The sequence below is a fragment of the Reichenbachiella sp. MSK19-1 genome (assembly GCF_003590315.1).
In the GTDB taxonomy this organism is placed as follows: Bacteria; Bacteroidota; Bacteroidia; order Cytophagales; family Cyclobacteriaceae; genus Reichenbachiella; species Reichenbachiella agariperforans.
The window spans coordinates 1-461373 of sequence record NZ_MIER01000016.1; the positions used below are offsets into that span (position 1 = coordinate 1).

Sequence of the window (461373 nt, forward strand, 5' to 3'; positions counted from 1 at the left end):
TCATCCACAGCACTATATTCATTCATATCTATAGTCAATATAGCGTGGTTGGTAGCATTGCCATAGCTACTAGACCTGCCTAAAGCCATCGCCACTCCTGAGCTGTTGGTAGACGCTCCCAGTGTCAATCTACCATTGTCCGCATTGGAGCTGTAACTCCAGCCCTCCAAATCAACTAACGCTGCTTGCTCACCGGTATAAACCGTATCTGATACATTGTTAAAATCAACAAGGTAGGGTAAACCATCAGTGTAGCTAGATACTTTTCGCGTGGTACTACGCAACGTATCATTAACATAATTCAAATCTGTATCTAGCGTACTGAACCCTGTCAGTTCATAATTACCCACTGCCGAGAAATCCAACCCTGAGACAAACGTATAGGTCAAAGTATCCCCTGTAGCCAAAGAAGCCGTAGCGGTTTCGCTTACCTCTTGGCGACCACTAGGGCCATCGATCCAAACCGTCAACGGCACACTGGTCTCCGTACTTACTCCTTGATTCACATACTGTACAGTAATTTGTTCTGTCGCTCCGAGTAACGGTGATGATGCGGGAATTTCCAAATCGACTGCCGCTAGGTCGTGTGCAGGACGTTCGTATACATGAACATTATCCAACAAAAAGGCGTCTGATACATAATCTTCCTTTTCTCCAAAACGCAACTGAAAAGTCGCTGAAAAATCCTGATCATTGGCGGCAAGTGTATCACTAACCGCTAAAGAGTTAACAACTATCCATTCATAACTATTACCAACATTGGCATACCAGTCATAAAGAATTATCCAATCATCCGACTCACTGCCTCTCACATAAACTTTATTCTCAGCATAAGAGTAAGCACTATTATGAGAAAAATCAAAGTCAAGTAAAAGATCATCCGAGGCAACAGATTTGTCACTCAAGTCCAAAGTAAGTACCGCTAAATTGACCGTAAACTCATAAATAGACTCTTCTCGAGCAAGCTTCATTGCCCGAGTTTCATTACCTGAATATGTCCCAATAGATAGATTCCCGTTATCAGTGTCTGGTACAAAACTCCAACCCGAGAGACCTTCAAGCTCACCCTGAGAACCAACATACACCGTATCAGTTATTGATTCAAAGTCTTCAAAATAAGGCAATCCAGCACTGTAAACCGATTGCTTAGTAGTTCTTGCACGAAGCGTATCATTAGACTCCACCAAATCACCAGACAATTCACTAAATACTGTCAGATCATAATTACCTACTTCAGAAAAATCCATCTCCGCCGTGAAAGTATAAGTCAAAGTATCTCCTGTAGCCAAAGAGGTCGTAGCAGTTTCGCTTACCTCTTGTCGGCCGCTAGGACCATCGATCCAAACCGTTAACGGGACGCTAGTCTCTATTGATGAACCCAAATTTAGATACTGAACTGTAGTTTGTCCTGCTCCTCCAAGTAGCACTGATGATGCTGGCACTTCCAAAGCTACTGCCGCTAGTTCGTGGGCTGGACGTTCGTAAACATGAACATTGTCCAACAAAAAGGCATCTGATGCATAATCTTCCTTTTCTCCAAAACGCAACTGAAAGGTTGATGAAAAATCCTGCTCATTGACAGCTAGGGTATCGCTAATCGCTAAAGAATTAACAACTATCCATTCATAATTATTACCAGCATTGGCATACCAATCATACAGCACTATCCAGTCATCTGACTCACTGCCTCTCACATAAACTTTATTCTCTTCATAAAAAAAATAGGCACTGTACTGAGAAAAATCAAAGTCAAGTATTAGATCATCAGTTGCAACAGCCTTGTCACTCAAATCCAAAGTCAGGATGGCATTATTAGTGTTCAACTTATAAATAGACTCTTCACGAGCAAGCTTCATCGCACGAGTTTCGTTACCTGAATACGTACCCATAGATAAGTTCCCATTCTCAGTGTCTGGCAAAAAACTCCAACCAGCAAGACCTACAAGCCCTCCCTGAGAACCAACATACACCGTATCTGTTGTGGCTTCAAAATCTTCGAAATAAGGTAAACCCGCACTGTAAACTGATTGCTTAGCCGTATTAGCACGTAACGTATCATTAGACTGTCTCTCATCTCCAGTCAATGTACTAAATACCGTCACTTCATAATTACCCACAGCAGATAAATCCAAACCCGTTGCGAACGAATAGGTAGAATTGTCACCACTCACCAAAGAGGTAGTTGCTGTTTCACTAAATTCCTGTCTACCATTGGGGCCATCTACCCATACTGTGAATGGAATACTAGTTTCAGTACTCGACCCTATATTTTCAAACTGAACAGTCAAACTTTCTTCTGTTCCCAATGTCGCAGAGGCTTCTGGGACGATTAGACCTGACACCTTAATGTCATGCTCAGGTGCCATATACACACTCACATCATCCAAGTAAAAAAACCGTGAATTATAAGTTTCTCGTTCACCAAAACGAACCTGAAAGGTCGATGAGAAACTTTGACTATTGGCTACCAAAGCACTTGACAAAGCAAGTGTGTTTACATGTATCCATTCATTGTTCTCTCCTTTATTTTCAACCCAATTGTACACCTCAATCCAGTCATCAGTATCTGAACCTCGCACATATACCCTGTCGTGTGCGTAATCAACAGAATACAGATAAGAAAAGTTGAAGTCAAGTAATACAGCATCAGTAGACTCATCATAGCCACTCATATCCAAAGTCAATGTAGCATAATTAGATGTCGTTGTAGAAGATGAACGTCCCAGTGCCAATGCTTGGGTAGTATTACCAATATATTTTCCTATTGACAGAATACCATTCTCAGTAGTCTGTTCATAGCTCCACTCTTCCATTTCCGGAATAGCACTCTGATTGGCCGAATAGGTCGCATCAGCTACTTCTTCAAAACTCTGCTCATACGGCAAAGTCACCTGACCATATATAGATGGTGAAATGAAAAACAAAAACAAGACTCCAAAGAATTTTCTTCTTAAATAAGCCCCTGAATCAGGATTGATAAAAATTTTACTCAGTAACATAAGTTCAATTTTGATTTGGTAAAATACGATCAGTAATAAAGATTTTATAGGCACGGGCGATTACAGACATGAAACTGTTGACGTCCAATGGATTTAATTCCCTCGAAATATTTTTTGATTGAAAAAGGAAATGCTCAGAACGATTGTTCTGTTTGAACACTAGGTAATACCACGCAAGAGCCCGTCGAAAAGCAGAAAGACTTGAGCCCAAACCCAGTTGGGGAAGTATAAGAAACATCGAAAAAAGGTTGGTCATAGCTAGTTTAATACATCGTTTGTATTCTAATTGAAAGTACAAGTGAATACACGACAATCATAAAACACTAACAACAAAATACAATTGTTTCGCTAAATAATACCTTTTAACTCGAAAAAACTATAACTCTACCATAATAAATCACGGACAACTAACTGAAGGAAAAGTAGGAAGAGGTGTTGTAATAATTACAATCTACTACGATCCCCTACAAACTCATCCGTTCTTTGAACTTGGAGGCTTGTCTGCGGCTCACTTCCACTTTATCTCCTCCGCGCAGTTCTACCATCAGCCCGCCATTGAACCAAGGTTCGATTTTTTCTACCCAACTGAGGTTGATGATGTGCTTTCGGCTCGCTCGAAAAAAGGACTTGTCATCTAACTTTTCATCCAGTGCATTGAGTGACTTGTGTATCATAGGGCGCACCTTATCAAAGAACACTTTGATATAGTTGCCATCCGATTCGAACATCCGAACTTTCTCTAGTTTGACAAACCAGCATTTCTCTCCGTCCTTGACAAACACCTGATCACCATAACTGAGCTTTTGTTTGGCTCCACTGGCTACCAACACCTCTTTTCTCTTTTGATCCATCAACTTTTGAATAACCCGAGAGAGCCTGTCCGGCTCGATGGGTTTGAGTAAATAATCAAAAGCGTTGACCTCAAAAGCTTTGATAGCATATTGATCATATGCAGTAGTAAAAACCACCAACGGAGACTTATCCAGCTCTGACAGTAGATCAAACCCAGATTTTTCGGGCATCTGTATGTCTAGGAATATCAAATCAGGGTTGAGCTGATCGATCAGCTCCAGTGCTTCGTCTGCATTGGCAGCTTCGCCGACGATCTCTATCTCGCTGTGTACCTTGAGGAGTGACTGTAATTCTTTGCGCGCCAATCGCTCGTCATCTATCAGGATTGCTTTCATGGTCAGTATTCTTTGGGTAATGTTATTTTGGTCAAAACGGTCGTATCATCTTCATTGTCAATCGTCAGGTTCGCACGGTCTCCGTAGATTAAATATAGTCTATCCTTCGTGTTTTGCAAGCCCCGTCCATGACCATCCTCATGAACCTCCTCTATTTTGTACTTACCACTATTGCGAATCTGAATGACAAGATTCTCCCCTTTAACCTGAGATAGGAGACTCACAGTACCTCCATTTTTTAATTTGGATATCCCATGCTTGACACCATTCTCGACCAAGGTCTGTATCATCATAGGCGGTATCTGACACAGCAGAGTTTCATCCGCTACCTCCAGCGTCACTTCTAGCCTCTCCTCGAACCGAATGGACTCTAACCCCAAATAAGCCCTGACTGTCTCCATTTCTTCTTCTAGACGTACGAGCTTCTTTTTTTCAGAGTTCAAAGTGTTGCGAAAAATACTGGATAGCTGGGTAATCGCTTGTTTCGATTTGATAGGGTTTTCATCCACAAGTGCCTTGATGCTATTGAGGGCATTGAAAATAAAGTGAGGGTTCAACTGCGAACGAAGGTGCTGTAGCTCTGCCTCACGGATAGCCGCTTCATACTGCAGTGACTTGTTGTACTGCTCGAAAAAATGGTAGGTAAAATAGATTAGAGACCAGAGACAGTACATCATCGCTGGACCCAGCACACCAAAAATCATATTGACAGTCCGGAGCTCTATCGACCAAACCACCGTACCCATCATCAACCAAGTTACCGTCAGCAACAGCAAGTAATTGATCATGCCCAGTACAAGGGTACTTCCCAGAATAGTCGGCAGGAGTTTCACGATGGGGTAACCGACCCAGCCCTGTCGCTTGATTACCCACCGTAGGGTGTGAGAGGACAGGATATAGAACAAGATTTGCCAAATGGCGATAACGAGTTCCTTATTACTAAAAGCACCGCTCTGTATGAAATATATCCCAAAATTGAGCAATCCATAAAGTGACCATCCCAGCCACTGACACCATATATATACGGCACGTTTCGTCATGATACCAAGGTAATAGAATTAAGCATAGGGACATATCACCCTATTCTCTTTTTGATGAATGGTCGAAGGGGGTGATTTACTAAAATTAATGGATGTGAATTTTCGATTCGAAAATGTGCTCTATAAAAATATGAATACGAAATGTGTCCTCAGCACCTAATTTTTGTCCTGCTTGAGATGAAAAATACAAACCCACTGCAAGCAAAGAAAGAGCAACTAAAGCCCACAGTGCCCATGGACTAGTCCCAAAGGTCAACTGTACAAAACCATAGATCAGTGCAAACAACCCCAATATTCCAACCGCCGCATACATAAAAGCAAACACAGTCCACACCGTTGGTTTTGGTCCATAGTATCCACGAACGACAGTCTGCCCTTCCTCCTCCTCTAGGCTCAGGTCGAGCTGTGGAGACCAAAAATGCTGTTCCTGGTTCGGTATCTTAATATGTATCATGTTGTGAGCAAAAGTCACACTACATGGACACATACCAGACTCTTTCTCCGACTGCAGTCGCTCTCTAATCTCCTCTCTGGATTTGGAACCTCGGACGTATACGAACGCTGGTCATAAACTAATCGAACTAGAGTCTCATAGCGTTGCGTGGCGATTTGAATCCATATCGATCCCCTACCCAAGTATAAACCCAACCAAATGTGGCACAAGAAATATGAATAAACGAAATATGTGAATTGTTACCCAAAACAGACATGTTGAAGATTTCAAACACAAAAACCATGGACCACAGAAACCACTTTTTACTACTATAGTAGGACAATGCCCCTATGATGGCAAAAACACCCACTGATCCTCCCATCCAAGCTCTGGTAAATCCTTTGGTGATAAACACTACATCGGGGAAGTAAACCAATAGCGTATTAAACAACGACCCTGTGAACAAGCCTATGAAAACATAAGAAGCAAAATATATCTTGATAGTGCTCCATGTCCCATGCTGCTCTTCGTAAGACTGTACTGGAAAAAAGAATCCGAAAATCGTCACAAATAGAATATGTACAAAATCATTATGAAACCATGGCGTGGTAAAACAAGTCAGCATGAAGTGCCAAAAATCGGATTTGAACTGCCCCATCCACATGGTCATCTCACACATGAACTGTATCTCCCATGGCCCGTCACAGTTGCGACGTGCCGCAAAACCAAATATGCCCAACAGAACCCAAACGATAATCAAGTAGCCAATGCTAAACTTTCGAGACCACAACCACTCCTTAAAAGAAGTCATGTTTTCTCCGTACCTATTCTTCCAAGGCCATTGGTAGGGCACCCAATTTTTGTTGTACTTCTCTTCCCTAGTATCTATATTCTCCACGAGTTCAGTGTATTATGAGCTGCAAATCAAGCCAAATTGTTAAGACTGCTCTAGCTCGATCGCCAAAAATTTGGACGTGTAACAATTATTTAATGTAACGACTTCTTCTGGAGTCCCTTCGGCCACTATGGTCCCTCCGCCTACGCCTCCTTCGGGTCCCAAGTCGACGATATGATCGGCTACTTTAATCACATCTAGGTTGTGTTCAATGATCATGACCGTGTTTCCTTTCTCTACCAAGATATTGAGTACATCTAGCAGCAGTTTGATATCCTGAAAATGCAAACCTGTCGTAGGCTCATCCAACACGTAGAATGTCTGACCTGTATCACGCTTGGACAGTTCTGTTGCGAGTTTAACACGCTGCGCTTCACCGCCAGATAGCGTCGTAGCATGCTGCCCTAATGTCAAATACCCCAGTCCTACATCGCTGAGTGTTTTAATTTTTCTAACGATTTTGGGCTGATGATCAAAAAACTCAACAGCTTGCTCCACGGTCATATCCAGTACATCTGCGATGGATTTGCCTTTGAATCGCACTTCTAGCGTTTCTCGATTGTAGCGTTTTCCTTTACAGGTTTCACATGGCACATGCACGTCAGGCAAGAAGTCCATTTCGACCAGTTTCATTCCAGCTCCTTCGCAGTTTTCACATCGTCCTCCTTTGACATTAAACGAAAAACGCCCTGGCTTATAGCCTCTAATTTTCGCCTCTGGCAGTTGTGTGTACAGCGTTCGGATATCCGAAAAAACACCTGTATAAGTCGCTGGATTAGATCGTGGCGTTCGCCCAATCGGCGACTGATCTACTTCGATAATTTTGTCGACGTGTTCTATCCCTTCGATAGATTCATAGGGTAGCGGTTCCTTTTTGGATCGGTAAAATTTACGATTCAGGATCGGCACAAAAGTCTCATGTATCAGAGACGACTTGCCACTTCCTGACACACCCGTCACGGCGATCATCTTGCCTAGCGGAAGCGTCAGCGTCACATTCTTAAGGTTATGCCCCGTAGCTCCACTCAGTACGATGGCTTTCTCATTTCCTGCACGACGCTCCTTTGGCACTTCTATTTTGATATCTCCTTTTAGATAGCCTGCTGTCGTGGTAGGAAACTTGACAAATTCCTCTGGATTACCCTGCGCTACGATTTGCCCACCATGTCTACCAGCTCCAGGGCCAATATCTATAATATAGTCCGCATCAAGCATCATATCCTTGTCATGCTCCACGACTATCACCGTATTGCCCAAGTCTCGCAGGTCTTTAAGTGCTTTGATCAGTTTGACATTGTCACGCTGATGAAGACCGATACTCGGTTCGTCGAGGATGTACAGTACGCCAACAAGCTGCGTACCGATCTGAGTTGCCAGTCTGATACGCTGTGCCTCTCCTCCTGAAAGTGTCCTTAATGGGCGATTGAGTTCAAGATAACTCAACCCCACATCCAGCAAGAACCCAAGACGCTTTCTAATCTCCTTGAGAATCTCTGCCGCGATGATATTTTGACGCTCGTTCAGTCGAGACTCCAACCCCTCGAACCACCGGCCTAACTCTTCGATATTGAGTGAAGCAAGCTCAGAAATATTCTTTTCGTCTATCTTAAAGTGGAGTGATTCTTTTTTTAATCGCGCACCTTCACAACTTGGACAAGTCGTACTGGAAGTAAAGTCTTTGATCCATTTCTGGATTTTTTCCGTCCCGCTCTCCTTTTGCTTCTCTAGAAAATTAACAATCCCTTCGAACGCTGTGTTCCAGTCTGTGCCGGGGTATTTTTTTGAGCTCACCGCGACAGGCTCATCTGATCCATACAATAGGATATCCAGCACTTCACGCTTGATGCTTTTGATAGGAGTGGTCAGCTTATAGTTATGCTGCTTGAGGATAGCGTCTACCTTCTTGAAAATCCAAATATCTCGGTAGTCTCCCAGCGGAGCAAACCCTCCCTGACTGATACTCAAGGAGGCGTCAGGAATAATGTTGATTTCCTCAATCGTCTCGATTAGTCCCAATCCATTACACTCGTGACATGCACCGTAGGGAGAATTAAAGGAGAACATATTAGGTGCTGGATCGTCATACGCCAGACCAGATTTAGCATCCATCAGATGCTTCGAAAAATGATGATCTTTTCCATTCTGATCGATCACCATCGCGATTCCTTTACCCTGCTGTAGTGCCGCTTTGATCGATCCATTGATCCGTACTTGATCCTTTTCTCCGACCAGTAGTCTATCAACGACGATCTCTATATCGTGCGTTTTGTAACGATCTACCTGCATCTTGGGTACTAAGTCTTCGATTTCACCATCGATACGAACTTTGGTAAATCCCATCTTTGCGACCTGCACAAATAGCTCACGGTAGTGCCCTTTTCGGCCTTTGACTACAGGAGCGAGGATAGAAATCTTTTGACCATCAAAATGTGACATGACGTGATGGAGAATCTGCTCTTCGGTCTGCTTCTCCATCTTTTCTCCTGTCACATAGGAGTAGGCGATCCCTGCTCTCGCAAAGAGTAAGCGCATAAAATCATAGACCTCTGTCACCGTCCCTACAGTAGAACGTGGATTCTTTGAGGTCGTCTTTTGCTCAATCGAGATGACTGGTGATAGCCCGTTGATCTTGTCGACATCAGGCCGTTCCATATCTCCGAGAAAGCTCCTGGCGTATGCCGAAAAACTCTCCATATAACGACGTTGTCCCTCGGCATAGATCGTATCAAAGGCCAATGAAGACTTCCCACTACCACTGATCCCTGTGATCACGACAAGCTGATCCCGCTTGAACCGTACATCTATATTTTTGAGGTTGTGCTCTCTGGCACCATAGACCTCCAGGTACTCGGTGTGCTCCTGCTCCAATACTGTCTCCTCGTTCTTTATGCCTTCTTTTACCTGCATATATCTATTATATGGTTACCTCTACGGTATATTTTTGTCCCGACCTGACGGTTAGTTTATAATCCCTAATCCAAGGGTTAAGTTGCTTCAACTGATAGAAAGTCATACCATGTTTTTGGGCAAACTCATTCCAATCCGAGATGGATTGTGTCACGATGATTTGCTTCGTCTCAGGCAACTGATATAGGTCTTTTTCATCCACCTGAAAACTAAAGGCTGTAGGATCCTCTAACAAATTTTTGAGAGCGATGATTCTAAACACATAACGTGAAGGCTCCTCACTCATGATCATGTCATAGTAGGTCTCTGCATTTTGTTTTCGAATCACTTCGGATGCTGCTCGCATCCCCATGTTGTAGGAAGCCGCTACGAATGTCCAGTTACCGAATTTTTGGTGTGCCTTTTTGAGGTATTTGCTCGCAGCTACCGTCGAGAGGACTGGGTCATAACGTTCATCTACTTCACTATTTACCGTCAACCCAAAATCCTTGGCTGTCCCTTTGAGAAACTGCCAAAACCCTACGGCATTGGATGGTGAAATCACATTTTGTAATCCGCTCTCTGCTACTGCTAGATATTTGAAATCCGTGGGCACTTCATTGGCCTGAAGTATCGAGTCTATCGTCGGTAGCCATTTGTTGGCCCGTTTAATGATCAGGATGGCGTTGGAGTGCCAAAAAGCATTGACCTGTACCTCTCGGTCTAGCCGTTCTTTCACATCAGCACGATGCAACGGCACCAGTTCCCCTGCAAAGGAGAATTCCTCAGGCAAGGCATAGCCAGCAATTGTCCCGTTGTTGATCTGCGTCTCTAGCTCCGTGGGAACTCCTGACTCTACTCGTTCTGGCTCTGTGTCAGCAGTTACTTCTTTTTGTCCTTCTCCACTGGGATTGACCCAATAAATAATCACGCCTCCTAGTACCAGCCCTATCAATAAATATCTCAGTTCTTTTGGCATAAATTAAAACAAGAAATTCGGTGAGAGATTGTATTTGTTATAGAACTCATCGATCACATCCACTGCCTCGGTAGCATTGTCCACGATATGAAACAATTCCAAATCCTTGGCACTGATGTTACCAAATTTATCCAACAACACGGTATGAATCCAATCCATCAGACCCGACCAAAATTCTGATCCAACTAATACGATAGGGAACTTCCCGATTTTCTCGGTTTGGATCAAGGTAAGAGCCTCGAACAGCTCATCCAATGTTCCGAACCCTCCTGGCATAACGATGAAGCCCTGCGAATAGCGGACAAACATGACCTTGCGCACAAAGAAATAATCAAAGTTGATAAACTTATCCTTGTCGATATAGATATTGCCATTTTGCTCGAAGGGCAGATCGATATTGAGCCCAACAGATTTACCCGACTCACTATGCGCCCCCTTGTTACCTGCCTCCATGATACCTGGGCCACCACCGGTGATCACACCATAGCCATGTCGCACCAATTTAGCACCAATCTCTTCTGCCATCTTATAGTAGACATTGTCTGCGGGTGTCCGCGCTGACCCGAAAATCGAGACACAGGGACCTATTCTGGCGAGTTTTTCAAAGCCTTCGACCATTTCGGACATGACCTTGAAGATAACCCACGAATCTATACTCTTGATTTCGTGCCAATCTTTCTTTTTAAAAGCGCGTCTAATTCTTTTTTCAGTCTCTTTACTGATGGGCTTTTCTGACATTGGATTATGGGTTTAGTATTTAGCTTTTGCTGGTAAACAAGCCGCAAATTTATACATTCTAGCGCTCAAGCCTTATCCTATTGAGAGAATATCCTCTACCGCCTGATCGGCCTGCTGATATTTAAAGCTGAATCCGCTATCCAAGACTTTTTGATTTGATACATGGTGACCTTCGAGCACGATGATGGACATCTCGCCGAGTATCCATTTCAGGACAAATGCAGGTACGTTCGGCAACCAAAGTGGTCGCCTCATCGCCTTAGCAATAACTTCTGTAAGGTGAGCATTGGTGATGGGGTTAGGGCCGACGGCATTGTATGCACCACTTGTTTTCGGATCTAACATAAAATGCTCCATCATGTGTACCAGATCATCGACATGTATCCAGTTGCATATCTGTCTACCAGAGCCTAAAGGAGCCCCGACCAACATGCGCACAGGTTGCGCCATTTTTTGCAAAGCACCACCTCTATCTGAGAGCACCATGCCTATGCGTGGCTTGACAAGGCGCATACCAAGATCTGCGATTTTATCCGCTTCCTTTTCCCAGTCCAAAGTCACCTCTGCTAGAAAATCTGTCCCAGTAGTATCCTCCTCTGTAGACCAATGATCAAAATCCCGGTATCCATAATATCCGATGGCAGATGCGCAAATAAACGCTTTTGGTTTTTGGGTTAAATCAGCCATTTTTTGATGAAGCAAACGTGTAGACTGAATACGACTGTCGTAAATAACTTTTTTGCGATTCGCAGACCATTTTTTGTCAGCCACACCTGCGCCAGCAAGATGAAAAACTACCTCTACATCATCAAATGCTCCAGTCTCGATATATCCCTTTTTGATGTCCCATTCGAACACCTCGGCTGACAAATGCTGAAACCGAGTTCTACTCAACAGTCTGACAGTATGCCCTTTAGAGGCGAGCAATGCCGTTAGATGAGATGCGACTAGACCAGTACCTCCAGTAATTAGAATTGTCATGGGTTTTAGATTTAAACATTTAAGTTAATATAAATTGTTTAACGAGATGCATTATTAAAGTTATTCACTATTTTAACAATTGATCTAAATCAAATTATGAGTGCATGAATATAACTCTGGAGTCTTATCAACAGCTAATCATCCTTGGTCTAGGGTTTGCAGTCATCTGTATCGCTGCATCTCGTATTGCTCCTGTTTTTCAAAAAGTAAACCTACCCATCATCACCGGTTTTTTAGCAACGGGTGTATTGGCTGGGCCGTATCTCCTAGGCCTAATTCCTAAAGAGTCTACCCAGCAGCTCAACTTCATCAACGAAATAGCCTTAGCCTTCATTGCCTTTGCTGCAGGGTCCGAATTATACCTTCGTGAATTGCATGCACGCATTCGAAGCATCAAATGGAACACAATCAGCCAGTTGGTTTTTACCTTCGGTTTTGGTGCCCTTTCTGCCTTTTTCTTGTCTGATCTATTGCCGTTCACCCAAGGGGTGGACTTCAGTACGAAGCTGAGTATCTCACTCCTCATCGGTGCTATATTCGTGGCACGGTCACCTACGAGTGCCATTGCCATCATCAGTGAGCTGCGTGCCAAAGGGCCTTTGACTCAGACCGTCCTAGGTGTCATCGTATTGACTGACTTCTTCGTCATTATTCTCTTTGCTGTATGTATGTCATTTGCTGTTAGCCTCACCAGTGGCAGCAGCTTCAATTACATCAGTATTTTGATCTTAATAGTTGAAATTGCCGTGTCGTTGGGTATTGGTTTCCTACTAGGCAAGGTCCTCAACTTTGTCATCTCTTTTCGCATTCGACGTTATGCCAAATCCGTTCTAATTATTGGGCTAGGCTACATGGTTTACTTGCTCAAGTTCTATATTCAAGACTTGACGGATGGTTTCATGGAGCATCCGTTCACTATCGAACCACTGATCATATGTATCATCGCTAGTTTCTACGTGGCTAACTACACGAAAAACAGACCAGAATTTCTTTCCATCTTAGACAAAACATTTCCGCTGATTTATGCAGCCTTCTTTACGCTCACGGGAGCATCCTTATCTCTGTATGCACTACTAGATGCCTCGTTGGTTGCACTTTTATTTTTTGTAGTGCGATTGTTTGCGATCATAGCGGGCAACTACTTCGGGGGAGCAATGGCAGAAGACCCTTGGCCACAGATTCACCTAAGTTGGATGCCCTATGTGACCCAAGCAGGAGTTGCCCTAGGGCTGACCGCTGTAGTATCCAATGAATTCCCCACCTTCGGGCCAGACTTTGCCGCCTTCATCATTGCCATCGTGGTGATCAATGAAATCGTAGGACCACCCCTATTCAAATACGCCATCACCAAAGCAGGTGAAAATAGGAACAAAGGCTCTTTCAAATTTGACGGTGTGCGAGATGCTATCATTTTTGGATACGAATCCCAAAGTGTCTCTTTGGCGCAGCAGCTCATGAAGAGTGGCTGGAAAGTACAGATCGCTACCCGAAAAAAACCAGAAGAAATCGAGGTGCCAGATGACATCATATTGAAGCATATTGAGTGCGTAGATTTATCCACTCTCAAGGCCATGCATGCCGACAAGTCTGAAGCCATCGTCTGTCTCATGTCTGATCGCCGAAACCTAGAAGCGTGTGAACTCGCATACAAACATTTTGGTACGCCGGACATGATCGTACGACTAGGCGACCGTTCCTACTATGACAAATTCCTAGCGCTAGGGGCGAGAGTAGTAGATCCGTCGACTGCTATCGTCAGTCTACTCGACCATTATGTACGCTCACCTCAAGCTACCTCTCTACTGCTAGGTATGCAGCCAGGGCAAGACACCCGAGACATGGAGCTACAAGACCCAAGCCTACATGGGCTAACACTACGTGATCTGAGGTTGCCATCCGATGTATTGATCCTGTCCATTCATCGAGCGGGGCAGATGATTATCTCTCATGGATTTACAAGACTGAGAGTGGGAGATGTAGTGACTTTCGTCGGTTCTACTGAAAGCCTAGATGCGATGCAGCTAAAGTTTGATCATTATTGATTGACTAAGCTTACTCCTCGTACGCCCAGTCAATCCCTGATTTCATATCCTTGAGCACAATGCCTTGACTTTTCAAGCTGCTTCGCAGGACATCTACTTTATCGTAGTTCTTGGCTTCTTTGGCTGCAGCGTATTCTTTGATCACAATATCCATCAAGCCATCTATGTCCAAATTTGATTCCTCTTTCAATCCTAATATCTCTAAAACGAAAGTCTCATAGGTGGACTTCATTCGATCAAAAGCTTCTTGACCGATCTGAGAGATCGTTAGGTTCTGCGTGTGCAGATTATTGATTTTTTTCAGCAGATTGAACAAGTGTCCCAACGTGAGTGCCGTGTTAAAATCATCGTTCATGGCACGATAGCAGTTGTCGCAGATCTGATTGATTTGAGCAGTAGCCTTTTCGTTTGGCGTAGCATCCTCTCCTTCATTTACGTGAAGATTGCGAAGTGTCTTGAGACCATTCATAAGTTTTCGATAGCCTTTTTGTGCAGCCAGCAAGGCATCATTAGAGAAGTCCAGTGTACTCGCATAGTGCGACTGTAACATGAAAAACCTCACTGTCATCGGGCTATAAGGTCGCTCCAACAATTCGTGATCTCCGCTAAACAACTCATGCGGCAAAAAAGAATTGTTGAGAGACTTGCTCATCTTCTGACCATTCACGGTGAGCATATTGGTGTGTAGCCAATATTTCACAGGGTCGTGTCCATGTGCTCCGACAGATTGCGCCAACTCGCACTCATGATGAGGAAATTTTAGATCCATACCTCCTCCGTGAATATCAAATGTTTTGCCAAGGTACTTGGTCCCCATCACGGTACATTCTAGGTGCCAGCCAGGAAAACCATCACTCCAGGGAGACTTCCATCGCATGATGTGATCCGTACCTACTGCGGACTTCCAAAGCGCAAAATCTACAGATTCACGTTTTTCATCCTGTCCATCCAATGCACGTGTGTTAGACAGTAGGTCTTCTATCTTTCGACCAGATAGTTTGCCGTAGTTGTGGTCTTTTTGATAAGCCTTGACATCAAAGTATACCGAACCATTCACCTCATAGGCCAATCCCTTTTCGATCAACAATTCAATCAACTCGATCTGCTCTAGAATATGTCCCGTTGCACTCGGTTCTATGCTCGGAGGGAGGGCATTGAACTGATCCATCACTCTGTGAAAATCCTGCGTATATCGCTGAACTACTTCCATCGGCTCTATATTTTCGAGCTTTGCCTTCTTGGCTATTTTATCTTCACCCGCATCTGCATCATTGACCAAGTGTCCTACATCGGTGATATTCCTGACATATCTCACTTTGTAGCCTAGGTGTAGCAGGTAGCGATAGATAATATCGAAACTGACAAACGTACGAACATTGCCCAAGTGCACGTCACTGTATACCGTAGGGCCACAGACATACATCCCAACGAATGGCGCATGTATTGGCTCGAATAGTTCTTTTTTACCTGAAAGTGAGTTGTTGATTCTTAAGTCCTTGAGCATCGAAAAGCTTTTACAAAATGAATGTGCAAAATTGCTTATACGAGTCCAATGAAAAAAGTTATGCTCCTAAAATTATCTCTAATGACTTTCATGATGAGTATCTCCCTTAAGATTGACACCCTCAGTCCACTCATTTTTCGTGTACAAATGTTGTCACTGGACGCAATCAGGCATGAACAAACACCTCGTTAGTCAATCGGTTCGATTATATTTACCCTCTTTAAATCCCTAGTTTTATACTTGATGAAAAAAATAATTGCCGCAATGATTCTGACAGGAATGTGCTTGACTGCCTCAGCACAGACCGATGGCAACTATGAATACACCAAAGAATTTATCTGGGGGATCAACAAAAACACCAACGGCGGGCTTATTGGAGGCTTTATGTTTAGGTGGTCTAGCGCACGGGGAGAAAAGAAATTTCGAAACATCGGGTTCGAGTTCATGAATGTGAAACACCCCAAGGAATCACGCATCACCAATGGTCAGAGCCAATTCATCTATGGCAAATCAAATTACCTCTATAGCATTCGCGCGCAGTACGGATTTGATCATTTGCTTTTCAAAAAAGCACCCAACAAAGGAGTTCAAATCAACTTCAACTATTCCATCGGCCCGACGATAGGCGTGATTGCTCCCTACTATGTAGAGGACTGGGACGGAAATAGTGGACAGTTCAACTTTGACGACTATGGCCAGTGGGCACAAATAGCACGTACGGGTTATCTATTCGAGGGATTGGGTCAATCCAAATTGACCGTCGGGATCAACGCCCGAGCGGGATTACTATTCGAGATGGGAACCTTCAAAAGCAACGTCACCGGTTTTGAGATTGGTACATTGGTAGAGGCTTTCCCTAAAGTCATCGAACTCATGCCTCATGAAGACAACCGAGCTGTATTCTTCTCTGGATACATCACCATTTTCTACGGAACAAGAAGGTAAAGTCCAATAGAGACACCTAGGACTATGAAAGTAAAGGCAGAGTGTGTTTCTTTGCACAAACGAATTAGATCATGATCGAACTACCGGTAATAGAAGCTGAAAAGGCAAAAAAAAGACAGAAACCGAACTGGCTCAGAGTAAAACTCCCAGTAGGTCAAGCCTATGCCAATGTGAGAAAAATCGTCGATGAAAACAAACTTCACACGATATGCGAAAGTGGCAACTGCCCAAACATGGGCGAATGCTGGGGAGAAGGTACTGCCACATTCATGATCCTAGGCAATGTCTGTACCCGCAGCTGTACCTTCTGTGCAGTCGCCACGGGTAGACCGCCAGAGTACGACGAAAAAGAACCGATCCGTGTAGCGGAAGCCATCAAAACCATGGGCGTAAAACATGCCGTGCTTACCTCAGTCAACCGTGACGAACTCAAAGACCGTGGCGCAGAGATCTGGTACCAGACTGTGGTAGAGACCAAGCGTCTTGCGCCAGAAACAACGATAGAAACGCTGATCCCAGACACCAAAGGCAACTGGGATGCCCTCTACCGCATGATCGATGGCGGGCAAGAGGTCGTCTCACACAACATGGAAACTGTCGAAAGACTCTACCGCCGTGTCAGACCTCAGGCCAAGTACCAGCGGAGTTTGGATCAGATCAAACTGACCAACGAATACGGCAAACGGACCAAGTCAGGCATCATGCTCGGTCTAGGAGAGACCGAAGATGAAATCTACAAAGCCATGGACGATCTCGTCGCACACGGGCTGCATATCCTGACACTCGGTCAGTACCTACAGCCTACCAAGATGCACATCGAAGTGGCAGAGTTCATCCACCCAGATCAGTTTGACAAGTACAGAGAAGAAGGGTTGAAACGTGGATTGAAATATGTCGAGTCAGGGCCATTGGTCAGATCATCGTACCACGCTGAACGTCACGTCAACGTGCCGATATAACAGCAACAAACATTACATTCGATGAGGGTGAGACTATTGTAGAAAGTAATCTCACCCTCATTTTTTTGTCTCTAGAAGAACATCACTCCTATGCATCCAAACGATACGCCCCTCGTCAGCATCATCATGGCGGTCAAAGACACCGCTCCCTACCTCCACGCCTGCATCGACTCGATCATCGCCCAGACCTACCCCCACTGGGAACTCATAGCCGTCAACGACCACAGCACCGACGACACACCCGCGATACTACAAGCCTACGCAGCACAAGACAGCCGCATCCGTGTATTCGATAGCGACAGACCCAAGCTGATCCCCACCCTCCAAGTCGCATACGCTCAGGCCAAAGGCTCGCTGATCAACCGCATGGACTCGGACGACAAGATGCCCGACTACAAACTAGACGTACTCGTCCAAGAATGGAACAAATACGGCAAGGGGCACGTCATCGGCGGGGGCACGGAGCACTTCGTAGACGAGGGAGAAGTCGGAGATGGTTTTCGTCGCTACGAACGCTGGCTCAACGATATCGCCCGTCGCTCTGCGCACTACGAAGAGATCTACAAAGAATGTGTGATCCCCTCCCACTCCTGGATCATCCACCGAGACGACTTTGATCACGTAGGAGCATTTGACCCTATCGTCTACCCAGAGGACTATGACCTGTGCTTTCGCTTCTACCGTGCCAAACTCAAAGTCATCGGGATCGATGTGGTACTCCACCACTGGCGAGACCGCTCCAACCGCATCTCACGGACATGGGACGAGTACAAAGACAACCGCTACTTCGACCTCAAGACCCGCTACTTCTACGAACTAGACAGAGACCCGTCACGTCCACTCGTGCTCTGGGGTGCAGGACGCAACGGCAAGGACATGGCCAAGATATTGATCCAACATCAGGACACTTTTCACTGGGTGTGTGACAATGAACGCAAGATCGGCAAGGACGTCTACGAGGTGCGCATGGAGCACTACGACGTGATCCCCTCCCTCGACAATCCCCAAATTATGATCGTCGTGTCTTCGCCTGACGGCAAAAAAGAAATCAAGGAGATATTGAACGCTTGGGGCAAAAAACCAGTGAAGGATTATTGGTTTTTTGCTTGACCAGTCTCGTCACTTAGACAAAGCATAGTTGCTCTATCAGCAAGCCTCGGACGAGAATTTCAGCTCAGCAAAAACCCTCTTTACAAGACCTGAAGGCAGTTTTTATACCCCCTTTTTCAAACACGTGTGTTTGCTCGATCAAACACACGTGTTCCAAGCTCCAAACACACGTGATTGGAAGGTCGAACACACGTGATTGGAAGACCGAACACACGTGTTTGTTTTGAGGGCTATTTGATGTCGCTTTATGAGGTGCTTTGAGATCGTAAATCTAGAGAGGAAAATCACTTCCCGCTAAACTTTCGAGTGGCCTTAATAAACTGAAACAAGGAATAACCCACAGATGCTCTTCCAAGGAAATCAAACACATAATACCAAAAAACACTTTTCATCTTTGAATACTCGACACCCAGCAAGTTGTACTTGTGAGTAGGATTAAGGAACTGAAAGTAAGCGTCAATATACCTATCATCATTGAGGATGAATTGACTAGGACTGCCAAACATTTGAATACTCTCACCTGCGTAATAACTTGCCGCAGCAAAGCACACAATCGAGGTAACTGCAAGCATGAATAAACTTAGAAAGACACTAGTGCCATAAATACCAAAAAGCCACGAAAAGCCTAATACCAAAACATCTTGAATTCTTTTAATTAACACTATTGGCGACTTGGTTTTCAACAAGTACCAGAAGTGAGCATTGTTTGATAACTTTCGCCAATTCAACGCATCTATATACTGGCCGTTTCTTTGAGAAACAGTCTCCATTTGACTGTATGTATCCTGAAGTTGTTTGTTTCTCTCTTTCCCCGTTTTATTGGAAGAAAAGGATTTGGGAAATGCGTTCCCTGTATAAAACATTCCTGTCAAATTGGAATTATCCACAGTCACTTGGTAATGGCTAAAGTCACACGCATTGAGAGAGATTTTGCCTAAGTCCGAATTTGTGATCTTGAAATTTGCTTTGTCAGTAAATCCTCTGTTTGATATATCGAATAGTTCAACCCTTCCTAGGTTTGTTACACCTCCAATTTCGATGCTCTCGATGTTACTTTCTTGAATACGCAAAGAGTGTGAAGAGCCAATATTATATTGGGAAAGCTGAAGTTTATCCAGATTTACCGAATCAATAATGAGTTTTGGATAAGAATGTTTTACTTCTATTAATTCCCCCTTGATGATTTTTCCTAGTGGTATAGACGCGATATAAATGGACTCACTAACTTCTCCTCCCTGCAATAAAATATTGTTGAACTGAGTGGCAGAAATTGAAATTAAATCAAACGAGCCCTTGATCAATTCCAAGGTAATGAAATCAGCTTGAATAGATACATTATTAAAGTCACCTCCTAAAAATACAATTCTCTCTAACTTCAATCTTAAACCAAGACAAAGTGATTTACACGTTCCTTTACAAAAGGATAACTTACCAATTTCAGCATTCGAATCCTTTAGGGCAGGAAAGCAATCAATTGATACTTCATCAAGGCAGAGCTGAGAAATTTTACAATTATCAAAGCCTTCTATCGTATCGATGTGTCCTATCTTTTTTAGGGTTAGATGATTAGTTATTTTACTACCTCCATGCACTTTGATTGTTTTAATTCTTTTGAAATCAACGATAAGGAAGTGCTTAATAGAACAAGAGTTCACATCTATATTAAAAGGACTATCAGTTTCAGCAACATTACCCTTGATCATTCCAGAGATCGATAGATGATCAACTTCTGTGTTTTGAAAGATTAGAGTCGGTTTTACACCACTAAGCTTGATCTCTTTAAACTTCCCTCCTCTAAAAGCCACCTTAACATGACTCTCTATAGTAAGAGAAGAGCCCATGAAATCTCCACCATTAAACTCGATCTCTTGAATACGACTATTGGCATTGCAAACCAATTCAGCCTTAAAAACAACTCCCTCGTTGAAAACCACTTTTATAATTTTAGAATCAAGTGCCCCAAGGTTAGGCGAATCTGCTGCTACACATACCTCACCGCCTATTTCTAGAACACGAATTTGGGTTGTGTCGGATTTACGCTCTAACTTTTCACCGTCTTTATTGAGATAGTTAATGAAGGGATAGGCCGTATCGAAAGCATATCTATTCAAGTCTTTAAATTGTTCTTTGCCTATTGTTTCCATTCTTGTAAAAATAAGTGGATTCAAAATCAAGTTGGTACAGGAAACAACCTACTGAGACCTGCTTGTTTTTCCCAAACTAGTCTATCTCTACTAAACTTCCTAAGCCCACTCCGTAATCCGATACGCCGCAAGCGTTACCCGCGTCATTTCGACAGAGCATGATTGTCCCATGGGCAAGCACGCGACGAGAAATCCGGCTCGGATAGTACTGCCCTTTCCAATCCACTCTGCCAACAGAGCATGAGACTCCTCGTCGTAGCGCAGGAGTGACGGTGGTATTTTCGGACTGTGATGAAAAGATTATTCTAACGCATCGAACAAATCCTTCCACTCAGGGTTCATTTCGTTGACTAAAGCATCCTTCTTTTCTCTGCGGTATTTCTTGACTTGTTTTTCGCGAGCGATGGCCTCCTCTATGCTATGAAAGCCCTCGAAATAGACCAATTTAAAGGCATTGTACCGAGCGGTGAAGCTCTTGGGATAAAGCTTGCCTCTGTGCTCCTGTACCCTAGCAATCAAATTTGATGTCACACCTATGTACAGTACAGTGTGGCGCGAATTGGTCATAAAATAAACTGCCCCTCCATGAATCATCCATGAAAGATATCGAGAATGGCAAATCGAACAAAGTGCCCTCGTCATTTCGACAGAGCATGATTGCCCATGGCAAGCGTGCGACGAGAAATCCCGCTCGGCTAGCACTGCCCTTTCCAATCCACTCTGCCATCAGAACACGAGACTCCTCGTCGTAACGCAGGACTCACGTCCCGTCTACTCTGTCGGAGTGACGGTGGTATTTTCGGGCTGTGATGAAAAGATTATTCTAACGCATCGAACAAATCCTTCCACTCAGGGTTCATTTCGTTGACTAAAGCTTCCTTCTTTTCTCTGCGGTATTTCTTGACTTGTTTTTCACGAGCGATGGCCTCCTCTATGCTATGAAAGCCCTCGAAATAGACCAATTTAAAGACATTGTACCGAGCGGTGAAGCTCTTGGGATAAAGCTTGCCTCTGTGCTCCTGTACCCGAGCAATCAGATTTGATGTCACACCTATGTACAGTACAGTGTGGCGCGAATTGGTCATAAAATAAACTGCCCCTCCATGAATCATGCATGAAAGATATCGAGAATGGCAAATCGAACAAAGTACCCTCGTCATTTCGACAGAGCATGATTGCCCCATGGCAAGCACGCGACGAGAAATCCCGCTCGGCTAGCACTGCCCTTTCCAATCCACTCTGCCATCAGAACACGAGACTCCTCGTCGTAACGCAGGACTCACGTCCCGTCTACTCTGTCGGAGTGACGGTGGTATTTTCGGACTGTGATGAAAAGATTATTCTAACGCATCAAACAAATCCTTCCACTCAGGGTTCATTTCGTTGACTAAAGCATCCTTCTTTTCTCTGCGGTATTTCTTGATTTGTTTTTCACGAGCGATGGCTTCCTCTATGCTATGAAAGCCCTCGAAATAGACCAATTTAAAAGCATTGTACCGAGCAGTGAAGCTCTTGGGATAAAGCTTGCCTCTGTGCTCCTGTACCCGAGCAATCAGATTTGATGTCACACCTATGTACAGTACAGTGTGGCGCGAATTGGTCATAAAATAAACTGCCCCTCCATGAATCATCCATGAAAGATATTGAGAATGGCAGATCGAACAAAGTACCCGCGTCATTTCGACAGAGCATGATTGCCCCATGGGCAAGCACGCGACGAGAAATCCCGCTCGGGTAGCACTGCACTTTCCAATCCACTCTGCCACCAGAACATGAGACTCCTCGTCGTAGCGCAGGACTCACGTCCTCTCTACTCTGTCGGAGTGACGGTGGTATTTTCGGGCTGTGATGAAAAGATTATTCTAAAGCATCGAACAAATCCTTCCACTCAGGGTTCATTTCGTTGACTAAAGCTTCCTTCTTTTCTCTGCGGTATTTCTTGATTTGTTTTTCGCGAGCGATGGCCTCCTCTATGCTATGAAAGCCCTCGAAATAGACCAATTTAAAAGCATTGTACCGAGCAGTAAAGCTCTTGGGATAAAGCTTGCCTCTGTGCTCCTGTACCCGAGCAATCAGATTTGATGTCACACCTATGTACAGTACAGTGTGGCGCGAATTGGTCGTAAAATAAACTGCCCCTCCATGAATCATCCATGAAAGATATCGAGAATGGCAAATCGAACAAAGTACCCGCGTCATTTCGACAGAGTATGATTGCCCCATGGGCAAGCACGCGACGAGAAATCCCGCTCGGCTAGCACTGCACTTTCCAATCCACTCTGCCAACAGAACATGAGACTCCTCGTCGTAGCGCAGGACTCACGTCCCGTCTACTCTGTCGGAGTGACGGTGGTGTTTTCGGACTGTCAGCAGACTGTCAAGAAGAGGAATTACTTGCCACGAAACCTCCTATTCCCTTCAACAATATATTCGCTAGGATCAAGGCTAGCCTATCATATCATCTCGACGGCAAGAGAGATTTATGTGCGTTACCTCCCACTATGCGTTAAAAGCATATTATACATGACCCAAACTTCTAGAAGAAACCCTATATTTACGCTCCCGTATTCGAATAATTCGATTAAGATGCTTCCCCTTCCACCGTTGCATTCAATCATTGTTTTTATTAGAAAATTTTACTGGATTTGAAGACTAGCCAATGCCCCTCAGTAAGGGACGTAAAGTGTCTACTATCGCCCATACATTGGTGGGTGGTTGATCCATTGTGCTAAGCAAATTTGAACCAATACTATGCATGCCAAGAGGCTGAATAGGCTAAATAAATTTATACCCAACATAACTATGAGAATTTCATTCTTTTCTTTCTTCAGGCATACGATCAGCTTGATTTGTTTTATCTGCTTGACATCCAGCGCCCTGTTTGCTCAGTGCCCCACGGAAAACGATTTGGCCAATGGGGGTGTTTTTAGTGGGAACTGCACGGTAAACATCGGTGATGAGATAGAGATTACCGGTGCGGTATTTTGGACGAGCGGAAGGCTGACCATCAATGGAGGTGACGGAGATGTGATTATTGAGAATAATGGCAGCATCACCATCCAAGACGGGGCAACACTGGATCTGGATGACGGAGATCTTTATATAGAAGATGGAGGCACACTCACCGTAGAGTCCGGCGGTGCGGTAGAGGTCCTTGACAATGGTCGCGACATTTTTGTATTTGGTGATTTAGAATTAGAAGCCGGCTCTTCTATGGAGGTAGCCGACTTTGCCTACATAGAAGATACTGGCGATGTATCGATATCTGGGGACTTTGTGACAGGTGATGATATAGAAATAGACGGAGGGAGAGTCGTAGTAAAGAATGGCGGCAGCCTAGAATCTGGAGACAACATCGATGTATATGGCGATGGTGTACTCAGGATTGACGAGGGAGGTAGTGCCGATGCAAATAGGGATTTGAGCAATAATGATGGAAACGATAACGAGGACAATGATGACGGGGCACAGGCCACCATCATTGTCAATGGTACACTGACAGTAGCTGACGATGTAGTCATAGAGGATACTGACCCCTCAAGCATTTTGACAGGTTCGGGGACCATCACCGTGGAGAATGATTTTACAGATGAGGAAAATGGGGAATTCTCAAATTGTGACGGAAGTGGGGGGGCCTGCGAAGCAGAAGAGCCCGCCTATACCTGTGGCGAAGGCACAGCATGTACGCCGAGTGGATGCCCTACAGCGGCTGAATTGGAGGCCGGTGGTGTATTTTGCGGCAATTGTACGATAGACGATGATATTTCTATAGAAAACGATGTCTGCTGGGTCAGTGGCAATCTAGTCATAGAAGACGGAGATCTCAATATAGTCGATGAAGCCACGCTGACCGTCGTAGGAGGCTCTATCGCCATAGAGGACGGAGATGTGGAAGTGCAGGAGGGCACGCTACTGGTACTGGCCGGGGCGACCTTCGAAGTGGACGAAGAATTGGTAGTAGACGCAGATGGCAAGGTAGACATCAGTGGGACTGTAACCACCGGCAGCAACGGTGGCACAGGGGTAGAAATAGATGAAGGAACAGTCGTCGTGAGGGATGGCGGCACGCTTACATCTGGGCAAGACATAGACATGTCAGATGGAGCCGTATTGGTCGTACAAGAGGGCGGCACTGTCAACATCATCAACGGAGGAGACCTAGAAAATGACGGGCCTGCCACGGTGATCGTAGACGGCACCCTCAATGTAGATGATGATGTCGACTTTGAGGATTCTAATCCTAGCAGCACCATCACAGGTACAGGTACCATCAACGTAGATGGAGATTTTGATGACGGAGATGGAGGGACATTTTCAGATTGTGCTGGAGGGGACACTTGCGAGGCGGTAGCAGACGATAGTTGTGACGAGTCCACCGTATGTACCGAAAACAGCTGCCCTATCAACGAAAACGACCTGAGAAACGGAGGCACCTTTTGTGGAGATTGCTATCTCGACATAGGCAATACAGTGAGAATAGATGCAGATGTCTGCTGGGTCAGTGGCACCCTTACGCTGGATGGAGATGGACAAGATGGAGAGTTTGATCTAGAGACGGGCGTGACGTTTACAGTAGTGGGCGGCACAGTCATAGTAGAAGATGGCGGTGCTGATGTAATGACTGGGTCTACCCTTACTATCCTGGATGGAGGCACATTTGTCATAGATGATGAGCTCAGAATAGATGAGGCTGGTACTGTAATAGTAAATGGAGTGCTCGAAGTGGGCAACAACATCGATATCGGAGAGACTTCTTCTGGTTCCCTGATCGTAGATGGTGGACAAATAAATACGGAATCTATTGACAATGACACCCCAGAAAATCTCGATGATCTACCAGACAATGTGGTAATCGAAAATGGAGGGGCTATCAATGCGACCGAAGTGTCCCTTCCAGTAAGTTGGGTTTCTTTTACCGCATCACTTTATAATGATGAAAAAGATGTTCTACTCAAATGGCTTACGGCCTCAGAGATTTCAAACGATGGTTTCTACGTTGAAAAAAGCATAGATGGACAAAATTTTGATGAGATCGGATTTGTAAAAGGTCATGGAAACATCAATAGCGTCAGCAGCTATCAATTTGTCGATTTTGAATTTGGAAGCTCTGCCTACTATAGATTGAAACAAGTGGATTTTGATGGGAAGTATGATTTTAGCCGGACCGTCCACACAATTAAATCCAGAGCAGAAACCCCTCTAAAACATCTAAATATTTACCCAAATCCATCAAGTCAAGAAATCGTAATCGATGGTTTGCCAGAAGGGCTTTACAGTGTTTTGCTGGTTGATATCACAGGCAGTCTCTTGCTTCAGTTAACAGGGGTTTCACCGCAGCAAGCCTTAATACTAATCAATGACGTTTTGAGCAATCACCACTCGGGTACGTTTGTAGTAAAATTCGTGAGCTCTGGTTATTCTAGCTCTGGTAAGATTTTAAGATATTGAAAAGCCTCTCCTCTGTTTCAAGTGCCACTATGGGCATTTGAAACAGAGTCTTAACCTTTTGAAGTCACGGTTACCCTTCTCCCAAAACATACCACCCCAAAAAGAACACATTGAGTAATAGCGAAGAGATGAGGTTCAGGCGCATGGTGTGTTCGAAGTTGGCTTGGTGCTCATCCTGTCTGACTTTGAGATACCAACTGAGGAAATAGCCCATGACAGGGAGCAGACTGACCTGAAAGGCCACAGCAGTAATCCAGTCAAAATAGCAGTAGAAATAGGTCAAGAAACCCATGTTCGAAAAAAAGAAGAACACTCCGGTGAAGTGAAAAGTCCCCAATATACCAAGCCTTAGGCTGATCGTACGGTCTCCTCGGGCACTGTCCTCCTCATGCTGGTAGATCTGCGTCATCGGATAGCTACCCATCAGCAAGAGTGAGCTTAGTACCGCTGGGATTTGCCACTGCATCTCCCACAGTCCTCCGATTCCCAAATCATTTAATCCCAAGACCACCGTCAGAAAGGTGAAGTAACCCTGAAAAATCCCTGCGGCGAGCCAACCTATAACTGGCATTTTCTTGAGCCGAATAGCAGGATGACTGTAGGCTTTGGAAACCAAGCCGTAGATCAATAGCATCACACCAAACTGCCATGAAATCACCCAACCCATCACCAGCGCCAGTCCATCCAAAGCCATCGCCCACCAGTAGAGTTCTAGCGTCGTTTTGGGTGGCTCTTTGAGGCCTCCTATGCTTTTTTCGTCCTTGTCAAAATAGGAATTGTACCCATTGCTCGCGGGATAGATCAAAAAATGTAGGATGAAGAAAATCCAAATCACTTCAAAAGTCTGATCGCTCCGAGTCACCGCCAGGGCAAACAAAAACACAGGCAACAAAAAGAAAGAAAACGGAAAACGAAGATGTAGAAACGTCGATTTGGTCATCCCTCGAAGATAATGACTTATATCACAACCGATACATAGAAAAATCCTGATTTTATGTCTACTTTAAAGTTTCAAATCTATGAGCGCATACATCACCTCCATCGGCACTGCCAATCCAGACAACCGTTACAAACAAGAAGACATAGCCAACTTCATGTGTGACAATCTCGCACAGAGCGACGAAGAAAAACGAAAGCTTCGGATACTCTATCGCGCCACGGGAATCGAGGAGCGCTATTCGATCTTGGATGACTACAAACGCAAAAACGGGGATTTCAAATTCTTCAAAAACAGTCCAGATCTACAGCCCTTTCCGAGCACCAGCGTCCGAATGAAACTCTACCGCGAACAGGCGGTACCGCTCGCCATATCGGCCATCACCAATTGTATCAACGGGAGTTCCTTGGCATCATTTACGCACCTAATCACGGTGAGCTGCACAGGCATGTACGCGCCAGGGTTGGATGTAGACCTGATCAAAACACTGAACCTAAGCCCCAGTATCAACCGCACCAGCATCAACTTCATGGGCTGCTATGCCGCGATGAATGCCCTCGGTCTAGCCAAACAAATCTGCCAAAACCAGAACGCCAAAGTACTGATCGTGAGTGTGGAACTATGTACACTACACCTACAGTCTACCAAGAATGAAGACAATCTCCTCGCGCACTCGCTCTTCGCCGACGGTGCTGCAGCAGTGGTCGTAAGCTCTCAACCGAGTGACAATTGCCTAGAAATAAAATCCAGCTCCAGCTATCTCGCCATCAGCGGCAAAAATGACATGGCATGGCAAATCGGGGATTTCGGGTTCGAGATGGCACTGACCTCCTACGTCCCCGACATCATCAAAAGCGGAATCCATGACCTCACCCGGCAGCTTTTGGAGCAGACAGACATGGATCTCACCGATATAGACGGCTATGCGATTCATCCTGGAGGCAAACGGATTTTAGAATCGATAGAGGCCGAGCTGGGGTTGACCAAAGCAGACAACCATCACGCCTACGAGGTGCTCAAACACTATGGCAATATGTCCTCGCCCACGATCCTATTCGTGCTCAAACGCGTACTGTCCGAGCAGCGAGATGATCAGAACATTCTGTCCTTCGCCTTTGGCCCTGGCTTGACGATGGAGAGTATCCTGTTCAAATCCCATACGAATGTTTGACTTCCTACATCACCGATCCGAAGAGGAAGAAATGATGGATGATTTTGCCTGTGAGGGAGAAGTCGTCAACCAAACGCTACGTGAACTACATGCGATCAATTCCTATCTAGGCGGCACAAATATCTCCCTGCATGGAATCAAAAAACTCATTCGCTCTTCTCCTAAAGAGAACTACCGTATAGTAGACCTTGGCTGTGGAGGCGGAGATACGTTAAAGCTATTTGCCAACTGGGGACAGAAAAAAAACATCGATCTAACGCTCACTGGCGTAGACGCCAACCCCAACATCATCTCCTACGCCATCCAAAACACCAACGCTTTTCCGAATATCTCTTTTCTTTCTGAGGATGTATTTAGTGAAGCTTTCAAATCAAGAGACTATGATATCGCACACTGTAGTTTGTTTTTGCACCACTTTCGTGAGCAGGAGTTCGTCCAGCTCATCCGGCAACTATACGATCAAGTGAGCACCGGCATAGTCATCAATGATCTGCACCGTCACCCGATCTCTTACTACTTCACCAAATGGCTGCTCACCGCCTGGTCACGCTCCGAGATGGTGCGCTACGACAGTGTGCTATCAGTCGCCCGTTCGTTCACGCGTCGAGAACTAAAAAGCTACCTACACCAAGCAGGCATCAAGAATTACACGCTCAAATGGAAATGGGCTTTTCGTTGGGAGGTCATTATTTGGAAGGGGTGATCCCCTCGCTAGGTAAAAACATTTGCGTTTTCTTTACATAAGGCCTCACGTATGTAAAGATTTTGCCATTTTCTTTACATAAGAATTACTCCCTGATCCAGTCTACTTTTTTTTCAATGGGCTTTCGTTTGCTGGTTGGCCATTTGTCTTTGGCAGGCATCCCAATGTATAGAAACCCAAGCAGCAAATCTTTTTTACCCAGATCAAAAAACGGTTTTGCCTCTTCGAGGAAAGTCACTCCTCCAGTCGACCAGTAGCAACCTACCCCGTGTGCTGTCGCGGTAAGATGCATGTTTTGGACAGCAGCCGCTACGGCACATATTTCTTCTACCTTTCGGATGGATTTGTTGCGCTTCATCCCGATGGCAATCACATGTGAGCATTCGAGGGGTTTGTTTCTCAGCTTCTTTATTTTGTCTTTATCGACTTTCTTGCCTTCTGCTTTTTCGACCGCTGCTACTTGCAGGTCACCCAGCGTTTTCAATCCCTCATCACAGAAGACTTGAAAGCGCCACGGTTCTGTCTTTTTGTAAGTCGGTGCCCAGTTGGCATTTTCGAGCATCTCAGCGATGATCTCGTCAGACACACGCTCTCCCGAATATTGTTTCGGGAATATAGACCTCCTGTTTTGAAGCAATTTGCTTACCTCGGCAGCATCGAATTTCATATGGCTACAGTTTAATTTATTGGACAACCTCTGCGGTCATCCTTTCTTCTTGTACACTATCCACTGGCATTTGGATTTGATCCAGTCGCACAAGATACATCTGCGAAAGCGAATCAAACTCCGCTCTGTACAGCGAATCGATGGGTTCTGATGGAGGCAAGTCCACTTTGAGCGCATCCACCTGTACGCCATTCTTCCAAAAACGGTAGCATAGATGTGGGCCTGTCGCTAGGCCAGTAGACCCTACAAAACCTATCGTTTCGCCACGTTTTACTTTCTTGCCCGGTCTCATCCCTGTGGCGATTTTGGACATGTGTAGGTACTGGGTCGAGATATTCCCGTTGTGCTTGATCTTGACATAGTTGCCATTGTTGGACTTATACCTCGCATCGGTAATCGTACCATCTGCCGCTGCAAAAATAGGCGTCCCCCTTGGTGCAGCATAGTCCGTCCCAAGGTGCGCCTTGAACCGCTTCTGCACGGGGTGATAGCGTCTCCCCGAATAACGCGAACTGATTCGCGTAAACGTCAACGGTGCCTTCAAAAACTCCCGTCTTAGGCTTTCGCCATTGAGCGCAAAATAATCTTGACCATCACCCTGATCGAAATATATCCCGTAGTAGGGTTCGTTGATGTGATTGAAATAAGCCGCTTTGATCTTACCCGAACCGATATACTCATCGTCTACATACTTTTCGTCATAGATGATTTTGTAGTGGTCTCCTTTTTGTATCCCAAAGAAATCTACTTGCCAGCCAAATACATCCACGAGGTTATTGACCAAATCGACATCCCCTCCCTGATTCAACATATCTATGTATAGCGAGGTTTGGATATCGCCCGCTAACTCTTGTTCTCTATAGCTAATCTCACGAGAATTCTTGTAGATATTGACCGAGTCCTTGATGTCATAAACCACATAGTCGATGGAGTTCGGTTTGTAGATGAAATGCGTCGCGTGCTTGATGCTATCTCCTTGATAGAGCACAGAGTAAGGCTTTCTCACCCCAATCTTTCGGACATCAAACACCGACTTGGAGCTAGAGGCTAGCTGGTGAATTTTCTCATAAGGCACATTATAAGCAGACAGGATATCGGCCAAGGTCTCATTGCGCTGAATCTCTCCTTCGAATACATGTAGAGAATCCACGACGATTCCATAGTAATAATTAGGGACGTAAATCGGCACCTCTGTCTGGATCGTATCTTGCTTCATGACCACAGCTTGCTCCACCTGATCTTGATCCTGCTCTAATACGAGAAAATAAACTCCAATGAAAATGACGGACAATACTCCGGCAGAAAACAACCTCTTTCTCCCTTTCTTCTTTGACATATAAACTACTACTAATCAGCCCGCTTCTCAAAAGCTTGCTTACTTTGATCTAAAAACTCCACAAAGCTAGCAACATTTAAGTCATAGCCTTTGGGCGCGACCAATAATTCACCATCCGTATCCAAGATGACATAGTAGGGTTGCGCATTGTTGTTGAACCTTGTGATCTGAAAATCCGCATTTTTCTTACCTATGGACTTCTTCATTTTCCCGTCATAACTAGACTTGACCCACGCTGACTCGGGTAAATCGGTCTTGTCATCCACATAGAGAGCTACTACTACGAATTCTTCTTTGAGACGCTGGAGCACTTTGGGATCAGACCAAACACGGGCTTCCATCTCTCGACAGTTGACACAACCATGCCCCGTAAAATCAATAAAGAGTGGCTTGTTTTGCTTTTTGGCACATGCCAATGCTTGGTCATAATCAAAGTAGCCCTGTATGCCATGAGGCAGGTGTAGAAAGTCAGCATACTTTGGGGTTTCGCAGATCGTATTCTCCACATCCGAACCGACCTGCGCACTGAGGTTAAAATCCTGTGAACTCTGCGGTGGGAGATAACCCGCCAAGGCCTTGAGTGGAGCACCAAACATCCCTGGGATCAAATAAACCACAAAAGTAAACGTGGCAATCGCCAACACCAATCTACTGATAGAGGTCTTGTCAGAGGGTGAGTCGTGCGGAAACCGAATCTTGCCCAGTAGATAAAAGCCAAGTATGGTAAAGATCACAATCCAAATGGCTAAGTATATCTCTCGATCCAGAATATGCCAATGATAAGCTTGATCCGCTATACTCAGGAATTTGAAAGCAAATGCAAGTTCCAGCAGTCCAAGTACAACTTTGACACTGTTCAACCAACCGCCAGACTTAGGCAGATTGTTGAGCAAGCTAGGAAACAAAGCAAAAACCGTAAACGGCAATGCAAAGGCCAGAGAAAAGGCAAACATGCCCAATATCGGTTTGAGGATTTGACCACCTGCCGACTCCACGAGGATCGTCCCCACTAGAGGGCCAGTACAGGAGAATGACACCACCACGAGTGTGAAAGCCATAAAGAAAATACCGATCAAACCGCCTTTATCAGACTGCTTGTCGATGTTGTTAACAAATTTATTAGGTAATGTGATCTCAAATAGCCCCAAAAAGGAAAGCGCAAACAAAACAAAGACCGCAAAAAATATCACATTGGGGATCCAGTTGGTGGCGAGTTCATTGGCGGTCTCGGCTCCCATGAATGGAGCGATCACCGAACCGATCACGGTATAGATCACGATGATGGACAGGCCGTAAAATACGCCTTTCCATTTGGCACCCGAGCCTCCTGTAAAAAACGATACCGTCATCGGAATCATCGGAAACACGCACGGTGTAAAGATTGCTGCAAGCCCTGCCAAGAAAGCCGCTATCATAAAACCCCACAGACTATAGGGATCGTTGCTACTGCGCTGCGAAAGCAGCCCCTTTTCTGATGTGGACTCTTGTGTATCGCCTGTGGCTACCATAGCCCCTTTCGACTCCTTCTTACCCCCCAAGAGTTTGTCAAAATCAAACTCCTCATCAAAGGGAATGCACTTACCGTCCACATCGGTACAGACTTGATAATAATAAGAACCTGCTACAGCTGGCTCATCCGTAAGTAGTTTGATCGTCTGTCTAAACTGTGCTGTTTTCTTAAAGTAAGTGTACTCGCCCTCCCATAGAGAGTCATATTTTTTCTTGGGATCGACTGGAGTCAACTCACCTACCAGTTCATAGCTCGCATCTGGCGTGAACTCAAAAGTGGTGACCATGGGGCCAAGGTCAGGATCAAAATCAGAGGAATAGAGGTACCACTGGTCATCGATTTTCACATCGAAAATCAAATCCAACTGATCTCCCTTTTTAGGATCAGAAACAGAAATGTCCAAAGACCACTTGGCAGGTTTGAGAATCTGCGCCAGTCCTTGGACACTTTGTAATAATAATATTGTAACTATAAATGCGATTAATTTCTTCATACTAGTGATTGCTATAAGCCTACTAATCGCAAATAAGCGGAAAAAGTTTCCGACAAGGAAATTTATAATCCAAATGCCGCTTTTACTTGATCGACATAATCCAGTTTTTCCCAAGTGAAAGTCTCTACTTCCATCTTGCTGTTACCGCCTGGTGTATTGAACTCCACGGTCTTCACCTCTGGCGTTCTACCCATGTGACCATAAGCTGCCGTCTCAGAATAAATCGGGTTCATCAGTTTCAGTCTCTTGATGAGCGCAGAAGGTTTCATATCGAACAGCTCTGTGATTTTCTTGGCAATCTGGCCATCATTGAGGTCTACTTTTGCACTACCATACGTATTGACAAAAATCCCCATAGGCTCTGCCACACCGATGGCGTAAGACACCTGCACCAATATCTCATCCGCTACGCCTGCAGCCACGAGATTTTTCGCAATATGACGTGTCGCATAGGCTGCAGATCTATCCACCTTAGAAGGATCCTTGCCAGAGAATGCTCCTCCACCATGTGCTCCTTTTCCTCCGTAAGTATCGACGATGATTTTTCTTCCCGTCAGTCCTGTATCACCATGAGGTCCACCGATCACGAACTTCCCAGTTGGGTTGATATGGTACTTGATGCTGTCATTGAACAATGCAGCGATCTCTGGTTTCAACTGAGCGATTACTCTTGGTATCAAAATCTCTTTGATGTCCTTTTTGATTTTCTCTAGCATCTCTGCCTCTGGACCAAAATCGTCATGCTGTGTCGACACCACGATAGCATCTATACGGACAGGTTTGTTGTCATCACTATATTCAATAGTTACCTGCGACTTAGCGTCTGGTCGTAGATAATTGATATCTGTATTCTCTCTTCTGATTTTAGAAAGCTCTTTGAGCAACATGTGAGACAGGTCCAATGCCAGTGGCATAAAATTTTCGGTCTCATTGGTGGCATAGCCAAACATCATCCCTTGATCACCAGCGCCTTGCTCTTCCTCAGAGGCACGCACTACACCTTGGTTGATGTCTGGAGATTGCTCGTGAATCGCAGAGATCACACCACAGCTGTTGCCGTCGAATTGGTACTCTCCTTTGGTATAGCCGATTTTGTTGATCACGTCACGCGCTACCTGCTGCACGTCCACATAGGACTGGGTTTTCACCTCGCCACTCAATACAGTCAAGCCAGTGGTCACCAAAGTTTCACAAGCTACCTTTGACTGATTGTCAAAAGCCAAAAAATGATCTAACAGTGAATCTGAAATTTGATCCGCAACTTTGTCTGGGTGTCCCTCAGATACTGATTCTGATGTAAATAGATATGGCATAATTATTCTTAGTTCTTTTTAAAGTCGGCAAATTTAGGGCAATTGTACACAATTGATTTAAGAGTAAATCGAAAATATTACTGGAACCTTATGCAAATCAACCCTTTCTCTTTTCCAGTCTTTGATTTTTTTCGTTTTGATGTATTCGTCACTCCCAGTGACCCCCTTCGCAACGCACAAATAGGTATCACCGTTGCAGGTCTTTAGTAATTCTTCGAACAGTTTCATGTTTCGGTAAGGCGTATCCATAAACAACTGTGTCTGCCGCTGTTGGACGGTAGCCGTTTCCATGGCTTTGATTTTAGCAGTTAGGTCTTTCTTGTCTATCGGAATGTAACCATGAAACGTGAACGACTGACCGTTGAACCCAGAAGCCATCAGCGCCATGAGTATCGAAGATGGCCCGACCAGCGGCACGACCTGAATCCCCAGCTGATGTGCCACCACCACCGCCTCTGATCCTGGATCGGCGACTCCTGGGCAGCCAGATTCAGAGATAATCCCGACATCACGTCCACGCTGCACGGCAGCCAAATACTGCTCGATCTGAGGACGTTTGGTTTTCTTATCTAGTAATTCGAATTGCAAATCCTCGATCACCAACCCCAGTTTTAGCTTGCTGATGTATCTGCGTGCCGTCCGCACATTCTCTACCAAAAAATAATCCAATCCTTGAATCACTTCTTTGATCTGCGGTGAGAGCACCTTTTCCTCTGTATCATCAGCAATGACTGTTGGGATCAAATATAGTTTTCCGCTCATCCTATGAACTGCATTACCTTGTTATAAAAATCTTCTGGTTGCTCCGCATGTAGCCAGTGCCCCGCATTATCGACCGTCTCTAGCGTCGCATTGGGAAATATCTCCTCGATCTCATCCCAGTCATCATCCAATATATAATCTGATTTCCCCCCACGTACGAAAAGCGTCTCCGTCTCTATCGGTAGGTGATAACTCAACGCCTCTCCTACATTTTCAATATTGGCTTTGATCACCGGCAGATTCATCTTCCAGGCAAAACCTTCGCCAGATCGAGTGAGATTTTTCATCAGAAACGTACGTGTCCCTAGGTCAGCGACATATTCTTTTAGTATATCGTCTGCCTGCTGCCGACTGGTAATATCACCTATCGGCACAGCATCCAGTCCAGCAAATATCTGTTTGTGGTGAGGAGGGTAAAACTTAGGACCAATATCCGCAACAATGAGTTTATCCACTTTATCAGGGTGAAAAGCGGTGAACTGCATCACGGTCTTCCCTCCCATCGAGTGCCCGAGCAAAATTGGGTTTTCAATCCCCAACTCATCAATAAAATATTCCAAATCTTCCACCATACGGTCATAGCTCCACTCGTCGGAGTGAAACGATTTTCCATGGTTACGCTGATCAATGAGGTATACTTGATATTGTTCGCTAAATCGTTTGCCTAATGTCAACCAATTGTCCAAAGACCCCAATAGACCGTGTATGATAATGAGTGGCTGTCCCTCTCCGAATGTCTTATAATTCAACAACTCCATTATTTCAATTGCTTTAGGTACATCTGAATCGTATTTTCTAACCCCATATAAAGCGCATCACAGACCAGTGCATGACCGATCGACACCTCATCCATAAAGGGCAGCTTCTCTTTCAGATATTTCAAATTATTTAAATCCAAGTCATGCCCAGCATTGATACCCAGCCCCAGCTCTTTGGCCAGCTTACCCGCCGTGACGTAATCTGCCACAGCAGCGGCCGGGTCACTAGCATACCCCGTAGCAAAAGGCTCAGTGTATAACTCAATTCGATCCGTACCCACTTTTTTAGCGCCTTCGATGATCACTTCACTGGGATCAGCAAAGATCGAAACACGCACACCGTACGACTTGATCTGCTGCACGATATCACGTAGCATGGTCTCGTTTTTGACCGTATCCCAGCCAGCATTGGAGGTGATTGCCTCTGGTGGGTCAGGCACTAGCGTTGCCTGCGCGGGACGCACTTCTTCGATGAATTTTAGGTACCTCGCATCAGGATAGCCCTCAATGTTAAACTCAGTCGTGCAAACCTCATTGATCCGATACACGTCCTCAGTCGTGATATGTCGTTCATCGGGACGAGGATGCACTGTGATCCCCTGCGCACCGAAGCGCTCGCAATCACGAACAACCTGTACTAAATTGGGATTGTTTCCACCCCGGGCATTCCGAAGCGTGGCAATTTTATTTACGTTTACACTAAGTTTCGTCATGAGAATCTGATGAGCTAAAGTATATTGAGCCGCGAATTGGCTTAGAACTGTTTCTAAATTAATTTGCACCAAAATTACACATTTTAAGAGATTAAAAAACAGAGATAATGAGCCTCAAAGATCAAATCAATGCAGATATAAAAGCCGCTATGCTGGCCAAAGAAAAAGAGAAATTAACCGCTCTGAGAGCCATAAAATCTATGATCCTTTTAGCCGAAACGGAAAAAGGTGCGGTAGAAGAAATCTCTGAAGATGCTGAAATGAAACTCCTTATGAAAGCGGCTAAACAAAGAAAAGATTCTGCAGACCTATTTAGAGAGCAAGGTCGAGAAGACCTAGCTGACAAGGAGCAGGGTGAGCTAGACATCATTAGCAATTACCTCCCAAAGCAACTCACAGAAGATGAATTAAAAGCAGAGGTTCAGAAAATAATCGATCAAGTAGGTGCTACAGGCCCGCAGGACATGGGGAAGGTAATGGGCGCTGCGACCAAAGCAATCGGTGGCAAAGCAGACGGCAAGACAATCTCTGCCATGGTCAAATCTCTATTGAGCTAGTACAGTGAACGTCATCGATATAGTCATATTGGTGTTCCTACTCATAGGTGCAGTGACCGGATTCCGAAAGGGGCTACTCATGGAAATTATTTCCATAGGAGCCTTTTTCTTAGCCATTATATTAGGCATCAAGCTGCTTGACTGGGGCATTATGGTTTTAGCAGACTACATAGAAGGGTATGACAACCTGCTCCCCATCATTGCGTTTACCATCATCTTTGTCGCCATCATTGTCTCATTGCATTTACTCGGCAAAGCACTAAAAAAGATTCTAGATTTGACCTTGCTAGGCAGCCTCGATGATATTGCAGGGAGCTTGCTCGGGATACTAAAGTGGGGGTTATTCATTAGCATATTCTTTTGGATATTCGACTCCTTTGGAGGTACGATAGATGAAGAGCGAACCGAAACGAGCTTTCTGTATCAACCTATCGCTTCGTTAGCACCAACCCTGTTTGACTTGTTCTCAGGTCTATTTCCTTACTTTATGGAGTTCTTCGATCACTCCAAAGAGATGTTAAATCAACAAGAAGTTAATGTTTGATTGATCGGAAATTAATATATTATAGATATACTTATAAAAATTATTCACTGAAGACATGCTGGAGGTAGCAAATTTAAAACAAGAAGGAGAATTCAAATTCATAGAACAAGGTGAAGGAAAAGTGATGCTCCTGCTCCATGGTCTATTTGGCGCATTGAGCAACTGGGAAAGTGTGATAGAAAAATTCTCGGCAGATCATCGAATCATCATCCCGATGCTACCCATCTACGAGTTGCCAGTTCGGGAAGCTGGTCTACCCAAATTGATTGAGTACCTTGAAGACTTCATTGCTCACAAAAACCTAGATAATTTTGATCTCATGGGTAACTCACTAGGGGGACACATGGCACTCATGTATATTTTAAAACACCCCAAAAAAGTGGACCGACTGATTTTGACAGGTAGTTCAGGACTCTTCGAAAATGCCATGGGTAGCTCCTTTCCTAAGCGTGGTAACTATAGTTTCATTGAAGAAAAAGTTAGATACACCTTCTACGACCCTAATACTGCTACCAAAGAATACATTGACGAAATTTTCAACACGATGCAAAGCATGCCTATGTGTCTGCGCATCGTAGGGATAGCCAAATCTGCTCAAAGAAATAATTTAGCCACAGAACTGCACAAAATCGAAAACGAGACGTTATTGATATGGGGATTGAACGACACGATCACTCCTCCACGTGTAGGACATGAATTTAACAGACTTCTAAAAAACTCTACGTTGCGGTTCATTGACAAATGCTGTCACGCCCCGATGATGGAGCGGCCTGATGAATACAATATAATTCTAGAAGAATTTTTGAACGAAAGAAAAAGCGCATGATAGCTCGAGATCTGATCAACTATACCATTCCACCGCTAAAGCCTACTGACAACATTTCAAAGGCACAAAACTGGATGAGTGAATTTCATGTTCACGAACTCCCAGTAGTGGACAATGGCAAGTTCATCGGAATCTTCAATGAGAATCTCATATTCGACCAAGTCGAGGATGCAGAACTCATTCAGGAGTTTCATCTCCTCAGTGCGCACCTCTATGTCGATCAGAATGAGCACTACTACGAAGTACTCAAAAAAGCCTATGAAGCAAGTTCAAACCTTGTCGCAGTCCTCAACGAGGACAAAGACTATATTGGCAGCATTACCATTCAAGATGTCGTAGAAGCCTTTTCCAAAATGTCTTCTATCAATAGCCCCGGCAGTATTATCGTCATCTCTATGAGCATGATGGATTACTCTATGGCAGAAATCAGTCGTATCGTGGAGTCAGAAGGAGGTAAAATACTCAGCAGCTTTATAGAGCATGCTGACCAGACCGAAAACATACGACTGACGCTAAAAGTTAATTTAGAAAATGCATCTAGTATCGTCTCATCATTTCAACGGTTCGGATATAACATTGCATCCGTGTTTGGCAAAGGCCAAGAGCATCAAATAGACCAAGAACGTTTAGACACCCTCTTGCACTACCTCAAAGTCTAAAAAGAAGAAATCTAAACTCATGCGTATAGCCCTACATGGCAGAATCAATAGAGAAGACTCTATTCACTATCTCGAGCAAATCATCAGCGAGATAGAAGAAAACAACTCTGAAGTCATCTTCACAGAAGAACTACATATATCTACCAAAGGTCACTTTAATACCAACCGTTTCGAAATCATCGATTCCAAATTTGATCTCGCCTCAGTAGACTATTTCTTTAGCCTTGGTGGTGATGGTACATTATTAGAAACGGTCTCCAAAGTCGGCTGTCTAGAAACTCCCATTCTTGGCATCAATCTCGGCAAATTAGGCTTCCTTGCCACCATCAATAAAAAAGACATCAAAGAGGCACTTAACGGGTTCTTTGCAAAAGAATTTTCTTTTGACGAGCGAATGCTCATCCATCTCGACAGCAACAATAAAATATTTAATGGACAAAACTTCGCGCTCAATGAAGTAGCAATACTCAAACGTGACACCTCATCCATGATCATTGTTCACTGCTACATCGATGGTGAATTTGTCAATACATACTGGGCAGACGGAATCATGGTCGCTACCCCTACAGGTTCTACAGGTTACTCACTTAGTGCTGGAGGACCTTTGGTTCTTCCTCAGTCTGACAGCTTTATCATCACCCCCGTGAGTCCGCACAACCTGAACGTAAGACCTCTAATCGTCTCAGGCACGAGTATCATCTCTTTCGAGATAGAAGGCAAAGGGCGTTCCTTTTTGACCTCCTTAGATTCCAGGTCCTATAAAGTTGACAACTCGGTCAAACTATCCATTAGAAAAGAATCATTCGCCGCTAAACTAATCAAGCTCAAAGGATACAATTTTTTCGATACCTTGAGAGTTAAACTTAACTGGGGACTAGATATAAGAAATTAGTTTTCGCGAGATAAATATTTTTATTACTACATTTATGTAGTTTTGTAGCAACAGGTTGTATGAATTTTGTAATGAAGAACACACTAATAGTCACGCTTTTACTGGCTTTATTTATGTCTTGCATCCATGATGCAGAGGCACAAAGAAGACGTAAACCAAGGTATAGTTACCAAAAAAAGAACAATAGCAAGAAGTATTCTAACTACCGAGGGGGTAAAGTAGGGTACACAAATGGTGGCAACTCCAAATATGCCACGATTGGAATTAGCGCTAATATGAACAACTACTTTGGTGACATTTCCAATAACAATGGCAGGTTCAGTACTGACTACAAGTTCATCCCTGATGGATTCGGGATTACTGCATCCAAATCACTATATCCTGGCATATTCGCTAGAGCAGGCTTCAACTATGGTACTATCAAAGCATCTGACTACAGTACGGGTAGTAGTGATCCAGATGGTGATCCTAATGATTACGGAAGATACCAACGAAACTACCATTTCAAAAACTCTATTAAAGAGCTCTCCCTAGGCTTAGAAATAGACTTCTTCCCAACGAAAGGTGGCGCAAAAAACCGTTTTCCAATCAATCCATATATGTATCTAGGAGCAGCTGTATTTCACCATGCCCCTAAGGCCAAAGCTCCTGAAACGGACCAAGCAGGCAACCCTACAGGTCATGGAGGAGAATGGATAGATCTCCAAAAAATCGGTACAGAAGGACAGTATTCAGACTCACTAAACCTAAAACCATACAGTAAATTTCAATTTGCAATACCTCTAGGTTTAGGAGTAAAAATCAAATTGGCCAGAAACTTTGACCTCAATTTCGAAGTTGGTTTTAGATACCTATTTACAGATTACTTAGATGACATAGGGGGCAAATATGCGAACCTAGACTACTTCGGCAGTGACCATTTAGCTAGAGCGCTTTCGGAGCGTGGTGGCGAGGGTGTAGCTCTAATGGAAAACAAGCCACATGATGTACCTACAACCAGTACAAATACTAACTTAAACGTTAACGACCCTAGTCTACAGTGGGATCCTAATGCAAGTTCCTCCTACACCCATGGGTGGAACTATATTCCTGGCACGGACAGGGCAGACGCTAGTAATAAAGACTTCTTGGTGACAACTCAGATTAGATTAGTCTATGTCCTAGATAAAAAAGGAATGGCTAGAGGTAAGTTCAGATAAGTTTAAGACATCTTAGCATACGCTGTTATGAAATATAAAATTTTGCCGATTCTGTCGGCATTTCTTTTTTTGGGACAATTCGCTTTTGCACAACGTACAGAAGTCGGCATAGGAATCGGTGGCATGAGCTACTCGGGAGACCTCTATAGAGGCTATGATGTACTGAACCAAAACCTCGGTGCACAACTTCTATACCGAGTGAATTATGACAAAGATGTCAGCTTCAGATTTTCAGCACTTTATGGAAAAGTATCTGGAAGTGACGAACACCCATTCGACGCTCTCGGAGAGGTTAGAAATGCGAGTTTTGAACGAAGAGTACTAGAAGGAAGTGCTACAATAGAATTTCATTTCTTAGATTACAAGAATCCAAAATCCCTCATTAAATGGTCTCCATATATATTTGGAGGTGTGGGAGTAATGAAGATTTTTGATACTGGATCAGAGGATATCAGCGGCATTCAGCCTGTCATCCCGTTCGGAGGAGGGGTAAAGCATCTCATAGGTAGAAAATTCAATGTCGGGCTTGAGTTTGGCGCCAGAAAAACCTTTACCGATCAATTCGATGGGATATCCGATAATGAACTATTTGAAAAACCAACTTTTCAATTTGGCAATCCTGAAGACAAAGACTGGTATTACTTCGTAGGCGTGTCTGTATCCTACGTGATTTTCAAAGTACCATGTACCTATAAGTATCAACCAAACAAAACACTGTACCGCTAAGGAAATCCCTCTCTAGAGTTCATTTTCAGTAAAAAAAAGTACAACTTTGCGGGTTATTTAGAGATAAAAGCCAGAGCAATTCGGCATGAAGGAGAAGATTGATTCAACAAATATCCCAAAACACGTAGCAGTTATCATGGACGGCAATGGGCGGTGGGCCAAGCAACGCGGTGCTACTCGCCTGTTTGGTCACAGGAATGCCATTAAAGCTGTTCGAGACACAACAGAAGGCTGTGCCGAGATAGGGGTAGGACGATTGACACTCTATGCTTTTTCCACTGAAAACTGGAACAGACCCAAAGTCGAAGTAGATGGCTTAATGAACCTACTCGTCTCTACTATCAAAAAAGAGATACCAACTTTGATGAAAAACAATATCCGGTTGCAACCAATCGGGGACATCTCGCATTTACCAAAGGAGGCACAAAAGAACCTCGAGCAAGGGATATTAGAAACTAGCAAAAACGATGGCATGATTCTCTCCTTAGCTCTGAACTACAGTGGCCGATGGGAAATTGGAAAAAGTGTGAATAAACTGTTACAAAACATCAAGGATAACAAAATTGACATTGATCAAATCGACAACTCATATATCAATAGCTATATCAGCGAACACAGTACTCCTGACGTGGAACTAATGATCAGGACCAGTGGAGAACATAGAGTAAGCAATTTTTTGCTATGGCAACTCGCCTATGCTGAGTTATACTTTACCGACAAACTTTGGCCTGACTTTAGGAAAAATGATCTCTTCGAGGCTGTAATTGACTTCCAAAATAGGGAAAGAAGATACGGCAAAACCAGTGAACAACTAACGCAATAATAACGGCAGGAGCGTCGGCACATATACAATGAAAATCAAGTTATTATTTATACTTCTTATAACATGCACAGGTGCTTTTGGGCAGATTAGGTATGGCAACTACGGTAGAACCAAATCGGAAAACACCGTACGTATCAACTATTCCAACCCTAAAGAATACACTATCGCTGAAATCCAAGTAGTAGGTGCCGAATACCTCGACCATATCGCGCTGACATCCATCTCTGGGCTCAAAGTCGGTGACAAAGTGAAAATCCCTGGTGATGACATCACTCAGGCCATCAAAAAACTTTGGAAACAAGGACTAATCGGTAATGTAGAAATCTATGCCACCAAAGTAGAAGGCTCTAATATTTACCTCACTATTGAACTAACCGAACGTCCAAGGCTTAGTCGATTCAACTTTCATGGTATTACCAAAAGTGAAGAGTCTGACCTACGGGAGAAAATTAACCTTATCCGAGGACGTGTGATGACAGACGCTATTATCAAAAACAGCGAACTCACTGTCAAAAAGTACTTCTATGAAAAAGGATTTCTAAACACACAAGTAGATATCAGATACAGCCAAGACTCTATTATCAGCAATAGTGTCATGTTAGACATTGATATCGAAAAAAATAGAAAAGTTAAAATCAGAAACGTCAATTTCGTTGGCAATGAGAACTTCCCTGAGATGAAACTAAAAGGGAAAATGAAGAATACTGGAGAAAGACCAAGATTCAAAATCGCAGGAGCATTAATCGCGACGGGTATCAATGCCTTAAAGCCCAAAGACAAACGTGTAAAAATCAAAGACGAAGAAGATACTGCATGGTACAGTCTCACTAAACCACTGATAAACTTAGTGATTGAAAACGTTAAACTAAACGTTTTCAAATCTTCCAAATTCGTAGAAGAAAAGTACAAAGAGGACAAAGAGGCACTTATTGCATTTTACAACTCCAAAGGGTATCGTGATGCCTACATCGCAGAAGACACCATTGTCACCATAGACGAGAACTCTGTTGACATAGACATACGCATCGTTCCTGGTCAACAGTACTTTTTTAGAGAGATCACATGGACGGGTAACTTTATCCATGATGACAGAACACTTGATCAAATTTTGGGTGTAGAGCGAGGTGACATCTACAATATGGAATCTCTGGACAAGAAACTAAATTATAACCCGAACGGCCCAGACATCAGTTCGCTATACATGGACAATGGGTATCTATTCTTCTCCGTCAATCCAGTGGAGGTCAAAATTGAAGGAGACTCCATTGATGTGGAAATGAGAATCTACGAAGGGGCACAAGCAACTATACGTAAAGTGTACGTAACAGGTAACGACCGTACCAACGACCATGTGATCATGCGTGAACTCAGAACACTCCCTGGACAAAAATTCAGCAGATCGGAGCTTATCAGGACACAGCGCGAACTATCTCAACTTGGCTACTTCAACCCCGAAACAGTATCACCTAATCCGATACCAAATCCTGTAGACGAGACCGTGGATATAGAATGGTCACTAGAAGAAAGACCAAGTGATCAAATCGAGCTATCCGGTGGATGGGGTGGATCTTTCGGGTTTGTAGGAACCTTAGGACTGACTTTCAACAATTTCTCTTTGAGAAACTTGACTCACTTTGACAAATGGAGACCTCTCCCCGTAGGTGATGGTCAAAAGCTGTCTCTTAGATTGCAAGCCAATGGTCGTCAATTCCAGAGTTACTCTATTAGCTTCTCTGAACCTTGGTTAGGCGGTAAAAAACCGAAATCTTTCGGCGTGAGCTACAACTATTCTGTACAACGCAGTCTCAACCCCTACAACAGAAGAGAAATACTAGGGTCAATGCAGGTAACAGGTGTGACAGTTAGTTTGGGACAACGACTCAAGTGGCCTGATGACTATTTCACACTGAGTAACGCTGTATCTTACACAAACTACAACCTTTACCGATTTGGGCAGAGCCTAGGTTTTGATGAAGGAACTGGTATAGCGAACAACTTTACCTTCACTACTACGCTATCAAGGAATAGTGTCGACAGTCCGATGTACCCTAGAAATGGGTCATCAATCAGCTTGAGTTTAGCACTAACCCCTCCGTATTCTTTGTTCAACGATATAGATTATCAATCAGCATCTAACAACGATCGATACAAATGGGTAGAATATCACAAATGGATGTTTGACGCCAAATACTACATGCAGCTGGCTGGTAACCTAGTCCTATCTGCACGAGCACACATGGGATATTTAGGATCATATCAAAGTACTACAGGAATAGGTCCATTCGAGAGGTTTCAACTCGGGGGTGACGGTCTCACAGGCTCTAACTTCCTCTTGGGTAATGATATCATTGGACTCAGAGGGTATGACAACAACTCGATCACTCCTACCGAAACAGTCAATGGTAACGTGATCAGAGGAGGTACTTTGTACAACAAGTTCGTTTTCGAACTGAGATATCCAGTGTCATTGAACCCATCGGCAACCATATATGTATTGAGTTTTGCAGAAGCGGGTAACAACTGGCTCGACTTTACAGAGTACAATCCTAACAACCTCTACACCTCGGCAGGTGCTGGTGTCAGGATATTCATGCCCGCATTTGGTCTCTTAGGCATTGACTGGGGCTATGGTTTCGATCCAGACCCAAGCAACCCGAACGGGTCAGCTAGTGGTGGTCAGATTCACTTCTCAATCGGCCAAACCCTACGCTAGAATAAAAAGCAAGAATGAACAAATCATTAGCAAACAATGGACTAATTTTAAATCCTATGATGCGCAAAATGAAGAATATAATTAATTTCGGTTCGATTCTTGTAATACTGCTTCTATGTCAGTCAAATGCGCTTTTGGCACAAAAATTTGGTTACGTAGACACGGATTACGTGCTAAGTCAGATGTCTGAATACAAAGAAGCTAATGCAGAGATTGCAAAATTATCCAAAGCATGGGAAGCCGAAATACAAGAAATGTACAAGGAAATCCAAGCGCTGGAGACATCCTTAAAAGCAGAAGAAGTCTTGCTAACTAAGGAAATGAAAGATGATCGTTACAAGGAAATCGATCGAAAATGGAACGAAGTAAAAGAGTATCAGAATAAGATATTCGGATTTGAAGGCTTGTTTTTTCTCAAAAAGAAAGAACTCATCAAACCTGTTCAAGACAAAGTTTTCGAATCAGTAGAAAAAGTAGCAAAAGTTCATAGATTGCAGATTGTTTTTGACAAATCTGGTGATCTAGTCATGATATATACCGACCCTGTGCATGACTACACGGATTATGTGTTAGAAGAATTAGGGTTGGGTGATAAAAACGATGTAATAAGTAATAACTAATTAGGATAGAAATATGAAGATCAAATCATTAATCGCAGTATTGGTATTGGTATCTGTATCGCTTGGGGTTCAAGCTCAGGCAACCTCTTTCAAATTTGGATACACCAATGTAGAATATATATTGAGCCAAATGCCAAAAGCTAAACAAGTAGACTCTGAGTACAAAACCTACGAGTCTCAGCTTCAAAACCAATTGCAGTCAAAAGGACAAGAATTCCAAACTAAACTGCAAGAGTATCAGCAAGGAGCTGCTACAATGACTGACATCATGAGAGCTGACAAAGAGTCTGAATTGCAAAATCTACAAGCGCGATTGGAAAAATTCCAACAAGATGCGCAAGTGTCATTACAAAAAAAGCAAAACGAGCTGTATGCGCCACTTTTTGAGGAAATAGGAACAGCTATTAAGGCTGTTAGAACTGAGCAAGGGTTCGATGCTATATTCAGCACAGGTGTACCAGGCGTTGATATTTTATTGGATGCTGATGAGAAATTTGACGTATCAGATTTAATTTTCAAGAAATTAGGCATCACTCCTCCTACTACTGGCGGAGCAGGTAACTAATCAGAAGCTACAAAACGTTTTTAGGGCCTTGTTTAACAGATGTTAGACAAGGCCTTTTTTCTGTGCTACGTTTCCAACAAAGCAATAGTGCAGTCTATATTCCTGAGAATTGCTTCATTATTCAAATACTTTTTCTATGCAGTATAGAGATAGCGTTTCCATGAGCAACAATAGAGAATATCAAACACTCACGCACCCTCTAACAAATTAAACAGGTATTGAATTTCACTCTAGCATAATTGATTGATCCAAAACAATCGCAACTGGTACAAGACAACAAATGTGATAGTATTAGCCAAAGACAATCTCCTAATTTATTACTATAGTAATATCCCTAGAATCAATCCAAGTCCAATCAAAACAGGTGCAGGGATCTTAGTATAGATGAGAACCAAAATGGTAGACAAGACAATACCAATGTTAAGATAGCTCTCATACCCAGGGAAAGAAAAATCTATCAGTGGTAAAAGCAATAACAAAGCAGCTGCTAAAATCATACCCGCACTTACTGCATTGACTCCATCTAAGGAGGCCTTTACAATTCTAAATTTCTTTAATTCATCCCAAAAACGAATCACAAAGAAGATCAAAAATGCACCTGGTAGAAATACGCCCACGGCAGACAGAAAGCCGCCTAAATATTGACCTAAAACACCATACTCCCTCATAGATACAGACCCTACAAAACCAGCAAAAGAAAATACGGGACCAGGCACTGCCTGTACCAAGGCATAGCCAGACAAAAACTCTTCTGATGACAAATACCCCTTGAACTCTACAAACTCCGTAAACAGGAACGGTACGAGCACTTGCCCCCCACCAAATATCAAACTACCAATTCGATAGAAATTCTCAAAAAGATCTATTCCTCTCCAATGTGTCACAGCACCTAAACCTGCAGCTCCTAATAACACAGCTCCCCAAAGAAAGAAATTAGCCCATTCTATATTGATCCCCTCCTTCTCTTCCTTTTGCTGACGTTTGTAATTGACACCTGTAATTGCCCCTCCGATTAAAATCAAAGCGGGAAAAACATAGGGTGTACGGATGAGAAAACTACTAACAGCAGCAGCGATCATCAGGCCAATCGCCAACCTAGTGTGAATCACTTTTCTAATGATTATATATGCCGAGTAGCTAACGATCCCTACCGCCGTTGGCTGTATATACCTCGTGAAACTCAACGATATATCATGCTCCTCCAAAGACGAAATCAACACACCAGCCGTAGACATAATGATAAACGCAGGGATGATCCAAACTAAGAGTGTTAAATATGCCAAATTTGGCCCTCCTACCTTGAAGCCTATCGCGGTAAGTGTCTGAGTGGAGGTAGGACCTGGCAAAAATTGACAAAGCGCATGGAGCTCTATAAAATCCTTCTCGTCGAGATATCGTCTCTTCTTGACCATCATATCTAGCATCATAGCAAAATGAGCCTGTGGGCCACCGAATGCAGTCACAGCTAAGATGATCACATCTCTCAAAAAAATATAATATCGAACTTTCTTAATGGTCATTTTTTCAACCCAATCTCAGCGAGACGCTGATGCAAAAACTCTCCCGCAGTGATATCTTCGTATTTTTTTGGATGTTCGTCATCTACACACCCCGGCAAACAGGTCAAGTCCATTTCCGATCTTGGGTGCATAAAGAACGGAATAGAAAAACGAGATGTCCTCATCAGTTCTCTTGGTGGATTGACCACCCGATGTATTGTTGATTTCAATTCATCATTGGTGTGCCGAGCCAGCATATCTCCTACATTCACAATGATCTGCTCAGGCAGGGCGGTAATAGGTATCCACTTGTCATCTCTACGCTTGACCTGGAGTCCATCCGCACTAGCCCCCATCAGTAGCGTGATCAAATTAATATCACCATGCTCCGCAGCACGTACTGCATCTGCTGGTATCTCCTCAGGGTTGTCTATTGGGAAATAGTGAATCGGACGCAGGATACTGTTGCCATTATGTACACGACTTTCGAAATAGTCCTCTTCCAAATCAAGATACAGCGCAATTGCTCGCAGCATATTTTTACCCGTCGATTCTAAGGTTTTGTAGGCCTCTGACGCTACATTCTCAAATGCGACCACTTCGGCAGGCCATATATTATCTGGATACTGTTCCTTGATAGGATCATCATCCTCTACTATTTGTCCAACGTGATAAAATTCTTTTAAATCCCCTGTCTTTCTACCTTTCGCGTGCTCCTTGCCCTTGCCGATGTATCCTCTCTGACCAAACAACTCTGGCACTTCGTACTTTTCTTTGACCTCCGTCGGCAGGAAAAAAAAATCCTGCACACATTGATATAGATTTTGAACCAAGGCATCGGATAGTCCATGATTTTTTATTGCCACGAAACCAATGTTGGTATAGGCACGACCCAGTTCAGCTACGAAATGGGCTTTAATGTCTGGATCTGTGGATAAAAAATCTGCCAAATCCAGTGACGGTATCTCGTCATATAGATGCTCACTCATGTCATTTTGATTTGAAGTAGTTGTTGTTCATTTCGACTGTTAAATTAATATATGTTCACCAGATTGAGGGAGACTACTTAAACAATTGTGACAGCACCGTCATTGATTTTAATTCCCCAAACCCTTCAATGTGCTGACCATAATAGTTGACCATATAACTAAGACAGTCCTTCCTCAGCCTATTGTCCAATACTAGCGGAGCATTAAGATCATGATTGTTCATATACAATATACTATCATAAATCTGATTAAAATCTGTATTGACACGCTGGAGTATGTTGTCCTTTTCGAGTTCTGATTTTTGGTGGATCCCAAAACCAATAAAATGGGTCAGGTGGACCATCAAATACACATGCATACTTTCATATCCATTGGTTCTCTGATCCAGCAGCATGATAAAATGACATAAAAATTCGAAGACTATTCCCCGTTGATCTTCCTCCCTGAGGACTTTGTGCAGCAGCTCCGTCACAAAGAGAGCGATAGACGACTTCTTGACCTCAAATGGGATACTCGAAAGCGTATAGGCAGACTTGTACTCTGATATTCGCTGCAGCTGATCGACCTTGTTGTCCTTGTGATAGACTACCATATCCAATAGTGTAAGAGGCTGTAGCAGCGCCAGGCCCTTCTTCGATCTCTGGCTTCTCACCCCATTGATGATATAGGATTGTAAACCGAATTCGTCAGTATAGATGCGTGCGATGATCGAACTTTCGCGGTATTTGATATAGTTGAGGACTATTCCTTTCGTCTTATGTAGCATGTGCTAAAAATTTGACTTAGCGAAATTCCAATTCAGCAACTGACACGCGATCATACAGCTCATAATTTTTCTTTGGGATCAAAATCCTCATAGAAACATTTTCTACATCTCGCTTCGTACACATTCTTCTCCCCCAACATCACCTTGTCCTTGGTCGCTGACAGCCGATACGAAAACGAAGCGACACTCCCGCACTTCATACAAATCGCTCGGACTTTGGTGACATACTCAGCTATGCCCATTAGTGCTGGAATAGGCCCAAATGGCTCTCCCTCAAAGTCCATATCCAAACCAGCTATGATTACGCGCTTACCTGAGTTGGCCAGCTTACGTGATACTGCTACAAGCTCCTTGTCAAAAAACTGCGCTTCGTCTATCCCCACCACATCTGAGTTACCTGTCAACAGCAGGATATCATCGGCAAACTGCACTGGGGTCGATCGTATGGAGTTTTCATTATGCGACACCACATTCGTATCATGATATCTCGTATCTATAGCAGGTTTGAAAATCTCAACCTTTTGATTGGCAATCACGGCACGGTTGAGCCTACGAATCAGTTCCTCTGTTTTGCCTGAAAACATAGACCCACAAATCACCTCTATCCAACCTGATGACTTGGCACCCATAGCACCTCCCTGATCAATCCCTGGTTCTATGAACATAGCTTAATCTTCCGAATATTCGAGATGCATAAATTTATTTTCTTCCGCCACCTTGATCACAACATCTCCGAGCACGGAGCATTGACATGCTAGCCTTTCGTTAGGCTGAAGGCGACTATTAGCCCTAAATTTTTCTTCCACAGGGGATAATTCCGAAAGCTGGTCTGAACCTTGTAGCACGATAGCACGACAGGTCGTACACCGACCTTTGCCTCCACAGGCAAACATCCAATCCACATGGTTTTGATGGATCAGTTCTAAAAGGTTTTTATCTTCGTCGTTGGTGAAAATTTCCTTCTTGTGAAGGTTTTGTATAACGATTCTCAGCATATTCTATAACTTTACAAAAGAAGCAATTATTATGCACGGTAGCAAATTAAATCCCCAAGCCAAACACTCCTTCATTCACGATTATAGCCAGCTCATATTGGACGATTTTTTCGGACAAAACGAAGCAATCAGCGGGCAACAAATCATTTCTCTCACTTCCATCAAACAAGTTAACTTCTTTATTTTAAAGGTACTTTTTGAGGAATGGCAGGAGGAGACCAAAAAATTCAAAAGCCCATATTTTAACTACCAAAACGAAGAGGTGAGTCATGCCCTTCACACCTTGGTCAACACGCTATCCAAGCACATTCATATCCAAAAGGAAGATCTAAGACCTCTACTAGAGCGGGCTGTCACAGAAACCATAGACTACCTCTATACGCCGAGTGATTATCTGCTACAGGAAGCTACCAAACTGAATTCTACTGATCTAATCCAAGAGTTAAAAAATCTAGGAAAATATATCAAGCTCTATAAAGACCTGTACGATGCGATCATACAGAATCTGGAAAAGGGCATGTCAACAGATGCACCTGTTCTAAAAAGTGTAATTAAAAACGGGGTAGAAAATTACGCGCTCAATCAAGAAGAGCAACAGGAAATAGAGGTACTCTTCAGTACCGTGACTCCTTTTGATCTCTTAGAAAAAGAAACGCCTGTAGAGCCAGTAGCCTCCGAGCCTGAGACAGCAGAAGAAGTAAATTTCTTTGATACGCTAGAAGAACTACCCGAAGAACCCGTTCATGTCTCACCAGCACCTATAGAACCAGAGCCGCAAAAAGAGGAACTCATCACAGCACCTGAAGAAAGGCCTAGTCCAATCTATGAAGAAGACTCGATGGTAGAGGAGTTCGAGCCAGAGGTTGCACCAACCACATTTGAACCTGAAACTCCTGTAGAAGAAAAACCTAAGAAAAAAGGCACTTCATCTAAGCCTAACTTGAACGAGCAGTTTGCTCCACAAGACATACGTACACTACACCAGCGCTACGAAGAATCAGGAGAGCAAGCAACGATCGCCTCATCCCATGAGTCCAAACCTACGCCAGAATTGGTCAGCTCTATCAGTATCAATCAGCGTTACCTGTTCATCAAAGATCTATTCGAAGGAAACGAAAAAGACTATGAAAAGGCTCTTTACCAAATGGAGACAAGCAAGTCTTTTGATGCATCAGTAGAACTGCTCGTTCAAAGCTATGCTAAAAAATACGCTTGGGACATGAACTCTGATGAGGTGAAAGAGCTGCTAAAAGTGATCTTTAAACGCTTTAGATAAATACGCTATCTCACTAGTACCTGCATCCTATTGGCATCTAAAGCAAGTAGGATAAAAAGCAAAACAGTAAATGACCAGAGGGACGACCCCCCGTAGCTAAAAAATGGGAGGGGAATACCAATTACCGGAAACAAACCTATGGTCATGGCTATGTTCACAGCGAAGTGAAAGAAAATAACGGCCAACACGCCATAGCCATATACACGAGCAAATTGTGTCTTTTGTCGTTCGGCGATAATTGAAATTCGTATCAGTAGGGTCACAAATAAAACAACCATCACCAAGCTACCCATCCAGCCCCATTCTTCTCCCAGCGTACAGAAGATAAAATCTGTACTTTGCTCTGGCACAAAATCAAACTTGGTCTGAGTTCCTTGTAAAAATCCTTTCCCAAAAAATCCACCCGATCCTATCGCAATTTTGGACTGTGTCACATTCCATCCAGCACCTAAGGGGTCTGCGTCAGGATTGATCAATGATACGACCCTACTACGCTGATGAGGTTTCAGAACATTTTTCATAATAAAGTCTACACTCGTCACCGTTGCAAAAATTCCAAAACCTACTACCACAGTGATCAAAATGCGTTTCGGATGCTTCACCGATGCTCCGATTATCACCAAACAAAGTACACCTGCCGTAATAAAGATTACAGTTTTGCTCACCAAAAGTGTCAGCACAAACAAGACAACTAATCCAATCGCCAGTATAAAATAAATCGGGGAGAGCCCTTCTCTAAACAGTATAATAGCAAACGCAGCAAATACCATAGCAGAACCAGTATCCCCCTGCATGACGATTAGTACCATAGGCAAAAACATAATACCCGCAGCAATCAGTTGTGTCTTGACATTCGTCATCTTGACATGAATATCACCTAGGTATTTCGCTAATGCCAAAGCTGTGGCGAACTTGCTAAACTCAGATGGCTGAAACCTGAAGCCACCGATCTGAAACCATGACGTAGATCCAGCGACTTCACGTCCAAACAAGAGTACCGCGATAAGCAAAAACACCATCACACCATAGATTATATAACCAAAGGAGTCAAAAAATTTGTAGTCCAGACTAATCACACCAATGATCAGCAGAATAGAAGTACCTATCCATACCAGCTGCTTACCGGGATTGAAAGACAAAGAGAACATACTAGATGCCAGCTCTTCTTCATAGACTGCTGCATAGATATTCACCCAGCCTAGTATCACCATGGCAAAGTATAGTAGGACCACTGTCCAATCAATTCGATCTAATACGCTATCTCCTCTCAATACAAAAAGTCCCCTTTTAATACAAAATCCTCAAGCCACTGGCGGGTTATTTCTCCCTTGATGTAGGACTCTATCATCAAACTCGAAATCGAGGCTGCAGCCCTACCTCCCCAGCCGGCATTTTCTACATATACCGATATAGCAATCTTCGGTTGCTCCATAGGTGCAAACGCCATGAAGGTAGAATGATCCTCGCCATGTGGGTTCTGAACCGTCCCTGTCTTGCCACATATCTCAATATCTTTGATAATAGCACGGCCTGCTGTACCACTTAGTGCCCGTTGCATTCCCTCTATCACTACTTGAAAATGCTCTGGCTTAATCCCCGTTTCGATTTTCTCAGAATAATAGGGATCCAAATATTTCGTAGAACCTACCGACTTGACCACATGAGGTCTATAGTAATGCCCCCGATTGGCCATAATCGCTGCTAGATTAGCCATCTGAATCGGGTTGAGTAACGTTTCTCCTTGGCCAATACTAAGCGAACTCAGATTCGACACCTTCCATCTCCCAGTTCCATAAATCCTATTGTACAGCTGTGGACCTGGCACTTGTCCCGCCTTTTCGTTAGGGAGATCCACACCTAGGGGAGTTCCCAAACCAAATTTGTGCATCTGCTCTTTCCAATTCTTCAATCCAATAGGAGCCTGTTCGAATTGACTCAGTTCTGGATGCTGATTGATGATCCTTCTAAACACTTTGAGAAAATAATTGTTAGACGAATACATGATTCCCTTTCGCATATCGTAGTACCCAGGAGGAGCATGATCCCCTATCAAGCTGTTGTCACAGTAAATTTGTTCGTTGGCAGTGACCACACCTTCCTCTAGGGCTATGAGCCCTTGCACTACTTTAAAAATAGACCCTGGTGGATACATCGCCATTAATGGGCGGTTAAAAAGTGGCTTCAGACTGTCCTGAGTTAGCTTTCCATAGTTGCTACTAAACTCACGGCCACTTAGTAAACTGGGTTTATAAGTCGGTGCAGAAACAAAAGCCAATATCTCTCCTGTCGAGGGTTCGATCGCTACCACACTACCAGTCTTCCCCTCCATCAGCTTCTCGGCATATCGCTGTAAATCCAAATCTATTGATAATAATAAATCATCGCCAGGTATAGAAAGGGTATCCAATTCTCCATCTTTGAATGAGCCTTGATCCACGCCTCGAACGTTCACCATTTTGTACTCTACACCACGTTTACCACGTAACTCATTCTCGTAAGAAGACTCTATACCCGTGATACCAAGATAATCTCCCTGTCGATAGTAGTTCGTTGTGTCCGCTCGTAATTGCCTCTGGTTGATCTCCCCGATGTACCCGAGAACATTACTGAGGTTGTCAAAACTGTAACCGCGAATCGTCCGTGCTTCGGGGTAGAATCCCTTTACACCCGTCATTTGATCCGAAATAGAGGCAAACCACTCACTAGAAATTTGCTTAGCAAACTGTGAAGGCTGAATATAAGAGTACCTCTTGGCCTTGTTCATCGTCGCATCAAAATCCTCTCGGGTGATCCTAAACAACTTACAAAATGCCAAAGTGTCGGGAATAAAGACCTCTTTGGGAATGACCATCAGGTCGAATATTGGCTCATTGTGTACGACGAGCTGGTTATTTCTATCATAGATCAACCCGCGATAGGGATATTCGACGACCTTGTGGATGATGTTGTTTTCTGCTGCTGCTTTATAATTTTCATCCAAAATCTGAATAAAAAATAACTTGACCAAAAAGGTCGCAGCGATCAGTACGATGAAGATCCTGACGATATATTTTCTATCATCATGCATCCCTATTTGATCTTTCGATAAAACAAATACTGAATAATCAATATCATGGCTAACGTAAACAGAGAGGTATAAAATGCAGTACTAAGTGTCTTCCAAAACATCGAAAACCCTGCTGCCTCTATAAAGAATATCAGTAAACTATGAATCAATATCAAAGGGTAGGCAAACATCACAAACCATCGAAAACCTTGATTTCGGATATTGATTTTGGCTCCCGCATCATAGCCTCCACTAGGTGTCATCACTCGAGACCAGTACATTTTTAGATACACCAAACCCAAACAAGCCGCAGCATGCATACCTAGCGTATTATAAAAAACATCGACAATCATACCCACGATGAATGCCAATATGAGCTGAATAATAGCTCCAGTGTCTACAGGGATCAACAGCAAGATCATCAAATAACCAAAACAAAAAGCTACGTCAAAGAGCACCATGTTCTTGAACAACAATACCTGCCCTAGTAAGAGCAAGAAAACACCCAGTAACCCCTCGAAAACTCTAAATCTACCCATCCTCTCGAGTCGTTATTTGGATCAAAGAATCTATTTCCATTTTGTCTGGCAAAGACAGCAAATAGACATGTTTCAGTCTGTAAAAATCAGTAGCTAGCTTAATCTGTGCATCATAAAAAGTCGCTTGGTCTTCTAAGTGCACTTCACTCACTGTACCTATCAACTCCCCTTCTGGAAAGATCGAATTGTACCCAGAAGTCACAATAGAGTCCCCCACATTAAGCGCAATGTGCCTTGGGAAATATTCTATATCGGCATACTCTGGATCTTCGCCACTCCATGAAATCGTACAGAGCCCATTGGACAAGCCATGTTTGGCAGAAATCATCGCCCGTCCATGTAACAACGACACCACGGTCGCATAGTGCTCCGAGACATATTTAACCTGGCCCACGATACCATTAGAACTGATCACGCCCATGCGTTCTTTCACGCCATCAGCCAGCCCTCGGTCAATCGTCAAGTAGTTGTTTCGGAAGAAAACGGAGTTGTCTATCACACGTGCATGTAGCGCGGGAGTTTGAGTAACCATACTGCTATCCAAAGTATCTGTCACGGCAGTAATCAAAGGCAAGGTCGAAGTATCTCCAAAATCCAATAGCTGCTGACGAAGCATAGCATTCTCTGCTATTAATTCATTGTTTCGCTCTAGGAGAGAAAAATAATTGGTGACCGACGAAGACGTTTTATATAAGGATGCAGCCACCTGATTTGACGAAGTAAAATACGTCGCACTATGGTAGCTGTTGCTTTTAACAATCACGAAAAAACAGATTCCCTCCAAGACAATGAACACCAGTAGTGTTCTATACTTGAATAGAAACTGAAGGAGTCTGTTCATTTACTATGACATTAATACAGCCTTGAAAGCTTCGATGTTTTTAAGCGCCTCACCAGTACCTCTTACGACGGCCTTTAGCGGGTCTTCTGCGATGTGTATCGGCAGTTTTGTTTTCAGTCCCAGACGCTTGTCTAGCCCTCTGAGCAAAGCTCCTCCGCCCGTTAGGTAGATCCCATTGTCATAGATATCTGCCGACAACTCTGGTGGTGCTATCTCTAGTGCTTTGAGCACAGCCTCTTCTATTTTAGAAACCGATTTGTCAATTGCAAACGCCACTTCTGAATAAGATAATTTGATCACTTTAGGAATCCCTGTCATCAAATCTCTACCTCGGATATCAAAATCCTCAGGTCCCTCATCCAACTCTGTTAGAGCTGAACCCACATTGATTTTCACTTTCTCAGCAGTTCGCTCACCGATGAGCAGGTTATGCTGACGTCTCATGTAATCCAAAATATCCTTATTGAAAGCATCTCCCGCTACACGGATCGATTGATCACATACGATACCCGACAGGGCAATCACCGCAATCTCTGTCGTCCCCCCTCCAATATCTACAATCATACTACCAACAGGTCTTTCAATATCTATCCCTATCCCAATCGCCGCGGCGATTGGCTCATGGATCATATATACTTCTTTGGCGCCTGCATGCTCACACGAGTCTCTTACTGCTCTTTTTTCCACTTCGGTAATACCTGATGGGATACAGACAATCATTCGATGTGAAACAGGAAACAATCTTCTTTTGTCCTTGTCGATCATTTTGATCATACCACGGATCATAGATTCAGCTGCCTGAAAATCTGCGATCACACCGTCTTTGAGAGGACGTATGGTCTTTATGCTTTCATGCGTTTTTTCATGCATCTGCATGGCCTCACGCCCGATAGCCAACACCTTATTTTTAGCTTTATCGATAGCAATAATTGAAGGTTCGTCTACAACCACTTGTCCTCTACTAATAATCAACGTGTTAGCGGTACCCAAGTCAATGGCAATGTCGCTCGAAAACAAATCTAAAAATCCCATACTGATAGCTTAATCAAAAATTTTATATTGAGTGGATTGTGACAAATTACGCACAATTTAACTCTCAATCAACATTATACAACTACGAATATATTATTTGTATTCCTTAATGCTTAAAGTGCCTCGTACCTGTCATGACCATCGCCATTCCGTGCTCGTCACAGTAGTCGATTGACAGTTGATCCTTAATCGATCCACCAGGCTGAATCACCGCTACTACTCCTGCATTGTCTGCAAATTCAACACAGTCTGGGAATGGGAAAAATGCATCGGATGCCATCACAGCTCCTTTTAGCTCCATCCCGAAAGTTGCCGCTTTTTCTACCGCTTGGTTGAGTGCATCGACTCTAGAGGTCTGACCAGTCCCACTCGATAGCATCATGTCCTTGTTCGCAAACACCACCGTATTAGACTTGGTATGCTTACAGACTTTAGATGCAAAAAGCATGGCCTCCACTTGCTCCTGCGTAGGTGCTGTTTTAGTTACTGTTTTCAGATCTTCCGCTACATCGGTTTTCAGATCTGCATCTTGCATGATCACACCATTAAGAAGCGTCTTGAATTGCTTCTTGTTCGTAGCAACAGGCTTGATCTTGAGGATAATTCTATTCTTTTTAGACTTCAAAAGCGTTACGGCCTCTTCGTCATACTCTGGAGCGATAAGCACCTCACAAAACAACTTGTTAATTTCTTCTGCAGCAGCCATGTCTACTTTCGCATTGGTAACAAGCACTCCACCAAAGGCCGAAATATTATCAGATGATAATGCCCTAAGATAGGCCTCCTTTACTGATGTCCCTTTGGCAACACCACAAGCGTTAGTATGCTTGATGATTGCAAACGCTGTCTCTCCTTCAAATTCTCTAATGAGGTTAACCGCAGCGTCTACATCGACGAGATTGTTGTAAGAAAGCTCCTTACCGTTCAGTTTGTCAAACAGTTCATTCAAATCCCCAAAGAAAGCACCCTGCTGATGAGGGTTTTCTCCATATCTCAATGGAGATGCCTGACGAATACTTTCTTTGAAAACATCCTCTTGGCCTCCCTGATTAAAGTAATTGAATATCGCACTATCGTAGTGAGATGAGATATCAAATGCTTTGGTAGCAAATCTCTTCCTCTGTTCTAAAGTTGTCTCTCCGTTTTGAGCAGAAAGTATATCAACTGTTTCTGCATACTGCTCCATTGACGAAACGATCAGTACGTCATTAAAATTCTTAGCCGCACCTCTAATGAGCGAAATCCCTCCGATATCTATCTTCTCTATAATCTCTGCTTCGGGTGCTCCGCTAGCCACTGTAGCTTCGAATGGGTACAAATCCACTACGACCAAATCAATATCTGGAATGCTATGCGTCGCTTTCTCTTCTTTGTCACTTTCATTGTCTCGACGATTTAGAATACCTCCGAAAATTTTAGGATGAAGTGTTTTGACACGACCAGAAAATATAGACGGATAGTCTGTGATCTCTTCGACAGGTGTCACGGCTATACCCAAATCTTCGATGAACTTTTGCGTACCTCCTGTAGAATAAAGCTGAACATTATTGTCAGCCAAAACTTTAACCAACTGATCTAAATTGTCTTTGTGAAAGACTGAAATAAGTGCGGATTTGATTTTTTTAGAACCCATTTTCTCTGCTTAAAAAATAAGCTGCAAAGCTACTTATTTAATTGACAGACGCATAGTGTTCTCTCTAAAGATTCCCTAGCCTTTATGTTCTAGAAGATAAGACTCGATAGCTTTAGGAAAATAAGCGTATTCTAATTCGTGAATTTTTTCGGCAAGGCTATCAGGCGTGTCATCTGCTACTAAACTGACACGCTCCTGACACAGTATCCGGCCATTGTCATACACCTCATCTACGAGATGAATCGTGATCCCACTTTCGGTCTCCTGATCCGCTATCACTGCACGGTGCACCCGATCTCCATACATACCTTTCCCTCCATACTTAGGCAAGAGAGCCGGATGAATGTTGATCATCTTCTCACGGTAGGCTTCTATCAAATATTGGGGAACTAACCAAAGAAAACCCGCCAGCACGATGTAGTCTACCTCATGCGTACGTAAACTATCTAACACGTTCTCGCTTTGATAAAATGTCGGACGATCGAAAACCTGTGAAGGAACCCTCAGTTTGGCAGCTCGCTCTAGCACATAGGCAGTAGGTTTATTAGACAAGATGAGCACGACCTCTATCAGGTCATGACCTGAGAAATAATTTGTGATTTGCTCGGCGTTAGAACCACTACCAGATGCGAATATTGCGATTTTTATCTTGCCCATATTATATATAAAGAATAGCCATGCTGAATATGCCTGCAACAATAAGCCACTTACAATAATTACTCAAACGCGTGAAGGCAATTTTTGTATCCGCGCGTACCAGTAGTCCAATAAAGTGAACATAAAACAACCCCATGATTGAAAAATAAATGGTCATTTCCAAACTGGCCAAACGATACAAAAAGTAACACAGCGCAAAAAAGAAAGCCACCATGAGTACATATAACACATATTTTGTTTTCCTCATACCTATGACTATAGGTAATGTTGCACCACCGAATCGTTCGTCTCCCTCCATATCTTCTATATCCTTGATCACCTCACGAATCAATGTAATCCCAAAGGCAAAAAAGGCATACACAAAAAGCAACAAATCAAACCGCTGGTAAAACACGCCTAATACCAGCAATGTCGCTGCGGTCATCAGTGCCACGACAAAATTCCCCACAAAAGGTAGTCTTTTCAACTGATTCGAATACCACCATAGCAATACCGCACAGACCAAATTAACCAACCCCACCCATACCGACACCCATACACCTAGTAATATACCAGTGGTATTCATACCAAGGTGAGCCAGCATTACAGGTCTTCGCTTGATATTTTTCCCAACGATCACTTTATTGGGCTTATTGATGAGGTCTATTTTAATATCGTAGTAGTCATTGATAAAGTATCCGCTGGCCGCTACAATCATAGTCGCTACTACCAATCCGAGCAATCGAGCATCCATCAATAGGTCGAATGGATTTTGATTGCGCCCGAGCACAAACACCGCTCCAGCGTACTGCGTGCATCCGATGATGAAAAGATTATTGACACGGCTCAGTTTGAGCGCATCGATTAGTAATCTAAAATGAGATTTGATTGGCATATATATCCTACATATTGCCCCAGTCCTGCTTGAGGTCGCTCAAGGTCAGTGGAGGCAAATCCGTAGCGGTAGTATCTGTACCTATTTCTATTGAATTCGACTTCCATCCAGCGTGCGCTCTCGAAAAAGAAATGGTCTTAATCTCCAAACCCGCACGAATCAGAGTGTAACCGACGAGTAACACATCGGCATTACTCACAGAGTCTCCCACGTACATGGCGTTGGATTGATCGCTCGCTCGCAAAGGAGAAGGCCTCTCATGGATATAAAACCCATACTTTTCCAATCCATACACCTTGTCTGCGTCTTTATCTTTAACATAGTACCGAATGATTGTCTTTTTGACGGGAGAGCCGTACTCTGGAGATTGTCGCATCAGTTCTGCATAAAACAAAGAATCTGTATTCAGATCCTTCACAGGTTTGAGCTTTGCCTCAGGTTTGGTCTTGAGTATTTTAACCTTGTGAGGCTGGTTAATTGTCTTTCCGCTGTCTATGAATAAACTGTAATTTTCTATAGGCTGCACATTCCCCTCCTCGTCTATAATTACACGTTGGTGGGTCACCTTTTCTTCCGTATGCGTATTAATTACCGAAAGGTGAAGCGCAACGATGGACAGTGTAATTACAACCAAGGTAATTATAGGGTTATGAGAGCTTGAACTTTCGTCTGTCATCAGCTATGTTTTTTTGGTCGTCAATGGTGTGTAGTTCATCGATCCATGCAATTTAGCATAGCTTAAGGTGAAAATACACTTCGAAATGTGCTATTTTATCGCTTAAATTTAAGCTAGAACCCAAGAAAGCACAAAATCACCACAGATTGCTAGAAAATTTTATATTTTTGGGCGTGCTACGTAAAACTATACTTAGCATAATTCAAATTATTAAGAACTGGAATTATACCTAAATAAGAGAACTCAATTAAATCCTATGAAAAAATTATTACTGTTGCTGATAATTTTCACAACCACACTAAGCTCCTACGGCCAAGAGATGAGTACGATGACCGATGCTCGTGACGGAAAAGTGTATAAGACTGTGAAACTACAAATCGAACTAGAAGGTGGGATTTTTATCGAAAGAGAATGGATGGCCGAAAACCTGAATTTTGAAATGGAAAATTCGGTCTGTTACAAGAACTACCCCGCCTACTGTGGCAAGTTCGGTCGTTTGTACAACTGGGTAGATGCTAAATCTGCATGTCCAGAAAACTGGCATCTCTCTACTCAGCTCGAATGGCAAGAACTCATGATCGCCTATGGCGGATACAAGACTGCAGGAAAGCACCTCAAAGAGGGTGGTTCCAGCAATCTAGGCATCATTATGGGGGGCTTCTCAAACGTAGAGGGTCAGTTTAGTGACATCAGCAAAACTGCCCATCTCTGGGATGCAGAACTCGGTGATAAAAGGACTGCAGGTTTGATATCGCTTTATGCTGACTATGACGAAGTATCACACGATGTAATCAGTGCGCGTAATATGAACAGCTGTAGATGCGTAAAGGACTACTAATAGTAGTCTGGTGCTAAGTAATTAGGATATATCTGTAAGTGGTGCTTTTTGACTTTCTCAAAGAGCACCCTTCTAAACTCCGCTACATTCTGTTTTTTCACTGCCGATATAAATATATTGGTTTTACTCGTAGAGGTCGTGTCTATACCAGACGAAAAATCAAAGCCTCCTTCTTCAGGAGATCCAAGTTGATCTATCTTGTTATAAACCACGATCATCTCTTTATCCCCAGCACCTAGCTCAGTCAAGGTATCATTCACCACCGTCATTTGTTCTTCGAATGATGGATGAGAAATATCAACTACGTGTAGGAGAATATCTGCTTCTCTCACTTCCTCCAAGGTAGACTTAAACGATTCTATCAGGTTATGAGGTAGTTTTCTAATGAACCCAACCGTATCTGACAACAAGAAAGGCACGGTATTGATCACTATTTTTCTGACCGTAGAATCTACCGTCGCAAAAAGCTCATCCTTGGCGTATATTTCTTCTTCCTTGCAGAGCATCTTCATAATAGTAGACTTACCCACGTTGGTATACCCCACCAATGCTACGCGTACTACACCCTCTCTAGATTTTCTCCTAGTCTCTCCTTGCTTATCTATTTTCTCCAGCTTCTTTTTCAAAACGGCAATTTGATCCCGAATCATCCTTCTGTCCGTCTCTATCTCCTTTTCGCCTGCTCCACCTCTGGTACCAGTCCCTCCACGCTGACGCTCTAGGTGCGTCCACATTCTAGTCAATCGAGGCATGAGGTATTGATATCTCGCTAGTTCCACTTGAGTCTTTGCCTGAGCCGTTTTTGCTCTTTTGAGAAAAATATCAAGAATCAACAAACTACGATCATAAATCTTAACCTCAAGATCACGCTCCAAATTACGCAACTGCGATGGCGTCAAGTCATCATCGAAGATCACAATATTAATCTCACGATCTACCACATAGGCATGAATCTCCTCCAACTTACCTTTCCCTACAAAACTCCGAATGTCTGGCTTATCTAACTTTTGCACGAAGGTCTTAGAAGTCTCTATACCCAGCGTACTTGCTAGGAATTCCAGCTCGTCTAAATACTCTTGTGTTTTCTCCTCAGATTGTTTCTGTGGTGACAATGCCACTAACACCGCTCGTTCTGTCTCCTTCTCTGTTAGATAATAATCTCCCATTCTTTGATTTTTTTACAAAATTCATCAATTATCTGGATTTAGTATAGTTTTACATCAAATCCTTGAAGAATCCATTCATGAGAATTGCCATTACCGTCAATACGTCTTGGAATATATACAACTTTAGGTCAGGACTGATCAGAGTACTCTTGGCACAAGGTCATACAATCATTGCCGTGGCACCTAAAGATGAATTCTCCCAACGACTCATCGACATGGGGTGCATCTACCGAGACGTCACCATGAACAATACGGGTTCTAACCCCATCAAAGACCTAAAACTATACACTCAACTCAAGACAATCTATCGAGAAGAAAAACCTGACATCATCTACCAGTACACCGTCAAACCAAACATCTATGGATCAATGGCTGCTAAATCACTCAGCATCCCAGTCATCAACAATGTTAGCGGTTTAGGTACTGTATTTCTAAACAAAGGAATCACCCCTCGTATAGCCAAGCTTCTCTATAGACAAGCCTTCCAAAAAGTCGAATTAGTTTTCTTTCAAAATCAAGACGACAGAAAGGATTTTACCGATCAAATTAAGCTACCTAGACTCAAAACAAAACTACTACCAGGGTCGGGTATTAATCTATCCGAATTCAAATCTGAACAGGAGCTGGTTACTACCCCATTTACCTTCCTCATGATTGCACGTCTAATCTTAGACAAAGGAATCATTGAATACCTAGATGCTGCTCGGGAACTCAAAAAAACACACCCTGAAGTCACCTTCCAGCTACTGGGGCAACTCGATGAAGGTCATGCTAGAGGCCTCAGTGCCAGTACTCTTCAGACTTACATAGACGATGGATCTGTAAGCTACCTAGGCACCAGTGATCAAGTCAAGGCGACCATAGAGCCCTGCAGCTGTGTCGTACTCCCCTCATACCGAGAAGGGACCCCAAAGACACTACTAGAAGCCTCCGCCATGAGTAAGCCTATCGTCACGACGGATGTACCTGGATGCAGAGAAGTCATCATCGATGGACAAAACGGATATTTGTGCATGGTCAAAAACACTACAGATCTACAAAAAAAGCTAGAAAAAATGCTCTCCCTAGACCATGACACACTCGTAGAAATGGGGGAAGCAGGCCGAAAACTGGTGGAGAAAAAATTTGATGAATCGATCATTATAAATCATTATCTAACCGAGACATACAAGATTCTCTCCTAAGAAGAGAAAAGAAGTAGCTATTCTCAGGTATATTACTCCTTTTATTTGCTGTACTTCAGGGCATTTAATAAAATTGCACACTACAAAATTGACACGTACTTGAACAAAACCATAACATTGATCTTACTCGCCTTTTTATGCTCCTGCAAGGCATACAAGCAAGACATTATGTTCAAGCTGGATTCGAAATTTTCCGAAGCTCAACTATCAACAGCCATACTCCATGCTGAGCGCAACTACGTCATCCAAACCAACGACTACTTAGAGATAGATGTATACACCAACAAAGGTGAGCGACTCATTGATCCTAACAACGAACTGCAACAAGGCATGACGGGCAACAACCAGCGTATGCGTGAAGAGCTTTCCTATCTCGTACAAAAAGATGGCACAGTCAAGATACCCATTGTCGGACAAATACACCTAGATAGCCTAACCCTCAACCAAGCGGAAAAACTTCTAGAAGAACGTTTCGACGAGTACTATAAAGACGCTTTTGTCAAGCTAAGCTACAGCAATAAAAGAGTCATCGTTCTCGGTGCTGTAGGTGGTCAACTCATCCCTCTCACCAATGAAAATATGAGTTTACTCGAGGTTTTAGCACTCGCGGGAGGTCTAGAGTTAGGAGCGAAAGCGCAAAACATTAAAATAATCAGAGGTGCTCTCAACAAGCCCGAAGTGTACCAAATCAACCTGAGCACTATCCATGGAATGACCGACACCATGATCAACATGGAACCTGGAGATGTCATATATATCGAACCATGGAGAAGACCATGGCTACAGGCTACCAAAGACATTGCACCTGTTCTAAGCTTGCTCAGTAGTACCCTAGCACTCGTATTGGTACTTCAAAACCTAAAATAATTGAATTTTTCGCCAGAACATAACGTCCTCAACCAAACCAACAATCAGAACGCTGATAGTAGTGGCTCACCACTTGATGATTTGGATTTTGACAAAATCAAGCAGGTTTTTGTCAAAAACGTCATCTGGATGCTACTCATTCTATTACTCATCAACGCCAGTACCGTACTCTATGTCCGCTATACCAAGCCCATCTATAGCTCCGAGTCTATTCTAAAACTCGACATCAAAAGTGAGGCTGGCATATTGGGGATACAAAACCCAATGGATCAAGACATCAAAGGACTTTCTGGGGAAATAGAAATTCTGAAATCTAGATTATTTGCTAGTCAAGTAGTTAATGCCGTGGGCATGGATGTGTCTTATTTCCGCCCAGGAAGAAGCCACCTCTCAGATGAGCGTTACGGCAACTCTCCATTTCAGGTATTGTACAATGAACTGAGCCCAGAGCTACTAGACCGCCGTATCTACATAGAATTTGTAGGGGACAACCATTTTTATCTCAGCCTAGATCATGATCAGACAGAAGGGAGGCCCAAATACAAGTTTGGAGAAATGATCTCCCACAGACTTGGAGAACTCACCATCCAAAAGACCAGCAATTTTGCATCACAAAAGAACCTTGTAGAGTTCTATTTCATCATCAATAGTGAAGATGCTCTGATTAATTATTTTCAAAAAAACATCGTCGTAGAGCCTATTAACTTCAACGCAAACACCATAAAAATAGCCCTCTCTGACCCTAACAAATACAAAGCAAAAAGTCTACTCCAAGCAATAGACACGATATATCTGAACTTCACTAAGGCGGCCAAAAATCTGGCAGTAGAGCAAAAAATCTCTTTCCTTGATCGACAGATGAAAAAAACACAAGTCGAATTAGAACAATATGAAGACTACTTTGAGAAGTTCACCATCCAAAACCGAACCACAGACTTGTCCAGAGACCTGAACAATACCATTCAGTTACTTAATCAACTCGACTCGCAGCGTTTCAAAATCCGAAATCAAATCACTGCCATCGAACTAGCCTCCGAGCAACTAGAGGAGGGCACCCCTATCAGCCCAGTAGACATGCCCAAAGAAATCATGCAGTTGTTGGTCGACTACAACAAGCTGAAAAATGAAAGAATGCTAAAACTCGAAAGTTACAACGAGAACACACAAGTCATACAACGTTTAAATCAAAGGTTAGAAATCAGCCAAAATTCTGCAAAATTTAGACTTACCTCTTATCTGGACAACCTAATCTCGACGCAAAAAGAGCTGGCCGAAAAACGCAAATTCCTTGAAAGTAACTTTGCAGAACTCCCTTCTATGGGAACCTCCTACAACAAAAACCGCAGGCTTCATTCCTTACAAGAAGAATTTTATTTCTCTCTCATCCACAGCAAGATAGAGCTAGAGATTGCCAAGGCAGGTACTGTCACCAACTTTGTTATTCTCTCTCCAGCCTCCATGCCCAACGAACCAATAAAGCCAAAAAAATTAATCATCTATGGTGCTGGCGCAATCATCAGTTTAGTGATTTGTTTTCTATTTGGCGCGATAGCTTACATCAGTGATGACAAAATTTCAAACTCGCGCGAGCTCGAAAAACACCTAATGGCTCCACTACTCGGCGTAGTGCCAAAGTATAGGGCAGAAAAACTCCCTACGACTAGACTTGTGGTATCTAACAACCCTAAGTCATCTATGAGTGAGGCACTGCGATCTATCCGTACCAACATGGAGTTCATGTCCTCTGGCAATGGCCGGAAAATCATCTCCATCACTTCTACAGTTAGTGGAGAAGGGAAAACTTTTATCACGGTCAATCTAGCAGCCATATTTGCTTATTCAGGACTCAAAGTGGTAGTCATCGATCTAGATATGCGTAAGCCTAAGGTTCACTTGGCTTTCGGAAAACAAGAAACGAGCAAAGGTGTTAGTACCATTCTCATCGGCAAAAACACGGTTGATGAATGTCTCAATACGACCGAAGTAGAAGATCTGCACTATATCAGTGCTGGCCCGACACCTCCGAACCCCTCAGAACTATTGCTCGGCAAACGGTACGATGAATTTATATCTGAACTAAAAGAAAAGTTTGACATCATCATGTTAGACACACCACCAGTAGGACTAGTGACCGATGGTATACTTGTGATGAAGAAAAGTGACCTTCCGCTCTATGTAGTTCGTGCCAACTATTCTAAACGATCCTACCTTAAGTCTGTACACGGACTGATTAGAAACAACAAATTTCATAACATGTCCGTCATATTCAACTCCGCTAGTAACAAAGGAACCTATGGCTATGGATACGGCTCAGGTGGCACATCAGGCTACTATGAAGAAACCGTTAAATCTAAAAAAAGAAGCTTCTTTAGAAAAAAATCATAATGATCAATTGGTTTAACCATCGAAAACCACAAGTCTCAATTCATACAGATCTCCATTCACACCTCATCCCAGGGATCGATGATGGAGTAAAATCTTGGGAGCAATCATTAAATATTATTCAAGGGCTCTATGCATTAGGTGTTAACAAAATCATAACGACACCACACATCATCAACGACTACTATCCCAATAAGCCTGAGACAATCTTAGCTGGAGTAGAAGAGTTAAATCAGCGGCTCACAGAGGCCGATATTAAGGCTAAAGTAATAGCAGGAGCAGAATACTATATAGACGATTGGTTCATCGCAGCGATTGATGACGACACAGAATTACTCACCTTTGGCAACCAATACATACTGGTAGAAACAGCTTTTATGAACAAACCTCTGCAATTAGAAGAGGTGTTTTTTAAACTACGAGCAAAGGGGTTCACCCCTATCCTAGCTCATCCAGAGCGATATCAGTACCTCCAAGAAAACTACAGTCTGATCCAACCCATCATCGATATGGGTGTCAAACTACAAATCAATTCCAGCTCCTTCATTGGTTATTACTCCAAAGAAGCAAAAAAAACAGCTGAGCACCTTGTCAAACAAGGGCAAGTACACTTCATCGGATCTGATATCCACCATGATCAACACCTAGCCAATTATCAAAAGGCCATGAAAACAAAATATTTCAAGAAGGCAGGGCAACTTTCACTACTCAACAACTCATTGTAATACTAGGCATAGATAAACACCGCTGAAAACTTATAATTTCAAAATTCATCTATCTTTGCCAGTCGAAAATCGAAAGGCTTTAAATCAAGCAAATGAAGAATAGAATCACAGTTATCCTAGGAGCACTCACACTTCTCCTTACTTTACATATAGAAGCAAATGCTCAGTTGAGCGAAGAAGTGACCAAAAAAACACCTGAACTACCTGGTGAATTGATGGTGGATTTTGGATTCAACCTTATGACCGGTAAACCAGGCTACTGGAGCGATACCCACTGGTGGAGATCTAAATCGGTTGCTATATACTTCGTAAAACCTTTTGAACTCAGTAAGAAAATAGAATTTAGGCCTGGGATTGGCGTAAGCCTAGACAAACTAGGATCAAAAAATGGCGACTTCTTAGGAGACAAATATGAAGACGTTGATGATGATTGGAGCTATACCAAGGCTCAGTACAGTCTCAACTATGCCGAGATCCCTATGGAGTTTAGGTTCAACATCACAGGTAACGACCACAAAGCGAGCCCTTTCATCTCCGTAGGAGGTATGGCTGGTATCATCTTCGATCAAAAAACGAAAGTAAAGTATGATTTAGATGGAAAAACCAGAAAAATCAAAGAAAAAGGTGATCAAGGGACTTCAAAACTAAGACTTGGAGCACAGGCTAGAATAGGCTGGGGTAGCTTTAGTATCTTCTACAAGCAGTATTTCACTCCTGTATTTACGAGCAGAGGTCCTTTGGATGGAGAGGATATCACCTACTCCACAATCGGTGTCTCTATCTCTGGTTTCTAAATAAACCAATAAAGAGCAGCAAAGCAGGTCAATAGCCCTAGTAGGCTGCCTGCTAAGACCTCATGCGCTCGGTGAGCATTGAGCTGAAGCCGAGCACTCATCACCCCTCCTGCGACAATCAGCGTCACAATCAAAGGATAGACCAACATACCGTTCGGGTACCTCCAGCACAGCGCAAGCAAATAACCACACACACCACTTAACGCTGCAGCATGAATACTGATTTTGTAACGAGAAGTCACTAAAGTCAACAAGATGAGTAATAGTGTAGTAGACAAAAAAATCACCCCCACGATCTGGTTGACGCCTACTTTATAGATAAACAAATAGGTCGTCATCATAAAAAACAAGGTGATAAAAACAAAGGGCACCATGCGCTCTTCTCTGTCCTCCATTCGTAGACTTTTGATCGATCCCGAAACTTTAAGAATAGAAATACTAATCATCGGGATCACAAATGTCGTGACGAACAAAAACGGGAGTGTCATCAACGAGATAGGTTGTATCAAGTGTGGAGCAAATGCAAACAACAAACAAAAAGTCAGCGTCGGCATCAGCAATGGATGAAACAAATGAGAGACGATTTGGCTAACCTTATCTCTCACTATAACTCCTTTCGTAATCTTGCTACTGGCAAATTGAGCTGTTCTCTGTACTTCGCTACCGTACGGCGCGCAATATTGTACCCCTCAGCCTTCAGGAGTTTTTCTAATTTGTCATCCGACAAAGGCTTAGACTTGTCCTCGTTCTCGATAAAAGTCTTCAGTTTTAACTTGACTTCTCTGCTACTTACATCTTCGCCAGAGTCCGTAGCGATTCCTTCAGAGAAGAAATATTTGAGTGGGAAAATCCCAAACTCCGTCTGGATAGATTTGCTATTCGCTACACGAGAAATCGTCGAAATATCCATCCCAATGATCTCGGCGATATCCTTCAATATCATCGGTCGCAGCTTAGACTCATCTCCATCCAAAAAGAAATCATATTGATATTTGATGATCGCATTCATGGTGTTGAGCAAAGTCTGCTGACGCTGCTTCACAGCGTCAATAAACCACTTGGCCGCATCTAGCTTTTGCTTCACGAAAGACACCGTCTCTTTGAGTTTCTTGTCCTTCTTGTCACTCTTGTGATAGGACTGAAACATGTCCGAATATGAGCGGCTAACTTTGAGCTCTGGGGCATTCTTAGAGTTCAAAGTCAACTCCAACTTGCCGTCATCGTTCGTCAATATAAAATCTGGCAGCAGGTACTGTATTCTCACCAAACTATCGTTCGTCCCACCAGGTTTTGGGTTGAGCTTTGTGATCATATGAATGGCATCTTTGAGTGCCTCATCCGTGATATCTAGTTTTTTGATGATTTTATCATAGTGCTTTTTAGTAAACTCCTCAAAACAGCTCCCCACTATTTTTAGTGCTAGATCAACCTCATCACCATGCACTTCTTTTTTCTCCAACTGTATCATCAGACACTCTTGGAGTGATCGCGCAGCTATGCCCGCTGGGTCAAACCCTTGTATCTTGGTTAGAATCTCTTCCAACTCCTCCAAGCTTGTTTCAATATTTTGAGAGAAAGCCAGATCGTTCATAATCGCTTCAAGATCACGTCGAATATAGCCATCGGACTCTATGCTACCAATAAGCTGTCGTCCTATGATTTCTTGGGTCTCATCTAACTTCAAAAAACCCAACTGTACAATCAGTTGATCCTGAAGAGAAGTCCCTGAGGAGATGGGCATCTCTCGTTCTTCCTCTTGGTGATTGCCATCACCTTGCATTTTATATCCTGCATAATCATCCTCATTGAGGTAGTCATCGACATTGAGCTCATCGCTATCGGTGTTCTCAGCACGTTCTTCTTCGTTACTCACTTCCTCGTCATCATCCTTGCCTTCCTCTAACGCAGGGTTGACCTCCATTTCTTCTTTTATTCTTGCCTCCAACTCAGCAGTAGGCACCTGTAGCAGCTTGATGAACTGTATCTGTTGCGGCGACAGTTTCTGACCGAGGAATTGTATTAATCCTAATTTTTGCATGAATAATTACTTTTAGATGAATCCACCAAATTTATTCTATTTCACATTAAAAGAAGTAACGCCAACGGATTTTGACAAGAGGATTTTTACTCAAAAAAATCATTTGACTCAATAGAGAAAAACTCACACTAACTCATGTAGGAACAATATCAGCGCGGTTAGACCGCCAAATCACGTACCTGAGTATCCAAAATCTGTATTCCTTCGTCAAAGCTAACGGGTTCATAGCCCAGCACCAGTCGAGCCTTTTCGATCACAAACCCTGTCTTGGGTGGTCTCTTTGCTGTTTGTGTAAAGGTAGAACCGTCTACTTTCGTAATCTTAGCCTTATCCAACTCGAAATAGTCACAGGTTTTCATTGCCATGTCGTAGGGAGTCAGCATGTCTTTTCCTGAGATATTAAAAATGCCCTGCGCTCTTTTGGTTGCTGATAGATAACAGCCCATCGCTAGATCCTCCGCCAAGGTCGGCGTACGCCACTGATCATCTACAATCTTTAGTTCTTTGCCTTCTTCTAGGCTGCTCTTGACCCAAAGCACGATATTGGAGCGACTCATCCCAGGAGTAATCCCATAGACCAATACTGTCCGAAGTATAGACCAGTCAATACCGCTATCCTGCACGATAGTCTCCGCATCCAATTTGCTCTGCCCATAGTAGCTCAATGGTTTAGCTGGATCATTCTCCGTATAAGGCCCCGCCTCTCCATCAAAAATAAAGTCCGTGGACAAGTGCACCAAAAAACTACCCGATAAACGACACGCATCTACCAAGTACTGCACCGCATCCACATTGAGTTGACGACATTCTTCGCGGGCAGTCTCACACTGATCAACATTAGTCATAGCAGCTGTATTGACCACTACATCTGGCTGATAGTACTGAATCACCTCTAGCACCTCGGCCTGCTGCGTAATATCCATCCGTGCATACTCGAATGACTGCTCTAGGTAGTCCAACCGACTCTTTCCGTGCGAAGTGGCGATGACCTCTTCTCCTTTGTCCAAGAGGAGTTTGACCAACTTCTGTCCCAAAAGCCCATTTGCACCTGTTATCAATACTTTCATCCTCTAGATTTTCTTCTGTATACTTAGATAAATTTACGAATGTAAACTTAGATAAAATATCATTATAGGATACTAAAAAGGAGTTCCCAACCCTATTTAGTCGGGCATTTTCCGAACCAAATAAAACAAGCCGAGGAGTAAAATCTTTGATAGGGAAAAGCTATTCTTGTTCGGACAAAGGATTCTAGTTGCTCGAAAATTATCTAAAAAAATGTCGACAGGTTATCTAAAAAGACAAAAGCCCAAACTAAGCGAACAAGAGATTAGCCAATACCTCGCTCGAATACGAACTCCTCGCGAACTCAAACCATCCCTGAGGTATCTCAGACTGCTCCACCGAAATCATCTAATGAATATTCCTTTCGAGAATCTTGACATTTCTATGCGAAGGGAAATCATATTGGACATCAAACACCTGAATGAAAAGATTCTAATCAAAAGACGTGGGGGGTTCTGTTATGAGCTCAATGGTTTTTTCTATTGCTTGCTACAATCACTAGGGTTCGAGGTACATCTAATAGGAGCGCAAGTCTACGACCGGCAGGGCAACTTAGGCTCAGTGCTAGATCATGCCGCACTGCTAGTCTACTTAGATGACAATATCTACCTCTGTGACGTTGGGTTTGGCGATTCCTTTAGTTCTCCGAAGGTCATACACCCCGGAGAACTACAAATGGACTATACCCGCTACTTCAGGATAGATAAAAACGCTGATGAAGACTACACACTCTCTAAGTCTGAAGATTCGCTACAGTTTGATCCGCAATATGTGTTTAGCAAAAAAGCATATCAATTGGTAGAATTCATCGATATGTGCCATTATCATCAGACCAACCCAAAGTCGCATTTCACCAAACAAAACATCATCTCTCAGGCCAAACCAGATGGTCGAATCATACTAACAGATAAAAAATTGATCACACAACGACTAGGCGAAAAACAGGAGCAGGACATTCTAAATCACGATGAATTCTGCTCACTACTCCAGCAGCATTTTGGCATCACCTATGAGATGAACTTCTAGCGATTCAATGCCTGATAAAGCACCTCCACAGGGTGAAGTGCCACTTTGCCTGTACCATCTTTGATCTGATGACGACAGCTCGTCCCTGGCGCAGAGATGATCGTCTCCTCAGTAGCCGTGCGCACAGCGGGGAATAACACCAATTCACCGACCTTCATAGAGGTTTCATAATGTTCCTTTTCGTACCCGAACGATCCCGCCATTCCACAGCAACCTGACTGAATGACTTCTACCTCAAAGTTGGCAGGAATGGACAAAGTGTCTTTTAGTGTAATCACTGACGACAAGGCCTTCTGATGACAATGCCCATGTACTTTGAGCTGCTTACTCTCCGTGGTAAAATGCGAAGCATCAATATTTCCTCTCCTAAACTCACGTGACAAAAACTCCTCGATGGTCAAACAAGCGTCTGCTACTTCGGTCGCTTTTTGCTTCAACTCTACATCACAGAGATCTGGATACTCATCCCGTAATGTCAAAATCGTAGAAGGCTCTATCCCGACGAAAGGAGTCTCCGAAGAGATTTTACCATGAAGTATATTGACATTCTTGTTGGCTACTTTTTTTGCCTTTCGCACCATACCCTTGGAGATCAACGCACGCCCAGACTGGTCATGATCTAACTGCATAACATTAAAGCCCAGCTCGTCCAAGAGCTGTATCGCGGTGATTCCGATTTCTGCATCCAGATAGTTTGTAAACTCATCAAAGAATAGGTACAACTTCTTATCAGACTGCTGGCTCTTGAGTTTTGATCTATTCTTCTTAAACCAAGCACTCATAGTCCTCTTTGGCATGAGAGGCATAGACCTGTCCTCATGTACACCCATAAGGGCTTTCCCCAGTTTTCCAGTCAATGCGTTTTTAAAAACCGCATTGTATGCCCATGGCACCAAAGAGGCCATTTTCATACTGAGGTCGTATTCACCCATCATGCGTTTGGCTAGTGGCATCCCGTTAGCATCATAGTACTGCTGCTCAAATTCCGCCTTGAGTCTAGCCATGTCCACATTAGAAGGACACTCCGATTTACATCCCTTACATGACAGGCACAAATCCATCACCTCTTTGATCTGCACACTGTCAAACTTGTTGAGTTTATCAGAATGAGTGAGTACTTCTCGCAGCATATTGGCACGGGCACGAGTCGTATCTTTTTCGTTTCGGGTAGCCATGAAACTAGGACACATCGTGCCTCCACTCCCTTCAGATTTTCGACAATCACCTGAACCATTGCACAGCTCTGCTGCACGTAGGATTCCTTTGCTTTTGTCCCAGTTAAAATAAGTCTTGATCTCTGGGTCTGGCTGGTTCGGCTCATACCTTAGGAACTCGTCCATCTTTGCCGTGTCAGTTATCTTCCCAGGATTAAAAATCCCTTTTGGATCCCAAGATTTCTTGACCGCTCTGATCAATTGATAATTTTTTTCTCCTATCTGCTCCCGGATAAACTCCCCTCTAAGACGGCCGTCTCCATGCTCCCCACTGAGAGAGCCTCGATATTTTTTGACCAAACGAGAAATTTCTTCCGCCACTACCCTGAACATCCGGTGACCTTCTTCGGTCTTCATGTTGAGTACTGGACGCAGGTGCAGCTCCCCAGACCCAGCATGTGCATAGTGCACACAGTTCAGATTATACTGAGCCAAAGTCTCATTAAACTCACGAATATACTCTGGTAAGTCTTGCACGTCCACCGCCGTATCTTCGATCACAGGCTGAGCCTTAGCATCTCCAGGGATATTGGCTAAGAGACCAAGTCCTGCTTTTCTGAGATTCCAGACTTTGCCTATATCTCCGCCTTTCAAAATAGGATAATGATAACCGAGTCCATCCTTTTTGAGTTCAGCGATCATCGCTTCACACTTTTGGTCTAGCATCTCGTCATTTTCTGCAGCTAGCTCTACTACGAGTATCGCACCTGGATCACCTTGGACAAAAAAGCGATTCTTCTGCTGTTCTATATTTTCTTTGGTACACTGAAGGATGATGTCATCGATCAGCTCACTGGCGTGAGGCTCATATTTTAGTCCGACCAAGTTGGCCAATAGCGACTCATTGATGTCGTTGCAGTGGATACATACCAAGGCTTTGTTCTTGGGAGGCAAAGGCAGGGTATTGAGCTTCAGTTCTGTGATAAACATCAAAGTCCCCTCAGAACCCGCGATCAGTTTACAGAAGTTAAATGGCTCACCTGTACTTTCGAACGGTTGGTTAATAGCCAATAAATCCACTGCATAGCCTGTATTTCTTCTAGGAATACTCGGTTTGGGAAATTCCTTGGCGATCTCTTCGCGTACCTCCGCAGGCTCCAAAAGAGAATTAATCTCACGGTAGATTTGTCCTTCTAGAGAATCCTCCGCTGCTTTCGCTGTAAAACCTTCCTGACTCACCGCCCCAAAGGTCACCTCACTACCGTCTGACAAAAAGCCCGTTACTTCTAACAAATGTTCACGGGCACTACCGTAGACCACAGAGTTCGATCCACAGGAATTGTTACCAACCATGCCTCCGACCATCGCACGATTGGCGGTAGAGGTTTCTGGCCCGTAGAACATCCCAAAGGGCTTCAAGTGACGGTTGAGGTCGTCGCGGATTACACCTGGATGAAGTCTCACCCAGTTTCCTTCTGGATTGACTTCCAGCACTTGATTAAAATGCTTAGACACATCCACTACGATACCATTTCCGACCACCTGTCCTGCCAGAGAAGTACCAGCCGTACGAGGAATCAGCGAGGTGTTGTGTTCATTGGCAAACTGAATCAGGAGACGAATATCCTCCTTGTCGATAGGCATAGCTACTGCGAGAGGAAGCTCACGATACGCCGACGCATCCGTAGCATACAGCGTACGCAACGTCTCATCTACAAACAAATCCCCTTTTAGCGTATTCGCCAATTTCCCCAGTGCATTTTTCATGGTCGCAAAAATATGATATTAGCCGGAATCTATACATGCAAAACAGTCAAAATAATGCATAAAACTTGCAGCATTTCATACCCATGAAGTAATCACAAAATTCATGTCATTCAGAGGGTATTTCAACCCCGTTTGTATTTGAATACACTTTCAACCTGTAGGCTTTTGTACCTGTCCACTAGGGATATGTGTGCTTTTGGGTTAATTTCGAAGTAAGAAACCTTGAAACCTAGCTAAACCATTATGGCGAGATTATGTACTTGCATGATGCTCTTGTACCTGTCGATGACCTCATTGACTAGCAGAGGATATTCTGATTTAGATTCCCTGCGAAGCATTCTTACTAACTATGAATCTGAAAGTGGGGCGTATAGTATCATACTCCTCCAAATAGGAAAACAGTTAACCGAGTCGAAACCTGATTCAGCACTGATTGTTTCAGATCAAATCATGAAAACGCTCGACTTGCATCCAAACGATTCCTTAAAGGCATGGGTCTATAACCTACGGTCGATAGCCTACAGCTACAAAGCACAATATGATAGCTCAGTAGCCTACTCCATCAGAGCACTAGATTTGGCACGATCCAATAAGGATACAATCTGTATTATGGATGGGTATAACAATCTGGGGATTGATTTCATGTATCAGGAGGATTATGTCACCTCAAGAACCTACTACATGCAACTGGAATCTCTAGCCAAGAGCTATAGAGATACCCTCCGCTGGGCGCATGCACTCAATAATCTCGGGATGCTCGATGGATATGAAAACAAAACCGATGAGGAACTTGATCGCTATGATCAAGCGGCTGGTTTATTTAAGCATATAGGTGAAAAAGAAGGTTATGCCAACACGCTGCTCAATACCAGTACGGTCTATTCGATGCTAGGTAAGTATGAACTAGCTGAGACAAATTACCGGCAGGCTCTGGGGATTTTTAAGGAGATCGGTTATACCTCTGGTGTGATACACGCCTACTTGAACCTTGCGGAGAACTATCATCTGGAGGGGCAAAATGAAAAAAGTTTGGCGATCTCTCGACGTGCACTTGCACTCGTGATGGATCATCATTTTGAACAGGACGAAATCTACCTCTATGAGCTGATGAAGAAGGTGTACGAATCCAAACAAGACTATCGACAAGCCTACCAATATCAGAAGCAGCAATATGAACTGCAACAAAAGATATTCAATACCGAAAAGTCGCTTCAGATCAATGATCTTCAAGCCAAGTATGAAACCTCTCTCAAGGAGTCTAAAATAGAAAAGCTCACATTAGAAAACGAATTGAAACTGGCGAGTCTAACACAGGCACGCTGGCAAATCGCTGTTTTGATTGGTGGGGTACTGATGGTTCTTCTGATTGGGGGATTATTGTTTTGGATCAAAGCAAAAAAAGCACAGTCAGATAAGCTCGAGCAGAAGTTAAGAATGGAAGAGTTGCAGCGTAGATATGTAGAACTCCTCAGTGGCCCAGCCAAAATTGATTTGGATATTGCCCTAGACATGTTCAATGCCAAGCTGGTCAATCCACTAACCGATCGTGAGTACGAAGTGCTGCAAAGTAGTATGACAGGTAAGACCAATCAAGAGGTCGCGGATGCGCTATTCGTCACACTGAGCACCGTCAAGTTTCATCTCAAGAACGTCTATCAAAAACTAGGCGTGTCCAATCGCAAAGAAGCACTCAAATATGTGGTTAAATTGAAATAGCTCTTTAAGAGCCGTATGGGGTGTTTTATAAAAAACTATCCCATGGGATAGGTACAGAACTATCCCTATGGTGTAGGCTGATCCTGTTAGGAAGTGAAGAATTTCACGGTATTGAAACTTAAATCTTATACCATGAAAAATTCACTTAACCTTATCCATTTATGGTGTCTGATGATGATTAGCCTCATGGCAATCGATCAGTCTCAGGCACAGTCGATTTCTTATAATTCATCGTTTGACCTTTCGAATGGAGCGACTTATAATGACAATTTTTCGGTCATCGGACAGATGATTCAGCCAAATAATATGACCATGAGTGCCGATGGTACCAAGCTGTATGTTGTAGAGTACGGCACGTCTATATTTCAGTATTCATTGGAAACCCCTTACGAAATCTCTGGTGGCGGGTCATACGATGAGGCTGAAGTAGACCTATCAGATGAGTTGGCTCTTCAAGCTGGTATAGCCTTTAATGCCACTGGTGAAAAGATGTTTGTCTTGGACAATCTCGGTGTTATTTACCAGTATTCTGTGAGTACAGCATTTGACTTGTCCTCAACAGTCGAGTATGACGAAGTATCTTATGATACTGGGCTTTCAGCACTTACTGATTTAACATTCAAACCAGATGGTATGATCATGTACGTAACGACCTCAGGCTCCCCTTATGCCTCTCATCAGTATTCTCTAGCCAACCCTTTCGATATAAGTACAAACGTCATATCAGATGGTCCAGGAACTCCCTATGGCTGGGCCTATCAAAGCATGGGAATAGCATTTAATACTGATGGCACCAAATTGTATTCGGTCACTCCCAATCAGGACGTGGTATGTGAATATATCATGAACACCCCTTATGACATCACCGATGGTTTTACGAAGACGAATTTTGAAGTAGATATATCTGGAGAGGAGCTCACTTCAAGAGGGGTTTTGTTCAACAAGCAAGGGACTGCACTGATGGTACTAGGCAATAACGGCAAAGATATTTCTCAGTATGACCTCAATCCGGGCATCTTTAACGAAAATGGAGATAACAAAGGTGGTATTGAAAACTCCGCTAAAATTCATATCAGTGGAGATACATTCACCCATGCTGGTGGTACATTGATATACAAAACTGATTATGGAGTGTCAGGCATACCCAAAGGCTTGACACCAGTATTGACTGTAGCAGCGGATGGTTTATCAGCCGAACTGACCTTAACGGGAACTAGCATATCACACCAAGACGCTGATGATGTGTCCAGTTTGCTCTTCACATTTGCCAATTCTGCTTTTACTGGTGGAGATGCTTCGGCAGTAGAGAATGCTATATCTGCCAGTAGTGGTATATCAATTGATTTTAAACAAAACAGGCCAGTGGTTGCATATGGTGATGGCTTCAACCTTGATGCGGCTGTCCCCCAACTACTTGGGTCTTACAGCATCTCTTCTGAAGAGCCCGATGCACGTGGCGTGACATTTAGCACCAATGGACTAAAAATGTACATTACGGGTGATGCAGCTGATAAAGTAAATCAATATTCATTAGCCAAACCATTCGCCCCCAGAGCTGGATATAGTTTGGATATTGCCATGGATGTTTCTAGTCAGGTCAATGCGCCCCATGATATTACTTTTAGCCCCGATGGAACTAGAATGTTCGTTATAGACCATGGAGGAGCTGTAAATCAATACAGCGTCAATTCGCCATGGGATTTGACGGGAACTGTTTCGCATACCGTCACTCATTTAGTGGCTTCACAGGAGGGGGCAGCCACAGGTGTGACTTTTAGCCCCGATGGCACCAAGATGTTTATAGTGGGGACTAGTGGAGATGAAGTCAATCAGTACTCATTGTCCAACGCATTTGATCTTACGACTGGTGTGACATTTGACGAGAGTCCATTCAGTGTATTGTCCGAAGATTACAACCCTATGGATATAGCATTCAACGGTACAGGTACTGAAATGTATATCTTAGGCGGAGCAGGTAGAGATATCAATATTTATTCATTAGAGAGGCCATTTGACATTACAGAAGGTGTAACTTTTGTCACTAATACTTTTTATATGGGAGCGGTTGACGCCTTTCCAAATGGATTCTGTTTCAATGCGACGGGTAGTTCCTTGTTTACCGTGGGATATTACGACGAGGTGGTAAATCACTTTCAGATTTCGAACCCTCAAATACTTATAGAAGCGGTAGCAGGTGATGGATCAAGCGATGGTAGTCTGATTGGTTCATTTTCAATCAAAATATCAGACGATCAATTCAGTTATGCAGGAGGAAGCCTTACCCACGGTGCTGACTATACCATTGATAATCTCCCCGCTGGACTAACTCCTTCCTTTTCTGTGGCTGCTGATGGTCAGTCTGGTATTGTTACTTTTTCGGGTAAAGCTACGAATCACCAAAACATCAACGACCTGGAGGCGCTTGTTTTTACTTTCGCTGATCAAGCTTTCGAACTAGATGATGCATCTATTGTAACCAATGCTATCAGTGCCAATAGTGGCATTGGGGTTGATTTTATCGATGATGGAGGCTCACTCACATATGGATCTATTTTTGACCTAACAGGAGGTGCTACTATTCAGACATCACACTACATAGGTGATGAGGAGAATTATGCCAATGACCTGGTGTTCAGCCATGATGGATTAAAGTTATTTGTGATTGGTAGCGAGGGAGACTTAATCAACCAATATGGGTTAGTGTCGGCGTATGACCTCAGAGCTGGTTTAACACACGAAGGATCAATAACCAGTGGGGATTCTTACCCACGAACTATGACTTTCAATGACGATGGGTCAAAGTTATTTGTATTAGGCACAGGTTCTCGACAGGTACATCAGTTTGGCCTTTCGGTCAATTTTGACATTACCTCTACTGTCACGCCCGAAGGGTCATTTAATGCCACTGCTCAAGAAATCAACCCATACAGCATGAAATTTAGTGATGATGGCATGACGATGTATATAGGAGGGGTCACTAGCATGAAAATCCACAAATATCAATTGACAAGTGCTTACGACATTACCTCCACGACAACATTTGTTCACTCGACTGTGGAATTGGGCAACATATATGATTTTGATCTTAGTGCAGATGGAAAAAATCTTGTGGTATTGACTGGAGACAATCAACTAGAGACTTACTTTTTGAGCAGTGCTTTTGATTTGACTTCAACCATGATAAAGGGAGAAAATATTTTCAGTACTGAACCTATACATAGCCAGGCACAAGGCATGGTGTTTTCACCTGCAGGCAACAGATTGTTTATGACGGGGTGGGGTGATCAAGTGACACAATATGAACTGGTCAGTGCTGGTTTTGTAGAAAGTAACTCTAACAATGGGTCGATATTGACTACCGTTCAGGGTTTTTTATTGAAAGGAGAAACTTTTACCAATCAGGGAAGCACACTTGCTCACGGTAGTGACTACACGATTGCTAACCTACCAGCCGGTCTGACACCTGTATTAGAGGTAGCTAACAGTGGGACGAGTGCAACACTTTCATTTACGGGTAATGCCACCAATAATTCAGACTCAGATGACATCAGTAGCTTGATATTTACTTTTAATAATTCGGCATTTTCGGGTGGTGATGCCTCAGCTATACTAAATACTACATCTGCTAATTCAGGTATCGACATAGATTTCAGAGACGGTACAGCATCTATTACTTATGAAAACGAAACCTTCACCAGCTTTAACGAATCCTATGCGGACGACGGTTCGGTGCTCGGAGAGTTCACAGTGACTGTTACTGATGATTCTTTCAACAATGCTGGAGAAACACTTAGCTATGGCGATGACTATACAATCAGCCCTATACCCGCTGGATTGACGCCAGTGCTCACCGTAGCAGCAGATGGTTGGTCTGCTCTTTTAACTTTTGCAGGGAAAGCAACCGATAACGAAAAAACAGATAATGTGTCCGATTTGGTATTCACGTTTAGCAACAGTGCCTTCGGTAATGGTGACGCAAGTAATGTAACAAATGCCGCAAGCGCCAGTAGTGGGTGTGGTATCACCTTCAGAGAAATCGAAGGAGTAATTTATGCAGACAATGGTTTTCAGGTAACTAATATGGCAGTGAACGAAACGACTTTTGACGTGTCAGAACAAGCCTCCAATCCATCAGGCTTAGCATTTAACCCAGATGGCACCAAGTTGTTTATGTTAGCCTCTACTAATGCAACGGTCAATCAATATACGCTGACTACACCTTATGAAATCGCCGAAGGTGCCGTATTGGATGGTGCGCCTTTGGACATATCTGAATATGAAACTGGAGCCTTTGATATCGCCTTTAGTACCGATGGACATACGATGTTCATCATCGGCTATGCCAGTGACAAAATCCATCAGTTTGATCTCTCTACAGCATTTGACATCAACAGTACCGTGACGCATGAGGGAGAATATGCTGTCACACAAGGTGTTGGGCTCACCTTCAGTGTAGACGGGACTCAGATGTACACGACCTCTTTGTCGAGCTCCACACTGAAACAATATGCTTTGGAAACACCGTTTGACATCACAGGCACGGTAACGCTAACGGGAACAGTCTCTGCTGGTAATTATTCCCCTAGGTTTTCCCCCAGTGGGGAGGAGTTATTTATTATCAATAGTAACTCAGATGTGATTTATCAGTTCAATCTTTCCCAAGGGTTTGATATAACCACAGCCGAAAGTACGAGTGAGAGTATCTATGTCCGACCGGATGACTCTGCCCCACTAGGTTTTGTCATTAGCAGTGATGGTACGAAATTTTTGGTATCTGGAGGGGTAGGTGATGTAATTCTCCAGTATGAAAGCATGCACAAGGCAGTATTTAGTGAATTAGCGGCCAATAATGGGGAAGTTTCTGGGTCGTTTGAGATTCAAATCAATGGCGAAGCATTTGCCAAGGCTGGTGATGTCTTAGAAGCTGGTACAGACTATACACTGAGCGGACTGCCTGCAGGACTATCAGAAGCATTGAATGTTGCAGCCGATGGATTGTCGATTACATTGACTGTGACTGGCAATGCTGAAGCACATCAGGATGCTGATGATCTTACAGCCGAAATCAGCTTGTCGCTGCTAGATGGGTCTTTTGACTCGGGTGATGCAGCTAGTATCCAAAATTCAACACTTGCGTTTCTACTGGATTTTGATTTTCTGGACAATGCTACCATTAACTATAATGCCCGGATTTTTTCAGAAACCTATCAAAATGAAGGAGAACTAACGGGGGCAATGGGTCTTCATATAATGAATGACACATTTACCAATGCAGGAGGTACACTTACTGAAGGGGAAGATTATACGATCGCAGATATTCCTGATGGATTAATACCAAACCTTTCAGTGGCAGCCAATGGCTTGAATGCAACACTCACATTCAGCGGTACAGCTACTCATCATCAGGATACAGATGATATGGATGACCTTATCTTTACATTCGAAAATTCTGCCTTTACTACCTATGACGCAGATGTAGTTTTCAATTCGACAGCACACGGTTCAGGAGGAAAAATTGACTTTGATGAAAATGATCGCAGGATCATGTATGGCAACAAACTTGACTTTACTGAGCAGTTTAACTGGAACCAGGTAGCCAAATTCAGTGTCGCTAACGAGAATGCAGGATCTAGCTTTGCCGTCAGTCAGGATGGCATGAAGATATTTGTTTCCAGCTGGGAAGAAAATGCCATTTATCAGTATGATCTCACCACGCCTTTTGACCTATCAGATGGAGCAGCATATGCTTCTGTATCCTTTGATGTTTCTAATGAAGGGGTATCGCCTGGGGATGTTGATTTTAGTCACGATGGAGTCAAAATGTATGTACAGATCAGCTCCGACGACATACTTCAATATCACTTGACTACACCTTTTGACCTGTCTGGTGGTGTGAGTTACGAGGGGTCATACGATATGGGCAACGATGTTCAGCCAAGTGGTATCACCTTTAGCCGTGATGGCAAAAAAATGTACATGATCGGGTCGCATACGGATAAAATATATGAGTACACGTTAGAAACACCTTTTGACCTGACAGGTACTGTAGACTATGATGACGTTTCGTACAGTGTCCCTGGATACAATTATGCCGGGATTTTGCTTTCGGACAATGGCAGAGAGATTTATCTGATCAACACTTCGTATCCAGGACAAACGTCGATTCGGCAATATCAAATGAATATCGCAAATGACCTGAGCAGCGGCGTGACGAGCATCGGTGGTAAAAGTCTGTTTGAATTGACCAACCATGCCGGAGATGCGCGCATCAGTCCAAACGGAAAATTCCTTTGGGTACTGGCCAATAACCAAGAAATCTTGCAGTTGGCATTGCCAGTCGATGGATTTATGGAAGTGGACAAAAATGATGGAGATGTGGCTGGCTCTCTATTTATAGAGATCGATGATGAGCGATTCACTTCAGCAGGAAGTATTTTGACGTATGGTTCTGACTATACGATCGACAACCTTCCGACAGGTTTAACAGCTACATTGGATGTAGCTGAAGATGGGTTATCTGCTACTTTGACACTGACAGATAAAAGTGAACATCATCAGGATATACATGATGTGGATGACCTTCAATTTACCTTCAATAATTCGGCATTTGTCGGTAATGACGCTTCCGTAGTAGCTAATGCTGTAGCAGGCTCTAGCGGTCGGTCAGTTGATTTTAGAGACAACCATCCTATGCTTTTTTATGGCAATGGCTTGAATATGGAATACGCCACGAATGCGGGTAACCCACTAGATGTGTATAGTGAAGAAACCTACCCTGCTGGAATTGTATTTAGCCATGACGGAACAAAAATGTTCACCGCAGGTGGAGATAACTCAGCTATTCATCAGTACAGCCTGTCCATTCCTTATCAAATTACCTCTGGGGTTAGTTTTAATGGGTCGTTTGATGTGAGCATGGAAGATGAACACCCAGAAGACATCGTTTTTTCTGAAGATGGTTCAAAAATGTACGTACTGGGTGATGACAGCTATGTCATCTATGAGTATAACCTAAGCACTCCTTTCGAGATCACAACAGGAGCCACTTATAGTGGCAACTCTTTGGGTGTAAACACTTACAGCAGTGGATCAGCGATGACAATGAGTCCTGATGGCACGAAAATGTACCTAATGGGAGATGGTATACATCAGTTTGGTCTTTCTACACCATTTGACCTTACCAATGCCACCTTCGAGGCGACTTATGAACCTGAGCTAGAGGGGCTCTCAGGTGGAGTAATTTCTCCTGATGGGCGTTATTTTCTTATGCTGTCGAGTGGATATGCGGTAAGCTATATTCTCAATACACCATTCGATATATCAAATGGTATTGCGATCAATGGTACACCTTTAGAGATAGATGGTGAAATTGACTATGCCCATAGTATTGCGATTCAACCCGATGGCAGTCGCGTTTTTATAATTGATATTAATGAAGGTACTGGGGCTAGCATTCATCAGTTTGAAATGGATTTTGGAGGATTCACCGAAACGGGTGTAAATAACGGAGCTGTCGAAGGTGAACTTAGTATATCTCTGACCGACGACACTTTTACCAACCCTGGTGGGGTGTTGACTGCCTACAGTATTACGAATTTACCTACAGGGCTGACGTCTTTAATGTCTGTCTCTTCGGATGGTTATACAGCTACTGTGACATTGACTGGCAGTGCGGTTGATCACAAAGATACCGACGATCTCAGCAACTTGATTTTTAACTTTACCGATGCAGCTTTTACTAACTATGAGGCATCTGAAGTCGCAAATGCGACGAATCATAGCATCAATGCAGGAATCGATTTTCTAGCCAATTCAGATGACGAAATATTGTCGTTTACTCTTTCAGAGCAAACAGGCGCAGCGACCATTGACAATGGTGAGGGCAGCACAGTGTCCATAGAGGTGGTCGCAGGTACAGATATATCTGCTTTGACTCCTACGGTCACCGTGTCGGACGGTGCGACGGTTTCTCCAGAGAGTGGCATTGAACAAGACTTTACTTCTCCAGTAGTCTATACCGTCACAGCAGAGGACGCGACTTCTAATGCTATAACTGTAAGCGTAACGGAGGCTCTGGCCAGCCCTACCGACATATCGATCTCTGAGTCTACTATTGACGAAAATAATGCCGTCAGTGATTTGGTTGGCACTTTATCTACAGTAGATGCAAGTTTCGCAGATAGTCACACCTACACACTGGCTAGTGGTACAGGAGACGCAGACAATGCTTCTTTCACCATTGACGGCAATGAGCTGCAAGCCAATACCATATTTGATCACGAAACGAAAAGTGCCTATTCGATCAGAGTGCAAACCGATGATGGAAACGGTGGGCTATACGTCGAACAGTTCATCATCAACATCAACGATGTGAATGAAACACCCACTGATCTGGAGTTGTCTAGCTTGGAGATTAATGAAAGCAACCCAGTAGGTACTGTGATTGGCTCCTTCAGTACGACCGACGAAGACGAAGGGCAAACCCATACCTACACCTTGGTCTCAGGTACAGGCGATGAAGGCAATGCCTCATTTGCAATCTCCGGAGATCAATTAGTGACTACCGAGGTTTTAGATTATGAATCACAAACCAGCTATTCAATTCTCGTACAGACAAATGACGGTAATGGTGGGATTTATGAAGAATCATTTACGATTTCTGTCAATGACCTAGCTGCATCTATCACCTCTATCGATTTGGATAATACTACTGTCGTAGAAAATGCTGACGCAGGCACGCTAGTAGGTGCTTTATCAACGGCTGGAGAAGATTTGTCCGGGAGTTTCACGTATGAACTGGTGACGGGTACAGGTAGCGATGACAACAGTTCTTTTGAAGTCATTGATGACGAAATCTTCACGACCGAAAGTTTCAACTACGAGGTAAAAAGCTCCTATGCTATTCGAGTCAGTACTGATGATGGCAATGGGTACTCTTTAGAAAGAACCTTTACCATCTCGATAGATGATGAGGCAGAATCCACGGATACAAATATCCTGACTTTTGTATTGCTAGAACAAACGGGTACTGCTGTCGTCGATAATGAGACCAATACCATATCTCTAGAAGTTGCCTATGGTACTGATATGACGAGTTTGATACCCACGATCACAGTATCAGCAGGGGCGGATATTTCTCCTCTCGGTGCACAGGATTTTAGCACTCCAGTGACCTACACAGTCACTGCAGAGGAGCCAACATTTACAGAGGAATGGGTTGTGACCCTGTCGGAGGCTCCTAACAGTGCGTCGGACATAGTGAGCTTCGTTCTAGACGAGCAATCAGATGCCGCAACTATCAATGCGGGCAATCATTCCATCAGTATAGAAGTAGAGCCAGACACTGAGATATCCAACCTTACACCAACGATTACCCTATCAGACGGTGCTATGATCACACCAGATGGCGCACAGGATTTCACAAACTCTTTTACCTATACTGTAACTGCTGAGAATGGTGTCACGACACAGGATTGGGTGGTGACCGTTAGTATTGCGAACACGCCTCCTGCTCTGGTGGATGTAATCGCTGATCATACGGATATCAATGGGTTTGACCTCTCCACCAGAGATTTGTCAGGCGCTTTCACAGATGTGGATGGTGATAATATCATACTAACAGTATCTAGCAGTGACGAAATGATCGTTACAACTGCTATTGATGAAGATGGTATTTTAACCGTGTCCGAAGTAGGCTTAGGCACGGCGGTGATTACTGTCACAGCTGATGATGGCAATGGTGGAACGACCGATGCTACGTTCAACTTCACGGTGAATTTTGTAGCCCAAGCAGCACCAACCGCAATCATGCTGGATAATATGTCCATAGATGAAAATCTCCCCGTCGGTACGATCATCGCGCTAATGAGTAGAACAGATGTGAACTTGTACGATGAACCAACCTACAGCTTGGTAGCAGGTGATGGAGATACAGACAATGCCTCATTCTCCGTCAATGGTCTTCATTTGAGGTCTAACGAAGTATTTGATTTCGAAACCAAAACCAGTTATTCGATTCGTCTACAGGTAGACGATAATAATGGGGGAACGTATCAGCAAGTTTTTACGATCACGATCAATGATCTAGAAGACAATGCAGCGCCTACTCTCACCAATGCATTAGCAGACCTAACACAGGCTGCAGGTTTTGCAACGATAGATATTGACCTAAATGACGTCTTCACAGATGTGGATGGAGATCTTTTGAATTATAGCGTCAGTAGCAGCGATACGGAAGTGGTAACGGTAGCAGTATCCAACAACAATGTACTGCAAATCACTGAAGGAAACGTCGGGATATCTACTATCACGGTGACAGTGGAGGATAGCGATGGCGAATCAGTGAGTGATACATTTATCATCACAGTAGAAAAAACAGATCAAACGATCTCTTTCGACGCACTGGCCGACAAAGTCTTCGGAGATGCTGATTTTGATCTAAACGCTTCGGCCAGTTCTAGCTTAGATGTTACCTTCAGCGTAGTAAGTGGGCCAGCGACTATCGCAGGAAACACCGTGACCATCACGGGAGCAGGTAAAATAGTCATCGCAGCAAATCAGTCGGGAGATGAAACTTTCAACGCAGCGAGTCAAGTCACACAAACATTCACCGTTGAGAAAGCTGATCAGGTAATCACCATAGAAGCAATCGAAAATCAAACCACCGGTGGAGAACCCCTAGAGATAGTAGCAAGTACTACCTCTGGGCTCAGCTTGACCTACCAAGTATCTGGCTCTGCAACACTTTCAGGCACTACAGTTACCCTGACTGGAACTGCTGGACTGGTGACAGTCACGGTCAGTCAAGCTGGAGATGACAATTACAACGCTGCTAGTGAGCAAGTGACTTTTAACGTCACCGATCCTGACAAAACAGATCAAACGATCTCTTTCGGCGCACTGGCCGACAAAGTCTTCGGGGATGCTGATTTTGATCTAAACGCTACGGCCAGTTCTAGCTTAGATGTTACCTTCAGCGTAGTAAGTGGGCCAGCGACTATCGCAGGCAGTACCGTGACCATCACGGGAGCAGGTGAAATAGTCATCGCAGCAGATCAGTCGGGAGATGAAACTTTCAACGCAGCGAGTCAAGTCACACAAACATTCACCGTTGAGAAAGCTGATCAGGTCATCACCATAGAAGCAATCGAAAATCAAACCACCGATGGAGAACCCGTAGAGATAGTAGCAAGTACTACATCAGGTTTGACCCTAAGCTATGCTGTCAGTGGTCCAGCAACCATCAACGATGCTTCGATTACTTTGGATGGAATAGCAGGAACTGTGACTGTCACGGTTAGTCAAGCAGGAGATGACAACTACCACTCCGCAGAGTCAGTTATTAGCTTTGACGTGACTGAAGAATCTACCGTGACAGCTGTTGCCCCTGAGGTCAAGATTCAGTACTACCCTAACCCCGCTACGGATTGGGTCAGTGTAAGCGGAATACAATCAAATGAAGCCCAGATTCAAGTTTTCAACCTTCGAGGAACACACATCATGACTGAAATAATCATGGAAGATCAGCGGCTATCAGTACATAGCCTCCAATCGGGTGTCTACCTCATGAAAATCACAAACCAAGATATAACTACAACAACTAGATTAGTGATACGAAGATAGCCTAGGTATAAGGTTTCAAAACTATCTTCAGGGAGCGGTGAGAGCCGCTCCTTATTTATCCCCTCTTAGAATTGGTGTAAAAAATCAATACTCGAAAAAATATCATCCCAAAACCATCACTTTGTCATGATTATAAAGACATATGGCAGGATGATAAAATCAGACAAGCGTTATTTAGCAAGTACATAATAATTAATTTTTCTCAAATGCTGCTGGCTCCAGAATTCCCGTTCTGGAGCTTTTTTTATCCCCCTACTCCTCGGTACATTTACCACAGACACTGTAGATTTGCAGTCTATGAAAAAAGGAGTTTTGTTGGTCAACCTCGGCACACCAGATAGCCCTAGTGTTCCTAATGTCAGAAAGTATTTGCGTGAATTTCTCATGGACGGACGGGTCATCGATATACCATATATATCCAGATGGTTTTTGATCAATTTGATCATTGCACCATTTCGTGGACCCAAATCCGCCAAAGAATACCAAAGACTCTGGGAAGACCGTGGCTCTCCTCTCAAATTCTACAGCGAAGATTTAAGAGATCTTGTACAAGACAAACTAGGGAACAACTATCAAGTAGAGCTAGCAATGCGCTACCAGTCTCCCTCCATAGCCTCGGCACTTGCTTCTCTCAAAAAAACTAACGTTTCTTCTCTCAAAATCATTCCACTGTTTCCACAATACGCCTCTGCCAGTACGGGGTCTGTGATAGAAGAGGTCATGCGAGTTGTTTCAAACTGGCAAGTCATTCCTAAGCTTGACTTTGTGAGTCAGTTCATCGAGAATGAAAAATTCCTAGACACCATCGTCGCTAATGCGCAAAAATTCATGGCTACTACGGATTATGATCATTTCCTATTCAGCTACCACGGACTACCCGAACGACAGATCATGAAAGCTGAAATCAAGAAATGTCAACTTGGAAGCTGTTGTGAACATTTTGGTGATGCCAATAGATACTGCTACCGCGCGCAATGCTTCGAAACCACCAGATTATTAGCCCAAAAACTAAATATCCCAGCTGACCGAATTGCCACTACTTTTCAATCCCGATTAGGAAAAACTCCGTGGATACAACCCTACACGGATGTTCACCTCCAAGAACTCGCAAAAAACGGAATCAAAAAGGTTCTGGTTTTCTCTCCCGCATTCGTGGCGGACTGCCTAGAAACTACACTAGAGGTAGGAGAGACCTACCAAGAAGAATTCATCGCAGCAGGCGGACAACAGTGGGATTTAGTACCCAGTCTCAACGTAGAAGAGACCTGGATCGACTGTGTAACTGATATGGCAAGAGATTAATGACCCTTAGCGATTATTAACAATCTCAGCCAAAGAATCTACAGCGTAGATCACTTCTTCTCGTGTCGTATATTTGGAGAGCGAAAAACGAATCGCTCCACGCATAGGGTCAGAGTGTATCGCCTCCAACACATGAGAACCAATGCTCGAACCACTCGCACAAGCGCTACCGCCAGAGACGGAGATCCCCTTGATGTCTAAATTAAAAAGCAGCATATCGTTCTCTTCGGACTCTGGTACACCAATATTGAGAACAGAATACAGGCTCCTATCCATATCGGCCGAAAGACCATTGTAGGATACCCCCTTCACTTTCTCATTCAATTCCGTGATCATGAGCCTTTTTAACCCCTCTATATGCGTACGGTTAGTTGCCATATCTCTGTAGGATATCTCCAGAGCCTTAGCTATTCCTACTATACCCGCTAGATTCTCTGTACCTCCGCGCATATTTCGTTCCTGCGCACCGCCATAGACAAAAGGGTGAATTTTCGTCTCATGATTAATATACACAAAACCAACCCCCTTAGGCCCATGGAACTTATGACCAGACCCTACCACGAAATCAAGTTGACTATCCGCTAGCGAATGAACATATTTCCCCATCGCCTGCACCGTATCGCTGTGGTATAAAGCACCATACGCTTTAGACAACCCTGCAATAGCCAAGACATCATTTAGATTACCCAGCTCATTGTTGGCATGCATGAGCGACACCATTGCACCAGGATTTTCCTGTAGCAACACCTCAAGGTGCTCCACATCAAGTGCTCCTCCATCGAGCAATCGAACATACCTCACGCAGATCACACCCTGTCGCTCCATTGCTTCCAGAGTATGCAAGACCGCATGATGCTCTAGTACCGACGTGATAACCACCTGCAGCCCTAGCGTCTCTACAGCGGATCGCAACACCATGTTGTCAGCCTCTGTGCCACCAGAGGTGAAAAATATCTCTGCGGGCGAAGTGTTGAGCAATTCTGCTATCTTTTTACGTGACCGCTCTACCACAGAACGTGCCGCTCTACCATGCGCATGTATAGAGGAGGGATTCCCAAAAATTTCGGAAAAATAGGGCATCATTTCTTCCAAAACTTCAGGATCAACAGGTGTAGTAGCAGAATTATCGAGATATACTTTCATCGGACAAAAATAAGGAGCATTTAACTTATCTTCGCGCAAATCACAACTTAGACTTTTATTTCATCAACAAATCACGCTTGCCAAAAAGCTATGAAAAAAGAAACCTATAGTTGTGTCTGTATAGACGATGACAGACTATTTCTGGAAATCCTTTCCAAGTACATCAAAAATCTTGACTTCCTAAAACTGGAAGCCATCTTCACCAACCCTATGCTTGCCCTTAATGAAGTCGATCAATCCAAGCCTGACATCATTTTTATAGACATAGACCTACCCGAGATCAATGGGTTCACGTTCATAGACGCGCTAGATTACAACCCTATCGTGATCATGATCACCTCACACTGGGAGCACGCAGACACCGCCGCAAAACACGGCGTAGACGCCTTCATCACCAAACCACTCAAAGGTACAGAGCAATTCACCGACACGCTATTTAATGCAATTGCTAAGAGGTGATCCCTAAAAGCTGACCCCAACACAGAAGCGAAAACAATCCGACACAATCGCCAAAAGTAATTTCTTGGAGGAATCTATCAACCGGATACAGATCGATAAGCCCCTCGTCGCTTCAACGAATGAGAGGAGCCCTAAACCTGACAGGTTTTTAGCCATTCACAAGAGTAAAAGTTAAGGTTTTCTGATGAGGTCATTTTGGTGAAGCTGGATCACTCCGTATTCCTAGGGGTAGGAATCAATATTCGACATTGAGCATTCAATAATCATTACTCCAATCATTTACATATTACCTCAAAGGCTCATAGTAGCTGGTTATTCACGAAAAACAATAATGAATCTTGAATCACGAAGTAATCCTCGATCTCTCCCCAGAAATACGGATTGATCCGTATTTTACATAACACGAAAAGTATAGACACAAAAAAAGACAGCCGTAAATGACTGTCTTAGTGTGGGCGCTGAGGGATTCGAACCCCCGACCCCCTCGGTGTAAACGAGGTGCTCTGAACCAGCTGAGCTAAGCGCCCAAGTGTGTATTTTTTCACTACTTGTTCCTAAATCCGTTGATTTGGGAGTGCAAAAATAGAAACCAAATTCATTATTGCAAACATTACGAGGATAAATTTTCAATTAATTGCATTTCGTAGGAATTCATTGAACTTGGCGGCCTTTTGACACACGACTAGTGCCTCCTCTACAAAACCTTGAGCAGCTACCTCCTCATCCGAAAACTCTTTAAGCACATAGAAACTTTTGTACCGAAGTAGATCGATAAAAGGATGATCCTTTGGATAGCCTTTTGGGGCTGTCTTGAGTTGCTCACCTTGAATCTTGCCAAAGGTGGATTTGAAATCCTCCGTATCTATCACAGCCATTAAATCCTTAGGATTATAATCTATCTCTTGCCGTATCTTCGCTAGCATATCAGGCAGAGGCTTATACATCCCTCCTCCTACGAAATTATGTCCTGGTGCCAAGTGCACATAAAACCCTGTCCCTTCAGATTTTTTTCCTTGACCTCCCATCAGTGCGCCAAAATTGGTTTTATATGGCGTCTTATCTTTGCTAAAACGAATGTCTCGATTGATTCGGAAAACACATTTTTTGGGATCTACTCCTGTGAGCGATGGATCGAACATCGCGATACCGTCAATGAGCACCTGGACTAAGCCCAAGAACTCCACACGGTGACCTTGATAGGCTGTGCGGTGCTCATCAAACCATTCCTTATTATTATTCTTGCTGAGCTCCTTCAAAAAATCTACAACTGGTTTCAATCCCATATCTCTTTGTTTTGAATGAGGCGTTCCATTTGCATACTCCTTGATCCTTTGATCAAAACTGTAGCTCCCGAGATTTTATCTTCCCTTAGATAATCTATGAGTCTATCCACGTCGAGCAATACATGCACAAACTCAGAAGCTTTCTTAAACTCATTTCCGACTAAGTAAAGATTCTTAATCCCTAACTCCTCCGCTTCAGAGACGATACGCTCATGCTCTACCATCGTATAGTCTCCGAGTTCCTTCATCTCACCGAGCATGGCTATTTTCTTTCCCACATTCATATTTGCGAGATTTCTCAATGCAGCCTTCATAGAATCTGGATTTGCATTATAGGCATCCAGAATGATCGTATTGGAACCGATTTCCACGATCTGTGATCGATTGTTATCTGGTTGGTAGGTATCTATGGCATTATACGGATAGTCCACTTCAAAATGCTTTGCAACCGTGACAGCTGCCGCTATATTCATATAATTATACTCACCTATGATTTCCGTACTATGCTCGTGATCTTGGTCATCGAGATAGTTTACATAGGGTTTTGCTTCGATCAGCTTACAACTGTCGTTCGGATAATCAACCGATTTTTCAAAACGCTTGGACATATTGACCAGTACAGAATCTAGCTTGTTGATGAAGGGGAGCCCATCTGTCTTTCGTAAGTAATCGAACAGTTCACTTTTGGCTCGAATGATATTGTCTCGCCCGCCAAACTCTCCGATATGTGCCGTACCTATATTGGTAATCAGACCATGCGTCGGCTCTGCGATACGGCAGAGCAACGAAATATCTCCAAGGTGATTCGCTCCCATCTCGATGATCGCAAAATCGACCTCACTATTGATCCCTAATAAGGTCAGCGGCACCCCGATATGATTGTTAAGATTACCCCTAGTATAGTGCACTTTGTATCGCTCACCGAGTACGCGTGCAGTCAGTTCTTTGGTTGTCGTTTTGCCGTTAGACCCTGTGATCGCTAGGAAGGGAAAGGTAAATTGTCTGCGGTGATGATTAGCGAGCAACTGTAGAGACTGTAGCACACTATCCACCAAAATACAGCGGTCATCCTTCACTATAGCAGGGTCATCGACCACAGCATAAGAAGCTCCGGATGCTATGGCTTGCTGTGCGTATTGGTTTCCATCAAAATTGTCGCCACGGAGGGCAAAAAAGAGCTGTCCCTTTTCAATAGATCGTGTATCGGTATTTACACCAGTACTGCTTAAAAACTTATCGTATAAACTAGAAATGAATTCTTTCAATATTTTTGTCTTTTGCCGTCGTAAGGTAAAATTTATTTATGGGTCATTCAATAAACAATCCAAAGTATTGGCGTATAATGGAGGTATCAACACGCTAAGATGAAAAGTCTTCTAAAAATAGTCATATTATCTACGCTCACCCTCCACGGGGCGACCAAAGCACAAACCACGCTTTCTCCCTACACACCTGTCGTCTACCATCAGGAACAAATCCATTTCCCCTTCGCTGGCGGCATCAATAGTGCCCAATATCAAACGATGGATTTGGATCATGATGGAGACCTGGATTTGATTGTTTTTGATCGATCGTCGGACAAAATCAACTGCTACGAAAACCAACAAGACCACTATACATACCACCCCGAGTTCGAACATCTGTTTCCGTCAGGGATTCAAAACTGGATGATACTCAAAGATTATAACTGCGATGGACGTAAAGACCTATTCACCTCCTCGCAACTCGGTATTCATGTCTATCAAAACACCTCGGATGACTTCTCCATTAGCTGGGAAGAAGTCGCCAACCCACTACTCACCAATATCAACACCAATCCCATCAACATCTTTCTCAACACTACGGATATCCCATCTATAGAAGACCTAGATGGTGACGGAGATATAGACATTCTGGTATTCGACTTTGCGACGGGTATCACCATCGACTTTCATGAAAATCTCTCCATGGATCTCAATAAGACATGTGATCTGATCTACACCCATGCCTCTGACAACTATGGGGGACTTCAGGTATGCGACTGTGACAACTATCAGTTCGCAGGTGACTGCTCGGCTGGCGGTCGGCTCAAACACCTCGCCGGAAAAGCCATACTCTCTATAGACCAAAACCAAGACGGGCTAATGGACTTAATCATCAGTGAAGAAGATTGTCCAGAACTCAACTATCTAGCCAACCAAGGCAATAGCGGAATGGCACTTTTCAACTCCTTCTCTCCTGATTTCCCCTCCGAAAACGAACCACTCGATTTTACACTTTTTCCAGCAAGCTTCTACGAGGACGTGACCTTTGATGGTCAAAAAGATCTGCTCATCTCTCCAAATGTGAGAGACAACTCCCAGCGGAATATCAACTTCCAACAATCCAGTTTGGTTTATCCCAATCAAGGCGCTAATAGTTTTACTAGCTCACGAGCATTCCTACAACAGGAAATGATAGACGTAGGTGAATGGGCCTATCCCAGCATCGCAGACATCAATGGAGACGGCATCAACGATCTCGTACTTGGCAACAAAGGCTCATTGCTCCATGACCAATACGTCAGCACGCTAACGATATACCTCGGTCAAGCCGATGGCAGTTTTTCATTCCATAACTCGGATCAGTTTGGGCTTGGGAGTTTGGGACACACCGACATCAAACCACAATTCGTAGACATCAACGGTGACCATAGACTCGACTTGGTATTTACGTCTGTAGACGAAAGGTTTAGAAACAAAATGCACTACCTACTCAATCTAGGCAGTGGCGAAGAGATGACTTTTAATCTAAGCCAGCTGACAGAAATCACCATTAGCTACACCTCGGGTGATGACGTATTGCTATACGATATGGACGATGATGGAATACTCGATGCACTTATCGCTCGGAGCTATGGCGAGCTAGACTACTACCGCAACACTGGCGAAATGAACTTCGTCATCGAGACCTTTAATCTACTCGATGCAGAAAAGGGCGCACCTACCAATCTATCGATAACTATAGGAGACTTGGACAGTAACGGCTCGAACGACCTACTGACCACCGACCGTTCAGGCCAAATGACGGTGTACAACGACTTCCCAAACCAGCTAGGCCAGCCCTACAGCCTGCAAGTGCAATACGAACCCAATACCTCTCGGCACACCACCCGACTAGGTCGCTACACCAAACCTATAATCGGTCAGCTTTTCGGCAAAACAGTCGTCGCAGCAGGTAGCATACAAGGGGGGCTATGGCTATATCAAGCCTCCTCTTCAGATGCACCAGACCTAACATTGCTCGCCTACCCTAACCCTACTGGAGCGGATCGTCAAGCAACATTTCGCTCAAACCAAGATGCTACGCTCTACCTCCTCACCACCGCTGGACATCTCGTTCTCAAAGGCGTGTCCTTACGAGCTGGACAACCTCAGACCTTAGACTTCTCTACACTAAGGAAGGGGGTTTACATCGCCTACATCCAGTCTGGAAATGCTAAAGCTTCTCAGAAAATTATTGTTGATTGAGTTTTAACGGATATCAAACGCATCCGCATCACGCAAGAAAGCAAACTTTTGTCGTACCATATCCAGAGCCAGTTTATCTACTTTTTGGATTAGTATCCCTTCTTCACCTATCAGGGGACGTGTCATCTGCTCTCCTAGTGCATCATACACTGCACTGTGCCCATCATATAGATGCTCGTTACCATCCAAGCCTGTCCGGTTGACGCCTGCCACATACGCCAGATTCTCGATCGCACGTGCAGGCAGCAAGGTGTCCCAAGCCTTAATCCGTACTTTGGGCCAGTTGGCGACATATAACAGCAGGTCATAGCCATAGTCTCCGTCCAGCGTCACATGATTACGTGCCCATACTGGAAAACGCAAATCATAGCATACCATCGGACATATACGCCAGCCTTTATAAGTCACTACCAGACGCTCCTGTCCTGCAGTGAAGTAATCCTCCTCCTTGGCCAACGAAAACAAGTGCCGTTTGTCATAGAACTGAATCGTACCGTCAGGAAAAGCAAATACAAAACGGTTGTAAAAGTGCTCCCCTTGACGCACGATGTAGCTACCTCCAACTAATGCATCGCGCTGGACAGCCATCTGTAGCATCCACTTTTGCGTCTTGAGGCCTGACACCTCAGCGAGCTCTGCGGGGTTCATAGAAAACCCCGTACTGAACATCTCAGGGAGCAAAATCAAATCTACCTCCTCATGGATAGTCCAGATTTTCTCCTCGAACATCGCCAGATTCCCATCGGCATTTTCCCAGTGGAGTTCTGCTTGTATGATGGCAATCTTGAGGTCCTTCATTTTACTACTTTTTCTTAGGGAGTTTTATTTTATAATCTGCATCACACTTACCCTTGGTGATGTTGGCGAGTTTTCCTTTGAGAATGCGCTTTTTAAAAGGCGTCAGGTAATCCGTGAACAAGACTCCTTCAATATGGTCGTACTCGTGCTGAATAATACGGGCTTTCATCCCGTCAAATTCCTCTTCGTGTTCTTTGAAATTCTCGTCTAGATAGTTGATTCGCAGACGTTCTGGTCGGCTCACATCTTCGCGTATGCCAGGGATACTCAAACAGCCTTCGGTAAAAACCCATTCCTCTCCATCTTCCCAGAGTATCTCTGGGTTGATGAATACTTTTCGAAAGTCGGACATATCCTCTTCACCCTCCTCATCGTCTAGGGGGCTACCATCCACGACGAACATACGTATCGACATACCAATCTGTGGTGCTGCTAGACCGATCCCACTGGCACTCGCCATGGTCTCGAACATATCCTCAGCGAGCTTCTTTACATCAATACTTCCTTCTTCTATATCCTGAGCTTCTTTCTTCAAAACAGGATCTCCATATACCACGATCGGATAAATCATATACTAGACTCTAAAAACGACTGTAAAATAATCGTCGCACTCAATTTGTCGACGTTCTCTTTTTTCCTTCGGTCACTTTTTTTCATCCCGCCATCTAGCATCGCTTTTTTAGCCATCTTGCTGGTAAAACGCTCGTCAACGGTATGAATTTGGTGCGTTGGAAATTTTTTCTGGAGCAAAGTTATAAAATGCCTTACAGATGCGGTACTATCTGTATCCTTATTCATCAAATCCTTGGGCATCCCGATCACAATCGTCTCAATCCCCTCGGTCTCGTGATACTTGGCTAAGTAGTCCAGCGCCTGATATGTTGGCACAGTATCTAAAGGTGATGCGATGATCTGCAATGGGTCGGTCACTGCTAGCCCTGTTCTCTTTTTGCCATAGTCTATGGCGAGCACTCTCCCCATTAGTTTTGGATTACTTTGGTTCTGAAAAGTGCCTTAGCCCTTTTCTCTAGTTCCATGGCTTTTGGAAACAAAATATCGTTCTCTATACGCGCATGCACCTGTAGCTTGTCATCAAAGGCCTTCAGCTCCTGCAGGATAACCTTGAGCTGGACATCCTGCAAATCTACCAAGCTATAGCTATTGGTAATCCCACGAATACCCGCCATCTCATCGTCAGAGTCGTGGTGGTGGAGTGCAAATTCTTGAATAGAAAAATCATCTCGATCCAAGAGTGGGTTACGAGAATTCGGTTCGGTTAAGTAGCTATCAAGATCGAGAATGTACGCAAAAAACTTATCCTCCTCTTCGTAGATATGTTTGATAAAATCCTCTACAAACATCGGTAAGATCATTTTCAAATCTTCCTTTAATACAGAAGTCGTTCCTCCATTGAGTCGGTTGACAGTCTTGAGCAGAAAGGGTAGCGCATCTTTGATAAATACCTGATGTGAATGCTTAAGATAAGCGATCACCAACTCTACTGGACATTTTCTTAAAGCTAAAAAATCCATCGCCCGTTCGCTTCTGCTGTTTTCTAGCACGGCAGACAATTGCTCCGAGGAGAGATTGTGTTCAGCACACACCTCTTTCAAGGTTTTGTTTCTGGATTCATAAAACTCAACCCCAAAAAAATCCAGCACTTTGGCATAGACAAAATTCTCGTTGATTAAGCTTTCTATTGATTTGTTCTCCATAGGGTTATTGAGTAATAGCGTCTACCAAAGATAAAAAATCAGAAAGCGAGGAGCAATTAAAAACGAAGACTCCTATCAAAGATCATCTAAATGCGACCTATAATAACGCTTGTATGATTTTGGTCATGGACATGCCTTCTGCCTCCGCTTTGAAGTTGCGCACAATACGGTGACGCAGCACAGGTTCGGCGATAGCCTTGACATCTTCGATATCCGGTGAATATTTACCACTTAGTAGCGCATTGCATTTGGCAGCTTTGATGAGGAACTGTGATGCTCTAGGTCCAGCTCCCCACTCTAGATAAGATTTGGTCACATCTGTAGCACGATCAGAGGTAGGACGTGTCTTATGCACTAGGTCTACGGCATACTCTACCACATTGTCTGCCACAGGCACGTCGTTCACCAACTGCTGAAAAGCGATGATTTGCTCTCCATTCAATACTGGTTTCACTCCTTCCGACACATTTATCTTTTGCTTGACGATATCTACTTCGGACGCAAAAGACGGATAATCTAGCGTCACCATGAACATGAATCGATCAAGCTGCGCTTCGGGTAGCGGATAAGTCCCCTCTTGCTCTATTGGGTTCTGTGTCGCGAGTACAAAAAATGGTTTTTCTAATTCCCATTTCTTTCCTCCGACAGTCGCCGAATACTCTTGCATCGACTCCAGCAATGCCGCCTGCGTCTTAGGTGGCGTACGGTTGATCTCATCAGCGAGCACGATATTCGAGAAGATAGGCCCTTTGATAAATTTAAAGTTTCGGTCTTTGTCCAAAGTCTCCGCTCCCAAAATATCCGACGGCATTAGGTCAGGTGTGAACTGAATACGACTAAAATCTAAATGAAGTGCCGAAGAAATCGTTTTGATCAAAAGCGTTTTGGCCAGTCCTGGCACCCCTACCAACAAAGAGTGCCCCTGACAGAATATAGCCGTCAACAGTAGTTTCACGACATCATCTTGTCCGATGATTACTTTAGAAATTTCCGCTTTGAGATCAGTGTAAGCCTTGTGCAAGGCGTCCGCTGCTTCTACTTCATTTTTGAATTCGGTCATATGATTTCTTAATCTAGCAGGATACGACAATAATCGTACTCTTCGTCTATGTTGATGTATACCTCGCCTTGCGCACCTTTGAACCAGTCAGACATGATACCGTTGCGCTTGTTAGCAAGTGCTGCCGACCTGATCTTCTGATAGTCATCCAAAAGATTCGCTTGGTGGGGTGGTATTTTTGCTCTGTAATATACAATTCTAACGGCAGCTTTGCCATCAGGCATCTTATACTCGAAAGGTTTGGACACCTCGCCGACTTTCATCGTGTCGATGGTGAAAAACATCGTAGGATCTAGCTCCTCCACAGAGATACGCATGGCACCATCTGCATCACTAAAATACCCCCCGTTACCACTGGTCTGCTTGTCATCTGAGTGCTCCTTGGCCAATATATCGAATCGCATACTGTCTCTGACAATACTCGTTCTCAAGCTATCCAAAAAGTCCTTGCTCTCCTGAATATCTGACTGTGTTGCTTTGGGGATCAGCAAAATGTGTCTGGAGTTGTACCGATTTCCTCGGCGCTCGATGAGCTGAATCAAGTGAAACCCAAACTGGGTCTCTACTGGCTCGGAAATTTCTCCTGGCTTCATGCCTAAAGCTGCTGCTTCGAACTCTGGCGCGAGTTCGCCACGGTTAAAGAAACCTAACTCGCCTCCCTGACGCGCCGACCCTGGGTCCATCGAGTACTTACTTGCCAGTACCCCAAAATCCATCCCATTTTCAATTTGATCCTTGAACTCTAGAAGTTCCAGTCGGATTTGATCTTTCACCTTGTCATTAGGCTCAGGGATTTTAACCAAGTGGCCAATCGTCACTTCGGTAGAAAAATACGGCAAACTATCCGATGGGATCTTCTTAAAGAAACTCTTAACCTCCGAAGGAGTAATACTGACATCCGCACTGATGAGACCCTGCATCTTTTGTACAATCATCTGCTCTTTGATCTGATCAAAGAGTTCCTCTCTAAACTGAGCCACTGTCTTACCGTAGACTTCTTCTAGCTTTTCTTCGGAACCGATCTGCTGGATAAAATAAGACATCCGCTGATCCAGATTCTGCTCTACCTGTATGTCCATCACCTCCACCGAATCGAGTTCCGCTTTGGCTACCATGAGTTTATTGATCACGAGGCTCTCTAATATCTGACACTTCACATCTCCCTGGGTAATCTCCCCTCTGGACATGAACTCCATATAGCCTTTTTCCAACTCAGACTTGAGCACAATATAATCATCCACCTTGGCGATGATCTTGTCTATCACTACTCCCTTGTCTGCCTTTTGTCCCATCGCTACCGAACAGGTCAGTAGCAACACGATCAGACTTGCCTTAATATATTTCGAATTCATTGTTCTCTTTTGCGTTCTTTAATAGGTCCTCCTCTAGCTGTCTCCTCAGTTCGACCTTCTTCTTATTGATTAGAATGCTTTCTATGTTATCATGGATGTATTCCAATGGAGAAATTTGATTGGAAATTTTATAATCAAGCAAGCGTATGAAGTAATAGTTGGATTCATCCGAGCTCTCTATGTAGCTATTGTTTTTTAAAAAGGTGACTTTGTCCTGCACATTGGCAAAGGGTGTGCTAGCGATCACTTCATCGAAATTGAGCCACAGCTCCGTCTCCAGCGAAGACTGAGAGGCAAACCGATAACAATAAGATTGGATCTCTTCTAGGTCAGAATTAGGGTAGGAGCGAATCAGCTTGCGAAAATTATCCATCTGAGGCGCTTCGGCAGGTACTACCGCATAAAGGCACCTGATGATGTTTTGTCGGAGAATAAAATTTTCAAACTTATCGTCGTAATAGGTCTTGATTTCATCTTCTGAGATGTTCTTCTCCAAACGCTGGTTCACGTAGTACTTTTCAAACTCATGAACCATCAGTGCATAGCGATAGTCTAGTACTTTGCGTTCGATATTCGCCTCATCAAAATCGATCTCTTGCGAAGCGCGTGAAATTGTTAATTGCTTTCTAATCCACGAATCAACGTACTTCTGAATGATCTGAGCACTATCAGTACTCCCTGAGCCTGTCAACCCTTCGATATCATCTTCATACAGGTACACCTCATTGACGCGAGCTATGGCCTTCTTGTCCTCTTCGACAACTGGTTCTAACGGAGCATAGAGTTTCTCACAGCCAGATAAGACTAGACTCAGCAATAGGGCAATATTAATTGAATGTTTTAACAAAACTCTTCAGTACTTTTTTGTTCAGCTTATATGGGTACTTTTTGCGCAATTGCGCAATCCATACTTGCTCTAGTTCCATTTGATAATCTGAAATCACGAGACCTCTCACACTGTCCAATGGTCGCTGTGCAGCAGGAATCACTTTGCTGACCACCCATAGGATGTGATAATCCTCCGTAGATTGGTGGTGATTGCCCACCGTCCAGTTTTGATCAAGGAAATCAACTTCTCCTTTCTTAATTTTCAAATCATCAATTTGCAAAGCTAAAGCTTCTTGGGAATTGAATAGACTATCCAACTGGGAATTTGAAAAGCTCAGGTAACTGCTCGCACTATCCAAAACCGCTTTGTCCTCTGCGGTCAATTTCCGTACCTGTAGAAACTCCTCCGATACATAGGCATCCTTGTTGAATTCATAATAGTCCTGTAGCCCTACACTATCCGTCAATGCTTTTTGCCAGACCTCCTTCTCCATCAGGTTAAACAGCAAAATACCGCTCCTGTATTCATCCAAAATCCGCTGATACTCCACATTGTTCTGCTCGACAAAAAGCATCTCTGCATCCAAAATATGTTTGGTCTCGAAGCGTTGGTAGAGCTGTCGCTTATACGCTTCCAAATCTGCAGACTGTCTGTTTCGTTGATTCTCCTCCGCAAAAGCATAAAAGTCTCCAACAGTGTATTCCTGATCTTCCAGCGTAAAGAGCGCATTGGCAAGCGTTGTACTCGTCGTGTCGTAACTCCACTGTCCCATCTTCACAGTAGAATCCATAGCAGATAGCGCCTCCCGCCAAACCACTGAATCCAACTGATAGGTATGTTCTTTTTTGAGCGTAGTGATCACCACAGATTGTGTCGCTTTTGATCTGCTATCCCGCTTGACACGCTGCTCTAATTCTGCCTGCATGTCCTCGAAACTCCCAACAGGCTTTTTCTCCAGCAGCATTATGATATGCCACCCAAACCGCGTCTCCACTGGCTCACTCATGTCTCCTGGGTTCTGTAACGCAAATGCCGCATCCTCAAACTCCGGCACCAAAGCCCCCGTCCCGAACCATCGCATCTCACCATTATTGTTAGCTGAACTCTTGTCCTCGGAGTACATCTTGCACTGCTCATTCCAGTCCTTTCCTTCCTTTAGATTCTCATAGATCGAGTCGATCTTTCGCTCTGCCCTATCCGATGCACTATCCTGCTGATGACGAATCATAATATGCGCTACTTTGACTTGCCCTCTAGCAGGACGCTTGTCGATGACCTCTAGTAAGTGATACCCAAACTGGGTTTTGATTGGCCCCACGACTGTGCCTACCGGGTTGTTATAAGCAGCATTTTCGAATGGATAAACCATCTGTAGCACAGAAAAATAACCCAAGTTGCCCTGATTCATCTTTGCACTGGGATCTTCGGAATACTTGGTTGCCATAGTTGCAAAGTCCGCACCCGCTGCGATCTCTGCCTTAATCCCTAAAAGGCGGTTGTAGACCGCTAAAGTATCGGATGGCAATGCATTTTCGTCTACTTTGAGCAGAATGTGAGCAGCTGACACCTCTGACTGCAACCGATCGTATGCTTCTTCTAATAGATTTTGGTTGTATTGGGTAGCAATCAAGTAGGGTTCTACCAACTGCTTTTTGTATCCTTCGAGTTCTTGTATGAAGGCTGGGCTCTGATCCATACCGAGCCCTTGAGCTTCCTGTACTTTCAGTCTAAATTTGACATAGAGATCCAAATACTCCTCCACCTTGTACTCTGCACTATCCGCGCTAGGTGGTTCAGCATTTTTCAAAAAATAATACTCGAAAGTTCCCAGATCATAGTTTTGATCACCGAGACGAAACAGGTCTTTGGACAGCAGATTGCTATCGGTCTGGGCTTGGGTATAAAAAAAGGTAAGGGAGAGTAAAAGGGTAATTACAGATTTTAACTTCATTGTCATTTTAGAATTTCTTCATCATTCGACAAATGTTACGATTCTTTTCTATTTTGAACTCCACTTTGTCCATTATATTTCTAACGAGCATGATCCCTAACCCTCCCTTCTTTCGAGAACGAATAATCTCCTCTAAATCTGGCTCTTTGTAGCTGTCATAGACAAAGCCTTTGCCATGGTCTATGATCTCAAATATCACACAGTGGTCTCCATGATCCTCTACAAAAAGCTCCAGCTTTTCGGATGCATCGCATTGGTTTGAATGTATAATGAGGTTGGCACAGACCTCATCTACCGCCAAAATAATCTTGTGGCATTCATTTTCGGAAACCCCCATATTGCCCAGCGTCTCCGCTACGAAAGCACGGATCTCTTTGAGTTTCTCCTTAGCACATGATGTCTTGAACTGGTGCATTATTTAACCGCCTCCAAGGCTTCTTCTTTATCTTTTTTAATCACTAACAATTGATCCAAACCAAGTATCTCAAACACTTCGAATACTTTTTCTTTCATTCCAAACAACACGAAACGAATCCCTTCAGCTTCTATCTCTTGAATGTTAGACATAAATACGCCTAAGCCTGCCGACGAAATATAATCCAAACCTCGTAGATCGACTAAGATGTGTTTGCTCTCAGTCATAGCCGTGGTGAGCGCCTCATCCAAATGAATGGACGAAGAAGCATCCACCTCTCCTGTCACTATGATCTCATAGTGTCCCGTCTGCTCATCTATCTGCTTCTCTATATTTACCATATCATTTAAATTTTAGAATCACCAACGTATAATCATCGTCCAACGAACGCTTGCCGCAGAACTCGTATAGCTCATCTATTATTCCTTTCTGTATTTCTTGAGGTTGTTGGTCTGCATATCGTGTCAACGCCGCAAGCAATCTATCCATACCAAACTGTTCTTTGCTGGCATTGCAAGCTTCCGTCACACCATCAGTGTAGAGCACCAGTACATCGTCCGGTTGATACTCGAAATCATTGACTTGTACGTATTTATGAAAATTAGAGTTTCTTAATATACCCAGTCCCAAGCCTTTGTTCTTGAAAAAATCTGACGTCTGGGTGTCGGTTCTATAGAACAATGAGGGGCAATGTCCTGCACGAGCAAAATTGATCCGCTGCTCATTACTATCGATCACAAAATATGAGACTGTAATAAAGGAAGTAGTCTCCAAGCAGCGACTCAGTGCGCTATTGGCATGGATCAAAAAATCCTTCGGGTCTAAATCCAACTGCACCAAACTTTGAAAAATCCCCTTCATCTGTGCCATGTTAAAAGCAGCAGAGGTCCCCTTCCCCGACACGTCACCAATGATCAACGCAGTGCGGTGGTCGTCCAGCTGGAAATAGTCGTAATAATCACCTCCCACCTCATCAGCAGCTACCGTGAAGGCATGTATATCAAATGCCTCGGTAGACACCAGATCACCTGGGAGCAACTTGCTCTGCACTCGGTTAGCAATATCCAACTCTTCTTTGTAACGCTCTGTCACGATGGCCTCATTGAGCAACCTGAAATTCTCGATCGAAATGCTCGCTTGGTTCACAAAAGTGTCGATGATATCTACCATCTCCTTGTTAAACCCATCATCCACCTGCTTGAGCAGGACGAGACTGCCTATTTTCCTATTTTTGATCAAAACAGGAAAATATAGAACCGATCGGCTCAGGGTGTTCTTAATATTAGCAGAGATCTTGGGGTAAACGGTGTTTTTTTCAAACTCCGAGTTCAGCACTTTCTTGAATCGACTCTTTTCAAATGCCTTTTCTATGTCTTTGATTTCCTTCTTTTGAAGATTGTAGGTGAGCGTCAACTCTACATCGTCTTCCTCATCATGTATCTCCAACCAAGCAGCATCAGAGAACACCGCGCTCACCGCACTATCCAGCAAGATTTCATATACTTTCTCTTCGCTCTCACCAGCAGGTATAGACTGGCTGAGTCGCTGAAAATTGACAGCCTCCTTGATCTTTCGTTCAAAAACAGAAGTAGTCGGTAAGTTGAACAGGATCACTAAAAATGAAATCAATGAATATACTACTATGAAAGTGATCACGGCTAGGATGTAAACACTGTCTAGCAAGTCCCTCACCAGTACTGTCTGCTCAGAATAAGACATCAGGGATTTGAAGAAATACCAGATATAGATTACCACCAAAAAAATGAAAAGCAAGCTCCTCCACTTCTGTTTAAAGTTGAGATAAGCGATCCACTTCAGATTAAAAGAAAGCACAATGCCAATCAACGCCAAGATAGAATACAGCACTAAAAACGAAGTATCCTGATAGTCATGCGAAAACAAATCAAAGATCAACGTCATCATCAGCGCATATTCGAATATCTGCCATGCCGCCAGTAGAGATTTGGATTTCTGATACAGAATCAGACGCTTCCACACCACATAGGTAGAGATCAAAAACCCAATGACCAAGCCTAGAATCACATGATAGAATAGGTTGATGATAAGCAGGTTCTGTGCGAATTTATGCGCGCCGAATATAGAGAAGAAAAACTCTATCATCAGAGTGACCAAGGTAGCAATCAGACCAAAAACAAAAACCCGCCAGAGTAACTCCACGAAGTTTACACTCTCGGCTTTCCCTATATTATAACGGTAGAAGGTCAGTACTGATATGATAAAAAAAGTCAGTAGCAGATTGGCCACAAAACCTGGCAATCCAAACTCAATATTGTTCTCCTGACTGAATAGCGTCATCATGTCGACTATTGTCAATAGCGACCAAAAGACAGATCCGAATATTACACTAAGTCTAATTATGCCTTTTTGGGATAGCATATACGCTTTTTATCAATTCGGGGCAATTTAGCAATAAAAGTGAAATTCTCGCCCTGCCTAAAACAACAAAGGCCTTGATAGATATGATCTAACAAGGCCTTCAAAAAAATTGTTAACGCATCTTCTTCCTATCGAGAATAGTTAGGTGCTTCTCGCGTGATTTGAATATCATGTGGATGAGACTCAGCCATCCCAGCACCTGTCACTTTCACAAAGCGCGCTGCTTTAAGCGCCTCGACATTGCCTGCTCCACAGTAACCCATACCTGCTTTCAAACCTCCTGTAAGTTGATAAAGCACCTCAGCTACCATGCCTTTGTATGGCACTCGTCCTACGATCCCTTCTGGGACTAATTTCTTAATATCATCTTCAGCATCTTGGAAATAACGATCCTTAGAACCATCCTCCATCGCCTCGACAGACCCCATACCTCTGTAGGTCTTGAATTTTCTTCCTTCGTAGATGATTACTTCTCCTGGTGCCTCTTCAGTACCTCCTAGCAACGAACCAATCATAATACAGTTGGCTCCTGCTGCGATCGCCTTGACAAAATCTCCAGAGAATCTGATACCGCCATCAGCGATGATCGGCACATCTCTTCCTTCGAGTGCTTTGGCTGCTTCATAGACCGCTGATAACTGTGGCATTCCTACTCCTGCGATGATACGCGTGGTACAGATACTACCTGGTCCTACCCCCACTTTGATAGCATCTGCTCCAGCATCTGCTAGCGCGACTGCCGCCTCTGCAGTGGCAATATTACCCACGATCACGTCTAGTTTTGGAAATTTACTTTTGATACGTTTACAGGTATCAATCACTCCTTTCGAGTGTCCATGTGCAGTATCGATCGATACTACATCTACGCCTGCTTCGAGCAGCTTCTCTACTCTTTGTTCGATATCTGGCGTGACACCTACCGCTGCACCTACTCTCAGTCTACCAAACTCATCCTTACAAGCCATTGGCTTGTCGATGTTCTTCAGTATATCCTTGTAAGTAATAAGTCCTGTTAAGACCCCTTTGTCATTGACGATAGGTAATTTTTCGATTTTGTGCTCTTGCAGGATAGCCTCAGCTCCTTTAAGCCCCACTCCGTCATTGGCAGTGATGACATTTTCACTGGTCATAACCTCTCTCACGCTGAGCTTTGGGTTCTTTTGGAAACGCAAATCACGGTTGGTCACGATTCCGATCAATTTACGATCTGTATCAATAACAGGAATCCCACCGATTTTGTATTCTTTCATACAAGCCAATGCATCACCGATCGTAGCAGTCTCTGGTAAAGTGACTGGATCGAGGATCATACCACTCTGCGATCGCTTGACCTTGCGCACCTGAGCAGCCTGTTGCTCAATCGTCATGTTTTTGTGAATGATACCAATACCGCCTTCTAAAGCCATCGAAATAGCCAAAGCGGAATCCGTGACAGTATCCATCGCGGCAGACACTAAAGGAATGTTTAATTTGATATTCTTCGTCAAATAAGTACTAGTATCAGTATCTCTTGGTAAGACCTCCGAATATCCTGGGAGAAGAAGCACATCATCATATGTGAGCGCCTCGAAAACGAGTTTAGAACTGTCGAAATGCATGGGCAAATAAGTGTTTTTATTTGCCGTGCAAAACTATGGTCTAAAGCATGATTTTCATCACCTTCTTCACAATATTTTCAATAAAAACATGGAATAAATTCCAATACCCACAATAATCAATTTGTAATGATTATAAATAATAGTCGTGACAGCTCTTTGACATTAATAATTATCATTTTGACTTAATTTTGCCTCTTGGAGAGTGAGTGATATATGCACAATCAATTTAAAGCAGTAGGATTATCTTATAAGAAAACCCCCTTAGAGACGCGGGAGTTATTTTCTATGGATCAAAAGGCAATCAAGGCCTTCTTGAATCTTTTGAATGACTATTCGGAGATTTCAGAAGCCATTGTCCTGTCGACGTGCAATCGTACGGAGATTTTCTACTCCTCACCTACTGACCAATTTGATACAATTCTCAAGCTCATCGGCATAGCCAAGGGCATAGAAGAGACACAAAACTACGCCCAGTACTTTTTTAGTTTCGCAAAACATGAAGATGCTGTCCTTCATTTGTTCAATGTATCCATTGGACTAGAAGCACAGGTGATTGGGGATCTCCAAATCATCAATCAGGTCAAGAATGCCTATCAATGGTCTGCGGACGAAAACATGGCAGGCCCGTTCATCCATAGATTGCTGCACACCATCTTCTTTACCAATAAGAGAGTCGTGCAAGAAACTGCCTTTAGAGATGGAGCAGCTTCTGTATCTTATGCTACAGTAGACCTGATCAGTGAGCTCACCACGGGCATTCAAACCCCTAAAATACTCGTACTCGGTCTCGGTGAGATCGGAGAAGATGTCGCGAGAAACCTCGAGAACATTGCCAGCAAAGAAGTCTTCGTCTGCAACAGAAGCATCGAAAAAGCACAAGCACTCGCTGACGAACTCGGCTATCAAGTGATTGACTTTGCGCAATATAAAAGTGCTGTGGCTGAAGCCGATATTATCATCTCTTCCGTCACTACTGATGAACCCATCATTCACAAGTCTCTCTTTGCAACCAACAAAGTAATGAGTCACAAATATCTATTTGATCTCTCGGTACCGAGAAGCATCGAAAAAGATATCGAATCTGTCAATGGGCTTTTGCTCTACAACATTGACAACATACAAGCGAAAGCATCCAAGGCCCTAGAAAAACGAATTGCGGCTATCCCGGATGTAAAAAGCATTATCAATGAAGCCATCACTGAGTTTGGCAGTTGGACACAAGAGATGGAAGTTTCTCCCGTGATCAATAAATTAAAAAACGCATTAGAAGATATTCGCAAAAACGAAATCGCTCGTCACCTCAAAAAAATCAGTCCAGAAGAATCTGAATTGGTAGATAAGGTAACCAAGAGCATGATGCAAAAAATCATCAAACTCCCAGTCCTTCAACTCAAAGCCGCATGCAAAAGAGGAGAGGCCGATTCATTGATCGAAGTGCTCAACGACCTATTCAACCTCGAGAAACAAGAAGAACAACTTAAAAAGTAAGCGTGAGGAAACTGATTCGCAGTGGTAGTGCTACCACTCTATTGCTATGTTTTCTTCTAACCTACACTTTACCCTCATTCGCTCAGGGCAATTATTCCTATTTTGAAGAAAATGAACGTGTGGGGCTCAAAGATAAAAATGGAGAAACCCTCATCACACCAAAGTATCAAAAGCTTGGTTGGTCATCAGGCTTTCAATATCCCGTCAAAGGTGTCATTGGCTACTACGACGGTACAGCATGGGGACTAGTCACAGTCAAAGGAAAAGTCGTCACCACTCCAAAATACTACAGCCTAGAAGCCGTGCATGGTAGCCTGATCATCGCATCTATCAAAGGAAAGTTCTCTAACCTCCTCCTATACGGAACAATCAACGCCAACGGGCAGACAATCATCAGCTTCAAAAACCAAACGATCAAACTAGACCATGATCACATCATAGTCTCAGAAAAAATCAAACACAAACGCTACAGCGGCCTGTACACCCAAACCAATAAAGAAATCCTCCCCAAAAGTTATCGAACGATACAATACCTAGACCATGGTATGTTTCAGTTCACAGATACGCTAAACCAGCACGGGCTTGTACGTACGACGGGGGAAATTGTACTCACACCAAGCCTCGATAGCATCGCGCCCTATTCTGGAGACTATGCCCTCGTGTACAAGACCGGAAAAGTCGGATTAATTTCCGCTCAAGGCCAGTACATCCATCAGCCCAAATACAAAGCAATAACCAGCGACCAGACGACAATACCCTTCGATCAATTCGACATCAAAACATCAGAAGACCAACTAAACGGCAGCTGGTCTGCGGACTCTATTTTTATGATTAGAGATCGGTTCTTAGCCATCTGTACCAATGGCTGGGCTGAGATCATCAATCAAAACAAAGAGACAGTTTACCGTGGGCTTCTTCCTACGAAAATTGACGCTTTCAAAAGCCACCTAGTCATCACCAATTATAAGACGACTACATTGATTCCATCCGGAAAAACTGTCTTTAGAACTGTCAATTTTGACAGTGTCAAAATTGACAAACATTATCTCTATGGATATACCGACAAGCATTGGAAGGTCTACAATTCCTTTGGTCGTGAACTCAATGGCAAAAGCTATGATGGTATTCAGACCGAAAGCAACAACCTGATTCCTGTCAAAAGAAATGGCTACTGGGGCTATCTGGACTTATCTGGTGAGGTAGCCATCAACTACAAGTATGAAGCTGTCAGCCCATTCTTCCAAGAAATAGCTGCGGTCAACTACTTAGGTTACAACAACGTCATCAATCAATTCGGAGAAGTCGTGGGAGAAGCCTCTTATGATTCCATCTGGATAAATCACGACAATACTGCGCGCGTCAAACAACGCTCCAGAACAGACATCCTCAACAAGAATGGTGCGGCACTCTTCCAAACCTACAATCAACTGACACCTCACCAACTGGGCTATCTGGAAAAAACCGAATCAGGGCAAGTCGGCCTTATCGATCACAATGGCCGTATACTATTCTACCCAAAATATGACATGATTTCGCCACTCATCAGAGACCGTTTTATCATTATTCAAAAGCGGAACCAAATAGCCGTTTCTTTCAAAGACGGGTCTTTTTTGATCCCTTTCACAGACGACTACCAAGCTATCTCAGACATCTCAGAAGGTTTTCTCTCTATCCAAAAAGACAATCAATACGGTTTTATTGATTTTGATCAGCAACTGCGCATCGCCAATCGCTATGACAGTGTTGGGCATTTTCAGGAGGGCTTATGCCCTGTCCGGTTACACGGTCACTGGGGCTATGTAGACAAAAAAGAAGAGCTAATCATACAGCCTAACCTGGACAGTGTCTCTCACTTTGTTGATCACATGGCTATTGTAAAAAGAGATGAAAAATATGGCGCGTACGGTATAGATGGTGAGATAGCCATAGACATCAACTATGACCAAATCACAAAGACTCCTCGTGGTATGTTCATCGTAGCGTCAAATCAAAAATATGGCTTATATGACAGTCATGGAAACAAAATACTTAGCCCTTCCTATGACCTGATCTCAGAGAGTAGTGATGGCTATTTCATCGTATCGCGTAGAGCAAAAGCAGGGCTGATGAATACCAATGGACTTTATACAATTCCTCTAAAGTACGATGAAATCTACGAATTGAAATATGGACAATATGTCTGCAAGAAAATCGTGAAGTAGATTATTTTTTCAACCCAACAATGGCAGTATATACCTTGTCCATGTCAAAGTAACGCCCCACTGCTGCCCGAATATCCTCTGACTGGATAGCTTTCAAGGCCTCAAAGTAAGATTCGTAGTAATCATACCCAAGTCCAAAATCACTCACCTTTTGAAACATCTTCATCAACTGGAACGGGGTATTGATCCCTGCTAGAAAAGTACCTGCGAGATAGTTGCTTACTGCTTCGATCTCCTCATCACTTACCCCATGTTGCTGTAGTGCATCGATTTCCTTTTTGATTTCGTCTAAGGTATCCTGCGCATGTTCTGCTTTCACATCCGTAGAAATCACCCCGAAAGAACCATGATCTAAATGAATGGGGTAGGAACTGATCCCATAGGTATAACCTTTTTCTTCACGGATATTTTTCATCAGGCGAGACCCAAAATAGCCCCCCAAAAAGGTGTTAGCCAGCAGATAATCAAAGTAGCCATCCGTCCCTTTGTTTGGGATATCCCACGCTAGACGAATAGAAGTCTGTAAGCTATCTGGGCGCTCGACATAGCAGTCATGCTGCGTGCTTTTTCGTTCATATCGCAGCTCGCCTCGATCTAAGGTTTTGATATTGGAGAAATTAGCTTTTACAGCAGCCAACATCGACGAATCGATCTGACCTGATAGATAAATACGCGGCTGATTAAACAAATAGTTCTCGTAGTAATCCACCACATCCTCCCTCGTCAAAGCATCGATCTGCTCCATCTGCAATGCACGACCATAAGGATAATCGAGTCCATAAAGAACCTCACGCATCTTTTTAGAAGCGTACATGTCATTCTTTTGATCGTTGAGTCGGAGTTGATCTTTCCTCAGAGATTTCAATCTATCGATAGATTCCTGAGGGAATACTGATTCGTACAGCACCTCCATCAACAGCGCGACCACTTCGTCAAAGGTTTTGGTGACGCCAAAAACTGCGATAGAAATATCGTCAAAGCCAGCTGACACCTCGATAAAAGCGCCTAACCGATCAAAAGACGAAGAAATATCTCGGCCTGACCGTATCTTAGTGCCCTCCAGCAACATCTTAGCAGTGAGCCAAGAGATCGCCTGCTTGGGCTCATACCAAATCCCTGCGAGTACCTGCAGCTCCAGTTTGAAAACGGGTTGCAGACCTGCATTGATGGTAAATAATGGAATGTTGTTTTTTAAACGCGACTCTTCCGCTTCTTGTATCGGAGAGTAGCGTATTTCGCCCGCTTGTGGGGCTATTGATCGATCGAGCATTAATTGAGATCCTCTTTGCTATCTTCTTTGTCAAAATTGAACAACAGCGAGAATCTAATCGTCTCTGCCAATGGGTGATCTTGCTTACCTGGAATCAAATAAGAGAAATCTATCCCAAATTTCTGATACCTAAAGCCAACACCCAATGTAAAATATTTTCGTCCTCCCTTGGCATCATTCTCATAGAAATAGCCCGTACGTGCCGCGAACAGCTCTTTGTACCAATACTCCGCTCCGAAAGAGATCATGATCTCCTGCATCTCTTCCTCAAAGGTAGGCTCAGGTGCATCTGAGAAAGAACCAAACATCCCGCTAATCAAGTTTCTATTCGGATCTTTACCACTTTTTAATTTTCGGGTACCATCAGCATTATATACAGGATCACCATCCTCATCAAATTCATATACAGGAGGAGTAGGTACCAGTAGTTTGTTGAAATCTACGGCAAAAGTCAGGCTATTGAATGGGTCTAACTCTAGCTTCAGAGCTGTACCAAGTCTTAGATTGATTGGGATAAAATCTTTGAACTCATCGGTACTGTAGGTTACTTTCTGGCCAATGTTAGACACATGCGCTCCCAGTGCCCAGTTGGCATTGGTACTCCCGAGGTGAATGTCCTTGTTGTAGTAGGTCCCGATATCTACAGCCACACTCGATCCTTTTTGACTCACTCCTGAGATACTACCGATAAGGTTGGACCAGATATATCTAGCTGTCACTCCGATACCTAGATTTTCACTCAATTTTCTAGAGTAAGTAGCATCTACCGCGCCTTCTCGTGGGTTATCTACTCCGAGCGGTTCGCCGAACTCCCCAGTCAGCTGAATACTCCCCAGGTCAAAGTATCTCATAGACACAGCGACTGCTTGTACACGATCTATCTTGTAGTAACCCGAGAGATAGTACAGCGCCATGTCGTTGGTAATAGTCGCCAGCCATGGAGAATAGGAGATTGATGCACCGAATTTTCTATCTACAAATGCTAGTTTACCGTTGTTCCAGTGCACGCTATTGGCATCTGCACTCGTCGCTACGCCTACATCTCCCATACCAGAGGCACGAGAGTCAGGAGCAAACCCGATAAATGGCACTGCAGTTGTGATCACTCTGCGCGTAGTATCCTGCCCATTGACTACACCAGACTGTGCAAATAGTTGGAACTGCATAGCCATCAGCCCTACCAGCATTATTACTCCATTAATCTTAATATTTTTCATTCCAGTTGAGGTTATTACAAAACAATGATCTTGTTGTAGACCTGCGATTTAGCACCATCTACATTGCTTTGCACTACTAATTTATAAATATAGATTCCTTTTTTCACTTTATTCCCATTGGCATCACTGCCATCCCATTCAATGTCCTCGACCAAAGTAGGTGCTTCTCGCACCTCATAGTCTATCCTCAATACCTGCTGGCCTTGCAAATTGGTGATGGACAGGGATATATCCAAATCTTCCCCCAATCTATCGTGCAAAAAGCTGAATGTTGTTTGATCCTGCATCGGGTTTGGAAAATTTTTAACCTCCGATAATAAAATTTTTAACTCATCAGAAACTTGAAAAGTCACAGTGCTTTCTGATTTGTTATTTTGATTATCATAAGCCACTAGCCTGAGGCTATGTTTGCCATCACTGAGGTTGTTCATCGGATACAAAACCCAGCCTTCTTGGTAAGTATCTAGGCTACTTGTATAATAAGCGTTAAGTGTTACTCCTTCCTCATCGTCCAGGTACATCATGATATTGGCATCAGCCCCTAGTCGAGAAGTATTGATCCCACTGATGTCTTGGAGACGCGCCAATAGTATCGTATTCTCACCAACTTGGTCACCAGTTTTAAATCCCGTGTCTCCCATATACAAGTGCATAACAGGGGCGCCTTGATCAACTATCGGGTCGGTCGCAATTCCTCCTACTATGACTTCACTATAATAGCCATGAGCATCGGTAGCGCGCAATGAGTCCTGCGCATAAAAGCTGACTTTCCCTTCCCCGAAATCATAATCGATATTTTTAGAGACAATGGTTTCGATCGTAAAAGCTCCATTCGTCACCGTGGCATCTCCTTGAAACAAAATCACATCCCTATCCTGATAGGTCGCAGGGTCTCCTTCGTCTCCCAACGTGGTAAACGGTGCAGGTTTATCGAACAAAGTCACCGTCACTTTCCCTTCAAAAAACTCGTCTCGGTCACCGGTAGCAGTCATTATCTGACCTGACAGGGTGTAATTGCCTAGTGCTTTCAGGCTATCTAGGTCATCCAATGCCTGACCGTTGATATGAGTGAGTTCCACTGCTGACTCTGGGAAGGCCAAACGCATGCTCGCATCGCCTAGTAAACCATAGTTTCTATTGCCAAACCCGACCAAGCTGTTGTTTTTAGTTTCCTTCATCAGGTCTCCCAATCGTTTGAAATACTGCCCATCTTTCTGGCTCAGTGCTTCATAGAAAGCCTTATTTATCTCGTAATTGGTATCCGCATATACATCTCTTGTCGAAGTTAGCATCGCAATCGCCCCACCCTCTGGAGCTAAAAGAATTTGCTCTCCACCAGACACAACTTCTGGGTTGTCATAGTTACCAAAAGCACAAGTAGCAGTGACGACAAAGGGCAGTAAGTGTCGGTTGCTTAATTTTTCAACCATGTCCACTGTAAATACCTGCTCTGTAGCCAGTACCCGTTCATTGCCATGGCCTACATAGTTCAGTATCAGCGATCCCTTGGTCAAAGCCTCTAGAAACGCATCGCTAGCCCGTGGCGAACGCTGATCCAGCTCCCCCATCGCTCCAACCTGCTCATAACTGTCCAGAAAAATTCGTCGAATATTGAACTCTCGCCGTGATGTATCGACCAATGTTGCTAAACGGTCTGCATCTCGCTGATGTCGTTTACCATCTTCATCATCCGCAAAAAACACCACTTTGTTTTTCCAGTTGCCATACATAAATCGGCTCGTCTCATAGCGTATCACCTTATCTACATATTGCGCTAGCTCCGTCGGCGTACGGACAGGGACACGGCCGATACCGAGCTCGAGGGTATGGTCTCCTGCTGAGGTTTCGATCCATTCACCTTCATCATCCTCCATAAATCCCAAAAAATCATCCGACGAATAACTATACAAGGGGTGTACAGAGTTTCGTGCTTCATAGACAGGTACCCAATTGGTTTTATCTGATATTCTATCTTTGTAATCATACGAGCAGTCTCCCAGTAGTGTCACATACTTTAATGTGCCATAGCTATCGTACTGATGCTTGATGAAATCTCGTAAGGCAGTCAAATCTTGACGCCCTGACGAAAACTCATTGTAGATATCCCCTACCGTCACCACCTGCGTCGCTAGCCCATCGTGGCTTGCTCTGAAATCTGCCAAGCGTTGTGCCTGCTTCTCAAAAGAGCTATTCGTTATATAAAGTACTTCGGCCGAAGCTAGCCCATGTAAGTTTTGATTGGGTACTTCTCCTACCACAATCGGCTTTTCTATATGGGATTCGTCGAATGCCCAATACTGTACTCCTGCTACTGCCTCGAAGCGTAGACTCTCATTTTCTATTAACGCTTGTTGGACTTGTACAGCAGTGGGATCTGTAATATCCCAAACGTAGCGGTTGGTTTCACCTCCTGAGATTGCCAACACCTCGTTTTCAGGATAAATAGACATTACACCATGGTCTAGGTTGAGCACATGTCGAGACACCAGATGACCGTAATCTATATAGCCCTTGGCATTGCCAGATGAGATTTCAAAACCAATAGTGAGATCCAATTTATCCTCCACATGACTGGCTATCTCGTAGCGTTCATATCTAATGTCCGCCTGTGTTTCATATTGATCACCAGACATAGGTGTCATATTGATCGTCCCCAATGTCTCCCCTCCTAGAGCACAATGAAAAGCTGACGGCACAACCGCTTCGGATACTACTCCTACATAGACTGTCAACGGGCTGCCAGTGACATACCCTGTCGGGTCATGTTTAATCGTGGTTTGAGGCACCCCATTCGAAAGCCGTTCTCCGAACCATTCTCGCCCAGAGGACAGAATGTTAACCAAATCTTCTTCGAAAATGGATGTTCTCCAATAATCAGTGGTGACCGTACCAGTCGTTGTTCCAACAGGTCGTGTTGCCATACGCTTGGCCGCTTGCTTTTTCTCTGTGACGAAGTAAAAAGAACTATCACTATAAATGTTTTTTTCGAAAAGAAAATCTCTAGTTACAGGATCAAAATCAACCCTATGTGGTGATTTGCCATAAAACAATAAATAGTCGTCCTTGTCAAAACTACCATCCTCTAACCCTACAGCCATCGTAGCATTTTCGATTAGATCTACTGGTCTATCCGCACTGTTCGCTTGTGGCAGAATACCATTCACGGCATTGCCATAGACTGCTAAGTTGGCTGGATTGATTGATGATCGATCGATACCTAGTTTTTTGAGGACATTCGCATCTATTCGATACGCTCCGTCTTGCATGATGGCAATTTTGTACCAATCGCCCGCTCGCAATACAGACTGAGTCTGGCCTACAGCCATATATGCGCCTCCCATAGTCAGGAGATAAAAAGTGATATGAAGAAGACGTTTAATCAAGTTTTGGATCTAAAAAAAACAGAACGGAATAATCAACAAATGATTGTAAATCAGTGCCCTTCGGGCGCAGCTGCATTGACAAAAATAGACCCAATGAAGTAAAATACAATCACAAAAGGTAAAGCCATCACCTGAAATGTCGCTAAACCCACCAGAGAAAGACCAAGAATTAAATATCGTGCTTCATTGCCCTTCCAGCCAAAATGCTTGAATTTCAACGCCAAGAGTTTCACGTCTGTAACCAGCAAACTCGCCATGACGATACTAATCACTACCAAAACCCAAGGATTAGATAAAGTACTCTGGAACACTTCTGCACTTGCTAAAAAAGGCAAAGCACACAAAAACAAAGCATTGGCAGGAACAGGCAGGCCATGAAACGAATCGCTCTGTCGTTCGTCATTGTTAAACTTAGCCAGTCGCAGCGCAGAAAATGCTACAATAATTAATGCAACATAAGGCAAATAATCCTGCTCTGCATTCTCCTCTATCATCTTGAACATCACAAAGGCTGGTACCACCCCAAAAGACACCATGTCTGCCAAAGAATCCAAGTCTTTTCCGATATTAGAAGTCGCCTTGAGCAACCTCGCCGCAAACCCATCAAAAAAATCTGCTACACCCGATAGAAACACATAGTAGATTGCACGATCATAGTGTCCATCAAATATTTCGATCAAGGCCAGACAGCCAAAGATGAGATTGAGACAGGTCAGGAAGTTGGGTACGAAATTTCTTAGTCTCATTTCTTCACCGCACAAAATGGATTACTCGCCTTCTCCTTACCGATCGTCGTACTACCACCATGACCACAGTACACCACGGTCTCATCATCCAAAACAAAAAGTTTTTCATTGATGCTTTGAATTAGGGTATCAAAGTCCCCTCCTGGCAAATCAGTTCTACCAATACTCCCATCGAACAACACATCGCCACCGATACAGATTTTTTGTTCCTTATTCACCAGTACGACGTGACCAGGTGCATGCCCTGGTGTGAAGAACACCTCAAAAGAAGAGGTGCCAAAGGTGACTACATCTCCCTCGTTCATCCATTGATCAGGCTCTGTTTTGGTATAATCCGAAAAACCATAGGCCGGTGCATACACCTCGACGGATCTTAATGTAGCTTCGTCCTCAGGGTGTACGTATAGTTCCACTCCGTATTTCTTTTTCACAAAAGCATTGCCCAGCACGTGATCTACATGACAGTGTGTGTTGATTAGTTTGGTAACTTTGAGTCCTTCGTTCTCTATAAACTCCGTCAGTTCTTGCCTTTCAGTATCCTCATAGCACCCAGGATCTATGATCAAAGCTTCCTTGCTTTCATCGTATACGACGTAGGTGTTTTCATAAAATGGATTAAAAACGAAATTGTGTATCTGGATCATATTAATTAGGAATATATCTGCAAATTTGACCTAATATTGATCAATAGCAAAACACTTTAACATTGAAGGACTACCTCATCATCGGACATGGACTAGCAGGAGCTGTACTGGCGCATTCATTGACTGAAAAAAATCACTCGGTGATGGTAATTGATCAGCCAAATGAAAACCACTCCTCTACTGTAGCGGCAGGACTTTACAACCCTATCACTGGTCGTCAAATGGTCAAAACCTGGCTAGCAGATGAAATTTTCAGTATGCTAGAGCCTTTCTATCGTAAGTTAGAACAACATCTCGATGCTATATTTCTACAGGCTATAGGGATCTATCGCCCCTTTGTCAATCAGGAGGAGCAAAACGACTGGGACATCAAACAGTCTGATGAAAAATTCAGTCCTTTTATTTCGTTCATCCGAAAAAAACATCATCCCGAGTATCAACTAGACGATCCATTCGGAGGCATCCAACTAAAACCTGCGGGTTTTTTACAGATTCCAAAACTACTTCAGAGCAGCAAAGAAAAGCTCCTTCATCAAGCAAGCTATCTGGAAGAAGAATATGACGAAACACGACTCGTCGTTGCTAGTAACCACGTCGAATACAACGGCGAGACCTATCGCAAACTTATCTATGCGAACGGAACACGGGCACTAAACACGAACCTTTTTGGGTGGGTACCGCTACGACCTGTTAAAGGAGAAATCCTCCGTGGCAAATTAGACAAGCCACTCAAGACCATCCTCAACCGTGGTGTTTTCATCCTACCCACAGATACGGGTCTCGTCCGCGTAGGCTCCAACTATCAACATCATTTTGAGGACATCCTTCCCAGCAACAAAGGTCAAGAAGAAATCACGCGAAAACTAGAAAGTCTCCTGCACGAACCCATCGAAATCGTAGATAGTGTAGCCGGGGTGCGTCCTGCGACAAAAGACCGTCGACCAATCATTGGAAAACACCCTGAATATGAACATATTTATCTTTTCAATGGTTTCGGATCTAAAGGCGTCTCTTTGATTCCGTTTTTCACTGATAAATTCTTAACTTATCTATCTGACGAAACCCCACTAATGGAAGAGGTCAATATCACTAGATACTACAAAGCGTACCCATCAAAATAATGAACTGTATCACTGCATGAAGAACCGATTAGTCATAGCATGTCTATTCCTCCTTGCTACCTCCAGTGCCATAGGGCAATACAAGCCTCAGACTTTTGGTCAAAACAGGGTGCAATACAAGGAGTTTGACTGGTACTACTATGGTACAGAAGAGTATGACGTCCACTTCTATAGTCAGGGCGAAGAGTATGCTGACGTCACAGTAGATTTTCTACAGGATGAGTTCGAGAAAATCACCGACATGATCGGGTATGCTCCTTTTTCTAAAAGTGAAATTTTCATCTACAACTCACACACAGACCTACTTCAAAGCAATATTGGCGTAGGGGCTGCTACCTTCTCTGTAGCCGGGGAAACCAAATTCGTCAAACTACAAGTGGAGATTGCTTATCCTGGCAATATGGTAGATTTCAAAAAAGAACTAAGATTCAAAGTCTCCAAGATGCTGCTCGAAGACATGATGTTCGGCGGGAGTCTCACAGAGATGTTCCAGAGCAACTACCTGCTCAATCTCCCCGAGTGGTTCATCGAAGGAGCCGTCAACTATATAGCCAAAGGATGGGACGTGACTATGGATGATTATGTAAGAGACTACCTCACGGATAAGAAAATTAAAAAATTCAACAAACTAGAAGGAGAAGAAGCAGCACTAATAGGCCAGTCAGTGTGGAACTTCATCGCTATCAAATATGGCAAAAGCAATCTAAGCAACATCCTCAACCTCACCCGTATCATCCGAAATACAGAACATAGTGTAGCCAGTACGCTAGGGATGTCTTTTCGACAGTTTATGTACGAATGGGCGGAGTACTACGGCGTACCTAACGAACAATTAGACGACAGTTATATCGCTCCCACAAAGGATGAAAAGCTCATTAATGTCACAGGAAAAATAACCAAACTCACTGGCCTGAAAATAAGCCCACAAGGCACTCAAATCGCTTACATACAGAACTACAAAGGCAAGTACAAAATCATCATTAGGAACATAGAAAAAGGAAAAGAACGTGTCGCACTCAAAGGGGGCTACCACTCGATCGACCAAGAGGTATCCTATAAACTACCCATCATAGACTGGATCAGCGAGTCACAACTCGGGATTGTCCAAAACAGCTACGGCAAAAATTTCCTTGTGACCTACGACATCCCCACACGGTCTAAGCAAAAAAAATCACTCGTCAGATTCAACCAAGTCAATGACATAGACTTTAACGAAAACGGAAAACTCGCCATCATCAGCGCAGACGTCAAAGGACAAACAGACCTCTACCTAATCAGTATGCGACGAAATGCCATTAAAAGGCTCACCAAGGACAGCTGGGATGATCTATATCCACAGTTTATTCCTGGCACAGATGCCTTTGTGTTTAGCTCCAACCGTACGACAGACACGCTCAATATCACTACACCAGACATCAATCACATGCCGAGCCTGCTCAACCTGTTCGCCTATGATCTAGACACGACTACCAATGTCCTCCATCGGATGACCAACACCATCAGCAACGAAACCTATCCTGTCCCTGTAGATAAAGATCACATCTACTTTTTGAGTGATCTAAAAGGGATCAACAACATCTACACTTATAGTTTTAGCGATAGCCTCTATCATCAAGTTTCTAATTTTCGCACCAGTCTCAAACAATACGACCTCAATCCCTACTCTGGGGATCTCGCTTTCCTCATGCTGCACGAGGGCAAGACCCGGCTCTATTACAATGAGGATTACAACCTAGACCAACGTCTGTTCACTCCTCCTACACTTCGTCATCAGGTTCAGCAAGTGGAGTACATCCGAAAAAAACGTGAAGAACGAGCCACCCAGGAACTACTCGAACAGAAAAAGCGCTCAGAAGAAGAAACAGCATTGCTCGACTCTATCCAACAGGCAGACACGACCCAGCTCTTAGTAGACGAAGGCTTCATAGATACAGACAACTACACCTTTGAGGATGAGGAAGTAGATAAGGATAGCCCAGACAATGACCAGCGTTTTTCCTTCCTATCTATCTACCAAAAAATCCAGAAAGAGCCTACAGTTACAGGCCCCCTACCATACGAAACCAGCTTTACGGCTGACAACCTTGTGACCTCATTCGTATTCGACCAGATGAGAGGCTTTGGCGTTTTGGTTGAGACACAAATGACCGATGCACTTGAAAACCACAAATTCAACGGTGGGTTTCTCGCTATCAGCGACTTCAAGAGTGGTGATTTCTTTGCGCAGTACGAATATCTCAAAAACACGATTGACCTCCGCGTCAGGTATGACCGAAACGTCATTATACAAAATGACTTTGACACACAACGTGATTTTACAGAACGCGAGCATCTCCAAAAATACCAAATGAACACCGTCGCTCTAGGTGCCGCCCTACCTGTATCCGTTTCTGCTCGTTTCGAAATAGATGGTTTCATGCGCTTTACCAACTACTATAACCTAAACAGAGATGTCATCGCGGGTACAGTCTCAGGTGCCATCGAAGATTCCAAGCATACCTATGCTGGCTTCAAGGCGGCATGGGTGTTTGACAATACCCTCGTCAATGGGCTCAATCTATTCGAAGGAATGCGTGGCAAAATATCATTCGAACACAATCAAGCATTGGATGACGCCAGCCGTAGCTTCAGTAATTTCAACATCGACATGCGACGATATCAAAAAATTCATCGTGAACTCGTACTCGCTACCCGCGTTTACTACGGAGCTTCCTTTGGCAATCGCCCAAAAACATATATGCTCGGCGGCATGGACAACTGGCTCTTCAACAAGAAAGACAATGAAGACCAGATCAACTCACCACTCTATTTTAGTAATTTCATGGACAATACAGACATCTTATTTACGGAGTTCGTAAACCTCCGTGGCTTCAACTACAATCGTTTCAATGGCGAAAATGTCTTAGCAGCAAACGCAGAACTGAGGTTTCCAGTCATCAAATACTTCACCCGTGGCACCATCAAATCTAACTTCCTTCGCAATCTTCAGTTCATTGGATTCTATGACATAGGATCGGCTTGGACAGGGCTATCCCCCTTCAACGAAGACAATACTGTCGACACCAAAATTGTTAAAACCCCAGGATCTCCTTTTGAAGCCATCATCAAAACAAGTCGAAACCCATGGCTACAGAGCTATGGATTTGGTATGCGAACCGTATTACTTGGCTATTACTTACGTTTCGATGCAGCCCGACCTATAGAGGACTATCGCAGAGGGGAAATGAAATACTATCTCTCCATCGGGTATGATTTCTAAACGGACTGAAACTGTATTTTTTATAATCCGAATTATTCCTGACTTTTGCGCATGACAAAATCGATGACAGGTTATGGCAATGCCACGTTTGAAAATGATCAAATAGGCATTCAAGTAGAAATCAAAACGCTAAACTCTAAGTTCTTAGACATCAACAGCAAAGTTCCCAAGGAGATTTCGGCCATGGAAACTGACCTTCGAAAAATCATCTCTGACAGACTCATCCGAGGAAAAGTCAACTTTAGTGTAGAGTTCACTATCAAATCAGGTACTGATCAGGCTTTAAGAATCAATCCTGAGTTATTTCAGCACTACAAAAATCAGTTTGAACAAGTAACTGGCAATATGCAGCTAGCAGATGCTGATATCCTCAACAGTATTCTGAAAACGGGTGACGTATTCGAGCACCCTGCCAGCAAACGTGACCTAGTAGACAGAGCGACCATGGTTTCGCTCATCAATGAAGCACTCGACAAGTGTGATGCCTTTCGCGCACAAGAAGGTGCGTCCGTAGACACTGCACTCCGATCATTCGCACACAATATCACACAAAGTCTAGAAGCCATCAAAGTCAAAGACCCTGAGCGCATTCAGCACGTCAAAAACAGAATCAACGAGAGTCTAAAAGAACTAAATGCCGCAGACATGTCTGATCCAAACCGCTTTGAGCAAGAACTGATCTACTACATCGAAAAACTAGATATAGCTGAAGAAGTTGTCAGACTAGAAAACCACATGCGCTTCTTTAACACTACACTAGCAGAGACAGAATCTCAAGGCAAGAAGCTTGGTTTCATCAGTCAAGAAATGGGAAGAGAGATCAACACAATTGGCTCCAAAGCCAACAACGCTGACATCCAAAAACTAGTCGTAGAAATGAAAGACGAGCTAGAAAAAATAAAAGAGCAAGTACTCAACATCATCTAAGCAAGCACAAGGTTCATAAGACATAAAAAAAGCACTGAGGATATCCTCAGTGCTTTTTTTATGTCTTTGGTATGAAACGAGACTTAGCTCAATTTGAATGTGATCGGTAAAATCATTCTTACCTTCACTGCTCTACCTCTTTGCTTTCCTGGCTTCCACTTAGGAGCACCCTGTAGTACTCTTACCGCTTCTTCATCACATCCAGCTCCAATACCTTTGATCGCTCTTACCTCTGTGATCGAGCCATCTTTGTCTACTACGAACTGAACAAACACTCTACCTTCTACACCCATTCTACGGGCTTGGTTAGGGTATTTCATAGATTTACCAACATACTTATAGAATGCTGCCATACCCCCTGGAGGTGCTGGCTGATCCTCTACAATGTCAAAAATCTCATCCGCAACTTCTTCTTCTGGCTCCTCCTCGAAAACGATATCTTCGATAACTGTCTCCTCAGTGATTTCCACGTCAAGTTCTACTTCGATTTCTTCCTCGATTTCCTCTTCATCTGGAACTTCTATAATCTTAGGAAGCTCAATCTTCGGTGGGGGTGGAGGTGGCTGCTCCGTAGGAGGAATCTCCATAATATCTTCAAAATCATCATCAATCTGTCCAAGATCTACCAACTCTCCTTCATCATAAAATTTCCACTCAAAAGCAGTAGTGATGAGCAATAAGCTGACAGCAAGACCGATGTTAAAAAACATACCAGCCTTTCTTTCAAGGGAGATTTTCGGGTTTTTCTTTAACTCCATGCTCCTTTATATTTATTTTCTCTTACTTCAGTAACCATTAGTAACTTCAAATATACTAAACTGAAATACAATTCCACATTTATTAATTTATTTTCCAATACTTTGTCAAACACACTCCGAGTAACCCTCCTGACATATCTGCCACAAAGTCCAAAACATCATCCTGACGCCCTTCTACATAACGCTGTAGCCACTCGGTACCTGCTGCCAAACATACGATCGCTACGACTGCCACAGACCACAACTTAACCGTAGACTGGCTTGCACCAAAAGCACGATAGCCCAGACTTCCCCAAACACAAAACAAAGTAAAATGAACCACCTTGTCCAAGTGTGGGATTTGACCCAAAAAACTTGGTTCGCCAGTGCTAGGCTTTAGCAATAAGAAAAGGATGGATAAAGTCCATCCTAAAAAAATATACTTATACAGGTTTTGACTAATAGCAACCAATTACTTCCCGATCAGCTCTTTGTACGCATCCGCTGACAACAACTCATTTGCCTCTGCCATGTCTGCTATTTTGATCTTGATCATCCAGCCATCCTCGTAGGCAGCAGAGTTGACCAACTCTGGTTCGCTTTCCAACTCTTCGTTGAACTCTAGCACCTCTCCTGACACAGGCATAAACAAGTCCGAAACCGTTTTGACTGCCTCTATCGTGCCAAAAAGCTCGCCTTTCTGGATGGTTTCGCCTTCGGTTTCGATCTCCACATAAACGATATCACCTAATTCGCCCTGAGCAAAATCCGTGATCCCTACAGTAGCCACATCGCCTTCTATACTCACCCATTCGTGATCAGCAGTATATTTCAAATGATCTGGAATATTCATTTTTGAATTGTTTTGTTGAATAATATTTTCGAGTCCAAAAATACGGTTTAATTCCAAAATAATGATCTCAGAAAAAGGATAATCGTTCGTGAAGAGATAGCTCCTAACCTACTGCGCTAGACTGAAGCGTACCTGAACACCAAAAGCAGAAGACGACCGGTTGTAGGAACTAGAAATTTTTGGTTCGTTGATGTTCTTTTCATAGTACATCGTGATATTTAATTTTTGATTGGCTACATAGCTGAGGGTCGGTCTCACCTGATAGTTGATATTACCATCTGTAATCGTGCTCACATCTTCGACCTTGCGCTGAACAGTCTCTGTATCTCGTACAGTGAATCCCATCCTAAACTGCAACTGATTATCTACTGTAACTGTTCGTCCTTTAATTTTGAAAGGAAATTTCCATGTGTCACGTGTAACACCAATATCGAAAGACACATTACTGCTGCGCATCTCCGTAATCTGAGTATTGAAAAGATCGAATCGCAAATTACGCTCCCTCGCATAATCCACCTTAGCAGTGAACATCCCTTTGGTCCTGACACTAATTCCGATCAACGGAGAAAAACGTTCTACTACATCTACCTGACTAATAATATAAACGGGCACCAGGCTTCCATTGTCCTTAACTGTGGCTTTTGGGTAGTCCAAAATATCATTAGTTAGATCAAGCAAATCAACATCGTTATATTTCAACGAATTAGTGTAATTGGAAATACTAAAACTAGAAGTATAAGCATGCGTCAAATTGATCGAAGAAAATACTTCCTTGAGTCCTGGGAGTTTACTCAACCCTGCATAGTCCACTCGCCAGTTAGGCATAGGCGTTTTCGGAAATGGCAAAAGATTGATCTCTGAAGCATTCTGATCAGTATATGCCGCAATAAATGCGGGTATCAATACGTCCTGAGAAGTGGTGTCATATTCCTGACCCTGGGCTCTCCACCGGTCCCAGATGATATCACGATTTTCCACGAACTGTTCAAAAACAGGAGATATATTGTCTCCATTGTCCTTGGTAAAACTCGTTTTGATCGGCAAGAAACTAACCGTGTAACTCCCAGATCGTAATGGGGTCTCTGAGACAAAAGTATTGACGGTCGTACTGTCCCATTTGTAATACTCTTCGTATTCCGCACGATTACTCCGCTTTGCATCGACCTGTATTCTAAAATCCTTGAAGGGCTCTATCGATGCGCGCATATTGATATCCTCGGTACGACTCTGTACAAAAGGCACGGTAAACAATCCGTTCTTCACGAGCCATTCTTCCTTGGCGGCACGTATCCTGATATTAGGATCCTGGCTACCCAATACAAAATCCCAACCTGGTGCTGCAAAATCTCTATCCATGCCAAACATATAAGGAGACGGCAACATACCTGGCAAAGAAGTCCCTTCTCGCAACCCATAGGTCACATTGATCGAACGTAGCGCCATCACCAGACGTAGAATTCCCTTAAATGCCCCTGCTCCTCCCGAAGCTTGAGCGGTATCATAGCGTGAAGTACGTGAGCGGCTCGGCGGCTTATTGATACTGCTGAGATATTTCGATTTGTTATATAATCTGGTAAAATCCATCTTCCCAGTCATATCCTGTGTGCGCTGATTCTCTACGACGTTACCATATTCCTCTACCTGATCGATATTGCCCCCTATCCATCCGAAATCAACCGAATAACGATAGTCCGCACTCACCCAGTCTGTCAATGGCAGCTTGTCCAGTGGCAGTCGGTAGTTCAAACTCAAACTCTGGTTATAATTCTTCATACGCCCTAGACGTTTAATATTCGCCATAATAGAATCACGTTTGGCCTGTGTATCTATATCTCCCTCTGGCTCATCTATAATCGCACGAGCAGTCGCATTGTAATTCAAGCTAAGGTTTTTGAACAAACTCCACCGCAGATTATAGGTACGGTCAAAACTGAATAACTTTTCATAATTTGCATCTATACCATCAGTAGTCAAGTCCACATTGCGCAATTGAGTCCTCTGAAATTGCCTATCCATAGACGCTCTGACCGAAAAACTATTCGGTAAGGGGGAGAAATTGATATCCTTGATCAACTGAAGGTAAGGACTAGAAAAAGCCTTCACATTCTTAAACGGCTCAATACTCGGCGATTTCATGGTGTAGTCATACGCAACCCCTCCCGAATACTGTTTGTTTAACCTCTCGGCGGTATTGACATTGGATGACTTTTGTTCGGAGTAGGAATAATTGAAAGAGAAGTTCTCAATATCGTATATATGACTCTTCGCATCTGGCTTTACCTTTTCCTTACGCACATTGATAAAATTGATGCTCTTGTTGGTCGTCTGTGAGATGACTTTCTTTCGATACTCGTCCTTTTCTTCTTGTGTATCAAACTTGTCTAACGATGCTTCTAGCGGAATATCATCATCCAACGGATCGTACCGTGGGGTTTCTGTAGACTGAGACGTACTCACGAACATAGGCAGTTTGATCCCCGTCTCAGCAGGTATGAGCTTGTCCAAGTTAACATTGGCAGACAGGTCATACTCAAAAGTCTCTGACCGGGTGCGCTCTGAAATTCGCTGCTGTATGCCTCCAAAGCCTACCGATGTATATCGTGTGGCAGCATTAATCGTCGCAAAATCCGCCAACTTCATATTCAATTGAGCATTAGCCGCCCACCCTTTTTCTGTATCGAAATCCGTTAATCTCATTTCATTGGCCCAGATACAAACGGACTTACTGTCCTTATCCTCAGTCGTCGGGTTTCTAATCCCGATCATCATGTCTGTCACGCCGCTTAGTTTCGGGTTTCCGATGATGGTTATTTGATATTTCCCATTGAGTGAGGCGCGCGTATAGCGACTGTTGACGTCATAATTATCCGCATTTCTAGCGGACTTCACAGTATAAAGTTCATTGAGAGCCAAATCAATATTGTTTTCCTCCGGCCAAATGTCTTCAGCACTATATGATCCAAGTCCATCAGGAGTGATTTTGAGTGGCACCTCTATTTCATAATAGTTGTTGGTCTGATCAAAACCTAATCGAATAAAAGCGCTTACTTCGTCATCGAGAATCATTTCTCCCTCATTGGCCTCCGCATGAAAGAACATCTTTAGCGTACCGTAGTTGATCATATCTAGGTTCAGTGAGTTTTTATACGCTGCTCTAGCATCACCATCCTCTAGGTCATCTACACATAGTTTGAGCGACTGCTCATTGATACGGCGTGTTACTGCAGTAGTGTTGTCCAAATCACGACTGATCCCCGGCGGTACAATATACGGCGGTTTGTCTCCAGCAGGGGAGCCATTCTCTTCCACCCCCACTACGGATAATTCGAAATCCGAGAGGACAGACTCGGGTAACTCTCCTAGTCCAGGGGCAGACAGATCCTGCGTGTACTGTCTCCACTGACTCGCTACCATCTGATATCTCGCCATCCGCATCACCACTGGGGTCGTCCATCCCGTCAAAGTCATCCTCATATATCGGAGAAATTGCAAATTCGGATCATTAACTGCAGTACCACTAGAGATCGGTATCCTAAAGAGGTACCACTCAGCATCCCCACTGATGTCAGTCACTTGGTCTACGACATACCCTCTTCCTGGAACCAAAGCGCTAGGGTTCACATCGATTTCATACTCAAAATAGGATTCCGTCTGATTAACATAATTATCTTGATTCAAATCTTCATTGTCTGGTATCGTAGTAGCAGACAAGCCTCCTGCATTGACAGGGGAGTTTCCTTCCAAACCATTGTACAGTTTGTATCGCTCTAGAATTTGAGCTCCTGCAGCATCATAGTCTGGGCTCAGATAATGCTTAAAATCATCCGCAGAGATATCCGACAAAATCTGATTGCCAGAGGCTCCTGACACATTGGTCTCTACATAGTTTCGAAAATCAGTGTAATGATTGAGTTCGCTATCACTGTTAAAACCATCTAAACCTACATCCTGATTGGTTCTAGCACTTCCCGAAGCATCAAAAAACTGTGTCAGGAATTGCTGTGTAGTAACACGTCCCCATTCATTGGTTTCAGTATTATCATCACTACCATTGGCTGATAGACCGTTTTCGAATGCATGCTTTTTGTCTTGCATGACGTCTTCTGACACGTCTCCCAACTGGAGAATTAGTTTTCCATTCGTGTCATTATTGACCACTGCATTGCCATTGCCATCTATCACTGGTGCCTGAAATGGATTCATCAACCAAAACTCTATATACTCAATATTGTTTTTTGTGAAATCAACGCTAGAAGGCACCGCTCTGGTAATACTCGCAAAGTTCTCCTGAGGGTCTTCCAAGCGACCATCCTGATCTAGCTTATTCGTGTTGTAATTATAAGGACCTCTTTCGCTCGGATAGTAAGCCAAATCAAAGGTTCTCAGCGGAGTATTCAACCCTGGTGTATTGGTGTCCTGCTGCTTAAAAATATCCTGCGGATAAACTGGCTTGACATAGATGTTTTTCAAATCATCGTCTTCTATGTTTCCTGGTCGAGCATTGGTATACAGGGTATTGTCAATGATATACCATGCCAACCTTGCCCTACGAAATCCCTGGCCCAGCGAGCCTGACTCACCGAATCCAGATGGTGTTGCCCCTAGGCTCCATGCTTGGTTGCCCCCTCCTAGATTGAATGGAGTTGCAGCACTTTCAAAATCGTCTATATAGGAGGTGCTCTCACCATTGACTTGATTACTCGTCCCAGGTATCAGCTGCGCAAACTCCCCACTGAAGGTAATAGTAGAAGTCTCCTTGGTACTGATGAGTGGGATCGCATCTATAATCTTAGTCAACATTCGCGAGTCCTCCTGATAGTTCACATCAAAACCATATTTGGTGTTTTTGATCGGCTCATTACCCATGCTATAGCGAGACACTCCTCCGGTGCGCTCACTTAGATGAAGTAAGGTCGCTCCCACGTTGATTTTGTCACTAAACTGATAATCGAGACGGGTACCTGTCAACCACTTAGATTGAAAACTAAACAAATCATCCACTTCGTAGGTGATATTGATCGTCTTACCCGAATTGAGCACCCCGTCATTGATGATGGTCACTTGACCAGAGCCCAGATAGCTCACCTCATAGTCCAATCCCTCTGTCAATAGTGTGCTCCCAGCCGTGACCCGTACCGAACCCTCGGCAATATTGAACCCATCCAGATTATAGACATTCTTGGCATTAGAAGAATAAGTACCGGTAAGGCGAAATTTATTTTTTGCCGACACCTGTTCCGCTAGTGTCTTGGTGCGATCATATAACTCGTGGTAGACATATTTGTCTTTCAGATTTTGCTCATTCGTAGTGAAGGCATTTTCCAGGGTCGTACCGAAAGGTTCTAATACTGGAAAAATAACATTGCCATAGTCTTCGTCAAAGGTGATCCCAGTGATGAAATCAAAATTACCATCTGGCTGATTGTCCCCATTCATGTTCAGTTGATCCAACTTCAGCACTTCGATCAGCGGGGTATTGTTCGTGTTTTGTCCTTCGTTCAGGTTAGGCGCATCATAGTTGTTGACATCATCTCGGTAATTAATCTTAAGATCAAACCCTTCTTGATTGATCCGTGACCCTCCCAGGTTATAGATGTTTTTCATCGCAAGATCCCATATAGGGAGATCTGTGCTCGTGTTTTTAGCAGGGAGTAAAAGCTTCAACACGATGAGTTCTTCGTCTGGTCGGCCTTGGTAGTTCTCTGCCAACTCCCCCACCTGATGCGGCTCAGAACTACCACTATAGGTGTACTCATAAGACACTGCTAACACTTCTCCCTCTCTCAGTCTGCTGTTCAACGAGATATAACCAAACTTATCATTGATATGATACTCGGACTGATCTAGCCTACGCACACTGGGTCGCGCCTCAAAATCTCGACCTTCTACCATCTGAAACTGGCTACTTCCCAAATAGTCTGCTACGGTAGAGATATCTCGGATTGCATTGTCATTAGAGATAGTGTTGTAGATGTTGTTGGCTTCATTGTCATTGGGTGAGCTAGGAACAGGTACGATACCCGTAGAATTCCCGAAGCGAACTGGCTCCCCCAGATCTGCCAAAGCAATGATCCCACGTAAACCTGTCGTCTCAGTCTGCTGCTTGACCACATAGACTTCCACCCTCGACACCTTCACTCCTGACACGACCTGTGGCAGATTCCTCAACCAACGCTCGTAGTTGTCTCTAAAAAAGTGCCCTAAGAAAAAGTGACGGTACTGATCATAGTCCGAGGCACGGATGCTAAATGGAGTCCCCTCCGTTCCATTGCTAAAGGACTTGGTCTTGGCGCTACCTTGCTGCTGCGAAGCAAGTGCTGTCACAGACAACTTACCGAACTGCAACTGGGTTTTAACCCCAAACAGGCTTTGTCCTCCCGTCATGAGGGTATTTGCAACAGGCATACTTACATTTCCAATTTCTATTTTTTGGATGATCTCCTCTTCATAGCCTGTGTACTCGACTTTCATATTGTTCTGAAAATCGAAAGAGTTGTTGTTGTCAAAATTAGCCGTGACCGTTAGCTTCTCCCCTACATTTCCTTTGACATTCATGGAGATTTGCTGGTTGTAGTTGAATCCTCCCGTTCTCTGGTTTCGAACAGGGACGGCAGGATTCTCTACGGTCTGCCATCGTCCACCAAAATCCATATTGACGAAACCATTGGGTTGAATATCCACATAGTTGCCACCAAAAATTCGGTCAAACATCGGGCTAATGTAGATTTTGGGGATCAGTCGTCGACCACTCACGGCACTCTCTCCATCTAGTCCAGCCGATCGATCTTTCCAATACTGCTTTTTGATCTGTGCATCTTGATAAGCCTGAAACTGCTCAAAAGTCATCGTGGAACGTGGACGATAATTCAATGCACCTACACGCTCATATATTGTGTAGTTCATCCCCGTATCCATCTCTACTTCGATAGACATATTAGAGGGGTTGTCCAGCAACAATGGGGACTGGCTTTCCGTATTAGAGAAGGGATCTCCGTAGCGATCTTCTGCCCTAAAAGAAGGTCTAAAACTCGGCTCATACTCCTCTGCGTTTTGGGCACTATCCGTCTGATTCGGCATCTGCTGTTGGGCATATACCGATAGGCTCATTATCACACTAGTCAGGAGAAATGAGTAAAAGCGTACAAAGAATTTGACTCTAATCAAACTCGGAGTTTACAAGTTTAGTTTTGTATTTACGGTCTTTTCAACGCTAATTTAATTAAATCCTCCAGACCAATATCTTCCTCAGAACTTTTCAATATTTTATCTAAGGTCTTTTCTGCTACCGACTTAGATATTCCTAGAGTCGTCAGTGCTGCCAAAGCCTCAGATTTAATACTCTGCTCCTTCTTGAGGGACAGGATTGGCACATTGCTTTCCAGTTCTTCTTTGGACATTTTGTCCTTGAGTTCTAGTATGATTCTCTGTGCTGTTTTTTGTCCTATACCCTTTACACTACTGATCGTTTTTACATCGCTATTGACGATGGCAGAGTGTAGTTCTTGGGATGAGAGAGATGACAAAATCATCAATCCAGTGGAGGGGCCTACTCCGGATATGGAGATCAGCTGTTGAAATCTTTTTTTCTCGTCCTGATCAAAAAAACCATACAACGTCTGGGCATCTTCTTTCACATGGAAGTGCGTAAAGATTCTCGCCTGTGTCAGGTTCTTAATCTGACCAAAAGTAAGAAGGGAGATATTGACATGATAGCCAATACCTCCCGTATCTATAATAATGTAAGTCGGATCGATCTCGACTAATTTTCCTTCTATATATGCGATCATATAGCTTTTCTACTTTTAGACTGTATCGCATCTACTGCCGCGATAGTCGCCATATTAAATATCTCTCGTACCGAACTGCCTCGCTGTAGCACATGGACAGGCTTGTTCATTCCCATCAGTACAGGGCCGATGGCTTCACTAGACCCGATCTCCATCAGTAATTTATAAGCGATGTTGCCAGAGGCTAGATTCGGGAATATCAAAGTATTGACCGCTTTGCCATTCAACTCACTGAACGGGTAGCTCTTCGCCATCAGTTCAGGATTGAGAGCCACATTAGCCTGCATCTCTCCATCGATGATCATCTCTGGCCATTTATCCTTCGCCATTGCGACTGCTTCAGCTGCTTTAGTCGGCAGCTCTCCCTTCGCTGAACCAAAACTCGAATAAGACAGCATCGCCATTCTAGGTTCGAAATCAAAAAATCTAACAGCTCTATGAGTGAGCTCGATGATGTTCAACAATGCCTCCTTATCAGGGTTAACATTTACCGTCGTGTCTGCCAAGAAGTAAGTTCCCTTCTGATTACGAATGATATACATACCCGCCACACGACTCAGCCCTGGCTCCATGCCAATAATCTGAAGTGCTGGCTTAATCGTGTTCGGATAATCATTAGACAATCCTGAAATCAAAGCATCTGCATCTCCCAGCTCGACCATCATGGCTCCATAGTAGTTGCGATCGATCATGAGACGCTGTGCCTCCCTTAGCGTCATGCCTTTACGCTGTCTTTTTTGGAACAAAGTATCCGCATAGACCATACGCTTTTCACGCTGATGATAGGTGTCGATGATCTCACAGTCTAAATCCAATTCATTCTCTTTGATAAGCTCCTGAATTTTCTCTTTGTTACCCAAAAGTATCGGAATAGCCACTCCTTCGTCTATCACCAACTGCGCCGCTTTGAGGATAGATAATCTATCTCCCTCTGCAAATACTAAACGCTGTAAATCTTTTTTCGCCCGAGAAGCCAAACGTGAAATAATTCGCTGTCCCATTCCGAGACGCTCCTCTAATTTCATCTTATACTCATCCCAGTCACTGATCGTCGCACGAGCCACACCTGAGTCGATAGCTGCTTTCGCTACAGCCGATGATATACTCGCGATCAACCTAGGATCGAGTGGTTTTGGAATCAAATAATCCTTGCCAAACTTGATACTTTCCGAACCATACGCTTTGGTCACTGCGTCTGGAACAGGTAGCTTAGTCATCTCTGCCAAAGCACGCACTGCTGCCAATTTCATTTCTTCATTGATACCTGTGGCTCTTACATCCAGTGCTCCTCTAAATATATAAGGGAAGCCCAAAACATTATTAACCTGGTTAGGATGATCCGACCGTCCAGTAGCCATGACCACATCCTCTCGGGTTCTCATTGCTAGATCGTAAGGAATCTCTGGGTCAGGGTTAGAGAGTGCAAATACGATAGGGTTGTCTGCCATGGATAGCAAATCATCAGCATTCATGATGTTGCCCATAGAGAGCCCAAGGAACATATCCGCTCCTTTGATTGCTTCTGACAAAGTCTTCAGTTTGGTATCCGCTGCATACTGTGCCTTCATCGGATCGAGGTTTTCTCGGTCTTTGGTGATGACGCCTCTACTGTCAAGCATTAGGATATTCTCCTTTCGTGCGCCCATCTTGACGTACAGGTCTGTACACGCTATCGCTGCACCACCAGCACCACTCACGACGATCTTAATTTCTTCGATCTTCTTACCTACTACCTCCAGAGCATTGAGCAATGCCGCACTCGAAATAATCGCCGTACCATGCTGATCATCGTGCATGACAGGGATATTCATCTTTTCTTTGAGTTCAGTTTCGATTTTGAAACTCTCTGGAGCTTTGATATCTTCTAGATTTATTCCACCAAAAGTCGGTTCGAGAGACTTGACAATCTTGATAAACTCATCAGGATCCGTTTCGTCAATCTCTATATCGAACACATCAATACCAGCAAATTTCTTGAACAGCACACCTTTCCCTTCCATGACAGGTTTAGAAGCTTCTGGGCCAATATTTCCCAGACCTAATACCGCAGTACCATTCGAGATTACCCCTACGAGATTGCCTTTAGAAGTGTATTTGTAAACATCCTCTTTATTTTCAGCGATAGCCAAACATGGTTCTGCTACACCCGGAGAATAGGCCAGCGCTAGATCGTGCTGAGTGGATAACGTTTTGGTAGGACGTACCTCGATCTTCCCAGGGGTTGGGAATTCATGAAAGTCCAAGGCATCCTTTTTTCTTATTTTACTCATAATTATGGGGATAATTGTTTTAAGTCTTTTGATCTGAAAGCCTAAACTATAGGCTCAAATTGGAGGTAAATGATTGTAAGATTACTTCCATTTCCTGCATAGGGACGCGCTTGTCCTCTCCTGGGTTGAACACATACCCCTCAAGGTAGTATATTCGCTTCTGCTCCTCATCTACGAATGTATAACTGACAAAGGGACCTCCTGCTGATATGTCGCTATACTTCCACAGTCCGCGAGCCTCTTTAGCATAACGACCTTTGAAGTTCACCTCCTTGACATATCCTAAGGTGTCCTGTAGCGTCATGTATATCTCTGGTTTTTGGATGTCCCGCATGTACATACTCGTGATAGACTCACGATAAGCCATCACATCCTCAAATGGCTCTTGGTTATCATAGGGACGGAAATAAACAAATATATCCTTCTCCCACTGCGTGTCTAATTGGCGAATCCAAACGAAATCCTTGAGGTTTTTAGCTAACTCATAACCATAAGGGATGTTCAATGTAAAGTCATGATCTTCTTCGAGACGCTTCTCTATTTGCTTTTCTCGGACTTTAAAAATTTTACTTGCAACGCGATCATTCTCAATCTTCAAAAAATGATTTCGGAGTGTCGATTGGTTGTCCTGGATATGCTTGATCAACTGTGTTTTGGTCTGACCAAAAAGGTGGAGTACATTCTGCTCCTTTGCATACACATCTGTCTGTGGCAGCATGAAAATACTACTGTCTTTTTTGATTCGCTCCACTGTCGCGTCGGAGTAATACTTGGACATCTGATAACTCTGTCTGCCTCGACTATCGAGCGTATGCACGAATATCACATTCGTCGCACGCTTAATGATACTGTTAAACTTGAGAGGGTTGATATTTCGAACCTTGAAATATGGTTCATCCTGTGGTAAGCCTGGCACATAGGCTGAAAATATATCTCGCAATGATTCGCCGATCTCCCCAGACCAATCTGTCGTATCCATCACCACCAAAACAGCATTCGGCTCTCCGCCCGCCTTTGGCAAATAAGTTTTGTCTGAATCCTTCTTGGACGAAATAGACTGGTCAGAAGAATTAGAACATGCCACGAGTAAAGACATACTCGTCAACAGCGTCAAGATACATAGCAACTTGGACATAGGCTTGGGAGATTTTAGGTATATGAAACGACGGTACGGCCAGCCCGAAGATCAGCAATTTACATGTTGATCAATAACTTTTGGCCTGGTTTAATACTCGAAGAGGTTAGGTTATTTAATTTTTTAATTTTCTCTATCGATAGATTGTCATACTGCTTGGATATACTCCATAGAGAATCTCCTGACTGCACCAAATGATATTTTCCTCCGGGTATTGTTTTTTGCTCTTGCACTGGAGCACTTGGCGTCTTGACCGCATAGACATCTTTGGTCGACTGATTGTAGTAGGGCATCACCCAAACATCTAGCCGCTGACCGACACGTATCATGTTACTGTTCAGGTTATTCCATCGTTTGAGATCCGACACGCGGACATTGTGTCGCTCGGCGATGGTCCCGAGTACATCACCGCTGCGTACACGATACACCTGTCGGGTTCTGCCGTAGGTAGCACCAGGAGTGTTTCTAGATAGATATTCTATCTCTTTCTTACCGACTTTGGATGCAGAATCCAACAAAGCCAACCTTTGTATTCTAAATGTGTCAGCCAGATCAGCAGGTACTTTCAGTGGGTAATTGGTCATGCCCTCTGGGATAGCTCCACGAAGTATCTGAGGGTTGAGGGTCAAAAGCTCGTCCAAACACAAATTTAACTGAGTCGCTAAAGTCTCCATGTGGACATAGTTACTCACATGTACCGTATCATAGGCCATCATGTGTTTGAGATCAGATTGATTGTCTATCAGGTTATGCTCCTCAGCATAATTGACAACATAGATCATGGCGACCAGCTGCGGCACATACGACCGTGTTTCTCTTGGTAAATAAGGATAAATCTCCCAAAACCCTTGTTTGTATCCTGAGCGACGGATTGCTTTTCTGACATTACCAGGACCTGTATTGTATGCTGCTAGTGCCAACTCCCAGTCATCAAACATGCTGTAAAGCACTTTGAGGTATCGGGCAGCTGACATGGTAGACTCCCATGGGTTCATTCGTTCGTCGATATACCAAGATTGATCGAGCTTATAGGCTTTTCCTGTATAGGGCATGAACTGCCACAGTCCGCCTGCGCCTACTCTCGATACCGCATTAGGATTGAGACCAGACTCGATGATCGCAAGATATTTAAGCTCATCAGGCATTCCTTTGTCTGCCAAAACCTGTTCGAAGATCGGAAAATAAAGGTTTTTCTTCTCCAGTACTCCACGGGTATAATCACGATTGCGCACCGTGAAATAATCAATAAAAGAATACACCCGCTCATTAAATTCGAGAGGAAGTGATTGCTGTAGGCATGACATGCGATCCGCGACGAGTTCATAACTCACATCTGGCAAAACATCGATCTCTTGCTGTGCAAGAGCGACATTCGTCCAAACCATCGAACCAGTCAAAAACGCTATAAAAAACCTACGGATCATAAAATGTGTTCTTTCAAATATTTGGAGAAAGATAATAATTTTTCCTCCTCGAACGAATTACAAATGACCTGTATGCCTATTGGAAGACCATTCTCATCAGTACCATTAGGGATGGAAACACATGGCAATCCTGCCAAAGATGCCTGTACTGTAAAAATATCTTCGAGGTACATCTCCAGCGGATTTCTGTCGTGACTATTCAAATCAAACGCTGGTGTAGGTGCTGTGGGCATGATGATAAAATCATTGTTCTCTAGCAGAGACTTCATCTCGTCACGAATCAATCGTCGAACTTTTTGCGCTTTGGTATAATATGCATCATAGAACCCTTCGCTCAGCACATAGGTTCCTAACAATATTCGTTTCACGACTTCTTCACCAAAACCCTCTGTCCGTGTTTTTCTATACATGGAATCCAAGTCCTTAGCATTTTCAGTCCTATAACCATATTTAACACCATCAAAACGCGAAAGGTTTGCACTCGCCTCAGCAGTTGTCAAAATATAATAGGTAGGAAGCACATAATTGAGATAGGTAAAATCCACCTTATGAATACGATTCCCCAAAGTCTCAATCTTATCAAAAACACGATCTACGGATTGCTTAACAGCAGAATCTATAGCCTCATGCGAGTTGATGTTTTCGAAGGAAACTACGCTAAATTTTTCTGCCCACTCAGGAGCTTTCGAATAGGCGGGTACATTGGTGGTGCTCACTGTGTGATCATACTCGTCGGGCCCTGCAGCGATCTCTAGCACGAGCGCAGTATCCTCTACCGAATGTGCCAATACACCCACACAGTCAAAAGAACTCGCATAAGCTGTGAGTCCATGCCTTGAGATTCTACCATAGGTGGGCTTAAAACCTATCACACCACAAAATGACGCAGGTTGTCGTACTGACCCACCAGTGTCTGACCCTATTGAGACCAAACACATCTCGGCCTGAACTGCTACAGCAGAGCCTCCCGATGAGCCTCCTGGTACTTTGTTTTTCCCTACAGCATTCTTAACAGGCCCATACACTGAGTTCTCATTAGATGAGCCCATAGCGAACTCATCACAGTTATTCCTCCCGATGATGATGGCATCTTCGTCGAGGAGTCGCTGAATGGGGGTCGCTGTGAACTGAGACTTGAATCCATCTAGGATTTTGCTGGCACTCTGTAGCGTATGCCCATTGTGACAGTACACGTCCTTGATGGTAATTACCATTCCAGCGAGGCGACCTGCAGAGCCATTGTTGATTTTCTCTTGAACCTCGGCCGCTTGCACTAACGCCTCCTCTTCGTACACTTCTGACAATGCATTGAGGTCGGTATTTTTTGACGTGATGTTAGACAAATAGCCTTGTACTAACTCTACGCAAGTGATGGTCCCAGATGCTATGTCGGATCGGACCTGAGACAGTGAATGGTAACTCTTCAAAACTTACTTTTTCTCTTCTTTGATTCCGTCTTCTATTTCATCTTTGATTTCTTTGGATGCATCCTTGAATTCACGGATTCCTTTACCCAAACCTTTGGCCAACTCAGGTATTTTCTTTGCTCCAAACAACAGCACAACAACTAGTACGATGATGACTAGCTCCCAACCTCCCGGCATACCAAATGCCAATATTGAATGTGTCATAATATTCTTTAACTTTATTGTATAACAATACAAAAGCAAAGATATGTAAATAGATTCAAGATCGATCGGGCACTATAAAATACTTGGAGGAATGTAAAACTGAGTACACACCCAGTATGACTAGTTTATCTGATACCAAAATATGATCTCTCCCTATTTCCCATGCTTTGCGATCCCTTTCTCAGGATATTACGTATGGGTAATCATGGATTTAAACCAGGTCACACTTCCTTCTCTATCACTAGATAAATCAATCCCGTTTTATCTAAAGCTCGGGCTACAGCTGATTGTAGATGCTTCACCGAGATACGCTAGGTTTCAATGTCCCGACGGTAATAGTTCCCTGTCTCTTCATCTCGTCGATGACCTTGCTACGGGCGCTGGAGTTGTTATCTATTTTGAGTGTAAACATCTGGATCAAGAATACGACCGTCTCACTGCCGAGGGAGTCATCTTTGACACAGTACCAACAGACCAAACTTGGTTGTGGCGTGAAGTAGCACTATCCGATCCAGATGGTAATCGTATCATTCTATACCACGCTGGTGACAACAGACTCAATCCTCCATGGCGGATAAACTAATCAGAGGACGATAACTGGGTCGAAGTATTTGATCGATTAGAAAATTAATACCACGGTGGCTTGATCTTAAATGATTTATTTTCACTTTTTCTGAACCCTTTTCTAAAGCTTCCGTTATATTTGTTGCAACATATAATGTTGATACAAAAAGAACTAAAATCATATTAAATTATTAGACCATGTTAAATACAATATTAGTAATCGTTACATTTTTTACGCTCACAGGTACTGAAAACACCAATGATGTACAAGCGAACGTCACCGAAAGTACTGTCATCTGGAAAGCAACCAAAGTAGTAGGTGGTGGACATGAAGGCACAGTAGTTGTCAAAGAAGCAGATCTCAAACTAAAAGGAACTGAACTAAAAGGCGGTTCGTTCACCGTAGATATGACGACTATCTCATCGACTGACCTAGAGGGTGAGTGGAAAGATAAACTCGATGGTCACCTGAAAAATGATGACTTCTTCGGTGTAGCTACTTACCCTACATCTACTTTCAAAATCACCAAAGTACAGAAAACTGCCGAAGGGAAATACAATGTAACTGGTGACATAACCATCAAAGGAACCACAGAAAGCATCACTTTCCCAGCTACTGTTACAGCAGAAGGAGACAAAGTAACTACCAATGCGACCATCACACTTAACAGAACCAAATATGGTGTAAAATATGGTTCAAGCAGCTTTTTTGACAACCTAGGAGATAAAGCTATCTCTGACGAATTCAAATTGATCGTGACACTAGTCACAGTAAAATAATTTCGATTAGACTGGAAATTCCAAAACCCTAACGATCCTCGCTAGGGTTTTTTTGTGTTCTATCCTTATTTAATATCCGTATTTAGTTACTTTAGATGCTTCAAAATACAAAACCATGAATCACACCAACAGAAGAGCATCGTTAGGCATAGTCATGATCGTCATCGGGATTTTATTCCTACTTGACAATTTCAACATCATATCCTTTTCCGTACCCCGTTACCTATTTACTTGGCAGATGATATTGGTCGTAATCGGTATTTTCCAGTTCGCTACGGGCAACCAGCGTGGTGGAGTACTACTCATTACTCTCGGCGTGATCTTCTGGATTCCTGATTATTTTGATGTAAGCTTTAAAGACTACTGGCCTGTATTCTTGATCGCACTGGGGCTCAGTTTTTTTTTCAAAAGTCGAACCGGAAAACTCCACCAGACTGAGTCTGACACCATAGACCACCTAGCGATACTCGGCGGCACGAACCAGACCGTGAGTAGCAAAAACTTCGCTGGGGGAAAAATCACCACCATCTTTGGAGGCGTAGAGGTAGACCTAAGGCAATCATCCCTCGCCGAAGGAAAAGCCATCCTTGACTCCTTCACGACTTTTGGTTCTGTCAAACTTTTCGTCCCGAACGACTGGGTAATCAATTACGAAGCGACTACTGTATTCGGTGGTTTCAAAGATAAACGCATCCACAAACCCACAGAATACTTTGGCAATGTACTCACGGTCAAAGGGATCGTACTCTTCGGGGGAATCGAACTAATTGGCTAGTTTTAATCCAAGCTATTGATCACCGACTTGATCGGGATCACCAGGCTCCACATGCCCACAGCCGCAGAGTCAGGAACACAGTCCGCATAGAACCTATCCGCTACATCATAAGGTACGGTATAGAGCGCATACTTATCATCCATCCGTTGTATAGCGGGTTGGCTACTTACACCGTTCTCATTATTATACTGATATGCGGCATACAGGTCTTTCTCTTGTCTAGACACAAAATCTCCCTCAGAGAAGCCCAGTTTGATTTGTCCAGAAATGACAGTGCTCAATGAATCAACTATTAGCTCTTCTCTTGCCAATATGCTCTGGCAATCCGATTTGATATGCAACAGGCTATCAAGCGAGCCATAAAGTCGCACACCAAATTGCTCTGCCGCAATAATCACCTCTGCCTCATTGAGCTGACGAATTTCCTGTGTTTTAATAATCTCATTCACGTTGGTTTTTTGTTCTCCTTCCAAAGCAGAACACGAAACCAAAAAGATAAGTCCAAGCCAATAATTTTTCATAAACTCAAATTTACAGATCCTTACCAATTATTCTACTGCGATCTAACCGCAAGATGAAGTTAATAGGCATGTTTTTTCATTGGAAGCTTTGATTTCCATCATTCATCATTATTTTTAGAATTCTATGACGAATAACCTAGACCTCAATGAACCTAACCCTAACATACTGTGTAGAGACTTCCCCGTCTTGGTCACTGGAGGAGCTGGTTTCATGGCATCATGGCTCGTCAAATACCTCCTCGATGATGGCTACAAAATTCGCGTAACTGTACGAGACATGCACAATGAGGATCGCTACAGACATCTGACCAAAATAGCAGAGCGATCCAAGGGGAGTTTAGAAATTTTCGAAGCAGATCTATTAGATCCTGATGCATTCAAAGGTTGCATGACTGGGTGCAACGTCGTCTTTCATACCGCTTCTCCATACAAAATAACCGGGATTAAAAACCCACAAAAAGAATTGATTGATCCCTCTCTAGAAGGCACTAGAAATGTACTAGAAGCGGTAAATAAGGCCCATTCGGTCAAAAAAGTCATTTTTACGAGCGCCATCTCTGCTATCTACGGGGACGCCACCGATATTGACGGGCTAGAGGAAGAATCCTTCAATGAAGCCCACTGGAACAAAAGCTCCAACCTCAAATACCAACCATTAGGCTTTGCAAAGACAGTAGCCGAGCGCGAGGCATGGCGTATCCATGATGCACAATCTCGCTGGAAAATGGCAACACTCAACCCATCACTGTGCCTTGGCCCTTCGCTAACCAACTATAGTCAGTCAGGTAGTTTTGATTTCATCCGTCAACTAGCTGATGGCACCTTTGCCTCTGGAGTTCCTGATCTCCAGCATGGGCTAGTGGATGTCAGGGATGTCGCTCATGCACATATATTTGCTGCACAAGACGAATATGCTACGGGTAGATTCCTTCTAGTCAACGAAGTAATGTCCCTACTTCAGCTCGCCAAGTTCCTGCACAAGAAGTTTGGTGAAGAATTTGACTTCCCTAGAAAAGAGCTCTCTAGTCGTATGCTGTACTTCTTTGGCTTCACCAAAGGGCTTTCTAGAAAATACGTAATGGAAAATGTGGGGAAACCGCTCAAAATAGACAATACTAGGAGCAAAAATGAATTAGGCGTCTACTACAAACCCGTCGAAGAAGCCGCCGAAGAAATGCTCCGCTTCATCCTAGATTATAATATGTTGAAGTAATAATTTATCAAAACCATCGCCCTCCTTTATATCAACCGCCTATGGTAGTTGATCTGACCAAGGTGATAATCGAAGTGACCAAGAAGTCGTAGCAAGAAAAACGTATAGGTCATGGGATGTCCAAATACTTCGACAGGAAAGGGCCGACTTAGCTGCTCCTCCGTCAATTTTGACATCCCTGCCTCAAATGCCTTTTCCGCCGCTTTGATCTCTTCTAGAATCTCCTTGAGAGGAACATTCCGCCGAGCAAACTCAGCCTCTCGGTCACGGACATAACCCGTCTCGCCAATCATCGCTCCGAAAAAATGCTGGGCATTGCCACAGAGGTGCAGCGCCAAAGTACCCGCCGAATTGCCAATACCAGGCTTCAAGAGCCAAAGGTCAGATTCATTCTCGTATGCTTTGAGCTCTGTCTCTAGTCTATCGAAGTTCAGAGCAAACACTTCTTTCATTGTCTCTATACTCGTACTCATACCATTCCGTTTCCTGGTGAATTGATGTAGTTGAGAAATTCGTTTTTGTACTTCTCCTCTAGGAACTTCCCACTAAAGTGGGCGGTACCCGTCTTGCTGTTGGTGTCGCCTACTCCCCTCGAAGACACGCACATGTGGTTGGCATCTATCACCACCCCGACATCCTCGGTTTTGAGCACCTTGCGGAGTTCGTTGGCGATCTGTACAGTGAGTCGCTCCTGCACCTGTGGGCGCTTGGAGTAGTACTGCACGATGCGGTTGATCTTGGACAAGCCAATCACCTCACCACTGGAGATATACGCCACGTGCGCCTTGCCATAGATTGGCACAAAATGGTGCTCACAATGTGAGTAGAACGTGATATCCTTTTCTACTAGCATTTGGTTGTAACCAAACTTATTTTCGAACAGACGCGCTTTGGGCTTGTTTTTGGGATTCAACCCACTGAAAACCTCCTCGACATACATCTTGGCCACTCGACGCGGTGTACCTGCTAGACTGTCGTCTGTCAGGTCCATCCCGAGGATTTGCATGATTTCTTTGAAATGCTTTGCGATCAGCTCCTTTTTGAGCTCATCGTCCATCTCGAAAGCATCTGGTCTGAGTGGCGTATCGTAAGACGATGCAACGTGATCGTCTAGTATATCATCATTGTCAAGCGGGGTATTCGACATAGTTTCTTTTTGTTTCATACAATTGAATTTTTATGTCATACTTTTCGTCAATCTCCTCTCTCAACAAATCATAAATGACAACTACAATATTTTCGGCCGTCGGGTTCAAGTCCTTGAACTCCGCTACATCCAAATTCAAATTTTTGTGATCAAAACGATCTACAACGAGACGTTTGATCATGTCGCTGAGGATCTTGATGTCGTAGACATAGCCTGTCTCAGGATCGATCTCTCCGATCAGTTTCACGTGCAGTTCATAATTGTGCCCATGGTAGTTCGGATTATTGCACTTCCCAAAGACCTCTTGGTTTTGCTGATCCGACCAGGCTGGATTATGCAAACGATGCGCTGCATTAAAATGTTCTTCTCGAATGACAGCTGTTTTCATGCTACGTGATTTGGAAATTTTGGCGTTTGGATTGAACTGACAAATTTTTGCAAATCTGACGACAATTCAATACTGATCTTACTTTCTAAACAATTCTTCAGTAGAAAAATTCAATAATCTTCATCTAAATCAGATTATTCTGCGTTAACGAGACTTTTATAAGATCAGTTTATCCAAACTGTACTAACTTCGTTTTTTAATAAATTGTCCTGCAATATATGGATTTTGAAGAGATCAAAAGTAGCATAATCAAGTATCAGGAAGACGGGCGAAAGCTCTTTACCACCTCCTCGTTTCAGACACACAGTATCGTTTTGCTCCACTTGTTGAGTAGAATTGACAAATCGATACCAGTATACTGTCTGAATACAGGATTCTTGTTTCCTGAAACGATTGAGTACAAGGACCAGCTAGCGGATGCCTTTGGTATCACCATCAAAGACATCAAACCCGACGTGCCCAAGAGCATCCAAAAAGATGCAGAAGGCAAACTGCTGTTCGCTTCGGATCCAGACAGATGTTGCTACTACAACAAGGTACAGCCTATGGACAAGCTCCTCTCGGACTATGACATCTGGATCAACGGCATCCGTCGTGATCAAAATGCCAACCGTGCCAAGATGCGTGTCGAAGAACCCTCCAAGATGAACACCGTGCGTTTTCATCCCATGCTGGAGTGGACCAACAAGATGATCTTTGACTACATCAAAGAGCATGATTTGCCGCGCCATCCGCTCGATGCGGTAGGCTACAGCAGTATCGGTTGTGAACCTTGTACCCGCAAGCCAAGCCTCGAAATGATGGAGCGTGAAGCACGGTGGTACGGCATGAACAAAACGGAATGTGGACTCCACACCGAACTAGTAAGTAAATAATCCAACGCAGCACGGCAAGCGTGCTGCGCTATTTAATCATATAATCCAGAGAGAACTGGACATACACTGAGATGAAAGTATTAGTAACTGGAGGTGCGGGATATATCGGCACCAGATTGATCAAAAAATTGAGCGCCAACAAACAGATAGACAAAATCATCGTCTATGACAACCTGATGCGTGGCAATTACAACCTCTTCTTGGGAGACAAATTCATCCATGGAGAATCGATCGAATTCATCAAAGGAGACCTGTTGGATTCGCGCACGCTCAAAAACGCACTCAAAGGCGTGGACGTTGTATTCCACTTGGCTGCCAAGGCTACTTCTCCCTTTGCCAATGTCAACTTACACTTCTACGAGCAGATCAACAACTGGGGCACTGCCGAGCTGACCTATGCGATCGAAGAAAGTGACGTGAAAAAATTCGTCTACCTCAGTAGCATGGGTGTGTATGGATTTTCGGATGAGCCAATCACCGAAAAGCATGATGTAAACCCTGCCTCCTTCTACGCGATCTCTAAGCAGCGCGGCGAAGAGCACGTCAAGCGCCTCAACAAAGCACATAATCCGATCATCCTCCGATGTGGAAACGTCTATGGCTACAGCCGCAGCATGCGATTCGATGCGGTGATCAATCGATTTGTCTTCGAGGCGAACTTTGATGGTAGACTTTCGATCCACGGTAGCGGCAACCAACAGCGTGCCTTCATCCACATCAGTTCGATCGCTGATATACTGGAGCAAATCGCGGTGACTGACATCCCAGCAGATACCTACAACGTGTCCGAACGCAACATGTCCGTACTCGATATCGTCGATGTACTGAAAGAACTCAAGCCAGAACTCGAATTCCTGTTCATCAATCAGCAAAACAACTACAACCAACAGCTGGTCAGTGCTGAACAGAAGTTGAAGCAATACATTCCATACGGAGAAGAGGAGTCCTTCAAAGACCAAATGATCGAGTTCCTCAATAGCTTTAGTTACTAATATCAACCGAGCAGATACGCAAAGAGCCGCTACCCAAGACTGATCTTAGGTAGCGGCTCTTTTTGCTTCGCAACTACTCTCGCACTCAGTACCTCAAGGTCTGAATTGCTCGCGCAGGAATACTCGCCTCAATCACTTGCGTCCCTACGAAGCACTGATAGTCTATCGCCTCGTCCGTCTCGTTCATCACTACGGTCGCGTAGCTCCCATCTTCGTTGACAAAGGTGGTCGCCATGAGCGAGGTGCGACTCGCTACTGTGCTCACCCGCTTAGCCCCTGGCTTGATATACTTCGAAAAGTGCCCAATATAGTAGTAGGACGGCGTATAGATCAAGTCGCCCGTTTGGCTGTCTGCATGTATCGGCGCAAAACAGAAATTACCCACGTGGTTCGGCCCTCCTTTATCATCCAGCAGAATATTCCAATCTGTCCAACCCGCTGTGCCACGGTTGAAGTCGTTGATCATTGACTTGCCGTATCGCTCGGCATTTGGCCAATACTGGTACTTCGCAGGATCGAATTTTTCGTTGCAGCCTTCGGTGAACATCAGCTGTTTGTCTGGGTAGGACTCCTTGACTCGTCTCAAATTCTCGAAGTTGGGCTCGCTACCTGTCCATGTCTCGTACCAGTGAAACCCTATACCCCAAGCATACTTGGCCGCTTCGGGATCGCCAAAAATAGTATTGGCTCGCTGCGTGATGAGGTCACGATTGTGATCCCATACGATGATATTCTTGTCCCCCAGCCCTTCGCTCGCCAAGGTCGGCCCGAGGTGATTCTTCAAGAAGTCACGCTCTTGCTCTGCTGTATAGATACACGATTCCCAGGTTTGAGTAGCCATGGGCTCGTTTTGTATCGTCAGGCCCCAGATCGGCACTTCTTCCACCTCATATGCTTTGATGAACTTGGCATAATATCTCGCCCAAGCAGGAGCAAACTCAGGAAGTAGCGAGCCTCCTTGAAGCATACGTCCAGTGGTCTTCATGAATGCTGGAGGGCTCCATGGACTCACATAGGTCAGCAATGAACCTCCCGCTTCTGTAATCGCTCTTTTGATCATCGGCAGACGGTAGGCTCGGTCATGCTCTATCGAAAAAGTCGCAAGAGCCGTGTCTCCCTCTTCGATGTAGGTGTACGATCCAGATCCAAAATCACTGCTATGAATCGTCGTACGAAGCAAACTGTATCCAATACCCTCTTGGGAATAGTACGCAGACAGCAACTCCTCCTGCTTGTCCGCTGAGAGTCCTGCGAAAACCTCCGCCGAAGCATCCGTCACTGCTCCTCCTATCCCTACCAACTCCTGAAAGGTCTTGTCGGGATTGACAAAAACAGATATCTGTGTCTCCAAAGGTTGCTCTCCCGGACCAAAAGTCTTCGTACCGGTCTGCGCCAGTCTCAAGTCTGTACCTCGGGCCGTCGTGTAGATCGTCGCTGTACTCAGCTCTTTTATTGGTTGTATTGTTTCGGGAACTGCTTCTTCTACAGGAGACTGTGGGGCACTGCAGCTCACCAGCAGCCCTAGCCCCCATGCAACGAATGCTATTTTATTCTGAATCATAAATTTCTAATTGTCCCAAATGAAAGTCGCCGTACTCCCAGCCTCCAAGACTGCCGAGAAGGATTGTTCTCCTTGGGTGATGTTACATATTTGTTTCGTATCGGTATTGTTGATCGCCAACAACACAATTTGATTCTCAGGAGTCAAGAACGCCACATTTGGCAACTCATCGGGTGCGTTGGACGCGATGCGCTTCGCTCCTGGTCGGACGAACTTCGAGGCATGTCCAATCGAGTAGTAGCCCGCGTTGCGGGTCACCTCATCGCCATCGATGGTGATCCCTCCGAGACATTGGCTACACCCTCCGTCAGTATGTGGCTGTAGATCAGGAGCAGACGATAGGTTCCACTCGATGACACTACGACTCCAATTGCGCGGAGCACCAATCATCAATTCACGGACATGCCATTTCAGATCTTCAGGGAAATTGCCGGGCGCGCCAAACCACTGCTCAGTGAAGTAGAGTCCCTTGTCTGGATGCGCACTATGTACATCAGACAGTGCCGCTATACTCCCACCATACATATGAAACGCCGACCCTGCTACATACTTTCGCACCTCGGGACGATCCAAAATTGAAATCGGATAATCCGGTCGATCCGCATTGTGATCATACAAAACAATCTTGGTCTTGATCCCCTTTTCTGCGAATGCAGGTCCGAGACTCCGCTCGATGAAATTGGCCTGCTCCTCTGGCTCCATGCTCATGCTCGGATTGTTGCCAGGGTGCAAGGGTTCGTTTTGGATGGTCATCGTCTCGATGGTGATTCCTTCCGCCTCCATGGCTTGAAAGTATTTAGTCAAATAAAGTGCATAGGAATCGTAATATTCTTCCTTTAGATGGCCTCCAATACTCGATCCATTGGTTTTCATCCAGACAGGAGGTGACCATGGACTTGCCATGATTTTGATATTAGGATTGATCGCTAATATTTTTTTGAGCATAGGGATCAACAGTTCTCTCTCTCGCTCTATCGAGAAATTTTCCTGCATCAGATCCGTTTCGCCTTCTGGCAGGTCGTTGTACGAGTACACCTCTGCATCCAAGTCCGATGCGGCAATACTGATGCGTAGATACGACACGCCTATGTCATTGGTACCGACACCAAACAGCTCCTGTAGCAAATCTGACTGTGCCTGTTCGTTCATCTGACTGAGGTGATAGACACTCCCTCCCGTCAACGCAAAGCCAAACCCCTCCATCTGCTGATACATTTGTGTTGGCTCTACGAACACATGCACATCAGCATCGAGTCGTGGTTCGCCTAGCAAATCCGAGGACTCTTCCAACTGGCGCTCTCGACTCGCATCAGTCACGTACACTTGTACGACGGGTTCTACATGAAGAGATTGTGTCTGATTATCTGAGATCTCTTGGCTGTCTTTGGCTCCACACGCCGCTAGCATCAGACCACAGCAATAGGTAAGTACTCGATTCATTATTCTATCGTTTGGTTTGGATCCCAGACGAATGTCGCCACAGCCCCCGCATCCAACGAAGCAGAAAAGGACAGCTCGCCCTGAGTCATATTGAAAGTTTTGTAAGCGTCGGTATTGTTGAGAGCGAGTAGGACTATCTGCCCTTCAGGCGTTAGAAAACTCACGTTAGGAATCTCACCAGTATAATTGGACGAGATACGTGTCGATCCTGGCACGACAAACTTCGACGCATGGGCAATCACATAGTAACCCGCTTTGCGCGACACTGTATTGCCGCTGATTTCTATCCCTCCCAAGCATGCCGTACATCCCCCATCGGTGTGCGGCTGTAGGTTGGGCGCTGACGATAGATTCCACTCGATCACGTTGCGGCTCCAGTTGCGCGTCGCTCCGATGATGATCTCTCGTATGTGCCACTGCAAGTCTCCTGAGAAATTGCCTGGCGCACCGAACCACTGTTCGGTGAAATATATGTTCTTGTCCGGATGACTATTGTGCACTGAAGATAGGGCAGAGATATCACCTGCATAGAGGTGAAACCCTGAACCATCGACATATTGTCGTGTTTCTTCGTCATCGAGTATCGAGATCGGATAACTCGTCATGTCTGCATTGTGATCGTAGAGAACGACTTTCGTCGAAATATCATGTGCAGCAAAGAGGGGCCCCAAGCTACTTTTGATGAACTCGTTTTGCTCTTCCGCAGACATCTCCATGCTCGGGTTGTTGCCGCCATGTAGGGGTTCATTTTGAATGGATATCGTCTCTATCGTGATCCCTTCTGCCTCCATAGCCTGTAGATACTTGACCAAATAAAGCGCGTACGAATCATAGTATTCGGTAAGCAACCGACCGCCTTTGGATGCGCCATTGGTTTTCATCCACACAGGAGGAGACCAAGGGGTCGCCATCAACTTGAGGTCTGGTTTGATCTCCAATATTTTTTTGAGCAGCGGGATCAAAACCGCTCGATCTGGTTCGATCGAAAATTGCAGCTGATCCATGTCTGTTTCTCCCTGCGGGAGATCATTGTAAGAAAACACAGAAGCATCCAAATCCGATGCTCCAATGCTAATGCGCAAATATGAGATGCCAATCCCATCCCCTTCTGTTCCAAATAGCTCTTGGAGCAAGTCATCCTGTGCCGCATCACTCATTTGGCTGATGTGCTGTGCACTACCACCTGTCAGGGCAAACCCAAAACCATCGATGTCTTGGTAGCCAATCTCTGGATTAATCGTCAAGTTGATACTTGCATTGGCTACTGCCGCTCCGACTAAACCCTCTTGTTGAGCAAACTTGACCGACTCATTGGCCTTGGTCAAATACACCATCACCTCGGGCAGGTTTGTCTCTGGAGGCTCGACTACTGGAGGAGGTGGTGCGACAGTCTCGTCACTTTCTGCGCAATTGAGTAAACACAAACACATTCCCCACAGCACTGCTATCCATACTTTTCTATTCATCATTGAGTTATTTGCTGAACCCTACGATTCAGGAGTGATGAGCAGGTGAATCTAATTCACCTGCTCATGTTGTACTTATTCACTAACCGATCAAACGGCTTTCAACCTGTTTATTATAATACTTCCTTGATCTCCACATTGTCGAGGTGCATGCCCTCACCAAATGGAGAGACTTCTTCATCTGAGGCCCATCCCGAACCAGCTTTGAAAAGCAAATAGATCGAGCCATCCTCCGTCAAACTGTCTGCGGGCAGAGTAAACTCACCACTAGCATCCAACGACTGAGTGTAAGCATTCGCAGCAGTACACCCCTGTGCGATTTCCATGATGTCTCCATCAAAAGCACCTTTGAGACAATCTTCGCCTTCTCCGTAGGCTTTGAGTGCAACTTGCGACCCTGGCTTATTGATGATATCTTCTGAGTCAGGTGATTCGTGTAGGAAATATACCTCGAACCACGTGCCGTCATTGCCTGTCGTACTGCTGATATTGGCAGAGAACTTATAGGTTTTGTCTGCTGTCAAGGCCACCTTCTGATACAAGATATGGTTCGAATACTGGTAAACCTTGTCCATATCATCCGTCGCGTTTTTGAACATGAAAGTCTCATCAACAAACGCCGCTTCCGTGATGTTGTCATCAGCTGTCCACAGTGCTGCGGATGTCCATGCTGACGCATCAGACATGTCTCCACTTGCTACGAGATTGGGGCCGAACCCTGACACTTTCACTTCTTGGGTCGCATCATCACTGCCTCCCTCATTGGTAGTTGTCAAGGTGACTGTATAGGTACCACTCTCTGTATAGGTATGCTCAGCATTGGCAGAAGTAACAATGTCTGAATCATCTCCAAAATCCCAAGCATAGCTTTCTCCTCCTATGGACGTATTGGTCACAGAGATCATCATCGTATTCTCTTCGTTCACTTCGAGTGTGAAGCCCGCCAAAGGCGCATCCACAGTTTTGTCTTCTTTGCTATCCTCTCCGCATGAGCTGAGAATCACAGGCGCTACGAGAAGTGCCGCCAAATAGCTGTAATTTCTAAATAGTCTTTTCATAATTATAGTTGTTAAAAATTGATTTGATAAAATGTACCATGGGTCCGCACACGGGCTTTCCCCTATGTTTTCCATCCCGACTTTCATGCTATCAATCTGGACAGAGGTATTTTGATTATTCGTTGGGTGTCAGGTTTGGATTTCTATCCAATTCTTCCTGTGGAATCGGTACGAAAATCTTGCTCTCATCCATGTTGTACTCAACTGGCTGCCCCGTACGCAAATCGATTTCCACCAGGTTATTCATCACCGATACGACCTGATCAAAGCGCACGAGATCATCCCAGCGCTGACCTTCTTGTGCCAACTCCAACCTTCTTTCGTCCAATATCGCCTGTCTCATGCTAGCTTGACTCGCCTGATCTGCGACCGTCAGATTTGGTAAGTTTACCCTCGACCGAATGCGGTTGACCTCAGTTGCTGCATCACCCAGTCGATTGAGTCCTGTGAGCGCCTCTGCTTTGAGCAAAACCACATCCCCTAGACGGAGCAAGTGCAGACGGTCTGTACTCGCCCAACCATCGGCATGCTTCCACTTGTAAGCGAATGGAATCGAGCTGCCCACGGCATTGCCCCAGTACTCATCCACCCAATTGACAGACTCAAACAGTACAGTCGCATCTCTACGAATCACATCGCCCTCAGCAGCATAAGCATCGATGAGGTTGTGCGAAGGCGTAGTAAATTTCCTCCAAGTATCTCCCGATATCGATGGAGGCAAATGCATCTGTGGTCCCCAAGTCGCCTCAGGTGCTCCGATATATTGCACCTCCAGGATGGACTCGGCATTGTTGTAGTGTGCCCCATCAAACAAGTCTGCATAGTCAATCAATGTGTAATTGGCTGAACTGCTCTCCACCGCTAGGATATAATCCAGTGCCGCTTGATAATCAGGCGTCGGACGTTGCAATGCCGCCTTGGCGGCTAAGGCATTGGCAGCACCAGCAGTCGCTCGTGCCTTGTTGACACTCGCATCTGAGCCATAGGTATCCGGCAGCATTGAGATCGCCATTGTGAGATCTGACAAGATTTGGTCGTAGACTTCATCCTCTGTAGACTTCTCCGGACGAATGACATCAGGGTCCGTAGATTTGACAAATTCCGTCACCAGCGGTACCTGTCCCCAAGTCGTGACTAGTGTGTAATAATGATATGCACGTAAGAAATACGCCTCCCCGAGTATCTGCTCTCTGCGCTCCTCTGTCAGCTGTGGGTCTTCTACCAAAGGTGCTCTTTCGAGTACCACATTTGCTTTCGCAATGGCATTGTAGATGTTGGACCAGTTGGTCAACAGACGTGAGTTAGTAGGCGTCACCGTCAACCAGTCCAATTGAAAAATCTCTGGGTTGTCTCCTCCTGCGTAATGATTGTCGGAGCGCACATCTTGAAACAAGATCTTGTCCCAAGCATAATAATCTGAAGACTGAAAGGACTCGTACGCGCCTACCAAAACCGCCTCGATCTGGCCAGCATTGTCATAGCCTACTTCGGTCGTCTCCTGAGAGATCGGTTCCAAATCCAAAAAATCATCACAGGCCACCAAGCACAGACCAAGTGCCATGCTTAGGGCTATATTTATCTTTACATTTATTTTTTTCATGGGTAGCGATTTTAGAAAGTGAGGTTAAGTCCAGCGATGAAATTGCGGGTCTGTGGATAGGTACCATAGTCGATTCCCTGGGCGGTGTTGCTATACCCAAAGGCATTGACCTCTGGATCAAAACCTGAATAACCCGTGAATGTGAAGAGGTTTTCACCTGTGACATAAACCTTCAGTCCTTTGATGTTGGCCTTGGACAAGAGTGACGATGGCAAATCATAGCCTAGCGTCACGGTTTTGACTCTCAGGTATGATGCATCTTCGATGAATCGAGTAGAGATTCGCGAGTTATCGGTATTGCCCCAAGTTGCTCTCGGAATATCCGTCACATCTCCTGGCTGCCTCCATCGATCCAGTACTGCCGTGGATTGATTCTTAGGATCGGTCATGCCCTCGATATCAATGCGCGATGCATTCAGGATGTCATTGCCATAGGATCCTTGCAAGAACACGAGCAAGGTGAAACCCTTGTAGCTCAGTGTATTGGTCATCCCGTAGAGGAAGTCTGGATTGGCATGTCCAATGATACGACGGTCGTCCGCCGTAGGTGTGAAAGTGCTCTCTCCATTCTGATCTAGGTAGTAAGCATCCCCTGTCTGTGGATCCACCCCTCCATACACATAACCATACAAAGTACCGAGTGACTCCCCTTCACGAACCAAACTGGCTTCACCACGACCTGCAACAGCCCCGTCAAAAATCTCTTGCCCAACGATATCGATTACTTTGTTTTGATTGAATGAAATGTTGAAATCCGTATTCCATTTGAAGTCTTTGTCAAGATTAACTGTACTGACAACAAACTCTAACCCTTGGTTTTGCAGTTCTCCGATGTTTTGGATGGCATTGTCAAAACCCGTGGATCGGGGCAGCGGAGCATTGAGCAATAGATCAGTGGTGGTCTTGCGGTAAGCATCTGCCGTCAACGTCACTCGGTTGTTCCACAAGCCTAGATCCACACCGATATTGGTCTGCTGCGACTCCTCCCATTTGAGCGTATTGTTACTGATCGAGGCTGGATAAGTCCCTGGCTGAGTCACTCCTCCGATGGGATAGTTGGCACCTCCTCCAATCAACCCAAGATAAGAGTAGCGATTGTCGCCACTTAGCTGGTCGTTTCCTACGATACCCCATCCTGCACGGATTTTCAAATCACTGATGGTAGAAATCCCTTCGAGAAAGCTCTCCTCGGAGATTCTCCATCCCCCTGATACCGATGGGAAATATCCCCAGCGATTCTCAGGGCCAAAAACACTAGATCCATCGACCCGAAAATTGGCTGTCAACAAATACTTGTCATTGTACTCGTAGTGTACTCTACTGAGGTAAGACTGATTGGCCTTCTCCGACTTGGTCGCGGTAGCCTCGATGATCTGCGAACCCACATTGGGTGTTTGTATTCCATCGCTCGAAAAATTCTGAGTCACCACCTTGTTGTATTCCCAAGTGAATTTTTGCTGTACCGCTCCGACCAGTACTTCCACTCTGCTCTTCCCGATGTCTTTGGTATAGGATAGCGTATTGTCGAGAATGTAATACTGATTTTTGTTCGTGTTGTTTTCGGCACGGCCATTCAAGGCTCGTCCATAGCTCGTCAAATAAGGATTCAAAAAGTAGTCGTAGATGTCATTGTTATGATCCAGACCGATGTTGCTCCTGAACTTAAAGTTTTTGAGAAAAGAGATCTCCGCATAGGTATTTCCAATCAAACGTTGGTTGCGGTATTTTCTATCCGATCCATCGGTACTCGCAAGTGGGTTTTCCCAGTTCTGGAACGGGTTGCTCGTGAAGCTGCCGTCTGGGTTGTAAATCCCAATGATCGATGGAGTCGACAATGCCCCAAGCAATACTCCCCCCGAATTCACGGCTTGGTTGTCAGTCACATCTACATCGGAGTAGAGGGTATAGGCTACACGTGTTCCGACCTTGAGCCAATCACTCACCTCATGGTCTAAGTTGACTTTGAAATTGGTTCGACTCATCTCCGAAGTACGTACGGCTCCTTTTTGATCCGTCCATCCACCCGAGATATAGTAGTTCGTCTTTTCGTCCTTGCCAGATATCGACAATTGATAGTTCTGTGATACCCCGCGCTGGAATACCTCATCCTGCCAGTCCGTGTTTTCGGTATACTGTGACCAATCCGTATTTTGGCCCATCTCCTGCATCAGCTCGATGTAATCTCTGCTGCCCAGCACATCCATTTTTTTCCATACTTGGGCAAAGCCACCGTAGGCATTGAAATTGATTTGTGCATTGTCAGTTGTACCTCGTTTGGTCGTGATCAGTACTACCCCATTTGCTCCTTGCGCCCCATATATGGCTGCCGACGAAGCGTCCTTTAGGATCGAAATAGATTCTACATCTGCAGGATTGATCGAACGGGTGTCAGTCGTGGGTACTCCGTCCACCACGTAAAGAGGTTCACTGCCCGCATTGATGGAGTTGGTTCCACGGATTCTAAGGTTGAGCCCTTGAGAGGGTTTCCCGCTACTGGACATCACTTGCACACCCGCTGCTTTTCCTTGGATGAGTGATCCGATCTGAGAGTTGGGGCGTAGGCTCATGTCTTCGTCACCCACTACAGCGATGGATCCTGTCACGTCTTTTTTCTCCTGCGTCCCATAGCCTACCACCACGATCTCCTCTAAACTGACGACATCTTCTACCAGCGCAAATTGGAAACTGGATTGATTGCCCACTGATACAGTCTGACTCAAGTAGCCCAAAGAGCTCACCACCAGCTGATCCGTCGGGGAAAAATCATAGGTGATCGAAAACCTCCCGTCTATGTCCGTCACCGCTCCTGTAGTAGTCCCGACGAGCTGAATCGTCGCGCCCGGTATCGGCTCTGCAAATTCATCTGTCACTTGGCCCACCACAGTACTCTGCTGTGCCATCGCGACGCTTTGTGTCAGTAGAAATACTACCAACACGCAAGCATATAATCTAATCTTGTCAATGTGTTTCATGCGTTGTTCATTCGTCTTTTGAAATAATCATGTTCCCATTTTTAGGAATATGTAAACCAAGAAAGATCCAGAACCAATCGCCAAGGCGAGTAGTAAAGAAGTGGACGAAATGAAGTCTACAAAACCACTTATAGTTTGATTACCAAATGGTTAAAAAAAATCAGTGCCGTCAAAAAAGTGGATAGATATGGAGAACCCTCCGTGAAAGAAAAGCAACGATAATACTAGGAACGCCCAGTCTACCTCTAAATTGAATCAATTGTTTTCGCTCCCCGCACCACGGACGAGTGCGCTGATCTTCATGATCTGCTCTTCGAACTCCTCTCGGGGACCCGCCGATTTGTTTTTGACTTTGACACGGTAGTTGTAGATGGTGTTGACAGAGTAGCGTAGCAATTTGGAGATCTGCGAACTATCATGAATCCCCAACCTAATCAAAGCGAAGATCCGCAGTTCGGTGTTGAGGAGCTCTCCCGATTTGAGCTCGATGCGCTCATCCTCCAGCAGGAGTTCGTTGACACGGTTGACAAAATCCGGGTAGATATTGAGAAAGGTACTGTCGAAAGTCGCATAAAATTGCTTGAGTTCTCGGTCTATCAGCTCAGGCGAACTGGTCGTCTGGAGCAGCTCCTCAAATTTTCGACTGGTGATCATCTTGCGCACCATGCGGCGGTAGTTGTCCAACTTGTCGATGAAGTCCGAACAGATGTTGAGGAAGTTGGCGATGTATTGCTCCTTGATACTATCGGTCTCGACAAGTTGACCGTTGAGGCTATTGAGCTGATCATTTGCATACTTGAGTTCGTCGTTGAGCTTTTGGAGACTGAGGTTGGCTCTGCTCAGGTCATTGCGGCCTTTACGCACCTTTTTGACCTGTCTGAAAATCATGAACACCATCACGGCTAATCCCACCGAGAGCAAACTGATCAGCAATAACATGTAACGAAGCTTAGTATTCTGCTGATCAATGCGCTTTTGATAGGCCGCCGTAATCAACGGGAAAATGTTAGAAATCTCAATAAAGCGCAGTCTTGAGTTGAAAAATTCCGCATCCTGAAACGAGAACTTGATGTATCGATAGGCGCGCTCGATCTGGTGATCTTCATAGAGCAACTGTGCCAACTGAGTCAGCGAAGCATTGTCTTTGATCGCAGCACGTATATCTGAGATCGCCGATAGCGCCAAATAAACCTTCTGCTCCTCGCGATTGCCGTTGATCTGATGGATCAGTGAGCGCTGAAACGCCACCAACGAGTATCCAGCAGTCGCCATCTCTACCATTTGCATTCGGCGCGTGTTGATTTCTAAGCACTTCTCCATTTGACGGGAATCACGGTATTCCTTTTCTTGAATGTCTAAATACAAATCCGACCCCTCGTCCACATGCCTAAGCAACGAATCCGTATAACTGTCAAGCTTTTCACGGTACATGACGATGTTGGACTCGATGCGCGAGTAGAAATGGAGATCCTCATACACTTTTCGGTAGACGACATAATACATTTTGAGCGAATACTCATCCAGTTTGTCAGGAGCTACTTTTTGCAGGATCTCAATCGCCTCCATATAGCTGCCCGAATGTGCGAGTAGTTTGGCAAGATATAGCTCGGATTGCCCCTCGAAGGCAGCATTGTGCAGACGACTACCGATCTCTAAATTCCTTTTGATATAGGCGAGTGCCGAGTCAAAATTGTACGCGGCATACTCCCGAATCAACTGCACATCGATGTGGTAGCGGTCTGCTTCGGTGAGTGTAGGGTCATCCATGAGGCTTTTGATGCTGTTGATCTTCAGCTCCCGGCGCTCCTCATAGAGTGGTCGTTTGGCGAGCTCCTGATCGAGCACATCGAGCAGTGAGTCTAGCTTTGCGGCAAAGACACCATTCGAAACCACCAACAGCAACATCAACCCTAATAACCTATGCATGGAGAATGATAATAATTTTTCAAATCAATAGGGAACGAAATTACACAATTCGATGAGATAACACAGCGATCCCTTCATCGCTCTTTGTATTTTGCCGAATGACAGACCTCCAAGACACTTTGGCCTACCCAATAATCTTGGTCGCACGGATGCATAAGTAGCATATATTGGCTAATTTTGCGCCTCACAAATAGATACATAGACGATGGAATTGAATGCATTGACAGCTATTTCGCCAGTAGACGGCCGATACAGAAGACACACCGCAGACCTTGCCGAGTTTTTCTCCGAGTTTGGGTTGATCAAATACAGAGTACACGTAGAGATCGAATATTTCATCGCGCTATGTCAGCACCCATTGCCACAATTGGAGAGTGTAGACGCAAGCGTATATGGCAAGCTTCGCCAGATCGTCGTGGAGTTTTCTGAAGCAGATGCACTAGAGATCAAAAAGATTGAAAGCACTACCAATCATGACGTCAAAGCCGTAGAGTACTTCATCAAAAAAAGATTCGACACACTCGGACTAGAGCCTTACAAGGAATTCATCCACTTTGGATTGACCTCTCAGGACATCAACAACACGGCGATCCCACTACAACTCAAGCACGCCATCGAGAGCGAGTACATCCCAGCGCTCAATCAAATCGAAGCACTGCTCATGGACATGGCCGAAGCATGGAAAGACATCCCTATGCTCGCCAAAACACACGGTCAGCCCGCTTCCCCTACTTTGCTAGGCAAAGAAATCCTCGTGTTTCATGAGCGACTGACCCAGCAGGTCAACATGCTCGATTCAGTGCGCTATGGTGCCAAATTTGGCGGAGCGACGGGCAATATGAACGCGCACCACATCGCCTATCCCGAAATCGATTGGATCAAGTTTGCCAACAATTTCGTAGACAACACCCTCGGACTCAGACGCAGCTACCCCACCACTCAGATCGAACACTACGACGACATGGCTGCCCTGTTTGACAACCTCAAAAGAATCAACACCATCCTCATCGATTTTGCCCGTGACATCTGGCAATACATCTCAATGGGCTACTTTAAACAAAAGATCGTAAAAGGAGAGGTCGGATCATCGGCTATGCCTCACAAAGTCAATCCGATTGACTTTGAAAATGCCGAAGGCAACCTCGGTATCGCCAATGCGCTCTACGAATATCTCTCTGCAAAGCTACCGATCTCACGCCTACAACGAGATCTGACAGACTCTACTGTACTCCGCAATGTCGGTGTCCCAGTTGGTCATGGTTTCATCGCGCTCAAGTCTCTCGAAAAAGGGATAGGGAAATTAGAGCTCAATCAAGCCAATATCGAGTATGATCTCGATCAAAACTGGGCGGTCGTTTCGGAGGCCATTCAGACTATCCTCAGACGCGAAGCGTACCCAGAGCCATACGAGGCACTCAAAGCGCTTACTAGAGGCAACCAAGAGATCACTCAAGAAAGCCTCAAGGTCTTCATAGATGGACTGGAAATCAGTGACGCAGTCAAAGCGCAAATGAAAAAAATCACTCCATTCAACTACACGGGAATCAACCCGCTGAAGTAAGAATAACAAAAATCATTTGATACAAAGCAGGAATCAAAGCGGAGCTATTTCGTTGAGGTTCCTGCTTTTTTATGTGCCATTGGATAGTGATGTTGTTTTGTGAAGACACAAACAGGGCTAGGTTGTTTTATCCCCTGAAGTCACCACTCGCACGAGCGCATTCTTTTAGTCTCTTGTTGACTGTAGCTTTCCACCATGGCCCTTTGGTGAATACCAGTTTGGTCTTAACCCAAAGGTTATTTTTGAACCGTCTCCAACCTGTTTTAACAGACTGACCTGGACGATGCTCTAGGACATACTCAAAACCCATGTTATGCGTCACTTCTATAGCGCATCGGTTTCCATAGAGCAACTTTCTACCATCCTTAACATAGATATAACTAATCTCCTTTTTGTCTGGCTGATTTCGTCGGGTGTCTTCTTTGACTTTTCGATCCACCTTTCTTGTGGGAAGCTCCTCTTCTGTTACTTCCTGAGCCCATGCTCCACCACTCAATAGCACAGTGACTACCAAAGCAAAAAGAAACCGTATGACTGAAGAGCTTAACATCATTTCAATGATAATTCAAATATCTATAGATAGCGAACGGTAAAGGTGAATTTATAGCGAGATGATGCCTTCGATGTTTTTGGCGCTTTCATAAACCTCAATCACCTGATCACTACTACCTGCCATCACCTGGATCGTAGCACTCACATATTTACCATTCTTGGAGGGCTTTAGTTTTACATCATGCTTTGGGAATAAAGCATTGACTGCCCCGACCTGAGCCTCGGGTACGATAAACTTAAACATGTACAAGGTAGGAAACGAATGTACGCTCTCTAGCTTGTCTTTGAATGATTGTGATGAATAGTCCATAAATAAAAAAAGTCCTGACTATTTAGGTCAGGACTCAAAGTTATCTTTTGTTTCTCTACTAGAAAAACTTATATCTCTCGTCTTTGATGTCTGCGAGTTCTCTTACTGCTTGATCTATGTTATACGACAACCTAGACTGCTGCTTAGAAGCGGCTTGGTTTCTGTAAACTTCATAGTCAGAGATTTCCGGCGCTTCATGCTTGTTGATTAACTCCAACTGAACTACACCGTTTTCTACTGCAAATGGAGCTGTTACCTCTCCTGGTTCCAACGAAAATGCTACGCCTACCGCTTTAGGAGCTAGACCTACGCTTTTGAGAGAGTTACTACTCAATTTCAAATCATCCATCGAGTAATACTTCACGTTATTGCCATCATAAGCGATGATTCTATTTGCCAATACTGGCTCATCAATGCTGTTTAGCTTATCCGTAATGACTTTTGCCTTTTTAGCATCTGTTACTTTCTTCGTCACTTCATTTCTAACAGACGATAGGTTAGCAACGCCTTCTTCTTGCTCAGACTCAAGGGTAGCCACTACATACTGGTTGTCTATTTCGAAGACATCAGACACATCTCCTACACTCGCTTTGTTGTACGCCCAGTAGACAATCGTTCTAGCTTCGGCTAAGCCTGGCAATCTTTTATCATTTGCTCCTAACTTGCCAGCTGATTTTACGCTCATGCCTGCAGCTCTCGCATTTTCCTTGAAATCCGATGAAGAATTGGTATCGAATGCAAAGCTCTCTGCATTTCTATAGTACTCATTACGCGTGTCGTCACTTACGAATAACTCCAATGCAACCTTAGCTACTTTCAGCTTTTCGTTCGTCTTAAGTGCAGTCACATCAATGATATGGTATCCGAACTGTGTTTCTATTACATCAGATAACAAACCGGTCTTCTTCGCATTGAACACTGCTTCTTGGAACGGAGCAACCATTCTTCCTTCGCCGAACCAACCAAGATCACCACCCTTAGACGCTGTACCATCCGTACCATGTTCTCTTGCCATTTCGGCAAAGTCAGCACCGTTCTTGATTTGCTTCAACACTTTTCTTGCCTCACTCTTAGCCGTTGCTTTCGCAGCATCAGTATCGTCATCCGCTTTGAACAAAATATGACTTGCTCTCGCAGAGTACTCTGCTCCCGCCTCTTTACCAGAGACTTTGTAAACCACATAGCTTCCACTCTCGATTACTGGCCCCACTACATCACCAACTACAGCGTCTTGTACTGCGCTAGGTAGCTTGTCAGCGGCATAGCTGTTATATGGATCATTTGAGTCTGAATTAACAGTAGCAAACAATGAATCATTTTCTGCATTAGCTAACTCTGTAGCTAATTTATCGATTTGTGTCTTCACCTCTAAAGTATCTGCCGCAGATGGTACTACATCTATCACTACATAATTGATAGCCTTAGAAGCATCTCTTTTATACTCATCTTCGTGATCAGACAAGTAAGCCTTCAACTCACTCTCTGACACAGACACTAAACTATCCTCTACTGAACTAAATGGCACGTAGATGTAGTTAACTTCTGCTGTATTGTTAGCATTAGTGTACTCATACTTGGCCTCAGCCTCTGTAGCGTAGTTCGTTTTAAGTATGAGGTTGTTGTATTTCGTACGCTGACGTGTCGGAGCTAAACTGTTTTCAAAATTGTACCATGAAGCCCGCTGCTGTGGCGTCTGCTCATTTAAGCTCTGTAAAAATGCAATCACATTTTCTTTTTCGAACTGTCCTGTTTCTGGATTAGTAAATGCCTGTCTGATCTGTGGGCTAATGTTATCACCCTGAACCATATCTACAATTTCTTCTTTTGAGATCTTCAATCCCAAAGCCTGGAACTGATTTTCGAATGCATATTTGCTAATCAAGGCATCCCAAGTTTGGTTGCGGATATACTCCTGCTCAGAGACAGAAGGGCTTCTTCCCTGATTCAGCTGAAAGTTGTAGGTCATTTCCTCCTGCTTGTCCAAAAAGTCCTGATAAGAAATAGACTGCCCTGCTATCTCCCCGATATCATTAGACCCACCGAATATCCTTGAGTTAGGTCCCAAAAGATCCGCGCCTACAAAAGCAACGATCGAAAACCCAATGAGTCCGACAATAATCTTCCCTCCTTTATTCCTTAATGTATTTATTAATGCCATGTCTATCTATGTTAAAAAGAAGCGCAAAATAAGAAAGCCTCCCGTTAATATCAAAATTTTCTTCTCTTAGTTAAATCCTTGTTTATGAGGCTATTCTTGATCCAAAACACGGAGCTTAATTTTTTCGATTCTAGCCTCCTCCATGAGCATGATCTCAAAACTGTATCCAGGAATCAAAATCACCTCTCCTAACTCTGGTAGATTCTCATTGATGGTAAGGATCAGGCCTCCCAACGTATCGTATTCACCTGTCGGTAAGTTTAGACTTTGACTCTCATTGATATAGTCAACCTCTTGTCTCGCACTGAATATAAATTCACTGTCATTGATTTTAAGTTCGACAAGATCATCATCATCATGTTCGTCTCTGATCTCTCCAAAGATCTCTTCGATGATGTCCTCCAAAGTCACGATACCTGAGGTCCCACCATACTCGTCGACGACCAGCGCAATACTTTTACGATCCGTAATGAGCTGAACCATCAGTTCGTTAGCAGCCATGGTTTCTGGTGCAATAATGATCTTCGTCAAGATACTCGCTACATCCTGGGGTTTTTTGAACAACTCTAAAGAATGACAGTATCCTATCACATCGTCAATAGAGTCATTGTACACTATTATTTTGGAGTGGCCTGTTGCCACAAACTGATCTCGCAAATTATCAATGGTATCATTGACATCCACTGCCTTGATCTCCGTACGTGGGATCATACATTCACGAACTTTGACTGTCTTGAAATCTAGCGCATTGTTGAAATATTTGGTATCCACATCCTGATCATTCTCCTCCTTGTCACCTTCCATGATGATTTTGAGGTAGTTGTTGAGATCAGTCAGTCCATATACTGGTTTATCATCCGAATAGTCGAGTCTTAGTACGCTTTTCAGGAGGAACTTGCTGCCAGCCACGATCACGTATACTACAGGACTGAGTACATAATAGATCAATAAAATCGGCACGGACAACACAGACAAAAACCGATAGGGGTTAGTCAAAAAGATACTTTTGGGTACATACTCGGCGGTGAACAATACAATAATCGTAGAGATAATCGTCTGAAGGAGTAGAACAATGATGTCATTGTTCAAACTCTGCGGTAGCACCGAGACCAACCAAGGATCCAGCAACATAGACATGAATATACCATAAATCACCAGTGTCAGGTTGTTTCCGATAAGTGTCGTGGCGATGAAGTTAGAAGGGTTGTTAGAAAATTTGGTAAGGATACGAGCAGACAGACCTCCTTGTTTCCCTTGTAAGGCGATGTGCAACTTGTCCGTCCGGATAAAAGCAATCTCTATACCTGAAAATAGCGCTGAAAAAAATATAGATGTCAGGATGCCCACTGTGAGGAATGTGTCCATAGATTATAGAAGAGCTATTTCTTGTTCTTTTTAAATTGATATAAAAGTAAGAGAGATACACTTAACATAAAAATCCAATATGAATGCGAAAAGCCGTATGTCATCGTCTGGTGTAGGCCAATTAAAAAAAAGCCCGCTGCCAGTGTAAATATTATGATTTGAAAAACTGAATTCATCTACTCTTCCATTATTTCTTCGGGCTCATCATCGTAACTGGTCGTGTCTTCCTCGAAGACCAAATCTTCATCAAAGCCCGACTCTTCGTCCACACTACCCTTGGTCGGGTTTAGCGTCATCACGCCTGTAGGGTTCAAAATCGTATACTGATCAAAATCCTCACTGGCTTCTAAGCCTTCTCCCTTCAGTACCTCTCCATCTGCCTTAATGGTCACAAATTTGTCAGTATATATTCTTTCTTCTTTTGGGTCCCAATTGAGAAGTTCAGAATGCAGTTCATCTCCTTTGGCTAGACTTTTCATCTGTACATCTCCTTCAGCTTTGTAATAGTCCTCCTTGGCAAAATAATATCCAGTATTGGCACGTAAGGTAGATGATAATTGTCCCATGGCATTGTAAAACTCAAGGTATATCCCTTCGGGAAAATCCCTGTCTTCGTTTTCATAAACCAACTGTTTGGCTGCTACCAGTCTCAGTTTGGTTACCGCTGAGTCAGACACCAAGACATCTATGTTGTCCAAAGTTACCGATGGCCCATCATAGGTTTCCTTCTCCAAAACAGCATTCTTGCTTTCACATGCTAGCAATAGGCCAATCATTAATATGGGAAGTAAGTATTTCATACAAAGCAAAAAAAGCACCTTACTTGAACAGTTAGGTGCTTTTCATCAATTCTTTTTTATCTACTAGTTTGGTCTTCTTTCGAGAACGACTGTTTCGTTGATCCAACATCCTACAGTCATAGACTGTCCCTCGGTCAACCCAAGTTCAAAGATCTCCGAGATAGAAGGGAACTGCTCTTTGGCTTTTGCCATTCCATCTGCATTCCCAGCCTTTTGGTATTGATTATATGCTGCGATGAACACCAATCTATCCGCTACTTTGCTCACCCCTTCTCTACAGTCATTGTAACTCTGCATATAAAGGTTTCCAATCATAGTATATGCATCGCTCATAGATGGATCGTATGACAATGCCTTTCTTGCATTTGTTCTGGCAGCTGATTTTTGCCCCTTGCTTGCGAACATTTGAGCTTTATTCATATAAATTTCTGCTTTTTGCAAGTTGTCATCAGACATCTCGATTGCAGCATCATAGTACTCAGCTGCTTTGTCTGTTTCTCCAGCAGAGGCCAATTTGATCCCTAACACTTTTGCCATACCGTACGATGGCTCGCTCTTATAGACCAACTCTCCCGCTTCTACAAATGCTGGGCTATCTGTACACTTCGCTGACAACATCAACTGAAATACCTTTTTGGCCATCTTGGGGTCTTGAGTCTCATTCATTTTAGGAACGAGTTTCCCTTCGATAAACTCACAGTTAACATCTACAGTAGCTGTCAATAGCTTGTCTACGTTCTCTTGGTATCGCTCGTATTTGGGATTGCTCTTTTGTGCTTCCTTTTCAGAAATCACATCCGATATTTTCCCATACTTGTCTATTACCTCTTCGTCTGTGATAGATCCCCCACCTAGCTTATATCTTCTGACCACATCCATATAGGCCACTAGATTGTTATCAAGTGTATTGACACCATTCATCTCGAAAGTTTTGTCAAACAAATCCATCAACTCCTGATACTTGTCACGATTTCCTTTGTAGAATTTATATGCTCTGAACGCTTTTCTATTCAACACATTTGGTTCATCACCAAAATACTTGATACGATCGTCATACATCTGAAGCGCTTTCTCTTGGTAAGCGAGTTGTTTAGCAGGATCAGTTTCTTTTTCTTCTAAACCCTCGTAGATTTTAGCACCATTGATATAAAGTGATTCGTTGAGATCTGGGCAGTTATCTAGTAGCCATTGGTGTGGCTCTACTGCTCTAGCAAACTGATCACTTTTAACAGCGTCTACATATAGTGCGTTCTTTTCCTTGGCTTTATCTACATCTTCTGGCCAGTTCCATCCTGGCTGAGCGATTGCTGCGGCATTTAATCCAACAACTAACCCTATCAATAGTAGCTTCTTCATTTTAATCGAATTTATGTTTTGACCGTTGAGTTCTTAAAAAAGTGAAAAATTATGATGAACTGTCCACTTTCTCAACTAATGCCCAACTATTAATTATATTTTCTTCTAACAAACCACCGATCATTCAGTGTTGCACCTAAGACAAACTTGATATATGTCTCTTTGACTAACCCGTCACTCTTAGTACCTCTCTGCCCATATTTGAACGCCATATCGAGCGATGAAACAGACTTTACAGGAAGTGACCAGCCAAAATTAATGCCAAAGTCATCGATCTTCGTCGTACCAGCTAGGTAGGGTACTTGCTCATAGCTCACACCAAAACGGTATCTCACACGGCTCAAATAGCTGTCTACATCGTTATACTTGGGTATTATTTCTACACCTAACCCTGCTCTGTAAGAATCCCTCATTTTCTGCTCAGAAAAATCTCCAAAGGCAGCATCCTCTTTCCATTCTGCTCGTGCTACATCTATTCCTATGATGAATCTGTTGAGGTGCTCAAACGAAACACCTATTCCATATTCAGCCGGCAAATCAAAGGCATTGCTATAGGTTCGGTTGGTCAACGTATCTCCTGGTATGGAATTGTCATTAACGAAAGTCACCTGACGCGTCAGCCTATCCCCTTCCAAACTATGCGCCAGGTCATAGGTCGCCCCTATATTTATTCTTTTGTCCTTTGCGATATCTATTTCGTAGGAAGCCCCAAACCCAAAAGTAAACCCTTTGTAATTCGTCTTTTCTTTTAGACCCGTAGGTACTTGAGCCAAAACATCTTCGCTATAGAGATAGATTTTAGTTTCGTCCTCTATAAACCCAAATAGAAAAGAACTCCTTACGCCGACGGATAAATTATCTATGATTTTGATACCATTAGACCAATAGACTTCTGATATACCCCCCTCTCCTTGATTCTCGGTAATGGAGATCACATCATCATTACCAATGACCTGACCTGAGGTAAGAAAATCAAAATTAACAGAGCTATAGGGTCTAACGCCAATATTGGTCGTCATGCGGTTATAGAGTACTGGAAAAGCAAAACTGAGGTATTTGAATCCCCCAGTACCTGTGGTCTGATTGTCAAACTCGCTTGCTGCTGTACGTGACTCTCCTTGCAACCCTATTTCAAATGCACTGAGGACATTATAAGTCAAGAGTGCCGGGTTCATATTGTTGATGTGATAAAAACTCGGCGTACCGATACCCACTCCACCCATGGCCTCTTGGTGAGACATGGCTCTACTCTGTATATCACCAATACCAAAAACCGAATACGGGGAAAAAGTAATCTGTGCTTGAGCGAGATAGCCGCAAAGACAGGTAGCTACAAGGGCTATACTATTTTTTATCTTCATTATACTCCAAAATCCTATTCAAACCTACCAGCACTAATTCAGGGGACGCAAAGATGGATTCTTTTAATTTAGATTCAAAACGTTTTGCACCGCCACCACATAGAATCACCTGTATATCAGGCCATTTTTGTTTGTACCGTGAGATAATACCGTCTATTTCGGCAGATATCCCATGGATGACTCCACTCGTCATAGCTGAGCGTGTCGAATGTCCTATCAAGTCAACTTCATCATATTCCTCTATCAAAGGCAGCCTCTTGGTATAGTCGTGCATCGCTTTAAACCTCAGCGCGATACCTGGAGATATTGCTCCTCCGTGATAGTTGTTATCCCTATCCAAAAAATCATAGGTAATACATGTCCCTATGTCAATGACCAAACGACCACAAAGGTTGCCTACCGTCTGTGCTCCTACCACTGCAGCGAGACGGTCCAGACCTAAGGTCTCCTTAGTACTGTACAAATTCTGGAGAGGGAGTGGCGTATCGTGAGACATATAAAGCACGTCATGGTTTGACAGATAAGCCTCCTGCTCCGTAACAGAGTAGGCTACCGAACAAGAAATCACACGATCTGGTGCCAATCGAGTCAGCACCTTCTGTAGACTAGGCAAATCCGAGACCTCCAAAATCTCTATTTGTGTGCCGCTATCAAAACTACCTACCTTAATCTTCGTATTGCCTATATCGATTGCAACCGCCTTCATTTTATCAATAAATTAACATAAAATTAATCAGACCGGAATTTATAAGCTATTCCAAAATAAATATGCCGGATCACCCAAAAATGCCCCCCACCTCGCTATATTTATTCACACAATGCTGGCATTAGTCGGCTAAAGGAGTGAAATAATGTAATTATTGGATAGACGAGTTCAGCGCATTTATATATTATTGCCATACCATATTTATGTCCTCATGCGGAAGTTTTTTATTCTATTTTTATTACTTAATACAGCACAACTAAGTGTTGCCAAAACATCAGAAACCGACCTAAACTCCAACCATACGGAAACTACGGTTGGGTTAGATTCAGTCCAGTCTGATGCAGAAGAAGCGCATCATCATGCCCCAGCGTGGACGGTCATCCCTTTCGTGTTGCTACTACTGATGATCGCTACGGGGCCTTTGTTCTATGAACATTTCTGGCACAAAAACTACCCCATCGTAGCATGTGTATTAGCAGCCATCGTAGTTCTCTATTACCTCTTTATACTACACAATCATCATAGCCCCGTCCATGCATTGGCTGAGTATGTGCAATTTATTGCTCTCTTGAGCGGTCTGTTCATCGCATCAGGAGGCATCATGATAGAGGTGGATAAGGAGGCCAAACCTATGACCAACGTGATGATCCTTTTGATTGGCGCATTAGTAGCCAACATCATCGGTACGACAGGTGCATCAATGTTGCTCATTCGCCCGTTCATCAGACTAAACAAAAACAGAATCAAGCCCTACCATATCATATTCTTCATCTTCATGGTGAGTAATATCGGAGGTTCATTGACACCTATTGGAGACCCTCCTCTGTTTCTCGGGTTCTTAAAGGGGGTGCCTTTCTTCTGGACACTAGAACACAATTTGATCCCTTGGCTCTTTGCCTCATCTATATTAGCTATTGTTTTCTTCTTTGTGGATAAGAAAAACAAAGCAGACTACAGCTTTGGAGAAGAGCAAGCTACTCCGACGAATAAGATAACTTTCACTGGAACTAAAAATTTCGCTTGGCTAGCGGTAATCGTAGGCTCAGTATTCTTAGACCCAAACGTGCTAGATTGGGTCCCTGCGATCACTTATGAAGGCCAGAAATTTTCCTTCGTTAGGGAGATTATTATGCTGTTGTCCGGCTATTTGTCTTTCAAATTTGCAGACCGAAAAGCAATAGATGGCAATGAGTTTAATTTTGAACCGATCCGTGAGGTTGCCTTTATTTTTGTAGGCATATTTGGGACGATGATGCCTGCACTAGAACTGGTCGGCAACTTTGCTCAATCAGATGCAGGGGCAGCAATGATCACTCCTAACACCTTATTTTGGGGAACAGGTCTTTTATCAGGATTCTTGGACAATGCACCTACCTATATCAACTTCTTAACAGCGGCCATGGCTTCTCAGGGAGCATCTATCAATAGCCTTGCACAGGTCATAGATTTTTCTCAAGGCGGTGCAGCTTTCACTAATTCTATCCTATCCCTAAAGGCCATATCCGTCGCGGCAGTTTTCTTTGGCTCAATGACCTATATAGGCAATGGACCAAACTTCATGGTCAAATCAATCGCAGAACAGGTCGGTATCAAAATGCCTTCATTCTTCGGCTACATCATTAGATTCTCCATTCCGATTCTACTACCTCTGTTCCTTTTGGTATGGTTAGTCTTCTTTTATTGGGGGATATTATAAGTTCAGAAAATCAAAAAAGGGATGCAATCAAATATTGCATCCCTTTTTTATACTAGCCCCGAAAAAAGCCTACAGCGCCAACATCTTGACAGCAGTTATGGCTGCTTCATCTCCTTTGTTGCCGTGCTTACCACCAGCACGATCCATGGCTTGTTTTTGTGTCTCTGGTGTCAATACGCCGAATATAACGGGCTTGTCATACTTGAGCGAAACGTTAGTCACTCCCTGTGCTACAGCATCACAGATAAAATCAAAATGCCTGGTTTCTCCTTGAATCACACATCCTAAACAAATCACCGCATCTACATCATCTCGCTGCGCGAGTTTCTGCGCACCTAGACTAAGCTCAAAACTCCCTGGCACATCTACTTTTACGATATGTTCTTGTTTTGCGCCATGACTCAGTAGCGTCTGTACTGCTCCATTGTATAATGAACCTGTCACCTCCTCATTCCATTCAGAAACAATGATCGCAAATACTTTGTCACTGATATCAATAAGGTTATTGGTACTATAATCGCTTAGATTTTTTTGTGCACTCGCCATGGGTTCTTACTTTTTTGCAAAGAAAAAAGGGATGAATCAATATCCATCCCTTTTCCTTCAAAATATCTTTCTATTATTAGTTTTGCAGACCTTCTAGTCTTGCCACATGCTTCACAGCATCTTGGTATACTGTAGAGGCGCTATACTTTTCAACGATAGTCTCATAGTTAGCTAGTGCATCAGATTTGCTACCTGCTTTCTCATTGGCAATCGCTGCTTTGACTAAATATACAGGGCTAAACTGATCGTTGGCCTGATAGTTCGCTGCTCTTTCGTATAATCCTGCAGCATCTGAGAACTTCCCTAGCTCCATGTAAGCGTCTCCTGTCAAAGCATACGCTCTAGACTGAATCAGGTAATCATCTGCACTGAATTCTTTAAGGTATTTCAAAGCATTGTCATAATCCCCTAACTTAAGATACGTCGCTCCTGTATAGTAGCTAGCCAAGTTAGCCGCATCGGTCATTCCGTAGGAATCCATGATCTCCAAGAAACCATAGTTGTTACCATCACCATTGAGTGCCAAGCCTAAGCTATCTGCCTCGAAATAATACACCGCTTGAAACATGTCGCGCTGTGCATTTTCATTTTGGTTCTCTATATAGTAACGTCCAAAAAGAAAACCTATAATAATCACAGCAACCACTCCTCCTAGTACAGAAACGAGCGTTTTATTCTTCTCTATGAAATGCTCAGTTCTGGATAATTGCGCAGCAAGTGCCTCTGGGCTCTCTAGCAAATCATTTCCGTGTGACTCAGCGTCTTTTCTCTTTTTTGTCATCTTTATTTAAAATTCAAGGCAGTAAATCTAGTAAAGAATTTGATTTACCGCCATGTTTAGTCTTTCAAGTCTAATTAAACCTCCACGAATGGATAAGAAGCATCTGCATATACATCCGTATAAGCATTTTCTGCCGTTGGGTACTCAGACTCTTCGGCAAATTTAACCGCCTCAGCCACAATCTCCTTGATCTTGTCACCAATCGCTGCGAGATCTTTCTCTGTTGCAATTTTTTGATCCAAAATCTCTTGTCTAATCTGCTCAATTGGATCTCTCTGCTTGTATTGCTCTACCTCTTCTTTTGTTCTGTACTTAGCAGGATCAGACATTGAGTGTCCTTTATATCTATAGGTTCTGAACTCTAGCAATGTTGGGCCTTCGCCTGCTCTAGCTCTCTTAGCAGCTCTATCTACTGCATGGTGCACATCGATCACTGACATCCCGTCTACTGATTCAGAAGGCATCTCATATGAAGCACCTAATTGATCTAGACCTGTTACGTTAGACGTTCTAGCTACAGAAGTACCCATTGCATACCCGTTGTTCTCGATACAGAATACAACTGGCAGCTTCATAGTCATTGCCATGTTTAGTGCTTCGTGAAATGCACCTTGTCTAACCGCGCCATCACCCATGTAGGTCATACATAGTTTGCCAGTGTTATTGTACTGCTCGGCAAATGCGATCCCTGCTCCTAGTGGCACTTGTCCACCTACGATACCATGGCCACCAAAGAATCCATTCTCTTTGTCAAACATGTGCATAGATCCACCTTTACCTTTGGATATTCCTGTCGCCTTGCCATATAGCTCCGCCATGATCGCTTTAGGATCAGAACCTAAGGCCATAGGATGAGCGTGGTCTCGATAAGCAGTGATATACTTGTCGCCTTTTTCTAATGCAGAAACAGCTCCAGCTACACATGCCTCTTGGCCGATATACAGGTGACAAAAACCTTTGATTTTCTGCTGACCATATAACTGACCCGCCTTCTCTTCAAACTTTCTCATCAACAACATGGACTCGTACCACTCCATGTAGGTTTCCTTTGGAAAATCACTTTTGGATTTTGCTCTGGTATTCTTTTTTTCTTTTACACTTGCCATTTCTAAATAAGGTTTAAAGCGTAAACACGCAATATTTTCAAGGTTAGACTTAAACACTAGGTTAGCGAAGTGCGAAATTAGTTATTTTCGTCACTTCAGCAAAGAATATATGTTTCTTCAATCACTCAAACTCAGCAATTTTAAAAACTATTTAGCAGAAGAGGCCGTTTTTTGCGAACATGTCAATTGCTTCGTCGGACTCAATGGCAGTGGAAAGACCAACCTTCTCGACGCGATCTACTACTTATCGTTGACCAAGTCCGCTTTCAACACCATAGATAGTCAAAACATAAGACATGAAGAGTCTTTCTTCCTCATCAAAGGGGAATTCAAAATCAACAACAAATTCAGCATAATACAGTGTAGCCTAAAAGCTCAGGAGAAGAAAACCTTTAAAGTCGATGGGCAGGAATATGATAAGCTCAGTCAGCACATGGGCAAATATCCAGTGGTCATGATCGCGCCTAACGATGATGAACTGATCCGTGAAAGCAACGAGGTGAGACGTCGGTTCTTTGACAGTATTATCTCACAGTACGACCGGGAGTACCTACAAGTACTCATCAAATACAACCACCATCTAAAACAGCGGAACGCTGCTCTAAAGCAGTTCAAAGAGACTAGGCAGTTCAATGCGACGCTACTCGACAACTATGACGCTGTATTAATCCAAGCTGGCAAAGTGATCGCTGAAAAACGTAAAGCTTTCTTGCTACAGTATCAGCCCTATTTCCAAAACAACTATGACGAACTCGCCGACCAAAAAGAAAATGTCACGATAGACTATAGTTCAAAGGCGTTAGAAGTAAATTTCAAAGAACTCTTCATGGAGAGCCGTGACAAAGATCGTATCATGTTACGTACACTGGTCGGCACACACCGTGATGAATTCATTTTAAAAATTAACGGAAAGCCACTCAAAAAATTTGGATCTCAAGGGCAACAAAAATCTACGTTGATCTCACTCAAACTGGCACAATTCGAATTTATCAAAGCCCACCTGAATTTGACCCCCATCCTTCTTCTAGACGACATATTTGATAAACTGGATGATCAGCGAATTCAAAAACTGCTAGATATCATTTCCTCAGACAAGTTTGGTCAGATATTTATCACCGACGCACGAGAAGAACGAACCAGGGATCTCCTCATAAAAAAATTTGAGACCTTAAAAATATTCAAAATAGATGCTGCGCAGATGACGGAATTGACCTAAAAATTGAGCACAAAAAAGCCTGACTCATCAGAGTCAGGCATAAACCTCCTATCATTCGTGCTTCAAACTAAGATAGGCGGTTAGGTTAAAAGGTTATCTTTCTCTATGAGAACTACCAAAACCTTACCGTCTGCCAATTGCTATCCAATGCCGTAAGACGGTTGTCCATAGCACTCTTTGGCTTTTCTAGTACATTCGACTTTAGAACTCCCATTAATATTATATACATGCTTAGCACCAAGATTAACTTGCCGTAACTCCTTTGGTCTTTTTTATGAACAGTCATAATGCATTGATTCTGGTTAAAGATTAAAATCACAATAATTCATGGTTCAAAAGACTACCTATTTATAGCCTAAGTCAATACCACGTATTAGGTATATTAGTCGAATCAAATACTGCTGAGACGCCCCGTTAAGTACATCTATTCACAAAATTCTACGGTTTTATTTAAAGTAGCAATACCACATAGTGCGTATTTTTGCTCTTCCCCCCCTTTAGTATTAGTAGACCAAGCCGTAAATGTCACATCTCATAAAGTCAGTCTCTTATCTATCATTTTTCACGCATGAACGAATTTCTTAAAAAACGGCCTTTGCTTTAATCTATCACACTTTGCAGGATGTTTTCTGGGCTGAGACCTTGTAATTTCCTGCAATATATTCTACTCATTTGTTCGAGAGAGTTGCAGATGACTCAGTATTTATATTAATTTGTACGTAGTTATACGTAATTAAATAGCGATGAAGAACGAACCATGTAAAACGTGCCAAAACCTAGATTGTATTATTAAAAGGAATAGCTATGGAGAAGGGATAGAAGATTACCTTGCCCAAAAACATACTATACAGTGCAAAAAAGGACAGCAGTTTATCTTGGAAGGAGCTCCTGTACACGGGCTGTACTTTGTTTACAATGGCAAGGTAAAAGTAGCTAAAACAGGCTTTCAGGGGCGTGAGCAGATTGTTCGCTTCGCCAAAGACGGAGAAATCATCGGTCATAGAGGCTTTGGTATTGGTCAATCCTATCAGATCAATGCAGTAGCACTAGAGGACACGGTCCTTTGCAACTTTACCAATGACGTGCTACAGGACATGCTCCACAAGCTACCCAACCTGACCTACGACTTTATGATGTTCTATGCTGAAGAACTCAATCGAAGTGAAACTAAAGTCAGAAAATTTGCTCAAATGACTGTAAGGGAGAAAGTTATTGATGCATTCCTATATATATATAGAAAATTCGGGCAGAGCAACGACTACTTAAATATTCAGCTTTCTAGAAAAGAAATAGCAGATTTTGCAGGAACTACTGATGAACAAGTCATACGCGTAATCTCCAGCCTCAAAAAGGAGAATCTGCTAAGAGCAAGCGGTAAAAGGCTTGGTATCATAGACTTAGACCAGCTACGAAAAGAAATATCAGAACATAACTTCTTCTTGGATAGCTAAAACATGTTATTTAACATGTTTTAGCTTGTCTTAAACCATATTATATAAAGCTATTACGCATTTAATTTGCACGTAATAATACGTATATATTAAATGTCACAATTTCAATCCACTCAAGCGAACAAAACACTTTTTCTAAACACGCTGGCCTTTACTTTTTGTTTTGCCGCCTGGCTTCTCAATGGTATCTTGGTTACATTCCTTGTTGACAATCAACTATTCGCTGCAATACAAATCGGATGGTTAATAGGCATTCCAGTATTAACAGGTGCAATTTTCAGACTTCCTGCCGGCATACTCACAGATAAATTCGGTGGCAAACCCGTATTCACAACACTTCTACTCGTTTGTGCCGTCCCATTATTCTCACTATCCTATGCTGACGATTTTTGGTCTTATGCACTATGCAGTTTAGGCTTTGGTCTCGCAGGTACTAGTTTCGCAATTGGGATTGCGTATAGCTCGGTTTGGTTTCCAAAAGAAAAACAAGGAACCGCACTAGGCATATTCGGAGCAGGAAATGCAGGCGCAGCAGTCACTACGATGGTTGGCCCTAATATCCTAGACTACCTCACCGATGACAAAACCAACCTAGAAGGATGGAGAGTGATGCCCCAGCTATACGCTGCGGGTCTTATCATCATGGCAATCATATTTTTCCTCTCCACGAAAAACAAGAAACCAAATGCTGGTCCCAAATCCGTCGGAGAACTGTTACGACCACTCAAAAGCATCCGTGTTTGGAGATTTGGCTTATACTACTTTTTGGTTTTCGGATGCTTTGTATCTTTTGCTGGCTGGCTAGTCCCCTATTATACCAATGTCTATGGCTTTGACCTGGCTATGGCTGGTTTTTTGGCTTCCTGTTTTAGTCTTCCTTCTGGTATTATTCGAGCCTTTGGCGGATGGCTTTCTGACAAATTCGGCGCACGTACGATCATGTATCGTGTACTCGGCGGGACACTTATACTCTCTCTAGCATTGCTACTTCCCAAAATGGATATCTACTCCACAGGGAAAGGTGTTCCTGCTAAAAAATCCGGCACCATCACAGCAGTATCCAGCCAGTCCATAGCCATAGATGGACAAACCTATGACCTAGAAAAAAAAACAAACAAACTAAAAGATGCCGAGAAAGAATTTCACTTTTGGCCTGTAAAAGAAACATGGCAAGAACCTATCGTACAAGTAGGCGATAAGATTGCCAAAAAAGAATTACTCGCCGAAGGAAAAACACACATCTACTTTCACGGCTAACGTTTGGATATTTGCCAGCCTAGCGATACTGCTAGGGTCTATCTGGGGAATAGGCAAAGCAGCGGTCTACAAGCACATCCCGGACTACTTCCCTGATGAGGTCGGGGTAGTCGGCGGTATGGTCGGGGTACTAGGTGGTCTCGGTGGGTTCTGCTGTCCCATCATCTTTGGCTATCTGCTAGAATGGACAGGACTCTGGTCGAGTTGTTGGATACTGATGCTGGCACTGTCAGCGATCTGCCTAATCTGGATGCACCGTGTGATTCAAAAGATGACCGACAAAGCAGTACCACAGTTGTCCACCGATTTTGACAGAACAAAAAACTAAATTTTACTTATTCAAATTCAAGGCCACTGGTAGAAGACTAGTGGCCTTTTTATTGTCCAGAAAACGCCTCGTAGTAGGACAATAATTTATTGATTTGATCAATCAGCTTATCCACCTGATTCGCCAACATTTCAGCAGAGCGATCGGACAAGCTAACCAACATGTCACGCCACAACGCATCCACTCGATCCAACACTGGCAAACATTGCGCTGAATTGATTCGCGAGTTTCTAATGACTTCAATGTTACCCTCAAAAGCAGTGACCGTTTCTCTGGTCATCTTTTCGTTCTCCATCAGTTGCGCATTGAGCAGTTTCATCAACAACATCCTCTGACGTCCCGCACGATTGATCAAGCCAGACATCTCTCCGATATCATGAACCAATCGATCCAGCTCCTCTAATTTATCGATCGATCGTGCACTCATATTTTGTATCTCTCCTGCCAAAACCCTGAACGGAGCTCCTTCGGATCCTCCCAACCTACCTGCGTGAATCGCAGCATTGATAGCAACCATATTTGTCTGTCTAGAGAAGTCACTCATGCTCTTGATCACCGTACTTAAATGCTCTTTAATCGTCATATTTTATCTACGTATCACTACTTATTAATGTGCAATTCTAGAAAATATAGCCTAAAAAATACAAATTCTACGTAATCTTCAGATTTTGAAACGAAATGTAACCAGTTTGCTCTATTTGACGATTTTCCTTAAATAAATGATTTATAGCATGTCATTTCATGGATAAAAAATATTTTCTCGGCTGTCATATCCCATTTCCCAGCGAAAACTCTCAGTCTATGTTTGCTGCATAGTAAGTAAAAATAATACGTATTAATACTTAGTTCAGTTAAAATTTAGTCAAAACGAAAATTACCATAACCAATATGAAAAACGCATACCTCATCATCACAGCACTGGTCATCAGTTGCTTTTCTGCTAAGGCTCAATTCTCCCTTTCTGGAGAAGTCAACGCTAGAGGAGAATACAGAAATGGATTTAAACGACCCATCCTAGAATCGCAAGACCCGGCCTTCTTCATAGAGCAAAGAACAAGACTATATGCCAACTACAAAATGGAAGATCTCGAAGTACAAGTCGACCTACAGGACGTTCGGATGTGGGGAGAGGACGGGATCGTAGACAAAGACTACAGCGGATCCTTTGGTATCTCTCAGGCCTGGGCACGCTACTACATGACCTCCAATCTATCCATGAAAATGGGACGCCAGATCATCTCCTACGACAACCAGCGAATGTTCGGAGGATTAGAGTGGGCCATGCAAGGGTTAAGACATGACGCACTCCTGTTCATGTACGAAGACACGCTTGGTCTCAAAATCCACGTAGGTGGAGCATTCAACCAAAACCCAACTACTGGAGGTGAACCTGTACGACTAACGGGGACTTATTACCCATCATTCACAGGCAATGGCCCCTACCACGCTACAGGTAACTACAAGCACATGGAGTATGCCTACCTCAATAAGAAATTCAGCGCAGCAAGTCTCTCGCTTTACCTCATCAACGACGCTCGTCAGTACGGACTGGAAGATTCTGTTGCCAACAGACAGTCATACGGACTAATGGCGATGAAAAAACTAGGTGGCCTCACCTTGAATGCAGAAGGATTCTATCAAGGCGGAAAAATGGGACTAAGCGACCTCAGTGCTTACATGTTCTCCCTATCTGGTACAGCCAAAACATCAATCACACCATTGACGATAGGCTATGACTATTTATCAGGGCAAGATACCGGTAGCGAAAAAACAACAGCATTCGCTCCACTATTCGGTACCAACCACGCACTATACGGTTTTATGGACTACTTCTACGTAGGCAACGGCCACCTCGGCGGACTACAAGACATATACTTAAAGACCAAATTCAAAGTTGGGAAAGGCGCACTACTCGGACACTTGCACTACTTCCTCACTGCTGCTGACGTGATGGACGGAGCAGGAGCGACTATAGATAAAGGACTCGGCACAGAAGTCGATCTCGTCTACGTTCGAAAACTTGGCGCATCAGGCACGCTCAAAGTTGGATACTCGCAAATGTTTGCCACCGACTCTATGGAAACCGTCAAAGGCATCACCTCTGAAACCGCTTCTATCAATAACTGGGCTTGGGTTCAACTCATTTTCAAACCAAAATTCATATAACATATCACAACTGACATACCATGAAAAATCTATACAACAACTTCTTCATTAGACTCAGTGCATTCGGGGCACTCATGTTCTTACTGAGTCAATGCGGAAGCAAAAAAACTGAAACGACTACTGAGCAATTCTCAGACGCTACCACACAAACTGTACAGCTGGACATAGAAAAGCCAGAACTCACCTTTGGTTTTATCAAACTCACTGACATGGCACCATTGGCCATCGCCAAAGAACTAGGCTATTTTGAAGATGAAGGACTATTCGTCACGATCGAGGCACAGTCCAACTGGAAAAATGTACTCGACAGAGTCATTGACGGGCAGTTAGATGGCTCACATATGCTAGCTGGTCAACCCATCGCAGCAGGCGCTGGATTTGGCCGTCAGGCAGAGTTAGTCACAGCATTTTCGATGGATCTCAACGGGAACGGCATCACAGTATCCAATGATGTCTGGTCCAAAATGAAAGCCAATGTCCCTGCCGATGCAGAAGGAAAACCCATTCACCCGATCAAAGCGGATGCTCTGGCTCCCGTCATCGATGAATACAAAAAGGATGGGAAAGCCTTCAAAATGGGTATGGTATTCCCCGTATCGACGCACAATTATGAGATTCGCTACTGGTTGGCCGCTGCAGGTATCAAGCCCGGCTACTATACTGCCGACAACATTCAAGGACAGGTAGATGCAGACGTATTGCTATCGGTAACACCTCCACCGCAGATGCCAGCTACACTCGAGGCAGGCACCATCTACGGCTACTGTGTAGGCGAACCGTGGAACCAACAGGCAGTATTCAAAGGAATCGGCGTGCCTGTCACCACCAACCTAGACATCTGGAAAAACAACCCAGAAAAAGTGTTCGTGATGACCAAAGAGTTCACCGAAAAGTATCCGAATACTGCCATCGCTGTGACCAAAGCACTGATCAGAGCTGGCAAATGGCTCGACACACCCGGAAACAGACCCGAGGCTGTGGGTATCTTATCCATGCCTGAGTATGTCGGTGCAGACTCGGTCGTGATCGCCAACTCTATGACGGGCACGTTTGAATTCGAAAAAGGAGACAAACGCTCTATGCCTGATTTCAACGTCTTCTTTAGATACCACGCCACCTATCCATACTACTCTGACGGAACGTGGTTCTTGACACAAATGAGAAGATGGGGACAGATTCCAGAATCAAAACCTGCCAACTGGTACTCCGAAACGATCCAAGACATCTACAGGCCCGACATCTGGAATCAAGCCGCACAACTCCTCCTCAAGGAGGGCTACTTGACTGAAGAAGAAATCCCCGAAACAGATGGCTACAAACCTGCCACCACGGACTTCATCGATGGCATCAGCTATGACGGCAAAGACCCAATCGGTTATATCAATAGCTTCGAAATTGGCAACAAAGATTAAAGTTTGATTTAAAGGTTATTCGGACGGAAAGGAAACCGCATGGTTTTCTTTCCTCCCAATAATCCCTAGACACCCGCGACCTCCTTTGTCGCTATTCAACCCATTGCACACACATACTTAAATTTTACATCATGAAAGATAAGCTCATCAAAATAGTCCGATTCTGCGGCCTTGGATTCCTAGAGCCACTCATTCGCCTTATCAATGGCGAAGAACCGAAAAAAAACGCAACCAACTTTGTCAAAAAAGCCCTCTTCCCGGTGTTCTCTATTATTCTATTCATAGGGATATGGCACAGTGGAGCGAACTACCTATTCAACAAAGAAGCCACTAGAAAAATAGAAAAAGCCAGAGAAGATCAAGGCGAAGAAGCAGCCATCGCTATGCAAGCATGCATCAAGGCGGGCAGTGTCAGCTGCCAACCTAACACACTCCCGTCTCCTGCCCAAGTATGGGGCGCCTATCTCTCCCTTCTCGACGATCACAGAGCCATCTCGGCCAAAAAAGACGAGTTCGCTGCAAAAACACAAAAAATCAATGCCAAAAGAGCTGAAAAAGGTGAAGACCCTATACAGTACACAGGTCGTCCTTCGTTTTTAGATCAAATCAAAACGAGTATCAAGACCGTATTTGCAGGCTTTCTACTTGCCGCCTTCATAGCGATTCCGATTGGTATCATCATCGGACTTAGCAGCACCCTACGCTCCTCCTTCAACTGGCTGATACAGATATTCAAACCTGTCTCTCCAGTGGTGTGGTTACTTTTAGTATTTATGATCATCAAAACACTTATCACAGATCCAGACCTTGACAAATCCTTTATGATCTCCTTTATTAGTGTGGGGCTATGTGCCATGTGGGCCACTTTGGTCAATACAAGTATGGGAGTCGCTACCGTAGACAAAGACTTTATGAACGTATCTAAAGTCCTACGTCTATCGGTAGGCAAAAACATTTTCAAAGTTATCTTACCTGCTTCTTTCCCCCTGATTTTCACAGGTCTTAGAATCACATTATCCGTAGCATGGATGGTACTGATCGCGATTGAACTACTCGCTCAGAGTCCTGGTCTTGGTTCCTTCGTTTGGGAAGAATTCCAAAATGGCGCCAATGACTCCAATGCCAAAATCATCGTAGCGATGTTCGTCATCGGCATCATCGGGTTTGCTCTGGACCGAATCATGCTTACCATCCAGAAGTTCATGTCCTTTGACAAATCTGAAGTCGCATAATTGGTTAATAATCAGCAAAAGGTAGTAGACATACACTACTACGACTGGATAGCACTCTTAACTATTTTCTTTTAACCATTAACTAAAACAGACATGGCATTCTTAGAACTAAACAACGTCAGTAAGTCCTATGGCACTGGCAAAGACAAAGTCGAAGTACTCAAAGACATCAACTTACACATAGAAGAGGGCGAGTTCGTAGCTATCGTCGGGTTCACCGGCAGTGGAAAAACCACCCTCATCAACCTCGTCAATGGTCTCCTATTTCCTGATGAAGGAGAAGTCCTCCTAAATGGAAAACCCATACTCGGGCCTGGTCCAGATCGCGGAGTAGTATTCCAGAACTACTCTCTCCTCCCATGGCTCAGCGTCCGAGACAACGTCAAACTGGCCATCGATGAGGCTTACCCTAGCGCCAGCAGAGCCGAAAAGAAAGAACGCATCGAGAAGTATGTAGAGATGGTACACCTCTCCCATGCGATTGACAAAAAACCAGCCGAACTATCTGGAGGGATGAGACAGAGAGTCTCCGTCGCACGAGCACTAGCGATGAACCCAGACATGCTACTCATGGATGAGCCACTATCGGCTTTAGATGCCCTGACGCGTGGCACACTGCAGGAAGAAATCGTTAATATATGGAGTCAAGACCAAAAAACCTGTCTGCTCATCACCAACGATGTAGATGAAGGAATCGTCATGGCCGACCGCATCATTCCTCTAAAACCTGGCCCGAAAGCTACATTAGGGCCCGAGTTCAAAGTGGATTTCGAAAGACCACGAGTCATTACTGAGATCAACAAAGATCCTGCTTACAAACATCTTCGAAACGAGGTGATCGAATACCTCATCAAAGTAGGAGCAAATCGAAAATCCACAACTCATGTCGATCTAGAACTCCCCGATCTGCAACCCATCATGCCCGGCAGACTACAGTGGGGCAAGAAGAAAGAGAAAGAAAAGGTCAAGTACTTTTAATAGCCGGATTCACTACACACATACAAAAATCGAATATCTGATACTATCAGACTAAACCTACGTACACATGGAAGTTTTAGAAAAAAACAAAATACAGCAAAAAGCGAATAGTCAAGGCAAAGACCTCCGACCAGACATGCTCGTCTGTCAGGACATCACCAAAATCTACCCTACGCCTAAGGGAGATTACACCGTACTCGCAGACCTTCAACTCACCGTCAAAAAAGGAGAATTCATATCCATCATCGGACACTCAGGCTGTGGAAAATCCACCCTACTATCTATGATCGCTGGGCTCAACGAGATCAGCGCTGGCAAAGTCCTCGTGGATCAAGAGGAAATTCGAGGAGCTGGACCTGACCGAGCGGTCGTTTTTCAGTCCCCGAGTCTATTCCCATGGCTGACCGCACTACAAAATGTACTTATAGGCGTGAAACAAGTTTTTCCTCATGCGAGCAAAAAACAAAAATTAGATATTTGTAAATACTACCTAGACAAAGTAGGGCTCGGCAATGACCTGAATAAAAGAGCAATAGAACTGTCTCAGGGAATGCAACAACGAGTCGGTATAGCACGAGCATTTGCACTTAAACCCAAAGTTTTGTTACTTGACGAACCTTTTGGAATGCTGGATTCTCTCACGAGAGGCGAGCTACAAGATGTCCTGCTAGAAGTATGGCAAAAAGAACAAATCACCGCACTCATGGTCACGCATGACGTGGATGAATCCATATTTTTGGCAGACCGTGTCATCATGATGACCAGTGGCCCCTATGCCAAGATCGGAGATGAGCTGAGAATCCCATTCGAAAGACCTAGAGATCGCGTGCATGTATTAGAGCACGATGACTACTATGACTACAGGAGCTATTTGATGAACTTTTTAAACCATTAATCGATTATGAAAAAACTATCCGTGCAGTATTTGCTCTTTTTGGGTGTACTAACTGTCGCGATCGTTGCGAGCCAAATACTAATTCAAAAAGCCATCGCTGACAGCAAAACCGATTCTCGAATTATCAATATATCGGGAAGGCAGCGAATGCTCAGTCAAAAAATCACCAAAGCAGCGCTCAAATTACAAAGTTGCAAAACACGGGAAGACTTCTATGCGGTCAAACTAGAACTGACCACTGCTGCCGATCTATGGGCTGAGTCTCATGATGCCTTACAGCATGGCAATTCGAATATAGATGTCTCAGAAATGAATGCTTCTCCGATACTTATCAGTTTGTTTTCAAATATTCAACCTTACTATGACTCTATCATCGGAGCGGTAGGAAATATTAGGACACTAGGGTTTTCTAGTAGTATTAGAGGTTCTGAAAAAGATACCCTAGTGAAAAGCATCAAAACAATCTCGGACAATGAGGCAAACTTTCTGCAGCTAATGAACGACATCACCTTTGAGCATGACAGGCTGGCTCATCAAAAAGTAGAAGAGCTTTCCACCTCTGAATACTACTTACTGGCTGTAGCACTGGTATTAATCATGCTGGAAGCATTCTTTATTTTTCGGCCTATGTTTAAGTCTGCCAAGAAAAAGGAATCAGAAATTTCGGATCTGCATGAATATGTTCAACAGTCCATTTCCTACTTAGGTAAAAGTCAGGAAGGCGAGACCCTCATCAATGAAGCCAATGAAACCATCAAAAAGCTCAAAAGTGAAAACAGTAGACTGAAAACAAAAGTCAAAAACCTCAAAAAAGCACAGACCATTACCAACGAAGAGTAATCTAGCCACTGACAATTAAGTATGTGTAACAGCCGCTCCTTTGCCCAGCAGAGAGCGGCTGTGTGCGTTTGCGCCCTCTACATATGTGTAGTAAAAACAGGAACTCACGTGCCAAGAGGCATTTTAATGAGTCAAAGAATAAACTATCATTGGATTTTCGAGAAAATAATGTTTTCATCAGCTACGAGCTTTTCCTAACCATCTCCACCTAAGCGGCTGTATCGCATTTCTTCACGAAAAAACCCAAAGCAGCATTAGCCTAAAAACGAGTTCAATTAACGCTATATCAACTCATTTTTATGCATCCAAACTCTAATTTGGCCCTTTTGGGTCTAGTCTCCACTCCTCCCGAAGGCGCAGGTTTCGTACGTCTCAACATCGATGACCTCTGGGTCTTAGTAGCCGCCGCACTCGTATTTTTTATGCAGGCAGGTTTCAAAGTTCTAGAAACTGGTATGGTCAAAAAAGAACATCGATCCAGCATTGGGGCTAAAAACCTACTGGACTGGGTGGCAGGTAGTATCGCCTTTTTCTTAGTTGGGTTTGCTTTTATGTTTGGGGATAGTATTGATGGATTTCTCGGGCTAGACTACTTCTTTGGTCAGGGTCTCGACTCTGGGAAAATCCTCATCTTCTTCCTCTTTCAACTTGCCTTTGCAGGGACGGCACTGACTATCGTTTCTGGTGCCATGTCTGGTCGTACAGGCGTAGTGGCTTACTTCATCGTGTCTCTAATTACCGCTACACTTATCTATCCAGTATTTGGGCACTGGGCCTGGGGCAATCTCTGGAATCCCGACAATCAACCTTGGCTGGCATCCATGGGCTTTATGGATTTTGCAGGGTCGACAGTGGTACACTCCACTGGGGCTTGGGTAGCTGTAATGGGCATCTACATGGTAGGGCCTCGGCTTGGACGCTATGACGCCTATGGTCGCATCCAACCGACCAAAGCATCAGACTATGCCTACAGCATATTGGGTGTAATGATCCTATGGCTCGGCTGGTGGGGGTTCAATGGTGGTAGCACGCTCGCCTTCAACGAAGATGTCGTCAAAATCATCCTCAACACCAACCTAGCTGGTGCAGCAGCTTGTTTCACGGGCTTCTTCCACGCCTATTTGTTTCAAAACAAGAAAGACGTAATCGAAAAAATCGCAGGGGGCAGTTTGACTGGGCTGGTCGCCATTACCGCTTGCTGTAATGTCGTCACGCCAATTTCCAGTTTGATGATAGGTGCATTAGCAGGCGTTATTCACAATATTTTCTATGTAGTAATTAGCGAAAAATGGAAACTAGATGACCCTGTAGGCGCCATCGCAGTACATGGAATCGGTGGCGTATTCGGTACGATGAGTGTCGCACTATTTGGTCAGGAAGAACTCCTCATGCACTCCCGCTGGATGCAGCTCGGGATTCAGTTTATGGGAGTAGCCACCTGCTTTCTATTCACCACGGCCGTATCTTATGTCATATTCACCGTGATCAAAAAAACCATCGGTCTCCGGGTGTCTCCTATCGAAGAGAAAAAAGGTTCATTCGTAGGCAACTATGATCTCGAAGTAGGCATCAATGAAGTAGATGATCAGACCGTATCTCAGGTTTCCATCCGTATCAGTGATAAAGGCTACAACATCTACAGCGTCATAGAATATCTATCGATCAGTCAAGAGCGACGCAAAAAAATGGTCGCAGAGGACCGCATCAAATACATGGACGAATCGGGGGGTATCATCCCACCACTAGTGGCCGTTCGCCAGTTAGGTATGATGCTCGATAGCATGAAAGATGAAGCCACAGCCGAAAGGGATGAGCTACGCAACAAACAAACAGAATATGATAGTTCGCTCCAGCATGTCAGCTCCTTACAAAGCGCCATGCTCGAAGATGAATCTGGACTCAAAGACCTCTTTGGTGAAGCATTTTTGATCTTTAAACCGCGCAAAAAAGTAAGCGGAGACTTTTACTGGTTCAAACAAATCTCTGAATACAAAATATTGATCGTCTCCAACTGCACAGGCATGGGTGTTTCTGGTGGGTTTCTAGGTATGCTAGGTATATCACTCATCAAGGAAATCTTCAGCAACAACAAACTGCTCTACCCAGATAAGGTTCTCAAGTTGCTAGACAAAAAGTTTGATCACGCACTTCGTACTCGAACACTCAGTGCCAAACTAAAAGATGCCATGGATGTCTCTATCATTATCGTGGACGAACTGAAACAAAAGATCTATTTCTCTGGTGCCAACAATGGTCTGCTGCACTTTACTGCCTCAGGTCTATCCGAATACCAAGGAAGCAAATGGCCCGTCGGACAAACTCCCGATGACGACAAGGCAATATTTACCCGAGAAGTGATCTCTTATCTGCCTGGTGAGTCCATCTATCTATACACCAATGGCTACTACAATCAAGTCAATGAAAGTGGCAATAGCCTAGGAATCGATAGCTTCAAAGCTCAGCTAAAACAAGCCCATAAAATGGATATCGATACCCAGCAAAACATACTGCTCGATGATCTACATGAATGGCAAGGAGCCGCCGAACAAACAGACGATGTTTTGGTAGTAGGCTTAAAATTAAGATAAATACGTACTAATACGTATTATAACAAAAAACAGCTATACGGACTTTAAAAGCTGATATAATATAAATAACTGTGTTATATCAGCTTTTATCATGTAAATAAACCTTTTCTAGACCACTGATTAACCATTTTTTAGGCAGATCATTCATCATACTTTTGTCATGTAATTAAGTAGTAACCGACAACTACGTAGACAATTAGACTTGACAAAACGATGAAAACAAATACACCTTCACTAGAAAAAGCGACTAGAATCAACTTGCTTGACTTTAGCTCTCTCCAGATGCGCACCTTTCACCTGAGTTGGATCGCATTCTTTCTTTGCTTCTTTGGCTGGTTTGCGCATGCTCCTCTGATGAACTCTACCATCGGGCCAGACTTAGACCTGAGCAAAGCACAAAAAATTACAGCCTTTATTGCCTCGGTTGGTATCACCATTATTGCGCGACTCATCATCGGTAACTTGTGTGATAAGATCGGACCAAGAAAGAGCTACACATATTTATTATTATTCGGAGCGGTCGTGGTAGCCAGCTCATCTTTTGCCTACAACTGGGAGACCTATCTCCTCTCTAGAATGGCGATTGGTGTGATTGGAGCTTCCTTTGTGATCACACAGTACCACACGACCAAAATGTTCGCTCCGAATGTCGTAGGAATTGCTAACGCCACCACCGCAGGTTGGGGGAATCTCGGTGGAGGCGTGACGCAAGCTTTGATGCCATTGATCGCATCAGGCATGCTCGCAGTAGGCCTAGCCAACTCAGAACTGTCCAAATGGAGACCAGCCATGTTCGTTCCTGCTCTCATCATGTTGGGCGTTGCTTACCTCTACTGGACTTATACCAAAGATGACCCAAAAGGAAACTTCTCTGAAAACCCAGACCTACAGCCAAAAAAACTAGAAGGCGAATCAGGCCTATTTATGTCTGCTGTCAAAGACCGTAGGGTTTGGATACTGTTTGCCATCTATGGTGCATGTTTCGGGCTAGAGTTATTCGTCAATGGACGTGCAGCAACCTACTATCAAACCAAATTTAGCCTCAACGAAACCACTGCTGGGATGATTGCAGCACTATTCGGCCTGATGAACCTATTCGCACGCTCGATGGGCGGATGGTTAGGTGACCGATTTTCCAAAGCCGGCGGGCTATCTGGTAGAGTCAAGTGGCTCGTGATGGTGCTCTTCGTAGAAGGATTTGCACTCATATTGTTCTCGAGAATGGACATGCTAGGCCTAGCCATCGGTACCATGATTCTTTTCTCACTTTTCGTGCAAATGGCCGAGGGAGCAACCTACTCTGTCGTACCATTTATCAACAAGAAATCTCTAGGCGCAGTGGCCGGTATCGTCGGTGCAGGCGGTAACGTCGGTGCGGTGATCTACGCACAATTCCTGCTAAGAAGTGGCGCCTCACTCGAAAACAGTTTCATGTACTTCGGTATCGCGGTGGTCGCCATCAGTATGCTCGGTCTTGGTATCAAGTTTAGCCAAGCAGACGAAGATGCCGCCGTAGCAGAACAAAAGAAATTAGAAGAGTTCGAGAAAGAGCTACAAGCCAAAGAGAAATTGGCGGCTTAAAAAACACATTAACGACCAACGTCGGGACCGATACTTTTCCATTTCAAAAGACCAGCGAGTACTGCCCACTCGTTGGTCTCTTTGTTTTATTCAAACGAACGACCGTGGCTCAACCCTATCAAATGATCAGCAACAGGCGGTATTCTCATCAGCTCTACAGACAGCTCTGACAAGACCGGGCTCCCAAACATGCGTTGAAACTGCCTGCCTGCCCAGAGGCGAAAAGCAAACTGATCCTTCCAGCACTTTTGATACGTAGATTCTAAGGCGGTATGGTCCATAGTACCACCGTTCCAATGCTCGGTAATCAACCCGCTGAGTAGCCATGCCGAGCGGATCGCCATCGCCATGCCATTACCACACAGCGGGGTAATCATGCCTGCAGAGTCTCCTGACATCAGAATATGATTTTCTACCGCTCTTTTCTTCTCGAAGGAAATTTCATTGATCACTACAGGCTTATCGAATAGAAAATCTGAGTCGTCCCAAATGGCCTTAAGGTGAGGATTACGAAACAGTACTTCCCTTTCCATTTCTTCTATCGTTCTACTTTTGAGATTGTCTCGATGGCTCAGGTAGCAAAGGTTGTACACATCTCCACCCACGCTACTCAGTCCACAGTAGCCATCCTTGAAGTTGTGCAATGCGATCACATCTTTGGCAAAATCTGTTTTGATATGGTATTTGATGCCGATATATGGTGATCGTTTGGCCATGAAAGCTCTCTGCAGACGTACATCCAGCTGACTCCTCTTGCCAAATGCTCCGATGACCAATTTGGATGGGTATCGTTGGTTAGACGCAGTGACTTCAAAATGATCTCCATCCCAACTGATATCACTCACTTTCATCCCTTCCCTTAGGTCTACACCAGATGCTTTGGCCTTCTGCGACAGGTACAAGTCCAGATCATAACGACTAATTCCAAAACCTCCCATACCCAATGCGCTGCGAACAGTCTTGCCACTAATGGCACTCAATCGAAACTGACTAATTTGACTAGGTTCTAGCTCCGACGGGTACAAATCATGCTGGAGCAAAAAGGGTTTTACCTCATTAGAAATATATTCTCCACACACCCGATGAAAGGGATAACGCCCTTTCTCCATCAAACAGACCGACAGCCCAGCCCTAGAGAGCAAAATTGAATTAATCAAACCAGCCAACCCTCCTCCAACGATAATCACATCTAGCATGCCTAAATATCACAGATAATCATCAACTATTAGAAGACTTGCTCGTAAAATTGCATCAGAAAAATCCTCTATCATGGCAGAAGAACTTACGCTAGACAAAACACTTAGTAAACAAGATATCTACACAACACTGCTCCCTCAGATCGAAGCACTTAACAGTGGAGAAACAGACTTGATTGCCAATCTTGCCAATACCTCCGCTGCGCTGAAAGAAGCCTTTGGTTTTCTATGGGTTGGGTTCTATCTCGTTAAAAAAGATCAATTAGTGCTCGGCCCATTTCAAGGCCCAATAGCCTGTACCCGCATCTCAAAAGGAAAAGGAGTCTGTGGTACAGCATGGCACGAAGGCTTGACTCTAGTAGTAGACAATGTAGACGAATTCCCGGGTCATATTGCCTGCAGTTCCGCATCCAAATCTGAAATTGTCGTGCCGTTATTCAAGGCTGGGGAGATCATCGGCGTACTAGACATAGACAGTGATCAATTCGCCAGTTTTGACGAAATAGACCAACAATACCTAGAGCAGTTGGTTTCGCAGCTCTGCAAAAACCTCTAACCTAAAATTAGAAACACCCGCTAATCGCCACTCATTTTCTCCCCGACTTGCTCTTTGATTCCATAGAATTCATAGTGTTGCTCTGTTCCGTTTTTTGGTTCCAAGACAAACTCGTCTTTCTGTCCATCATATAACAGCTCGTAGTACTGATCCTCCAGCTCGCCCGTGATCAAGAGATCACTCTTGATGTCTCGATCATAGATCAGCATTCGACTCGCATACTCAATGGGAATGTTGAGCTGAATATAGTCTCGGATATAAAGATCATGCGTCTCGCCAAATAGCACGACACGCACTCGGTTTTTGGTCTTTTGAAACTGTGTACGATAGAGATAAACCGTGCCCACCACATCATCTGCAGTAGGCGTTCGCTCGACATAATTACGCTCGTTATAGTGATACAAGACCTTTTGAATTTCTTTGTTTTTCAATTTGAACCCTGGAGCAGAAACATAGCCATAGGACTCGGCATCATCCGCCACCAGCGTCTTTAGGGTTTTAAGCTTCTCTTCCCGCTCACGCTTGTTGTCATGTGCATCGTATAGTTCGAACAACTCATCATTCTTCTTGGCATACAGTACATACCCTCCATACTGATCCAGATACAGCGTGATACTACCAGTCATCAGTCGCTCTACAAAAAGGTAACTACCCGTCTCTGGAGGAAAAATCATAAAATAATCCTCATCCTTTTTAGCCTGACTATAACCGATGATAGAATCAGGTAGCACATCGATCATCTCCTTTATGTTGTAGTCTTTGACTTGGACTACATCCTCATAGGTAACCATACGTGTGAACGGAATACGCTTTCCGCTCTTCAACACAAGTGTGTCTTGCCCCATGAGGCTTGAATTAGACCCCAGTATTACTAACCAAATGAGTAATCCTACCTGAGGAAAGGCTATTAATTTCATACGCTAAGTTTAAGTTGTATTACACAGGGTTATGGCAGATAGGTACATCAAATTTAAAAGAATCTGACGAAAAAATTAGCACTTACAACCAAACCTAAGAATCAAGGGTCTTGATGATGAACTAAATTCCTGATGATGAAAATACCTTTTATACTTCTACTGGCCACTAGTGGCATATTATTAGCCTGCTCCAAAGACGACAGCACCAACGAACCAGAAGACACTACGGGCATAGTAGGCACCTGGCAGCTCATCGAACAACTCGCGGATCCAGGAGATGGGAGTGGCGTATTTCACCCGACAGAAAATGATTTGCGATTAACCTTCCGCACCAACGGCAGCTATACTTCCACAAATTCACTGTGTTCTGTTTTTGGGGATCCCCAAAATGCAGGGACGGGTACCTACAACACCGAAAAACTAAGTCTCCATCCAGCGGGATGCGAAGATAATGAATGGCTATCAGAAAACGGACTGCCCTATAAACTCGAAAATGGCAACCTGATCGTCTATTATTTCTGTATAGAAGGTTGCGCACAGAAGTTCGAGAAGGTCAAATAGTCACTCAAGCTATCCCAAATAAAACATCTGGTCATCTGCGGTCGTCAAACTAAATGGTTTCTTCCCATATTTAGGTCTAAACACGATAATCTTATCCTTCTCTGACAGACGATCATATAGTATCGGATTCACATCGATCGATCTCCACGTGGTGTGTATCCGTTGCAGCGTACTGGATCGATTAGATGTAATGGTACTTTTGTCCAAAACGATGGCAGCCATGCCCACTTTCTGACCGTAGGACTGACTTCTCATATATAAAAACACCGAATGACACAGCCTAAAAAACTGAACGCTTGGAATGATCACGAGGGGAAACATGAATACCAAAACACCCCACATATCAGAAGACAGCAGTCCATATATAATGAATAGAAAAGGCGTCATCCAAATCAACTTTGATCGAAATTGTTTCCAAAAATTCTGCTTCATGACCACTCTGTCATCTTCATGAAGAGGCAACTCGATCTCTTCGAGCTGGCTCAGGTCCATCGCGGGCTCTCTCGTGACAATATCATGAGACGCTGCTGTGGCCCGAACCTCAAACATGAGCACATGCTTAGACTTAGGCGCACGATCCATCACAACCAAATCTCCAACTCTGGCTTTGGCATAATGACGATAATCCACTTTGTACTCCTCGCCATCAAGATAGATGTAATAATTTCTAGTCGTTCGGGTGCTACTCTTCCCCTTTGATGATGACCCAGTATTTGAGGTATGGATATCCAATCGCTTATCAGTCATTTTACCCGAAATTCGATGTTTCAGACCTCCTTTAATGTCCTTGACAACTGTCCAAGCCATATAAGCGATAATGCCCATAAAAATCATCCCAAAGCCTGCAAACACATAGATCACTATGTCATCATGCATGTGGGACAGTACAAACGTATACATCGCTGTAAATATGCCCACAACGAAGAGGGAAAAAATAAAGGCTCGTATCAGTTGCTTCTTGAGCGACTTGACATCTTCTGAGGTTAACGCTAGAGTTTCCATCCGTCTAAAATTTAATCTGCTATATCTGCTAAATCACCGATTCGCTCCATCCTTTCTCTCAGCTCGGCAGCATCCTCATAGTACTTGTTTACTAGATAGTACGCGCGCGCCTCCTTGCCCTCCGCAACTGGTATGCGGTAGGTTTGATTGGTTTCTCTGTCTCCCGCTTTGGACGAAACTGTTAGAGCCATCGTCATAGGCTTCTTTTCCTCATCTATTTTGGCAACCGACACGAATCGCTTCATTCCGGTCAGTTCGATCAGCAGATCATTCACCAGTACTTTATCCTCTGTAAAAATCACCTTGCCCTCACGAGCACTCTCCAAGAGTTGCATTCGAGACCGAATAAACACCCCATAACAATACCAAACGATGACAGCCACGGGTACAGCCACAGCCAAACCATACAATACACTATGCAGCCAATCATACTCTGGCAACAACTGCCATATCGCTACACCCATGACGATCACAGCTATACCAATCGGCTTGGCGACTTGATCCTGATTCATCTCACTGCGGCTCGTAGCGAGATAGTCACTCCAGTCAGTCCCAGACAGTGACCACTGCTCGATGATTCCCGCCGCGTTCTGACGCACTTGATCAGAGACTGCTACTCCGCGCTGACGCATCGCCCCCGACAATAATTTGATGGCAATGGGAATACCCAACACACCAAAAACCACTACCGCCATGAGCCATGTCTGGCGTACACCCAACGCTACTGCCATCCCTCCGCCCAGAAGCGCAGCACCTGCTAACGCCAGTACGATCGTATAAACTACTATAGGCCCTGTTGATGTTTTCTTATCCATGATTCTCTGTTTAGTTTCTTTATCTAAGTCCTAGATGGTATAGACCCAAAATAAAGAGATATTAGTAGCGTATCTTATACCCACAGGAGGGTATTTTCTCGTACCTCAGATTGGGGACAGCCCATAAATAATATCAGATTTATTAACACTATACTATCATAGCCATGAGCAAACGAATCGACAAGCACCAGACACGTGGAGAAGAAATATCTAATGCCATCACCCATGGCATCACTGCACTGACAGCTATTGCAGGTTTCGTAATACTCATCATATATGGTGTTCAGAGTGATCAAAAGTGGAGTCTATTTAGTGCCTTATTCTATGGCAGTAGTTTGGTTGCTCTCTATGTGTTTTCTACGTTTTATCACAGTTTGACACATGTCAAGGCGAAACGCGTCTTCAACATACTTGATCACTGCGGTATATTTTTGCTGATCGCAGGCACCTATACTCCCGTCATGCTCATCAGCATCGGAGGAGTGACAGGCTGGGTGTTTTTCGGGATACAATGGGGGATGGCTCTCATCGGAATCATCCTAAAGATTTTCTTTACAGGACGCTACAACCTCCTCTCAACTATGCTCTATGCAATGATGGGATGGATTATTGTATTCAAATTGGAACTGGTCAAATCAATCCTCCCAGAACCTGGCTTTTGGTTGCTCGCTGCTGGAGGGTTCAGCTATACCATAGGGATCGTCTTTTATATTATTGACTACCGAATGAAATTTGCCCACTTCATCTGGCATCTATTTGTGATGGCAGGGAGTATTCTCCACTATCTGATGATGGTAATGTATGTTTTCAAATAAAATCTAGTCGTCCGAAATCAAATTCTCCAGTTTCACATCTGTCTCATGCAGCGTCTCTTCTATATGTTTAAAATTCGTCTCGTATTGATCAAAATAACCACGCTGTTCTAGACTGGAAGAGATTCGTTTGGTGAGCTCATTCATTTCGTCCAAAGAATCATCAATCATCTTGAGCATCTCTTGTTTTTCAGGCTCTCTTTCTTCTGAAGACAGTAGATTGACTAAGGCCATCACTCTACACAGTGGTGCACGCAGCAAGTGTGAGTTGATAAAAGACTGCTCTGCCAATATCTTGTTTTGCTGCTCTAGCTTCTGGGCTCGCTCTCTCACTTCCAATGTCAAATATTCATTGATCTCGGTGACTTTGGATTGGCTCTCGTACAGTGTTTTGTTGTCATTGAAAATTTTACGCTGATAGCTCTTTAGCTTATTCATGAGTCGTTGTTCGCGCTGCGCTTGCAGATACAACTCATAGAGAAAAGCATACATGACCAAAAACAACAACAAAGTGCCAAAGCCATAGGTCACATAGTCTAAATAACTATCGACGAATACCTGTCCCATGTCCTTCCTATCTGGCAAAAGACTCCCCAACTTGTACTGTCCTAGTATGATCAGCAACCCTAAACCCGTACAAGTCCAAAGAGTATATTTTTCACGGTAGTCAAAAATGACCCAAGGGATAAGCATCATCCCGAACTCTGAGATGTACAATGAAATGATCAACGGATCGCTAGGAGCCACCAGAGAAGCATGATAACCCGCATTGAGAGCAAGAGGTATGAGTGAAAGAATGGCTCTAGGAACGGTAGAAAAGTTGAGTCTGAGCAACCCTATCGATAGCAAGCCCAAAAAACCTGCAACAATCGGGAATACGGCTAAATAGGCATTGAAATACACAAATGAGAAGACACCATATACTGCCCCTAGAAATACAATCAAATATCCTATTCGGTAAGCTACACGATGATGCCTATCCCTTTTCATGCTAGTTGACAGTTGGTTCGATCAAGTTTATGCTCTAGAGCTATTAATACTAATATACCTCATTTTTGAAGCATATCCATAACTAACCACACATACAACCGACACCACCTTTAAAAACTGCTACAAAAAAACAGATCAAAACAGGCGTTATAGTCTACAAGAGTAGATAATACAAAACCTGAGGTCGCTCATAAAAAATTACATCTCCTTCTTTTGGGTAAATCCCCATGACTTGACCAATACAACTACTCCGATGAGGAACATCGGTACACTGAGCCACTGCCCCATGTTGAGCGGAATAGACGCTTCCCAAGCTTCTTGATTCTCTTTGAAGAACTCCACGGTGAACCGCTCGGACCATAGCATCACCATGAACAGGCCAAACAGAAAACCTGTCTTGATCTGCGTCCTGTGATGATACCAAATGTGCGCAAGAATCAGGAACATGAATATACAGGCGATAGCCTCATAGAGCTGTCCAGGATGTCTCGGGATACCCAAAACAGAAAACTTAACATGCTGCTCCCCTCTTGACATGTAGGCCTCATAGTGCGCTGGCTGATCTACTGGCAGTGTCATATGCTCCGCTACCCCGTAGTAGCGATCTATCGCCCGTGGGATAGTTGTCTCAAAAAACAACTTGGTATTGTCCTCCTGTAGCTCCACACCACGCTTGTAGACGAGCTCGATTTGCATCGGTATCTCACCCGATGATGTACTTGTAGCTTCTCCACCTTTCTCGAAAGAGACCTCTTCGATCCGTGGATCCAGTCGGGTAAACATATCTTCTATGCTTCTCGCAAACACAATCCCATTCTCAGACCCCGTAGGCAGTCCTATGATCTCTGAGTTCATGAAGTTACCTATTCGAATACAAGCCCCTACGAGTACCGTGACAATCGCTACACGGTCCAGTATCCACATATAACTTTGGTCTGCATGTTTTCGACTGTAGAGATACAACGCCACGAGCATACCTATCGCACCTCCATGGCTCGCTAGTCCGCCTTCCCATATTTTGATAATCTCAAAAGGGTTGGATAGATAGTATCCCGGGTTGTAAAATAAGCAATGACCCAAGCGTGCGCCGACAACTACTGCTATCACGAGATACATCGTCAGCTGATCTACGTCCTTTACATTCTTGTTTTCAGATTTAAAAATCCAATACATTACTTGCTGTGCAAGGATAAATCCCAAAGCGAACAACAATCCATACCATCTAACGGGATGTCCCAAACCAGGAATCGTGAAAATTTCTGGGCTTGGACTCCAAATAATCATCTCAAATAATGTCATAGGTCTCTTTTATATTTTTCTCCAAAAATATGGAGTGAACAAAATCAATACAGTAAACAGCTCTAATCTCCCAAGCAGCATCAGCATACACAGCACCCACTTACCTACCATAGGTATATTGCCAAAATGATCGACAGGTCCCACATCACCCAATCCAGGACCAATATTACCCAGACAGGTTGCCACTGAGCTAATAGCGGTCATAAAATCAAGCCCTAAAAACGCCATCAGGATAGACCCTAGCGCAAAGATGCTCACATAGATCATGATAAAGGCTAGGATGTTAAAAGTGATATCCTTGTGCACCGCTTTGCCATTGAAGCGAACGGGCAAAATCGCAGAAGGATGCAATTGCCGTTTCAATTCTAGTACACTGTTTTTTACCAAGATCAAATGACGTACGATCTTAACTCCTCCAGCGGTACTACCGGCACTAGCTCCTACAAACATGAGGACGAAAAGTAACAGCACAATTTCATACGGCCACTGTGTATAATCGGCACTGACATATCCCGTAGTTGTCATGATAGAGACCACCTGAAAAAGCCCTTCGCGTATCGACAGCTCTATAGACGTTCCCTGTGTTTGGTATATCCCTATCGTGATCAAAACCGTCACGAGTACCGTCAACAACACATAAAAGCGAAACTCCTCATTCTTAAATACAGTCTTCATCTTGCCATGCAGTGCAAAATAGGTAACCGTAAAGTTAGTCCCTGCCAAAAACATGAAGACAATAATGACATATTGAATAAAGGGGGAATTGAAGTGTGCTACACTAGCATTTTTGGTAGAGAATCCACCAGTTGCCATAGTCGTCAGGGCATGGTTGATCGCATCGTAGAAGGTCATTCCTCCTGCCCACAGAAGAGTCATTTCGGTTAGGGTCAATGCGACATAGATGAACCATAGTCGTTTTGCCGTCTCAGTGATTCGAGGCTTTAGCTTGTCAGGAGATATCCCTGGCGCCTCCGCCACGAACAGCTGCATACCTCCAATACCCAATAGCGGCAATATGGCCACCGCCAACACGATGATACCCATCCCTCCAATCCACTGCGTCAAACTACGCCAAAACAAGATGCCCTTGTCTAGCGCCTCTATGTCCGTCAGGACCGTAGCTCCTGTAGTAGTAAACCCGGATACGGTCTCAAAAAATGCATCTGTAAAACTAGGGATCGCACCGCTCAGCAAATATGGAAGCGTACCAAACAAAGACATGGACAACCAGCCCAACGTTACAATCAAGTAGCCATCCTTCTTTTTTAGTTCTTTGGAGCGATTACGTCGTGTGATCACAAATACCACATAGCCAATCACCATCGCTGATACGCCTGATATTAACAAGGCATTCATGTCTTTGCCTCCGAAATACCAACTGAACGGGATACAAGTCATCATAAAGGCGCCATTGAGCAAGATGAGCAGGCTCAGTACATTCAGGATGACTTTGTAGTTAAATCTCATTTGAAAAAGCCTTCTACTTTTCGAATACACTCTGGTTTGGAAAGCACTACAACACGGTCTTTGGGCTCAAAGGTGAAATTTCCTCTCGCCGTAATGCCACGATCGCCTCGGATCACTCCTCCGATCAACGCCGATTGAGGAAAATTAAGATTTCGAAGCTCAGCCTCCAATATCTTAGACCCCTCTTTCACCTCGAACTCTACGATCTCAGCATCTACTCCATGGATGGTTGTCATGTTGACGACCTGTCCCTTTCGGATATAACGGAAGATAAAACTCGCCGCGATTAGTTTCTTATTGATCATCGTGTCCACACCTATGTTTTGAGAGAGGTGGATGTAGTCCATGTTCTCGACGAGCGAGATAGTTTTGGGCACATTATGATTTTTGGCGACTAGCGAAGAGATCATATTGGTCTCAGAGTTACCAGTCACTGCGATGAAGGCATCCATATCGTCGATTCCTTCTTCCTTGAGTAGTTCGACATCTCTACCGTCACCATTGATGATCATGGTGTTGGGGAGCTCATCGGCTAGATCAAAGCACTTGTCCCTATCCTGCTCGATTAACTTGATGTTGTATTTTTTGCTTAGCTGTCTAGCGGCTTGTATGCCTATTTTGCTCCCACCGAGGATCATCACATTCTTGATAGACTCCCTTTGTTTACCAGCTAGATCCAGCACACGATCCACACCATCAGGCTGACAGATAAAGTATGCATGATCATTGACCTGAAACTTGTTATCCCCATGAGGAATAATCGTCTCCTCACCTCTCAGTATCGCTACCGTGATAAAGGAATAATCAGGATTGAGATAGGCTGTTTCGACTAGCGTTTTATCCTTGAGCTCTGACTCCTCATCGATCAATATGCCTACGAGAGATAGACATCCTTTTTCGAAATCAAAATTATCTGTCAGAGCATTTTCTTTAAGGAGCCGCTTGATCTCCTTGGCCGCTAGTGACTCAGGGGATATAACCTCATCGATCCCTATCGTTTTGAGATCCAAAATATCTTTCCGCTGTATGTATTCGGTATTGGTGACACGAGCAATGGTCTTTCGCGCTCCGAGATTCTTCCCAATGATGGAGGTGGTGATGTTAGTTGTCTCAGACTCTGTCACAGCGATAAGTAAGTCTGCCTTGGCGACCTGTGCATCTTCCAGGACCTTGTAGGAGGTCGAATTGCCTTTCGTCGTGTGTACGTCTAGATGATTAGAGATATACTGTAATCGATCATCATCCGTATCAATGATGTTAATATCGTGTGCTTCATATGCCAAAAGTTTTGCCAAATGAAAGCCTACATCTCCCGCGCCTGCTATTACTATTCTCATTGAATTCTCAAAGTATTCATTGATTAGAACAAATATAATTTAATCCACTTACCAATGGTTCCTTCCTATCTAATAGTTGAACCGCCAAAAGTGCTAAAACTCTACCGCTTTGTCGCCCTTGTCATTTCCTTTTTTCCTGGAGGCCCTGGTAATTCTTCAATTTCAAAGCCTGCCGACTTGATATCTCTTTTAAATTGCCCTTGTGCACAATAAGTAACCAACACACCATTTTGCGCCAGTCCCTGATACATTTTAGCCAACACCTCTGGGCTCCACATCTCTGGTTGCTTTGAGGGGGCAAAGGCATCAAAAAAGATCAAATCATAAACGGCCTCCTCTACTTCAAACTGGAAAACATCCGTTTCTACCTTGATCAGGGAGAATAGCTCCGTGATCTTTTGCTGCTCATTCCACGCCGCTGCGTGTACGAGATCAAAAACCTCTTGCCCCTTTTCATCTCCCAGCTGCCCTACATAGTTCAGCTGATCGGTCACCTCTTTGGCCAATGGATATTTTTCTAGGGACGTGTACACCAGCGATTCCATAGATTTATTGGTTTCTAAAGCTGTCAGCCAAGCGTTGAGCCCTGTGCCAAACCCGATCTCTAGTACCCGAATCACCTGTTGATCAGGATTCATCTCACGATAGTGCGCCAGTCCCTTCTCCAAAAACACATACTGCGCTTCGGTGATCGCTCCATGAGTAGAGTGATAGGTTTCGTTCATCTCTGGCAAGAGCAGCGAATGAGAACCGTCTTTAGTCTCGAAAATTTCTACTTTAGGCATTTCTATAGATTAAAACCGTCGCATGCGCAGATACCCCCTCTTCTTTGCCCACAAAACCGAGCTTCTCTGTAGTAGTTGCTTTGATAGACACATCTTCAACTTCCATTTCCATCACTTCTGCCAAGACTCGTTTCATCTCGCTGATATGTGGGTTAACCTTAGGCCGTTGTAGACAGATCGTAGAATCTATATTTCCAACTTCATAACCTGCCTCCCTGATCAGATTCATTACTTCTGTTAGCAAGATCTTGCTATCTATCCCTTTGAATTTGGGGTCTGTGTCCGCAAAGTGATAGCCAATATCTCTCATATTCGCTGCACCTAGCAGTGCGTCGCAGATAACATGTATCAACACATCGGCATCAGAGTGTCCCACTGCACCATGTGTATGTGGCACCAAAATACCTCCTAGCCAAAACTCCTCTCCCTCTGCCAGCTGGTGGACATCATAGCCATAACCTACTCTTATATTTGGTTTCATATCCTAATCAATCTCTTCGTTTCTAAATGTAAATAAAGGCAGTCTGCCCGCCAACCCCCATCAAACCCGCTTGTTTTTGAACAAAAATTCAAATAATTGAGTCCTTCTTTGGATGAAAATATCCTCCACAAAATGTGTTGATAAAAAAGCCAATACCACCGTTCCTCCAAAGTAAATCACGAAACCAACCACACTATAGCCCCAATAATGCACAATGGGAATCAAAATAAAAAAGTGCCACAGATAGGCATTGTAGCTATAATACGCCAGAATTCTAAACACACGGTGAAATCGAAACTGAGTCAAATACACCAATACATAAGCCAGCAGCAGCGGCGAAGTGATTCTCAAACCCAGCTGATATGTCGTCTGATCTATCTGCGTGATCAGCAGCAACATTCCCCCAGCGATAAGGCAGAAAAAGCCACTTTGAAAAAACTTCAGGTTTCGAATTTGATCTCGGAATAGAAAAATCAAAGCCCCATAACAGAATGCATCGAGACGGTTGTGTGTGTAGGTCGGGTACTCCGCAATATCGGTGTACATCGCCTGCACCTTAGCTATGACACAACAAACAATCACGAAACATGAAAACCAAACGGCATACCTCCGAAATGAAACCCTACTCACCGCAGCTAAAGATACAATCCATATCAAAACATAAAAATGCTCCTCAACACAAAGCGTCCAAACATGCTCAAATGCCCATCTATGTGGAAGGCCCGCATAATTGCGATAGAAAAGAAAATACTGCTTCCATTCACTCAGCTTGGGTAGGTTCTCTCCATAAATCTCTGCAAAAAATAGTTTCCCGATCAAGAATGCCGCAACTAGAAAGAAAAAATAGGAAGGAATAATTTTCGTCCATCTGCTGACGAAGTATCGCTGATTGACCATGGGTTCCTCTCGACTCAGCATCTGTACCACTAAATATCCTGAGAGGATAAAAAAAGCATCGATATCAATGCTGTAAGTCTCTAAAATTTCGAAATGCGTCACGATGACAGACAATGCCGCCATACTCCTGACAAAATCAAACGCCTCTATTCTATCCTCACTTTGGACGATGCGACGGAGCCTGTCGAATATTTTGAGATCAAGAATAGTCACAGGACAACTGACTACAGCGACTTTGCTTTTTCCCAGTAGGCGTCCATCTCTTCTAGGCTCATTTCGCCCATTTGCTTGCCGTCCTTCTTGCTTTCTATCTCTAGGTACTGAAAACGCTTGATGAACTTCTTATTAGTACGCTCTAGGGCCTCTTCGGGATCTATACCAACGAAGCGTGCATAGTTGACCATAGAAAACAGAATATCGCCAAACTCGCTGAGTGCTTCCTCCTTGTTGCCCTGATCGATTTCTACTTTGAACTCCTCCAGCTCCTCTTGAACTTTGCCCCAGACTTGTTCCTGATCATCCCAGTCAAAACCCACTCCACGTGCTTTTTCCTGAATACGCATGGCTTTTACCATCGCGGGGAGCGATTTAGGCACTCCTCCTAATACAGACCTATTGCCTTTTTCTTTGAGCTTGAGTTTCTCCCAGTTGGCCTTGACCTGCTCCTCATCGTCAGCTTTGGTATCACCATAGATGTGTGGGTGTCTGTAGATCAATTTGTCACAGATGGCATGCAGCACATCTGCCACGTCAAAGTCTCCCTTCTCCTGTGCGATCCGAGCGTAAAACACGAGATGAAGCATCAAATCTCCCAATTCCTTTTTCACCTCCTCACCGTCACTTTCTAAGATCGCGTCTGATAGCTCGTAAGTCTCCTCGATAGTCAAGTATCGAAGTGTCTCCCAAGTCTGCTTTTTGTCCCACGGGCAGTTCTCTCGCAGCTCATCCATGACGGTCAATAGTCGATCAAATGCTGCCAATTTTTCAGGACGCTTCACATCTGGCTTACTTCTTGATTCTGACATAATGAATTATTTGAAGGTGATAGTTGTTGACATTAGATAAGGATCTTGGATTCTTTTCGACCCAGATTCAACAAAGCTATTCGCTTTAATGTATAAATTTGCAGCAAGTATTCGAAATTATGACAACAGTACTTTTAGGAATCGGGTTTATAGCGGTGTTTTTCATTTTCATGAGTGTAAGGCTCATTTTCTTGAAAAACGGGGAATTTAAAGGGACGTGTGCTTCGCAGAACCCTTACTTGAACAAAACAGGTGAGCCATGTGGCTACTGTGGCAAGACTATGACACCTGGCGAATCTTGTGGCAACCCAGACAACGAGGTGGATAAGGTCATGAAAAACTTCAAATAACTAACCTAGAAACTAACCGGGGACTAGTTGCATCAGTATTACTAAGTTACATTTCACTTTGTGCTTTGAAAGCTTTGAATACCTTTGCGCTCCCAAAAAAACTACACGCGTAGATGACGTTAATAAAATCAATCTCTGGAATACGGGGAACAATTGGTGGCAAGGAAGGTGAGGCTCTGACACCAAATGATGTTGTAAAATATGCAGCAGCGTTTGGCCAATGGACCAAGGAAAACAGTGACAGCAATAAAATTGTCATTGGTAGAGATGCAAGACCATCAGGTGATTTGATTACCAAGATGGTATCTGGCACCCTACAAAGCCTCGGCATAGATGTAGTCGATCTAGGTCTCTCTACCACTCCTACAGTCGAAATGGCTGTACCCACAGAACAAGCCTCTGGCGGTATCATCATCACAGCAAGCCACAACCCTAACGGCTGGAATGCTCTGAAACTCCTAAACAAAGACGGAGAATTCATCTCAGACGTCCAAGGTCAACGCGTACTAGAAATCGCCGAACAAGGTGAAATCGAATATGTACAGTCTAAGGATCTTGGCTCTTTCGAGAGCAATGACACCTACATCGATTTTCATATCGATAGAATTCTAGAACTAGGACTCGTAGATGTCGAGGCAATACAGGCTGCCAACATGAAGATCGCAGTAGATGCCGTCAATTCTACAGGCGCAATTGCGATTCCTAAGTTGCTAGATAAATTAGGCGTTCAGGATTACAAAATACTATTTGATGAACCAAACGGATTGTTTCCACACAACCCAGAACCACTTCCAGAGAACATCACACACATCTGCAATGAGGTAGAAAACAATCGCTACAATCTTGGGATCGTAGTAGACCCAGATGTGGATCGCTTGGCATTCGTCTCGGACAGTGGCGAGCCATTCGGCGAAGAATACTCACTCGTCATGATCGCTGATTATGTCCTGAAAAACACTCCGGGCAATACAGTGTCTAACATGTCTTCTACACGCGCACTCAAAGATGTCACCTTGAAAAACGGTGGTAGCTACGAAGCATCTGCGGTAGGCGAGGTGAACGTCGTGACCAAAATGAAAGAAACCAACGCCATCATCGGAGGAGAAGGCAACGGCGGCATCATCTACCCAGAGCTCCACTATGGACGTGACGCGCTCGTGGGTATTGCGCTATTTTTGACCGCTCTAGCAAAGTTTGGTAAGTCATCTTCTTTCATGAGAGCGACCTACCCTAACTACCACATCTCCAAAAACAAGATAGACCTTACCAAGGATATTGACGTGGATGATGTACTGGCACAGATTCAGAAAAAGTACGAAAAACACCCGATCAACACCGTGGACGGTGTGAAGATAGATTTTGATAGCGAATGGGTGCACTTGAGAAAGTCAAACACAGAACCCATCATCCGCATCTACTCTGAGTCCGAGTCCAAAAACACCGCCGAGGTACTCGCCAAAAAAATCATGATGGATATCAAAGAAATCGTGACCGAAAAAATCGAGGACTAAAATTCACAAAACACCAACAAAGAAGGCTCATCAATTGATGAGCCTTCTTTGTTTATAAACCTTATTCCCTATATAATATTGAAGTCATCGCTTAAAGCGATGACTTCAATTACACTTTAAAACTACTTGCTCCCTTCCCCTCACTCACCTTGCTCCACACCTCCGCTTTCTTGCGGTAGGCTTGAAAATGCTCATAGACCTTCTTGCTTTGGGGGTCCGTATCGATCATCTCGGTGATCACCTCTTTGGAGGCTTGGCGCAGGGGCGCCAGTACTTCGGGCGAAAAGGCACGAATATCGACACCTTCGTCGATCATTTTTTGGAGATAAATCGCGTTTTGAGCATCGAACTCCAGGAGCATCCATTGATTGAGGCGCATGATAGCTGCATAGAGGATTTCTTGAAGGTCTTTGGGTAGCTCGTTGTACTTGTCCTTGTTCATGGCCATTTCTAATACCGTACCGGGTTCGTGCCAGCCAGGGAAGTAGTAGTGCTTGGCGACCCGATGAAACCCCATCTTGTAGTCATGATAAGGGCCGATCCATTCTGTCGCATCGATCACACCACGCTCTAGGTTGGTGAACAACTCTCCTCCAGCCACGAGGACTGAGGTGCCTCCGACCTTGTTGATGACCTTGCCTCCAATACCAGGCATTCGGATTTTGAGGCCTTTGTAGTCCTCGATGGTGTTGATTTCTTTGTTGTACCAGCCACCTGCTTGCTGGCCAGTGTTGCCTCCAGGTAGTGGGATAAGGTTGAAGGGCGCGTAGATTTCTTCCCAGAGTTTTTGTCCGCCAGCATTGAGTATCCAGGTGTTCATCTGCTGAGCAGACACCCCAAAAGGGATAGACGAAAAAAATGCTGCTGCGGGAATCTTGCCAGCCCAATAGTAGCCCGATCCACTCATCATCTCTACCGCACCATGACTCACGGCATCAAAGCACTCCAAGGATGGAATCAATTCTCCCCCTCCATACACCTCGATTTTGAGGCGACCTCCACTCATTTGTTCCACCCATTTGGCGAGGAGCTTACAGCCTTCTCCCAGTACAGGAAAATTAGGTGGCCATGTCGTGACCATCTTCCATTGGTAGTTATTGTTGAAATTGATGTTTGGGGTTTCGATGGGGGATTTCTCGGTGGTACAGGATGCGAATGCACCCGTCACTCCTGCCGCCAAGGCTAAACTCCCTGCCTTGATGAATTTTCGTCTATTCTGTTCTGACATATCATGCGATTAATGGATCGAAGATAAAGAAAAAGCCCTATTAGTTCTCGGGTCATTTTTTCTAACTTTCTAAAGTATCCACCACTATGCGTGATGACAGGGAGCTACATATCTGTCATCCTGACTTGTTTTTGTGTTAGACACGTCCGATATCGGACACAATGACTTGATTTGAGTCAAAAATCAAAATGGAATAAGAATTGATGAAACCCTATCGCCATTCACATCGAAGGGATGAGTACCAACATAAACAAAGAAGAAAATGAATTTTAATCAATACACAGTCAAATCACAGGAGGTCATCAACAAGGCTGGGGAGATTGTATTGGCGCATGGCCAGCAAGCCATCGAGCCTGCGCATATCCTCAAAGCCATCGTGGAGACCGATGAGAATGTCATAGGATTCATTGTCAAAAAGCTGGGCATCAACAAGGAACAGCTTAGCATCAGGATAGATGAGGTCACGGCGAGTTATGCCAAGGTCAGTGGTGGACAGCCCTACCTATCCAATGAATCCGCCGCTGCTTTGCAAAAAGCAGAAGCTATTGCGAAGAAGCAAAAAGATGAATTTATAGCCATCGAACACTTGATTCTAGGTGTCTTGGCTGGAAAAGATAAAGCCGCTGCGCTACTCAAAGAATTGGGATTCAACCAGAAAGATTTAGAAGCGGCGATACACGAACTAAGAGGAGGAAACAACGTGAATAGTCAAAGTGCAGAGTCCAACTATCAATCACTCGAGCGATACTCCAAGAACCTGAATCAACTGGCCAAGGACGGCAAGATTGATCCGGTGATTGGTCGCGACGAAGAGATCCGACGTGTCTTGCAGATTTTGTCTCGTAGGACCAAAAACAACCCTATGCTGATCGGAGAACCAGGAGTCGGTAAGACTGCCATCGTAGAAGGCATGGCGCAGCGTATCGTCGACGGGGACGTACCCGAAAACTTGAAATCAAAGACCTTGATTTCCTTGGACATGGGAATGCTCGTCGCGGGTGCCAAATACAAAGGGGAGTTTGAGGAGCGGCTCAAAGCCGTCATCAAGGAGGTGCAAGATTCTGCGGGAGAGATCATCCTGTTCATCGATGAGATACACACCCTCGTCGGTGCGGGTGGCGGAGAAGGTGCCATGGATGCGGCCAACTTGCTGAAACCAGCCTTGGCACGTGGCGAACTACATACGATCGGTGCGACCACACTCAAAGAGTATCAGAAATACATCGAGAAAGACAAGGCGCTTGAACGTCGATTCCAGACCGTGATCGTCGATGAGCCCAACGAAGCAGATGCTATTTCTATCCTGCGTGGGATCAAAGACAAATACGAGTTGCATCACGGTGTACGCATCAAAGACGATGCAGTCATCTCAGCAGTGGAGTTGTCGAGTCGCTATATCTCTGATCGCTATTTGCCAGACAAGGCGATCGACCTGATGGATGAGGCTGCCGCCAAAATGCGGATCGAGATCGACTCCATGCCCGAGGAGCTGGACGAACTCAACCGCAAGATCATGCAGTTGGAAATCGAACGTGAGGCGATCCGTCGGGAGAAAAACAAAGAAAGAGAAAAAGTACTCTCACGAGAAATCTCGGACCTGTCCGTACGCCGTGATGACCTCAAGGCCAAGTGGCAGAATGAAAAATCTGTGATCACCGGTATCCAGCAAGAGAAAGAGAACATCGATAAGTTCAAAATCGAAGCGGAGCAAGCGGAGCGTGCAGGAGACTTTGGGCGTGTGGCGGAAATACGCTACGGCAAGATTCAGGAGAGCGAAAAGAAACTCGAAGAACTGAAGGTCAAACTCGTAGAGATGCAGGGCGAAAGCACCCTGCTCAAAGAAGAAGTAGGAGCTGAAGATATCGCAGAGGTAGTTGCCAAATGGACTGGGGTGCCGGTACAAAAGATGCTGCAAAGCGATAGAGAAAAGCTTCTGCACCTAGAAGAGGAGTTGGGAAAACGCGTCGCAGGACAGGAGGAAGCCATCGAGAGTATCTCTGATGCGGTGCGTCGCAGCAGAGCAGGCTTGCACGATCCACAGCGCCCGATTGGTTCGTTTATCTTCCTCGGTACGACGGGTGTGGGTAAGACAGAGTTGGCCAAAGCCCTCGCGGACTACCTCTTCAATGACGAAAATGCCATGGTACGGATCGACATGTCCGAGTACCAAGAGAGTCATGCGGTGAGTAGACTCATCGGAGCACCTCCTGGGTATGTGGGATACGATGAAGGAGGTCAGTTGACTGAGGCGGTGCGAAGAAAACCCTACTCTGTGGTGCTTCTCGATGAGATTGAAAAAGCTCACCCAGATGCCTTCAACGTTTTGTTGCAGGTGTTAGATGATGGGCGATTGACGGACAACAAGGGCCGAATCGCCAACTTCAAGAACACGATTATCATCATGACAACCAACATTGGAGCGGGGTTGATTCAAGACAACTTTGCACAAATGGACTTTGACAATGAGGACGAGATCATCGATAAGACCAAACGCGAAGTAATGGAGATGCTCAAGAAGTCGGTGAGACCGGAGTTCTTGAACCGGGTCGATGAGACCATCGTCTTTAGACCACTGGATCGTGCCAATATCCGAAAAATCGTCGAGATACAGTTTAGACTAATCAAAAGGCGTCTGGCTGAAAACGGCGTGAAGCTTGAAGCTTCGCCCGAGGTACTGGATCGATTGGGAGAGCTGGGGTATGACCCGCAGTATGGGGCTAGACCGCTCAAGCGTGTCATCCAAAAGCAGATTCTCAACGAGCTATCCAAACAGATACTCGCAGGCAAGATCAGCAATGAGGCGGTAATTGGTATCACACTCAATGACGACAGGGAGATCGAGTTTATCAATCTCGATGAGGTCGAAATAGAGAAAGAAGTCAAGTAGCAATAAGTGAAAAGCCAGTTCGAAAGAGCTGGCTTTTTTGTCTTGAAGCTTCGGTGCTGCCTCTCTGTGCTTCGAGCCCCTCAGCATGACAGGACAAGTTTTTGAAGTCTCTTTGACAGATTAAAATTAGCTATAGAAATCAATAAGAATGTACCCCAGCTATAGCAAGCAGCTCCCCCCCCCATGTTACCCAGAGACGAAAGGTTAACAAGCCCTTCTTGGGCAAGTAGATAGGTTTATTACCCCAGCTTCATCGGCTTGTGCTCCACGGTCTCATCTAGTAGATAGGCTTCATGCAGCACTTGATTCAAGACTTCTTCATCTACTTCTTCGATGGATGAATAGGTGATTCCAGCCATTCTCTTTCTGTCTTTGAAATCCAAGACGCCCGACTCATTGGATAGCTCTCTGGCTCGCCAGAACACTATTTCAACCGACCCATCCTTGAAAGGGTTCAAGTGGCAAACGGGGCTTTTTATTTTGTAGCAGGGCAAGCTGTAGCTGATCTTCCCTTGAATCTTTGGGTGCTGCGAGATAATCTGGTGCAGATGCTGTAGCAGAGCCGACTGTGCCGCAGGCTTGCTATGAATATAAGTAAGGATGGCGTTCATACCAGACCAAAACTAATAAAGACGATAAATAGTTAGCCATAGCAGCATTTGAAATTTATCTGTTAGAATCTTGAGACTCCCTAGCTAAGAAGTTAAAATATTAACAGAACCGCCCATTCCTTGACAATTCTTAAGGATGCCCCTCTATATCAATTGCTTCTTGTCGGATTTGAGCTAGTTTTGCCCTTCGAAATTAGAACACAACTAAAAGGAACATCATAATGAAACTTGCAGTAGTAGGAGCAACAGGACTAGTAGGGACAGAAATACTAGAGGTGTTGAAGGAAAGAAATTTTGAATATGACGAATTGTTATTGGTCGCATCTGCTCGCTCAGCGGGTAAGCAGATCGAGTACCAAGGCAAGACCTATACCGTGATTGGTTTGGAAGATGCTGTAGCAGCCAAGCCAGACATCGCCATCTTCTCAGCTGGAGGGGGCACTTCCCTAGACTGGGCACCTAAGTTTGCCGAAGTAGGCACGATCGTCATCGACAACTCTTCTGCATGGAGAATGGATCCTACCAAAAAATTAGTCGTACCAGAAATCAACGGAGATGCCATCACCATCGATGACCGCATCATCGCCAACCCTAACTGCTCTACCATTCAGATGGTATTGGTATTAGGGCCTTTGCACCAAAAATACGGGATCAACCGTGTGATCGTATCGACCTACCAGTCTGTGACTGGATCAGGAAAAGGAGCTGTAGACCAAATGATGGCTGAGCGTGCTGGCGAAACACCAGAGATGGTGTACCCACACAAAATCGACATGAACGTACTGCCACACATCGACGTGTTCCAAGACAATGGCTATACCAAAGAGGAAATGAAAATGACCAACGAAACGGTCAAAATCCTCAGAGACGAAAAAGTAAAAGTATCCGCTACATGTGTGAGAATCCCAACCATGGGCGGTCACTCAGAAGCGGTCAATATCGAGTTTGACAATCCATATGACTTAGAAGAAGTGAAATCTATTCTATCTAAAGTACCCGGTCTAGTAATCCAAGACGATGTGGCTAACAACGTATACCCAATGCCATTGACGGCTCACAAGAAGGACGAGGTATTCGTCGGCCGTATCAGAAAGGACGAGTCTAAAGAAAATGCACTCAACCTCTGGATCGTAGCGGACAACCTCAGAAAAGGAGCTGCTACCAATGCCGTTCAGATCGCACAGTACGTCACCGAAAACAACTTGGTGTTGTAAGACATTCCTATTTTAGCGAAGGCTGGTTCGGATTTGTATAAATTTGGATCAGCCTTTTTTTGTTTATGACCGAAGCACTTCTGACCCCCGCAATACAGCAGTTCATCCAAGAACACAGAGACGATGATCCAGCGCAACTCGCACTGCAGGCCAGAAAATATCCAGACATCCCTATGCAGTGGGTAGCGCACCAGATCAAATGCTACCAGAAGGCAAAAAGTAAGATTCCTGCATTCGCAGAAAAATCAATCATCATCTACCCTCCAGGAATCTCACTGGAGCAGAGTTCGTCCGAAGCTACTGCACAATACAAAGCACGATTGATTCAAGGTAATTCCGTGACAGACCTAACGGCAGGCTTTGGGATAGACACCTACTACCTCTCTCAGCATATCGAGACAGTCATCGCTCTAGAGCGCAATCCAGACTTAATTCCCATCGTCAACCACAACTGGGACGTACTCGGAGTGAAAAACATCACTTATCACCAGACAGAGGCAGAGACTTATCTTAGTACGGAAAAGAACCCTACTGACCTCTACTTTATAGATCCCGCGAGACGTGATGATGTCAATCATAGGCTCCATCTCATCGAAGACTGTCAGCCCAACCTCCTACACATCCTACCCGCTCTCATGGAGAGAAAAGCAGAAGTGTGGATCAAGTTGTCACCGCTTCTAGACATTCATCAGGCACTAGAAAAAATCGCCCACGTAGCAGAGGTACATGTAGTCTCTGTGCAAAATGAATGCAAAGAGCTTCTCCTCCGAGTCATCCCTAATCACAGCACCGAACCAATCATCCATGCAGTAAATCTGACCAAACAAGGTGATGAAATTTTGAAATTTTGCTATTCGGAGGAAAGCGATGAAATAAACTACAACCTACCACTACACTACCTCTACGAACCGAATGCCTCGATCATGAAAGCTGGAGGGTTCAAAGCTGTCGCGAAAAAATACGCTCTCAGCAAACTTCATCGAAACTCTCACTTGTACACTTCTGACGAACTTGTACCTAACTTCTCTGGGCGAAGCTTCAAGATAGAAGCATTAACTGTTCTCAACAAAAAAAAGCTGAAAACCTATCTTCCAGCCAACAAAGCCAATATCACCGTCCGAAACTACCCCAATACCATACAAGAGATACGAAAAAAAACCTCCATCAAAGACGGAGGTTCTGTATATCTATTTGCTACCACACTGATGGACGGCAATCCTAAAGTGCTAGTCTGTAGTCGGGTTTGATTTATTCCTAGTGAAACAATCTGGAGCGGTAGCCAATAGTTCCGTTGACATAGTGAAACAATCCGGAGCGGTAGCCAATAGTTCCGTTGACATAGTGAAACAATCCGGAGTGGTAGTCAATAGTTCCGTTGACGTAGTGAAACAATCTGTTTACTTTACCGCCTCATTAAACAACGCTAGTAGAGACTTTTCTCCTGCGAGCTTCTCACGGATTGCTGATTGCAGGTAGCTTGGTATTTGGTCTCCAGCTTCTAATTTTGACTCTACATCACCGAGCATGTCTAGCAACTCCTGCTGATCATCACGATCCAATTCGTCCACCAGCTCTATCAATGTACTGATTTTAGAAGCGTCCTTCTTGGCTACAAGTGCTTGCTCTTTCGCATCAGATTTTTGATCGATACAAGCATTATAATCGATGATGGTTTGATCTAAGTCTGACTTATTGTACTCCCCAGACTCCAGCTTGGCCGATACGTCTTCACATTCGGTCAGGAACTCCAAAAGTCTCTTTTTGAAACCAATATTACTGACAATATGTTGACGACCATCAGCAGTCACGAGCAGTTGACCCGCATAGTCAGAAGTATTGGTTTTTGGATCCGCATAGCGATAGAGATTCAAGTAACTGCCCTCTTGTTCCACTTCCATAAACTGGTATCTCCCACGAAATTTAACCGTCACATACTTCTGATCCTTCTTTTGTATCTCCCTGACCTCTGCCGCACCGAAACGGTGCTTTTTCTTCCCTACTTTGACCGATACGCGATCCGCCTGATACTCACCACCCGTTTGGATGAGGACTTTCCCGACTAGGGTGTCCATCTTGGCAGTGATGATTTGATCTTGTGCCTGTGTGGCAAAAAAGAAGGTTAGTAGTACTAAAGTGAACAGATGCTTTTTCATGCGTAAAAATTTTAGCTCAAGCTTATAAAAAATATTTTAGAATCAACAAAGCTAGGTCGCCTTTGTGAATCACAAAGAACATAAGGAAGGTATAATAATAATGCTATGTTGACAATAATAGTTGTCTCATACTATTCCCATGGGTAGTTGGGTATGGGCAACCTGCTGTCTGGTCTACGGTTATAGTGTTTTGTTTACGCTAGAGGTATATTTGTTAGGATGGGAAAAATAGAAATGATCGTCAAGTACCTCTTTCAAAGCAGGGTCGTGAGCCATATCTTCTTTTGGGGCTCCTATGTTTTGTTTTATACTCTACTGTGGGGCAGCTATGACGATGATTATGTTGGCAGCTTCGCGATCCAGCTCATGTTCGTACCCGTCAAGATGCTACTGACCTACTATACCCTCTACATCCTACTCCCCAAATACATCCTCAAAGGTCGTTGGCTACCCTTTGTGTTTCTTCTCATCGCATCAGCATTCACTGGGGGCGCACTGTATCGACTGATCGCATACTACATAGAGTACCCGCTTTACTTTCCGCAATACATCGATGGAGACCCGCTCAATTTCTACAAAATCATCAAGGGCATCATGGACATATACATCGTTGTATTCCTAGCACTCGTGATCAAGCTTCTCAAATACTGGTATGTCAACCAGCAGGACAAACAAATCTTGGCGCATGAAAAACTAGAAGCTGAACTAAAATTCCTCAAGACTCAGATAAACCCACACTTTCTATTCAACACCCTCAACAACCTCTATGCGCTAACGCTTAAAAAATCCGACTATGCCCCAGAAGTAGTGCTAAAACTGTCTGAAATGATCAATTACATGCTCTATGAATGCAATGCCCATAAAGTACTCCTCGATAATGAACTCAACTTCATCAAAAACTATATAGAAATCGAACGTATGCGTCACGGAGATGACTTAGATATCAAGGCCATGATCAATGGTGACAGTGCTAATGTGTATATCGCTCCAATGATCCTACTGCCTTTTATAGAAAACAGTTTCAAGCACGGTATCAATGAAGAACTGAATAAGTCTTGGATCGATTTTGATCTCACTGTGACGGATGAGCAGCTAGTACTCAAACTCGCCAATAGCAAAAGTGAAACACAACACCTCATCGAATCGAACCAAGGAATCGGTCTCACGAATGTAAAACGCCGCCTAGACCTCCTGTACAAAAAAGGCTACAGCCTAGAGATCCATGACGAACAGCGCTCCTATACTGTATCCCTTTCCATCAACTTAAACCTAGAGAAATGAAAATCAAATGTATAACTGTAGACGATGAACCACTGGCATTAGAAATCATCGAATCCTATATAGACCGCATGGACTGCCTCGAGCTCGTCGGTCAGTTTCGAAATGCCATCAAAGCTTTTGATTTTTTGCAAAGTGGCGCGGAAGTGGATCTCATCTTTTTGGATATCCAAATGCCCAAACTCACAGGGATTGACTTCCTCAAAACAATTCAAAACAAACCTAAAGTCATCCTCACCACTGCCTATCGCGAATATGCACTAGAAGGTTTCGAACTAGAAGTATTGGACTATCTCCTCAAACCGATATCCTTCGAGCGCTTCATGAAAGCAGTCTCAAAATACCCACGAGAGTCCAACGAACTCACCGCTCCTCCAGAGAGTGATGACTCTTTTATCTTCTTCAAATCCGACAAAAAGAACATCAAAATCTGTCTAAAAGACGTCCTCTACATCGAAAGCATCAAAGACTATGTCAAAATTCTAACGGAAGACAAAGAGGTCGTCACACATCACAAAATCAGTGAGCTAGAGCGTAAACTGCCTGCTACAGATTTCATCAGAGTACATCGATCGTTCATCGTCAACATCCCTAAGATAGAAAGCTACTCTGCCTGCGAAATAGAGATGACCGAACAAAGTATACCCGTAGGTCGAAACTACAAGGTTGAGGTACTAGAGCGACTAGGTAAAATAGTCTTGTAATCCAGAAAAGAAATCTTAGTATAATTGGGCTTGTCTTCCATCTGAACATTGTATTTTAGACTATGGACGAAAAAACCTTATACAAACTAAAATACCCCATAGGCGAATTTGAAAAGCCTAGCTCTATCACAACTACGCAACGAGAGATGTGGATCAATTCGATTCAGTCTTTTCCAGAGGGCATCAAACAACTAACCGATGGTCTATCCATAGTGCAGCTCAACTGGCCCTACCGACCTGATGGCTGGACGATCAAACAAGTCGTACACCACTGCGCCGATAGCCACATGAATAGCCTCATGCGTTTCAAACTCGCATTGACAGAAGATTCTCCCGAGATTAGACCCTACCATGAAGACCGCTGGGCACAACTAATCGATTCACAGGATGATGATTTGTCCTACACCCTCATGCTCCTCGAAGGGCTACACTACCGACTGGTCAGCGTGATCAAAAATCTCAGCAAAACAGATTTGCAGCGTGAGTTTGTGCACCCAGAGCATGGTAAGCGATTTACTTTGGAAGAGACCATAGGCACCTATGCTTGGCACTCCGAGCACCATCTCGCTCACATCCAACAAGCTCTAAATGCTGGTGGAAAGTTCTCTCCAGCCAATCCATAGAGCTGGGGAATGCCCACTTATATCTATTGGTTTTATCATTTTACATTTGTTATTCTTGGGACAGAAAAGGACGCTACTCTGAGTTCGATTTTAAGAATGAGCAACAAAAACATCATCCACAGAAGCCGTCTTGTCTAGTCTTTTTACTCCAAGATACTAAAAAAGAAAAACCCCGATGACATATGTCATCGGGGTTTTCAACAGACAACTTCCAAATCTTAGCCTGCCAAAGGCAAACAAGTTGAAGTCCTTTCCAACTACAATATGAGAAAACTACTTGTCTTCCTATCTCCAACTGCTACGGAGACAAATATTGTAATTTGGGTCAAAATGCAGTGATTATTTGTAATAACAATTCAATGCGTCAATGCCCTAACCGAACGTTAAGCCATCAAATATTTGTTGACCGAATAGGCAGCCTTTCGGCCTTCGCTGATCGCCCATACGACGAGCGATTGCCCTCTACGACAGTCTCCTGCTGCAAAGATATTTTCCTTATTCGTTCGGTACATTTCGTCTTTGATATTGCCTCGCTCATTGGTCTCGATACCGAGTTGCTCCAGCAAGCCCTCTTTCTGCGGGTGCATAAACCCGATCGCTAGATATGCTCTATCACATGGTAGGATACGCTCCGAGCCAGCCACTTCGTTGAACTGGAACTTAGACTTGTCCGTCCACTCTACGTCTACGACTTTGAGTCCTGTGACCTGCCCTTGCTCGTTTCCGATAAACTCCTTGGTGAGGATAGACCAGTTTCGCTCCGCACCTTCCTTCTGAGAAGTCGATGTTCTGAGTACCAAAGGCCACTCTGGCCAAGGATTGGTCGCTTCTCTGCTCTCAGAGGGCTTATCAAGTAGCTCAATTTGTGTCACTGTTTGTGCGCCTTGTCTGATGGACGTACCCACACAATCAGAGCCCGTATCACCGCCACCGATCACGATGACGTGTGCATCTTTGGCATTCATCTCGTCTACGATCTTCGCGTCCTCACCAGACACCACTTTATTGGAGTTCTTTAAGAACTTCATCGCCAGATGAATCCCCTCTAGCTCTCTCCCAGGTATCGGTAGATCTCTCGCTACGGTACTACCCGTCGTGATCGTGATTGCGTCAAATTTCTCCTCGATCTCTTTGGCATCTATGTCTTTGCCAATCTCCACACCACACTCGAACTTCACACCAGAGGCTTTCATCAGGTCAACACGTCTCTCGACTACTTTCTTGTCCAATTTGAAATCTGGAATACCAAACCTCAACAATCCACCAGGCTGTGTATCACGCTCGAACACTGTCACGTCATGGCCTTGCTTGCACAACTGCTCGGCAGCAGCCAATCCAGCAGGTCCTGAACCAATCACGGCCACAGACTTTCCTGACTTGACCATAATCTCGTGTGGTGTTTCCCAGCCATTGGCGAAAGCCTCCTCTGCGATAGTCTTCTCGATGTGCTCGATACTAACAGGGTCTTTGTTGATCCCAAGGACACATGACCCCTCACATGGAGCGGGACAGATACGTCCTGTAAACTCTGGAAAGTTGTTGGTGCTTTTCAAAATCCCCCAAGCTTCCTTGAAGTCCTTGCGGTACACCGCATCGTTGAAATCAGGAATTTTATTACCTAAAGGACACCCACTATGGCAAAAAGGAATCCCACAATCCATGCAACGTGCCGCTTGCTCGTTGGTCTCTTGCTCAGAGACAGGCTTCACAAACTCCTTGTAATGCTTCGTTCTCTCGTCGACCTCTTCGTATTGCAATGCGTGTCGGTCGTATGTCAAAAATCCGTCTACTTGTCCCATCCTTATGCGATCTCTTTTTTAGCTAACTTTTGTTTCTCTAGTACTGCTTTGTACTCTGTCGGGATCACCTTGACAAATTTGCCTTTGGCTGATTCCCAGTTGTCCAGTAGTCCAAAGGCTACTTTGCTGTCTGTAAATCTCTGGTGCTTGTTGATCATCTCATGGATGAAATCAAAATCCTCCGCACTTGGCGTTTCTAGCTCCACCATCTCCATGTTGCATCTTGACGCAAAGTCAAAATTGTCTACATAGATGTAAGCAATCCCTCCACTCATACCTGCAGCGAAGTTTTTGCCCGTCTCACCGAGTACGATCACACGACCGCCAGTCATGTACTCACACCCGTGATCTCCGAGCCCTTCGGTGATGGCTGTCGCGCCTGAGTTTCTCACAGCGAATCTTTCTCCGGCCTTACCGTTGGCATAGAGTTCACCAGAGGTCGCTCCGTATAGGTTCACGTTACCCACGATGATGTTGTCTGCTGCCACGAGATCAGACTTCTTATTTGGTGAGACGATGATTCGTCCACCTGACAAGCCTTTTCCTACATAGTCATTGGCTTCCCCTTCGAGATTGAAGGTAATCCCGTGTGCGAGGAAAGCACCAAAACTCTGTCCTGCCGATCCGACGAACTTCACCTTGATGGTATCTTCTGCCAGTCCGTTGGGTCCATGCAGACGAGCCAATTGGCCTGAGAGCATTGCACCTGTCGTTCTGTTTTGGTTGTTGATCGGATACTCTAGTTTCACCTTCTCCTTGTTGTCCAAGGCTGGTGCAGCATCTTTGATCAGTGTATTGTCAATCACGATATCCAATTCGTGATCTTGGTTTTCTGTTTTGCAAGACAGGCCATCTTCTGCTGAGTGGAATGGATTCTGAAGCAAGGCTTCCAAATCGATGTTGCCCGCATGCTCTGCTGCCAACGAACGATCGAAAGTCAACAAATCCGTACGTCCGATCAGTTCATCCACTGATTTGACACCCAACTCTGCCATCACCTCTCTGAGTCCCTGCGCCAAGAACTGGAAGAAATTGACAATGTGATCGACCTGACCAGAGAACAATTGTCTCAAGGCAGGGTTCTGCGTCGCGACTCCCACTGGGCAAGTGTTCAAGTGACATTTTCTCATCATGATACAGCCCTCTACGACGAGTACTGCAGTAGAGATACCCCACTCCTCTGCACCGAGGATAGCCGCAATGGCCAAATCACGTGCTGATCTCAACTGACCATCTGTCTGTAGCTTCACTTTCTTTCTGAGGCCGTTCTTTTCCAGAGTCTGGTGCGTCTCCGCTAGACCAATCTCCCAAGGAATGCCCGCATGGTGTACCGAACTGATCGGTGATGCTCCTGTACCGCCATCGTGTCCAGCGATGAGGATATTGTCTGCCTTTGCTTTGGCCACACCTGCTGCAATCGTCCCTACACCAGATTCAGAAACCAACTTGACGTTGATGTCTGCCTGCTGGTTGGTGTTCTTCAAATCATAAATCAACTGCGCCAAATCCTCGATAGAGTAAATATCATGGTGAGGAGGCGGTGAGATCAAGGATACACCCGGTGTACTGTGTCTGATACGACCGATGGTCTCATCGACTTTCTTGCCCGGCAGCTGTCCACCCTCTCCTGGTTTCGCTCCTTGCGCAACTTTAATTTGTATTTCATCTGCGTTGACGAGGTAATGAGCTGTCACACCGAATCGTCCCGAAGCAACCTGCTTGATCGCTGACCTAGACAAGGTACCGTCTGGGTTTGGCTCGTACCGAATGGCGTCCTCTCCACCTTCTCCACTGTTGGATTTTGCGCCGATCTTATTCATCGCCTTGGCGATTGTCGTATGTGCCTCCTCAGAGATCGACCCGAAAGACATCGCTCCTGTCGCAAATCGTGGCAAAATATTCTCTATCGGCTCTACTTCGTCTATGTTGATAGCTCCCTTCGAGTTGAAGTTGAACATACTACGCAGCGTGATGTTGCGCTTCGCTTGGTTGTCCACTTCCTTTTGATAGGTCTTGAACAGCTCATAGTCGCCGAGTCTCGTCGACTTCTGTAGCGCGTGGATGACCTCTGGAGAGAAAAGGTGACGTACGCCATCTCTTTTCCACTGGTACAACCCTCCCGTGCTCAGTGCTGGAGATTCGTTGACTGATTTGAATGCTATGTTGTGATCCTCGAGAATCTCTTTTTCCAATTGCTCGAATCCCTTTCCTGAGATTCTAGATGGCGTCCCTCTGAAACACATATCAGACACCTCAATATCCAAGCCTAGGATTTCGAAAATCTGTGCAGATTCATAAGACTGTATCGTAGAGATACCCATCTTGGAAAGGATTTTTCTCAATCCATAGCCTACTGCTTTTCTGTACTGCTCGAACAATTTGGCAGGATCTGACTCACCTAAAGTATCTCCTTCGCTAAGCATCGTCTCGATCGCCATAAACGGATAAATCGCTGTAGCTCCAAAACCAGTCAAGGTGGCAAAGTGATGCGTCTCGATGATATCACCTCCTTCGATGACCAAACTCGCTTTTGCTCTTTGCTTCGTGCCTAACAAGTGATTGTGCACCGCACCAGTCGCTAGCAAAGAAGGTATTCTTACCTTGTCTGCGGCAACTGCTCTGTTAGAGATGATGACGATACTTGCTCCCCCATTGATCTGCGCTTCTACCTCGGCTGATAAGTCTTCGAGTGCTTGTTTTAGGTTCTTTTGGCTGCTATCGTAGGTCGAATCAACGACAACAGACTTGAATCCCTCTAGATTGATATTTTTGATGTACTCAAACTCAGCGGTCGAAAGCATCGGGCTTTCTATTCTCAATTTGTGTGCGTGCTCTGGGATATGGTCTAGTACGTTGTACGAAGTACCGAGGTAGTTGACCAAGGACATCACCGCTTTCTCTCTGATCGGATCGATCGCAGGGTTAGATACCTGAGCAAACAACTGTTTGACATACTGACTGATGTGCGTACTATGTTCTCTAAACACTGCTAACGCGGTATCGTTACCCATCGAGCCGAGCGGCTCAGTACCGACCTTCAGCATAGGCTCTAGGATGAACTTCACGTCTTCGTTGGTAAACCCGTAAGCGATTTGCTTTTGCGTGAGCTCATCTTCTTTGAGTTCACGTGCAAATGTCTGTGTCTTCACCTGCTCGTTGATTCTCACGAGGTTCTTATCTACCCATTCTTGATACGGCTGGGCATTCGCCAAAAACTCTTTTATTTCCTTGTTGTAAGAAATCTTTCCTGATTGGAGATCCACCATGACCATTTCTCCTGGCCCTAGTCTTTCGTTCTTTGCTACGTTCTCTGGTGCGATATCTACCACTCCTACTTCAGAACTGAGTACGAGTCTATCATCTTTGGTGAATACGATACGCGAAGGTCTCAGGCCGTTTCTATCCAAAGAGGCTCCTATCGTATAACCATCCGTGTACACGAGTGAAGCAGGACCATCCCATGGCTCAAAGATCGTCGAGTGAAATTCGTAAAATGCTTTTTTCTCTGGGCTGATCACGGTCTCCTCTTGCCATGCCTCTGGCACGAGCATCGCCATAGCGTGCTGGATATTGGTACCCCCCATCACCATCAACTCTAAGATGGCATCTAGGTTCGCCGAATCAGAGAATCTACCATTACAAATAGGAGACAATACCTCCAGCTCCTGATCGGTAAAGTTCGTAGAGGTCAATAGTGCCTCACGAGCGGACATCTTGTTGATGTTACCTTTGATCGTGTTGATCTCTCCATTGTGCGCGAGGAACCTAAACGGCTGTGCCAATCTCCACTCTGGGAATGTATTGGTAGAGAATCTAGAGTGAACCAGTGCAATGGCTGATTTGTATCTATCATCTCTCAAATCCGTGTAGAACTCAGGGATCTGCCAAGTTCTCAACTCTCCTTTGAAGATAATGGTCGTTGACGAAAATGACGGCATGTAAAAATCGCTCACTGGGTAAACGCTTTTCACTTTGTGCTCGATCGATTTTCTGAGGACATACAGTGATCTGTTCAGATCAAGTCCTTTTAGATTATCCTTTTTGACAAAAACGTGGTAAATCGTCGGTTCAGATTGCTTGGCAATCTTACCTAACTTCTTATCATTGACGGGTACTTTTCTCAACCATAGGTTGTCGAACCCTAATTCCTCGATCGCCTGAGAGACGATATCTAGGTGACCTTGTTCTTCTTCTAGATTTTTAGGCACGAACAGAACGCCCACACCATATTGCTCTTTTTTAGGAAGCGTTATCTTCTCTTCTTTGGCTACTGCTTCGAAAAATGCATAAGGAACCTGGGTCATGATACCAGCCCCATCGCCAGTTTCACCATCGGCAGCTACACCCCCTCGGTGTTCCATTTTCTCAAGCATGATCAGACCGTCTGACACGATCTTATGGGAAGGCTTATTTTTAATCTGAGCAATAAATCCAATCCCGCAAGAATCCCTCTCAAACTCCGGAGAGTACAATCCTGTATTTTTTATAGTTTGCTTCATAGACATATCCAATAAATAAATGTTGCTTTCGCTGTGCCTTGATGTAGATCTCTCCTAAATTGAGAGTTGTCGGTCAGCACAGATCATTTTCGAGTTTACAAATCTAAATTTTTAATTTTCAAATATTTTAATAGATTAGCAATAACATAACATTCCCAAAACACCCCAAAAATCATTTAACTTTCTGATTTTCAATTTATTAAATCAATAAAAATAGCACCATTAATATCATGTCCAAAATTTCTAGCGCACAGCCACTCTTCCACCTCATAAAGTCCCTGACCAAGTCTGAAAAGCGAAGTTTCAAGCTTTATGTCAGCCGGATCAATGATGAGGCAGATGTCAAGTTCATTACGCTCTTTGATATCCTTGACAAATTAGATGAATACGATGAAAAAATCATCATCAAGAAGATGTCAAATATTAGCAAAGCACAACTGGCTAATCTCAAATCTCACCTGTACAAACAAGTACTACTCGTCCTACGGATCAGTCACCTGAAATCTGACGTAGACATTCAGCTCCGTGAAAACCTTGATTATGTGCGTTTATTGTACAAAAAAGGGCTTTATGATGAGAGTATGAAGCTGCTCAACAAGATCAAATTGACGGCCAATAACTACAAAAAAAATATTTTCAAACTGGCTCTGCTCAACTATGAAAAGAACATAGAAAACCAGCAAATGCTAACCCTAGACACCACGACCACACTGCGTCTAGACCGAGAGACCAAGAGCATCCTCAACAAGATCAATGTCGCCCAGTCATTCTTCTCAGTGGCGCTCCGCATGAAGGCACAATTCCTCAAAGGAGGGATGGCCAGAAGTGAAGATGAGCTCGAAAAAATCAACAAGCTGTTTTACTCCAGTTTGCCAGAATACGACAAAGCACACCTTTCGTTTAGCGAACAGTATAATATGTGTCGCGCCTACTACTGGTACTCCTATTTGATTCAAGATTTTGATTCTTGTGTCAAGTACACGGAGATATGGGTCAGTATTTTCAAAGAGAACAATTTGACACACCTACGCCATGCCGAGTTCCTGAGAGGACTCAACAGGCTGCTGCAGTCACTGTTCCGAATCAACGACCGAGACAGATTCAACATGTACTATGAAGAGCTAATTGAATTTGAAAAGCTGTACATGAAAGCCATCGACTCGAATAGCAAACAACTACTCCTAAGATGTCTCACCATCCAGACGCTGAACAAGTGTTTCATGGAAGGGGAATTCAAAAAGTACGAGCATAGTCTAGGTAGATACCTGCACAAGATTGAGGACAGCATGGACTACATAGATAGAAACAACCAGCTGGTGATCTTCTATAAATCAGCGATACTGTACTTTGGTCTTCAGGAATATGACAAGTGTATCAGCTATCTGGATAGAATTCTAAAGGATCATGACGAACACTTGCGCGAAGACCTAAAAAGCTTCTCTTACATTATATATGTGATCGCTCTCTACGAAATGCGTGATTACAAAAAGCTGGAGAAAATCAGAAAGCGTGCCTTCGTCTACCTCAGACAGCGCAATATTCTAGGTAAGTTCCACCACATCATCTTGCAGTTCATTAAAAGATCGGAGGACATTATGCCTCTAGACCTAAAAGGTGAACTGAAAAACTTAAGGCTGAGCCTAGAGCCGCTGAGAGAAGACAAGTTCGAATCAAAGCCTTTGCTGTACTTTGACATCATGAGCTGGTTAGAAAGTAAAATCTCTGGCCGTCCCTTCCTCGAAGTAGTAAAAGAAACTGCAGATAGTAAGTAGGTTGTTTTTCAAAACAAAAACATTGCGCCACGGGGATTTCCTCGTGGCTTTTTTGATCAAAAAAATAAGTTCACCAAGCGACTCTGCACTGAAAAGGTCGGAAACTCGTCTACCGTAGCAGAACACGAAGGAGGGTTAAAACAACAAACTATCGCCCTGCAATTAGAAACTATGGTCTCTCGCTGCTATGTTTAGTCGAATGGCTATCGAGGTGAAATGGGTTGTTTGATCCAAAGACATATCGTCACTATCTTGATTTCGATAAATATGACGCAAATCGATGAACAAATTGTGGCGCAACATGTAGCTAGCCAGGAGATCTATATAGAGTACTTGATTACCAACCCCACCTCCTATATCATAGTTATAATCACCAGAACGCTCATTGTAGTCCTTGAGCACGTCCCCTCCGAAATCTTGCCCAATCGGGTCTGTACCATAGTCCGAAGCTATCGCCTTGGCAGTCAAAAATAGATATTTGATAGGCTGATAGCGTGCGATCAAAACCAGCTCCTTGAAATTCGCTCCTAACGGGTGGGCTAGCGGCTGACGATAATGCGCATAGTTAGTAAATATCGATTCGTGCGAATAGGTAAATGGCCTTGAGAGATTATACTCCGCCTGTAGATCCAGATTTTTCACACCCAATACATTGTAGTATTTCCCCCCAAGCTGAAGCGAGTATTTATTGCCCCACCACCCATTGCCTGCTTTGAGCTCACTCACCACCAGTTCGTCTAGGAGACCCTGACCATAAAGCTGTACACTTTTGACAATGTTCCATTTGAAGTCCATCCCAAAAAGTGCATTGTCTGGACTCCCTGTAAATTGCTCGATCGAGCGATAAAAAATAATTGGGTTCAGGTAGTTCCACTCAAACGCGGAGCTCGTACTGTCTCCACGATGAAAAATGATCGCTTCGAAGACTCCCACATTAAAATTGTCCGTTACATTGAAACTCAAATGATGGGCTGTCATAAACTTCTTCGGAAACACCTCTGTCCCATTAGAACCAAAAGTCGTATATGGTGCATCAGCCACTAGTTCTGTAAATAAATTGGTGTACTGCAATCTCCATACTTTGGTCTGTATTTTTAGGAAAGTACTCGGCGCACTAAAGTCCGACAACAACATCGATCGATACCCATTGCCAATAAAATTCTTGTCATGACCGAATTGTATCCCGATGTGCTTGGTCGCCTGAAAGGTAAAATATCCTCTTGCTGTGAAAAAATCGACCGCTCCATCCTCTCCAAACTTCTTCCAAAAAGCCTCGTTGGGCACCACTCCGTAGGTACTCGTATAGTCCTGCACATACTGCGGAAACAAGGCCTGATTCTCGCCCACGTATGAGTAGAAACCCACCTTATCATCAATGCTCCCGCGTAGTTCCACCCCCCGTGTGTTAGTGAAAGGTCTCGCACCAGCATTGTCATCGATCCCCAGCCCGAGGTACAGTACTGGGCTAACCTTCAACTGGAAGGACTCTTGATTAACATGCAAAAAGTCTGGTTTGGTTCTATAAAACCATTTTAAAAAAGGTTTTTTGCTCGCAGCATAAACCTCCCCCTCACTCACAAACTCCCAGTTATCATTGAGTAAGTAATGTTGGTTGTTTTCATTGGTCGACAGGCTATCGATATGCGTGACGACATCTACCCGGCGATAGGGCTTGTAGCTCGTATGGAGACTAGGACTGACGGTCTTGTTGAGCACCTCTTCACGATCTATCAAGTGGTAATAATCCTGATTCAACGGCGCATAGACACTTTGTCCCAAGACTGTACTCCACATACCCACCACGATCCCTAGCAACAAAACACTTCTCATCATAGACCAAAAATTTAAGAAACAATGATAGGGATTAATTCCTGTCATGACAAGATCCAAACCAAATGACCTATTCTACATGGAGTCGTTTCTAAGTCAACCACTTAGGCTTATGATCAATAAAAGCCTGATAGACAGAAAAGTATTTGAGAAAACATGTTTGTTTTTCAATGCTCTATGCATAATTTTGCCATCCTTTTCTTAGAAAGGAACTGGAAAAACGAAAAATCAAATTCATGGCAAAAACCATGAGCGCAATTAAAACTATAATAAAATGAAAAAAGACATTCATCCAGAGTACAGAGATGTGATCTTCTTTGACACATCTAGTGACTTCAAGTTTATGACTAAGTCTACTATGAACTCAAGCGAAACAATCGAGTGGGAAGATGGTAAAGAATACCCAGTAGTTAAAATAGAAGTTAGCTCTGCTTCACACCCATTCTACACAGGCAAGAAACTATTCGTGGATACTGCTGGTAGAGTTGAGAAATTCAACAAAAGATACAAAAAGAAATAATCCCTTTTTGCATTCAAAATATCGGGGTCTTCAAGATTTAGTTCTTGGAGACTTTTTTATTTTTACCCCTATGAATATAGCACTCGTCGATCTGGATATTCACCGATCGAAACTCCTTCCTCTTACCTTCACCCGACCCATCGCGGACCTCCGTATCGGCATCCTCACTATTCGTGAAAAGTGGGAAAAAAGGCTCAACCAAGAGGTTTCGTTTCTGACAGATGACAGCCTATCTACACTTTTCCCTTCCAAAAGGGATCACTTCGATCTCGCCATCAACAGTGCCGTCTGCCCCAATGCTACGCTGATAGACCGCATCACCAACCTAGAAGAAAATCAAGCCCTCTACCAAGACGACCTCTGGATCGCTACGAAGGGAAGTTTTGCGACACGAGACGAAGCAGCGCTGCTGCTAGCACTACCCAAAACAGCCTATGAAGGCGAACTGATCTACATCGATCGTACATGGAGTCTATTCCTCAACAATGCCCACGAAATCCAACAGGATTTTGATTTGCTCACCGAAGGAAAAATCTCAGCACCGATAGCTGATCCACACACCATCGTCTATGGTGAAGAAAACATATTCCTAGAAGAAGGTGTAAAAATCAAAGCAGCCATACTCAATGCCGAAAATGGCCCCATTTATCTCGCCAAAGGAGCAGAGATTCAAGAAGGTGCCACGATCCGTGGACCGTTTTCGCTAGGCGAAGGATCACGCATCAACATGAACGCCAAAATACGAGAAGGCAGCACTGTAGGGCCTGGTTGCAAAATCGGCGGAGAGCTCTCCAACTCCATCCTCTACGGCAACTCCAACAAAGCACACGACGGGTTCCTGGGCAACTCCGTCCTCGGCGAGTGGTGCAACCTTGGCGCAGACACCAACAACTCCAATCTCAAAAACAACTACACCCACGTCGAGATGTGGGACGAACTCACTGGCAACTACATCGATACGGAGCTTCAATTTTGTGGATTGGTGATGGGGGATCACTCCAAAGCAGCCATCAACACAATGTTCAATACAGGCACAACTGTAGGCGTGTGTGCCAATATCTTCGGAGCAGGATTTCCAAGGAAAAGAATCCCTTCATTCTCCTGGGGAGGCGACAGAGCAATGATCACCTATGACTTTGACAAGGCCATGGAGACTGCCTCCATCGTGATGGAAAGAAAGGGAAAAAAATTTAATACCAAAGACAAAGACATGCTCCTACATATCTACAATACGAACAGCAAAGCTTCATGAGATTCGCCGATATACCTGGACTGCAAGACACCAAAGACCAACTGATCCAAGCGATCCAAAACAACCATGTCGCACATGCGCAATTGTTTTATGGACAGCAGGGTTCAGGTAATATGGCCTTGGCACTAGCATACTCAGCCTACATCAACTGCAAAGACAAATCAGAGACAGACTCCTGTGGAGTCTGTAGCAACTGCACCAAAATCGATAAACTGGTTCATCCCGACCTACAGTTCGTCTATCCCGTCAGCTCTACCAAAAGTGTAACGGGTAAAAATGTAGTGAGCTCTAGCTATCTCAAAGAATGGCGCAGCTATCTCACCAACAACAAATATGGCTCGCTAGAAGACTGGAGCGGTCACTACGGTGCGGAGAACAAAAATGCCAATATCTCCAAAGAGGAAAGTAGAAATATCATCAAATCGCTCTCTCTCAAATCCTTCGAAGCGGAGTACAAGATACTCATCATCTGGCTGCCCGAGAACATGCACGTCTCTGCTGCCAATGGTATCCTCAAAATCCTCGAAGAACCGCCAGAGAAGACCTTGTTTCTCCTAGTCACAAATGATTATGAGAAACTACTCACAACCATCCTGTCTAGATGTCAGTTATTCAAAGTACCCAGCTTTTCTCATGAGGAGATCACCCGCTACTTGGTCAACACCAAAGGGCTAGAGGAAGGCAACGCCAAGAAAATCGCTGCACTCGCCGAGGGCAGTATAAAAGCCGCTGTAGAAAATGTCGTCAGTGCAGAAGAAGACTCCCATGTCATGTTCAGAGACTGGATGCGCCAGTGCTGGACCAAAGACTATACGGCAATATCAGGTGCCAATGACACCTTCTTCAAAATGAACAAAACTGCACAGAAGATGTACCTGCAGTATGCAGTCAATATGATTCGTCACTCACTCGTCTCTGTCTATATGCCTGATGAAAAACTAAAACTCAACACCGACGAGCAAGGATTCGTGACCAACTTTGGCAAAGCGCTAAGCACGGATAAACTAGAACGCATCAGCAAGGAACTGAACCAAGCCGCCTACCATCTAGAGCGCAATGCCAACGTCAAAATATTATTCATGGACCTCTCCCTAACGATAGGTCGCATCATGACAGCCAAATGAAAATAAAAATAGGAACGCGCGGCAGCAAACTTGCTCTCTGGCAAGCCTACTTCGTACAAGACCGGCTCGCCAAAGAAGGCGTAGAGAGTGAAATCATCACGATCGAAACCACTGGAGACAAGCGACTAGACGTAACCATCTCCAAGATCGGCAGCAAAGGTGTATTCACTGAGGAGATCGAAGAGCAGTTAAAATCCGGCGCTATCGATATCGCCGTACATAGTGCCAAAGACATGCCCTCCACATTACCTGAAGGCTTTGAGCTCATTGCGTTTAGCGAACGAGAGCAAGCACACGACGTGCTCATCAGCCACAAGACCATTGATTTTAATCAACCAGACTTAGTACTAGGGACTTCATCCACTCGCCGCATTGCCTTCCTCAACAAGCATTTTCCTCATGTGAAAACGGTAGCCGTTCGTGGCAACCTACAAACACGAATCAAAAAAATGAAAAGTGGTGTCTGCGATGCACTGTGGCTCGCCTATGCCGGCGCGCACCGCATGGGATTTGACGATATGATGGTACATCACTTTGACGAAAACGAGTTCGTGCCTGCCGTAGGCCAAGGCAGTGTCACCATAGAAGTCTACCGTGGTATCTCAGACGAAAAGAAAGCCTTGATCCGAAAAGCCACCAATCACCCCGAAACGGAACAATGCCTCCTCGCCGAACGCAGTTACCTACAGATCATGAATGGCGGCTGTAGCATCCCCGTCTACGGACGTGCCAGATTAGAAAATGGCCAACTCACCCTCACAGGTGGCATCATCAGCCTAGATGGTCGCGAACAAGTCTCACAGACCTATACTTCATCACCAAACGAAGGGCCTGAGACAGGAAAAAAACTCGCGCAATACGTCCTCGATCATGGAGGAAAAGAAATTTTAGCAGAAATCAGAAAACAACAAGCAGAAGATTAAACAGATGAAAAAACAACTCTCGCTACTCGTACTATCAATGGTCATCTTGGTCTCATGTGCCAAAGACCGAAAAGACTACATCGTCACCATACACACTTCATTTGGGGATATGAAAGTCCTCCTGTATGATGAGACCCCGCTACACAAAGCCAATTTCATCGAGCTCGCCGAGTCTGGTGACTATGACAGCACGACCTTTCACCGAGTGATCCAGGATTTTATGATCCAGGCAGGTGACATAGATGCGAAAGAAGGGACAAGAAATAAAAAAACCATCCCTGCCGAACTCAGCAAAGGCTATATCCATGAAAAAGGAGCACTGGCTGCAGCAAGACAAGGCGACAATATCAATCCTAAAAAGGCTTCTAGCTGGTGCCAGTTCTACATCGTACAGGGCAAAACCTATACGGCAGAAGAGATCGATCAGTACGAAGAGCAAATGAATATGGGAACCAAAAACCAACTCTTCAACGAATACATCACCAAATCTGAAAACAAACCACAGCTCGAAAAACTACAAGCCTATAGACAAGAGAACAACCCCGAAGCATTTGATTCGCTGATAGCAATCGTGATGACGGAGATAGAGGGCAGCTTCGAGCCAATCACACTCACTGCCCAACAAAAGGAAACCTATACTACTGTAGGTGGCTCTCCACACCTAGACAATGAATACACCGTGTTTGGCCGGGTGGTAGAAGGACTAGAGATCATCGACCAAGTAGCTGCTGTAAAAACAGCCAGAGGAGACAAACCCATAGAAGATCTATACGTCACCATGGAAGTAGAAAAACTCTCGAAAAAGAAAATCACCAAACTATACGGGTACGAATATCCTACCGAACAGTAGAACACTAGCCGTAAAATATTTTCGCCACTAAAGCCTTACTAACCTGAGTTCGATTAATAAAGGATATAAATCATCTTCTTAATTCAAGGTTTTTGAAAATTACACTGTCTGGCTTGAAGACAAAGTACAATTGATGCATTTCATAAACGATTTTAACTTTTATTAAAATCGAAAGCAGGTTTCTATAGTAACTTGGGGAAATAGTTTGACGTAACTAATCCCCAAATGTGGCATCTTGGCCTCAAGATAAAATTGACACTTAACTATAGTAGTATGATATATTCTATCAAATGACTAACTTTAATTTATAACCAACTCTTACAAACATGAAACTAAACAAAGGTCATTCAATCTATTGCTAGTGACATCTTTAGTAAAAAAACTCGACCGTTTAATTCCCCCCGATTAAAACGATCCCATAGAGAAATAAACCGTGTTGATCGAAATACAATGTTTTTTTATCAACCTTATCGTTTTTAGGTATGACTTTTGTCATGTCAGTGGAAGTAAATATTTAACACAATTTCAAACAATTAAAATCTAAGTCTATGAAAATTATTAAGAACCTAACAAGATTAATGTGCCTAAGCTTATTGGTATTTGCCGTGGCATGTAGCACCGATGATGAAGAAACATTCGATGCACCAGTCATTACGATTACTAGCCCTTCGTCTTCAGTTACTGAGATCACCGCTGGCGAAGAAGTTACATTCAGCTATACAGTAGATGCTCCAGGCGTTTTCAACACGACTACTGCAACTATCGAAGATGCTGACGGTGCAGACGTGACAACAGCATACACTGCCTCTAAAGAACCAGGTGCTACAGAAACTAGCTTTACATCTGATAACATTTTGGTTACAATTCCTGAAGCTTACGCAGGTCAAACTTTGACTTTCACAGTGACTGCCGTAGATGATCAAAATGCAACTGCATCCGTTTCTATAGATCTAGATATCACATCTATCCCAGCAATCTCATATACAGAAAAACTATTGTATGCGCCTACTCAGACAAGAGACTCTCATACATTTTTCTCTACTAACTTAGGAGAAACTATTAGTTCTGGTGAAGTCGTTGCTAGTACTGCTAGCTCTGCAGATGTTGATTTTGGATACTATTACTTCAGTGAAGCTAATTTAGGATCACCAGCGACATACCCTTCTTCAGTTTATGACTTGTCAGCAGATGGTCAAGGTTGGGGAACTTTAAATGCTACAATGTTCAAAGAAACGACTTTGTCTTCTGAAGAATACATGGCACTATCTACTTCTGCTGCACTAGCTACTGCATATGCTGACAATACCTCTGATGAGATTGGTACAGTAGAAGATCTAACTGAAGGACAAATCATCCTTTTCAGTACTGATGCTGGCAAAGAAGGTGGGTCAAAAATAGGCGCAATCAAAGTAACTGAGATTTACAAAGGTCAAAGTGGCAATGGATATGATAATGATGCTTATTTAGAAATCGAAGTATTGGTTCAGCCATAATAAGAATTTCTCTCCCAAAAGGAGAATAACTAAAAACCTGGCGGTCTCCGTCAGGTTTTTTTGTGCCTAAAGAGGTAAATAAAAATGCCATGACTTTGTGCTATCCTTGATACGAGTTCACAAAACCATATAACCATAAAGCAAGACCGCAGAGGGTGGACTTTTGAAACATAAAACGGTTGTGCAAGCATGGGCTTGAGGCTGCGCAAGCAGACCGTCATCCTTGCGCAAGCATAACACTTAGCTAGCGCAAGCAGGAGGCCGTCTTAAGGGTTAAAGTGATTTCTTAGAAAGGATCAGACTGTACTCTCTTCCATGTTTCATCCCTAAAAAAAGTAAAACTACTGTGTACGAAGCGTCAAATCCACAAGGCCATACAGGGTACTAAAATTAATGAAACGTAGGGTTTTGCTTCGCACCTGATTTGATTCGCTCTTCTTCTTTGAGTTTCTCATCTAGGTAATCATAGTAACCGTCTAGGTTTTTAGGTAAGATCTGTACAAGCTCGTAGACTTCCCTCCTCGCAAAGGACTGTAAGTCCATCCCTGCATAGTGAATAAAATCGATGTAGTAATATTCATCTAGTCGCTGTCCCATGATCTCTAAGATCTCCTCCATTTTTTCTTTCGCCACATCAAAGGTTTCACCCTCCGCCTCACGAGCCAGCGATTCATTGTAGACACGTTTCTCTTGTTTGTACTGCTTGCTTACCATACGGTAGACCGCCGTGGCAGGACTAGCGACTGCACCCATTGCCCCTAATCTATAATCGTCCGCTTCCGTTTTGGGGGCTGCATAGACTCCATTAACATGCACTGATTCGAGACGTGGGTTTCGGATGATGGTATTCGCCTGATACATACTACTGACCTGCACATCCTCTAACACGATGGTAGTTTTCTTCATGCTGATCATGATGTTTTGATAGCGAATCGAGTCGGTGACCACATACTGCTGCTCCTTGTAGCCCAGCAAGGAAAAGTGTAGCGTATCCCCTGACAGCACTTTTACCACGAAGTTGCCATCGATATCGCTATACGTACCCGAGTGGATGTGCGTATAAACCTGAACATCCCGGAGTACATCCGCTGTCTCACTGTCCATCACAGCACCTCTTACCAAGATGTCTTGGCAGATAGCCATACCCGACTGGGTCATAAAAAGTATCGATAATAAAATGATTCGTCGCATAGTAGTCTACTACAGTCTAATGCAAACTAACGACGAAATGATGTATAGAAGAAAATCTATTTTAAAAAGGCGTTTAATTTTTTCTTAAGCGACAACTTTTCGCTTTTGATCACGAGATTCTTGTGCACCAAGGGATACATCTCCATCACAGCACCATAGCTATAGCCCAGTTTGTCAGCGATCATGTTGCAGTATTCAACCTCCTCGTTGAAGATCTCGTCATCTACCTTCATGAGTTGGATGATGCTATAGAGGAATTCGAACTTCTCGTCAGGGTCCAAATTAGCCACCCCGGTAAGTTCACCGGGGTGGTCTACTATCTCTTGAATGGACTCATCAGAGAGGCCATGAGCGCTACCTATTTTGAAGATCAAAGAGCGTTCGCGCTCATCGATGTTATCATCACTCTTAGCGAGATTCACTAAGGCCGTCAATTGCTTTTTGATCATGGGCATAGGTTTAGAACATTTTTTTCAGGGCATCTTTGGCTTTTTTCTTGGCCTCCTCTGCTGCTTTTTTAGCTTGCTCCTCAGCCTCCTTTTCTAGTTCTGCCTGTTTCTTCGCTAACTCCGCTTTGGCCTTAGCCTCGGCAGCTTTTTTCTGTTTGTCTAGCTCGGCCTTAGCTTTGTCCTCGGCAGCTTTGAGCTGCTTATCGATTTCTGCTTTAGCGGCAGCCTTGACAGATGCAGCGGGTGATTGTCCTCCCGCAGATTCAGCACTGGCGATTCCTACCTTCGGATCCTCATAGGTGCCGGATACTTTTAATTTGACCAACATGGTCTCATCGATAACTTTCGCACCGCCAGTGTAGGTGGCCAACACAGCATTGACCGCACTGCCTACTTTTCCCGTCTTTACGACTGTACTGATTTTATAATCCAGAGAGCCATCTATGCCATTCGAGCCATAGATGGTGGCTTTCTGCCCTTTCATCGACACGTCGAATGGATCAACATAGATACGCCCTTCTTTGATCTCTACTTGGAGTTTGACATCCTTCACCGTCACCTCTTCGCCACTGAACTTAGATACCGCGGAGATGGTTTTCATCAGCTTGTCTCCTTTGAGCGCAGCATCATCGATTTGTATCACGCCTGTGCCATATAGATGCTCATAGATGGGCATCATATCCGCTCCGAGGTTACCTGAGAGTTGCAGTAGTGCAGAAAAATCTCCTGTAACATTCTTCGCCACAGGTGCTAATTTCTGGACAGTATTGAACGTCTCGTATGCCTTCGGGATAGAAAGGTCGCTGATGTCAAACCCGAAATCAAACGCAGGTTCTTCGACTACAGAATTATAGGTGCCATTCATCACAAACGCTCCATCGAGGAGATTAAAGTCTATGTTGTTGAGACGGGCGATTCCTTCTTTGACTGTAATCAGTCCGTCCAAATCTTTGATCTCCATACCGTCGTAGTGTATGGTATTGATCGTGGACATAAACGCAAAATCAATGTTGGTCGGAACACGAATCACCTCTAAAGGAGCAGCAGTCGTGTCGACTTCTTCTGTTTCCTCCGTCATCCACTCATCCAGATCAAACGAATTGGAGCGTAGGTTGAGCTTGCCGACTAGTGTTTCGTTCTCCGACAGAGCAAAACCTATGAAATTAGACACCACACCGTCGAGCTGTATATCGCTCTTGCCCAGCATCGCATCGAACTCTTTCAAGGCAACTTGTTTTGGGGTGAATGTCATGCTCGTCTTTTTGATGCTAAAGCCCTGAGGTAGGTCTTCGCTAACCATCTCAAAACCCGTCAGTGACAGTGAACCCGCTGCGGGTATCTCCGCATAGCGCTCCTCCTCTATGAGTTTCATATTACCCGAGGTACTCAGGTCAGCTGTCATGAGTCCTTTGAGATTCATTCCCTCTACAGGGACGACTTTTAGCAGCTTCTCTAGGTCGAGATTGCCATGTAGTCCAAAGTCCCACGTATAGTTCTGTAGATTGCTAAAGGCCAAATTAGCAGAGACAGTCTCACCATCTAGGAGCATCGAGAAGGTCGGCATGTTAAAGGTCATGTTGTCCATATTCTCGCCTGGGACATTGAGTGCGGTACGTATGGTCAGTTTCTCGATAGGAATTGGATACTCTGCATATTTGATTTTCCCATTGTCTACATCCAGTTTAGCCGTCACATCAGGTAGGCGGTTTTCGTTGTAGACACCTTTGGCCGTCCCCGAAAACGAAATGCTACCACTCGTCTCTACGCCAGCAAGGTATTCCTGATATACGCCTGGAATCAGAGATAAAATACTCTTGATAGAAATATCGGATCCCGAAAAATTCAAATCCATGTCGATATCCTCGGTAGGCATGGCAACATACCCGTCAAAACCTATCCCGAAATCATTGAGCGCAATCTTGTTCTCTTTGAATGTGTACTTGGCATGGGGCAAGTCCATATTGAGTGTGAGGTCAGCGGTCAGCGTTTTGTTGCTCAGATACTCGACTCCATCCATGTTGACAGTCAAACCATCGACCGTTGTCTGAGTGGTGAGGTCAAATATATCTTGCGTAAAGTCACCCGTCCCGCTGTGGTTCAAACCCAAAATCGTCGTATAGAACTTCATCGACTCATCATAGTAGATAAGGTTGGCGTTACGGATCTCCCAGCTTTTGATCGCAACAGAGAATGCCGTAGTACTAGCAGTCGTATCTTCCTCGGCTACTTCTTCGCTCGCCACGGCTATGTCATAGTTTGCTTTGCCGTTCTCCAAAACCAGCACCGTGATCTCTGGCTGATCCAGCAGGATGGAATTGACTTTGATCTGCCCTCCATTGATGACAGACATCAGGTCAATTTCAAATCCAAAAGAAGCGACCGACAAAAGCGTATCCTCTTCGAAAGGTGCTTTACCCACGATACCGAAATCATCTATCGCCAAACTAAAATTGGGGAAGCTTTTAATCAAAGAGAGTGAAAAACCTCCTCTATCATAATAGACCGTCGCATTGATATTTTTGGCTATCGCATCATCGACCGCCTTTTGTATGTCATCTTTGAAAATAATCGGGATCAAAATAAGAAGTGCAACGACGAGCGCTACGATAGACCCCAAAATAATTAGGAGCTTTTTCATCAGTTTTTACGTTTTGGTATGAATATCTAATTTAGGATTAATTGCTAAGGAACACTATCTATTACCCAAATCACTTGGTTAGGAAAAGATAGACATCCTCTACGAGCTGTAGTTTGACCTTACTATCACTCGCTTCTAGGATTTTGTAAGGCATCCCGAACTCATCTCCTTTGTTCTTGACATTGAGTGTGTCACCGAGCATCTCCCACTCTAGACTATGAACCAAAGTATCCTTGCCAAAGATACAGTTCTCATAACCAAACGCACTAATCGTGATTTTCCCATCAGGCTTAATGTCCATTTTTCCATTCATGGTGAGGTTAATGCTAGGGTCCATAGGAGCTTCATTGTCTGGGTAGGTTACCCACTGAACGTCCCAATTACCGACTAGACTTTGCTTCTTTTCCTTACCTGATTCGCATGATGACAAAACGAGCACAAAAAAGAGCACAAAGGTTGCAATTGCCGATTGATTAAAATTAGCTGTCATTTTACGTGTGTTTTTGTAGTATTTATTATGCCGTAAGGTAATTCAGAGTTTGTTCGAAAAAAACCATATCCACTCTGGATATCCTTTTTATTACGCGCATTTGAACCTAGATTTGCAGAATTTTATACCCCTTAAAAAAACAAAAGTCGTCGCAAAATGCCAAAGGATAAAAGTATCAAATCGGTTTTAATAATAGGAAGTGGACCCATCGTCATCGGTCAAGCATGTGAGTTTGATTATTCAGGATCACAGGCTGCTAGGTCACTAAGGGAAGAAGGAATCGAAGTGACGCTGATCAACTCGAACCCAGCGACCATTATGACCGACAAGGTAACCGCTGACAATGTCTATCTCAAGCCTCTCACCAAAGCATCGATCAGGGAAATCCTAGAAAAACATGATATAGACGCTGTACTCCCTACCATGGGAGGTCAGACCGCACTCAACCTAGCCATGGACTGTGACAAAGCAGGCATCTGGGACAAATACAACGTGCGAGTAATTGGATCTAACTTCGATGCGATCGAAACGACCGAGGACAGAGAGAAATTCAGACTCAAAATGGAAGAAATCGGCGTAAGTGTCTGTAAAGGACGTACAGCGACTTCATTCCTAGAGGGAAAAGAGATTGCACAAGAAATTGGTTTCCCATTGATCATCCGTTCTTCATACACGCTAGGTGGTGCAGGAGGTGGATTTGTAGAAACACCTGAGGATTTCGACAAAGCGCTAAACGATGGATTACACGCCTCTCCTATTCATGAGGTACTCATCGAGCAGAGTATCCTAGGATGGAAAGAGTACGAGTTGGAAATCATGCGCGACAGCATAGGCAACTTCATCGTCATCTGTTCGATCGAAAACTTCGACCCTATGGGGGTACATACTGGTGATTCTATCACAGTAGCACCTGCGATGACGCTACCTGATACAGTCTACCAAAGAATGCGAAACCATGCCATAGAAATGATCAACTCTATCGGTCAGTTCGCAGGGGGATGTAACGTACAGTTCTCTGTCAGCCCAGACAACAAAGAAATCATCGGGATCGAGATCAACCCAAGGGTCTCTCGATCTTCAGCACTGGCATCTAAAGCCACTGGATATCCAGTCGCCAAGATCGCTGCTAAACTCGCTATCGGTTACAACCTAGACGAGCTCAACAACCAGATCACTAAAAATACTTCTGCGTTCTTCGAACCATCGATTGATTATGTAATCGTCAAAGTACCACGCTGGAACTTCGACAAGTTCAAGGGAGCTGATAGACACCTAGGCCTACAGATGAAATCAGTAGGAGAAGCCATGGGTATCGGTCGCAACTTCCAAGAAGCCCTACAAAAAGCCTGTCAGTCACTAGAGATCAAAAGAAATGGGCTTGGCGCAGATGGCCGTGAGCTCAAAAGCCATGATCAGCTACTCGATAGCCTCAAGAACCCTAGCTGGAACAGACTGTTTCATATCTATGATGCTTTCAAATTGGGCATCCCGTACAAGACGGTAAGAAATCTCACTAAAATCGATCCATGGTTTCTATACCAGATCGAGGAGATGATCGCGCTAGAAAACGAAATCGAAAAGCATACGCTAGCTGACATCCCTAAGAAGCTCATGATGACGGCCAAGAAAAAAGGCTATGCCGACAGACAGCTGGGTCACTTAATGGGCAGTCTCGAAAGTGAGGTCTTCGCCAAGCGACAAGAGATGGGTATCAAGCGTACCTACAAGATGGTAGATACTTGTGCGGCAGAGTTCGAAGCGCAGACACCGTACTTCTACTCTACATTCGAAGAAGAAAACGAGTCCATCCCATCGGATAAAAAGAAAATAATCGTACTAGGTTCAGGTCCTAACCGCATCGGTCAGGGAATCGAATTTGACTACTCCTGTGTACACGGTATCCTCGCAGCGAAAGAGTCTGGATACGAAACGATCATGATCAACTGTAACCCTGAGACGGTTTCTACTGATTTTGATATCGCAGACAAGCTTTACTTTGAACCCGTATTCTGGGAGCATATCTACGAGATCATCTTGCTAGAAAAACCAGAAGGCGTCATCGTACAACTCGGTGGACAGACAGCACTCAAGCTAGCAGAGAAACTATCCAAGTATGGTATCAAAATCATAGGCACAAGCTACGAAGCACTTGATTTGGCAGAGGATAGAGGTTCATTCTCTGATCTACTAAAAGAAAACGACATCCCTTACCCAGAGTTCGGTGTAATCGAGAATGCTGACGAAGCACTCGAGTTATCCAAAACTATTGGCTTCCCTATGCTCGTGAGACCATCCTATGTACTAGGCGGTCAGGGTATGAAGATCGTGATCAACGAGGAAGAGCTCGAAGAACACGTAGTAGAGATATTTAGAACCATACCAGGCAACAGAGTACTGCTCGATCACTTCCTAGAGAATGCACAAGAAGCCGAAGCAGATGCCATCTGCGATGGAGAGAACGTCTACATCATCGGGATCATGCAACACATCGAACCAGCAGGGATCCACTCAGGGGATTCGTTTGCTGTCTTGCCTCCGTACAACTTGGGAGACCTAGTCATTAGAAAGATCGAGGACTACACCAAAAAAATCGCTTTGGCACTGAACACTGTTGGTTTGATCAACATCCAGTTCGCGATCAAAGATGATCAGGTCTACATCATCGAGGCTAACCCAAGAGCATCACGTACAGTACCGTTTATATGCAAGGCTTATGATGAGCCGTATGTGAACTATGCGACAAAAGTAATGCTGGGAGCTAAAGTCACTGACTTTAAATTCAATCCGAAGAAAAAAGGATATGCGATCAAAGAACCCGTATTCTCGTTCAACAAGTTCCCGAACGTAAACAAGGAACTCGGACCAGAAATGAAGTCTACCGGTGAAGCGATCTACTTCATTGACGATTTGATGGACGATTACTTCCTAAAACTATACAGTGAACGCAACCTTTATTTGAGTCGATAAGTACATATAAGTCTATGTTGAAGTTTTTAGTATTATTTATTCTGTTCTTTTGGATTGTGTTCAAGCTGGGCGGCTTCTTTATGAGGATGTTCTTGGGCAACATGGTCAATCAAAACAGGCAACAGTCTGCACAGCAGCATCAGCAGAGACAGCCACAGGATGGCAATGTACATATTGATTTTGTCCCTAAAAAGGGAACTAAAGCAGCAAACAAATCAGATTTCAAAGGAGGCGATTACGTCGATTACGAAGAGGTTTGATAACGATAAAAACAACAAAAAACGAGGATCAAAATTGATCCTCGTTTTTTGTTTCTAGCCATGACACGTCCAGATCAAGATATAGTAGACCTACGTCCCGAACTACCACAAGCTACCACTGGGCGCAGTGGAGAGGTCGAGCGATTCCAAAACGGCATCATTCGCCCCATCATCAAACTACAGCACGAACTAATCATCGCACTGGTCCAAAAAGAAAAGACCTTTGAACTCGGCGTACTCCAAGCCAAAAACAAATCCGAATACAGAAATCTCGCCGGCATCTGGCTCCAAAAGCGTCCAAAGATCAAAAATCAACTGCTGGGGGTCGTCATCGCCATGATGACAATAGAGGAGCTAACAGGCTACCACCTGCATTATACCGAATACAACAAGCGTATCCTCCAGATCATCGTCACACGAGTGGCCGATACGCTGTACATAGAATGAAAAACACAGCGTCTTAAGCTACTCCTCTTTTATAAAATCCAAAGACACGGAGTTAATGCAATAACGCAAGCCTGTAGGAGGAGGTCCATCATTGAAGACGTGCCCTAGGTGTCCACCACATCGCGCACATTGTATTTCAGTCCGTCGCATGCCGTGCGAATTGTCTTGCAACTCTACAACACTACTGTCAGTAGCATACTGGAAGTAACTCGGCCATCCACAGTGTGCGTCAAACTTAGTGTCGGAGTTAAATAACGGATTGCCACAGGCTGCACAGACATAGAGACCAATTTCGTCATGGTCATCATATTTTCCTGTACCAGGACGTTCGGTTCCTTTCTCTCTAAGAATATAATACTCCAAATCACTCAATTCGGACTTCCACTCTGCATCAGTTTTATTGATGGTATAGCTACCGCTAGATTTATCCTTCTTGTTTTGGCCCTGTGTCGCACAGGCAGTGATCAGGACTAGGGAGATAATGCTTATATATTTCATGCTGTTTTCATTTTGTAGTGCAATAACCTATACTACCTACGAAATAGTTCCTTGATTAGATTTGTAAGTACAAGCGCATTTAAGAATCCAGTCAGGGCTCTATGTGTGTTAACTTCTCATACGCCATCTTCATCACCCCCGTCATACCACGACTTCACCACCACCTTCATACCCCGACCTCACCACTACCGTCATGCCCCGACTTGATCGGGGTATCCCTCACGTCTGGCAGACTATCAGGAGTTCTGGTTTAAATGCGTTTTCTCTGCAAGGAGCAGCTAAAAGTTTTTTTTCGTCAAAAGACTTCCTAAATTATGCCCTCAAATTAAACTAATCATAGCTATGAGATTATTAGTCATTTTAGCCTTTGTATGCACTTCTTTTTTGGCGGTCGGCCAGACGCCTGTCAAGAGTATCCCTTTCGAGCTATTTGGAGATCACATCATCATTCAGCTCAATGTAGATGGTTCTGAACCCTTGGATTTCATCTTTGACTCTGGCGATGGACTGACGGTCATTGACCAAGATGTTGCAGAGGCCCTCGGTTTGGAAAAGCATGATGCCACCATCAACAATGGTACTGTTAGAGGTTCATTGATCAAACACAACACGCTAGCCATCGGTGATTTCTTGTTAGAGAAAAACATCAAAGTATACGCCACGGACTTAGATCATCTGGAGATCAGTCTAGGGAGAGATTTTGATGGGATTATAGGATACGACCTAATGATGCACCACGCGGTACGAATCGACTATGAGAACAAAATATTCGAAGTGTACAACCACGGTGAACACCCTAAAGTCGGCAAAGCCATCCCCTTCAAACTACATGCTGGCATCCCTACTGTAGAAGGAAACGTGATTTTAAACAATGGCGAAACACACCCAGGTAGCTTTTTCGTGATGACAGGAGCTGGTACGACCATGGATTTCAACTCTCCTTATGCCCTGCAATATGACGTAGCGCACAAGACGGGCGACCACTACTCCTATATGGTCAAAAGCATCTCGAACAAGGAGACCAAACACTATGAAGGACGGGTACAATCTTTCTCGTTCGGAGGAGAAAAATTTGATAACATCCCCGTAGGGATCAGCGAAGCAACCACTGGTGTACAAGCTGACAAGAAAATCGCTGGCATCATCGGAAACGAAATCCTGATGCGTTACAACCTCGAGTTTGACATGCCTGCCAAGATGATCTACATTGAGAAAAATGGCAACTACGACAAACCCTTTCGTATCAACTGTAGTGGACTAGATGTACAGCTGTCTCCTGACAAGCAGAAAGTCCTCATCCACCAAGTATTCGAAAACAGCCCTGCAGAGGCTGCTGGCATCCAGCAAAACGACGAGTTACTCAAACTGAACGGCATGTCTATGAGCGAAATGGATATGGCAGAAGTCAAAGAAATCTTAAAGACTGATGGCAAAACCGTCGAGCTCGTCATCCTCCAAGACGGTGCTGAAAAAACTGTGACTCTAGAGTTGAAGCAACTGCTGTAACGCTACTACGACATAAAACAGAGCAGGCATCCATTGTATGGATGCCTGCTCTGTTTTGACCTAATTCTACTTATTCCTATATCTATCTCAATGCCGCTATTTTGTCCTGAATGTGAGAGGTGTTCACATTGGCATTCTCTACTTTCATCGCGTCCATAGACTTGATATAGTACTCCATCGCTTGCTTATTCAAGTTACACTTGCTGTAGTAGTCACCCATTATTTCTAAGTTATATGGAGCCTCCTTAATGCTAAGCGATTCTTGTATCCAACCTTTCGCATTGGCGATGCCCGCGTTCTTCTTTATCAAATAATCTGCTTGTTCTGCCAATAGCATCCAGTCATCTGGCGCACCGTTCTCGACTACACTTACTGCTTTTTCAACAGCCTTTTCTTTCGCTCCTGAGGCAAAAGAAGAGGTGTTCATGAACAAGACTGCTGCTACTACGAATGTGATTGTTTTGATTGTATTTTTCATGGCTTTATAATTTAAGTTTTTAATGTCTGATTCTATATTGACCAAACTCATGCCAAAACAAAACAACCACTGTTAATCAGACACTTACGGTTTTGAACGCGAAAAAAGGGGGTAATAGCGAACACTAAAGCGTTCTAAAATGAACACATCACACGAGAAAGCATGGACTATACTGAGGGAAAACATCATTCTGCTACAGAAAAATGATAATTACTGGGACCGACCTTCGGTCACGTACGAGACCGACACTCCGTCACGAGCGAGACCGACCCCCTGTCCAGCACGAGACGACCCCATCACACCATAAGGTAGCGCGACTATCCACTTCAAAGACGGTAGGGTTTCTGGCTCGTAGTTATACCTGCTATGATGGCTTTGGCTGTGAACTTCTTGAAATCTCTGATGGTGTCAGACAAAATATAGCCCTCTTTGGCAGATACGATAAATGCATATGCGCTACCACAGCAGCATCGTCACGGACGAGGACGGTTGGGGGATGATCGTGGTTCTCGCTGAGAGCGAGGACTACGGTAGTTGCTCTACCATCAATCTACCTCTGGTTGTAGCATCCGCTACGACCCTGTCATGACAGGCAGATCATCTCACCCTGCATAACTCCAGCACCGGGCGGATCTGCCTCGCCGGACAGGCAGGCGCCCTTCTATATTTTGGGTCTTAGTGGATACTAAGACCAGTGGGGGTTACTGTTTCGAACGACTTGTATTTATGGATAATTACTTTTTAATTTTCATAGGAGATTTCTAATGTTGCGTCCAACGACCCATGTATGGGTCGTTGGCGTGTCGTGTTTTATTCTTTCCAATTTTCAATCAAGCTTCTAGTTTTGTTGTTTGGTTCAAATTCTTGGTCAATAGCTCCAATATCAATAACAACAGGAACTTGGGCTGAAAGTCCTGCTAAAATACATGTACCTGTTGGTAGTATTGGTAAATACTCAAAAGATAGTTTGTCAAGATATGAGATGGTTTTTTCTACAGCAATAATATCATTGTTGTTTATTAATCTATGCAGGAAATAGTTGTGCAATTGTGATATTATAGTTGGTGATATGTCTGAAGGTCTTTGACTAGCCAAGGTTAGAAAAACACCAAATTTCCGACCTTCTTTTATTATTTCTTCAAAGGTTTCAAGTCTATAATCTTTCCATTGTTCGCTCTCTCTGTTGGAATCTCTTGAAAGAATATTGTGTGCTTCGTCAATAATGATATTTAAATGAGAGGTCTCATCATTTTTAGTCTTCTGTTCTTCATAAAGTTGTTTACATAACAACAATGGCAATATCTTACGCATGTGAATATTGACATCTTTAAGAGAAACTATTGTGAAATTTTTAGAAGTTGAAACATCATCTTTCGCTTCAATTACTTTCCGGATATCGCTAAAATTCTTACCTAAGCGTTTTATTAAAGGTGCTAAATGTTCAATGTTTGCAAATCCCTTAATAATTTCATCATAGTATTGAAATATGATTTGTAGCTTTAGAACATCCAAATCGTTCAAAGCAACTTGTGGTATAACAATGCCTTCGAGTTCATCTGTGATACGACTTACCATATCCTCATCGTAATATTTAGTGCCACCTGACGACACAAACATAAACTGATATGTATTATTATGATATTGCACCCTTTCCCTAAGGTTATCTCGGATTTCTAGTAGATTTGAATTTGGAATAGAAAAATGTAATTCAGACAAAAATTCAACAATAACCTTTAGACCTAATTCTTTATCATTCTTAGCAATACCAAGTAAAAATTCTTTTATGATAAGTTCTTTGAGGTTGTCTGGTTGTTTGATTCTTTCTGCAAGGAAATCATTGTTTATTGCACGTCTTAAGAAGGGTGTTTGAGTTTTCTCAGTTGCTTCAAGTACAATTGCCCAAAATGAATGGTCGTAAAGAGTTTCTTTTGAAATAGGATACTTTTGACCATCATTACTTTTTGTGGTTAACCTATAAATGTTTTTATAATCTTTAGGAATAATTACATTTTCTGATTCTGTAACATATTCCCCATTAAAATCTAACAAGAAGAAATTTGAATTTTGTTTGAATTTCTGATTGTCCTTGTAGATTTTAAAAAGCTCAAAATAAAGTTTTGCTAGCGTGTATGACTTTCCACTTCCAGTATTTCCAAAAATTCCTATGTGGCTGGCAAATAGACTGTCAATTCCAACAGTGATGGTTTGTCCCTTTTCTAATGTAAGTGTCCCAATTACTAGAGGTTCATCCGTTTTTCGAATGAAATCATGTACTTGGTTAAACTCTTTTCTGTCTAAAAGATAACATTCGTTATCTACTAACGGCATTTCCTTAATCCCTCGCTCAAATTCCTTCTTGTTAAAAAAACCAAGAAGGCTTACACTTAGCGACCTATTTATTTTTTCCTTGTCACTGCTATACTCTTTTGTAGAAGCAATTTTGTCTTCGTATGTGAACTCACCTTCAATCTTGCCTATGATTATTGTGAATCCTTTTATTATTTTGATGTAGCTGCCTACGGATACATTTTTAATCAAGTCACCCTTATACACTATATGTGAAGAGTTTTTTGCTTTGTCAACTGACACCCTAATTGACCGACCATCAACAGAAATTACTCTACCTACTCTAAATATTGAATCTTCGACTATAATTTCGTTTGACATTCTTTAATCAATTTTGTCTAAGATTGCTTTTAAGAATTCCTCATTGAAAGTTTTAAAGTCAAAATGTTTAGATGTATCATCTATTTCTATTGCTTCAATGTTATCGTAGCGGATAGCAGCACTTCCTTTTTTTAAATTTGCCTCTATTTCAAGTTTTGCATTATTATCATATGCGAATATTTTAATAATTAAAGTTGGGTTAGAGTTAGCCGCTCTTGTCACAATTTCTCTAATATGTTCGTCTGCCATTGAAAACCCAAATACAATAAGGATTGTGTTTTCTTTTTCCAACTCATTTGAAAATAATCTAAGAAGCTCATAATACTGTAGATTCAAAATTGTGTCTTGAAACTTTTCTTTTGTAGGATTTACGACAGCAAATTTTTTATACTCCTCTAAAAAATCGGAATAGTTTGGTGAAATTGTTTTGCTTTTGACTTCTGTAATAAAATGAGTATCGATAGCATCTGATGTATCAAAATCAATCAGATCTGATTCAACAGCATCAAATTTCACTTGGACAGCATCAATTGCTCGCAAATTTGAATAAACTATATTATCTCTATCTGTTTCCCAAGTCAAAGAACCATGAACTTTCAACAAATTGAAAACAGGAATTTCTGAGGTATTATCGTAATGAAGGCTTTTTTTGAATAAAGAATTCTTAAAATTAGTTAGATTGAAAATAGGGTTAAATCGTCCGTAAAAACCATCGTTATATTCCAATTGACTGGTTTCTAGAGCCTTTTCGAAAAACACATCAATGTTTGTTGTGAAAATATTTACTTGTTTATTAAGGATGGTGCTTTTCCTTTTTAGAACAATTGTGTTTAAGTAAGCTAAGAAATTTTTATAGTTAGCTAAAACCTCATCTCTACTAACATCTGGAATTGTCTCGTCAATAATTTGCGGATTTTTGCTAATTACAGTCTTGAAGTATTTTCCTAAAATTGAAGCTCTAATAATAGTTTTTTCATCTTGGGTGAGAGTTGTGTTTCTATCAAGTTCTGTTAATAAAACTTCAATATTTCCAAGTGTCGAAAAGTAAGGAACAGAAAGACCTGAACCTACAAGGAAATTCAGGTTGCAGTCTTGGATTGTGTTTTTAAATTTCTCAATGTCCATTATTTACTTTTTCGTTTATTGAATTCCAGTGTCGTTTTTTGCATGCACGCCAACGCCACTGTATCAATCGTGGCGAGTGATTTAGTTTAAGTTTCGGCGACAAGATAGCCAAATCTCTGATTTGCGCTATCCCTTTTGATTCCATAGTGCTAATCTGAGATATGGCGGAGTTTCCAGAATGCAGAGCACTTTCATTTACTGCTGAACCGCCATGATTTGATCACAGAATGTTAGCGGTATTATTCAAATGCTTCTTTCTCATATTCACCTTCATGATCTACATTCAATAATAATCCTTGGTCTCTATTTTTAAGTAATGAATACCTCTCAATTAGTGGCTTAAATTTCTTGTTTCCGTAATCAGAAAGGCAGTTGTAAAAAATAATAGCTAACTCTCCTGAAGACAGTTGAGCTCTAACAAAATTTGTATATCGTTTCTTATTTTCTATATCAGACTGATCGATGAATTTTATTATGTGATATAAATTTCTAAAGTAGTGACCCAAATCGGAAACATTCTCATTAAAGAATTCATTATATTTCATTAGAACTTCCTCTATACCATAAAGGCTCTTTTTTTGAGAAAATTTGCGTTCAAAACGTTTATGAAATTGTACAAAACAGTCTCTCCCTTGTGCGAGTACTTCACGCCCATTCGACCCAGTACTTAATAGGTCTAAAGAATTTACAATGGAATTATGATTAGCTAATAATTGAAAAAATGTGTTTTCTGTCTTTTGTTGCTTTAATGTTGAATTTTGAATAGCCATTTCTTCTTTCTGGCCAGCTAGCTCAAGTCGGGTATATTTGACTTCTAATTGACTATACATTATTTCAAGTTGCTGGTTTAAGAGCTGTTGTTTCTGTCCCAAGAAGGCAACATAAATGAAAAAAAGTCCTGCTAAAGACCAAATAGAAGCGACTGTTCCAGCCATAAAGTCCCCCAATAAATTAAGTCCAAATCCAGACTCTGTATTCTTGCACAAATAGAATAGTAAGGCGAAGAGAGATACAGCAGCTCCAATCCAAACGAAGATCCAAGCCCAGTTTGTGTATTTTTTAATGTTGGAACTTAATTCATTGATTTCAGTTTCTATGTGTAATTGCCTTTCTTGAATTCGTTTGGAAGCAGATTCAATCTCCTTCTCTAGCTTTTTTTTATTCATATTTGGTCGGCTGCTTTTTAATTATCTCACCATTACCTCTAACATTTCGCTATACGCAATTGCGTATATATACTGTTGGTATCAACACTACGTCAGTCATTGATTTCCCCAAGAATACTCCTTAGCCCTGATAGATACAAGCAAGCGAGCCTCTAAGATCAAAGTACAGCCTGTATATACCTAGATTCAGGGGGGCTTGAAGTGTACAGGATTTGCTCCTGACGTCATCGGGAAGGCTAAATACTGTCCTGCAGGCTGCTGAAAGGGGCTGGTTTTGTCTTTTCAAAAACCCGCGCAGGTTCGGTTCTAAATCTGCGCGGGTTTGACCTTAAGTCTGCGCAGATTCGGAGCAAAGTCTGCGCGGGTTTGACCTTAAGTCTGCGCAGGTTCGGAGCAAAGTCTGCACGGGTTTGACCTAAAGTCTGCGCGGATTTCTAGCAATGTTGCACGGGTTTTCTAGCAAACCTGTACAGGTTTAGTGTAAAGTCACAGCAGGTTTGTGGCAAAGTATCAGTAGGTTTTTGGTAAAGCCACAGTAGGTTTTGGACAAAGTCTGCGCAGGCGGATCAAAAGAGGTGTAACCATAAAAATCTGAAAACCATATTCTATGTCGATAACCCGCTTAGTGCAGCGCTTTTCTATGTTCGCTTTAAGTAGGGGACTATATTATTCCTTAAAAGAAACCCCAAACGACACTACTCCTTCCAATCCTTCGTGATCTCGTCGAGCTTTTTGATTTTGTAGTCAAAGTCACCTTTGAGTTTGTCACGGACTTTGGCCATTTGGTCGAGGACATCATCTATCGTCTCGGGGATCACCTCGGTGAGCATCTCGCGCATGCGTTTGGCTACTGTAGGCGACTTGCCATTGGTGGAGATGGCGATTTTGAGATCACCATATCGCACAAAAAACGTTCTATTTGAACTGAAAGCGTTCTTTACCTTCTTATACAAGATTTATTGGCTCTGCAAACTATCCTTTCGGAAAATCACCCCTTTTTTACAATTTATTTCTTACATTTATACCGTTATACGCAGTAAAAGGGAAAAGTCAATTATTAGTTGTACTATTTAAGCACTCAATTTTAGAGTGCGCTACACTTAAAAATTGATTTTTATGAAATCTAGAAATGTTTTTTGTACCCACCTCCTATACTTCTCATAAGGGTATGGGTGGTGTTGACTTCATGTCAAGAGGAAACACAATATTAAACCCTTCCTCAGACAGTGAGCTAACCGAAGAAGTGGCCTCAGCCATTTGTTATTTCGAAGAAGAGATACTGGCTAACAATCAACAGAATAATCAGGCCAGATCCAGAAGTATTCGCCTCCAAAATATTGAAAACTTGAAATGGGAAGAAGCCCGTTTCAAACAGTTATCAATAGGTCGAGCACTAAAAATCCCAATAGTCTACGAAGAAGAGTTGTTTTATCAAGGAGGTAGTTCGGCTATCTCTCTTAAACAATCCTCTTATGCACTCATGTATCAAAATCCCACGAGTCACAAATTTGTACTAGAAATAGTAAGTGAGTTTCCATACAAATATAGTGACCCAACATTACCATTCTCGGGTTCTGTACTTGTGGAAGATTGGTTTGGAAACATAAAGCGCAAATACGAGTACATCAACGGGCAATTAAGGGAAGAAACAGAGCCCACTAATTTAGATAGTCAAGCTAGGTACACGCTCAATTGCTTTACCGTAACCTACTGGAGTTGTGTTACGGTTCAAGACTATAATATTAGGGAATGTACGATAGTAGGCTATGATGAGTATTGTGATATTGCTGGGACCCCGACTATGGACTACTCAGGTAACGGCTATATACCAGACTCTAACGATACCGCTCATATGGGTGGATCAGGCACAGGAGGTCAAGTACTACCAGAGGACAAAATTCGAACTGCCTGCCGAGACGGTTATTTGCCTACAGACATTGGTAAGTGCGAAGAGACTGACGATGAAGACAAGCCATGTCCTGGCGATACAGTTAAAAATCCCGAACTAGCCCCACAAAAAGTGTCAGGATTGGAAGGAGCTACCTTTGGCAACACCCGATCTAGTGGCACACAGTATCATGGAGGGATAGACTTCCTTAGCTCCTATGGCTCACCTATTTATGCTGCTTTTGATGGTTTTGTATACAATGCTACATCAGGAGGTCGTTTAGGTTATATTGTCCAGATTCAAAGTCAAGTAAATGGACAAACCATATTAACCCGCTACTGTCACCTTCAAAAAGACGGTAGAGTTTCTGAAGGGACTATTTCGGCTGGGGACATTATAGGCTACCAAGGAGACTCTGGAAATCTAGCTGGTGCCATCTTAGACGAAACCGTTGATTCCCACCTACATTTAGAGATTGCCGAACATGATGGGTCTACTGGATATGGTGGGGATAATTTTGAAAATGTAGATCCGAACGAATACCTCGGCACCAAGCTAAATGCCGACGGGTCTAAAGAGGAAAATGTTGAATGTGATTAAATAAAGAAAAAATGAAAAAGATACTAATATACACTTTTCTGATTTTTGCAACTCTCGAGAGTTTCGCACAAGTCAATGTCTTAAGTAAAACTCAATTTGAGAACATAAAAGTTAATGGAAAAACGCTCAAGCAAATCAGAGATGCAAAAGCAGATGTGACCAAGGTAGAGGCTCTGTTTGGCTCTGCCGAAAGTATGACGATAAGCCTTCCAAACCAAATGCCTTGGACAGCCTCTTTCGAATATTTAGGAATGCTCTTGTGGTATGACAACATGCAAATAAGCGATACCGAAACAGCCATAACACTGACCAACCTAACGATCGACGCACCAAATCGTACTGTCACGATCAATGGAAGATCTGTAAAGGTTGGTGATAAAATTCTAAATTTAAGTAATATAATAGTCAAGGATACAAAAAAAGAAAATTTGAAATCCATAATATATGTGGATGACCCTCTTAGTACTGAGCTCTTCTATGTTCACTTTGACTCAAAAACAAAAAAAATCACAAAAATAGGCTACTTTATTATTCCGTAAATCAGAAAACAAAAGAGAGTACTCCCAAAGGGTTAGTCTCTTTTGTTTTTTCTTCCAACATTGACACACTACTACAAGGAAGTAGCATATTAAGCTTCCTCCTTACGAACGCTTCCAATCCTTCGTGATCTCGTCGAGCTTTTTGATCTTGTAGTCAAATTCACCTTTGAGTTTGTCACGGACTTTGGCCATTTGGTCGAGACATCATCGATGGTCTCAGGGATCACTTCGGTGAGCATTTCGCGCATGCGTTTGGCGACTATGAGGGTCATACCGTTTGGAAAGATAACTGTAAGTTAATTAAATATGAAAAAGATACTAATATACACTTTGCTGACTTTTGCAACTCTTGAGAGTTTCGCACAAGTCAATGTCTTAAGTAAAACTCAATTTGAGAACATAAAAGTTAATGGAAAAACGCTCAAGCAAATCAGAGACGCAAAAGCAGATGTGAACAAGGTAGAGGCTATGTTTGGCTCTGCCGAAAGCATGACGATAAGCCCTCCAAACCAAATGCCTTGGACAGCCACTTTCGAGTATTTGGGAATGCACTTATGGTATGATGATAAGCAAGTAAGCCAACACGAAACAGCTATAACACTGACCAACCTAATGATCGACGCACCAAATCGTACTGTCACGATCAATGAGGTAACGATAAAAATCGGAGATAATATTAAACGTTTAGGAAATACGGTTAAAAATATAGGTAAAAATGAAAAAAAATCAATCCTGTATGTCGATGACCCTCTTAGTACTGAGCTGTTCTATGTTGATTACGACCCCTCAACTAAAATTATTACGAAGATTGGATACTTTATTATTCCTTAAAAGAAACCCCAAACAACACTACTCCTTCCAATCCTTTGTGATCTCGTCGAGCTTTTTGATTTTGTAGTCAAAGTCACCTTTGAGTTTGTCACGGACTTTGGCCATTTGGCCGAGGACATCATCTATCGTCTCGGGGATCACCTCGGTGAGCATCTCGCGCATGCGTTTGGCGACTGTAGGCGACTTGCCATTGGTGGAGATGGCGATTTTGAGATCACCTTTCTTGACCACTGATCCGAGGTAGAAGTCACACAGTGCCGGTTTGTCTGCTACATTGACGAGGATGTTTTGCTGACGGCAGATGACTTGGATACTGGCGCTGGTCTCTGGATCATCTATACCGACGATGGCTAGGTTGATTCCCGCTAGGTCTGAAGGTTCGAATGGCTTTTCGACCAACGAAATATTTGGGTAGCCCTCCGCCATTGCTTTGATTTCGGCACTCATCTCAGTGGCGACTATCCTGATGGTCGCTTTCGGGCTGTTTTTGAGTACTGCACCCAGCTTTTCACACCCTACATAGCCTCCACCTACAAGGAGTAGGTTCATGTCTTCGAGTTTGAAAAATACTGGAAAGAGATTGTTGCCTGTGTCAGTCATGTGTGCGCTAGTTGAGATAGATTATATATTGAGCTTGTTGATTTCCTTGTTGAGTTTGGCCTGACCGAGTTGGACGGTCTGCCCTACGACGATGATGGCGGGTGCTTGGAGGTCTTTTTCCAACACGAGCTGCACCAAGTTCTCTACGGTACCGATAACGATCTGTTGGTCTTCTCTTGAACCGTTTTGGATCACTGCGGCCGGCGTATCTTGTTTCCCATGCTTGACGAACACAGCCATGATTTCTTCGAGTCGTTTCATCCCCATCAGGATCACGACGGTGGCGGTGGATTGTGTGGCCAGCTCTATGTCTGCAGCCAGACTACCATCGCTTTTGACGGCTGTCATCACCCAAAAACTCTCGTTGAGCCCACGACGGGTGAGGGGGATCTGGTTGAGGGCAGGCACCGAGATGGCACTCGTCACACCTGGCACGATCTCTACCTCTACTCCATTCGCTTCGGCATGCTCTAGTTCTTCGTGTCCTCTACCAAAGACGTAAGGGTCTCCCCCTTTGAGACGAACGACATGCCCATGAGCCAAGGCCTCACTGACGATTGTTTCGTTGATTTTGTCTTGCTGATACACGTGGAAGCCTGCCCGCTTACCGACGAAAGTCTTGATGACTCCCTCTTTACAATAGTCGAGTAGACTCTCATTGGCCAGCGCGTCGTAGAGTACGACATCTGCATCTTCGAGTGCTTTGATGCCTTTGAGCGTGATCAAATCCGGATCTCCGGGACCAGCACCTACGAGTGTGAGTTTTGCTTTGCGTGCCATACGGTAAATTTATGCTAATTAGCGGATTGGAAACGCACTTGGTTATTCAATACACTAATTCAATCTTTCCTGAATAGGAAATAAAAAAACACCCTTCCATAGCGTCCTCAGTGAGGGATACAGAAGGGTGTGATTCGTTTTGTGTCTGTGACTTATACGGTTTCTGCTTCAGCAGCTTGTACTTCTTTGACTCTCGCCAAATATGCGTCTGCCTCTGCGATGTATTTCTCCGCCCATTCTTTCGTCGGTTCGTTTTGCTTGATTCTCAAAACAAAATCTGTGTAGGATGATCCCACAACTCCTTCGAAATCAGAACCGAACTCTTCGTCAAAGCTCTGCATGATGCCTGCTTGGGTATTGACAGAGACACCTCTGTCTACCAATAGTGCCTTCGCTCCGTTGATGAAGACGTTGTATGCGTGATAGATCGAATCAGCATAGTGGTCGAGCTCATAGGCTTGTTTGGCCCACTCTGCTTTCTCTTCTGCCTCGAACATCAGTGTCGCGAACAAATCGATGATCACGCCCGCACATTCTCCTACCTCTGTCTCTACTTTGAACTGCTGGTCTTTGCCCCAGTCCACATAGTCAGAGTCTACGAGATTGTCCGTGTCTGCCAAGAATTTCAGCAATTGGTAGAAGTAATCTTTGCCTTGTCTTCTGAAGTACGTCGCGTAGTACTCACCCTCTTCTGCATTGTCATCATAGTCGTTGAACAAGACTCTCAATACATCTGGTGCTTTCTTACTCGGCACTTTGATGACTTTCTCAGCGATGTATCCATCTCCGTCTTTGTCGATACCTCCACCGAGTAGCACTTGCACAGCTGGCAAGACCTTTTTGTTGGCTTTGTTTTTCAAAGACGAACCGTGGAAACCGATGGAAGCAATCCCGTGGTGACCACATGAGTTAGGACACCCACTGATCTTGATCTTGATGTCGTTGTTTTTGATCAACTCTGGAAACTCTCTTTCGATCACGTTTTCGAGTTCCAAAGCGACACGTGTACTGTTGGAGATCCCAAGGTTACAGGTATCCGTACCTGCACAAGCGATGATGTCGGCAGTACTGTCGAATCCTGGGTTTGCCAAATTCAAGTCGTCTAGCTCTGTAAAGAGCGATTTCAAACTATCCTCTTTGACATATCTGAGGATGTAGCCTTGGTTGACCGTCACACGAATGTCATCTGCGGCGTATTTGCCTATGATATCTGCAAACTTGTGAGCCTTTGCTGCGCCAATATCACCATTAGGCACTTTGATTTCTACATAGTAGTAGCCTTCTTGCTTCTGCGGATGAACATTGGTCTCTTTCCATAGCGCAAATCGCTCTGGGTTGATCAATGCCTTGTCAGAAAATGCAATTGTCGCTGGCAAAGCAGGCTTAGGCACTGCATTCGTATCTATTTTGTAGCTTTTCGTGCTGAGCGATTTCCACTCTTCTTGGATGAGTTTCATCACTTCTTCCAGTCCGATATCCGCCAACAAGAATTTGAATCTTGCTTTTACTCTTCTCTTGCGCTCACCGTATCTATCGAATACTCTCAATAGCGCCTCTGCGAACGGAATGATTTGATCCTCTTCGAGGAAATCGTAGGCTTTGACCGCAGCAGCAGGCTGCGCACCGAGTCCACCACCGATCATTACTTTGAACCCACGAACTTCTTTGCCATCCACCATTTTGATTTTTGGGATGTAACCAATATCATGGATGAAAGAAATCCCTGTGTCCTTTTCGCTTGATGAGAAAGAAATCTTGAACTTTCTACCCATGGCCTGACAGATTGGGTTACGCAGGAAGTATTTGAAAACTGCCTGAGCGTAGGGAGATACATCAAAAGGTTCGTTTGGATCGACCCCTGCGATCGGTGATCCCGTTACGTTTCTCACCGTGTTTCCACAGGCTTCACGCAAAGTGATATCATCTTGCTCTAGTTTGGCCCATAATTCTGGGGTACGGTCTAGGCTCACGTAGTGAATCTGAATGTCTTGACGGGTCGTCGCATGCAAGTTACCTCCACCATATTCTGTAGAGATATCAGCGATACGTCGCATCTGCTGGATGGTCATCTTACCAAACGGGATCTTGATTCTGACCATTTGATTGCCAGGCTGACGCTGGCCGTACACCCCTCTAGCGAGTCTTAAACTTCTGAATTTGTCAGGATCGATATCTCCTCCATGGAATTTTTCGATCTTAGCCGCCAAATCAATAATGTCTTGTTCAACGACTGGGTTGTCTAGATTTTCGAGTTCTGTTCTGAAACTTTGCATAGTATGCTTTTCGTTTTAATCTAAAAAAAGCCTCTCCTGTAGAGCGGGAGAGGCTTTTTTTAATGTCTTATTGTTATCGGTTAACTTCTATCTAATAACGCACTAAAATATATCTCCACTGGTGCTCGTGACTGCACAGCAACAACACGGCTGACAACAGCCCATCATTCTTGAGGTATATAATGTGTTAATTTTCATTGTCTTATCCCTTAGGTTCATGCTTAACGCACTACACTTAAATGGGGTTCAAAGATAGGGCGCTTTTTTATAAAAGGGTCGTTTATTTGCCCTAAATGACATCCATTAGGTTTATTTTTATCAAAATCACAATTATTTGTTAATAATTTAAACTTTCAGTAATCCCTCTCTAGCCCAACCATTGTTTAAATGCACTGGCTTTTTCGCTACTAACAATAATCTGCTCTTCTATCGGCAGACATGCTTCGACGAGAAGTTGACTCTTCCCATATTTGTGTACTGCGGCGATACAGTGATAGCATAGTACAAATTGGCGGTTGACGCGGTAGAATTTTTCGGGATCCAATTCTTTCATGATTTCATCCAATGTCATGTCTATCACATAGCGTTTAGCAGACTGACTCACCAAATAGACCAACCCGTTGTTCGCCTGAAAACAAGCAATGTGCTCTGTCTCGACGGACATCATTTTCTCGCCCATTTTGACGAGAAAACGTGATTTGTACTTGATTTGGCCAAACTGAATATTTTTGACCAGCTCTTGAATATTGGGTTGTGATAGAGGCTCATTGCTGAGCTGTGCCTTGAGTGTTCGGTATTTGTCCAAACTCCGCTGAAGTTCGGACTGCTTGATTGGCTTGAGGAGATAGTCGATGCTGTTGACCCGAAAAGCCTTGAGCATGTACTCGTCAAAGGCCGTGGTGAATATCACGGGTTTTTTAACTTCCGCTTGATCGAAGATTTCAAAACTGATGCCGTCATTGAGCTGGATGTCCATGAAGATCAGATCGGGTGTTTCATGTGCATTCAGCCACTGCACCGTATCCTTCACGCCATCTAGTACCTCGACGATTTCTATGGAGGGGTCGATTTCTGTGAGAAGTTTTTGCAACCGTCTAAAGGCAGGCGCTTCATCCTCTATGATGAGTACTTTCATAATTATACAGCGGATTTGAGGTGTTCTACTTCGGAGATCAATTCGATCAGAGGTACTTTAACGATAAACTGTTCATCACTCTGGCTAACACATATTTCTCGCTGACCGAGTAGTTCATATCGCTTTTTGATGTTGTCCAGCCCGAGTTTAGTGGACTTCTCTAGTGACGTTTTGATTTGTAGGTTGTTGGATACGGTGATACGGTTGGTCTCGTCTATGTGGATATCTACAACTAGTGGCTGGTTTTTAGAAACAATGTTGTGCTTGATGGCGTTTTCGATCAGCATCTGAATGGTCAGCGGCGCGATGTAAAGCTGCCGTTTAGCAGCATCTACATCTATCCTGACATGAAAGTTTTCGGGAAAGCGCTTCTTCAACAAAAAGATGTACCCTTCGCAAAACTCGATCTCCTCATCGAGCCTTACCAATTCCCGTTCCTTGTTTTGGAGGATGTAGCGGTAGACCTCTGAGAGTGTTTGGGTAAAATCAATGGCTGTTTTTTTATCTTCAGTAATGAGTGTCGTCAGCGTATTGAGGCTATTGAAAAGAAAGTGCGGACTCATCTGGTTCTGTAGTACGCCATATTGAGTACGGATCTGTTGGCTTTTGAGTGCTTCATTTTGGATGACAGACTCTCTCCACTTCTGAAAGAAATAGGTCGCCTCATAGATAGATGCAATCATGAAGGCAGAAATGAAATTGAGATGTGCATGTCTAAAGAAAAACTCAGGAGACTGAAGACTAGAAAACGAACACAATCCTAAACTAACCCCTATCATATTTGACCCGATGGTTAAAAAAAGGGCAGAATAGAAAAACGTTAAGACAAGTCGCTTGGCCGTTTGGTTGACTGCATCAAAACGTCTACGCATCCACTTGATAATCATAAACACACCATTCCATAGAATGGCAGTGAAAATCACGGATACGAAAAACTCCTCAAGAAGTGACATCCGATCATGCACATCGTCATCGATAAGAAACGTCATGATGAAACTCAGAATAGGAATCCCAACCCACCGAATATGTACCTCTTTGATTTTACGCATGAACAAGGCTAGCTTGATTTTGAATCAAAAATAACTATTCCCAGACGAAGCAGGAATAGCTGCCAGTCAAACGGGAAAAGTAAATAGTGAACTGGAATGAGTAACTAAAAATGATTCAATAGACTAAAATGACGGTTCAGATCGAATAATGCCCTATTCACCTTGCTTTCATTTTCTAAAAAAAAGCACTCCCCTACTTTCGTCGAAAACCAATAAACAAATGAAGAAGACCATTACCATTCTATTGGGTATCCTACTCGCCCTGATTAGTATCAGCCAAGCCCAAGTGCAAACAGTAAAAGGAAGCATCATAGATGCCCAATCCGAATACCCACTCATCGGTGCATCCATACAACTAGTCGGATCCAGCTCCATAATCGGTGGCCTCAGTGACATAAATGGACTTTTCAGTCTAGAAAATGTACCCACTGGACGACAATCTCTACAGATCAGCTACATAGGATACAAAAGTATCACTCTACCCAATATCCTCGTAACAGCTGGAAAAGAAGTCATGCTGCGGATCAAACTAGAAGAATCTGTCGAGCAACTCAGTGAAGTCGTGATCTCTGCGGATGCTGATAGAGACCTACCCATCAATGAACTCGCCAAAGTCAGTGCCCGGACTTTTAGCCCTGATGATGTCACTCGTTTTTCTGGAGGGAGAAATGATGTGGCACGACTGGCGGCTTCTTTTGCAGGGGTGAGTGCTCCCAATGACTCTCGAAACGATATCGTCGTGCGTGGCAACTCACCCACAGGCCTACTCTGGCGACTCAACGGCCTCCCCATCGCCACTACCAATCACTTCGCCACACTCGGGACGACAGGAGGCCCAGTCAGCGCACTCAATACCAACATGCTCCGTAGCTCTGACTTCCTAACGGGGGCTTTCCCAGCAGAATATGGCAATGCCAACGCAGCGGTTTTTGATGTCAACTTTCGCAATGGCAACTCAGACCAATATGAGTTCACAGGTCAAATGAGCATCTTCTCTGGTCTAGAAGCTATGGCAGAAGGGCCTCTCAGTAAGAAAAACGGCTCTTCATTCTTGACATCCTACCGCTACGGGCTGGCCCAGATGGCTGCTACTGGGACGAGTGCTGTACCTATCTATCAAGACTTATCTTTCAAACTAAACTTTGGCACCAGCCCATTGGGTCGTTTTGAACTCTTTGGTATGGGAGGACTGAGTAGCATTGATTTTTTCGGAGAAGACATTGACGAGAATGATCTCTTTGCCAATCCCGACGAAGATGCCTTTGTAGACAATGACCTTGGCCTTTTGGGACTAAGCCATACAGGCCGATTGGGCAAAACAGCTTATATCAAATCGACCGTTGGTGCATCCACCTATAGCAATCAGTTCTTTCAGGACAATTTCGTCAGAGATGCCAATGATGACATCACTAACAAATACCGAGCAGTCAATGTCAACAACCGTGAAAGCCGTATATCACTCACCTCTGCGCTCAACAAGAAGTTTAATGCACGATGGTCGTTGCGTACAGGCTTTTTGAGTGAAATGTATCTCCCTAACTTTTTCACAGAAAGTCGAGACAACCAAGCCGACATCCCGGACAATAATGGAGATGGCATTCCTGACTATTATATACTGGCTAGAGATTTTGATGACCGCTACGCTGTCAGTCAGCTCTTCGCTCAGGCAATGTACAATGCATCTGACCGTCTCAGTATCACCTATGGTCTCCACGCTCTCTACCACTCCCATACCGAATCCAAGGCTTTAGAGCCACGGGCTGCCGTGAGTTATGAGCTAAACAGCTATCAGCGCATAAGTTTCGCCTACGGACTACATGCACAGGCCATTCCTAGCCCAGTGCTCTTCTACGAAGAAGAAACCAGCCCTGGGGTTTACGAACGTACCAACGAGGATCTTGGCTTTACGAGAAGTCACCACTTTGTTTTGGGATACAACCGCAGCCTAGGCACGGACTGGCGACTCAAGTCAGAACTATACTATCAGTACCTCTTTGATGTCCCAGTAGAATCTTTACCCAGCAGTTACTCGGTGGTCAACGAGGGAGCCGACTTTGTCTTCGACAACAAAGGCTCACTTGTCAATGAAGGAACTGGACGTAACTATGGTATAGAGCTGACTTTAGAAAAATTCTTTAGTCAAGGCTACTATCTCCTCATGACAACTTCCATCTACAACTCAGAGTACAAAGGCAGTGATGGCCTGATGCGCAATACCGCATTCAACAACCAGTTTGTTTTCAATACACTCTTCGGGAAAGAGTGGAAGTTCGGTAGCCAGAGCCAACATGCATGGACATTTGATACCAAATTCACAACCGCTGGCGGCCAGCGCTATACGCCCATTGACCTAGCCGCCACACGACAAAACAATGGCGAAGAAGTACGCTACGAGAATCAGGCGTTTGAAGATCAGTTGGCCAACTATCTCCGTTGGGATGTCAAACTAGGTGTCCGGCTCAACAGCACCAAACGCAATGTGTCACACCAGTTCTACATTGATTTCCAAAATGTCACCAATCGAAAAAATGAATTTGTACGTCGCTACAATGAGGTCACTGACGACATCAACATAGTAGAACAAACAGGCTTCTTTCCAGACGTACTCTACCGAATCAACTTTTGATCTCAGGCTCATTTATTCCAATACAAAAACCATGAAACTAACAGGAAATAAAATACTAATCACAGGTGGTAGCCGAGGCATAGGTCTAGCTATGGCAGAGCGTTTTTTACAAATGGGCAATCAAGTAATCGTCACAGGTCGAAACGCCTTTGCACTGAATAGTCTCGCCAAACAACTACCTGCGCTAGAAGTCTACCTGTGTGACCTCACCAAAACAGATGACATCCAAGCGCTCATCAGGCATATACAACATCAGCACTCTGACCTGAATATCCTCATCAACAACGCAGGTGTACAGTTCAACTATCACATCCCAGAGCAACCCAACGTCACACACTGGGTATACGAAGAAATGGAAACCAATCTGATCGCTCCCATCCTCTTGACCAATGGACTACTGCCTGTACTGGAGCGTAACCCCAACTGTGCCATAGTCAACGTCACCTCGGCCTTGGCTTTTGTACCGAAACAATCCGCGCCCATCTATGCCGTGACCAAGTCTGGTCTGCACACCTACACGCAGGTGCTACGTTATCAACTAGAAGATCGGATGAAAGTATTCGAGCTCATACCCAGTCTAGTAGATACGGCCATGACAGAAGACAATGAGGGGATGAAAATATCACCAGAGACACTGGTAGATGAGTTTATGAGAGGTCTCAAAAAGGACATGTATGAAATCAATATCGGAAAGGTAAAACTACTCCGACTTCTTCACCGTCTTGCACCTACAGTGGCACTCAGGATGATGCGTTTCAAATAGCTTCTTTGAACACCAGCTCTCTGTGCTTGACCCCTTTATAAAACAAAATCAAAGACAGGATCATAAAAACATGGCTGACATCATCTCTGTTAAACCAAAGGTGTAAATCTATTCCTCCCAAACGAAACGGGAGTGTCAAAATCATCAAACCAATCGAATAGAGAAATAAATAATAGTGAGACGCTCCCATGCGTACTTGATGGATAGAAGATGCGCCTAGGATAAACAAAAGGCCAATCGCAGTGTGTATCATCACCCATGTGAACTGGAGGTTGACAGATAGTAGCAGGAGTATAATGACGGCTTTGGCTCGGACGAGATTCTTTAGTGTATTTTGACGGCCTTCGTACTGGGTCGCTACGGCCATTTCGATACTAGAAATTGCCAAAACACCAGCTAACCAACCAGGTATTTTGCCCATCATCCCGAAATAATTAAACATCAAATGCGAAAAGCCTCCGAAGAAAGTAGACAAAGCAAAGAGCCAATAGAAATTGATCCAGTACTTTTTAAAGTCACTGATCTCTTCGTCCTTCAGTCTAAAATAAAGGAACATGGAGAGTAGGCACATCACCATGTTAAGCAAAAATCCCATGGGCTCCAATAATTGCAATCCCCATAGGTCAAATGAAATCTTCGTCATATCGCATTTTGATCGAGCTGCAAAATATGCACAAATGGCATAGAATAAATAATATTGCGCTCGAATATTTAAATGAAAGAGCGATTATCCATGAATAAATCAAGAGCAATCACATCCCAAGAAAAAGCCATCGTAACAGCAATGCTCTCGCATATCGCTGCTAACACTGATCAATTTCCTGTATCTGAGACAGTCACACAGTATGGTGACCCCTATATGGGCAGCATTAATTTTGACAATGATCGCCCTGACCTCTATGACGGAGATCTCGTACAGTGCAAATATGTGGACACTGATGGTGTGAAAGTTGTGCTCTCACTGACCAAAGACAAAGAAGGTAAGCTACTAGACCTAGATTTTTGGAAAGAGAACTTTACACCGCTGGTACAATACCCTACGCCTGAAATAGTAGATTATAATGTAAAATAAGGTGTAGAAATCCCCCTACACCTTATTTGATTTCTGATCTTTTACTCCTTAAATGCGTCAAACTCGGACTTGACCTCTATGCGAGGAAAAGTATTGTTCTCCATGTTCACATCGGGTAGCTCTTGTCGCGGATCAATAGTGATACTAGCCACCTCTTTCTCTTTTAAGAAAGTCTTTTTGATCTGCACTTCATTGAGCCGCCACACCTCGGCTGGCAACCTATCAATCTCAGTACTACCGTCTGTATACGTCCACTCGATGATGACTGGCATGATGAGCCCTCCTTCATTTTTGAGGGTTAGCTCATAGATGTTTTTCCCTGAAACTTGATCACGCATAGCTGTCTCATCTATTCTACTGAGGAACCCACCATAGCTTTTGTCAGGTGTGTTAATCATATTGAAGGGTTGTGGGCCAGCAGAAAAATCCTTTGTCATTTCTGCCTTTTCATCTTTCCCGCTGATTTTTGATTTTACTTTCTTGCCTTTGTTTTCAATCACTACCTCTTCTTCACTCATCTGAAACCATTTGACTTCCGTCAGATTGATGTCGACCTTGTCTGTGGTAAAGTACCACCCTCGCCAAAACCAATCCAAATCCACGGCAGAAGCATCTTCTAGCGTACGAAACAGATCCGCTGGGTTCGGATGTTTGTACATCCATCGTATGGCATACTCTTTGAACGCCGCATCAAACAACTCTGGCCCCATCACTGACTCTCTCAAAATCTGAAAGCCAGCCGTCGGCTTGTCATAGAAGTTGGCTCCTATGCTATACAATGACTCAACATCAGATGTCACCATGATCGGACGCATGACATTTTGATCTCCATCCATGTAGGGGATCATATCCTTTGGTGTCAAACTATGAAACTGTGGATAACGCTCCGCCATAGTTTTTTGGTCTAGGTAAGTATTCAACCCCTCGTCCATCCACATCCATTTGCGTTCGTCGGAGCTCACGATCATTGGAAACCAGTTGTGCCCCACCTCGTGCACAATAGTTCGGATCATACCTTCTTTGGCATTGTGACTCATTTCTCCATCGATTGGTCGTCCGCCGTTGAAGCTGATCATCGGAAATTCCATCCCGATATTAGACGTATTAACCGATATCGCTACTGGATAGGGATAGTTGAAAGTAGCCTCCGAGTACACCTCTAGCGCATGGACGACTGCCTGAGTGGACTCCTCACTCCAAACGGGCAGTCCTTCTTTGGGATAGAAAGACATGGCCATCGTGATACGGTTGGGCAACTTGACAGCCTGTGCATCCCAGATGAATTTTCGCGAACTCGCAAAGGCAAAGTCACGCACATTTTCTGCATGGAACTTCCACGTCTTGGTATCGGTGCTTTTTGTTTTTTCATTGGCGGCAGCCTCCTCTGGGGTCACAATCATAATAGGTTCGTCAAATGATTTTCTGGCTTTCGTCATTCGCTTTTTTTGGTCCGAAGACAGGATGTCCTTATCGTTTTGTAACTCCCCAGTCGCCGCGACGAGGTGATCAGCTGGCACAGTGATCTCCACATCATAGTTGCCAAACTCTAGCGCAAACTCCCCCAGCTTCTGAAACTGTTGGTTTTGCCAGCCCTCGGTATCGTTGTACACCGCCATGCGAGGAAACCAGTGTGCGATTAAAAAAACACAGTTATCATCCTCTGGAAAATACTCATAGCCCTCCCGAGACAGCAGAAAATTGGATCGGTCCGTCACAGGGTAAGACCAACCAACGGAGAAAGTCACCGACGTGTTCGGCTGCAGCGGTTCTGGTAGCATCACTTTCATCATCGTATTGTTGACGAGGGATTTCAAGGTCTTACCCGAAGCATCCTTGATATACGAGATAGTGTACCCTGCCTCAAACTCAATCGGTCGTAGCAGATACTGCATACGCTGAGAAGTCATCGAGTCCTTGACACTAAAGATACCACCAAAGCCTTCATTCTCCTTACGATTGACATTTTGCTCTAACTGTAGCCAGAGGTATGGCAATTCATCCGGAGAATTGTTATAATAAGTAATGGTCTCTTCGCCCGACAGTACTCGGGTTTTCTCGTCCAAAGACGCTTTGATTTTGTAATCAGCACGCTGCTGCCAGTAGTCTGCGCCTGGGGCACCAGAGGCAGTACGATAGGTACTCGGTGGATCAATCATCCGATCGATTGGCTCGAACTTTCCTTGCCAAGTTTTGTCTTGTGCGAACGACATCCAAGAAATAGATGAAATCAGCACGACTAGGGTTAATACTCTCATGAAGTTGTTGTTTTGATGAATGAATAAATCTATGCAATCATGCTCAAACAAAAACCACCTATTATTTGAAAGGTTCTATCAAAGACTAAATAGCCTGATTATCATACTTTTAATATCAATAGTTGTATTTAAAAAATTGATCTAGATCTAATTTCCAATGTTGAGCGGATCCAGAGCTTCGGCTTTTTTCTGGATCAAAGCCTCCAAAGACATGTAGCTCACCCTCTAATACTGCTGCTCCCATGTGTCGTCCGCGGAAGTTCATCTTAAAGGTTTTTGTCTTTAAGCTTTTAGTATCAAAAACGACCATTTGATCCATAAACTTATAATCCCCTATAAGAAAAATGTACTGTTGATACTGAACAAGAGCATAGGCAGAACAGGGGTTTTTCAATCGACCTATTTTACTCCACTTGTCTTTTTGAATATCATAGGCATGGATCTGATCACTGGCCTTCTCTCCATACCCACCTAGTGTATACAGCGTTCCTGCTACAATACAACCTTTGGTTTCTTTGCCCTCTGGCATATCAGATAGCTGCTGCATGAGTCCCGTTTTAAGGTTATAGACATACATGCGTTTGTTAAATTCGAACTCAACACCTTCTTTATCTGCCTTTCTCCCTGTCGAGCCACCAAAGATGTAAACTTTATCATTTGCATAAGCCAAACCTTGATTCTTCGCTGCAATAGGGTTTTCGCCTAAATCCGAAGACTGAAACGTCTTCATATCGTAATACTGAATGTTGTCAATCAGCAACACATGATCACGTGTCTGCGTCGTGCCTCCAGCGAAAAGCACGCTACCATAATCCTCAAGGTATACCGCCCCTCCAAAAAGTGTTGGTTTCAACGGACTAGACGAGGACAAGTTCAACCACTCATCAATGGCACTATCATATACATATATCTCGTCCGAATTAGCCGAAAAAGAACGCCCTCCAGCAAGTATTGCTTTTTGCCCGTTTGCGGCATAAGACATTCCAAAAATAGGTTGGGGTAATTTTTTCGCTTTGGTAAAAACAACATACTCGTTGCTTTGTGCATAACCAACTTGAGTCACAATCAGTCCAATACTGAGCACTCTTAACAAGTTTTTCATAATGGTGTAGATCTGATATAAAAGTACATATATCTGTGCCAATGTCTAACCTTATGAAAGCAAAAACTGTCTTAAAATAGCTTACTACCCGCATTAGCTATCCCGAGATTGATGTGGTGAGCTAACCTGTGGAGCAATAAGCTGAACAAAATTCATTTTTCTGCACAAAAAAAGGAGCCGCATACACGGCTCCTTTTCAAAAGGGGGAATGATATATAAATAAAAGAGTGCAGATTAACTTAAAGCTTTTTTGTTCACGTAATTCCCTTCGGTATCGAACTGTATAGCCCATTTCACACCTTCAGAGGTCACGACGAACTCATAGAGTGTCTCGTCAGTCAAATCTAGTTTGTATACCTCTTCTACTTCAGCAGTTTGGATGTTGGTTTCTTGAAGGCCATCTTGTACTTCAGCAGGAACTTCTTCCATAGCGATGGCTGTTTTTTCAGACTGCATCTCTTGTTCCATGGCTTCATCAGTAGGAGCATTTGGATCTACAGTTTGAGCAAAAGCAGCACCTGCTACTACGAATGACAACATCAATGACGCGATTAATTTTCTTGCAATTTTCATAGGTATAAAATTTTAAGTGAATTTTTAATTTTGTTTGATAGTCATATAGACAAAGCCGTGCCAAGGCAAAATAAAAAACTTAAATAGCTGATTTACAGTTAGTTTGTATTCTTTTAGCCCATGCCAAATCCAGAAACACTTTGATTAGCATCACCCCAGACTGTAGAATCTCTCTACAAAAACAGCGTCCTTTGGTGCGGGACGTACTGGTATGCATTCAGAATTAGTCCTAATTTTAACTCCATGAACCGTATTGACCGCCTGTCTGCTATCATGGTACAGCTGCAGAGCAAAAAAAGAATACCATTGGTGGAGATCGAAGATAGATTTGAGATCGGCAGGCGCACAGTCTTTCGTGATATCCGTGCATTGATCGAGGCGGGCGTACCGATAGGAGGCGATGCTGCTCAGGGGTACTTCATCGTCGAGGGCTACCATTTGCCTCCAGTGGTGTTTGACAAGCAAGAGGCCGCTGCTCTACTGCTCGGCGGAAAGCTACTCGCGCCAAGATCAGACAAGAAAACAGTTCGGGCTTTTGAGGAAGCATTGATGAAAATCAAAGCAGTACTCCGCTACTCTGACAAAGACTATCTCCAGACGCTAGAAGAAAAAGTAAGTGTGCTTCAGAGAAATAGTGCTAATCATGATGATTTTCAGGATCAGTTTTTCCCAGATGTGCAACAGGCAGTAGCGGAGCATCTAGTGGTAGACATGGAGTACTTTTCCAATTATAACGAGACCGTCTCCAATCGGCAGGTGGCACCATTAGGGTTGATCTACTACAATGACAACTGGCATTTGATTGGTTATTGTTTTCTGCGGGAGCAGATTCGTGATTTTAGGACGACCCGCATCCGAAACCTAGAACTGACTCCACGGACGTTCGACCCAAAAGACTACCCCAATTATGATGATTTTATTGAGGAACAAAGGTCACGTTTCGTACTGGAAGAGGTCACCGTCGAGCTACATAGTAGTATAATCAAATACATAGTCGATAGTAAGTACCAGTATGGTTTCGTCAGTGAGGTAAAGAAAGGAGAATGGAGCGAAATGAAATTTATGATTCCAGACCAGTACTACTTTGCGCGATGGATGATGATGTATGGCAAGTATGGACGCATTCTAGCACCGTCATCTTTGAAGAAGATTGCCAAAACCCTCAGCCAAGAGATTTTTGACCAGTATCAATAATTTTTTTGATTCAAAAAATGCAGTGACATAGGGCTGTCACTCACGCGAGTTTCTTTGTATTCGAACAAAACAAAATCAACAGATGAATACAGAAATCAAAGAGCTAGTGATCTATACGGTCAAGGAAGAGCTGAAAATGGAATACCAAAAAGTGCAGCATATCGTCAAAGCATGTCTAGAAGAAATGCCGGGCTATCTCGGGGTGCAGAGCTACAGATCCTGTGGTCAGGACAATCAGCTGATGGACTGGGTCGGCTGGGAGACGCTAGCCCACGCCAAAAATGCACAACAGGAGTTGGAGAAACATCCACAGTTCGCATTGTTGATGCAATACGTGGAGGATATGAAATTTTCGGGCCACTTTAAAAACTAAACCATGGTAGCAGAAAAACTAGATTTGACCAAGTCGGACAAGGTGTACTATACCGCCAAGAAGAAAGCAGAGGTTGTAGATTTGGGGACTTACCCCTACCTCACGATCTCCGGACAGTCCGCGCCAGACGCAGAGCGGTTTCTCTCCGCAATAGAAAAGCTCTACAAGGTAGCCTACACCATCAAGTTTATGCAGAAGGCGGAGGATTTGGATTTTAAAATCCCCAAAATGGAGGGGCAGTGGTGGATAGCGGGCGGTTATGAGCAGCAGCACCTGTTAGAGAGTACTCCTCAGGACCAATGGCACTGGCGGCTACTCATGCGTATGCCAATCTCGGTGAGTGAGGGTGTTTTCGAAGCGGGCGTAGCAGCTGCTGTGTCTAGGGACAAATCACTAGATGTAACAGACGTACAGTATGAAGTGATCAATCTGGGAGAATGTGTGCAGTGCTTGCACGTAGGTTCGTATCAGGAAGAAAAACCAACAATAGATAAAATATTGAGTCTGATGCAAGAGCAGTGTCTCAAACCGAATGGGTATCACACTGAAATCTACCTGAATGATCCAAGGCGAACTGCGGAAGAAAAGTTGAGAACGATCATTCGTCATCCGGTGTGTTAGGGAGAGGCTGAATCGACTAATCTGGAATCTTTGGCATTGAGTAAGTTTCGATTCTTTTGTTAAGCTATTGTATGGCTCTACCATTGTGTTAAATTTGGTCTACATTCAAAAACAATCGTATGAAAACCAAAAATTATATCCCTGTGATAGTTGCCCTATTCTCGATGTACGCTTGTACTCCTAAGAAGGCACAAGAAGAAAAATCAGAAGAGGCGACCAAAGAAATCGTCTATGACGTAGCTGCCGCGCAGATCAAATGGACGGCTTTTAAGCTGACCGAAAGAGTCGGTGTATCGGGTACCTTCGACGAGGTAGCTGTGATCGCTGGCGGTGAGGGTGCTGTCGAAAGTGTATTGACAGATGGTAGCTTTAGCATCAATACATCAAGCGTTAACTCTAACGAAGCGACGAGAGACCCAAAAATCAAAGAGTCTTTCTTTGGCACATTCAATACCCCAGCGATCGAAGGAAAAATCGTTTCCGCAGACGCAGGTAGTGGCGAACTGTCACTCATGATGAATGACACGACGAGTGCTGTACCGTTTAGCTACATCACCAACGACTCAACTTTGATCTTGACGGCTTCTATAGACGTGACCAACTGGAACGGTGGCGCGGCGATCGACTCACTCAACAGTGTGTGCGAACTGCTACACAAAGGATCGGATGGCGTATCTAAACTGTGGCCTGATGTGACGGTTCAAGTAACCATCCCTGCTAAGAAATAATAGAGCATCTCAATCAAGTTTGATAAAAGTCCATGAACGCTATCGTTCATGGACTTTTTTTATACCCCAATAGGCACGGCATGGGTCTGCTTGATCTCGCCCATCACAAAGGTGCTCTGTGCACTGCCGATGTTGCTGACCGATCCGAGGCTGTTGAATACAAAGTCCTGATAGTGCTTCATGTCTTTGACGAGAACTTTCAGCAGAAAATCATAGTCACCCGAGATGTTGTAGCACTCGGTGACCTCCTTGAGGGCAGTGATCTCTTCGACGAACTGATTGCCGATAGCTTTGGTGTGTTGCTTGAGCGTGATGTTACAAAACACGATCAACCCCCTGTCCAATTTGTCAGCATCTAGCACCGCAATGTACTTTTTGATAAAGCCATTTTTTTCCAACCTCTTGATTCGTTCGAATACGGGAGTAGCTGAAAGATTGACTCGTTTGGCGAGCTCTTTGGTCGTCAAGTTAGACTGAGTCTGAAGGAGGTCGAGTAGTTTAAGGTCTACTTCGTCGAGTTTTGGGGTAGAAAATTTTTCTGTTTTGGCGTCCGAAATCATGTGTTGATAAATTAATAATCTTTGATATAATACATATTAAGATTTAATAACCAAATATATTTTATAATTCGGATCATTACACTTGATATATAGTTTTGTGGAGAAAATAAATCTAAACAAACTATGAAAACCAGCATATTGGGCTATCCCAGAATAGGCAGCCAACGTGAACTAAAGAGAGCATCAGAGAAGTATTGGAAACAAGAGATTGATGCGGAAGAATTGCTGACCACAGCCAAAACCATCAGGAGACAAAATTGGGCACTTCAACAGAAGGCAGGAGTAGACTACATTCCATCCAATGATTTTTCGCTTTACGATCAGGTCTTGGATATGACGCTGACACTGGGGTGTATTCCACAGCGCTATCAGCAGGTCAAAGCAGAGTCTTCACGTCTTGATCTATATTTCGCGATGGCACGTGGGATTCAACGTGACGGCTATGATGTCACCGCCATGGAGATGACCAAATGGTTCGACACCAACTATCATTATATCGTCCCTGAGTTTGTTCAGAATCAGACTTTCGAGCTAGACGCAACCAAAATCGTGGGGGAATACAAAGAAGCACTCCAACTAGGGCTACAGACCAAGCCTGTCTTGATCGCTCCTGTGACCTTTTTGCTTTTGGGGAAAGAGAAGGAGGCGGGGTTCAACCGCCTTGATTTACTGGATCAGCTATTGCCAGTATATTTTGAGCTGATCGATCAGCTGATTGATCTCGGGGCTACTCAGATCCAGTTCGATGAGCCATGTCTAGCACTGAATCTAGATACATCTGCACAATCAGCCATCACACAGACCTATACACAGCTGGCACACAGGTTCCCTACTTTAGAGATCGCCTTGACCAGCTATTTTGATTGCTATGGAGACCATCTCGATAGGGTATTGGAGTTGCCTATCCACTCTTTACACTTGGATTTGGTTCGTTGTTCTTCGCAGTTGGATGATATTTTGGGATCCTCAAAACTAAACGATCAACTGATTCTTTCTCTCGGACTAGTCGATGGTCGCAATGTCTGGAAAAACGATTTTCAATCCTCTCTAGAAGTCATTCAGCGTGCTGTCAAAAAACTGGGAGATGAACGCGTATGGGTCGCGAGCTCATGTTCGCTGCTCCATAGTCCCTGCGACTTGGATCTGGAGGAGAACAACGCACAGTTACCAGATACTGTCAAAAACTGGTTGGCATTCGCCAAACAAAAAGTGAGTGAAGTAGTCACACTGAAGGCTTTGGCTGTAGAGGTGAAGTCTGAGGCATTGGTCGAAGAATTAGTCGAGAACAAAAAGGCTAATGATGATAGACGAACCTCAGGTTTCATCCATGACCCGAAAGTGAAGCGTCGTGTCGAGAGATTGGCACCTTCTCATAGCCAACGCATCTCTGCCTTCTCTGTGCGCCAAACTACCCAGCGCGAGACTTTGAAGCTTCCACTTTACCCGACGACCACTATAGGTTCCTTCCCACAGACCCCAGAGGTGAGAAGTTGGCGTGCCAAGTTCAAGAAGGGAGGCCTGACTCAGGGACAATATGACCAGTTGCTCAAAAAGGAAACCGAAGCAACGATTCGTTTTCAAGAAGAGATAGGCTTAGACGTCTTGGTGCATGGTGAGTTCGAGCGCAATGACATGGTCGAGTATTTCGGGGAAAAACTCGAAGGTTTTGTATTCACGCAGTTTGGGTGGGTACAGAGTTATGGGAGTCGCTGTGTCAAGCCTCCGATTATTTTTGGGGATGTATATAGGAGACAGCCGATGACAGTCAAGTGGTCTAGCTATGCACAGTCTTTGACTGATCGTCCTGTTAAAGGAATGCTGACTGGGCCAGTCACGATCCTACAGTGGTCTTTCGTCCGAAACGATCAGCCGAGAGCTACGACCTGTCAGCAGATCGCACTGGCCATACGAGACGAAGTGTGTGACTTAGAGGCATCTGGCCTAGCAGTGATTCAGATAGACGAACCAGCGATTCGGGAGGGCTTGCCCCTTCGTCGAGAGGATTGGAAAACCTATTTGGACTGGGCCGTAGAGGCGTTTAGAATATCAGCAAGTGGTGTGCAGGACGGCACACAGATTCACACACACATGTGCTATTCTGAGTTCAATGACATTATCGATAGCATAGCAGACATGGATGCCGATGTGATCACGATCGAAACCTCCAGATCTGAAATGGAGCTTTTGGACGCCTTCGTGGAGTTTAAGTACCCTAACGAAATCGGGCCAGGTGTCTATGACATTCACTCACCGCGCGTACCGAGTCAGGAAGAAATCGAAAAACTACTTCAGCGAGCAAGTGAACTGTTGCCTATTGGCAACATTTGGGTCAATCCAGACTGTGGACTCAAAACCAGACAATGGCCAGAGACCAAGCAGGCACTTTTACACCTCGTGAATGCTGCAAAGAAGCTAAGAGAAGAAGTCGTCGTGTTAGCGTAGCACTTTGATTGTTTGGTAAATATTGTTTTGGAAAGTCGGTGGAGGTATGCTTCATCGACTTTTTTGTTTGTCTAATCTGCCTCCAGCGAGTTTCGTGTCCTCACGAAGCTTTACTACGGAGCTTTTTGATACAACTATATATTCTCCATTATGTTTGTAGCATGCTCACAGGTAGAAAAACGACAATCGAAGTATGTGTAGATTCAGTGACCTCAGCGCGCAATGCTCTGGCAGGTGGAGCAGATCGTGTGGAGTTGTGTGACAATCTGGTCGAAGGAGGAACCACACCGAGCGCCGGTATGATCAAAACCATCCGTGAGCAGGTGAGTATTGGACTTCAAGTTATGATTCGCCCCAGAGGCGGAGATTTTTTGTATGACGAAGATGAGTTTCGCGTGATGCAAGAGGATGTACGACAAGCTAAATCTCTGGGAGCAGATGGCGTGGTATTCGGCCTTTTGATGTCAGATGGAAACATAGACCGAGAGAGAACCCAGCAACTGATCGAGTTGGCTCGACCGATGGAAGTGACATTTCATCGTGCCTTTGACATGGTATCAGACGCCAGTCGTGCATTGGAGGATTTGATTTCTATAGGAGTAGACCGAGTACTCACTTCGGGGCTGGAGGCCAATGTGGTAGAAGGTGCCGCTCAGTTGACAGCACTAGTCCAACAAGCCGGAGATCGGATTGTGATTTTAGCTGGAGGAGGAGTCCGTGTCGACAATATCAAATCGCTGGTAGAACAGACGGGGGTTCGAGAGATTCATATCAGTGCTCGACAAACTATAGATAGCCAGATGAACTACCGAAACCATCGAGTCAAAATGGGTGCGATACCCGATGCGGAGTATCAGAATCGTGTGGTAGATGTATCAATCATAAGGCAATTTTTAGCGCTTTTGTCCTGAGACAAAGATTTGATTTATCATCTGCCAGTGTGACTTTCTTCTAAGCGTAAATATTGCAGTTTTATATGGTAGTATTCCGTGGTTATTTAAATGTTAATTTGATGAACTAGCTATCTTCGCATTCGTAAAATCATTTACGAATATCCATCACACATTATGTCTACTGTCCAAACAGACCAACTCGAAAAAATCAACATTCCTAAATCAGAATTACCACGAATCGTCATTATAGGAGGAGGATTTGCGGGATTACGGTTTGTCAAAAATATTGATTCTAAAAAGTACCAAGTCGTACTCCTTGACCGCTACAACTACCACACATTTCAGCCGCTGCTCTATCAAGTCGCTACGGCAGGTTTAGAGCCCGATTCGATTGCTGGCCCATTGCGAAAGACTTTTCATCACAAGAAGAATTTTTACTTCCGTATGGCATCCGCCAAAAACGTAAATCCAGTGGATAAAATCATCGAGACCAATATAGGTCAGTTGAGTTATGATCATTTGGTGTTGGCATGTGGATCGATTACTAACTTCTTTAACAACGAAGAGTTCGAACAGCGTGCATTTCCACTCAAACAGTTGCCTCATGCGCTGAACCTACGCTCGCAGATTCTGCAAAACTTCGAAAAGGCAGTCCTTAAAAACGACGAAAATGAAGTGCAGCGTCTCATGAACTACGTGATCGTAGGCGGAGGACCTACTGGAGTCGAAGTGGCAGGAGCGCTAGGAGAGCTAAAGAAACAAGTACTCCCCAAGGATTTCCCAGAACTGAACCTCAATAAAATGCAGATCTACTTGATCGAGGGACAGGACAGGCTTCTGGGTGGGATGTCCCAAAAATCTAGTGAAAAGGCCTTTGGTTATCTCAAAAAATTTGATGTCAACCTCTATGTAGGCAAGATCGTCGAGTCTTTCGATGGAGAAACGGTCGTGCTCAACGACGGGATGCGTATCCCAAGCGAAACGCTCATCTGGGCAGCAGGTGTCAATGGCAATGCTTTGACAGGCATGGACACCACATTGACCCGTGACAACCGCTACCAAGTAGACGAATACAGCCAGGTCAAAGGTTTTGATGAAGTATATGCTGTGGGTGATGTAGCCTCTATGCAAAGTGAGGAGCTTAAAAGAGGTCACCCCATGCTTGCGCCTGTAGCCACACAGCAAGCGGGCTTATTAGCCAAAAACCTGAATAAGGGGATGGAAAAGACCAATTGGAAAGCCTTCAAATATGTCGATAAAGGAACCATGGCAACCGTGGGGAGAAACAAAGCAGTAACCGAGATTTTCGGAAAACTGAAGTACGGTGGTTTCTTGGCGTGGTTGACTTGGATGTTTGTTCACCTAGTGCTCATCGTTGAGTTTAGAAACAAGCTCGTCATCATGTCCAACTGGGTATGGAACTACTTCACCTATGATCGCGGGACACGACTGATCATTCGCCCGTTCGTCAAGAAGAAAAAGAAACATGTTGAGCAAGCAGAAGAGATGCCTGTTTAGTCTAAGCTCAATAAAGGTTAATCCTACAATCTCATGTTACTCGTCGTATTGTTTTGCGATACTAGACACCTTTTAGTATTTTGAGACAAACATAAAACCTGTAGCATGAGATTGATTTTATTAGGAGTCCTGTTGCTCCTTTCAACAGTAGCTGTTCAAGCGCAAAGCAATTGTGCTTGCTGTACTACCAGCCACGAAGCGTTTGATTTTTGGGTAGGAGACTGGGAAGTTTATACCATAGAAAATGAAAAGCTCGGGGAAAGCACCGTATCTAAACTAGAAAAGGACTGTGTGATTCAAGAGGAGTGGCACGGAGAGTCGGGAGTCACTGGTCGTAGTTTCAACTATTTCGATCCGTCAGATTCCAAATGGAATCAACTCTGGCTCGATAGCGGTGGATCCAATCTAAAGCTAAAAGGCGAACAATCAGACGATAGCATGGTCTTGCAGAGTGGGCTTACCCGTGGCAAGAAAATCTCATGGTACTATGACCGCATCACCTACACCAAGATAGATGACAATACTGTGAGTCAAGTCTGGCAAATACTAGATGCCAATGAGCGTCCCGTAACTACCGTGTTTCATGGTGTGTACCGAAGAAAAAGCTAAGATGACAGAAAAAGAAAAAATGCTCTCTGGTCAACTATACGATGCATCAGATGCAGAGTTAGTCCAGGAGCGCCATCAAGCGAGGTTGTTGTTTCAAGAGATCAACAGGACAGGTGACGAACACAAAGAGCAACGCAACGAACTATTCTATAAGCTATTTGGGTCGGCAGGAGAAGGCCTCTGGATAGAGCCATCATTCTACTGCGACTATGGTTATAATATCAAGTTGGGAAAGAAAGTCTTCATGAACTTCAACTGTTGCATACTCGACGTGATGGAGGTTAATATAGGGAACAATGTCCTCTTCGCACCCAACGTGCATGTCTACACAGCCTCTCACCCTTTGGATGCCAAGACACGATCTGAGTGGCTAGAGAATGCCAAACCCGTCACCATCGGCAATGATGTTTGGATAGGCGGAGGAGCCATCATCTGCCCTGGAGTCACTATTGGAAACCGCGTTGTAGTAGGTGCAGGATCAGTCGTCACCAAAGATGTACCAGATGATGTACTCGTCGCAGGAAACCCTGCTCAGGTCATCCGTCCGATAGATAATTCGGATTTCAAATAGAAAAGAAGATATTCCCTTATCCTTGTTATATTACAGTTGGTAGTGCGTTAATAAACGATTTTTTTCGTCGGAACGGGCAAACTATCAATTAGCAACATCGAGAAAATTAGAAGTTATATTAAGAGCCGTCTTCTGTGAAGACAGTAAAATACCATATAAACTAATTTTTGCATGAAACTCGAAAAAATCCTCGACCATCTCAACTCCTTTGAGAAAAATTCATTTCTGAAAATAATTGATACCATTATTGCTCAGAAGCCTAAAAAGTCAAAACAGATCGATAAAATATTGAATAATGCTAGTGGCGATCTAAAGGCAATGGATAGTATCAATATATCAGAAGTGTTCGAATTGCTCAAAGATGAGTTTTCGGACTATCTAAAGCATGAGTTTCTAGTTTCCACATCCCAAATAGATATTTTGTCAGACATACTGATCCGTGATGGAAATTGCATCATGAAACAAGACTGGTTATGCCGGCTTTATGAAACAGAATTGAAGCAATTAAAGAAAAAGATAGGCGTTTTTAAGGCTGAAATAGAAAATGAAAAATCAACAATTGAAGCTTTAAGAAAGCGTGATTATATCACGTTTCGGGCTTGTGTAAATACTGCATTTACGAATGATGATCTAAACAACCAAGAAAGGAAAATAACCTTTGATGAGCAGACTATCCTAAACACTTTGTCAAGCAAATTGGAACTATCCAACGAAGAGATAAAACTGATCAACTACATGGTGGTTCCTTTAGTACAGTTGGAAATAGACTCGGTGATCAGCGAAATGAAAAATTTAGGTGTTTTGTTCTTTTCTAGGAAAACGAACATGGTTTATATCGCAGATGAAATTGTGACACTTGTTCGTAAACTAAAAGGAAAAGAGGTTGCTGACAAATACTTTAGGAGAGTTCTAAGACAAATTCGTGAACCTCAAATCAACATGATTTGTAAGAAACATAATATAGACTGGAAGCAAACCGTAGATTTGAAAATCAAAGAAATCATAAATGAGGGAATTTCATTTACAGGTGTTTTATCAAATGATATTTTTAAAGAGGGAGTTCTAGTTACAGAAAAGAAAAAATTCATCAATGAGCTATGTGATAGTAAGCTAAAGTTGAACAATGCTTTGAAAGGAGCAACCGTGGATGAAAAACTAGAGAGTGTAATCAGATTTTTTGAAGAGGTTGAAGCGGATGATAAAGTAGGTATTTCAATAGAAGGATATGAGAAAATGCTACTTGAGTTAAGTGAAATTTTGCCTAAAACTAAGATCATCCTTAAAAATGAGTTTGAGCTCCAAGAAGAAAACATAATGAAGAGCGCCTATCTTTTAGACTACAACATCAAACCGAGAGATGTATTGGAAGTGATTCCAGAAACAGATTTGGAGATCTTTTGTGAAAAGGTAGCCATAAAAACCCGTGGTGATTTGTTGGCTAACATTTTAGAGAATTATAAGGATGCTGAAAATCTATACCTTGAAAATTATGCAAGTGTAGGGTATCGGGATCTAGCTACTCTCAAGGAGAATGGAATAATAGTTAAGGAAAGTGAATTAGGAATCTTATTTGAGGATCTTACTAAAACGATTTTCACAAAATTGGGCTTTACGGTAAATGAAGATTTAAGGAAGAAACTAAATACCTCTAAGGATAAGATGGATATGGTTATTTCGATTTCTGAGCAAGATATAATATTACTTGAATGTAAGTCTGTCAAGGAAAGTGGGTACAATAAATTTAGTTCTGTCTCTCGACAGTTGAAATCTTATATAGGTTTGGCTGAAAAGAATGGCTATAAGGTCATTAAATCACTACTTATTGCGCCTGAGTTTTCAGACGACTTTGTCAAAGAGTGTGGTTTGGATTACGAGTTGAATTTATCATTGATTACCGCTAAGTCATTAACGAAAATATTGGAAGGTTTAAAAGTCTCTAAACATAAATCTTTACCCCATAATTTACTTATGCGCGATGTTTTAATCCAAGAAGATAGGATAATGAAGTCCATTGGAAAATAGGCTGTATATGTATTAGAGAAACGTGGCTAGAGCTACTCCGAAACTTTCTGTAAATTTGGTGCGTTGAACAAATCACATGCCCAAATCAGTATCATTTGATAGAGCCCAGGTCATAGACCAAGTCACGAAACTATTCTGGAGGAAGGGGTTTCATGCGACCTCTATGCAGGATTTGGTGGATGCTACAGGTCTCAATAGATCGAGTATCTACAATACCTTTGGGGATAAATATCAACTTTTCGAAGCGTCCATTCGACATTATCAAAACGGCCAGTCTGAGACGGTTTTACAATCTTTTTATAAAAGCCTTTCTCCTCTAGAGTCAATACATGATTTTTTTCTCTCCATACTAGCGAGTATCAAAGAGGACAAAGAACGAAGAGGCTGTTTTCTCTCCAACTGCACTACGGAGCTAGGCAAATCAGATGTCAATATCCAAGGATTGCTCATTGCGAACAAGGATGCGATGGTGGGACTGTTTGAGCAGAAGTTGGTTGCAGCACAGAATGCGGGAGAAATAGCTCTAGATAAAAATGTTCGCCTCTCGGCGCTTTACCTGTTCACAAGCCTACAGGGTCTACAGGTCACGGCGATATTGATGTCTGACCAGAGAGATTTGGATGCGCTGGTCGAAAGGATTTTAGAAAATCTATAATTTTTTTGTTCAAATCTGAAACGTTCGTTTCAAATGATCCGTTATCTGAACCAATCGTTTCAAATAACCAAAACAAAATCATGAGTAGATTAGAAAACAAAGTAGCATTCATCACTGGAGGAAACAGTGGTATCGGTTTGGCAACTGCCAAACTTTTCGTAAAAGAAGGAGCTAAGGTCGTGATCACGGGTCGTAGACAAGAAGCACTCGATGCTGCAGTTAAAGAAATCGGGGGAGATGTAACTGCGGTTCTGGCAGATGCTAAAGATATAGCCGCTAGTCAAGCAGCTGTGCAAAAAGCAGTAGCGGCCTATGGTAATATTGATATTCTGTTCTTGAATGCGGGTATAGCTCATTTTATGCCGATGAGTGATATCACCGAAGAGCACTTTGATGATCATTTCAATACCAATGTGAAGAGCCCCTTCTTTACAATCAAGGCTGCAATACCACATCTTAATGAGGGAGGCGTCATCATCGGGAATACTTCGATTGTACACCAAAAAGGTTTCCCAGGTTCTGCGGTTTATTCCGCGACCAAAGGTGCTTTGAGACTGCTATCCAGAGTGCTGACTAATGAACTAAGTGCTAAAAAAATCCGTGCGGTGAGTGTGGCACCAGGTCCGATAGATACCCCGATCTACGGTAAAATGGACATGTCCGAAGAGCAGCTGAACCAAATGGGACAGGGTTTTGCACAGCAAGTGCCACTAGGCAGGTTCGGTTCGTCTGAAGAGATCGCTAAGTCAGTTTTGTTTTTGGCGTCTGACGAAGCTTCATTCATCACAGGAGTAGAACTAGAAATAGACGGAGGTTTGAGTCAGGTATAATAGACTTGTTTCCACATTAGAGAAAAGGCGTTTGAAATATTTCAAACGCCTTTTTTGTTAAAATTTTAATCGAACACGGTAGTAGTCCTTTTTACTTGAACAGCAACAGTGCCATGATTCTAAGGTTAGGGTTATCCTTAGGTGAGTAAATAACTTTTTGAATGCCAGTATTTTATTTATTTTTGTTCTAACTGTTAGCACAGAGATAATATGCTTTAAATACTTATGGAAAAACCCATGAAAACACTATTATGTATAGTGCTATGCAGTTTGCTACAGACCTCACTTAATGCGCAACAATACCCTTTGTCAAAGCACGATTCGGCGGTGGTTATAAAAAACCTAGCGAATTATGAACAGAGTCTAGATGAAAAGGGAAATTTCAAAGATGCTTCATATTTTCTCAATCAGATTGCTTACGTGTATTGGGAGCACAACCATTATGAAGAGGCTATCAAATATTACCACAAATCACTCGAGCTTAATAGACAGATTGAAAATGAGAATGGTATAGCTATGCTTAATAATAATTTGGGAATGCTTTATTCTGATATAGAAGATTTTAGTCAGTCCCGTGATTATTTTATGAAGACTTTAGCAGCTAGGCGATCAAAGAATGAAAAGCTAGGCATGATATCCGCGCTCATTAACTTATCAGTAGTACTTAATAACTTGAAAGAGTATGATCAATCAGTAACATTTTTGCTGGAAGCACTTAACCTAGCAAGGGAAAAAAATGATGTAGACCAAATGAAAAGTTGTTATGGAATGCTGTCAGAAACCTATGAAAAAGCAGGCAACGCCAAACAATCAATTTATTATTTTGATCTCTACAAGACCTTTACTCAAATGGCTCAGGATGACAAAATGGATAAAATCATGGAGGATTACTCTGAGGAGAGATTGCTTAAGCAAAAATTAGAAGAAGAAAACAGAAGAGGCCAAGAAGAACTTGCCGCAAAACAAAGTCGAATTAGAGAGATAGAGGAGAAAAGAAGGAGTCTTGATGTGAAACTCAGCCAGTATGATAGTGTCAATGCTGCTTTATATGAGAACTTAACACAGAAGGAGTTGCAAATAGAGGTGATACAGAAAGAGTTTACAATTAAAGAATTGGAATCTGAGCGTGCTATTCAAGAACAAAACCTGGAAAATGAAAAACAAAGACGAATTAGAGATATTGTGATTCTCTGTTTGATGACTATGATCATCACAACAATATTTATTGCAAGGGGCTATAGAAAGGCAAGGAAAGTAGCAGGTTACCTCAAAGAGAGTAGAAGACAAATTACAGACCTAAATGAAAACCTTCAAGTCAAGGTAGATGAAAGAACAAAAACACTGCGACTCGCTAATGAAAAGTTAAAGGAGTATATTTTTTCTAATAGTCATGTGATCCGCAGACCTGTAGCTAACATCATAGGGATTTTAAGCTTAATCGAGACGAGAAAAGGAAATTTTCAAGAAAGTGACTTGGAGTTATTTGCTTTGTTGAAAACAAGTATCGACGAACTTGATGAGGTGATTAAAGCATCAAATGAAAGTTTGACTCTCAATGAGTCCGTGACCAATCAAATTGAAACTAGTGAACAATAGGGCTTTGAATCTATATAGGAGAGCTACAAGTATAATTGTAATACTGCTTTGCTCAGTAATCGTGGTGTTGGCTCAAGGTAATCACACCCCGAAACCACATACAGATACTGAGGGAAGAGTATACTGGAACAAATCACAGCCAGTTTATCTACGTCTAGCAAGTTCGCCAGATGATAAGGGAGTACTGCTAAAAAATGATGAGCAACCGCAGTATACTAGCCCAATATATTTTGATACTGAAGGTATCAATTATATCAGAACCCGTCATGCGATAGATAATCAGACTAAGACAGTAGCTGTTCCGCATCAGGAAGTTCTGCTACCAGTATATGCCGATGGACTCAGTCCACGAACACAGTTAGAGATCGTCACGACGAATGTTTATTCAAATGCTAATATCGAATATACTGGTAGTGGCGCTGTGGTGTTTCTTCATAGTAGTGATGCTATGTCTGGCGTGGAACAAATTTATTATTCACTCAATGAGGATGGGTTTGCTCCCTATACTACAGAGATCGAATTGAGAGAATCGGGCTTGAACCATCTCAGATATTATGCAGTGGATCATGTGGGCAATGTTGAGACGCTACACGAACAAAGCATAATGGTGGACTTAAATTCACCAGTGAGCACGCATCGTATTGACGGGATCCAGATTCAAGAAGCTTATTCTCAAGGAGCTTCATTGGTATTAGAGTCCATGGATAGCCTATCGGGAATCAAAGCGATATATTATCAGCTAGATTCTGGAGAATATCAGTTGTATTCAGGTCGTAACTTGTTGTTGGATTTTTTGACCAATGGATATCATACGCTCCAGTACTATGCCGTTGACTATGTTGGTAATACGGAACCAGTTAATACTTATGAATTTTATTTTGACACTGCAGCACCATTAATGGCCGCTGATATCTTGGGAGATAGATTTATAGTAGGAGATCAGATTTATTTTTCGGGTCGAACGAAAATGAAGTTTACGGCAGTGGACAATAAAGCAGGCATAGAGCATATTAAATACAGTATTGATAGCCAGCCGTTTTTAGACTATGATCAGCCCTTTTATCTTCCTAGCGCTGCAGGTACTCATGTGATCAAATATTTTGCCATTGATAGATTTGGTAACAAAACCAACGATGCAAAATCAGCCCGCTCATTTCATGAGTATGAACATCAAGCGACCAAGGTGTATGTAGATTTAACAGGTCCTGATTTGAGTTATTCTTTTACAGGAGATCTGATTGAAACGAGAGATACTGTGTTTGTGAACTCTTCTACAAAAGTAATCTTACAAGCAACAGACAATGAATCTGGGATGCAAAAAATTACATACAGTTTAGAGGGGTCAGCAGAGGAGTTTGATTTTATCGAAGGGTTAAATTTTGTAGAGTCAGGATATCATGCCGTTGATTTTTATGGCTATGACAATGTCAACAATCGCAATGTGAATCATATGGATATGTTCGTGGACAATCAAGGGCCCAAAATCTTTTATTACTTTAGTAGCAAACCATACGCCACATCACCCGAAGGTGAGTTTTATACCAACGGAACAGCCATATATCTGGCAGCACAGGATGATCATGTAGGCCTAAAAGAGCTATACTATAGGGTAGATGATGGGAAAGAAAGAGTGTATGTGGGCAAGGTTAAATTCGTACAGAAGAACCAAAAGCAAATACTATACATCAGGGCAGTTGATTTATTGGGTAATGAATCAGAGGCAGAGGTTCTATTTGTGACGGGAAAAAATTAAATTATTTCAAATACAGTCACCTATTGATTATGATCAAGGTGACTGTATGATTATAAGAGTTAAACCGTAGCAGCCTCAAATACCGGCGCTGCAGGAAAATCAACTTCGAACTGACCGAAACCGTGTAGGTAGTTGCTGATGGTTTTGTCACCGATGAGGATGATCGTATCTACTAGGTTTTCTTTGGTGTATCCTGCTGCAAAAAAAGCGTCTATTACACTTTGATCTGCTTTGCTGCGGTTGATAGATGCATTTTTCACCAACTGAGCTAGGGCATCAAATTTGCCGTCAAATGTTGCGCGACCTGTTCTAATCTCTAAAATCTGCTCATCTGAGAACCCATTCATTTTAGATACTGCTGTGTGTGCTGCTAGACAGTAATCACAGTTGTTGACCTGGCTGACAACTAGATTCACTACTTCTTTTTCTTTATTGGATAGAGACGTTTTTCTATTGCTCAGAGTGAGGTAGTCGCCGAGTGCTCCCTCAGCATGTGGGTAGGACGCATATAGGTTTGGTACGAAACCAAGAGCCCCTTTCAGTTGATCAAAAATTGCTTGATTGCTTGCTGATACTTCTTCTCTTGTTTTTGGATTTAAATTAGCCATTGTCTTATGTGTTTAGTGTTTCAAAAAATTGTTTCTGAGTATATAAACAGCGAATCACCGATTAGGTCATGGTGATGTTTTCCCGACGAATGGTCAATATTTCCCTAAGTGAGCTTTTTCTTCGATTTTTTGTAATCTATGGGGGCACAGCCTGTGATTTTTTTGAAAAGCTTGTTGAAAGCAGATGCGTCCTCGAACCCCAGACTGTGCGAGACCTCCTTGGCCGTTTTGTTGCTATTCAACAGTTGGTACTGAGCCTCTTGAATCACCCGGTCGTGAATGACTCGAAGAGGAGTCTTGTCACTGTGTTTGGAAAATGCATTTGATAGTGTTTTGGGAGATTTGTGTAATAGATCAGCATAGTCTGCTATGTTTTTCATCTCACGAAAATGTTTGTCGACCAAGGCAGTATAGGCACGAATGATATCGGAGGCGTCTTGAATATTAGGCTTTATGATAAGCTGTGCCTTGGCAAGCCTAGTACATTTGATAATGAGTCGAGTGAGTAGTAGCTGAAGCATTTCTCCCTGAATGACGTCTTTTGTGTCGAACTCCTCTTCGAATACCTCGAATAGGCTTTGCATCTTTTGGCTTTCGCTCTCATCTAGATGGATCAGCGGGATGTCCTGTGTGCCGTAGAATATGACGCCATTGCAGGATACTTCTTCCTGGTGGTCTTTGATACAATAGAATTCCCTATTGAAAGAAAGGCAAGTGATCTGTACATCTCGGGTATTGAAAGTTACATTTTGAAGCTCAGTCGCAGTGGTAATGTGATTAGGAGCTAGTTTGACCTCTCTATGATTGATTTCAAGTTCAATGGTACTGGTAGACTGATTCCAAAACAAGTGGTTGAGACCTTTTGTCATCACAAGGTTTTCTGTCATCAAATCCAGCTGATTGCTGAGTCTAAAGTAGGCACTGAGTTGTCTTTCTTTGTATTCTAGGTGCATATCACATGAAGGTATGCTTTCTAACAATATTATGAAAAAAAGGTTCGGGTTAGTTGAGTTTAAATTGTCTTCTTCAGAAGGTGGTTTTCGTGAATAGAATATGTTGTAGGCGAAATGAAAGACTTTTTTATTAGTAAAAAGACGTTAAAACTTGAAAATTCAAAGCGGAACTCGATTTTTATGTTTTGATGAATGACCGCATATTTACCTCTTAAATGACTAGTAAGAATGAGTGACGGATATTTTGATGAACAGATTTATACAACGGTTGATTTTGGAGCTGAATCATGGGAAAGCGGAGAGTATGTCGACTGTACTTTCAAGAACTGTAACATGTCAGGACTGGATTTGTCAGGTGATACTTTTGCCACTACAGAATTCATAGGGTGTGATCTGAGCATGTCAAAACTGGCTCATACCTCATTCAAGGAAGTTCATTTCAAAGATTGCAAATTGATGGGGTTGCACTTTGATGATTGCAATCCGTTTTTGTTGGACTTTGTTTTCGAAGGTTGTGTGTTGGATTTTTCTTCCTTTTTTCGATTGAATATCAAGAAGACAAGGTTTGAAAATTGCAAGATGGAGAAGGTTGATTTTACGCAGACGGACTTGACTCAGTCACTGTTCAAAGAGTGCAACCTGTCTCAGGCAGTATTTGATCGCAGTGGTTTGGAGAAGTGTGATTTTAGAACAGCCTATGGTTATGCGCTCGATCCAGATATCAATGCCATCAAAGGTGCTAAATTTTCAAAGGAAGGAGCAATCGGTTTGCTCAGCAAATACAAAATTGATATTTCGTAGTGGCTATCTAGCCCAGTTCATGCAGCGTTTGACGGCATTGTGCCAGCCTTCGTAGAGTTTATTTCGCGTATAGTCGTCCATCTTGGGCTTGAAGGTTTTATCTACCGATCGCTTTTTGAAGATCGTATCCTTGTTCCATATACCTGCAGTGATGCCTGCGAGATACGCCGCTCCTAGTGCTGTTGACTCTATGTCCGATGGACGCTCGACAGGTATCCCCATGATGTTGGCCTGAAACTGCATGAGGTAGTTGTTGGCTGAGGCACCACCATCAACTTTTAGTTCGGTGATTTTGAGTCCTGAGTCAGCTGCCATGGCCTGCAATACGTCTCTGGTTTGATATGCCATAGAATCCAAAGTGGCTTTAATCAAATCTTGTTGCCCTGAATCTCTCGTGAGGCCAAAAATCCCACCGCGTGCATACATATCCCAAAAAGGTGCACCTAGTCCCGCAAAGGCTGGTACGACGTACACCCCCGAATCTGGGTCAGCTTTCTTAGCGATGGCTTCCGTTTCGTCCGCAGAGGTGATGAGTTTGAGTCCGTCTCTGAGCCAGTCTACCGCAGCACCTGCCATAAAGACGCTTCCCTCTAGAGCATAGTCGATTTTGCCATCAAATCCCAGTGCGATGGTAGAAAGCAGACCGTTGGTCGAGTATTGGATGTTTTCACCTGTATTCATCAGGATGAAGCAGCCCGTACCATAGGTGTTTTTGGCCTGTCCTGGCTCGACACAGCCCTGTCCAAATAAGGCCGCCTGCTGGTCTCCAGCGACTCCTGTGATCTGAATTTCTTGTCCGTACAGTTTGGCTAGTCCAAAGAAATACCCTGAATGCGTCACGTCAGGAAGCATTTCTCGAGGGATGGTAAATTTACCTAGTAGCTCATCGTCCCACTTGAGCTCCACTATATTGAAGAGCATGGTGCGAGAAGCATTGGTGAAATCTGTGATATGAGATTCTCCTTGAGTCAGATTCCAAATAATCCATGAATCTATAGTGCCGAAAAGGAGTTCTCCGTTTTCGGCCTTTCGTCTAGCTCCAGAGACGTTGTTCAGTATCCATTGCAGCTTAGTCGCCGAGAAATACGAGTCAAGTCTGAGACCTGTAGTTTCTTTAATATAAGCATCGAGTCCTTCCTCTTCATCTTTCATTTCACGACACTGCTGCGCAGTACGAGTGTCTTGCCATGAAATACAATTGTAGATTGGTTTTCCGTTTTTCTTGTCCCAAACAACGACCGATTCACGTTGATTGGTAATGCCAATAGTGGCTACCTGTGTGATACTGACTTTGGTTTTTTTGAGCACCTCAAAAATGACCTCTTCGAGATCTTTCATCATCAATTTGGGATCATGCTCCACCCAATCTGGTTTGGGATACACTTGCTTGAGTTCCTTTTGAGACACCCCGATCATTTTTGCTTTTTGATCGAAAATAGCAGCCCTCGTACTCGTGGTTCCCTGATCCAATGCCAGTACATATTGCTTCATATTGTCAAATATCAGTCTATTTTACCTATATAGAATAGATTAATTTATCATTTTTTACAGAGAAAAACTAAACCATGACCAATAACTGTTGAGGAGAAAAAAGTCTGTGTGGGTAACCACTTCATAATAAATGGATTGTGGGTATTGGGTAGTTTGGAGAATGCCGTGATGATACATGGATAGTAAGTACGAGACACAAAAAAAGCCTTAGCGAAACCATCGCTAAGGCCAAACTCAAAACATAACCAATCAACTAATCTATCGGTCCCGGCTGGACCATAAACTATGAAATTTTATTAATCTAAACTCGATAGGTAATAGGCAAGCCCTGTGCCAAAGTCAGAACATGAATGTTAAAATAGGTGAAATGCCTAGGTCTTCTTTAGGCATAGCTTTACATCACCATCAGGTGATAGCTCTTCACTAGGTTGATGAATTCACTGCGGTAGCCGTTTTCGTCTTTGCCCTTGGAGGCCTTGGCCCATGAGAGTACTTGCTGGCTCGTAGCGCCTCCTTTGAACTCTGAGTCGCGGAGGATCATGCCAAATGCCGCTACGCTGGCTGACCACCTGAAATTGTCCGAGTTTTGTTCCCATGAGATGGCATGATCAAGTAGCGGGTGTTCGATCAAGAGGCTCTTATTGCCTTTGGGGGCTTTGTAGCGTAACTTGACAGTCATGAGCTCGTCGGTTTGCTGTGCGGCAGGTGTTGTTTCTACGGTTTGATATTTCAATTGGTCTACGGGACTAAATTCACTTTTGATACCTACAGGGATGATTTCATAGAGAGCCGTGACGGTATGACCCGCTCCGAGTTCGCCTGCATCTTTCTTGTCGTTGTTGAAGTCCTCGTCTGCTAGGGCACGATTTTCATAGCCTATCAACCGGTAGGCTTGGACTTTGGCGGGGTTGAATTCTACTTGGATTTTGACATCCTTGGCGATGGTGAATAGTGTGCCGCCAAATTCGTTGACGAGGACTTTTTTGGCTTCCAAGATATTGTCGATGTAGGCATAGTTGCCGTTTCCCTTGTCTGCGAGGGTTTCCATTTTGGCATCCTTGTAGTTGCCCATCCCGAAACCAAGTACGGTGAGAAATACACCTTCTTCTCGCTTTTGCTCAATGAGTCGCTGCATACCTGCATCGCTGGATTCTCCGACATTGAAATCTCCGTCGGTTGCAAGTATGATGCGGTTGTTGCCGTGCTCTTTGTAGTGGTCCTGGGCGATTTTGTAGGCGAGGTTGATCCCTGCTCCACCAGCTGTAGAGCCACCTGCTTCTAGATTGTCTAGGGCACGAATGATGGTTTCTTTGTCATCGCCAGGCGTAGAGGGCAGTACCACCCCAGCGGCACCTGCATAGACGACTATGGCGACTCTATCCTGTGGGCGTAGTTGCTGCACGAGTAGTTTGAAGCCTGATTTCAACAAAGGCAGCTTGTTTGGGTCGCTCATCGAACCAGATACATCTAGTAGGAATACCAAGTTGGAAGCGGGTAGATCGTCTGTAGGGATGTTTTTTCCTTGCAGGCCGATGTGCACCAGTTGATGCTGTTCGTTCCATGGGGCAGTGGAGATTTCGGTGTTGACTGAGAAAGGATCAGAACCTATCGGTTCGGCATAGTCGTAGTTGAAGTAGTTGATCATTTCTTCGATTCGCACGGCGTCTTTTGGTGGTTTTTGACCGTTGTTGATGAAGCGACGCATGTTGCTGTAGGACGCAGCATCCACATCGATGGAGAAAGTCGAGAGCGGTTTGTTTTGCGCCATATGAAAGATGTTTTCTTCGATGGCATCATAGTCCTCCGTGTTGTGTTGTATGTTGGCTTCTCTATCAGAAAAGTACATGGGGGCAGCCATGGCTTTTTTGGTGCGGCTGTTGAACAAGCGAGACTTGGCTGTGCCATAGCCTATGACGACACACTCTTCCAACTGAGACGAGTCCATGTGCAAGTTGACATGGATGGTGTTTTGATTTTTGATTTCAACCTCTTGTGTCTCATACCCGATGAAAGAGAAAGTCAAGAAGTTTTTGTCCGAAGGGACAGAGATAGCATAAAGGCCGTCTATGTCGGTGATGGTTCCGGTAGAACTACCCTTGATGATGACTGTGACCCCTGCGATCGGTTGGCCGTCAGCAGCGTCAGTGACGCGACCTTGGATTGTACGGTTCGTTGTGGGGGATTGGGCAGCTGTACCTACCAATAGGGCGAAAAGGATAATGGCTATTTGTCTCATGATTTTAACTTTTTGGTAAAACATTTGACCATAGGATGCAGCCTCGATTGGGATTCCATAAAAGTTTTTGAAAAAAGTGAATAGATTGATCTCTCATCCGAGAAAAAGAACCCGTATTTGACAAACTCCACGACTGATAGCGACCATTTTATTTTGCAGCAGTACCAACAGCATGGAGACATAGCGGTACTCGGCAGGTTATACCAGCGCTACATGCACTTGGTCTATGGGGTGGCGTTGAAGTATTTCAAAAACAAGGAAGAGGCACAGGATGCCGTACACAATATATTCGAAGAACTGGTCGTCAAGTTGCCCGGTCACGAGGTGGACAATTTCAAGAGTTGGCTCTATGTCTTGACAAGAAACCATTGTTTGATGCAGCTGCGAAGACAAAAAACCAAAGGCCAATCGTCAGAATTGTCGGAGGCAGTTATGGAATCGAGTGAAGATTTGCATCATGATGACGAAACCAGACTCGAAGAGAATCTCGTAAAATTAGAAAGCTGTATAGATAAGCTGAAAGAAGAGCAGCAGACTTGCGTTCGTTTGTTTTTCCTCGAAAGAAAGTGCTACCAAGAGGTGGAATTAAAGACTGGTTTTGGGATCAAAAAAGTAAAGAGTTACATCCAAAACGGAAAGCGAAATTTGAAACTATGCATGGAAGAAAGTGAATAAAGACCGTCCACATATCGAACCTCTGTCAGAACTGACACCTGCACTGATGCAACAATATCTACGCGACGAGCTCTCACCAGAGATGCGACATGCAGTAGAGCGCTATCTGCTGGATCATCCCTTTGAGGCGGAGGCCATGAGAGGCTATGAATCTGTGTCCGTAGAGATGGAAAAGGATGTAGCGGCCCTGGTTGAGCGTTTGGCAATGGCCAAGTCAGACGCCAAGGTTGTGCCGATATGGAAAAATCCTATGCGGATAGCTGCTGCAGTGGCGTTGTTGCTCATGGGGTCGTTTTCGATATGGACGGTGATGGATACGCTCAGGGAGGAAGACACTATCGTCATGAAGGAAGATACTCCAGTGAAACCAGAAAAGGAACAAGCCCAACCACCTCTCTCGAAACCTGTGACCGAAGAAATAGAAGCAGTTGAGCCGAGTAAGAAAATAGTAGCCCCAACTCCTAAGCATAAGGTTTCTCCTCCAAAGGAAACACCTAAGCAGGACATGCTAGAGATAGCTGTAGAAACAGAGGATCAACCCATGCCAGAACAAGAAGAGAGCCCTTCTTTGGCTGATGAAGAATTGGCAGAAACCGTGTATTCTGTCGAAGAGGACGTAGTACCAATCAATCAGGCAGCAGAAGAACCTATGGCGATGAGTTCTCAGCCAGCCTTAGCTGCGCGAATGAAAAAGCGACAATCCGTCGCTACGTCTGATGGGAGCTACAGTAGCAAAACGGTTTATGGCAAGGTCGTAGGATCCGACGGAGAGGATATTCCGGGTGCGACAGTTTGGATTAAAGAAACCGGCGAAGGAACAGTCACGGATATCGAAGGACGGTTTGAAGTGTCGAATGCCCATGAAGGGGAGACGCTGGAGGTGAACTTTATTGGCTACTCGAGCGAACAGATCAGGATAGGAGCGAATGACACAATCCTTGCAGTCATGGAAACCGACATGGCCGCTCTCGATGAAGTAGTGGTGATTGGCTATGGTGAGTCTCCCCCTAAGCCCGACGCAGGTGCAACTCCCGTTGATGGTTTTTTGAAATACAAAAGATATATAAAGGAAAACCTACGCTACCCTGCCGAGGCACGCACGCAGCAAATTGAAGGAAAAGTCACCGTACGGTTTACGGTAGACAGCTATGGTAATGTATCCGATATTGTGATCAAAAAAGGCTTAGGCCATGGCTGTGATGAGGAGTCCATTCGCCTGATTACGGAAGGTCCATCGTGGAAGCCATCGATTCGGGACAACCAATCTGTCGAGGATGTCATCACCTTGCGCATCAAGTTTAGTTTGGAATAGGACTGGAACTAGTGAGTTTTAACTCATACCCTAAATCATTGTGTATTGATCGTGAATTTCGTATTTTGTAGTACCAACGAGTTCATAACCAACCCACAAGACAATGAGACCAACCCTACTCATGTGCTTACTCGTGATGAGTTTGCACGCGTTTTCGCAAATCACAGAGGATTTTACTGACGGAGATTTTACCAACAACCCTGCTTGGTCAGGTGACATCACAGCGTTTGAGATCGAGAGCGGTCAGCTCAACTCCAACGGCCCAGATATTACAGAAACACTCCACTTATCCACTCCCAATTCTTTGATAAACTATACCGAATGGACGTTTCTCGTGGATATGCGATTTGCCCCATCAGGGAGCAACAAAACTAGAACCTACTTGGTGTCCGATGCAGCGAACCTCGAAGGAAACCTCAACGGGTACTACATTCAAATCGGTCAAAGTGGAAATGACGAAATCGATTTTTATAGGCAAACTGCAGCTTCATCCAGCTTGCTTTTCACAGGCACAACTCAATTTACTGGTGATGTAATTGTACGGGTCAAAGTCACCCGTGACGCTTTGGGTACTTGGTCCATTTTTGCTGACCCAACAGGCGGAGTAGCGTTCGCTTCCGAAGGAGATGATTTTGTAGACAACACCCATACTTCCACCTCCTACTTTGGTTTTGTGGCTTTTCATACCAAGACCAACAAATACAACTTTTACTTTGATGACGTAAGTGTAGCGGCATTTGATCCGCCTTTTGGATTGGCTGGTGTAGATGTCGAGGGTAGTCAGTCCCTAAGACTGCATTTCACGCAGGGTTTGGATGCGACTTCTGCGGAATCGGTTAGCAACTACACGTTGAGCAACGGGTATGCTACCCCATCATCAGCCCTCATGGATGCCAGTAATCCCGATCAAGTGCTACTCACCTTCGCCGATGATTTCAGCAACAACGACTATATCCTCACGCTAAATAATATCAACAATGCAGATCAAGACGAGACCTTGAACGAAGTAGAGCAGCCTATCAGCATCGAGACTGCCACAGCTTTTCGAGATATTGTCATCAACGAGATTTATGCGGATTTTAATCCTTCAGCGACGGGACTTCCAGACGAAGAATTCATCGAATTGTTGAATACATCAGATCAAGCGATTAAAGTTGAGAACTTCACTTTGAATGGAAATACCGTGACTGATTTCACCCTTGAATCAGGAGCTTATGTAATCGTGACAGATGATTCGAACTTGACAGAGTTTGAGGAGTTTGGTGATGTAGTGACGATGACATCTTTTCCAGCCTTAACCAATGGTGGTATGAAACTCACGCTCGCTGACAATCTGGGAAATGTGGTGGATTCTTTGACCTACTCCACCAGTTGGTATCAGGATGAAGAAAAGGATGATGGTGGTTTTACTCTAGAACAAATCAATCCGAATTTGGCATGTAACTACTCCGCCAACTGGATCGCCTCGACTGATGCTGACAGAGGAACACCCGGGCAGCAAAATTCAGTTTTTAACGACAGTCCAGATGAAACGGGCCCTAACCTGATTTCTTTTGAAGTCATTAACGCAAGCACTTTCGAACTAACATTCGATGAACCGATGGATGAAGGCGCTTTGTCAGTGGCGACTTACACCTTGGATCAAGAGTTAGTGGTCAGCAGTATCACCCCATCTTACTTTGGTGTGACTTTAGACGTGACGCCTGATTTAGTTAGCGGGACTATTTATAATCTGACAATTACTGGTGCTACTGATTGTGCTGGGAATGCTTTGGGTATCAATAAGAGGAGTCTGATCTATGATATTGAGGCGCCTGTTTTGGAGGAAGTGATGGTTGTTTCAGGGACTGAACTTTTGTTGGTCTTTGATGAGGAGCTTGATGAGACGATGGCAGAAGATGAAAACAACTATTCGATTGATAACGAAGTTGCACCAACCCTAGCGACTCGTGATGAAGAAAACCCAATGCAGGTTACATTGACTTTTGAAACGGCTTTTACTGATGGAACGGAAAATTCTTTGACAGTCAGTGCAATGTCAGATGTATACGGCAATGCGTTGACTGTTTCCTTAGCGCAGACCTTTACTTATTATGAGCCATTTGCAGTGATTGACCTCAGCCATGAATCTGCTAATACGCTTCGATTGTCTTTCAATCAGAATTTAGAAGTGAATACTGCTCAAACCCTCACTAACTACAGTCTAAACAACGGCTATGGCAACCCGACTTCTGCCACTTTAGATCTGGATAACCCCGATCAAGTGCTACTCACCTTCGCCGATAACTTCAGCAACAACGACTATATCCTGACGCTAAATAATATCAACAATGCAGATCAAGATGAGACCTTGAGCGAAGTAGAGCAGCCTATCAGCATCGAGACTGCCACAGCTTTTCGAGATATTGTCATCAACGAGATTTATGGGGATTTTAACCCTTCAGCGACAGGACTACCAGACGAAGAATTCATCGAATTGTTGAATACATCAGATCAAGCGATTAAAGTTGAGAACTTCACTTTAAATGGAAATACCCTGAGTGATTTCACCCTCGAATCGGGGGCTTATGTAATCGTGACAAATGATTCAAATTTGACAGAGTTTGAGGAGTTTGGCGATGTAGTAACGATGACATCTTTTCCAGCCTTAACCAATGGCGGCATGAAACTCACGCTCGCTGACAATCTGGGAAATGTGGTGGATTCTTTGACCTATTCTACGGTTTGGTACCAAGATGAAGAAAAGGATGATGGCGGTTTTACTTTGGAACAAATCAATCCCGAAAGAGCATGTAACTACTCCGCCAACTGGATCGCCTCGACTGATCCCAATGGAGGAACGCCTGGGCAGCAAAATTCGGCTTTTGACGACCATCCAGATACGGCTAATCCTAATTTAATTTCTTTTGAGATCGTAGATGCGAACACTCTCGAATTGACGTTCGATGAACCGATGGATGAAGAAGCTTTGTCAATGGCGACTTATACTTTGGATCAAGAGTTAGTGGTCAGCAGTATCACCCCATCTTACTTTGGTGTGACTTTAGACGTGACGCCTGATTTAGTTAGTGGGACTATTTACAACCTGACAATTACTGGTGCTACTGATTGTGCTGGGAATACTTTGACTGTCAATACGAGCAGTGTGATCTATGATATTGAAGCGCCTGTTTTGGAGGAAGTGATGGTTGTTTCAGGGACTGAACTTTTGTTGGTCTTTGATGAGGAGCTTGATGAGACGATGGCAGAAGACGAGGACAATTACTCTGTGGACAATGCCATCGGAGTACCGAACCTTGCAACTCGTGATGAAGAAACCCCTACGCAGGTCACATTGACTTTTGAAACGGCTTTTACTGATGGAACGGAAAATTTTTTGACAGTCAGTGCAATGTCAGATGTATACGGCAATGCATTGACTGTTTCCTTAGCGCAGAGCTTTACTTATTATGAGCCATTTGCTGTAGTAGAGTTGAGTCAAGAATCTGCTAATACGCTTCGATTGTCTTTCAATCAGGATTTGGAAGTGAATACTGCTCAAACCCTCACCAACTACAGTCTAAACAACGGCTATGGCAACCCGACTTCTGCCACTTTAGATCTGGATAACCCCGATCAAGTGCTACTCTCCTTCGCCGATGATTTCAGCAACAACGACTATATCCTCACGCTAAATAATATCAACAATGCAGATCAAGACGAGACCTTGAGCGAAGTAGAGCAGCCTATCAGCATCGAGACTGCCACAGCTTTTCGAGATATTGTCATCAACGAGATTTATGCGGATTTTAATCCTTCGGCGACAGGACTGCCAGACGAAGAATTCATCGAATTGTTGAATACATCAGATCAAGCGATTAAAGTTGAAAACTTCACTTTGAATGGAAATGCTTTGGAAGACTTTACCCTCGAATCGGGGGCTTATGTAATCGTGACAGATGATTCAAACTTGACAGAGTTTGAGGAATTTGGCGATGTAGTGACGATGACATCTTTTCCAGCCTTAACCAATGGCGGCATGAAACTCACGCTCGCTGACAATCTGGGAAATGTGGTGGATTCTTTGATCTACTCCACCAGTTGGTACCAAGATGAAGAAAAGGATGATGGCGGTTTTACTCTAGAACAAATCAATCCTGAAAGAGCATGTAACTACTCCGCCAACTGGATCGCCTCGACTGATGCTGACGGAGGAACACCCGGGCAGCAAAATTCAGCTTTTGACGACCGTCCAGATGAAACGGGCCCTAACCTGGTTTCTTTTGAGGTGGCAGATGCGAACACTTTCGAATTAACTTTCGATGAACCGATGGATGAAGGCGCTTTGTCAGTGGCAACTTACACCTTGGATCAAGAGTTAGTGGTCAGCAGTATCACCCCATCTTACTTTGGTGTGACTTTAGACGTGACGCCTGATTTTGTTAGCGGGACTATTTACAACCTGACAATTACTGGTGCTACTGATTGTGCTGGGAATGCTTTGACTGTCAATACGAGCAGTGTGATCTATGATATTGAAGCGCCTGTTATGGAGGAAGTGATAGTGGTGTCTAATACGGAATTGCAGTTGTTTTTTGATGAACCAGTTGATTTGGAAAGCCTTTCCGAGGATGACTTTGTGGTGACACCAGACATGGGTAGCCCATCAGCTTTTAGTCAAGACAAAAGCTCTCCTTATCTGATCAATCTGCATTTTGACATTCCTTTTATTCCTGAATGGAATTATAAAATTATAAGTACAAACCTGTCAGATCAATATGGTAACATTTCACCAGATCCTTATGAATTTGCTTTTTCCTATCTGTCTAGCCTTGATACTGTTTTGGTAATGAGCGGGCATCATTTGTTATTGACTTTTCAGTTTCCTATCCAGAGAGAAACGATGCTAAACCCTGAAAACTATTTTTTGGGAGCTCCAAAAGCTGTACCGATTTCTGTTTTTGAAAATAAGAGTAATCCTTTGGAGGTCAACTTGATTTTTCAAGAAGATTTCGATGACAACAAACCATTAAACCTTTATGCTGAAGGGTTAGCTGATGAAGAGGGCGAAAGATTACCTCGCGCATCAATGACTTTCATATACGATACGGCACCTCCCAAAATCGATACTTTACAGGTTCTGGATCATCAGACTTTGCTATGCATGTTTACTGAAGTTGTGGAACAGAAGAGTGCTGAGACTCTGGATCACTATGAATACGAAGACTTTTACCCTGTTTATGCGGCATTGGATACAGATGAAAAAACGGTGAGGTTGGAGTTTGATAATGCGTTTGAGCCAGAGATGACCTATGTTCTTTTGGTCAATGAAGTTGCGGATTTGTTTGGCAATCCCATCAAAACTAGAATTCGCGAGTCATTTGTCTATGATGACATACCACCGAGGCTGGACAGTGCGTATATCAAGTCTCCGTCAGAAGCGGTGCTGTTTTTTCATGAGCCATTAGACAGTATGATCGCAGCATCTACGACTCATTATTATCTGATCTCTCTCGATTTGGAACCTGAAGAAGTCGTTGTAGAGCGCGAATTTCAGCGGCAAGTCACGCTGCGTTTTGATGAAGGAACTTTCGATGGTCAGCACTATTTACTGGAAGTAGAAGGATTGGCAGATCAGCGAGGCAATAGGGTGACCGAGCCTGAAACGGTTAAGTTAGATGATACTGAATTTCGATTGAGCGGAGTAGAAATATTAGCAGCAGATAAGATTCAATTAGAGTTCAATCATGCCTTGGGAGAAGGGTTTGGCCCTACGAACTTTCAGATGGAAAATTTGGAGGTGCAACGTGTAGAATCTTCGGACAGATTTGTAACGATCAGTTTGACTCATAATATGGTAAACGGAGAATCATACACTTTGAGATTTTTTGATTTGGTAAGTACCAAAGCTCAGGAGTTACATACGGTATACTATGATTTTGTATTTGATTCAAGATTAGAAAATGCGTATATAAAAAATGATCAAACCATTGAGCTTATGTTTGAGACTACATTTTCTGCTGTACAAGAGGGTAATTTTTGGCTCGGAGACAGTACGCAGCCTATTGCATCCGTGGTGAGTTCCGAAGATGGACACGTTGTGCAATTGATTTTTGCGGATGGTTTTGACTCGGATCAGATTTATACGATCAATTGGTCAGCATTGGAAAATGAGTTTGGAAACAACATTCCAGGGTATAGCATGGAAGTGCATTTGGATCGTACCAGCCCAACTGTAGTGGCAGTTGACCTATTAGATGCGCAGACGGTCTCGGTTCAGTTTTCTGAACCGATGGACAAACAGGTCGCAGAGTTTTTGGGTTATTATGAGGCAGATGGCTTGGCGATAGATCAGGCGACTTATATGGTGGAGGATACATTGGTGATGTTGTCATGGAGTACTGCGCTAGCAGAGAAAGAATATACGCTGCGGGTTCATTCGGTACATGATTTAGTCGAAAATCAAATCAATGATACGACACTATTTTTCACATACGAAGCGCCCTATCTACCAAACTATGGGGAGTTGATCATCACCGAGATTATGGCTGCACCGATAGAGGATCAGGTCGAATATGTAGAACTGTATAATGCTTCTGATCAACGACTGGAGTTGAAAGGCTTGGTTTGGAAAGATGGTAATGACGAGACGGCGTTCGTTTCTGGAGCGATTGAGCCAAGTGAATACATCGTCATATCAGCCAATGAGTCTGTTTTTCCTGACCAAAATACGGGGAGACTTTCCTCATGGTTGACGCTAAACAACGGAGGAGAGACACTTTCCATTTATACTGAAGAGCAGTTGGTGTTTTCGACGAGTTATACGGACGATTGGTATGGTCTGGAGGATCACGTGGGACGGAGTTTGGAGATGTTAGACGTGACTAATTTTTGTGGGGAGCAAAAGAACTGGACAGGATCTCAGATTATAGGGGGAACGCCAGGGGCTGCCAATTTCCAATCGACTGAAAACCCAGATCACAAAACTCCCGAGATCATATCGGCGGTGCTAGAACACAATCAGCAACTTTTGGTCACGTGGAATGAAAAGCTCTTTCCTACTGATGCTTTGTTAAATCAAATCGCGTTCGACCCCAGTATTGTTATAGCATCTGCAGAGCTACTCCTGCCCGAAAGTAATAGCATGATGATACAGGTATTGGACGAACTGGCACCTCGGCAGCAATATGTAATGACAGTGTCTGACGTAACGGACTGTGTCGGCAACCCTGTCTCATTAGAATCTGGACAGGTAGTGGTTCAAGTACCCGAACAAGCTGATAGCTTAGACATTTTGATCAACGAAATTTTGTTTAACCCCGAAACGGGAGGGGTGGACTTTGTCGAGATTTACAATCATTCAGACAAGGTGATCGACTTACAAAATTGGATGTTGGTGAGCGGCTCTGGTGATAATTCTTCCTTCAAGATGATTACGGCAAATCATCGATTGGTTGAGCCATTCAGTTTTGTTGTGTTGACGGCAGATCCCGCAATTCTCGATGCACAGTATCCTTTGGGAGATGAATCTACCTATTTCGGTATGGCTAGTTTTCCTCCCTATAATGATAGCCATGGTGAGGTGGGCTTGATAGATTCCAAAAATCAGGTCATGGATTATTTTGAGTACTCAGAGGATTATCATTCGAGCTTACTGGACAGTGAGGAAGGCGTGAGTCTGGAGCGAATAGCTTATGATATAGCTACGAATGACCCCAACAGTTGGCACTCGGCAGCCAGTACGGCCTTCTATGCCACACCTGGTTTGCAAAACTCTCAATATACAGAAACAGGTACGGGTAAGGGTCAGTTGGTGGTCGAGCCAAAGATTTTCATGCCGAATACGGTCGGTCAGGATGATTTCACTACGATCAGCTATTCTCTGAATCAGGCGGGTGGTTTTGCTAATATTTATGTGTTTGATACACATGGCCATTCGGTCAAATCCCTCGCCGAAAACCAGTTACTTTCTACTTCAGGATTTGTGACTTGGGACGGTTCTACAGATGCGGGAGATTTGGCACCCATTGGATACTACATCGTTTTTGCTGAGATTTACGATCCCAGTGGCAACAAAAGTGTGATCAAAGAAACCGTCGTGCTGGGGGCTAGACTATGAAATTTCAGATACAGATTAAACCCTTCGACCAGTTAGATATTCACAGCCTCTACCGTCTGCTCAAACTTCGCGTAGATGTTTTTGTCGTTGAGCAAAATTGCCCATACCCTGAGTTGAGCGAAAAGGATCAAGTCTCCGATCATTACATGCTCTATGACGGAGAAGAGCTGGCAGCATATCTTCGAACCTACGAACGAGAACCAGGCGTATATGGCATTGGTCGTATCGTGACAGATGTACGATACCGAGGAAAGGGACTAGCAGGAAACCTCATTCGCCAAGCCAAGGCGCGCATCCAAGCCACCGAAGGTGCCAAAGAAATCTATGTGCAAGGGCAATCACATTTGATTCAGTATTACGAATCTTTTGGCCTGACTGTGTGTTCGGAAGAGTATTTGGAAGATAACATTCCTCACACCGATTTACATGTAATCTTATAATCATGGCGTACAACTAAGAATCCGAAGCGAGGGTTAGGCAGCACTTAGCAGCGCTATGGCGCGCGGATTACAGAGAAAAAGATATTCAGAAGCTTGCGTTTTCTTGACAAAAGACTAGCCATCCCTGAAGAGAATTCTCGGTTCAATATGCCATATTTAGCCCATTTTTATCTATTTGTCTCTCCACACCATATCACGATTATTTAGTGAGCGAACAGCTGCTTTTTTCTATATTTGGTGACAAGAAACCTGTTATAAAATTTTATGGCGAAAATCCTAGTTGTCGACGATGATCCTTCATTCAACGAAATGCTCTCTTCTTACTTGCGCCGGCAAGATCACGAGATAGAGCAAGCCTTCTCTTCTCAGTCCGCGCTCGCAGCATTCAAGACCAAATCCATCGATCTGATTTTGACTGATTTTAAACTCCCCGATATGGATGGCCTAGAGCTGATTCGTATCATCAAGGATGAAAAACCAGACATGCCCGTAATCCTCATCACCAACTACTCAGACGTCAGGACAGCCGTTACTTCGATACAGCTCGGGGCATTTGAGTTCATCACCAAGCCAGTGAACCCCGACGAAATGCTGCTGACCATAGGTCAAGCATTACAGGAAAAAACTACATCAACTGCCGCAAAACCTAAGACCATCAAAAAAGCCTCTGGCTCACCCGAATATGTAATCGGCACCAGTCCGCAATCGCTCGATCTATGGCAACACCTACAGCTAGTCGCTCCTACTAAAATGACCGTTCTCATCCTCGGTGAGAGCGGTACAGGAAAAGAATATGCTGCGAAAATGATCCATGAAAAAAGCAAGCGTGCCAAAGCACCTTTCGTCGCACTGGACTGTGGAGTGCTATCCAAGGAACTCGCCGCAAGTGAATTATTTGGACACATCAAAGGTGCTTTTACTGGGGCAGTACAGGATAAAAAAGGAGCCTTTGAAAATGCCAATGGAGGCACCATCTTTCTCGATGAAATCGGCAATCTACCCTACGAAGTACAAGTGCAGCTACTGCGTGTGATACAGGAGCGAAAAGTGCGTCGTGTCGGGAGTGAAAAAGAAGTAGACGTGGATGTTCGTATCATTGCTGCCACCAACGAAAACATCGCTGTGTCTGGTAGCCAAAGTGAGTTTCGTACTGACCTATTCCATCGGCTAAACGAATTTGAACTGAAAATCCCAGCGTTACGCGAGCGAAAAGAAGACCTCAATGAATACATCGGGTTGTTCCTCCGGCAAGCCTGTAACGAACTAGAACGAGAGGTGACTGGCCTAGACGCTGAGGCACAATCGATCGTGCAACACTACTCCTGGCCGGGCAATCTCCGAGAATTGAAAAATGTCATCAAGCGTGCCGTTCTACTCAGTACTGGCGAATTAATCACGCCAGCACAGTTACCACACGAACTGGCCAATGAAGAGGTCCTTTCAACGACTGATACAATAGCTGACAATGCAGCTTCTATCCAAAACGCCATCAACGGAACTACAGGTACGGATCTGAAGGCACTGCAAGAAAAAAATGAAAAGCAGCTCATCTTAGAAACACTAGAAAAAACCAAATACAACAAGAGTAAAACAGCCAAACTGCTAAATATTGATAGAAAAACACTCTACAATAAACTCACGAAATATCAAATTGAGATTTAAGATCCTGACGTAGCTCATCTAGGACAGTCGCCAACTCTGCCTGTAGCTCACGAGCACTCGTCACAGCACGATCCGTCTGGCCGAGCTGCTCATGCAACTCGATACTTGCTAGAGATTCACTGATCAGTGGTAGACCTAGATTGTCGTATGTCGTTTTCATCTGATGGGCTAACTCTCCGAGTTGGGTCGCATCAGCTGCATCCAGATAGACCTGATAGTCGACTAGTTGACGCTCATTATTCGTGAGCAATGAGGCGAGTAGTCGCTGAAAGGTTTCTTCATTTCCTCCAGCAAATTTCCTAATGATGGAATAGTCAAACCTTGATACCTTGTCTTTTTTCGTTTCCAAGACAACAGTGCTTTCCTCCTCACGGTCTGATAATTCAAAGTAGTTACTCAAAATGCTTTGAATATCCGCTGCATCGTAGGGTTTGCTAAATACCTGATCAAACCCCTCGGCTTTTAGCGCCTCCAATTTATCCATCTGCACATGAGCAGTCAGCGCAATCACTGGGATATGGATCTGCTCTGTTCGTAACTGGGACAGAAAAGCCACGCCATCCATTCCAGCCATTTTAATATCTGAAAAGATGAGATTCACCTCCTGCGACCGTGATTGCAAAAACACCAAAGCCTCTGCCGCTTGTTGAAACAAGAAAACCTCTTCTACATGCTGCAGTAATATTTCACGCAACAACGTACCGTTCCAATCGTCATCCTCCACAACCATAACTTTCACTGCAAACCGAGACGCCATTTGGTCATCCGAAACCAAAGAGAGCTGTGACTCCTCCTCTTCTAAGTAGGGTAAACTCAGTGATAACGTAAAGGTGGAACCCTCCCCCAGTTCGCTGATCAAACCTACTTCGCCTCCCATAGCCTCTATCAGATTTTTGGCAATTGACAGCCCCAGTCCAGTTCCTCGATAGTTTTGAGATTCTGCATTGACCTCCTGTGTAAACTGGTCAAATATCACTTGCTGCATTTCTTTGGATATCCCCGCTCCTGTATCTCGTACTATAATGGACAAATCCATCATATTTCCTTTTTCCGTCCCGGCTACCTCTAGATCGATCGTACCTTCTTTGGTAAACTTGATGGCATTACTAAGTAGGTTGATCAGTACTTGTTTGAGACGAACAGCATCTCCTAACAGCTTGACCCCCTGCAGTCCAGATATACTCCCCTTCAGTGCTATTCCCTTTTGTTCGCACACCTTGCCATAGATCGTCTCCAGCTCCTCCATGATGAGCTGCATATCGAAGGGCCGTTTGTCTAATTCTAACATGCCTGCTTCGATCTTTGCCTGATCCAATACGTCACTGATCAACTCGGAGAGGTAATCATTCGAATATCGGATTGCCTTGAGAAACTTCGCTTGTTTGTCATCCAAGTTCGTCTGGGCGATAAGCTCCGAAAAACCCTTGATACTCTGTAGCGGTGTGCGGATTTCGTGACTCATATTGGAGAGAAAATCCTCCTTGGCCTGTGCTAATTTTTCCGCTCTGTTTTTTTCCTTCTCTAACTGATTTCGATAGAAAAATGAGCCCGTAATATCCTTTAGGATTAAGAATAAAAAAGCAGCGCTCATCATTAATCCTACAAAACCTGTAGAAATGATAAACAAAGTAGAACGTGCTGCGGACTCCGTTGCTTTTTCGTTGCTAATAGCAGACTCTTTCTTTTCTTTCTCTTTGAGCTCGCCGATGATGGATCGAATACTAGAAATGAAAACCATGTCCTGACGGAGCATTGCCAGTTCTTGAGACGACATCTGACGCTTTACTCTTTTTTCTTTTTTGAGCACTTCGTTGAGAATGGTTTTGACTTCTTGTAGGGTAGTATCGGCACGGTTGTCTTTAACAATACTCGTGTCTACACGAATAATTTTGGCCAACCGTAGTTCCTCTTCCACCGTCGTGACAGTATCCACTCGAGTATTTTCTGCGCCTACTATCTTTCGAAAAAAACCCTTCAGCCCCTTTGTCTCTTCCTCCACGATCTCAATATGCTGACGCTCGACAGGTACGAACTCCCCATCAAACAACTCCTGTCGCAGCAGTTGACGCTCAGATAATGTAGAGTCTTTGAGTTGCTTTTGAATCTCATCCAAAGCCTCTCCGGTATAGATGGCCTGTTGGCGTCTGTTCTTTATTTTGAGGAAAGCCTCTAGATTGAGCATCTTGGTATCGAAGAGTGTTTCTAAAGAGTCCACTCGGGCATATTGTACACTATCAGATTGTAGACGAACCTTTAAACTTCTGATTTTCTGTTTGGCCGCTCGGCTATGCAACAAATATTGTTTTTCGAGTTTCGGATCGTTACTGAGGATGAAAGACTGAATATTGTTCTCTGCCTCTACAATCTCCTGAAACGTCTCATTGATCAGTTCCACTCGCTGATCTGGTTTACTCAACTGATCAATCGATCCTGTCAGCGTCACAAAGCTCTCGTAGCTCACATAGCAGATACAGCCCGTAATCAGTGCGGAAATCAAAAACACCATCCATACTTTCCTCTTGGCTTGCGTATCTGTCTTTTTGGTTTGGGTCATGGCCAGCCGTTATTTAGATTCAATGTAAAATAACGGCTAGTCGTTCATTTTCCCATTGCTTCAATGAAATATCCATAGGTTAGTCTGCTAGGAAATAAAACAAAGTCTATTGCTCCTCCTCCTCAAACTCCCTGATCTCACCCAAAAAAGCCTGTGCACCAGCCACCTGACTCCCGTTGCCTTGGAGAAGTCTCTGCATCCATTTCTTGTCTGCATTTTCAGGAATCAATTTGCTATGCATCCATAGGGCTAGTGGAAACATAAAAACGACGGTAAAACCAAGCTGACTATAGAGCCATGTCTGGTCAGCTACCGCAATGATATCAACCCCAAAAAATACCTGAAAAGCCATGATAACCCAACCCATATAGAGAGGAAAGACCCAAACACCTACTCGAAAATACCGAATAATAGTCGTCCGCAGGGTGGCCAATTGTCTTTGTAATTCTATCACTGGAGCCGTATAATCAAGCTTCATAATCAACTCAATTTCTCTAACCGAAGTAAAACAAACTAATACCGCCCACAAAGTGAACACCCCGCCTGTTAGTGCCATATACCACTGCGCTGCATGCTGGATACCAAACCCAGCAAAACAAAGCCCTCCGATTAAGTAAAAAGTGAAAGTTATCACCTTGACTCTAAGTAGGTTTTTCATTTTATCCCTGACCTTCTCCAAATTACCCTCTCGAATCACCTTGAGGTTAAGCTTCCAGTTTCTGTCCAATTTGGCTTCTACAGTAGCCCAAGTCGATTTCAAATTTTCCAATTCTATCTTTGCGTCCATTCTCGTTTGATTTTTTGTTTTATGCGATTGATTTTAGTGCCTACATTACTCACACTGATGTTGAGTATACTAGCGATTTCATCATGACTGTGATCATCTAGGTAGAGGATCATCAGTGCGCGATTTAGCTCATCCAGTTCAGCGATAAACTGATTGAGACGCAGAATATTTTCGTCCTGCTCATCTTCATCTGTAGTCTTTATATCCACGAATGAAGCCTCTTCCATTCGGTCAAAATGCTTGTTTCTTGTGATTTTTTTTCGATAAGCAGAGATTGCCACGTTTAACGCAATGCGGTAGACCCAAGTAGATCGCTTGAACCTATCATCATACTTGTGATAACTATTCCATAATTGGACGATCACTTCTTGTACAAGGTCCTTTTGATCCTCTGAATCTCTACAGTAGCTATGGCATATCTTAAAGATGATCCGTTTATGAGATTCGAGCATCTCCAAAAAAGCTTCTCTATCTGATTTCATATAGTTTGACTTAGTATAATACAGTCGCTGGACATTCTTATTTTTCTTTTCAAGAAACGAAGATTCAGCTGACATACCATTATTCGCAGCAACTGCTCCAAAATCACAGCAAAAAAACTTTTTTCACCAAATCACGGCTATCTCTCTTATTTCTTTGATTTGAAATATTCAATCAGCATTATAAAATTCAACAATTAATATTTCACAACTAAAATATTTTTAATTGTACTGAATCTTTTACCTTTGCAAAAGTTTCAGTGGTGTACTATTTTGCATAGTAAAACATACACCAATTTAAAAACACAGTGAAGATCGAACAAGAAATTATCGCAAGCATCAGAAAAATCATACGAGCCGTTGACATTTACTCTAACAGATTGAAAGAGCAAATCGGACTCAATTCCTCACAGTTGACCTGCCTCAACTATTTGAGCGAATACGGGCCTCGATCGATTTCGGATCTGGGCAAGATGCTGAATCTATCGCCGAGCATGCTAACCAATATCATAGATCAGCTAGAGTCCCGGCTCATGGTAGAACGTGTCAGGTCTGACAAAGATCGACGTATTATCAAGATAGAAATGACCAAAATGGGAGAAGAGATACTCTCCAACTCACCCATGTTTTTACATAAAAAACTGGAAAACAACTTATCAGACCTTTCACCAGACGAGCGAAAAAAAATTCTCGATTCGTTAGGGCTGTTGATCACAGCGATCGAGGCAGAGGATGTGGACTCTAGTCCTATCTTAGCTAGTGGTGAAAATGTGGTAGGCGAACCAGAAATCACAATTAATCAAGACGGAGAATTCAAGCCGAAACATTCATGAATCTAAAAATTGGGAAACCTCAAATTACAGATGGAAAAGAAATTTGGAAACTTATCAAACGCACAGGTAATCTAGACCTCAACTCAGAGTACTGCTACTTTATGCTAGCAGATCTCTATCAGGATCATTGTGCGATCATTACCTCACCGGATCATTCTGGTATTTTAGGATTTGCCTCTTGTCTGCCTCGTCAAGATCAAGCCAATACACTATTCGCTTGGCAGATATGTACTGACCCCTTGATACAAAAAAGAGGGATGGCCAAAAAGATGCTACAATTCGTCCTAGACAATCAAGACAAAAAATTCGAATACTTACAGGCGACCATTTCAGACGACAATCTGGGGTCGCAAGCACTTTTCAAATCAATAGCCAAGTCCTACGGGGCATCTATTGACAAAGAAATGTACATAGCGGCTGATGACTTCAACGACAGTCATGAGTCAGAATACATATACAACATCGGGAAATTGAACTATTAAAAAATAATGGAACAGGTAAAAAAACACGAATCAAATGTAAGAGGGTACAGCAGAAGCTTTCCCGTTACATTCACTAGCGCCAACGGTGCAGTTATTCACGATACGGATCACAAGCAGTATATTGATTTCTTGGCAGGAGCTGGCGCACTGAACTACGGTCACAATAACCCGTTCTTCAAAATGAAACTAATGGATTACATCGACAAAAATGGTGTAACCCATGGACTGGACCTTTCAACAGAGGCCAAAGAGCATTTCATCAACATCTTCAACAAATACATCCTCGAACCCAGAGAATTGAAGTACAAGATGCAATTCACAGGGCCAACAGGTACCAATACGGTAGAAGCAGCCATCAAACTAGCTCAGATCGTAACGGGCCGTACCAACATCATTACCTTCACCAATGGCTACCATGGTCATAGCAAGGGTGCACTGAGGCTAACGGCCAATGCACATTATAGAAAAGGATTGGAAAATGAACTTAACCAGTTCACGACCTTTATCCCATACTATGGCTTCTTAGATGGAGATTTTGACTCGGCAGACTATTTGGACAAAATCCTAAGTGACTCAGGTAGTGGTACAGATATTCCAGCGGCAATCATTCTGGAGACTATCCAGGGAGAGGGCGGTGTGAACATTGCTCCAAAAGAATGGCTTCAAAAGCTCAGAAGAATCACCGAAAAACATGACATCTTGATGATCGTAGATGATATTCAGGTAGGTTGTGGTCGTACAGGTAACTTCTTCAGTTTCGAAGATGCCGGTATCTACCCAGACATGGTGACACTGTCTAAATCACTGAGTGGGTACGGACTACCTATGTCACTGCTACTGATCAAACCAGAGATCGATGATTGGAAGCCTGGTCAGCACACAGGGACATTTAGAGGAAACAACCTCGCATTTGTCACAGCGGCAGAGGCCATCATCAAGTACTGGAAGGACGATGAATTCACCAAAGAAACACTAGCCAAGTCGAGCAAACTGCTCAGAATATTGAAGCAAATAGGTGAAGACCATAAAGAGATCATCACAGATGTCAGAGGTAAGGGGCTCATCGCTGCGGTAGAGTGTACCGATGCAGAAACAGCCAGTAGTATTACTGCTGAGGCATTTGACAATGGACTGATCATCGAAACCTGTGGCTCTAATGGCAACATTATCAAATTTTTGCCTCCGCTAAACATTCATGACAATTATCTCAACGAAGGAATTAAAATTTTTGAACAAGCTGTACAAAGCATAAATAAAGTAGAATTAGTATGATAGTAAGAACATTAGAGGAAATCCAAGCATCAGGCAATGAGGTGAAATCTGATGGCTGGACGAGTAGAAGGTATCTTTTGAAAAAAGATAAGATGGGTTTTTCATTTCATGAGACCATCATCGAGGAAGGTGCCAAACTCGAAATGCATTATAAAAATCATTTTGAAGCAGTGTACTGTGTCAAGGGAGAAGGCAAAATCACAGCACTTGCCAGTGGCGAGTCTTGGGATATCAAACCTGGCACCATGTATGCCCTCAACGAAAATGACAAACATATTTTAGAAGGAATCTCCGAAATGACCGTCATGTGTGTGTTCAATCCTCCCGTCACTGGGCAAGAAAAACATAACCCCGATGGCAGCTACTCGATCGTCGAGGAAGATGAGGTTTTAAATTAAAAACAACTATGGTAATAGAAGACTTGTATCCGTCACGTACCCAGGCAACAGCTCGGTGGATAGACAGACAAGATCCTGTCGTATATGCCAAGGACAAAAGAACCGATGCATTAACAAGAGAGCAAATCGACAGTTTTGAACGCGACGGATTTTTAATCATCAACAGTGTTTTCTCTCAAGAGGAAATAGATCAGTACAACGAAGAGTTCGAACGACTAGGGAATGACCCTATCCTGTCGGCCAAACAAGAGTTCATCAAAGAACCAGAAAGCCGAACCGTTCGATCCATATTCGCTGCACACAAGTTTAGCGACAAATACAAAGCACTGACCAACGATCCACGGATCAAGGACAAGGTAGAGTACTTGTTAGACGACAAAACCTACGTACATCAGGCTAGAATCAACGCCAAACCAGGATTCAAAGGGAAAGAATTCTACTGGCATTCTGATTTCGAGACTTGGCATGTAGAAGATGGTATGCCTCGCATGCGTGCTATCAGTTGTCTGATCACTATGACAGAAAACAAAAGTTACAACGGGTCTCTGATGCTGATCCCTGGTTCACACAAAAGATTCGTGAGCTGCATCGGCGAAACACCAGAGGAGCACTACAAAGACTCGCTACGCAAACAGGAATACGGTGTGCCTGATCAGGAAAGCCTCATCAAATGCTATAATGAAAATGGAATCGTAGTAGCTGAATGTCCTCCTGGATCTTTGATTCTGTTCGACTGTAACACGTTACATGGCTCTAATGGCAACATCACGCCACTGCCACGGAGAAATATCTTCTTCGTACTCAATGCCGAGTCAAACCGATTAGAGCAGCCATTCGGGGGCACCAAGCCACGACCAGATTTTATTGGACATAGGTAAGCGAATAGCAAGCTCTAGAATACATTTACGAAAGGTTTACGGATTGAACATTACTCACTCCGTAAACCTTTTTTTATAACTTCACACTTGTATCATTAAACAACAGACACATGCTCAACGACGCATTTTACGACTCTTTGGGACTTATGCTTTTCATGCTCAACCCCTTCTTGCTTATCGTCTATCTCATAGACCTAATCGAGGAGCTCGACTCCAAAACCTTCGCGACGGTACTAATCCGTGCTGGTATAATCAGTGGTGGATGTTATGTGATTTTCGCTGTACTAGGCAATGAAATCTTTAATACGCTGTTCAAAGCTGACTTTGCCTCCTTCCAGATTTTCGGTGGGATTATCTTTTTAATCACAGGGATCAAATATGTATTCGATGGTAACAAAGCAATCAAAAGCCTCCGTGGAGAGCCCAAATATGTACAAGGTGGTATCGTCATGCCTATCATGGTAGGGCCTGGCACCATCAGTGCGAGTATCATCGTAGGTCAAAGGCTAGATTACGCCCCCGCCATTGGTATTATATTGGTATCATTAGTCGTCTGCATCACCACAGTAATCCTCCTCAAAGAACTTTACACCAAAGTAAAAAAGAAGAACGAAGCGTTACTGCTCAAATACATCGATATCATCGGTCGAGTCGCTGCACTGTTGATCGGTACCTTCTCCATAGAGATGATCATGAGCGGAATCAAAGCATGGGTGGCCAAGTTTTAGCCTTCTAAAAAAATAGCCCTGTCAGCGTGCTACACGCTGACAGGGCTATTCATTTCTAATTGATTGATGAGTCCACGCATCAACGTAAAAAATTTTGATACTAAGCTCTAGTTGTCTTGACTCTTAGCTCCAATTCTAGAGATAAAATACACTGCAAACCCTGTGATGATCCCTGGCATCATTTCATAGACAATACTTCCCCAACCAATAAAATTCCAGCCTAGCGTAACTACCCCAGCCGAGATCATCATCGCCAGTGTCGTATTTGCATTGACGGGCTTGTTGAGCATACGCATCGTGATCACAGGCCCAAACACCGTTCCCAATACCGCCCAAGCATAAATCACGATCTCAAAGACACTGCTATGCCCATACAATGATATACCCACTGCAAATAGCGTAATCCCTATCGTAAACAGCTTGCTGATGCGATAACTGTTCTTGAACTGCGGAAAGATGTCATTGGATAACGAGGAAGTACAACTGATCACTAGAGAATCAGCTGTAGAAATCGTCGCGGCAAATATCCCTGCTAGCATAATCCCCACTAAATAGTCGGGCAGCAACCGCATCGACATCATCGGAAGTGCTAACTCAGGATCGAAATCACCTTCACCTGTCAGTACGATACGAGACAACAGCCCTACGCCTATGGCCAAGGCATAAAATCCCGTAAACCATGAGTAGTAATACATCCTTACTTTTTTGATATTCTTTGTACTATCGAGCGTCATATAGCGTACCATGATGTGCGGCTGACCGACGACTCCAAACCCTGCAAACAACCAACCGACCGCCACCAATAGTGAGGCTGATAAAGTCATTTCGGGATTAAAAAGACTCATATAGCCTACTTTGACTTCTCTCAGGCTACTAATGGTTTCGGTCCAGCCTCCACTATAATCCACCGCATAGTATAGCAAAGTCCCCATAGCGATAAACATCACGATCGACTGTGCAGCATCCGTCCAGATTGAAGCCCGTATTCCCCCCGAAAAACAATACAATAGCACCAAAACAGCCCCCGAAACCACGCCAATCCATTGATCCCAGTGCAATGTCACCGCCAGTGCCTTTCCTCCAGCACTAAACTGAGCTGCAGCATACGTGCTCAAAAACACAAAACTGATCAGCCCACTCAGTAGACGTATACTCTTTATAATCTTACCCTCATGATTAGCGATTAAACTTCCAAAACTCAGAATATTGTACTTGGCGCTCAAGTCACGCAGCTTACCATACACGAGCATCGAACCCATAAAATCTCCCAATATCCAGCCCACCATCAACCAGACAGACTCTAGTCCTGCCACATAAGTATAGCCTATCATCCCGATAAACATATAACCACTGTTGTTAGTCGCTACAGCAGAGAGAGCTACCAGCCAAGGTTTCACATCCTGACCTGCGAGCAGATAATCTTTGGTGTTTTTTTGTTTTTGAATAGAAGAACCAACTCCTATCCCAGCGAATAGAAGCAACATGAGCACAAATACTACAATCATAGATATTTCAATATTAAACTATATGGCTGCAATTTAAGCAAATTGTGCTCACCAGTCAATTTCACACCATTCGGTCCAAAATCACCGTGTAGTCATACTGAAGGTCTTCATGTAGCGTAGCTACGGATTTTCGAATAGCTGTCATTTGGCGTTGATAGATATTGAATAGCGTGGTATTGCGCTGCAGCGGAGGATCAAAGTCAATTAGCGATTGGCAGTAGTAAGTTAACAACTCCACCTCGGTCTCCTTTTTCTTCGAATAGCGTATATATTTTTTGGTTAGCCGCAGAATCTTACGCGCACTTTTGTTGATATAGTAGTAACTAGCGTTGTTGATTTCGGCAAACAATTCATCCATCTCCAGCTTCACACTTTCGATATAGGATGCCTCATCTTGTGCCTCATACAAGAGGTAGGTCAGGAGCTCTTTGTTCTCCTTTTTGAAGCGAGATAGCTGCAAGCACAGCTCCATCAGTTCGGTTTCTGACTTTTCTTTTAGTACTTGTTTGAGTTCTCTGACTGTGGCTGCTTTCATGGCTATCTATTATCAAAGGCAATTTAAGACCATTTCTTTTGATCCGAATCAGCGATCACAAATAATGTATGACAACTAGAAATGGAAACATTATCATTTTATACGAAACTTAAAGCGTACCTTTGCAGCTTAACAACGAAATGATATTTGTAATGAATGGTCATTTCATTAACAGATTATATGTCATTTGAAAAACTAGGTCTCTCTGATAAAATATTAGAGGCGATCACCAAAAAGGGCTATACGAGCCCATCTCCTATTCAGGAAAAAGCAATTCCAAAAATACTAGAAAGAAAAGACGTCTTGGCCTCCGCTCAGACAGGTACAGGTAAGACGGCAGGGTTTACCCTCCCACTCTTACAAATTCTAAACCAAGGTCAGCAACTACGCAACCGGCCTGTACGTGCATTGATCCTCACGCCCACGCGTGAGCTAGCTGCTCAGGTATACGAAAATGTACGTGAATACAGTACGTACACCGACCTCCGCTCTACCGTTATATTCGGTGGGGTCAATGCTGGTCCTCAGATCAAAACACTCAACAGGGGCGTAGATGTATTGGTCGCAACACCAGGTCGTCTACTAGATCTACACAACCAGAAGGTGTTTTCGCTGGACAAAGTAGAGATCATGGTACTCGACGAAGCAGACCGCATGCTCGACATGGGGTTCTCTCGGGATATCAAAAAAATAATCAACTTGTTGCCAGAGCGTAGACAAAACCTGCTTTTCTCAGCTACCTTCTCCAAGGAGATCAAAAAGCTGGCCAGTGCCATGCTACACAACCCTGTCTTGGTAGAGGCTACACCAGAAAATACTACAGCAGAAAAAGTTATTCAAAAAGCCTACCGTGTCGATCAAAAGCAGAAACCAGCTGTAGTCATCAAAATGATCACAGAAGGAGACTGGCACCAGGTGCTGATTTTCACCCGAACAAAACACAAAGCCAATCGCCTCAGTGAAGTACTCGTGAAAAAAGGGATTAGCTCAGCAGCCATACATGGCAACAAAAGTCAAGGAGCACGTACCAAGGCTCTCGATGGATTCAAAAAAGGAACTGTCCGAGTACTCGTAGCGACAGATATCGCAGCCCGTGGGTTGGATATTCCTCTACTCCCACACGTCATCAACTTTGAACTCCCTAACGTACCCGAAGACTATGTACATAGAATCGGACGTACAGGTAGAGCTGGCGCCAACGGTGAGGCTATTTCCCTCGTCAGTATTGATGAAATCGAATACCTACGCGATATCGAAAAACTGCTTGGCCAAAGCCTAGGAGCAGAAATCATTGAAGGGTTCGAGCCCACCGAAACAGCACCACCAAAAGGTGCTAGCAAAAAGCCACAGAACAAAGGGCAGCACAACCGTCGTGGAAATGGAAATGGTGGTGGAGGAAATACTAACAATTCCAACAGTGGAGGTGGTAACAAAAAACCATTCAGAAGAAGACGGTCAAGACAGTCTTAAAAATAAATCAACACCACAAAAAAGGTCTAAGAACACAATGTTCTTAGACCTTTTTTTATATCCTAATCAGCAGACTGATATTGATTACAACCATCATAGTCAATGGTTCCTTCATATGATTTGAGATAGGCCAAAATAGACTCTGCGGTAGTCAGCTCTCGGACTTCAGCATCCTCTAAGGCAAAGTAACTGTCATATACTGCCGCGATATAATCATTCATTCCGAGGGTTAAAATCACATCATCCTCCAATTCTACTCCAGCAGCATCATAAATGCATAGTCCTTCACATTCTCCATTCACAGTAATTCCACTCATGTGAAACCCATCACCTGTACCGATCAAAAACTCCTTGATCTCTGCCACTGATTTAGTGAAAACCACACTCCCGTTATTGAACGGGTCTACCTCGAATATTTCTAAACGAGTAATCTCTCCCTTATCAATAGTGGACCGTACACCACCACCGTTTTGAATCGAAAAATCAACCTGCATGTAATCTCTCAACGCATCGGTATAAAAACACCCTGTCTCTGTACCTGTATGGTCTACAGCAGAAAAACCAACGACTTCATCTAAATCTGGCGCTTCATTATAACTCGATATAATACTTTGTAAGTCTTCATCAATGGGTTGCTCGTCCGCTAAACTGATAAATGACACTTCATATTCCACGACGGTTTTGTTCTCGATTGTAAGATCTATTCTTCCAAGATTAGCCAAATAGGACCCACTTTGCACAATCGGTATGCCCGACACCTCTTCATTAATAATCTGGTGAGAGTGTCCTCCAATGATCAAATCAAAATAAGGAAAATTCTCTGCTAAATATCGATCAGAACTAGACCCTAGATGCGTGAGGGCAATATACATATCTGCGTCCTCGGTGGTTTTCAAATCCGAAAACTCTCCTACAATGTCATAAAAGTGCTGAAAAGAAAAGTCAGCAACTCTCCAAGGGTGAGATGATGGTATAACCCCATCTGGTTTTCCCCCAGTCTCTACTAAGCCTAACACTGTGATTTTGAGACTTCCCACCTCGAAGGTCACATAGTCGTCTGGCTGTGTCAACCCAGAATCCTGCACATCTATGTTGGCACATACCCACTCAAACTCCGCCTGTGCCATTCGTTCCTTTAGGACTTCAGGCCCATAGTCAAACTCATGGTTGCCAATCACACTGGCATTGAACCCCGACCGGTTCATTAGGTCGATCATGGGAGAACCTTTCTCTACATGCTGATCCACGATAGGGTTTCCCGAAAAAATATCCCCTCCGCATAGCAGCAAAGTATTTCCTTCGTTCCTTTCAGCATCTACCAATGCTTTCACTTTGGCAAAATTGTCTATTTGTCCATGAGGGTCATTGACAAAAAATATAGTTAATTCCTGAGCCGTTGAGTCCTCAAAGCCATTATCAGATTGAGGGTTATTTTCTTTACACCCTAAAACCAATATTACAAATATGAACCAATAACTGTGTCGTATCATGAGTTTCTTGTTTAAACCATGAAATTAGTCTCAACGCCACAAATTCACCAACGAATTGTCAAAAGACAGAAAATCATAATACTCACGTAATGTCAAAGCAACTAACTACGGTTTTTAGCCAAGTATCTTCGTCTCATGACCATCGAGGCTAGTCGTATTCTTTTCTTCCCAATAAGTATGTATGCGTTCGTCTCCTTGCTTTTGCCAATACACCTCCAATTCGGTTCGCTCTTCTTTGAAATCCATGAAAGGTACAGCCATGCCACATGAGGCCTGTACGAGATCGATCTCCATCTCTATGATCTGACGAGATCCCTTAATCTCAGGGAATTGCCCAATATATGCACCATAACCTTCATCTCGGGGATGAAAAATTTTGGCATGACCATAGAGTCGCAGAATCAGAGGCTTCCCCTCAAAGGCGCAAAACATGATCGTCATCCGATCACGCTCTAGCAGATGTGTTGCTGTTTCATTCCCACTACCCGTGAGGTTGAGCCAAATGATTTTGGATGGGCTCAGGACGCGAAACGAATCCATTCCCTTGGGCGAAATATTGACTCGTCCTTCGGCCATAGCTGTGCCTACAAAAAATATTTTTTGTGCTGCAATAAACTCTTCCAAAGCAGGCGTAAGCTGCGCGAGTTGTTTTCCCATTTTAAGTATAGTTTAGATCTGCCGGTTGATTACAACCAATTTTTGCGTTTGAAATAAATGAACATACCGACAAATGTCAATCCCATCACTCCCCATACCGCTTGATATCCATAGCGAAATTTCAGCTCAGGCATGTATTCGAAGTTCATTCCATATACCCCTGCGATGAACGTCAGCGGGATAAAAATGGTTGCCACAGTCGTGAGTACCTTCATCGTCTCATTCATTTTTTGACTCAGAGACGAAAAATAGATATTACTCAAACTGTCTAGCGAGTTGACCGTTGAGCTGATTTCTTCAATAGCGCCTTCACAGCTACTCATCAAGTCCATGTAATACTTGTGCGTAGATTTAGCGATGAATACAGACTCACGGCTAGATATTGCACGAAGTGCGTCTTTGAATGGTGTCAATGATTTTTTGATGGTTTGGGAGAGCTGTTTGAGATGCTCCATCTCTACGATAATGTCCTGCGTGGGATTATCAAAGACCCGCTTTTCGAGCCGCTCTACCTTGGTATTGATCCACTCGATGGTCTCGTAGTAGTTGTCCAAAATCGCATCGAGCAACTGACAAACTAGAAAATCTGCCTTTCGGGTACGAATCAGACCTAACTTCTCCACGATTTTATTTCTGATGTGATCAAAGTGGTCTCCCTCTTCCTCCTGAAACGAAACGACATAATCTCTTCCCAGCACGAAAGACAACTGCTCTACTTTCAGGCTTTCTTCCCCATCCTTTAGGATAGACTTGATGCTAAAAAACAAGTAAGTATCATACTCATCCACCTTTGGCCGCAACGTAGTATCCAGAATCTGACGCTGTGTGATCCGGTCGAGTTTGAGGTTCTTGCCTATCTTTTCGATAATATCAACATCATGGAGACCGTAAACATTGACCCAGCTGACTTTCTGATTCGAAAACGCAGCAGCATAATCCATCGGGCCTTCGACATCTCTTTTGTCTACCATTTTGGCATCATACTGATAAAGCTGTACGGTGACTTCTTCTACTTTTTTCTTCCCGATGAAGGCGACCTTACCTGTTTCCTTCGCCTTGGTTTTTTGATCCGTATATAGTGTAAGTGGTAGGCTCACTAGGGTTTTCAGTCCTGTAAATAGTAGTTTGTCAGGTCTGGTGATATCAAAATCTTTCATCTATCGTTTGGTCTAGTCCTCTGGGACAGTTCTAATTTTTCGTCCCTATAAAAGTAAAGGATATTCTATACCTAGCGAGAAAAACCAAAACAAGATTGATGCATTTGTTTTGTACTAAACCACCTTATTTTCGACGGACGATCACACGGGTAAAAGCACGCGTCGTAGGGTACTGGCGGTGAGGGGTTAGGTTATTTGCCACGATCGCCACGAGTAGCAGGATCAATACACCTGAGAGAACTGGCGACAGCACATACATATAGCCCATGGCCTTGATCTGTGCCGAGCCCAACACCGCTATCAATGCAGTAGCACCTCCAGGCGGATGTAGCGTTTTGGTCATTTGCATCCCGATAATGGACAGAGACACAGCCAGTGGTGCGGCGATCAGGGGCGTATGAGGGAAAACTAACTGAACGGTCACACCTACTATCGCCGATACCACATGACCTCCGACCAAATTGCGAGGCTGAGACAGGGGGCTCTGGATGGCACCATAGATCAGCACACTCGATGCTCCGAATGACCCGATCAAAAACAAATTATCGTTGACATTGAGAAAAGTATGCTGTAGCAACCCTATCAAGCCTATCCCTATGAATGACCCCAAAAACGAACAGGCATACTCTCGAAAATCTATCAGGGTCTCTCTATATAGAATGTACTTGACGAGTCGGATTTTCCTATGTATGCGTTTCTTCACTGCTTTATTGATTATTTGCAGTCGCAAAACTACGTAGTTGGCATGCCTCAACGCCGAGGGTTGATTGAGATAAATTTGACTTGAAGCTTAATTTTTTTCAATCAACAAAACTCCGCTTTGCTGTAACTTGCGACCATGGAATTGAAACACCTACGTTTGATCAAAACAATCGCTGATGAAGGCAACATTGCTAACTCATCACAGAAGCTGTTTTTGACCCAATCTGCACTCAGTCATCAGCTCAAAGAGGTCGAAGAACGTCTAGGGTTCAAAATTTTTTCGCGAAAGCGAAACGAATGGAAACTAACCGAAGAAGGTGCCGAACTCTATCAACTCTCCACCAATGTGCTGACCTCCATCGATGAAAAGCTCACCCACATCAAGAAAATCCAACAAAAGACAGGAGGAAAAGTACGTGTGAGTTGCGAATGCTATTCGTTTTATCGTTTGTTTCCACTGTTTCTACAGGACATGTCTTTGGTCTATCCCAACATCGATATCGAACTCGTATTCGATGCGACCCATCAGCCCATTACTAAGCTACTATCTTTGGAAATCGACTTGGCGATCGTGACCTCTCCGTCTTCTGTCCAAAGTTTGTCCTGTGTAGAAGTGATGCAGGACGAAGTGATGATGCTGATGCACAAAGAACACCGCCTGGCCGAAAAATCTTATATAGAGGCAGAGGATTTTGCAGACTTGCACCTACTGATACATTCCTATCCACTGGAGACGGTATCTGTATACGAGCACTTCCTCAAACCCAACCACATCCTCCCAAACAAAATATCCGACATCCCACTGACAGAGGTCGCCATCGAGATGGTCCATGCCAATATGGGCGTGATGTGCGTGCCCAAATGGTGTCTCAAATCTTTTGACCTACCCAAAGACCTGATTTTTAAACCAATCAGCCAAAACGGCCTCCAGCGAAAACTCTATATCGTCGTGCGCAACAATGACATGACCAAAGATCACTTCAAGGATTTCGTCTCGACATTCGACGAAAACATCAACAATGACCAATCGGTTCTATAGTCGCGAACAGGCTATTATTTATCTCTCATCATCCTCAAGTTCTCTTTATCGATAAATTAAGATGGGCACAAGTGATTATTTATGGCAGACATGAATATAAATTCGCGCCTGCTTTGTTTTACCAGCAGGATGTATGACCTTCCTTAATATTATTACGAACAAACTCTTATGAAAACTATTGGTCGAAAGGACAAAATCGACTTGCCTGAATTTCAACTATTCGAGATCGATGCTAAAATAGACACTGGAGCCTATGGCAATGCACTTCATTGCCATCATACCAAAATCGAAAAGCGAAACGGAGTAGACACCCTTTCGTTTCAAATCTTAGACCCTGATCATCCTGACTATGAAGGTCAGGTATTTTATACGAGCAAATTCAGTGAGAAATCTGTCAAAAGCTCAAACGGTGAGCTTGAACATCGGTTCTTGATCAAGACAGAGATTGTCCTTTTTGGCGAAACGACCGAAATAGAATTTTCACTCACAGATCGCAGCAACATGAGAAACCCCATCTTGCTCGGTCGCACCTTTCTGTCGGGTAACTACCTGGTAGATGTACAACTAAAAAACTTATCTTTTAAAAAGAAACCCATATCATGAAAATTGCAGTATTATCCCGAAACCCTAAGCTATACTCCACCAGCAGGCTAGTAGAAGCCATCCAAAAGCGTGGACACCAAGCAGTGGTGCTGGATCACATGAAGTGTGATATCATCATGGATAATAAAGGGCCTTATATAAATTATGAAGGTGAAGTAATCAACGATATCGACGCGATCATACCGAGGATCGGTGCCTCGGTGACATTCTACGGTACTGCTGTCGTACGACAGTTCGAGATGATGAATGTATTCTGTGTGGTCGATTCTATTGCCATCACACGATCACGAGACAAACTCCGCAGCTTACAAATCCTCTCTAGCTCTGGAGTCGGCATGCCCAAAACTGCCTTCACGAACTTCAACAAGAAAGAAAACAAAGTGCTCAAGCACATCGGCCAAGCACCAGTAGTCATCAAGCTCCTCGAAGGGACTCAAGGTCTCGGTGTGGTACTGGCCGAAACCAACAAAGCAGCTACTTCGGTCATCGAGGCATTCGAAAGCCTGAAAACCCGTGTCATCCTACAAGAATTCATCGAAGAGGCAGGCGGAGCAGACATCCGTGCCTTCATCGTCAACGGCGAAGTGGTCGGTGCGATGAAGCGCCAAGGAAAAGAAGGAGAGTTTAGGTCTAACCTGCACCGTGGGGGTGAGGCCAATGTGATCAAGCTGAGCCGTGCCGAAAAATCAACTGCCCTTAAAGCTGCCAAAAGCATGGGACTAGCAGTCGCTGGTGTAGATATGCTACAGTCTAAAAATGGGCCACTCGTACTAGAAGTAAACTCCTCACCAGGACTAGAAGGAATCGAAAAAGCCACAGGCATAGATGTCGCCGAAAAAATAATAGAATACATCGAAAACTCGACAAAGAAAAAACGCGTCAACAAAAAGAAAAACGCCTAAATCTCGAGGGATAATAACCCATGCAAATCCATAATCAGGAAATACTACCCGGTGAAACCAAAAACGTAATCGTCAATATCGCGCGACTGCCCTCGCACTCGCCGATAGAGATTACGATCACGGTATCACGAGCGCTAGAGGATGGGCCAACCGTCCTCTTGATGGGTGGACTTCATGGTGACGAAATCAACGGAATAGAAATCGTACGTCGACTCATCGAGCACGATCAACATCTCCCGATCAAAGGCACTACGATTTGTATCCCGATTATCAACGTATACGGTTTCATACATTTCTCTCGCTATGTGCCCGATGGAAAAGATGTCAACCGGTCGTTCCCTGGCAACAAAAACGGATCATTAGCAGCTAGGGTAGCCTATTTTCTGATGAAAGAAATCATACCGAAAATAGACTATGGTTTAGATTTTCATACAGGTGGTGCGGATAGAACCAATTACCCACAGGTCAGGTGCGTAATGTCAGACCCTAAAAATGCTGAATTGGCAGCAGTGTTTGCTGCACCATTTAGCTTGCACTCTGCCTATCGATCTAGGTCTCTCCGCTGGGCAGCCGCTAAACTTGGCAAAAAGATTTTGGTATATGAAGGAGGCGAATCGTCACGGTTCGATCAGTATGCCATTGAGCAAGGTATCAAAGGAACAATGCGTCTATTGGCACACCTCGGTATGCGAGATGAAGAGGCCTATGAAAAAGAATATGAAAGCGTACTAATCAAGTCCTCCTCATGGATACGCGCCAAAGCCTCAGGGCTTTTCCTCACTGAGGTGAAAAGTGGACAGAAGGTGAAGAAAAATCAAGTTGTAGGGTACATAGCTGACCCATTCGGCGAATTCAAAGTACCTGTCAAATCCAGTGCATCAGGATATGTCATCGGGCTCAACAACAACCCGATCCTCCACCAAGGCGATGCAGTCATGCATATCGGTGTGATTAAAAACGTACTACCGGAGTAAGGATACGTCCAGGTTAAGCACCTTTCGAACGAACATCACTGTAATGGGACTGATAAAAATCGTCACCGAGATCACGATCACAGTCATCTGATAACTAAACGTCGAAATAATATCTGCTTGATGACCAATAGAGGCTAATACAAAACTGAACTCGCCAATCTGTGCTAACAACGAACCGCCATACAAACTTTCGTTCCAGCTATTGCCCAATAGCTTTAGCAGAAAGGCATTGATCAGCATATTACTGATATAGACGGTCAGCACCAAACTCCCAATCACCAACCAATGCTCTAAGATAAAACTCGTATCAATCAACAGACCTACGGACAGAAAAAACACCGAGACCAATACGATCCTAAACGACCGCAAACTATCGTGCAACCATGTCGTGGCTGGTGTAGCATGTACAAGCAGACCTGCGACGAATGCACCCAGACCCGCCGACAGGCCAAAGAGTGAAGTAATCAACGCCATACCAAAACAAACAATCAAGGCAGCAAAAACTTGAAGTTCTTGATCATTCTTCAGTTGTTTGATAAAAGGCACGCGCAACGAACGGCGTTTAAACATATAATAAAGCAAGCCTCCGATAAGCAGAGCTCCGACGAGCTGAAGACCTATCTTCTCCATGTCTAGGCCATCCGTGTCGAACAAACTCATCACAATGATCATCGGTACGATCAAGATATCCTGAGTGATGAGGATACTAATCACATTTTGCCCAATTTTGGTTTTGAAGATTTTGTTGTCTTCCAAAAGGCGAATCACCACAGCCGAACTGCTCAAGGAAATAATGAAGCCCAAAAGCAACATGCGTTTAAAATCCCAACCGAGAAAAAAACCAACAGTCATCATCGCCATCACGCTAATAAACACCTGCAGTCCAGTCCCAAACACAGCAATACGCCACTTCTTCACAAAATCATGCAGGGAGATTTCCATCCCGATAAAAAACATCAGGATAATCAAACCCAACTCACCCATGAACTCTGCAGTCTCTGTATCCGGCACCAACTGCGTCCCAGACGGACCTACGACTATTCCAGTCAGAATGTAGGCTATAATGTAGGGTTGATTGGCCCTTTTGAGCAACAGGCTCAAAATCAGAATTAAACCAAATACCCCCAGCATAATATTGAGCTCAGTAGCTAAGGCGGTGAGAAGTAGAGTCATTGTATACATATCAAGAATAAAAATACGCCATAATATTCGATACCCGAAAATCCATAAGGCACAAAAAAACCTGACCCTACTATGGAAAGCATGATCAGGCGTAACCTACGTTTGAATCTTAACGTCAACCTATCACTCCTTTATGTATACACTTTATCAGATTCGTCCGGGGCATGTCAAAACTAGCAGTCAATCCGCAACCGCCTAGACATAGGATATATACCCAAACAAGACCATAGCAACTAGAGGTATACGACTATCAAGCATGTTGCGTCACTAGCATCGGTAATCCTAAATACTTATAAAGCCCAACATCCAAATATGATGTTTCTACTGAAATATTGGACTTAGTAATGAAGTATCTGTGAGAAGGTAAAAACCGGAATGATTATCCAGAACTAGTCTTTCAAAATAGATGTAACGACATATATATTGCAGGCTCTAAAATATAAAACATATCGAATCAGGTCACTGATCGACGAAAGATAAGGTTAGGTTAAATAGGTTAGCTTAGGGAGACGCCCTAAGTTCTATTCGGGTTGGGAGAGTTTGCTTCCGACCCGTTTTTTTTTGTTTAAAATTTTGAACAAAAAAGTCCCACAATCTCAGGGGCCATAGGCTACTCATCGAAATTCATCACGTCCAGCACCCCGCAAAACAGTCCATAAGAAAACAAACTTGGCATATACCAACACTTACAAATGACCAATCCATTGAAAAAAGTGCTGCATAAAACACAACGGTAAGGGGATAATTGTTCCTTTTTAGCACGTCATATCTACTACATGTATCCAGACGTAATGAATTTCCCATTCATTTTGAATAATATTAAAGATTGAAACATGACTAAATGACTATGCAATCACAATTAAACAAGAACAGATTATTTATAGCCAGTTGCTTTGCGCTGCTGACGACTGCCTTTGCCTTTGGTATTCGCGCTGGGATCATGAACGACCTAGTCGCTGACATGAGCCTGACGGATCGCCAGCTCGGCTGGATCAACTTCATGGGTATCTTCGGTTTTCCGATCGCCACACTAATCGGCGGGCCGCTCTACAACACGCTCGGGCCAAGAAAAATAGGTAATGTGGCATTCATCTGTCACTTTATCGGGATCACCTTTTCGATTCTATCCAATAGCTTCTACACACTATTCTTCTCTACATTCTTCATCAGTTTTGCCAACGGTATGGTCGAGGCAGCTTACAACCCGATGATCGCCTCGATGTACACCGAAAAACGCGCAACGATGCTCAACCGATTCCACGTTTGGTTTCCTGGCGGGATCGCTATAGGGTCTATCTTGGCACTATTGGTTGCCAACATCGGCTGGGGGTGGCAACTGAAGCTATCGATCATGTATATCCCTGCTATCATTTATTTCGTGATGTTCCGTGGACAAACATTCCCTGAGACACGCAGCGAATCTAGCAGCTCGACTGCCGAAAATTTCAAAGCCATCCTGAAGTCACCGATCTACTGGGTGATGCTGATCTGTATGGCACTGACTGCCACGACAGAACTCGGGACACAGTCCTGGGTAGAAAGAATCCTCGCCAACTCAGGCGCACAACCGCTCCTAGTGCTAGCCATGGTGACAGTACTGATGGCTGTCGGTAGGTTCTTCGCTGGACCACTGATTCACAGACTCAACATCACGGGCGTCCTGTTGTCATCAGCAGTGATCGCATCAGTAGCCATCTATCTAATGAGTATCGCCACGGGTGGTATGGTCTATTTCGCAGCGATCTTGTTCGCCATCGGCGTGTGCTACTTCTGGCCTACGATGATCTCCTTCATCGCGGAGTACCAGCCCAAAACAGGTGCGCTCGGCATGTCGCTAATTGGTGGAGTGGGTATGCTCGGGTTATCGATCTTTCAGCCCATCATCGGTGGGTGGATCGAAGGACACCGTGCCACCAAAGCAGCAGAGGGCCTCACGGGCGAAGCATTAGAGCTCGCAGCTGGTCAAGCCACACTGGCGAATATCGCCATCATCCCTATGCTCCTGATCGGGGTGTTCTTATTCATATTTTTCTGGCAAAGAAAACAAGCAAGTCAGGCTTAATACAAGATTAAAAAACAACCCCTCGCTGACTGGTCAGTCAGCGAGGGGTTAACCTCCACAGGGCTATGAAGTGTTCTATGCACAGGACTCTTGCTAGCTATCAACAGCAGTCTGTGTTTTTGTACTGCACCCACACCTCCCCGTATCTGTATGTATCTATCTATAACCTGTCAACTTATTTCAGGACGATTCCAAAGTATGCTCTGGGGCAGACAAAGTACGGTCTCGGGAAGTTGAAGTATGCTCTGGGGCAACTGTAGTATGGGTTTTTCAATGCAATTATGCGTTGGGGAAGTTGAAGTGTGTTCATGGGTGGATAAAGTACGCTCTCGGGAAATCAAAGTATGGGTTTTCCCCAATCGCATTGACTAGCTAAGCGTTTAATATTATCTCCGATTTTTATAGATACGCCTCATTTTGATCCGTCTGCGCAGACTTTGTCCCAAACCTACTGAGGCTTTACCAAAAACCTACTGATACTTTGCCACAAACCTGCTGTGACTTTACGCTAAACCTGTACAGGTTTGCTAGAAAACCCGCGCATCATTGCTAGAAATCCGCGCAGACTTTAGATCAAACCTGCGCAGATTTTGAGACGAATCTGCACAGATTTTGCTCCGAACCCGCGCAGACTTTAGATCAAACCTGCGCAGACTTTGCTCCGAATCTGCGCAGACTTTAGGTCAAACCCGTGCAGACTTTGAGACGAATCTGCACGGGTTTTTGAAAAGACAAAAACAGCCCCTTTCTGCAGCCTACAGGGCAGTATTTAGCATCACGGTTTCCTTCCCGATGGCATCAGGAGCAAATCCAAAGGCTCGGAGACGTCAGGAGAAAACCCCAACACACTTCACTGAATAGCCCCCTGTATCTAGGTATATATAGGCTGTACTTTGATCTTAGAGGCTCGCTTGCTTGTATCTATCCAGGCTAAGGGGTATTCTTGGGGATATCAATGACTGACATAGTGTTGATACCAATAGTATATATACGCAATTGCGTATAGCGAAGTGTTGTGCTTCATGCCAGAAGGAGACCGTACTTCTAAGTTAAAGTAAAATGACAGATAACTATAAAGACGAAATATTACCAAGGTTAGCAAAGAGTAAAATATACAGTACTTTAAAAACCAAATGTAAGAATAAAGACAATGAAGTCATTGCTCTTGTTGACCAATCCGTATACTACGCTCATCAAAGAACAAAAACAATCATTAAACACATGGGGGAATTCACTCTTCATGATAGTGACCATTTGTTTAGAGTTTTATACTTGATGGAAAAACTGCTTACTGATGATAATATTGAAAAGTTATCCTCACCAGAACTAATGCTTTTAATTCTTAGTGCCTTTTTTCACGATATAGGAATGGCTCCAAATGAAGAAGAAATTATTGCATGGAAAAAGGTTTGGGATAGGGTTCCTGAGTTGAATGATACTGAGTCGGTAGAATATAACAATTTTAAAAGGTTCTATTCAGCTAGACCTGACCAACATGATTTAATACTTGACCTTATCTCACAAGGCAAGAATACTCAGGCAGAAACAATAAAGGGATATTTAATTACGGAATATATCAGACAAACTCATGCTGAAAGGGCTAGAGAAGTAATCGAGAAGGATTGGAACAATAAAATTGTATTCCGCGATACTGATTTAACAGTAGAACTTGCGCAAATTTGTTTTAGCCATAATGAAGAAGCTTTGTCTGTTCTGGAATTGGATAAAAACCTACTATGTGCAGTTGATACATACTCAAACTTAGCTTTAGTAGCAACAATACTTAGGTTAGCAGACATATTGGATTTTGATGGAAAAAGGACTCCTTCTATACTTTTTTCACACTTATATGTTAGACACCCTATTTCATTGAAAGAATGGAATAAGCATAGAGCTATTGAGGCATGGGATATAAAACCTAATGAAATTAAGTTTAGTGCAAAATGCACTCATCCTGCTATTGAAGCATCAATACATGAATTTTGTAATTTAATTGACCATGAGCTTAGCGTTTGCAATAACATTATTACTGAAATAAATTATTTCAATAAAGCTCAAGAATTTGATTTGGAAATCAAGATTCCATTTAAGGTTAATAGAACCAAGATTAAAACCAAAACATCAATTCGAAATAAACCAATATATAAATACAGAGACACAAAGTTTAACCTAAGTAAAAACCAAGTTATTGAGTTATTAATGGGGACAAAGCTTTATGGAAACCCTGAAGTTGCTCTACGAGAGTTATTGCAGAATTCTATTGACGCATGTCTACTTAGGGACGCTCAGGAAAAAGAATGGGGGAATAATTATACTCCTGAAATTACAGTAAAATATTACTCAGAAGATGAAAATGATGTTTTGGAAGTTTTTGATAATGGAACTGGGATGGACCAGTATATAATAGATAATTATTACTCAAAAATAGGTTCATCATTCTATAAGTCAACAGACTTTTATAATCTCAAATCAGAGTCTAAAGCTGAATTTTATCCAACTTCTCGATTTGGCATAGGAATTCTGTCTTGCTTTATGATTTCAGATGTTTTAATTGTTGATACCAAAAGAGTTTATGCCCCTCATGAATCGAGTGAGCCTATAAACATAACGGTTGAAGGTCAAGAGAGTATTTTCTGGATTAAAGATGGCAATAGAAAAGTTCCTGGAACAACAACCAAATTAGTCTTAAGAAAAAATAGGAATCCATGGCAAAAAATGTCAGAGGAACGATTTATTAGAAGTGTTGAGAATGTAATACCAAACCCACCGTTCACAATAAATATTAATACTTTATCACAGAATAAAAAAAGAGATGAAAATAGTTTTAAAGAACTAAAGGCTTCTTCATTATATGATTATTCATGGGATGAAAATGAGAATATTAAGACATTTAATATAGAGTTAAACCAAGAAAGTAAAGGCATTGTTGGTTCTGCAACAGTTGCAATCTTAGAGAGTGAAGGCAAACCTGTAGATAGAATTGAGTTAAATTCAAAAGAGGTCGAGGTTGAAGGTGAAACTTTTACGCTAGAAAGAGAAATGCACATTGCAGAGAATTCAATTGAGGAATCTTCAAAATCAATAACAATTAGTGATGATGGTGATATTAGAGAGGATGATTCGACGAGAAATTTTGCACGCTCAAAGTCGGTAATTGCTTTGCATGGTATTGAAATTCCATCTTCATTGTTTCCTGATTATTGGGCTCAAAAGAACAATCAAGTGAAAATATTATGGCCATTCCCATTAGTAATTGTTGCAGACGTGTGCGGAAACCGTGATTTGGATTTAAATTCTGCTAGAACGGAAATTATTCAAAGTGATAAATGGTTTGATTTCGAAGAAGAACTAGCATATCTAATTTGTAAAAAAATATCAAATAAGGTATCAAAGAAATACTGGAATGAATTACAGGAAATATTTAAACAAAGAACAAAGAATGAGACTTTTTTGAGAGCTCTAGAACGATTAAATAAAGTACGAAAGCACAATCAAGTAGACGGCTGACGCTCAAATGACCGCCAGTGCGCCTCTCACCCCAACTCGTCCTCGTTTGTAACGAGGACGCTTTTTTTAAGCATTTGCAATGCGCTTTTCTACATTCAGCATGAGGCACTTTCAAGTTAGTTAAAAGCAGAAAGGTTCTCAATCCCTACCCTACAGAACAGATGGGTTTGAAGAATAGCATACTAAAATGGCCGTAAATCTATAGTGGCTAATCTGAGATATGGCGGGGTTTCCAAAGTGCAGAGCAGAGAACTTACATTCACAGCAAAACCGCCATGATTTGATCACAGCATGTTCGCTGTATTGTTTTATCGTTCCATGATTAAAGTTGTGAGTTACCATCTTGATTTACTAAAGTTATTAACTGTTTAGCGTAAGCTTCCATTCTGGCATGGGCAGTACCATCAACTATTAAAATAACTATCATCATGGCGATAGTTGTTATACCAATAGCTCGCCAAGTCGGGGTGTTGATGAAAATAATCAATAACGCTGCTACAACAACAATCACCGGAACAACCTTGAAAACTACCGTGTATTCTTTCAAGGTGCTTTCAGTTCGAGCAATTTCCGAAGTTGAAAAAGCTATCGCATCCCGTTGATACGCCTTCTCAAATTGATTGATTCTTGACTTGTTCGTGAAAAATAATCCAAGCCCAATTGTCATCAGTAAAACACCCGCCACCAGCAATGGAATTACATACGCCTTGGCTAATTCGGTTTTGCCGAGTTGCCAAAAACCTGCGCTTGCTGCAAAAAATAGAATGGCAAAAATGATGAAGAATCGAGTGGAGAAAACCTCTGCTCTGGCCCATTCTTGGGCGACTTTTAATATTTCCATTGGTTTATATTTTAGCGTTCTGTTGACTATTGATTTATATTTCTTGGACTAACACCAAATGCTTTTTTGAAGGCAAACGAAAAGTGAGATAAATTCTCAAAACCTGCGATAAGGTATACTTCAGTTGCTTTTTGCTTTTCGTTGGTGAGTTTGAAATGTGCCAAATTCAATCTTTTCTCTGTAAGCCATTTTCCAGGCGTTTTCTTAAATATCTTTTTAAAGTCTGACTTGAAAGTTGTGAGGCTTCTGCCTGTCAGAAAAGCAAACCGCTCCAATGGAAGGTTATACATAAAATGCTCTTCCATATACTTTTCCAAATCTATTTTACCAATCTCACTAAATGTACCGAGGATAGAACTTGCTCTTTTATCTACTTCATCAATGATGGTAAGTGCCTCCTGTACTTTGATGGGTACAAGCGATTCTGGAAGTTCGTCTTGCATATCAAAGTAGGAAAACAAGGATTGAAAAAAGCTCTCTAATAAAGGGTGTGCTTTTATGGGTCTTTGCTTGATTATGTTATCATCCCGATTTTCCAAAATAGAACGACTTTGATAAAACCTGCGCAATTCCTCATCAGAAAGAAGCATGGATACAGCTTTAAAAGGCTGATCATCTATCGGTTTTTTAATGACCCGTAATAATTGGTTTTTAGGGACTAAAACAGTGTCTCCAGCTACAAATGTCAGCGTACTTTTCCCATAGGTTAGAGTCATCTCTCCCGAGTATAGAAATACGATGATATGCTGTGGCGAAATATGTTCCCACGTATAGTCTTCCTCTAGCGATCCAGATAAAAATACCCTGCCTATATGGGTTGTAGATGGTACCATAGATTATTTACACTTTGAATTTTTGCCCAATAGTATTTTCAGAAACGTCCCACAGTCTAGTTGCAACTTCTTTATCTTTTGCGTGGGGTTCTATTTTATGAGCACCAACTGGCCCTGTCCAATTGCCTCGACCTGTGGGGCCATAAAATCCTTTTTGATCTAAATCTTCTTCTGTAGCACACATCAGTTCGGGAAATGCTCCTTTTTCAGCCGACTGTACTAGTGGAGACAACTTCATGAGTTGCCAGATGAATCGGGTCATCCACCCACCACTTGTCCTGATCAAAGACGTTCGGGACGCCCCTGGATGACATGCATAAGTCTTCACATCCGATTTACCTGCTTTTTCCAATCGATTCTGTAATTCATAGACGGTCATGATCTGCGCCAATTTACTTTGGCTATAGGCAGCATTACCGTTATAGTCTTTGTCCCAATTCATGTCGTCAAACTTAATGGTTTTAAGGCCTAAGTTGTATCCCATACTTCCCACCGTTACAATACGCCCTTTGGATTTTTCAATTAGTGGAAACAGCAAGGCTTGTAAAAGAAAATTGCCATAGTGGTTCGTTCCTAATTGGCTCTCAAATCCATCCTCTGTAAGCACCTGTTTAGGCACTTGGGCTATAGCTGCATTGAGCATTAAAGCATCAATGCGTGTTACCGTTTGCTGTACTTCTTCAGCGGCTTTTCGTACAGAAGCTTTTTTACCTAAATCAACCGTGATATACGAAACTTCAATGTCATTACCTAGCTCGTTTTTATAGGTAGTTATGACATCCTCTGATTTTACAGGGTTGCGATTGAGCATCACAACTTTCGCACCCTTGGAGAGTAATATTCTTGCTGCTTCAAACCCCGTTCCGCTTGTTGTACCAGTAATGAGGAATGTTTTACCACTGAGGTTGCCGATTCTCTCTGGTGTCCATCCTCCTTTTCCGAATTGATTGTTATTGTTCATCTCTGTTCTTCTTTCAATTTATGTGATACAAAGATCAGGAGAAACAAAACGCACAATTTTGTTTAAAAGTCGTATTTACTTTGTTTAAAAGTTGGGGTATGATCATGTCTCGCGATTGGGAGATACTAAAAGCACATCCAAGGGACCAACAGGAGTGTTTAATTCCGTGCAAACTGGAATGACCGGATTATAGGACTCGTCAATATCACTAATTGGAAGACCAACCTTGCGACTTGCTAACGATTCGGGCTACGAACCCGCTCGTAAGGGACTTCCACCCGCTGGGACTTTCGTGTTAACTTTGTTAACACATGCACATGCTGTGATCAAATCATGAGAGAGCAGAACTAGACGAAGGTTTTCTGCATTCTGGAATACCCGGCCAATTCTGCAAATTGGCCTATTGAGAAATGACCCCACCACCACCTGTAACGAATATTCATTAGTCAAGTCATTGTATAGACTCTTTCAGAAATCGTAGGCTAGCCGAAAATTATTTTAGTATATTTTTGAGATAAGCCCTTAAATAAGATACTTTACTTAAAAATTCACTAAAGTTGACGATCCGAGAATACATCATACAGCTACAAACCCAAGAACAGTACGCTTTCTCTTTGGAAGAAGTATCTTCGATCTCAGACAATAGTGACGTTGCTATCAAAAAGGAGCTCGATCGACTAACAGAAAAGAAACTGATCATTAATCTCAGAAAGGGCTTTTACCTTATTATACCGCCGAGATACTCTATGCAAGGCAAAATCCCCGTACAACTGTATATCAACAAGCTCTTCAAGAGCCTCGATAGAAAATACTACCTAAGCTTATACTCGGCAGCCAAATTTCATGGCGCCAGTCATCAACAAGGCCAACAAGAGTACATAATGACCGAGATACCCAAACTAGGAGATATAAAAAAGAACAACTTAAACACTCGTTTTTTCACAACATCCACTTGGTCAGACAAAAACATCCAAGAACGAAAATCAGACGCAGGATACTTCAAGATATCCAGTCCTGCCTTGACCGCTATTGACCTAATCCACCACCAATCCAAATTGGGAGGAATCAATAGAATGCTAGCCGTACTAGAAGAACTCATGGAGGAAATTACTCCAGAGGATATCAAAACCTTGCTAAGCTGGTATCCACACAAAAGTTCGATACAGCGTCTAGGGTTCATCTTAGAAGAATTGGAGGCAGAGGACAATCTAACGAGTCCTATTCTTTACTATTTAAAACAGAGTAAATACTTCCCAGTGCTGCTTTCCCCAAAATCGGATCAAAAAGCTGGAGCAGTCAATAACCCATGGAAAGTTGACATCAACATTACACTAGAAAGCGATTTATGATTCCGAAACCATACATAGCAGAATGGCAAAACAAGGCTCCTTGGAAAGATTTCGATCAGGTAGAACAAGACCTAATCATAAGTCGCGCTTTAGTCGAAATCTTCTCTGATGATTTTCTAAGAGAAAACCTCGCTTTCAGAGGTGGTACTGCTTTGCACAAACTCTACCTACATCCTGCTCCAAGATACTCAGAGGATATTGACTTGGTTCAAATCAAAGAAGGCCCTATCAAGCCAATTATGAAGCGACTGGGAGAAGTGATCACATTCTTTGAAGAAGATAGAAATACCAAAGTTGGCGGTCATGGCGCCAAAGCTTTTTACCGCTTCACTTCCGAATATGACGAAATACGCATGCGTCTTAAACTAGAAATCAACTGCAAAGAGCATTTCAATGTAATAGATTGGGTTGAATTCCCATTTGAAGTAGAGAGTGAATGGTTTTCTGGACAAACAAACATTCGTACCTACAACATCAATGAACTTCTCGGTACAAAGCTAAGAGCACTCTATCAGCGAAGAAAAGGAAGAGACCTGTTCGACTTGGACTATGCCCGTAGGAATATGGATTTGAATATTGATCAAATTATTGAGAGCTTTAAGAAATATACCGAGTTTGCTACTGGCAAAAGACCTCCGAGTCAAAAGGAGTTCTTACTGAACATAGAAGAGAAAGAAAATGACACTGATTTCACAGGTGATATGGAAGCATTATTGCGACCTGAAGTAGAGTATGACCAAGCCGCTGCTTTCGAGTGGTTGAAAACTAACATAGTAGAGAAAATCTGAATTCAGTCTATTCGTTAACCTCAAAAACTAAAGCACATGCCACTAGACGCACTACAATCAGCCGAAACAATCAACGCACTGGAAATATTCCTCGACAAGCGCAGACCACCAGAGCACATCAGACATCAAATTGATCTGAACTATAAAATCGATAATCAGAGTATTATCATTCTTGAGATACGTCCACACTGGCAGAATGAAGAGGAAACAATAGAAAGCCCTATTGCTAAGACCACTTGGGTTAAATCACAGAATGTTTGGAAAATCTATTGGATGCGAGCAGATCTCAAATGGCATGGCTATGAACCCAATCCCGAAGTAGAAACCATTGAAGATTTCTTAAAAGTAATAGATCAGGATGCTCATGGTTGTTTTTGGGGATAAACATATAAAGTAAAATGACTTTAAAGGAACTCATCATTAACCATCACTGGCTAAGCATCGCACCCGAATTGACTCGACTCTATATCCAGATCAGGATGTAAAGCTAGGTGCTTATCAGGACGATAATTAAGGATCAGTTGGACGACCTAAAGAATACAGTGGATGAATATGACTCATGAGGAACGAAAAAAGAATACCACATCACTTGAGGATTTCCTTAAAGAGCTAGATAAGGACAAGGATAATCACACAGACGAGTAAAAGTATTAGGGAAGGGAGTACGTTAAGCAACTGCCAACCCTGCTCAGCCATACACATTGCCATCACATACATTAGCTGTTCAAATCTATAGCTTTTTTTATCTCTCGCTGACTAATCAGTCGGTCAGCGAGGTATTGACTTCCACTTGGCTATGGAGTGTTCGGTGCACTGGACACTTGTTTGCTATCTCTAGCAATCGTTTCTTCTGCAAATCGTCCATATCCCCTTCTATCTTAATGGTTCGGTCAATTACATCTATTTTGGATTTGTCATCACATTCTTGGCAGTCTTTCGCATAGTCTTTCTTATGACTAAGGTGCACATGGACATTGTCTAGACCCCAACCCTTTCGATCCGCGTACATACGAATCGTCATCGCAGTACAAGCTCCCAGCCCTGACAATAGCAGCTCGTAAGGAGACGGCCCAAAATCATTGCCCCCGACATCTTGTGGCTCATCCGCTCTCAACCTGTGCTTGCCTGCCAATATCTCTGATACATAACCCTCACTCCCGATCTGTACTACAACCTGTTGTTTGGTTTTGAGCTGTATCGGAGCAACTTTAGGGAGATAGCGCTTGGCCCATGTGGCAATCACATCTCCAGCATAGCGTGAGTCTCCTTCGCTCGTAAGCAAGTGATCCGCTCCATCGAGAGACACAAAGCTCTTCGGGTGCATGGCGTACTCGTACAGCTTAGCCGCGTGGTTAATGTCTACGATCTCATCCTGAGGAGAATGCATAATCAAGAGCGCCTCTTTGAGCTCACGCACTGTCTCTGGCATGTTTTGACTGCTTATATCTTCGAGAAATTGTTTTTTGACATTGAAGGTTCTGCCGCCTATGGATACCTCCGCGGCATCTTGGTTTTTGATTTTTTCGATATCTCCCTGTATCAGGTGACTCACATGCGCTGGCGAAGAGGGGGCTCCTACAGTCGCGACCGCTTCCACACTCTTGATCTGTCGCCCAGCGAAAATCACCGCTGCTCCGCCGAGTGAGTGGCCGATCAGCAATCTCGGTGCTTCGTACGCATCCGTCAAGGCTTTGGCTGCAGCCACTAAGTCCTCAACATTGGAGCTAAAATTGGTATCCGAAAAATCTCCTTCACTCTGACCCAATCCCGTAAAATCAAAACTAAGTACAGCTATGCCCTGATGCGTCAAGGCTTCACTGATATGTCGTACGGCATGAAAATTCTTGTTACAAGTGAAACAATGGGCAAAAATCGCATAAGCGATCGGGTGCGCATCGATAGGCAATTCGAGATGAGCAGACAGCTCATGACCTTCAGTATTTTGAAAGGTTAATTTTTTGGTAGGCATAGTTGTGAGGTGTTTTCAGGTTTCTAATTTCTGTAAAATAACTTTACTCCCTATTGAGACGAAACACCTAGCCATAGGTTTTGGTTCCTATCATTCTACTCGCCAACCTGACTAACGGGCGCATAGTAGATCGCTTCTAAGAATACTCCCCTCTCGGATTTCTTGTCCTGCCTGCTGCGCAACTCACGGATCACTCCACCAAACTGCATGGTTTGGTCTGGCAAACGTTCGGACCCCTTGGCCTGAGCAATCAAAAAATACTCGTCACTCTCATGATCGCGGAGCTCATAGAGGTCATACTGTTCGACGATCGGTATCATGGTAAAAGATGTCACCTTGTCTATCATAATCGGCACCATGATAAAACCCGAAAATTGATCTTTAGATTCTACCCAACGTGTGATGCCCTTCACCACGACCATGGACGAAGGTTTTGCATGAAGTCTCGCTTCGGAAGGCAACATCTGCTGTGGCGCATGCTTTTGAAACGACTGGACCAAATCCGTAGAAAGCCGCTCCCAAATCTGTTGTTTTTCATCATCCGACAATTGCATCAGCGACATCTCTAGGAACAGCATCATGCGTTCCTTGTCGGTGAACACACCTGCTGCCTTGGCCAGCTCAGAGGTTGATATCTTTCCATCATTAGCCTTTGAGACCCAGTTGTAAAAACGTCCACCGTTATCCAAGGAGGTTAGCGCATCTGTGACATTTGCAAATGGGACAATTGATTTCATAGGGTATATGTTGATGATCGAAACCACAAAGATAACAAAGCCTGACAGACAGACCATGCCTCACTAGCCAGTGTAAAAGCTGCGCTTAACCATTCATATTACATCAACCTTCTACACGTTTTTTGAGACTTTCATTCATGGCCTTAAACCCATCAAGGGTCCCTGTTTCCAGTTTTTTCTTGAGCACAGCGACCAACAGGCCACTGAATGATTCGCCATGTATCAGGCGAGTATTATTTTTATCCGTTGGTTCCAACACGAAATAATGCTCTCCGTCGAACAGCCCACGAACGCCCAGTTTTCCTCTCCATCTAAACTCGCGCTTCTCTGATACAGCCAATACATCGGGCTTGAAAGTCATCTCGGACAGCACAACCTTGATCCGTTGTCCCTCTTCAGCTTTTCCCGATATTTCCCTGACCAATGGGTTCCATTCAGGATAGCTATCAAAATCCATGAGTACTTCCCAAATTTTATCTGCAGAGGCATGAATGTCTATTTGAGATTTAATTTCTAGTTTCATTGTTATATTATTTAGTGTTAGGCAAAAGTTGTGGTTATATCGTTGCGGACGCTTGACATAAATCAAGAACTCAGTTTTTTTCTGATTCGGCTCATCGTTTCGGGAGACATCCCTAGCATAGAGGCGAGATACTGTAGAGGTATCTGGTTCATCAATTCCTTGTTTTGATCAAAAAGCTTGAGGTACCGCTGCTCCGCTGACATGGACAGAAAAGAAAACACACGATCCTCGAGACTGACAAAGCATTTAGCAATAATTTGTTTTTCAAGCGCTTCCCAATGAGGAACGATCTGACCGATCTTTTGATAATTAGATTGAGAGATCGTGTACAGTTTGCAATCTGTCAGTGCCTCGATGTTCCACCGAGACGGTGTCCCGTACATTAGACTCGATAGCTCCGCCACGAACTCTCCCTGAGAGGAGATCCACTGTGTTACCTCTTTCCCATCCAGGTATTTAAAAACTCGCAAATACCCAGACTTGACAAAACTGAGTTTGCCACAGAGGGCACCTTCTTTGGTAAAAAAAGAACCTTTGTCGATCATCTCTGATTCGAATAACTCTCCCACCTCCGCAGTATGCACAGGTTCCAGACCAAAACTGGATTGTATATATAATTCTAATTCAGTCATCACGCTGTAAAATACACATGATTTTAACACATCCGATATTTCATCCAAATCAGATTTAACCCTAAATTGTTGAATCATATTATCGCTAGGTTAAGAATTTCGTGCGACGAATTACAAACTCGCAGAATTGATTAATTTCAGCCAAACTATCTAACTATGTCAGCATCCCTACAGATGGAGAAAAGGCACGAAACTGTCAGTGCACTTGAAAACGAATACTTTGACTTGGTCATTGTCGGAGGGGGTATCACTGGAGCAGGTATCGCACTAGATGCGGTGACACGAGGGCTCAAAGTTGCACTCGTGGAGAAAAACGATTTTGCCTCTGGTACCAGCAGCAAATCCACCAAACTAATCCACGGTGGCCTCCGCTACCTCAAACAGTTCGAATTTGGGCTGGTTCGAGAAGTTGGCAAGGAAAGAGCCATTCTCCACAAACTAGCCACACATCTCGTCCGTCCCGAAAAAATGCTGTTGCCTCTAACCAAAGATGGCAACTATGGCAAGATCATCGCCTCGGTAGGACTGATGGTCTACGATGTGCTCGCAGATGTCGAAAAAGCCGACCAACGCAAAATGCTGTCCGCAGCAGATACCAAAGTACTAGAACCCCTACTTGCAAACAACAACATCGAGGGGGGTGGTCTATACTCCGAATACCAAACAGATGATTTTCGTTTGGTCATCGAACTACTCAAAGCAGCACAAAGCGAAGGTGCCAAGGTCATCAACTATACTGCCTGTACACGGTTCATCCAAAAAGCAGGGGTCATCGCTGGCGTAGAAGTGAAAGACGAACTACTCGATACCGAATACAAAATATATGCAGACTACGTCATCAACGCAGCGGGTCCTTGGTCCGATGATATCCGAAAATATCAAGAGGAAGTCACGGGCAAAAAGCTGCATTTGACCAAAGGCGTTCATCTCGTACTTCCTTATGAGAAGTTTCCCATCCAGCAGTCGCTTTACTTTGACGTACCAGATGGTCGAATGATTTTTGCGATCCCGCGAAAAGACATCACCTATCTCGGTACGACCGACACCTTCTACGATCAGGACCTAAAAGACCTACGTACGACCATGGATGATGTGCATTACCTCCTCGACTCAGCCAACAGCTACTTTCCTGCTTTGGGATTGAAAACTGAAGATGTGATTTCTTCTTGGGTTGGTGTTAGACCTTTGATAGCAGAAGAGGGAAAATCCGCTTCTGAAATTTCGAGAAAAGACGAAATCTTCATCTCCGAACAGGGCCTCATCACCATCGCTGGAGGCAAACTAACCGGCTATCGAAAAATGGCAAAACGGGCTGTCGAGACACTACTCGACAGACGGCATGACGACACAGGCAAGAAAATCCCCAAATGCAAAACCAAGAAATACAAACTACCTGGCAATGGCTTCAAATCCCCAAAGGCGATTACCAAATACAAAAAGTCTCTCGCTAAAACCAACTCACACCTGAGCAAAATAGAGATTTCCTATTTGGTCGATCTCTACGGGACACAGACAGACGCCATCATAGAAGCGACCCATAATGGAACGAATATTATAGAAGCCGAAGTAGCATTCTGTATCACAAATGAATGGGTCTATCACCTCGCTGATTTTTATATCTACAGAACTGGACGTTTGTTCTTTGACTTGGAGAGTGTCCGCAGCAGTCATCTAATCGTCGCAGATCAAATGCAAAATTTGCTCGGGTGGTCTGATTCGCAGAAAGAGCAAGAAGTATTAGTTTTGAATCAAAAAATAAAAGAAGCGACAGTATTCGAATAATACTGGAGTCTTCATGATCAAATCAATACGTATAGATGAAACTTTGGGGAATAGATTTAGGAGGAACGAAAATAGAAGGGGTTATTCTAGATTCGGAAACAAAAGAAGTACTGTATCGGGAGAGAATTCCTACTGAGGGAGCCAAGGGCTATCCCCATGTTTTGAACCAAGTCCAAAAACTCGTCAACATACTCCAAGACACGTCAGGTCTCTCTCCCGAAAAAATCGGTATCGGTACCCCTGGATCTACAGACCCCAGTTCTGGCCTGCTCAAAAATTGTAATTCCGTCCATCTCAATGGCCAGCCTGTCCATGCTGATCTCCAAAAGATTTTGGGTATCCCTGTCAACATGGCCAATGATGCCAACTGCTTTGCACTGGCAGAGACGCAAATGGGTTGTGTACCTGATACCGCTCCCGATGCACAAGTCGTATTCGGGGTGATCATGGGCTCAGGTGTCGGTGGCGGACTAGTCGTCAACGGCCAGATCATCAATGGTGCCAACGGAATCGGAGGCGAATGGGGTCACAACTTCCTCCACAAGAGCGGTGGTCCCTGCTACTGTGGCAAAACAGGTTGTGTAGAAACCGTCATCGCGGGACCACACCTAGAACGCTACTATTACGAACAATCCGGAAAGAAATTAGGTCTAGCTGACATTATCCAAAATCGATCCTCAGACCCCGTCGCAGAGCAAACTTACAATCGACTGATCCAATACTACGGTCAAGCCATCTCCACAATCATCAACATGATAGATCCCGACGTGATCGTGATCGGTGGAGGTGTTGGCAATATTGACGCACTATATACCGAAGGACTGGAGTCTGTCAAACGTCACATCTTCAACACCGAATGCCATACCAAAATCCTAAAACCCAAATTGGGTGATTCGGCAGGTGTGTTTGGCGCTGCATATCTATAGTCATGAATCAACAGCAGGTCATTTTCATCACGGGCGCATCGTCAGGCATAGGCCAGTCATGCTTTGACTATCTCTTTGGCAAAGGTCACCGTGTCTATGGCACCAGCAGAAGGCCTAGTGGTGACAACCCCTTTCTGTTGAAAATGGATGTCACCAAACCTAAAAGCATCGCTGCGGCTGTACAAACAGTCATTGATAAAGAAGGCCGAATAGACGTCCTGATCAACAATGCTGGTATATCTGTCATCGGTCCTGCAGAACTGACACATCCCGATGATGCACGTCAACAATTGGAAACCAATTTTTGGGGTGTAGTTAATACAAACAACGCCATACTGCCTCACATGAGACAGCAGAAGTCTGGAAAAATCATCCACATTAGTTCTGTCATGGGCCTATTTGCTATCCCAAATCAGGCCTACTATGCTGCAAGCAAACACGCACTCGAAGGCTATGCCGAAGCACTCCGCATGGAACTGCACCCGACTAACATTCAAGTGGCACTGATCCAGCCAGGAGATTTCATGACCGAAATATCCCAAAATAGAATTTTGTCTATCGCAGACGACAGTACCGAATATCAGCCAGGGTACAACCGTGCCCTAGAGGTCATCGTCAAGGGAGAACGAAATGGTGACAACCCCATCAAAGTTGCCAAGCTCATCCACCGTATCATCCAAAAACCAAAACTCAAACTACGCTACGCCATAGGCAAACCACTAGATCTACTGGCAGCCAAACTAAAACCTATTCTACCCCAGCGTTTGTTTCAATGGATCATCATGGATCACTTTCGTCAGAATCGATAACATACCAAAGACATTGCTTATTTTTGATCTAGATAAATAAAAATTCATATGAGTGAAAAAATCGTATCCTGGAATGTCAATGGCATCCGAGCCGCCATCAAAAAAGGCTTTCATCAGTCCATAGATACCATGGCCGCAGACATCATCTGTCTACAAGAAACCAAAGCCCAAGACGATCAAATCCTAGAGGCACTCGGTGAGATTCCCTACCATGTCTACTCCAACAGCGCTATCAAAAAAGGTTACAGCGGCACATCCATCCTTTCCAAAAAAGAACCTATTTCTGTCTCAAGAGGATTTGGAATAGATATCCATGACCAAGAGGGACGAATCCTGACACTGGAGTATGACAACTATTACTTGACGAATGTCTACGTACCCAACTCCAAAAATGACCTAAGTCGTCTGGACTACCGCAAAGGCTGGGACGCAGACTTCAGAGATTACCTCAAAAACTTAGAAAAAAACAAACCCGTGATTGTCTGCGGTGACTTTAACGTCGCGCACAAAGATGTCGACCTAGCTAGACCCAAAGCCAACTATAACAAATCCGCTGGCTTTACTCAGACCGAGATAGACGGTATGGACAACTTCGTCGGGGCAGGACTGATAGATTCGTTCAGGCATCTCTACCCAGACACCGTAGATGCCTATACATGGTGGAGCTATCGAGGTGGAGCTCGCGAGCGAAATGTTGGCTGGAGAATTGACTACTTCTTACTAAGCGAGTCAATGCTCCCTCAGCTGGCTGCAGCAGAAATTCACCCGAGCTACATGGAATCAGACCATTGTCCTGTGAGTATCACACTACAATGAGACGCCTAGGAAGATCAGACTTAACCTAAGCTTAATCCCTTGATGCTCAATTTTTTTGGCACTGACATTAGATATCGACACCTTTGTCTAAACCTCAAAACCATGACTCGTGTTAACTATTGCTTCCTTATATTTATTCTTATAACTAGTATAACAGCCTGCCGAGTGGAAAAACCAGAAGAAACATCTCATCGACCGATAGACATACAAGGTCATCGCGGAGCAAGGGGGCTGATGCCAGAGAATACGCTACCCGCTTTTAGGAAAGCGCTGGAGCTAGGCATCACCACGCTAGAGCTTGATCTAGCAGTGACGCGGGATCAGCAGTTGCTGATTTCACACGAGCCCTACATGAACCACTACATCGCACTGGACTCTCTGGGCGAGAGCGTACCTAAAGAAGGTGAGCAAAAGCACAACATCTACCAGATGAGCTATACGCAAATCAAAAAATACGATGTGGGATCCAAATTCGTCAAACGATTTCCTGATCAACAGAAAATGGTGGTGCACAAACCACTGCTCGAAGAACTAGTATCACTTGTCAACCAGTTTGAGTCCGAAAATCCAAACAAGGTCATCCGGTACAACATCGAGATCAAATGCCTACCGATGGGAGACAACGTATTTCATCCAACACCAGAGGTCTTTTCCAAACTGGTTTATGATTTCATCATCCAAAACATGAACCCTAAGCATGTCAATGTACAGTCTTTTGATTTTCGAGTACTGCGCTACTTCCACGAAACCTATCCCGAAATTGAGCTAGCAGTGTTGATAGAAAACACCGAATCGATTGACAAAAACTTAGAAGAACTAGGCTTTACCCCACAGATCTACAGCTGCTATCATCCATTTTTGGATCAGGAGAAAATCAATAAGCTTCATGATATGAAAATGAAAGTAATCCCATGGACGGTAAATGAAGAAGAGGATATGAAAAAATTAATCCATTGGGGAGTAGATGGGATTATTTCTGACTACCCAGATAGAGTGTTAAATGTAATTGCTAACTAAATTGCCGCCGAGAAAACGAGAATACAATAACTATGGAATTTCCAAGCTTAAGTGACATCAAAAGGGCACACACCCGAATCAACAAGTATATATACAATACGCAAATCATGACCTCTAGTACGATCAATGAAATAGTCGGCGGTGAGGTGTTTTTCAAATGTGAGAATTTTCAAAAAGTAGGCGCATTCAAGATGAGAGGTGCGACGAACGTGATCATGTCTTACCGTCCGGAAGAGCGACTCAATGGTTTTGCGACGCACTCTTCAGGTAATCATGCGCAGGCTGTAGCCAAAGCAGCAGCAGACGCTGGGGTCAAAGCCTACATCGTCATGCCCTCCAACGCACCGCAAGTCAAAGTCGATGCAGTAAAAGGATACGGCGCAGAAGTCACCATCTGCGAACCTACAGAGGAAGCCAGAGCAGAGGCGTGTAAAAAAGTGATCGAACGTACTGGAGCGATCCAGGTACACCCCTATCACGATGCACGGATCATCGCAGGTCAGGCCACAGCTGCCAAGGAGTTCATAGAAGAGCAACCTGAGCTAGATTTCATGATCACCCCTGTGGGTGGTGGTGGATTAGCTGCCGGGTCAGCCTTGACACTGGGTCATGTCAGCCCTACTACTAAAATGATCTTGGCAGAACCAGAAGCTGTCAACGATACCTACAAATCCTTCAAATCTGGAAAACTAGAAGGAGTCAAAGATCCTAAATCCATTGCAGATGGACTATTAGTATCTGTCGGCGAACTCAACTTCGCCATCATCAAAGAATATGTACACGATATCTACTGTGTCAGTGAACAAGAAATCGTTGATGCGATGAGACTGGTGTGGGAGCGAATGAAAATCGTAATTGAGCCATCTAGTGCTGTAGCAGTAGCTGCTTTAATCAAGCACAAAGAAGTTTTCGCTGGGAAGAAGACAGGTATCATCATCACAGGTGGTAATGTCCAACTCAATGAGTTGCCTTTTTAGAAGTAAGAAATCATAAACACAGTGATAGCAGGTTAACCCTGCTATTTTTTTGCCCATACGGTTCTACGTTCCTTAAAAAAATAAAGGAATCCGATATTGGATTCCTTTTCAGGTTAGGTTAATAAAGGGCTTGACTACTTGATACCGTATATCAATTACGTTCTACAAGGTAGTACAGCTACTCATAGTGATCAATACCTATTAGTGCGTATCTTCTCTAGCGCTTAGAAACAAAAAAGCTGTTCTATAAGATGGGTATACCCATACTTATAGAACAGCTTCAGATATAATAAACGCTATTATGGCTTAGCCATAAATCTCATTGAGGATCCCTGCTAAACGAACCCCAGCTTTCAACAGTCGATCATTGATTGTCGCGATGTGCTTGTAGTTGTATTCATAAGACAGTTTGCCGTTTTCAGGAATGTCATATATCACTGGGCGAAGATTCATTGACTCCTCGATCCATACATCGATCCCTTGAGATTGTGTTTTTTCCAGTTCTTGTTCACTGATGTGGTTGACCCACTTAGAGTATTCTGTAAAACTGAGCTGCTGATAGTCAATCAACCCACTGTCCCACACGCGGTGCAGGTTAGACTCCTCCCACATGAAAGTCACCTTGACATCATTGCCTCCTTTGTCTTCACCGTTTCCTACATGTAGCGGCTGGTGAATGTCAGCCACCAAGTGTACAAGGTATTTCAAGTTTTCTAACTCGGTACCGTAGGTGAATTTCTTGGTTTTCAGTTCCTCAATCAAACGATTGATGGTTTCTACAGCATCTCCTTCTTCTGGCGCTTCGCTATAGGTTTCGCCATCAGGAACAGTACAATAGTGCCATGGCGACATATAACCCATGTCTTTGTCCGACCGGACAAAATCCATATAGTTACCCACCATATTGAGGTGCTCATGTTTGAGTATCTCGTGTATCTTTCCCTTCGCCTTTCTGTCTAGATGCCAGTAAGCAATATCGCCCACGACACGGTGACCCGTTTTCCCCCAGCCAAAAGCCATCAAGTTTGAGAAAATTAGCGCGATTACTAAGAAGCTTTTAAATTTCATGTTGTTAATAATTTTTTGATAAAGATTCGAATATTACACGGGTCGATCAAGCGGTCCAGCGAAATTAATAAATACTTAAGTCAGTTCTTTACTTTTCTAGATCTGATCATCAATACGACTGCTGACATACTCACCGCAATCATGAAAAATAAGATTGGGAAACCTCCCAAAATAGAGGTCATTTTGATACCCTCTATGCCGACAGAACTAACCATCACCCAAGCAACCATACCAATCAAAACACCCCAGATGACTTTTATACGAACAGGTGCCTCTATCTGATCCAGAGAAATCCCAGACGTGCTCAATGCGCTCATCGCCGAAGTATTAGAATCCGCTGCGGTAACATAGGAGAGAAAAATTAACAAGACGAAAACCGTACTCACGACGATAGCAAATGGTAAATCTCCCAATACTAAATACACCAAACTTTCAGGGCCATTGGCACGAAGCGACTCACTCAGTACCCCTCCTTGATTAAAATCCATGAGCAGTGCACTCCCACCAAAAATCATCATCCATACCGCACCAAAGATGGAAGGAATCACGAGATTGAAAATGATGAATGTCCGCACTGTGTATCCTCTAGCAATGCGACCCAAAAACACCGCTGTAATGGGCGTCCATGCGAGCCAGTTGGCCCAGTTGAAAACCGTCCAGCTGTTAAACCATTTTTGACCCAAGACATTGTCTAGATTCAAACTTCGTGAAACCATATGCGCCGCATATTCGCTCACACCAGATAGACCCAGCTCTAACAAAGCCCAAGTCGGGCCTGCCAAAAACACAAAAAGCGCCAATAGAATGAACAAGCGAATATTGATGTCTGATAGTATACGAATCCCCTTCATCAAGCCCGACACAGCCGAGACTATGAACGTTACCACGATAGCCCCAGTGATCAGTGCAAGGCCCCAACTCGTTTTGCTCCAGCCTAACAAGTGATCCAAGCCACCCATCACACTCAGCAAACCTGCCCCCAATGAAGCTGCCATACCAGCTACGAGCCCATATAGACATACGATATCAATGAAATTCGAAACATTTGGGTTCATCTGATCAGCAAACAATGGGCTGACCATCGAACCCAAGCTGAATGGCTGTCGGAGATTATAAAAGCTCACTGCGAAAACTAAACCTGCCAAAGTATAAATCGCATAAGGCGTGAGTGTCCAGTGCATCATCAATGAAGACATAGCAAAGGTCATGGCTTCTTTCGATCCAGCGGTTATGCCCAAATTCGGAGGTGGAGTTGAAAAATGAAAAATCGGTTCGGCAACTCCCCAAAACAAAATGCCCGTAGCGATCGTCGTACAAATCGTCACAGCAAACCACTTCCATTTGCTCAAAACTGGTCTGGCATCAGAACCGCCTATACGCCAGCCTCCCAACTTAGAAAAGTAAACCACGATGACCAATCCAAGAATCAATAATGCCGTCCAAGAAAATAATCCACTAAAATGATCGAGTATCCACTGATTAGCGACCTGTAGCGTCGAGACAAATTCGTCTCCATACAGCTGACTCAGCAGCACCGTGAACACTAACAAAATGATGGGAGGAAAAAATACAGTTCGGTTGAGGCTCTTCAAAAGAATGGAATTGATGGAAGAATAATGACCAAAATCTAAAACTATATCATTTATAGCCGTAAATGAAATCAGCACGCCCTAGCGAGCGTGCTGATTATACTAACCTAACCTTAATCAGTGAGTCTCTTTTGACTCACAAAATCAATAATACTAACTAGAACTTATTACTTAACTTCTTATATGTATTTGAGCCTATAAGGTTTCGAGATACATGACATTAATCGCCAAAGGGTCGTTTAATGAAACATATTAGTCGTCAAATGGACATACCTTTGTCCCAAATTTTTTCGAGTGAAGAGCAAAGATCTACTTACCATCTATAAAGCTGACAGCCAGGTAAAAGCCATCGCTGAAAGCATCAAGCCAAACGAAAACGTTCATGTGAGAATCAAAGGTTTGGTCGGCAGTATGGATGCAGTCGTCGCGGCGGCAGTTTTCCAGACCAATCACCAAAATCACATTTTCATCCTGCACGAAAAAGAAGAGGCCGCCTATTTTCACAACGACCTACAAAATATACTCGGTGACAAAGAGGTTCTGCTTTTTCCATCCTCCTACAAAAGACCGTACCAATTCGAAGAAACGGAGAACGCAAACATCCTTATGCGTGCCGAAATTCTCAATCGAATCAACAACAAAGCATCCACTGGTGAGCTGATCGTCACCTATCCCGAAGCACTCACCGAAAAAGTAATCAACAAAAAATCACTGGTAGAAAACACTTGGACTGCCAAGGTGGGTGAATCTATCGATGCGGATTTTTTGAGTGAGCTGCTCATTACCTATGGATTTGAAAAAGATGACTTTGTCTACGAACCAGGACAATTTGCGATACGTGGTGGTATCATCGATGTGTACTCTTATGCAGGCGAACTTCCCTACCGAATCGAATTGTTCGGAGACGAAATCGAAAGTATCCGAACTTTTGATCCCGAGAGTCAGCTCTCCAAAGACAAGCTCAAAACCGTCAACATCATCCCAAACATCCAGACCAAACTGCTCGAAGAGCAGCGGCAGTCCTTCATGGACTATGTCCCCAACAATTCGAAAATCTGGATGAAAGATGGACAGCAAACACTGGATATCATTGACAAGTATTTCGAAAAAGCCAACGACAGTTTCGGTGCGATCATGGAGGCCAGTGACCAATCGAGCATCGTACTCAAACCTGATCAGCTGTTCGAAACGAGCGAGAGTTTTAGTACCGCGATCGAAAAGTACGCCAAAATCGAATTTGGCAATCGCTACTACAGCAAGGGCGGTCATGAGTTCCAGTTTGAGATATCAGGACAACCTTCGTTTCAGAAGAACTTCGAACTCATGGCAGACAGTTTTGAGAGCTATCAAGAAAAAGGCTACTCGACTGTTATCGCTTCAGAATCAGAAAAACCCGTTCAACAACTTCAGTCCATCTTCGAAGAGATCAATCCGTTTATCAAATTTGATAGTTTGATCCTGAGTCTTCGCCAAGGCTTTATAGACAACAATCAGCAGGTAGCCATCTTCACAGATCACCAGCTTTTCGAGCGCTTTCACAAATACGCGGTGCGCCAAAAGCACTCTAAGTCCAAAGCCCTTACCCTGAAAGAACTCCGAACCCTAAATCCTGGAGACTACATCGTACACGTCGACCATGGAATCGGGCGATTCGCAGGACTAGATATCGTAGAGGTCAATGGCAACAAACAAGAATCCGTCCGCATCATCTATCGCGACGATGACTTGCTCTACCTGAGTATTCACTCCCTACACAAAATATCCAAATATAGCGGCAAAGAAAGTGCCCCGCCCCAAGTGAGCAAACTAGGTTCGCCCGAGTGGGAAAACAAAAAGAAAAAAGTCCGCAGCAAGGTCAAAGACATCGCCAAGGAGCTAATCGCACTCTATGCCAAACGAAAAGCCGCACCCGGTTTTGCGTTTTCAGAAGATACCTACCATCAGGCAGAGATGGAGACGTCCTTCATCTACGAAGACACCCCAGATCAAGCCAAAGCCACCGAAGATCTAAAAATCGACATGCAAAAAGCCCATCCGATGGACAGGCTCGTGTGTGGTGATGTTGGGTTTGGAAAAACAGAGGTAGCGATACGCGCTGCGTTCAAAGCAGCCATCGAAGGAAAGCAAGTCGCAGTACTCGTCCCCACGACGATACTCGCGATGCAGCACTATCACACATTCAAGTCTAGGTTGGAAGGGTTCGCAGTAGAGGTAGAATACATCAACCGTTTTCGGACGACCAAAGAAATCAAAAACGTACTACAGCGTGTCAAAGAAGGTAAAGTCAATATCCTGATCGGCACCCACCGCATCGTCAACAAAGACGTACAGTTCCAAGATCTCGGGCTACTCGTGATCGACGAAGAACAAAAATTCGGCGTGAAGATCAAAGACAAACTCAAAGAGATGAAAGTCAATGTGGATACGCTCACACTCAGTGCGACACCTATTCCGCGTACACTTCACTTTTCGCTGATGGGTGCACGAGACCTGAGCATCATCGCTACGCCACCACCTAACCGCCAGCCCGTGACAACTGAGCTGCATGTATTTAGCGAAGAGGTCACACGTGACTCTATCAGCTACGAGCTACGCCGTGGTGGTCAAGTATTTTTCGTGCACAACAAAGTCAGTGATATCGAGAGCATCGCCAACCTGATCCATCGACTCGTACCCGATGCACGTGTCGGTGTAGCCCATGGCCAGATGGAAGGGCCTAAATTGGAAAAAGTCATGCTCAAATTCATCGAAGGAGAATATGACGTCCTCGTCTCTACCAACATCATCGAATCGGGACTAGATATCCCCAATGCCAACACCATCATCATTAACTCAGCACAAAACTTCGGCCTATCCGATCTACACCAGATGAGAGGTCGTGTTGGTCGCTCCAACAAAAAAGCGTTTTGTTACATGTTTACCCCACCTACCTCCAAACTATCGTCCGATGCACGCAAACGACTCAGTGCACTGGAAGAATTCAGCGATCTGGGCGATGGATTCAAAGTTGCGATGCGTGATCTCGATATCCGTGGTGCGGGCAATCTGCTAGGGGGAGAACAGAGCGGGTTCATCACCGATATAGGTTTTGATATGTATCACAAAATACTGGATGAGGCGGTTCAGGACTTGAAAGAAAACGAGTTCAAAGAACTCTTTGCGGATCAAAAAGACGATTTGATGAAAGCGCTGATCAATGACTGTGTCATCGAAACGGATTTGGAGATTTTGATCCCAGAAGACTATGTCAAAAATATCACCGAACGACTCAGCCTCTACACACAGCTCGACAACATCGAGTCCAACAGCGAACTAGCAGTATTCGGTCAATCAGTCGAGGATCGTTTTGGCAAAATCCCTACGTCTGTACTTCAACTCTTCGAAACAGTGAAACTGCGCTGGCTTGCTATCGATCTTGGTTTCGAAAAGATCGTGATCAAAAACGGTCGCATGCGGTGCTATTTCCCTCCCCAAGAAAATGAAAAATACTATTCGTCTCCTGTATTTGGACTGGTGATGGGCTACATACAGCAACACCCGAAGGATTACCAAATCAAGGAAATGAAGGGTAAATTGATGCTAATCATCAAAGATGTAGAGGAAATAGAAGTAGCTATTCGACAGCTTGACAATATTCAAAGTTCATTTTGATGCTTGAAAACCCAATATTAGCCGCGTGACAGCAACCACTGACTTAGATAGAAAAAATCAACCTGCCGTTTGGATCATTCTAGTCACGGTAGTTTTAGCTTATACGTTTTTCTATGTGGTCAATGTCTCACTCGATTATACATCTTGTAAACTGTGTGATGCACATCAGTACGAGAAGTTATATTCGTATTTTGAAACGGGGCGTGTCAGTGTGATCAATCATCCATTCTACAACCGACCCCTGGTTCCTCTCTTAGCGAGCCTTGTACCAGGAGATCAGATGGGGCTTGCTTTTGATTTAGTCAACTTTCTGTTTTTCGTAGGCAGTATTTATATGCTGGTTCAGTTATGGACTTATTTGAAGATTCGTCCACTGTATCAGTATCTGGGTTTTGGCTGGCTGATTTTGCACTGGACAGGTATCATCCGCTACAATCTCTACGACAACATCACGGTCGATGTGCCGCTGTATTTTTTTCAGAGTATGGCACTCCTCTTTTTCTTTCAGGGTAAGTTCAAACACTTCTATTGGCTGATTCCTCTAGCGCTACTGCAAAAGGAATCGTTCTTGGCGGTGATGGTTTTGCTGACGGTCGTTCATTTTATTTTCGCGGAAAGAGACGACCGTTGGCCTGAAGGAAAACACTTACTCCTATCGCTCGTCCTCGGGATTGCTATCCAAAAATCCCTGCTGGCACTGATGCCAGATCAGTCGGATCAACGATCCTCACTAATGGCGTTACTCTACCATGGTCGATTGGTCGTGGACGATCCCAGCCGAATCATTCGTTGGTTTGCAGCCTTTGGGTCTGCTTTTGGGCTTTTGCCTTTCGTGGTGCTTTTTCGTTTTCGGTTTTCGAGATTGAAGAACCAACAGTACGGTACATTGATTCTTTTGAGTCTGTGCTACTGTGCCTTTGGGATGTTGGCGGGTGAGGACATGACCCGCATCCTATTTTTGGGGTTTCCCTTCATCATGACTTTGACACTCATAGAACTATCACGGGTATCTCGATGGATACTAGGCACTGGACTGCTACTGAGTTTGGTTTCTTTGCGGCTAGATCACATAGCGATCGATTATCGCTGGGCGGTAGACTATGCTAACCTTGAGTATATCTATGGCTGGGCTAGCTACTATGCGGTGGCGTTGGTGGTTTTTGCTGTGGTTTATTTCTGGAAGGAAAAGAAACAGGACTCGGTCAGTTAACAATTCTAATTAATCAGAGCCTGTACACAATACTAGACCTCATGCTCTCGATTCTGCGCCACACCCGATCTTCATCACTACCTCATGCCTCGACTTTCATCTCTACCTTCATACTCCGACATTCATTTCTACCGTCATACCCCGACGTAAGATCGGGGTATCCCTAGCGTTATGCAGACTGATCGAATTATCTAATAGCTCCTTCGTCACTTTGGTAAATGACGGTGATGAATAGAGGAGCATGAGAAAAAGCATCTCGATTAAACTAGTCCTAAGGCAACTTATCCAAGTGGCGAACTTGTGCTTCGCCATCTACTACGAGCTTGTTTTTCTCCTTGTCGAAAATCTGCGTTTTGATCGTACCCGTGTGTTTGCCTTCTACGGTTTCGGTGATTTCTAGGCGTACCTCATAGGCTTGGTCTGGATAGACTGGGCGTTTGAACGACAAGTTTTGTGACAAGTATAGTGTGCCTTCTCCGGGAAAATCCATACCCAGTACTTTGGAAATAAATGAAGCCGAGAATATCCCGTGTGCGATCGGTTTTTTGAAAGGTGTCTCTGCGGCATATTCTGCATCTAGGTGCAGTGGGTTTTTATCACCAGACAATTCGGCGAATGCCGCGATCTGATCTTGAGTAATCGTAAAATCTGTCGTGTATTGGTCTCCTACTTTCAGCATAGTTCAAAAATTTATCGGCAATAATAAATGATCCTTTGGGCAATCCAACAAGGTATTACTTATCTAATCGGTTAGTTCCTCGATGCAAGAAACTATCGCTCGGCGATTAATCCATTCTGATCTGAACACCATCATACTCGTCATCGGCAATACCGTCTCCATCCCAATCAAGAGTAGAGCGAAAACGCACTCTGTCTCCATTGTATTCGAAATCATAAAATGTCTTTCCAGATTCGGTCAGCATAACGAGCGAGTCGTTTTGAATCCACCACTGGCCATAGGTAGTGTTCATCTTCTGACCATCTAATGTATAATACTCGGACTCAAAAGTGCTATCGGCATGGAAAGTCGTCTCTATCGGTTTTATTTTCAGCACTTGCTCCCACTCGCCTTCATTGGCACGCAGGACAGAGTCTTGCTTCTCCAGTCGCTTCATGGTTACCAGTAAAGAGACATTGGTCCATGTACCAATGAGGTTTTGTTCGATTTTGAGATCGGAGGATTGAGATTGCTCTTTTTTGTCTGTGGTACAGGCCGTAAACAGAATGAGGCATATGAATAGATTTTTCATGACTCAAAGATAATGGGGAGGGACGAAAAAATTCCTTGTATTGCTAAAGAGTCAACAGTGCTAGTGTTAGAATCTTCAACATGGGTTGGTATATTTTCACCGTCTCCCTCAGCCGGAGCGAGGGCGACAGTGAAGTAGAAAATGCCTATTTAACCACTTTGCCCAAAACCTCCAGCAACTGGGGTTTGTCTTCGAGTGCAATGGTAGCTACTGCGTAGAACTCGCTCATCCAATCGTCTATCTCTGCCATGGCTTGATCCTTGGCATTGGTGGCATCTTGGGATTCTCCTTTTTCTAGGAGGTATTTGCTGCGGGCTGCTTCGAGTTGTTCAATCTGGCCTACCATAGCAGAGATGTCCTCTGCAGTAATTTTGAGCCTAGCTAACTTTTGGAGTATTTCGGGCTTATCGTTGGCATTGGTGTAGAATATTTTGACAGATTCGAGCCATTTGATGTATGCCTTGGGTACTAGTCCGCTGATGTCAAGCAGATCTGCTGTAGTGGCATCTTTTCGAAAGACCACTTTGGCCTTTTTGCGGTGTTTGCTGTACTGGTCTTTAATTTGACCTCTGAGTGTGGAAAAGTCATGATACGCTTGGGAGGTTTCGTCATCTTCCTTGTTGTTGGTATCGTAGGCTGCTCTAGCCTTGGTTAGCCAGATTTTCCCTTCGTCGATAGTGGCTTGGTCGTAACTGAGCTCTCCCATGAGTTCAGAAATGGTAGCGTTGCTACCGGCGTTTTGAAGTGCGACTCTGTACAGTTCGAGTGTCTGGGCGTCTGTGAGCCCGGTGGTTGATCCCATAATGTTTAATATTAAATTGGTTTGACCCACATGATATCTGACAAATTGGTTGGCTGGTATTTGCTATTGGCACAGCGAATTGGTCGGGTATGCTACAGGTGGGGGGTTGAATAAATTATTTATTCTTTTAAGATAACGGTTTCTTAGGAAAGTAGAATGGCTTCTCTATGATTTTTAGTGGGTGACCATGAGTTTTTAGAAGATGACGGTGCGTTTTTGGAGGATGACTATGAGTTTTGGATGGATGACCGTGCGTTTTGGATGGTTGACGGTGGGGTTTTAGTGGATGACAATGCGTTTTTGGGTATGACTAATGGGGCCGGTAGATCTGATATGGGAACGGGGGTTCTGAGGGTGACTGTACTAGCTGAATATAAAATCAAAGAATAGATGATACACTTCGATTTGGTTCTGATCAGACCTATGATGAATACTATTGAAAAATGGTTCTGGTAGTGTTTTTTTAACTGATAAAGTATGAGGTAGTGCCCCTATCTTTTTCTGTAGTCGTTGACTTATGTCATGCTTATCGCCAGATATTACAAACCCTATCATTCCAGCATACTCATCTCCCTTGGCATATTTGAGACTAATAAAACGCTCCAAGCCTTCGTCAATGTAGGCTTTGTCTGCGCTTTTCACTCTTTTGCATTCGAGAATAAAATGAAGTCCAGTAATTTTGAATGCAATATCTGTTCGTGCAAAGTCAAAGTCAGGAGTAAAAACCCAGTTTTCCCAAATCAAGTCAATGTATTTTGATTGCAGCCACTTTTTGATGTCAGAATCAGACTGATATAAGTCCTTCATAAACCTGTCTCTGATCTCATTTTCATGACCGATATTTTTATCTATTCGTTCATAGCTGTCTTTCAATGATTGTATAAATAGATTTTCGATCATCTCTTGCTTAGAGCTATACCCTATTCCACTAATAATCGATTTTATAAAGTCAGGTTGAGATGAGGTCATTTGGCTGGAAGATATTTGATCACTGCTTCGATTTCCTCTTTGGCATCTTTCATGGCTTGCCTTACTGTCCAGTCTTTGAACTGATTGCTTTTGACAATGTAGAACTTGCTACTCTCTTTGTCATAGATTTTAACCTTCTCTTCAAAAAGCACTTTTTGACTCTCTGTCTTGGTCAATTGTCTTTGCTTGACCAAATGAAGAATATTGAGTTCTGGATCATGGCTTAAAGCTTCTTCCTTAGACTTAGCTGTAATAGAAAAACAGATAACCGTTCCCATATTGTTTGAAATATGAAAAGAGGCATTGACCGTATGATCAGCAGAAAGTATAAGTGAATACGCATCACGGAATACAGCAAAATAAGCTTTGATATCGTCAACGCGAACTTTGGATTCCTTTGCCCCAGCTCTATCAACCTTTATATTATAAAACTCACGAATGATTTCCTTTTCATAGTCCACCAAACCATAGAGATCGAATACCATTTCGTTGAGTTGGTCTATTTCCTTTTCACACAGCTCCTCATTTGATTTTTTGAGCTGGATTGTTTCAACCAGCTGAGTCATGTTACTTAAAATAGCTTGATCCGTAATTTCTTTAAAAGGAAGATTTTCAATATCCTCATTTCTCAGGTTCACCCATGTTTTTCCCTTTCCCCATTGCACGGAGAGCTGGTAAATTATAAAACCTACCAATTGCGAATTGAATATTCCTAAATAGGGCAAATAGTGGGTCAGATAAGAGTCACCCTTTTGAAGTCTGACTGAAAGAGTATTATGTTTAAACAAAACATCCTCTCGCAAAAAAATTCCTCTTAATAAGAAATTATCTGCTTTAGTTGGCCCAACTGGAAAAATAATCTTGTCACCTTGGAACACTTTTAAAGATGGTCTTCTTCTAATTTTTTGATTCCAATTGAAAGCACCTAAATGCTTATTTATCAAATTAAACTGAACAAAATCAGAGGGCTCAATTATCGGCATAATCTGAGGAGCACCTAAACGAAGCATTTCCTTTTGAGGTTGAAAACCAACCCTAGCTTCTACTCTCAACTCCTTTTGTTTCTGAAGCTTATTCACAATCAAATCATGCGCTTCATAATCTGCATTGACTAACACCTTCCATAAGGAATCATGTTTCAAGAACTCGGATTGATTCAATTTGAAGTCATCAGAGCTTGTAAAGTGAATGACCTCAAAATTAGATGCAAAATCTGTGAGCTTAGGAGAGATGTAATTCAGGATATTGTCTTTGCTAGTTTTGTTTTGGAAAGTTAGTACTGCACAGGGCTCACTAGCACCCAATTTCATTTTTTGGCCATTAACAACCCCAAGAGGTGTTTTCTTGAATAGAATTTTATTGTAATGAGAGAGCTCGTAAAATTCCGATATATCATATTGATCCAGAATGTACTTCCTAAAATTGAGGGCTTTGTCATTTAAGAAAATAGAGTTTTTGACAACCATTGAGTATATAGTCGTTTCATCTCCCCAACGAGAGACCCGAGCCATAATAGCCTGTGAGCGTTCATAATCTGCCACATCAGTATATTCGGGATAAGCTCCTTGCTTGTTTTCAATGGCTTCTCTCTCCTTTTGGTAGGTTTCAATTGCCTTTTCGTCATCAGAACTTTTTGGCACAGAACCCCAAGGTGGGTTTGATACAATACAGCTGAAAGCTTTTTCTGTGAAAATATCTTGGTCTATAATCGTATTGGCATGAATCAGTGTCTTTCCTATTAAACTTGGCAAAATAGGGTTAGCTCTTTCTATCTCCGTTTTGATGAAACTTGTGTCTTCCGTATCCAGCAAAGCCAAGTAAAGACTAAAGGCCGTGATTTGAAGTGCGTTCCTATCTACATCAATACCAAAAAGCTGATTTTCTAGAATCTTCTTTTTGCCCTCAAAAGTCAAATTCCCTTTGTGAGAATTTTCGATCATTTTAAAGGCTTGAACCAAAAACGCACCCGACCCCACAGCTGGGTCTAAAAGCGAGGCATTGATATCTCGCTCTAATGCTGTAGCAAAAGAGCGTTCCAGAATGAAGTCTACTAGAAATGCTGGTGTATAATAAACTCCGTCTCCTTTTTTTGTACTTGTTTTAAGAAATGTCTCATACACATGACTGATGAGCTGAATGGGAATCTGATCAAACCTATAGGGAAACAAATACTGTTGACCTGACCGATAGTCACTCTTGAAAAATAAGGCTATCTTATTTAGATAATGCCGTTTAATATCCGAGACCTGAAAATGGTCATCATACTTAAAAACATCTCCGTTGATTTTAGCCACCTGATCAAAAGCATCAGCCAGCTGTTCAGCATTCCCACTTTCGAGTTTATCTAAAAGGTAGTTTTCATCAAAAATACCACGGTCTTCTAGGTATTTAATGAACAAACATCTTAGAATCAAAAGATGAACGATATGAGAATTGTTGTCATCAATTAAATCACTCTTTAGCGTAAGTAGATTGAGAAGGAGATCCTTATCTACTGTTTTTGTATTTCCCTTGCGTTGATTCTTATTTACAAAATCAAAGAAGTAGGAGGAATCAATCTGTAGTTTTGAAATTAGTAGTGAATCTACGTCTTCAAAACCGAGAGTATTTATACCGTAATCAAAAGAATCAATTCGTATCGAATTCTTAAGTGGTTTCTCTTGATCGGGCTTTTCTTTCGCATTGATCAGATGAGATTTTTGTTCCCCAACCGCTATAAAAACAACATCCCTATTTTTATTCCATAGAATTTGGTGCTGCTTAAAAACATCATCACTTGTGGGTGTATAGCAATAATTTACGTCAATACCCTTCCCGACTTTATAGGAAAAATCATTCCCAACCAATCCAGCATAGATATCTTCGTCAGAGAAGCCCAGCTTTGAAAGGAAGTTTTGGAAACGGTCTTGCATTTGTATATTAATATTTGACTTTCAAAAATAGTCTTTTCGAATGGTGAATACCATCGAAATTAGCAATAAAGCATGTATACTAAATCATGTACCCACTGTGGTAAAGAGACAAACCTAAGAATTACCTTTTCTCGTTTTTTTACCGTCTCGCTCGGAGCGAGGGAGACGGTAAAGAAAAAGGCTTCCCAATATTGAGAAGCCTTTGTTGTTTTTCGCTGAAATCTTCGTTTAGCTCAAAAACTCGTAGATGCCAGCGACACCTTGTCCACCGCCGACGCAGGCGGAGACCATTCCGTATTTTTGTTTTCTACGGCGCATTTCGTTGAGCAGTTGGATCGAGAGCTTCGCTCCTGTACACCCGAGCGGGTGACCGAGTGCCACTGCTCCTCCATTTGGATTCACGATGTCTGGGTTCAGTCCTGCCTCTTGGATCACGGCGAGTGATTGCGCAGCGAATGCTTCGTTGAGTTCGATTTGCTCAATATCGTTGAGTTTCAAACCTGCCTGTCTCAATGCCTTCGGAATTGCCTCGACTGGTCCGATACCCATGATGCGTGGGTTCACCCCTGCCGCGGCATAGGTCACCAATCTCGCAATCGGCTCGAGTTTGAGTTCCTTCACCATTTTCTCAGACATCACCATGACGAAAGCTGCTCCGTCAGAGGTCTGCGACGAATTACCTGCTGTGACTTGACCACCCATTTTGAAAGCAGGGCGGAGTTTGGCCAGACCGTCCATAGAAGTGCCGGCTCTTGGACCTTCATCAGTATCCACCACATATTCACGTTCGGCTTTTTTGCCCTCATCATTGATGTAGGTTTCTTTGACGGTGATCGGTACGATCTCGTCTTTGAATTTTCCGTCCTTGATCGCAGCAAGAGCTTTGTCGTGCGAATTGACTGCAAACTGATCAGCTGCTTCACGTGTGATCCCGAAATCCTTGGCAATTTCTTCGGCTGTCATACCCATGGACAAATAGTACTCCGGGTTATTCTTGGCAATTTCCCAATTGAGGGCGGTTTTGTATCCCATCATCGGGACGAGTGACATGGACTCGGTACCACCCGCGATGATACACTCGGCCATTCCCGCTTTGATTTTGGCGGTAGCCATCGCGATAGTTTCCAATCCCGAACCACAGTATCTGTTGACAATCAGGCCAGGCACTTCGACTGGCAGAGCCAGCAACGAAATCATCCTACCCATTTGCATGCCTTGCTCCGCTTCGGGAATGGCATTGCCGACGATGAGATCGTCGATTCTTTTCGGATCGAGCTCGGGCACTTGTGCCGTGAGGTGCTTGATCACATCTGCAGCGAGATCATCAGGTCTGGTGAATCTGAATCCACCTTTTTTTGATTTCCCAACTGCTGTTCTATATCCTTTGACTATGTATGCTTCCATTTGTTTAGATTTTGAGATCTCAAGAATCAAGAGTCAAGACTCTTAGAAAACCCGTAGATCATTTTTTGCAATTCATTAATTCTCGTTTCAAACAACTTAAAATCCTGACTAGCCATAAAACCTAGTTCACAAGACAAGTATAACTGCGTTTCCATCTCAAAAAGTGACCACAAACCGATTTGTAAAAAGCGTTTGAAATCTACATTCGATTTGCGTGAGGTTCCTTCCGCGATATTGGAAGGTACCGATACGGAGCATCTTTTTATCTGCGAAATCAAATTGTACTTTTCGTCTTCTGGAAAAGAATTGAGTACAGGATACAAGTCTTTCACCAATTGGATCGACTCTTTCCATATCTTCAATTCTTTGTAGTTATGCATGTTGTCTTAATTCTATAATCTTGGCTCTTGGATCTAAATACTAGTTTCTAAGCGGTTTTCCTTTGAACAAGATGCTGTGGATACGTTCCAGAGTTTTGGGTTCTCCCGTCAAACTGAGGAATGCTTCTCTTTCTAAATCCAGCAAGTATTGCTCTGACACCAAAGTGCTGGAAGTCAAATCTCCACCGCTCATGACGTAGGCCAATTTTTTGGCTATTTTCGCGTCATGTTCTGAGATATAATTGCCATAGAGCATGCCTGTCACACCTGCCTCGAACATCGCCATCGAACTGCGTCCGTGTACCTTAATATCTTGGCGCTCTATCGGGCGAGTATAGCCTGCTTCGGCCATCTCGATGGCTCGTGCTTTGGCATCCGCCAAAAGTCGAGAACGATTGAGGGTGATTCGATCCGAATCCTTGAGGATATGCATGCCAGCTGCTTCAGCTGCCGACGTGGCAACTTTCGCTGTAGCGATATTCATGAAATACTCCTGTAGGACGTTGAGCTCTGGATCTCCCGTAGCGTACTGGTCTGAGGCACGGAGTGTAAACTCTTTGGTACCTCCCCCACCTGGGATGAGGCCCACACCTACTTCCACCAACCCGATGTAGGTCTCGGCATGTGCCTGGATCGCGTCACAATGCAGCGACAATTCACAACCCCCACCCAAGGCCAAGCCTGATGGCGCAGAGATCACCGGTATGTCCGAGAATCGTGCACGTGTCATCGTCTGCTGAAACTGACGGATCATCAAATCGATCTCGTCATACTCCTGATCCGAAGCAAACATGAACAGCATCGCAAGATTGGCTCCTGCCGAAAACTGTTGTGCTTCGTTACCGATCACCACGCCGCGGAAATTTTCTTCGGCCATAGAGATGGCCGTGTTGATTCCCTCGATCACTTCGCCACCGATGGCATTCATTTTCGTATGGAACTCGACATTTAGGATACCATCCCCGATATCGTAGACTGTCGCACCTGGGTTTTGGAAGACAATGTTGTTCTCCTTGTAGGCTTCCAGAATTACAAATCCCTCAGTACCAGGTACTACCTTGTAGGATTGGGTCGGTATATCATAGTAGAGTTTTTTGCCGTTTTCGAATTTGTAGAATCGATCATGGCCTGCAGCGATCATCTCTCCTACCCAATCGGCAGGTTTCATTCCAGCGGCCTCCATTTTTTGAGCCGTTTCCTTGACGCCTAAGACATCCCAGGTCTCGAATGGACCAATCTCCCAAGCAAAGCCTGCGGCGACCGCCTGATCGATCCTATATAGCTCATCGGCGATCTCAGGGATTCGGTAGGAACAGTACTTGAACATATCGTAGAACATCGCTCTGTAAAACTCTCCTGCTTTGTCCTCAGCGTTAACGAGGATCGGGAGACGTTCTTTGACGTTTTCGATGTCTTTGACCTTAGAGAGGCTCTCATAGTATGCTTTGGTTCGCTCACCATATTCCATGGTCTTGAGATTCAGTTCTAAGATCTCCTTTTTTCCATTTTCATCCACGGTTTTCTTGAAGTAACCCTGTTTGGTTTTGTCTCCCCACCATTTTTTGTCGTAGAGTTCTTGGACGATGCGCGGCAGCTGAAATGTGTCACGCGATTCGTCTTTTGGCAAACCTTGGTAGAGATTAGTCGCTACCTTGACTGTAGTATCTAGGCCGACCACATCCATCGTACGAAAGGTCGCCGATTTGGCACGACCGATGATCGGTCCTGTCATGCGATCCACTTCGCCGACGGTAAGTCCCATTTTTTCGACCGTGTGCATGCCCGACATGATGGCGTAGATCCCAATCCGATTGGCGATGAAAGCCGGAGTGTCTTTGCAAAGCACAGTTTCTTTTCCCAAAAACAAGTCGCCATAGTTCATCAAAAATTTGACGATTTCTGGATCTGTATCTTTGGTCGGGATGATCTCAAGCAATCTCAGGTAACGTGGCGGGTTGAAAAAGTGCGTGCCACAAAAATGCTTTTTAAAATCCTCACTACGTCCATCCGTCATCAGGTGTATCGGAATCCCTGAGGTATTGGAGGTGATGAGTGTTCCTGGCTTTCTAAATTTCTCTACCATCTCGAAGACTTGTTTTTTGATATCCAGATTTTCGACGACTACTTCGATGATCCAATCGTAGTTGGCGATCTTGGACATATCATCGTCAAAATTTCCCAACTGAACCAGTGTTGCTTTGGTGCTGTCATACAGCGCGGCAGGTTTGGCTTTGAGGGTGGATTCAAACGCTTGGTTTACAATTCGGTTTCTGACAGGCGTGTCGGCGAGTGTCAGTCCTTTGGCTTTTTCTGCATCGTCTAGTTCACGTGGAACTATATCGAGCAGCAGCACTTCCACTCCGATGTTGGCGAAGTGGCATGCTATTCTTGATCCCATGATACCGGAACCCAGCACAGCAACTTTTTTGATGGCTCTATTCATTTTCGATCAAAATTATTTGTTGTTCTATGTTTCTGTTTTCTTCTATGACTTCTTCTATAGATGACATCACGTCAAAAAATGCGGAGAGTTTTTCGTCCGAGACTTTTTTGCGGACACTGTCGTTGAAATACAAAACGGCCTTTTTGGAAAAGCTCCTTTTTTTCTTTCCCTCTTCTGTCAGCATGATTCTAACGGAACGTTTGTCGTTAGGGTCCTTCTCTCGGTAGATGAGCCCAGTCTGTTCCATGTTTTTCAACATACGTGTGAGACTGCGCGCTTCCATCCCGAGTAACGGTGCGATTTTGGTCGCTGGCGTGCCTTCTTCTATATCGATGTTGAGTAATACAAAACCAGATGAGGCTGTAATTCCTTTTTCGAGTCCTCCCTGATTATACATTCTTGAAATCGCATGCCAAACAACTTTGATGTGATAATCAACCGTTTCTTCCTTTTTCATATCTTACACTTCTACCTAACAATGTTAAAGATATATAAAATATGTTATGCGCGCATACTAGTTAAGGTATTAGTTGTCAAGAAGAAATGTTATTGGTAGACGCTATCGCCGCGCAACTTTCGAAAACGCTTTCGTGCATCTGATACATAGATACTACCGGGATAGTCGATCAAGAAATTTTTGTAGACTTCCATAGCCCCTTCCTTATCCATCAGATATTCTTCTAAAATTTTTCCCTCCAAGAAGGACGCATCATCACCGAACAAATCAGTAGCATAATTGAGCTGAATCACTTCGAGTTGCAAAATGGAATTTTCAAACTCTCCTGAACTCAAATAAATCTGTGCAAGCTGCCAGTGAATCTCATCGACTAACGAATGTGCTGGATAATCCTCGAGCATTTGTTGATAGGCCCTTTTGGCCTGAGCGGTTTTGTGTTGGAACATGAGTAGATCAATATCTGCATATTTCTTCAAGACAAAGTCAGAGGTATCCAGCGCTGTGTTGTTTTGAATGAGCAAACTCAACGCTATCGCATCGTTAGCGATTTCTTTGGTAGTAGCGGTTTTGAGAATATCCAAATGACTCTTCGCCAATTCAAAATTTCCCATATAGTAGTTTAGCCTAGCATTTTTGAATTTTGCTTCGTATCCTATTTTGCTTGATTTGTTGGCTTTTTCGACTTGTGCGTAGAGTAGTGTAGACTCCCATGGTTGGTCTATCAATAGGTAAATATCTCCCAAATCCAACTTACTCAATGATTTGATTTTTTCGTTTACACGTGGAATACTTATGATTTCATTGAGAATTTGAATGGCTGAATCTTTTTCATCAAGATAAAAAGCATGTAACAATGCCTTTTGGCGATATGCCTCTATTGTTTCTTGATTCAACCCCACTCTCGTCATCAAATGATGATAGTCATGGGTTAACTGACGGATTGCTGTTTTGTCAACAGGGAAAGTTCGTTTCACTTTTTCTTGTCGAGCAAGTATGAGTTCTTTTTGGGCTTGGAGGTTGTACTGACTCTCTGGTAACTTATCCACGATGTATGTGAATATCTCTTCGGCATCCGCATAGCTTTCATTTTTCAATGCAATCTCACCGATGTTGATGAGTCGATAGCCATTTTCGTTCATCCGCTTATTGATTGCTCGTGCTTGAATGAACGCACCATGAAAATCTTTTTGTTGCACATGTGCCCAAATCAAAAGATCCGCATACATTTTGTCACTTGGGTTTTTCTGAATGTTGTCGAGTAGAGTATTTTGAAAATACTGAATATCTTCTTCGCTTTGGAGTAAGTTTTGAAGGATGTTCTTGACGTATCTTAGGTTTTGTGGTCTGAGCGAAGCGAAGACGAGATATTCATTTAGCATCTCTTCCTTTTGGCCAAGCACACGATAGGTGTTGGCCAGCTCTAGTGCATAATCCTGTTTGTTTCGAGAACTCTGTCTCCCAGCGATATAGGTATCCAGTGCATAATTGGCCAGTTGTTTGCTGATAAAGTACTGCGCAGCAGTCCGCACCAAAAATCCGTTTTCTTTTATCTCAGTTATCAACATCTTGTACTTCTTATCAGCCTGATCGTTGCGATCGGTAGCGGTATAGAGGATTCCTTCATCGATTTGGTAGTAGACGTTCGATGGGTAACTCTTGAGCGCAACTTTTAGATATTTCTCTGCAGCCTTGTAATCATTGAGTGATAGGAGTACATCCAGATAGTTGTTGTGAATATTAGGAATATTCTGCGATGACTTGGCCAGCTCATCGTATAGATCTTTTGCTTTCTCATAATCGCCATTGAGATAATACTCATTGGCAAGTTGGATATTCTGATCATCCTGGGCCACCAGTGTGAGCGGAATGATCAAGACTAATATGGATAAGAATTTTTTCATATGCGTTTGTCCACACTTTTCTGCGCTCTTACAATATATAAATAGATTATAAATAAACTATTATTATTTATTACCTCCGTGGATATGTGGATAAGTGCTCGTTTTGGAATGTGTTGTTTATTGTTGGTTTAATATTCATTGTTAAGCGACATGTTATCTACATCGTAAGTCATTGAGGTTTAGTCTTTCATAACGTTTTCCACAGTTTTGGTTAGTTTGTTGATTACTTTATTCTGATGTTGATCGTTTGATGACTTTTGTGGATATGATCAAGTGAACTTTCAATGTTTCATGTGGATTGTTACCCTGTCATAAGTGTGAAAGATTAATTGGTTTTTGTACACAGGTTTTATCATCTGGTTTCACGAGTTATCCACAGGTTTTAGAAGGTGATCTCTATATTTTCAATCTCCCAGTTGGCACGTATATCGAATAGTTCAGGATAGAAATAAATGGATTCTTCCTGTTGATTTTGCAACATACTGCCGTGTTCCCATGCTCCATCCTGATTGTCATCTATCAGAATGCGAAAGGTGTACTTGCCTGGTTTTATGTAGCTAAATGTGAAAGTCTTGGCATTCTGTAGTTCAGAAATAACCTTGTATTTGTCATTGACTAGTTGCAGTATGTATTGTGGCACTTGTGTTGTGACTTGTCCAGATACTTTTCCGAAGTTTTCTGAATCTTTGAAGGAATAGAATCTGGTAAATTGTTCGACGGTATCTTGATCTATGGTGATGAATGTTCCATGTGGAAAATTCATGTAGACTTGCTCGGTCTTTATCTTATTCAGATAGTTGACTTTGAACTGTGTGATAGAGTCTAATGCGATGCTGTCTGATACGAGCTGTGTCGTATCAATGAGTGTGTTTCTGAGACTATCTACTTGCTGCTGTAGGAAGTATTTGTCTAGCGTGTTGATTAGGGTCAGTTCTGTTCTGTTTTCATTCCATGTGGCAACACTATCTACGAATGTATATTTATACAGTGTATCATATTGATACGTCATACTATCTATTGTGAATTGAGTGATAGGTTTAGTGAAGCTAAAAGTCATATTGAATGTTGGATCAATATTGGATTTGTCTGTTGGTAATAGACTGCTGTTTAGTTTTTCAGGCTTTCTTTTGCTCTCGGAGAACTGTATATAGACTGTGTCTTGAATCTGATTGTACACTGTATCCTGTGCAGATATGATGAGCTGCAAACTATCTGTATCATAGGTATAGAGAGAGTCGTAGTAGAAGCGTAGTGTCGTTCTGCCTTTTATTATGTTATTGATTGGAATATCTAATTGGTTAGTAGAATCGGCTTTTTTGATTTTATAATTCTCAATGTATTTGTTGTAGAGTACATCGAAATACTGGCCTGTTTTTTTGGATCTGACCATTTTGAGGGGAGTAATGTTGAGTAGCTGTATTTTGATATCTAAATTCTCCTGGCTCGTATTGAGGTTTACAGAATCTTGTATAAATCCATGTGACTCTTCATCTGGTTCGCATTTGAGATTGTTGTTGGCATCTTCGAATGCGTAAATTTTATAATAGCCATTTTTGATGTTTTCGATTCGGTAGGTTCCTGAAGTGTCTGTTTGTGCAAAGTAACGAGGCTTTCCTGTTAGTATGTCCAGCGTGTCTTTGATTGAGTAAACAGCAATGGTGGCTTTGTCTATGTTCTTATTGGTGTACAGGTTGGTGATGTGACCTGAAATACTAATAGAATCCAAGAATGGACCAGTTGAGAATGCTATGCTAAAGTTTTCTACGGGATTTTTTTCTGTTACATCCACTACCCCATCTGCGAAATTGAAAGTATAAGTAGTACTGTCTTCGAATTTTTCTTCGAATTCAATATATAAGTCGTTCTTTTTCACTTTGAATTTGTAGGGATTCTCAGTGAATGGTGTGATGATTAATTTTTGTTTCAGTTTATCCGCATTGATTCTTTCGTTGAATTCAAAGGAGAATTCTTTTCCATCGAAATTGATTGTCTTGTCTGTGGGATTACTTTCTAGAAGTAGCGGTGGTATGGTATCCCTAGGTCCTCCTGAAGGCGTACCTTGATTAGCACAGGCATATACGAATATGGCGATGAGGATAATGACGAAGGGAAATATATGTTTCATACTTTTTTGAATATGTAAATAATACTGGAGTAGTTGTGGTTATTCTTTTTGGCCCATCGGTTTGATAACAATCCGATACAAAAAGCTTTAAAATAATTTGATTGACCTGTTTTGTACTTTTCACTCAGAAGGCTCACATAGAAAGAATCGAATTTCATAGGATGGGTTGCTTCGAGCTTATAGCCGTTATATTTCATCAGTGCCGTTATCGTCTCTTGATTGAAATGATAGAGATGTCTTGGTACATCGTAAGCTGCCCAGTGCTTCTTATAGAAGCGTTGATCATAAGATGCGGAGTTTGGTACTGCCACAATTAAACGGCTCTTTTTGGATAGATGTTGTTTGAGTGCTTGCAGTGTTTCATTGATGTCATGTACGTGTTCTAATACATGCCATAGTGAGATGATACCATATTTTTTAGCAGGTAGTTTATCGATATTTTCGAATACTGTATCTCCTATATTCTTCTGTGCTATAGTTCTGGCATTCTGATCCGGTTCTATTCCTGTTACTTTCCAGCCCTGCTCTTTGATATATTTGAGCAGTTGGGCGGTACCGCATCCATAGTCCAGTATTGTTTCCTTATCAGATAGGCTTTGTATTAGTTTGAACTTTGTCTTGATGGTATGGTTACGAACTAGTTTATAAATCCAGTTTATAGGGTTGGTTGCTTTGTTGGTGTGTGATATATAATCTTCAAACTGGTAGTATTTGCCAATTGCTCCCTTGCTAGGTCGTGGACTTGTTATTAAAAGTTCACAGTTTTTACACTTCATGATGGCGAAACTCTCGTGTGTCAATGAGTGGTCGTCACAGATGATGTGGTTGGTAAATTCCTGATAGTTACATGACGGACATGAATCAATTTTTTCGTACATAGTTATCTAGCCATGTAGACCATGAGCACGGATATATCTGCGGGATTGACTCCACTGATGCGTGATGCTTGGCCTAGGTTGGCGGGTTGTATGTTTGATAGTTTTTCTTTGGCTTCTGCTGAGAGGGCAGGTATTTCTTTGTAGTTGAAACCTGCGGGAATCTTTTTGTTATCCAGATCTCCCATTCTATCAGCGAGACTTTTTTCTTTCTCTATATAAGTTTCATACTTGATCAGGATGGATGCTTGTTGGAGTATTTCTGATGATAGACCTTTGGTTTTATCTTTCAACTCATCACTGAGATCAATGAGATCTTCGATTTCCATTTCTGGTCTTCGTATGAAATTGATCAGGGGCGCTTTCTCTTTGATCTTAGCAGATTTCTTTTCTTCGAGTAGACCATTTACTTCTTCAGGTTTGACCTTTAGATTTTGCAAGTCTTTGATAAGAGTTTCTGTTTGCGATAGCTTTTCATGCACTTTATCTAATCTATCCTGTGATGCTAAACCGAGCTGATGTCCTAAAGGGGTGAGCCTTACATCAGCATTGTCTTGTCTGAGCAGAATTCTAAACTCTGCTCTGGAGGTAAACATTCGATAAGGTTCATTTGTGCCTTTGTTAATTAGGTCATCAATGAGTACCCCGATATAGGCATCTGATCGATTAAGTATGAAAGGGTCTTTTTCGTGAATCTTATTATGCGCATTGATTCCTGCCATTAATCCTTGACTAGCTGCTTCTTCATAGCCAGTGGTACCATTGATCTGCCCAGCGAAGTATAGTCCTGATATTAGTCTAGTCTCCAGTGTAGCGTCTAATTGTGTAGGTGGGAAGTAATCATACTCGATGGCATAGCCGGGTCTGAACATCTTTACCGTTTCGAACCCTGGTATTTTGGTGATGGCTTTGTACTGTACATCCTCAGGTAAACTGGTGGAGAATCCATTAACATATATTTCTACCGTATCCCATCCTTCTGGTTCTACGAATATTTGATGACGTTCTCTGTCAGCAAACCGGTTAATTTTATCCTCTATGGATGGACAGTATCTTGGTCCCAGTCCTTTGATTCTACCAGTGAACATAGGTGATTGTTCAAAGCCTGTCTTGAGGATTTCATGTACCTCACTATTGGTATAAGTGATGTGACAGGGTCGTTGTTCTTTGAGCGGTTTAGTATCTGAGTAGGAGAATTTACCAGGTACTTCATCACCGGGTTGTTCTTCCATGACTTTCCAGTTAAGTGATCTACCATCTACGCGTGGTGGAGTTCCTGTTTTCATTCTACCTGATTCGAACCCTAGTTCTATGAGTTGTTCAGTAATTCCTGTTGCAGCCTTCTCCCCTGTTCTTCCACCACCGAAGCGTTTTTCTCCTATGTGTATGATACCATTGAGGAATGTCCCATTGGTAAGCACGACTGATTTTCCTTTGATTTCTATCCCCATGGAAGTCCTGACGCCTTGGATTCTGTTATCCTTGACAAGCAACCCTGTAACCATTTCTTGCCAGAAGTCTACGTTGGGTGTACGTTCTAGTGCGAGTCTCCATTCTTCTGCGAATCTCATTCGATCGTTTTGAGTACGTGGACTCCACATAGCTGGTCCTTTGGATTTGTTGAGCATGCGGAATTGTATCATTGATTTATCTGAGATGATACCAGAGTAGCCACCCAATGCATCAATTTCACGAACAATCTGACCTTTGGCAACTCCGCCCATTGCTGGGTTGCATGACATCTGTGCTATGGTATTCATGTTCATCGTGATGAGCATGACTTTCGAACCCATATTGGCTGCCGCTGCTGCTGCTTCACAACCTGCATGACCTGCACCTACTACTATTACGTCGTATTCTGGAAACATAGTATTCTATATTGTGTTCCACGTGGAACGTTACATCTGTAACCCTAAGGGTTTGTAAAGTGTTCCACGTGGAGCATTCTATTTCTTAGTTATTGAAATTGCGGCAAAGATAAGTAAGCATTCTCTTTTTGTCTCATGAGGCTTTTGTCTTCATCGCTTTTGTCTTTGTACCCTACCAAATGAAGGATGCCATGAATAATGACTCGCCTCAGTTCGTCTACGAAAGGGATGTCCTGCATCTGGGCATTGTCGCGACACCTGTCTATGCTCACGAATATATCGGCCTCTATTTTACCCTCTTCTTCTGAGTTGTCAAATGTAATGATGTCTGTGTAGTAGTCGTGATTGAGGTAGTCGATATTGACTTGAAGTAGATATTCATCAGAGCAAAAGATGTAATTGATACCTTCCAAACTATACCCTTCGGCTGTTATGGTATGAGTAATCCATTGCTCAATGTTTTGAACGTTTGCGAGTTCAAAGTCTATGTTCTCGTAGAAGAATTGTATTTCACTCATCAGGCGAGATAAAAGCTAAGTTCGACACGTCTGCCATCATCTTCGAATTTGACTTCATCACAAAGATTCTTCATCAGGAAGATGCCGCGACCACCGGGCTTTTCTATGTTCTCAGGAGCTGTAGGATCGGGTAGACTGTCGTAGTTGAAGCCTTTACCCTCATCTTGTATGGTGAAGCGTATGAGACTTTCTTCGAGTGTTAGGGATAGGTCTACGTTTTTGTCCTTGTCGGATTGATTGCCATGGACTATTGCGTTGTTGACAGACTCGGTCACGGCGATCATAATGTTACCATAGATGTCATCATCAAACTGAAATTTCTCTTTGGCATTGTCTATGAAACTTTCGATTATGCGAATGTTTTCGGATAGAGAAGGGATTTGAATTTTTATGGCATCCATAGTGTGTTGTGTTTATCGTTCACAAATATATTATTGTTGATTCAAGCTTTGGAAATATTTATTTACTTCTTCCTTATAGTAAGGGTTCATCTTAGGTGGTAAGGTCTGTAATAGTTCTAGTTCTGATTCTTTCGCTTTAATATACTCTTCGAATTTCTTTTGAGACAGTTGATCTTGCTCTTTTGCGGATTCTGCTTCCCGCTTTTGATCGAGTTCTCTTTCTCTCAGTGCATCTTCGGACTGTAACATGCGAGTAAGTATATCTTGTTGTCTACGGATTGTCTCTTGTTTGATGTTCTTGTTGACGAGATCTGTTTCCGTTTGTTCCATTTTTTTGATGATCTCTTCCAAGTTGTCAGATAGACCCTCCTCCCCTTGGTTGAGTCCGTTTTGCATTTGCTGTAGTTGTTGACGGAGCATTTCTTGTTCAGCAGCGAGTTCTGCTAGTTCTTGGGATAACTGACGACCAGATTTCCCACTCTTTTTTAATTGTTCTATCTTTTTGTTAAGTTCTCCTTGTAGCTGAGACATATCTGGAGTGTTCTTCTTTTTTCCTTTCTGACCTTTCTGTGGCATGCCCATGGACTGAGCCATTTGATCCTGCATCTGCTGGAGTACATCTGTCAGTAGTAGAGACAGGTTATTAATAGCAGTCATGGTGTACTGTTGGCTAGAAAGTGCTTGTGGTTTTTTACGATCCTTGAGTCCTTGTAGACTGGATTCAATGTTTTTGTTCATTTCATTAAGCTCTCGGGTGACAAAACTTTGTATCTGAAACACGCGACTGGCCAGTGATTTGAGACTGTCTTCGATGATCACAGCATCATCACGTAGTTTTAGTTGTTCTTGAGAGAGGCTAACAAAGCGAGGGTCACTTTGGTCAACTTCTCTAAAATCGTCCATGACTCTTTCTTGGTCGAAGGAGAGCGTAATTAGGTTGTCTAGGATGTTGCGTAGGTTGTCGATGTTCTCTTGTATCATTTTCATCTCCATGTTGGCTTGCATACCTAGCATCTTATCACGGAGTTCTTTCATCTGTTCTGCAGCATCTTGTTGCTTGCCACTAGATTGTTTGCGGTTGTTTTTGTCTAGTTCTTCTTGTGCTTCTTTTTGCGACTGATCTATGGATTCTTGTTGTTGCGAGAGATTCTCTAAGTTTTCTGGTTGTTTTAGTTCTTCGTTGAGCTCCTCCATGGCTTTCATCTCCTCTTTGATTTGTTCAAATTCTTTGTCAAGCGCTGATTGTTCTTCTTTTACTTGGTCTAAGTTCTTTTCCTTGTTTAGGTTTTCTTTAGCTAGTTTAGATTGTTCTTTTTCTAGTTCGTTGAGGTCTTGAATTACTTCATCCATTTTGAATTCGAACTGCATTCGTTTGAACATTTCCAACGCACGTTCTATTTCATCTTCCAAGTTTTGCTCTTTATGTGCTACTTGTTCCATTAGCTCATCAAGGTTCTTATCTGTTTCTTGTTCTTGCAACAGCTTTTTAAGTTCGTCATAGAGTTTTTTCGTCTCTTCATCGAGAACGTCTTCCATGATTTTTTGTAGCTGAGCCGCTTTTTTCTGTAGTTCAGGATTAGGCTGATGAAATTTGTTTTGCTTATTAGTGAGCTCTTTGTGTTTTTCAGCCAATTGCTGCATTTCTTTTTCTAAAGACTCTTTGTCTTTGATCAGTGAGTTTAGTTTTTTCTTCTCTTGCCAGTTGTTGTTTTTCTTCTTGATACCTTCCTGTATATCATCTATTTGCTTTCTAATGTCCTGTGCTTTATCCAGTGCCTTATTCATGTCTCCTTTGGCCTGTGCTGCAGTTTTCTCTATATCAGCATTGATTTCTGATTTTTCAGGAATTTTAAAGGTGAAAGTAGATGATCTAGTGGCTTTGAACCCATGAATTTCATCATTGTCCCATATACTCACATAGTAGGCCAATTCATCTCCTTGATTTAGATGAAGAGAATCGATATTGATTTGATGATAGATTTTTTGATTGGTGACGGATGGGTTAATGGATATTTTTTCTCGGGTTTTGTTTCCGTTCCATTCATAAGTGACTTGCATCTTGTGAAAACCATAATCGTCAGCGATTTGACCGTCTAAGATCAAATATTGATACAAAGTAGTGTCTGTTACGGTTATCAGTTTTAATGATGGATATTGATCCTCTATGATATCTATGTGATATACAATGGGTTCTTTATTTTGACTGTGGGTATTTGTCAATCGTATTTGATAATCACCTTCTTTGTGAATAGACCTTGATAGGTTGAATTGGTTCGGTGTTTTAGAGCTAAAGTTTGTCGTATCCTGTGAGGATAGAAATTCTACTTTTTCAGCGCTCACGGAGTTTATATTCCAGGAGCCATGAGTTCCTTCAGGTACGGTCAAGTTACCGTTGTTAATCACTGTGACATTCGCTAGTCCAGTATAGTTAGGATAATCCAAATCAATGGTTAAATGCTTGATTTCTGGTCTTGAGATGACTTTTACTTGGTAGGTGCTACTATGATAATTACCAGCTGTGATATAAAAACTAAAATCGTTTTGTGCTTTAGCAAATTGATAGTTGAGTGTATGTTGGTCTGTCGCTATTTTGATTTGCTGCCCTTGACTATGTATAAAGGCATGATCGGGTATGGCCTCTCCCATTACATTTAGTTGTAAATTGTATGTCTCATTTCTAAATGCTATGAGCTCACTAATCACTTCGATTTGAAACAAAGACCGATTGTATTCTTTGTCATAATTAACAATACGAGTTGTACTCTCTGTTAAGAAACTAGGGATAAGAAGCAACAGCGCAACAATAATGATGGATGGAATTAAAAAGTATTTGAGATGCTTGCTGTTCTGTTTGAGGTCAATACTGGTGTCAAATGAAAAGGGTGATATTTCTTGTGTCCGTTGTATTAGGCTCGCATTTATCAGTGCGTTGTCTCCTTGATTTTGTTGTAACTGAAGTGTATTAAGTATTTTATCCCCCAATTCTGGAAATAGTGTACCGAGTTGTTTAGCTGCGAGTTCATTACTCAGATATTTATTGGGATTAATAAATTGTAACAACGGGAGTATAAAAAAGAAATACAACAGCACCAATAGGCTAAGAATCAGTACAAAGAATAGTGAAGTTCTCCCTAGACCATCAAATCTAAAAGTGTACTCTAAACTATTGATAAACAGGTATATAGATAGTGATATACCTACCAAAATTAGTGTTTTTCTTATCAGATGATTAAGAAATAGCTTGCGTTTGTAGGCGAGTAGGTTACTCGATAACTTAGGGTCGGTATGTTGCGTGTGCTTATTCAATAGCGTTGTATGGTGTCGAAGTAGATGTGCATCATTTGATCCGATAACTTACTATAGTCTTTTAAACCCTTTATTCGAGTTTTAGTTATGTAATACTCAGGGTTAATTTGTTTGATGAGAAGTGTATCGCTAATAGGATTTTGCTGTGCTTGCAAACGATTCGTTAGTTGTTCAAAATCATTACTAAGAAATGGAACAATTTGTTTTCGGTATATGATGTGTGGTTTTGACAATACATCATCTATATTTTCTACCTGAACTACCTGATGGTATTCATTTTTCAAGGTGTCATGATTTGAAACTTTTGTTTCATCAAAAAAGTAAGAAATGGAAAATTCGATTAGTGTTGTATCACGTTCCTCATGAGTCGAGTCAAAATGTCTGATGTATGCCAAACTGTCCACTATTTTAAGGCTATTTCTAAGGCTCATACGTGACTCAAAATTATAAAACTCGTAATATGCCACAGATCCGACGTTAGATGGCGTTAAATTGTACTTACTGTATGGGTTTTTTCGTACATTTTGTACGAATACATGCATTTTAGGGCTATTTCTGCTAGAAAAATCAGTCATGAACAAATCAAGGTTTCCTTCGACAAATTCGCCTAAAATGGCTTCTTCATTTTTCAAAAACCGGATATTTATGTTTTTTATGGCTAAACTATCTATCGAAGTTAGACTGTATAGTATATCATCATTAGTAGAACTAATTGTGTACTTTGGCTTATGAAATACTAAATCATAGACGAATTTTTCGGCAGGGCTATTTAGTTTGGAGGAATCTAGGCTTAACAGGTTAGTATTAAAATTTATCGTGAGCGTTTCACGTGAATCAAGTATGTTGGTTTCACGTGGAGTGCTTTGTTGTTTGCAGCAGCAGAGAGAGAGCAATATGACGATATATGCTAAGGGAGCTTTCATATTTAAAAAGTCAGCCCGATTTCTTGCTCGAAATAATCAATTGTATTTATTTTCAACAGTTTTTCTTGTTCCATTAGATTCAGGTTAGGTAGGTTCTCTCCTGCTTTCCAGTGAGGCCAACCATCTTGATCAATGCCCTCCAGTTTATAATATCCAGACAAACTAAGAACTTTGCATATGCCTAGGTGTATGAGGTCTTGCTTTTCTTCTTTGGAGAAATTAAGTTGACCTTTTCCTAATTCTTGTACGCCGATGAGAAAGAGAATACCATTGAGATCAGAAGGTTTTTTACCAATTACTATTTTGAGTTCTTCCCTTAATTTGAGCCACTTTCTATCTAAATCTAGATCTCTTTTCATAAATCAAATTTCTATTTTCAAATATAATTGACAGCAATACAGGAATCTATTTTTATCTTGAAGAAAGCATCAATAGACATGGATTTTACAAAATATTGGAGAGCATTTGTATCATTAGTCTTCCCTATCACTTGTGCGGATTGCAACCGGCCGCTTGTAGAGGGGGAAGAGTTTTTGTGTTTACATTGTAGAATAGATTTGCCATTGACTAATTATCATCTAATTAATCCTAACCCTTTAGAAACGGCTCTGTCGGGATATATAACCATAAGCAGGGCACATGCTTACCTCAAATACAATAAGAAAGGAACAGCACAGAAGCTATTGCATCAGCTGAAGTATGGTGGTTCCAAGAAGGTTGGCTTGATATTAGGCAAATGGATGGCAAGAGACCTTAAGTCTGATCTAGAAGCTTCTCAGATCGATTATATAGTTCCCGTACCACTACATCGCACACGGTCTCGAAAACGTGGTTACAATCAATCGATGGAAATAGCAAGAGGCCTTTCGGAGACGCTTGGTATTCCTATAGCTAGTGAAGTGATTAAACGTATCAGAATGTATAAGTCACAGGCGAAAAAGAGCCGTTTGGATAGGCTGAATAGCGATCAGTCAGAATATAAGGTGATAGATAAAGCTATGATAGAAGGAAAGCACATTTTGTTAGTGGATGATGTGATCACTACTGGTGCTACGATTGGTGCTGTTTCACGTGAACTTTTATTAGTAGGTGGAGTAGCTAAACTATCGATAGCTTGTCTTGCTACGGGCAAATAAAAAGGTCAACTGTTAAGCTGACCTTTCACTGTATCGTTTTATAGGACTACTAGTAGTTAGTACCTGCCCGTATCATTGCACATCTAAACCCGATTGTAGAAGTAGCCGAATCTTCTTCTAGGAATCTTCTTGTTCCTGGAGACATCCAGTAAGCTACATCTGCCCATGATCCTCCTTTAAATACTCTAACTCTGTTACTTATTAGAGAATTGAAGTTTGCAGCATCATAGCCATCTTCTTCATCTAGGAATCCGTCATTTCTGACAGGGTTTAGGTCATCAAAATCTTGATAAGACAATGGTCTGTATACATCTTGTACCCATTCGTTTACGTTTCCAGCCATGTTGTATAGACCGAAATCATTAGGCGGGTAATCGTAGATATATGTAGTGATCATTGCACCATCATTTAGTTTACCAGCGATACCAGCATAATCACCTCTACCTCTTTTGAAGTTGGCCATGAAAGTACCAATCTTCTTACCGTAAGGGTTTCTTAGTGCATGACCATCCCATGGATAAAGTCTTCTGTGCGTGTGGTTTTCATCCAGCCATTGTGTGCCGATCAAAGCTTGTGCCGCATACTCCCATTCCGCTTCTGTCGGTAGTCGGTAGTTTGGCAATACAAAGCCTGTCTCAAGTGGAATTCTTTGGTTTGGCGATGCTGCTTCAGCTTCTGCTCCACCTCCATCATAGTCTTCATAGTAGCCAGCATCTTCAGCCAGTTTTTGATTCACGACGATCGATCTCCAGTTACAATAGTCTTGTGCTTGTTTCCAAGTCACACCCACGACTGGGAAGAATCTAAAGCCTGGGTATCTTAAGTAATGATCTACATAAGGATCGTTATAAGCCAAATCTCTAGACCAAACTGTAGTGTCTGGCAAAGCTGACTTATAGAACGCAACCGAAGAGTCTAATCTGACAAAATGCAGATACTCTAACCAGTGAATGTTGGCTACTTCTGTTTCATCCATATAGAATGAAGCAACAGTAACTGTTCTTTCTAGGTTGTTGTTGGTATGCATAATATCTTCTTCGAAAGATCCGAGAATGACACGTCCGCCTTCAATGAATCGTAAGTTAGGCCCTTCGGGCTGCCCTCTAAAATCACTGACTTCAAATGCACCTTCTTCGTTGTACTCTAGTCCAGTAGCTGAACTATACGCACCAGGGCTCTGACTAGTCGCATGTCCGCCACCTCCACCACAAGAGCTTAATGCAAAACCTAATCCCAGTGCAAACGCCGAAGCGTTCAAGAAAGGAATAAATTTCTTCATAACAATTATCAAATTTTATTCGAACTCCTAAAATAGCTACAAAATTTAACAAAACAAATCACATGCAAAATTGAAGAAAATCTATATTCAATAATTCTGGCTTGGAATCTACTTTGTCGCTATAGTCTACTTTACTAATATTTAAATTCAAAAGTATTCAATTTATTGTCTAGATAAACCAATAATTCAATAAATGATGAATAATTAATTTTTACAAAATGTGCCTATAACCCTACTTGTTTTAAACATTGTATTTATTTAGTTACTTTTGTAATTGTAATGTCACAGGCAGAAGTATATGCATATCGTCCTTTTTTGATCGCAGTTGCGACCAATCTAGTAGGCTGTAGATCTACAGCAGAAGATCTCGTGCAGGATACTTTTTTCAGCTGGTTGAAAGTTGATACCAATAAGATTCAGGATGTCAAATCGTACCTAACACGGACTGTGACTAATAAATCCCTGAATTATTTAAAGTCTATTCGTCAAAAGAAGGAGGAATTTCTCGATACTGTACAGCCATCATTGGCGTCATTTAGTATGACCCCAGATTTTTCTAGCATGGATTTGAAGTGTGAGGTGACACATGCTCTTTCTGAGGTTTTTAAGAAACTCGCACCAGCTGAGCGTGCGGTTTTTGTGTTGAAGGAGTTGTTTAATTTTGATTATGCTGAGTTAACCTCTATTCTTGGGAAGAAGGCAGACAACTGTAGACAGATTTTCAGTCGTGCACAGTTAAGGCTGTCTCAAGAAACGGATAGGTTTAGTATTGATGTGGATAAATTAAAAACAACTGTTGTAGATTTCAAAAATGCCACCCTCGGTGAGTTTTCTGGTTTGATCGAGAACCTTAAGTCCGACCTGAACAAGAAGTAGTCACCCTATTCCTACGAGTTTCGTTATTATCACAATTTTACTACATTCATGTTTTTCTTGCTGAGAAGTGTAGCAGGTAGCGTATTGTTGATCTCTTCTTTGAGAGCGTGTATTAATTTGTGTTTGACAAAGCTTTTTTTAACGACCAAGCCTACCTCTCTCGTAGGTACAGGTTCAGAAAAATGTCTAATCTTACTTTTATCGTCTTTGTTGAGGTCATAGGTAAACAGCTCAGGGATCAAAGTATATCCTCCACGTTTGTCTACGAGTTTTTTGAGTGCTTCTAATGAACCGCTTTCGTAGAGTACTCGGTTGTTGAACCTTTCTGCTTTATCAGCGCGACATATCGTTAATGTTTGATTTCTAAAGCAATGTCCTTCATTGAGTATCCAAAGGCCTTCAGCATTCAAATCACTAGCATTAATGTTTTCAGCTTTGTAAAGCGGGTGATGATGCGATGCGTACACCGAGAACTCTTCATAGAACAATGGAATTTCTTTGAGGTCATCATTGTCCAGTGGGGTGACCATGATGGCAATATCAATCTGGTCTTTTTTGAGAAGGTCTGTGAGCTCATCAGTCATGTGCTCGGATATTTGTAGGTTGATAAATGGATATTTCTCCACAAAACTAGAAATGAACAAAGGGATTAGGTATGGCGCTAGCGTGGGAATAACTCCGATTCGTATATTTCCTTTGATGTCATGCTTTTCTTCGTCTATGATTTCTTGGATACGTTGTGATTCACTGACGATGACTCGTGCTTGTTCGAGTATTTTTTTTCCAATTTCAGTAGGCTGGACAGGATGTTTAGATCTGTCAAAAATGATGACACCTAGCGAGTCCTCCAGTTTTTGGATTTGCATACTGAGTGTAGGCTGGGTCACAAAACACTTTTCTGCTGCAATAGCGAAGTGCCTGTAGTTGTCCAGTGAGATGATATAATCTAATTGAACGAGTGTCAAATGATGAAATTTAGGATAAAAAAAGAGACCCATATTTGGGTCTCCAATTCTAATGTATTTACTCGAGAATCTTGAACTCGACTCGTCGATTCTTTCTTCGATTTTCTAAAGAATCGTTAGATGATTTTGGTTTGGTTTCACCATAACCCACTGTAATCATTCGGCTCGGGTCTATATTTTGTGATTTGAAATATTGATAAACAGAATTTGCTCTTCGTTTAGATAATTGTTGATTATACTCATCATCACCTATCGAATCTGTGTGTCCAGATATTTCGATTTTATTGATCACATTTTTGTTGAGCAGATCTAGGACTCTGTTGAGCTCCGAATAGGAAGCTGTTTTTAGCTCATCTTGATCAAAATCAAAAAAGATATTGTTTAGCACAACAGCTGCTCCAGTCTGAAGAGGGTTCAGTGTCAAATCTTGAATGATTGTTTCATTTTCTGTGATATCATTGAGATCGATATTTTCACTTTTGGCTAAGAAACCATCTTTATCTGCGAGAAAACCATATCGAGCACCAGACCTTACTTTGAATTCAAAAATGCCATTTTCGTCAGTATAGGTTTCCCCAACTTTTACTCCGTCAGGTAGTCTCTCTACTATCACTTTGCTGCTGATGGCTTTGTTTCCATCAGTATTGAAGACTTGCCCTTTTATTGTCACAATTACATCCGTGATAGGAGCAACAGGTGCAGCTGCGGCAGCCACTACTGGTGCTGGTGTAGCTGCTGCAACGGGTTCTTCTTCTGCGGCCAGTGCTTCTTCTGCAGGAGTGTTGTCAGCAATCAACTCTTCGACAGGTTCGTCTTGAACCGGTTCAACGAACAGTTCGTCGATTCTGAACTGATATACATCTGTATTTTCGTCAGAGGATCCTCTAGAAAAATAGGCATGGCTACCTGTGGACGGAATGTTAAAATAGGTGTCATCCATTGGCCCATTTACACCACTACCCATATTTTCTGGTTTAGACCATTTGGTCCAAGAATCATCTAGTCTTTTGGACACAAAAATATCGGACTCACCGTACCCCCTGAATCCTTTGGAACTGAAATAGAGCGTTTTATTATCCTTGTCTAGAAAAGGGGCATGTTCTACATCAGCTGAATTGATCACCGAGCCCAAGTTCATGGGTTCGGACCAAGTGTTTTCTACGTCTGTTTTGAAGGAGACATATAAATCTCGGCCACCATTGGTGTCGTCTCTTTCTAATGACATGATGAGCATCTCGGTATCTTGACTCATATAAAAATCAGCTTGCTCCGAATAGTTGTACGGGTTTTCAATGTCTACATTGACAGGTTTGTCCCATTTGCCATTTCCATTGCTTTTGGACATTGAAATACCCTCGCCCATCCTGCCGCGTTTTTCATAGCGGTTGCCCAGCAAGAGTATTATTTCATCACCAATTTGGGTGATGGAGCAGATGTAGTTTGGGCCTGGCGTGTTCAGTGGACTACCGATATTTTTGGCAGGTAGCCATTCTTGGGTTTCTTCGTCTAGCTCCGAATACCATATATCTGAGTAATCATCCGTTCCCCCTACGTTATCAGGGTGGCTCATTCTACTAAAGTAGAGTTTCTTCCCATCTGGAGATAATAGTGGGCCAAGTTCCGAATACTCAGAGTTGACATTGGTACCGAGCTGAGTCGTACTCAGGTTATTGTTGACATTGCTGGCCAACTCTATGAGAACGCTGATCGGAATATTAGATGAGGAAAGGCCGATTGCGTCAATACTGTTATACCCAGGGACACTTTCACCGTTGATATCTACACGTAGATAGGCTATTCTATAGGGTGTTTTTTCGAAGAATAGATTTAGCAACCGGCTTTTTAGCGGTATAGGCCTAGTGTTGAGGTCGAAAAGTAGGTATTCATTGTCTAGTGAGTCATAGGCATAGACTTTAGAGACCGCACCGGGGTTTTCCGTTTCAGCAATGGCAATTTGTTGTGCTCTGATAGGCTTATCAAATTTGACAACTATGTATTCTTGCTTGTCTGTTTTGCCCGGTCTCCAGGCATTTGGGCTTTCCCCTCCAGATGGATATACATTAGGAGAGTGCAATGCTTGACTAGCAGCGTATTGCAAAGCGGTGAGTTCAGAGGTAACAAACATCACTTCTGATGCCCATTGTACAGTTTCTTGAGCAAACACGTTCGAGCTCAGCAATAGTGTGATGACGAGAATTCTAAAAATTTTCATTCAGGTTAGTCCGTTAAGAGTGATTGAAGCATAGTCTGGAAGGATTCAAAGGTATTCAAAATATTTTATTGTTGAATAATTCTGACCTCAACTCGCCTGTTTTTTGCGCGGGCTTCAGGCGTTCTTTCTCGTGTCAAAGGTTCCGTGCCACCGAATGCCTTTGTTTTAATTCTGCTTTTCTTAATTCCTTTTTTTGTCAAATACTCTTTGACTGCTAAAACGCGCTCTTCGGAGAGTCTCATATTGGCTTCAGCATTTCCCTGAAAGTCGGTATGCCCTTCTAGTTGAACGACGGCATTGGGTCGTTTTTCTAACCAGTCCGCAAAATCATCTAGCTCAGTATATGATTCTTCACTGATGTCTGCCTTGCCTCTAGAGAAGATGAGGTTGTCTAGACTGATTTTTTCATGCATGGCGTCTGGTTGCATTTTGAAATTCTTTTCTATCAAGCCAACACCTTTGTCTATTACCTCGAACTCTTCAGAGATAGGTTTGTAGCCATCTGCCTTGACAGTGATGATATATTTTTGATTTTCTATGAGACTAAACTCATAGACACCATTGCTCTGGTTGGTAGATGAAATACCCATATCGTCATAGTATGGTAGTTTTTCGTAGAATACACTGGCTTGGATAGGCTCATTGGAGTTCGGGTCGATCACAGTGCCAGTGATACGGATGAGCTTTTCATTTTGCTGCGCTAGACTGGCAGTAGATATTGCAATAAATAGCAACAGTGTGATAAGTTGAGGTGGTAGGACTTTCATTCAATTGTTTAGTTTAGGCTCAAATATCTAGAATTTATGATAAAATATCTTTTATTCTAAGGATTGCTTGTTGAAAAGCAAGTATCCTACTCTTAACAGAAGTCCCCAATTATCAATCTCTCCTTCGTAATAGTTGGCTTGAAAGCTAACGGGTCCAATGATTGTTTTGAGAACTAGTGATGACGAAGCGGTAAACTTAGTGTTGAAACTGTTCGTTTGGAAGGTGAGCTCTGGTGTATCCTCCAAATAATCAAAAGATTGGAAAGCATATCCCTCTAATCGAAAACTTAGGTTTTTGTATAAAGATAAGCTGCCGACGGTTCCTATGGCTAGGTAGTTTCTGCCTCGGAAGTTTCTTAGGTAGAGTGTACGACTCACCTGATGTGGATAAAAAGCGGGTAGGTTGATAGATGTGGTTAGGGCTGTCTCCATAGTGGGTTGGTTGGATAGCACCATTTCTGCTTTGGCTCCCCAACTTAAGCGATTGGTTAATTGCCAATATTTGTCTCCTCGAACTTTGACGCGTGACCACTCTAAGGTTTCTTCTAGGTCTGTGCTCTGCTGTTGACCATATCGTAAAGTACTTAGTGCATAGAAATAATCTAGATTTACGGTCAACTGGCTTCCTCGTGTTGGAAATTCGGGATCATTGAGTCCGTTGTGATAGAGCCCAAGGCCAGTACGAATACCGGCTAGATCAAAGTTGTCAAAATCAACACTCAATGGGTTTTGCTCATTGTGGACCTTATCCGTATTCGCGATAAAGGCTGCATTGTAGTTAAGGCTGAAATTTCTATTGAGAACGGTATTTAAGCGCATACCTATTTTGAGGTCATTGCGTATGAGAGGAGCTAACTGATTTCCTTTGAGTAGATAGTCAGATGCACTTAGATAATCCCATTGGTTTAGTATAGATTCAGCTTGAAGAGACCACTGTCGCTGACCTCTCAGTTTAAAGTTAGTACGCAGTGCAAGTGAGGTATAAAACCGGCCTAGGTAGGCCTGTATCGAGTAATCTTCCATGATGCCCGAAAGGCGTTTCAAGTTTAATTCTAGAAAGAAATACGAAATGTGTCGTGTGGTAATACTACCACCGATTCTAGACCGAAGTTTTGGGTCATTGTTTCCTCGGAGTTCAAAAGAATTTTTATCTCCGAGCGTGTAACTAGGAAAAAGATTAGCAAAGTAATCGTCAGAAATCAAATTGAAATACCCTTTTTGAATTGCTTCAAAATCGAGTGGTCGAGTTTTGTCAAAACTTTTTGAAATGTATTGGCTCTTTTTAGGGTTGAACCCATCTATAGTGATGGTATCAAAAGTAATTTTTTGTTTGCGGGAATTAAACTCTTTTCGCTTCAGGGTGATTTCATCTTGATCTACTCTTCGCTCTATTTTGGTTTTTATTTCACTCATTTGTGCTAGAGCGGTTTCATAACCGAGCTGGTAGATTTCTTTGGCCATGTCAAACGCTAATGCACCGTATTCGGAGACATCTACATCAAGAAAGATGTCTTTATCCGAAAGTTCCCTCGGGTCAGCTTTGTTTAACAAAAGGAAGACAACTGATTCGGCCATTTGTCTTTCGTCGGTATCGTAGGGATATTCGGCAGCTACTTTGTCCCCGACATTGACACCTATGATGACATCAGGTTTGAACGCAGACTTGGCTATGTCAACGGGAAAATTGTCATAGATTCCTCCATCTAGGAGCAGCTTACCGTCAATCCTGACTGGTCGGTAGATGAATGGTATGGACATAGAAGCACGGACTGCTTCGTACAAATTGCCACTGTCTATCGTGACAGGGGTTTCTTCAAAGATGTTCGATGCAGTTGATCGAAAAGGCACAAATAGGCTGTCAAAATTACCTTCAGCTATTCGTGATGCCTCAGCAAACTGCTCTGCTAAATGAATATTGAGTGTAAAATCATTGTCCATATTCATGTCCAGCGTAGGCCTAGCGATGGAATCCAAATCGATTTTGAGAGAGAGCCATGAGGGGTCTGGCACTTTGTCGATATTGTTGACTTGGTATTGCTTTTCCATTATCCCGTCGATCCAGTTTTGCATTTTCTGAGATTGGGCTAGTTCGGAGATTTGCTTAGCACTATACCCTGCGACATAGTGACCACCGACCACACTACCCATAGAGGTGCCGATGACATAATCTATGGGAATGTTATTTTCTTCCAAAGCCTGAATTACCCCTGCATGCGCTAGGCCTTTGGCTCCACCGCCACTGAGTACGAGAGCCACGCGCTGTGCATGTGTTTTTGACGTCACAAGGAACAATATTAGAACTAGGATGGTTTGCTTATACATGAATGGCCTGTCCAGAATAGCGTTAAAAAATCAAAACTATGAAGATCATCAGATATTCAAATTAAACTGCCCTTATATTTGTCTCAACACAACAGCAATGAATGGCGATTTTATCTAAATCAAATACCTCTTTAGAATTGTACCGAAATAGATCCAAATTCAAATGGGTCGTATTGGTCGTATCGATCATCATTAGTTTGGTCTCGATATATTATACCAATATGCTGGTGAGTCAGCTCAAGAACCGAGAGGAAAAATCCATCAGCCTATATGCCAATACCCTAGAATATCTCGCAAACCAGCCAAGTAATTCGGGAATCAATTTTGTCTTCGAAGAGATCATTGTGTCCAATAAGTCTATCCCCGTCATCGTTACAGATGAGATAGGAAAACCACTCGACTCGCGAAATATCCCACGTGCTGATAGAGCGCAGACGGTCAAGGAACGCAATAGTATTTTGAAAGAAGAGTTAGAGATCATGGAGTCTCAGCATGAGCCTTTACTGGTGACGCTTCGCAGCGGTGATGGCAGCATTACAGGCTATCAGTTTATCTATTTTCGAAACTCCTCACTCCTAGCGCAGCTCAAATATTACCCTGTGGTTCAGCTATCCATCATAGGCATATTTGGAATGATCGCCTTTTTGATATTCAATTACTCCAAAGTGGCAGAGCAAAACAGAGTATGGGTCGGGATGGCCAAAGAAACCGCCCACCAGTTAGGCACCCCGATCTCATCGCTCATGGCGTGGGTAGAATACCTCAAAACAGATGAAAACCTGACCGACAAAGAGATTATTGTGGAACTCGAAAAAGATGTCGAGCGTCTTAATATGATTACTTCCCGGTTTTCAAACATCGGATCAGAACCACTCCTAGAGAATGCCAACGTATATGATGTCATCAACGAAACAGTGCTTTATCTCAAAAGAAGGCTCTCGTCCAAAGTCATTTTCACAATCAGTTGTTTTCCGAACAACGAGTTGGAAGCCAATCTGAATATCCCTCTTTTTGAGTGGGTGATTGAGAACCTGTGCAAAAACGCAGTAGATGCCATGGTCGGTGATGGAGAGATTAACATCAAAATCTTGAAAGCAAACGAAGGTCACGTGGTAGTCGATATATCAGATACAGGCAAAGGGATTCCCAAATCGATGTTTCAGAAAATCTTCCAACCAGGCTATTCTACGAAGAAGCGTGGCTGGGGGCTAGGTCTTACTTTGGTCAAACGAATTATAGATATTTACCATAAAGGAAAAATCTATGTGAAACACTCTGATAGCAAAGGAACCACGTTCAGAATCTCGCTCAGATCGTGATCGAGTCAAAAACAAATACGATAGTTGGGGATTAGTCAAACTTACCTTAACTTCGCCCACTGAAAAAATAGGACACAATTTTCATAGAATAAAATATCTAGAAATGGCAAATAGTGGTAAAATCACACAAGTTATTGGCCCAGTAGTGGACGTAAGCTTCGAGGCTGAAGGGTCTAAGATTCCAAATATTTTGGATGCGCTCTACGTGACCAAAGAAAACGGTCAGAAAGTAATCCTCGAGTGCCAGCAGCACTTAGGAGAAGATAGAGTAAGAACGATTGCGATGGAAGGTACCGAAGGGATGACTAGAGGTATGGAAGTAATCGATACTGGTTCGCCTATCACTATGCCTATCGGAGAAGATATCAAAGGACGACTATTCAACGTAGTAGGTGAAGCGATCGATGGTATCGAGCAGCCCAAAGGAGAAAAGTCGCTTCCTATTCATAGAGCAGCTCCTGCTTTTGAAGATCTATCGACATCTACTGAAATTCTATTTACAGGTATCAAAGTAATCGACTTGATCGAGCCGTATGCCAAAGGAGGTAAGATTGGTCTATTCGGTGGTGCTGGTGTGGGTAAAACGGTTTTGATCCAAGAGCTCATCAATAACATCGCCAAAGGACACGGTGGTTTGTCAGTATTCGCTGGGGTAGGTGAAAGAACTCGTGAGGGTAATGACCTGCTCAGAGAGATGATCGAATCTGGTATCGTAACTTACGGTGACGAATTCCTAGAATCTATGGAAAGCGGCGGATGGGATCTATCCAAAGTTGATAAGAAAAAATTACAAGAATCTAAAGCAACATTCGTGTTCGGTCAGATGAACGAGCCTCCAGGGGCAAGAGCTAGAGTAGCACTTTCTGGATTGACAGTTGCAGAATATTTTAGAGATGGTGAAGGCGACGGTGAAGGAAAAGATATCCTTTTCTTCGTAGATAACATCTTTAGATTTACTCAAGCGGGATCTGAGGTATCGGCTCTTCTAGGTCGTATGCCATCAGCGGTAGGTTACCAGCCTACACTCGCGACTGAGATGGGTGCCATGCAGGAGAGAATTACCTCTACCAAAAACGGGTCGATTACTTCAGTACAGGCCGTTTATGTACCTGCGGATGATTTGACTGACCCTGCGCCAGCGACCACATTTGCTCACTTGGATGCTACGACAGTACTTTCTAGAAAAATCTCAGAGCTAGGTATCTACCCAGCGGTGGATCCACTAGATTCTACCTCTAGAATTCTCTCTAGAGAGATCGTAGGTGATGAGCACTATGACTGTGCTCAGAACGTAATCGAGATTTTACAGAGATACAAAGAACTACAAGATATCATTGCTATTCTCGGTATGGACGAATTGTCTGACGAAGACAAGCAAGTCGTACACAGAGCAAGAAGAGTACAACGTTTCTTGTCCCAGCCTTTCCATGTAGCAGAGCAGTTTACAGGACTGAAAGGCGTGCTAGTTGATATCAAAGAAACCATCAAAGGATTCAATGAGATCATGGCAGGTAAATATGATCATCTACCAGAAGCAGCATTTAACCTCGTAGGAGGTATCGAAGATGCTGTAGCGAAAGGTGAGAAAATCATGGCAGAAGCTAACGCATAAGGATATGTTTTTAGAGATCATTACACCAGACGAAAAAATATTCGAAGGAGAAGTAGATCATGCGACCTTTCCTGGTAGCAAAGGATCTTTTCAGGTTTTGAATGATCACGCCGCTATGGTTAGCTCACTTGGCAAAGGGGATTTGAAAATGGTCATCACTCACAACAAAAAAACCGAAGAGACGCACATGGCGATCGACGGGGGGGTGGTTGAAGTCCTAAATAATAAGGTATTGGTCTTGGCTGAACACGTCGAAAAGTGATCCAATATCAACGAATTTAAAGAAAACCCATAGATCTTGGTCTATGGGTTTTTTGTTTTTAGAAACAGCCATCTTGTTATTTTTCAATTACTTGTGTAATTATTTGCTTCTTGATAGGTAAGTGTCTAATTTTTTAGTCCAATTCTAACTAGAATCATAAATGGGAGGTAAAACAGCATTGATAGTGGGAGCTACTGGATTAGTCGGTAGAGAACTGCTAAGTACTTTACTCAGCAAGGACTATTATTCAAAAATCCTCATTTTGGGTAGGCGGTCACTAGAAGTCAAGGACAATCGAATCGAAGAGCATCTTGTCAGTTTCGATGAACTCGAAAACCTCAAAGGCCAGTTCTCGGCGCAAGATTATTATTGCTGTATTGGTACAACGATGGATCAGGCAAAAACTAAAGAGGCATTTTACAGAGTCGACTTTACCTATCCTATGGAGCTAGCTAAACTCGCCCAATCTGATGCTCAATTCAAGACTTTTAACCTTGTGTCCTCGTACGGTGCGAGTGCAGAGTCAGGCTTATTTTACAATTCGGTAAAAGGTCAACTCGAAGAAGCACTCAAGGAGCTGGGTCTAGAGACTTTACATATTTATCAGCCATCTCTTTTATTAGGTTATCGACCTCACTTTAGGCTGTGGGAAGAAATGGCCAAGTTAGCCTCTTCCATTTTATCATTTTTCATCATAGGTTCTCGTCTGCGTTTTTGGGCAATTAAGGGGTCACAAGTCGCTGATGCGATGTACTATGTCGCTACCAGTGGCGAAACAGGGGTTCATATTCATAAACCGCTGGAGATGAAAAAAATCGCTCAGAAAAAAGAATACCAATTTGATAGTAGTCGTTCAGAAGTCGCTTGAAGCATCTGTAAGTATTGAAGGCAATCTCAAAGGTAGCATAGGTGTAGGATTGATGTTGCTGGTAGGTATCGCCGATGAGGATACTACGGAGGATATACAGTGGCTCAGTAGAAAAGTAGTCAATATGCGCCTATTCGAAGACGAATCAGGTGTCATGAATAGAAGCCTTCTAGAGGTAGATGGGAACATACTGCTGATTAGCCAGTTTACACTTCATGCCAGTACCAAAAAGGGCAATCGTCCCTCCTATATCAAAGCAGCTAAGCCAGAAATAGCCATACCGCTCTATGAACAAATGATAGCGCAATTAGAAACAGATTTAGGAAAACCAATAGAGACGGGAGAGTTCGGTGCGGACATGAAAGTATCATTGGTTAATGACGGCCCTGTCACCATCATCATAGACTCAAAAAACAGACAATAATGACGATCGAAGAAGCTCAATCAAAGGTAGACGACTGGATCAAAACCTATGGCGTTCGCTATTTTAGTGAGCTCACCAATATGACAATCTTGACCGAGGAGGTAGGTGAATTGGCGCGGATCATGGCTAGAACCTATGGGGATCAGTCTTTCAAAAAATCTGATTTAGGCAAAGACCTAGGCGATGAAATGGCAGATGTACTATGGGTACTGATCTGTCTTGCTAACCAAACGGGAATCAGCCTTACCGAAGCATTCCAAAAGAACCTAGAAAAGAAAACCCAACGTGATGCGACCAGGTATAAGGATAATGAGAAGCTAAAGTGAAACTTACTTAGAAAAGGCAATTCGAATAATGCTGTAATTTCGTATCTATTAAAATAACAGACCGCTATTTTGAAAAATTATCTCATCATTCCATCCATCCAGCGCATGACATTTTCTAAGACCTCTTCTTTTTTGAGGTCATTGTGAGACTCGTGCTTGGTGTCAGGGTAGGTGGTGTAAGTGATGAGTTCTGGGCGCTGTTCAGAAAACTCTTTAGAAGCCGTTGGGGAGGTAATAGGGTCGTCTTCTCCGTGAAACACAAATAGAGGGAGTTTTAGCCGATCGGTATTTTCAATGGCCCATTGGCCTTGAGTTTGTGCCTCACTAAATAGCTTTACCGAGATTTTGCCAAAGACCTTTGGGTCTTGCATGTAGGCTTCATTGACCGCTGGGTCATTGGTGAGCATGTGTTGACTTAGCTCATTGGACTGAGTAAAGGAAGGCCATACTTTTGCGACCTTATTTGCTAGAGTGATTTTCCAAGCAGGGGGCGTATCGACTAGGCTGAGCCATGGCGATGATAGGATTGCACCAGATAGTTCGCCGGTATTGCGCAGTAGGCAGTAGTTGGCCACTACCCCACCGCCCATACTGTGACCGTACAAGAACATCGGTAGGTCGTTGAACTCCGACCGGGCATACATCATGAGTTCTTCTACATCCTCTAGCAATGCTTCGTGACTAGCGGCATGTCCTCTTTTCCCTTCCGAGTCACCATGTCCGCGCATGTCGATTACATAAAAGGCAACCTGTTGATTACAAAAGAACTGTGCTACATGCTCATACCTCCCAGCATGTTCGCCCAGACCATGGATCATGCAGATCAATGCTTTAGGTGTGTCCACGAGGTATTCATACCCGGCCAACTGTGTGCCGTCTCGACTGATTATGGAAAACTCTTCTTTTTCTACCATGCGATTACTTACGATTGGCAAGATAGACACCCGTCAAAACAATCACAATGCCGAGGTACTGGTAAATGTTCAATGTTTCGCCATCGATCAGTCCCCAGCCTATCGCGATGACGGGTATGATGTAGGTGCAGGATGCTGCAAACACAGGCGAGGCGATTTTGACGAGGTTGTTAAAGATAAACATCGCCAATGCTGTACCGAGCACGCCGAGTGTTGCGATGTACCCAAAGGCTTTCAGGAATTGAGGGTCAGTACTGATTTTGTCCGAGAACCCAGTTCCCCAAAACAGATAGCTTCCACAGATAGGAAAGATGAGTGTAAAGGACAGAGCCGTGATATCGAGTGCTTTTACCTCTGGAAGGAAGCTTTTGATGATGTTGGCATTGATGCCGTACATGAGTGTAGCGGCGAGAATCAAGAAGCCATAGTAGTTGATGCCGCTGATTTGGAAGTTGGCACCCCCGAGTAGAATAAAGATACAGCCGAGCAGACCGATAACCACTCCAGCAACGGAGCGCCCAGACATCTGGAGCTGAAAGAACAAAGCCCCGAATAGCGAAACGAAAATTGGCGTAAAGGAATTGATTACGCCAGTAATCGCACTATCGACGCGTGTTTGCGCTAGCGCAAAAAGCATGGACGGAATGTAGCTGCCCACAAACCCGACCATGAATATATAGGGTAGCTTTTTACGAGGTACTCGACTCATTGCCCGTATCCCAAAAGGGAGCAGTACCAAAGAAGCCATAAAGATTCGTAAAGTACCGACTTCATCAGCAGAGAATAATACCAGTCCTTTTTTGATCAGGATAAATGAACTACCCCAGATTAGGGAGATCAGTGCGAGGAGTACCCAAGCCAATCTGTTTTGATTATTTTTCACATGAATTGATTATATCTACGATCATGACGGGTTTATAAATTCATGATAGTGAAATCATATTAAACACCAACTGCCCCAAAGACCTCTCCTATTTCATCCAAAACCAATAAGGTGTCTTCGAAAGTGGGCGTTTCGACGAGTCGCGCTCTATAGGGCTTTATTCCTTGAATCCCGCGGAAATAGTTGGTGTAGTGTCTTCTCATTTCGAAGATGCCTTTTTTGTCTCCCTTCCATTCTACAGAGAATTTCAGGTGTGACTTCACGGTCTCTATGCGTTGCTCCAGAGTAGGCGGAGGTAGAATTTCTCCAGTGGCGAAGTAGTGTTTGATCTCGTTGAATATCCATGGGTAACCAATAGCAGCTCGGCCGATCATGATGCCATCTACGCCGTAAGTCTCTCGGTATAGTTTGGCCTTCTCTGGCGAGTCGATATCACCATTGCCAAAGATCGGGATGTGAATGTCTGGGTGGTTTTTGACCTCTTCTATCAATGACCAATCAGCTTCGCCCTTGTACATCTGTGCCCTTGTACGTCCGTGGATGGTTAGTGCTTGTATACCTACGCCTTGAAGTCGTTTGGCTACTTCGATGATTTGGATGGTGTCGTGATCCCAGCCGAGACGGGTTTTGACGGTTACGGGTTTTTCGACACGCTTAACGATCTCGGCAGTCATTTCTTCCATTTTTGGGATGTCCAAAAGAATACCAGCACCAGCTCCTTTACAAGCTACCTTTTTGACAGGACAGCCGTAGTTGATGTCGATGAGTTCTGGGTTGGCTTCTTCGGCGATCGCTGCTGCCTCGCGCATAGATTCGATTTTGTCTCCAAAAATCTGTATTCCTATCGGCCGTTCATAGTCGTAGATGTCTAGTTTTTGAAGACTCTTGGCAGCATCTCGGATCAGCCCTTCGGAGGAGATGAACTCGGTATACATCAGGTCAGCACCATTCTCCTTGCATACCGCACGAAACGGGGGATCACTCACATCTTCCATAGGTGCTAGTAGCAGTGGAAACTCTCCTATCTCTATATCTCCGATTTTGACCATGGGTATTCGTTTTTTATCTACAGACCAATCGAACAATAGTTTTTGATTATTCGATTTATCAGAACATTTTTGCCACAAAGTTACGTGTATTCTCGGAGATTCAAATGGGCATGTTAGTCGTCCTGCGGAAATTGTCGGGAGGGCGTAATTCGCATCTAGTCCCAATACCATGTCAGAATTGCTTTCCGCCGAAAAAAAACCTTTGCTTCAGTCCCTGATTATTATGGGCTATGTTTTGGCGACTTTATTTATAGCTCAGTTCCTTGCCCTGCTACTTTTAGTCCCTGTTACGGGAATGGATGTTGCTGAATTGCTCACAGCCATGGGTCAGATCAATCAATACCCTGAACTGAAATGGCCGATAGTATTGTTTCATTTTTTGACTGGATCGAGTGGATTTATAGCAGCGCCCTTACTTTATATTTATTATTATGAGAAGCGGCCTATGCTCGATGATTTTAGGCTGAGTGAGTTGGATACCCGAGGGGTATTATTGGTGATAGTGACAATGTTATCTTTTATCGTGGCAGATAGTATTGTGATTGAGTGGAATGCTGATTTGGTTTTTCCTGAGCCTTTTCAGTCTTGGGCCAAAGACAAAGAGGAGGCCGCACTGCGTATGACGGAGTTTTTGACAGAGATGGATACTGTCTCTTATTTTATCGTCATTTTTCTGGTGGTAGCGGTGTTGCCAGCTGTTGGTGAAGAGCTACTGTTTCGAGGTTTGATCCAAAAATACTTAATACGTGGGTTTAAAAATCCGCATGTTGCGATTTGGGTAACGGCTATGTTGTTTAGCGCGTTTCATTTTCAGTTTTTTGGGTTCGTGCCGCGGATGTTGTTGGGGGCTTTGTTTGGATATTTTTACTATTATTCTGGCAATCTACTTTATTCGATTTTGGCTCATTTTGTCAATAACGGATTGACTGTGGTGATGCTATACTTCTATCAAAATGGGTGGGTAGATTTTGATATTGAAAATACCGAAAGTATTCCTTTGGAAAGCGTAGGCATATTCGCTATTATAGGCATTGGGCTTTTTGTGCTATTCACAAAACAGTTTAAAGGCCAACAAAAAATATGAGCGAATGGCAAAAAGTTTATTCTGACAAAAACGAATACCGAGCGAATATCGTGGTAGCCGTGTTGGAAGACCTTGGTCTTCAGCCCGTGTTAGTTAATAAGCAAGACGCTGCGTATCATTTGGGACAGTTTGAGGTGCACGTGACGGCTGATTACGTGATGAGAGCGATTAAGATTATAAAGGATGACATCAACTTCGAATAATAAATTTGCCGATTTGGCGAAAAGACTCGTGACTGGAATATTGGGTGCTGCATTTACGATTTTTGTGGTAGCCTATGACCAGTGGGGTTTCTTTGGTGCTTTTTTGTTTTTGGCGGTGATGACACAGCTTGAGTTTTACAAGTTGATCCAGGCCAATGGCATTATCCCACTGAAGACCTATGGTACTTTGATGGGTGTTTTGATCTTCACTTTATTCTTTTTAGGGTCTTCAGGCCATATTTATGATACAGATTGGTTTTATATCATTCTGCCACTTACATCTGGCGTTTACTTCATCAAGCTCTACAAAAAGGATGAAAAGAAGCCTTTTACGAATATTGCTTTTACTTTTTTAGGGATATTTTATGTGGCACTTCCCATCTCTCTACTCAGTGTTGCGGCGTTTTCGATGGGGCACTATAGTTATCAAATCATTATAGGTTTATTTCTGATCCTGTGGGCAAGTGATACAGGAGCATACTTTGCTGGTATTCAGTTCGGCAAGAGAAAATTATTTGAGCGTGTCTCTCCCAAAAAGTCATGGGAAGGCAGCGTCGGAGGAGCTATTCTGTCCATGGTTTTTGCTTTAGGCGTTTCGTATTATTTTCATGATTTAGAAAGATGGCAATGGATTGTGATTTCCCTAATCATTATCGTCTGCGGTACGTATGGAGATTTGATCGAGTCGCTGTTTAAGCGCAGCATGCAGATCAAAGATTCTGGACGAAAACTACCAGGGCATGGAGGGTTTTTGGATCGCTTTGATGGGTTGTTATTGTCAGTCCCATTCATTGTGATATTTCTAAAATTCTGCATGAAATACTAGCTCATATTATTAGAATGGAAACGCTCGTATTAGTTTATTGAATGATTACATTTGTTTCATAACAAACAACAAACACAGAAATGGGATACATAGAGCCTGCTCCAATTAAGGACAAAGAAAATCCTTTCGAGTCTATGATGTCTAGATTTAATGTGGCCGCTCAGGCACTGGGTCTAGATGACGAAATTTACAACGTCTTAAAATCTCCGTATAAACAAGCGATAGTTTCTTTACCAGTCACTATGGATGACGGATCGATTCGTGTATTCGAAGGGTATCGTGTGATTCATTCTAATATCTTAGGTCCATCCAAAGGCGGTGTACGTTTTGATATGGGGGTCAACTTAGATGAAGTTAAAGCACTCGCAGCGTGGATGACGTGGAAGTGTGCTGTGGTGGATATTCCCTATGGGGGTGCCAAAGGTGGAATCAAATGTAATCCACGTGAGATGTCTGCTGGCGAGATCGAGCGCCTCACTAGAACCTATACACAAACATTGATTGAAGTTTTCGGGCCAGATCGTGATATTCCTGCGCCAGATATGGGTACAGGGCCGAGAGAGATGGCGTGGATGATGGATGAATATTCGAAATCTCAGGGCATGACGGTCAATGCCGTCGTGACTGGAAAACCTCTAGTACTAGGAGGGTCACTTGGGCGTACCGAAGCGACAGGTCGTGGCGTGATGATCTCTGCACTCAGTGCAATGGAAAAAAGGCAGGTTAACCCGTTCAATGCTAAGTGTGCGATTCAAGGTTTTGGTAATGTTGGCTCATGGGCCGCTAAGCTGCTAGAAGAGAGAGGGGTAAAAGTAGTCGCAGTGAGTGATATCTCAGGTGCCTACTTCAATGACAATGGAATCAATATCGCAGACGCGATAGCTTATAGAGATGCCAACAATAGAAGCCTCGAAGGTTTCGAAGGGGCAGAGCAAATCCCTGGGGATGAACTGTTGTTCTTGGACGTAGATGTGCTGATCCCTGCCGCGATGGAGGATGTGATCACGCAAGACAATGCGGGTAAGATCAAAGCAAAGCTAATCGTAGAAGGAGCGAATGGCCCGACCTCTGCAAAAGCCGATGCGATACTGAAAGAAAATGATGTTTGGGCTGTACCAGACATCTTGGCCAATGCTGGGGGTGTGACGGTTTCATACTTCGAGTGGGTACAAAATAGATTGGGCTACAAGTGGACGAGAGAGCGTGTAAACAGGCGATCTGACCGTATCATGAAGACCTCATTTAACCATGTATATGAAGTATCTCAGCAATACAACGTATCTTTGAGAATAGCTGCATATATCGTAGCGATAGACAAAGTTTCAAACACATATAAATATAGAGGAGGGTTCTAAAGAACCCTTTTTTCCCTTTACAGAAATGACTATACACAAGGAAGGATTAAAGATTCTGTTTATACTTCTCGCCGTTTTGTTCGCTATCAACTATGCGGTGAAGTATTATTTTCCAGAAGTAGAACTTGCGCACCAGTTGACGCTTATTGCCAGTTTGATTGTTTACCTTCTGGTATTACAGTTTTTTAGAAACCCCAGTATCCAAATTGAGATTGATGATAAGTTGGTACTGGCTCCTGCTGAGGGTAAAGTCGTAGTAATTGAAAATACCGTAGAAGGAGAATACTTTAAAGACGAGAGAAAGCAAATCTCGATTTTTATGTCCCCACTCAATGTACACGTATGTCGCACGCCAGTAGGTGGTATAGTAAAGTACTTTAAATATCACGCAGGCAAATATCTCGTAGCATGGCACCCTAAGTCAAGTACTGAGAACGAACGTACCACAATGGTCGTACAGAATCCGTCTGGTACAGAAGTTCTCGTGAGACAAATTGCTGGCGCTGTGGCTCGACGGATCAAATGGTACACCAAGGAAAACGACAAACTTGTACAAGGCCAAGAGTATGGTTTTATCAAATTTGGTTCTCGTCTGGATGTTTTTTTGCCTTTGGATGCTGAGATCAAAGTCTCTCTCGATCAGAAGACTAAAGGGGGTAAAACGATACTCGCTGAGCTGAAATAATCAGCTCATATTCTTTAATAATATAACCTCTTTGTCGGTCAAGAATCTCCATTTACCTCTTGGTAGATCCTTTTTGGTGAGAGACCCGTACATGGTTCGGTCTAGCTTGACAACTTCATAGCCGAAGTTTTCAAAGATACGACGGACGATGCGGTTCTTTCCGATATGGATTTGCACTCCGATATTTTTCTTGCTGGGGTCCAAGATGGCAATATCGCTGACGGTGACAGGGCCATCTTCTAGGTTAAATCCGTTGGCGATATCTTCAAAATGATTGGCGGTGAGAGGCTTGTCTAGCTCTACTTGATAGATCTTTTTGATCTTGTAGGACGGGTGGGTTAGTTTCTGAGACATAGCACCGTCATTGGTGAGGAGTAGAAGACCCGTTGTATTCCTATCCAAACGACCTACAGGGTAGATTCGCTCATCACATGCTGCCTTGACTAGATCCATTACGGTTTTTCTGTTTTCGGGATCTTCCATGGTGCTGATGTAGTCTTTCGGTTTGTTGAGGAGGACGTAGACGAAGTTCTGAGGTTTGATTACTTTGCCGTTGTACTTCACTTCATCATTTTCTTCGACTTTCATACCCAGTTCGCTGGCGACTGTGCCATTGATTTCGATTTTTCCATCAAGGATGAGTTGGTCGGCATCACGGCGAGAGCAGATACCAGAATTGGAGATATACTTGTTGATCCTAACGGGAAATTCTATTGATTTCTTTTTAGGAGCTGAAGTGGTCGTGTTCTTTTTCTGAAGCCTATTTTTTCTTTCCATGATCAAAAATTATCCTGCAAAGCTAGGCAATAAGAATGGTGAAACGCTATTCGCTTGACCTATTCTTGTGAATCCCCGATTTCGTTGTCTTTCTGTTCGAAATCTTTAATCGTAGGGAGTTCGCTGATGCTGTTGATGCCGAAGTAGTCGGTGAAGTTTTCACTGGTGCCGTATAGGAGTGGACGGCCTACGGCTTCAGACTTACCTTTGATCTCGATGAGTTCTTTCTCTAGGAGTTTTTGTACAGAATAGTCACAGCTGACACCACGGATTTGTTCGAGATCGCCTTTGGTTACGGGCTGTTTGTAGGCGATGATAGATAAGGTTTCCAAAGCAGAGTTGGAAAGTCGTTTTTTGGACTGTTGCTTGAGGAGTATGCCGATGCTGGCTTGATAGGCTGGTTTGGTTAGAAACTGATACCCACCGCCACTGAGGAGAGGTTCGAAGGAATAACTATCGTCGCTGTACTTCTGTTGGAGAGACAGGATGGCTTCTTCTATGTCCTTCATGGGGACATCAGCTTCGAACATCTCGGACAAGCAATTTTTTAATTCCTTATCCGTGATAGGTTTAGGCGAGCAAAATATGAGTGCCTCTATATGGTTGGATAGAAAATCCAATTAGCTGTTTTGCTTCAGTTTGGAATCAATAGAAAGCGTCGTGTGAGGTACAGCCTTCAATCTTTCCTTGCTGATGAGTTTTCCACTTTCTTTGCAAATTCCGTAAGTACCGTTTTTGATTCGTATCAAGGCATTCTCCAAGTTGGTAATGAATTTTTGTTGCCTTGCTGCCAATTGGTTCAAGCTTTCTTTTTCAGCCGTGTCCGCACCATCTTCTAGTGTTTTCACATTGCCAAAGGTGCTATCTGTACCAGAGTCTTTGCTTTTGGTCAAAGACTGCTTGATGTAGTTTAGTTCGTTCCAAGCCTTTTCTAGCTTGTTGTTGATCAATTCCTCAAACTCTTGTAATTCGCTAGTGGAATATCTTGTTTTCTCTCCGTTGCTCATAATTATCAGGTCTCTCGTTCTAGAACAGTTGCGCTAATCTAGTTCAACACTTCTAAAAAGTAAAATCAAAAATGGCGTGCAAATAATAAATTTTCAACAAGTTTATTCTCTTGGATACAGAGCGTTAGCACGCGGGTTATTCTTTAACGTAGGAGGGGGGCATTAAGTATCGTTCATTTCCTAACTTTTAAATCGATAGAGCAAAACTGGATAGGTATAAAGTAAAAAATCTGGCGAGCTACTCGTTGTTCGAGTATGCTACACCAGATTGATTTTGATTCGCTTAGGGTATAAGAGTTATGTGTATCAGTCAGTCAATCGAAAGGCAACATAAAGTTGCGCGACTGAGTTACGTGAGTTCTCTAAGGCGAAATCAGCCACATCACTTTCGGCGATCTCAGCTAGGCCGTAGTTGTAGCGTGCACCGATCATGAAGGATTCGAGGCTATAGCTCAGCCCTCCAGCCAGTCCATAGTCAAAGCTCTTGAAATTGTCCCTGTCTAGTTCGTCTTCTTCATTGTCACCTGAGTCTTTGTAGCCAGCATCTACAAGGTAGGAAGCGTATGGCCCGACTTCTATGGCTAATTGTTCGGTAAGATGAAAACCGAGCATAACGGGCACGTCTATGTAATATAGGTTAAGCTTGATATCTCCAGAGGAACCTAAAAAATCATAGTTGTATTTGACACCTTTGGTAGAAAACAATACTTCTGGCATGACAAAGAAACGTTCTCCAGTTCGGATTTTGGAGTAGAAACCAGCTTGCCAGCCGAGACGCATGTCTTGATCATCAATTTCATTTTGTATTAGGGTACTGAAATTCATACCCCCTTTTACCCCAGCGTTTATTTCTTGTGCGCGAGCCATCGATCCAGCAGAGATTATAAGTACGAGTGTGGCGATATATGCCATTAGTTGCTTGTTCATATGTATGGATTTTTGTGAAAAATACATGGATGCAACGCTGCTTTCTAGTGAGCCGATCATCATTTGATCCGATCGCAGAGCTGATCCAATTTGTTGTGAGACAGATTGAAAAAAGCATACCAACTCCAATTTTGAGTGATAGGAGGGTTATGTGGGCTTAATACCTCTTCGAGGTGTTTCTTATTTTCTCGATCTGGGTAAACATTTCTACAGAATGTAAAAAAGGGAAAGCGACACTATGATAGTGTGTGCCAGAGTTTACAGACTGAAGTGGTGTTACGGAGTAGTTTTGATTCGTTGTTTCACTATGGGTTAGTTGGCCCAGCCGTCTCGGTCTAGGCTTCTGTATTGGATAGCCTCTGCGAGATGTTCGATTTGGATATCTTCTTTGCCCGCTAAGTCTGCGATGGTGCGAGCTACTTTTAGGATGCGGTCATAGGCTCTGGCGGATAGACCGAGCTTTTCCATGGCAGTTTTGAGTAACGCTCTGCCTGCTTGGTTGATTTGGCACATGGACTTGACCATCTGCGAATTCATCATGGCATTGTTGAAAATATCAGGGTGATCTTTGAACCGTTCTGCTTGAATGAGCCGGGCTTTTATGACACGGTTTCTAATCTCATCACTGCTTTCTGTTTTTCGGTCTGCACTGAGTTGATCAAAAGATACTGGAGTGACCTCTACGTGCAGATCGATTCGATCCAATAATGGACCACTGACTTTGTTTAGGTATTTTTGAACTACGCCTGGTGCGCAGACGCAGTCCTTTTCGGGATGATTGTAGTACCCGCAAGGGCAGGGATTCATGCTGGCGATGAGCATAAAGTTAGCTGGAAATTCGATTGAGATGCGTGCTCTGGAGATCGTGACTTTACGCTCCTCTAGTGGCTGACGCATGACTTCCAGTACGGTACGTTTGAACTCTGGCAATTCATCGAGAAAAAGTACACCATTGTTGGCGAGGGAGATTTCTCCTGGCTGAGGTATGCCGCCACCTCCTACTAATGCTACGTCACTAATGGTATGATGTGGAGAGCGAAAAGGTCGAGTTGCGATGAGCGAAGCATTTTCACTAAGGTGTCCAGATACAGAATGGATTTTGGTGGTTTCTAGAGATTCTTGCAATGTCAATGGAGGGAGTATTGACGGCAGTCTTTTGGCGAGCATGGTTTTGCCTGCGCCTGGAGGACCGATCATGATGACATTGTGACCTCCTGCAGCTGCGATCTCTAGAGATCGTTTGATGTTTTCTTGGCCTTGGACGTTGGCAAAATCCGCATCATATTCGTTGACGTGAGACTGGAAGATATCACGGGTGTCGTAGTGCAGCGGTTCTATGGGCTTTTTACCAGTTAGGTGATTGACGGCTTCTTTTAGGGACTCTACACCAATCACATCTATTTTGTCCACTATTGCTGCCTCAGAGGCATTTTCTTTGGGTAAGATGAGACCTTTGAAGCCTTTTTTTCGCGCCTCGATAGCAATAGGAAGTGCTCCTTTGACAGGGCGTATTTTTCCATCCAGTGCTAGTTCGCCCATGATCATATATTTATCCAAAGAAGGGAGAGTGATTTGATCAGAAGCACATAGAATACCGATGGCAATAGGTAGATCGTAGGCAGAGCCTTCTTTTTTGATATCCGCAGGAGCTAAGTTGACTATGACCCTCTGTCTGGGCATGTGATAGCCGTTTTGTTTAAGAGCCGATTCTACGCGGTGTTCGCTTTCTTTGACAGCTGAGTCTGGAAGGCCCACCATGAAGAACTTGGTACCTGTGATGATATTGACTTCTATTGTGATCTGATGGGCATCTACACCGTAGACTGCACTGCCATAGGTTTTTGCTAGCATAATGTATCTTGTGTGGTTGGTTCTCTTTGCTGCCGAAACGTGTGATACGCTTGTCTAATATAGCTGAATTAAGGTTGATTCTTGGATTTCAGCTTTTGGATTTCATATTCTTGTTCTTCTATTTTTTTTCGAAGTTTTCGTACTTGGGTGTACTCTAAGATGAGTAGGGATGCGAAAAGAACGGTTCCTATACCTCCGAGCTTGAGGACGAGACGCATGAGTCCAACCCAGGTGTCGATGAAATCCCACTTCCAGTGTAGCACGAGGTTTTCGTGTGTGATGGCTATGAAAGCTGCTGTTATAAAAAAGAGAATGTAGATCCCGTATAAAAAGGGCTTAATTTTTTTCATGCTTTGTCGAAGAATGCTGAGTGTAATCTAAAAAATTTACGGGTAGTGTCTTAGACTAATTTAGTGATTAAAATGTTAATTCTTGTTTTCTAGTTTCTCATAGTATCGACACATCAGTGTGAGTGTGCATTCGTTGCATTTGGGTTTTCGTGCAAGACAGATGTAGCGACCGTGTAGGATCAGCCAGTGATGCGCTTTGGGGATATGTTCTTCAGGGATGTGTCTGACCAGTTGTTTTTCTACCTCTAGTGGTGTTTTGGCGGTTTGGGTGACGAGACCGAGTCTTTTGGATACACGAAACACATGGGTGTCGACTGCCATGGTGGGCTGGTTAAAAATGACTGAGGCAATTACATTGGCAGTTTTTCGACCTACGCCCGGTAGCTTTTGTAGATCATTGAGATCTGCGGGTATTTCGGAGTTGAAATCTTCGACTAGCATTTTTGCCATGCCTAGTAGATGTTTGGTTTTGTTGTTTGGGTAGGAGATCGATCGTATGTATGGGAACAGTTCGTCAAAGTTTGATTGGGCTAAGTCCTCGACGGTAGGGAAAGTTTCGAAAATGGCTGGCGTGACCATGTTGACACGCTTGTCTGTGCATTGAGCACTTAGCGCAACTGCTACGATCAGCTGATAGGGATTTTCGTAGTGTAGTTCGGTTTCTGCCTCTGGGTTGTTTTGGCTGAAATGCTCGATGAAAAACTGATATCTCTCCTTTTTATTCATAGGTCGAAATTAATCAAATAGAACGGGAGGAGGAATAGAGGTGTCTTGTTATATGGTTTTTTGGTTGGAGTCGAAGTTAAGAGAATACTCCATGATATGCTTGATGCTAGGTTGTGACGGGTTTAGCAATAGCTTATCCAACAGTGTAGTATCAAGTTGGAGCCTAGATAGTTGTTTTTCTAATTCTGAATTGCAAAAAATTGCTTCTTCGATTTGTTGATCTTCGTTTTTTGAGGTTTCCCCGTAGATGTACCGGATCAGGTCAGTTTCGGTAAATATGTTGATCATAATCAATACTCATTTTTTGCATTTTCTTACGCAAATTAATCAAAGCGTAGCGCATTCTTCCAAGAGCAGTATTAATGCTTACCTGTGTCGTGTCAGCTATGTCTTGAAAACTCATCTGCATATAATGCCTCATTATCAAAACTTCCTTTTGTGTTTCTGGAAGTTCTTGAACTAGGTTTTTTAATAGTGCGTGGGTGTCACTTTTAATCTGTAACGACTCCACAGAATCTTCGGCAAAATCTAGCGTGTTGAAAACACCACTGCCATCTTCCATGACAATAGTAGGGTATCTCTTGTCCTTTCTGAAAAAATCAATGGCCAAGTTGTGCGCAATTCTCAATACCCAAGGAAGGAATTTTCCTTCTTCGTTGTATTTTCCTGATTTGACTGTTTTGATCACTTTGATAAAAGTGTCTTGGAGCAAATCCTCTGCGACATACTTGTCTTTGACTATCAAATAAATCGTGGTAAAAACTCTCGATTTGTGACGAGTGACCAATTCTTCAAAAGCTGCCTCACTTCCGTTTTTGTATTGTGATATCAGTGCGCTATCACTTACACTAACATTATTTTTCATTTTACCTGTGGTTTTAACGTGATGTTCTAAATCATATTGTTTGGCTTGGTTTAGAATTTCGGGAGTACAGGTGTTTTTTGTGTTGTCTGATTTTTCCATAGCGAAATAGATTCTTTGCGTTTTGCTTGGTTAAGGTAGAATCTGCTATGTAGTCTTCTAAATCTATTCGACAAGTGGCAATGTTCGTTCGATTAATAAGACATATCGGAACTTAACTACCCCTATATCAGTTGAGTAAAAAAAGAAAACCTATGAAAGCAATTTGGAATAATGAAGTGGTTGCCGAGAGTAATGACACACTAGTGATAGAGAATAATCATTACTTCCCAGCTGACTCGATCAAACAGGAGTTTTTTAAGGAGAGTCAATCGCACACGACCTGTCCATGGAAGGGACAGGCCAGCTATTATACTTTGGAAGTAAACGGAAAGACCAATCCTGATGCGGCATGGTACTATCCATCTGCCTCAGCGCTGGCCAAGCAAATAGAAGGGTATGTGGCCTTCTGGAAAGGCGTGGAAGTTGTGGATTGATTCGCGCTTTATACTATGGCTCTGAGTACACGTATCAGTTTGTTGATGTCTCGGTTGTCATTGTAGACATGGGGTGATACTCTGAGAAAGGAGCCTCGCATAGATGCGCTGACACGGTGTAGTTTTAGGGCTTGATGTAGCGCGTCCTGTTTGTCCTCGGGGATTTGTATCCCAAACAAATGATTGGAGCGATGCGCAGAATCTTCGATGTACAGACCGAGCTGTTGTGCCTCTGATACCAGAGGCTGTATGAGATCGTGGCAGTAGGTTTGAATATGATGGGGTTGCCAGTTGAGTATTTGTTTGAGTGCTGCGATGACCATCGGGTTCATGATGAAGTTGCTCTTCTCTCCCACGCCATACCTGTCTGCTCCGGGCTGATACACCTCTCGGTAGTTGACTAACTCAGAGAAGTTTTGACTATCCAATCTATTGATCCAGTTTTGTTCGATGGGGGTTCCTTTATCAAACTTTTCGCCATAGTAAGCGATACCTGAGCTGTAAGGTCCGAGTAGCCATTTGTACCCTGCGACTATGAGTGCGTCGGGCCTGATTTCCTGTATATCGAATGGCAAAGCACCGACCGACTGAGTACCGTCGATGATGAGTGCTGCGTCTACTTCGTCACAGCGCTGGCGCAGGCTCAATAGATCGAACAAAGTGCCATCTGCCCAGTGGACATGCCCTAGGGCTACTGCCTGTGTCTTTTCATCAATGGCTCCTAGTATTTTTTCATTCCATAGTTTGCCTCTCATTTCGGTAGTATCTGGAGCGGTGATGATGCGGAGCTCTGCATCACTTTTTTGGCAAGCAGACATCCATGGGTAGACGTTGCTAGGGAACTGGTCTCCGCAGACGATAATATTGTCTGTTTTTTTGAGCGGCAGATTATTCACTACATTGGCTATCCCATAGGAGGCTGAGGGGATCATGGTGATGCGGTTTTTGTCTGGACAGTTTACGAGCTGGGAGAATAGAATCTTGATTGTCTCTAGGTCATGAAAAAAGTCATCTGGGGTGATGAGATTTGGCTGACGTTTTTTAGCTAGGCCTTTTCGACCTGCTTTTTCTACGCTTTTGAGCTGTGGAGCCATGTAGGCACAGTTTAGGTATGCATATTTTTTGTTGAGCTGGAATTTATTCTTTTGACAATTCATGGGTTATAGGAGTAGTAAAGACAAAATCTTAATAGATTTAATCAGAAGTAAAATACCATGACGAAAGTACGCCTATTCGATAGTAAAGACAAAGCAGATCAGACGGTCGGTCTCAATAAAATCGTCAAACTGCAGATAGATGACTTGCAGTTCTGTCTAGCGAGGACGCATAAAGGGTACTTTGCATTTGAGAAATCTTGTCCCCACATGAGTGACGATCTAGGGAAAGGCCGGATCAACCCGCAATTAGAAGTTGTTTGCCCTTGGCATGACTATAAGTTTGATCTAGAGTCTGGAGAAGAGTCTCAGCACAGATGCAAAGATCTCATTCGCTATACGCTACTCTGGGAGGGTGACGCACTTTATGTTTCGCTCTAAAAAACAAAACCCTGACTCATTGAGTCAGGGTTCCAATATTTCATAATACAGTTGCTTAAGCTGCTTTCTTGATATCCTCTTTTTTAACAGAGACTTCTAGTCTTTTGATATGGATCATACCGAGCTTGTCCAGAATCCACATGACTACATAAGTAGGGTCTACTTCGTGCCATCTCACTCCGCCAAAGTTAGCTCTGTTGCCATGCTTGTGGTGATTGTTGTGATAGCTTTCGCCCATCATTAGGAAGTCTACTGGTAGCATGTTCTTGCTGGTGTCACCGACTTTGAAGTTGACATATCCGTAGATATGAGCGAACCAGTTGATGATCGCACCGTGGATAGGTGCCATCAAGAAAGCTACTGGAAGAGCCAACCATTGCCACCATGCAGTAGCGAACATATAAAAGTAACCTACATAAAAGACAGACCAAGCGATTCTTGAAAACCATGATCTCGCAAATTTGTCAAAAGCAGGCCACTCAGGTACGCCATCAGTAAATCTGCTTTCGATTTCTATCTCCTTGTTGGTGATCGCAGAGTAGGTCGTTTTGGTTCTCCACATCATGGCGAAGAGGTTCGCGTCGTACTTTGGAGAGTGAACGTCCTTTTCTGTGTCGGCATAGGCGTGGTGCATTCTGTGCATTACTCCATATCCATAGGCACTGAGATAGTTAGATCCCTGAAATGCCCATGTGAGTATAAAACTTATCTTTTCACCAAGCTTAGACATGGTGAAAGATTGATGTGCTGAATATCTGTGTAAGAAGAAGGTTTGGAAGAACAACCCTCCATACCATAGCACTAACATTAATATTAGAATTTCCATTTTTTTCTTGTTCGATTTACTACTAAGACAAGCTCGATTCTGTTTTGTGACAAAAAGCAGAAAATATTTTTCATTATTTCACATTCAGCTAAAAATCGTAATCGTATGTCTATTTTTGCGCTTTGCAAAATTATCTCATCTCAGACGGATGGCCAAAAACAAATCACAAATGGCGGAGAATAACATTGACCAGCTGGATCCCAAACATTTTATACTTGTAAAAGGTGCTCGTGTCAACAACCTAAAGAATCTGAGTGTAGCGATACCTAGGAACAAGCTCGTGGTGATCACGGGGCTGTCGGGTTCTGGCAAGTCGTCTTTGGCATTTGACACTTTGTTTGCCGAAGGGCAAAGAAAATATGTGGAGAGTCTTAGCTCCTATGCGCGTCAGTTTTTGGGCAGGATGGAAAAACCAGAGGTGGATTATATCAAAGGAATCTCTCCTGCGGTGGCTATAGAGCAGAAGGTGAATACCCGAAATCCCCGCTCTACCGTCGGTACTACAACAGAAATCTATGATTATGTCAAGTTGCTCTTTGCACGGATCGGTGAGACGATCTCGCCTGTTAGCGGACGCGTGGTGACTCGTGATACGGTGACTACTGTTGTCAACGCTATCAATGCTCTGGAGGAGGGAACGAAATTTATGATAGCTGCACCACTGACTATACACGAAGGGCGTGGTTTGGAGGAGGAGTTAAATATTTTGCTGAGTAAGGGCTTTACTAGAGTGTTGGTGAAGGAGGAAGTGCAGCAGATAGAAGAGATTGATCCTAAGAAAATCAAGGCTAAGGATGTGGAGATATTGATCGATCGATTGAGCGTGAACCCTAGTGATGAGGATGCCAATTTCCGACTCTCGGACTCTGTGCAGACGGCATTTTTTGAGAGTAATGGATCTTGTCATGTACATTTTAGAGACCAGGATACTGTCAGGTATTCTGATAAGTTCGAGTTGGACGGAGTTGTATTTGAGGAGCCATCGGTCAATTTATTTAGTTTCAACAACCCTTATGGCGCTTGCCGAAAGTGTGAAGGGTTTGGAAAGGTGCTCGGCATAGATCCTGACCTAGTTATTGCTGACAAGAATCTATCGGTATTTGATCATGCGATTGTACCGTGGCGCAGCGAGACAATGAAGAAATGGCTCAAGCCGCTGCTAGACATGGCGCATGAGATTGATTTTCCGATCCATAGACCTGTCAAAGAACTGACCGAGGAACAAATCCAGTTGCTTTGGGATGGAAAAGGCAAATTTGAAGGCATTCATGCCTTCTTTGGATTCATAGAGTCTCAGTTGCACAAAATTCAGTACAGGGTTTTGTTGTCCAGATATAGAGGCAAAACATCATGTCCTGACTGTAAAGGAACTCGCTTGCGTAAAGATGCCAATTATGTAAAGATCGGCGGGCAGTCTATTTCTAACCTTGTACTGATGCCGCTCGATGAGAGTCTTGCGTTTTTTCAGAATGTCGAGCTAAACGAATACCAAGCAGAGGTAGCTAAGCGTATCCTCAAAGAAATTACCAATCGCCTGACATATATGAAGGAAGTTGGCTTGGGCTACTTGACGCTAAACCGCCTTACTTCTACATTATCAGGAGGGGAATATCAGCGTATCAAGCTGGCGACTTCTTTAGGGAGTGCATTGGTGGGGTCGATGTATATTCTCGACGAACCGAGTATCGGGTTACACCCGAGAGATACCGCCAGGCTGGGCAAAGTCCTGACGACCCTGAGAAATCTGGGGAATACCGTGATCGTGGTAGAACATGAGGAAGAGGTCATGCGTCGTGCAGATCAAATCATAGACATAGGACCTGCGGCAGGTATTCATGGAGGAGAGTTGGTGTTTCAGGGTGACTGGGACGCTATTCACAAGGAAGAGAAATCTCTGACCGCACGTTTCTTGAACGGCAAGGATCAGATCCCAGTGCCCAAGTTTAGAAGGCCGTGGAGACATAGTATAGCGCTATATGGTGCACGGGAGAATAATCTGCAAGAGTTGGATGTCAAGATTCCTTTGGAAGTATTGACAGTGGTGACAGGAGTCAGTGGCTCTGGTAAGTCGACTCTGATTCGAAAAATACTATACCCTGCACTAGGAAAGATATTCGGCGTGACGGGAGAAGAAACGGGTAAGTTCTCTGGTCTAGATGGAGATTACAAAATGATCCAAAAATTGGAGATGATAGACCAAAATCCACTCGGTCGTAGTTCTAGATCTAACCCCGTGACTTATGTCAAAGCTTATGACGCCATTCGTGCGTTGTTCGCAGAACTGCCACTCGCCAAGCAGCGTGGCTTGAAGCCCGCACACTTTTCCTTCAATGTGGAAGGGGGACGCTGCGAGACTTGTCAGGGCGAGGGACAGGTAAAAATCGAAATGCAGTTCATGGCTGACCTACACCTGACCTGTGACGAGTGCAAGGGCAAGCGATTTAAGGAGGAGGTGTTGGCGATCACCTATAAGGATAAGAATATCTCAGATATTCTAGATATGAGCATCGAGGAAAGCTTGGACTTTTTTGAGGATCAAAAAGCAATTGTATCCCGTCTGAAACCGCTCAATGATGTAGGGCTGGGATATGTGAAACTGGGTCAAAGCTCAAACTCTCTGAGTGGAGGAGAAGCGCAGCGCGTGAAGCTGGCATCTTTCCTAGGTAGGGGTCAGGCCGCCCAAAAGGAAAAAATTCTGTTCATCTTCGATGAGCCCACAACGGGACTTCATTTTAAAGATATCGAGAAATTGCTCAAGTCTATCAATGCATTAGTGGATCAAGGGAATACCGCGATCATTATAGAGCACAATATGGAGATTATCAAATCGTCGGACTGGATCATCGATCTGGGTCCTGATGGTGGAGATAAGGGGGGGCAAATTTGCTTTGAAGGAACACCCGAGGAGATGGTCAAGTTGGAGAATAACTATACAGCGGACTATCTGAGAGAGAAGTTATAACGGGTACAATTCCTACTCTCTATTTTATGTGGTTCAACTTTGTTTTGGCATACCGTCTGAGTGTTCGGTATACATAGGATAATGCCAAATAATATTTGAACTAGTCATGTTCAAACATGCGAAAAGACATATTATTGTCGTAATTTCATCCGAAGCGTCTTCCTATTAATCACTAATTTTGGCAGAGCTAAACGATAGCTATAGACAAAGAAAACAATCCGATATGTCATCAAATCCCGATCCTAAGACTATAATAGTATCTAACCGCCTGCCCGTAAAAGTCGTCAGAAACGACGAAGGCATGGATTTTCAACCCACAGAAGGAGGCCTAGCCACTGGACTGGGTTCGATCTACAAGAGCGGCAATAATCTCTGGATTGGCTGGCCAGGTGCTACGTTATATAGTAAAGAGGAAGAAGAGAGTACGCTCGAGATCATGCAATCACAGAGTATGTACCCAGTGTTTTTGACAGATCAAGATTTAGAGCTGTATTATGAGGGCTTTTCGAACGAAACGCTATGGCCAAACTTCCATTATTTTAATCAGTATTCAGTATTCGATGACCGCACGTGGGAGTCTTATAAGGAAGTCAATCAGAAGTTTGCCGATGCGGTACTGACGCAGGCCAATGAGAAAGACACCATTTGGATTCATGATTATCAGTTGCTATTGGTACCGGCCTTATTGAGAAAGCAAAAGCCAGATTTGAAAATTGGTTTTTTCCTTCATATTCCATTTCCATCCTATGAGTCATTTAGGCTATTGCCATTTAGACGTGAGTTGCTATTGGGAATGTTGGGAGCAGATTTTTTGGGTTTCCATACCTATGACGATACCCGTCATTTTTTGTCATCTGTCAACCGTCTAGCTGGTATAGGAACAGATCACGGAATCATCAATTATAACAATAGACAAATCATGGCTGATGCGCTACCGATGGGTATCGACTATGATAAGTATAATGATGTGGCCTCTCAGCCAGAGACTATCGAAAAGGAAGTAGAGTACCGTACGGCGATTGGTTCGCCACGAATGATGTTGTCCATCGACCGGTTGGATTACTCCAAAGGAATCCCACAACGGGTGAAGGCTTTTGAGAAATTTTTGGAGCAGCATCCAGAGTATCAGGAGAACGTATCACTAGTGATGATCGTGGTGCCATCCCGATACCAAGTGGGCAAATACAAAGAGTTAAAAGAGGAAATAGATTTACTGGTAGGTCGTATCAATGGTCGCTTTGGTAGACTCAGTTGGACACCTGTTCATTACTTTTTCAGGTCTTATCCGCTCAATGCCCTGTCAGCGTTTTACCGTATGGCGCATGTGGGTTTTGTCTCTCCGCTCCGTGACGGGATGAACTTAGTCGCGAAGGAATTCATTGCAAGTAGGTTGGAGAAGAAAGGGGTATTGATTTTGAGTGAAATGGCAGGAGCCTCAAAGGAGTTGTCCGAGGCACTTCTCGTCAATCCAAACAATCAAGCGCAAATGGTGAGTGCGATCAAAGAAGCGCTGGAGATGAGTGAGGAGGAGCAGATCAGTCGAATGACAGTGATGCAAGAGACACTCAAAAGATACAATATCTATCACTGGGTGGATTTATTCATGAGTCGTCTTGACCATGTGAAAAATCAGCAACTTGCACAGAAGACTAAGAATATTGATATAAAAACCATAAAGGAGATCAAGAAGGATTTTAACAAAGCCAGTGAGCGTTTGTTGTTCTTGGATTATGATGGAACCTTAACAGGTTTTCATCCAGACCCACAAGCAGCAGTGCCTAATGAGGAGCTTTATGAAATTCTAAACGATCTATTAGCGGAGGAAAATACGCACATTGTGATTATCAGTGGTCGCGATAAGAATACACTGCAGAAGTGGTTTGACAACAAGAGAATTGATCTGATCGCTGAGCATGGCGTATGGCTGAGAAAGTCTGGTGGTTCTTGGGAAACCATTACGCACTTGACAGATACCTGGAAAGCAGATATCAAAGAAGTGCTAGAAAGCTATGTCAACCGTACCCCGGGGTCTTTTATCGAAGAGAAAGACTACTCGCTCGTGTGGCATTATCGAAAAGTAGAAACGGGACTGGGAGAACTCAGAACGCGAGAATTGATGAGTCATCTCAAATACCTCGCATCCAACCAGAACCTCCAAGTTCTCGAAGGAGACATGGTGATGGAGATCAAGAGTACGGAAGTAAACAAAGGTCGTGCAGCCGCCAACTGGATCAAGCGATACAATGCGGACTTTGTGATGGCTGTAGGAGATGACTGGACAGATGAGGATACCTTCAAGGCTATGCCAGCGAATGCTCATACGATCAAAGTGGGCGGAAACCAGTCAGCAGCTAAGTACAGTATACTAGGTCCAGAAAAAGTACGTAATCTTCTCCGCCAACTTGTAGAATAGGTTTACCTTGCAAATCTGAAAACGCAGCAATGACTCTCCAAGGGTTTTGGAGAATCATTTTCAGAATGAGCCAGCTATACTCATTGGTGCACTGAATAGACACCCATAGTTTTGGGCTGTTTTGCATTTGATTATTATGGCATGTCAAATTCGTTTTTAAATTCGAGAAACCTTCAGTTTTATGAAGAGGAAGTAGAGGAGAGTTTCAGGAGGCAGAATATTGCTACTGAGACTAATTTTGTTAAATATTTCCTGCTCATGTTAATTCTATTCAATCTTGTGTATGGGTTGAAAGATTTATTATTAGGGAATGAGCGAGATATTATATCTATCTATTTTCAATTCTTTGTGATTTTACCTGTATACCTGGTTTTGACGGTATTGGTTTTCCGATTTTCCGATTTTTTGGATACCCGTTATTTTTATTGGCTTGCTAATTTCCTTTGCCTTTTTACCATAGGTTCTCAGTTATATATGCTCAACCTTAACGGGACGAATGGCATGGGGATCAACAGTGTTTTTCTGATAGCAGTCTTTGGGTCATTCATATTTTCAGGGATTTTGCTTAAACACATGTTATTGATTGTACCTGTATTTGTAATTAGCCTAATATTGTCATTGTTTACTTGGTTCGATTTTGACACTATTTCAATCATTAATACTTGCTTGATTTATTTGATTACGATTACAGGGTTGCTGGTCACCAAGTATCACTTAGAGCAACAAAGTAGGCTGAATTTCAACAAAACAGAATCTCTTCTCGTCGATGAACGAATGCTCAAAGAGAGTTATCTCAGGATCAATTCGCTCAGCGTGATGCGCAAGGACCTCATCGCCATTTTGGCACATGATGTTCGTTCTCCCTTGGCAAGCCTACAAGGAGTACTTCAGCTGGCCAAGGACGGTAGCCTGTCACAAGAAGAAACACTCTATTATATTGATAAAGTGGAGAACCAAGTCTCTACGGTTAATTTCTTGATTAATGATATTTTGGTTTGGATCAAAAGCCAAACCGAAGGAGCAGATTTCGAGAAAGGTGCGTTTAATATATCGAGTCTTGTTGAGGATCTGAAGTACTTGTTTGCTGCCGATTTTGAAGAAAAAGAGATCCGTTTTCAGGTAAACCTTTTCGAAGATAATGCCTTTGGTCAGCCTGATATGATAAAAACGGTACTTAGAAATTTGATTAGCAATGCTATTAAATTCTCTGCGGCGGGTGATACGATTACTTTGGAGAGTAAATCTGTAGAAGGTAAAGTCAGTATTGCGATCATAGATGAGGGGGTTGGAATGTCCGAAAAAGTAATGAAGAAGCTAAGAACTACTTTTTCCTCTCAGCTAGGCACGCGAAACGAAAAAGGGATTGGGATTGGGTTGAAGATATGTAGAGCACTGATATTAGCGCATAAATCAAAGATGGAAATATCGAGTGTGCAGAATGAAGGAACAGTAATCAGCTTTCTATTAGATCCAGTGGATGTGACTACAACAAATCAATAATGAATGGTTGACCATTTGTTTCGCTTTAATACCTCAGCACTACTCTTTTCTATATTTCGTATGTCTTCGTATTTTGGTTTGAGGAGTAATATGCCATCGATGGTAGCAAGTCCTACTTTACCTTTTTTGAACAAGCGAACATACCGTTCTTGAGTGATGGAGAGACTGTCATAGTTATATGGAATCTTGTAGATTTTATCAATATTCATCAGTGCTGCTTTTCCATTTTTCTCCACGATTACATTTTGGCCTTTGTCATAGACTTCTAAGTGATCATATATGGTCTCTAGTATAGTTGCCCCCTGTTTGTCTAGGTAGCCCCACTTTCCATCTTTTTCGATGAGATACCCTGTACTGTATAGATTTTTGTTGAAATAGCTGTATTCTTCTGGGATGGTAGTGATGCCATACTGGTTCATCATACCGTATTTTTCATCCCGTTTGATGATGAACAAGTCGCTTGCCACCGGTGAGATTTCTTGGTATTGAACACGAGTGAGTAGTCTACCAGATCTGTTGATCAGACCAAGAAGACTGTCTTGGCTTACAATAGCTGTTTCTCCTTTGAAGTCGGAGATATGATCATACTCGATTTTTAGAATCAAATTGCCTAACTGATCCAGAAGACCCCATTTTTTGCCTAGAGCGACCTGAGCGACACCTCCATCAAATGCCTTGGCATCTTCATACTGACACTCGACAAATTTGCTCCCGTCATCATGGAGGTAGCCGAAACGGCCTTCACGACTGACCAGTATTTTGTGATCTTTAATCTCATAGAGGTCTGGATTAGACTCTTTTTTGTCGTAGTACAGTGAGGATAGTGCTGTACCGTCTGTGTCAAAGAGGAGGAGACCTTGGTCATCTTCTGCTATAATCAGATTTTTCCCTAGTGGTGTTATACTTTGGTAGTTTATGGGGAGGATGAGCTCTCCATTTGGGTTGATCAAACCATGTTTTCCATCAAGCTTTACATCGGCTCGCCCCTGATGAAAAGTGTCAATATCTTCATATTGGTGGTCTATCGTAATTTCCCCTTTTCGGTTGATCATGCCCCATAGTGCGTTAGACTGTGCTGGAGAGTAGCCTTCCGAAAAATATTTGAGATTGTCATATATTGCTGGGATAAGGAGTTTTCCGCTATGATCCACAAACCCATAGTGTCTATCGAGTTTGACTTTGACCATTCCTTCTCGCATAGGGTAGACTTGTTTGTAGATATAGTCAGATTTGAAATCGCCTTGCGCATTTGCGAGTGCCCAGTTTTCTTCCTTTTTGACGATTATAAGCTGCTCATCTATTGCGATGACTTTTTTGTACTCGATCGGGATAATAATACGTCCCAGATGATCGATAGCACCTTCTAACTCTCGGAGTTGGACAACAAAAGTGCGATTGTCTAACGAACTGAGGTCGTCATATATAGGGGATATGATCAGGCTATCATTAGCATTAATGACACCAAAGAACCCTTTGAACTGTACAATGGACCGGCCTTTCTCAAAGGGCTCGACTTGATCGAATTTGCACCGAATCACTAACTTGTCATTGCGATCTACAAAGCCCCAAAGCCCTTTCTCTTCTGAGCGCACGGCGATGAGTCCTTCTGATATGCCTCCACGGACGTCATAGTTATCATTTTGAGCATATACAGCCAAAGTGAGTAGACTTAGAATCATTAGCCCTAAGTAGTGCTTGGCATGCTTCAGTATGATATGAGAGTTCGAGATCAAGTGGCTCTATGATTTAGTTACGCGAATTTAGGGTGAATTTGTTAGTCAACGCTGCTAAGTTTAAATATCCCTAAAAAACAGTAGCATATCTACGTAGCTAATATCTACTTTGTCAGGGAGTCCGTTCATACGGAGCTGTTCGATGATCAGTTTCACTTCATGTTTTTCGCCGTGAAAGGTGAGTTGCATTTCTGTAGTCGATAGGTTTTGTTCGTTAGTGCCGTAGGTCTCTTCGAGATGGATTAGTTTGTCCCTTAGAGGGATAGTCAGCGTTTCATCGTCGAAAGTAACCTGAAGAACTCTGGACTGTGGGTTAAGTGTTACTGCGATGGCTCGTCCATTTAGAGTAACTTCTCTTGTCATACTCGTTTCGTCAAAGAAGTTGGATTCAATGGCTAGGGCGTGCTCGAAGTTTTTGGAGACAAAAGACTCTTTTTTGTTTCGGCTGTATTCGTAGTAGGTATAGTCACTGTATCGCTGATAGATGGGCTTGATTCCGGCAGTTTTGAGGTAGGTGTCTCCTTCGTATAGACTGTATCTTGAGGATTTGGATTCAGATTGGCGAATGAGGGAGTCGATATTTTGCGTGTACCAAGGTCTGAGTGCTTGCATGCCGTGGTAGTCATCCAGATATTCTACGATGGAGAGCACCTCGTTGTGTACCGAATCGGGTAAGGTATTGGTGTTGAGGTTTGGAGAAGAAAATTTGGGTAGGCTATCTAAGTCCCAGATGACTTCTCGCTGGATTTTGCCGTCCAGTAGCACGCCGTTTGACACGAGATATTGTTCGAGTCGCTGCACTTGACTCCTTTGACTCCATGAGAAAATGCCCCATGGTCCGAAGGAACAAAGAATGAGTATGCAGGCAAGAGAGATGGGAATTAGCTTGATGTTTTCTCGTCCAGACACGAAATAAATAATAACCAGTGATAGCCAGATTCCTAGTAGCACGATGAGGTAGCGGTTGATGGTCACGCCATAGTCTCCGATGCGGATACTGATCGCTACGAATAGAAGCCCGACCAAAGGGATCAGTGCGACATAATAGATTTTGGAGAATTTGCTGATCCAGTTGTTTGCGGTGTTTTTGCTAAAGGGATGCATTAGTAGTAGGTTGAATAGGCCCAAAACAGCCACACAGATAATGAGGTAGGCGACTACTCCTTCAGGCCAGTCCCATGTGATGACTATTTTCAATCCATAGACATACAAGATCATCAGATAGAGTACCAATAGAGGCATGAGAACGAACTGCGTAAATATTTTTAACCCGCTGGGGTAGACTGTTATATTGTCTAGGTGGTTTAGATCTTTGGGTATCCCAGAGACAAAAAACCAAGTGTTGAATACGCCCTGTACCAAAATATAGAGTTCGAAGTAGCGTATCGAGGGGATGTCTACGTCGAATAATACGTCTAGTGCTACGAGAGCAAGACATAAACCGACGTACAAAAACCCAGCATATAGCAAAGAGGTGACTAGGCGTACAAATAGGAGTTGATTGTAGTTCCAGAATCCATTGAGTCTGTTACGCCCTAGATAGGGAGCGAAGGAGACCAGCAGGTGAATGATGATATTGAATATCGCATAGCGAATATAGGGCAACGAGGTATTGAGGGTCGTGTCTCTGTCGGGCAAGGTTAGATAGATGATCAATAGTAGGGTACTCGATACCACCCAAACCGTAGCGGAGAGAACTCTGTCCAACTCGAGGTGACGAATCATAATCGATACGCTGAAAAACAATGGAATTGCTAGAGCGAAGATGAGCAGGCCGTTGATATAGGGGAATAGGTTGTCTATATCATGTTCGTATTCGGTGAGGTATATGGCGATACTACTGCCAGTTATCGCGGCAAGAATAGTAAATGGAAAATTCTGAATCCCCTCAAAGGCTTTTTGCTTGAGGTAAAGAAGTGAAGGCAGACGCATAGCTCGGTTTTTTGATGATACCTCTGCCTAAACTAGAGAATATTTTAGAATTTGACACGCTTGATTTGCATGGCCTTTAGTATCCAGTTGGGTAAGGGCTTGTGTGGGTCACGATTTCTTAGATTGATGTTGAAATTGATGGCTTTGATCAAGGGAACTTTGTGTGTCTCGACAAATTCGATGAGTGTGCCGTCTGGGTCTTCGATATAGCCCCAGTGTCCATTGGCATCTCCCATATCGAAGTTCTCGTTGCTGAGGACCTGAAATGGAAAGCCAGCTTCGGTGCATTCTTCCACCAGTTTTTTCATGTTTTTGATATCAAAACAGAGATGAATGAAGCCGATATCTCCCCAAAGACGGTTCTCGAATAATTTTTTGGGTGTAGAGTCTAGTCGCTGAACGAGTTCTATCTCACCATCTCCGAGTAGTGGGCTGAACCCACCCGTTCTGTCTTTTTTGTGTGTGAGGAGTATTCTGCGAAAGCGCTCTGTGCCTTTGGACAAAGTAGCAATATCATCGAAGGTGCCTGTTTTGTCGTAGATTACTTGGTCATAGCCGAGTAATCCAGAGAAGAGTTTGAGCGTAGTGTCGATATCTGATACGCCTAGGGTAGCACCAGAGATCCCTCCGAGATCGTGCTTGCCTACATGATGCCAAGAGTCCGATCCTTTGATCTGTAGGATGTTGTCCCATGGATCTTGGATGTAAAAGGTTTTTTCTCCGCTAGGTTCAGTGACGATTTCCGTTAGGAAATTGACGCCAAAGCTTTTGAGCCTATCGTAGCTTTTTTGGACATCCGTGCTTTTAATTTTAGCAATATTGATTCCGAGATCGCCATAGTCGAGTGGCGTTTCCATTTTGAGAGGTGTTCGTCCAGTGTGTTGCCAAATTTCGTACCCACTACCCCCTTGTAGGTTCATGGCAAGAATGGCTCTTTTGGCACGTGGTTTTCCTCCCATGTACTTGGCCATATAGGTGGCTTCATTGTTGTCATCGAAGATACATGCATCCGCACCGAGTCGGGTGCCGTACCATTGGAAACCTTTTTCTGCATCGTCTACCCCTACGCCTATCTGCTGAATGCCGTATATTAATTTTTCTTCCATTTTATCCATGTTTCGACTTGGTGTGATTCGGATCAACCACGAATATAATAATAGTTTGCCATCAACCCTCTTGCAACAGGAGTGAGTAGGGTTGTTATTTTTATAACCAATGTAACTTCTGCTATCGCAGGGCTGTTACCTCTATTTCGATTTTCATTTTGGCATCTGCCAGCCCTGCCACTATCATCGTAGCTGCAGGCTGAGCATTGCCAAAATATTGTCTGAGTATAGGCCAGCAGGGTTCAAAATCTTCCCGGTTTGGGAGAATGTATCTAACTCTTACGATTTTGTTCATGCTGGAGCCTGCATCGTGTATTGCCTGTTGGATGTTTTCAAGGCATTGTTCGGCTTGTTCGATGATGTCTTCGGAGATAGTCATGCTACTATAGTTGTACCCAGTGGTACCAGATACATGAATATAATGTGTATCCACTACCGCACGGGCATATCCGATTTCTTTTTCGAAGCTCGATCCGCTAACAATACGCTTTTCGATCACAGGTTTTAATAGTTAAAGTCCGGTTTATCAAGTTTTTTGGCGATCCGTTCTGCCGCGTTGAGTAGCCCAACGTGACTGTAAGCCTGTGGGAAGTTGCCCCACATACTACCGTCGTGTTCATTGACATCTTCGCTGAGTAGTCCGAGGTGATTGCCATGACCCACGAGGTAGTCAAAGTAATCTACCGCTTCGTCTAGTCTGCCGACGCATGCGAGTGCTTCGACATACCAGAATGCACAGATCATAAAAGTTGTTTCTGGCTCGCCGAAATCATCTTGATGCTTGTATCTGTAAAATAGGCCATTGCTGGCTTTTAGGTCTTTTTCCATAGCGATCAGATGTGCTTTGGCACGTTCTGGATCATGATCGAGGTAACCCATGTTGATGAGCTGGAGACAGCTCGCATCCATACGCTCTGTTCCGATGGCTTGGCTGTAGCCTTTTTTGGTAGGGCTATAACATTGTTCTATTTTGTCCTTGGCGATTTTTCCTAGTTTGGTCGCCAGTTTGTCCATTTTTTCATCCTTGATTACACCAGCGATTTTTTTGGCTGCTAAGCAACCCGCCCAGTGAAACAAGTAAGTGTAGCAGTGGTACTGCTTTAGATTCCTAAATTCCCATAGTCCAGCATCTGCTTGCTCCATGGTTTTTTCGATCAGTCCCAGTGTTTTGAAAATCAAATCTCCACTGTCGAAAGTCTCGGTGAAGATGATACGTTGATCGTAGTATAGTGGCAAAAGTGAAACGAGCACTTGACCATATACATCATTCTGGATATGCTCGTAGGCTTGGTTTCCTACTCTTACGGGCTGATTGTTGCCCATGTAGCCTTTGAGATCGGTTTCTATCTCGATCAATTTTTTTTCACCTCCGATCCCTACGAGTGGCTGGTAGCGCTCGGTCTCCGCACTGGTGATATTCATGATGTAGTGGAAGTATTTTTCGAGTTCTTCGAAGTGCCCGATGTTGTTGAAAGCATTGAGCGTGTAATAGGTGTCACGCATCCAACAGAATCGGTAATCCCAGTTTCGGGTAGACTGGGGTGCCTCTGGTAGACTCGTCGTGAGTGCTGCTACTATAGCACCTGTGTCTTCGTACTGGTGTATTTTGAGGATGAGGGCAGATCTAATCGCGGCTTTCTGCTGGAAGTGGTTTATACTGGCAGTTTTGACCCATTTTCGCCAATATAGTGTGGTGCGATTGAGAAAATTTTCACAAGTTTCTTTGAGCTCAGCTTCCATAGGCTGGCCGTAGGTTAGGACACAGTATTTGGTTTCGTTGAGGACAAACTCTTGGTCGTTGATGATATAGTTCATCGAGATATTGGTCGTCAGTCTGACCTGTGCGTCGAGCCCGATGTATCGGATGTGATTGCTGCCAATGCTGCGTTCGGGTATGTTTTTGCCATAGTCACCGACAGGGTTACAGTTGACCTTGATGACGGGGTGGCCAGAGATGGGTTCGATTTTTCTAATGAGCATTAGAGGCTTGTAATGGCGCTCATGTTGTTCGAATCTCGGCGCATAGTCTGTGACTCTGTATTTGCCAGAGGCACATTCCATTTCCGTACAGAGGATGTTGGTGTTTTCGATGTAGTACTGTTTAGAGTTGAATTTGCCGTCTACGGGTAGTACAGAAAACTCGCCTCCCTTTTCTTCGTCGATCATCCTACCGAAGATAAATGAACTGTCAAACCTAGGCCAGCACATCCATGAGATGTTGGTGTCAGTTTTGATGTGCGCGCTGAATGCGCAGTTGCCTATTACTCCGAAATCATAGGTGTGCCTACTCATATATTCCATGTTTAGAATGTGGGAAAAAACCTTTCAAAATCATATGATTAAACTGACAATTAGGGGGAGTACGAGCCATTCAATCCAATCGCTAAAATGATGAAATTTCATCAATTAATGCCATAATTTTTACAACTTTGTCCAATCAATATTTCGATTCTTTAAAATACACATAATAATGAGACAAAAAATCGTAGCAGGAAACTGGAAAATGAACAATGACCTGGAAGCAGGTAAAAAGTTGGCTTTGGAGGTGTTGGAAAAATCTACAGGTTCTGAAAAAGCACAAATCGTTTTGGGGGCACCTTTCATCCATCTGACTACAGTCGTAGAGGCATTAGGCGGTAAAAACGGAATCGAAATCGCAGCGCAAAACTGTAGCGACAAAGAATCAGGAGCCTATACAGGTGAGATATCGGCATCTATGGTCAAGTCTACAGGTACCAACTATGTGATCCTCGGACACAGCGAAAGAAGAGAGTACTTCAACGAGTCAGCAGCACTTCTCGCGAGCAAAGTAGATATCGCATTAGCAAATGGTTTGACTCCAATTTTCTGTTGTGGTGAGCCTTTGGAAATCCGTGAGGCAGGTAGTATGTATGATTATGTCAAGCAGCAGTTGACAGAGAGCCTTTTCCACTTGTCAGCGGAGGGTTTTGCTAAATTGTCTATCGCCTATGAGCCAATCTGGGCAATCGGTACTGGTAAAACAGCGAGCTCTGAGCAGGCGCAAGAAATGCATGCAGAATTGAGAGCACACCTAGCGACTAAATTTGGTCAGGAGGCGGCAGATGCATGCCCTATTCTTTATGGCGGTAGCTGTAAGCCAGGCAATGCAAAAGAATTATTTGCTCAGGAAGATGTAGATGGTGGGTTGATCGGTGGCGCTTCGTTGAACGCAGACGACTTCCTAGCGATCGTGAACTCTTTCTAAGCGTAAGAAAATTATAGAGCCAAGCATCCAAACAAAGGGTTCTTGGCTCTTTTTAATTTTAGGAGACAAAACTCGACCCAATATGATAACAGTTTTACTGTCTATGATTATGTTCTTTGGTGATGCCGAATGTGCTACCTACCAAGATGATCCATGCCAGATATATGGCAAAGTCTACTACGAAACGCGTGACCCTAATCGTGCAGACTACCGTGTATATGTGGAGGAGTCTGAGTCATTTGCCGACGTAGTGGTCTATGAAGAGACGAACGCGCTATACGCAGACCGTCCTGGACACTGGGCTAGAGTTGACAATCCTGGTTTTGCCAATATCTACATCTATTTGGAACGAAATAGGAGTTTGGCCGATTTTAGCATTTATTATACAGAAACTGAATCCTTCGCGGGGTGCAACCGATGACATTTATACAACTATCTATAGCCTGTGCTCCTGAGTACAATGAGGTTTTTATCGCCGAATTGGCGGAAATTGGTTTTGATACCTTCGAAGAAAACGAAACAACGGTAGATGCATACATCGCCAGTGAATTGTTTCAAGAGTTGGCCGTACGCGAAATCATACAGCGCTACAAAACCTTGGCGCCAGCGAAGTATTCTTATCAGGAGATCGAAAAGCAAAACTGGAACGAGGAATGGGAGAAAAACTATCACCCGATAGAGGTAGAAGGGAAATGTCGTGTGAGAGCAGTCTTTCACGAGCCAAAGCCTGAGTTCGAGCATGAGATAGTCATCATCCCAAAGATGTCCTTTGGTACAGGGCATCATGCCACGACCTATAACATGCTGACGCTGGAGATGGAAAACGATTTTAAGGGTAAGTCTGTCATCGATATCGGTACTGGAACGGGTGTACTGGCCATCATGGCGGATAAACTCGGGGCAAGCTATATCGAAGCGACGGATATCGATGACTGGTGCATCGAAAACAGTACTGAGAATTTTGGTCTCAATGAAATGAGTGACATTGCCGTGCATCAAGGAGTAATCGACGAGATCAAGTTGAATCGCACGACCTATGATGTAGTTTTAGCGAACATCAACAAGAATGTGCTTTTGGTAGAGATTCCCAGTTATGCCAAATTATTGGAAGCCAAGGGGACACTTTATTTGAGTGGATTCTATGAGGCAGATATCATGGATATCCAAAATAAGGCTGCTGAGTATAATCTTTCGTTGGACAAATCAGTTGTAAAGGACAACTGGGCTGCACTAAAATTGACCAAATACTGATATTTTTTAAAAATATCGTAACACGTTACTTATCTTTAGCAGTTCATACAGAATCATTTTTAATGTTCAAAAACAGGTGTTTATTTCTTGTTCTGCTATGTACCCTAGGCACGCATCTGGCGACAGCCCAATACTTCGGTTTTGCCTCACAACCAGATAGTTTTGCCATAGATGTGGTACGTAATCTTCGCGGGCTCCATACAGAGCAGACCAACAAGATCGCTTATGATTTTCGCAACATTTGGGACTCCCAAATCAATGACGAGCAAAAGGCATCCATCATCGCGGTGTGTGAAAAAATGGACGAACGTCGGCTCTCTACTCGCCCTTATTATACCCTGTTTTTTAGTGTTATGACCCACGCACATCAGCAAGAAGGGTTGACGGGAGACCAGTTTTCGGGCGTGTTGGATATCTGTCATCAGGCGGTAGACTTGTACGGAAAGGAAGAAATCATCACGGTCTATAAGAACCTAGCGTTCTTCTTTGCCCAGGGTAGTATCTACCACTCTCACTACAACAAGGTGATGAGCACAGGCGGCAGTTTTACTATTGCGTTGATGGAAGAGACTGTAGCGACCAACTCCGCTATTCCTACGGAAGAGGACTTGGTCGAGGAGCCTGTCGAGGAGGAGTTCATCACGGAGGAAGACTTAGCACCAGTAGCAGATGACACGGCTAACGACGGTTGGGCATCTGATGACTGGGGTAGTGAAGGCAGTGACGATGGATGGGGTGATGATGACGGTTGGGGCTCAGACGATGGGTGGGGAGCCGATGATTCGTCTTGGGACTCGCCGAGTGACGATGGCTTCTTAGAAGATGACCAAGACTACAAAGAAGAAAAAGTGTATGAGCGAAAGAACTATGCGTTCGAAAAACCAGATTTGGTGGCTCTCGCTCAGTCCAACGATTACGATCCTGTCATCGGAGGGCCTGTGATCAAGGTAGAGGGCATGGAGTTCAAAATAGCTACTCCCTATGATACATTGACGATCAAAGACGTGTCGGGATCGTTTATGCTCAAGACGCAGGAGTTCGTAGGGACGAGCGGGACGGTCGATTGGCCAGACGATCTACAGGGTACCGATGGTGCTGTAGTAGAACTCAAGGGTTACTCATTCAAAACGAATATTCCAAGACTAAAAACTACGCGAGCGGAGATGAAGTATCCAGAGATGTTCGATGGCTCTGTACTGGGTGAGTTTTATTTCAAAAGTGGGAAAAGGAATAAAAGAGCGGAGAAGAATTACCCAGTATTCACGTCTTTGAAATCTGACGTGGTACTTAAGCTTCCTGGCAAGAATGTACAATACCTAGGAGGGTTTGCGATGCGAGGTGCCAAAAAATATGGCAGGTCTATCTCTAAGGAACTGTCTACACTTGAAGTATCAGGAGCGGGCGATCGTCGATTTGTGAGCAAGTCTTATGAGTACATCTTTGAGGATTCGTTGGTTAGTGCTAAGCGTTCTTCGATAGTGATTCATCACCGATCTGATTCGATATATCACCCTGTGGTAGGTATGACATTTGATGCGGGCGTGCCTAAACTAACACTGATCAAAGACGATGGTGGCTATAGGCATACGTACTACTATTCTTCTTTCTTCAAGATTGAATTTCAGGCAGACATGGTGGACTGGAATCTTGATTCTAGTTCGCTCGATGTATCTATTTTGAATGCTGCCAATCGAGTACCTGCACTTTTTGAATCCGAGGAATATTTTAACCCCATTCGATACAAGAAGATGACGGGGCTTTTTGGCTTTCACCCGATCATGCTGGTCGTACAATATGCGAGAAAAGTTCAGGATTCGAAATTTAACCTGTTGGAGCTAGTCGATGCGTATGAGATCGAGTTGTCTTTGGCAGAGGCAGCAGCAGTGTTTTTGGAACAAAACCAATACATCACCTATGATCAGGAATCGGGTCAAGTACAGGTTTTACGCAAGGCATTTCATTATCAGTTGGCGTATAATGGCAAAAAGGACTATGACAACTTTTTGATTAGTTCAGTTGCGCCTCAGGGAGGATCGAATGCGACGTTGAATTTCGATGAAGGAAAAATGGGTGTGCGTGGTGTTAAGCGTGTGTACATCACGCCTGATACAGATGTTTTTATAGAACCAGACAGTAGTGTATTGACTTTGACCAAGGATAAGGGGATGTTGTTTGATGGCATGGTCAATGCCGGTGACTTTCGTTACAGTGGTAAGGAAATGGTACTTAACTATAACGAGTATTTGGTAGAAATGCCTCGTATTGATTCGATTAACATTCAAGTAGAATTGGCAGAAAGTAAGGATCATGAGAAGACTCAGTTGAACAATCATCTAGAGATGACTTCAGGGACGCTTTATATCAATCACCCGAAAAATAAAGCGGGGTTAAGAAAATTTGTTCAATACCCATATTTCGTGTCTAAATCTGAGGCAATTGTTTACTTCGATAGTAAAGATGTACTCGGTGGTGCCTATGACCGCTCGGTGTATTTTGTTGTTCCACCTTTTGAGATGGACAGTATCAACCGAGGTGATGCTGGGACGATAGGATTTGAAGGGACATTTTATTCTGGGGGAATTATTCCTCCTATCAAAGAAAAGTTGAGCATCATGCCAGACAAGTCTCTTGGTTTCTCACATGAGATACCTGCGGAGGGTTATCAGCTCTACAAAGGAGAAGGTGTGCTATATGATGACTTGACGTTAAACGCAGATGGATTGCGTGCCGATGGTCGTATAGACTTTAGAACTGCGACTGTTAATTCTGATGATTTTATATTTTATATGGATTCTGTTTCTGCAGTCGGTCAAGAGGGATTGATTCGGGACGGAAAAATCGGCGATGCATCATACCCAGAAGCGGTTTTAGCTGGGTTCAAAATGCTATGGCGCCCACTCAAGGACAGTATGTATATTGAAAACACGGGAGATCCTTTCCAGTTTTACAATGCCACGGCATCTCTGGATGGAAAGGCGAATATCACACTAAAGGGGGTTTTTGGTTCGGGAGAAATGCTCTCGAGAGGGTCACGTTCAGTATCTCAAGAGTTTCAATTTAGTCAGACAGAATACTTAGGTAGACATGCGGAGTTTGAAATCTTGACGGACAACCCAGACAAGCCTGCAATGGCAGGTGAAGACATTGACCTTCACTTTGATTTGGTAGATAACATTGCCAACCTTCACCCTGAGGAGCAGGGTGTTGCGGCGATTAGTTTTCCTTTTGCTCAGATGAAAACTTCTATCCCAGATGCGGTTTGGTATCTCGATTCGGCCAAAGTAGTGATGTCTAAGCCTGATTATATCGACATTGAGGATTCGTACTTTTATACGACGAGAGAAGATTTGGACTCTTTGGCTTTTTCAGCAACAGAGGCAATCTATAATATGAATTCGTATGATCTCAATATCAAAGGGATTCCCTATATCCGTGTGGCGGATGTTGAGATTATCCCTGATAATAATGAAACGACAATATTGGAAAACTCAGTCTTGCAGCCTTTTAATAATGCGAAGCTACAAATCGATACGCTCAATCAATACCATAATTTGTATGATGGTAATCTAACCGTGATTTCTCGTAAGAAGTTCGAAGGGAGCGCTACTTATCAGTACACTAATGCTGTCAAAGATACTTTCGCGATCAAGTTTGAGAAGTTTGAGCTGAAGGGTGTACCAACGCTAACCAGTGGAAAAGTAGACTCTATGACAGTATCGGGGGGTGTGATTCCTGAGACACAGAATTTCCGTGTTTCGCCAGGGTTCTTCTTCAAAGGTGACGTGACGATGTACGCCAATCAGCGGTCTTTGGAGAAGAAAGGTTATATCACTTTGGACTCTAAAAGTCAGGGAAGGTATAACTACTGGATCAGCTACAATACGCCTGGGGACACCGCAGATGTGGAGATTGATATAGCACAGTCCTTGACAGAAGATGGGGTCGCAGTTACAGCTGGAATTATGCGTGATGAGTTGACTTCTGATCTTTACATGGCCTTTGTGAGAGACCGGCAGAGGTTAGAAGATGACTACTTCTTCCAAGCCGAAGGGATTCTATCTTATGATCTACCCACCAATGAGTTTAGGATACAGATGCCAAACAGGCGAAAGCGAAATGGGTATGCAGGAAAGTCTTTTGTGCTTAATGATGAGACGCAGGAGCTAAAATTCGATGGGCCAATTGATTTGATAAAGAATAAGCCTGAGTTTAACCTGATGACCTCCATGCTAGGAGAGGCACGGCCCGATTCCAACCAGTACAGTATGGATGCTTTGATGGGAATCCACATGGATCTCCACAAGGATGTCATGAGTGCGATGACCGTAGACGTACAGGACATTATAGAGCGACTGGGGCCTGATGTTGCCCATGACAACAGCCTTGATTTGATGATCAAACTGTCCAACGTGATCGGAGATAAATCTACTAAGGAATATGAAAACAGTCTTTTGGCAGACTATAAACCACTATACAAGTTATCAGAGAAGCTAGTGAAGAGCATATTGATCTCTAATGTAGATTTGACATGGTCAGCAGAGCATCGGGCTTGGTACAACACTTCTCGAATTGGTATCTCTAATTTTAATCACGTGGATATTAATGCAGAAGCTGAGGGCTTTTTGGAAATTAAGAAAGACGATGAAGGAGGAGATATACTACATCTGTTTTTCCAGTTTGCACCGTCAACGTGGTATTTCTTTAGCTACCAGGACGGTCGCTTGATGATGTTTTCGTCGAATGACGGTTTCAACAACCTAGTGGCTGAAAACTCTACTGTAGCTAAAACGGGTTTTGGTGCCTACACCACTGTAGTGGGGGATGAGTTTGAAGTGACGGGCTTTATTAATGGTTTCCGCGGCAAGTATTACGATATACATGATGACTACAATTTGGAGTTCCCTGACGATGCGCACTTAGAGCATCAGGAGGATGCCTATGAGACGATAGAGGAAGAAGCGAGTCCTGAAGAGCAACCCTATGAAGAAGGTGCGGCGGATACTTTCGAAGAGGTATATGAGGAAGAGGAACCATCTGAGGAGCCTCCTGTCAAGAAAGAGGAGGAGGAAGATGATGGGTTTTAAGCTTTAGAGCTCTTCGTGGGTAGTTTGTTTTCTGGACAAAAAATAACCAAGCATCAAGTTTATCTCTTGATGCTTGGTTATTTTTTGATACGGTTGTGGTTGACGAACTATTCTTCTCTATCCCAGCCACCAAATAGCCAGTTGCCAAGTGCGTCTGGTTTGCTACTTCGCATGAACTGATCTACTGATCTGATCATCTCATTGTGTGAGATTTTGCCGTCTTTGTTGTCATCCAAGCTTTTGAAGGCTTTCGGTGCAAAACGCACTTCGATTCTCATTCCGATGAATAGATCGATATATTCGTTTTGAGAGATGTATCCATCATCATTTAGATCAAATAGTTTGAAGATCGTAGAGGTGAAATTGAGGACATATTTTTTGTAGGTCTCTTCATTTTTAGGATCTAACAATGAAGACATGAAGTTGAGCCATTGCTCTAGTGTACCATGGTCACCATCTATAAACGGGAGTAAGCTGTTCCAGATGGTTTCGGTCATCTTCATGACCGTATTGTACTCTTCGGTATCAATGTCGAAATCCCGTACGATGCATAGGTTCTCTCCTATCGCCTCAAAATCCTCTCGCTCGATGGTGCCGCTACGATCAAAATCGAGGACTTTAAAAAAATGTGTTTGTTTCTGAATTTGAATTGGACTTAACATAACTGCTTAATTATAGATTTTCAAGAATCTGTTTTACCGTAGCTCTTTTTGTGTAATCGGGATCATAAAAAGCATAAAGTATGCTGCCATCACTGGCAATGATATAAGTGGCGGGGACGGGTAGATTTGGTTGAGTAGAGCCGTTAATCTCAACCATATCAAGATCGTATTTCTTTTTGTATTTTCCAACGAGCGCCTCCTCCATTTGGTATGATACACCATAGGTATTCATGATTTGGAGATCCTTATCATAGATGATTTTGAAGGAAGCATCAGTTTTATCAATAGTTTTTTCTATGTATTCAGGTTTTTCGGGAGTGACGGCTATGACACTGCCTCCTTTTTCAGAGATGAAGCCAAGCGAGTCCTCCATCTGTGAGAGTTGTTTGTTGCAATAGGGACACCAGTAGCCTCTATAAAACATGAGGACTACAGGTCCTTTTTTCAATTGCTTGGAAAGGTCAAAAGGCTTTTCGAATTGATCCTCTCCCGTAAAGTTAGGTGCTTGATCTCCTTTCTTGAATTTCGAAGATTCTTTTTGGGCCACTACCACTCCCGACAGGGAGAATATGAGGCATACTAAGAGTAGATGGGTGCGAATGTCTTTCATCGAATGTTGTTACTGATTGGGTGTAAGATACGTTATTATGTGAATATTTGGATGGCGGATTTAAAATGGGTATTACTTGATACGTAGGACGTCTTTCATATGAAAGATGAAGTTTTGAAGGGACTCTTCCCATGTCAAATCCGCATCCCATTTGAGACCGACGTATGTATCTTTGGTAAAGACGTGCTGGACGTAGTACTTCGTCACGACTGCATCTACAGGTAGTGGGTAGACTTCTGCGCCGACTGCCGAGGCTTTGAGTGTGATGTAGTCTGTTTCTTTGGGCTGTGTTTCGAACCCCAGCGATTTTTTGATCATCTCGCCTGTACCATCGACTCTCATGAGTGCAAATTGATGACCGTCGTTATAGATGGCCAGTGCTGTGACCTCATCGGTCAGTTGGTATTTGAGCGGGCTATAACTAGAGAGAATCTGTTCTAGTTTTCGATTCTTTCGGTCTATTTCCTGATTGAATTTTGCGACTCGCTGGAGGTAGGCCTGATCCACAGTGCTACTGTCCTGAACGATGAACTTCTGAAACCGTGGTACGACGAGGGTTTCTATTTTGAGATCCATGGCATAGCTAGGTATCCTGCGACCTTGGATGATATCTGCTTGTGCAAAGAACTCGGGAAAGTCTGGAATGAGATAGTTGGACATTTCCATCTCTTCTCTGATAATCTCCTTGTTCATCTCTACGAGAATTTTGGTTAAATCTTGACCTTCAATTTTCCATGCATTTTGCCCTTGGCTAATAAAGGTGTTTTCGTCATCAAAGGGAGTCACAGTGATTTTGTATTGGTATGTGGGTTCGGGTTTTCCGGTTATGCGTTTCTGATCTACTAGTATGACATACTTGATTTCGCGGGCTGCTAGCTGTTCAGTAAAGATACGGTTGGCTTCCACGTTGCTAAAGACATCGTCGATGTAAAAGTAGGCAACAGGATCGATTTTCATTTGTCTAAAATACTTGTGGACAAACCGAGAGAGTTCTTTCCAATCCGACCGGATCCGTGGATCTTCTTCGGATCTAGGAGTTGAAAGTAGCACAATGGATTTTCGAGAGAGAAGGTACTTGGGGAGATTGTCTCTATAGGTCAGTTCCTTGAAGTCCATGGCAGCCGCTCCGACCATTTGCGCTTGGCTACTGTGGTTATATATGACAAGCAAAAGCAAGCAGAAGACCCACCGTAAGAATTTGTTCCTATTCTCTGACATATAACCCAAAGACAAAGTATTTTAGTTCAAATTGAAAATTAGATAAATTGATTAACTAGCCGATAGAAAAGAGGATTAAATAAAGCAGAATGTGTAAAAATAGATGCCAATGGGCAAGAGATTCTTTTGAGGCCTACGAAAGATACCATGACGAAGAATGGGGAGTACCTGTGTATGATGATAAGGTGCATTTTGAGTTTTTGATTTTGGAGGGTGCTCAGGCAGGGTTGAGCTGGAGTACGATTATCAAAAAGCGCGAGGGCTACCGTCAAGCTTTTGCAGATTTTGACGTGCAGAAGGTGGCTACCTATACGGATGAAAAAATGGAGGAGCTTCGCAGTTTTGAGGGGATCGTCCGAAACAAACTCAAGATCAAATCAGTGGTCACCAATGCCCGTTTGTTTATAGAGGTTCAAAAGGAATTTGGAAGCTTCAGCCAATACATTTGGTCATTTGTCAAGGGGGAAGTGATCGTGGGCAACTGGAAGCAGATCTCTGAGGTGCCTGCTACGACTCCAGAATCTGACGCACTGAGCAAGGATCTCAAAAAGCGAGGGTTCAAGTTCGTCGGTAGTACGATCATGTATGCGCACATGCAAGCGACTGGTTTGGTCAACGACCATACGGTGGATTGCTACCGCTATCATGAACTTTTGAAAGGATGAAATTGACAATTGCGCAATCTTGATTACCTTCGCAGAGGTAATTAAAAAGAAAAAGCTATGTTTAATCCAGCAGTTACAGACGGAGTAAATTTATTTGTGAATATCGTAGTATGCTTGGCGGCTTTTGGTGCGGCTGTATCATTGATAGATTTCAGAAACTCAAACAAGAAAGAAGAGAAGCACTAATTGTCCTCTTCGTTAAAGAAATTGAAACCTCAGATTACAGTCTGAGGTTTTTTTGTTGCAATGGATTATACGAGTTGCTCCTTTAGGTTTTCGCGAATTTCTAACTTGCCTTTCTTGGATGCCTTGCTTGCTTTTTTCTTTTTGCCGGGTGCTTTCTTTTTGTTGAGCCAAACGATCAACCCCGTGATCGGTAAGCTTCCACAGATCAAACTGATGAAGAAGGCAATGGTTTTGCCTGTCAACCCGAGAGCACTGCCCATATGGAGGTCTAGGTTGAGCATATCGAGCTGATCCGCAAAATTGGCCTCATCGAACCGGTCTCCTTGTACCCGAAAGCGCTCCAGTGTATACTGGTCGTAGTAGTATATGTTTCTGTTGAACCACGATCCTTCGTCTTGGTAGGCGATGATCTCAATGGCGTCATCTGGATCTTCCATACGAGGAGTCATGTACATGCCCGCCATTTGATTTTTTTCTTCTGCCATGACCTTGTACCACGCCAAGTCTAGTACCGAGACACTGTCTGTGGCAGTATCTATCTGTGTAGTGTCCGAGTGGGGGTGGTGATGTCCTGGCTTGCTGTCGCCAGCTGAGGTCACATAGTAGAGGCCATCTTCGAACCACTCAAAACTCCAAACTAGTCCTGTGACTGCAATCACAAAAGCCAACAATAGACTGTAGAAGCCTAGTACGTTGTGTAGGTCATAGTTGACCCGTTTGAACGTGCCTTTCCATTTGATTTTGAAGCTTTTGTTGAGGTTGGATTTTTTTAGGTTTTTGGGCCACCACATGATGAGACCAGAGACCAGCAAGAAGAGAAAGATCAAAGTGCAAACTCCAACGATAGGTCGGCCTATATCATAGGGTAGCCATAGGGCACGGTGACCGTCGAGGATGAAGCGAAAGAAATTGAAGTGGTCCTTGCCGAGGAATTTCTGCTTTTTGATGAATTCGCCTGTGTAGGGATTGACGAATACGGCGGTAAATGAGCGCTTACCATCAGTAAAACTGCTAAAACCGACTGCTGCTGCTCCATCTTTATTGGCATAGGTGAGCCCTGTAGGTTTGCTGTTAGGCATCTGTGCCATGGCGGTTTCGAGAACGACACTTGGCGGGATATACTCTTTGTCTTGTACTTCTACATATTTCCAAGGCTCTGAACCGAGCGCTCGCTCTATTTCGTCGTGGTAAACGTAGATGCAGCCCGTGATGCTGACAATGAATACAACCAAACCTGAAACTAGTCCTAGCCAGAGGTGTAACCAATCATTTAGCTGGCGGAGTGTGCTTTTTTTGTTTTTCATCGGACGATTGTCATCAATGGGTAATGTAATTAGGGTCATAAAGTAAGCCAATAGTCGAGAGACTATTGGCTTACTAAGTTTGTTATCAATCGAACCTGAAGAATCCAGCGACGAAGTTGGCTTCAACCAATGCGCCTTTTTCGGCAGTCAAGTTTTTTGTATCGATTTTGTATACATAGATCCCGGTGTCTTCTGGAATACACTGATAGACAAAGTCTCCGTTGTGTAGTACAGCGAGTCTACGACCATCTCCAGAGTGCTCAGGCACATCGCTGATGAAGGCTACGGATGGCGTTTCTAGATTGACAACTGCTGTCTCCAAAGGACTGTCTGACCAGCGGCCTTGTTGTGCTCTTTCATCACGATTGATTTGAGCAAAAGCACGGCCATCACCCAGGTATTTGAGGTGAGAAATGGTTTTTCCATCTGTCAAAGCTGCCACGTCGAAGAAGTAGTCTGCATCAAATTCCGTCTCTCCTTTGTTGATTTTCAAGATACCAGCGGGCTTGGTAGATTGGCTGTATCCGTTGGCAGGGTTAGAGTGAGACACACCGTATATATTCCCATCTTCGTCAGCGAATAGCCCTGCTTTGATATTGAAGCCACCCAATGGACCTACGCGATCATCTTCGATTACTTTGATGAATTCCAATTCTGGATAACTATATACTGCTACTTGAGCTTTGTCCGTATACGGGGTGTTGTAGGTGTCTCGGTCACTGATGTAGTAGCTGAGGAACACGTGGTCTCCGCTCACAGCGAGACCAGAGTAGGCTGCTACATACTCTGTAGTCAAGTTGGAGGCAGGGCTAGAGAATGTTTCTTTGACAGAAATCGTGTTGTTATCAATGGTGTAGAAAACCACTTGGTCCGATTCGCTACTGAGTGATACAGCGAGCAAGTTGTCGTCATCGGCTCTCACGAGATCCGAGAGACTGTTTGCAAAGGTAGCGGAACCTACTTCGCTTAGTGATTCATCTTCGTTTTGGATGATGCTGTGTACATCTGTAGCACCTAATCCACCGATGCTATAGAGCGTGCGATCGATTTGAGTATAGTCGTAGTATCCTGGTTGCTCGATCGCTTCAGTGTTTTGAGCGCTCAGAGTACCGGTCATCACGTCCAAAAAAGGAACGGTGTAATAGGTAAAACCACCTTCACTTCCTTGGATAGAGAGAGTCAAGGCAAAGTCGCCTTTTGCTGGAGAGACATCGTCTCCTTCGTCACATGAGCTCAGTATGCTCGCGGATACCAATGTTGCAATAGCCAAAGACAGTAGTCTGGCACGATTGATCAGATTCATATAATTACGTTTCATTTTTAAAAATTAATACATCGTCTTGCCCTCAGTTTAGAGGACGAATCTCAATTTGAGATAAAAAGCTCTTCCAGGTTTTTGTAGGTAGTACCGATCGTACAATCGGGCGTTGGCGAGGTTGCGACATTCTAGAGTCAGGTTGTATTTGCCCTCTTTGAGACCGTAGGATATTTCGGCATTGTGTGCGGTTTGGGTTGGGATGACTTTCTTGTTGTCCTTGGACCCGAGCTCCGCCCAGTCTAGGAAGTACTGCTCTACATAGCTGAAGTTGTAGTTGATACTCAAAGAACTGCCTGACGGCATCCAATCACTGAAGGTCAGTCCAGCATGGGCATTGCCAAAGAGGTAGGGGGTATTGGGCAGACGAAAGCCCTTTTGGTAGTTTTTTTGCCAACCCGTGTTGGTGTAGGATTCGTTGTAGACAGAGTCGGCTTGATCCGTGATGTTTTGGAAGGTGATGCTTGCGCCGAGGTTTAGGATGTTTTTCCATTGGTATTTGACTCCTCCTTCGATCCCAATATTGCGTGCTTCGCTGAGGTTGGCATAGTTGGTTTCTGGATTGCCTCCTTTTACTACTTGGTAGATGAGGTCTTTGGATTTTCGATAGATCAAACTACTTTCTAAGTGAAACCTGTTGACTTCTCGGAGTTTGAAATCATAACCCAATCCAAAATTGAAATTGTCGCTTTGCTCAGGGCCTATGTCCGGGTTGGGCTGCACAAATAGCCCGTCTCCGAAGATTTCGTTGGCCCATGGCATACGGTAGGTGTGTTCATAGGAGGCTTTGGCTTCTAGGTTGGGAAGTACGTAGTACGAGGATGCGATCCCGTACCCGAAGTTCTTTTTGTGACTTTCTACTGCTTCGGTTCGCTGTGTGGAGAGTCCAAAGTCGAGCTGTTTGGAGCTTTCGACTCCTAAGAAGAAGTACTTGCCGAATACCGTGGCACTCCATTTTTTCGTTGGGTCGATTTTGTAAGCTAGCCCTACGATCTGTTTGGTTTGGGTATTGGGAAACTGATTGGCAATGCGGTTGGGATTTTCCTTGTCAAAGGTCTCACGTGTAAAATGTGTCAACGAATAGTTGAGAGCCAAGGATTGTTTTGCTCCTATCTCATAGCCAAGGTTGAGCTGGCTCGATAGCTCTTGGTCGTCGAGCGTGCTTTGGGTCAGCGACGACTCTCCGAGTTTTCCTGGATTAGGGATTGCCTCGCCCAGCCAATTGTAATTGTAGCCTCTGAGTGTATCGATGACTTCACTGTGCGTGCGATTGTAGGCACTGTATAGACTCAGGTCTAATCCCTTGACGAATAGATCTTGTTTGGCATATTTCAAAGTGGCAATAGCCGACCGACTGTTTCGCATGATCTTGCCATAGACCGTTTCCATAGTAGTTCCTGTCTGTACTTGCTGGTCATTGCCAGAGAGGATCGCCCCGATCAGGAGCTGATCTGCGTAAGGCTTGTTGACAAAACCAGCTTCCATTCTGAGTGTCCCCGATCGGTAGCGATCATGAAAGCGCTCTACATTGGTGGTATCTATGATGGCGTTGTTTTCGACGATTTGAGCCCAGACTTTGTAGTTGTTGTCCGAGTAGTTGCCGATCACATTGGTACGGACTGTAAATCCCGTGTTTTTGTTGGTATAGGCACCATTGAGAGATAGCCGGTGGGTGTTGAATGAGCCTACGGTGTAGGACATGTCCATGTAGTTGCGCTTGCTGGTGGTGATGATGTTGACTGCTCCACCGAGCGCATCGGTACCGAGCCATACGGGGACGACCCCCTTGTACACTTCGATGCGTTCGATCATGTTGACGGGGATGTTGTTGAGACTTAGCGAAGAACCGAAGTTGTCCATTGGGATGCCGTCCATGAAGAATTTGACCTGATCACCCGAAAAGCCATTGAGAGAAAAGTTGAGCGTAGAGCCAAGTCCTCCGTCTTGCATCACGCGTACCCCCCCTACTCGGTTGAGCATGGTCTGTGCGTCAGAAGTTGTATTGAGTAGGTCTTTGGCCGAAATGGCAGTGACTGAGTAGGCCTGTTCGTTGATTTCTCGTGCCATGGATTTTCCTTCGATTTCGATGGCACTCATTTCTACAGTGTTTTCTTTGAGAGTAAAGTTGACTTCTGTCTTTTGCGAGGGTTTGAGTGTTAGCGTTTTTGTTTGCTTGTCGAACCCTAAAAATTGGGCCGTCAGGGTATGCGTACCAGCGGGAATATTGGTGATCTCGAAGCGACCATCCTCATCAGATATTGTCCCGGTCGTACCGTGATCGATGATGATCGTGACACCTAGCAGAGCCTCTCCTCCGGCTGATTTCACCTTGCCAAATACTATTGATCCATCAGATGTTTGCCCTAAAGCGACCTCCCCTACACACAATACCAACCACAGGCAACTCACTGCTATCCTTAACCGTCTCAAAAACAGAATTATTTAGATTTGTTATAAATAGATGCAAATATGAACTTAAGCAATGAGAATGAAAAGCCTTATTTAGAATAAGACTAAATAATTTAATGTTTCGACATCTAATTTTAAGAGCAGTATATTAAATCAAGCTTGTTTGGCAACTTGATAAAATGATAATCTCGCATTGTTTATTATCAATCGTCTTTTCGATAAATTCACCCATAATATTATAATCCCTTATCATTTGGAAGAGCAAACTTTAGACACTACAGAAGTAACGAACAAATACTTTGACCGAGATTTGAGTTGGTTGACATTCAACTATCGCGTGCTCAAAGAAGCGCAGAGCAATGATGTTCCTCTTTTTGAGAGGCTCAAATTTCTTGCGATTTATTCCTCTAACCAAGATGAATTTTTTCGTGTTCGGGTAGCTAACCTGCGCAACTATATCAAGTTGGATAAGAAAAAGATCAACAAGGCACTGGAGTATGACCCAAAGGCACTTCTAACCAATATCCATGCGCGTGTCCAAGATCAGATGATCGAGTTTGGTGAGACGCTTCGTAAGAAGGTATTGGTAGAGTTGGAGAAAAATGGCGTGTTCATACTTGCTCCTGAGTTGCTGAATGAAGACCAAAAAGCTGCTTGTCTCTACTTTTTCAAGACAAAGGTGCTGTCGTTTTTACAGCCTTATATATTCGGCTACTCTAGCCGAGAACCGTTTCTTAACAACCGTGAGCTGTATTTTGCGCTACGGATTCAAAACAAATTTTCAGGTAACATTGATTTTGCCTATTTGAATATTCCATCTAATCGGGTTGCTAGATTTTTTCAACTGCCCTCTCCTAATGTTCAGTTTCATTATATGTTCTTGGACGACATCATTCGGATGAATCTGGATTTTGTGTTTCCAGATTATGACATCCTCGAATGTCAGAGCATCAAAATGAACAAGGATGCAGACTTGAATATTGAGGACGAGTTTAGTGGAGACCTTGTGGAGAAAATTCAGAAGCAAATTGAACGGAGGAATGTAGGTGTTCCAGCTCGTTTCTTATATGACACGACTACCTCTGCGGATTTATTGAGTTATCTCAAAAGTGCATTTGATCTAATGGATGAGGATCTCGTGCCTGGGGGGCACTACCATAGTTTGTTTGATTTCTTTCAACTGCCCAACCCGATTGGTAAATCGATTGAGTTTGAACCTATGACACCTTTGCGTAATGTGCGGATAGATAGGCATAGATCGATCTTTTCAGCGATAGATGAGAAGGATCAGATGCTGCATTTCCCCTATCACACCTATAATTACATCTTGCAGTTTTTCAATCAAGCGGCGATTGACCCCCACGTGAGTGAACTCAAAGTGACCTTTTATCGAATGGCATCAGATTCATTGATCGGAAATGCACTGATGAGTGCTGCCAAAAATGAAAAGAAGGTCACTGTATTTATGGAACTTAAAGCGCGATTCGATGAGGAGAATAACCTAAGGTGGGCAGAGCGCATGCAAAAAGCAGGTGTCAAGATCATCTACAGTATTCCTGGATTGAAAGTACATGCTAAGGTCGCTTTGGTCAAAAAGAAGACTGAGACAGGGATGATCAAGAATTATTGCTTTTTTGGGACAGGAAACCTAAACGAGAAAACAGCCTCGATGTATGCGGACCACGGTTTGCTCACCTGTGACAAAGAAATGGGTGAAGAGCTTGATGACTTGTTTAAATATCTGTACAAGAGAAAAGATCCGGGAGCGTTTAAAAGTCTTTTGGTGTCTCAGTTCAACATCATCGATGGATTTGTCTCTCGTATCGATCGTGAGATAGCGAATGCGCGTCAGGGTAAAGAAGCTTATATCATCATCAAACTGAATAATCTCGAAGAAAAAGGTATGATAGACAAGCTTTACGAAGCGAGCCGTGCAGGAGTGAAAATTGATATGATCATCCGCAGTATCTGCTGCCTCATTCCTGGAGTACCAGGGATGAGTGAGAACATCACGATTCGCCGAATTGTTGGGCGGTTTTTGGAGCACGGGCGTATCATTTGGTTTCACAATGACGGGAAAGATGAACTCTTCATGGGTTCTGCCGACTGGATGAAGCGTAACCTCAAAGGTCGCATAGAGGTGAAATTCCCGATCAAGGACAAAGAGCTCCGAAATCAAGTCAAAGAACTACTCCGAGTACAGCTAAAGGACAATACCAAAGCGGTGATGCTAGACCAAAACATCAATAACATCCCAATCAAGGTCAAGCAGGGTCAGCGCCTCTATAATGCTCAAATGGATACTTACTCGATCATCAAACGTTGGGAGGATATGGGCTAGCGCAGAATATTCTGTGGTATTGAATGTAAAGTGTTGGTATAGAGTGGAATTATTTTAATCGAAGCGTATTTATATTAAAATAATTCTATTTTTGAATTTCTTGTAACTCATTATATCTATTAGTAGCATGAAACCAATCATTTATTTACCACTTTTCTTGTTGACTCTTTTTTCCTGTCGCCCAGCTCAAAAGTCTGATCAATCGACTTTTCAAGAGGTCGTTAAACAACACTTGGGTGATGATTTTCAAACTTTCCCTAATCAGGACGAAACTTACATTCTTGTTTTTTCAGAAGAAGATAGAGAGGGCCTCTTGATGACTACATTTTTAGTTTGGGATAAAGAATCAGAGGCCATCCTCTATCAAAGAACAGTCAAGGATGGCTATGTCAAGTGGCTTAATGCTGATGAGATAGTATATAAAGATACCCCAGGAATTATAGAAGCATCTAACCCGAACTTTACCTATAAGTATGACCTGAAAAAGAAAGTTAAAACAACATATAACCCGAATAACAATGAATAAAACTTCTACAATAACCATAATTAGCATAGTTGCTTTTATTGCCCTGATTGGCATTTGGCAGACTGTGAAGCTAGCGCCAGTTACTACCATAGTTGTCAGTAGTGATCAGAGCGATTCCAAAACGGGTCATGAAAAATGGCAGGAGGAACATGAGGCCAAAGTGGCTAAGCATAAAAAAGAAGGCTACAAAAAAAGTGATAAGCCAAGCCAGTATATCCTGCTGAAAAATGCGTTGATGACAAGAGAAGGACAAACGACGACAGGATATGGATCAAACTATCAGCAGGTCGAGTTAACTAAGGCTAAAGTACAGAGCAGCCTAACTTTGTCAAAGGCTAGAACAAAGGCCGTTGCTGGTTATGATTTTGATGAGAGAGGGCCGGGCAATGTACCAGGTAGAACAAGAGCGGTAGTGATAGATCCAGATGATGCGGACGTATGGATCGCTGGAGCTGTTGGTGGCGGTATTTGGAAAACAATAGATGGAGGACAGTCTTGGACGAATAAGTCTACAGGTTTGACCAATCTTGCGATCTCATGCATGGTCATGGCACCATCTAATCACGATGTGCTGTACGCAGGTACAGGTGAAGGCTGGGGAGCATCTGGAGGAATGATTAAAGGAAGTGGGATCTATAAATCCACTGATAGAGGAGAGACATGGGAACAAATAGCAGCCACTGCTGCCAATGATAATTTTCAAATGGTCAACCGTTTGATCGTTGACCCTCAGGACGAAAATGTATTGCTAGTTGCGAACAGCAATGACCCATTGTATGCCAAATTTTTTAATTCAGGTGTTTTGAAGTCTACGGATGGGGGTGCTAACTGGACGAAAGTACTCAGCACTGAAGGATATGCTCAGCAAATCGTCGCAGACCCTAGTGATTTTAATACGCAATATGTATCCGTACGAGGAGTAGGTGTTTATAAATCCCTTGATGCAGGAGATACATGGGTCAGTAGCAGCAAGGGGCTTTTACCTAATGGCCGTCTCGAGATAGCAGTATCCCCTGTAGACCCAAACAGGTTATTTGCTTCGGTGGTTGGTGATGTGTCAGGGACAGGAGCTGATTTATATTTAAGTGATGATGCAGGAGCCAATTGGTCTATATTGACAGAAAAGGATGGTGAAGATTTAGAGTTCTTGGGTGGGCAGGGATGGTATGACAATACGGTCTTGGCACACCCTTTTGATAAGGACAAAGTGTATGTCGGAGGAGTGAATTTGTTTTTGTTTACTATCCAAGACGGGCAGATCGAAGGTGAACCGCAGTTTATTGGTGCCAATGAAAACGGCACGGATGCATTTATGGGACTGGTTAATTTTGATAGTGGACAAGTATATGGAAACAAAATAGCTCTTGGGTCTATTGATGCGTCTGAGTTTGTTTCGATAGAGATTCGTTTTGGAGCTGGCCTGAGTCAAAAGGCTCACCGATTCGAAGTACCAGAGGGTGCAACATCTGGTGTGGGTGCTGGGGATTACAGTTATCAGGATTATGTCGATGTACCATTTGAAGTGTGGGACACGGACAATGACCAACAACTCATGGTTTCGTTCCGTGATCAACAGGGAGACGGAAAATTCAATTTGTTAGCACAAAATTCTGAGGGTGATGCTTCAGTCCAGTCTAGAGAATATCTTTATGTACACAAAGTCAACTATGATGGGGCTGCTGCTAATTCGAGTATTGCGGTCAATGGTGGCCATGAGTTTCAAGACATGTATTTCTTCTGGCCATTCTTGGTAGAGGGAGCTACATGGGACGATACGAATTTGCCTACTTCTACTTTTGAACTTTATTATGGTCAGTTGGTCAAGAGATACAAAAAGCGTGATGTGATCACAGATGCATACGGGGAGAATGGTGGTAAAAATAGTTTTTCACAGACACAAGGAGCTACGGCTACCGAAGGGGTACACCCTGACAACCATAGTTTGACTGCTGTCATTTCTGATGCTACTGCCCAAGAGTTCCAAATCATCTTGACAGGTGATGGTGGCTTGTACAAAACAGCAGTAGGAACAAACCCTGGGTTTGAAGAGGGAGATTGGACCTTCTCAGGGCTCGGCTTTAATACGACTCAGTTCTATGCTGTGGATAAGATGGGAGGAGAGAGTAGATACGTTGCAGGTGCTCAGGATAACGGATCTTGGATGTCACAAGAAAATGATGAGGGCAGTCCTACGTCTTTATATGCAAGAGCAAATGGAGGCGATGGTTTCGGTGTTGCTTGGAATTATAAGAACGCAGACTTATTGTTGACTTCTGTCTACTATAATGCAATAGAAAAATCGAGTGATGGAGGAGCTACTTTTTCTAACGCGACTACAGGGCTTAGTGACTCGGATGAGACGAACGCCCCATTCAATACAAAAATTGAAAATGTAAAATCAGACCCAGATTTGGTCTATGCAGTTGGTGCTAGCGGAGTATGGAAATCTACTAATTTTGGAGGAAGATGGAGCCTTAGTGCTATTAGTGAGCAGTGGGCTCTGAGGACTTTTATGGATGTAAAAATCTCTAGAGCCAATAACAATATCGTTTGGGCTGGAGGAGCCATGACGGACAGCGAAAGCTTGCATGTATCGATAGATAGGGGAGAAACTTTTGCTGCGACGAGCAATTACGATGAAGTGACGTTGGGGCAGATTTCAGGTCTAGCGACACATCCTACAGAAGACTCTACGGCATATGTTATTTATTCCTTTGCCAAAGGGCCAAAAATTCTAAAGACAGAAGATTTGGGTCAGACCTGGGTTGATTTATCTGGGTTTGGAACTGGAGCTGTGAGTACTAATGGCTTTCCTGATGTGGCAGTGTATGACCTTCTAGTGATGCCGCATGTGACCACTACGATTTGGGCAGGAACTGAAATCGGTATCTTCGAATCGACTGATGCTGGTGCATCTTGGCACATGCTCGACGGTGATATTCCAGCGGTATCCGTTTGGGAGTTGAGAAATATAGATGACCAAGTGGTTGTCGGGACGCATGGTAGAGGAATATGGTCAGTGACCATAGATGAACTACCCACACAGGGTTTCAATCCCGTCATTACTTATGTAGGGTTCTCGTTAGATGGCAGTCCTAGTGTAAACTATAATCTAGAAATGGATGTTGACTCTGTTAAAGTAACTATTGGAGGAGAACTGGTGTACACGGATAAGGCAGCGAAGACTTTGGGCAGTTATGAATATGTGTCGGATGAGCCATTGGCTACAGGTTCTGAAATTGCTGTGATTGCTTATAGCGGAGGTCAAAAATATGTTTCTCAATACTCTACACCAGAAGTATTGAGTTATGGCGAGCCTGTTGATAGTTATTCGAATGACTTTGAAACGACATCCAGTGATTTTTCTGGAGTTGGCTTTACCATTGTTAATTTTGGCTTGGGAAGTAGGTCTATTGTGACTTTAGATGGCTATGAAGACAATGCTAACTATGTCTACACACTAAGTAGCCCAATCATTGTCTCGTCTGATCCCGAGCTCAACAAGGTCGAGTTTGATCAGGTTGTGATTGTTGAACCTGCTAATGACTATGCCGTAGTAGAAGCTTCATTAGATGGCAAGACTTGGGTAGAGATATCAGAGAGGTTTGATGCGTCTATGGATGAAGCCTGGAACAGTTTGTTTGGGACGACTTCTTTTCCAACTGTTGATAACTATAGAGCGCAAAGCATTGTGTTGACAGATCATTTTCAGGCTGGAGATGAGGTCTTGATCCGTTTTCGATTGAATAGCAACGCGTCTGTCAATGGCTGGGGTTGGGCAATAGACAATTTGGTGATACAGGCGGAGGAAGTTTTAGGAACTAGCTCGAATACGGTATCGTCATCTATTTTGGTATATCCTAATCCAGTGACGGATCGAATGATTAACCTACAATGGGAAGAGCCTATACGAAGTGCGCTGACTATAGAGTTGCGCAACACCTCTGGTCAGCTTGTAGTGAGGGAAGAGGTGTCGTCTAGCGATCTTGAGTCAGGGCAACTTAGACTAGATCTGACTCATACTACGATCAAAAAAGGAATGTACCTCATGAACTTCAAAACGGATAAAGGAGAAACTCTGCAGGTCCAAAAGGTCCTGATTAATTAATAGGTTCAATTAAGGTTTGGAGGCTTGTGAGCGTGTTCAATTCAGAACCGCTCGCAAGCCATCATAATCTGAGTCTTTGCAGCGTACATACCCTTCTATAGAGTACAAATCACTCATTGCTGCTTTTCCCTCTTCGGTTTCCAAAAACTTGATAATACCCAACGAAACAGGGTAGTAAATATCCTTGCTGATGTGCTGACCGAATACGACAGGATCATTAGGTATTGGCTCGGTAACTTCTATAATTTTTACTTTGTCTGCGACATCTGGGTATTCTTTGACAAGGCGCGAACGTGCATCACGAATCTCACCATCACTAGAGGGTTCAGAGTAGAAAGTTGCGCCAGCATCTGCGATTCCTTTGTATACCATTTTGATGACACGATCATGTGTCCCAGCAAAAGCCATGTGACCAGGCAAAATACCCTGCTGCTCTAAGATGTGTTTTGGAAAGAGGTATCCAGATGCAGATAGAGAATCCGTATAGGCGATGGATTTTCCGTTCAGATCAGATAGACTCAAAACACCACTATTAGTATTCGCGACTATCTGTCCAAAATAATTGGACTTGCCATATCGTACCGCTCTTAGTTTGGCAGTAGCGCCATAGAGTTGGTTGGCTTTGATGTAGCTCGCCGAATTCATCATGGCGATATCTCCGTATTGGGAGGCAAAAGCATCTATCATCTCCTCGTAGCTCTCTGGGACATGTAGTGCAAAGTTTAGCCCAGTTTCTTTTTCTAGGAAAGATACTAGGGTAGCACCAGTTTTTTCTACGAGCTCACTGGTTCGAGATGGAGTTAGATAGATTTTAAGCGGGTACTCAGTAGAGCCTAGATTACGGTTGTTCTCGGGTTTTTCTTGCTGTTGTGTGACAGTTGTTTTTTGTTCGATGTGCTGTTCACTTTGTGTCGCTGAGGGTGTATTGGAGCTACAGGCATTGACAAGGGAAAGTATGAGCAATACAGCTCCATGTGTAAATGATCTCGAGTTCACTGTTTCGATCGGTTAAGGTTAGAATCTAAAAAGGTCTAGTAAATCGCTGCGATGATAAAAGAAAAACGATCAAATTCAAACTAAATTGGTGTAAGCCCTATGGCATGGTTACTGTTGTCTTAGACTTATGATTAATTTTAGGCGGGCAGGACTCTGCTCCTAAACAATTTTGCTATGAAAAATTATTCCGTTTTGATCGCCATAGTCTTTGGCTTGCTGGGTTCAGTTGTGGCGCAGGAGAGTGATTATTCGTTTTTCCCCAAGGTGATAGAGACTGACAAGGGAAAAATTGTCATCTACCAACCCCAGTCCGAATCCCTAAAAGATGATGTGCTCCAGTCGAGAGCAGCATTTTCAGTTAAGACCACCGAAGCTGCTGCACCGACCTTTGGGGTGATGTGGGTGACGAGTTACCTACAGGTTGACCGAGAAGAAAGAATGGTTACCCTCACCTCAGCGGAGGTACGAGATGTTCGTTTTCCAGATGCAGTAGATTCTCTTAAGATTCAAAAATTTAAAGCTTTTCTCGAATCAGAGATTCCTAATTGGCATTTGACCTTCCCTTTGGATGGCTTGTTGGCGACTTTGGAAGAGGTGGAGGGACAGGTTACAGACGATTTTCAGCATCAAGCCCCTACTATTTTATTTAGATCTCAACCCGCCGTACTGGTGATGATAGACGGTGATCCCAAATACAATGAATTGGAAAAGGGTTATGATCAACTGGTCAATACGCCAGTTTTTCTCCTCAGAAAGAAGGAGAAATTTTTTCTCTACGGAGGTAATGATTGGTACAAAACGGACGATTTGTTAAAGGGTAAATGGAGTAGAATCAAAAATCCACCGACGAGCCTCAGTGCTACAGAAAAAAAATACAATAAAACTGCAGATGATACGATCTCTGAATCTGAGGACAAAAAGCAAGACCCAGAAATTATCGTGGTGACAGTTCCTACTGAATTGATTGTGACCGAAGGTGAGATGGATTGGGTCCCTATTCCGAGTAGTGGACTGATGTATGTGGATAATACATCCGCAGATCTTTTTATGGAAGTGGAGACTCAGGACTTTTATCTACTGATCTCAGGTCGATGGTTCAGAACTGAGTCATTGGATGGTGTATGGGCTTATGTGCCAGCGGATCAGATTTCTAAAGAGTTCAAAAATATCCCTGAGGAGTCATCTAAAGGAGACGTACTAGCGAGCGTACCTGGTACAGCAGCAGCACGAGAGGCTGTGCTAGATGCGAATATTCCACAGACAGCTGCTATTGATCGCAAGACCGCCACGGCTAGTGTGACGTACGATGGAGATCCGATATTCAAAGAAATAGAGGGAACGAGTTTGTCCTATGGAGTGAATACGGCGAGTTCAGTTTTCAAGTCCAAGGATGTTTACTTTCTCTGTGACAATGCCGTTTGGTTCAATTCACAAAATGCCACTGGGCCATGGGTCGTATCTGACGTGAGGCCCGTTGACATAGACAAGTTGCCATCTGAGAACCCGAACTATAATGTGAAGTATGTGTATATCTATGAGAGCACACCTGAGGTAATCTATGTGGGCTATACGCCAGGTTATGTAGGCTGCTATGTGTATGGTTCTACTATTATTTATGGTACCGGCTTTTATTATCCTGGTTGGTATGGGCGCTACTATTATCCACGTCCTGTGACCTATGGCTTTTCGGTACACTATTCTACTTATGCGGGTTGGAGTGTAGGTTTTGGTGTAGGATACGGTGGTTGGTATGGTGGCAGAGGCTGGTATGGCCCTCCATACTATAGGCCGCCATATTATCGTCCACCGCATCACAGGCCTCCTTATCAGCGTCCCCCACATGGCAACAGACCTCCTGCTGGCGGAGGCAATCGACCAGGAGGAGGAACACAGCATCGACCAGACACGAGACCTGCGACTGTACCTCGCGGCAACAACCTTTATAATCACCGTCAAGATGTCGCACAATCAGGAAACCGCACGAGACCGACGGCTCAACCAGGTAGAACGACACCCCCAGCTACTAGACCAGCCAATAGACCTGAAACTCGGCCTGCGACTACTGGGGCTGGCAGAGGAAATAACGATGTATATGGCGATAAGAAAGGCAATGTGTACAAGAGATCAAGTGATGGGTGGCAGCAGCGTAGCAACAATGGGTGGTCAGCACCTTCGCAACGTCCGTCGAATGGACAAATGAATCAAAGTTATCAAAACAGACAACGGGGCACGCAAAGAGCACAAACCTATCAGCGGTCTCGGCCTGCTGGTGGTGGTATGAGCAGAGGCCGTAGATAAGAACCTATGAAAAAAATCAACCTAACGATCTGTGTAATGTGGCTTGCCATAGTGACTGTCTATGGGCAAGATGCTCACTACTGGACGGAACAATTCGGAAACAAATCTATGCTACTCGGTGGCAATGTCATCGGTAGCGTCGATGATCTAGGCGCTACTTTTTATAACCCTGCTCGCTTAGCATTGCAGGATGATCCGAGTTTTTTGATTAGTGCGCAGGCGTATCAGTTAATTACGCTGGGGGTTAAGGACGGCGTACAAAAGGCTGACCTCAATGAGTCTTCCTTTGGGAATGCGCCGACGTTGGCTGCTGGGAGTTTTGAAGTGCCGTTTTTGCCTAATCATAAATTTGCTTATGCGTTTTTGTCTAGGCAGCAGGTAGATTACAATTTAGGTACGCGCTCTGAGATGGTGTATGAGTTCAATGATACATGGCTGGGTGAGGAGACCTTGTACATAGATTTTAATGTGAACAAGACCGTCAAGGATGATTGGATGGGAGGTAGTTGGGCCTACGCTATTTCGGATCGATTTAGTGTTGGTTTTTCAGGTTTTTACTCTGTGTTCAATCAGAAAAGATCATACACTTTATTTCAAGATGGACTGAGTAATGATAGTAGTGCCGTAGCGTCTTTTGAAAGGACGCGCATTAAGAAATTTAGTGCATCTAGTATCGTCCTCAAGGCTGCGGGAAATTATGAAACAAAGAACTTTAGCCTTGGGATCACGGTCACGTCTCCTTATCTCGTATTCAAAACGAGCGGAGGCACAGAGTATGATGAAGTACTGAGTGGGTTTGATTTTGATGAGGACGGAGAATATGACGATGATGGTCGTTTGATGAAAAACACTACCAGTGACGTGGATGTGAAATACCGAACGCCATTTTCTATTGGTATTGGTTCTGCGTATGATTTTGGCCCTGTCAAGGTGCATGTGAGTGCTGAGTGGTTTGACAAGGTCAGCCGCTATGCTGTCATGGTGCCAGCACCATTTTATGCGCAGAAGGTTCCTGATTACTTGTTGGACGGAGAAGAAAAACTTGAAGTCAAGGACAGGCTCTACGATGAGCGAAATTCGGTCATCAACTGGGGCGTGGGGTTGGAATTGAGTTTGGTCAAGCGACTGAAAGGTTTTATGAGTGTAGCGTCTGATTATTCTACGCTGGATCAGCCCGAAACAGGTATATCAGGTGTAGTCACAGATAATTTTGATAACTCGGTTTTCACGGCCAACATCTACCACTATGGGGGTGGTTTTATGCTGAACTTCAATAAAATAGAGGTGACCCTAGGTACTACTTATTCCAGAGGAACTCAGTCTATTGGAAAGATTGTAAATCTGCCAGGGGATAATTCTAACCCAGACGAAAGAGTTGATGTGCTGTGGGAGCGTTGGCGCTTTTTGGTGGGCTTCTCTCTTCCGTTTTATAAGTTTGGCTAAATGATTTTTGCTCTAGCGAGAAAAGAGAAATAGATAGCATGCAGTCGTCTACCGCATGCTATCGTGAAAGAAATAATGAACCTGGTTAAGCGGGTTCGACGCTTTTTACTGAACTTGAAGTAGTTGTTTTTGTTTTGGATTGTACCCATGCCGTGGCTTTGTCTGCGATCTCGAAGGCTACAGGGACAAGATAGATCGTCAGGCAGAGAGAGGACATCAGTCCACCGATGAGCACCCAAGCCATGGCGTTTTTCCACTCGGCACCAGCACCTGCGGCGATTGCAATGGGAATCATCGCAATCACCATGGCGATGGTTGTCATCAAGATTGGCCTCAATCGATCGTTGCCTGCTTGTACGACAGCATCACGAGTGGATAGGCCATCTCCTTTGAGCTTGATGGCAAAGTCCACAATCAGAATAGCATTTTTGGCGACAAGCCCTAGGAGCATAATCATACCTAGGATGGTGAATATACTCATCGTCGAGACTGACAAACCTAGGGCAAGCATCGCACCGATCACGGCTACAGGTATGGAAAGTAGTACCACGAGCGGGTAGACGAAATTGTCGTAGAGTGCGACTAAGATGAAGTAGATCAGCAATAGAGAAATGCCAAAAGCACCACCTAACGCACCGAAACTTTCCTCTTGGTTTTTGACATCTCCACCCCATACGAAACTCACAGTCTCAGGAAAATCAGCAGCAGCCATTTGTTGTTGGATAGACCGGGTGACATTGCCGACCGGTACTCCCAGTGCAAAGGCTGTAACGCCGACTGATTTGATTCTATCTTTTCGTTCCAGCATAGAGGCTGATGCACTTTGATTCACTTCGGCAAACTGACTCAGGGTGATTAGCTGACCTTTGGTGTTGATGAAAGGAATCTGCTTGACATCCTCGGCATTTTTGCGATCAAACTTGGTGAGTTGTACCATGATGGGGTATTCTAGACCGTCCTCTCGGTACTCATTGTCGTCATTGCCTTGAAGCGAATTTTGTAGTGTAGCACCGACTGTGGCGACATCTAGTCCGAGCATGGAGAGTTTGTCCCGATCGATTTTGATTTCTACTTCGGGCACGCCGGTTTCTACGGATACATTGACGTCATTGGCTCCTGGTGTATGTTCGATCATATCTTTGACGCGATGCGCTACCTCTATCACTTCGTCGTAGTTTTCGCCTACGACAGATACGTCGATTGGTGCAGTCCCCATGTTGACCATGCCTACCAACGAAACACCTACTTTGACACCTGCATATTGCGCTCTGATTTGGTTCATTGTTTCGATCATATATGCCTCAGTGTTCACATTTTTGAATTGTTCTTGATCCAATATGACATTGAGCTCAGACTTGTAAGGGTCTCCGAGTCCTGTGCCTCCGATTCCAGAAGAGGGCCCGCCTACGTTGGTCAAGATCATCTTGACCTCTGGTTTGGAGGCGATCCAGTTTTCAATTTCACGAGTACGGAGATTATTGGCTTCTATACTGGTGACTTTGCTGTATTCGAGGTTGAGTTTGAATTCACCTTTGTCTCCAGATGAGAAAGTCTCTGATCCGATCACTCCCAGACTTCCTATCCATCCTGTCATACCAAATAGAGCGAGGAGGATAGCAAAGAGGACCCATTTTTTGTTCATGATCCATTTCAGGGAATTGTTGTATCCATCGTTGATCCAGGTCAGTCCTGATTCGAATTGGATCAAGATCCATTGAAATGGGTTTTTTGGATTGAGGTGAGTGATTTTAGAAAACTTGGACATCAGCCATGGAATCAACGTGAAAGAGACCAAGAGACTGAACAAGGTCGCTACAACGATTGTCCACGAAAACTGACGGAAAATATCTGCGACAAAGGACTCGACCATGGTCACAGGGATAAACACGATGACAATCACCAAAGTAATAGACACTGCTGTCAATCCAATCTCTGCGATACCATCGATGGCGGCTTTTTTGGGAGACTTGCCCATTTCCATGTGCCGGTAGATGTTTTCCAACACTACAATCGAGTCGTCCACGAGGATACCAATCACGAGCGACATGGCGAGTAGGGTCATGAGGTTGAATGTGTATCCCATGGCGAACATAAAGGCAACTGTCGCAAGTAAGGACGCAGGTACAGCGATCATGACGATCAGTGCGTTTCTAAAACTGTGTAAGAAGAGTAGCATCACTACCGCAACGAGTATAATGGCGATCTCTAAGTCGTGAAGGACGGCATTGACCGCTTCGAGCGTGAATTCTGCGTCGTTTTGTGCGACGGCAAAGTGGAGGTCCTGTTTGTCGTAATGCGCTTCTAGTTCTTCGAGTTTGGCGAGTACGGATTCGGATACTTCTACCGTGTTTGCATCTCCTTGTTTTTTGATGCGAAGTAGGATGGCACTTTTTCCATTGAGTCGGGCGATACTTTCGGCATCTGCTATGTCGTCGGTGACTCTTGCGAGGTCTTTGAGCCGTACGGTTCCGCCGTCTTCGGTGGTCGAGACGATGAGCTCTCGGATTTCCTCTACATTGGCGAATTTGCCCGAGATCCGTACCGTCACCGCTTCTCCGTTTCCTTTGACTTTCCCTGTAGGGAAATCCAAATTGGCATAAGAGATCGATCGAGTGACCTGCAGTAGGGACAAATTGTAGTACGTAAGTTTTTCGGGATCTACGCTCACGCTGATGGTGCGCTGCTCTCCTCCTAGTATGTCTATCGATGCGACTCCTTTGAGCTGCTGGAGCTGAGGGATGAGTTTGTCATCCATCTGGGCATAGAAGTACTTGCCGTCCATGTTGGAAGTCGCACTGATCTGCAAGATGGGCAGATCGTTGGGCGAGATTTTGGAGATCGATGGGTTCTCTGCATCGTCTGGTAGATCACTGATGACGTTGTTGATTTCACGTTGTGCATCTTGCATCATCAGGTCTAGATCTGTTCCACTTTTGAAGTTGACAATCACGATCGAGGCGCTCTCGAGGGACTTGGAATTGATCTCATCGAGATTGTCCAATTCGGAGATGGCGTCTTCTATTTTTTTGGAGACCGAGGACTCTACTTCTGAGGGTGCCGCTCCAGGATAGATGGTCGTGATCGTCAAGGTAGGGCGAGACATCTCTGGGAGGAGTTCATAGCCGATTTTGTTGAATGACAAAAGCCCCGCGATCGACGTGAGCAAAAAGATCACGAGGATGAATGACGGTCTTTTGATCGAAAATTCTGCAATATTCATGTTTCAGTATTTTGAGTTATGATTAGTAGGATACTTCGACACCATCGCTCAAGTTGATTTGACCGTTGGTTACTACTATGTCGTCTAGGGTGAGGCCTTCTTTGACTTCTATTTTTTGCTCAGAGGTCATGCCGACTTTGATGGGTTGGAGGATGGCTTTGCCTTCTATGATTTTGTAGACTTTGGCGTCTTTGGAGGAACCCATCATGGCTGTCGCTGGGATGGTGTGACTTGTGCCGTGAGGATGGCTTGTGTGCTCTATCCATCCATACATCCCTGATTTGATTGGGTATTCTGTTGTGTTTTGGATTTTGACTTGTACGTCAAACTTGTGTGCTTCGTCTGCTTGATCACTGACCATAGTGATGGTACCCGTATAGGAGTGTGTAGGGTATACATCGGATTTGACCGTCACTTGCTTGCCTTTTTCAAAATCCATCACTTGATCTTCGGGTACACTGATGACGAGTTTGAGATGGGAGATGTCTATGAGTGACCCGAGTGATCTGCCCGGCGCGAGTACTGACCCTACATCGAAGGTGCGCGTAGCTAGAGTACCAGCGAAGGGAGCTTTGATTTTGGTGTTGCGGAGTTGTTTGTTGAGCAATTTGAGATTGCTCTCTGCGCTGGCCAGTTGTAAGCTTGCTTTCTCCAGATTGATTTTGGCTACTGCGTTGTTGTCTGTTAGTTTTTGGTACCTATCGTATTCGCGTTTGGCATCTTCGTAGGCAGCGGTTGCTGCGATGAGCTGAAAACGTATTTGTTCAGAATCCACGGTAGCGATCAATCCATTTTTGGGCAGTTGGTCTCCTTCTTGGGCAGAGATGGCCAGTACTTCTCCCTGTGTTTGAGAGGTGATGGTGATGGCTCTATTGGCCTCAAAGGTTCCCAAGTATCTTCTCGTTTCTTCCAGTTGGGTTTCTTCTACTTTGGCGACCTTGACGGGCACTTTGATCGAGAAATCCCGAGTATACACGCGTGCTTTGACTTCTTCAGCGTTGCCTAGTAGCGAATAGATGGTCCACCCTCCGAGTAGTGTGACTGCCGCTATTGCGACGATGATTTTGCTTGTTTTAGATTTTTGGATTTCCATTTCTATATGATTGACTTGATGATGAGACTTAATTGTAGTGGGTTAATAGGTGACCTTCTGCTTTGGCCAGGTCTAGTTTGGCTTGCTGGAGGCGTACCCATGAATTGAGATAGTTGGTTTGTGCTTCTGTGAGTTCATTTTCTGATTCGATGATCTCCTGCACCCCCACGACTCCTTCACTGTACTGCATCTGGATGTTTTGGTAGATGTTGGTAGCGAGCTCCATGGACTGTTTTTGATTGGCAACCTCACGTTGGTGGACTTTGAGCTTAGAGAGGGCATTGATCCTTTCGTTTTCAATGCTTCTCTGGGTCATTTCCAATTGTGCGTTGAGTTGTTTCATTTCTATTTTCTTTTGTGTTTTTTGAGAGCTCTTGACCATGCCGTCAAATAACATCCAGTTCAGTTTGAGCCCCACGTAGCTAAAGTCATAGTGCTCGTAGTAGTTTTCGGACTGGTCACCATAGCCCATCACTCCATAGGATGCGACAGCCGATAGGTGTGGCAGGTAGCCTGAGTTGATCTGCTTCTCTTGTAGATCTAGGACTTCTTTTTGTTTGTTGAGTAGTTGTACTTCACTACGGTTTTCGTATTGGAATGCATCCTGAAAACTGAGTGCAGATAAATCTGGGCTCAACTGATGTTCGATCGTCAATCCTTCGTCGGTATCCATATTGAGCAGGAGTTTGAGGGAGTTGATCAAATAGATGTAATCAGCCTGTAGTGTAGCGGTATGGTTGTCCAAGCTGGACTTGTTGATGACGAGTCGATCTACATCGGTCGTATTGACTAGTCCGCTCTGCATCATCATGCGCGTAGAAGCAATGAGCGTATCGAGTGATTGACTGTTGTCTTCCAGCATTTCGATTTGTTTGGCAACTACCTGTGCATTGTAGTAGGTAGATGCTACCCGAAACGTGATATTTTCCTTCGTCTGTACGTATTGGATTTCTCCCATTTCGTTGATGGTTTGGGCCGCTTTGATGCCAACGTTGAGACTAGGGTTGAAAATTACCTGTTCCAGTTGCAGTGCGTAGGTGGACTGATGTGGCGTACCGAAACTTGCAGCGGCATATCCTTCGGCCCCTGGACTGAAGGCACTTGACGGGATCACCGTGGTGGGTAGCTGGGTATATAGGTCATACTCTGCCCCGAAACCTAATTTTGGTAGTGCAGCGCGTTTCACTTCTTTGACCTGCTCATCATAGAGCAACTGGTCGTAGCGGCTGTTTCCTATTTCTAGGTTTTGCTCCAGAGCAAGGCTTACACATTCGTCAAGTGTGTAGACTTTTTGCGCGTGACTTAGCAGTGGCGTCAGTAGCATAATAAATGTTGCAATGTTGATTTTCATTTTGATTAATTGTTTTAAACGTTTGTTTAACTCAGAAATAAATTTTTTTAGATCATGACAAGGGTTTCAAAAATGCTTCCATGATGCTGAGCGTGGTGGCTTTCCAGTGTGGTTCGTAGCTTTCATAGCTTTCAAATCCAGCCGCTGCTAGTTTTCCTGTTTTCGTCAGTATTTTTTTGGAGATAATAGGAAAGACAATCATGGAAAATAGGGCCATCTGAAAGTCAATGGCTTTGATTGGTCGAATCTTGCCGCTGTGATAATCTAAGTCTAAGGTCGCTTGTAGCTGCTGTGTTTCTATTGCCGCTTGCTCTTTGTTGAGGTCAGAGAGCATGTCGAGTAGATTTGGGTTATAGTGTGTCTCGCTAAGTATGAATATGGGTAAGCCCTGATCATGGTTGATTTGATGATTGAGCCGATCGATGTATGTTTTGATTCGGTCTAGTAAGTCGCGTGAGGTATCGTTGAGGATGCTCAGCCCGTCTTTGGTATAGGATCTGAATTTCTCCTCGAAAATGGACAGAAATAGCTTCTCTTTGCTTCTGAAATAATAATTGACAAGGGCGACGTTTACCTCGGCCTTTTCGGCTACTTTTCGCATGGTTGTCCCTTTCATACCTAGCTCTGAAAATAGCTCACGTGCTGCTTCTTTGATTTTTATTTCGGTGCTATCGAGTGATTCTTGGGACATAGTATCTATTGGACAGCAAACGTAATTTGAATGTTTGTTTTAAACAAGTGTTTAAAACTATTTTTATAGATAATTTTTTACGAAGCTAGTTGAGTGTATAGCTGAGCCGGATTCGTATGATGTTGTCGTTGAGGCCATAGTCGTAATCTGTCACTCGCACAGTTTGCCAGATGTAGTGGAGGCCTATTTTAAATCGTTTGGTGATTTTGTTGCCCAAGACTGCCTCCCAGCGATGCTGGCTCCCTAGCGAGTATTGTATACTGTTGGTGAGGGTTACAAAGGTCTCCCATGTGAGCTCTGCATAGAAGTTTTCTTTGCCGAAGAGGGTGAAATTTGGTGGGGCTAGACTCAAACGGTAGCGCATTCGAGTTTGGTTTTCTTTGTTTTCGTTGATATAGAAAAAGCGCTCCTCAAAGCGTAGGCGGTGGTTGAATTTCAGGATTTTGGTATTGGGCCAAAAGAGCATGGCTTCTTGAGCAAAACGAAGTTCATTGAGGTTCGAGGATTCGGTATTGAAGGTTTGAAAATTAGAAATCGCAAAGCAGATATTGTACAAAGAGTTGTTGGACCACTTGATCGTAGGTCTGTAGTACATTTGATGAAATTTGTAGTCGCCCATTGAGGTTCGGTAGCCAAAGTCCCCTCCTACCTTGGTGTTTTCCCCCAGTTTGTACCATAGCGTCAGGTCTGTCCAGCCTTGGTGTCGGGTGAAGATCTTTTGTGCGGCTAGTCCTTGACACATAGAAAGCACTAGCAGGAGCAAGACATATTTTTTCATTTGCTAAAATTAATAGAGAGCAGATAAACACTTAACCATTGGCTTAAAACCTTTTTCCTATCACCAGACCAATAGAAAAAACATCATAAAAATCTTTTAGTAGATAACTTCCTGAAATCGCGGCTTCCCATCCGTTAGATTCGATGAGTGCATATTCTGTAGTGAATCGAGCCACAGCGATGGTCTCGTGTGGGTCTGTCTCTAAGCCTGCGCCGAGGTAGGCTGTCCACTTGGGCAGGATTTCGTAGGTGGCTCCTAGTGTGAACACAATTACATTTTCACGTTCGACGAGGTTGGCATCACTGTCCTCTACTTTGATGTTGACGAGTTCTATGTCACCATAACTGGCGATGGCCCATTTTTCGCCTAACCAGTACTCGTAGGCATACCCCCAAGTAGGCGCCAGCGTCGTTTCTTTTTGATTTGTTTCTACATTTCTGCCCTCGGGTATCCAACTAGTACCTGCGAATAATGTAAGTTTATGTCGTTTGAATTCTTCCGTTTCTACAGTTTCTTCTTCTGCCTGTGCGTAGGATAAGTGGCTAGAGAATAATAGAATGACAATGAGAGGTTTGATAGAAAGTTTCATGGTTATGAAGGAAGTAGTTATCAATAAAGGTCACTTATTTAGATATAAATAGAAAGGAGATACAAGAATGAAAAAGCAAATTTTGATCTGCTTGATCTGGATTGGTGTTACAACTCTTACTTTTGCACAGCCACCGAGTTATGATCAAAAACTCGGAGAAGATGGCGCAAAGCAGATTGTTACGACAATCGGCCTCTATGAGGAGGAAGAGTTGACCGCCTATGTCAGTGAGGTAGGCAATCGTCTCACCAGGCAGCTAAGCAATAACCCTTTTGTCTATCAGTTTTTCATCTTAGACGAGCCCATCCCTAATGCCTTTGCTCTGCCCGGCGGGTATGTGTATGTGACACGTGGGCTGCTAGCATTGATAGACGATGTGGATCAGCTGGCCTGTGTGATGAGTCATGAGATCATCCATGTGCATCGCAGGCATAGTGTGAGGCAGATGAAAAGGGGTTTCTGGCCAGCAGTTTTACAGCTACCAGGGCTTTTGATTGGAGCAGTAGCGGGAGAGGATGTAGGTCAGATTATCAATACTCCGATCGCTGTGGGATCGAGTTTTTTTGAGGCGAAGTATAGTCGAAAGCATGAAACGGAGGCGGATGATTTGGGTGTGCAGCTCGCCACACGTGGAGGTTTCGATCCTAATGCCCTTAGCCCGATTTTGGCAAGGATAACGCAATGGGAGGAGGCTCGTACCGAGCGTGTGGAGGAGAAGAATTATTTTAGTAGTCACCCTTATACTCCCGACCGGATTCAGAACCTGAATGATGCCATAGCAGGTTTGACAGTTCAGTTAAATGAGATGCATCAGCAGTCGATATTGGATGTTTTATCAGACTTGCCCTTCGGTGAGAATCCTGATAAGGGAATATTTTTCGATAGTCTGTTTTTGCATCCCGTCATGGATTTTAGCATGGTTTTCCCATCAGGATGGACATATATCAATCAGCATAATGCTGTCGGGGCAATGAATGAAACCAAGGATGCTTTTCTCTTTCTGATGCTAGCAGACACTGCCAAATCACCAGAGCAGCATGGTATCGAAGTGATCGAAAGAGCGCACAACCTGAACAAAAAAGTGAAAAGTGAATCGGTACAGGTCAACAACAGAGATGCATTCCTAATATCTACTGTGGAGCAGGTAGATGGAGAGGAGATGCATGTACACTTTATCTGGATACAGTATGGCGATCAGGTGTTTAAGATCACTGCGATCAGGAGTGAAGACTTCAAAGAGGGACTTAAACAAGCTAGTCTATCCCTGCATCCGCTGACACCATCCGATAAAGCGAGATTATACCAAAAACGTCTAACTCTAGTAGAGTCTGTAGATGCAGAATCTATAGCTGAGCTAACTGCTCGGACCAACAATGTGCTTTCCCCCAACCTTCTCAAAATTCTGAACGGGCTGCCAGCGGATGAAGATTCTATTAAAGGCACTGTTAAGGTCGTTTCAGAGAGGCCGTATTTTGATGAAAATTCCGATGATTAGAATGGTAGTTGATCACGCACGTGCTGTTTCCAAATTTTGTATCCTTTAGGGTTAAGGTGGAGCATGTCATCTACGAATAGATCCGTCCTTGGTCTGCCGTCTGGTGTCAGCATGTGCTCGTAGATTTCTATCCAGTGCATGTGTTCATTGACCTCAGTGTGTGTACGTAGAAGTTCGTTGGTTTCGATGATTTTGCTTAGTAGGTATTCACGACTAGGGCTAGGCTTGATGGAGATTACAGTGATCTGTGCTGCTGGGTTATGATTTTTTATTTTCTCGGTTAGGAGAGAAAAATTCATGAGGATATCTTCTGGTGATTGCCCATTGCTTAGGTCATTGTCTCCACCGTAGAGAACGTAGTTTTTAGGACGAAAATTCTCAAACAAACGGTCGAAGTAAAACAAACACCACTGATAGGACGAACCTCCAAAACCGAGATTAATTGCTTTTTTGTCTGCGAGATCACTTTCCAAAGTATCCCATAGCCGTATCGTGCTGCTACCATAGAAAGAGATACAGTCTTGCTCGTCATGTGTTGTTAGTTTTTCTATCAATGCATCGACTTCATCTTCAAAGAGAAATTCGACACTCGTTTCGTTAGAGATATCGTTGGTTAGCTGCTGGGTGTCGTTTCTGAAGTCCATCTGATACTTTCGTAGAAAGGGTTTGACTTCAGTACAACCATACTCCTTCATTTTTTCACTGAGCTTGAAGGGCTTCTTGATCTCACAGGCAAACTTGTAAGCAGTGATTCGTTTGTCAAAGTTGGCCATGACGATCGGTACGATCAGGGGTTCTTTCTTGACTTTTTGTAGTACTTTGAAGAAGCCTGATTTGAAATGACTAGGCGAGTGCTCTGTCGGGTGAGAGCTACCTTCTGGACTGATGATGATGTTTTTCCCTTCATTGAGGGCATCATTGATCTGGTGGTAGAATTTCTGGTGGCGAATCTTTTTTTCTTCTATTGTTTCTACAAGTGCCTCCGAATCGGCTGTACTTACACTGATGAACCCGAGGTTGTCGTAGTAGTTTTCATGTGCGTATTCCTCAGATTTACCTAGTCTCACGATGCGTTGGGCATGTGCTCCATACTGTTCATAGACGAGTGCACTGAGGTAGTGAGAGTCGAGCGTGATCTGAAACTGGTTGGGTAGTGTGTAGTAGGGCTCGTTGAGTAGGTGGTTGTAGATAAATATACAACCTTGTTCCGTAGGCATATTCTCTAACCCTTTCAGGTAGATGGATGGGATAGAAAATGCTTTTTTACTCGCCTTGACACAATCTAACTGTATTTGGTCTACTGATTTTCCCTCCGTGTTTTCGGCTACACTACTATAGATGTCCTGTAGTGCATGGTAGAAGTTGGACTCTCGCTGTGTCTGGTGAAGGTTATCTAGGCAGAGTGATGCTAGGTTTTTTTCGGGACCGATTCCTTTGAGCTCCGTACGGTGGAGGATTTCGATGGCGTGTGGGATGGTTAGTTTGTTCTCTAGCAGTAGCGGTACCGCATGGAGCGGAGAGTGCACCATGAGTTTGGTACTGTTGCTGTTGATGAGTGTGCTGGCGACTAGCAGCTCTTCGTTGAACTGTGTAGCAATGAGTCGCGTGCGAACTGCACGCAACTGGTTGTTGATCAGCCAGAGGATGCGCTTTTGAAAACTGAGGGCGAATTTGGGATACTGCTCACAGTGCTTTTCCAAGTTGTCCTCTGGGATATAAAGGACAATAGCGTCTTTGGTGACATGAGAGGTCATGGCACTTTTGATGCCTAGCATGCTTGATGAACTGATGAGGTAGCCAGGTGTAGAGATCGACCGAAAGGGGACTTTATAGGGTTTATTGGTTTCGATACTGAAGTTCATACGCGAGTATTGTACCTCTCCAGACTCTAGTAGATAGATTCCTTTCTTTTCTTCGTCCTGTTTGATGATGACATCATTGACGAGATATTCTCGGCGCTGCATGGACTGAGCTAGTACAGCCAAGTCCTCTTCGTCAAAAGCCTCGAAGAAAGGGGACTGTAGCAGCAATATCACTTTATCGATTTCGTCCCGTTCGAGTTGTGCCAGATAGCCTTCGGATGATGTTTCTGTCGCCAGTGACTGTAATGCCGCGGAGGTGTTGGCAAATAGCTCACTGGTATCCTCGACGAATTTGTGCGACTGTATGTTGAGGAAGGTATAAAAAGCAATAGAGAGTACTATGTCATCATCGAGTAACGTGATTAAGTCCTTGGTTTGCCACATAATCAGTCGAGCCTCATCCGATGCGACACGTGCAGTGGTTTCGTTTCGGTAGGGTGCGATGAAAGCATCCATACCTATGGGGGCATATTTGGACTGACTCATGCCGGCTAGCAGCTCTTTGTCATTGCTGTGTAGGCTCTGATCGAAGTGTACCGTGCCTTCTAGTAGGATATAAAATTGATCTACTTTGCTGAATTGCTTTTTGAGAATGTCTCCCTTCTTTCGAATGACTATCTCCCCTTTGGGCATCAGTTGGTCAAGAGGACTAGGTAGTGTATCGGTCATCTGCTCGTTGCGGTTCTGTCTGATTGCAATATAGGTAAGCATGCTTTGATTTTATTAAATAGAAGGCCTGCTATTTCACATATTGTTGTAAATCGGTAGGAAAAAACATGGTAATAGTGAAATATTGATAACTGCATGCTTTTAGTTTCTAGTTGTCAAGGATGAAGGAGAATTGTCAAATCATTTTTATTTAATCCGATCAGTTAAGTAGTTTTGAATAGAATCAATCTGTAACCAAACCCACTCTTCTATGTTTTCTGTCAAAAATATATTTCTCTATTTTGTACTGCTCTGTCTGGGTGCTGCTGTGATGTACTTTTTTATTCATCAGGAAGTGACTGATGATAAGACGATCGTTGTGGACAAGGAGTCGCTGTACTACCATTCTCTATTTCGCTATGGTACGAAGCACGATAGTTTCAATGATAGTTTGGGACATTTGGATGGGGAGCATCTGGATGACTTGGTGGCAGATTATGTGCGGGATGAGGTGATGTTTAGAGAGGCCAACCATCGAGAGTTGGGCGAGAAGGATTCTGTGATACGCGCTTGGTTAATCGAGAAGATGGAGTTGTTGGTACATGGTATGATGCTGGAGCGAGTGGTGATGACTGAGGACGAAAAACGGGCACACTTTGAAGAAAACAAAGAAGACTATTTCATTTTACCAAATTACACTTTTGCGCATGTGTTTTTTGATAGCAAAAAGCACGGAGCGAAGCATGCGATGGAACTAGCTCATCTGGAGCGTGAAGATATTTGAATCAAAACGATATTGGCTTTGATGATGCCTCGGGTCGTGGTGATTTGTTTAAATACCATACGTTTTATACCAAGCGAAATAGTCAGTATGTGGCCAATCATTTCGGAGAGGATTTTGTGAATGAAATCGATAAGGCACCTATTTCGCATACGCATTGGACTGGGCCGTATGCGTCTAACAAGGGGTACCATTTGATCATGCTCACTGCTCGAAGTGAAGGTAGGTATCCAAACTATGAGGAGGTAGCCGATCAAGTGACTCAAGACCTACAGACGATCAAAGTAGCACGGGTGAATCAGATAAAAATAGAAAGACTGATAGATAGCTACACGGTGGTGATCGACGAGACGGTCAGGTCTAAATAGTCTAGTCTAGCTCCATGAAATAGACCAGGTGGTCGTTGATGTAATACTGATCGTTTACGATATGTAGTGGTAGAGTCAATGCGGGTTGTTTGTAGAAATCTAGTTGCAAGGTAGCTGGTTTATCCCCTTCAGTATTGATGATGGTGTAGTTCCCTTTTTTGGTGCCGTGGTATTTGCCTGCTGAGCCTATGAATATTCCAGTACGCTTGGTTTTGCTTTTAAACGAACCATCGTAATAGAGCCATATTTTGTTTTCTTGACTGGAACTTTCTTCTCTTTCAAAGGTGAAAATCATTTTTCCCGTCAGGTTTTTACGCCAATCGAACGTTTGATTCGCATCGGTGACCCTTGGCTTGGTGAATGAGACTTGGTTGAGCAGGGGCTCGATCTTGTTTTCAAACTCAGATATGTATTGCTGTGGGGTGTACATGAGCACGATGACACAGTAGCCGTATGGCCCACATTTAGCAATCAAGTAGCCTTTGTACATATTGTTCGTATTTGTTTGAACGGGGGCGATGAGAAGGTCTTCTGTCATGGTAGGTTTAGCGCGAAGCTGGATATCTAACTGAGGAGCTAACTCGAACCCAGATTTCCAGTTATTTTTGATTTTGTCTAAGCTCGTTTCGTTGACAAAATAGAGCGCAGTTGCTTCATTGGTAGAGTCGCTATACAGGGTGAAAATACCAGTGCCTCTAGAGAGGTAGCCTGTCCAGTGAGATGGAATCTCTAATTGTAGCCCATAGTGAGGTGCTAGTATGATTTCTCCACCTTTGTATGATTTCGTAGGCTGTACGATTTCTTGACCGAAGACGTCAAACAAAAACACGGAGGAAAATAGCCAGGTGATTAGTAAAGTTTTCATAGTTTCTAAAATGCTTCATTTATCCCGAAATAAAAACCAGACGCGCCCCCTTCTCCCCAGGCTATATCTAGATTTAAGTTGGCGCGTGATTTTTTATTAATCATGACACGTAGACCTGTACCGAACCCGAAATCTAAATATTCGAACAAGGATATATCACCATCTCGATAGCTTGCCGTAGTGGTGTTGACAAATACGACCGCTCCAAAAGTTTCTTTGTTTCGCTGTAGGGGCACTCGGTATTCTATCTCGCCGTAGACGAGATCTTCACCTCTAAAACGTCCCTGAGTGTAAGCTCGTCCCGATCGGCCAAACTGATCCCAGCCGACTGCTGGGAGATCGAGATAGGGTACATTGCCAGAGGTCACGAACCAGCCATACGTCCATACGGCGATCATGTGTCTGGGTCTTTTTTGACTCAGGTTAAAATAGTCACGATACTCCATCCAGAGTAGGCTGGAGGACTGATCGCTTCCTAAAAACGCTGGATTGACGCGAAGGTTGACGAAGGCATACCGACCATGATAGGGGTTGATGGCATTGTCGCGACTGTCGTAGAGGGTATTGAGACTGATGCCTGAAGTAGTATATTTTTCTGGAGAGAAATCTTTGGAACGACTATAAGCATAGTGACTTGTAATCACAGGAGGTATACTATCAAGATCTAGAAGCCTATCTTCTATCTGTGCATGGATATCGAGGTGATAACCGAGACCAAAATAGAAACGAGTGCTTTGATACCGTTTGAGGACTGTTTCGTGAATTCTTAAATAGTGAAAATCCATCATTTGTTCGTCTGGTATAGGGCTGCTAAATAGGCTTGGGTCGTAGGTAATACTTCCAGGATTGGTTGGTTTGGCAGACTGAGGACCTGTACCGAGACCATAGGTAGGTTGCGAGGTGATAAAATAGCGCCAGTCACCGAGCAGATTCCAACTGTCGTTGGCTAAGAACATATTGGTTTTGGCCGTGATGATCCATTGTTTTTTGGTGGTATAGATTATCGTCCCTAGCCCTGAGGAGATGTGTGTTGTCTCGGGGTCTCCCATATACCAGCTAGCCCCTGGCGCTAAGCCGAACATCCAGCCATTGGTCGGGTTAGATGCGATTGCTGGCAATGGGATGATGGAGAGTTTTCCATCTTTCTTCGTAGTTGTGCTGTCGCCATCGCTGGCATGAAGCACAGTGGTCATCGTCAACAATAGGAATAGTGTATATAGGATACGCATGAATCTTATTTTAGTGTAATTTAAGTTAATCAAGGTTGAAGATTACAGGCTTTAGCGTTTCTGGATTTAACTTACTCATTATTTTGTAAAACATGTCCTATAATCTAGTCAGGGTATAGGGATTCGAAACACAGATATTTATTAAGTTTATACAATCACTTACCTAAAAGAAGAATTATGATGAAATCAATGATTGCCTTGATTGGGGTTCTGTTAACACCTTTATTTATTCACGCTCAAGCGATTGAGTTTTCAGGTTATGGAGGGTATATGCTCAGCGGCAAAGCTGAATATTACCGCGGAGAGGTGGACGTTAAAAATTCAGGAGTCTGGGGTCTAACCCTGGGCTATGATATGGGGAATGGTACCCAAGTGCGGTTTTTGTACACTAATAGTTCTGCGGACTCGGAGACAGTGGATTATGAT

Annotated in this window: 377 protein-coding genes and 1 tRNA gene (1 of these 378 only partly in view); 163 read left to right on the forward strand and 215 right to left on the reverse strand. The window is 43.5% G+C overall.

The genetic code is table 11. The features are described 5' to 3' along the window. From BGP76_RS12740 to BGP76_RS12780, 9 genes are all read right to left on the reverse strand, one after another. On the reverse strand, positions 1–2999 hold a 2999-nt coding region (locus BGP76_RS12740; protein ID WP_147407467.1), incomplete at its 3' end, for a hypothetical protein. Positions 3000–3463: 464 nt separating this feature from the next. After that, on the reverse strand, positions 3464–4186 hold the full coding sequence (locus tag BGP76_RS12745; protein WP_073124053.1) for a LytTR family DNA-binding domain-containing protein: 723 nt from the start codon (positions 4184–4186) through the stop codon (positions 3464–3466). 2 nt (positions 4187–4188) lie between these two features. Beyond that, positions 4189–5226, reverse strand: coding sequence for a sensor histidine kinase (locus BGP76_RS12750; RefSeq protein WP_119844997.1), 1038 nt, complete (start codon positions 5224–5226; stop codon positions 4189–4191). A gap of 85 nt (positions 5227–5311) precedes the next feature. After that, entirely contained in the window at positions 5312–5680 is a 369-nt protein-coding gene (locus tag BGP76_RS12755; RefSeq protein WP_119844998.1) for a hypothetical protein, read from the reverse strand. A 127-nt stretch (positions 5681–5807) separates the two neighbouring features. Further along, the gene (locus tag BGP76_RS12760; RefSeq protein WP_073124047.1) at positions 5808–6557 is read right to left on the reverse strand and encodes a rhomboid family intramembrane serine protease; all 750 of its coding nucleotides are present in this window, start codon (positions 6555–6557) and stop codon (positions 5808–5810) included. Positions 6558–6596: 39 nt separating this feature from the next. Then, positions 6597–9461: an excinuclease ABC subunit UvrA gene (gene uvrA, locus BGP76_RS12765; RefSeq protein ID WP_073124045.1), complete on the reverse strand. Its 2865-nt coding sequence runs from the start codon at positions 9459–9461 to the stop codon at positions 6597–6599. A 7-nt stretch (positions 9462–9468) separates the two neighbouring features. Continuing rightward, complete coding sequence (locus BGP76_RS12770; protein ID WP_119844999.1) at positions 9469–10419, reverse strand: lytic transglycosylase domain-containing protein; 951 nt, start codon at positions 10417–10419, stop codon at positions 9469–9471. 3 nt (positions 10420–10422) lie between these two features. Then, positions 10423–11157, reverse strand: a complete 735-nt coding sequence (locus tag BGP76_RS12775; protein WP_119845000.1) for a TIGR00730 family Rossman fold protein — start codon at positions 11155–11157, stop codon at positions 10423–10425. A gap of 72 nt (positions 11158–11229) precedes the next feature. Next, positions 11230–12138, reverse strand: a complete 909-nt coding sequence (locus BGP76_RS12780) for a TIGR01777 family oxidoreductase (protein ID WP_073124040.1) — start codon at positions 12136–12138, stop codon at positions 11230–11232. A gap of 104 nt (positions 12139–12242) precedes the next feature. On the opposite strand from BGP76_RS12780, the gene BGP76_RS12785 reads away from it, so the two are divergent. Then, entirely contained in the window at positions 12243–14180 is a 1938-nt protein-coding gene (locus BGP76_RS12785; RefSeq protein WP_119845001.1) for a monovalent cation:proton antiporter family protein, read from the forward strand. Between the two features lie 10 nt (positions 14181–14190). On the opposite strand, the gene cysS is transcribed toward BGP76_RS12785, so the two are convergent. Beyond that, positions 14191–15684, reverse strand: a complete 1494-nt coding sequence (gene cysS, locus BGP76_RS12790; protein WP_119845002.1) for a cysteine--tRNA ligase — start codon at positions 15682–15684, stop codon at positions 14191–14193. A gap of 243 nt (positions 15685–15927) precedes the next feature. Here cysS and BGP76_RS12795 point away from each other — a divergent pair, with 243 nt between their 5' ends. The 3 genes from BGP76_RS12795 to BGP76_RS12805 all read left to right on the forward strand — a co-directional run bounded on the left by BGP76_RS12795 (position 15928) and on the right by BGP76_RS12805 (position 18698). After that, on the forward strand, positions 15928–16629 hold the full coding sequence (locus BGP76_RS12795) for a hypothetical protein (protein ID WP_073124034.1): 702 nt from the start codon (positions 15928–15930) through the stop codon (positions 16627–16629). A 71-nt stretch (positions 16630–16700) separates the two neighbouring features. Next, on the forward strand, positions 16701–17588 hold the full coding sequence (gene lipA, locus BGP76_RS12800; RefSeq protein WP_073124032.1) for a lipoyl synthase: 888 nt from the start codon (positions 16701–16703) through the stop codon (positions 17586–17588). A gap of 90 nt (positions 17589–17678) precedes the next feature. Continuing rightward, entirely contained in the window at positions 17679–18698 is a 1020-nt protein-coding gene (locus tag BGP76_RS12805; RefSeq protein WP_119845003.1) for a glycosyltransferase, read from the forward strand. A gap of 284 nt (positions 18699–18982) precedes the next feature. Here BGP76_RS12805 and BGP76_RS12810 read toward each other — a convergent pair whose 3' ends face one another. The 5 genes from BGP76_RS12810 to BGP76_RS12830 form a co-directional block, all read right to left on the reverse strand. Next, the gene (locus tag BGP76_RS12810) at positions 18983–20842 is read right to left on the reverse strand and encodes a hypothetical protein (protein ID WP_119845004.1); all 1860 of its coding nucleotides are present in this window, start codon (positions 20840–20842) and stop codon (positions 18983–18985) included. A 300-nt stretch (positions 20843–21142) separates the two neighbouring features. Beyond that, on the reverse strand, positions 21143–21436 hold the full coding sequence (locus tag BGP76_RS12815; protein ID WP_119845005.1) for a GIY-YIG nuclease family protein: 294 nt from the start codon (positions 21434–21436) through the stop codon (positions 21143–21145). A gap of 224 nt (positions 21437–21660) precedes the next feature. Further along, complete coding sequence (locus tag BGP76_RS12820; protein ID WP_119845006.1) at positions 21661–21954, reverse strand: GIY-YIG nuclease family protein; 294 nt, start codon at positions 21952–21954, stop codon at positions 21661–21663. 225 nt (positions 21955–22179) lie between these two features. After that, positions 22180–22473 (reverse strand): GIY-YIG nuclease family protein, encoded by a 294-nt coding sequence (locus BGP76_RS12825; protein ID WP_119845007.1) that lies wholly within the window; start codon positions 22471–22473, stop codon positions 22180–22182. 226 nt (positions 22474–22699) lie between these two features. After that, entirely contained in the window at positions 22700–22993 is a 294-nt protein-coding gene (locus BGP76_RS12830) for a GIY-YIG nuclease family protein (RefSeq protein WP_119845008.1), read from the reverse strand. A gap of 651 nt (positions 22994–23644) precedes the next feature. Between BGP76_RS12830 and BGP76_RS12835 the strand changes: the two genes are divergently transcribed. Next, the gene (locus tag BGP76_RS12835) at positions 23645–26290 is read left to right on the forward strand and encodes a T9SS type A sorting domain-containing protein (protein ID WP_147407468.1); all 2646 of its coding nucleotides are present in this window, start codon (positions 23645–23647) and stop codon (positions 26288–26290) included. 70 nt (positions 26291–26360) lie between these two features. Here BGP76_RS12835 and BGP76_RS12840 read toward each other — a convergent pair whose 3' ends face one another. Beyond that, positions 26361–27230 (reverse strand): UbiA family prenyltransferase, encoded by an 870-nt coding sequence (locus tag BGP76_RS12840; RefSeq protein ID WP_119845010.1) that lies wholly within the window; start codon positions 27228–27230, stop codon positions 26361–26363. Positions 27231–27309: 79 nt separating this feature from the next. Between BGP76_RS12840 and BGP76_RS12845 the strand changes: the two genes are divergently transcribed. Together BGP76_RS12845 and BGP76_RS12850 are read left to right on the forward strand one after the other, a co-directional pair. Then, positions 27310–28398 (forward strand): type III polyketide synthase, encoded by a 1089-nt coding sequence (locus BGP76_RS12845; RefSeq protein WP_119845011.1) that lies wholly within the window; start codon positions 27310–27312, stop codon positions 28396–28398. Then, complete coding sequence (locus BGP76_RS12850; RefSeq protein ID WP_119845012.1) at positions 28391–29101, forward strand: methyltransferase domain-containing protein; 711 nt, start codon at positions 28391–28393, stop codon at positions 29099–29101. The genes BGP76_RS12845 and BGP76_RS12850 overlap by 8 nt, the downstream gene beginning before the upstream one ends. An 85-nt stretch (positions 29102–29186) precedes the next feature. On the opposite strand, the gene BGP76_RS12855 is transcribed toward BGP76_RS12850, so the two are convergent. From BGP76_RS12855 to BGP76_RS12885, 7 genes are all read right to left on the reverse strand, one after another. Beyond that, the gene (locus tag BGP76_RS12855) at positions 29187–29768 is read right to left on the reverse strand and encodes a nitroreductase (RefSeq protein WP_119845013.1); all 582 of its coding nucleotides are present in this window, start codon (positions 29766–29768) and stop codon (positions 29187–29189) included. 16 nt (positions 29769–29784) lie between these two features. Further along, the gene (locus tag BGP76_RS12860; protein WP_073124018.1) at positions 29785–31104 is read right to left on the reverse strand and encodes a peptidoglycan DD-metalloendopeptidase family protein; all 1320 of its coding nucleotides are present in this window, start codon (positions 31102–31104) and stop codon (positions 29785–29787) included. A gap of 11 nt (positions 31105–31115) precedes the next feature. After that, positions 31116–33107 (reverse strand): thioredoxin family protein, encoded by a 1992-nt coding sequence (locus BGP76_RS12865; RefSeq protein ID WP_119845014.1) that lies wholly within the window; start codon positions 33105–33107, stop codon positions 31116–31118. Between the two features lie 62 nt (positions 33108–33169). Further along, the gene (gene metK, locus BGP76_RS12870; RefSeq protein WP_073124014.1) at positions 33170–34420 is read right to left on the reverse strand and encodes a methionine adenosyltransferase; all 1251 of its coding nucleotides are present in this window, start codon (positions 34418–34420) and stop codon (positions 33170–33172) included. A gap of 57 nt (positions 34421–34477) precedes the next feature. Further along, a complete protein-coding gene (locus tag BGP76_RS12875) occupies positions 34478–35182 on the reverse strand; it encodes an SAM-dependent methyltransferase (RefSeq protein WP_119845015.1) in 705 nt (234 codons plus the stop codon). Beyond that, on the reverse strand, positions 35179–35940 hold the full coding sequence (locus BGP76_RS12880) for an alpha/beta fold hydrolase (protein ID WP_119845016.1): 762 nt from the start codon (positions 35938–35940) through the stop codon (positions 35179–35181). Before BGP76_RS12880 ends, BGP76_RS12875 begins: the two co-directional genes overlap by 4 nt. Beyond that, the gene (locus BGP76_RS12885; protein ID WP_119845017.1) at positions 35940–36653 is read right to left on the reverse strand and encodes a pyridoxine 5'-phosphate synthase; all 714 of its coding nucleotides are present in this window, start codon (positions 36651–36653) and stop codon (positions 35940–35942) included. The genes BGP76_RS12880 and BGP76_RS12885 overlap by 1 nt, the downstream gene beginning before the upstream one ends. A gap of 107 nt (positions 36654–36760) precedes the next feature. On the opposite strand from BGP76_RS12885, the gene BGP76_RS12890 reads away from it, so the two are divergent. The 11 genes from BGP76_RS12890 to BGP76_RS12940 all read left to right on the forward strand — a co-directional run bounded on the left by BGP76_RS12890 (position 36761) and on the right by BGP76_RS12940 (position 46777). Then, a complete protein-coding gene (locus BGP76_RS12890) occupies positions 36761–37210 on the forward strand; it encodes a GatB/YqeY domain-containing protein (RefSeq protein WP_073124005.1) in 450 nt (149 codons plus the stop codon). Positions 37211–37214: 4 nt separating this feature from the next. After that, positions 37215–37754, forward strand: a complete 540-nt coding sequence (locus tag BGP76_RS12895) for a CvpA family protein (RefSeq protein ID WP_073124003.1) — start codon at positions 37215–37217, stop codon at positions 37752–37754. Positions 37755–37809: 55 nt separating this feature from the next. After that, on the forward strand, positions 37810–38580 hold the full coding sequence (locus BGP76_RS12900; protein WP_073124001.1) for an alpha/beta fold hydrolase: 771 nt from the start codon (positions 37810–37812) through the stop codon (positions 38578–38580). Continuing rightward, positions 38577–39239, forward strand: coding sequence for a CBS domain-containing protein (locus tag BGP76_RS12905; protein WP_073123999.1), 663 nt, complete (start codon positions 38577–38579; stop codon positions 39237–39239). Before BGP76_RS12900 ends, BGP76_RS12905 begins: the two co-directional genes overlap by 4 nt. A gap of 19 nt (positions 39240–39258) precedes the next feature. Next, positions 39259–40131 (forward strand): NAD kinase, encoded by an 873-nt coding sequence (locus BGP76_RS12910; RefSeq protein WP_119845018.1) that lies wholly within the window; start codon positions 39259–39261, stop codon positions 40129–40131. Positions 40132–40202: 71 nt separating this feature from the next. Then, positions 40203–41330 (forward strand): DUF6089 family protein, encoded by a 1128-nt coding sequence (locus tag BGP76_RS12915; protein ID WP_158584273.1) that lies wholly within the window; start codon positions 40203–40205, stop codon positions 41328–41330. A gap of 27 nt (positions 41331–41357) precedes the next feature. Then, the gene (locus tag BGP76_RS12920) at positions 41358–42056 is read left to right on the forward strand and encodes a DUF6089 family protein (RefSeq protein ID WP_139281044.1); all 699 of its coding nucleotides are present in this window, start codon (positions 41358–41360) and stop codon (positions 42054–42056) included. Positions 42057–42141: 85 nt separating this feature from the next. After that, positions 42142–42879 (forward strand): isoprenyl transferase, encoded by a 738-nt coding sequence (locus BGP76_RS12925; protein ID WP_073123990.1) that lies wholly within the window; start codon positions 42142–42144, stop codon positions 42877–42879. A 28-nt stretch (positions 42880–42907) separates the two neighbouring features. Then, positions 42908–45592: an outer membrane protein assembly factor gene (locus BGP76_RS12930; RefSeq protein WP_119845020.1), complete on the forward strand. Its 2685-nt coding sequence runs from the start codon at positions 42908–42910 to the stop codon at positions 45590–45592. A gap of 14 nt (positions 45593–45606) precedes the next feature. Then, a complete protein-coding gene (locus tag BGP76_RS12935) occupies positions 45607–46212 on the forward strand; it encodes an OmpH family outer membrane protein (protein ID WP_245816853.1) in 606 nt (201 codons plus the stop codon). Between the two features lie 13 nt (positions 46213–46225). Further along, on the forward strand, positions 46226–46777 hold the full coding sequence (locus tag BGP76_RS12940) for an OmpH family outer membrane protein (RefSeq protein WP_073123986.1): 552 nt from the start codon (positions 46226–46228) through the stop codon (positions 46775–46777). A 320-nt stretch (positions 46778–47097) separates the two neighbouring features. Here BGP76_RS12940 and chrA read toward each other — a convergent pair whose 3' ends face one another. The 5 genes from chrA to BGP76_RS12965 form a co-directional block, all read right to left on the reverse strand. Beyond that, positions 47098–48297, reverse strand: coding sequence for a chromate efflux transporter (gene chrA, locus BGP76_RS12945; RefSeq protein WP_073123983.1), 1200 nt, complete (start codon positions 48295–48297; stop codon positions 47098–47100). Next, on the reverse strand, positions 48294–49265 hold the full coding sequence (locus tag BGP76_RS12950; RefSeq protein ID WP_119845021.1) for an isopenicillin N synthase family oxygenase: 972 nt from the start codon (positions 49263–49265) through the stop codon (positions 48294–48296). Before BGP76_RS12950 ends, chrA begins: the two co-directional genes overlap by 4 nt. 73 nt (positions 49266–49338) lie before the next feature. Then, complete coding sequence (gene recO / locus BGP76_RS12955) at positions 49339–50031, reverse strand: DNA repair protein RecO (protein ID WP_119845022.1); 693 nt, start codon at positions 50029–50031, stop codon at positions 49339–49341. Positions 50032–50090: 59 nt separating this feature from the next. Further along, the gene (locus tag BGP76_RS12960) at positions 50091–50696 is read right to left on the reverse strand and encodes a thymidine kinase (RefSeq protein WP_073123978.1); all 606 of its coding nucleotides are present in this window, start codon (positions 50694–50696) and stop codon (positions 50091–50093) included. A 3-nt stretch (positions 50697–50699) separates the two neighbouring features. Further along, the gene (locus BGP76_RS12965; protein WP_073123976.1) at positions 50700–51026 is read right to left on the reverse strand and encodes a 2Fe-2S iron-sulfur cluster-binding protein; all 327 of its coding nucleotides are present in this window, start codon (positions 51024–51026) and stop codon (positions 50700–50702) included. A gap of 31 nt (positions 51027–51057) precedes the next feature. On the opposite strand from BGP76_RS12965, the gene BGP76_RS12970 reads away from it, so the two are divergent. Then, positions 51058–52302, forward strand: coding sequence for a hypothetical protein (locus BGP76_RS12970; RefSeq protein WP_119845023.1), 1245 nt, complete (start codon positions 51058–51060; stop codon positions 52300–52302). Positions 52303–52307: 5 nt separating this feature from the next. Here BGP76_RS12970 and rodA read toward each other — a convergent pair whose 3' ends face one another. The 9 genes from rodA to BGP76_RS13015 form a co-directional block, all read right to left on the reverse strand. Further along, complete coding sequence (gene rodA, locus BGP76_RS12975; protein WP_245816852.1) at positions 52308–53534, reverse strand: rod shape-determining protein RodA; 1227 nt, start codon at positions 53532–53534, stop codon at positions 52308–52310. A gap of 35 nt (positions 53535–53569) precedes the next feature. Beyond that, a complete protein-coding gene (locus tag BGP76_RS12980; RefSeq protein WP_119845024.1) occupies positions 53570–55369 on the reverse strand; it encodes a penicillin-binding protein 2 in 1800 nt (599 codons plus the stop codon). Positions 55370–55371: 2 nt separating this feature from the next. Then, the gene (locus tag BGP76_RS12985) at positions 55372–55887 is read right to left on the reverse strand and encodes a hypothetical protein (protein ID WP_073123967.1); all 516 of its coding nucleotides are present in this window, start codon (positions 55885–55887) and stop codon (positions 55372–55374) included. Then, positions 55880–56728: a rod shape-determining protein MreC gene (mreC, locus tag BGP76_RS12990; RefSeq protein WP_073123965.1), complete on the reverse strand. Its 849-nt coding sequence runs from the start codon at positions 56726–56728 to the stop codon at positions 55880–55882. The genes BGP76_RS12985 and mreC overlap by 8 nt, the downstream gene beginning before the upstream one ends. Positions 56729–56731: 3 nt before the next feature. After that, on the reverse strand, positions 56732–57760 hold the full coding sequence (locus tag BGP76_RS12995; protein WP_073123963.1) for a rod shape-determining protein: 1029 nt from the start codon (positions 57758–57760) through the stop codon (positions 56732–56734). A 106-nt stretch (positions 57761–57866) separates the two neighbouring features. Further along, the gene (gene purH, locus BGP76_RS13000; protein ID WP_119845025.1) at positions 57867–59393 is read right to left on the reverse strand and encodes a bifunctional phosphoribosylaminoimidazolecarboxamide formyltransferase/IMP cyclohydrolase; all 1527 of its coding nucleotides are present in this window, start codon (positions 59391–59393) and stop codon (positions 57867–57869) included. Positions 59394–59468: 75 nt separating this feature from the next. Next, positions 59469–60050 carry a phosphoribosylglycinamide formyltransferase gene (locus BGP76_RS13005; protein WP_119845026.1) on the reverse strand — a complete coding sequence of 194 codons (582 nt, stop codon included), beginning with the start codon at positions 60048–60050 and terminating at the stop codon, positions 59469–59471. Position 60051: 1 nt separating this feature from the next. Continuing rightward, positions 60052–60924 carry a geranylgeranylglycerol-phosphate geranylgeranyltransferase gene (locus BGP76_RS13010; protein WP_119845027.1) on the reverse strand — a complete coding sequence of 291 codons (873 nt, stop codon included), beginning with the start codon at positions 60922–60924 and terminating at the stop codon, positions 60052–60054. A 7-nt stretch (positions 60925–60931) separates the two neighbouring features. Beyond that, the gene (locus BGP76_RS13015; protein WP_073123955.1) at positions 60932–61600 is read right to left on the reverse strand and encodes a hypothetical protein; all 669 of its coding nucleotides are present in this window, start codon (positions 61598–61600) and stop codon (positions 60932–60934) included. 256 nt (positions 61601–61856) lie between these two features. On the opposite strand from BGP76_RS13015, the gene BGP76_RS13020 reads away from it, so the two are divergent. Then, positions 61857–62438 carry an FISUMP domain-containing protein gene (locus BGP76_RS13020; protein ID WP_084190591.1) on the forward strand — a complete coding sequence of 194 codons (582 nt, stop codon included), beginning with the start codon at positions 61857–61859 and terminating at the stop codon, positions 62436–62438. Here BGP76_RS13020 and hflX read toward each other — a convergent pair. Beyond that, entirely contained in the window at positions 62435–63604 is a 1170-nt protein-coding gene (gene hflX / locus BGP76_RS13025; protein ID WP_119845028.1) for a GTPase HflX, read from the reverse strand. The two genes, BGP76_RS13020 and hflX, sit on opposite strands and share 4 nt — an antisense overlap. A gap of 77 nt (positions 63605–63681) precedes the next feature. Between hflX and BGP76_RS13030 the strand changes: the two genes are divergently transcribed. From BGP76_RS13030 to BGP76_RS13050, 5 genes are all read left to right on the forward strand, one after another. Then, on the forward strand, positions 63682–64788 hold the full coding sequence (locus tag BGP76_RS13030; RefSeq protein ID WP_119845029.1) for a glycosyltransferase family 4 protein: 1107 nt from the start codon (positions 63682–63684) through the stop codon (positions 64786–64788). Positions 64789–64887: 99 nt separating this feature from the next. Beyond that, on the forward strand, positions 64888–65655 hold the full coding sequence (locus BGP76_RS13035; RefSeq protein ID WP_245816851.1) for a polysaccharide biosynthesis/export family protein: 768 nt from the start codon (positions 64888–64890) through the stop codon (positions 65653–65655). Next, positions 65656–68040 carry a tyrosine-protein kinase gene (locus tag BGP76_RS13040; protein WP_119845030.1) on the forward strand — a complete coding sequence of 795 codons (2385 nt, stop codon included), beginning with the start codon at positions 65656–65658 and terminating at the stop codon, positions 68038–68040. Next, the gene (locus BGP76_RS13045) at positions 68040–68762 is read left to right on the forward strand and encodes a tyrosine-protein phosphatase (protein ID WP_119845031.1); all 723 of its coding nucleotides are present in this window, start codon (positions 68040–68042) and stop codon (positions 68760–68762) included. Before BGP76_RS13040 ends, BGP76_RS13045 begins: the two co-directional genes overlap by 1 nt. Before the next feature lie 92 nt (positions 68763–68854). Beyond that, the gene (locus tag BGP76_RS13050) at positions 68855–69556 is read left to right on the forward strand and encodes an outer membrane beta-barrel protein (protein WP_073123942.1); all 702 of its coding nucleotides are present in this window, start codon (positions 68855–68857) and stop codon (positions 69554–69556) included. Here the strand turns inward: BGP76_RS13050 and BGP76_RS13055 are convergent. From BGP76_RS13055 to BGP76_RS13065, 3 genes are all read right to left on the reverse strand, one after another. Further along, the gene (locus BGP76_RS13055; protein WP_119845032.1) at positions 69553–70161 is read right to left on the reverse strand and encodes a PA-phosphatase; all 609 of its coding nucleotides are present in this window, start codon (positions 70159–70161) and stop codon (positions 69553–69555) included. The two genes, BGP76_RS13050 and BGP76_RS13055, sit on opposite strands and share 4 nt — an antisense overlap. Continuing rightward, a complete protein-coding gene (rpoN, locus tag BGP76_RS13060; protein ID WP_119845033.1) occupies positions 70161–71594 on the reverse strand; it encodes an RNA polymerase factor sigma-54 in 1434 nt (477 codons plus the stop codon). Before rpoN ends, BGP76_RS13055 begins: the two co-directional genes overlap by 1 nt. Before the next feature lie 158 nt (positions 71595–71752). Continuing rightward, a complete protein-coding gene (locus BGP76_RS13065; RefSeq protein ID WP_119845034.1) occupies positions 71753–72661 on the reverse strand; it encodes an SDR family oxidoreductase in 909 nt (302 codons plus the stop codon). Between the two features lie 211 nt (positions 72662–72872). On the opposite strand from BGP76_RS13065, the gene BGP76_RS13070 reads away from it, so the two are divergent. Further along, positions 72873–73685 (forward strand): arylamine N-acetyltransferase, encoded by an 813-nt coding sequence (locus BGP76_RS13070; RefSeq protein WP_119845035.1) that lies wholly within the window; start codon positions 72873–72875, stop codon positions 73683–73685. On the opposite strand, the gene BGP76_RS13075 is transcribed toward BGP76_RS13070, so the two are convergent. Beyond that, positions 73682–76606 (reverse strand): FAD-binding and (Fe-S)-binding domain-containing protein, encoded by a 2925-nt coding sequence (locus tag BGP76_RS13075; RefSeq protein ID WP_119845036.1) that lies wholly within the window; start codon positions 76604–76606, stop codon positions 73682–73684. The two genes, BGP76_RS13070 and BGP76_RS13075, sit on opposite strands and share 4 nt — an antisense overlap. A gap of 450 nt (positions 76607–77056) precedes the next feature. Between BGP76_RS13075 and BGP76_RS13080 the strand changes: the two genes are divergently transcribed. From BGP76_RS13080 to hemH, 3 genes are all read left to right on the forward strand, one after another. Next, entirely contained in the window at positions 77057–78322 is a 1266-nt protein-coding gene (locus BGP76_RS13080; RefSeq protein WP_158584274.1) for a LuxR family transcriptional regulator, read from the forward strand. A gap of 132 nt (positions 78323–78454) precedes the next feature. Further along, the gene (locus BGP76_RS13085) at positions 78455–89944 is read left to right on the forward strand and encodes a cadherin domain-containing protein (RefSeq protein ID WP_147407470.1); all 11490 of its coding nucleotides are present in this window, start codon (positions 78455–78457) and stop codon (positions 89942–89944) included. Between the two features lie 297 nt (positions 89945–90241). After that, the gene (gene hemH, locus BGP76_RS13090) at positions 90242–91246 is read left to right on the forward strand and encodes a ferrochelatase (protein ID WP_119845039.1); all 1005 of its coding nucleotides are present in this window, start codon (positions 90242–90244) and stop codon (positions 91244–91246) included. A gap of 6 nt (positions 91247–91252) precedes the next feature. On the opposite strand, the gene BGP76_RS13095 is transcribed toward hemH, so the two are convergent. Further along, positions 91253–92389 carry a cysteine desulfurase family protein gene (locus BGP76_RS13095; RefSeq protein WP_073123924.1) on the reverse strand — a complete coding sequence of 379 codons (1137 nt, stop codon included), beginning with the start codon at positions 92387–92389 and terminating at the stop codon, positions 91253–91255. A 90-nt stretch (positions 92390–92479) separates the two neighbouring features. On the opposite strand from BGP76_RS13095, the gene BGP76_RS13100 reads away from it, so the two are divergent. After that, on the forward strand, positions 92480–92848 hold the full coding sequence (locus BGP76_RS13100; RefSeq protein ID WP_119845040.1) for a LytTR family DNA-binding domain-containing protein: 369 nt from the start codon (positions 92480–92482) through the stop codon (positions 92846–92848). Positions 92849–93300: 452 nt separating this feature from the next. Here the strand turns inward: BGP76_RS13100 and BGP76_RS13105 are convergent. The 3 genes from BGP76_RS13105 to murF all read right to left on the reverse strand — a co-directional run bounded on the left by BGP76_RS13105 (position 93301) and on the right by murF (position 95396). Continuing rightward, a tRNA-Val gene (locus BGP76_RS13105) sits at positions 93301–93375 on the reverse strand. 99 nt (positions 93376–93474) lie between these two features. Continuing rightward, positions 93475–94131: a DUF2461 domain-containing protein gene (locus tag BGP76_RS13110; RefSeq protein WP_119845041.1), complete on the reverse strand. Its 657-nt coding sequence runs from the start codon at positions 94129–94131 to the stop codon at positions 93475–93477. After that, positions 94122–95396 (reverse strand): UDP-N-acetylmuramoyl-tripeptide--D-alanyl-D-alanine ligase, encoded by a 1275-nt coding sequence (gene murF, locus BGP76_RS13115; RefSeq protein ID WP_119845042.1) that lies wholly within the window; start codon positions 95394–95396, stop codon positions 94122–94124. The genes BGP76_RS13110 and murF overlap by 10 nt, the downstream gene beginning before the upstream one ends. 99 nt (positions 95397–95495) lie before the next feature. Between murF and BGP76_RS13120 the strand changes: the two genes are divergently transcribed. After that, positions 95496–97619, forward strand: coding sequence for a T9SS type A sorting domain-containing protein (locus tag BGP76_RS13120; protein WP_119845043.1), 2124 nt, complete (start codon positions 95496–95498; stop codon positions 97617–97619). Positions 97620–97622: 3 nt separating this feature from the next. On the opposite strand, the gene BGP76_RS13125 is transcribed toward BGP76_RS13120, so the two are convergent. The 12 genes from BGP76_RS13125 to guaB form a co-directional block, all read right to left on the reverse strand. Next, entirely contained in the window at positions 97623–98417 is a 795-nt protein-coding gene (locus BGP76_RS13125; protein ID WP_119845044.1) for an amidohydrolase, read from the reverse strand. A gap of 4 nt (positions 98418–98421) precedes the next feature. Beyond that, positions 98422–98988, reverse strand: coding sequence for a peptide deformylase (def, locus tag BGP76_RS13130; RefSeq protein WP_073123912.1), 567 nt, complete (start codon positions 98986–98988; stop codon positions 98422–98424). Further along, positions 98985–99398 (reverse strand): Holliday junction resolvase RuvX, encoded by a 414-nt coding sequence (gene ruvX / locus BGP76_RS13135; protein ID WP_119845045.1) that lies wholly within the window; start codon positions 99396–99398, stop codon positions 98985–98987. The genes def and ruvX overlap by 4 nt, the downstream gene beginning before the upstream one ends. Continuing rightward, a complete protein-coding gene (locus BGP76_RS13140; protein WP_073123908.1) occupies positions 99398–100132 on the reverse strand; it encodes a hypothetical protein in 735 nt (244 codons plus the stop codon). The genes ruvX and BGP76_RS13140 overlap by 1 nt, the downstream gene beginning before the upstream one ends. A 97-nt stretch (positions 100133–100229) precedes the next feature. After that, complete coding sequence (locus BGP76_RS13145) at positions 100230–101192, reverse strand: MoxR family ATPase (protein ID WP_119845046.1); 963 nt, start codon at positions 101190–101192, stop codon at positions 100230–100232. 8 nt (positions 101193–101200) lie between these two features. After that, positions 101201–102544 carry a peptidylprolyl isomerase gene (locus tag BGP76_RS13150; RefSeq protein WP_119845047.1) on the reverse strand — a complete coding sequence of 448 codons (1344 nt, stop codon included), beginning with the start codon at positions 102542–102544 and terminating at the stop codon, positions 101201–101203. Beyond that, the gene (locus BGP76_RS13155) at positions 102525–103361 is read right to left on the reverse strand and encodes a peptidyl-prolyl cis-trans isomerase (protein ID WP_119845048.1); all 837 of its coding nucleotides are present in this window, start codon (positions 103359–103361) and stop codon (positions 102525–102527) included. The genes BGP76_RS13150 and BGP76_RS13155 overlap by 20 nt, the downstream gene beginning before the upstream one ends. A 10-nt stretch (positions 103362–103371) precedes the next feature. Beyond that, on the reverse strand, positions 103372–105324 hold the full coding sequence (locus BGP76_RS13160; protein ID WP_158584275.1) for a peptidylprolyl isomerase: 1953 nt from the start codon (positions 105322–105324) through the stop codon (positions 103372–103374). A gap of 7 nt (positions 105325–105331) precedes the next feature. Further along, a complete protein-coding gene (locus BGP76_RS13165; RefSeq protein ID WP_073123897.1) occupies positions 105332–105739 on the reverse strand; it encodes an ATP-binding protein in 408 nt (135 codons plus the stop codon). Further along, a complete protein-coding gene (locus BGP76_RS13170) occupies positions 105739–106080 on the reverse strand; it encodes an STAS domain-containing protein (RefSeq protein ID WP_119845050.1) in 342 nt (113 codons plus the stop codon). The genes BGP76_RS13165 and BGP76_RS13170 overlap by 1 nt, the downstream gene beginning before the upstream one ends. A 1-nt stretch (position 106081) precedes the next feature. Beyond that, positions 106082–108058, reverse strand: coding sequence for a GAF domain-containing SpoIIE family protein phosphatase (locus BGP76_RS13175; RefSeq protein ID WP_255416130.1), 1977 nt, complete (start codon positions 108056–108058; stop codon positions 106082–106084). Between the two features lie 206 nt (positions 108059–108264). Further along, positions 108265–109734 (reverse strand): IMP dehydrogenase, encoded by a 1470-nt coding sequence (gene guaB, locus BGP76_RS13180; RefSeq protein ID WP_073123888.1) that lies wholly within the window; start codon positions 109732–109734, stop codon positions 108265–108267. A gap of 213 nt (positions 109735–109947) precedes the next feature. Between guaB and hemA the strand changes: the two genes are divergently transcribed. Next, entirely contained in the window at positions 109948–111222 is a 1275-nt protein-coding gene (gene hemA, locus BGP76_RS13185) for a glutamyl-tRNA reductase (protein WP_119845052.1), read from the forward strand. A 2-nt stretch (positions 111223–111224) separates the two neighbouring features. Beyond that, positions 111225–113423 (forward strand): WG repeat-containing protein, encoded by a 2199-nt coding sequence (locus BGP76_RS13190; RefSeq protein ID WP_119845053.1) that lies wholly within the window; start codon positions 111225–111227, stop codon positions 113421–113423. A 1-nt stretch (position 113424) separates the two neighbouring features. On the opposite strand, the gene BGP76_RS13195 is transcribed toward BGP76_RS13190, so the two are convergent. The 5 genes from BGP76_RS13195 to BGP76_RS13215 all read right to left on the reverse strand — a co-directional run bounded on the left by BGP76_RS13195 (position 113425) and on the right by BGP76_RS13215 (position 120683). Then, positions 113425–114693, reverse strand: coding sequence for a pitrilysin family protein (locus BGP76_RS13195; protein WP_119845054.1), 1269 nt, complete (start codon positions 114691–114693; stop codon positions 113425–113427). Then, positions 114693–115910 carry a type IX secretion system outer membrane channel protein PorV gene (gene porV, locus BGP76_RS13200; protein WP_073123876.1) on the reverse strand — a complete coding sequence of 406 codons (1218 nt, stop codon included), beginning with the start codon at positions 115908–115910 and terminating at the stop codon, positions 114693–114695. Before porV ends, BGP76_RS13195 begins: the two co-directional genes overlap by 1 nt. Before the next feature lie 14 nt (positions 115911–115924). Next, positions 115925–119251, reverse strand: a complete 3327-nt coding sequence (gene porU / locus BGP76_RS13205) for a type IX secretion system sortase PorU (protein WP_119845055.1) — start codon at positions 119249–119251, stop codon at positions 115925–115927. Between the two features lie 92 nt (positions 119252–119343). Next, positions 119344–120039, reverse strand: a complete 696-nt coding sequence (pssA, locus tag BGP76_RS13210; RefSeq protein WP_119845056.1) for a CDP-diacylglycerol--serine O-phosphatidyltransferase — start codon at positions 120037–120039, stop codon at positions 119344–119346. Then, complete coding sequence (locus tag BGP76_RS13215; RefSeq protein ID WP_073123866.1) at positions 120036–120683, reverse strand: MBL fold metallo-hydrolase; 648 nt, start codon at positions 120681–120683, stop codon at positions 120036–120038. The genes pssA and BGP76_RS13215 overlap by 4 nt, the downstream gene beginning before the upstream one ends. Before the next feature lie 62 nt (positions 120684–120745). Here BGP76_RS13215 and BGP76_RS13220 point away from each other — a divergent pair, with 62 nt between their 5' ends. From BGP76_RS13220 to BGP76_RS13230, 3 genes are read left to right on the forward strand one after another with little or no spacing between them, the layout of a single operon-like run. After that, positions 120746–121804 carry an FAD-binding oxidoreductase gene (locus BGP76_RS13220; protein WP_119845057.1) on the forward strand — a complete coding sequence of 353 codons (1059 nt, stop codon included), beginning with the start codon at positions 120746–120748 and terminating at the stop codon, positions 121802–121804. Positions 121805–121820: 16 nt separating this feature from the next. Beyond that, on the forward strand, positions 121821–125063 hold the full coding sequence (locus tag BGP76_RS13225) for a translocation protein TolB (protein WP_147407471.1): 3243 nt from the start codon (positions 121821–121823) through the stop codon (positions 125061–125063). Between the two features lie 51 nt (positions 125064–125114). Then, on the forward strand, positions 125115–125990 hold the full coding sequence (locus tag BGP76_RS13230; RefSeq protein WP_073123858.1) for a YicC/YloC family endoribonuclease: 876 nt from the start codon (positions 125115–125117) through the stop codon (positions 125988–125990). Between the two features lie 83 nt (positions 125991–126073). On the opposite strand, the gene BGP76_RS13235 is transcribed toward BGP76_RS13230, so the two are convergent. From BGP76_RS13235 to BGP76_RS13280, 10 genes are all read right to left on the reverse strand, one after another. Beyond that, positions 126074–126748, reverse strand: coding sequence for an energy transducer TonB (locus BGP76_RS13235; RefSeq protein WP_073123857.1), 675 nt, complete (start codon positions 126746–126748; stop codon positions 126074–126076). Between the two features lie 82 nt (positions 126749–126830). Further along, positions 126831–127130 (reverse strand): VanZ family protein, encoded by a 300-nt coding sequence (locus tag BGP76_RS13240; protein WP_158584276.1) that lies wholly within the window; start codon positions 127128–127130, stop codon positions 126831–126833. A gap of 69 nt (positions 127131–127199) precedes the next feature. Continuing rightward, positions 127200–127580, reverse strand: a complete 381-nt coding sequence (gcvH, locus tag BGP76_RS13245; RefSeq protein ID WP_073123853.1) for a glycine cleavage system protein GcvH — start codon at positions 127578–127580, stop codon at positions 127200–127202. A gap of 108 nt (positions 127581–127688) precedes the next feature. Further along, positions 127689–134687: a cell surface protein SprA gene (gene sprA / locus BGP76_RS13250; protein ID WP_255416131.1), complete on the reverse strand. Its 6999-nt coding sequence runs from the start codon at positions 134685–134687 to the stop codon at positions 127689–127691. 86 nt (positions 134688–134773) lie between these two features. Next, positions 134774–135367 carry a Holliday junction branch migration protein RuvA gene (gene ruvA / locus BGP76_RS13255; protein WP_073123849.1) on the reverse strand — a complete coding sequence of 198 codons (594 nt, stop codon included), beginning with the start codon at positions 135365–135367 and terminating at the stop codon, positions 134774–134776. After that, positions 135364–137637, reverse strand: coding sequence for an NADP-dependent malic enzyme (locus BGP76_RS13260; protein WP_073123847.1), 2274 nt, complete (start codon positions 137635–137637; stop codon positions 135364–135366). The genes ruvA and BGP76_RS13260 overlap by 4 nt, the downstream gene beginning before the upstream one ends. A 46-nt stretch (positions 137638–137683) precedes the next feature. Continuing rightward, positions 137684–138772 carry a DUF4837 family protein gene (locus BGP76_RS13265; protein WP_119845059.1) on the reverse strand — a complete coding sequence of 363 codons (1089 nt, stop codon included), beginning with the start codon at positions 138770–138772 and terminating at the stop codon, positions 137684–137686. Positions 138773–138831: 59 nt separating this feature from the next. Continuing rightward, entirely contained in the window at positions 138832–140196 is a 1365-nt protein-coding gene (locus BGP76_RS13270) for a lytic transglycosylase domain-containing protein (protein ID WP_119845060.1), read from the reverse strand. After that, positions 140193–141623, reverse strand: coding sequence for an Asp-tRNA(Asn)/Glu-tRNA(Gln) amidotransferase subunit GatA (gatA, locus tag BGP76_RS13275; protein WP_119845061.1), 1431 nt, complete (start codon positions 141621–141623; stop codon positions 140193–140195). The genes BGP76_RS13270 and gatA overlap by 4 nt, the downstream gene beginning before the upstream one ends. A gap of 3 nt (positions 141624–141626) precedes the next feature. Beyond that, complete coding sequence (locus tag BGP76_RS13280; protein ID WP_073123839.1) at positions 141627–141827, reverse strand: twin-arginine translocase TatA/TatE family subunit; 201 nt, start codon at positions 141825–141827, stop codon at positions 141627–141629. 205 nt (positions 141828–142032) lie between these two features. Between BGP76_RS13280 and BGP76_RS13285 the strand changes: the two genes are divergently transcribed. The 3 genes from BGP76_RS13285 (at position 142033) to BGP76_RS13295 (ending at position 143946) form a co-directional block, all read left to right on the forward strand. Beyond that, the gene (locus tag BGP76_RS13285; RefSeq protein WP_119845062.1) at positions 142033–142410 is read left to right on the forward strand and encodes a VOC family protein; all 378 of its coding nucleotides are present in this window, start codon (positions 142033–142035) and stop codon (positions 142408–142410) included. A 179-nt stretch (positions 142411–142589) separates the two neighbouring features. Beyond that, complete coding sequence (locus BGP76_RS13290) at positions 142590–143171, forward strand: YceI family protein (RefSeq protein ID WP_119845063.1); 582 nt, start codon at positions 142590–142592, stop codon at positions 143169–143171. Positions 143172–143286: 115 nt separating this feature from the next. Continuing rightward, complete coding sequence (locus tag BGP76_RS13295) at positions 143287–143946, forward strand: LiaI-LiaF-like domain-containing protein (protein ID WP_073123833.1); 660 nt, start codon at positions 143287–143289, stop codon at positions 143944–143946. A gap of 2 nt (positions 143947–143948) precedes the next feature. Here the strand turns inward: BGP76_RS13295 and BGP76_RS13300 are convergent, their stop codons facing one another. Then, a complete protein-coding gene (locus tag BGP76_RS13300) occupies positions 143949–144467 on the reverse strand; it encodes a hypothetical protein (protein ID WP_073123831.1) in 519 nt (172 codons plus the stop codon). Between the two features lie 124 nt (positions 144468–144591). Here BGP76_RS13300 and BGP76_RS13305 point away from each other — a divergent pair, with 124 nt between their 5' ends. Next, positions 144592–145680, forward strand: coding sequence for an NAD-dependent epimerase/dehydratase family protein (locus tag BGP76_RS13305; protein ID WP_119845064.1), 1089 nt, complete (start codon positions 144592–144594; stop codon positions 145678–145680). Between the two features lie 26 nt (positions 145681–145706). Here BGP76_RS13305 and BGP76_RS13310 read toward each other — a convergent pair whose 3' ends face one another. From BGP76_RS13310 to BGP76_RS13320, 3 genes are read right to left on the reverse strand one after another with little or no spacing between them, the layout of a single operon-like run. Further along, positions 145707–146153 (reverse strand): DinB family protein, encoded by a 447-nt coding sequence (locus BGP76_RS13310; RefSeq protein ID WP_252737270.1) that lies wholly within the window; start codon positions 146151–146153, stop codon positions 145707–145709. Then, positions 146150–146845 carry a GTP cyclohydrolase I FolE gene (gene folE, locus BGP76_RS13315; RefSeq protein ID WP_073123825.1) on the reverse strand — a complete coding sequence of 232 codons (696 nt, stop codon included), beginning with the start codon at positions 146843–146845 and terminating at the stop codon, positions 146150–146152. Before folE ends, BGP76_RS13310 begins: the two co-directional genes overlap by 4 nt. Continuing rightward, positions 146808–147215, reverse strand: coding sequence for a 6-carboxytetrahydropterin synthase (locus BGP76_RS13320; protein WP_073123824.1), 408 nt, complete (start codon positions 147213–147215; stop codon positions 146808–146810). Before BGP76_RS13320 ends, folE begins: the two co-directional genes overlap by 38 nt. Before the next feature lie 218 nt (positions 147216–147433). Between BGP76_RS13320 and BGP76_RS13325 the strand changes: the two genes are divergently transcribed. After that, positions 147434–148090, forward strand: coding sequence for a phosphoadenylyl-sulfate reductase (locus BGP76_RS13325; protein ID WP_099600163.1), 657 nt, complete (start codon positions 147434–147436; stop codon positions 148088–148090). Positions 148091–148161: 71 nt separating this feature from the next. Continuing rightward, positions 148162–149082, forward strand: a complete 921-nt coding sequence (locus tag BGP76_RS13330) for an NAD(P)-dependent oxidoreductase (protein WP_119845065.1) — start codon at positions 148162–148164, stop codon at positions 149080–149082. An 85-nt stretch (positions 149083–149167) separates the two neighbouring features. On the opposite strand, the gene BGP76_RS13335 is transcribed toward BGP76_RS13330, so the two are convergent. The 7 genes from BGP76_RS13335 to BGP76_RS13365 all read right to left on the reverse strand — a co-directional run bounded on the left by BGP76_RS13335 (position 149168) and on the right by BGP76_RS13365 (position 161105). After that, positions 149168–150643 (reverse strand): glycoside hydrolase family 30 beta sandwich domain-containing protein, encoded by a 1476-nt coding sequence (locus tag BGP76_RS13335; protein ID WP_119845066.1) that lies wholly within the window; start codon positions 150641–150643, stop codon positions 149168–149170. A gap of 6 nt (positions 150644–150649) precedes the next feature. Then, complete coding sequence (locus BGP76_RS13340; RefSeq protein WP_221409892.1) at positions 150650–152083, reverse strand: glycoside hydrolase family 30 beta sandwich domain-containing protein; 1434 nt, start codon at positions 152081–152083, stop codon at positions 150650–150652. Then, on the reverse strand, positions 152083–153552 hold the full coding sequence (locus BGP76_RS13345) for a glycoside hydrolase family 30 beta sandwich domain-containing protein (protein ID WP_255416132.1): 1470 nt from the start codon (positions 153550–153552) through the stop codon (positions 152083–152085). Before BGP76_RS13345 ends, BGP76_RS13340 begins: the two co-directional genes overlap by 1 nt. A 110-nt stretch (positions 153553–153662) precedes the next feature. Beyond that, a complete protein-coding gene (locus BGP76_RS13350) occupies positions 153663–154607 on the reverse strand; it encodes a PKD domain-containing protein (protein WP_158233443.1) in 945 nt (314 codons plus the stop codon). Positions 154608–154722: 115 nt separating this feature from the next. Further along, the gene (locus tag BGP76_RS13355; protein WP_119845069.1) at positions 154723–156207 is read right to left on the reverse strand and encodes a RagB/SusD family nutrient uptake outer membrane protein; all 1485 of its coding nucleotides are present in this window, start codon (positions 156205–156207) and stop codon (positions 154723–154725) included. Positions 156208–156218: 11 nt separating this feature from the next. Next, the gene (locus BGP76_RS13360) at positions 156219–159179 is read right to left on the reverse strand and encodes a TonB-dependent receptor (RefSeq protein WP_119845070.1); all 2961 of its coding nucleotides are present in this window, start codon (positions 159177–159179) and stop codon (positions 156219–156221) included. A 255-nt stretch (positions 159180–159434) separates the two neighbouring features. Beyond that, entirely contained in the window at positions 159435–161105 is a 1671-nt protein-coding gene (locus BGP76_RS13365) for a DUF6377 domain-containing protein (RefSeq protein WP_073123808.1), read from the reverse strand. Between the two features lie 205 nt (positions 161106–161310). Between BGP76_RS13365 and purB the strand changes: the two genes are divergently transcribed. Continuing rightward, entirely contained in the window at positions 161311–162666 is a 1356-nt protein-coding gene (gene purB, locus BGP76_RS13370; protein WP_119845071.1) for an adenylosuccinate lyase, read from the forward strand. 127 nt (positions 162667–162793) lie between these two features. Here the strand turns inward: purB and BGP76_RS13375 are convergent, their stop codons facing one another. The 8 genes from BGP76_RS13375 to BGP76_RS13410 form a co-directional block, all read right to left on the reverse strand. Continuing rightward, positions 162794–163219: a hypothetical protein gene (locus BGP76_RS13375; RefSeq protein WP_119845072.1), complete on the reverse strand. Its 426-nt coding sequence runs from the start codon at positions 163217–163219 to the stop codon at positions 162794–162796. Between the two features lie 48 nt (positions 163220–163267). Continuing rightward, the gene (locus tag BGP76_RS13380) at positions 163268–163528 is read right to left on the reverse strand and encodes a DUF493 domain-containing protein (protein ID WP_073123802.1); all 261 of its coding nucleotides are present in this window, start codon (positions 163526–163528) and stop codon (positions 163268–163270) included. Positions 163529–163586: 58 nt separating this feature from the next. Further along, on the reverse strand, positions 163587–165686 hold the full coding sequence (locus BGP76_RS13385; protein ID WP_119845073.1) for a SurA N-terminal domain-containing protein: 2100 nt from the start codon (positions 165684–165686) through the stop codon (positions 163587–163589). Positions 165687–165776: 90 nt separating this feature from the next. Beyond that, a complete protein-coding gene (locus BGP76_RS13390) occupies positions 165777–167051 on the reverse strand; it encodes a hemolysin family protein (protein WP_119845074.1) in 1275 nt (424 codons plus the stop codon). A gap of 176 nt (positions 167052–167227) precedes the next feature. After that, positions 167228–167851 (reverse strand): LPS export ABC transporter periplasmic protein LptC, encoded by a 624-nt coding sequence (gene lptC / locus BGP76_RS13395; RefSeq protein WP_119845075.1) that lies wholly within the window; start codon positions 167849–167851, stop codon positions 167228–167230. 63 nt (positions 167852–167914) lie between these two features. After that, positions 167915–169207 (reverse strand): hypothetical protein, encoded by a 1293-nt coding sequence (locus BGP76_RS13400; RefSeq protein ID WP_119845076.1) that lies wholly within the window; start codon positions 169205–169207, stop codon positions 167915–167917. Between the two features lie 89 nt (positions 169208–169296). Beyond that, positions 169297–170568, reverse strand: coding sequence for a hypothetical protein (locus tag BGP76_RS13405; RefSeq protein ID WP_073123793.1), 1272 nt, complete (start codon positions 170566–170568; stop codon positions 169297–169299). Further along, positions 170552–171274, reverse strand: coding sequence for a type III pantothenate kinase (locus BGP76_RS13410; protein ID WP_119845077.1), 723 nt, complete (start codon positions 171272–171274; stop codon positions 170552–170554). Before BGP76_RS13410 ends, BGP76_RS13405 begins: the two co-directional genes overlap by 17 nt. 211 nt (positions 171275–171485) lie before the next feature. On the opposite strand from BGP76_RS13410, the gene BGP76_RS13415 reads away from it, so the two are divergent. Further along, positions 171486–172970, forward strand: coding sequence for a sodium:proton antiporter (locus tag BGP76_RS13415; protein WP_119845078.1), 1485 nt, complete (start codon positions 171486–171488; stop codon positions 172968–172970). Positions 172971–173039: 69 nt separating this feature from the next. Here the strand turns inward: BGP76_RS13415 and ribH are convergent, their stop codons facing one another. The 3 genes from ribH to pdhA form a co-directional block, all read right to left on the reverse strand. Next, positions 173040–173516 carry a 6,7-dimethyl-8-ribityllumazine synthase gene (gene ribH, locus BGP76_RS13420; RefSeq protein WP_073123787.1) on the reverse strand — a complete coding sequence of 159 codons (477 nt, stop codon included), beginning with the start codon at positions 173514–173516 and terminating at the stop codon, positions 173040–173042. 76 nt (positions 173517–173592) lie between these two features. Then, positions 173593–174297, reverse strand: a complete 705-nt coding sequence (locus tag BGP76_RS13425; protein ID WP_073123785.1) for a tol-pal system YbgF family protein — start codon at positions 174295–174297, stop codon at positions 173593–173595. A gap of 74 nt (positions 174298–174371) precedes the next feature. Then, entirely contained in the window at positions 174372–175403 is a 1032-nt protein-coding gene (pdhA, locus tag BGP76_RS13430) for a pyruvate dehydrogenase (acetyl-transferring) E1 component subunit alpha (RefSeq protein ID WP_073123783.1), read from the reverse strand. Positions 175404–175512: 109 nt separating this feature from the next. Between pdhA and BGP76_RS13435 the strand changes: the two genes are divergently transcribed. The 4 genes from BGP76_RS13435 (at position 175513) to BGP76_RS20555 (ending at position 179655) form a co-directional block, all read left to right on the forward strand. Next, entirely contained in the window at positions 175513–176619 is a 1107-nt protein-coding gene (locus BGP76_RS13435) for a DNA replication/repair protein RecF (RefSeq protein WP_119845079.1), read from the forward strand. A gap of 743 nt (positions 176620–177362) precedes the next feature. Further along, positions 177363–178070 (forward strand): Crp/Fnr family transcriptional regulator, encoded by a 708-nt coding sequence (locus BGP76_RS13440; RefSeq protein WP_073123779.1) that lies wholly within the window; start codon positions 177363–177365, stop codon positions 178068–178070. Between the two features lie 93 nt (positions 178071–178163). Then, complete coding sequence (locus tag BGP76_RS13445) at positions 178164–179327, forward strand: nitrate/nitrite transporter (RefSeq protein WP_255416133.1); 1164 nt, start codon at positions 178164–178166, stop codon at positions 179325–179327. Beyond that, on the forward strand, positions 179272–179655 hold the full coding sequence (locus tag BGP76_RS20555) for an MFS transporter (RefSeq protein WP_255416134.1): 384 nt from the start codon (positions 179272–179274) through the stop codon (positions 179653–179655). The genes BGP76_RS13445 and BGP76_RS20555 overlap by 56 nt, the downstream gene beginning before the upstream one ends. Positions 179656–179704: 49 nt before the next feature. On the opposite strand, the gene BGP76_RS13450 is transcribed toward BGP76_RS20555, so the two are convergent. After that, a complete protein-coding gene (locus BGP76_RS13450) occupies positions 179705–180238 on the reverse strand; it encodes a methyl-accepting chemotaxis protein (RefSeq protein ID WP_119845080.1) in 534 nt (177 codons plus the stop codon). A 305-nt stretch (positions 180239–180543) separates the two neighbouring features. Between BGP76_RS13450 and BGP76_RS13455 the strand changes: the two genes are divergently transcribed. From BGP76_RS13455 to BGP76_RS13490, 8 genes are all read left to right on the forward strand, one after another. Continuing rightward, positions 180544–181821: an alginate export family protein gene (locus tag BGP76_RS13455; protein ID WP_119845081.1), complete on the forward strand. Its 1278-nt coding sequence runs from the start codon at positions 180544–180546 to the stop codon at positions 181819–181821. Between the two features lie 20 nt (positions 181822–181841). Beyond that, positions 181842–183233 carry a CmpA/NrtA family ABC transporter substrate-binding protein gene (locus BGP76_RS13460; RefSeq protein WP_119845082.1) on the forward strand — a complete coding sequence of 464 codons (1392 nt, stop codon included), beginning with the start codon at positions 181842–181844 and terminating at the stop codon, positions 183231–183233. A gap of 131 nt (positions 183234–183364) precedes the next feature. After that, on the forward strand, positions 183365–184465 hold the full coding sequence (locus tag BGP76_RS13465; RefSeq protein ID WP_073123769.1) for an ABC transporter permease: 1101 nt from the start codon (positions 183365–183367) through the stop codon (positions 184463–184465). A 93-nt stretch (positions 184466–184558) separates the two neighbouring features. Then, positions 184559–185443 (forward strand): ABC transporter ATP-binding protein, encoded by an 885-nt coding sequence (locus tag BGP76_RS13470; protein ID WP_073123767.1) that lies wholly within the window; start codon positions 184559–184561, stop codon positions 185441–185443. A 67-nt stretch (positions 185444–185510) separates the two neighbouring features. After that, positions 185511–186338 (forward strand): ABC transporter ATP-binding protein, encoded by an 828-nt coding sequence (locus BGP76_RS13475; protein WP_073123765.1) that lies wholly within the window; start codon positions 185511–185513, stop codon positions 186336–186338. Between the two features lie 6 nt (positions 186339–186344). Then, positions 186345–187178: a type IV pili methyl-accepting chemotaxis transducer N-terminal domain-containing protein gene (locus tag BGP76_RS13480; protein WP_119845083.1), complete on the forward strand. Its 834-nt coding sequence runs from the start codon at positions 186345–186347 to the stop codon at positions 187176–187178. Between the two features lie 299 nt (positions 187179–187477). After that, positions 187478–189766, forward strand: a complete 2289-nt coding sequence (gene amt, locus BGP76_RS13485; RefSeq protein WP_119845084.1) for an ammonium transporter — start codon at positions 187478–187480, stop codon at positions 189764–189766. Positions 189767–189979: 213 nt separating this feature from the next. Continuing rightward, positions 189980–191347 carry an MFS transporter gene (locus BGP76_RS13490; RefSeq protein WP_119845085.1) on the forward strand — a complete coding sequence of 456 codons (1368 nt, stop codon included), beginning with the start codon at positions 189980–189982 and terminating at the stop codon, positions 191345–191347. An 86-nt stretch (positions 191348–191433) separates the two neighbouring features. On the opposite strand, the gene BGP76_RS13495 is transcribed toward BGP76_RS13490, so the two are convergent. Next, positions 191434–192543 carry an NAD(P)/FAD-dependent oxidoreductase gene (locus tag BGP76_RS13495; RefSeq protein WP_119845086.1) on the reverse strand — a complete coding sequence of 370 codons (1110 nt, stop codon included), beginning with the start codon at positions 192541–192543 and terminating at the stop codon, positions 191434–191436. A gap of 73 nt (positions 192544–192616) precedes the next feature. Between BGP76_RS13495 and BGP76_RS13500 the strand changes: the two genes are divergently transcribed. Continuing rightward, positions 192617–193099, forward strand: coding sequence for a GAF domain-containing protein (locus BGP76_RS13500; protein ID WP_119845087.1), 483 nt, complete (start codon positions 192617–192619; stop codon positions 193097–193099). A gap of 20 nt (positions 193100–193119) precedes the next feature. Here the strand turns inward: BGP76_RS13500 and BGP76_RS13505 are convergent, their stop codons facing one another. Further along, positions 193120–194016, reverse strand: coding sequence for a hypothetical protein (locus BGP76_RS13505; protein WP_139281038.1), 897 nt, complete (start codon positions 194014–194016; stop codon positions 193120–193122). A gap of 132 nt (positions 194017–194148) precedes the next feature. Between BGP76_RS13505 and BGP76_RS13510 the strand changes: the two genes are divergently transcribed. After that, positions 194149–194577 (forward strand): hypothetical protein, encoded by a 429-nt coding sequence (locus BGP76_RS13510; protein WP_147407472.1) that lies wholly within the window; start codon positions 194149–194151, stop codon positions 194575–194577. A 9-nt stretch (positions 194578–194586) separates the two neighbouring features. Here BGP76_RS13510 and BGP76_RS13515 read toward each other — a convergent pair whose 3' ends face one another. Both BGP76_RS13515 and BGP76_RS13520 read right to left on the reverse strand, forming a co-directional pair. After that, positions 194587–195579, reverse strand: coding sequence for a hypothetical protein (locus tag BGP76_RS13515; RefSeq protein ID WP_119845089.1), 993 nt, complete (start codon positions 195577–195579; stop codon positions 194587–194589). A gap of 11 nt (positions 195580–195590) precedes the next feature. Beyond that, positions 195591–196394 carry a hypothetical protein gene (locus BGP76_RS13520; RefSeq protein WP_119845090.1) on the reverse strand — a complete coding sequence of 268 codons (804 nt, stop codon included), beginning with the start codon at positions 196392–196394 and terminating at the stop codon, positions 195591–195593. A 164-nt stretch (positions 196395–196558) separates the two neighbouring features. On the opposite strand from BGP76_RS13520, the gene BGP76_RS13525 reads away from it, so the two are divergent. Further along, the gene (locus BGP76_RS13525) at positions 196559–197209 is read left to right on the forward strand and encodes a hemolysin III family protein (RefSeq protein WP_073123748.1); all 651 of its coding nucleotides are present in this window, start codon (positions 196559–196561) and stop codon (positions 197207–197209) included. Between the two features lie 3 nt (positions 197210–197212). On the opposite strand, the gene BGP76_RS13530 is transcribed toward BGP76_RS13525, so the two are convergent. The 8 genes from BGP76_RS13530 to mazG form a co-directional block, all read right to left on the reverse strand. Beyond that, on the reverse strand, positions 197213–198196 hold the full coding sequence (locus BGP76_RS13530; RefSeq protein ID WP_119845091.1) for a HAMP domain-containing histidine kinase: 984 nt from the start codon (positions 198194–198196) through the stop codon (positions 197213–197215). A gap of 198 nt (positions 198197–198394) precedes the next feature. Next, positions 198395–199495, reverse strand: a complete 1101-nt coding sequence (locus BGP76_RS13535) for a prolipoprotein diacylglyceryl transferase (protein ID WP_119845092.1) — start codon at positions 199493–199495, stop codon at positions 198395–198397. A gap of 9 nt (positions 199496–199504) precedes the next feature. Continuing rightward, on the reverse strand, positions 199505–200962 hold the full coding sequence (locus BGP76_RS13540) for a TrkH family potassium uptake protein (RefSeq protein ID WP_073123742.1): 1458 nt from the start codon (positions 200960–200962) through the stop codon (positions 199505–199507). Beyond that, positions 200959–202299 carry a Trk system potassium transporter TrkA gene (gene trkA / locus BGP76_RS13545; RefSeq protein ID WP_073123740.1) on the reverse strand — a complete coding sequence of 447 codons (1341 nt, stop codon included), beginning with the start codon at positions 202297–202299 and terminating at the stop codon, positions 200959–200961. The genes BGP76_RS13540 and trkA overlap by 4 nt, the downstream gene beginning before the upstream one ends. Before the next feature lie 101 nt (positions 202300–202400). Beyond that, entirely contained in the window at positions 202401–203084 is a 684-nt protein-coding gene (gene mnmD / locus BGP76_RS13550; protein WP_119845093.1) for a tRNA (5-methylaminomethyl-2-thiouridine)(34)-methyltransferase MnmD, read from the reverse strand. After that, a complete protein-coding gene (gene ispF, locus BGP76_RS13555; protein WP_073123731.1) occupies positions 203077–203565 on the reverse strand; it encodes a 2-C-methyl-D-erythritol 2,4-cyclodiphosphate synthase in 489 nt (162 codons plus the stop codon). The genes mnmD and ispF overlap by 8 nt, the downstream gene beginning before the upstream one ends. 60 nt (positions 203566–203625) lie before the next feature. Then, the gene (locus BGP76_RS13560) at positions 203626–204675 is read right to left on the reverse strand and encodes an acyltransferase (protein WP_147407473.1); all 1050 of its coding nucleotides are present in this window, start codon (positions 204673–204675) and stop codon (positions 203626–203628) included. Positions 204676–204686: 11 nt separating this feature from the next. Further along, positions 204687–205487: a nucleoside triphosphate pyrophosphohydrolase gene (mazG, locus tag BGP76_RS13565; protein WP_073123727.1), complete on the reverse strand. Its 801-nt coding sequence runs from the start codon at positions 205485–205487 to the stop codon at positions 204687–204689. A 119-nt stretch (positions 205488–205606) separates the two neighbouring features. Here mazG and BGP76_RS13570 point away from each other — a divergent pair, with 119 nt between their 5' ends. After that, positions 205607–205837, forward strand: a complete 231-nt coding sequence (locus BGP76_RS13570) for a hypothetical protein (RefSeq protein ID WP_073123725.1) — start codon at positions 205607–205609, stop codon at positions 205835–205837. Between the two features lie 113 nt (positions 205838–205950). Then, positions 205951–207348: a phosphoglucosamine mutase gene (gene glmM / locus BGP76_RS13575; RefSeq protein WP_073123723.1), complete on the forward strand. Its 1398-nt coding sequence runs from the start codon at positions 205951–205953 to the stop codon at positions 207346–207348. A gap of 109 nt (positions 207349–207457) precedes the next feature. Here glmM and BGP76_RS13580 read toward each other — a convergent pair whose 3' ends face one another. Then, positions 207458–208576 carry a TRAP transporter substrate-binding protein gene (locus BGP76_RS13580; protein ID WP_119845095.1) on the reverse strand — a complete coding sequence of 373 codons (1119 nt, stop codon included), beginning with the start codon at positions 208574–208576 and terminating at the stop codon, positions 207458–207460. Between the two features lie 262 nt (positions 208577–208838). On the opposite strand from BGP76_RS13580, the gene clpB reads away from it, so the two are divergent. Beyond that, positions 208839–211463: an ATP-dependent chaperone ClpB gene (gene clpB / locus BGP76_RS13585; protein ID WP_119845096.1), complete on the forward strand. Its 2625-nt coding sequence runs from the start codon at positions 208839–208841 to the stop codon at positions 211461–211463. Positions 211464–211702: 239 nt separating this feature from the next. Here clpB and BGP76_RS13590 read toward each other — a convergent pair whose 3' ends face one another. Then, the gene (locus BGP76_RS13590; protein ID WP_119845097.1) at positions 211703–212074 is read right to left on the reverse strand and encodes a DUF1801 domain-containing protein; all 372 of its coding nucleotides are present in this window, start codon (positions 212072–212074) and stop codon (positions 211703–211705) included. Positions 212075–212295: 221 nt separating this feature from the next. Here BGP76_RS13590 and BGP76_RS13595 point away from each other — a divergent pair, with 221 nt between their 5' ends. After that, a complete protein-coding gene (locus BGP76_RS13595) occupies positions 212296–213288 on the forward strand; it encodes an aspartate-semialdehyde dehydrogenase (protein WP_073123715.1) in 993 nt (330 codons plus the stop codon). Between the two features lie 65 nt (positions 213289–213353). Continuing rightward, entirely contained in the window at positions 213354–214535 is a 1182-nt protein-coding gene (locus BGP76_RS13600; protein WP_119845098.1) for an SAM-dependent methyltransferase, read from the forward strand. 150 nt (positions 214536–214685) lie between these two features. Here the strand turns inward: BGP76_RS13600 and BGP76_RS13605 are convergent, their stop codons facing one another. Then, a complete protein-coding gene (locus BGP76_RS13605) occupies positions 214686–215441 on the reverse strand; it encodes a hypothetical protein (protein ID WP_119845099.1) in 756 nt (251 codons plus the stop codon). Between the two features lie 219 nt (positions 215442–215660). Between BGP76_RS13605 and BGP76_RS13610 the strand changes: the two genes are divergently transcribed. From BGP76_RS13610 to BGP76_RS13620, 3 genes are all read left to right on the forward strand, one after another. Continuing rightward, positions 215661–216722 (forward strand): sensor histidine kinase, encoded by a 1062-nt coding sequence (locus BGP76_RS13610; protein ID WP_255416135.1) that lies wholly within the window; start codon positions 215661–215663, stop codon positions 216720–216722. Next, complete coding sequence (locus tag BGP76_RS13615) at positions 216719–217423, forward strand: LytTR family DNA-binding domain-containing protein (protein ID WP_073123708.1); 705 nt, start codon at positions 216719–216721, stop codon at positions 217421–217423. The genes BGP76_RS13610 and BGP76_RS13615 overlap by 4 nt, the downstream gene beginning before the upstream one ends. Before the next feature lie 62 nt (positions 217424–217485). Then, entirely contained in the window at positions 217486–218046 is a 561-nt protein-coding gene (locus BGP76_RS13620) for a YfiT family bacillithiol transferase (protein ID WP_119845100.1), read from the forward strand. A 383-nt stretch (positions 218047–218429) separates the two neighbouring features. Here BGP76_RS13620 and BGP76_RS13625 read toward each other — a convergent pair whose 3' ends face one another. Beyond that, the gene (locus BGP76_RS13625) at positions 218430–219845 is read right to left on the reverse strand and encodes a glutamate synthase subunit beta (RefSeq protein ID WP_119845101.1); all 1416 of its coding nucleotides are present in this window, start codon (positions 219843–219845) and stop codon (positions 218430–218432) included. Positions 219846–219847: 2 nt separating this feature from the next. After that, positions 219848–224344 (reverse strand): glutamate synthase large subunit, encoded by a 4497-nt coding sequence (gene gltB, locus BGP76_RS13630; RefSeq protein ID WP_119845553.1) that lies wholly within the window; start codon positions 224342–224344, stop codon positions 219848–219850. A gap of 230 nt (positions 224345–224574) precedes the next feature. Between gltB and BGP76_RS13635 the strand changes: the two genes are divergently transcribed. After that, on the forward strand, positions 224575–226116 hold the full coding sequence (locus tag BGP76_RS13635; RefSeq protein WP_073123700.1) for a hypothetical protein: 1542 nt from the start codon (positions 224575–224577) through the stop codon (positions 226114–226116). A gap of 162 nt (positions 226117–226278) precedes the next feature. Here BGP76_RS13635 and BGP76_RS13640 read toward each other — a convergent pair whose 3' ends face one another. Then, positions 226279–227949 (reverse strand): hypothetical protein, encoded by a 1671-nt coding sequence (locus tag BGP76_RS13640; protein ID WP_255416136.1) that lies wholly within the window; start codon positions 227947–227949, stop codon positions 226279–226281. Positions 227950–228220: 271 nt separating this feature from the next. Between BGP76_RS13640 and BGP76_RS13645 the strand changes: the two genes are divergently transcribed. From BGP76_RS13645 to BGP76_RS13670, 6 genes are all read left to right on the forward strand, one after another. Continuing rightward, complete coding sequence (locus BGP76_RS13645) at positions 228221–228466, forward strand: type B 50S ribosomal protein L31 (RefSeq protein ID WP_073123698.1); 246 nt, start codon at positions 228221–228223, stop codon at positions 228464–228466. Positions 228467–228536: 70 nt separating this feature from the next. Then, the gene (locus BGP76_RS13650; protein ID WP_119845102.1) at positions 228537–229718 is read left to right on the forward strand and encodes a GlmU family protein; all 1182 of its coding nucleotides are present in this window, start codon (positions 228537–228539) and stop codon (positions 229716–229718) included. Continuing rightward, positions 229715–230842, forward strand: a complete 1128-nt coding sequence (locus tag BGP76_RS13655; protein WP_119845103.1) for a DNA polymerase III subunit delta — start codon at positions 229715–229717, stop codon at positions 230840–230842. Before BGP76_RS13650 ends, BGP76_RS13655 begins: the two co-directional genes overlap by 4 nt. After that, positions 230839–231765 (forward strand): hydroxymethylbilane synthase, encoded by a 927-nt coding sequence (gene hemC / locus BGP76_RS13660; protein ID WP_119845104.1) that lies wholly within the window; start codon positions 230839–230841, stop codon positions 231763–231765. Before BGP76_RS13655 ends, hemC begins: the two co-directional genes overlap by 4 nt. Positions 231766–231769: 4 nt before the next feature. Continuing rightward, complete coding sequence (locus BGP76_RS13665; RefSeq protein ID WP_073123689.1) at positions 231770–232615, forward strand: peptidylprolyl isomerase; 846 nt, start codon at positions 231770–231772, stop codon at positions 232613–232615. Positions 232616–233163: 548 nt separating this feature from the next. Continuing rightward, entirely contained in the window at positions 233164–234108 is a 945-nt protein-coding gene (locus tag BGP76_RS13670) for a hypothetical protein (protein ID WP_139281035.1), read from the forward strand. Between the two features lie 390 nt (positions 234109–234498). On the opposite strand, the gene BGP76_RS13675 is transcribed toward BGP76_RS13670, so the two are convergent. The 4 genes from BGP76_RS13675 to BGP76_RS13690 all read right to left on the reverse strand — a co-directional run bounded on the left by BGP76_RS13675 (position 234499) and on the right by BGP76_RS13690 (position 238876). Then, positions 234499–235299, reverse strand: coding sequence for a carboxypeptidase-like regulatory domain-containing protein (locus tag BGP76_RS13675; protein WP_084190583.1), 801 nt, complete (start codon positions 235297–235299; stop codon positions 234499–234501). Between the two features lie 56 nt (positions 235300–235355). Next, positions 235356–235748, reverse strand: a complete 393-nt coding sequence (locus BGP76_RS13680) for a tellurite resistance TerB family protein (RefSeq protein ID WP_139281034.1) — start codon at positions 235746–235748, stop codon at positions 235356–235358. 10 nt (positions 235749–235758) lie between these two features. Next, on the reverse strand, positions 235759–238386 hold the full coding sequence (locus BGP76_RS13685; RefSeq protein WP_119845105.1) for an AsmA-like C-terminal region-containing protein: 2628 nt from the start codon (positions 238384–238386) through the stop codon (positions 235759–235761). A gap of 70 nt (positions 238387–238456) precedes the next feature. Then, positions 238457–238876 (reverse strand): hypothetical protein, encoded by a 420-nt coding sequence (locus BGP76_RS13690; RefSeq protein WP_073123679.1) that lies wholly within the window; start codon positions 238874–238876, stop codon positions 238457–238459. A gap of 156 nt (positions 238877–239032) precedes the next feature. Here BGP76_RS13690 and carB point away from each other — a divergent pair, with 156 nt between their 5' ends. Genes carB through BGP76_RS13705 form a run of 3 tightly spaced genes read left to right on the forward strand, consistent with a single transcriptional unit; the run spans position 239033 to position 242550 of the window. Then, positions 239033–241843, forward strand: coding sequence for a carbamoyl-phosphate synthase large subunit (carB, locus tag BGP76_RS13695; protein WP_073123677.1), 2811 nt, complete (start codon positions 239033–239035; stop codon positions 241841–241843). Positions 241844–241857: 14 nt separating this feature from the next. Beyond that, positions 241858–242103, forward strand: coding sequence for a hypothetical protein (locus BGP76_RS13700; protein WP_073123675.1), 246 nt, complete (start codon positions 241858–241860; stop codon positions 242101–242103). Between the two features lie 60 nt (positions 242104–242163). Continuing rightward, the gene (locus BGP76_RS13705; RefSeq protein ID WP_119845106.1) at positions 242164–242550 is read left to right on the forward strand and encodes a hypothetical protein; all 387 of its coding nucleotides are present in this window, start codon (positions 242164–242166) and stop codon (positions 242548–242550) included. 18 nt (positions 242551–242568) lie between these two features. Here the strand turns inward: BGP76_RS13705 and msrB are convergent, their stop codons facing one another. Then, entirely contained in the window at positions 242569–243048 is a 480-nt protein-coding gene (msrB, locus tag BGP76_RS13710; protein WP_119845107.1) for a peptide-methionine (R)-S-oxide reductase MsrB, read from the reverse strand. A gap of 342 nt (positions 243049–243390) precedes the next feature. On the opposite strand from msrB, the gene BGP76_RS13715 reads away from it, so the two are divergent. Then, positions 243391–244554 (forward strand): aspartyl protease family protein, encoded by a 1164-nt coding sequence (locus tag BGP76_RS13715; protein WP_119845108.1) that lies wholly within the window; start codon positions 243391–243393, stop codon positions 244552–244554. An 82-nt stretch (positions 244555–244636) separates the two neighbouring features. On the opposite strand, the gene BGP76_RS13720 is transcribed toward BGP76_RS13715, so the two are convergent. Further along, entirely contained in the window at positions 244637–245032 is a 396-nt protein-coding gene (locus BGP76_RS13720) for a hypothetical protein (protein ID WP_147407475.1), read from the reverse strand. A gap of 451 nt (positions 245033–245483) precedes the next feature. Between BGP76_RS13720 and BGP76_RS20345 the strand changes: the two genes are divergently transcribed. Beyond that, positions 245484–245621 carry a hypothetical protein gene (locus BGP76_RS20345; protein ID WP_158584278.1) on the forward strand — a complete coding sequence of 46 codons (138 nt, stop codon included), beginning with the start codon at positions 245484–245486 and terminating at the stop codon, positions 245619–245621. 221 nt (positions 245622–245842) lie between these two features. Here the strand turns inward: BGP76_RS20345 and BGP76_RS13725 are convergent, their stop codons facing one another. The 4 genes from BGP76_RS13725 to BGP76_RS13740 all read right to left on the reverse strand — a co-directional run bounded on the left by BGP76_RS13725 (position 245843) and on the right by BGP76_RS13740 (position 250943). Then, positions 245843–247699 (reverse strand): ATP-binding protein, encoded by a 1857-nt coding sequence (locus BGP76_RS13725; RefSeq protein ID WP_119845110.1) that lies wholly within the window; start codon positions 247697–247699, stop codon positions 245843–245845. 3 nt (positions 247700–247702) lie between these two features. Next, complete coding sequence (locus BGP76_RS13730) at positions 247703–248824, reverse strand: SIR2 family protein (protein ID WP_119845111.1); 1122 nt, start codon at positions 248822–248824, stop codon at positions 247703–247705. Positions 248825–249063: 239 nt separating this feature from the next. Beyond that, the gene (locus tag BGP76_RS13735) at positions 249064–249990 is read right to left on the reverse strand and encodes a putative phage abortive infection protein (protein ID WP_119845112.1); all 927 of its coding nucleotides are present in this window, start codon (positions 249988–249990) and stop codon (positions 249064–249066) included. 695 nt (positions 249991–250685) lie between these two features. Beyond that, positions 250686–250943 carry a bifunctional precorrin-2 dehydrogenase/sirohydrochlorin ferrochelatase gene (locus BGP76_RS13740; RefSeq protein ID WP_370453798.1) on the reverse strand — a complete coding sequence of 86 codons (258 nt, stop codon included), beginning with the start codon at positions 250941–250943 and terminating at the stop codon, positions 250686–250688. Positions 250944–251119: 176 nt separating this feature from the next. On the opposite strand from BGP76_RS13740, the gene BGP76_RS13745 reads away from it, so the two are divergent. The 3 genes from BGP76_RS13745 (at position 251120) to BGP76_RS13755 (ending at position 253848) form a co-directional block, all read left to right on the forward strand. Further along, on the forward strand, positions 251120–252478 hold the full coding sequence (locus BGP76_RS13745) for a M23 family metallopeptidase (RefSeq protein ID WP_119845114.1): 1359 nt from the start codon (positions 251120–251122) through the stop codon (positions 252476–252478). Positions 252479–252489: 11 nt separating this feature from the next. Further along, complete coding sequence (locus BGP76_RS13750; protein WP_119845115.1) at positions 252490–253017, forward strand: hypothetical protein; 528 nt, start codon at positions 252490–252492, stop codon at positions 253015–253017. Positions 253018–253323: 306 nt separating this feature from the next. After that, positions 253324–253848: a hypothetical protein gene (locus BGP76_RS13755; protein WP_119845116.1), complete on the forward strand. Its 525-nt coding sequence runs from the start codon at positions 253324–253326 to the stop codon at positions 253846–253848. Positions 253849–253866: 18 nt separating this feature from the next. Here the strand turns inward: BGP76_RS13755 and BGP76_RS13760 are convergent, their stop codons facing one another. From BGP76_RS13760 to BGP76_RS13780, 5 genes are all read right to left on the reverse strand, one after another. Beyond that, on the reverse strand, positions 253867–254448 hold the full coding sequence (locus BGP76_RS13760) for a bifunctional precorrin-2 dehydrogenase/sirohydrochlorin ferrochelatase (protein WP_119845117.1): 582 nt from the start codon (positions 254446–254448) through the stop codon (positions 253867–253869). Between the two features lie 21 nt (positions 254449–254469). After that, entirely contained in the window at positions 254470–255228 is a 759-nt protein-coding gene (gene cobA / locus BGP76_RS13765; protein WP_119845118.1) for a uroporphyrinogen-III C-methyltransferase, read from the reverse strand. Positions 255229–255380: 152 nt separating this feature from the next. Further along, positions 255381–257501: a HEPN domain-containing protein gene (locus BGP76_RS13770; RefSeq protein ID WP_073123649.1), complete on the reverse strand. Its 2121-nt coding sequence runs from the start codon at positions 257499–257501 to the stop codon at positions 255381–255383. 367 nt (positions 257502–257868) lie between these two features. Further along, positions 257869–258636: a LytTR family DNA-binding domain-containing protein gene (locus BGP76_RS13775; protein WP_073123647.1), complete on the reverse strand. Its 768-nt coding sequence runs from the start codon at positions 258634–258636 to the stop codon at positions 257869–257871. 2 nt (positions 258637–258638) lie between these two features. After that, positions 258639–259685, reverse strand: a complete 1047-nt coding sequence (locus tag BGP76_RS13780; protein ID WP_119845119.1) for a sensor histidine kinase — start codon at positions 259683–259685, stop codon at positions 258639–258641. A gap of 220 nt (positions 259686–259905) precedes the next feature. Between BGP76_RS13780 and BGP76_RS13785 the strand changes: the two genes are divergently transcribed. Beyond that, complete coding sequence (locus BGP76_RS13785) at positions 259906–262311, forward strand: TonB-dependent receptor (RefSeq protein ID WP_119845120.1); 2406 nt, start codon at positions 259906–259908, stop codon at positions 262309–262311. A 31-nt stretch (positions 262312–262342) separates the two neighbouring features. Then, positions 262343–263074: an SDR family oxidoreductase gene (locus tag BGP76_RS13790; RefSeq protein WP_119845121.1), complete on the forward strand. Its 732-nt coding sequence runs from the start codon at positions 262343–262345 to the stop codon at positions 263072–263074. Here the strand turns inward: BGP76_RS13790 and BGP76_RS13795 are convergent. After that, a complete protein-coding gene (locus BGP76_RS13795; RefSeq protein ID WP_119845122.1) occupies positions 263067–263717 on the reverse strand; it encodes a hypothetical protein in 651 nt (216 codons plus the stop codon). The two genes, BGP76_RS13790 and BGP76_RS13795, sit on opposite strands and share 8 nt — an antisense overlap. Positions 263718–263807: 90 nt before the next feature. On the opposite strand from BGP76_RS13795, the gene BGP76_RS13800 reads away from it, so the two are divergent. Beyond that, on the forward strand, positions 263808–264146 hold the full coding sequence (locus BGP76_RS13800; protein WP_119845123.1) for a hypothetical protein: 339 nt from the start codon (positions 263808–263810) through the stop codon (positions 264144–264146). A gap of 41 nt (positions 264147–264187) precedes the next feature. Here the strand turns inward: BGP76_RS13800 and BGP76_RS13805 are convergent, their stop codons facing one another. The 3 genes from BGP76_RS13805 to BGP76_RS13815 all read right to left on the reverse strand — a co-directional run bounded on the left by BGP76_RS13805 (position 264188) and on the right by BGP76_RS13815 (position 268076). Next, on the reverse strand, positions 264188–266401 hold the full coding sequence (locus BGP76_RS13805) for a M1 family metallopeptidase (RefSeq protein ID WP_119845555.1): 2214 nt from the start codon (positions 266399–266401) through the stop codon (positions 264188–264190). Positions 266402–266516: 115 nt separating this feature from the next. Next, the gene (locus tag BGP76_RS13810) at positions 266517–267503 is read right to left on the reverse strand and encodes a kelch repeat-containing protein (protein WP_147407476.1); all 987 of its coding nucleotides are present in this window, start codon (positions 267501–267503) and stop codon (positions 266517–266519) included. Positions 267504–267737: 234 nt separating this feature from the next. After that, on the reverse strand, positions 267738–268076 hold the full coding sequence (locus BGP76_RS13815) for a hypothetical protein (protein WP_139281031.1): 339 nt from the start codon (positions 268074–268076) through the stop codon (positions 267738–267740). Positions 268077–268319: 243 nt separating this feature from the next. On the opposite strand from BGP76_RS13815, the gene BGP76_RS13820 reads away from it, so the two are divergent. The 4 genes from BGP76_RS13820 to BGP76_RS13835 all read left to right on the forward strand — a co-directional run bounded on the left by BGP76_RS13820 (position 268320) and on the right by BGP76_RS13835 (position 270992). Beyond that, entirely contained in the window at positions 268320–269270 is a 951-nt protein-coding gene (locus tag BGP76_RS13820; RefSeq protein ID WP_119845125.1) for a YafY family protein, read from the forward strand. A gap of 82 nt (positions 269271–269352) precedes the next feature. Further along, on the forward strand, positions 269353–269643 hold the full coding sequence (locus tag BGP76_RS13825; protein ID WP_119845126.1) for an antibiotic biosynthesis monooxygenase: 291 nt from the start codon (positions 269353–269355) through the stop codon (positions 269641–269643). A gap of 3 nt (positions 269644–269646) precedes the next feature. Continuing rightward, a complete protein-coding gene (locus BGP76_RS13830; protein ID WP_119845127.1) occupies positions 269647–270264 on the forward strand; it encodes a GyrI-like domain-containing protein in 618 nt (205 codons plus the stop codon). A 119-nt stretch (positions 270265–270383) separates the two neighbouring features. Beyond that, positions 270384–270992, forward strand: a complete 609-nt coding sequence (locus tag BGP76_RS13835; RefSeq protein ID WP_119845128.1) for a YceI family protein — start codon at positions 270384–270386, stop codon at positions 270990–270992. A 59-nt stretch (positions 270993–271051) separates the two neighbouring features. On the opposite strand, the gene BGP76_RS13840 is transcribed toward BGP76_RS13835, so the two are convergent. Then, positions 271052–271552 (reverse strand): Lrp/AsnC family transcriptional regulator, encoded by a 501-nt coding sequence (locus tag BGP76_RS13840; RefSeq protein WP_119845129.1) that lies wholly within the window; start codon positions 271550–271552, stop codon positions 271052–271054. 123 nt (positions 271553–271675) lie between these two features. On the opposite strand from BGP76_RS13840, the gene metE reads away from it, so the two are divergent. From metE to BGP76_RS13890, 10 genes are all read left to right on the forward strand, one after another. Then, the gene (metE, locus tag BGP76_RS13845; RefSeq protein ID WP_119845130.1) at positions 271676–273994 is read left to right on the forward strand and encodes a 5-methyltetrahydropteroyltriglutamate--homocysteine S-methyltransferase; all 2319 of its coding nucleotides are present in this window, start codon (positions 271676–271678) and stop codon (positions 273992–273994) included. 161 nt (positions 273995–274155) lie between these two features. Then, complete coding sequence (locus BGP76_RS13850) at positions 274156–274905, forward strand: copper homeostasis protein CutC (protein ID WP_119845131.1); 750 nt, start codon at positions 274156–274158, stop codon at positions 274903–274905. A 156-nt stretch (positions 274906–275061) separates the two neighbouring features. After that, positions 275062–276405 (forward strand): NAD(P)/FAD-dependent oxidoreductase, encoded by a 1344-nt coding sequence (locus BGP76_RS13855; RefSeq protein ID WP_073123616.1) that lies wholly within the window; start codon positions 275062–275064, stop codon positions 276403–276405. Between the two features lie 105 nt (positions 276406–276510). After that, positions 276511–277014 carry a hypothetical protein gene (locus tag BGP76_RS13860; RefSeq protein ID WP_073123614.1) on the forward strand — a complete coding sequence of 168 codons (504 nt, stop codon included), beginning with the start codon at positions 276511–276513 and terminating at the stop codon, positions 277012–277014. Between the two features lies 1 nt (position 277015). Further along, entirely contained in the window at positions 277016–277585 is a 570-nt protein-coding gene (locus BGP76_RS13865; protein ID WP_119845132.1) for a sugar O-acetyltransferase, read from the forward strand. Positions 277586–277756: 171 nt separating this feature from the next. Beyond that, positions 277757–279607, forward strand: coding sequence for a hypothetical protein (locus tag BGP76_RS13870; protein WP_119845133.1), 1851 nt, complete (start codon positions 277757–277759; stop codon positions 279605–279607). Positions 279608–279683: 76 nt separating this feature from the next. Beyond that, positions 279684–280262, forward strand: a complete 579-nt coding sequence (locus tag BGP76_RS13875) for a TetR/AcrR family transcriptional regulator (protein WP_073123610.1) — start codon at positions 279684–279686, stop codon at positions 280260–280262. Positions 280263–280342: 80 nt separating this feature from the next. Continuing rightward, a complete protein-coding gene (locus BGP76_RS13880) occupies positions 280343–281092 on the forward strand; it encodes a glucose 1-dehydrogenase (RefSeq protein WP_119845556.1) in 750 nt (249 codons plus the stop codon). Between the two features lie 237 nt (positions 281093–281329). Continuing rightward, positions 281330–282688, forward strand: a complete 1359-nt coding sequence (locus tag BGP76_RS13885) for a tetratricopeptide repeat protein (RefSeq protein WP_158584279.1) — start codon at positions 281330–281332, stop codon at positions 282686–282688. A gap of 67 nt (positions 282689–282755) precedes the next feature. Next, a complete protein-coding gene (locus BGP76_RS13890; protein ID WP_147407477.1) occupies positions 282756–284441 on the forward strand; it encodes a hypothetical protein in 1686 nt (561 codons plus the stop codon). A 59-nt stretch (positions 284442–284500) separates the two neighbouring features. Here BGP76_RS13890 and BGP76_RS13895 read toward each other — a convergent pair whose 3' ends face one another. Next, positions 284501–285049 (reverse strand): carboxymuconolactone decarboxylase family protein, encoded by a 549-nt coding sequence (locus BGP76_RS13895; protein WP_119845136.1) that lies wholly within the window; start codon positions 285047–285049, stop codon positions 284501–284503. A gap of 104 nt (positions 285050–285153) precedes the next feature. Beyond that, positions 285154–286002 (reverse strand): AraC family transcriptional regulator, encoded by an 849-nt coding sequence (locus BGP76_RS13900; RefSeq protein ID WP_119845137.1) that lies wholly within the window; start codon positions 286000–286002, stop codon positions 285154–285156. 228 nt (positions 286003–286230) lie between these two features. Here BGP76_RS13900 and BGP76_RS13905 point away from each other — a divergent pair, with 228 nt between their 5' ends. Then, positions 286231–286803: a pentapeptide repeat-containing protein gene (locus tag BGP76_RS13905; RefSeq protein ID WP_119845138.1), complete on the forward strand. Its 573-nt coding sequence runs from the start codon at positions 286231–286233 to the stop codon at positions 286801–286803. Positions 286804–286806: 3 nt separating this feature from the next. Here the strand turns inward: BGP76_RS13905 and glpK are convergent, their stop codons facing one another. Both glpK and BGP76_RS13915 read right to left on the reverse strand, forming a co-directional pair. After that, positions 286807–288294, reverse strand: coding sequence for a glycerol kinase GlpK (glpK, locus tag BGP76_RS13910; RefSeq protein WP_073123598.1), 1488 nt, complete (start codon positions 288292–288294; stop codon positions 286807–286809). A gap of 394 nt (positions 288295–288688) precedes the next feature. Continuing rightward, positions 288689–290530 carry a VWA domain-containing protein gene (locus BGP76_RS13915; protein WP_119845557.1) on the reverse strand — a complete coding sequence of 614 codons (1842 nt, stop codon included), beginning with the start codon at positions 290528–290530 and terminating at the stop codon, positions 288689–288691. A 117-nt stretch (positions 290531–290647) separates the two neighbouring features. On the opposite strand from BGP76_RS13915, the gene BGP76_RS13920 reads away from it, so the two are divergent. From BGP76_RS13920 to BGP76_RS13940, 5 genes are all read left to right on the forward strand, one after another. Continuing rightward, entirely contained in the window at positions 290648–291205 is a 558-nt protein-coding gene (locus BGP76_RS13920; RefSeq protein WP_255397245.1) for an RNA polymerase sigma factor, read from the forward strand. Further along, positions 291198–292517: a TonB family protein gene (locus BGP76_RS13925; RefSeq protein ID WP_119845139.1), complete on the forward strand. Its 1320-nt coding sequence runs from the start codon at positions 291198–291200 to the stop codon at positions 292515–292517. The genes BGP76_RS13920 and BGP76_RS13925 overlap by 8 nt, the downstream gene beginning before the upstream one ends. 103 nt (positions 292518–292620) lie before the next feature. Further along, positions 292621–300615, forward strand: a complete 7995-nt coding sequence (locus BGP76_RS13930; protein ID WP_119845140.1) for a lamin tail domain-containing protein — start codon at positions 292621–292623, stop codon at positions 300613–300615. Continuing rightward, on the forward strand, positions 300612–301055 hold the full coding sequence (locus tag BGP76_RS13935; RefSeq protein ID WP_119845141.1) for a GNAT family N-acetyltransferase: 444 nt from the start codon (positions 300612–300614) through the stop codon (positions 301053–301055). The genes BGP76_RS13930 and BGP76_RS13935 overlap by 4 nt, the downstream gene beginning before the upstream one ends. 264 nt (positions 301056–301319) lie before the next feature. After that, entirely contained in the window at positions 301320–302717 is a 1398-nt protein-coding gene (locus BGP76_RS13940) for a sigma-54 dependent transcriptional regulator (RefSeq protein ID WP_119845142.1), read from the forward strand. Here the strand turns inward: BGP76_RS13940 and BGP76_RS13945 are convergent. From BGP76_RS13945 to BGP76_RS13955, 3 genes are all read right to left on the reverse strand, one after another. After that, positions 302692–305271: an ATP-binding protein gene (locus tag BGP76_RS13945; protein ID WP_119845143.1), complete on the reverse strand. Its 2580-nt coding sequence runs from the start codon at positions 305269–305271 to the stop codon at positions 302692–302694. The genes BGP76_RS13940 and BGP76_RS13945 overlap by 26 nt on opposite strands. A gap of 106 nt (positions 305272–305377) precedes the next feature. After that, complete coding sequence (locus BGP76_RS13950; protein WP_119845144.1) at positions 305378–306058, reverse strand: hypothetical protein; 681 nt, start codon at positions 306056–306058, stop codon at positions 305378–305380. After that, positions 306043–306540 (reverse strand): RNA polymerase sigma factor, encoded by a 498-nt coding sequence (locus tag BGP76_RS13955; RefSeq protein ID WP_119845558.1) that lies wholly within the window; start codon positions 306538–306540, stop codon positions 306043–306045. Before BGP76_RS13955 ends, BGP76_RS13950 begins: the two co-directional genes overlap by 16 nt. Before the next feature lie 305 nt (positions 306541–306845). On the opposite strand from BGP76_RS13955, the gene BGP76_RS13960 reads away from it, so the two are divergent. From BGP76_RS13960 to BGP76_RS13985, 6 genes are all read left to right on the forward strand, one after another. Next, positions 306846–307370, forward strand: coding sequence for a MarR family winged helix-turn-helix transcriptional regulator (locus BGP76_RS13960; RefSeq protein ID WP_073121739.1), 525 nt, complete (start codon positions 306846–306848; stop codon positions 307368–307370). Further along, positions 307367–307852, forward strand: coding sequence for a GNAT family N-acetyltransferase (locus tag BGP76_RS13965; protein WP_073121737.1), 486 nt, complete (start codon positions 307367–307369; stop codon positions 307850–307852). The genes BGP76_RS13960 and BGP76_RS13965 overlap by 4 nt, the downstream gene beginning before the upstream one ends. A 6-nt stretch (positions 307853–307858) precedes the next feature. Then, positions 307859–309124 (forward strand): diaminobutyrate--2-oxoglutarate transaminase, encoded by a 1266-nt coding sequence (gene ectB, locus BGP76_RS13970; RefSeq protein WP_119845145.1) that lies wholly within the window; start codon positions 307859–307861, stop codon positions 309122–309124. After that, on the forward strand, positions 309121–309522 hold the full coding sequence (locus tag BGP76_RS13975; RefSeq protein ID WP_073121733.1) for an ectoine synthase: 402 nt from the start codon (positions 309121–309123) through the stop codon (positions 309520–309522). The genes ectB and BGP76_RS13975 overlap by 4 nt, the downstream gene beginning before the upstream one ends. Positions 309523–309530: 8 nt before the next feature. Further along, complete coding sequence (gene thpD / locus BGP76_RS13980) at positions 309531–310400, forward strand: ectoine hydroxylase (RefSeq protein ID WP_073121732.1); 870 nt, start codon at positions 309531–309533, stop codon at positions 310398–310400. Positions 310401–310510: 110 nt separating this feature from the next. Continuing rightward, positions 310511–311128 carry a MarC family protein gene (locus tag BGP76_RS13985; RefSeq protein ID WP_119845146.1) on the forward strand — a complete coding sequence of 206 codons (618 nt, stop codon included), beginning with the start codon at positions 310511–310513 and terminating at the stop codon, positions 311126–311128. 107 nt (positions 311129–311235) lie between these two features. Here BGP76_RS13985 and BGP76_RS13990 read toward each other — a convergent pair whose 3' ends face one another. Next, positions 311236–312633: a sodium/proline symporter gene (locus tag BGP76_RS13990; RefSeq protein WP_119845147.1), complete on the reverse strand. Its 1398-nt coding sequence runs from the start codon at positions 312631–312633 to the stop codon at positions 311236–311238. A 61-nt stretch (positions 312634–312694) separates the two neighbouring features. Next, a complete protein-coding gene (locus tag BGP76_RS13995) occupies positions 312695–313168 on the reverse strand; it encodes a hypothetical protein (protein ID WP_119845148.1) in 474 nt (157 codons plus the stop codon). Between the two features lie 156 nt (positions 313169–313324). On the opposite strand from BGP76_RS13995, the gene BGP76_RS14000 reads away from it, so the two are divergent. Next, positions 313325–314638: a DEAD/DEAH box helicase gene (locus tag BGP76_RS14000; RefSeq protein WP_252737265.1), complete on the forward strand. Its 1314-nt coding sequence runs from the start codon at positions 313325–313327 to the stop codon at positions 314636–314638. A 62-nt stretch (positions 314639–314700) separates the two neighbouring features. On the opposite strand, the gene BGP76_RS14005 is transcribed toward BGP76_RS14000, so the two are convergent. The 4 genes from BGP76_RS14005 to BGP76_RS14020 form a co-directional block, all read right to left on the reverse strand. Beyond that, the gene (locus tag BGP76_RS14005) at positions 314701–316128 is read right to left on the reverse strand and encodes a bifunctional UDP-sugar hydrolase/5'-nucleotidase (RefSeq protein WP_119845149.1); all 1428 of its coding nucleotides are present in this window, start codon (positions 316126–316128) and stop codon (positions 314701–314703) included. A 114-nt stretch (positions 316129–316242) separates the two neighbouring features. Then, positions 316243–316785 carry a pyridoxamine 5'-phosphate oxidase family protein gene (locus BGP76_RS14010; RefSeq protein ID WP_119845150.1) on the reverse strand — a complete coding sequence of 181 codons (543 nt, stop codon included), beginning with the start codon at positions 316783–316785 and terminating at the stop codon, positions 316243–316245. Between the two features lie 29 nt (positions 316786–316814). Next, a complete protein-coding gene (gene corA, locus BGP76_RS14015) occupies positions 316815–317942 on the reverse strand; it encodes a magnesium/cobalt transporter CorA (RefSeq protein WP_119845151.1) in 1128 nt (375 codons plus the stop codon). Between the two features lie 124 nt (positions 317943–318066). Beyond that, positions 318067–318645 carry an HPP family protein gene (locus BGP76_RS14020; RefSeq protein ID WP_073121719.1) on the reverse strand — a complete coding sequence of 193 codons (579 nt, stop codon included), beginning with the start codon at positions 318643–318645 and terminating at the stop codon, positions 318067–318069. A 135-nt stretch (positions 318646–318780) separates the two neighbouring features. Between BGP76_RS14020 and BGP76_RS14025 the strand changes: the two genes are divergently transcribed. The 4 genes from BGP76_RS14025 to BGP76_RS14040 all read left to right on the forward strand — a co-directional run bounded on the left by BGP76_RS14025 (position 318781) and on the right by BGP76_RS14040 (position 322162). Next, positions 318781–319683 carry a LysR family transcriptional regulator gene (locus BGP76_RS14025; protein ID WP_119845152.1) on the forward strand — a complete coding sequence of 301 codons (903 nt, stop codon included), beginning with the start codon at positions 318781–318783 and terminating at the stop codon, positions 319681–319683. Between the two features lie 168 nt (positions 319684–319851). After that, complete coding sequence (locus BGP76_RS14030; RefSeq protein WP_073121715.1) at positions 319852–320286, forward strand: RimK/LysX family protein; 435 nt, start codon at positions 319852–319854, stop codon at positions 320284–320286. Beyond that, positions 320283–321188 (forward strand): 30S ribosomal protein S6--L-glutamate ligase, encoded by a 906-nt coding sequence (rimK, locus tag BGP76_RS14035; protein WP_119845153.1) that lies wholly within the window; start codon positions 320283–320285, stop codon positions 321186–321188. The genes BGP76_RS14030 and rimK overlap by 4 nt, the downstream gene beginning before the upstream one ends. Positions 321189–321208: 20 nt before the next feature. Continuing rightward, complete coding sequence (locus BGP76_RS14040; protein WP_119845154.1) at positions 321209–322162, forward strand: succinylglutamate desuccinylase/aspartoacylase family protein; 954 nt, start codon at positions 321209–321211, stop codon at positions 322160–322162. Here BGP76_RS14040 and BGP76_RS14045 read toward each other — a convergent pair. After that, a complete protein-coding gene (locus BGP76_RS14045) occupies positions 322151–323335 on the reverse strand; it encodes a cation:proton antiporter (RefSeq protein WP_158584280.1) in 1185 nt (394 codons plus the stop codon). The two genes, BGP76_RS14040 and BGP76_RS14045, sit on opposite strands and share 12 nt — an antisense overlap. Positions 323336–324191: 856 nt before the next feature. Between BGP76_RS14045 and BGP76_RS14050 the strand changes: the two genes are divergently transcribed. The 3 genes from BGP76_RS14050 to BGP76_RS14055 all read left to right on the forward strand — a co-directional run bounded on the left by BGP76_RS14050 (position 324192) and on the right by BGP76_RS14055 (position 328913). Continuing rightward, a complete protein-coding gene (locus BGP76_RS14050) occupies positions 324192–325406 on the forward strand; it encodes a sugar MFS transporter (RefSeq protein ID WP_119845559.1) in 1215 nt (404 codons plus the stop codon). A 612-nt stretch (positions 325407–326018) separates the two neighbouring features. After that, positions 326019–326267 (forward strand): hypothetical protein, encoded by a 249-nt coding sequence (locus tag BGP76_RS20180; protein ID WP_147407478.1) that lies wholly within the window; start codon positions 326019–326021, stop codon positions 326265–326267. A 198-nt stretch (positions 326268–326465) separates the two neighbouring features. Continuing rightward, a complete protein-coding gene (locus BGP76_RS14055; protein WP_119845156.1) occupies positions 326466–328913 on the forward strand; it encodes an HD domain-containing protein in 2448 nt (815 codons plus the stop codon). A 322-nt stretch (positions 328914–329235) separates the two neighbouring features. Here BGP76_RS14055 and BGP76_RS14060 read toward each other — a convergent pair whose 3' ends face one another. The 3 genes from BGP76_RS14060 to BGP76_RS14070 form a co-directional block, all read right to left on the reverse strand. Continuing rightward, positions 329236–329754: a hypothetical protein gene (locus BGP76_RS14060; RefSeq protein WP_119845157.1), complete on the reverse strand. Its 519-nt coding sequence runs from the start codon at positions 329752–329754 to the stop codon at positions 329236–329238. Between the two features lie 26 nt (positions 329755–329780). Beyond that, positions 329781–330470, reverse strand: coding sequence for an AraC family transcriptional regulator (locus tag BGP76_RS14065; RefSeq protein ID WP_216011170.1), 690 nt, complete (start codon positions 330468–330470; stop codon positions 329781–329783). 124 nt (positions 330471–330594) lie between these two features. Next, positions 330595–331548, reverse strand: coding sequence for an SDR family oxidoreductase (locus tag BGP76_RS14070; protein WP_119845159.1), 954 nt, complete (start codon positions 331546–331548; stop codon positions 330595–330597). 557 nt (positions 331549–332105) lie between these two features. Here BGP76_RS14070 and BGP76_RS14075 point away from each other — a divergent pair. The 3 genes from BGP76_RS14075 to BGP76_RS14085 are packed head-to-tail and all read left to right on the forward strand — an operon-like array spanning position 332106 to position 334069. Further along, entirely contained in the window at positions 332106–332897 is a 792-nt protein-coding gene (locus tag BGP76_RS14075) for a type IV toxin-antitoxin system AbiEi family antitoxin (protein WP_119845160.1), read from the forward strand. Continuing rightward, positions 332894–333685, forward strand: a complete 792-nt coding sequence (locus tag BGP76_RS14080) for a nucleotidyl transferase AbiEii/AbiGii toxin family protein (protein WP_119845161.1) — start codon at positions 332894–332896, stop codon at positions 333683–333685. Before BGP76_RS14075 ends, BGP76_RS14080 begins: the two co-directional genes overlap by 4 nt. Before the next feature lie 36 nt (positions 333686–333721). Beyond that, entirely contained in the window at positions 333722–334069 is a 348-nt protein-coding gene (locus tag BGP76_RS14085) for a DUF3024 domain-containing protein (protein ID WP_119845162.1), read from the forward strand. 376 nt (positions 334070–334445) lie between these two features. Here the strand turns inward: BGP76_RS14085 and BGP76_RS14090 are convergent, their stop codons facing one another. From BGP76_RS14090 to BGP76_RS14105, 4 genes are all read right to left on the reverse strand, one after another. Next, positions 334446–335654, reverse strand: a complete 1209-nt coding sequence (locus BGP76_RS14090) for a bifunctional alpha/beta hydrolase/OsmC family protein (protein ID WP_119845163.1) — start codon at positions 335652–335654, stop codon at positions 334446–334448. A gap of 95 nt (positions 335655–335749) precedes the next feature. After that, positions 335750–336391, reverse strand: coding sequence for a hypothetical protein (locus BGP76_RS20390; RefSeq protein ID WP_185146852.1), 642 nt, complete (start codon positions 336389–336391; stop codon positions 335750–335752). A gap of 103 nt (positions 336392–336494) precedes the next feature. After that, positions 336495–336914 (reverse strand): SRPBCC domain-containing protein, encoded by a 420-nt coding sequence (locus BGP76_RS14100; protein ID WP_119845164.1) that lies wholly within the window; start codon positions 336912–336914, stop codon positions 336495–336497. A gap of 62 nt (positions 336915–336976) precedes the next feature. Continuing rightward, positions 336977–337624, reverse strand: a complete 648-nt coding sequence (locus BGP76_RS14105) for a Crp/Fnr family transcriptional regulator (protein ID WP_255416137.1) — start codon at positions 337622–337624, stop codon at positions 336977–336979. 78 nt (positions 337625–337702) lie between these two features. Here BGP76_RS14105 and BGP76_RS14110 point away from each other — a divergent pair, with 78 nt between their 5' ends. The 6 genes from BGP76_RS14110 to BGP76_RS14135 all read left to right on the forward strand — a co-directional run bounded on the left by BGP76_RS14110 (position 337703) and on the right by BGP76_RS14135 (position 343873). Then, positions 337703–339328: a glycerol-3-phosphate dehydrogenase/oxidase gene (locus BGP76_RS14110; protein ID WP_255416138.1), complete on the forward strand. Its 1626-nt coding sequence runs from the start codon at positions 337703–337705 to the stop codon at positions 339326–339328. Positions 339329–339363: 35 nt separating this feature from the next. Continuing rightward, positions 339364–340254: an ROK family protein gene (locus BGP76_RS14115; protein WP_119845166.1), complete on the forward strand. Its 891-nt coding sequence runs from the start codon at positions 339364–339366 to the stop codon at positions 340252–340254. A gap of 2 nt (positions 340255–340256) precedes the next feature. Next, positions 340257–341063, forward strand: a complete 807-nt coding sequence (locus BGP76_RS14120; RefSeq protein ID WP_119845167.1) for an SDR family oxidoreductase — start codon at positions 340257–340259, stop codon at positions 341061–341063. Between the two features lie 48 nt (positions 341064–341111). Further along, positions 341112–341879, forward strand: a complete 768-nt coding sequence (locus tag BGP76_RS14125) for an exodeoxyribonuclease III (RefSeq protein ID WP_119845168.1) — start codon at positions 341112–341114, stop codon at positions 341877–341879. Positions 341880–342044: 165 nt separating this feature from the next. After that, positions 342045–342896, forward strand: a complete 852-nt coding sequence (locus BGP76_RS14130; RefSeq protein WP_158584281.1) for a glycerophosphodiester phosphodiesterase family protein — start codon at positions 342045–342047, stop codon at positions 342894–342896. Positions 342897–342928: 32 nt separating this feature from the next. After that, on the forward strand, positions 342929–343873 hold the full coding sequence (locus BGP76_RS14135; protein ID WP_119845170.1) for a pyridoxal-phosphate dependent enzyme: 945 nt from the start codon (positions 342929–342931) through the stop codon (positions 343871–343873). A 306-nt stretch (positions 343874–344179) separates the two neighbouring features. Here the strand turns inward: BGP76_RS14135 and BGP76_RS14140 are convergent, their stop codons facing one another. Both BGP76_RS14140 and BGP76_RS14145 read right to left on the reverse strand, forming a co-directional pair. Then, a complete protein-coding gene (locus BGP76_RS14140) occupies positions 344180–344941 on the reverse strand; it encodes a S1/P1 nuclease (protein ID WP_073121674.1) in 762 nt (253 codons plus the stop codon). Between the two features lie 80 nt (positions 344942–345021). Beyond that, complete coding sequence (locus BGP76_RS14145) at positions 345022–346533, reverse strand: BCCT family transporter (RefSeq protein ID WP_119845171.1); 1512 nt, start codon at positions 346531–346533, stop codon at positions 345022–345024. A gap of 291 nt (positions 346534–346824) precedes the next feature. Between BGP76_RS14145 and mfd the strand changes: the two genes are divergently transcribed. Both mfd and BGP76_RS14155 read left to right on the forward strand, forming a co-directional pair. Then, positions 346825–350181: a transcription-repair coupling factor gene (mfd, locus tag BGP76_RS14150; protein ID WP_119845172.1), complete on the forward strand. Its 3357-nt coding sequence runs from the start codon at positions 346825–346827 to the stop codon at positions 350179–350181. A gap of 25 nt (positions 350182–350206) precedes the next feature. After that, complete coding sequence (locus BGP76_RS14155; RefSeq protein ID WP_119845173.1) at positions 350207–351391, forward strand: hypothetical protein; 1185 nt, start codon at positions 350207–350209, stop codon at positions 351389–351391. Between the two features lie 271 nt (positions 351392–351662). Here the strand turns inward: BGP76_RS14155 and BGP76_RS14160 are convergent, their stop codons facing one another. The 3 genes from BGP76_RS14160 to BGP76_RS14170 form a co-directional block, all read right to left on the reverse strand. Beyond that, positions 351663–352070, reverse strand: a complete 408-nt coding sequence (locus tag BGP76_RS14160; RefSeq protein ID WP_073121667.1) for a MaoC family dehydratase — start codon at positions 352068–352070, stop codon at positions 351663–351665. A 106-nt stretch (positions 352071–352176) separates the two neighbouring features. Beyond that, on the reverse strand, positions 352177–352641 hold the full coding sequence (locus BGP76_RS14165) for a hypothetical protein (RefSeq protein WP_119845174.1): 465 nt from the start codon (positions 352639–352641) through the stop codon (positions 352177–352179). 145 nt (positions 352642–352786) lie between these two features. After that, positions 352787–353443: a hypothetical protein gene (locus tag BGP76_RS14170; RefSeq protein WP_119845175.1), complete on the reverse strand. Its 657-nt coding sequence runs from the start codon at positions 353441–353443 to the stop codon at positions 352787–352789. Between the two features lie 177 nt (positions 353444–353620). Here BGP76_RS14170 and BGP76_RS14175 point away from each other — a divergent pair, with 177 nt between their 5' ends. Continuing rightward, the gene (locus tag BGP76_RS14175) at positions 353621–353833 is read left to right on the forward strand and encodes a hypothetical protein (protein ID WP_119845176.1); all 213 of its coding nucleotides are present in this window, start codon (positions 353621–353623) and stop codon (positions 353831–353833) included. Here the strand turns inward: BGP76_RS14175 and BGP76_RS14180 are convergent. From BGP76_RS14180 to BGP76_RS14250, 15 genes are all read right to left on the reverse strand, one after another. Then, positions 353807–354412: a hypothetical protein gene (locus BGP76_RS14180; RefSeq protein ID WP_119845177.1), complete on the reverse strand. Its 606-nt coding sequence runs from the start codon at positions 354410–354412 to the stop codon at positions 353807–353809. The two genes, BGP76_RS14175 and BGP76_RS14180, sit on opposite strands and share 27 nt — an antisense overlap. Then, positions 354409–357324, reverse strand: coding sequence for an N-6 DNA methylase (locus BGP76_RS14185; protein WP_119845178.1), 2916 nt, complete (start codon positions 357322–357324; stop codon positions 354409–354411). The genes BGP76_RS14180 and BGP76_RS14185 overlap by 4 nt, the downstream gene beginning before the upstream one ends. A 228-nt stretch (positions 357325–357552) precedes the next feature. Continuing rightward, positions 357553–358728 carry an acetyl-CoA C-acyltransferase gene (locus BGP76_RS14190; RefSeq protein WP_073121658.1) on the reverse strand — a complete coding sequence of 392 codons (1176 nt, stop codon included), beginning with the start codon at positions 358726–358728 and terminating at the stop codon, positions 357553–357555. Positions 358729–358754: 26 nt separating this feature from the next. Further along, positions 358755–359108, reverse strand: coding sequence for a four helix bundle protein (locus BGP76_RS14195; protein WP_119845179.1), 354 nt, complete (start codon positions 359106–359108; stop codon positions 358755–358757). Positions 359109–359148: 40 nt separating this feature from the next. Further along, positions 359149–361551 (reverse strand): 3-hydroxyacyl-CoA dehydrogenase/enoyl-CoA hydratase family protein, encoded by a 2403-nt coding sequence (locus BGP76_RS14200; RefSeq protein WP_119845180.1) that lies wholly within the window; start codon positions 361549–361551, stop codon positions 359149–359151. Further along, complete coding sequence (locus BGP76_RS14205) at positions 361544–362008, reverse strand: MarR family winged helix-turn-helix transcriptional regulator (RefSeq protein WP_073121652.1); 465 nt, start codon at positions 362006–362008, stop codon at positions 361544–361546. The genes BGP76_RS14200 and BGP76_RS14205 overlap by 8 nt, the downstream gene beginning before the upstream one ends. 89 nt (positions 362009–362097) lie before the next feature. Beyond that, positions 362098–363909, reverse strand: a complete 1812-nt coding sequence (locus BGP76_RS14210; RefSeq protein ID WP_119845181.1) for a tetratricopeptide repeat protein — start codon at positions 363907–363909, stop codon at positions 362098–362100. Positions 363910–364291: 382 nt separating this feature from the next. Then, on the reverse strand, positions 364292–366034 hold the full coding sequence (locus BGP76_RS14215; protein WP_119845182.1) for an Ig-like domain-containing protein: 1743 nt from the start codon (positions 366032–366034) through the stop codon (positions 364292–364294). Continuing rightward, entirely contained in the window at positions 366031–366912 is an 882-nt protein-coding gene (locus tag BGP76_RS14220; protein ID WP_119845183.1) for a class I SAM-dependent methyltransferase, read from the reverse strand. Before BGP76_RS14220 ends, BGP76_RS14215 begins: the two co-directional genes overlap by 4 nt. Positions 366913–366914: 2 nt before the next feature. After that, positions 366915–368777 (reverse strand): tRNA uridine-5-carboxymethylaminomethyl(34) synthesis enzyme MnmG, encoded by a 1863-nt coding sequence (mnmG, locus tag BGP76_RS14225; RefSeq protein WP_119845184.1) that lies wholly within the window; start codon positions 368775–368777, stop codon positions 366915–366917. Positions 368778–368866: 89 nt separating this feature from the next. Next, positions 368867–369295 carry an rRNA maturation RNase YbeY gene (ybeY, locus tag BGP76_RS14230; RefSeq protein ID WP_119845185.1) on the reverse strand — a complete coding sequence of 143 codons (429 nt, stop codon included), beginning with the start codon at positions 369293–369295 and terminating at the stop codon, positions 368867–368869. Beyond that, positions 369295–369696: an ATP-binding protein gene (locus BGP76_RS14235; protein WP_073121643.1), complete on the reverse strand. Its 402-nt coding sequence runs from the start codon at positions 369694–369696 to the stop codon at positions 369295–369297. The genes ybeY and BGP76_RS14235 overlap by 1 nt, the downstream gene beginning before the upstream one ends. 30 nt (positions 369697–369726) lie before the next feature. Further along, a complete protein-coding gene (locus BGP76_RS14240) occupies positions 369727–373002 on the reverse strand; it encodes a DUF4175 family protein (RefSeq protein WP_119845186.1) in 3276 nt (1091 codons plus the stop codon). Continuing rightward, entirely contained in the window at positions 372999–373634 is a 636-nt protein-coding gene (locus BGP76_RS14245) for a hypothetical protein (protein ID WP_147407479.1), read from the reverse strand. Before BGP76_RS14245 ends, BGP76_RS14240 begins: the two co-directional genes overlap by 4 nt. A gap of 293 nt (positions 373635–373927) precedes the next feature. Further along, complete coding sequence (locus BGP76_RS14250) at positions 373928–374284, reverse strand: hypothetical protein (RefSeq protein WP_119845188.1); 357 nt, start codon at positions 374282–374284, stop codon at positions 373928–373930. A 27-nt stretch (positions 374285–374311) separates the two neighbouring features. Here BGP76_RS14250 and BGP76_RS14255 point away from each other — a divergent pair, with 27 nt between their 5' ends. Beyond that, the gene (locus BGP76_RS14255) at positions 374312–375061 is read left to right on the forward strand and encodes a ComF family protein (protein ID WP_119845189.1); all 750 of its coding nucleotides are present in this window, start codon (positions 374312–374314) and stop codon (positions 375059–375061) included. Between the two features lie 49 nt (positions 375062–375110). Here BGP76_RS14255 and gldJ read toward each other — a convergent pair whose 3' ends face one another. Then, positions 375111–376340 (reverse strand): gliding motility lipoprotein GldJ, encoded by a 1230-nt coding sequence (gene gldJ / locus BGP76_RS14260; protein WP_084190457.1) that lies wholly within the window; start codon positions 376338–376340, stop codon positions 375111–375113. A 279-nt stretch (positions 376341–376619) separates the two neighbouring features. On the opposite strand from gldJ, the gene BGP76_RS14265 reads away from it, so the two are divergent. Continuing rightward, on the forward strand, positions 376620–377216 hold the full coding sequence (locus tag BGP76_RS14265) for a sigma-70 family RNA polymerase sigma factor (protein WP_119845190.1): 597 nt from the start codon (positions 376620–376622) through the stop codon (positions 377214–377216). A 29-nt stretch (positions 377217–377245) separates the two neighbouring features. Here the strand turns inward: BGP76_RS14265 and BGP76_RS14270 are convergent, their stop codons facing one another. The 4 genes from BGP76_RS14270 to BGP76_RS14285 form a co-directional block, all read right to left on the reverse strand. Continuing rightward, positions 377246–378181: a hydrogen peroxide-inducible genes activator gene (locus BGP76_RS14270; RefSeq protein WP_073121820.1), complete on the reverse strand. Its 936-nt coding sequence runs from the start codon at positions 378179–378181 to the stop codon at positions 377246–377248. A gap of 58 nt (positions 378182–378239) precedes the next feature. Further along, entirely contained in the window at positions 378240–380393 is a 2154-nt protein-coding gene (locus BGP76_RS14275) for an OmpA family protein (protein ID WP_119845191.1), read from the reverse strand. 65 nt (positions 380394–380458) lie between these two features. Continuing rightward, positions 380459–381160, reverse strand: a complete 702-nt coding sequence (locus BGP76_RS14280; protein WP_119845192.1) for an OmpA family protein — start codon at positions 381158–381160, stop codon at positions 380459–380461. Positions 381161–381211: 51 nt separating this feature from the next. After that, the gene (locus BGP76_RS14285; protein ID WP_158584283.1) at positions 381212–383443 is read right to left on the reverse strand and encodes a patatin-like phospholipase family protein; all 2232 of its coding nucleotides are present in this window, start codon (positions 383441–383443) and stop codon (positions 381212–381214) included. A 140-nt stretch (positions 383444–383583) separates the two neighbouring features. On the opposite strand from BGP76_RS14285, the gene BGP76_RS14290 reads away from it, so the two are divergent. From BGP76_RS14290 to BGP76_RS14315, 6 genes are all read left to right on the forward strand, one after another. Then, the gene (locus tag BGP76_RS14290; RefSeq protein ID WP_073121629.1) at positions 383584–384801 is read left to right on the forward strand and encodes a PAS domain-containing sensor histidine kinase; all 1218 of its coding nucleotides are present in this window, start codon (positions 383584–383586) and stop codon (positions 384799–384801) included. A gap of 103 nt (positions 384802–384904) precedes the next feature. Then, positions 384905–386413 carry a F0F1 ATP synthase subunit beta gene (atpD, locus tag BGP76_RS14295; RefSeq protein WP_073121627.1) on the forward strand — a complete coding sequence of 503 codons (1509 nt, stop codon included), beginning with the start codon at positions 384905–384907 and terminating at the stop codon, positions 386411–386413. A gap of 4 nt (positions 386414–386417) precedes the next feature. Continuing rightward, positions 386418–386675 carry an ATP synthase F1 subunit epsilon gene (gene atpC / locus BGP76_RS14300; protein ID WP_073121625.1) on the forward strand — a complete coding sequence of 86 codons (258 nt, stop codon included), beginning with the start codon at positions 386418–386420 and terminating at the stop codon, positions 386673–386675. 160 nt (positions 386676–386835) lie between these two features. Continuing rightward, entirely contained in the window at positions 386836–387543 is a 708-nt protein-coding gene (locus tag BGP76_RS14305) for an NAD-dependent epimerase/dehydratase family protein (protein WP_073121623.1), read from the forward strand. Further along, positions 387515–387967: a D-aminoacyl-tRNA deacylase gene (dtd, locus tag BGP76_RS14310; protein WP_119845194.1), complete on the forward strand. Its 453-nt coding sequence runs from the start codon at positions 387515–387517 to the stop codon at positions 387965–387967. Before BGP76_RS14305 ends, dtd begins: the two co-directional genes overlap by 29 nt. Further along, complete coding sequence (locus BGP76_RS14315; RefSeq protein WP_119845195.1) at positions 387967–388293, forward strand: nucleotide pyrophosphohydrolase; 327 nt, start codon at positions 387967–387969, stop codon at positions 388291–388293. The genes dtd and BGP76_RS14315 overlap by 1 nt, the downstream gene beginning before the upstream one ends. Positions 388294–388370: 77 nt before the next feature. Here the strand turns inward: BGP76_RS14315 and BGP76_RS14320 are convergent, their stop codons facing one another. From BGP76_RS14320 to dusB, 3 genes are read right to left on the reverse strand one after another with little or no spacing between them, the layout of a single operon-like run. Beyond that, positions 388371–389207, reverse strand: a complete 837-nt coding sequence (locus BGP76_RS14320) for an alpha/beta hydrolase (protein ID WP_119845196.1) — start codon at positions 389205–389207, stop codon at positions 388371–388373. 4 nt (positions 389208–389211) lie between these two features. Next, positions 389212–390090, reverse strand: coding sequence for a DMT family transporter (locus BGP76_RS14325; RefSeq protein WP_255416139.1), 879 nt, complete (start codon positions 390088–390090; stop codon positions 389212–389214). A gap of 59 nt (positions 390091–390149) precedes the next feature. Beyond that, positions 390150–391139 (reverse strand): tRNA dihydrouridine synthase DusB, encoded by a 990-nt coding sequence (gene dusB, locus BGP76_RS14330; protein ID WP_119845561.1) that lies wholly within the window; start codon positions 391137–391139, stop codon positions 390150–390152. 169 nt (positions 391140–391308) lie between these two features. Between dusB and BGP76_RS14335 the strand changes: the two genes are divergently transcribed. The 5 genes from BGP76_RS14335 (at position 391309) to BGP76_RS14355 (ending at position 395292) form a co-directional block, all read left to right on the forward strand. Beyond that, entirely contained in the window at positions 391309–392223 is a 915-nt protein-coding gene (locus BGP76_RS14335) for a CPBP family intramembrane glutamic endopeptidase (protein ID WP_119845198.1), read from the forward strand. After that, positions 392220–392426, forward strand: coding sequence for a DUF2007 domain-containing protein (locus BGP76_RS14340; RefSeq protein WP_073121612.1), 207 nt, complete (start codon positions 392220–392222; stop codon positions 392424–392426). Before BGP76_RS14335 ends, BGP76_RS14340 begins: the two co-directional genes overlap by 4 nt. A 13-nt stretch (positions 392427–392439) precedes the next feature. Continuing rightward, the gene (locus BGP76_RS14345) at positions 392440–393252 is read left to right on the forward strand and encodes a phosphatidate cytidylyltransferase (RefSeq protein WP_317041713.1); all 813 of its coding nucleotides are present in this window, start codon (positions 392440–392442) and stop codon (positions 393250–393252) included. 80 nt (positions 393253–393332) lie between these two features. Continuing rightward, the gene (locus BGP76_RS14350) at positions 393333–394607 is read left to right on the forward strand and encodes a Glu/Leu/Phe/Val dehydrogenase (RefSeq protein ID WP_073121608.1); all 1275 of its coding nucleotides are present in this window, start codon (positions 393333–393335) and stop codon (positions 394605–394607) included. 25 nt (positions 394608–394632) lie between these two features. Next, the gene (locus BGP76_RS14355) at positions 394633–395292 is read left to right on the forward strand and encodes a phosphatidylserine decarboxylase family protein (RefSeq protein ID WP_119845199.1); all 660 of its coding nucleotides are present in this window, start codon (positions 394633–394635) and stop codon (positions 395290–395292) included. Here BGP76_RS14355 and BGP76_RS14360 read toward each other — a convergent pair whose 3' ends face one another. From BGP76_RS14360 to BGP76_RS14400, 9 genes are all read right to left on the reverse strand, one after another. Continuing rightward, positions 395293–396069, reverse strand: a complete 777-nt coding sequence (locus BGP76_RS14360) for a pseudouridine synthase (RefSeq protein ID WP_073121605.1) — start codon at positions 396067–396069, stop codon at positions 395293–395295. 59 nt (positions 396070–396128) lie between these two features. Continuing rightward, positions 396129–396689, reverse strand: coding sequence for an SMC-Scp complex subunit ScpB (gene scpB / locus BGP76_RS14365; protein WP_119845200.1), 561 nt, complete (start codon positions 396687–396689; stop codon positions 396129–396131). After that, positions 396690–397076: a TraR/DksA C4-type zinc finger protein gene (locus BGP76_RS14370; protein WP_073121602.1), complete on the reverse strand. Its 387-nt coding sequence runs from the start codon at positions 397074–397076 to the stop codon at positions 396690–396692. It lies immediately after the preceding gene. A 306-nt stretch (positions 397077–397382) separates the two neighbouring features. Further along, positions 397383–398003 (reverse strand): porin family protein, encoded by a 621-nt coding sequence (locus tag BGP76_RS14375; RefSeq protein ID WP_158584284.1) that lies wholly within the window; start codon positions 398001–398003, stop codon positions 397383–397385. Positions 398004–398315: 312 nt separating this feature from the next. After that, entirely contained in the window at positions 398316–399854 is a 1539-nt protein-coding gene (locus BGP76_RS14380; protein ID WP_119845202.1) for a YifB family Mg chelatase-like AAA ATPase, read from the reverse strand. Between the two features lie 68 nt (positions 399855–399922). Next, positions 399923–400204, reverse strand: coding sequence for a hypothetical protein (locus BGP76_RS14385; protein WP_073121597.1), 282 nt, complete (start codon positions 400202–400204; stop codon positions 399923–399925). A gap of 75 nt (positions 400205–400279) precedes the next feature. Continuing rightward, positions 400280–400930: an endonuclease III gene (nth, locus tag BGP76_RS14390; RefSeq protein ID WP_073121595.1), complete on the reverse strand. Its 651-nt coding sequence runs from the start codon at positions 400928–400930 to the stop codon at positions 400280–400282. Positions 400931–400978: 48 nt separating this feature from the next. Next, positions 400979–401218 carry a hypothetical protein gene (locus BGP76_RS14395; protein ID WP_073121594.1) on the reverse strand — a complete coding sequence of 80 codons (240 nt, stop codon included), beginning with the start codon at positions 401216–401218 and terminating at the stop codon, positions 400979–400981. Beyond that, positions 401193–401795: an RNA polymerase sigma factor gene (locus BGP76_RS14400; protein WP_073121817.1), complete on the reverse strand. Its 603-nt coding sequence runs from the start codon at positions 401793–401795 to the stop codon at positions 401193–401195. Before BGP76_RS14400 ends, BGP76_RS14395 begins: the two co-directional genes overlap by 26 nt. Positions 401796–402046: 251 nt before the next feature. Between BGP76_RS14400 and BGP76_RS14405 the strand changes: the two genes are divergently transcribed. Continuing rightward, a complete protein-coding gene (locus BGP76_RS14405) occupies positions 402047–402328 on the forward strand; it encodes a DUF427 domain-containing protein (protein WP_073121592.1) in 282 nt (93 codons plus the stop codon). An 8-nt stretch (positions 402329–402336) separates the two neighbouring features. On the opposite strand, the gene BGP76_RS14410 is transcribed toward BGP76_RS14405, so the two are convergent. Further along, positions 402337–403485, reverse strand: coding sequence for an aminotransferase class V-fold PLP-dependent enzyme (locus tag BGP76_RS14410; RefSeq protein ID WP_119845203.1), 1149 nt, complete (start codon positions 403483–403485; stop codon positions 402337–402339). A 57-nt stretch (positions 403486–403542) separates the two neighbouring features. Between BGP76_RS14410 and BGP76_RS14415 the strand changes: the two genes are divergently transcribed. Further along, a complete protein-coding gene (locus tag BGP76_RS14415; protein ID WP_073121589.1) occupies positions 403543–403863 on the forward strand; it encodes a Rieske (2Fe-2S) protein in 321 nt (106 codons plus the stop codon). A gap of 55 nt (positions 403864–403918) precedes the next feature. On the opposite strand, the gene BGP76_RS14420 is transcribed toward BGP76_RS14415, so the two are convergent. Then, a complete protein-coding gene (locus BGP76_RS14420) occupies positions 403919–404689 on the reverse strand; it encodes an acyl-CoA desaturase (RefSeq protein ID WP_073121588.1) in 771 nt (256 codons plus the stop codon). Between the two features lie 169 nt (positions 404690–404858). On the opposite strand from BGP76_RS14420, the gene uvrA (BGP76_RS14425) reads away from it, so the two are divergent. From uvrA (BGP76_RS14425) to BGP76_RS14435, 3 genes are all read left to right on the forward strand, one after another. Next, a complete protein-coding gene (gene uvrA / locus BGP76_RS14425; RefSeq protein WP_119845562.1) occupies positions 404859–407651 on the forward strand; it encodes an excinuclease ABC subunit UvrA in 2793 nt (930 codons plus the stop codon). A 223-nt stretch (positions 407652–407874) separates the two neighbouring features. Then, entirely contained in the window at positions 407875–410064 is a 2190-nt protein-coding gene (locus BGP76_RS14430; RefSeq protein ID WP_119845563.1) for a bifunctional alpha,alpha-trehalose-phosphate synthase (UDP-forming)/trehalose-phosphatase, read from the forward strand. Positions 410065–410538: 474 nt separating this feature from the next. Then, positions 410539–411564 (forward strand): sensor histidine kinase KdpD, encoded by a 1026-nt coding sequence (locus tag BGP76_RS14435; RefSeq protein WP_158584285.1) that lies wholly within the window; start codon positions 410539–410541, stop codon positions 411562–411564. Here the strand turns inward: BGP76_RS14435 and BGP76_RS14440 are convergent. The 5 genes from BGP76_RS14440 to BGP76_RS14460 all read right to left on the reverse strand — a co-directional run bounded on the left by BGP76_RS14440 (position 411558) and on the right by BGP76_RS14460 (position 418627). Next, positions 411558–413297, reverse strand: a complete 1740-nt coding sequence (locus BGP76_RS14440) for a WG repeat-containing protein (protein WP_119845205.1) — start codon at positions 413295–413297, stop codon at positions 411558–411560. The two genes, BGP76_RS14435 and BGP76_RS14440, sit on opposite strands and share 7 nt — an antisense overlap. A gap of 60 nt (positions 413298–413357) precedes the next feature. Continuing rightward, complete coding sequence (locus tag BGP76_RS14445) at positions 413358–415229, reverse strand: DUF4153 domain-containing protein (protein WP_119845206.1); 1872 nt, start codon at positions 415227–415229, stop codon at positions 413358–413360. 44 nt (positions 415230–415273) lie between these two features. Further along, the gene (locus tag BGP76_RS14450; protein ID WP_119845564.1) at positions 415274–416335 is read right to left on the reverse strand and encodes a VOC family protein; all 1062 of its coding nucleotides are present in this window, start codon (positions 416333–416335) and stop codon (positions 415274–415276) included. Between the two features lie 121 nt (positions 416336–416456). After that, positions 416457–416834: a RidA family protein gene (locus BGP76_RS14455; protein ID WP_119845207.1), complete on the reverse strand. Its 378-nt coding sequence runs from the start codon at positions 416832–416834 to the stop codon at positions 416457–416459. A gap of 5 nt (positions 416835–416839) precedes the next feature. Continuing rightward, on the reverse strand, positions 416840–418627 hold the full coding sequence (locus BGP76_RS14460; RefSeq protein WP_119845565.1) for a glycoside hydrolase family 15 protein: 1788 nt from the start codon (positions 418625–418627) through the stop codon (positions 416840–416842). A gap of 178 nt (positions 418628–418805) precedes the next feature. Here BGP76_RS14460 and tpiA point away from each other — a divergent pair, with 178 nt between their 5' ends. From tpiA to BGP76_RS14480, 4 genes are all read left to right on the forward strand, one after another. Beyond that, entirely contained in the window at positions 418806–419561 is a 756-nt protein-coding gene (gene tpiA, locus BGP76_RS14465) for a triose-phosphate isomerase (protein ID WP_119845208.1), read from the forward strand. Positions 419562–419643: 82 nt separating this feature from the next. Further along, a complete protein-coding gene (locus tag BGP76_RS14470; protein WP_139280952.1) occupies positions 419644–419982 on the forward strand; it encodes a DUF6150 family protein in 339 nt (112 codons plus the stop codon). Further along, positions 419979–420812 carry a 50S ribosomal protein L11 methyltransferase gene (prmA, locus tag BGP76_RS14475; RefSeq protein ID WP_073121571.1) on the forward strand — a complete coding sequence of 278 codons (834 nt, stop codon included), beginning with the start codon at positions 419979–419981 and terminating at the stop codon, positions 420810–420812. Before BGP76_RS14470 ends, prmA begins: the two co-directional genes overlap by 4 nt. 62 nt (positions 420813–420874) lie before the next feature. Continuing rightward, positions 420875–425896: a hypothetical protein gene (locus BGP76_RS14480; RefSeq protein WP_119845209.1), complete on the forward strand. Its 5022-nt coding sequence runs from the start codon at positions 420875–420877 to the stop codon at positions 425894–425896. A gap of 107 nt (positions 425897–426003) precedes the next feature. Here the strand turns inward: BGP76_RS14480 and BGP76_RS14485 are convergent, their stop codons facing one another. The 3 genes from BGP76_RS14485 to BGP76_RS14495 form a co-directional block, all read right to left on the reverse strand. Further along, a complete protein-coding gene (locus tag BGP76_RS14485) occupies positions 426004–426558 on the reverse strand; it encodes an EF-hand domain-containing protein (RefSeq protein ID WP_119845210.1) in 555 nt (184 codons plus the stop codon). 10 nt (positions 426559–426568) lie between these two features. Further along, positions 426569–427168: a peroxiredoxin-like family protein gene (locus BGP76_RS14490; protein WP_119845211.1), complete on the reverse strand. Its 600-nt coding sequence runs from the start codon at positions 427166–427168 to the stop codon at positions 426569–426571. 72 nt (positions 427169–427240) lie between these two features. Further along, the gene (locus tag BGP76_RS14495; RefSeq protein ID WP_147407480.1) at positions 427241–428386 is read right to left on the reverse strand and encodes a hypothetical protein; all 1146 of its coding nucleotides are present in this window, start codon (positions 428384–428386) and stop codon (positions 427241–427243) included. 89 nt (positions 428387–428475) lie between these two features. On the opposite strand from BGP76_RS14495, the gene BGP76_RS14500 reads away from it, so the two are divergent. Further along, entirely contained in the window at positions 428476–429051 is a 576-nt protein-coding gene (locus tag BGP76_RS14500) for a DNA-3-methyladenine glycosylase I (protein ID WP_119845213.1), read from the forward strand. 251 nt (positions 429052–429302) lie between these two features. On the opposite strand, the gene BGP76_RS14505 is transcribed toward BGP76_RS14500, so the two are convergent. From BGP76_RS14505 to BGP76_RS14515, 3 genes are read right to left on the reverse strand one after another with little or no spacing between them, the layout of a single operon-like run. Further along, entirely contained in the window at positions 429303–430580 is a 1278-nt protein-coding gene (locus BGP76_RS14505) for a PepSY domain-containing protein (protein ID WP_255416140.1), read from the reverse strand. A 46-nt stretch (positions 430581–430626) separates the two neighbouring features. After that, on the reverse strand, positions 430627–431859 hold the full coding sequence (locus BGP76_RS14510; protein ID WP_255416141.1) for a DUF4374 domain-containing protein: 1233 nt from the start codon (positions 431857–431859) through the stop codon (positions 430627–430629). A gap of 33 nt (positions 431860–431892) precedes the next feature. Then, positions 431893–434286, reverse strand: coding sequence for a TonB-dependent receptor (locus BGP76_RS14515; protein WP_255416142.1), 2394 nt, complete (start codon positions 434284–434286; stop codon positions 431893–431895). A 232-nt stretch (positions 434287–434518) separates the two neighbouring features. Here BGP76_RS14515 and ppk1 point away from each other — a divergent pair, with 232 nt between their 5' ends. From ppk1 to BGP76_RS14530, 3 genes are all read left to right on the forward strand, one after another. After that, a complete protein-coding gene (gene ppk1 / locus BGP76_RS14520; RefSeq protein WP_073121555.1) occupies positions 434519–436606 on the forward strand; it encodes a polyphosphate kinase 1 in 2088 nt (695 codons plus the stop codon). A gap of 127 nt (positions 436607–436733) precedes the next feature. Further along, entirely contained in the window at positions 436734–437132 is a 399-nt protein-coding gene (locus tag BGP76_RS14525) for a hypothetical protein (RefSeq protein ID WP_119845217.1), read from the forward strand. Beyond that, positions 437125–441240 (forward strand): T9SS type A sorting domain-containing protein, encoded by a 4116-nt coding sequence (locus tag BGP76_RS14530; protein WP_119845218.1) that lies wholly within the window; start codon positions 437125–437127, stop codon positions 441238–441240. Before BGP76_RS14525 ends, BGP76_RS14530 begins: the two co-directional genes overlap by 8 nt. 36 nt (positions 441241–441276) lie before the next feature. Here BGP76_RS14530 and BGP76_RS14535 read toward each other — a convergent pair whose 3' ends face one another. Beyond that, positions 441277–442236, reverse strand: coding sequence for a phosphate/phosphite/phosphonate ABC transporter substrate-binding protein (locus BGP76_RS14535; RefSeq protein ID WP_158584286.1), 960 nt, complete (start codon positions 442234–442236; stop codon positions 441277–441279). Positions 442237–442410: 174 nt separating this feature from the next. Between BGP76_RS14535 and BGP76_RS14540 the strand changes: the two genes are divergently transcribed. Further along, positions 442411–444534, forward strand: a complete 2124-nt coding sequence (locus BGP76_RS14540) for a hypothetical protein (RefSeq protein WP_119845219.1) — start codon at positions 442411–442413, stop codon at positions 444532–444534. Positions 444535–444540: 6 nt separating this feature from the next. Beyond that, positions 444541–445977 (forward strand): hypothetical protein, encoded by a 1437-nt coding sequence (locus tag BGP76_RS14545; RefSeq protein WP_139280949.1) that lies wholly within the window; start codon positions 444541–444543, stop codon positions 445975–445977. An 85-nt stretch (positions 445978–446062) separates the two neighbouring features. Here BGP76_RS14545 and BGP76_RS14550 read toward each other — a convergent pair whose 3' ends face one another. The 6 genes from BGP76_RS14550 to BGP76_RS14575 all read right to left on the reverse strand — a co-directional run bounded on the left by BGP76_RS14550 (position 446063) and on the right by BGP76_RS14575 (position 453699). Beyond that, positions 446063–449197 carry an efflux RND transporter permease subunit gene (locus BGP76_RS14550; RefSeq protein ID WP_119845220.1) on the reverse strand — a complete coding sequence of 1045 codons (3135 nt, stop codon included), beginning with the start codon at positions 449195–449197 and terminating at the stop codon, positions 446063–446065. Between the two features lie 22 nt (positions 449198–449219). After that, positions 449220–450290, reverse strand: coding sequence for an efflux RND transporter periplasmic adaptor subunit (locus tag BGP76_RS14555; RefSeq protein WP_119845221.1), 1071 nt, complete (start codon positions 450288–450290; stop codon positions 449220–449222). A gap of 28 nt (positions 450291–450318) precedes the next feature. Beyond that, positions 450319–451641 carry a TolC family protein gene (locus tag BGP76_RS14560; protein ID WP_119845222.1) on the reverse strand — a complete coding sequence of 441 codons (1323 nt, stop codon included), beginning with the start codon at positions 451639–451641 and terminating at the stop codon, positions 450319–450321. Between the two features lie 52 nt (positions 451642–451693). After that, positions 451694–452332 (reverse strand): TetR/AcrR family transcriptional regulator, encoded by a 639-nt coding sequence (locus tag BGP76_RS14565; RefSeq protein ID WP_119845223.1) that lies wholly within the window; start codon positions 452330–452332, stop codon positions 451694–451696. 85 nt (positions 452333–452417) lie between these two features. Continuing rightward, positions 452418–453110, reverse strand: coding sequence for a DUF2490 domain-containing protein (locus tag BGP76_RS14570; RefSeq protein ID WP_119845224.1), 693 nt, complete (start codon positions 453108–453110; stop codon positions 452418–452420). 43 nt (positions 453111–453153) lie between these two features. Then, complete coding sequence (locus BGP76_RS14575; protein WP_119845225.1) at positions 453154–453699, reverse strand: hypothetical protein; 546 nt, start codon at positions 453697–453699, stop codon at positions 453154–453156. Between the two features lie 67 nt (positions 453700–453766). Between BGP76_RS14575 and BGP76_RS14580 the strand changes: the two genes are divergently transcribed. Beyond that, a complete protein-coding gene (locus BGP76_RS14580; RefSeq protein WP_119845226.1) occupies positions 453767–455194 on the forward strand; it encodes a M48 family metalloprotease in 1428 nt (475 codons plus the stop codon). Here BGP76_RS14580 and BGP76_RS14585 read toward each other — a convergent pair. After that, positions 455191–457767, reverse strand: coding sequence for a GDSL-type esterase/lipase family protein (locus BGP76_RS14585; protein WP_119845227.1), 2577 nt, complete (start codon positions 457765–457767; stop codon positions 455191–455193). The two genes, BGP76_RS14580 and BGP76_RS14585, sit on opposite strands and share 4 nt — an antisense overlap. A 208-nt stretch (positions 457768–457975) precedes the next feature. Here BGP76_RS14585 and BGP76_RS14590 point away from each other — a divergent pair, with 208 nt between their 5' ends. Further along, the gene (locus BGP76_RS14590; RefSeq protein WP_119845228.1) at positions 457976–458488 is read left to right on the forward strand and encodes a hypothetical protein; all 513 of its coding nucleotides are present in this window, start codon (positions 457976–457978) and stop codon (positions 458486–458488) included. Continuing rightward, the gene (locus tag BGP76_RS14595) at positions 458485–458853 is read left to right on the forward strand and encodes a peptidylprolyl isomerase (protein ID WP_119845229.1); all 369 of its coding nucleotides are present in this window, start codon (positions 458485–458487) and stop codon (positions 458851–458853) included. Before BGP76_RS14590 ends, BGP76_RS14595 begins: the two co-directional genes overlap by 4 nt. Position 458854: 1 nt before the next feature. Here BGP76_RS14595 and BGP76_RS14600 read toward each other — a convergent pair whose 3' ends face one another. Both BGP76_RS14600 and BGP76_RS14605 read right to left on the reverse strand, forming a co-directional pair. Next, entirely contained in the window at positions 458855–459718 is an 864-nt protein-coding gene (locus BGP76_RS14600) for a hypothetical protein (RefSeq protein WP_119845230.1), read from the reverse strand. A 5-nt stretch (positions 459719–459723) separates the two neighbouring features. Then, entirely contained in the window at positions 459724–460947 is a 1224-nt protein-coding gene (locus BGP76_RS14605; RefSeq protein ID WP_119845231.1) for a BamA/TamA family outer membrane protein, read from the reverse strand. Positions 460948–461124: 177 nt separating this feature from the next. Between BGP76_RS14605 and BGP76_RS14610 the strand changes: the two genes are divergently transcribed. Next, positions 461125–461373 carry the beginning of an outer membrane beta-barrel protein gene (locus BGP76_RS14610; RefSeq protein WP_119845232.1) on the forward strand. Its footprint extends 375 nt past the window's final position, so 249 of the gene's 624 nt are visible here — the first part of the coding sequence; it begins with the start codon at positions 461125–461127; its stop codon lies beyond the right edge, outside the window.

Bases quoted from the DNA above. Each gene is read 5' to 3' on its own strand.
- BGP76_RS13810 (WP_147407476.1), bottom strand. From the start codon at position 267,503: ATGAAAAACTTGTTAAGAGTGCTCAGTATTGGACTGATTGTGACTCAA.
- BGP76_RS13605 (WP_119845099.1), bottom strand. From the start codon at position 215,441: ATGAAAAAGCATCTGTTCACTTTAGTACTACTAACCTTCTTTTTTGCC.
- BGP76_RS13045 (WP_119845031.1), top strand. From the start codon at position 68,040: ATGATCAATTGGTTTAACCATCGAAAACCACAAGTCTCAATTCATACA.
- BGP76_RS13495 (WP_119845086.1), bottom strand. From the start codon at position 192,543: ATGCTAGATGTGATTATCGTTGGAGGAGGGTTGGCTGGTTTGATTAAT.
- BGP76_RS14215 (WP_119845182.1), bottom strand. From the start codon at position 366,034: ATGAAACATATATTTCCCTTCGTCATTATCCTCATCGCCATATTCGTA.
- BGP76_RS14055 (WP_119845156.1), top strand. From the start codon at position 326,466: ATGACAGATAACTATAAAGACGAAATATTACCAAGGTTAGCAAAGAGT.
- BGP76_RS12795 (WP_073124034.1), top strand. From the start codon at position 15,928: ATGAAAAAAATAATTGCCGCAATGATTCTGACAGGAATGTGCTTGACT.
- BGP76_RS13170 (WP_119845050.1), bottom strand. From the start codon at position 106,080: ATGGTAAATATAGAGAAGCAGATAGATGAGCAGACGGGACACTATGAG.
- BGP76_RS14340 (WP_073121612.1), top strand. From the start codon at position 392,220: ATGAGCGAATGGCAAAAAGTTTATTCTGACAAAAACGAATACCGAGCG.
- BGP76_RS13390 (WP_119845074.1), bottom strand. From the start codon at position 167,051: ATGGACACATTCCTCACAGTGGGCATCCTGACATCTATATTTTTTTCA.
- gldJ (WP_084190457.1), bottom strand. From the start codon at position 376,340: ATGAAGAAATTTATTCCTTTCTTGAACGCTTCGGCGTTTGCACTGGGA.
- BGP76_RS14220 (WP_119845183.1), bottom strand. From the start codon at position 366,912: ATGTACGAAAAAATTGATTCATGTCCGTCATGTAACTATCAGGAATTT.
- BGP76_RS12775 (WP_119845000.1), bottom strand. From the start codon at position 11,157: ATGTCAGAAAAGCCCATCAGTAAAGAGACTGAAAAAAGAATTAGACGC.
- BGP76_RS14265 (WP_119845190.1), top strand. From the start codon at position 376,620: ATGTCACAGGCAGAAGTATATGCATATCGTCCTTTTTTGATCGCAGTT.
- BGP76_RS13005 (WP_119845026.1), bottom strand. From the start codon at position 60,050: ATGGGCAAGATAAAAATCGCAATATTCGCATCTGGTAGTGGTTCTAAC.
- BGP76_RS14190 (WP_073121658.1), bottom strand. From the start codon at position 358,728: ATGGAAGCATACATAGTCAAAGGATATAGAACAGCAGTTGGGAAATCA.
- BGP76_RS12930 (WP_119845020.1), top strand. From the start codon at position 42,908: ATGAAAATCAAGTTATTATTTATACTTCTTATAACATGCACAGGTGCT.
- BGP76_RS14500 (WP_119845213.1), top strand. From the start codon at position 428,476: ATGTGTAAAAATAGATGCCAATGGGCAAGAGATTCTTTTGAGGCCTAC.
- BGP76_RS13070 (WP_119845035.1), top strand. From the start codon at position 72,873: ATGTCGACAGGTTATCTAAAAAGACAAAAGCCCAAACTAAGCGAACAA.
- BGP76_RS14480 (WP_119845209.1), top strand. From the start codon at position 420,875: ATGTTCAAAAACAGGTGTTTATTTCTTGTTCTGCTATGTACCCTAGGC.
- BGP76_RS14210 (WP_119845181.1), bottom strand. From the start codon at position 363,909: ATGAAAAAATTCTTATCCATATTAGTCTTGATCATTCCGCTCACACTG.
- BGP76_RS13165 (WP_073123897.1), bottom strand. From the start codon at position 105,739: ATGCACCAGTTCAAGACATCATGTGCTAAGGAGAAACTCAAAGAGATC.
- BGP76_RS13675 (WP_084190583.1), bottom strand. From the start codon at position 235,299: ATGCGACGAATCATTTTATTATCGATACTTTTTATGACCCAGTCGGGT.
- BGP76_RS14360 (WP_073121605.1), bottom strand. From the start codon at position 396,069: ATGGAAAGAAAAAATAGGCTTCAGAAAAAGAACACGACCACTTCAGCT.
- recO (WP_119845022.1), bottom strand. From the start codon at position 50,031: ATGCTACATAAGACGAAAGGAATAGTCCTCAACTATATCAAATACCGC.
- BGP76_RS13615 (WP_073123708.1), top strand. From the start codon at position 216,719: ATGAAAATCAAATGTATAACTGTAGACGATGAACCACTGGCATTAGAA.
- BGP76_RS13285 (WP_119845062.1), top strand. From the start codon at position 142,033: ATGGATTTAAACCAGGTCACACTTCCTTCTCTATCACTAGATAAATCA.
- BGP76_RS14525 (WP_119845217.1), top strand. From the start codon at position 436,734: ATGAAACCAATCATTTATTTACCACTTTTCTTGTTGACTCTTTTTTCC.
- BGP76_RS13665 (WP_073123689.1), top strand. From the start codon at position 231,770: ATGAAAAAACAACTCTCGCTACTCGTACTATCAATGGTCATCTTGGTC.
- BGP76_RS13515 (WP_119845089.1), bottom strand. From the start codon at position 195,579: ATGGAAACTCTAGCGTTAACCTCAGAAGATGTCAAGTCGCTCAAGAAG.
- BGP76_RS13030 (WP_119845029.1), top strand. From the start codon at position 63,682: ATGAGAATTGCCATTACCGTCAATACGTCTTGGAATATATACAACTTT.
- BGP76_RS13590 (WP_119845097.1), bottom strand. From the start codon at position 212,074: ATGAACGCCATCCTTACTTATATTCATAGCAAGCCTGCGGCACAGTCG.
- BGP76_RS13505 (WP_139281038.1), bottom strand. From the start codon at position 194,016: ATGAAATTAATAGCCTTTCCTCAGGTAGGATTACTCATTTGGTTAGTA.
- BGP76_RS14555 (WP_119845221.1), bottom strand. From the start codon at position 450,290: ATGGAAATCCAAAAATCTAAAACAAGCAAAATCATCGTCGCAATAGCG.
- gcvH (WP_073123853.1), bottom strand. From the start codon at position 127,580: ATGAATATTCCAGATCATTTGAAATATACTGCTGATCACGAATGGGTG.
- prmA (WP_073121571.1), top strand. From the start codon at position 419,979: ATGACATTTATACAACTATCTATAGCCTGTGCTCCTGAGTACAATGAG.
- BGP76_RS14065 (WP_216011170.1), bottom strand. From the start codon at position 330,470: ATGACTCTAACCTATGGGAAAAGTACGCTGACATTTGTAGCTGGAGAC.
- BGP76_RS13410 (WP_119845077.1), bottom strand. From the start codon at position 171,274: ATGAAGGCGGTTGCAATCGATATAGGCAATACGAAGATTAAGGTAGGT.
- atpD (WP_073121627.1), top strand. From the start codon at position 384,905: ATGGCAAATAGTGGTAAAATCACACAAGTTATTGGCCCAGTAGTGGAC.
- BGP76_RS14545 (WP_139280949.1), top strand. From the start codon at position 444,541: ATGAAAAAAATCAACCTAACGATCTGTGTAATGTGGCTTGCCATAGTG.
- BGP76_RS14170 (WP_119845175.1), bottom strand. From the start codon at position 353,443: ATGGGATCAACCACCGGGCTCACAGACGCCCAGACACTCGAACTGTAC.
- BGP76_RS13760 (WP_119845117.1), bottom strand. From the start codon at position 254,448: ATGACTGACACAGGCAACAATCTCTTTCCAGTATTTTTCAAACTCGAA.
- BGP76_RS13050 (WP_073123942.1), top strand. From the start codon at position 68,855: ATGAAGAATAGAATCACAGTTATCCTAGGAGCACTCACACTTCTCCTT.
- ectB (WP_119845145.1), top strand. From the start codon at position 307,859: ATGGAACAGGTAAAAAAACACGAATCAAATGTAAGAGGGTACAGCAGA.
- BGP76_RS14580 (WP_119845226.1), top strand. From the start codon at position 453,767: ATGAAAAAGCAAATTTTGATCTGCTTGATCTGGATTGGTGTTACAACT.
- BGP76_RS13065 (WP_119845034.1), bottom strand. From the start codon at position 72,661: ATGAAAGTATTGATAACAGGTGCAAATGGGCTTTTGGGACAGAAGTTG.
- BGP76_RS13010 (WP_119845027.1), bottom strand. From the start codon at position 60,924: ATGCCAATCAAATCTCATTTTAGATTACTAATCGATGCGCTCAAACTG.
- BGP76_RS13850 (WP_119845131.1), top strand. From the start codon at position 274,156: ATGCTCACAGGTAGAAAAACGACAATCGAAGTATGTGTAGATTCAGTG.
- BGP76_RS12750 (WP_119844997.1), bottom strand. From the start codon at position 5,226: ATGACGAAACGTGCCGTATATATATGGTGTCAGTGGCTGGGATGGTCA.
- BGP76_RS13995 (WP_119845148.1), bottom strand. From the start codon at position 313,168: ATGAAAGCAGCCACAGTCAGAGAACTCAAACAAGTACTAAAAGAAAAG.
- BGP76_RS14290 (WP_073121629.1), top strand. From the start codon at position 383,584: ATGGCGATTTTATCTAAATCAAATACCTCTTTAGAATTGTACCGAAAT.
- uvrA (WP_073124045.1), bottom strand. From the start codon at position 9,461: ATGCAGGTAAAAGAAGGCATAAAGAACGAGGAGACAGTATTGGAGCAG.
- pdhA (WP_073123783.1), bottom strand. From the start codon at position 175,403: ATGGCAAGTGTAAAAGAAAAAAAGAATACCAGAGCAAAATCCAAAAGT.
- BGP76_RS13685 (WP_119845105.1), bottom strand. From the start codon at position 238,386: ATGAAAAAGCTCCTAATTATTTTGGGGTCTATCGTAGCGCTCGTCGTT.
- BGP76_RS13120 (WP_119845043.1), top strand. From the start codon at position 95,496: ATGAAAAGTCTTCTAAAAATAGTCATATTATCTACGCTCACCCTCCAC.
- nth (WP_073121595.1), bottom strand. From the start codon at position 400,930: ATGAATAAAAAGGAGAGATATCAGTTTTTCATCGAGCATTTCAGCCAA.
- BGP76_RS14385 (WP_073121597.1), bottom strand. From the start codon at position 400,204: ATGAAAAAAATTAAGCCCTTTTTATACGGGATCTACATTCTCTTTTTT.
- rimK (WP_119845153.1), top strand. From the start codon at position 320,283: ATGAAAATTGCAGTATTATCCCGAAACCCTAAGCTATACTCCACCAGC.
- BGP76_RS13260 (WP_073123847.1), bottom strand. From the start codon at position 137,637: ATGAGTAAAATAAGAAAAAAGGATGCCTTGGACTTTCATGAATTCCCA.
- BGP76_RS13805 (WP_119845555.1), bottom strand. From the start codon at position 266,401: ATGAGAGTATTAACCCTAGTCGTGCTGATTTCATCTATTTCTTGGATG.
- mnmD (WP_119845093.1), bottom strand. From the start codon at position 203,084: ATGCCTAAAGTAGAAATTTTCGAGACTAAAGACGGTTCTCATTCGCTG.
- atpC (WP_073121625.1), top strand. From the start codon at position 386,418: ATGTTTTTAGAGATCATTACACCAGACGAAAAAATATTCGAAGGAGAA.
- BGP76_RS13975 (WP_073121733.1), top strand. From the start codon at position 309,121: ATGATAGTAAGAACATTAGAGGAAATCCAAGCATCAGGCAATGAGGTG.
- tpiA (WP_119845208.1), top strand. From the start codon at position 418,806: ATGAGACAAAAAATCGTAGCAGGAAACTGGAAAATGAACAATGACCTG.
- BGP76_RS14505 (WP_255416140.1), bottom strand. From the start codon at position 430,580: ATGACCCTAATTACATTACCCATTGATGACAATCGTCCGATGAAAAAC.
- BGP76_RS13230 (WP_073123858.1), top strand. From the start codon at position 125,115: ATGACAAAATCGATGACAGGTTATGGCAATGCCACGTTTGAAAATGAT.
- BGP76_RS13945 (WP_119845143.1), bottom strand. From the start codon at position 305,271: ATGACCCAAACCAAAAAGACAGATACGCAAGCCAAGAGGAAAGTATGG.
- BGP76_RS13735 (WP_119845112.1), bottom strand. From the start codon at position 249,990: ATGAATAAAAAAAAGCTAGAGAAGGAGATTGAATCTGCTTCCAAACGA.
- BGP76_RS13435 (WP_119845079.1), top strand. From the start codon at position 175,513: ATGTTTCTTCAATCACTCAAACTCAGCAATTTTAAAAACTATTTAGCA.
- BGP76_RS12860 (WP_073124018.1), bottom strand. From the start codon at position 31,104: ATGTCAAAGAAGAAAGGGAGAAAGAGGTTGTTTTCTGCCGGAGTATTG.
- hemH (WP_119845039.1), top strand. From the start codon at position 90,242: ATGAAAAAAGGAGTTTTGTTGGTCAACCTCGGCACACCAGATAGCCCT.
- BGP76_RS13380 (WP_073123802.1), bottom strand. From the start codon at position 163,528: ATGGACTATTCATCACAATCATTCAAAGACAAGCTAGAGAGCGTACAT.
- BGP76_RS14025 (WP_119845152.1), top strand. From the start codon at position 318,781: ATGGAATTGAAACACCTACGTTTGATCAAAACAATCGCTGATGAAGGC.
- BGP76_RS14160 (WP_073121667.1), bottom strand. From the start codon at position 352,070: ATGCTGAAAGTAGGAGACCAATACACGACAGATTTTACGATTACTCAA.
- BGP76_RS13465 (WP_073123769.1), top strand. From the start codon at position 183,365: ATGAAAGATAAGCTCATCAAAATAGTCCGATTCTGCGGCCTTGGATTC.
- BGP76_RS13015 (WP_073123955.1), bottom strand. From the start codon at position 61,600: ATGACAGACGAAAGTTCAAGCTCTCATAACCCTATAATTACCTTGGTT.
- BGP76_RS13110 (WP_119845041.1), bottom strand. From the start codon at position 94,131: ATGGGATTGAAACCAGTTGTAGATTTTTTGAAGGAGCTCAGCAAGAAT.
- BGP76_RS13450 (WP_119845080.1), bottom strand. From the start codon at position 180,238: ATGACGATTAAAGAGCATTTAAGTACGGTGATCAAGAGCATGAGTGAC.
- BGP76_RS14460 (WP_119845565.1), bottom strand. From the start codon at position 418,627: ATGAGTAGGCACACCTATGATTTCGGAGTAATAGGCAACTGCGCATTC.
- BGP76_RS14550 (WP_119845220.1), bottom strand. From the start codon at position 449,197: ATGAATATTGCAGAATTTTCGATCAAAAGACCGTCATTCATCCTCGTG.
- BGP76_RS13655 (WP_119845103.1), top strand. From the start codon at position 229,715: ATGAGATTCGCCGATATACCTGGACTGCAAGACACCAAAGACCAACTG.
- BGP76_RS14510 (WP_255416141.1), bottom strand. From the start codon at position 431,859: ATGAAACGTAATTATATGAATCTGATCAATCGTGCCAGACTACTGTCT.
- BGP76_RS12950 (WP_119845021.1), bottom strand. From the start codon at position 49,265: ATGAGTGAGCATCTATATGACGAGATACCGTCACTGGATTTGGCAGAT.
- BGP76_RS13310 (WP_252737270.1), bottom strand. From the start codon at position 146,153: ATGAGTACGAGTATAGAGACAATGAAAGAAGTGTTTGCTCTGAACTTC.
- BGP76_RS13290 (WP_119845063.1), top strand. From the start codon at position 142,590: ATGTTAAATACAATATTAGTAATCGTTACATTTTTTACGCTCACAGGT.
- BGP76_RS13635 (WP_073123700.1), top strand. From the start codon at position 224,575: ATGTCCAAAATTTCTAGCGCACAGCCACTCTTCCACCTCATAAAGTCC.
- BGP76_RS12935 (WP_245816853.1), top strand. From the start codon at position 45,607: ATGAACAAATCATTAGCAAACAATGGACTAATTTTAAATCCTATGATG.
- BGP76_RS14570 (WP_119845224.1), bottom strand. From the start codon at position 453,110: ATGAAAAAATATGTCTTGCTCCTGCTAGTGCTTTCTATGTGTCAAGGA.
- BGP76_RS13680 (WP_139281034.1), bottom strand. From the start codon at position 235,748: ATGATCAAAAAGCAATTGACGGCCTTAGTGAATCTCGCTAAGAGTGAT.
- BGP76_RS13875 (WP_073123610.1), top strand. From the start codon at position 279,684: ATGCCCAAATCAGTATCATTTGATAGAGCCCAGGTCATAGACCAAGTC.
- BGP76_RS13595 (WP_073123715.1), top strand. From the start codon at position 212,296: ATGAAACTTGCAGTAGTAGGAGCAACAGGACTAGTAGGGACAGAAATA.
- carB (WP_073123677.1), top strand. From the start codon at position 239,033: ATGCCAAAGGATAAAAGTATCAAATCGGTTTTAATAATAGGAAGTGGA.
- BGP76_RS14450 (WP_119845564.1), bottom strand. From the start codon at position 416,335: ATGGAAGAAAAATTAATATACGGCATTCAGCAGATAGGCGTAGGGGTA.
- dusB (WP_119845561.1), bottom strand. From the start codon at position 391,139: ATGGTCAAAATCGGAGATATAGAGATAGGAGAGTTTCCACTGCTACTA.
- BGP76_RS13350 (WP_158233443.1), bottom strand. From the start codon at position 154,607: ATGAAAAGACTATTTAGAAATTACAGCTATTTGGCGGCACTTCTCGTA.
- BGP76_RS13195 (WP_119845054.1), bottom strand. From the start codon at position 114,693: ATGCTCGATCGATCAATAGCCCCACAAGCGGGCGAAATACGCTACTCT.
- BGP76_RS13145 (WP_119845046.1), bottom strand. From the start codon at position 101,192: ATGACCGAATTCAAAAATGAAGTAGAAGCAGCGGACGCCTTGCACAAG.
- BGP76_RS13470 (WP_073123767.1), top strand. From the start codon at position 184,559: ATGGCATTCTTAGAACTAAACAACGTCAGTAAGTCCTATGGCACTGGC.
- hemA (WP_119845052.1), top strand. From the start codon at position 109,948: ATGCACAATCAATTTAAAGCAGTAGGATTATCTTATAAGAAAACCCCC.
- BGP76_RS14050 (WP_119845559.1), top strand. From the start codon at position 324,192: ATGCAATCACAATTAAACAAGAACAGATTATTTATAGCCAGTTGCTTT.
- BGP76_RS13900 (WP_119845137.1), bottom strand. From the start codon at position 286,002: ATGCACCTAGAATACAAAGAAAGACAACTCAGTGCCTACTTTAGACTC.
- BGP76_RS12920 (WP_139281044.1), top strand. From the start codon at position 41,358: ATGAAATATAAAATTTTGCCGATTCTGTCGGCATTTCTTTTTTTGGGA.
- BGP76_RS13510 (WP_147407472.1), top strand. From the start codon at position 194,149: ATGATGAAAATACCTTTTATACTTCTACTGGCCACTAGTGGCATATTA.
- BGP76_RS14185 (WP_119845178.1), bottom strand. From the start codon at position 357,324: ATGCAAGACCGTTTCCAAAACTTCCTTTCAAAGCTGGGCTTCTCTGAC.
- BGP76_RS13780 (WP_119845119.1), bottom strand. From the start codon at position 259,685: ATGCGTAAAATCAAAGAGGTACATATTCGGTGGGTTGGGATTCCTATT.
- BGP76_RS13745 (WP_119845114.1), top strand. From the start codon at position 251,120: ATGTTTTTTGTACCCACCTCCTATACTTCTCATAAGGGTATGGGTGGT.
- ruvA (WP_073123849.1), bottom strand. From the start codon at position 135,367: ATGATCGCATATATAGAAGGAAAATTAGTCGAGATCGATCCGACTTAC.
- BGP76_RS13725 (WP_119845110.1), bottom strand. From the start codon at position 247,699: ATGTCAAACGAAATTATAGTCGAAGATTCAATATTTAGAGTAGGTAGA.
- BGP76_RS12820 (WP_119845006.1), bottom strand. From the start codon at position 21,954: ATGATTCATGGAGGGGCAGTTTATTTTATGACCAATTCGCGCCACACT.
- cysS (WP_119845002.1), bottom strand. From the start codon at position 15,684: ATGCTCAAGGACTTAAGAATCAACAACTCACTTTCAGGTAAAAAAGAA.
- BGP76_RS12840 (WP_119845010.1), bottom strand. From the start codon at position 27,230: ATGACCAAATCGACGTTTCTACATCTTCGTTTTCCGTTTTCTTTCTTT.
- BGP76_RS13490 (WP_119845085.1), top strand. From the start codon at position 189,980: ATGAAAACAAATACACCTTCACTAGAAAAAGCGACTAGAATCAACTTG.
- BGP76_RS12995 (WP_073123963.1), bottom strand. From the start codon at position 57,760: ATGGGATTTTTAGATTTGTTTTCGAGCGACATTGCCATTGACTTGGGT.
- BGP76_RS13535 (WP_119845092.1), bottom strand. From the start codon at position 199,495: ATGACATTATTTGAGATGATTATTTGGAGTCCAAGCCCAGAAATTTTC.
- lptC (WP_119845075.1), bottom strand. From the start codon at position 167,851: ATGAAATACTTACTTCCCATATTAATGATTGGCCTATTGCTAGCATGT.
- hemC (WP_119845104.1), top strand. From the start codon at position 230,839: ATGAAAATAAAAATAGGAACGCGCGGCAGCAAACTTGCTCTCTGGCAA.
- ispF (WP_073123731.1), bottom strand. From the start codon at position 203,565: ATGAAACCAAATATAAGAGTAGGTTATGGCTATGATGTCCACCAGCTG.
- BGP76_RS13990 (WP_119845147.1), bottom strand. From the start codon at position 312,633: ATGATTGTAGTATTTGTGCTCATGTTGCTTCTATTCGCTGGGATAGGA.
- BGP76_RS14135 (WP_119845170.1), top strand. From the start codon at position 342,929: ATGGAATTTCCAAGCTTAAGTGACATCAAAAGGGCACACACCCGAATC.
- BGP76_RS13175 (WP_255416130.1), bottom strand. From the start codon at position 108,058: ATGATGACGCTATTCAGTCAGGAGAACAATATTGAGTTTGGATTGCCA.
- trkA (WP_073123740.1), bottom strand. From the start codon at position 202,299: ATGAGAATAGTAATAGCAGGCGCGGGAGATGTAGGCTTTCATTTGGCA.
- mazG (WP_073123727.1), bottom strand. From the start codon at position 205,487: ATGTCAGAATCAAGAAGTAAGCCAGATGTGAAGCGTCCTGAAAAATTG.
- BGP76_RS14415 (WP_073121589.1), top strand. From the start codon at position 403,543: ATGACGAAAGTACGCCTATTCGATAGTAAAGACAAAGCAGATCAGACG.
- BGP76_RS13905 (WP_119845138.1), top strand. From the start codon at position 286,231: ATGAGTGACGGATATTTTGATGAACAGATTTATACAACGGTTGATTTT.
- BGP76_RS13425 (WP_073123785.1), bottom strand. From the start codon at position 174,297: ATGACAAAAAAGAGAAAAGACGCTGAGTCACACGGAAATGATTTGCTA.
- BGP76_RS14315 (WP_119845195.1), top strand. From the start codon at position 387,967: ATGACGATCGAAGAAGCTCAATCAAAGGTAGACGACTGGATCAAAACC.
- BGP76_RS14495 (WP_147407480.1), bottom strand. From the start codon at position 428,386: ATGTCAGAGAATAGGAACAAATTCTTACGGTGGGTCTTCTGCTTGCTT.
- BGP76_RS14235 (WP_073121643.1), bottom strand. From the start codon at position 369,696: ATGGATGCCATAAAAATTCAAATCCCTTCTCTATCCGAAAACATTCGC.
- BGP76_RS13540 (WP_073123742.1), bottom strand. From the start codon at position 200,962: ATGAGATTTAACTACAAAGTCATCCTGAATGTACTGAGCCTGCTCATC.
- BGP76_RS13930 (WP_119845140.1), top strand. From the start codon at position 292,621: ATGAGACCAACCCTACTCATGTGCTTACTCGTGATGAGTTTGCACGCG.
- BGP76_RS14280 (WP_119845192.1), bottom strand. From the start codon at position 381,160: ATGAAAGTCCTACCACCTCAACTTATCACACTGTTGCTATTTATTGCA.
- BGP76_RS13835 (WP_119845128.1), top strand. From the start codon at position 270,384: ATGAAAACCAAAAATTATATCCCTGTGATAGTTGCCCTATTCTCGATG.
- BGP76_RS13280 (WP_073123839.1), bottom strand. From the start codon at position 141,827: ATGACACATTCAATATTGGCATTTGGTATGCCGGGAGGTTGGGAGCTA.
- BGP76_RS13320 (WP_073123824.1), bottom strand. From the start codon at position 147,215: ATGAAAACAGCTGTCATTCGAGAAGAACATTTTAATGCAGCGCATCGT.
- clpB (WP_119845096.1), top strand. From the start codon at position 208,839: ATGAATTTTAATCAATACACAGTCAAATCACAGGAGGTCATCAACAAG.
- BGP76_RS13715 (WP_119845108.1), top strand. From the start codon at position 243,391: ATGAGATTATTAGTCATTTTAGCCTTTGTATGCACTTCTTTTTTGGCG.
- amt (WP_119845084.1), top strand. From the start codon at position 187,478: ATGCATCCAAACTCTAATTTGGCCCTTTTGGGTCTAGTCTCCACTCCT.
- BGP76_RS12905 (WP_073123999.1), top strand. From the start codon at position 38,577: ATGATAGCTCGAGATCTGATCAACTATACCATTCCACCGCTAAAGCCT.
- BGP76_RS13400 (WP_119845076.1), bottom strand. From the start codon at position 169,207: ATGAAGAAGCTACTATTGATAGGGTTAGTTGTTGGATTAAATGCCGCA.
- BGP76_RS12825 (WP_119845007.1), bottom strand. From the start codon at position 22,473: ATGATTCATGGAGGGGCAGTTTATTTTATGACCAATTCGCGCCACACT.
- BGP76_RS13500 (WP_119845087.1), top strand. From the start codon at position 192,617: ATGGCAGAAGAACTTACGCTAGACAAAACACTTAGTAAACAAGATATC.
- BGP76_RS14100 (WP_119845164.1), bottom strand. From the start codon at position 336,914: ATGAAACTAGAAATTAAATCTCAAATAGACATTCATGCCTCTGCAGAT.
- BGP76_RS14305 (WP_073121623.1), top strand. From the start codon at position 386,836: ATGGGAGGTAAAACAGCATTGATAGTGGGAGCTACTGGATTAGTCGGT.
- BGP76_RS14140 (WP_073121674.1), bottom strand. From the start codon at position 344,941: ATGAAATTTAAAAGCTTCTTAGTAATCGCGCTAATTTTCTCAAACTTG.
- pssA (WP_119845056.1), bottom strand. From the start codon at position 120,039: ATGAGACTAAGAAATTTCGTACCCAACTTCCTGACCTGTCTCAATCTC.
- sprA (WP_255416131.1), bottom strand. From the start codon at position 134,687: ATGAGCCTATCGGTATATGCCCAACAGCAGATGCCGAATCAGACGGAT.
- BGP76_RS13345 (WP_255416132.1), bottom strand. From the start codon at position 153,552: ATGATGAATAGAAAAGTATGGATAGCAGTGCTGTGGGGAATGTGTTTG.
- BGP76_RS12815 (WP_119845005.1), bottom strand. From the start codon at position 21,436: ATGATTCATGGAGGGGCAGTTTATTTTATGACCAATTCGCGCCACACT.
- BGP76_RS12810 (WP_119845004.1), bottom strand. From the start codon at position 20,842: ATGGAAACAATAGGCAAAGAACAATTTAAAGACTTGAATAGATATGCT.
- BGP76_RS13075 (WP_119845036.1), bottom strand. From the start codon at position 76,606: ATGAAAAATGCACTGGGGAAATTGGCGAATACGCTAAAAGGGGATTTG.
- BGP76_RS13335 (WP_119845066.1), bottom strand. From the start codon at position 150,643: ATGATTCAGAATAAAATAGCATTCGTTGCATGGGGGCTAGGGCTGCTG.
- BGP76_RS13935 (WP_119845141.1), top strand. From the start codon at position 300,612: ATGAAATTTCAGATACAGATTAAACCCTTCGACCAGTTAGATATTCAC.
- BGP76_RS14490 (WP_119845211.1), bottom strand. From the start codon at position 427,168: ATGAAAGACATTCGCACCCATCTACTCTTAGTATGCCTCATATTCTCC.
- BGP76_RS13325 (WP_099600163.1), top strand. From the start codon at position 147,434: ATGGATTTTGAAGAGATCAAAAGTAGCATAATCAAGTATCAGGAAGAC.
- BGP76_RS12850 (WP_119845012.1), top strand. From the start codon at position 28,391: ATGTTTGACTTCCTACATCACCGATCCGAAGAGGAAGAAATGATGGAT.
- BGP76_RS14120 (WP_119845167.1), top strand. From the start codon at position 340,257: ATGAATCAACAGCAGGTCATTTTCATCACGGGCGCATCGTCAGGCATA.
- BGP76_RS13100 (WP_119845040.1), top strand. From the start codon at position 92,480: ATGAAAAAAGAAACCTATAGTTGTGTCTGTATAGACGATGACAGACTA.
- BGP76_RS14470 (WP_139280952.1), top strand. From the start codon at position 419,644: ATGATAACAGTTTTACTGTCTATGATTATGTTCTTTGGTGATGCCGAA.
- BGP76_RS13860 (WP_073123614.1), top strand. From the start codon at position 276,511: ATGAGATTGATTTTATTAGGAGTCCTGTTGCTCCTTTCAACAGTAGCT.
- BGP76_RS14405 (WP_073121592.1), top strand. From the start codon at position 402,047: ATGAAAGCAATTTGGAATAATGAAGTGGTTGCCGAGAGTAATGACACA.
- BGP76_RS14045 (WP_158584280.1), bottom strand. From the start codon at position 323,335: ATGACTCTACTTCTCACCGCCTTAGCTACTGAGCTCAATATTATGCTG.
- BGP76_RS13020 (WP_084190591.1), top strand. From the start codon at position 61,857: ATGAAAAAATTATTACTGTTGCTGATAATTTTCACAACCACACTAAGC.
- ruvX (WP_119845045.1), bottom strand. From the start codon at position 99,398: ATGGGGAGAGTGCTCGCCATAGACTATGGCAAAAAGAGAACAGGGCTA.
- BGP76_RS12830 (WP_119845008.1), bottom strand. From the start codon at position 22,993: ATGATTCATGGAGGGGCAGTTTATTTTACGACCAATTCGCGCCACACT.
- purH (WP_119845025.1), bottom strand. From the start codon at position 59,393: ATGGGTTCTAAAAAAATCAAATCCGCACTTATTTCAGTCTTTCACAAA.
- BGP76_RS12745 (WP_073124053.1), bottom strand. From the start codon at position 4,186: ATGAAAGCAATCCTGATAGATGACGAGCGATTGGCGCGCAAAGAATTA.
- BGP76_RS14165 (WP_119845174.1), bottom strand. From the start codon at position 352,641: ATGAAAAATCTATTCATATGCCTCATTCTGTTTACGGCCTGTACCACA.
- BGP76_RS13295 (WP_073123833.1), top strand. From the start codon at position 143,287: ATGAATCACACCAACAGAAGAGCATCGTTAGGCATAGTCATGATCGTC.
- porV (WP_073123876.1), bottom strand. From the start codon at position 115,910: ATGAAAAATATTAAGATTAATGGAGTAATAATGCTGGTAGGGCTGATG.
- ribH (WP_073123787.1), bottom strand. From the start codon at position 173,516: ATGGCGAGTGCACAAAAAAATCTAAGCGATTATAGTACCAATAACCTT.
- BGP76_RS13645 (WP_073123698.1), top strand. From the start codon at position 228,221: ATGAAAAAAGACATTCATCCAGAGTACAGAGATGTGATCTTCTTTGAC.
- BGP76_RS14420 (WP_073121588.1), bottom strand. From the start codon at position 404,689: ATGGAAATTCTAATATTAATGTTAGTGCTATGGTATGGAGGGTTGTTC.
- BGP76_RS13895 (WP_119845136.1), bottom strand. From the start codon at position 285,049: ATGGCTAATTTAAATCCAAAAACAAGAGAAGAAGTATCAGCAAGCAAT.
- BGP76_RS14320 (WP_119845196.1), bottom strand. From the start codon at position 389,207: ATGGTAGAAAAAGAAGAGTTTTCCATAATCAGTCGAGACGGCACACAG.
- ybeY (WP_119845185.1), bottom strand. From the start codon at position 369,295: ATGAGTGAAATACAATTCTTCTACGAGAACATAGACTTTGAACTCGCA.
- BGP76_RS13795 (WP_119845122.1), bottom strand. From the start codon at position 263,717: ATGACGAAGATTTCATTTGACCTATGGGGATTGCAATTATTGGAGCCC.
- BGP76_RS13480 (WP_119845083.1), top strand. From the start codon at position 186,345: ATGAAAAAACTATCCGTGCAGTATTTGCTCTTTTTGGGTGTACTAACT.
- corA (WP_119845151.1), bottom strand. From the start codon at position 317,942: ATGAAAGATTTTGATATCACCAGACCTGACAAACTACTATTTACAGGA.
- BGP76_RS13525 (WP_073123748.1), top strand. From the start codon at position 196,559: ATGAGCAAACGAATCGACAAGCACCAGACACGTGGAGAAGAAATATCT.
- hflX (WP_119845028.1), bottom strand. From the start codon at position 63,604: ATGGGAGATTATTATCTAACAGAGAAGGAGACAGAACGAGCGGTGTTA.
- BGP76_RS14250 (WP_119845188.1), bottom strand. From the start codon at position 374,284: ATGAAAAGAGATCTAGATTTAGATAGAAAGTGGCTCAAATTAAGGGAA.
- BGP76_RS13365 (WP_073123808.1), bottom strand. From the start codon at position 161,105: ATGCATAGGTTATTAGGGTTGATGTTGCTGTTGGTGGTTTCGAATGGT.
- BGP76_RS14540 (WP_119845219.1), top strand. From the start codon at position 442,411: ATGAAAAATTATTCCGTTTTGATCGCCATAGTCTTTGGCTTGCTGGGT.
- BGP76_RS13855 (WP_073123616.1), top strand. From the start codon at position 275,062: ATGTCTACTGTCCAAACAGACCAACTCGAAAAAATCAACATTCCTAAA.
- BGP76_RS14115 (WP_119845166.1), top strand. From the start codon at position 339,364: ATGAAACTTTGGGGAATAGATTTAGGAGGAACGAAAATAGAAGGGGTT.
- BGP76_RS13455 (WP_119845081.1), top strand. From the start codon at position 180,544: ATGAAAAACGCATACCTCATCATCACAGCACTGGTCATCAGTTGCTTT.
- BGP76_RS13825 (WP_119845126.1), top strand. From the start codon at position 269,353: ATGAATACAGAAATCAAAGAGCTAGTGATCTATACGGTCAAGGAAGAG.
- BGP76_RS13520 (WP_119845090.1), bottom strand. From the start codon at position 196,394: ATGGATAAGAAAACATCAACAGGGCCTATAGTAGTTTATACGATCGTA.
- metK (WP_073124014.1), bottom strand. From the start codon at position 34,420: ATGCCATATCTATTTACATCAGAATCAGTATCTGAGGGACACCCAGAC.
- metE (WP_119845130.1), top strand. From the start codon at position 271,676: ATGAAAACCAGCATATTGGGCTATCCCAGAATAGGCAGCCAACGTGAA.
- BGP76_RS14370 (WP_073121602.1), bottom strand. From the start codon at position 397,076: ATGAGCAACGGAGAGAAAACAAGATATTCCACTAGCGAATTACAAGAG.
- BGP76_RS13405 (WP_073123793.1), bottom strand. From the start codon at position 170,568: ATGAAGATAAAAAATAGTATAGCCCTTGTAGCTACCTGTCTTTGCGGC.
- BGP76_RS13360 (WP_119845070.1), bottom strand. From the start codon at position 159,179: ATGAAACACATTGACAAGATTAGATTATATGCTTGCGTGTTGGTAGTA.
- BGP76_RS12985 (WP_073123967.1), bottom strand. From the start codon at position 55,887: ATGGGTAGATTTAGAGTTTTCGAGGGGTTACTGGGTGTTTTCTTGCTC.
- BGP76_RS13570 (WP_073123725.1), top strand. From the start codon at position 205,607: ATGACAACAGTACTTTTAGGAATCGGGTTTATAGCGGTGTTTTTCATT.
- BGP76_RS13750 (WP_119845115.1), top strand. From the start codon at position 252,490: ATGAAAAAGATACTAATATACACTTTTCTGATTTTTGCAACTCTCGAG.
- BGP76_RS13600 (WP_119845098.1), top strand. From the start codon at position 213,354: ATGACCGAAGCACTTCTGACCCCCGCAATACAGCAGTTCATCCAAGAA.
- BGP76_RS12805 (WP_119845003.1), top strand. From the start codon at position 17,679: ATGCATCCAAACGATACGCCCCTCGTCAGCATCATCATGGCGGTCAAA.
- BGP76_RS13775 (WP_073123647.1), bottom strand. From the start codon at position 258,636: ATGAAAGTACTCATCATAGAGGATGAAGCGCCTGCCTTTAGACGGTTG.
- BGP76_RS12880 (WP_119845016.1), bottom strand. From the start codon at position 35,940: ATGGAGTTGTTGAATTATAAGACATTCGGAGAGGGACAGCCACTCATT.
- BGP76_RS14585 (WP_119845227.1), bottom strand. From the start codon at position 457,767: ATGCTTACCTATATTGCAATCAGACAGAACCGCAACGAGCAGATGACC.
- BGP76_RS13330 (WP_119845065.1), top strand. From the start codon at position 148,162: ATGAAAGTATTAGTAACTGGAGGTGCGGGATATATCGGCACCAGATTG.
- BGP76_RS12925 (WP_073123990.1), top strand. From the start codon at position 42,142: ATGAAGGAGAAGATTGATTCAACAAATATCCCAAAACACGTAGCAGTT.
- BGP76_RS13140 (WP_073123908.1), bottom strand. From the start codon at position 100,132: ATGGAGAACAAATCAATAGAAAGCTTAATCAACGAGAATTTTGTCTAT.
- BGP76_RS13690 (WP_073123679.1), bottom strand. From the start codon at position 238,876: ATGACAGCTAATTTTAATCAATCGGCAATTGCAACCTTTGTGCTCTTT.
- BGP76_RS14080 (WP_119845161.1), top strand. From the start codon at position 332,894: ATGATTCCGAAACCATACATAGCAGAATGGCAAAACAAGGCTCCTTGG.
- BGP76_RS13885 (WP_158584279.1), top strand. From the start codon at position 281,330: ATGAAAACACTATTATGTATAGTGCTATGCAGTTTGCTACAGACCTCA.
- BGP76_RS13940 (WP_119845142.1), top strand. From the start codon at position 301,320: ATGGCGAAAATCCTAGTTGTCGACGATGATCCTTCATTCAACGAAATG.
- BGP76_RS12785 (WP_119845001.1), top strand. From the start codon at position 12,243: ATGAATATAACTCTGGAGTCTTATCAACAGCTAATCATCCTTGGTCTA.
- BGP76_RS13625 (WP_119845101.1), bottom strand. From the start codon at position 219,845: ATGGGACAAGTAGACGGATTTTTGACATACGACCGACACGCATTGCAA.
- BGP76_RS13305 (WP_119845064.1), top strand. From the start codon at position 144,592: ATGACGAATAACCTAGACCTCAATGAACCTAACCCTAACATACTGTGT.
- BGP76_RS13820 (WP_119845125.1), top strand. From the start codon at position 268,320: ATGAACCGTATTGACCGCCTGTCTGCTATCATGGTACAGCTGCAGAGC.
- BGP76_RS13445 (WP_255416133.1), top strand. From the start codon at position 178,164: ATGTCACAATTTCAATCCACTCAAGCGAACAAAACACTTTTTCTAAAC.
- BGP76_RS14380 (WP_119845202.1), bottom strand. From the start codon at position 399,854: ATGCTAGCAAAAACCTATGGCAGTGCAGTCTACGGTGTAGATGCCCAT.
- BGP76_RS13870 (WP_119845133.1), top strand. From the start codon at position 277,757: ATGAAACTCGAAAAAATCCTCGACCATCTCAACTCCTTTGAGAAAAAT.
- BGP76_RS13840 (WP_119845129.1), bottom strand. From the start codon at position 271,552: ATGATTTCGGACGCCAAAACAGAAAAATTTTCTACCCCAAAACTCGAC.
- BGP76_RS14070 (WP_119845159.1), bottom strand. From the start codon at position 331,548: ATGAACAATAACAATCAATTCGGAAAAGGAGGATGGACACCAGAGAGA.
- BGP76_RS14040 (WP_119845154.1), top strand. From the start codon at position 321,209: ATGCAAATCCATAATCAGGAAATACTACCCGGTGAAACCAAAAACGTA.
- BGP76_RS13720 (WP_147407475.1), bottom strand. From the start codon at position 245,032: ATGAAAAATACAATCAAAACAATCACATTCGTAGTAGCAGCAGTCTTG.
- BGP76_RS13125 (WP_119845044.1), bottom strand. From the start codon at position 98,417: ATGAAGGACCTCAAGATTGCCATCATACAAGCAGAACTCCACTGGGAA.
- BGP76_RS13085 (WP_147407470.1), top strand. From the start codon at position 78,455: ATGAAAAATTCACTTAACCTTATCCATTTATGGTGTCTGATGATGATT.
- guaB (WP_073123888.1), bottom strand. From the start codon at position 109,734: ATGCATTTCGACAGTTCTAAACTCGTTTTCGAGGCGCTCACATATGAT.
- BGP76_RS14180 (WP_119845177.1), bottom strand. From the start codon at position 354,412: ATGACCTCATCTCAACCTGACTTTATAAAATCGATTATTAGTGGAATA.
- BGP76_RS13800 (WP_119845123.1), top strand. From the start codon at position 263,808: ATGAATAAATCAAGAGCAATCACATCCCAAGAAAAAGCCATCGTAACA.
- BGP76_RS13650 (WP_119845102.1), top strand. From the start codon at position 228,537: ATGAATATAGCACTCGTCGATCTGGATATTCACCGATCGAAACTCCTT.
- BGP76_RS12835 (WP_147407468.1), top strand. From the start codon at position 23,645: ATGAGAATTTCATTCTTTTCTTTCTTCAGGCATACGATCAGCTTGATT.
- folE (WP_073123825.1), bottom strand. From the start codon at position 146,845: ATGAAACAAAAAGAAACTATGTCGAATACCCCGCTTGACAATGATGAT.
- BGP76_RS13160 (WP_158584275.1), bottom strand. From the start codon at position 105,324: ATGAAGTTAAAATCTGTAATTACCCTTTTACTCTCCCTTACCTTTTTT.
- BGP76_RS13415 (WP_119845078.1), top strand. From the start codon at position 171,486: ATGCGGAAGTTTTTTATTCTATTTTTATTACTTAATACAGCACAACTA.
- BGP76_RS13355 (WP_119845069.1), bottom strand. From the start codon at position 156,207: ATGAAAAAAATAAATGTAAAGATAAATATAGCCCTAAGCATGGCACTT.
- BGP76_RS13915 (WP_119845557.1), bottom strand. From the start codon at position 290,530: ATGAGACAAATAGCCATTATCCTTTTCGCCCTATTGGTAGGTACAGCT.
- BGP76_RS13375 (WP_119845072.1), bottom strand. From the start codon at position 163,219: ATGATGTTAAGCTCTTCAGTCATACGGTTTCTTTTTGCTTTGGTAGTC.
- BGP76_RS14350 (WP_073121608.1), top strand. From the start codon at position 393,333: ATGGGATACATAGAGCCTGCTCCAATTAAGGACAAAGAAAATCCTTTC.
- BGP76_RS13080 (WP_158584274.1), top strand. From the start codon at position 77,057: ATGAAAACGCTCGACTTGCATCCAAACGATTCCTTAAAGGCATGGGTC.
- BGP76_RS13215 (WP_073123866.1), bottom strand. From the start codon at position 120,683: ATGATCCAGATACACAATTTCGTTTTTAATCCATTTTATGAAAACACC.
- BGP76_RS14010 (WP_119845150.1), bottom strand. From the start codon at position 316,785: ATGGGAAAACAACTCGCGCAGCTTACGCCTGCTTTGGAAGAGTTTATT.
- BGP76_RS14060 (WP_119845157.1), bottom strand. From the start codon at position 329,754: ATGGAAATATTAAAAGTCGCCCAAGAATGGGCCAGAGCAGAGGTTTTC.
- BGP76_RS12915 (WP_158584273.1), top strand. From the start codon at position 40,203: ATGAAGAACACACTAATAGTCACGCTTTTACTGGCTTTATTTATGTCT.
- gltB (WP_119845553.1), bottom strand. From the start codon at position 224,344: ATGAAGCAAACTATAAAAAATACAGGATTGTACTCTCCGGAGTTTGAG.
- BGP76_RS20390 (WP_185146852.1), bottom strand. From the start codon at position 336,391: ATGAAATCAATTGTCCCATTTGCAAATGTCACAGATGCGCTAACCTCC.
- BGP76_RS13950 (WP_119845144.1), bottom strand. From the start codon at position 306,058: ATGGACGCAAAGATAGAATTGGAAAATTTGAAATCGACTTGGGCTACT.
- BGP76_RS14200 (WP_119845180.1), bottom strand. From the start codon at position 361,551: ATGAATAGAGCCATCAAAAAAGTTGCTGTGCTGGGTTCCGGTATCATG.
- BGP76_RS13955 (WP_119845558.1), bottom strand. From the start codon at position 306,540: ATGAAATCAGATAGAGAAGCTTTTTTGGAGATGCTCGAATCTCATAAA.
- BGP76_RS13830 (WP_119845127.1), top strand. From the start codon at position 269,647: ATGGTAGCAGAAAAACTAGATTTGACCAAGTCGGACAAGGTGTACTAT.
- BGP76_RS14445 (WP_119845206.1), bottom strand. From the start codon at position 415,229: ATGCGTCTGCCTTCACTTCTTTACCTCAAGCAAAAAGCCTTTGAGGGG.
- BGP76_RS14125 (WP_119845168.1), top strand. From the start codon at position 341,112: ATGAGTGAAAAAATCGTATCCTGGAATGTCAATGGCATCCGAGCCGCC.
- BGP76_RS12960 (WP_073123978.1), bottom strand. From the start codon at position 50,696: ATGTTCATAGAACCAGGGATTGATCAGGGAGGTGCTATGGGTGCCAAG.
- BGP76_RS20345 (WP_158584278.1), top strand. From the start codon at position 245,484: ATGCGCTACCACAGCAGCATCGTCACGGACGAGGACGGTTGGGGGATG.
- BGP76_RS12865 (WP_119845014.1), bottom strand. From the start codon at position 33,107: ATGAAGAAATTAATCGCATTTATAGTTACAATATTATTATTACAAAGT.
- mreC (WP_073123965.1), bottom strand. From the start codon at position 56,728: ATGAACAGACTCCTTCAGTTTCTATTCAAGTATAGAACACTACTGGTG.
- lipA (WP_073124032.1), top strand. From the start codon at position 16,701: ATGATCGAACTACCGGTAATAGAAGCTGAAAAGGCAAAAAAAAGACAG.
- BGP76_RS13385 (WP_119845073.1), bottom strand. From the start codon at position 165,686: ATGGCATTAATAAATACATTAAGGAATAAAGGAGGGAAGATTATTGTC.
- BGP76_RS13700 (WP_073123675.1), top strand. From the start codon at position 241,858: ATGTTGAAGTTTTTAGTATTATTTATTCTGTTCTTTTGGATTGTGTTC.
- BGP76_RS13785 (WP_119845120.1), top strand. From the start codon at position 259,906: ATGAAGAAGACCATTACCATTCTATTGGGTATCCTACTCGCCCTGATT.
- BGP76_RS14430 (WP_119845563.1), top strand. From the start codon at position 407,875: ATGTCATCAAATCCCGATCCTAAGACTATAATAGTATCTAACCGCCTG.
- def (WP_073123912.1), bottom strand. From the start codon at position 98,988: ATGATTTATCCGATCGTGGTATATGGAGATCCTGTTTTGAAGAAAGAA.
- BGP76_RS13270 (WP_119845060.1), bottom strand. From the start codon at position 140,196: ATGATCCGTAGGTTTTTTATAGCGTTTTTGACTGGTTCGATGGTTTGG.
- BGP76_RS14335 (WP_119845198.1), top strand. From the start codon at position 391,309: ATGTCAGAATTGCTTTCCGCCGAAAAAAAACCTTTGCTTCAGTCCCTG.
- BGP76_RS13755 (WP_119845116.1), top strand. From the start codon at position 253,324: ATGAAAAAGATACTAATATACACTTTGCTGACTTTTGCAACTCTTGAG.
- BGP76_RS14030 (WP_073121715.1), top strand. From the start codon at position 319,852: ATGAAAACTATTGGTCGAAAGGACAAAATCGACTTGCCTGAATTTCAA.
- uvrA (WP_119845562.1), top strand. From the start codon at position 404,859: ATGGCGGAGAATAACATTGACCAGCTGGATCCCAAACATTTTATACTT.
- BGP76_RS13815 (WP_139281031.1), bottom strand. From the start codon at position 268,076: ATGAAAATTGCAAGAAAATTAATCGCGTCATTGATGTTGTCATTCGTA.
- BGP76_RS12890 (WP_073124005.1), top strand. From the start codon at position 36,761: ATGAGCCTCAAAGATCAAATCAATGCAGATATAAAAGCCGCTATGCTG.
- BGP76_RS12900 (WP_073124001.1), top strand. From the start codon at position 37,810: ATGCTGGAGGTAGCAAATTTAAAACAAGAAGGAGAATTCAAATTCATA.
- BGP76_RS12875 (WP_119845015.1), bottom strand. From the start codon at position 35,182: ATGAGCGGAAAACTATATTTGATCCCAACAGTCATTGCTGATGATACA.
- BGP76_RS14565 (WP_119845223.1), bottom strand. From the start codon at position 452,332: ATGTCCCAAGAATCACTCGATAGCACCGAAATAAAAATCAAAGAAGCA.
- BGP76_RS13865 (WP_119845132.1), top strand. From the start codon at position 277,016: ATGACAGAAAAAGAAAAAATGCTCTCTGGTCAACTATACGATGCATCA.
- chrA (WP_073123983.1), bottom strand. From the start codon at position 48,297: ATGACCATTAAGAAAGTTCGATATTATATTTTTTTGAGAGATGTGATC.
- BGP76_RS14435 (WP_158584285.1), top strand. From the start codon at position 410,539: ATGCTCAACCTTAACGGGACGAATGGCATGGGGATCAACAGTGTTTTT.
- BGP76_RS12855 (WP_119845013.1), bottom strand. From the start codon at position 29,768: ATGAAATTCGATGCTGCCGAGGTAAGCAAATTGCTTCAAAACAGGAGG.
- BGP76_RS14275 (WP_119845191.1), bottom strand. From the start codon at position 380,393: ATGAAAATTTTTAGAATTCTCGTCATCACACTATTGCTGAGCTCGAAC.
- BGP76_RS14530 (WP_119845218.1), top strand. From the start codon at position 437,125: ATGAATAAAACTTCTACAATAACCATAATTAGCATAGTTGCTTTTATT.
- BGP76_RS13300 (WP_073123831.1), bottom strand. From the start codon at position 144,467: ATGAAAAATTATTGGCTTGGACTTATCTTTTTGGTTTCGTGTTCTGCT.
- BGP76_RS13235 (WP_073123857.1), bottom strand. From the start codon at position 126,748: ATGGAGTTAAAGAAAAACCCGAAAATCTCCCTTGAAAGAAAGGCTGGT.
- BGP76_RS13620 (WP_119845100.1), top strand. From the start codon at position 217,486: ATGGACGAAAAAACCTTATACAAACTAAAATACCCCATAGGCGAATTT.
- BGP76_RS13640 (WP_255416136.1), bottom strand. From the start codon at position 227,949: ATGATGAGAAGTGTTTTGTTGCTAGGGATCGTGGTGGGTATGTGGAGT.
- BGP76_RS13475 (WP_073123765.1), top strand. From the start codon at position 185,511: ATGGAAGTTTTAGAAAAAAACAAAATACAGCAAAAAGCGAATAGTCAA.
- BGP76_RS14205 (WP_073121652.1), bottom strand. From the start codon at position 362,008: ATGAAAAAGGAAGAAACGGTTGATTATCACATCAAAGTTGTTTGGCAT.
- msrB (WP_119845107.1), bottom strand. From the start codon at position 243,048: ATGAAATATATAAGCATTATCTCCCTAGTCCTGATCACTGCCTGTGCG.
- BGP76_RS14560 (WP_119845222.1), bottom strand. From the start codon at position 451,641: ATGAAAATCAACATTGCAACATTTATTATGCTACTGACGCCACTGCTA.
- BGP76_RS14575 (WP_119845225.1), bottom strand. From the start codon at position 453,699: ATGAAACTTTCTATCAAACCTCTCATTGTCATTCTATTATTCTCTAGC.
- BGP76_RS14105 (WP_255416137.1), bottom strand. From the start codon at position 337,624: ATGATTCAACAATTTAGGGTTAAATCTGATTTGGATGAAATATCGGAT.
- BGP76_RS13460 (WP_119845082.1), top strand. From the start codon at position 181,842: ATGAAAAATCTATACAACAACTTCTTCATTAGACTCAGTGCATTCGGG.
- purB (WP_119845071.1), top strand. From the start codon at position 161,311: ATGGAATTGAATGCATTGACAGCTATTTCGCCAGTAGACGGCCGATAC.
- BGP76_RS14195 (WP_119845179.1), bottom strand. From the start codon at position 359,108: ATGCATAACTACAAAGAATTGAAGATATGGAAAGAGTCGATCCAATTG.
- BGP76_RS12910 (WP_119845018.1), top strand. From the start codon at position 39,259: ATGCGTATAGCCCTACATGGCAGAATCAATAGAGAAGACTCTATTCAC.
- BGP76_RS12965 (WP_073123976.1), bottom strand. From the start codon at position 51,026: ATGCTGAGAATCGTTATACAAAACCTTCACAAGAAGGAAATTTTCACC.
- BGP76_RS12940 (WP_073123986.1), top strand. From the start codon at position 46,226: ATGAAGATCAAATCATTAATCGCAGTATTGGTATTGGTATCTGTATCG.
- BGP76_RS14000 (WP_252737265.1), top strand. From the start codon at position 313,325: ATGGTCATTTCATTAACAGATTATATGTCATTTGAAAAACTAGGTCTC.
- BGP76_RS13790 (WP_119845121.1), top strand. From the start codon at position 262,343: ATGAAACTAACAGGAAATAAAATACTAATCACAGGTGGTAGCCGAGGC.
- BGP76_RS13670 (WP_139281035.1), top strand. From the start codon at position 233,164: ATGAAAATTATTAAGAACCTAACAAGATTAATGTGCCTAAGCTTATTG.
- BGP76_RS14085 (WP_119845162.1), top strand. From the start codon at position 333,722: ATGCCACTAGACGCACTACAATCAGCCGAAACAATCAACGCACTGGAA.
- mnmG (WP_119845184.1), bottom strand. From the start codon at position 368,777: ATGTTTCCAGAATACGACGTAATAGTAGTAGGTGCAGGTCATGCAGGT.
- BGP76_RS12980 (WP_119845024.1), bottom strand. From the start codon at position 55,369: ATGCATGATGATAGAAAATATATCGTCAGGATCTTCATCGTACTGATC.
- BGP76_RS13770 (WP_073123649.1), bottom strand. From the start codon at position 257,501: ATGCAAAGTTTCAGAACAGAACTCGAAAATCTAGACAACCCAGTCGTT.
- BGP76_RS12755 (WP_119844998.1), bottom strand. From the start codon at position 5,680: ATGATACATATTAAGATACCGAACCAGGAACAGCATTTTTGGTCTCCA.
- BGP76_RS13440 (WP_073123779.1), top strand. From the start codon at position 177,363: ATGAAGAACGAACCATGTAAAACGTGCCAAAACCTAGATTGTATTATT.
- BGP76_RS14395 (WP_073121594.1), bottom strand. From the start codon at position 401,218: ATGATCAACATATTTACCGAAACTGACCTGATCCGGTACATCTACGGG.
- BGP76_RS14605 (WP_119845231.1), bottom strand. From the start codon at position 460,947: ATGCGTATCCTATATACACTATTCCTATTGTTGACGATGACCACTGTG.
- BGP76_RS14375 (WP_158584284.1), bottom strand. From the start codon at position 398,003: ATGAACAAGCAACTAATGGCATATATCGCCACACTCGTACTTATAATC.
- BGP76_RS12845 (WP_119845011.1), top strand. From the start codon at position 27,310: ATGAGCGCATACATCACCTCCATCGGCACTGCCAATCCAGACAACCGT.
- BGP76_RS14485 (WP_119845210.1), bottom strand. From the start codon at position 426,558: ATGTTAAGTCCAATTCAAATTCAGAAACAAACACATTTTTTTAAAGTC.
- BGP76_RS14410 (WP_119845203.1), bottom strand. From the start codon at position 403,485: ATGAATTGTCAAAAGAATAAATTCCAGCTCAACAAAAAATATGCATAC.
- BGP76_RS13880 (WP_119845556.1), top strand. From the start codon at position 280,343: ATGAGTAGATTAGAAAACAAAGTAGCATTCATCACTGGAGGAAACAGT.
- BGP76_RS13150 (WP_119845047.1), bottom strand. From the start codon at position 102,544: ATGAATTCGAAATATATTAAGGCAAGTCTGATCGTGTTGCTACTGACC.
- BGP76_RS12780 (WP_073124040.1), bottom strand. From the start codon at position 12,138: ATGACAATTCTAATTACTGGAGGTACTGGTCTAGTCGCATCTCATCTA.
- BGP76_RS13580 (WP_119845095.1), bottom strand. From the start codon at position 208,576: ATGTCAGAACAGAATAGACGAAAATTCATCAAGGCAGGGAGTTTAGCC.
- thpD (WP_073121732.1), top strand. From the start codon at position 309,531: ATGGTAATAGAAGACTTGTATCCGTCACGTACCCAGGCAACAGCTCGG.
- rpoN (WP_119845033.1), bottom strand. From the start codon at position 71,594: ATGCAAAAATTAGGATTAATACAATTCCTCGGTCAGAAACTGTCGCCG.
- cobA (WP_119845118.1), bottom strand. From the start codon at position 255,228: ATGGCACGCAAAGCAAAACTCACACTCGTAGGTGCTGGTCCCGGAGAT.
- BGP76_RS12970 (WP_119845023.1), top strand. From the start codon at position 51,058: ATGCACGGTAGCAAATTAAATCCCCAAGCCAAACACTCCTTCATTCAC.
- BGP76_RS14090 (WP_119845163.1), bottom strand. From the start codon at position 335,654: ATGCCTACCAAAAAATTAACCTTTCAAAATACTGAAGGTCATGAGCTG.
- BGP76_RS13225 (WP_147407471.1), top strand. From the start codon at position 121,821: ATGAAGAACCGATTAGTCATAGCATGTCTATTCCTCCTTGCTACCTCC.
- glmM (WP_073123723.1), top strand. From the start codon at position 205,951: ATGACGTTAATAAAATCAATCTCTGGAATACGGGGAACAATTGGTGGC.
- porU (WP_119845055.1), bottom strand. From the start codon at position 119,251: ATGGGAGGCGCATATATGGCTGTAGGCCAGACTCAGTCTGTATTGCGA.
- BGP76_RS13965 (WP_073121737.1), top strand. From the start codon at position 307,367: ATGAATCTAAAAATTGGGAAACCTCAAATTACAGATGGAAAAGAAATT.
- BGP76_RS14355 (WP_119845199.1), top strand. From the start codon at position 394,633: ATGACTATACACAAGGAAGGATTAAAGATTCTGTTTATACTTCTCGCC.
- BGP76_RS13610 (WP_255416135.1), top strand. From the start codon at position 215,661: ATGGGAAAAATAGAAATGATCGTCAAGTACCTCTTTCAAAGCAGGGTC.
- BGP76_RS13530 (WP_119845091.1), bottom strand. From the start codon at position 198,196: ATGAAAAGGGATAGGCATCATCGTGTAGCTTACCGAATAGGATATTTG.
- BGP76_RS13265 (WP_119845059.1), bottom strand. From the start codon at position 138,772: ATGTCCAAGTTGCTATGTATCTTGACGCTGTTGACGAGTATGTCTTTA.
- BGP76_RS13985 (WP_119845146.1), top strand. From the start codon at position 310,511: ATGCTCAACGACGCATTTTACGACTCTTTGGGACTTATGCTTTTCATG.
- BGP76_RS14400 (WP_073121817.1), bottom strand. From the start codon at position 401,795: ATGAAAAATAATGTTAGTGTAAGTGATAGCGCACTGATATCACAATAC.
- BGP76_RS12770 (WP_119844999.1), bottom strand. From the start codon at position 10,419: ATGCCAAAAGAACTGAGATATTTATTGATAGGGCTGGTACTAGGAGGC.
- BGP76_RS13340 (WP_221409892.1), bottom strand. From the start codon at position 152,083: ATGAATCGAGTACTTACCTATTGCTGTGGTCTGATGCTAGCGGCGTGT.
- BGP76_RS14110 (WP_255416138.1), top strand. From the start codon at position 337,703: ATGTCAGCATCCCTACAGATGGAGAAAAGGCACGAAACTGTCAGTGCA.
- BGP76_RS14590 (WP_119845228.1), top strand. From the start codon at position 457,976: ATGTTTTCTGTCAAAAATATATTTCTCTATTTTGTACTGCTCTGTCTG.
- glpK (WP_073123598.1), bottom strand. From the start codon at position 288,294: ATGAAGCAATATGTACTGGCATTGGATCAGGGAACCACGAGTACGAGG.
- BGP76_RS12885 (WP_119845017.1), bottom strand. From the start codon at position 36,653: ATGACGAAACTTAGTGTAAACGTAAATAAAATTGCCACGCTTCGGAAT.
- BGP76_RS14005 (WP_119845149.1), bottom strand. From the start codon at position 316,128: ATGATACGACACAGTTATTGGTTCATATTTGTAATATTGGTTTTAGGG.
- BGP76_RS13730 (WP_119845111.1), bottom strand. From the start codon at position 248,824: ATGGACATTGAGAAATTTAAAAACACAATCCAAGACTGCAACCTGAAT.
- BGP76_RS13095 (WP_073123924.1), bottom strand. From the start codon at position 92,389: ATGAAAGTATATCTCGATAATTCTGCTACTACACCTGTTGATCCTGAA.
- BGP76_RS13705 (WP_119845106.1), top strand. From the start codon at position 242,164: ATGACACGTCCAGATCAAGATATAGTAGACCTACGTCCCGAACTACCA.
- BGP76_RS14600 (WP_119845230.1), bottom strand. From the start codon at position 459,718: ATGAAAACTTTACTAATCACCTGGCTATTTTCCTCCGTGTTTTTGTTT.